The organism is Pseudomonas sp. DWP3-1-2, from assembly GCF_049896285.1.
In the GTDB taxonomy this organism is placed as follows: Bacteria; Pseudomonadota; Gammaproteobacteria; order Pseudomonadales; family Pseudomonadaceae; genus Aquipseudomonas.
Genome location: NZ_JAFCTZ010000001.1, coordinates 910051 through 1234427 on the forward strand (window position 1 = coordinate 910051; position 324377 = coordinate 1234427).

A 324377-nucleotide genomic window follows, 5' to 3' on the forward strand; every position below is an offset into this window, starting at 1 on the left:
CTCGATCTGCAATTCGCCCGCCTTGCTGCGCGTCAGGCCGGAGAGCATGCGAAACAGCTCGGTACGACCTGCCCCCACCAGACCAAAGAAGCCCAGCACTTCGCCCTTCTCGACCGAAAAACTGACCGGCTCCTGCAATCCAGGCCCCATCAAGCCCTTCACCTGCAAACTGGGCCCTTGATGCGGGCGCGGGCGATAGTTGTAGATGTCCTGAATATCGCGACCGACCATGCACGTCACCAGCCGGTCGTGATCCAGATCGGCCATGTCCTCGAACGTGCGCACAAAACGCCCATCCTTGAACACCGTCACGGCATCACAGACCCGGAAGATTTCTTCCATGCGGTGCGACACGTAGAGAATCACCCGGCCCTCTTCCCGGAGCCTGACGATGATTGCCATCAGCCGGTCGATTTCCCGCGCCGACAAACTGCTGGTGGGCTCATCGAAGGCAATCACGTGAGCGTTTCGCGACATGGCCTTGGCGATTTCCACCAACTGACGCTGGCCCAGGGACAAATCGCCCAGGCGTGTGTTCGGGTCAATCTCGTCAGCCAGGCCGGTGAGCAGCTCACGGGCGCGGCGCACCATGGCACGCCGGTTGACCATGCCCCAGCGGTTGGGCATGTGCCCCAGCAGGAGGTTTTCGGCCACGGACATTTCCGGGACCAGTTGCAGCTCCTGGTGAATCACGGCAATGCCTGCCGCGATGCTGTCTGCCGTTGATTTAAAGGCGTGCGTTTGTCCGCCAACAGACAAGTTGCCGCTATTGGGCTGGTAGGAACCGCCGAGAATTTTCAGCAGCGTGGACTTGCCCGCGCCGTTTTCGCCCATCAAGGCGTGGACGCTGCCGGGCCGCGCTTCGAAATTGATGTCTGACAGCGCACGTACACCGGGGAACGTTTTGCCAATCCCGTTGAAGCGCAGACTACCGCTCGATGGATACTGTTCAGTGGCCAGTTGTTGCATGGAACCCTCCTCCCCGCTCCGTCCGATGACGAAGCGAGGACTTGCGGATGTCAGCCCGATATTTCAGGGCGGCGACGTGGCTTGGGTGTTATTTCCACAAACCGATCTTGGTCAACACTTCCTGAAAGTTGGCCCTGGTGATCAACGTCACGTCTTCCATCGCGGTGTATTTAGGAGGTTCCTTGCCGTCCTTGACCCACTCGTACATCTGCAAGGCGGTTGTGTAACCTTCCTTGTCCGGGCTGGGCAGCATCGAACCGAAGAAGCCGCTTTCTTTCTTTTTCAGCTCATCAATGGCATCCGTACCGTTGATACCGATCCCGATGACATTCTTGGCGCTGAAGCCATTGGTGCTGGTGGCACGCACGCCGCCCAATACCGTGTTGTCGTTCATCCCGCCGATGATGAGGTTCTTGGCCCCGGAAGGCAGCTTGGGCAATGCCGAGTTGGTGGAGTCCATGCTGCCGGGTACGTCCAGGGTTTTCTGCGGCGCGAAAATAATGTGATCTTGCGGCAGGCCCGCTTTGAGCAAGGCGTCCACGGAGCCGTCGGTGCGCTTCTTGCCGGTGTCCAGTTCGTTATAGGTGTTGATGATCGCGTAGGTTTCTTTCCAGTCCCAGTTGCGATTCTTGGCCTCGGCGGCCATGGCGGCGCCCTGCTTCTGGCCGACTTCGAACGCGGCCATTCCCAGGTACGGCACGTCCTCCATGAACTTGCCATCGGCATCGACGAACCGATCATCCACCGCCATGACTTTCAGGCCATTGGCTTTGGCCTTGGCGACAATGGCAGGGCCTAGGGAAACATCCGGCGGGCAGATAACGAAGCCCTTGGCCCCGTTGGCGGCCAGGCTGTCGATAGCAGAAAGGGTTTTTTCACCGTCGGGAACGGCAATCTTGAGCACCGTGAAACCATGTTCCCTGCCCGCTTTCTCGGCAAAGGCCCATTCAGTCTGGAACCAGGGTTCTTCGGGTTGCTTGACCAGAAAGCCGATCTTGATTTCTTCGGCAGCGGATGAAAGACCACTCATGCCCAGAACGGCAGTGGCAACAGCGGCACAGCAAAGGGAACGAATCCCGTGACGGCTCAACATAGCTAACTCCTTATTTTTATTGAATAGCTACAGCGTCCAGCGGTGGGTTGCAGGGACACCCGCAAGGACGTCAAACAACTGAAAAACAGTCATATCATATTATGAATGCCGGTTATGTAACCTAGTGTCACGGCATTCTCCGGACAGCGGATTTCATCCTCCATACCGATGGCAAACCCGACCTTGCACGCCCACATCGGCCCGTATCAGCGCACCGTCAAATTGACCACAGGCCCCGGCGGGCGATGCACTGGTGACGTAGAGCGTGGTGAGTTCAGGCCCTCCGAATACACAACTGGTGGGATGGCTGACCGGCAAATCGACGATCCGGTCAACGCTGCCGTCCGGTGCGAAGCGGATCAGGCAGTGGCCGTCCCAGCGGGCATTCCAGACAAACCCCTCGGCATCCATGGCCGAACCGTCCGGCGCGCCACGGGAATGCTCGGCGGCCCAGACATCACGAGGGCCCAGGCTGCCATCAGCACGCAGGGGGTAACGGTAAATCACGCCATCCAGCGTGTCGGCGCTGTAAAGCGCATCGCCTGCGTCATTCCACAGCAGGGTGTTGACGATGCCCTGCCCTGCGAGCAGTGGCGTGACTGTGGCGTCGTGATCAATGCGGAACAACCCACCCGAGCGGCGCCGCAACGGCAGGTCGCCGCCGTCTTCGTCCAGATTATTCTGCATGCTGCCCAACCATAGACGGCCCAAGGCATCGCAGCGGGCTTCATTGGCGCGATTGCCGACAACCGGATCAGCCACACACAGCAGGGTCAGGCGCGGCTCGTCACTCGGGGAGTCAAGGTCAAGGCGATACAAGCCGCTGGCGAGGGTGACCAGAGCGTCGCCTGTGTTTGTGGGAATGAAGGCCGAGACCGCTGCCGGCATCCGCCATTGGCGAAAGTGCCCGTCAGCCAGGCGGCAGGCCAGCCGTGCGGCGATATCGACCCAGTACAGGGCCTGGGTTTCAGCGTCCCAGAACGGCCCTTCGGCCAGCATGAAACGGTGCTCGGTTACAGGCTGCCAGTGCATATACGTACCCTTGTTATTATTTTTTTCGTCTTGCCTGTGTTGCATTTACGCGTCAGTCAGGGTGTGTGGCTGACCGCCTGGCAAAGAAGCCGTCTATGACAACCGCCGCCTGCTCGATCAAAGCCATGCAGGCCCACACACCACGCGCGGCATCCCGTGTCGCAATCGCGTCGGCCAGATCCTTGTGCAGTGGCAGGGTCTTGCCCAACTCCCCCGGCACTGCCGAAGACACTTCAAACGATACGGCCAGCAGTGCGCCTAACGCTGGCAACATCTGCTCGATAAACTGATTGTGGCTCGCCGCCAGCACCGCTTCATGGAAGCGGCGATCCGCCAGGTTGTAGTCGCCCATGTCAGCCACCGATTTCGCCAGCGCCTCATACGCCACCTGTATCTCGACGATCTGCTGCGGGCTGGCCCGTTCGCAGGCCCACCGCACGGCCATCGGCTCTATGGTGCGGCGCAGATCCAGCAAATCCTTCACAAAGTCCCGGGACAGCCCTTTACGCGCCAGCCAACTCACCACTTGCGGGTCGAACAGATTCCAGCTGCGCAAAGGCATGACGCGGGTCCCGACCTTGGGACCGACTTCCAGCAAGCCTTTGGCGACCAGCGTCTTGATGGCCTCGCGAATCACCGTGCGACTGACGCCCAGCTCTTCGGCCAGCACCGCCTCTACCTTCAACACCTGACCCGGCAATACGTTGCCTGCCGCGATCCAGGCACCCAACCGATCCACTGTTGACGCGTGAAAATTACTGCTCATGACGCGTACGCCTCACTGCGCGGATATTCCGCGAACCGAGGCTAATCATCACATGATTGACCGTCAACCTGGCAACGGGTCGGAAATCAGCCATGTCTATCTGTCTGAGCGAACCTTTCGTTCCGTTCAGCTACTAAATAGTATTACGATTAAATTTTCAAGTGACGTTTTATCGTCTATAAATCCATTTATCGATAAAAACGAGGATTAATAGTCTTACCAATCAATCGAGATTTGTGTGATTCCCCCACCGCATCGCCAAGAAATCGGCGCTGCATAAAACAAAAAAGGTAGACCCACCATGAAACCCTCTTCACTCCTCAGCAGTTTTGGACTGTCCCTGATGATCGCCACCCTGACGGCCAACGCGGCCGGACTTACCAGCCAACACAGTTCCTTCGGCGCGACCCGCGATGGCACCGCCGTCGAGAAGTACACCTTGCGCAATAGCCAGGGTGTGGAAGCCAATGTCATCACCTACGGCGCGACCTTGCAGTCATTGCTGGTACCCGACAAAAACGGCAAGGTTGACGATGTGGTGCTGGGCTTTGACGACGTGAAGGGTTATCAAGACAACGGCACGGTCTACTTCGGCGCCACCATCGGGCGGTTTGGCAATCGCCTTGCGGGGGGTACGTTCAGCCTGGACGGCAAGACCTATCAGGTTCCGCAAAACGACAAGACCAACGCCTTGCACGGCGGCACTCAAGGTTTTGACAAGCGGGTCTGGAAGGCCGAACCCGTCGAGGGGAAGGATTGGGTGGGTGTGAAAATGACCTATGTGTCACCGGATGGCGAAATGGGCTTTCCCGGCACGCTGAAGACCGAGGTGACTTACAGCCTGAACGAGAAAAACGAGCTGGAAATCCAGTACCACGCCACCACCGACAAGCCCACCGTGCTGAACCTGACCAACCACAGTTACTTCAACCTGGCGGGCGCAGGCAACGGCGATGTGCTCAAACAAGTGGCGACCCTGCACGCGTCCCATTACACGCCCGTCAATGAGAAGTTGATCCCGACCGGCGAATTGCCAGCCGTCAGCGGTACGCCCATGGATTTTCTCAAGCCCACGCCGATCGGCAAGCACATCAAGGCTGATCACCCACAACTGAAATACGCCGAACCCAAGCAAGGCGGTTTTGATTTCAACTGGGTGCTGGACACCAAAGGGGATGTGAGCAAACTTGCGGCAGAGGTCAGCGATCCGCAATCAGGGCGGCGCTTGCAGTTGTTCACCAGCGAGCCCGGCGTGCAGCTGTACACCGGCAACTTCCTGGACGGCACCATCCATGGCAAAGCAGGCAAGGTCTATCCGCACTGGAGCGCCTTCACCCTGGAAACCCAGCACTACCCGGATGCGCCAAACCAGCCGACGTTCCCCAGCACACGGCTTGATCCGGGCCAGACCTACACCCAGACCACTGTGTTCAAGTTCCTGAAGCCGTAATCAGGATCGCCAGGTGACTCGGTAAAAGGCATTCATTCCCGAAGGTGCTTTTCCAGGCGATTGTTGAGTCGTCCGAATGGCACCTTTTCGGGAGTGAATGCCCTCCCCCCAAGGGTTCAGAAACCCGACAGTCCTATTCCCCCTTCATCGCCGCCGTCAGCTTGTCGACGTTGTAGCGGAACATCTGCGCGTAGCTAGCGGCCGGGCCATCGGCGGGCGACAGGGCTTCAACATACAGCTCGCCGCCTGGCCGCGCGCCGCTGGCGTCGGCGATCTGCTTGACCAGACGCGGGTCGCCGGAGTTTTCAAAGAAGTACGCGCTCACGTGCTCGGCCTTGATCTGACGAATCAACTTGCCGACGTCCGCCGCCGAGGGTTCCGACTCGGTGGAGAAACCCAGCGGCGACAGGAAAGTCACGCCATAGGCATCGCCGAAGTAGCCAAAGGCGTCATGGGAGGTCAGCACCTTGCGCTGTTGTACCGGGATCGACTGGATCTGCGCCCGCGCATAGGCGTCCAGCGCCTGCAACTGAGCCATGTAACGCTCGCCGTTGGCCTCATAGACGCTGGCACCTGCCGGATCGGCCTTCTTCAAGGCCGCAATAATGTTGCGCACATAGATCACCCCATTGGCCGCACTGTTCCAGGCATGGGGATCGGTGATGCGCTTGCCGTCTTCTTCCATGCTGCGGGTCTTTATGCCGTCGGACAACACCACCGGCTGACCTTTATAACCCGAGGCCTTGATCAAACGGTCCAGCCAGCCTTCCAGATGCAAGCCGCTGACGAACGCCACATCGGCCTTTTTCAAAGCCTGGGCATCCGCCGGAGTCGGCTCGTAAACATGCGGGTCGCCATTGGGCCCGATCAGCGAGGTGACATGCACCCGATCACCGCCCACGTTATGCACCATGTCGGCAATGACCGTGAACGAAGCCACCGCCTCCAGGGGTTTGGCCTGGGCCAGCACACTAAACGCAGACAGCGCCAAGGCTGCCATTGAGTTGAACAGCATCGATCTTTTCATCAGGTTCTTCCGTTTTGCCAGGGAGTTTCAGTGAGCCAAATGCGGTTTTGGAAACAATTGCCTCAGGATTCCCGTGCGACCGAACAACAGGGAAACCCCATAAAAAGCGCTGGCCGTCAGCACAATCGCCGGGCCTGACGCGACGCCCAAATGGTAAGAAACAATCAAGCCGATTAACCCCGAAAGCGTCGCCACCCCGGTGGAAATCACCACCAGCGCGCTCAGCGAAGTGGCCCAGAAACGCGCCGCCGTGGCCGGCAACATCATCATGCCCACCGCCATCAGCGTTCCCAGCGCCTGGAAACCCGCCACCAGATTGAGCACCACCAACAACAGAAACAGGACGTGATACAGCGAGCCGCGCCCGCCCACCGCCCGCAGAAAGCCGGGGTCGAAACACTCCAGCACCAAGGGCCGATAGATCAACGCCAGCAGGAGCACGGTGAAAGAAGCGATGCCGCCGACCATGTAGATTGCATCGGCATCAATGGCCAGGATGGTCCCGAAAAGCACATGCAGCAGATCAACGTTGGAGCCGTGCAGGGAGACGATCATCACCCCGGCGGCCAACGACGTGAGGTAAAAACTGGCAAAGCTCGCGTCCTCGCGCAGGGTTGTCAGGCGGCTCACCAGCCCGGAAAGCAGCGCCACCGCCAGCCCGGCGATCAACCCACCAACGCCCATGGCAGGCAACGACAGACCGAAAAATAAAAAGCCCAGCGCGGCACCCGGCAGCACCGCATGGCTCATGGCGTCGCCCACCAGACTCATGCGCCGCAGCATCAGCAGCACGCCCACGGGACCTGAACCGATACCCAACGCCAGACACGCCACCAATGCCCGACGCATGAACCCGAACTCGACAAAAGGCTCGACCAGAACGGAATACAGCATCATGCCCGGCGCTCCTGCCCGGCTTCGTCATCCAGCGCACACAACTCGGCGTCAGCGCTCCAGAACTCCGCCATATTGCGCGCCTTGCGCAGGTTCACAGCACTCAGCACCTGAGCGGTTTCGCCCCAGGCAATCGCTTCCCGCGCCATCAACAAGGTTTGGGGGAAATGCTGGCGGACCTGATCGATATCGTGCAAAACCGCGATGACCGTCCGCCCCTGGCCGTGCCAGACACGCACCAGCTCCAGCAAGTCCCGGGTCGTGCGGGCGTCAATGGCGTTGAACGGCTCATCCAGCAAAATCACCGAGGCGTCCTGCAGCAGCAACCGGGCAAACAGCACACGCTGAAATTGCCCGGCCGACAGCGAGCCGATGCTGCGCGTTTCAAAACCGTCCAGCCCCACCGCTTGCAACGACGCCTGGGTGCGCTGGGCCAGGTCACGACTCAACCCCCTGAACGGACCGATGCTGTGCCAGGCCCCCATGGCCACGGTGTCGGCCACGCTGAGGGGAAAACTGCGATCAATCTCCGCGGCCTGAGGGAGATAACCCAGGGTTTTCGCCGCCAGACGGCCGCGATCCACATGCCCGGCAGCGGGTTTCATGGTCCCGGCGATGGCCTTGATCAGCGTCGATTTGCCAGCACCGTTGGGGCCGACAATGGCCGTCAGGCTGCCCGCCTCGAAACGCCCGCTGATATGGTGCACCGCCGGACGCCGCTCGTAGGCTACGGTCAGGTCGTTCAACGCAATCGCTGCACTCATGGAATCGCCACCGCCCATACGATGGCCAGCCAGAGCAGCACCAACATGGCCAGCGCCAGCAATAGCCGTTTCCAGGCGGACTGGGACAACATTGAACCGGAGATGGACGGGACGCGGGGAGCTTTCATGGGGCAGGAACCTGCAACTATTTGTTACAGTATTACATAGCAAAAGCAGCGAGCGTTATAAAATAACATTTAACCTCCGTGCGTTGCCCCTCCCGCCTGCATCCTCGCCCGTCTCTCCGGATTGTTTCCAGCCTTTGCGACCAATGCCCTGCTGCGGCACTTGATCGAGCAGGCGCGAGCGAATACTGTACATTCAAACAGTATCGGGGTTTTCCATGCAGTTGATCGAAAAGCTCAGCATCCTCGCTGATGCCGCCAAGTACGACGCCTCCTGCGCCAGCAGCGGTGCGCCCAAGCGCAGCTCAGAGGGCAAGGCCGGGCTCGGCTCCAGCAATGGCATGGGCATTTGTCACAGCTATACACCGGACGGCCGTTGCGTCTCGTTGCTGAAAATCCTGCTGACCAACTTTTGTCTGTACGACTGCCAATACTGCGTCAATCGCCGCTCAAGCGATGTGCCCCGGGCGCGCTTCAGCCCGGCGGAGGTGGTCACCCTGACGCTGGATTTCTATCGACGCAACTGCGTGAGCGGGCTGTTTCTGAGTTCGGGCATCATTCGCTCGGCGGACTACACCATGGAACAACTGATCGAAGTCGCACGGCTGCTGCGCGAAGAGCATCATTTCCGAGGCTATATCCACCTCAAGACCATTCCGGAAGCCGACCCGCTGCTGATTGAGCAGGCGGGCCGCTATGCCGACCGCCTCAGCGTCAACATCGAGTTGCCAACGGACCTGGGCCTCAAGACCCTTGCTCCGGAAAAGGACATAGCGTCCATCAAGCAGGCCATGAAGACCATCTACACCGGGCAACAAACGATTCTCAACGAACCGCGGGCACCGCGCTTCGTGCCTGCCGGGCAAAGCACGCAAATGATAGTGGGTGCCGATGAAACCGACGACAGCACCATTCTGCAAAGTGCCGAAACCCTGTACGGCGACTTCGGCTTGCGTCGGGTGTATTACTCGGCCTTCAGCCCCATACCCAACAGCCCGAAAAGCGTCCCCCTGGCCGCCCCGCCGCTGATGCGCGAACATCGGCTGTATCAGGCTGACTTTCTGCTACGCGGCTACGGTTTTAAAGTGAACGAACTGTTCAAGGGGCCGGGGCATCTGGCGCTGGATATCGACCCGAAGCTGGCCTGGGCCTTGAACAACCGGCAGATTTTCCCGCTGGATTTGAACCGCGCCGAAGCCTCGCTGATCGCCCGCATTCCAGGGATCGGCATACGCACGACCAAGCGCCTGGTCGAGTTGCGCCTGCAGCGACGGATTCGCTATGAAGACCTGACGCGTCTGCGCTGCGTACTGGCCAAGGCCAGGCCATTCATCATCACCAGCGACTACCACCCACCGCAGGCCGAGAGCAGCAGCGAAATGCTGCACCTGCAACTGCGGGACAAACCGCAGCCTCAACAATTGGGGTTGTGGGGATGATCAGCCTGGACTGCGACAACCTGTTCGACACCTGGCGGCAGCAGGCACGCTGGCTGCTCAGCCATCAGATCGATCCCAGTCAGGTGAGCTGGTCGTCAGATACAGCGAAGGACCTGTTTGCGACCGATGAAGACTTCCCGCAACAGGCCGGTCCCTTTCAGGCACGTATCCCGTCGGCGTTGCTGGAGCTTCTGGCGAACGCCGCCTGTTATCGGGGCGAGCAACGCTGGAGTCTGTTGTATGAGGTTCTGTGGCGGGTCAGTCATGGCGATCGCACGGCCATGCTGGCCGGCGACAAATTGGGCAGCGAGCTACACCGACGCATCAAACAAGTCAGTCGCGAAGCCCATCACCTGCATGCTTTTTTACGCTTCGTGGCACTGCCGCCTCTGGAGCTGCCTGAAGAACTGTCGGCGCAAGAGCGAACACGGCTTGAGCGGCTGCGCCCCCACTATGTGGCCTGGCACGAACCCGCCCACGACATTCTGCACAGCGCCAGCCAACACTTCATCGGCCGTATGGGGCTGCATCGCTGGATGATCGCGACACCTCAAGACGGGGTTTATTTCGACGGTAAACAGTTAAGCCACGAACGTGTCTGCCCCGTAGCCTGGCAAGAACTGGCGCGCAAGCCAGACGACCCTCATGGCGAACTCTGGCTGACTTACTACCGCAATATCTTCAATCCTGCGCGACTCAACCCGAAAGTCATGCAAGGACACCTTCCGGCGCGCTTCTGGAAAAACCTCCCGGAAGGCCCTTTGATTCCTGCCTTGATCAGCGAAGCCAGAACCGGTAAACAGCGCGATGGCCAGGCCAGCCAGATCGCGGCAAAACCCGGCAAGCGTATTACACGAACCCCTGGTACTGCCAAGACAGCAGCACAGGATCAGGCCAGGCAGGTTACGGAAGAGTTGGGTTAAAGGCGCATCAACGCGATAACTTCGCAGCGCTCTACGGCGAGCCTGTATCGAATGCGGTAATGTAATGAGTTAGATACATTAGTTCACCGCCCTATCATGAGCCCCGGCTTTTATAGTCCATTGACCTTCCATGAGCCCTCCCTGTATTGCACTCAATGAATTCCACCTGCGCAAGGGTGCGCCGCCGAACCGATCACGCCATTACCCGATCGTGAAAGTTGATAGGGCACTCCGGAATCCAGCCACCCAATAAACGCATGTAATGTTCACAGAACTGACGCAACTTCAGACCTGCGACCGTGCATAGTTGAGCAAGCAGCCTTCAAGGCCGACCTCGGGCCGCGTCAACACGTTTTGCGCTTCAGCGCGATTATTATTCCCGCAGCTTCTAAATCTGGAGTAGACCAGACAACATCGGCAGTTGAAGAATATTCAGCTTTTCAACAAGATGAAGGGTGAAACCGACTAAGGAGAAAACTAAAGCGTCACCCCATCTGCTAAGCTGCCTTGCACAAACCGCGCCTAGAACCCTCAGTCAAAACGCTTCAGGATCAAGAGAATCTCAAATGGAAGGCATCGGCACCCGGCTAAAATCGGAAAGAAAAAGGCTGGATCTTTCCCAGCAGGAGCTTGGAGCTATTGGCGGTATCGAAGCCAATGCCCAAGGGCTGTATGAAAGAGGCAAGCGCTTCCCCAATGCGGGCTATCTGGGCGCAATCGCCGAGGCGGGCGTAGATGTGCTGTTTGTGATTACCGGCACACGCAAAGTCCTGGCGGTTGAAGCCGTGACAGCGGGTGACATGAAGCTGCTCACGGAGCTCGATGGTTTGCCGGACGACGTGCAGGATGACATCAAACGGCTGGTCAGCACTTTGTTCATCGCCGATGCCCAGGTTTGAAGACCTGTGCCGAGTAGCCCACCCGCTTTAAAGCGCCAGGGTTCCATCAATACAGGTTACTGCCTCGCCACCGATCCAGATGTCGTCGCCGACCCGCTCAACGTGGACCCTGCCCTGGCGACCCATGACCGTCCCCTGGCTGACAATGTAACTGTCCGGTGCCAGCCCGGCCCCAAGAAGCCATTGGGCGATTCCTGCATTCAGACTGCCGGTGACCGGGTCTTCGGGCATGCCATCCCCGGCGATAAAAGCCCGGACCTCGAACTGCGCCTCATCGCCATCCTGCACAACATCCCAGGGTGCGAAGACCCCGATCGCCAAACCGGCAAGCTGCGCATAATCAGGCGCCAGCCCCAGCACCGTGGCGCGGTCGGTAAGGCGCAGTGCCAGCCACCCGGCGCCATTGTCGACCCAGCGCGCCTCGATGATCGCCCCCTCGCCCAGCCCCATAACCACGCGTAGGCGCTCAAGCAAGACCGCTTCGACGGGGCCCGAACGCAGCAGCGGTGGGGCCTTAAAGGCAAGCTGGTTGCCTCGTCGACGAATGCGAACCAGACCGATGCCGCACTCCTGAATGATTTCTTCACCCTTGGGCTGGCCACCGCTTTCCAGCCACGCATGGCAGGTGCCCAAGGTTGGGTGCCCGGCGAATGGCAGCTCCTGCACGGTCGTGAAGATACGCACGCGGTAGTCTGCACGCGGATCGACCGGCTCAAGTAAAAAGGTGGTCTCGCTCAAATTGGTCCATCGAGCGAACGCCGCCATTCGGGCATCACTCAGCTCATCGGCGTGCAGCACCACCGCCAGGGGGTTGCCCATCAAGGTTTGTTTGCTAAAGACATCCACTTGTTTGAACTGCAAACGACTCATGTACGCCTCATTTCCAAACCCAAAGAGCGCGAGATTGGCACGAGGACCAGCAAAGGCCAAGTCTGCCTGACGCTGTCGGCGCACCCGTTTTAATTCGCCACCGACAATGTGCCTCGTCTAGTATTCCTTCGAGTTGGACGCCCCGCCGGCCCCGCGCCCGGGATTGCACACGCCATTGGAGGTTGCACATGCTCGACACCCTGTCGCCGTCCCCCGTCGAAGCCCTGCGTTCGCTACTGGCTGATAAGCGCTTTATGGTCTTGACCGGGGCCGGGATCAGCACCCCGTCGGGCATTCCTGATTATCGGGACAGCGACGGTGTGCGCCGGGGCAAGGCGCCGATGATGTTCCAGGAGTTCCTCGCTGCGCAGGACTCCCGTCGCCGTTACTGGGCGCGCGCCATGCTCGGCTGGCCACGGATTCGCTCGGCGCAACCCAACCCGGCACATCGGTCCCTGGCTGCCCTGCAGCACGCCGGGCACATCGCCGGACTGATTACCCAGAATGTCGATACCCTGCACGATCAGGCGGGCAGCAGCGACGTCATCGAGTTGCATGGCAGTCTGCATCGGGTGCTGTGCCTGGACTGCGCCCAGCGGTTTGATCGGGCGCACATCCAACAGATCATGGAAGCGGACAACCCTTATCTGGCCGGGGTCGACGCGGTTCAGGCCCCTGACGGCGATACCTTGCTGGACCCGGCTTTCGAGGCGCGCTTTCGAGTGCCCTGCTGCCCTCACTGCAACGGTGAGCGACTCAAGCCGGACGTGGTGTTCTTCGGTGAAAACGTCGCGGCACCCACTGCCGCCAAGGCGCTGGCCAGCGTTGAAGAGGCGGATGGCCTGCTGGTTGTGGGTTCATCCCTGATGGCTTACTCAGCGTTTCGTCTCTGCAAAACCGTCAGCGCCCAAGGCAAGCCGCTGGTGGCCATCAATTTTGGAAAAACCCGGGCCGACGACCTGCTGGACATGAAAATCGAGATGTCCTGTGACGTGTTGTTGCCTGAGTTGATGCAAAGAATGGGTTCGACCTAAGTCCACTGGACATTGAACAATTATCAGGGACTGTATTTAAATTCACCCACGTGATGCCAGGATTATTACGTTTTTTGTAGAAAGTGTTTTCCAGAATAACGACTACCCCCTCGCGATCATTACTTCTACCATGCGCGCCATCGCCCACTGGCCATTAACTTCAACTTCCACTTCCGGCAAGTTGAGGCGTTAAACAGGGGCGTGCAATAACGTGACTACTTGCTCGCCAACTTCCCACCAGGACAATCAAATGAATATCTCAAGGGTGCTCATCGCGATGGCATTCACAGGCGCAAGCGCTCATGCGCTGGCTTTGGAAGGCAGCACCGTGGACAACCCGGAAGGCACGCCGGTCGAAGACTACGCCTACGGAGACCACCCTGATATCGCGAAAGTACTGTCCACTTCGGACGTTCCAAATGTATGCGGCCCGGTTCTCGTCGAAATGGCGTATGAAGATTCCCACGGACAACGCCACATCATGCGTTATCAAGTTATGGGTAATGGCTGTTCCAACGGCTGATTCTCACGGGGCAACTTCAACACGATATTTATGTATTCCCGCTGCGCCAGATGTCGCTCGCCATCGCTAAAACAACCCCAGTTGCCCGCCGATCAACGTACTGAACTCATCGTCCACGAATGGCAGGATGGCGTCGGCAATCGGTTGCAGTTGCCGGGTGACATAGTGATCGTAATCAATCGGGGAGTGCTGGTTTTCCAGGGGTTCCGGTCCTGCCACCGTGATGACGTAGCTGATCCAGCCGCCATTCTGGTACTGCCGCGGACGGTTATGCAGGTCATTGAATTGGTCCGCCAGACGCGCCGCCCGTACATGGGGCGGTACGTTGCGCTCGTAGTCATCCAGCCGCCGCCGCAACCGCTTGCGGTAGACCAGCAGGTCATCAACGTCCCCCGCCAGCGTGCGGCTCACATATTGGCGCACGTAGTCCTGATACGGCTGACGATTGAAAATACGCAGGTACAGCGCCTGCTGAAACTCCCGCGCCAGAGGCGACCAATCGGTGCGCACGGTTTCCAGGCCTTTGTAGACCATCTCGTCGGTGCCGTCGGCGCGCCTGACCAACCCGGCGTAACGCTTCTTGCTGCCCTCCTCCGCACCGCGAATGGTCGGCATGAGAAACCGTTTGAAGTGGGTCTCGAACTGCAGTTCCAGCGCGCTATTCAGGCCCAGTGTGTCTTTAAGGTGCTCGCGCCACCACTCATTGACCTGACGCACCAGCGTCTGTCCGATCTGCGCCGCAGCCTGTTCGTCATGGGGGCTCTTGAGCCAGACGAAGGTGGAATCCGTGTCGCCGTAGATCACGGTGTAGCCCTGGGCTTCGATCAGTTGCCGGGTTCTTTGCATGATCTCATGGCCCCGCAGGGTAATGGACGACGCCAGCCGGGTGTCGAAGAACCGGCAACCGCTGGAGCCCAGCACCCCGTAGAACGCATTCATGATGATCTTCAGCGCTTGAGACAGCGGCTGGTTGTGTTCACGCTTGGCGGTTTCCCGGCCCTGCCAGACCCGCTCGACAATGGCCGGCAAACAATGCCGCGTGCGGGAAAAGCGTGCCCCACGAAAGCCCGGCACCGACGCCTCATCGTCGGGGTGTCGCAAGCCTTCCACCAGACCCACGGGGTCAATCAGGAACGTACGAATAATCGACGGATACAGGCTTTTGTAGTCCAGAACCAGCACCGACTCATAGAGGCCCGGCTGTGAGTCCATCACAAACCCGCCGGGACTTGCCTCGGGCATGCGCTCGCCCAGGTTCGGTGCCACGAAACCCTGGCGGTGCATCAACGGAATGTACAAATGGCAGAATGCAGCCACCGATCCGCCACTGCGGTCCGCCGGCAGCCCGGTCACGGATGCCCGCTCCAGCAGAAACGTCAGCAACTGGGTCTTGGCAAAAATGCGCGTAACCAGTTCGCAGTCCTTGAGGTTATAGCGGGCCAGCGCTGGCTTGTCCTCAGCGAACATGCGGTTGATTTCGTCCATGCGCTGGTACGGCGTGCTGATGGCTTTACCCTCACCCAGCAGTGTCTGGGCGACATTTTCCAGGCTGAATGACGGGAAGCTCCAGGTGGCCGAGCGCAGCGCTTCGATGCCGTCGATGATCAGGCGGCCGCTGGCATCGGCAAAAAAATGATTATTGCGTGAACCGTGCTCGCGCCAGCCCATGGCCTCCCCGCCACGCCCCAGGCGCAAGGGCACCTGAAGACGCTGGGCGTGTTCATGGAGCACCCGCAGATCGAATTGCACGACATTCCAGCCGATGATCGCGTCGGGATCGTGGCGCTCCAGCCATTGATTGAGCCTTTCCAGCAACAGCTTGCGGGTGTCGCAATACTCAAGTTCAAAATCCACACCGCTGTCATCACCATTGGCGGGCCCCAGCATATACACCTGCCGCTCACCACAGCCCTGGAGCGCAATGGAGTACAGCTCGCCCTTCTCGGTGGTTTCGATGTCCAGGGACACGAGGCGTAAATCAGGCCGGTATTGTGTGGCGGGTTTGATCTGCGCTTCGCACAGCGTGCCGTTGCCATCCGCCACGCCGCTGAATTGCACGCCGGCCGTGATGAATCGCTCCATCAGGTAACGCTCGGGCGGTCGGATATCGGCTTCATAGACATCGACGCCCCCCTTGCGCAGCAGCTTTTCGAGGCTCATCAACTGGCGGTGCTGCTGGCAGTAAAGGCCCAGCACCGGTCGATGGCGAAAATCGCAAAGGCTCAATGGCCGCAGTTCGACATCCCGCTCGCTGCGCAGTACCGCTTCGGCCCGCTCACGGTGTTCGGCGGGTATGAACGCCACGCTGGGCTGGCAAGGCAAACGGATATGCCGAGGACCGTTGTCGGTCGCCAGCCAGAACTCGACTTCGGTGCCGTCAGGCGTGTCGCGCCAGTGTCGGCTCAGGATAAAGCCCTGTTGTACGTCCACCACCGCAAACCTCTCAACCGCAATCAGGGCGTGATTCTACTTGGCTGACCAGAAAAAAGATCACCGGTCAGCGACACCTGCGAAAACGCTGCTATTCCTTCCTTTGGAGCAGTCGTTTCAGCGCACGGCGACGTCGCTGGGACAGACGCGCGTCGGTCATCACGGCGCCAGCCGGATGCGTAGACAACCCAGGTGCCGACCTTCTCAGGAGGTGCCCCATGCTGTTTATCGTCAAATGGTCCGTCAATTCCGAAAACCGTAACCGCGCCATCGAGCGCTTCCTCAAGACCGGTGCCGTGCCGCCTGCAGGCGTTACCTTGCTCGGTCGTTGGCATGCCGTGGGCGGCATGACCGGCTTTGGTATCGCAGAATCCGCAGACATCACCCTGATCCAGACATGGGTACTGCAATGGAGCGATCTGCTGACTATGGACGTGCATCCCGCCCTGACGGATGACCAGGCCGCCCCGCTGCTCGCTGCCACGCTCGGACAATAACCATCCACACGGCCGCCGCCGGGTGCGGGCGTACTGCACTGCATGCCAGGCGGCCCCTTGAGAGGAGGACACGCCATGGATGAGGCAAAACTTAACGACTTCATGGGCAAACTGGTCTACGACATGGGCGCAGCGGCCATCGTTGCCAATGTGATACTGGGTGAAGAACTCGGCCTTTATCAGGCCTTGGCCGACGGCCAGTTCGTCACGCCGCAAACCCTGGCCGACAAGACTGGCTGCAATGCGCGCCTGATACGTGAATGGCTCAGCGCCCAAGCGGCATCAGGCTACGTTGAGCATTATGACGGACAGTTTCGGTTGCCTGAAGAACAGGCTCTGGTGCTTGGAAACGAAGATTCCCCGGTTTATATGACCGGTGGTGCCGCCGTGGTCGCGGCGCTGTTCCATGACAAGGACAAAATGGTCGCCGCCATGCGTGGCGATGGTGCGTTGCCCTGGGGTGACCACCATCCTTGCATGTTCAGCGGCACCGAGCGCTTTTTCAGGCCGGGTTACCGCGCGCACCTGGTGGCCGACTGGCTGCCCGCGCTGGACGGCGTTGTGGAAAAACTCAAGGCCGGAGCAAGCGTCGCGGATATCGGCTGCGGCCACGGTGCCTCGACCGTGGTCATGGCCCAGGCGTTTCCCGGCTCTCGATTCATCGGCTTCGACTATCACGCCCCCTCCATCGACACCGCGACCCAGCGTGCCGAACAAGCCGGCGTCGGTGATCGAACCCGCTTCCAGAAAGCTTCCGCGAAGGATTTTCCCAGCAACGATTACGATCTGATCTGCTACTTCGATTGCCTGCACGACATGGGTGATCCGGTCGGCGCGGCCCGGCATGCTTATGAAACGCTGGCACAGGACGGCACCGTGCTGCTGGTGGAACCGTTTGCCCAGGACACGCTGGATGAAAACCTGACGCCGGTGGGACGTTTGTACTACGCCGCGTCGACCTTCATCTGTACGCCGAACTCCCTTTCTCAGGAAGTTGGCTTGGGTCTCGGCGCCCAGGCGGGCGAAGCGCGACTGCGGGATGTGCTGACACAGGCAGGGTTCAGTCACGTACACCGGGCCGCTGAAACACCGTTCAACCTGATTATCGAAGCCCGTAAGTAGTTGAGGCTACCCACGCTGCGGGACGCCTGTTGCTACGGCGTCCCGCAGCAACAGTCAAATGGCCGTGATTACGCGATATAGTCGAGCCCTTCGTTGTTCACCCGTACGCAGGATTCCTCATGTCAGCAGACGCTCGATTCAGACAAACCGCCGAGGCGCTGGGTTACAGCTTCGAGGGCGAAATCAAGATTGGCGGCAACTACGTTTCCGTGGTTCGTCATCAGAATGAACTGTATATCAGCGGCCAGATACCCAGGGTGGGTGACACGGTTGTGGTGACGGGCCGGGCCGGTACCGACGCGACGCTCGCCCAGGCACAACTGGCGGCAAAAATCTGCGCCATGCGCGCCTTGGCGCTGTTGCAGCGCAGCCTGGGGTCGCTGGATGAGGTCAAACGCCTGTTGCGCATGACGCTGTATGTACAATGCAGCGAAGACTTTACCCAGCAAAGCGAAGTAGCCGACGGCGCGTCCGATGTGCTCTTTTTCGTGCTGGGCGAGGCCGGTGCCCACACCCGCAGTTCAATCGGCGTTTACCAGCTGCCGAAGAATGCCACGGTAGAACTCGACCTGATCGCGGCGGTTTAGCGCATGTTCACGGTTTTACGCCTGCAACCGCACCATGCAATCGCTTACCGCCAACTGATGTTGAACGCTTACGCCCTGCATCCTGAAGCCTTTACATCCTCGGCCAGCGAACGTGCCGACTTGCCGCTCGACTGGTGGCAGGCACGGTTATCGCCGGATGAGCAGGCCTCTGAGGTCGTGTTCGGTGCGCTGGAACAGGACCAGATCGTGGGCGTTGTCGGTATCGGGTTCAACACTCGAAGCAAAGCCCGCCACAAGACAAGCCTGTTCGGCATGTATGTCGCCGGTCCGCATCAAGCCCATGGCGTGGGCCGCGCGCTGTTGGAGACGGCGCTGGCGTATGCCGCCACTCGGCCTCGTACACGACTGGTTCAATTGACGGTGAGCGAGAACAACGCGGCGGCTATGAGGCTATACACACGGCTGGGGTTCGAGCGCTTTGGTCTGGAGCCCTTTGCCATGTCGCTGGATGGCCAGTTCATTGCCAAAGTCCACCTGTGGCGCATGCTTCCTGGCCATGAGTTACCCGATCAGTCAACGCACGAGGCGAGCGCATGAAATCGCCAGACTGCCGGGTTGGTGCCTGCGGTTCTGGTGAACATGTGGGAGAAATGTGCCTGATCGAAGAAGCCGCATTCAGCGCTGATTTGCGTGAGCGTCAACCGGGAGCCCGATATGAGCTTCTTGGCCTGGGCAATGCGCTGGTGACGAATCCAGTCCTGGGGGGACATCCCGGTGCTGCGCTTGAACGCCCGGGAAAAATGACTTCGTGACAGAGAACACGACTGGGCAAGCTGCGGAACGGATATTTTCCTGCTCAGGTCAGCCAGAATCTGCTGCTTTACCCGTTCCAGTCGCCAGGGTGCCAGGCCGCCCGTAACCTCAGGCTGCCCCTCGCCCGCCGCGGTGTGAGCGGCGCTGCTGGTGTTATCGACGTGTGTTTGCATGAGTGTGGTCCGCTGCCAGGATATCCCTGGATATCTTGGCAGTCGTCCCTGTTCAGACAAGACGCCTGAAAGGAGCGTAACGGACAATACGATGCTCTACAGAGACATCCGCCCCTAGCCGAACTGCTGCCGATACTGGGTTGGCGTCAGCCCCAGCCGCTCGCTGAACAGGTGACTCATGTGCCGCACACTGCCGAAGCCGCTACGGTGCGCAACGGTCTTGAGGGGTAATGTGGTGGTTTCCAGCAGGCTGCGGGCGTTGTCGATCCGGGCACTCTGAATGAACTCCATGGGCGTCATCTTCACCTCACGGACAAACACACGGGAAAAGTGTCGCGCACTCATCGAGGCCATCGCTGCCATTCGCTCGATGGTGAATTCCTCTTCCAGGTGATCAAGCAGGTAGTTCTGTACCCGAGTCACCGGGGTTTCCTGAGTCGCGACAGCGGCCACCAACGGGCTGAACTGTGCCTGTCCGCCTTGGCGCGTCATCACCACCAGCAGCACTTTGGCGACGTCGAGTGCGACTTTTCTGCCATGGTCTTGAGCAACAATGGCCAGCGCCAGATCGATACCTGCGGTGACGCCGCCCGACGTGAGCAACCGGCGATCCTTGATGTAGATCTCGTCGGTGGTGACCTTCGCGGCCGGAAAGCCACTGATCAGCCGTTCGGTGTAATGCCAGTGGGTAGTCACGCGATGCCCGTCCAGCAAGCCAGCATGGCCCAGAATGAACGCGCCGGTGCAAATCGAACCATACAGGCCTGATTGCTGAGCCGCCTCGGTCAACCACGTAAACAGCGCCGGAATTCTATCGTTGTAGGCCCCCGGGCCGCCGGGCACGAGTAACAGATCGTAGCTTTTCGGTGCCTCAGTGAGGCACAGGTCCGGTTGCACCGAAACGCCATTGGAAGCACGAATGGCCGATGCCTGTGTGCCGATCGTCAACAGACGGTAATGGTGTTCCGCGTGCAGGTAACGGTTGGCAATGGAAAACACCTCGACAGGGCCAGCCATATCCAGGAGCAGGAAATCGGGAAACACTACGATTGCAACGGTTTTCATGGTTTCTTGATCGCTTGAAACTGACCGGAAGCGGGATCGGCACATCCGATCGCCGCTCAGGATGATGGATTTAGCTCGACCACCCAACCCCCGCGCCGCATTTTAGCTCAGCGACTTGCAGCACACGCCTGACTTTTCGTCGCGCATTGAACCCGGCCCTGCAAGCCCGGACCTCGCCGCTTCAGTCCTCCAGTGCCTTGGGCACGCTGCCTTTGGTTGGCTTGCCGGGCTTCGCGGTCTTGGCGGGCGCTGCGTCGGGTTCAGTTGCCGACGTGGCCGGAGCCGCAAAGTTTTTCTCCTCGGCGGGAAGCTGGTCAATGGCGCTGAAAATCTCCTTGGGCCCCACAGGCCCAAGCCTGTCCATCTTCTTCTCGCCGTCCTTGCCCACGAGAATCACCTTGGTGCCGGTGCTTGCCCCCAGCTTGAGCCCGCGAATCAGTGCCATGGTGGCTTGCGCATCCAGGTTCTGGCCGTCGCGCTGGCCAATGGTATTGACCACGGTGTAAAGCACCATATTGCGCTCGGCAAATGCCTTCTGGTTTTCGGGCTCGGCCAGGGCTTTTTTCAGGTTCACCAGCGTCGGGTCCACGGTGCTTGGCGCAATGATGATCAATGGCCGGTTCCGACCAAGCTCCTGAGCCAAGGGTGTGTCGCCGTCTGCGGCGAGCAAGGGGCCCGCGCAAGCCAGCAACGAGGCGATGGTCAGTGATCGGATAAACATAAGCAGCTCCTTTCAAATCCGTGCGTTGAGAATAAACGCGGAGGTTTTGACGCACTTTCTGATGTTTTGTTCTAAACCGGTATAGCTCAATCACCTCCTCGGCCATCGCCTTTTTGCCCTGTCTACGATAAACAGCCGCACATTACACGGGACGTTTATTGCCGCGCATTGCGGATTAAAACAGCATCTCATGCTAACTGATGCCCGACAGAGGGTTCTGAAAGGGCAACGTCCCACAGCCTTTATCTGTATATCCATACAGATAAAGGTTGCTCAAAATCGCTTCACTGCCCATGCTATGAACCTTCGAAAATCGCGAACGCGACGGTGGTTATGCGGCTGTTTCTGTGTGAAAAACCTTCCCAGGCAAAAGACATCGCGGCTGTGCTCGGCGCTGGCCGGCGTGGCGATGGCTGCTGGGTGGGGCCGAATGCAACGGTGACCTGGTGCATTGGCCACCTGCTGGAAACCGCACCGCCGGACGCCTACGACGCGCGCTACAAACGTTGGGTGCTCGACGACCTGCCCATCATTCCGGACAAATGGAAAATGCTGGTCAAGCCTCGCACCGCCAGCCAGTACAAGGCCGTCAAGCGATTGCTGGGGGAAGCCTCGGAACTGGTCATTGCGACGGACGCTGATCGTGAAGGCGAAATGATTGCCCGTGAACTGGTGGATCACTGCCGCTATCGCGGGCCGATCCAGCGCCTCTGGCTGTCGGCACTGGACGACGCCTCCATTCGTAAAGCCCTGGCTGCGCTCAAGCCCGGCGCGGAAACATTCAGCCTGTACCACTCGGCACTGGGGCGCTCCCGGGCAGACTGGCTGATCGGGATGAACATGAGCCGTTTGTTCACGTTACTCGGCCGCCAGTCAGGCTATCAGGGTGTCTTGCCCGTGGGCCGGGTACAAACGCCCACCTTGCGCCTTGTGGTGGATCGGGACCGCAGCATTGCCGATTTCGTACCGGTTGCCTTCTGGGCCATCGATGTCCAGTTGGAGCATCAAGGCCAGACCTTCACGGCGCAATGGCGTGCCAACCCGGACGTTTGCGACGACCAGGACCGCTGCCTCAACCAGGCAGTGGCGATACAGGCCGCCGCCAGCATGAGTCAGGCGACCAGCGCCCGCCTGATCAAACTGCGCACCGAACGGGTCCGTGAAGCGGCGCCCCTGCCCTTCGACCTGGGGACATTGCAGGAAATCTGCTCGAAAAAGCTCGGCCTCGGCGCTCAGGAAACCCTGGATATAGCCCAGGCGCTGTATGAAACCCATAAAGTGATCACCTATCCGCGCAGCGACTGCGGCTACCTGCCCATGAGCCAGCACGGCGAAGCTACGGCTATTCTCGCGGCACTGGGCCGCGCCGATCCTGCCTTGAGCCCGTTGCTGCCGCATCTGGACCCGTCTCGACGCTCGCGGGCCTGGAACGACGCCAAGGTCAGCGCACACCACGGCATCATTCCTACTGCCGCCATCAAGGACCTCAGTCGGCTGGTGGGAAAACAACGAGCGGTCTACACCCTGATTCGTGCGCGTTACCTGGCCCAGTTTCTCCCCAACCACGAGTACGACCGTACCCAGGCTGACTTCGATTGCGCCGGGGAGGCCCTGCGTGCGGTGGGCAAACAGATCGTCGAACCCGGCTGGAAGCGCGCCTTGCCCGAAGCGTTGACACCTGCAAAAGGCCGGGAGGCGCCCGCTCCGCAACCCTTGCCAGCGTTGACTCAGGGCTGCGATTACGCCGTAGCCGGTGTCCATCTCAAGGACCTCTGGACACAGCCGCCCAAGCCCTTTACCGAGGGCGACCTGATCAAGGCAATGAAAAACGTCGCCCGGCTGGTTGAAGATCCGCTGCTCAAGCAGAAGCTCAAGGACACCACGGGCATTGGCACCGAGGCGACCCGCGCCGGCATTATCCAGGGGTTGCTCGACCGGGGTTATCTGACCAAACACGGCAAGGCACTGGCCGCCACTGCGGCGGCTTTCGGGCTGATCGATGCAGTGCCTCGGGCTATCGCGGACCCCGGCACCACGGCCATATGGGAACAAGCACTGGACATGGTGCAAAGCGGTGAAATGAGCCTCGAAGAGTTCGTTGCCAAACAGAGCGCATGGATGAGCAAGCAAGTGGCACGTTGCGTGGGCCTGCGCCTGACCATCAAAGGTCCTGCAAGCCCGCCAGCCGGCGCAGCACCGTGGAAAAACAAACGCAAGACCGGTAAACGCAAGCCGCCAGCCACATCGCCGGTTAAAAAACGACGTGTCGCCGGGGCTGCCAGCAAGACCTGAATCAGGAGTAGGATGCGAGTGTGTTCAATCACTTGCATGGAGTTGACGTTCACTCGAATCGCCAGTTCAATGGCTGGCCATGATGCTTACAACCCTTCAAGACAGCCTCTCCAAAGGACGAGGAGAACGATTTTCCTGGTGTCGTCTGCCAGCCTTTATCGCGGTGATGGCCCTGGCCCCCCGATGAGCTGACAGCAACGCCTGTAGCCCGCCCGGCCAGCGGCGAAAAAAAACACACGCGCCGGGCAATCACTATCAGATGCCATTGGGCCTGAACGGCCCGGCGGTGTCCTTCCAAGGAATACAGAATGCCCCCAAGACACGTCATCAACGCATCGGTGAGCCCAAAAGGCAGCCTGGAAACGCTTTCACAGCGTGAAGTCCAGCAACTCAGCGCCGCCGGTTCAGGCAGCATCTACACACTGTTCCGCCAGTGCGCCCTGGCTATCCTCAACACCGGCGCTCATGTCGATAACGCCAAGACCATCCTTGAGGCCTACGAGAATTTCGAGGTTCGTATCCACCAGCAGGACCGCGGCGTGCGCCTGGAACTGCTCAACGCCCCCGCAGACGCTTTCGTCGATGGCGAGATGATCGCCAGCACCCGTGAAATGCTGTTCAGCGCCCTGCGCGATATCGTTTATACCGAGAGCGAACTGGACAGCCAGCGCATCGACCTGGAGAGCTCGCAAGGCATTACCGACTACGTGTTCCATCTCTTGCGCAACGCCCGCACCCTGCGCCCCGGCCTGGAGCCGAAGATGGTGGTGTGTTGGGGTGGTCATTCGATCAACACCGAAGAATACAAGTACACCAAGAAAGTCGGTCACGAACTGGGCCTGCGCAGCCTGGATATCTGCACCGGTTGCGGACCCGGCGTGATGAAGGGCCCGATGAAAGGCGCAACCATCGCCCACGCCAAGCAACGCATCACCAGCGGCCGTTATCTGGGCCTGACCGAACCGGGCATCATCGCCGCCGAGGCACCAAACCCCATCGTCAACGAACTGGTCATCCTGCCGGATATCGAAAAGCGCCTGGAAGCCTTCGTGCGTATCGGCCACGGCATCATCATTTTCCCCGGCGGTGCGGGCACAGCAGAAGAGTTCCTGTACCTGCTGGGCATTCTGATGCACCCGGACAACGCCGATGTGCCCTTCCCGGTGATTCTGACCGGGCCGAAAAGCGCTGCACCTTATCTGCAACAGTTGCACGCATTCGTCGGCGCCACGCTGGGCGAAGCTGCGCAAAGCCATTACCAGATCATCATCGACGATCCTGCCGAAGTCGCGCGGGAAATGACCTCGGGGCTCAAGGCTGTCAAGCAGTTCCGTCGCGAGCGCAACGATGCGTTTCATTTCAACTGGCTACTGAAAATCGACGAGGGCTTCCAGCACCCTTTCGATCCCACCCATGAAAACATGGCCAGCCTGCAATTGAGTCGCGATTTGGCACCCCACACACTGGCGTCCAATCTGCGTAGGGCGTTCTCCGGGATCGTTGCCGGCAACGTGAAGGACAAGGGCATCCGGCTGATCGAGCAACATGGGCCGTACAAAATCCACGGCGATGCCGCCATCATGCATCCTCTGGACCGCCTGCTGCATGCCTTCGTCGAGCAACACCGCATGAAGCTGCCAGGCGGCGCGGCTTATGTACCTTGCTACCGCGTCGTGACCTGACGCCGACGATTCGCTGCTCAGCCATGGCCGGGCAGCGAATCAGCCGTTGGTGTCGCGCCGGACATCAGTTCGGCGCGAGGGTCTGGCAGACCCCTTGCACAATGGCGTCCACCTCCTGAGCGCTGACCGTCAGAGGGGGCAGCAGGCGGATCGTCTTGCCCCGCGTCACATTGAGCAGCAACCCATGGTCCCGGGCGGCGATCAGCGCCAGATTCGGCAGCGGCCGAACCAGCTCGATGCCCACCATCAGGCCCCGGCCACGAATAACCAGCACATCAGGGTGATCACTCAGCGCGGCGCGCAATCCCGCCAGCAGGCGTTCGCCCTGGACCCGGGCGTTGTCCACCAACCCCTGCTCCTCAAGAATGTCCACTACCGTGCAACCGACCCGACAAGCCAGTGGGTTGCCGCCAAAGGTGCTGCCATGACTGCCGGGGGTAAACAACTGCGCCGCCTTGCCCCGGGCCAGACACGCGCCGATGGGTATGCCGTTGCCCAGCCCCTTGGCCAGTGTCATGACGTCCGGAACGATGGCTTCGTGCTGAAAGGCAAACCATTGCCCGGTGCGGCCCATACCCGTCTGGATTTCGTCGAGCATCAGCAGCCAGTTGCGCCGTGTGCAGAGGTCCCGCAATGCCTTGAGGTAACCCCTTGGAGCCATTTGCACGCCGCTTTCGCCTTGTATCGGCTCCACCAGTACGGCGGTGATCCGATGGCCGTAGGTCGCGCACGCCTTGTCCAGTGCGGCGAGGTCGCCAAACGGTACCTTGAGAAAATCCCCCGGCAGGGAATTGAAACCCAGGCGCACCGCGGGTCCGTCACTGGCAGACAACGTCCCCAGCGTGCGTCCATGGAACGCATTTTCCATCACCACCACCAAAGGCTTTTCAATACCCTTGTGCCACGCATGGAGCCGGGCCAGCTTCAACGCAGTCTCGTTGGCCTCCGCACCCGAGTTATTGAAAAACGCTCGCTCCATGCCTGAAAGACGGGTCAGCTTCAATGCCAGACGCTGCTGCCATTCGATGCTGTAAAGGTTGGAGGTGTGCAACAGCAACCCGGCCTGTTCGCGGATGGCCTCCACTATACGGGGGTGTGAATGACCCACGTTGGTCACTGCCACACCCGCGATCGCGTCCAGGTATTCGCGTCCCGCTTCGTCCCATAGACGCGTGCCCAGGCCCCTGACAAAGCTCAAGGACAGGGGTTGATAGGTGGTCATCAGGCAAGCGGCGGTCATGGTATGAAGCTCCTTGGGGCGATTTGTTTTTTCAGTATCGTTAGCCACCCCTGCTGGATAAACTGGCAATTTCTCCATTCATTTTAAAGTCAGGCTTGATAATGGATTTATTCCAGGCAATGTCGGTTTACGTAAAAGTGGTCGAGACCGGCAGCATGACCGCGGCGGCACTGGAGTGTGACCTGTCGACGACCATGGTAGGCAATCACTTGCGTGCCCTTGAGCAACGCCTGGGGGTGAAGCTGCTGAATCGAACCACCCGGCGTCAGCGGTTGACCGAGTTCGGCGAGGCCTATTACCAGCGTTGCCTGGAAGTCCTGGGTCTGGTTGCGGACTCCGAGCAGTTGGCCGAACAAGCTCAGGAGGTGCCCAAAGGCACGTTGCGCATTACCGCGCCGTTTACCTTCGGCACCGAGCGGCTGGCCCCCGCCCTCGTGGAATTCGCCCGGCGCTTCCCGCAGATCAGGCTGGACGTGGTGCTGAGCAACGAACGCATGGACCTGATCGGCCATGGTTTCGATGCCGCCATCCGTCTGGGTACACCCGAGGCCTCAAGCCTGATCGCCAGGCCGTTGGAGGACTACACCCTGACCATTTGCGCTTCGCCAGAGTATCTGCACCGTCGGGGCATGCCCACCAAACCCATGGATCTGCAAGATCATGACTGCCTCGCCTTCGCCTACCCGGCGGGTGACGAATGGAGTTCCGTGGAGAAACACTGGCGCCTGAGCGGGCCGGAAGGTGAAATGCTGGTCCCGGTGAGCGGCCCGATCACCATGAACACCTCGGCGGGCCTGCACCGATCCGCACGGGCCGGTGCCGGAATCGTGATGATGCCCGACGCGTTGGTCGAGGAGGATTTGCAGAGTGGCCGACTGGTCGCGTTGCTACCTGAGTACCAGCTCCCTTGTCGGCCTATGCACCTGATATACGCGAAAGATCGCTACAGATCACCGAAGTTACGCAGTTTTGTGGATTTCACCATGGAGCTGTGGGGCCGGCCCGCCAGTGCGAATAGCCCAACCCCGATCCCACGCACGGCCACGTTTAACGTGCGGCATCGCCCCAGCGATACTCATGGGTGATGTCGTCCAGTTGTGCCTTGAGTTCTGCATCCAGCACCTCATCGGTCGCCGCGAGGGTAGCGTCCAGTTGATCCGGTCGGCTGGCCCCGATGATGACGGAGGTCACCAGAGGATTGGCCAGCACCCAGGCCACCGACGTCGTCGTCATTGGCTTGCCGGCTTGAGTGATGACGTTCTTGAGACGGGCAATGCTCTGGAACTCTCGCTCGTGCCAATAGCGCTTCTGGTACATCTCCCCAGCCTCACCCACCGACGCCGTGAACCGTCCCTGAGACGGTGCCTGATCGTAGGCGTGTTTGCCGGTGAGCAAGCCACCCGCCAGCGGGTTATAGGGCATGACTGCAAGACCTTCCTCACCCGCCAGCGGCAACAGTTCCCGTTCGATCTGCCGGAACAGCAGGTTGTAGCGTGGCTGGACCGACACAAAGCGGGTCAACTTCAGGAAGTCGGCGCGGCCCAGCATGCGGGCCAGTCGATAGGCCAGGAAGTTGGAAACGCCGATGTAACGGGCCTTGCCATGGCGCACGATGATATCCAGTGCCTCAAGGGTTTCATCAAGGGGCGTCAGCGGATCGTCCAGATGCAACTGATAAAGATCCACGTAATCGGTGTTCAGCCGTTTAAGCGACGCCTCGATGGCGTGCAGCAAATGCTTGCGTGACGTCCCGCCATTCCAGGCGTGTGGCCCCATGACTGCGCACGCCTTGGTGGCCAGGATGTAATCATCGCGCTTGCCGTTGAGCCAACTGCCGACGATTTCCTCGGTGCGTCCGACCGCATCGAATGTGGCGCCCAACGGATAGACGTCGGCGGTATCGATGAAATTGACGCCTGCTTCGGCGGCGCGGTCCATGATCTGGTGCGATACCTGCGCATCGGTTTGCAGCCCGAAGGTCATGGTGCCCAGACATAGCCGGGAAACGGTGAGCCCGGCACTGCCAAATTGACGGTATTGCATGATGTGTCTCCTCGGATTGAAACAAGATGACCGCTGACAAAATCAGACCGGTGCGGATCAGTGCCGCCTTCTGACCCTTGCGTCGGTTGCGTCGGTGCCCACTGCTGACCGAAGCCAGACGCTGGCTTTGCGGCTTCCCAGGAATGGACCTCCGACCAAGGCAATTGATTGCATCGCATTAAAGTGGCTATATGGCATCACAGCTCACTAAATATCTTCTACGCTTAGGCGATAGCTCAAAAGAAGCCTGCCTGCCAGTCACTGGCGACGGTCGATATCTCAGGTCATCAGACGACCGGTCTGCCCCGGAGCTAAAGTCCGCAGGGGAAAGGCAGATAACCCAATGTCCGCATTATTTCGAATGTATGACTGTTCAAGGATCGAACCATGACACTGCGCCCAGGCTCTTCTTCATCCCTGAAACCCCACGCACCCCTGCTCTGGTTTCCCTTGCTCCCGGCGGTCTGCGCAGCCACGGTGATCGTCGCCATCAATGGGCCGTCCAGTCAAAATCTGGGCATCGCCGCTGCGATACTGGCCGTCGGTTTCGGTGCTGGCTGGTGGAGCGCACGCTCACAACGAGATCGCGTCAATGAGACAGTCGCCAGCGCCATTGCGCTGCATGAGCGGCAGGCCAGCGAAGACAACACACTGAAATCCGCTGCGCAGCTCAATGAAGTGTTTCTCGGCGCAATGCCTATATGGGCCAAGCAGGTGGAAAGCTCGCGTCAGCAAACCGAAACCGCCATCGTCTCGCTGGCCGCTCGATTCACCAGCATTTCTTCGCGCCTGCAGGACACCGTGCACGCCTCACAGCAGGCTGCGGGTGAGCTGTCCGGACAGAGCGCCGACGGCGCACAGCACGCGTTGGCGCAAAGTGACGGCCAATTGGTGCAGGTCATTGATTCTCTCAAAGCGACCCAAAGCAGCCGGGATGAGACGCTCGCTCAGGTACGCAATCTGACCGCTTACACCGGTGAACTCAGAACAATGGCCGCCGATGTCGCGGCCATCGCGGCACAAACCAACCTGCTGGCGCTCAATGCTGCCATCGAGGCTGCCCGTGCTGGAGAAGCCGGACGCGGTTTTGCCGTCGTCGCGGACGCCGTGCGCAGCCTGTCGAGCAAGTCCAGTGAAACCGGGCAACAGATGTCCGCTAAAGTCGACATTATCAACAACGCCATCACCCAACTGGTGCAAGCCGCCTCAAGCGGCGCCGACCAGGACAGCAACTCCGTCACGACGTCGGAAAGCAATATCCAGCAGGTGCTGGAGCGCTTCAAGACCGTCACCCTGCGCCTTGCCGAGTCCGCCGAAATGTTGCAGCAGGAAAGCTTCGGCATTCGGGACGAACTCACCGATGTGCTGGTCAGCCTCCAATTCCAGGATCGGGTCAGCCAGATCCTTTCTCACGTGCGCGACAACATCGATTCGCTGCACGCGCATTTGCAGCAGGCCAGTCAATCGCCTGAAGCAACCACGCCTCTCAACGCTCGCGACTGGCTGGCTCGAATGGAAGCGACCTACGCCACTGAAGAACAGCGTCACACGCATCGCGGCGGCACGGGTGCACAGCAGCATTCACAGGAAATCACGTTCTTTTAAGGAGAGCACCATGGCTAAAAGTGTATTGGTTGTCGATGACTCCAGCAGTGTTCGGCAGGTGGTGGGCATTGCGTTGAAAAGTGCAGGTTATGACGTGATCGAAGCTTGTGACGGCAAGGATGCACTGGGCAAGCTCAATGGCCAGAAGGTGCACCTGATCATCAGCGACGTGAACATGCCCAACATGGATGGCATCACCTTCGTCAAGGAGGTCAAGAAGCTGCCCAGCTACAAGTTCACACCGATCATCATGCTGACCACCGAGTCTCAGGAATCGAAAAAAATGGAAGGCCAGGCTGCCGGTGCCAAAGCCTGGGTGGTCAAGCCGTTCCAGCCTGCCCAGATGCTGGCGGCGGTTTCCAAGCTGATCCTGCCCTGACACTGGAGGTTGCCATGCCATTTCTGTGCGAGACATTGAATGACACCGCCCGCGTGCACATCGACGGCGAGTTGACGATTTACACCGCCGCAGAGCTCGCCGCGCAATGGCTGCCTCGACTGGGGGAAACCCCGCGCATGGAAGTTGATGTGTCCGAGGTCACCGAAATCGATGGCGCCGGCCTGCAGCTACTGCTTCTGGCCAGACGCGAGGCATCCCGAGCCGGGACACGTTTGACGCTGACGGGACAAAGCAAAGTGGTGATGGAAACGCTTGAACTGTGCAATCTGGTGGACGCTGTCTAGCGATCTGTCGGTGCGCTCCTGCAACACACGTCAAAGGAAATGAACGTGAGCATTAACCTCGATCAGGCACAACAAACGTTCATCATCGAGGCCCGCGAGTTGCTGCTGGCGATGGAAGCGTCGCTGCTGCAACTGGAAAGCGAGCCCAACGACGATGAAGCCATCGGCGCGGTGTTTCGTGCAGCGCACACCATCAAGGGTTCTGCCGGCCTGTTCGGGCTGGACGCCATTGTCAGTTTCACCCATGTAGTCGAGGACGTTCTGGACCGCCTGCGTGAAGGCAGCGTCAGCGTGGATGCGGCTTTGATCGCGGTGCTGCTGAAATCCGGCGACCACATGCTCGAGCTGATTGATGTCGTGGCCAATCAGGGTAATGAATTACAGGCCCCGGCGCTGGCCCGGGAATCAGCGCTGCGCGAGTCGCTGCGAGGTTACCAGGCGCCCACCGCTGCTGCGCAGAACCCGGTTATCCGGGAAACTACCGGACAACAGGTCACCCACAATCCAGAAACCCTGACGCTTTGGCACATTACCTTGCGGTTTGGCGTGGACGTTTTTCGCAACGGCATGGACCCCCTGTCATTTCTGCGTTACCTCAACACCCTCGGGGAGACCGTGCAGATCGTCACGTTGTCCGACAGCATGCCGGACGTGCACGCCTGGGATGCAGAGTCGTGTTACCTGGGCTTCGACATTCAGTTTCTCTCCGCCGCGACCGATGCAGCGATCAACGAAGTGTTTGATTTCGTGCGGGCTGACTGTCAGATCGACATTGTTCCGGCCTCCGAACCCATCCAGGACGCGGCCCCTGATCAACAACAATTGATGCACACCCAGGTCGAGCCGGCGCAAGGCACTGCCATGGTCGCGGTGGGTGAACTCTTCCCGGACCAGCGAGCGGTACCGCGCCTGCCTGCACAGATCGTTCCCGAGAAAACCGTCGCAGAAAAAACCGTCGTGGCCAGTGATCACAAAGCCAAGGATGCGCGTTATGTGCGTGTCAACGCGGACAAGCTCGACGAGTTGATCAACCTGGTGGGCGAACTGGTGATTGCCAGTGCCGGGGTCAGCCTGCTGGCACGAACCTGCAACAACGATCCGTTGCAGGAATCGACGTCAACGGTATCGGGTCTGGTGGAGGAAATTCTCGATGGCGCCCTGCGTCTGCGCATGATCCCCATCGGCGATACCTTCAACCGTTTTCGCCGGGTGGTGCGCGACGTCAGTCAGGAGCTTGGCAAGGACATCGACCTGATCATCAGCGGCGCGGAAACCGAACTGGACAAGACGGTCGTGGAGAAAATCGGCGATCCCCTGATGCACCTGCTGCGCAACGCCATGGACCATGGTATCGAAACCGCCCAGGCACGTTTGGCGGCGGGCAAGCCGGTCAAGGGCCACTTGCACCTCAACGCCTATCACGACTCGGGCAGCATTGTGCTGGAGATCGCTGATGACGGCGCCGGCTTGAACCGCGATCGCATCCTCGAAAAAGCCCAGGAACGCGGCCTGATCGCCAGTGGGAGCAGCCTGACCGATCAGGAAATCTACAACCTGATCTTCGAGCCCGGCTTTTCCACTGCCGAGGCAGTGACCAGCCTGTCCGGGCGTGGCGTCGGCATGGACGTGGTCAAGCGCAACATCACGCTGTTGCGCGGCACCGTTGATCTGGACAGCACCCCGGGCCAAGGCACCGTGGTGCGCATTCGCCTGCCGCTGACACTGGCGATCATCAACGGTTTTCTGGTGAGCATCGGCCAGTCCACCTATGTGATCCCGCTGGACATGGTTCAGGAATGCATCGAACTCCACGAGACTGATCGGCAGATCGCCAGTGAACAGGGTTATCTGGATCTGCGCGGCGAAGTGCTGCCGCTGGTGTACCTGCGCGACCACTTCAATCACGAAGGCCCCGCTGCCCGTCGGCAAAACGTGGTGGTGGTGCGCTATGCCGATCACAAGGCTGGCCTGGTGGTTGACGATCTGCTCGGCGAATTCCAGACCGTCATCAAACCGCTGGGCAAACTGTTCGGTGCCCTGCGTGGCATCAGCGGCTCAACCATTCTTGGCAGCGGTGCCGTTGCGCTGATTCTCGACGTACCGGCACTGCTCACCCAAATCGTACAGCTGGAACCCCGTTACACCGCCACTCACGCCGCACAGCCAGCCAATGGCCGCTGACGCTTACGCAATTACATGGAGTACCACCCAATGAAATGGTTTTACGATCTCAAAATCGCTACAAAATTGATCGCTTCATTTCTCACGGTGCTTGCGCTGACCGCAGTCATGGGCGCGTTTTCGATTTTAAAGCTGAGCCATGTGAATGAAGCCTCGACCGAGATGCGCGAAAACTGGATGCCATCCATGCGCGCCGCCTCAGCCATGCGCTTTTATGCAGCGAACTACCGCCTTAAGGAAAACCGTCACCTCAGCGTTGATACAACCCCGGAAAAAAGCGCCGTAGAGCAAGAAGCGGTCGAGGCCAGGAAACAGTTTGAAATCCGTCAGGCAACCTACGAGAAGCTGCTCTCCAACCCGGAGGATCGCCAGCTTTACCAGGCGACCGTCGACGAATGGACGGCCTACCTCGCCGTGAGCAAAGACCTGCTCGCCTTCTCCCTGCAGGGCCAGGAAAATCAGGCCCGAGACTTGCTCCGAGGCGAATCAAAACGTCATTTCGACCTGCTCACCTCCAGCCTGCAGAAAATGGTCCAGCTCAACGATGAAGGGGCTGCAAAGGCCAGCGAGCGAGGCACTGAGCTGTACCTGAACGCACGAATGTCAATCATCGGTGGCCTCATCGTCGCACTGCTGGTGGGGTTGGGGCTTGCGTTGTTCATATCGCGCATTATTTCCCGGCCACTGAAACAAGCGGCCGCCGTCGCGGAACAATTGGCTGAAGGCAATCTCAACGCACGCATCGAAGTCAGCTCCAAAGACGAAACGGGCATGCTGCTACTGGCCATGCAGAACATGGTCGGCAAGCTCTCGCACATCATCGGTGAAGTCCGTAACGCCGCCGACAACCTGGCCAGCGCTTCGGAAGAAGTCAGCGCCACCGCGCAATCCATGAGCCAGGCCACCAGTGAACAGGCGGCCAGTGTCGAGGAAACCAGCGCCTCTATCGAACAGATGAGCGCCAGCATCAATCAGAACACCGAGAACGCCAAAGTCACCGACGGCATGGCCAGCAAAGCGGCCAAGGAAGCTACCGACGGCGGTGAATCGGTGCAGCAGACCGTTGTGGCCATGAAGAAGATCGCCCAACGCATCAGCATCATCGACGACATCGCGTACCAGACCAATCTCCTGGCGCTCAATGCCGCGATTGAAGCCGCCCGCGCCGGCGAGCACGGCAAAGGCTTTGCAGTGGTAGCCGCTGAAGTGCGCAAACTGGCAGAACGTAGCCAGGTAGCGGCTCAGGAAATTGGCGAGCTGTCTTCCAGCAGCGTCGACATGGCCGAGAAAGCGGGCAAGTTGCTCGGCGAAATGGTGCCATCAATCAACAAGACTTCGGACCTTGTGCAGGAAATCAGTGCAGCTTCCGAAGAACAGGCATCGGGTGTTGCGCAGATCAATACCGCCATGACCCAACTGAATCAGGTCACTCAGCAGAACGCGTCGAGCAGCGAAGAGCTGGCCGCCACCGCCGAGGAAATGAGCAGTCAGGCCGAGCAATTGCAGCAGGCCATGAGCTTCTTCTCCCTGGACACGCCGCCCAAGGCAACCAGCCAGACAGCCAGACACGACAACCCACCCGCCAGCTCCAGCCGCAAACCGCCGCGCAACGCCGTACAGGCGCAGCCCAAGGCATTCGCCTACAACATGGCAAGCGCGCCGGACGAGTCCGAATTTACCCGATTCTGATCGTTGGCTATCACAAGGTTCGCTGAAAGGAGAAAGGCATGGGCGCCATTGCAACCACACGTCAAATCGCAACTCCCGTCGAGGAGGAGGCGCAATACCTGACCTTCATGCTCGCGCAGGAGATGTTCGCCATTGGCATTCTGGGCATCAAGGAAATCATCGAATACGGCAATCTGACCATAGTGCCGATGATGCCGGCCTTCGTGCGCGGGGTGATCAACCTGCGCGGTGCGGTCGTCCCGGTCGTGGACCTGTCGGCGCGGTTTGGTCGGCCAGATTCGGACATCACGCGCCGCAGTTGCGTGGTCATCATCGAAGCCAGCGCCGAGGATGGTCAGCCTCAGGACATCGGCCTGCTGGTCGATACGGTGTCTGCCGTACTGGAAATCCCCGCCTCACAAATAGAACCGCCGCCGAGCTTCGGCGCGCGGATTCGCGCTGATTTCATCAGTGGCATGGCCAAGGTAGACGGCCGGTTCGTCATTGTCCTGGAAGTCAGTCGGGTGTTGTCCATCGATGAAATGTCGCGGCTTGCCGAACCGGAACAGGTGTCACCCACCGAAGCCGACGTGCGTTAAATCCATCACTAACGAGCAAGGAATGCCCCGTGAGTGCATCAGCGCTGAGCGATACCGAATTTGGCCAATTCCAGTCCTGGCTTTATCAGGCGGCTGGCATCAACTTGTCATCGGCGAAAAAGGCACTGGTGGCCGGTCGCCTGTTCAAGCGCCTCAAGCACTATGAGCTGCACAGCTATGGTGACTATTTCACGCTGATCATGAGCGGCCAGCGAGCCGATGAGCTGCAGGTTGCGCTGGACCTGCTGACCACTAATGAAACCTATTTCTTCCGCGAGCCCAAGCACTTCGACTTTCTGCGCCAGCACGTGCTGCCCAGTGCTGCACCGGGCAAGACGTTCCGCGTGTGGAGCGCCGCCAGCTCGTCAGGGGAAGAACCCTACAGTCTGGCCATGACCCTGGCGGAAGGCCTGGGCACGACGCCCTGGGACGTGACGGCCTCGGATATCAGCACACAAGTGCTGGCCAAGGCGCGAACCGGTCACTACCCCCTTGAACGCGCCAGCAACCTGCCCCAGCCATTGCTGGTCAAATACTGCCTCAAAGGCACGGGCCGCCAGGAAGGCACGTTCCTGATTGATCGAACACTGCGTAGCCGGGTCAACTTCCTGCAGGTCAACCTCAACGAGACGTTGCCTGAACTGGGGGAATTTGACGTTATCTTCCTGCGCAACGTGATGATTTACTTCGATCAGCCAACCAAAGTCCGTGTCGTGGCACGCTTGCTCCCCAAGCTCAAACCCGGCGGCTATTTCATCGTCAGCCATTCAGAAAGCCTCAACGGTGTTTCGGATGCCCTCAAACTGGTAGCGCCCTCTATTTACCGCAAACCATGAACACAATCGCTGAAGATCTATATCTGTCCCCCGGGGATTTTCGTTTCGAAACCCGCCCGGTCCGGCTGCGCACGGTGCTCGGTTCCTGCGTCGGGGTAACGCTTTGGCATCCAGGGCGAAAAATTGGCGCCATGTGTCACTTCATGCTGCCCAGCCGACCACGCAAATCGACTGCCTTGAACGGCAAGTACGGCGACGAAGCCATTGAATTGTTCCTCCGCCAGGCATTGGCGCACCACACGGCGGCCGAGGACTACCAATTGAAACTGTTCGGTGGCGGCGAGATGTTTCCGGGCATACGCCAGGACACGCATTCCAACGATGTGGCGCAGATGAATGTCAGCGCGGCGCTGGAAATGGCCGACCACTACCATCTCGACCTGATCGCTCAAGACATGGGGAGTACAGGGCACAGAAACGTTATCTTCGACACCAGCAACGGCCATGTGTGGGTCAGTCACAAACCAATAAGGACACGTACCGGAAATGCCCAGGAAAAAAATTAACGTACTGCTGGTCGACGACTCGGCGGTGGTTCGTCAAGTACTGCTGGCAATTCTCAGCGATACCCCGGACATCCATGTCATGGGCGCGGCCTCCGATCCTATTTTTGCCATGGACAAGCTGGCCCGGGAATGGCCGGATGTCATCGTTCTGGACGTGGAAATGCCCCGCATGGATGGCATTACGTTCCTCAAGAAAATCATGAGCGAGCGCCCGACGCCGGTTGTGATCTGCTCGTCTCTGACTCAGAAAGGCGCGGAGACCACCTTGCAGGCGCTGGCGGCGGGTGCGGTGGAAATCATCACCAAACCCACCAGCGGCCTGAAAAACTTCCTGCTTGAGTCGGCGGCCGAACTGGTTTCGGCAATCCGCGCCGCCGCCCAGGTCAATGTCAAAAACCTGGGCAAGCGGCCCGCGGCCGTGCAACTGACCCCATCCACGCGGCTGTCGGCGGATGCCATGCTGCCCGCAGCCAGCGGACAGGCCATGGCCCAGACGACCGAACGCATCGTCGCCATTGGCACCTCCACCGGTGGCACCCAGGCGCTGGAAGCGGTGTTGACCGCGCTGCCACGGGTGTGCCCGGGCATGGTCATCGTTCAGCACATGCCGGAAAAATTCACCGCGTCATTTGCCGAACGGCTCAACGGGTTAAGCCACATTGAAGTGCGCGAGGCGCGAAACAATGACCGCATCCTGCCCGGTCTGGCGCTGATCGCCCCCGGCGGCAAACACATGATGGTCACCCGCAGCGGCGCGTTCTATCACGTGCAGGTAGTGGACGGCCCGTTGGTCAATCGGCATCGCCCCTCGGTGGATGTCTTGTTTCGCTCCGTGGCGAAGTTCGCGGGCCGCAACGCCACCGGCATCATCATGACCGGCATGGGTGATGACGGCGCGCGGGGTCTCAAGGAAATGCTCGACGCCGGGGCCTCGACGGTGGCTCAGGACGAGGCCACCTGCGTGGTTTTCGGCATGCCCAAGGAAGCAATCAAGCTCAACGCCGCACAGCGAATCCTGCCCTTGCAGGACATTCACCACGCGATTCTGCACAAATAAGCAGGTGGCGAGCGTTTTTATGGCCGCTAACCGCACTTTTAGTCGCTCGAAAGCGGTTTTGATGCTTGCTCAACCGCTGGCCGTCTACGATTCTGTAGAGAACAACGTCAGGGCAGCCCGTCGCTGACCCGGCCACCACCGGAGCATTTGCATGAAAACAGTCGCACAACTGCTGAAACTCAAGGTTTCGCACAATCAACAGGTGCACACCATTGCGCAGGATCAGATGGTGCTGGAGGCGCTCAAGGTGATGGCTGAAAAGAACATCGGCGCCTTGCCGGTGGTCCACAACGGCGCACTGGTGGGCATGGTCAGCGAGCGTGATTATGCGCGCAAGATGGTCCTCAAGGGCCGATCCTCTATCGGCACCCCGGTCAGCGCAATCATGAGTGCCACAGTGATCACGGTGGATTCGCAACAGACCGTCGAAACCTGCATGAACATCATGACCGACAACCACTTGCGCCACCTGCCCGTGGTGGAACACGGCGAGTTGCTGGGGCTGCTGTCCATCGGTGACCTGGTCAAAGAGGCCATTGCCGAACAGGCCGACCTGATCCAGCAACTGGAACAGTACATTCGCGGGGTGTGAAGAGGTTTGGGGGGCTGGAGACGACGTGTTGGTGGTGGCGCGTCTCAAATCGGGTGGCACCAACAGCATTGGCGGCGCTGCGCCTTGAGGTTCCGTCCTGACGGCCGGGTCCATTTTGTCGTGGCAAAATAGACGAAAACCGTTTGCGCTGACGTCCGGCCCCTGCTGCGCAGGGGTTCCTTCGCTCCGGTGCCGTGGTGTGGGTACGCGCCGACGGGCCATCCATGGCCCACGGCATCCATGCCGGTCGCCCCACCCCACGACACCTGCGCTCAGCCTCCCGACGCGCGTTTGGCGGTGTCTGTCAGACCTCGGCACGGAAAAGCCAAAATCAAAAGCATGAGGCGCTAACCCGTGGGGCCACTCTGGACCGTGACCGCCAGCGCAGCTAACCTGTCCGGCACTTCTACCTCCCGAGACTGCCATGACGATTAACCTGGACACCGTATTCGAGCGCCACGACACCGACAGCAAGAAGTGGAGCCAGTACCCTGCCGATGTCTTGCCCATGTGGGTCGCCGATATGGACTTCCCGGTGGCCGAGGCGATCCTGGAGGCACTGCATAAACGTCTTGAGCACCCACTGCTCGGTTACGGCGTCGCGCAGGATGCACTGCGCCAGACGGTCGTTGCCCACCTTTGGCAAGCCTATGCCTGGCAGGTGCAACCCGAAGAACTGGTATTCCTGCCGGGTGTCGAGCCGGGTTTCAACATGGCGCTGCATGCGCTGGTCGCTGAAGGTGCCGGCGTGGTGCTGCAAACGCCGAATTATGCGCCGCTGTCCAAAGCCCCGAATAACTGGCAGCAACCTCGTATCGAACTGCCCTTCAAAGCCAATGCCCAAGGTGAATACGAAACCGACATGGGGGCATTGGACAACGCGCTGCAAGGTGCGGGCGCCCTGCTCTTGAGCAATCCGCATAACCCGCTGGGCAAGGTGTTCGGCGCCGAGGAGTTGCGCCTGATTGCGGACGCATGCGTGCGCAACGACGCACTGATCATCAGCGATGAAATCCATGCCGACATTCTGTTTGACGGGCGTCGGCACATCCCCATTGCCTCGCTGGGCCCGCACATCGCCAAACGCACGGTCACCCTGATGTCAGCCAGCAAGGCTTACAACATTGCCGGGCTCAAGACCGCGTTTGCCGTCATCCAGGACAAGCCATTGCGCGAGCGCTTCAACCATGGCCGTCTGGGCCTGGTGGACAGCGTCAACGTCTTGGGCATGGAAGCGACTCGCGCCGCGTACAGCGAAGGTGGCGACTGGTTAAAGGCTGTATTGGCGTATCTGCAGGGCAATCGCGATTATCTGGCTGATGCCGTCAAGACCCGACTGCCCGGCGTGGTCATGCACCTGCCGCAAAGCACGTACCTGGCATGGCTGGATTGCTCGGCGCTGGGCCTGGATAACCCTCAACAATTCTTTCTGGAGCACGGCAAGGTCGCCCTGAGTGCAGGCGCGGAGTTCGGCAACGATTGCCAGCAGTTCGTGCGCCTGAATTTCGGCTGCCCCCGCTCGCTGCTGGAAGAAGGCCTGGCGCGGATGGAGCGCAGTCTGCGCAATCGCTGAAACGCACGGCTTGCAGCGGACAAACAAAAGCCCGGCTAGCCGGGCTTTTTGATTTGGGTCCTGTTCAAGAATACTCAATCAATAACGCTGGTATTGCGAACCGAATTCTTTGCGGTTCTCGGCGACTAAAACCTTGCTGTCCCGTTGGACCTGAGCGCGATCAAAGGTTTTGTTGCCCGCAGTGGCGACGCCCATGTCACTGTTTTCACGGTTTACGTGATCAGCGATTTGCGTAACCGGGGCCGCCGCAGGTTGGGCAATTAAAGTGGCGGATTGCGAGTTGGCAAAGGCCGCCGTCGCAGTCAGCATCGAAAAGGCAAAGCTCAGGGCGATGGTACGTTTCATAATCTATGGCTCCAGTAGATGAGTCGTTCTGTTGGAGCCCAATTTACGGGCCGCGGCTTTTGAAGAAAAACCACCGCTGTACATACTGAATATCAATCTGACTGATCCCCCGCCGACGCCGCGTAATCGCGACGTCGGCAAAAGAGATTACTCAGTCTTGCGCAACACCACTCTCGTCACCCGGCGCTCTTCAACACCCACGACGGTCATGTTCCAGCCTTCCCAATCCAGCTGATCGCCTTTGCGCGGCAAGCGGTCCAGCAAGCTCATCACCAGTCCGGCAACGGTTTGATAGTCCTCGGTGGCTTTGGCCTGGAAGCCAATACGCTCGCGCACATGGCTCAGATTCAGAGCGCCAGACACCACAAAGCCTCCGTCCTCGGCGACGATATCCGGACCGTCGATCTCGCTGGCGTCGGGCAACTGACCGGCGATGGATTCCAGAATGTCAGTCATGGTCAGGATGCCGATGAAGTCACCGAACTCGTTGACCACAAAGGCGATGTGGGTCGACTCCTTGCGCATCTGCTCCAGGGCATTGAGGATCGTGAAGTTTTCCAGCAGGTTGATCGCCTTGCGCGCCAGCACTTCAAGGTTCGGCTGATTGCCCGCCAGCAGTTCCTTGAGCAACTCCTTCTTGTGCACGAAGCCCAACGGCTCATCAATGCGGCCTTCGCGGATCAACGGCAAGCGCGAATAGGACGAGTGCATCAATTTCAGGGTGATTTTGTCCGCATCGTCGGCCAGATCAATGTGATCGACCTCGGCGCGGGGTGTCATGACCGAGCGAATAGGCCGCTCAGCCAGTTGCAGCACGCCGCTGATCATCACCCGCTCACGGCGGTCGAACACGGCTACAGTCTGCTCCCCTTCCAGCATGTCAGCGATTTCTTCGCCCACTTCATCGGCATCCAGCCGGCGACCGCCCAGCAGACGCATGACAGCGTGGGCCGTGCGCTCGCGCATCGGCCGCATGCCATGCAACGAACGCTTACGACGCATGCGGGCAACCTGGTTGAACACCTCGATAAGAATCGAGAAGCCGATCGCCGCGTACAGATAGCCTTTGGGGATATGAAAGCCCAGTCCCTCGGCAGTAAGGCTGAAGCCGATCATCATCAAAAAGCCCAGACACAGCATGATCACTGTCGGGTGGGCATTGACGAAGCGGGTCAGCGGCTTGCTGGCCACGATCATCAGACCGATGGAGATCATCACGGCGATCATCATGACGGCCAGATGCTCGACCATGCCGACGGCGGTAATGACGGCGTCCAGGGAGAACACCGCGTCTAACACGACAATCTGCGCCACGATGGGCCAGAACCTGGCGTAGGTCAGGTTGCTGGTGCGTTCGGCGACATGCCCTTCCAGACGTTCATGCAGCTCCATGGTGGCCTTGAACAACAGGAACACGCCGCCGAACAGCATGATCAAGTCCCGCCCGGAAAAGCTGTGATCGAACACTTCGAACAGCGGCTGGGTCAGCGTGACCATCCAGGAAATACTGGCCAACAGGCCCAGACGCATGATCAACGCCAGGGACAGGCCGATAACACGGGCCTTGTCTCGTTGCTCAGGCGGCAACTTGTCGGCCAGGATCGCGATAAACACCAGGTTATCGATGCCCAACACCAGTTCCAGCACGATGAGCGTCAGCAGACCAAGCCATGCCGTAGGGTCAACTATCCATTCCATGAGTTATTGGCGCTCGCGCAGGCAAAGGTCAGACGATCGCCCACAGCTATAACCGTCACTCGCTCGGGGCGGTGTGAGGGTAGCCAGGTGGGACGGTATAAAAGAGGGGGTGACGTTCTGATTTGATTCACGCGCGAGGGCGGGATTGAAAATCATAAGGGCGATGCGGAGAACAGAGCGACTGGGAGGCTCCTGAACGGTATTCATACAATCCTGAAATTAAATGCGGGACGTGATCCTACAACGGCTCGCGCCTTCTCCGACGGGGCAAAGTATTACAAGACGTTGAACAAACCGGCGTACGCATCCCCTCGGCAGGTCTGGTCGAATGCACTGGCTGGCACGAAAAGCCCCGGCGATGGACTCGCCGGGGCGACGACTACAGCGCTTTCAGAAAGCTGCCGATCAAGCGGTTGATCTGATCGGCGGACTCCATTTGCACCATATGCCCCTGACCCGGCAGCACTTCGACCTGGGCCGGTAATCCCTCGCCATGATGGGCTGGAATGATCCCGTCTTCTGCGCCCCAGATGATCAGGCTCGGTTGCTGCCCAACCTGAGGGCGCAAATCGACGGCTTGTCGTGCGTCAGGAAACAACTGGCTGACCAATTGCCTCAAGGCGCCGTCAACCCCTTCAAGGCGTTTGAACTTGAGCATGTCCTCCAGCATTTGCCGGTTGACCAACCCTGGGTCGCTGAACAGTTTGATGAGCTGCGGTTTGAGGACGTTGCGGTTGTTGGCGTCGACAAAGCCCTGCAAGTACTCGCCATTGATCTCGGTGCCCAGCCCGGCACTGGCGATCAGGACGAGGCTGGCCACCCGCCGGGGTGCCAGTCGGGCCATGTTCAGCGCCACCGCGCCCCCCATGGAATGGCCGGCCAGGTGCGCGGTGTTGATATCCAGATGATCCAGCAGCCCCAACACACTGTGGCTCAACTCATCCAGGTCACCGGTGCGCAGGGTCTTGCCGGACTCGCCATGACCGGGCAGGTCCATGGCGATGACCCGCCGATCAGCCGCCAACGCCTGATGATTGAACAGCCAGTTGTTCAGATCGCCGCCGAAGCCATGGATCAGCACCAGCGGCGTGCCGCCCTCGCCCAGATCAAAGTAGCGCAGGGTTCGGCCCTCGAGCTCGATTTTCTGCGCCGTCGGGCCTGAGGCTTCAGCGGCATCGTTGGCGGGCACGAAATCGGCCTGGAACCGCGCAATGACTTCGTCGATCTCGGCATCGGTGGCGTCCCCGTCAACAATGATCGCCAGTAGCGCACCCACCGAAAGGGTTTCATCCGGACGCGCCAACACCCGTTTGAGCACACCGCTGAACGGCGTTTCCACACTGCTGGATATCTTGTCGGTCTCGACGTCGAGCAACTCCTCGCCCTTTTCGACGCGGTCACCTTCCTGTTTGAGCCAGGTATCGACCCGGCCCTCGGTCATCGACAAGCCCCACTTGGGCATGGTCAGGGTATGAATCTGGCTCATGCAGCGCTCCTTTTGTCGCTGATCTTGCGTACCGCGGCCTCGATTTTTGCGGCGCTCGGGATGTACATGTCTTCAAGGGCATCGGAAAAAGGCACCGGGGTATGCGGTGCGGTGACCATCTCAATGGGCGCTTTGAGGGAATCAAACGCTTTTTGTGCAACCAGAGCGCTGATGTCCGTGGCCATCGAGCAACGCGGGTTGGCTTCGTCGATGACCACCAGCCGACCGGTTTTCTCCACGCTTTCGAGAATGCTGTCCTCATCCATGGGGCTGGTGGTGCGCAAGTCCAGCACTTCGCAGTCGATGCCCTGACGCGCCAGGTTCGCGGCAGCTTCCATGGCCAAATGCACCATGCGCCCGTAGGTAACCAGGGTGACGTCATTGCCTTCGCGCAGGAAATTGGCCTCGCCGAACGGGATGGTGTAAAGCTCCTCAGGCACCTCGCCCTGCATGCTGTAGAGCATCTTGTGCTCGCAGAAAATGACCGGATCGTTGTCGCGGATCGCCTGGATCAGCAACCCTTTGGCGTCATAGGGCGACGAAGGGCAGACCACTTTCAGGCCCGGAATATGTGTCCACAGCGATGTGAGCATCTGGGAATGCTGGGCCGCCGCACGCAAGCCCGCGCCCACCATGGTACGGATCACCAGCGGCGTGACCGCCTTGCCCCCAAACATGTAGCGAAACTTGGCGGCCTGATTGAGGATCTGGTCCAGGCAGCAACCGGCGAAATCCACAAACATCAGCTCGCAGACCGGACGCATGCCCTGGGTGGCGGCACCCACGGCCGCGCCGACATAGCCGATTTCCGACAGCGGCGCGTCCAGTACCCGGCCGGGAAACTGCCCATACAAGCCTTTGGTGACACCCAGTACGCCGCCCCAGGCATCCTGTTCGCCCGGCGCACCCGCGCCGCCGGCCACGTCTTCGCCGATGATGAATACGCTGGCATCGCGGCGCATTTCCTGGGCAAGGGCTTCGTTGATTGCCTGCTGATACGTGATTTTTCTAGCCATGATGATTGTCCTTTTATTCTTGTCGTAAAGTGCGCAAGTCAGCGTCGTTAACGGGTCATGGGTAGCTGACGTAGACATCGCTGAGCAGATCAGCCAACTGAGGTTTTGGATCTGACTTGGCCAGCCGCACGGCGTCTTCGATCAATTGCTCGACTTCCTGATCAATGACAGTCAATTGGGCCCGCTCCAGCCAGCCGTTTTCGATGCAGCGCTGGCTGAACTGCTCCAGACAATCGTTGGCTTCGCGCAGGTTCTTCACTTCGTCCGGGGCACGGTAGGTTTGGGCATCGCCTTCGAAGTGGCCGTAATAGCGGGTCAGTTTCACTTCCACCAGGGAAGGCCCTTGCCCTGCCCTGGCGCGCTCGATGGCAGCACCCGCTGCGGCGTGTACGGCGAAAAAATCGAACCCGTCGACGGTGACGCCTGGCATCCCGAAGCCGATGGCCCGATCGGCAATGTCCTTGCAGGCTACCGACCAGTTGGAGGCCGTGGCTTCGGCGTAGCCGTTGTTTTCCGCAACGAAAATGCACGGCAGGTTCATGATCGAGGCCAGGTTCATGGCTTCGAATACCGCGCCTTCGTTGGAGCCGCCATCACCGAAAAACACCACGGCAACACCTTGCGTCCCTTTGAGCTTGGCGGCCAGCGCGGCACCCGCTGCCAGGGGCGCGCCTGCTCCCACAATGCCGTTGGCGCCCAGCATGCCCTTCTCCAGATCGGCAATGTGCATCGAGCCACCCTTGCCGCCGCACACGCCGGTTTTCTTGCCGTAGATTTCCGCCATCATCCCGTACACATCGACGCCTTTGGCGATGCAGTGGCCGTGGCCCCGGTGATTGGAGGCAATGCAGTCATCGTCGTTGAGGTGGGCCATCACGCCAGCGGCACTGGCTTCTTCGCCGGCATATAAATGTACGAAACCGGGAATCTCGCCGGTGGCGAACTCCACGTGCAGACGCTCTTCGAAATCACGGATGGTGCGCATCACTTTGTAAGCATGCAGCAACTGATCGGTGGACAGGTGAGTGGACATATTGTTGTTCTCCAGGTTGTCTCGACACTCGGGCCGGATAATTCCAGCCCGATGGACAGAGCAAACACGGGGCCAACCTGTGCCATTTTCCGCCTGAAGCCCGTGCCAGAGCCCTTGAACGGCTTTGCAAAACAGTGTTGGGCGGATCAGGATGAGACGCTGCATCTCGGCATATCGCCCTGATCGGTGGAACACTGAGACGCTGCGTCTCAGCGATGGGTGGCCGTGGCTGCGACTTGTCGTCGTCATGGGTTGGGCGCTTAATAGCCGCCATAACAACAATGATCGAGAACCGGAGGCCCTATGCTCGCCGCGAACTCCAGAGCCCACGTGGATTGCGTCAGTCGGGTGGTCAAAAACGCTGGCCGCCTGCCCCAGGCGCCCGTGCCGCCGCTGATTTACGACTCCTGGCGACGCTCCATGGAACAACACCATCTCGACCCCGGCTCGCTTCAGGGGCCGCGCATTCTCTCCACCACGCTGCTCAAGGAATGCCGTGACCGGGCCGAGTTGTTCCTGCGGGTTGCCAGCGAAGAAGTCGCGCAACTGCATGCCAGGGTGCGGCACGCCGACTATTGCGTGCTGCTCACCGATGCTCAGGGCCAGACCATTGATCATCGGGTGGATTCAGCGATTCGCAGCGATTGCCGCAAGGCCGGTCTGTACCTGGGCACCTGTTGGTCCGAAGCCGAAGAAGGCACCTGCGGCGTCGCCACGGTATTGACCAGCAAGGCGGCGGTCACGGTGCATAAGCGCGACCACTTTCGCGCTGCCTTTATCGGGCTGACCTGCTCGGCCGCACCGGTCTTCGACCCGCAAGGCGAACTGCTCGGTGTTGTGGATGCCTCCGCGGTCCAGTCCCCTGATGACCGCCGCAGCCAGCATTTGATTCGGCAGATGGTGGCGCTGAGCGCCCGCTCTATCGAAAACGCATTCTTCATGCACAGCGCCCAAGGCCATTGGGTGCTGCAGGCCCATAGCACGCAGGGCTATGTCGACAGCCAGCCTGATCTGCTGCTGGCCTGGGACCGTGATGGTCGCCTGCAAGGCATCAACAGCAAAGCGCGTCAGGCGCTGCGTCTGCGTTTTGGGCGTTTACCCGAGCACATCAGCGAAGTCTTCGATATCGACGCCTTACGTCATGCGGTCGACGAGGCGCCACAGGTGCTGAACTGGCAAGCCGGTGCTGACACGCTACAAGTACGCGTCAGCGCCCCGCGCCTCAAACCCGGAAACCGGGTGCCCATGTGCGTGGCCGATGACGGCACCCGGCTGGACCCGCGCATGGCGGATAACCTGCGTCTGGCGGTGCGGGTCAAGGATCGTAATCTGCCGATCCTCATTCAGGGCGAGACGGGCACCGGCAAAGATGTTTTCGCCCGTCAGGTTCACGATCACAGCGCACGCAAGCGTGAACCGTTCGTGGCGCTGAACTGCGCGGCAATCCCGGAAAGCCTGATTGAAAGCGAACTGTTCGGTTATACGGCAGGCGCGTTTACCGGTGCATCCAGCAAGGGGATGAAGGGTTTACTGCTGCAAGCCGATGGCGGCACGCTGTTTCTCGATGAGATCGGAGACATGCCCCTGACCCTGCAAACCCGCTTGCTGCGCGTCCTGGCCGAAGGTGAAGTCGCCCCGCTTGGGGCATCGCGTCGCGAGCGTGTGGACATACAGGTGATTTGCGCCACCCACCGGGACCTCAGCACCATGGTGCGCAACGGGGAGTTTCGCGAAGACCTGTATTTCCGCCTCGGCGGTGCGCGCTTCCAACTGCCGCCGCTGCGCGAACGCAGCGACCGCCTGACGTTGATCAACCAGTTGCTGGCGCAGGAAAACCAGAATGCCACCCTGCCCGTCGGCATGAGCGCGGCGACCCTGGAACGCCTGCTGAGCCATGGCTGGCCGGGTAATATCCGGCAGTTGCGTCATGTACTGCGTTACGCCTGTGCCGTATGCGACGGTGGAACCATTCAGATCGACGACCTGCCGCCGGAATTCCAAGGCCCGTCGCCTGTTGCCGGGCCGCTGATGCAGGACGCTGTCAGCCCGCAACGTCAGGTATTGCTGGACGCGCTGATTCGCCATCGCTGGCAACCCCGGGAAACCGCCCACGCCCTGGGCATATCACGGGCCACGTTGTATCGCCGGGTGAATCAACACGGGATCGAGATGCCGCGCACGCAGCATCGCAATCACGTAATCGAGATCGGTGGCCGTTAGCGGTACACCATCCCGCCATCGATCAACGGCGCCTGCCCGGTCATGTAGTCCGCATCCGGACCGGCAAGGTAGGACACGAAACCTGCCACGTCGTCCGGAGTTTCAGCGCGTCCCAGGGCAATACCGCCGACGTACTTTTTGTACGTTGCCCCGACGGCCGCGCCGGTAATGTCGGCCATGCGCTGATCGATCTCCACCCACATGTCCGTACCCACCACGCCCGGGCAGTAGGCATTGACGGTGATGCCATCGCTGGCCAGCTCTTTCGCGGCCGCCTGGGTCAACGCACGGACGGCGAATTTGGTCGCCGAGTAAACGCCCAGCAGCGCGAAGCCTTCATGGCCCGCGATGGAACAGGCGTTGATGATCTTGCCGGGCTGTCCGAGGGCTTTGAATTTCTTGCCCGCGGCCTGAATGCCCCAAAGCACGCCTTGCACGTTGATCTTCAGAATCCGGTCGACCTGTTCAGGCGTGACTGAAAGCAGCGACTCCACCTGGGCCACGCCCGCGTTGTTGACGATGATGTCAAAGCCACCCAGCGTGATGTACGTGTGTTCAACGGCGGCGACGACCTGATCCAGCTGCGAAACATCGGCCACGAACACGGTGGCCTTGCGCCCCAACCCAGCGATTTCTTCGGCCACCTGGTTGATCTTCGTCGCATTGATGTCAACCAGCGCGACATCGGCACCGTCGCGAGCCAGACGCAAGGCGATGGCCCTGCCAATGCCCTGACCGGCCCCCGTTACCAACGCGACTTTTCCGGCAATGCTCATAACGTTCTCCTTTTAATGGATAGGAGACGCTTGTATGGAAGGTTCCGCAGGTGCCGTCGAGGGCTTTTGCAATTGGCGCAATCCCTGAGACGCAACGTCTCATTATCTGCCTGACGACTTGCCCGGTCTCTGGACCAGACAGCCGTCGCAGAGCAATTGATTTGAACTTCCCGCTCATGCGCGTGCCGACTCTATAAGCGTCGGGCATCCCGCCTGACGATTCTGGAGACCTCACCCATGCCAGATGCACAGGGAAAAATCCGTTACGCAGTCGTCGCCGGAGGCTGGATTTCTCAAGGGGCGTTCATGCCTGGCGTCGATCAGACCGATAACTCGGTCATGACCGCGCTCGTGACGGGCGACCCGATCAAGGCGGACGGGCTGGCCGAACTCTACGACCTAAAAAGTTATCACTACGACGAATTTGACACCCTGCTCAAGTCCGGCGAAATAGACGCAATCTACTTGGCAACGCCCAATTTTCGTCACCGGGAATTCGCCGTACCGGCGCTGGAAGCCGGCATTCACGTGCTGCTGGAAAAACCCATGGCCACCAGCGAGCAAGACTGTCTGGCGATCACTGAAGCGGCCAAGCGCTCCGGCGCCAAGCTGATGATTGCCTACCGCCTGCATTTCGAGCCAGGCATGGTGGAAATGGTCAGCCGGGTCCGGGCCGGAGAAATCGGCGACCTCCGGTTGTTCACCTCGACCTTCGCGCAGATCACCAAGCCTGCCAACCATCGCATGCAAAGTGGTTATTGGGCGGGCCCTGCCGCTGACATGGGGCCTTATCCCATCAACGCGGTTCGCAACCTGTTTGACGCCGAGCCCGTGGAAGTCCATGCGGTCGCAATCCATACCCCGGGTCGGGAAATCAATACCCCGGACACCGTCTGCGTGACCTTGCGTTTCCCGGAGGAGCGTCTGGCGCAGTTCACCGTCAGCTACAGCCTGCCGGGCACCCAGCGTTTCCAGTTGATCGGTACCGAAGGCGAATTCGAAGCCTCGCCGTGCTACGGATTTGGAGAAGGCGTAGCGATCAGCTACCGCGCCATCATCGACGGCAAGACTCAGGAACACACCCACCCGGTGGTGGATCAGTTCGGCGGGGAAACCCAGTATTTCTCGGATTGCATCCTGCAGAACCGTGAACCCGAGCCCGATGGTGACGAAGGCTGGCGCGACGTGCGGGTACTGGCGGCCATCGAGCGCTGCCTTGAAACAGGCCAGGCACAAACCCTCGAACCGTTGCCCGACAGGCCCGGCATCGGCGTGGAACAGGCCCGGCGTCTACCGCTGGCAAAGGTGCCGAAATACATCAACACGGATGAGCCGAATGAGTAATCCGTTGCTGCCTGGGGCCTGATACGTCGAGCTCAAGGCAGGCGATTGGAACAATGGGAGGCCGCGATCAGGTGCGCGCTGATCGTGCCTCGTAGCGCGCCAGGCCCAATTCCGATAAGGCATGACGCGACAAAATGCCACGGCCGTTCAGGCCACCAGTTGTCTGATGACCCTGTATCGGCCCTAGTTCGAAAAAAACATTTGTTCTAAAATGTTTCCATACCGGCAAGCGGATGCGGAAACGAACATCAATGACCCTCAAGGTCAGCGAATTCGAATCCCGGCGACTTGACCCGAATCATAAAAAGAAAGCCCGTCATCGACGGGCTTTCTGCGTTTTCGGCATCCGATATTTTTCGCTGCCCTGCCCGACTGACCGCATTTTCGAAATCGCCGCCGCAGGGCGTCGCTGCTCATTTTTTCAACGTTGAGGTAATTCCATGTTGCGCCTTGTTGTAGCTCACCTGTTCCAGTGGTTCAAACGTCTCGCTTCCAGTGCAGTTTCGCGCAACGGCCGTGACGACAATCACTCGCAAGACTTTTCCCGGGAAGACGAGGGTGGCCGCTGGACGTTTATCTCCATCGTGATGGTATTGACCTTGAGTCTCTACACCGTGGCCGGCCTGGGTTACTACGCCAAGGTTCACGTCTGGGACGGCTTCACCGAGCAGCAGAAGGAAAACATTACCCAGGCCATGATCGTCAGCAGTCAGAGTCTCTGACGTCCACGCACACTCGCCTGCGGGAGCGTCGTTCCCACAATCAACCCGATTCCCCAACGGGACGAAATCGATTGCAGGTGAGCAGGATTCCTGAGAAAAAGCCGCCCTCTCTCCAGGTTTCCAGAGCACCGCCATGAACGAAGAGTTATTGATTACAGATGTCCGCACCGGTGACGGTAAAGAAGTGGTCAAAGGCGCCTTGATCACGACCCAGTACACCGGCTTTCTTGAGGACGGCACGGTGTTCGACTCTTCTTACGAACGAGGCAAGCCGTTCCAGTGCGTCATCGGGACTGGTCGCGTGATAAAAGGCTGGGACCTTGGCTTGATGGGCATGAAAGTCGGCGGCGTACGCACCTTGTATGTGCCGGCTCATCTGGCTTACGGTGATCGAACAGTGGGCGCTCACATCAAACCGGGTTCGAACTTGCGGTTCGAAATCCAGTTGCTGGAAGTCCTGACACGGGACGATTGAATCAGCGTCGCTGCGTGCCCTGCGTCCTCGCTACCCTTGCCAGCCATGCCTGACCAAGGGTAGGTGTGCTCCCCCGGGAACCGCGTGTTTCTCGCAAACTTCAATTGCTTGTTCGGACAGAAAAAGCGATGCTTTCGCGGCTTCGATTGCAGGTATTCACGAAAGGAACAGGAAAAGGGTATGGCCCTGAACAAACCCACCCAGGAGCTCAAGCGCCATCTGAAAGGAACGGCCGCCAACCTGGAGAGCACTGCCAATGAAATACTCAGGCTTGCCGAGCAAATGTCTGAAGTCGACGTCACCGCGATTCTGCAATTGGTCAACCGCCTGTATGGCGATGCCGACCAGCTCAAAGCGTACGCTGACGAAGTAAAGGCCAAGCGCATCGTACGCAACAAGGCACTTTAGTCCGTCTTCGTGCGCTTGAATTTCGAACGTCTCGCTCCTGATCCACCGGTCAACGCAGAGAACCGCCGATGCTGCCCTCCCCCGTCAGAAGGACTGTAAGCCCCGCTCACTTGCACATGCAGAAATGGCGCGGGCGCATAGGCATGTCGCTGGCGGCCGCCCTTTCAGTGCTGGCGGGCATGACCGATGCTATCGGATTCATGGCCACCGGTGACTTTGTCTCGTTCATGAGCGGGAACACCACACGGCTGGCGGTCGCCATCAGCGATGCCGATATCGGCACGACGGCCCGATTGTCGCTGGCCATAGCCACCTTCGTTCTGGGTAATGCGTTGGGTATCGTCGTCGCCCGCCTCGGCGGCCGGCGCGCCCTGCCCTTGTTGCTGAGCATCGGCATGTTGTTATGCGTGGCAGCCGCGTGGCCCCTGGATTCGCGGATCGGGACGGTCGTCGCCGCCATTCTGGCAATGGGAATGCTCAATGCGGCGGTGGAACAAGTGAACGGCCTGCCCGTGGGGCTGACCTATGTGACCGGTGCCCTGTCGCGCTTTGGACGCGGCTTCGGCCGCTGGATGCTCGGCGAACACCGCGACGGCTGGCGCGTGCAGTTGGTGCCCTGGACCGGGATGTTCATCGGCGCCGTGATCGGCGCCATCCTGGAACAACGCATGGGCCTCAACGCCATGTTGATCTGCGGCATGCTGGCGGCGTTACTGGGGCTGCTGTCTCTGAAAATCCCCCACCGCTGGCAACGCCGCTACATGCCTCGTTAAGAGGACTCAGGCCGGCAATACATGGGGCGCGTCGAGTCTTTCCTTGAGTCGATGGGCGAAAGCCAGGGCGTCCTCCATGCTGCGGAACGTCACTTCATAGTCGTTGATCACCACCAGCCAATCACTGCCGTAGGCGGCTTTTTCGATTTGCATTGTCATGCTGTAGTCCTCTTGATGTGTCCGGCTTGATCGGCGATTCGTAACTTGCGCAACAGATCGCGTTTTTTGCTGCGGTGGGCCTGCATGCGCAACAGCAGGTCGTTCAGCGTGCTCATGGCGTCGAGGATGTGCGGGCCTTTGTTAAGCATGACGCACTCGGCGCGAACACCCATGGCGGCGTCGGTGATTTCCGCCCGGGTCGCGGCGCCCGTCTTGGCCAGGGTTTCGAGGACCTGGGTTGCCCAGATCACCGGCACATGCGCGGCCTCGCAGATGCACAGGATTTCTTCCTGCAGTTCTGCGGTCCTTTCGAATCCATTTTCAACCGCCAGATCACCCCGCGCGATCATGACGCCCAGACGCGGGCTGTGCATTCCGGCCATCAACAGCGCGGCGAGGTTTTCGAAGCCCTGGCGGGTTTCAATCTTGAGCACCACGCCCAGATGTTCGGCATTGAGACGCTGCAAGTGGGCGAACAATGATTTGACGTCCTCCGGGCTGTTCACGAATGACATCTCGACCACGTCCGCATGTTGGCAGGCGAACTCCAAGGCGTCGATGTCGTCCTGGGACAATGCATCGAGCTTGAGGTCGCTTTCCGGAAGGTTGATGCCCTTGTCGCTCTTGAGCTTCACACCGCCCGGGGCATGGGTAATTCGTATGTAAAGCGCGTCATCGTGGATGGACTGGATCTTGCCGCCGATCTTGCCGTCGTCGAACCAGATGGGCTCGCCGGGGCGCACGTCCTGGAATACCCCCGGCAAGGTGCAGCCTATGCTGGCCGGGGTCAGTACTTTGCCCTCCGCATCGAAAACGGCGGGATGGCCGCTGTCCAGATCAGAGGTCAGCATCAAGATGTCGCCTTCCTGCAGGGGAATGCTTTGCTCTTGCACCGGCACGCTGATCACCCGTGCGGATTTTTTGCGACCTTTGGATTTTTTAAGGCTGAGCGTTATGCCGGGTATCACATAGGCTGTCTTGTGTAGCTCAACCCAGCAGCCCTCCTCCTCCACGTCGATGACCTGCAGGGTACGCCTGGAATCACGGGCATCATCGAACACCAACTCATCACCGGCCACCAACTGTGCCAGCCATTTGCCCGGTAGTCGCAAGACGAATGCTGATTCGGGGTGGGCATCGCCTGCTGAACTCAGCCAGACCCTGGCGGGTGTGGTCGTGCGCCCGAACAGGTCCTTGGTCGGGCGGATTCTGAGCACAGCCGGGCCCGGCTGGATCTGGCCGGTGCGCAATTTGGGGCCGGCCAGATCCATCATGACCTGACAGGTTTTACCGAGTTTATCGGCCGCGCTGCGGGCGTTCTCGATCATCGCCAGCCAGGTTGCCTGATCGTCGTGGGCGCAGTTGATTCGCTGACAATCCATCCCGGCTTCCAGCAAGTCACGCATCAGTTGGGGATCGGTTGCGGCCTCGCTGGGCATGGTCACCATGATGCGTACACCGCGTTCCGGCCCCTGCCCGCCGAACAAGGCATCGGCATGGGCAACGAGCAATCGCTCACCCACCTCCCCGAGCACGGCTCCGCTTTCGCCGGACGGAACCGAATCCGGCGCGAGACGTTGCAGCACTTCAATGACTCGGTCCACTGACGCCAGCGCGTTGGCCTCACAGCGCCCCAGAGACGAAAGCCCCAGCTCGACCAATTGGTGCTGCAAGGGACGAATGTCGTGGCGGCGCAGCGCCAGGTAGCTCAGCAGATTGCGGGCGCTTTCAATGTAGCTGGGGTGCAGGTGCATGGTTTCGATGGGGGCCCGGGCGGCCGCTTCCATCTTGACCCGCAAAAAACAGAGGCGTCGCAGGGCTGCCTGGATCTTGCGATCATCCAGTACATTGAATTCGGGTTCTATGACTGTCATGGCAAGCACTCGGGGCGAATGAGAAAGCCAGGAAAACGCAGACCGGCGCATCACCACGCGTCAGCTAACCGCGGACCGACTCGTCGACGTGACGCAGAACATGACGTTAGTGCCTGAATGTGACCGTATTCTTACCCCGCACGTTTGAAGTGCAGAATCCATCGCCCGGTCGGACCGACGGCTGCTCCGCTACGGCCCGTTACGTGCGAAGTGACTGCCTGTAATCAAACCGCCACCAATCTATGGTTTAAGTAGGCCCAAATTACTGCCCTCAATTGTGAGTTCGGAGTCTGCGCATGTATGTGTTTTCGAAAACAATAACCACCGTTTTCGTGGGACTGGCACTCAGTCTCGGGGTAGGCCTTGGGGGCAGCGCCCAGGCGGCCGATGAGGTCGTCGGCGCAGGGTCTACGTTTGTCTTTCCGGTGCTTTCCAAATGGGCGGACGAGTACAACCGCAAGAGCGGCACACGCGTCAACTATCAGTCCGTGGGCTCAGGTGCCGGGATCGCCAAGGTCAAAGCCGCTGAAGTCGACTTCGGGGCCAGTGACAAGCCACTCAAGTCCGAAGACCTCGCGCAATCGGGCATGATCCAGTTTCCGCTGGTATCGGGCGGCATTGTTCCAGTGATGAACCTGACATCCGTTGCACCCGGCTCACTGAAGTTCACCGGTGCACTGCTTGCCGATATTTTCATGGGCAAGATCACTCAGTGGAACGACCCGGCCATCGTCGCGCTGAATCCGACCGCTGTGCTGCCGAAAAAAGCCATCACCGTGATTTACCGCTCGGACAGCTCCGGCACCACTTACAACTGGGTGAACTACCTGTCCAGAGTCAGCCCGCAATGGAAAGAGAAACTCGGTGACGGCGCATCGACGAAGTGGCCGGTGGGGCTCGGGGCTCAAGGCAGCGAGGGCATCGCCAACTACGTGAAAAAAGTGCCCAACTCCATCAGCTACATCGAATATTCCTACAGCAAGCAGTACAAGCTCAATTACGGTCTGGTGCAAAACAAGGCGGGCAATTACGTGACACCCAATCTGGCCAGTTTCCAGGCCGCGGCAGTTGCGGCTGACTGGGCCCAGGCAAAGGATTTCAACCTGCTGATGGTCGATGCCGAGGGCGAGAACGCTTACCCGATCACCGCCACCACGTTTATCGTCATGCCTAAGCAGGCTGCCAATGCTGCTCGTGGCCTCGCCGCGCGGGATTTCTTTAAATGGGTTCTGGAAGAAGGCCAGCCGCAAGCCACCCAACTGGATTACGCACCGCTGCCTGATTCGTTGGTCAAGCAGATCGAAGCCTATTGGACAGCCAATCTGGTCACGCCGTAACCCACTGCACCGCTGGCTCGGCCCGTTGATGCGGTCGAGCCGGTTCTCATCGCGGAGCTGAGTTATGATGCGCCATCATTCTCAAAGCCCGGAACCCGCTCGATGCCCAGTCTGTCCACGACCCCTCAAACCCGCGGTTGGTCGTTCTGGTGGAAACCCCTTCTGTTTCTGGCCGTTGCGGTCATCGGGCTTTACTACGTCAAGTGGTCGCCCTATTACCTGAAATCCTTTATCGCAGCTGACAGCCACAGTATTGGCGCATCGATCATCAACGATCAGCTGACATCGCCGATTGCGGCTGCGCTGGCCTATGCGAAGGTGTATTTCCTGGCGATCTGGAAAGCAGCAGTACTGGCCGTGATCCTGGGCTCCCTGCTGCAGGTGCTGATTCCTCGGGACTGGTTGCTGCGCCTGTTTGGCCGCGCCGGGCTGGGTTCAACCTTGCGCGGCGGGCTGTTCGGCCTGCCCGGCATGATGTGCAGCTGTTGCGCAGCGCCCGTGGCAGCCAGTATGCGCCGACAGCAAGTATCGGTCGGCGCCGCCCTGGCCTTCTGGATCGCCAATCCCGTGCTCAACCCCGCAACGCTGGTGTTCATGGGGTTTGTGCTGGGCTGGGAGTTCTCGGCGTTGCGGCTGGTGGCCGGGTTGATCCTGGTGGTGGGTGTTTCATTGATCGCCCAACGGATCTCGCGCCCCGAAGCGGTTCCCGCGCAAGCGTTGCAAGCGGCAGAAGACGCCAATGAAGTCGAGCACCAAGCCTTTTTCAGCCGCTGGGGACGCACACTCTGGCAGCTGTTCTGGAGCACCATCCCGATCTACGTGCTGGCCGTACTGATACTGGGCGCGGCGCGGGTGTGGCTGTTTCCGCACATCGACGTCTCCATCGGCAACAGTTGGGTCTGGCTGGTGATACTGGCCTTCGTCGGCACGCTGTTCGTGATTCCCACTGCCGCGGAGATTCCGATTGTGCAGACCATGATGACCCTGGGCCTGGGCACCGGTCCGGCGGTCGCCCTGCTGATGACCCTGCCCAGCGTGAGCCTGCCGTCGTTGCTGATGCTGCGTAAATCCTTCGACACCCGGGTGCTGGTGACGGTCGCTCTGCTGACCATGCTGGTCGGCGTGATCAGCGGGTTGCTGGCGATAGTGTTGCTGTAACCGCTGCTACCCGGGTTTTCAGGCAGCCCGATCCCGGCGCCCTTGCAAGTACTGCAACACCGCGCCGTGATCGCCCGCGAACTCGATACGCGCACCTTTGCTGTCGCGCTGGAAAGCGTACATCGGGTCGTAGTATTCCCCCAATAGCCCGGCAATCCAGCCGCGATGCTCATCCACTGTCCCGGATTTTTCCTGCTCGATCAGGGCGCGGTCCATGATGGCCGCCAGACGCTGGTAGCGTTCGCCGCCCAGGCGCTTGACGATACTGGCCAGGCTTTCCCGCAAACGCGCGGCAAACACGCTGAAGCCCTGCTCCACGCCATGCACCTGAATGAACTCGGCACACAGATCAACCACATAATCGGTAAGAATCCGCTCGACCCGCAGCTCAAAACGCTCTTCAAGCCACACCAGCGGGTATTGCTGCATGCCCCGGAACAGACCCAGGGGAATGGCTCGACTGCCCACCACGCGGCCTTCGTCTTCCAGCACGAACTGAGTCGCGCCAGCCGCACGCTTTTTAAGGATGTCGACCGCCAGAGCATTCTCGAAGCTGATCTGCGCCGGTTGGGGAGTGGCGTGTTTGCCGAAGCTCGACCCGCGATGATTGGCATGCCCTTCCAGGTCCAGCGCATTGCCGAGGCGGGTCAGCACCTGGGTCTTGCCCGATCCGGTCAGACCGCCAATCAGGACAAAATCGCATTCGGCCACGGCGACATCGGTCACGTTGATCAGATAGGTGCGCAACGCCTTGTAGCCACCGATGACCCGCGGATACTCGATGCCGGCTTCGTCCTTGAGCCATCGCTGCGTGAGCTGTGAACGCAGGCCGCCCCGAAAGCAATACAGGAAGCCCGTCGGATGCGAACGCGCAAATGCGCTCCAAGCATCGATGCGCGCTTGCTTGGTCTGCCCGCAGACCAGACGATGGCCCAGCTCGATGGCAGCCTGCTGGCCTTTTTGTTTGTAACAGGTGCCGACCTGTTCGCGCTCCAGATCGTTCATCAACGGCAGATTGAGGCTCTGTGGAAAGGCACCTTTTTCAAACTCAACCGGGGCGCGAACATCCATAAGGGGAACATCGTCAAGGAACAGGTCACGCAGGTCGGTGCAGTTGTCGCGCATCAAACCACCTCGACCGCGTGACGCTGTCGCGAGATGAACTCGCCGATCACGGCCAGTTCAAGGCCCAGCTCCTCGGCCAGCGCCAGAAACGATGCCTGGGCTTGAGGTTGCACCGCCACCAGCAGGCCGCCACTGGTTTGCGGGTCGCACAAGAGCAGCTTCTGGGCATCGCTCAAGGTGGTGATGCGCTCGCCATAACTGTCGAAGTTACGCAGCGTGCCGCCGGGTACGCAGCCTTGCTCAAGGTAGAAGTCAACACTGGGCAGGCGCGGTACGGCGGCGTAATGCAGGCGTGCGGTCAACTGGCTGCCGTCCGCCATTTCCACCAGATGGCCGAGCAGCCCAAAGCCGGTGACATCGGTCATGGCCGTGACGCCTTCAAGCTTGCCGAATCGGCTGCCGGGCTTGTTGAGGGTGCACATCATGTCCCGCGCCACACCCTGGTCTTCGATGCGCAACAGGCCTTTTTTCTCGGCGGTGGTCAGAATGCCAATCCCCAAGGGTTTGGTCAGGAACAGCTTGCAGCCTTCAGTCGCGGTGTCGTTGCGCTTCATGTAGCGTTTTTCCACCAGGCCCGTTACCGCCAGGCCGAAGATGGGCTCCGGGGCATCAATCGAATGCCCGCCAGCGAGTGGAATGCCGGCAGCATCACACATGGCACGCCCGCCACGAATCACTTCCCGGGCAATTTCCGGGGCCAGCAGATTGACGGGCCAGCCAAGAATAGCAATGGCCATCAACGGGTCGCCGCCCATGGCATAGATGTCGCTGATAGCGTTGGTGGCGGCGATGCGGCCGAAATCGTAAGGGTCGTCGACGATGGGCATGAAGAAGTCCGTGGTGGAGACCACGCCGCGCTCGTCATCAATGGCGTAGACCGCTGCATCGTCCCGAGACGTATTGCCCACCCACAGTTTGGGGTCCAGGTTTTGCGCGCCACTGCCCGCCAGGATCACCTCCAGAACCTGAGGGGAGATCTTGCAGCCGCAACCTGCGCCGTGGCTGTACTGGGTCAGACGGATGGGCTCGCTCATACATGCACCTCTCAAGATCAAGCCGGCAATCTTAACAGAGGCCACGGACCAACCGGACGTCCCCGACAAACGATGCCCAAACCCGCGCACCACCGGCGCGGAACGTTTAACATGTCGCGTTTTTGCACACTGATCCCACGCCCATGACCCCCGAAGCACTCGTCACCCTGAGGCAACACCTGCTCGCCGCGCTGGACACAGCGCCTGATGAAACGCGGCGTCTGTTCCATGGCCGTGGGCGCATGTGGCCGGGGCTGGAACACCTGACTGCCGACTGGCTGCAAGGCGTGTTGCTGGTATCGCTGTTCCGTGAACCTGCGCCAGCGGAGCTGGAGTCGCTGACGCAGTTGCTCAACGAATTGCCCCACAGCCCTCAATGGCAGCGCAGCCGGGCCCACACCCTGCTGCTGCAATATCGCTATCTGCCGCAAAGCCCGACTCAATGGCTAACCGGGGACAAGGTCGATGAATGGCTGATCAGCGAAAACGGCCTGCGCTTCAAGGTCGACCTGGGCAAGAAACAGAACTGCGGATTATTCCTGGACATGCGCTATGGCCGGGACTGGGTGCGTGCCCAGGCCCAAGGCAAGCGTGTGTTGAACCTGTTCGCCTATACCTGTGGCTTCTCGGTGGCCGCCATTGCGGGTGGCGCCGAACACGTGGTCAATCTGGACATGGCCAAGGCCGCCCTGAGTCGCGGACGCGACAATCATCGACTCAATGGCCACGACTTGAGTCGCGTGAGCTTTCTCGGGCACGAGTTGTTCAAATCCTGGGGCAAGGTCAAACGATCCGGCCCTTACGACTTGATCATCATTGATCCGCCCTCTTTTCAGCGCGGCAGCTTTCTGCTGGACAGGGACTACCAGAAAGTTCTGCGCCGCATGCCGGAGCTTCTGGTGCCCAACGGGCAATTGCTGGCCTGCATGAACGACCCAAGCCTGGGGTCTGACTTCCTCATCCACCACACCGCCATCGAGGCGCCCGGCCTGCACTTTGAACAACGCCTGGAAAATCCGCCTGAGTTTCCCGATTCGCAGATTGAAGGAGGACTTAAAGCGCTGGTATTCAAACATTCAACGCTGGATGACATTGATTAACATTCAATGAGCGGCCCATAACTTTAGGGTGCGCATATTTTATAAAACAGGATCCAATTCAAGTTGGACACTTAGCAAGCTTAACAACATTATTAATTAGCAAGCTCAGCAACTTGATCACCCCTTCCCATTAAAGTTTTCTTGCTGTCAGTCGATGGCAAGGAAAGGGTCACTGCGTTCGCGTCCATCGCCCCGCACATAAAAATAACTTGGAATAATTCGACAAAAGTAATGCCTGACAGTTGTATTTTTTTTAAAGCGGAGCGCTTAAGATAATAGCCAATCGCCATTAATCATAACGAGACAGCAACGCTCAGCTCGCGATCGCCACTCAAGGAATATCTCATGATAATAAGAAATCTAAGACTCACCTCCAGAGCGCTCTTTAGCTTCGGTGCCATTTGTCTGTTGCTGATCACACTGGCAGGTACGGTGCTTTACGAACTGAGTCGCGTCCATAACTCGGCTGACCAACTGCAGACCAACTGGCTGCCCAGCGTGCGTGCCGCCAGCACCATTGAGGCCAAGGCCCTGTTCTACCGGCTGGACGCCAGGCGTTTTGTCATGGATGACCAAAGGCAGGGCGAAGCTTCGATGAAGAAAATTGGCCTGCTCAGAACCGCGCTCACTCAAGCGGTCGAGGCCTATCGCCCCCTCGTTTCCAGCGCCGAGGAACAAGCATTATTCAACACCCTGGCCACAAACGTATCCGCGTACCAAGTGAAGATTGACGAACTCATGGAGTTGAGCAAAACCCGCTCCTATCAGGAAATGGCAGTATTCATCCAGGACACCACCAAACCACAGGCTGTTGCGTTGCAAAGTTCTGTCGAAGCCTTGATCGCCATTAACGAACAAGGCGCGAAGCTGTCAGGCAAGAACGCTGACACCAGTTTCAACGATGGGGTCATGTTCATCATCGGCCTCAGCGCTATTGCCGTCATCGTAACGATTGTTGTGGCTATCGCCTTTACTCGCAGTATCAGCCGACCCATTGTGGCATTACTGAGCAGCACGCAAAAAATAGCAGAGGGCGATTTACGCAGCACTGTTGTAATCGACGGTGCGGACGAGTTGACCGACTTGCAACGTGCAACCGCGTCGATGCTCTCCAGCCTCAAAGGCACCATCGAGCATATTTCGGATTCGTCGGGACAATTGGCTTCTGCTGCCGAGGAAATGAGTTCGATCACCCGGCAATCCAATGACGGCATTCAGCGTCAGACCATGGAAACCGAGCAAGCGGCAACCGCGGTCAATGAAATGACCGCCGCTGTCGAGGAAGTCGCCCGCAATGCGGTGTCGGCCTCGCAATCGACCCAGGCTTCGGAGCGTTCCGCCCAAACCGGCCAGGAGCGCGTTGGACAGACCATTGAGTCCCTTGAGAAACTCAGCGCAACGGTCACACAGACCGGCATCGAAGTCGAAGGTTTGGCCAATCAGGCTCAGAGTATTGCCAAGGTGCTGGACGTGATCCGGTCAATTGCCGAACAAACCAACCTGCTGGCACTCAACGCGGCCATCGAAGCTGCACGGGCGGGCGAGCAAGGCCGAGGCTTCGCGGTGGTGGCAGATGAGGTCAGGGCACTGGCCCATCGCACACAGTCGTCGACTCAGGAAATCGAGCAGATGATCCAGAGCATTCAGAAAGACTCCTCCAGGGCCGTGCAATCCATGCATCAAAGCAGCGCCGAAGCAGGCTCTACGCTGATGCTTGCCCATGAGGCCGGAGCCGCCATCAAGCAGATCACCGCTGCGATTTCCGACATTAACGAGCGGAACATGATGATCGCCACCGCTTCTGAAGAACAGGCTCAGGTAGCACGCTCGGTGGATCAAAATCTGGTCAGTATTCGAGACCTGTCCGTGCAGAGCTCCTCCGCCGCCAGTCAGACGTCCAGTGCCAGTCACGAACTGTCGCAACTGGCGGTTGATTTGAATCGGCTGGTGGCCCGGTTTTCGGTTTGATTATTGGCCACGCACATTCATTCCCCGGCAGACAAATCGATGGGGCGGTAACGAACCCATTACAATAATAAGGGGTGGTTATTATGCTAAAACATATCGCCGTGTCCGAATTGCGCATGGGGATGTTCATACATGAGTTCTGTGGCCCTGGTATTGATCAGCCACTTTGGAAAAATGGTTTCCTGCTTCAACATGAACAGGATCTGCAGCGTATTTTCGATGCCAAGGTGGCGGAACTCTGGATCAACGTCTGCCGAGGCATTGATATTGATACCCCCTGTCCTGAATCCGCTGAATCTGATCTTCCCGACAATCTGCGTTCACTGACCAACAGGCAAGTGGCCTCACGTGCTGCACTCAATCAGGAAGTGACGCGGGCGGTCCAACTGTGCACCCGCTCCAAGGCGGTCATGGAAAACATGTTCAACGATCTGCGGATGGGCCGCATCGCTGAAATGGAGCAGGTGACCGAACTGGTCACCGAAATCTCCGCGTCCCTGATGCGCCACCCGGATGCGTTGATCAGTCTGGTGCGATTGAAAACCTCCGACGAATACACGTACATGCATTCGGTCGCCGTTTGCGCGCTGATGATCGCCCTGGCTCGTCAGTTGAAGCTGCCCGCCAGCCTGGTCCATGAAGCGGGAGTCGCCGGACTGATGCACGATGTCGGCAAAGCCGCCGTGCCGGTGGCGATACTCAACAAGCCTGGTACGCTCAGTGAGACCGAGTTCGAAACCATGCGTGGTCACCCTGAAGCGGGGTCAAAGATGCTGGTCTCCAGTCGCCATTTCACCCCGCGGGTATTGGACGTTTGCCTGCATCATCACGAGAAAGTGGACGGCACGGGTTATCCGCACAAACTGATGGGTTCGCAAATCAGCCTGTTCGCAAGAATGGGCGCAGTCTGCGATGTGTATGACGCCGTAACGTCGGATCGACCTTATAAATCGGCGTGGGGCCCGGCAGACGCCATCCATCGTATGGCGGAATGGAGGGGACACTTTGACGAAAAGATTTTCCAGGCTTTCGTGAAATGCATAGGGATTTACCCGGTGGGCGCTTTGGTTCGACTCCGGAGCGGCCGTATCGGGGTCGTCACGGAACAACATGAACACTCGTTGTTGACACCCAAAGTCATGGTTTTTTATTCCGTGACGGCTCATAACTCAATTGAGCCCACTGTTGTTAACCTCGCAACGCAGGTGGATGAAGACCGGATCGTCAGCCGCGAATGCGCGGAGAACCTGGGATTCAAGAATGTCGATGAGCTGTGGTCGGGCCTGGCCGCAGGTCATAAATCGCTCTTTGCCTAGCCGTTAACCGGCGCGCTGTCCGGCGTCGCTCAATCATTCAATAACACAGAGGTTGCTATGGCTGGAGTCATGGATGCAGTCAACAGTCGCACTCAGTTGGTCGGCCAAAACCGTCTGGAGTTGCTGCTGTTTCGCTTTAACAATCACCAGTTGTACGGGATCAATGTGTTCAAGGTTCGCGAGGTATTGAAATGCCCTCACCTGTCCCTGATACCGGGTTCCAATCCCAATGTATGTGGCGTGGCGAACATCCGTGGCGTGTCCATTCCGATTCTTGACCTGGCCATGGCCACCGGATTGCCGGGCATTGCCGACATGAGTACGGCCTTCGTGATCATTACCGAATACAACACCAAGACTCAGGGTTTTCTGGTCTATTCGGTTGAGCACATCGTTAACCTGAACTGGGAAGATATTCACTCGCCGCCAAAAGGCAGCGGCGATAACAACTATCTGACCGCCGTTACTCGGGTCAACGACAAGCTGGTGGAAATCATTGATGTTGAAAAAGTGCTGGCACAGGTGTCGCCGGTCTCGGAAGCCATCTCCAGCGGGGTCATCGAAGACCACGTGCACCATAAGGCCAAGGCGCTGCGCGTTCTGACCGTGGATGACTCGTCGGTCGCCCGCAAACAGGTCACTCGCTGCCTGGAGACTGTGGGCGTCGAAGTGGTGGCACTCAACGATGGCCGGCAGGCGCTCACCTACCTGCAAGCGATGCTCGATGAAGGCAAAAACCCGGAAGAAGAATTCCTGATGATGATTTCCGACATCGAAATGCCGGAAATGGACGGCTACACCCTGACGGCCGAGATACGCAATGATCCACGCATGCGAAACCTGCATATCGTGCTTCACACCTCACTGTCAGGTGTGTTCAACCAGGCAATGATCAAGAAGGTCGGTGCCGACGACTTTCTGGCCAAGTTTCGCCCCGATGAACTGGCCAACAGGGTGATTGATCGCATCAAAGCCGCCTGATTCTGACCATGTAGCCCAGAGGCGGTGTTCCGGTATCAATCAGAACCAAGCAAAAAATTGCCTTTGCTCACCGGAGCATCGGCCTCAAGGGTCTGCACCTGTGCATCGTCCTTGAGGTTGACCCCGGATAACTGCCGCCGCCACGCTTCGCGCATCAGGTACAGCAACTTGTGCGCCGCCATCGGGTAGCTCATGCCTTCGAGCCGCACATTGGATATGCAGTTTCGCGCAGCATCGTTGAGGCCCACCCGAGGCGCATAGGTGAAATAAAGGCCCAGGCTGTCCGGCGAACTCAGCCCCGGTCGTTCGCCAATCAGAATGACCACCATCCGGGCATTGAGCAATTCACCGACTTCGTCGGCCACCGCCACCCTGCCCTGCGCCACCAGCACCACCGGTGACAGGCTCCAGCCTTGGGCGGTGGCCAGTTCGTCGATGCGTTCGAGCATGGCTGCGCTGTGTCGATGAACCGCCAACGCCGACAAACCGTCGGCCACCACCAATGCCAGATCGTAGCCTTGCGGCCGGTGTTGGGCGTGAGCGCGCAGTTGCTCTACCGACTCCGCAGACAAGCGCCGCCCCAGATCAGGCCGTTGCAGGTACACGTTGCGATCGGCTGCGGAGCTGTGCAATGTCAGCACTTCGCGCCCACGGGACTGCTGCTGCGCGGTCAGCGCGGCATGATCGAACGGCAGATGAACCGCGTCTCGCGCCTGAGCGTGGGCGAACTGGAAATCCAGCTGGGCCGCAGTGGGCAGGCTGGTGCCCGCATGACCCAAGGCAATGCGGGCCGACGTCAGGGAACGCAACCGGTTCCAGGCGTCAGCCTGAGCTGGTTTTTTTGGATCATCGCTCATGGTTGTCCCTCAGTTGAGCCCGTGCCTGGAGGCGTTATGTCAGCTTTGCCAATGCCTGCCTGAAGAGCGGCGGCACACCTTGCCCCAATCGCACCCCGCCATCGTCCTGGCGCAGGATGTCCATGCGAGTCAACCACTCCTCGAACTCCGGCGCAGGTCGCAGGCCAAGGGTTTTACGCGCATATAACGCATCGTGAAACGAGGTGGTCTGGTAGTTGAGCATGATGTCGTCGGAACCGGGAATCCCCATGATGAAGTTGATCCCCGCAACGCCCAGCAACGTCAGCAATACGTCCATGTCGTCCTGGTCGGCTTCGGCATGGTTGGTGTAACAGATGTCGCAGCCCATGGGCACACCCAAAAGCTTGCCGCAGAAGTGATCCTCAAGGCCAGCGCGAATAATCTGTTTACCGTTGTACAGGTACTCGGGGCCGATAAAGCCCACCACGGTGTTGACCAGAAACGGGTTGAAATGCCGGGCCACGGCGTAGGCGCGGGTTTCACAGGTCTGCTGGTCCACACCGTGATGGGCATTGGCGGACAGCGCACTGCCCTGCCCGGTCTCGAAATACATCAGGTTATTGCCACGGGTGCCTCGGTTCAGGCTCAAGCCCGCTTCATGACCTTCACGCAAAATCTGCAGATTGATGCCAAAACTGCTGTTGGCGGCTTCGGTGCCGGCAATGGACTGGAACACCAAATCCAGAGGCACGCCTTTTTCGATGGCCGCGATGGATGAGGTGACGTGGGTCAGGACGCAGGACTGGGTCGGGATTTCATAGTGACGAATCACCCCATCCAGCATTTTCAGCAGCTCACTGATGGCGCTCACGCTATCGGTGGCCGGGTTGATGCCAATCATGGCGTCGCCGTTGCCGTACAGCAGTCCGTCCAGAACACTGGCGGCGATACCGGCAGGATCGTCGGTAGGGTGATTGGGTTGCAGCCGGGTCGACATCCGCCCCCGCAACCCGACGGTATTGCGAAAGCGCGTGACGACGCGGATTTTCTGCGCCACCAGCACCAGATCCTGAACCCGCATGATCTTCGACACGGCGGCCACCATCTCCGGCGTCAGCCCCGGGGCCAGGGCCTTGAGGCTGTCCTCGGTGGCGTCGTCTCCCAACAGCCAGTCGCGAAAACCGCCCACGGTCAAATGACTGACCGGGAAAAAGGCCGACGCATCATGGCTGTCCATGATCAGCCGCGTGACCTCATCCTGTTCGTACGGAATCACCGCCTCGCTCAGAAAACGCTTGAGGGGCACGTCCGCCAGCGTCATCTGCGCGGCTGCACGCTCTGCGTCACTGGTGGCGGCGATTTCGGCGAGGAAGTCCCCGGAGCGCGCAGGACTGGCTTTGGCCAGCAACTCCCGCAGGCTGTCAAAGCGCCAGACCATCGCACCGATGCTGTGGGAGAAGCTCATTGTGTCGTCCTCTGTTTTATTGACTGGCCAGCGCCTGTGCTGCGCCACGACCCCGCACGACTTTGCAGAACAGCGCGCCCACCAGCATCAGGCCCAGAAAGATGCAGCCGATGATCAGGTTAAACCAAACCATCGCCACCAGGCACACCACCGCCAGAATCAGGGCTATGGCCGGCACCACCGGATAGCCCGGCGCACGGAAGCTACGCTCCAGGTTCGGCTCGCTGCGACGCAGTTTGAACAGGCTGAGCATACTCACGATGTACATCACGATGGCACCGAATACCGACATGGTGATCATCGCTGCAGTCAGGCTCATGCCTTGCAGGTTGACCAGGCCGTCACTGAGTATCGCGGCAATGCCCACCACGCCACCGGCAAGAATGGCCCGGTGCGGGGTATGGAAGCGCGACAGTTTGGCCAGACCCGAGGGCAGGAAACCCGCACGGGCCAAGGCGAAGAACTGACGCGAGTAACCCAGAATGATGCCGTGGAAACTGGCCACCAGACCGAACAGCCCGATCCACACCAGCATATGCATCCAGTTCGAGTTATCGCCCACCACCGCTTTCATGGCCTGAGGAAGCGGATCATTGATGTTGGCCAGCGTGCGCCAGTCACCAACACCCCCGGCAAAGATCATCACGCCGACAGCCAGCACAACCAGCGTCAGGATGCCTGCGACGTACGCTCGCGGAATCGTCTTCTTCGGGTCTTTCGCCTCTTCGGCAGCCATCGCCGCGCCTTCAATGGCGAGGAAAAACCAGATGGCAAACGGGATGGCGGCAAACATGCCGCTGATCGCCGGCAGGCTGAAGGTATCGGAACCGGCCCAGCCCCCCAAGGCAAAGTTACTGAAACTGAACGCCGGTGCCACCACGCCCATGAACACCAGCAACTCAGCGACCGCCAGCACCGTAACGACCAATTCGAACGTCGCGGCAATGCTGACACCCAGAATGTTCAGCGTCATGAACACGAAATAGGCTCCGATGGCCGCCCACTTCGGGTCCAGCGAGGGGTACTGCACGTTCAGGTACGCGCCGATGGCCATGGCGATGGCCGGTGGTGCGAACACAAACTCGATCAGGGTAGCCAGCCCGGCGATGGTCCCGCCGGTAACACCAAAGGCACGCAGGCTGTAGGCGAACGGGCCGCCCGCATGGGGTATGGCCGTGGTCAGTTCGGTGAAGCTGAAAATGAAGCAGGTGTACATCACCGCCACCATCAGCGTGGTCACCAGAAAGCCCAATGTGCCTGCCGTGCCCCAGCCGTAACTCCAGCCGAAGTATTCGCCGGAAATCACCAGCCCTACGGCCAGCCCCCACAAATGCAGGGTGCCCAATGTTGGTTTGAGTTGCGAAACGGTCATGGTCGTAAACCCCGGAAGTCAGCGACGGTATTTGTCTGCGATCGAGAATAGCCAGTCGCACCGGGCCAAGGCTTGACCCGGGAAAACCGGTTTTGTCCTCTGAGGTCAAGTTTTTGCAAGCCATGGGGCGAGTGCCACGACCCGGCGCACGAAAGGCACGCCATGCCTCAAATCAGTTCACACCTGCGCGCTATCGAACCTGCCACCGGGCTACCCAGCACGGGTTCACGTCTGAGCCGCAACTGAGTGGTTGGGTAGCAAATCCCGTTCAGCCTGGCCTTACAACCCGGAGTGGATTCGGCGGGGAGACGACAGCAGCCGCTCGATCAACCTCGCAGGCAAGCGCCGAACTTCACTTCAGGAGACTTCCAATAACCCTCAAACCCGTAACAAGGTATGACAATTGCTTGAATAACATTCATACACATCCTGACGGCCCTTCATCCCTATGCTCCAGCCACTGCTTTCACCCGCACCGTTAAATGCGCAAAGTGCCAGCAATTGTGGTGTCCTCTCGGCAGCCGCCAACGGCCTGGACGGGTTCATTGTTCAGCATGGCGGTGATCTGGATCAGGTCTTCGGCCGCGCGGGCATCGACCCTGAGCAATTGCTGCACCCGACCTTGAGCCTGCCGTTGCCCAACTATTGCAAGGTGCTGGAAGAAGCCGCTCGACAAACCGCCTGTGACAACTTTGGCCTGCACTACGGTCAACAATTTCAACCCCAGGCACTTGGCCTGCTCGGCTACATTGGCCTGTGTTCGGCGACGCTGGAAGAGGCGTTGATCAACTTCGCCAAGGCGTTTCCGTTTCATCAGCACAGCACGCTGATCCAGTTGGTGGATCAAGGTGAGTGCTATCGCTTTGACTATCAGGTGCGCCACGGCGCTATCAACGAACGCCGTCAGGACGCCGAACTCACCATGGGCATGGCCACCAATCTGGTGCGCCATGTGCTGGGCCGAGACTGGGCACCGCGGGAAGTCACCTTCGAGCATGCACAGCCCGAAAACTGGCAAGAACACCGGGAAGCATTCCAGACCGACATTCGTTTCGGACAGGCTTGCAACACGTTGCTGATCCCCAAGCACGACCTCGCCGCCAGGACCATGCCCGGCAGCGACCCGATGCTGTTGATGCTGATCAAGGATGCCATCCGCCAGTTGGGCGAAAGCGCCCATGAAGTGAGCCTGCTGGATCAGGCACGACAAGCCATCGCGGCCACCCTGCATCTGGGAGAACCTGTGCTGGAAGACATCGCCCAGACCCTGGGTTTGTCAGGCTGGACGCTGCAACGCAGGTTGCGTGAACACCGTATGAGCTTCACGCAACTGGTGGACCAGATCCGCCAGCAATCGGCCATGACCCACCTGAAACAACAGCGCCTCAGTGTTACCCAACTCGCCACCGCGCTGGGCTACTCGGAAACCAGTGCATTCTCCAGAGCGTTCAAACGCTGGTTCGGCATCAGCCCGAAACAATGGCGCAGTGCGGCAGATAGCTGAGACGGGCAGCCCCCTGCGCCAACGTTGTCATCGCCCTGCTCGCCTTAGGCACCCAGTCGCGAAATCACATCGTTCAAGCCGACAGAAAGCCCGTGCAAATCCTGGCTGGCCGCTTGCGTGCGCTTGACGTTGTTCTGGTTGGTGCTGGCGATGGTCGTGATCTCCGTCAGGTTGCGGGAAATGTCCTCAGCCACTGACGTCTGCTCTTCAGCGGCAGTAGCAATCTGGCGATTCATGTCCCGAATAGCCTCGACCGCCGAGGTGATGCGCTCCAGAGTTGCACCGGCACTGGTCACTTGCTCGACGCTTTCTTCACTGCGCGCCTGCCCGCCCTGAATGGCCTGCACCGCATCGATGGCACCGGTCTGCACGGAATTGATGATCTGGTTGATCTCGGCGGTGGACGCCGCAGTGCGCTGCGCCAGGGTTCTGACCTCATCGGCGACCACGGCAAACCCGCGTCCGGCTTCCCCGGCACGGGCAGCCTCAATGGCCGCGTTGAGCGCCAGCAGGTTGGTCTGTTCGGCAATGCCGCGAATCACCTCCAGGACTTTGCCGATTCGGCCGCTGTCGGTTTCCAGACGATGAATCACGCTGGCGGTATTACCAATCTCGTTGCGCATGGAAACGATAGTCGCCATGGTCGCCTGCATGGCCTTGCCCCCTGCCTGAGCATGATGGTCAGCCTCATCGGCGGCCTGTGCAGCCTGCGCCGCATGGCGGGCGACTTCCTGGGCAGTGGCGGACATTTCAGTCATGGCCGTCGCTACCTGATCCGTGCGTTCGAATTGGTCATGAGTGCCCTGGGCCATCAGCGCGGCAATGGAATTGAGCTCGCTGCCCGCAGTGTCGAGATCCGAGGTGCTGCGCTTGAGCCGGGTAAACGTGTCGGCCAGAAAATCACGCAGGATATTGGCGGCAATCGCCAGGCGGCCCAGCTCATCCTGACGAGTGATGTCGACCCGCTGAGCAAATTTGCCTTCACTGAGTTGCGACACGTAGTCAATGAGCATGCGGATCGGCGTGATCAGGTTGCGATTGACCATCCACAAGGCCAGCAGGCCCACCGCAATGGCAGAAAACAGCATGATCAACGCGCCTGCCAAAATGGTGCGATCCGCCTCCTCGCTGATCATCAGCGACTGCTCGGTGCTCAGTGTGCGCAATTGCGTCACCAACTGACTCATCTGCTCGCTGGCTTCGCGATCCATGCCTTTGACGGCAAGGTCCCCGACCTGTGCATCGCCACCTGCCGCTACAAACGCATCGCGGCCTTTACGATAGGCGGCACCGAGCTGTTGATGCTCGTTGCGCAATTTCTGAACTTGAGTGTTCAAGGATTGATCCGTGCCGTGCAAAGCCGCCAGTTGATTCAGTGACTCCTGAACCTGACGCTCCTGCGCCTCGAACTGGGACCAGTACTTATCAAGATCTGCCGGCGTTTTGCCTCGCAACAAAACGTTCTTCCATTCCTGGACCTGAATCTTGAATTGCAGGTTGGCCTGATCGACCAATTGGGAAGCGCGCAGCGGCCCTTCGAGCAAACCGCGATAGGCCTGCACATTGCTGGAAAGAAAGTGAAAACAGGCCAGGGCGATCAAAAGCACCAGAATCAGGCTGCCGCCAAGCAGGCCGAGAATCTGCAGCCTCAGGGATTTGGACATAACGAGTACCTCGGGAAGGAAACGGATCCATGGCAGGCGTGAATCAAACAGGGTCTACTTCCTTGTACTGCCGTTACGAACACAAGCCTCACAACATGACCTACCCCCCGAGCATCGGCCGGGCGTGGTTGTTCTTGAGCGCCGCAGGTCGGTCAAAACCGGCTCGTAGCCCGAATGGCTGCAACGGGCTGACATTCAGCATGCCGCACGGCTGGCCAAGGTGTCCCGGATCGGTCATCTGAAGCCTGGCTGATCAATGGCCAGCCCCGGACTCTGCCCATGACTGGCCCTAGCGAAAAAGATAACGATTTCAACAATCTGTTTCAATTGCTATACAGCCCATCCCGACTAACGTCATCCATGGCACAGAGGAAGGTCGCGTCTATGAAGAGCGTCAAACGTTTCGCCATCTCCGGCTTGTCGTGCCTGCCCATCGCCGCCCTGCTCTCGTCAGCCCCGGCCCATGCCGAGCCGACGCTGTATCTGGCCATGAACGGCGGCACCATGGAGCGCCTGTACGCTGATCATGTGTTGCCTGCTTTCGAGAAGGCCAATCACGTCAAAGTGATGATCGTGCCGGGCACCTCATCGGACATTCTGGCCAAGGTCCAGGCCAGCAAGGACAACCCGCAGATGCACGTGATCTTCCTCGATGACGGGATCATGTACCGCGCCATCTCCATGGGGCTGTGCGACAAGCTGCAACCCAGTGCGGCGCTGGCCGACCTGCCCGACAAGGCGAAAATCAAGGACGAAGCGGCGGCGGTGAGCCTCGGCGTTACGGGTCTGGCCTATAACACCAGGATGTTCGCGGAAAACGGCTGGAGCGCGCCGACCTCGTGGATGGACCTGGCGGACAAGCGCTTCAAGGATAAGGTCGTCTTCCAGTCCGTGGCTTCGTCCACATTCGGTCTGCATGCCTTCCTGATGTTCAACCGTATTCAGGGCGGCAGTGAAACCGACGTCGAGCCTGGCTTCCAAGCGTGGCCAAAAACCATCGACCCCAACGTCCTGGAATACATCGCCAGTTCGGCGAAGATTGCCGAGAGGGTGCAAACTGGCAAAGCGGCACTGTTCCCGCTGACGCCGACCCAGGTCACGGCGCTGAAACTCAAAGGCGTGCCGGTGGAGTACGCGTCGCCCAAAGAAGGCGGCGTGGTCCTCAACGTGGCGCAATGCGCCATCGCCAACAATGACCAACCGGAGTTGGCGCAAAAACTCGTCGCCTACCTGCTGTCACCGGAAGCTCAGGCTCCGGCGCTGGAATTCGGTGATCAGATCCCGTCGAACCCGAAAACCCCCACCACCGACAAGACTCGCAGTCAGGTGGAGGCGATGAACACGTACCTTGAAACGGCCGTGACCATTGACTGGGACCAGGTCAACAAGCTGCGCCCAGAGTGGAATGCCCGGTGGAACCGCAGTGTAGAGCGCTAGTCTTTGCCGGATGAGCGTGCCGTTTCCCTGAGGCGGCGCGGTCGCGGCGCATCAACAATCTTGCTCAATCAGACCTCAGACGTCTCCCTCCAGCGTCTAAACGCTTTCCATTGCCTCCCCTCCACAAACCTGACACCATCCGCCCCCTATAGGTAAGGGGGGTATGCTATGTCGCATCTGAGTGTCGACAATGACGATCTGCTCAAGCGCGTAAGACGCATCGCAGGCCAGGTCCAGGCGATTGAGCGGGCCCTGGAAGCCCATGACGACTGTGCGAAGACGCTGCATCTGGTGGCCGCGACACGGGGCGCAATGAATGGCTTGATGGAACAGATCATTGAAGCCCATGCCCATGAACATGTGGCCAATCCCGGATTGAGCGACGCTGAGCGCGCCCAGGGCGTAGAAGAATTGCTCACGGCCATCCGCCGCTATTCGAAATAGGAGCGCCTGCCATGACCGCGTCTTTGAACCCTGATCGTTTTACCCACGACCACGTTTTTCTCGGCGAATCACACGACCAGAATGCCCGGCGCACGCTGTGGGTCGTGGCGCTGACGGTCGTGATGATGATCGGAGAAATTGCCGCCGGCTATTTCACCGGCTCCATGGCCCTGCTCGCCGATGGTTTCCACATGGCCACTCACGCCGGTGCGTTGGGTATTGCGGCGACCGCCTATGCCTTTGCCAAGCGCCATGCGAACAACTCGCGGTACAGCTTCGGCACCGGCAAGGTCGGCGACCTGGGGGGATTTGCTTCGGCGCTGATTCTCGGGCTGGTGTCACTGGGCATCGGTGTTGAATCACTTATGCGACTGTTTGAACCCACAGCCGTGGCGTTTGGTACTGCCACATGGATCGCTGTGGTTGGCCTGATCGTCAACGTCATCAGCGCATTGCTGCTCTCCGGTGGACACAGCCACGCTCATCACGGGCATAACCACGAGCATGACCATGGGCACAGTCACGGCCAGGATCACGGCGATAATAATTTGCGCTCAGCGTATGTTCATGTGCTCGCGGATGCCTTGACCTCCATCCTCGCCATCGCCGCCCTGCTGGCCGGGCGCTATCTGGGCTGGGTGTGGCTCGATCCGGTGATGGGCATTGTGGGTGCCTTGGTCATCGCCCGCTGGGCGTGGCAATTGATGCGCCAGACATCCGGCATCCTGCTGGACAAGACCGATGAACTCGTCGCCGAAGAAATTCGCGATATCTTCGGGCAGTTTCAGGATGCCCGAATCACCGATTTGCATGTCTGGCGCATCGGCCCGCAAGCGCGGGCCGCCATCGTCAGCGTGCTTGGCCTCCCGTCGGTCAACGCCCAGGTGATTCGCGAACGTCTTAAGCCGGTGCATGAACTCGCGCATCTGACGGTGGAATACCGGGTCGCCTGAAGGCGGTGACGCCGCTGAGGAAACTGTTTCAACTATCCAGTCCCATGACAGTCACAACGGTATCGCTCCCCGCTCGGGAGCCCTGTTGCGAGAGTCGGAGACGGATGAGTTTTATTGTTTGCATGGCAGTATTGGGCACCCTGTTGATGCTGTTGGCGCTGACTTCCTCATACCTGCGCTGGATGCCTGTCACGACGTCTGCGGTGTGCCTGGCGTTTGGCTTGGCTATCGGGCCAATAGGCCTGGAATTGCTGGATCTGGATTTTCGGCAGGCGTCTGGCTGGATGGAGCGCTTGACCGAGGTGGCCGTGCTGTTCTCCCTGTTCAGCACCGGCATCAAGTTGCGCCTGCCGTTGAACGGTAAAGCCTGGCATTCGGCCTACTGGCTGGCGGGCCCCGTGATGCTGGCGTCGATAGCCGGAACCTGTCTGGTCGCCCATTATCTTTTCGGCTTGTCCTGGGGCATTTCGCTGTTGCTGGGGGCCATTCTGTCCCCTACCGATCCGGTGCTGGCCGGGATGGTTCAGGTCAACGACGCCCAGGATCTGGACCGGGTGCGCTTCGGTCTGTCCGGGGAAGCCGGCCTGAACGACGGCACCGCGTTTCCCTTCGTGATCTTTGCCCTGATGTTCATCAGCAATGAAGGTCTTGATGGAGACTGGCTGCAAACCTGGGCGATCTGGGATCTGATCTGGGCGGTGCCGGCAGCGCTGGGGCTGGGTTACTGGCTGGGCCGCGCCGTCGGCCACTTAATGATCTACCTGCGCATCAGGAACGCGGACAGCACCACCTCGCCCAATGACTATCTCGCCCTGGCGCTGATTGCGCTGACGTACGTGCTCGCCGAAGGGCTGCAAACCTATGGTTTTCTCGCGGTGTTTGCCGCAGGCCTGGGATTACGCCAGGCCGAAGCTCGAACCACGCAGTCAGAAGTGCCTTCAGAGCATCTGGCGCAACCAGTGATCGGCCACATGACCGGCCCAATGGACAAGGCCACCGTGGCCGAAGCCCATGAACTCAGCGATTCACAAATGGCTGCCGGCGTCATGATGGGCGACATGCTGGCATTTTCCAGTCTGGTGGAGCGATCCATGGAAGTGCTGTTGATCACGTTGCTGGGCGCTTCGTTGGCCCTTTACTGGGACTGGCGCGCCGTGGGCCTGGGACTGGCGCTGTTTTGTATTATCCGGCCTGCGGCGGTCTGGCTGCTGGTCAGCAAGCGCTTGCTCAATCCTGGGCAAAAGGCACTGGTGGGCTGGTTTGGCATCCGGGGGATCGGCAGCCTGTATTACCTGTGTTACGCCCTCACTCATGGCCTGCCCGAAGACATCGCGCGGTTGAGCATCAGCCTGACGCTGTCGGTGGTCGCGCTGAGCATTCTGTTACACGGCATCAGCATTCAGCCGCTGCTTGAACGCTATGAACGCCGTTCGGCGGCCAAGAGGCTTTAGTCATTTCGAGCGCCAAAAGCGCTGACCACGCCTGTAAACACTGCCCCATAGATCCAGTCGATGACCCCATCGGAACAAGCGATTGGACTGCGGCAATTCGACTCAGTTAGCTTGCTTACTAATTCAGTCGACGAACTGATCCTGCGCCCTATGCCTTGCCCCCCGGCGCTGAACGTTTCTTTGATGCAGCCTGCCACACCTTCAGGGACATGCCGTCTTGGTCAACCACAAGGCGAGCCTCAAGACCGGACTCTACACCCAAAATCAATCGGTGCCTGACAGAGGCCTCGTCGCACGCTGACGCGCCTGCTGCTGGTCCCTTGCCTGAGCCCATCGCCATGTCCGTAAATACGCCACAACAGATTGCCGAACTGACCGTTGAAGCCGGTGTGAAAAAAGCTCACTTGCCGATGCTTTCGGTGTTGATCCTCGGTTTCCTGGCCGGGGCCTTCATTTCCCTGGGCTTTCTGCTGGATATTCACGTCAGCACGATGATCCCCGCGCAATGGGCATCGTTCGGCAATTTGCTGGGGGCTGCGGTATTCCCCATTGGCCTGATTCTGGTGATCCTGGCCGGCGGCGAATTACTGACCGGCAATATGATGAGCCTGCCCATGGCCATGTTCGCCGGGCGCATCAGACTTTCCGCAGTCACCCGCAACTGGCTGCTGGTGACCCTTGCCAATCTGCTGGGCGCGCTGTTTGTAGCGTATTTTTTCGGACACCTGCTGGGCTTGACTGAAGGCCCCTACCTGGCCAAGACCATCGCGGTAGCCACGGCCAAAACCCAGGCTGACTTTGGTCAGGCATTTATTTCCGGTATCGGTTGCAACTGGCTGGTGTGCCTGGCGGTATGGTTGTCTTATGCCAGCAAAGACGTGGCCGGCAAGATCCTCGGCATGTGGTTTCCGGTGATGGCCTTCGTTGCTATCGGCTTTCAGCACGTGGTTGCCAATATGTTCCTGATCCCGGCGGCGATCTTTGCCGACGCGCTAAGCTGGACACAGTTCCTGGAAAACTTTGTGGCTGTGTTTCTGGGTAATGCTGTGGGTGGCGCGGTCTTCGTCGGTCTGGCTTACTATGTGTCGTACTCGCCTTCGGCCGCTAGGGTGGTCGAGCCGGGGGCAGACTCGTCAGTGACCGCGCAGAAGATATGAACTTGCCGCCAAGCAGCCCGGTTCCAAAAGCTGCCCCGTCGGCAGCCCGAGTGATAAGAAGGTGAAATGTCAGATCCAGTCCTCGTAGACAGCTTTGCACGCAAAGTCGATTACCTGCGGATGTCCGTGACAGACCGCTGCGACTTCCGTTGCGTGTACTGCATGGCCGAAGAAATGACGTTTCTGCCCCGACAACAGATTCTGTCCCTGGAGGAAATCCTCCAGGTGGCAGAACGGTTTGTTGCCTTGGGCACGAAGAAGATTCGTCTGACCGGTGGCGAGCCACTGGTGCGCTCCGGGATCGTCGGCCTGTGCGAACGCATCGCCGCCCTGCCCGGCCTGCGCGAGCTGTGCATGACCACCAACGGCTCGCAACTGGATAAACTCGCCCAACCGCTGTTCGATGCCGGTTTGTCACGCTTGAACATCAGCCTGGACAGCCTGGACCCGGCACGGTTTCGTGAACTGACCCGCACCGGTGACCTGAGCAAGGTGATCGCGGGCATTGACGCTGCCAATGCCGCCGGGTTCGTCCACACCAAACTCAACTGCGTGGTCATGCAGGGCCGCAACGATCACGAAATCAATGATCTGGTGGCGTTTGCCATCGAGCGTAATCTGGACATCACGTTCATCGAAGAGATGCCTCTGGGCGTGATCAGCGAACACAGGCGCTCCGAATCGTTTTTCTCCAGTGATCAGGTGCGGGAGAAGATTGCCGAACGCTTTACCTTGATTCATTCCACCGAATCCACCCAAGGCCCCTCGCGTTACTGGCGTCTGAGCGAGGCACCGGGTATTCGAATCGGCTTTATTTCCCCCCATAGCCACAACTTCTGCGCCACCTGCAACCGGGTGCGCTTGACCGTCGAGGGTCGGCTGCTGCTGTGTCTGGGCAATGAGCACTCGGCGGACTTGAAGTCGGTGCTACGCGCGCACCCCGGCAAGCCGGAAAAGCTGGAAAAAGCCATCATCGACGCGATGCAGCTCAAGCCGTGGAGCCACACCTTCACCGTTGATGACGATGTTCAGGTGGTGCGCTTCATGAACATGACCGGCGGTTGAACCCACCGTTCGATCAACCCAGCAACTGGCTCAATACCGCCCGCAACTTGCCTGGCTTGACCGGTTTATTGAGCAGCGGCGCGCCCAGTTCCTGCAACGAACGCCGACACTGATCGCTGCGATCGGCAGTAATCATCACGGCGGGAATGTCCTGCTCGAAGTACTCGCGCAAGCGTTTGACCACCTCACAACCAATCACCCCGTGATCCAGGTGAAAGTCGGCCAGAATCAGCTCCGGCGCACGCCCTTGCAACACGCGATAAGCGCTGGCCTCGTCGCTGGCGGTGAGCACCTCGCAGCCCCACTGGCCGAGCAAGGCCGCCATGCTTTCCAGAATGTTCAGTTCATTGTCCAGCACCAGTAAACGCCGCCCCGGCAGCGGGTTTCCTGTCCCGGACTGTTGCTGCACGACAACGCTGACCGGCTCGGGCACTTCGAGGGACAGCGGCACGTCAATGCTGAAACGCGAGCCGAAGCCGGGCCGTGAAATGACCTGCACCCGGTAGCCGAGAATCTTGGCGATCCGCTCGACAATCGCCAGCCCAAGGCCCACGCCTTTGCGATCGGCGGCGCGGCCAACATCCAGCTGGTTGAATTCGAGAAAAATCGATTCCAGCCGATCCTCCGCAATGCCGCGCCCGGTGTCCCAGACTTCCAGCCGGAGAAAATCCCCCCGCCGCCTGGCACCCAGCAGGATGCCGCCTGAATCGGTGTAACGGCAGGCGTTGCTGAGGAAATTGCGCAGGATCCGGGTCAGCAGCCGCAGATCGGTGCGCACGGCAAAGTCGCCGATGTAAGCGCGAAAGTTCAGGCCTGCAGCTTGTGCCACCGATTGAAACTCCGAAGCCAGGGGCGCCAACAGTTCATCCAGCCGATACAGGTCCACATCCGGCTTGACCGCCGCCTGATCCAGTTTCGAGATATCCAGCAGATCGGTGAGCAGGTCTTCGGCCCCTTCCAGAGCCTGGTGCGTGCGCTCCACCAAGGTGTGCTCCGCAGCCGGCAAGGCACGCTCGCGTAACGTGGAGATCAACAGGCGCGCCGCATTCAAGGGTTGCAGCAGGTCGTGGCTGGCGGCGGCCAGGTATTTATCCTTGCTGCGGTTGGCCGCCTGCGCCGCGTCCCGTGCATCACGCAAGGCCTGTTCGATTTGCTCACGCTGGACGATTTGCTGTTGCAGGTTGCGGTTGGCCTCCAGCAACTCATCGGTGCGCGCCGCGACACGTTGCTCCAGCTCGTCATTGAGTTGTTGCAGCCGCTGCTGGCCCAGCTTGCGCTCGGTAATGTCCGCCACAAAGCCTTCGAACAAGCCCTCTTCATCGGGTTTGAGCAGCAGGTTCATCAACACATCGATCCAGCTGCCGTCCTTGCGGCGCAACCGGGTTTCATAACCCAGCAAGCTGCCTTCGCGCTGCAAGACATAGCCGATGGCGTCTGTTTCAGCTTGCCCGCCGACAAACAGACTGCCCGACAGGTCATGCAGGGAAAACAGCACGTGTTGGGGATCGTCGTACCCCAGCATGCGCGCCAAAGCCGGGTTGGCCGCCAGCAACCCGTGTTGCAGGCTGGCCTGAAAAATCCCGTGCACGGCGTGTTCGAACAGCCATTTGTAGCGGTTGCGCTCTTTTTCCAGTTCCTCAAGCCGAACGGTCAGTTCCGGGTAATGGCTTTTGCGGGTCGAATGATTGCCCAGCCCCAACAAGGCCGTGAGTGCGCTCTGTCGCTCGTCAGAGGGCTTCGCCATACACCACCTCAACGTCGCGCTGGCTGGAAGCGCGCGGGTTGGTGAGGATGCAGGGATCATGCATGGCATGCTGCGACAGAAACGGGATGTCGGACAGGCTCACCCCGTGACGCCCGAGGGTTTCGTGAAAACCGACCGCATGCTTCAGGGCGATCAGGTGCTCAACCAGCCGCTGGGAAATCATTTTGTGGGTCAGGCCACGGCAATCGATGCCCAGGGTTTCGGCAATCAGCTTGAAGCGATCCGGCGCGGAGCTGTAATTGAAAGCCACCACATGTTCGACCAGCACGGCGTTGCACAAGCCGTGGGGCAAGTCGAGGAAACCGCCCAGGCTGTGAGACATGGCGTGGACCGCCCCCAGAATCGCATTGGAGAATGCCAGGCCCGCCTGCATGCTGCCCAGCATGATTTTTTCCCGCAGAACGATGTCGGCAGGATTGGCGATCATCTGCACCAGATTGCCATTAATCAGCCGCATGGCCTCCAGCGCATGAGGGTCAGTGAGCGGACCATGCCCGGTAGAGACGAAGGCTTCGATGGCATGCACCAGTGCGTCAATGCCAGTACAAGCAGCCAGAAACGGGTCCATGCTCAGGGTGGTTTCCGGGTCGATCAGGGACACGTCAGGGACCACCGCTTTGCTGACGATGGAAAACTTCATGCGCTCCTGCTGATTGGAGATGATCACGAACTGCGAAACATCGGCGGACGTCCCGGCCGTGGTGGGAATCAGGATCAGCGGCGGGCTCGGCACACGAATGGTGTCCACGCCCTCGAATTCCAGGATGCTGCGCCCGTGAGCCACGGCGATACCGATGCCCTTGCCGCAATCCATGGGGCTGCCACCGCCCACGGCGACGATCACGTCGCAGTGGTGCTCGCGATACAACTCGGCGCCGCGCATGACCTCCTCAACCCGAGGATTGGGCGATACATCACTGTACAGATAGTGATCGATGTTCAGCGCTTGCAGGCTGGCCTGCACATCGGCCACCCACCCTGCGGCAATCACGCCGGGATCGCTGACCAGCAGCACCTTGCGCGCACCGAAGGTTTTCGCATAGTTGCCGACGCTGTGGCGACTGCCCGCGCCAAAGATGATTTCAGGGGAAACAAACTTGCGTAGCTGACTGAGGTTCTGGCTCATATAAAAGCCTGTTTTTGTTGTTATAAGAAGATTCAGGCCAGCCTAGTGCATCTGCTACTGAATGCAATAAGACCTTTTACTGACACGATTCAGGCAGCAAAAGGCCCCGGCCATCGCGTGATGCGCCGGGGCCCGGACAGACTGGCTTAGCGGCTGGCGAAATACATGGTGACTTCAAAACCGATACGCAGATCGGTGAACGCGGGTTTCTTCCACATGGGTCAATCCTCTTGTTGTGCCGGGAAAGTCCGGTTGTTCAATTAGTGCACGGTTGATGCGTGGAGCAAATAGTACTTTGGGCCAGAAAGCTGGCCTGGATGCTAGAGCGAGTGTCTCCTGCAGTCGCGTCCGATTTCGTTGGAGCGAGGCTTGCCCGCGATGACAATGTTTCAGGTTCGAAAAAGCCGGTGACTGTACCGGCCTCTTCGCGGGCAAGCCTCGCTCCAACTGAGAATAACGGTATGCGCCAGATACCGTTGCAACGAGGCTTGCCCCGCCCCAACCAACCGAGGCTGGAGCATCGCCGATTGCACGTCGCGAGCAAGTAACACGTACCTCCCCCCGAGCGCAGTGTGACTCAGTGTTTGGCCACCAGATCCTTGGGTAATTTGAAAGTCCAGAGCATCCCGCCCTGATTGAAGTCCTTGATCCGCTTGGCGACTTCGCCACCCCACAGCGGAACCGCGCCGCCCCAGCCGGACAGGACCGAGACATATTGCTCGCCGTCCATTTCCCAGGTCACAGGGGAGCCGAGTACGCCGGAACCGGTCTGGAATTCCCAGACTTTCTCGCCGGTCTTGGCATTGAACGCTTGCAGGAAGCCTTCAGGCGTACCGGTAAAGACCAAGTTGCCCTTGGTGGTCATCACCCCGCCCCAGAGCGGCGCATAGTTCTTGTGACGCCACACTTCCTTGCCCGTCTTGGGGTCGATGGCGCGCAGGACGCCGATGTAGTCTTCGTTGAGGGGTTTGATCGTGAAACCGGCACCCAAAAACGCTGCGCCTTTCTTGTAGGCGATGCCTTCGTTCCAGATGTCCATGCCCCATTCGTTGCCCGGCACATAGAACAAACCGGTGTCCGGGCTGTAAGCCATGGGCATCCAGTTCTTGGCACCGAGGAACGCGGGGGCGACGAACGCCGAACTGCCTTTTGCCTCGCCATCAGGTGCGCCGGGGCGGCTGGCGTCGACGTAGATCGGGCGGCCGTCCTTGTCCAGGCCACTGGCCCAGGTGATCTTGTCGGCAAACGGGAAACCACGAATGAACTTGCCATCCTTGCGGTTCAGTACATAAAAGAAGCCGTTACGGTCTGCCGTGGCGGCCGCTTGTACCGTTTTGCCGTCCTGCTCGTAGTCGAAGGAAATCAGTTCGTTGACGCCGTCATAGTCCCAGCCGTCGTGGGGTGTGCTCTGGAAGTGCCATTTGATGGTGCCATCATCCGGGTTCAGCGACAGGCGTGAAGACGAGTACAGGTTGTCACCGGGCCGCATGTGGGAGTTCCAGGGCGACGGGTTGCCGGTGCCGATCAGGATCTGGTTATTGCTGGGGTCGAAATAGCCGCCCAGCCAGGGCGCAGCGCCACCGGTTTTCCACAAATCACCCGGCCAGGTCTTGTTGGCCTCGCCACCGGAAATGCCATTCTCGATGGCTTTGCCGTCCTTGTAGGTGTACCCCATGTTGCCTTCGACCGTAGGCCGCGACCACAGCAAGGTGCCGTCCTTCGGGTCATAGGCCTCGACCTTGCCCACCACGCCGAATTCGCCACCGGCAACGCCGGTGATCAGCTTGCCATTGACGATCATCGGCGCAGCACTGATGGAGTAACCGGCTTTATGGTCGGCGACTTTTTTGCTCCATACGACTTTGCCGGTGTCTTTGTTCAACGCCACGAGCTTGGCGTCGAGGGTGCCGAAATAGACCAGGTCGCCGTACAGCGCCACGCCCCGGTTGATCACGTCGCAGCAAGGGCGAATGTCATCGGGCAGACGGGCGTCGTATTGCCAGAGTTTCTTACCGGTGCGGGCATCGACCGCGAACACCCGGGAATAGGAGCCGGTCAGGTACATCACGCCGTCTTTGATCAGGGGCTGGGCCTGCTGGCCACGCTGCTTCTCGCCGCCGAATGAAAATGCCCAGACCGGCCGCAGGTCCTTGATGTTTTCGGTATTGAGCATGTCCAGCGGGCTATAGCGCTGGCCCAGCACGCCCAGGCCATTGGTGACGATCTGCTCGGGATTCTTGGGGTCCTGAAGAATTTCTTCATCGGTCACCGCTGCCAGGGCTGAGCCTGACAGCAACAGGGCGCTGGTGAGCAGGCTCAGGGCGAAGGATGGGCGACGTACGGGTTGGGTCATGACGGCTGCCTCTGCGTTCTTGTTGTTCTGGGGGTCTTCGGGAAAATTTCCCGACCTGTCGCAGATTCTTCTAGGCCCGGCGGGTCCGGACAATTAGCCGCAATGCCGAGATTCCTAGTCCATTGGTAGTGCCCTGCTCGCCTCAACGGCTATCCACTCGGGTCATCTGTGACGTTTCATAGCGCGGATACAGGTGACTGACGCTGCGAATCAGCTCATAACGGGTCAGGCTGATGCCCGCAAAGCGCTCGGGAATCGGGCTGCGGATCACCTCGGCCATGTCGCTGCCATTGGCGGCAGCCTCGCGCAGCAGGTTGTCCAGCCAGCCGAGGTAGTCGCGCATTTGAATGAAAGGCCCGGCGTCGCTGGCCACTGGCCCATGCCCCGGCACCAGTTGTTTCCAGGGCAGCGCCTGCAATTGGTCCAGGTCCGCCAGCCAGACGTCCAGCCCGGGGGTGTCCGGCGTGGTCAGGGCACGCTCGTAAAAGACGATGTCGCCCGCAAAGAGCACGCCGGTTTGTTCATCGAAGATCGCCAGGTCAGCGCCGGTGTGGCCCTTGAGGGCGATCAACCGCAAGTTGTGCCCGCCCCGCTCCAGGGTGCCGTCGTTCACCACTTCAGTGGGCAGGTGCACTTCGGTGCCGCGCATCCAGTCCCCGACCAGGCGGTACATATTCTCTGCAAGGCCATCCCCATGGGCGCGCAACAACTCGGTGGTTCGGGCCAGCGCACCGATGGGTACGTCCGCGAACGCCTGATTGCCCAGCACATGATCAGGATGATGATGGGTCAGCAATACCTGAATCACCGGTTTGTCGGTGATTGCCGCGATGGCCTTGCGCATGGCCTCGCCGTAGCGACGGGACGGACCGGTATCGATCACCACCACGCCGCTGCGGGTCACGATGAAGGCGGTATTGACGATATTGCCCCCGTTGGCTTTGGCGAAGTTATCGGTGCTGCCTTCAAGCACGTAGGTCTCGGCGGCGATCTGTCGGGGTTCAAGGCTGTATTCAAGGTCAGCCTGAACAAGGGGGCTGAGCAGCAACAAGGCCAGCATCAGGGCGCGCATCGGCCATCTCCGGGAAGGGTTCATGTCAGGGCACGGCAGCGCTGAATTCATTGCCGCTGGTGTCGCGCAGTAACAAACGGGTGGTGCCGGAGCCGACCACATCGAAGCCCAGCATCGGGTTTTCACTGACCGCCGGGAACAGCTCCAGACGTGCAATGACCTGATCGCCGGCGTCGCGCAATTCGGCGTGGTTCAAGTAAAACTCCGGGATGCCGCTGACCATGCCGTTGTCCATGGGATGGGATATCTGCACGCGCAAGCGGTTGAAGTCCTGACGGGGGTAGCGCCCGCCCAGCACTTCCCCGATATGTTCTTCCCAGCCCGCCTGTGTGCGCACCACGCTGGGGGCTGTGCAGCCGCCGCCGGCGGCCTGAATGGTGGTGGACCCGATATGCCAGACACCGTCGCGGGTCAGCACTGCGGCGCGCAGCGGCGTGGCCTGCTCGACGCGGATGCGAATCGACAGCCAGGGCAGCACCTGCTCGCCGGGCTGGAAGTCGACGATCTGCGGCAACGGATTGAGCTCGGCCCACGCCAGGATTCGCACCACCTGGCCCTGGTAGGCCCGTGCGTCGATCTCGATGGGCACCTGTCGCGCATCTTCGGCAAACGGTGGCGCACGCAGGATGATTTTTTCGTCAAAAACGTAAGGCGCGTCCTTGAGCAGCTTTTGCTGATAGAACGCCCACATGACGGAAACGACCGGGTCCTTGCCAGGGTCAGGCGCCGCCAGAGTCAGTATGGGCACCAGCGACAGCAACACAGCGGTGATGCGCGTGAACATCTCGTTCCCCTTCCTGGCCCTGGTTGTGGGTGGTCTACTGATACATCTCCGGCACGTCATAACGCATCCCGTAGGCGGCGTAGATCTGCTGCACTTTGCCTTCGCGGATCAGGCTTTCCAACTGCTCTTCCAAAGCGTAGGCCAACTGGCGATTACTCTCGTGAACCGCCATACCGATTTCCCAGAGCTGACGCCCCATGTTCGGGTAGGCGTTTTCTGCAAGGGTCAGTTGCGGGTCGTGAGCTTGATGCAGTTGCCAGTCGATTTCGCCACGCATGGCCATCACGGCGTCCACCTCCGCAGCTTTCATGGCGACGAACGCCTGCTGCACGCTGGGGTAGTGATGGGTCTTGGCCCCGAACTGGCCGTTGAAGATCGAAGTGAGGTAGAACGACGGCACGCTGTCGATTTCCACGCCGATGGGATGCGCGTCAAAGACCGCGACGCTGGGCACCGCGTCCAGACGCCGTCGGTCATAGGCGACTTGCCAACGCTCGGTCTGGTAAGGCCCGAACATCACCACATGACCGTTTTCCAGCTCGCCCAACTCATTGCGCCGCTGGGCGTAATCGCGGTCATAGGGGACCCGCATCATCACGTCGGCCAGTTGCTGATCCCGCAACGGGCTGCCGCGCCAGATCAAGTCCCGCAAGTCGTCGTCGAGTTTTTCGCCGGGGGGCGCCCACATCAATTCCAGACTGACCCCCAGCGCATTGGCCAATGCGGCGGCCAGGTCGATGTCCACCCCCCGTGGCTGACCTTCAACCTTGAAGCTGTAGGGGGCGAAATCTTCATAGACCGCAACTTTAAGGACGCCGGACTCAATGATTGCGTCGTAGTTGCGCACCCCGGCATGGGCTGCCGGACCCGACAGAATCTGCCAGCACAACAACAGTGCGCCGGACAGCACGGTGAACAGGCGCATGCGGTCACTCCTCGACGTGAACGCTGTCCAGATAGGTGCGAACCGCCCAGAGCGCTTCCTGACTCAGGTAATCCGCCATTTTCGGCATGTAGACCCGGCCGTCGCGCACCGCGCCGTTGCGCACGCGCTCAACGAACCATTCATCTCCCGCCGCGCCGACGTCCAGCAACCGAAGGTCAGGGGCGATGCCGCCGGATTTGGCTTCCAGGCCATGACAAGCCGCGCAGTTCTGGTTGTACGCCGAGGAGCCGATTTCCAGGGCACGGTCGTGGTCCTTGGAATCGCGGTAGGGATTTTCGGTACGCCATTCAGGCCCCAGTTGCTCAAGACCATCCGTGGCAACCGCTTGCGGCACCACGTTGCCATGGGCCGCTGCTAAACCGCTGGCAGTCAACAGACCGAACAAAGTGGCGGTCAGGATGGTGGTTTGGATTCTTATCATTGTTATGTCCTCAAGATTGCACGCAAAAAGCCACACAGCCATCTTAAGGACCCTGTCACAAGCGCCGAATGCTGCTTTGGTGGTCGCGCCCTCCTTCCTTGGTAGTAGAGCTTGGGACCCGTCCCAAATCAGGGGCGGTTCGGGAAATCTTCCCGGCAACAGCGGGAGTTTTTCCGTATCGCCACCCGCCTTGCGCCGCCACTCTGTACGGGCCAAAACCTTCAATGGAACTCGCCCCCATGACAATAACAAGATCGATACCCGCCGCTTTGTCACCACTGGCCCTGGCCCTGTTGCTGGGCAGCCTGTCGCTCTCCAGCCTTGCCACCGCCGACGACGAGGGCAAGGTCAGTTGGGAAGATATCGCCAACGACCACCTGAGCACGCAGAACGTCTTGCAGTACGGCATGGGCACCAACGCCCAACGCTGGAGCCCTCTGGCCCAGGTCAACGACAAGAACGTGTTCAAACTGACCCCCGCCTGGTCGTACTCCTTCGGTGATGAGAAGCAGCGGGGTCAGGAGTCCCAGGCCATCATCAGCAACGGTGTGATTTACGTCACCGGCTCCTATTCCCGGGTGTTCGCCCTGGAAGCCAAGACCGGCAAACGCCTATGGACCTACAGCCACCGCCTGCCGGACGACATCCGCCCCTGCTGCGACGTGGTCAACCGTGGCGCTGCAATCTACGGCGACAAAATCTTCTTTGGCACGCTGGATGCGCGGGTCATCGCCCTGAACAAGAACACCGGCAAAGTGGTCTGGAACAAGAAGTTCGGCGATCACAGCAGCGGCTACACCATGACCGGTGCCCCCACGCTGATAAAAGACAAAGTCAGCGGCAAGGTCCTGTTGATTCACGGCAGTTCGGGTGACGAGTTCGGCGTCGTGGGCCGTCTGTTTGCCCGGGACCCGGACACCGGCGAAGAAGTCTGGATGCGACCCTTTGTGGAAGGCCACATGGGCCGCCTGAACGGCAAGGACAGCACCCCGACCGGCGACGTGAAGGCCCCCTCCTGGCCGGACGACAAGACCACCGAAACCGGCAAGGTTGAAGCCTGGAGTCACGGCGGCGGCGCACCATGGCAAAGCGCAAGCTTTGATGCCGAGAGCAACACGATCATCGTTGGCGCAGGTAATCCTGGCCCCTGGAACACGTGGGCGCGCACGTCCAAGGACGGCAACCCCCACGATTACGACAGCCTCTACACCTCGGGTCAGGTCGGGGTTGACCCCGGCACTGGCGAAGTGAAGTGGTTCTATCAGCACACACCAAACGATGCCTGGGACTTCTCCGGCAACAACGAACTGGTGCTGTTCGACTACAAGAGCCAGGACGGGAAAACGGTCAAAGCCACCGGTCACGCCGACCGCAACGGTTTTTTCTATGTGGTCGACCGCAACAACGGCAAATTGCAGAACGCGTTCCCATTCGTCGACAACATCAGTTGGGCCAGCCATATCGACCTGAAAACCGGGCGCCCGGTTGAAAACGAAGGCAAGCGTCCCGCCAAGCCATTGCCAGGGGAAACCAAGGGCAAGCCGGTGGAGGTTTCGCCGCCGTTCCTGGGCGGAAAAAACTGGAACCCCATGGCCTACAGTCAGGACACCGGCCTGTTCTACGTCCCCGCCAACCAATGGAAAGAGGACTACTGGACCGAGGAAGTGAACTATAAAAAAGGCTCGGCTTATCTGGGCATGGGGTTTCGCATCAAACGCATGTATGACGACCACGTCGGCACCTTGCGCGCCATGGACCCCACCAGCGGCAAGGTGGTCTGGGAGCACAAGGAACGCCTGCCACTCTGGGCTGGCGTGCTGGCCACCAAGGGCAATCTGGTCTTCACCGGCACGGGGGATGGCTTCTTCAAGGCGTTCAACGCCAAAACCGGTGAAGAGCTGTGGAGCTTCCAGACCGGCAGCGGCATCGTCTCCCCGCCCGTCACCTGGGATCAGGATGGCGAGCAGTACATCGGCGTGACGGTGGGCTACGGCGGCGCCGTGCCGTTGTGGGGCGGAGACATGGCCGAGTTGACCAAGCCGGTGGCCCAAGGGGGCTCGTTCTGGGTGTTCAAGATTCCAAGTTGGGACACCAAGACGGCGGCCAGGTAGACCGGATCTCGCAGGCAACAACGGGTTGGAGGCGGTGTGGCAGTTAACCGCTTCTCCAACACGTTCGCGCCGACGCATTGCTCTGCGCCCCTTGTACCCACCACGTTTTGGGAAGACCGCCATGAATTACCTGCCGCTTGCCCTATTGCTCGCCCTGCCCTGCGCCGTCGCTGCCGATGACGGTGCGCCCTTGGTGATCAACGGTTGCACCATCGCTGAAAGCAGTCAGTGCCCCAACGCCGACCTGCGCGGTGCAGACCTGAGCAATCAGGATATGCGCAAGATGAACCTGTCGGGTGCTGACCTGCGTGACGCTAACCTGCGCCACGCCCGACTGGACCTGGCCAACCTGGAAAAAGCCCGCTTGCAAAACGCCACCCTGACCCGCGCCAGCTTGCAACAGACCAACCTGCGCCAGGCCGACCTCAGCGGCGCACAATTGCAGGCGGTACAAGGCTGGGGATTGTTCGCTCAAGGTGCGCAATTCGAAGGGGCCAACCTCATCGCTGCCTATCTGCAATTCGCCCGTTTGTCCGGGGCGCAACTGCACAACGTCAACTTGCAGGCCGCCGATCTGGAGATGACCTTTCTTAACAAAGCTGACCTGCAAGGCGCGAATCTACGTGACGCGAATCTTCAGGAGACCAAATTCGGCGGCAGCAACCTGGCCAACGCCAACCTGACCGGTGCCCGGCATCCCTACGCCAATTTTCAGGACAGCAATATGGAGGCGTGCGTGGCCTGCCCCGGAGGGTGGGATAACTAGGGGGCTGAAGGCTAATCGTTGGGGCGAGCGGGCGGCGTTCCGACTTGCCCGCGAATGGGTTTATCAGCGGGCATCTTTATCGTCTGACCGGACGCCTTCGCAGGCAAGCCTCGCTCCTTGTATGTCGCCAGCGCGCATTGGCGAGGTGACGATCCATATTGGTGGCGCCTGTTGAATCGTGTAGCACTCACACCATTTTCAGCGTTGCGGACTGAGGTTCCGTCCTGACGGCCGGGTCCATTTTGTCGTGGCAAAATAGACGAAAACCGTTTGCGCTGACGTCCGGCCCCTGCTGCGCAGGGGGTCCTTCGCTCCGGTGTCGGGGTGGGGCGACGCGCCGACGGGCCATCCATGGCCCAACGGCGCTCGCTCGGCATCCATGCCGAGCGCACCCCACCCCCACACCTCCACTCAGCCTCCCGACGCGCGTTTGGCGGTGTCTGCCAGATCGCAACACGGAAAAGCAAAGCAAAAGCAAATCCGCATTGCGGATTTTTCAGGCGATATTTTTTGCCTGGCTCACCTCAAACCTTGGGCGGGTGAATGTGCGCAGGACTCAAGGGTGACGACAATTGCGATTCCAATACTCTGCAACAGAGTATCTACAGGCGTAGGCAGGCGGGCGTGGCGTGTCCTGAAGATTGGGAGTATTGCCTGCTAAGGCGGCCCCACGATGAAAACCCGAATCCTGCCCTCTTACATCACCACCCGCATCACCCCCATGTCGATGGCCAGGTGCACCAACTCCGCATGGGAGCTCACCTGCAATTTGTTCTTGAGCAGAGTCAGGTAGTTGGACACTGTCTTGGCGCTGATGCACAGCTGGTCGGCGATCAACCGCAGTGGCGTGCCTTTGGCGAGCATCACGAATATCTCCAGCTCGCGCTGGGTCATGCTTTGCAGGCGCGGGTCGGCGCAGTTCTGTTGTTGGGGGTTGCAGGCCAGTTGCGTGGCCAGCGGTTGCTCGATGTAGGCGTGACCGGCCAGTATCCGGCGGACCGCCTCGATCAGCACGTCGGGGGCCGAACTCTTGGTCAAATACCCCCAGGCACCTGCGTCCAGCGCCTGACGCACCAACGGCAGTTCGTCGTGCATGCTGAAAAACAACACGCGTAGTTGCGGCAACCGCTGGCGCAAGCGCCGGGTGGTTTCCAGGCCACTGATGCCCGGCAGGCCGAAATCCATGATCACCAGATGCGGGATCTCTTCCTGCACACACATCAAGGCGTCTTCGCCGGTCGCGGCTTCGCGCACCTGCACCAGGGGCAACATGGCACGCAACAGACTGGCATAGCCCTGACGCACCACGGCGTGGTCGTCGACAATCAGAATATGCATTCAAGCCTCCAGAGGAATGTTCAGCGCCAGGGCCCAACCGGCACCCGGTTGCGTCTTGACCTGCAATTCGCCGCGCAGACAGCGGGCGCGTTCGTGCATGGAGTACAGGCCTACGCCAGGGCTTTGCAGTGGCAGCGCGCCGCAGCCGTTGTCGCGAATTTCCATGACCAGCCGGGCCCCGAGCCTTTGCAAACTCACCTGCACCTGACTGGCGTTGGCATGGCGGATGACATTGGTCAGCGCCTCCTGCAGCAATCGGTACAGGTGCGCCCTGGCATCAGGCGTCAACTCGGGGAGTTGGGGATCGACAGACAGCACGCAATCAATGCCATGGGTGGCGTGCCATTGTTGCGCCAACAGCGTCAGCGCCTCAGGCAACGGCAGGTGCTGCAAGACCACCGGGTACAGATCGCGGATCAACGCTCGAAAACCCAGTTGCAGTTGCTCGCAGTTGGCTTCCAGCCCCAGCGCGGTACTGCGCACCACATCGGATTGATCGGCCACCATGCGCAGCAGGCACGCCTGGGCACGAATGCCCGCCAGGTATTGGCCGAGGTCATCGTGCAGCGTCTGCGCCAGCCGCGTGCGTTCCTGATCCTGCACGGCAAGCAGCGCCCGGGTCAGACGCCGGTTGTCCGCTTCGGTGCGTTCGAGTGTCGCCGTCATTCGGTTGAAATGCCCGGCCAGTTGTTGCGCTTCGGCAACGCCCTGTGATGACAGGCGCACGTCCAGCTCCCCGCGAGAAACCTGCTGCAACGCTTTGAGCAGGTTATCGAGCACCTGCACGCCGCGGCGCACCGCCCAGTGAATCGTCAACAGGCTCACCAGCAGCGCCAGCCCGCACAGCAAGAGCAATTGCTGCAATGAATCCCAGACTTCATTGATTTCATCGCTGGGATCGACGCTCAGTTGCACCCGTCGCCCATCCTTCAGATCGAGAACACGCGGCGCATGGTTCGAAGCGGGGAGCAGCCAGTCAGCGATCATGGCATCTGCACCGCTTTGCTCGCTCAGGTGCGGCGGCTCATCAGCGGCCAGCCAGATGACGCGCACGTGGCGCAGGTGTTCGGTCAGACTTGGTTGCAATGCGGCGGGCTGCTGCTCGGCGGTCTCGCTCAGGTAGTGCACAACGGCCTGGGCTGCGCCCAATTCCCGTTCAACGTCAGCCACCGCCTGATGCAACAGCAGCCACAGGCAGGCCACCGTGACCAGCGAAAAGAAGCCGCTCACCCAAAGGTTGATGCGCCAGAGTGCGGACATGGCTCTGCCTTCTTCTTATTGTTGTTTGTCTGCACATGCTAAATCCCGGCAACAGCGACCCGCGTACTACCTTGGTACAGGCAGACTGGTACTTTCTGCATATTTCACCCCGTGCGTTGCGTTCCTATGCTGGCGCTACCCGTACCGGAGTGCATCATGCGCCAGCTTTCCAGACCCGCCCTGCAGTGCCTGCTTGCCCTTTGGGCGGCGGTTGTGTGGACCAGCCAGAGCCACGCCGCCGATGACACCCTGCACGTGCGCATCGGTTATCTGGCGTTCGTCCCCGACCCCGGCCCGCTGTTATCCAATGTCATTCCCGAGCCTCTGGACGCCGGGTTGCGCGGCGCGGAACTGGCGATCACCGACAGCAACAGCACCGGGCGTTTCCTCAAGCACAGCTACAGTCTGGAAAACGCCAGCGCCGACAGCCCCCAGGCATTGCTCGACAAGGCCCGGACGCTGCACGGGCAAGGTGTGCGGCTGTTTGTGGTCAACACCAACGCCGAGACCCTGCGCCAGCTCAGCGCTGCCCTGCCGGACAGTTTGCTGTTCAACGCCGGCAGCGCCGATGACAGCCTGCGCAGCAACGCATGCCTGAGCAACGTGCTGCACACCTTGCCCAGCCGGGCGATGCTGGCCGATGCGCTGGCGCAGTTTCTCACCGTGCGGCGCTGGAATCGCTGGTTGCTGATTGTCGGTCAGACGCCGGACGATCAGGCTTATGCCGCCGCCTTGCGCCGCGCCGCCAAGCGCTTCGGGCACACCATCGTGGCCGAGAAAGCCTGGAGTTTCGACAATGACCAGCGCCGCAGCGCCCAGGCTGACATGCCGCTGTTCACCCAAACCGCCGAATACGATGTGGTGCTGGTGGCGGATGAACGGGGTGATTTTGGTGAATACGTGCCCTATCAGACCTGGTACCCGCGCCCGGTTGCCGGAACTCAAGGCCTGACCCCGACGGGTTGGCACAAGACCGTGGAAACCTACGGCGCGGCGCAATTGCAGAAACGCTTTGAAGCCCTGGCCGGTCGCTGGATGAACGACCGGGACTTCGCCGCCTGGATGGCCGTGCGCAGCATCGCCACGGCAGTGGGCAAACTGCGCAGCACCGATCCCGTTGAAATCCGCACACTGGAACTCAGCGATCAGTTGCCGCTGGACGGTTTCAAGGGCCGCAAACTCAGCTATCGCCCATGGAATGGCCAACTGCGCCAGCCGATCCCGATCGTTCAGCCCCGTGCGCTGGTCAGCACGTCGCCTCAGGACGGCTTTCTGCACCCGGTGACTGAACTCGACAGCCTGGGCTACGACAAGCCCGAAGTGAGCTGCACCTTCAACTGACGTTTCGCCCACTATTCCAACAATAAGAAGGAACACGCCATGCGCCCCACGTTGATCGCCTCTGCCTTGATGACCGCCGCCCTGTCAGCTCTTGCGGGGCAAAGCCTGGCCGCCACCGCCTGGGTGTCCAACGAGAAGGACAACAGCCTGAGCCTGATCGATATGGACAGCATGAAAGTCACGCAAACCATTGCCGTGGGCATGCGCCCCCGGGGTTTACTGCTGTCCCATGACAACAAGCTGCTGTACATCTGCGCCAGCGACTCGGACCGTGTGCAGGTGATGGACGTCGCGACGCTGAAGATCATCAAGGAACTGCCCTCCGGCAAAGACCCGGAACAATTTGCCCTGCACCCCAACAACCGCTGGCTGTATGTCTCCAACGAAGACGATTCACTGGTGACGGTGATCGACACGGAAAACTCAAAAGTTCTGGCGCAGATCGATGTCGGGGTCGAACCCGAAGGCATGGCGGTCAGCCCCGACGGCAAGTGGGCGGTCAACACCAGCGAGACCACCAACATGCTGCACTGGATCGACACCAGTACCCAGACCCTGGTGGACAACACCCTGGTGGATCAACGGCCGCGCTTTGTGGAATTCAATCAGGATGGCTCGCAACTCTGGGCCTCTGCCGAAATCGGCGGCACGGTCAGCGTGATTGACGTCGCCACCCGCAAGATCACCAAGACCCTGAAATTTCAGATCAAGGGCGTGCATCCGGACAAGGTGCAGCCGGTGGGCATCAAGATCGCAGCCAACGGCAAGTACGCTTTCGTCGCCCTCGGCCCGGCCAATCACGTGGCGGTGATCGACGCCAAAACCCTGGAAATCGTCGATTACCTGCTGGTCGGGCGTCGGGTCTGGCAGATGGCGTTTACCCCGGATCAAAAACAGCTGTTGGCCACCAACGGCGTGAGCGGCGACGTGTCGGTGATCGACGTGGACAGCCTCAAGGTGACCAAGTCGATCAAGGTCGGCCGTTATCCCTGGGGCGTGGTCGTGACCCCGTGAACGCGCTGGAGGTCGACGACCTGAGCTTCGCTTACGGGCCTCGGGAGGCCCTGCGCCACGTCAGTTTCAGCCTCGCGCCGGGACATTTCGGCGCGTTGCTCGGCCCCAATGGTGCTGGCAAATCCACCCTGATTGCGTTGCTGACCCGGCTGTATGACCTGCAACAGGGCGAAATCCGCGTGGGCGGGTGTTCCCTGCGCCAGACGCCGCGTCCGGCGTTGCGTCAATTGGGTGTGGTGTTTCAGCAAAGCACCCTGGATCTGGATTTGAGCGTCGAACAAAACCTGCGTTATCACGCTGCCCTGCACGGTATGCCCCGCCGTCTGGCTATCGCCAAAGTGACTGAAGAGCTGGCACGCCAGGGACTGATCGACCGCAAGGCCGAACGGGTTCGCGAGCTTAACGGCGGCCATCGGCGCCGGGTGGAAATCGCCCGCGCGCTGCTGCATGAACCGCGCCTGTTGTTGCTGGACGAAGCCAGCGTCGGCCTTGATCCAGCCAGCCGCCTGGCCCTTAACCAGCATGTGCGGGGCCTGTGTCGCGAACACGGCATCAGTGTGCTCTGGACCACGCACTTGCTGGACGAAGTGCAACCTGACGATGACTTGTTGATCCTGCATCAAGGTCGTCTGGTGGCCTCGGGCAACGCCGGTGCCGTCAGCGCCGAACATGGCGGCAAGCTCGGCACGGCGTTTGCGCAACTGACCCTCACTTCCGCTGCGGGAGCAACCGGCCTATGAACGCCTACTGGCAATGTTTCAGCGGCATCGTGCTGCGCGAATGGCTGCGCTTCATCCTGCAACGGACTCGCTTTCTCAGCGCCTTGGTGCGCCCATTGCTGTGGCTGCTGGTCTTTGCCGCAGGTTTTCGTGCTGCGCTGGGCATCGCGATTATCGAACCCTACGACACCTACATTCCTTACGAGGTGTACATCATTCCAGGCCTGGCCTGCATGATCCTGCTGTTCAACGGCATGCAAGGCTCGCTGTCGATGGTCTATGACCGGGAAATGGGCAGCATGCGCGTGTTACTCACCAGCCCGCTGCCGCGCACCTTTTTGCTGGTCAGCAAATTACTCGCCACGTCATTGATTTCGCTGTTGCAGGTGTATGCCTTTCTGGCGATTGCCTGGGTGTACGGGGTGCAGCCACCGGCGTGGGGTTTGCTGGCGGCATTGCCCGCCTTGTTGCTGGTGGCCTTGATGCTCAGCGCCTTGGGCCTGCTGCTGTCCAACGCGATTCGCCAACTGGAGAATTTCGCGGGGGTGATGAACTTCGTTATCTTCCCCATGTTTTTCCTGTCGTCGGCGCTGTACCCGCTCTGGAAGATGCGCGAGGCCAGCGAATGGCTGTACTGGCTGTGCGCAATCAACCCTTTCACCCATGCCGTGGAACTGGTGCGCTTCGCCCTTTACGAACGCTTCAACCCACTGGCAATGGCTGTGTGCCTGTGCTTGACGCTGGTTTTCGCTGTGCTGGCGGTCATCACTTTCAACCCCCAGCACGCCGCCGTCCGCAAGGCTGGCTAACGGCTGCGTGTCTCTGGACGCCGACCGCCCCTGGCCGGCTTTCTACTACTTTGGTAGCGGTTTTGCTTTCTATCGTCGCATTCCCAAAGCCTCGACAGTGCCTTGTAATGAGCGCATAACAAGAAAGGAACTGTTGCCATGGCGCAAGCACTACGAGCAACGCTGCTACTGGCGGCGTTTACCGCAATCCTGCCCGGCCTTGCTCTGGCTGAAGCCCCCCTGTTTTCCACCGACGGTTACCGTATTACGTTGTATCGCAGCCCGACGCCCGCTCAGGTCGACGGCGCCAGGACTGTTGATACCGCGCAACTCCAGACGCTGCTGACCCGGCCCGGCAAACCGTTGTTGATCGATGTGTATCGACGCCAATGGCTGCAAGGCCGCTTCATCGAAGACGAACCCCACGCCAACTTACCCGGCAGCCTGTGGCTGCCCAATACCGGTGACGGGGCACTGACGGATCAATGGCAGGCTTATTTTGCCAGTCATCTGCAACACGCCAGCGCCGGTCGTCACGATACCCCGATGGTGTTTTACTGCCGTTCCGATTGCTGGCTGAGCTGGAACGCGGCCAGGCGCGCAGCGGCGCTGGGCTACAGTGAGGTGTATTGGTACCGCGACGGCCTCGATGCCTGGCAGGCTGCCGGTTTGCCCGTGACACCTGCGCAACCGGCACCACTGCCCTGATCCGGCCTGCGCAGCCGTAAACACACAGCAAACAGAACACCCCGATGCCCCATAAAAACAAGGTGAATGGCATGTACAAAATTCTAATAGCCGACGATCACCCCCTGTTTCGCGAAGCCATTCACAACGTCATCACTGACGGTTTCCCCGGCAGCGAAGTCATGGAAACCGAAGACCTGGACAGCGCCCGAGCCTTGACTCAGTTGCATGACGACCTGGACCTGATTCTGCTGGACCTGAACATGCCTGGCATGCACGGCCTCAATGGTTTGATCAACCTGCGCAACGAAGCGCCGACCATTCCGGTGGTGATCGTTTCTGCCGAACAGGACAAACAGATCGTGCTACAGGCCATCACTTACGGCGCCGTGGGCTTCATCACCAAATCCTCGCCACGGTTGCAGATGACCCAGGCCATCCAGCAGATCCTCAACGGCAGCGTCTACCTGCCTTCGGACATCATCCGCAGCCAGAAACCCGCCACTCGCCGCCATAACAGCGACACCCCGGGCTTTGCCCCGGAACTGTTGCAGGCGTTGACGCGCAAGCAACTGCTGGTGCTGGAACGCATGACCAAGGGCGAATCGAATAAACAGATCGCCTACACCCTGGAAATCGCCGAAACCACGGTCAAGGCCCACGTCTCAGCGATCCTGCGCAAGCTCAATGTTCACAACCGGGTGCAAGCCATCCTCAGCGCGGGCGATATTGATTTCGCGGCTTACCTGCGGCGGTAAATTTCAGCGGTTGTTGAGCATATGAATGAGCACGGCCCTGAGCTTCACCGGGGCCAATGGCTTGTGCAGGCACCTGTGGCCTTGCTCATGCAACTGCTGCATGAGTTCAGCGCTGTGACAGGCGGTAATCATCAGTACGGGCAAGGGCAACGGCCGCGATGCGTTGATGGTCGACACGGCGTCGAGTCCAGTTCGTCCGTCCTGGAGGTGGTAATCGACCATCAGGAGGTCGGCGTCGGCGCTGAAGTCACCGAGTTGACGCCGTAAATCGTCTTCGCTGGAGGCGGTAACCACCTGACAACCCCAACCCTCAAGCAGCAACCGCATGCCCATGCAGATGGCTGCATCGTTATCCAGAACCCAGATTCGGGCCCCCGCCAGCGGTTGATTCATCGTCAGTTTGTCCGGCATGAACGCCGACTCCTCCGGTCTGGAAACCTTCGCCAGCCCATCGAGCAGCTTTTCCGCATCGGCCAACGAGGCGCTGACCTGGCGCACCAAAGCCGCCGTGGCGGTCTGTGGCTCGCGTTCCAGCAAAGCACTGGTAAACAAACGGGCTGCCGTCAAGGGTTGCAGCAGGTCGTGACGCAGTTGCAGGTTCGCCTGCTGCAGTTGTTCGATTTTCGCCTGCAACATTGCGCAGCTGGCTTTCTTCAAATGCGATCGGCTGGATGTGCGGGCCATTGCGCGGCTTCCCATGCTGGAACGCCGATTCTACAAAACCGTTGACGGGCTTCGTATGCTCCTTGGGTAGCGTTCAACGGCTTCCTTGGGATGAGGCCTGGCAAACGGGCTTTTTCACACATTCAGATCAGAGAGAACGGGCGGAAGATCCTTCTCCCACCTGATCCCGTGTTGCTCAGCAAGCGCGCAGTCCTAGCCTTTGATGAAGGCCAGCAACACCTGGTTGATCTCATCGGCCTGGATGGTGCACATGCCATGGGCGCCGCCTGGGATGATTTTCAACGTCGAGCCTCTGACCAGCTCTGCGCTGCGCAGCGCCGATGCCTTGATGGGCACGATCTGGTCGTCGTCACCGTGCAGGATCAAGGTCGGCACGTCGATTTTCTGCAAGTCTTCGGTGAAGTCAGTTTCCGAGAACGCCTTGATGCAGTCCAGTTCGCCTTTGATCGAACCGAGCATGCCCATGAACCAGAATGCGTCGATGGTGCCCTGCTCCACCTTGGCACCGTCGCGGTTGAAGCCGAAAAACGGCACGGCCAGGTCCTTGAAGAACTGCGAGCGATTGCCCAGGGTGCCCGCACGGATACCGTCGAACACCTCCATGGGCAAACCTTCCGGGTTGGCCTCGGTCTTGAGCATGATCGGCGGCACGGCGCCAATCAGCACAGCCTTGGCGACGCGAGAAGTACCGTGGCGCCCCAGGTAGCGCGCCACCTCACCACCGCCAGTGGAGTGACCGATCATGATGGCGTCTTTCAGGTCCAGGGCTTCGAACAGTTCGGCCAGGTCGTCGGCGTAGGTGTTCATTTCGTTGCCTTCCCAAGACTGGCCGGACCGGCCATGGCCGCGACGGTCGTGAGCGATCACGCGATAGCCCTGGTTACCCAGGAAAACCATCTGGGCGTCCCACGCGTCGGCATCCAGCGGCCAGCCATGGGAAAACACGATCGGTTGGCCGGTGCCCCAATCCTTGTAAAAAATCTCGGTGCCATCTTTGACTTTCAACAGGCTCATTGATTATTCCTCGGGTCATGAAGCGGTAGGGGGACAAGACTTGAGGAACGAGACTAGACGCGGATAAGGCGCATACATTGAACATATGTGCGGTTTTTGAGGGAGAGTTGCTGTTGTTGGCGTCGCGTTTCGGATCGGGTGGCAGCCACAGCATTTGAACTGCCCCCCCAAAAGTTGGACCGTCTTGTCAGGCAGCTCGCGGCTGGGTTCTGTAGGTGCTCGCACACTATTCCTGACACCGTGGGACCGGCTTTAGCCGGGAAAGGGTATTTCAGGCGATGCAGATGCAGCGAACGCCCTGGCCTCTTCCCGGCTGAAGCCGGTCCGACAGGTTCATTTGCGCAAATCGTAAACCGGCATCTGGCGGGCGTCACCGGTGCCCGGCAACGTCAGGCGCATGCGTGCTCGCGGGCGATACGCTGGATCAGTTGCTCGACGCTGTGCGACAGCTCGCCGGAGTTATCAAGGACGAAAACGCCAGGGGCCGAGGTCTGTACATCACCGGCAAAAACGGCATTTCGCTGCAAGCGCGCTTCGATGTCTGCAACGGACTCCCTGCCCCGCGCGAGCAAACGCTGGCGCAAGACCTTGTCGCTGACCGTCAGCAGCACCACCAGCAAGTCCGGATAACGCTGCCGCGCCTGGGGCAGATAACCTCGGGAGCCATTGATCAGTACGTCAGCCCCCTGGGCGAGCCATTCATCGATCTCTTTGGGAATACCGTAATGCAAACCGTTGGCCTGCCAGCTCAAGGCGAACTCGCCCCGCGCCTGCATCGCCGCAAACTGCTCGACACTCACCGCTTGCGCCGCCTCGCCCACCGCTTCGGCGGAACGGGTGATAACCCGCCGGACAATGCGGCACCCGCGCCGCGCCAGTTCATCGCGCGCAGCATCCAGCAGGCTGTCCTTGCCCGAACCGGACGGCCCGATGAGATAGATCAACCTGCCTGCCATCAATACACCCTCTTGCCTTGCCGCCCGACTTGTTGAATCACCGGTAATACGCCCTGAGTCCTGGCACGAACCCCGCCCGTAAAAGGCTGGCCGGATAATAGTCGCTGGAGAGAATATCCAGTAGCCCTTCTTTTGCCAGATTGAACTGCTGGAAGATATACCCGATATCCAAACGCTTGCGGCGCACCTTGCCATTGCGACGGTCGGACGCCTGCACCTCAAGACCCTGTCAGCGGGATGAACCGGGCGTAACGGTTGGGTAACCCCTTGGTGAAAAGTTGAGCGTGTAAAAGCTGGCACACTGACGTAATGGTAGGCGCCGAGCTTGCTCGCGATTGGATCTATCATTCGAACTATCAATCGTCTGACTTGATGCTATCGCGAGCAAGCTCGGCGCCTACAGGGCGCGGTTCAAAAAGAGGTAACGGTTCGTATCAAATCCTGAACGTTCCCACCAGGTGCTGCAGACGTGCGGCCTGTTCTTCCAGATGGCCGCAAGCATCCAGCGTGAGCTTGAGGTTGTCGACGCCTTCCTGGTTGAGGGTATTGATCTGGGTGATGTCCACGTTGATGGATTCAACCACGGCCGTCTGCTCTTCGGTCGCTGCCGCAACGGACTGGTTCATGTCGTTGATTTCGTCAATGCGCCGGGTGACGCTGCTCAACCGTTCGCCCGCCTGATTGGCGACCGTGACGCTGTTTTCGCTCTGACGCTGGCTTTCGGTCATGGTGACCACCGCTTCCCGGGCGCCTACCTGGAGTTCTTCGATCATGGTTCGCACCTGCTGCGCAGAATCCTGGGTGCGATGCGCAAGGCTGCGCACTTCATCGGCGACCACCGCAAAACCACGCCCGGCTTCCCCTGCCCTGGCGGCCTCGATAGCCGCGTTCAGGGCCAACAGGTTGGTCTGCTGGGAAATGCTGGTGATCACCTCCAGAATCTGTCCGATGTTCACCGTCTTGCCGTTGAGGCTTTCGATGTTGGCGCAGGATTCGCTGATCTTCGACGACAACTCATTCATGGCCACGATGGTCTGCTGCACCACTTTTTGCCCGTCGCCAGCCAGTTCGCTGGCATCGGCCGACTGCTGGGAAGTGCGCGCCGCGTTCTGGGCTATTTCATGGGCCGCCGCACCCAGCTGATTGATCGCCGCCGCCACGCTTTCGGTGCGGTTGGCCTGCTGGTCGGAGTTGGTCATGGACGAGTTGGAGGCTTTGACCACGCGCATCGCCACTTCGCCCAGTTGACCGGCGGTGGACGCCACTTCCCGGATCGAGCCGTGGATACGCTCCACGAAATGGTTGAACGACTGCGCCAGGGCACCAAATTCATCCTGGGACGTGATGGCCAGACGCTTGGTCAGATCGCCGTCGCCATCGGCGATATCGCGCATGGCACGGCCCATCTGGTGCAGCGGCTGCATCAATACGCGGATCAGCAAACCCAACAGCAGGATGATGATGACAACGGAAATGACCATCGCGGTGATGGCCGAGGTGCGGAACTCACCCAGCATCGAATAGGCTTCGTCCTGGTCCAGAACCAGCGCCACATACCAGTTGGCCGAGGAAACGCCTTCGACTTTGGTCAGCGACATGATCTCGGCCTTGCCCGATGCGTGGATCTCCCGCACGCCAGCGGTGATGGCCGGTGTGTCGTTGGGGTAAGCCTCACTGATGTTTTTCAGGACCAGCTTGCTGTCCGGGTGAATCAGGATCTTGCCTTCGCTGCTGACAATAAACGCGTAACCATGGCCGCCAAAATTCAACGAGTTGATGGTTTTGCTGATGCTGTCCAGTGATATATCCGCGCCGGCCACGCCAATAAACTGATTCTGGTGTTTAACCGGTGTTGCCAGCGTCACCACCAGTTTGCCTGAAGAGGCTGCGATATAAGGTTCGGTCACGATAGTGCCGGGGGCGTTTTGCGCCGCTTTATACCAACCCCGCGCACGGGGGTCATAGTCTGCGGCACGGTTGCCCGCAGGGACCGAAAACATCACGCCCTCGGTGCTGCCAAAGTAACTGAGCTGGAAGTTATCGGTATACGCCGGCACACCGATGATGTGCTGCAAATCCGGCAGTGCGTTGCCATCGACGGCAATACGCTGCGACATCGACTGCAGCAATTGGGTGCGACTGTCGAGCCAGGTCTGGATATTCTGCGTCGTCAGACTGCCGAGCTGTTGCAACTCGGCAAATACATTGGTTTTCAAAGTTTGCCGTTGTCGATAATCGTTCACGACAATAAAACAAGTAAATGCGACAACTACCACCAGGGCGGCAGCGAGCAGTATTTTTTTGCTGAAACCCAAACGTTTCATCATCACTATCACTTCCATTACAAAAAGGTTACAACGGCGCGCACGCTAAGAAATCAGAATGCCGTGCGGCGTTGTACTGGGCTTTTTAATAAAAGGAAAGTGGCGCGCTGGATATAAGTGACCCATTACGCTTATCGGAGGCGCGACATTATAAATAAATGCCGCAGGCCGGCGGCTTCTGGCTGAAACGAGCGTTGCACGCGCACAGTATCCGCAAGATCGGCTTTAGCCGGGAGAACGCCCTCTCGGCTAAAAACGGTCCCACAGAGTGTCGCACAGGAGTTACCGCAAATTGGTCTTCGCCAATTCGAACACCTCGTCGCCTCGCCCGCTGAGCACAGCGCGCATCATGTACAGACTGAAGCCCTTGGCCTGGGCCAGTTTTATTTTTGGCGGGATGCCCAATTCCTGCTTGGCGGTGACGACGTCGACCAATACCGGCCCCGGATGATCGAAGGCTTTACGCAAGGCCGCGGGCAATTCTTCAGCGTTTTCCACGCGAATGCCAAGAATACCCGCGCCCAATGCGATACCGGCGAAGTTGGTTTCGTACAGGTCAGTGCCGTGGGGCACGTAGCCGCCGGCTTTCATTTCCATATCGACAAAACCCAGGGAGCTGTTGTTGAACACCACCATTTTGATCGGCAGGTTCAACTGACGAATGCTGAGCAGGTCGCCCATCAACATCGACAGCCCGCCGTCGCCACACAGGGAAACCACCTGACGGTCAGGAAACGCAGCCTTGGCGCCCAACGCCTGGGGCATCGCGTTGGCCATGGAGCCGTGGTTGAAGGAGCCCAGCAGCGTGCGTTTGCCATTCATGTGCAGGTAGCGGGCGGCCCACAGTGTCGGCGTGCCCACATCAACGGTGAAAAGTGCGTCGTCGTCGGCCTGTTCATCGATGAGTCGGGTCAGGTATTGCGGATGAATCGGGTTGCCGGGGGATGACGGCGTGGCCAGTTCATCCAGTCCTTCTCGTGCCTTGGCGTAATGCTTGAGGGCCTTGTCCAGGAAACGGCGGTCTTCGTGGCGGTCGAGCCTGGGCAGCAACGCCGCCAGGGTTTCCTTGACGCCGCTCACCAACCCCAGCGCGATGGGCGTGCGCCGCCCTAACGCGCTTGGGTCCAGGTCGATCTGTACGATCTTGGCGTCAGCCGGGTAGAAATTGCGATAAGGAAAACTGCTGCCCAGAATCACCAGCGTCTCGCAGGACATCATGGCGTGATAGCCCGAGCTGAAACCGATCAGGCCGGTCATGCCTACGTCGAACGGGTTGTCGTATTCCACGTACTGCTTGCCCCGCAAGGCATGCACCACCGGCGCGCCAAGCCGGTCCGCCAGCGCTACCAGTTCTTCATGGGCACCGGCACAGCCTGCTCCGCACAGCAACGTGACGGCCTTGGATTCGTTAAGCAGGTCGGCCAAATGCTGCACGCTGGTCTCGTCAGGCGTCACGCTGGGCGGCGCGACGTTGACCCACGTTGCCGGTACGTCCGGTGCATCGCTCAACGCTACGTCGCCGGGGAGTACGATAACGGCGACTCCTTGCTGACTGATGGCGGCGCGCATGGCCCGTTCCAGCACGCGAGGAAACTGTTCGGGATGCGTAACCAGTTCAACGAAATGGCTGCACTCCCTGAACAGTTCCTGGGGGTGAGTTTCCTGGAAATAACCCAGGCCGATTTCCGATGACGGGATATGGGCGGCAATGGCCAGAACCGGCACGCGATTGCGGTGGCAGTCATACAGGCCGTTGATCAAATGCAGATTCCCAGGCCCGCAACTGCCCGCACACACCGCCAGCTTGCCCGTGGCAGCCGCTTCTGCACCCGCCGCGAACGCCGCGACTTCTTCATGGCGTGTGTGCATCCAGCGGATGGTGCCCAGTTTTTCCAGGCTGTCGGTCAGGCCATTGAGGCTGTCGCCGGTCACGCCCCAGATTCGGGTAACGTCCGCGGCGGCGAGGGTGTGTGCCAGATAATCGGCGATGGTCTTGGACATGCGAGTTTCCTTGTCGAGACAAATGGAAAGCGCGGCCAATGCATGGCCCGCATCAGTGATCGACCCGCCTGCCTCGGGACAGTTCAGCCTGTGGCACCGGTTTCAGCCGAGGCCGTTCAAACCAGTGGGACCGGCAACAGCCGGGAAGGAGTATTTCAGGTGATGCAGATGCGGCAAACGATCTGGCCTCTTCCCGGCTAAAGCCGACCCCATGCATCCATCAAACGTGCCGATCACCAGCCTTGGTCGGTGCGGCGTATTGCGCCTTGAGTTTGCCGTCCTTGTCCAGCAACCACGCATCGAGAATCTGTCGCACGACAGGCCCGGCCACCCGGCCGCCCGCCTCGCCGTTTTCGATCATCACGGACACCACGATCTGCGGATGCTCCGCCGGTGCAAAGCCGACGAACAAGGCGTTGTCACGGTTACGCTCCAGGGTTTTCAGGCGGTTGTAGCGCTCGCCCTGCTTGATCGCGACCACTTGCGCGGTGCCGCTTTTGCCAGCAATGCGGTATTGCGCACCCGCGGCGGCGTCACGGGCGATGCCACGAGGGGCATGCATGACCATCTGCATGCCTTCGTTGACCTGACTCCAGTCATTCGGATCATGCAGCACGATGTTCGGCATGGGATGCTCGTCCACCGGTGCTACGTTGCCCACGGTCACGGCCAGGTGCGGACGAACCCAGACGCCTTTGTTGGCGATCAACGAAGTCGCTTGTGCAAGCTGCAACGGCGTGACCTGCATATAGCCTTGTCCGATGCCAAGAATCACCGTTTCGCCGGGGTACCACACCTGACGTCGCGTAGCGCGCTTCCACTCCCGGGAAGGCATCAAACCGGGGGACTCTTCGAACATGTCGAGGGAGACCTTCTGACCAAGGCCGAACATGGTCATGTAGTCGTGCAGACGGTCGATGCCCAGTTTGTGAGCCAGCGTGTAAAAGTAGGTGTCGTTGGAACGCATGATGGCGGTGTCCATGTCCACCCAGCCATCGCCGCTGTGGTTCCAGTTGCGGTATTTGTGATCGAAATCGGGCAACTGGAAATAGCCGGGATCGAAAACCCGCGTCGAGGCGGTGACCACCCCGCTGTCGAGACCGGCAATCGCCACTTCCGGCTTGATGGTCGAGCCCGGCGCATAGAGACCGCGCAGCGCGCGATTGAACAAGGGCCGGTCGATGGAATCGCGCAGCGCGGCATATTCCTTGAAGCTGATGCCGGTCACGAACGGGTTGGGGTCAAAGCTCGGTTTGCTGACCATGGCCAGCACCTCACCGGTCGCCGGGTCCAGCGCCACCACTGAACCGCGACGGTCGCCAAGGGCTTCTTCAGCGGCTTCCTGCAGGTGAATGTCCAGGCTCAAGGTGATGTTCTTGCCGGCAATCGGGTCGGTGTGCTTGAGCACGCGCAATACCCGGCCCTGTGCGTTGGTCTCCACTTCCTCATAACCCACATGGCCGTGCAGTTGCGATTCGTAAAAGCGTTCGATGCCCGTCTTGCCAATGGACTGCGTGCCACGGTATTCCACCGAATCCAGCTGTTTGGACTCTTTCTCGTTGATGCGTCCGACGTAACCCACGGAGTGAGCAAAATGCGCGCCCAACGGGTAATGACGCACAAACTGCGCTTCGACGTCGACGCCCGGGAGCAGGTATTGATTCACTGCCAACAGGGCGATCTGTTCCTCGGTCAGCTCATACAACAGCGTCACCGGGTCGAACGGATGGCGTGCCTGCTTGAGGTCTTTCTCGAACAGAATCCGGTCTTCGTCGGGAAGCTTGAGCAACGTCATCAGTTCGTCGATGACGTGATGCCAGTCGTCGGCGCGCTCCCGGGTCAGGGTCAGGTTGAAGCTGGGGCGATTGTCAGCCAGGACCACGCCATTGCGGTCATAGATCAACCCCCGCTCCGGGGGGATGGGCAACACATGCACACGGTTGTTTTCGGAAACGGTGGAGTGGTAGGCAAATTCGGTGACCTGCAGGAAGTACATCCTCGCCACCAGACAGCAACTCAATAGAGCCACGAACAGGGCGCAGGCGATCAAACGTTTATTGACCAGGCGCGTCTCTTTCTCGTGATCCTTCAACGGTATCGGATCGGGCATTGCTACAGCTTCTCGGCGAAATGACTAACGGTGGAACGTTACGTCACAAATATATGAACAGATGTTTCCACGACTATGCATGCGCACGATACCAAGAAGCAGAAATTTAGGCAGGTTTGTCTTGCGAAGCGTCATCAGAGGTAACAACCGAGGGTATTGTTACAAAAACTGCAACAGTTAATTGCGAAATGGAATCAGTGAAACCTTTAGTAACACATCTATGATGGCAGAACCCGTGGAAAAGATGGCTGAAAAAATCTGGGTATCTCCCGCTTAGCGTGCGCTTTTTGTATGCAGCATGACCAGAGACCAAATGCCACAGCCTCGCGTGAGCTCTCGTTCGTCCCGGTCGTCGCCCGATCTGGATGTAAAACCGTGCACTGATCTCGAAGTACCCACCCTGGACGCAGCTGATATTGCATGCCCGCCAGCGGTACTTCGCAGGAGTCCCAATGTCTGAAAAACCCTCCAAAGGCCTGACCCGGCGCCAGCTTCTGGTCTCCTCGGCCACCTCGATCGCCGTGGGAGCCGCCGCCAGCGCCAAGGCGGCGACCCTGAGCGGTCTGCCCCAATGGGTGCCTTTCGACCACAACGGCCCGATGCATTACGACACGCCAGGCTGGCAGTTCTTCACGGCTGACGAGGCCCGTGAAGTGGAAGCCATCGTTGAACGGCTGATCCCGGCGGATGACCTGAGCGTCAGCGGCAAGGACGCCGGTTGCGCGGTGTTCATCGACCGCCAACTGGCGGGCGAATATGGCACTTTCGACCGTCTGTACATGCAAGGCCCGTTCGCGAAAGGCACGCCCATGCAGGGCGATCAATCCCCTCTGGTGCCTCAACAGCGCTACCGCCTCGGGCTGGCCGGACTGTCCGCTTACTGTCAGAAGCAGTTTCAGCAAGCCTTCAGCGCTCTGGGCGCCGAGGACAAGGACAAGGTCCTGACCGATCTGGAAAAAGGGGCGATCACCCTTGATGGCATCGACGCCAGACTGTTCTTCCAGCAGGTGCTGGGCAATACGATGGAAGGCTTTTTCGCCGACCCGATCTATGGCGGCAACCGCGACATGGTGTCGTGGAAAATGATCGGTTTCCCCGGCGCGCGTTATGACTACCGCGACTACATCGCGCTGCATAACCAGAAGCTTGACCTCGTCCCGATCTCCATCATCGGCAGCTCCGCCTGGAACTAAAAGGGTTAATTCGACATGGCCAAAAAACTACCTTCCACCGACGTCGTGGTTGTCGGACTCGGCTGGGCCGGTTCCATCATCGCCAACGAACTGGCCGATGAAGGGCTGAGCGTTATCGGCTTCGAACGCGGCCCCTGGCGCGACACCGCCAGTGACTTCAATATCGCTTCGGCCACTGACGAGCTGCGCTATTCGCGCCGTCAGGAGTTGATGCTGCGCACTAAGCAAAACACCACCACGATTCGCAATAGCGTGACCGAAACAGCCCTGCCCATGCGCGCCTGGGGCTCTTTCCACCCCGGCAACGGCACCGGCGGCGCGGGCAATCACTGGGCGGGCATCACGTTTCGCTTTCAGCCCCACGAATTTCGCCTGCACAGCCACCTGACCGAACGTTACGGCAAAGAACTGTCCCCGGAACTGACCCTGCAAGACTGGGGCACCGACTGGGAAGAGATGGAGCCGTTCTACACCAAGTTTGACCGGCTGGCGGGCGTGTCCGGCAAGGCCGGCAACATCAAGGGCGTGATCCAGGAAGGCGGCAACACCTTCGAAGGCCCACGCTCGGAGGAATACCCGAACCCGCCCACCGCGCAGACCTACGCGCCGATGCTGTTCGCGGACGCCGCGCGTAACCTGGGCTACAAGCCGTTCCCGGTGCCATCGGCGCTGGTTTCCCGGGCTTACACCAACTCCCTTGGCGTGACCATGGGCGCCTGTACTTTCTGTGGTTTCTGCACCAACTACGGCTGCGCCAACTATTCCAAGGCGAGCGCGATCACCACGGTACTGCCGGTACTGATCCGCAAGCCGAACTTCACCGCCAAGACCAACTGCGAAGTACTGCGCGTCACGATGGACAGCACCGGCAAACGGGCTACCGGAATCATCTTCATGGATGCCAACGGCGATGAGTTCGAGCAACCGGCTGATCTGGTGGTGATCAGCGCGTTCATCTTCGAAAACGTGCGCCTGATGCTGTTGTCCGGCGTGGGCCAGCCTTACGATCCGGTCACCAACACGGGCACCACGGGTCGCAACTATGCGTACCAGACGGCCAACAACGTGCGCATGTTCTTCGACGACAAAAACTTCAACCCTTTCATTGGTGGCGGGGCCATCGGCATGGGTATCGACGAGTTCAACAACGACAACTTCGACCATTCCGGTCTGGGGTTTGTCGGCGGCGGCAGCACCCGGGTCACTCCCATTGGCGCAGCGCCCATCGACTCGCGCCCCTTGCCGCCAGGCACTCCGGCCTGGGGTTCGAAGTGGAAGCAGGCGACCGTCAAGAACTACGCCAACACCATGTCCATCGGTTGCGAAGCCAGCAGCTATTCCACACGCACCAACTACTTGTCGCTGGACCCGACCTACAAGGATCCACTGGGACGTCCGCTGTTGCGCATCACCTTCGATTTCCCGGAGAACGACCGCAAGATGGCCGCGTACGTGACCGGCAAGGTCGAGGAAATCGCCAAGAGCATGAACCCCGTGCAAACGGTATCCAGCGCCCAGACCGGTCACTGGAACAGTGCGCCGTATCAGTCTTCGCACATCGTCGGCGGCTTCATCATGGGCGCCGATCCGAAGACCAGTTCGGTGAACAAATACCTGCAAGTGTGGGACGTGCCGAATCTGTTTGTGGTGGGCTCTTCCGCCTTTCCGCAGAACCCCGGCTACAACCCTACGGGCACCGTCGCGGCACTGGCGTTCAAGGCGGCCGATGCGATTCGCACCCGTTATCTGAAGCGCCCTGGGGAGATGATTACCGTATGAAGACTCTTCTTTCGGTATGCGCCGGCGTGCTGGGCCTGGCCCTGAACGTCGCACAGGGTGCCACCGGTGCCGACTCCTACAATCTGGTGGAAAAAGGTCGCTACCTGACCACCTTGGGCGACTGCACGGCGTGCCACACACTGCCCGGCAAACCGGCGTTTTCCGGGGGCGTCGTGCTCGACACGCCTTTCGGCAAACTGCTGGGTGCCAACATCACCCCTGACCCTGTCACCGGGATCGGCCGCTGGCGCTTCGAAGACTTCCAGAACGCCATGTCCAAAGGCCACGGCCTCGATGGCAAGCGCTTGTACGGGGCCATGCCGTACACCGCCTACACGAAGGTGCTGCGTGAGGACAATCAGGCGATCTGGGCTTATCTGCAAACCCTCGATCCGGTGGAGAACAAGGTCGAAACCAACCAGCTCCCCTTCCCGTTCAACGTGCGCACCAGCCTGTTGGGCTGGAACCTGTTGAACTTCCAGGAGGGCGAATTCAAGCATGATCCGAAGAAGTCCGAACAATGGAACCGGGGGGCTTATCTGGTTCAGGGCCTGGGTCACTGCGGCACCTGTCATACGCCGAAAAGCCTGACCGGCGGCGACAAGAACGACCAGTTCCTGGGCGGTGCCAACCTGCAGAACTGGGTAGCGCCGAACATTACCGCCGACGCCCACAGTGGCATTGGCAGTTGGTCCGAGGACGACATCGTCAAGTACCTGAAAACCGGTGCCAACCGTTTCGACATCGCGTCCGGCCCCATGGCCGAGGAAGTCGAACATTCGTCCCAGCACTGGAAAGACGAGGACTTGATGGCCGTGGCGGTTTTCCTCAAGGACGGCAGCCCACCCACGGACACGCCCAAAGCCTTGGCAGCCACTGACAGCGCTATGGTCGCGGGCAAGGCGATCTACGCCGATCGTTGTTCGGCGTGTCACGTCGGCAATGGTGAAGGTGTCGAGCATCTGTTCCCGAAACTCGCCATGGCGCCGCTGGTCAACGGCGCCGATGCGTCGTCAATGATTCGCGTGGTGCTGGCCGGCAGCCGGGCCGGTGCAACCGATGCAGCGCCCACCGCACCGGCCATGCCTTCCCTGGGCTGGGCGCTGTCTGACGACAATGTCGCCAACGTCCTGACCTACGTGCGCAACAGTTGGGGCAACGCAGCACCTGCCGTCTCCAGCGCGGACGTAAAGACGGTGCGCGAGCAATTGCAGCCTAAGTAAATGCGATGCAATAAAAAATGCCCGGCCTTGTGATGAGGTCGGGCATTTTTTATGAGGTCATTTTCAGATCGGGACAGCGGCCGCACCGTATTCATCGTGGGACCGGATGTATCCGGGAAGGCGTCGGTCCGGACAGGTTACGCCTGATCCTCCGGTGCCGGTCGCCGCGCCTCCATGATCCTGGGCATATTGCCTTCAATCCAGCTCGCCAAGATGTCGACCTGCAACGCCACCTCCTCCCCCAAGGGGCTCAATCGGTACTGCACATGAGGCGGTACCACGGGCAGCGCCTTGCGCTCGACAAACCCATCGTGCTCCAGATTCTGCAACGTCTGGGACAGCATCTTCTCGCTGACACCGCCTATCTTGCGGCGCAGTTCGCTGAAACGGTGCATGCCGCCACGCAGCACAACCAGCACCAGTACACCCCACCGACTGCACACGTGACTGAGGATGATTCTGGAGGGGCAATCGACGGCCATCAATTCCCCTGGACGAGCCTGTATCAAGGTCGAAATAAGCGGGGAACGGGTTTCTGCAGGTTGCGTCATGACACTTACCTTTTCGTACGTACTTACGGAAGGTTAGCATGATGCTTATGCTTGGGTTCCTTTAAATGCCACGCAAGGAAATCCGCCATGTACGTCGTCACAGGTGCAACCGGCCAACTCGGCCGCCTCGTCATTGAACGGTTACTCAAGATCGTACCCGCCTCGCAGATCGTCGCGGCGGTGCGCAGCCCGGAAAAAGCCGCGGACCTGATCGCGCTGGGCGTGCACGTCCGTCACGCTGATTACTCCAGACCCGAGACCCTGGACAGCGCCTTCAAGGGCGCTGAAAAACTATTACTGATTTCCTCCAGTGAGGTGGGCCAGCGGGCCAGGCAACATCAGGCCGTCATTGATGCCGCCAAGCGTGGTGCAGTCCAACTGCTGGCCTATACCAGTGTGCTGCATGCCGACACATCGCCCCTAAGCCTGGCCGAAGAACATCGTCAGACCGAAGCGGCACTGAAAGACTCCGGCCTGCCCTTTGTGCTGTTGCGCAACGGCTGGTACACGGAGAACTACACCGCCAGCATCCCCGCCGCGCTGGCCCATGGCGCTGTGCTGGGCTGTGCAGGTGATGGTCGTATCAGTTCAGCGCCACGCGCCGATTATGCGGACGCTGCCGTGGCGGTATTGACCACGCAGGAGCCTCAGGCGGGTCGGACCTACGAACTGGCTGGCGACGACGCCTACACATTGACCGAATTTGCCGCCGAACTGTCCAGGCAAACCGGTCAGGCCGTTGGCTACGTTGACTTGCCCCAGGCCGATTTCGAAGCGGCGCTGGTTGAAGCGGGCCTGCCGGGCTTCGTCGCCACTCTGTTGGCCGATTCAGATGCGGGCGCGTCCAAGGGCGCGCTGTTCGACGACGGGCATCAACTCAGCGGGCTGCTGGGTCGCACCAGCGTCACGCTGGCGCAAACCATCGCCGCCGCGCTCAAGAACTGACTTCTACCCCGCTCACTTCACACCTCGCGGTAGACGACATCATCAAACCGAATGATTTGTGGCAACAGTGGTCCTAGCTACACGAACAGAGCATTACGCACTGAGCCGTTAGCAAAAATCGGGAACTACTTTATGAACTGCAAATCATTCGTCGCGTGTCTGGCTATCCTTGGCTGCGTTTCTGTCAACAGCCTTTCGGTTCAGGCCCAGGAAAAGCCTGAACCGAAAGTTGAAGAGTCCAGGGACAACATGCGGGATCTGGAACTGGGTTCCCGTGCGCCCGCTAAATTTCAGCGGCCTGAAGCCGGCTTGAAAGACTGGAGCAAGCGCGGCCTGAAAGCCCCTTCCAAAGAAGCCCAATGGGTGAAGATCAATAACAAGTACGTAATGGTGCAGACCACCAACGGCCAGATCACCGAGATCGTGCCGGCCAGAAAATAATCTGAGTTCGCGCGAGGCACGCCCTTGAATCGTCGTCTGGTCGTATGTTTCATCGCCGGAATTGACGCCTTCGCGGGCAAGCCTCACGCCAATGGGTGTTAAAGAAAAATCCCCCCCGACGCCTCGATACGCTGCCCGTTAATCCACTTGCCTCCCTCGCCCAGCAACATACTGATGGCTGCGCCGATGTCGTCCGCCTCGCCCACACGTCCCAATGCGGTGCTAGAGGCCACCTGCTGGTTGACTTCAGCGTTGTCACGCACGGTCCCGCCGCCAAAATCCGTGACGATAGCACCCGGTGCGAGCACGTTGACGTTGATGCCCCGTGGACCGAGTTCCTTGGCCAGGTAACGCGTCCAGACTTCAATGGCACCTTTCATCGAGGCATAGGCTGCGTAACCGGGCAGGCTGAAGCGCGCAAGACCGCTGGAAACGTTGACGATACGCCCGCCGTCAGCCAGCAGCGGCAGCAGCTTCTGGGTCAGAAAAAACGGGCCTTTGAAGTGAATATCCACCAATTGATCGAACTGCGCTTCGGTGGTGTCGGCAATGCTGCTGTAAATGCCGACGCCTGCATTGTTGACCAGAAAATCGAACTGCCCGACCTGGAATTCATTCTCAAGCACCTGAGCCACCTGCGCGCTGAAAGCCTCGAAGCGGCTGCTGTCGCTGACATCCAGTTGCAGCATGTGAGCCCGACCACCAAGGGCCTCGATCTCGGCGACTACCGCCTGAGCGTCGGCCTGCTTGCTGTGGTAGGTGCCGATGACGTCAACACCTTGGGCCGCCAGATGCAACGCCGTGCTTTTGCCAAGGCCGCGGCTGGCCCCTGTGATCAACGCGATTTTTTTGCTCATGGTGATGTCCTCGATGGGAGTGGTCAGGGAGTGAAGACGAGTCTATTGTTCGCTCCATCTGCGATAAACAACCAGTAATCGAAATAACCAGTCGCTTCAACCGAACAATCCTTTGAGGCTGAGCCATGAACAAGCTGGAGCTGTTACGAACCTTTGTGCGGGTGGCTGAACTGTCGAGCTTCACACAGGCCAGCGAGGCCCTTGGCCTGCCCCGCTCGACAGTGTCCGAGCAGGTGCAGTCCCTGGAAAACCTGCTCGGCACTCGCCTGTTATCCCGCACCACGCGCCGGGTTCACGCCACCCCCGATGGCCAAGTGTTATATGAGCGTAGCAAAGACATGCTGGCCCAGATGGACGAACTGGAGGGGCTGTTTCGCAGCCAGGCAATGCTCAGCGGCCGCTTGCGCGTCGATATGCCCACCGCCATGGCGCACAACATTCTCCTGCCGCGCCTGAATGAATTCCTTGGCGAACATACGGGCATCGATCTGGAAATCAGCAGCACGGATCGCCGGGTGGATCTGGTTCGTGAAGGCTTCGACTGTGTGCTGCGCATCGGCGAACTGGCGGACTCCCATCTGGTGGCCCGCAACCTCGGTGATCTGGCCATGGTCAATTGCGTCGGTGCCGGGTACGCCCGGCAGCATGGCGTGCCTTCCAGGCTGGCGGATTTGCAACAGCATCGGCTGATCAACTACGTGACGGCATTTGGCTCACACACGGCATTCTTCGAATATCAGGAGCAGGATAAAACCCGCACCCTGGCCATGCCCCACAGCGTAACGGTCAACAACGTGCAAGCCTATGAAGCCGCCTGTCTGGGTGATCTGGGCATCGTCCAGTCGCCGCGCATGGGTATGCGCAAGCATCTGCTGAGCGGCGCCCTGATTGAAATCCTGCCGGATTTTCGCCCTGCGCCCATGAAAATTTCCCTGATCTACGCCCATCGACGCCACTTGCCGGAACGCTGTCGAGTGTTCATGGACTGGTTCCAGGGGTTGATCGAAGAGCACAATGCGCCTTGAGAGCCATTTGATTGCCTACGCGTTGATTGGCAGGCCAGGCCGCAGATAGGCTAACCTCAGGTCCTGACACGCAAGGCATGGGAGAACCGGCATGCACCCGCACAACGCCAAACACCTGAGCGAACCGTTTTTCTGGCGCGATGCACGCTTGCCTTTTATTGAGGCGCGTTCCGTGGGCGATGGACGCAAGTTGTGCTACGCCAAGCATTCCCATGAGTGTTTTTCCATCGGTGCGATCACCGCCGGGCAGAGTACGTACCTGCATGAAAAGAGCAGCCAGACCGTACAGCGTGGCACGGTAGTGCTGATGAATCCCGGCGACGTGCATGCCTGTAATCCCATTGCCGACCAGCACTGGTCCTACGTGATGCTGTACGTGGATGTGCAGTGGCTGCGCGGCATTCAACATGACATGGGGCTGGACACCCGTCTTGACTTCCAGCCTGTGGCCCAGACCCACAGTACCTGCGCCGACCTGTTCAACGGCCTGACTGAGTTGTATGCCACCTTGATCGGCACCCAGACCGAAGTCCTGGACAAGCAGTGTGCAGCGGTTTCATTTTTCACCCGCATGCAGCAGACGCTTGGCAGCGCCACCCAGCGTGTCGAGCAGCCGCTGGATCGCGCGGAGCGGGCCGAGCAATACATCAACGACAACTTCACGGCGGCCATCAGCCTCGAGGACATTTGCAGCGCTGCGAATATTTCGGCGTCGTACCTGATCCGCTCCTTCGAGCGGCGTTACCACATGACGCCCCATGCCTATCTGGTCAATCGACGCATCCAGCATGCCCGCACGCAGCTCAAGAGCGGTCGGGTCATCGCAGACGTGGCCCAGGAGACCGGCTTTGCCGACCAGGCGCATTTTCATCGAGCGTTCAAAAAGCACCTGGCAGCGACGCCGGGCCAGTACAAGCTTTAATACACCATCAGGTACACCGCACAGCCCACCAACAGCAATGCCATGCAGCGATTGAACCAGCGAATCCCCAACGCACTGCTCAAAAAATGACGCAGGAATGTCCCGGCAAACGCCCAACTTGCCAGCGACAGGTAACAAATCACAAAGTAGATAGCTGCAAACTGCCAGATCAGCCGCGCCTCACCGCTGGCGGCGAACGCGCCCATGCCCGCGATGCAGGCCAGCCAGGCTTTGGGATTGAGCCACTGCATGACCGCGCCGTAAAGCATCGAAGGCCGAGCACTGGCCTCATCCACATCAAGGTGCCCGTTGTCTCGGGCCAGTTTCCAGGCCATGTACAGCAGAAACGCCACGCCCGCCCACTTGATACCCAACGTCAGGAACGGCCACTGGGTCAGCACTTCATGCAGGCCAAATCCGGTCAGCACCAGTAACAGCGTGAAGCCCAGCGTCGCACCGGTCACATGCTGTAACGCGGGGGCCAGGCCAAATCGGGCGCCTGAACTCAAGGCCACGATATTGACCGGTCCTGGCGTGATTGACGACGCCAGCGCAAAGGCTGCCATGGAAATAAATACACTCATCTGAACACCCTGACTGAGATCGGAAATGAGTCAGTCAAGGTAAGGACACGCAACAACGCCGTATTGAAGAAAATTACCCAACAGCTGCGCCGTGATTTTTAAACGCACAAGCGCAATGGAAACTGACCGCGGTTGCGTCGATAGGGCAGAATTGCGGGCATTGTTTTTCCGGAGCCGAGTCGTTCAATGATCACACGCCCTCAGAAGCCGTCCCTTTGGGCGCTGTTATTCGCCATTCGCGGCACCATCGTGCCGGCGATATGGCCCAAAGTGCTGTTCACCGTGCTTATCAGTTCGGCCGTGGTCGCCACCCATGGCAGGCTGTTCGACTACAAAGTGGTGTTGACCGCCACGCCGTTCACCCTGTGGGGCCTGACGCTGGCGATCTTCCTCGGTTTTCGCAACACCGTGGCTTATCAGCGCTTCTGGGAGGCGCGCACGCTGTGGTCCGAGCTGACCACCGTGACTCGCAACCTGACCCGGCAAAGCCTGAGCCTGATGCCCAACCTGCCCCCCGCAGAGCGACGCGCCCTGCTCGATACTTTGGTCGCGTTCAGTTATCTGCTCAAGGACCGGTTACGCGGGCAACGACCCAGTGAAGATACGCGGCGACTGCTTGCGCCGGGACTGCAACGAGCCGTGTTCGACAAGGAGAACCCGCCCAGCGTGCTATTGGGCCTGATCGGGCAACAGCTCATGGAGCAAGCACGACAAAACAACGTCGGCGACCCGTTGAAGGCCGACATGGATCAGCAACTGAGTCGTTTGTCGTACGTGCTGGGCGGGTGTGAACGGATCAGCAACACCCCGATCCCCTACCCTTACATTCTGATGCTGCACCGGATCGTGCATGTCTATTGTTTTCTGCTGCCGTTCTGCCTGGTGGACAGCATCGGTTGGTTCACGCCTTTCGCGGTGCTGGTATTGGCTTATACTTTTTTCGGTCTGGACGCGTTGGGCGACCAGATCGCCGACCCGTTCGACACGCAACCCAATGATTTGCCCTTGAACGCACTGTGCCGCAATATCGAGATCTCAGTGCTGGATATGCTCGACGAGCCCGCACCGCCGCGACTGGAACCTGTCAATGATGTACAGCTGTAGCTCATCCCTGGGGTATGCCCCGGAAACCTTTCCTTGCCGAGCACACCCATGAACAGCTTTGAGCAATCGATTATCGAGGCCGCGCAGGACGCCACGCCCAACAACACTGAAGCAGAAAGGACCGAAGCCAAAGCCGCCGCCATTGAGGCCGTGGCGCATGTCATGGCGACAACTTCAGGTCTGCAACGTACCTTGGCACTGGCAGCGCTGCTGGACTCTTATTCCGAGCAGGAAGACGAGTAATTCAGCCGTATTTGTGGGTTGTCGGCAGACATACAAAGCTGTATCGCGCACTATGTCGGCCAACTGTCTCGCCCTCGCAATCACTCTTTATCTGGACGCAACATGACTCCCAACGCTGAACAGTACAACCCGGCCACCGAATACGCTGACAAACTGATTACCCGCATTGGCCAGACGCCATCGTGGATTGCCAAACGTATCGGCGTGACCGAAAAGCGCATGCGCTACATCCTTGAAGGCGAACGCACCGTCAAGGGCGAGACCACGCCTATCCAGATGACCTATACCGAGCAGTTCGCGCTGGAATGTCTGGCGGCCGAAGCCAAGGCACGCAACAAATAAGCAGTGCACCTTTTTTTAGCCCCTTCGCCGGCAGGTCCCAGCGCTGGGCGGCTATTCAGTGAAAAGCTGAACCTTTTGTCCCGGTACACAACATAAAACTGAACGATTGACGCTAAAAGGCTTCCGACCTCCATAGCGTTCCTATTTGTTCGCTGTTTATTCGGGGCAACACCATGTCAATCGAGAGCAATTCACTCTTGCTTCAATCACTGATCGCTCAGCTTTCCCGCGTGGATCACAGCTCATCCGTCGCGCTGCAAGGGGATGCAGACGAAAACCTGTTGGGCCTCAGGGACTTGTTCGAACTGGATATGATTTCTGGCAATTTCGTTTACGGCCTCCACAGCGATCCGTTGGGTTTGCTGTTTCTCTCCGCTGATCAAATCCTGCTGACCAAACGAGGCGCCCTGTTCGAATAGCGCTGGCTATGCGCCCCGTTTAATCCCGCGCTTGTGACAGAGGTCTGGCCACATGTTCAAGGGGCTTGCGTTCGGCAGCCACGCCCCAGATCCCTTGAACGATGCCTGCAATCATCATCAGCCCCGCGCCAATCAGATAGCCGATCAGCACGTTGCTGCGATCATGGGTCTGGATCAGGTACCCGAAAAGGGTTGGCCCGATGATCCCGCCCAGCCCCGTCCCGAAGGCATAGAACACGGCAATCGCCAACGCGCGAATCTCCAGCGGAAAGGTCTCGGCGACCGTCAGGTACGCCGAACTGGCCGCCGCTGAAGCGAAGAAGAAAATCACCATCCAGGCGACGGCCTGCTGAGTCACATCCAGAATACCTTGCGCAAATAACCAGCCGCAGATGGCCAGCAGCACACCTGAAATCCCGTACGTCAGACTGATCATCACACGTCGCCCGATGACATCAAACAAGCGCCCCAGCAGCAGCGGTCCGCAAAAATTGCCCAACGCCAATGGCAGCACGTACCAGCCGACCTGCTCGGCCGGAACCCCGTAGAAATCCGTCAGCACCAGCGCGTAGGTGAAGAAAATCGCGTTATAGAAGAACGCCTGAGCGGTTAACAGGGTCATGCCCACCAGCGCCCGCTGGCGAAAGGCGATGAACAAGGTCTGGAATATCTCCGTCAACGGCGTGTGACTCCTGGCATGCAGGCGCAGTGGCTTGCCTTGCACGGCAGGCAGCCGATGGCCTTGTTCGATCATTTGGCGCTCGATCTGCTCGACAATGCGTCGCGCTTCCCCCGCCTGATCGTGAATCAACAACCAGCGCGGGCTTTCCGGTAGCCACAGGCGCATGAACAGAATAATCAGGCCCAGTGCCGCACCGATGCCAAAGCACAACCGCCAGCCCAGATCGCCGCCCACCCACTGCGGGTCCAGCAAGACGATAGAACCTGCCGCCCCCAATGCCGCGCCCAGCCAGAACGTACCGTTGATGGTCAGGTCCACCCAACCACGGTATCGGGCGGGTGTGAACTCCTGGATCGTCGAATTGATCGCGGTGTACTCGCCACCAATGCCCATGCCGGTGAGGAAGCGAAACAGCAGAAAGCTCTCCACGCTCCAGGAGAACGCTGTAGCCGCCGTGGCGCCGACATACAGCAGCAAGGTGGCGAAGAACAACTTGCGGCGGCCAAGGCGATCGGTCAGCCAGCCAAAGAACAAGGCACCCAGCACCGCCCCCGCAATGTAAACGCCGCCGGCAAGGCCAATGTCGCTGTTGGACATTTGCAACACCTGACTGGCCTTGAGCGCGCCCGACACCGACCCGGCCAACGTGACCTCCAGGCCGTCAAGCAGCCAGGTAATGCCCAGCGCCAACACCAGCAAGGTGTGGAAACGCCCCCATGGCAGACGATCCAGACGCGCCGGAAGATCCGTTTCGAAAACCACGCCCCTTTGCTGTTCACTGCCTGCGCCAGTTGATGTCTCGACGGTCAAAGGACTCCCCCTGCTCACGGATGCCGCATGTGCTTTCAGGGTTGTGAGTCACAGTCGGCGGCGGAGTTCAGCGGCCACGGCCTCAGCCTTCGACGGTCAATACCACCTTGCCCTCCACATGGGACCTTTCCAGATAATCCTGAGCCTGCGCCGCGTTCTTCAACGGGAAGGTCACACTGAGTTTCACGTCAACCAGCTCGCCCTGCATCAAATGCGCGATTTCTTCAAGCTGCCGGCCACTGGGTTCGACCAGAAAGAAACGGCTGTTTTTGCCATAGGCATCCGGTCGGTCTCGAGCGGGCGGGCTCAGGGTCGAAACCAGGGTGCCGCCGGGTCGCAGCACTGCCCAGGCGCGCTGCTGCATGTCCCCGGACACAAGGTTGATCACCAGATCCATGTCGTGGCAGACATCTTCAAAACGTTCGTGGGCGTAATCAATGACGCGGTCGGCGCCCAGGGAGGTGATGAACTGCCGGGTTTTTTCCGACCCCGTGGCAAACACCATCGCGCCCTTGGCTGCCGCAAACTGCACGGCAAAGTGGCCAACGCCACCGCTGGCGCCCTGGATCAATACGCGCTGCCCCGCCTCCAGATGGCCGTGATCAAACAATGCCTGCCATGCCGTCTGGGCCGCCAGCGGTACAGCGGCTGCACGGATGAGGTCGAGGTTTTCCGGGACTTTCGCCAAGTGGTCGGCCTTGATGACCGCATAATCCGCATAACAGGCGTCACCGCCGACCATCCCGAAAACCCGGTCGCCTTTGACAAAACTTCCGACGCCGCTGCCCACCTGCTCGACGACGCCGGAAAAATCCCGTCCCAGAGTAATGGGCAGCATGTCGCGGGTGACCGGGGGGAATTCCCCTTGTCGAATCTTGTAGTCAACGGGATTAACACTGGCGGCGGCAATTCTCACCAGCACTTCGCCCACCTGCGGGTGGGGTATTTCAATAGACTCGAGTTGCAGCACACCCGAATCACCAAACCGGTGAATCCTGATCGCTTTCATGGTTGCCATGGCGCTGCCTCCTGACAGAGTTTTTAGGTAATGGGGCTCACTGACGTAAGGCAGGGGTCAGCTTAGTTGGCCGCGCATCAGGCCAAAGTACGTGAGAAGCGCCGCTGGCAGACTTATTCAACATCACCCTGCTAACCAGCATGACCCACCCCAAAAGACCTTAAAATTGGCAATACTCCACCAACAACATGCGAAAATAACCGTTTTTAACAATCATTTCTAAATGTAACAGACCTTTAGATGGCCTTTGGCTATTTCGCTTTTGCAACGCGCGTTGCGGTAGGTCGAGGCTTTGAGGTGTCTGTGAAGGCCACTTCGGTGATCCTGATGCTGGTCAGTTGGAATGAACCGGTTTGGCACCCGACCCTCCAACCTTCTGTATCACCTGTCAGCCAACCCACAGATGAGGTGCACCATGGCCGGGTCACGCCCAGAAAATCCAGATGTCGATGTCGACGAGGTGAAGTTTCCGGAAACCCTTCCGGACCCGGTTGCCGAGGAAGAAGACCCCGAAGCCGGTTTCGAGCCAGGGACCGAATTGCTTCCGGAAAAAGGCGATTTTCACGGCATTGGCAAACTGCAATAAATGATCGGACTTGCACGATGAACCCGTTGCTGATCGCAGGCTTGCCTCCCTTGGGGGCAAGCCTGCGCCAGGCATTAACTTTGGGTCCATTCCACATCGGTAACACCGAAATGTTCGGCATAAGGCTTGGACACACGTGCAACTTTTTCCAGCCGATATTTAGGGATGCGAGCAATGCCAGCATCAACACTTGCGTGATGCCAGGCCTCGGCGTTGTCCATCCGCTCAGCACTGATATAGAAAGATTTGAAGGTGCCGTTCAACAGGTAATCAATTCGGTAGTGTTTGTATTGGGACATCCAGGCAGGGCCTCGTACTGATTGCTTAGAGCAATAGATGACCTTTGGCCCGGGAGAAAAATTCAGTCTGATTTTGACCAAATGATCAATTCGCTCCGCTGAGGCCACCGGTTCAGTACGGCGCACAGCCAATGGCTTATGCCCCCTCAGCGAATCCCCAATCGCCGGGCCAGGCGACTGAGATTGGCGCGGTCGAGTCCCATCTCCCGCGCAACGTCAACCCATTTACCCTGATGCCGGATCAATGCTTCGTCGATCAACCGGCGCTGGAAGGCATCCACCGAATCCTTGAGAGTGCTCCCCGTCATGACTTCCGACTGCACGGCATTGGTTGAAGAATGGCTGACGACGATTTCGTCCACCAGACCCAAGGCTGCGGCGTCAACGGTAAGGATGCGTGGACGCTCTTTATGGGCGGAAAGGGATTTGAGCACTGCGCGGCTGATCAGGTGTTCAAGCTCACGAACGTTTCCCGGCCAGCTGTAGCTGACCAGCAGCTTTTGAGCCTCGACATTCAGCCGCAGGCTGCGCAGCCCCATGCGCGCCCGATTTTCCTCGAGAAAAAATCCGGCAAGAAGCAATACATCGCGGCCGCGCTCGCGGAGCGGCGGCACCCGTAACGGGTAGACGCTGAGGCGGTGGTACAGGTCCGCCCGAAAGCGACCGGTACGAACTTCTTCGGCCAGGTCACGGTTGGTCGCCGCGATCACTCGCACGTCCACATGATGCTCCTGGTCCGATCCGACCCGCTGCAGTTGGCCGCTTTGCAGCACCCGCAGCAACTTGGACTGGACGGGCAGCGGCAACTCCCCGACTTCATCGAGAAATATGGTGCCGCCATCGGCCAGTTCGAATTTACCGCTGCGCCCGTTAACAGCCCCGGAGAAAGCGCCTCTGACGTGGCCGAACAGCTCACTTTCCACCAGCATTTCCGGCAGCGCGGCGCAGTTGAGGCTGATCAGCGGTTTCTGGGCGCGAGGTGAATTCAGGTGAATCGCCTCGGCCACCAGTTCCTTGCCCACCCCGGTTTCCCCAGTGATCAACACGGACAAGGCGCTGTTACCCACCAGTTGTATCTCGTTTTGCATTTGTTTATGAACGGCGCTCTGCCCGATCAACTCCCGTGGGCTGCGGCCGCCAGCGGCGCGTTTATAAACTTCGGCCAACTGCCGCTGGTCTTCAAAGCCACGGGCCAACTGCTGGATTCGCTCACTGGCCATGACGGTCGCGGCGGCCAGACTGGCAAACGCTTGCAGGTTCTCCAGATCCACACTGCCAAACCGCGAGGGGTCCAGGGAATCCAGGGTAATCAGCCCCCAGGGTTTGTCCTGGAAATACAGCGGACAACCCAGGCAGTCGTGGACTTGCAGATGACCCGGATGCCCTTCAACCAGACCGTCGTAGGGGTCCGGCAGCTCGCAGTCAGTGGAAAAACGCGTGGGGCCGGGGGTTTCCAGCAGCACTTTGAGGCGTGGGTGCTCTGCCACTTTGAAGCGTCGACCCAGGGTGTCCGCACTCAAACCCTGCACCGCCAGGGGAATCAGGACATCGTCTTCAAGCTTGAGCAACGCCACCGCGTCACACGGCAACATCTGCCGCAGCGCTTGCAGTAATCGGCGATAGCGCTCTTCGTCAGGCAGCTCCCGGCTCAAGTCAGCAACCAAAGGGACCAATGCCGTTAAAAGAGGATTTGTCATCACGATTCCATTGACTGCTGAGCGACTTACATTGCGGTCATTATGACCGCGTACAAAGTTAAAAAGACAGCATCGCGCCGCCACCGACCAAGATAACGCTCGGCCGCCACGTGAAGAATGGGTCCCACCCCTGGCCTCTGACCAGACCCCGATAGTGAATGCATCAAACAAACAGGCGAATCAATTGCCCCATTAACTCATTGAGTACAGTTGATCGTCGACTTAACAGTAAGAAACATGAGACACCCCTTATCCAAACAATACTTTAACGATGCTGATAATTTCTGACGCCAGCACGCTGACGATATAAGGAGCACTGTTTAATTTTATTGAAGTGGCGAAAAGGAATTTACGTTTCATAGTGTTTCAAACAAGCAAAAGAGTGAATTGACATGGCCAGAATTCAGGGAAGAGTTCTCGAAACTTACCCACCCCTAGTTGTGGACCTCGACGGCACCCTGCTGCGCTCAGACTTGCTGATGGAAACAGCAATGGCGATGGTTCGCAGCCAGCCGTTGAAGCTGTACAAAGTGCTGCAATGGCTACTCAAGGGCAAAGCAGCCCTCAAAGAGGGACTGGCACTGGCCACGCAAATCGATGTCAGCGTGCTGCCCTACGACCCTGAAGTCATTGAACTGATCAAAGCCGAACGCGCCACCGGGCGCATGATCGTCCTCGCCACTGCCAGCCATCACAGCCTTGCCGAGCGCATCGCTGAGCACTTGCAGCTGTTTGATCGAGTGGTTGCATCCAACGCAGACCGCAACCTGTCAGCGCACACGAAACGCGACCTATTGGTCGGCCATTATGGCGAAGGCGGTTTCGATTACCTGGGCAACTCACTCGACGACCTTCCCATCTGGGGCGCTGCCCGCAGTGCATTTGTCGTCAACCCTGAAAAGGGTGTCGAAAACCGGGCCAAAGCCCAGGGTAATGTCCAGAAAGTCATTCACTCCAACGTCTCGACCCTGCGCGACTGGCGCAAAGCGCTGCGCATGCATCAGTGGATGAAGAACGCGCTGATTTTCATCCCGCTGCTCGCCGCCCATCAGATCCACCAGCCATTGCAGCTGCTCAATGGCGTGCTGGCTTTCCTGTTTTTCGGTCTCTGCGCGTCCAGCGTCTACGTACTCAACGACCTGTTGGACCTGGCCGATGATCGCCATCACCCGAGCAAACGCAAGCGGCCGTTTGCCTGCGGCAAGCTGTCCATCAAGGCCGGGTTGATCGTCGTCCCGCTGCTGTTGATCGGCGCATTCGGCGGTGCGGCCTTGCTGCTGCCCTGGCAATTCAGCGCCGTGCTCGCCGCCTATTACCTGCTGACCCTGGCCTATTCTCTGTATCTGAAACGGAAAATGGTGGTGGATGTCATCGTTCTGGCCATGCTTTACACGGCCCGTATTCTCGCTGGTGCGGCGGCCTTCAGCCTGCCGCTGACCTTCTGGATCCTGGCGTTCTCCATGTTCATCTTCCTCAGCCTGGCGCTGGTCAAACGCTACGCCGAACTGCGTGAAGCCCGGACCAGGGACCTCAAGGAAATGACCCGGGGTCGCGGCTATTACCCCGGCGATCTGGACATGATCGCCGCACTTGGGGCCTCTTCCGGCCACCTGTCCGTCATGGTACTGGCATTGTATATCCACGAGGGCACGACGGTGATTCAGTACGCACGCCCCCATGTGATCTGGCTGGCGTGTCCTCTGTTGCTGTTCTGGATCACCCGCGTGTGGATGCTGACCCATCGCGGCCAGATGAATGATGACCCGGTCGTGTTCGCCATTCGAGACCGTATCAGCCAAGGCATCGGTGTCCTGTGCGGTCTGGTGTTCTGGATTGCCGCATGAGCCAACCTTTGTATTCCTGGGGCAGATACCCCTTGACGCCGCAACAGGGCCACCCCTGCCACTGGATCGATGACCTGCCCCACCACGCGAACCGGGTCATTGCTGACCATCAGACCAGCCTGCCCTACGGTAACGGCCGCAGTTACGGCGACAGCTGTCTGGCCGCCAGCGATCAGGTGCTGAACATGCGCGGTTTGAATCGGTTCATCCGCGCAGACTGGAGCAAAGGCAGCGTGCGGGTCGAATCCGGCGTGACACTGGCGGAAATCCTCAAGGCGGCGATTCCCAACGGCTGGTTTCTCCCGGTCACACCAGGGACCCAGTTCGCCACCGTGGGCGGCGCCATCGCCAATGATGTGCATGGCAAGAACCACCATTTGCGCGGCACATTCGGCAACCATGTGGTGCGTTTTGGCCTGTTGCGCCAGGCCGACGGGGCCCTGATCTGCTCGCCGGCAGAAAACGCCCGACTCTACGCCGCGACCATTGGCGGCCTTGGCCTGACCGGAATCATCAGTTGGGCAGATCTGCAGTTGATGCCTATCCGTGCCAGCCAGATCGACAGCACGGTGGTGCGCTTCGCTAATCTGGCGGAATTTTTCAGCCTGTCCACCGAACTTGACCCTCAACATGAGTACAGCGTGGCCTGGATCGATTGCCTCGCCAAAGGCGTCAATACTGGACGCGGCGTATTCATCGTGGGCGATCATGCGCGCTACGGCTCGCTTGAGGTGGGCCACAGGTCCCGTCTGAAAGTCCCGCTCACGCCCCCGGTCTCCATGATCAACAACCTGTCATTGCGGGCTTTCAACAGCCTTTACTGGCGGGCACATCCGGGCAAGCGAACCCCAAAGCGCACGGCGTACGAACCGTTTTTCTACCCGCTTGACCGTGTCTTGCACTGGAACCGGATCTATGGCCGCAGCGGCTTCCAGCAGTATCAATGCGTGGTCCCCGACGCTCAGGCGCAAGACGCCCTGCGTGAACTGCTGGAAGCCATCGCCGATTCCGGCCAGGGTTCATTCCTAGCCGTGCTTAAACGTTGCGGCGACATCACATCACCCGGCCTGCTGTCATTTCCGATGCCAGGCACCTCACTGGCGCTGGACTTTCCACAGAGCAGCGAGCTGATCAATGTGCTGTTCCCCCGCCTGGATGCGATTGTCCGGGCGGCGGGTGGCCGACTTTATCCAGCAAAAGACGCGCACATGAGCGGCAGCGATTTCCGCCAGGCTTACCCGGCCTGGGAGCGCCTTGAAGCCCTGCGTGATCCTTCTCTGATGTCCCGCTTCTGGAAACGAGTAATCCTATGAAACGAGTGTTGATCATCGGTGCCACATCGGCCATCGCCACTGCCTGCGCCCGTTTGTGGGCCAGTGAAGGCAGCGATTTCTTTCTGGTGGCCCGCAACGCGGACAAGCTGGAACAAACCTCGGCAGACCTCAAAGGGCGCGGTGCCAAAGCCATTACCTTGCACGAGATGGACGCCACCGACTTCGCTGCACACCCCGCCATGCTCGAGCGCTGCATGCTGGCGCTGGGGCAGATCGACGTGGCATTGATCGCCCACGGCACCCTGCCCGACCAGAAAGTCTGCGAACGGGACGTCAACGTCGCCTTGCAGGAGTTTGCCAATAACGGCACGTCCGTCATTGCGCTGCTGACATTGCTCGCCAACCAGTTCGAGCTCCAGCGCTGCGGCAGTCTGGCGGTGATCTCATCGGTGGCCGGTGATCGCGGTCGGCCTTCCAACTATTTATATGGGGCGGCCAAGGCTGCTGTCTCCACGTTCAGCGAAGGCCTGCAAGCGAGGCTGTTCAAGGTGGGTGTGCACGTGCTCACCATTAAACCGGGCTTTGTCGACACCCCGATGACGCAAGGCCTTTCCCTGCCAGCCGCCTTGTTGGCGCAACCCGAGCAGGTCGCCGAGCGTATCGTCGCCGGCATCGCCCGCAAATCGCCGACGCTGTACACGCCGGGGTTCTGGGCGTTGATCATGTTGATCATCCGCGCCATCCCGCAGCCGGTGTTCAAGAGGCTGAATCTATGAGCGAGTCCCTGTATCTGTCCGGTTGGCGGTACCGGGCGGTGGTCCTGTCGGTGGTCGGCTCGGCACTGGCCTATCTGGGTTTTTCCCTGTGGGGCGGCTGGCACGCGGTGAGCAATGCGGTGGGCGAAGTCGGGGTGATCGGCATCGCGCTGGCGTTGCTGTTGTCGTCGGTCAACTACGGGCTGCGATTCTTACGCTGGCAGACATACCTGCGGGTGCTGGGCCATCCCGTCCCCTGGAAACCCAGCCTGACTGTCTATCTGGCCGGTTTTGCCCTGACCACGACGCCCGGCAAGGCGGGCGAAGCCTTGCGCGGCGTGCTGCTCAAGCGTTGGGGCGTACCCTACCCGCAAAGCTTTGCGGCGTTTGTCAGCGAGCGGCTTTCAGACCTGTTCGCGGTCGTGCTGCTGACCCTGTTCGGGCTGTCGCTGTACCCACAAGCGCAACCGATGATCGTGGTCGGCATCAGCCTGGTCGTCATCGGGTTGCTGGTCCTTTCCCAGCGTAGGCTGCTGGACCGACTGGCCGCTGCAATTCCGTCGCACGGCGGCAAATTGATCGGCCTCCTGCGCCACCTCATCCAGGTGCTGATCGCCGCCCAGCGCTGTCATCGCTTGAGCCTGCTGGTGGGCGTGACAGCACTGAGTGTGGTGGCCTGGAGCGCCGAGGCGCTGGCCTTCCACTGGATCCTGAACTGGATGGGTGCCGACATCGAGCTGACCTTCGCTGTCTTCGTCTATGCCTTGGCGATGCTGGCCGGGGCAATCAGTTTCATGCCCGGTGGCCTCGGCGGTGCAGAGGCGGTGATGGTGGGATTGCTGGTCTGGAAAGGCATGTCCAGCGCCGACGCCATCGCCGCCACCGTGCTGATTCGTCTGGCCACACTGTGGTTCGCCGTGGGTATTGGCGCAGTGATGCTGTTCAAGCTCAAGTCGGACCACGCACCGGACCCGGACACCGCCGGGCATACGTCCAAATAAGTCGAATTTGATCATTGATCACAGGAATAGCGCCATGGCCACAGGAAACGGCAGTCAATCGTCCATCAGAATTCCCTTTTTGCTGCTCTGCGCAGCCATCTTCGCCAGCTTCCTGGCGTCCAGCGGGCCGATCCAGTGGATGGACAATGGCGTGTTCATGGCCGATGCCTCGCTTGGCCACTATTTCAGCGAGTCACTGGGCCCGCTGGATCATCCGCTGTACCACTTTGTCAGCACCGGGACGTTTGACCTGTTCGGCCCGTTGATCCTGAGCCTGCTCAACTCGATCCTGTTGATTCCGCTAGCCTGGGTCATTTACAGATTAGGCCTTAGCGTCGGCGCCAGTGCGCGTCAGGCACTGCTGGCCGCCACCGCGACGATTCTGTCGCATTCGGTGTTCTGGGTGTCGACCAAAGTCGAGGTGTACATCCTGCACTCGCTGCTGGTGCTGATGGCCTACTGGGTACAGCTCGACCGAAGGTCTTCATTGGGCGACTTCAGCAAACTGTTCATCATTGGCACCCTGACCGGGCTCGGCGCGGCCATCCATCAGTTGACGTTCGTCGTGCTGCTGCCGCTGTACATCCAACTGCTGTACCAGCACAAAACCCGGATTTTGATCACTGTTCCCGGCTTCGCGGCGGGGTTCGCGGTGGCGTGGCCAGCGGTGGCCCACGACCTTCAAGGCGGAATGAACATCATCGAAGTGTTCCATCGTTACCTGACCGGCAGCGCGGTCAAGAGCGACCAGCCCAACTGGGAAGGCAGCCTGCTGCGCTTTGACGACATGTGGCATGAAAAGAACTCGGTCATCATCGTGCTGCTCTCCCTGATCGGCCCGCAATTGCTGGGGCTGCTGCTGTTCCCCAAAGACAACCGGTTGCGCCTGCTGTGGTGCGCGGCCACCCTTAACTTCGTGTTCGCTGTCTCCTACAACGTCACGGATCGGTTCACGTTTTTCCTGCCGGGCGTGGCGATGCTGAGCATCATCGGCGTCATCAAGCTGCAGGCCTTGCTGCCTGAAAATCTGACAGGCAAAGCCTTGACCAACCTGTCCGTGGTGGCCTCACCGATGCTGATATTGCTGGCGTACTCCCTGTATGCCACCGGGGTGCTGAGCTTGCCCACCCATAAAGAACCGTTGCCGTTTCGCAACGACATTCACTACTTCATGGCCCCTTACCTGCCAGACCATTCGGCGGAGCAATTCGCTCGCACCTATGAGCAGACAGTGCCCGAAGGCGCGCTGATCATCGCCGACTGGACGCCCATGGGCGCGCTGCGCTCGGCCCAGGCGATCGGCGCGTTGCAGGGTCGGACCCTGGAAATGTGCGATGAGGTTGCGGATATCAGTGTCTATCTCGAAGGGAGCGGCGCCTTCCTGGCCCGGACCAGCTACTGCGGCATGATCGGGGACAAATACGCTCTGGAGAGTTCAGCGGTGGGCTACGCGCTGCATGGCAAGTAACGCAATACGACGGGCATGGACGCCGGTCGGGCACTGTCGGATCAAACGGAAAGAAACGCATAAGGCAGCGATTACACATGGGGCTGTCCCGACCGGCGCACACCTCTTTAACGTCCAGAACCCGGCCCGATGTTCAGGGTCATCGCTAACCGCTCGGGTCAGGCTATGGCTGCCAGAGCGTCTTCTCGCCATTGAGCTTGCGGTCCAGAAAACTCGCCGCACTGATCAACGCCAGATGACTCAAGGCCTGGGGCGTGTTGCCCAGATGATGGCCGTGAACATCGAGCTCCTCGGCGTAAAGCCCTAGCGGATTGGCATAGCGCAGCAGCTGTTCGAACTCCAGATGTGCCTGTTCGACCCGGCCGGCCCGAGCCAGGCATTCCACGTACCAGAATGAACACGCCGTGAACGCGCCCTCCTCCCCGGCCAGTCCATCGTCATGGTCGTCATCATTGCGGTAGCGATAGACCATGCCGTCGCGCACCAGTGTGGCTTCGATGGCGTCCAGCGTTGCCAGCCAACGAGGATCGCTGGCCCCCACAAAACGCACCAAGGGCATCAACAGCATCGAGGCGTCCAGATTACGACTGCCTTTGTGCTGCACAAAATGGCCAAGGTCAGCGTTCCAGAAACTTTCCCATATGTCGTCATGAATCGCCTGTCGGGCCTTGTCCCAGCGTTCAAAGGGGGCAGGCAACGAGCGCTTGAACGCCAGGCGCAGAGCGCGATCCAGCGCCACCCAGCACATCAGTCGCGAGTGCAGAAAATGCTGATCCTCGCCGCGCATTTCCCAGATGCCCACGTCTTTACTGCGCCAGTGTTCACAAACGTAATCCACCAGCCGGGTCGCGTGTTGCCAGCCTTCATAGGAAATCGCATTGCCATATTTGTTGGCCAGGTAAACGGCGTCCATCAGCTCGCCATAAATATCCAGCTGGGTCTGTTTGTACGCCTCATTGCCGATGCGCACGGGGGTCGCGCCGCCGTAGCCGCCAAGATGCGTCAGGGTTTCTTCAGGCAAATGCTCGCGACCATCGAGGCCATACAGAATGCCCAGCGTGGTGGAATCATCACAGCAATCGCCCATCCGATCGCGAACCCAACCCATGAACGCGTTGGCTTCATCCGAATAACCCAGGCGCATGAAGGCGTAGACCGTGAACGAGGCGTCACGAATCCAGGTGTAGCGATAATCCCAGTTACGCTCGCCACCCAGGGTTTCCGGCAGGCCGAACGTTGCCGCTGCGACGATGCCGCCATGCTTGCGTGACGTGAGCAACTTGAGGGCCAGCGCCGAACGGTTGACCATCTCCTGCCAGCGGCCACGGTATTCGGACTGTTTGCTCCAGCGTCGCCAGAAGGACAGCGTTTCATCCAGATAACGGGGGCATTGCCCTGCGCTCACTTGCGGGTCATCGAGACCGCCCAGCACAAACTCGAAGATATCCCCTTGCTTCATGGCGAACTCAGCGACCGCGGTCTGCTTATCCAGACGCAGCGGCGCAGTCGATGAAAGACGCATGCCCGGTTGGCCTTCGGCCTCAAAACACACATCTTCGCCGTCCTTGCGCACGCGCATGTCGGCGCGGCTGTAATCCAGACGCACGCGGCAACGCATGCGCAGTGTCGCCGCGCCGTAGCGCACCTCGATGCGCCGCACCACGCGAGGCAAGTCGTCCTCGGAACGCCCGATGGGCATCAGATCGGTCACTTCGACAACCGCATCCCTGGCGATCCAGCGGGTCTGCAGGACATTGGTGTCCGGCAGGTAAATCTGCTGGCGGCGCGCATCGGGCAAGTCCGGCGCCAACTGGAAGATGCCCGCCTCGTTGCTATCGAGCAGCGCTGTAAACACCGAAGGGCTGTCGAAATCCGGCCAGCAGAAAAAATCGATACTGCCCGTGTCGGCCACCAATGCAGCGCTGCGCATATCACCGATGATGCCGTGGTTTTCAATGGGGTTTTGTGCCTCTTCCAGATACTCAGCCATTGTCGCGGAATCCCGGATAAAGACTCATGCCGCCATCGATGAACAACGTGGTGCCATGCACGTAATCGGCAAGGTCCGAGGCCAGCCATACCACCGCATTGGCAACGTCGTCCGCTTCTCCCACACGACCGTAGGGGATCAACTGCAACAGTTTGTCTTCGGCGTCTCCGGAGGTTGTATCCGCATTGATTGCGGTACGAATCGCACCGGGGGCGATGCTGTTGACGCGGATTTTCTGCTCGCCGACTTCCTGGGCGATGCTGCGCATCAACAGATCGACGCCACCTTTGGAGGCTGCGTAGTTGGCGTGACCGGCCCAGGGAATCAGCTGATGCACTGAGCTCATGTGAATGATCTTGCCCATGGCCCGGGAAATATCGGGGTGCATGCCTTGGGCGACGAACTGACGCAGAGCACTGCGGGCGCAGAGAAACTGGCCGGTCAGGTTGACGTCAACCACCTTGTTCCAGTCGGCCAGGCTCATGTCGACCGTGGCTGCGTCTTTTTGCAGCCCTGAATTGGCTATCAGAATGTCCAGCCGACCAAAGTGCTCTAGCGTCTGGGCGAACAGTCGTTCAACCTGATCTTCCCGGGAAACATCGGCACCCAGGGCGACCGCCTGGCCGCCCTGGGCAATGATCTGCGCCGCTAACGCTTGCGCCGGTTCAGGCTGGGAGTGGTAGTTGATCACCACGGCAGCACCCGCCGCCGCGAGTGCCTGGGCGGCCGCTGCCCCGAGACCTGAACTGCCGCCAGTCACCAGAGCAACCTGCTTGTGCAATGAAATATGCATGGATATCGAACCTCGTGATCAGCCTGTAAAAGCTGACCGGCCAGCCGAGCGGGAAGTTCACTGCCGCTTCACGAGTCACGCCGCAAGAACGGCTCACTTTTGGCCTGGTGCTTGAAGCTCGCAGCTCCCACCTGTTAGCTTGCCCGCACCGAGCTCATACGCTACCCGGATCGCTACCTGAATGAACCGAAACCAACTGCGCAAGGCCGACATTAACCTGATGGTGGTGTTCGAGACGTTGATGCAAGAGCGCAATGTGACGCGTGCCGCCGAAAAGCTGTTCCTCGGCCAGCCGACCATCAGCGCAGCCCTTAATCGACTACGCGCCCTGTTCAACGACCCACTGTTCATTCGCGTCGGCCACCGCATGGAGCCTACTGCCCGGGCTCAGGAAATCATCCTGCACTTGTCACCGGCCCTGGACGCCATGTCCACGGCCCTGAGCCTGAGTCATGATTTTGACCCGGCCAGCAGCAAGATGACGTTTCGCATCGGCCTGTCTGACGACGTGGAGTTCGGTTTGCTGCCCGCCATGCTGCGGGCCATCCGCCAGGAAGCGCCCGGCGTGGTCATCGTCGTCAAGCACGTGGACTACTGGAACATTTCCGACCTGCTGATCTCCGGCGACATTACCGCTGGCGTCTGCCTGACCCGGGAACTGCCGGCCAATGCCAAGCGCAAACTGCTGCGCAGCATCCAGCCCAGGGTGATACGAGCGGACAAGTCCAGCGCACCGTTGACCCTGGATGAATATTGCTCGCGTCCCCATGTGGTGGTATCCCACGTCGCCAACATCAGCAGTTTCGCCGATGAATGGCTCAGCGCCCTGGGACGCAAGCGGCATGTGGTGCTGTCGGTTCCGCAATACAGCACATTGCCGGCCTTGATGGCAGGCACGGACCTGCTGTCGAATATGCCGACTTACACCGCCAGTGCGATGAGTGTGTTGGGATTGGTACAGGATGAACCGCTGCCGTTCATTACCCCGACCCTGGACCTTTCCATGGTCTGGCTCAGCGTAATGGACACGGATCCGGCCGAACGCTGGCTGCGTCGGCGGCTGGAGGACTTCATGGGCGAGGCCGCCGTGGCACCCGCCCAATCAGTGAGTCAGGCCTGAATCAGCCGAAGCGACCGGTGATATAGTCTTCGGTCTGGCTCTTGGTGGGCTTGGTGAAGATCGTGTCGGTGTCGCCGTGCTCGATCAGTTCACCCATGAACATGAACGCGGTGTAGTCCGAGCATCGTGCAGCCTGTTGCATGTTGTGGGTCACGATGATCACGGTGAACTGCTCCTTGAGCTCCGTAATCAGCTGCTCGATACGACCGGTGGAGATCGGATCGAGGGCTGACGTCGGCTCATCGAGCAACAACACTTGTGGGCGCAGCGCGATGGTGCGCGCGATGCACAGACGCTGTTGCTGACCGCCGGACAGGCCGGTAGCGCTTTGTTTGAGCTTGTCTTTGACTTCGTCCCACAACGCCGCGCCGCGCAAAGCCTGCTCGACGCGCTCTTCCATTTCACGTCGCGACAGCTTCTCGTGGTGCTTGATGGCGTACGAAATATTGTCGTAGATCGACATCGGGAACGGCACCGGCTTCTGGAACACCATGCCGACGTGACTGCGCAGGCGGTTCATGGAGTAGCCAGGCGCCAGAATGTTTTCGCCATTGAGCAGCACTTCACCCTTGGCTTCCTGCTTTGGGTACATCGCGTAAATACGGTTGAAAACCCGCAGCAATGTCGATTTACCGCAACCCGAAGGACCGATGATCGCCGTGATGCGTTTTTCCGGGATCACCATGTCGATGGATTTCAGGGATTTCTGGCCGCCGTAGAAAAACTCCAGACCACGGACTTGAATCTTGGTTTTTTCATTGGCAAGGGAAAGGTTATTCATCATGACGCCCTATTGCGCAAAAGAATTAAGCGGGAAGCAAGACTGAGGAACAGCACGAACAAGGTCATGACGAGAGCACCTGCCCAGGCCAGAGAGTGCCAGTCGTCGAACGGGCTCATGGCGTACTGGAAGACCACCACTGGAACACTGGCGATCGGCTTGAGCAGATCGCTGCTCCAGAACTGGTTGCCGAAGGCGGTGAACAGCAACGGTGCGGTTTCGCCGGTGATACGCGCCAGCGCCAGCAGGATGCCGGTGACCACGCCCGCTTTGGCGGCACGCAGCACGATCTGCAAGGTCAGCTTCCATTGCGGAACACCCAATGCAAGGGCGGCTTCACGCATGGTCGACGGCTGCAGTTGCATCATTTCATCGGTCGTTCGCACTACCACCGGAATCACCAGCAACGCCAGGGCCAGGGCACCGGCAAGTGCCGAGAAGCCAACCTGATGATTGGTAATAGCGTTAAGCGGCAGCACGACCACGGTGTAGACGAACAGGCCCAGCACGATGGACGGCGCCGACAATAGAATGTCGTTGATGAAACGCACCGCATTGCCGAGCTTGGTATAGCGTGCAAATTCGGCGAGCCAGATACCGGCCATCAAGCCGATGGGTGTCCCGATCAGCAGGCCGATACCAGACATCAAGACACTGCCGTAGAACGCGTTCGCCAGGCCGCCTTCGGTACCAGGCGGCGGCGTCATGCCAGTGAACAGCTGAAGGTTCAGCGCATCGATGCCCTTGATGATGGTGGTCAGCAGAATCCAGACCAGCCACAACAGACCAAATGCCGTGGCGCCGCAGCTGAGCACCATGGCGATTTTGTTCTTGAAGCTACGGGAACGGTAAATGCGCTCGCTGGCTGCCATGTCCTTACTCATAACCCCTCCTTGCGTGACAGACGAGACAACATCAGACGTGCCAAAGCGAGCACGATGAAGGTGACGACAAACAACAGGAAGCCAAGGGCGATCAGGGCCGAACGGTGCAAGTCGGTGTAAGCCTCGTTGAACTCGTTGGCGATCACCGAAGCGATAGAGCTGCTCGGCATCATCAGCGAAGCAGAGAACTGGTGGGCGTTACCCAATACGAAGGTCACCGCCATGGTTTCACCCAACGCGCGACCCAGACCGAGGAACACACCGCCAACTACCGCTGAACGTGTGTACGGCAGAACGATGTCCCACACCACTTCCCAGGTCGTACCGCCCAAGGCATAAGCCGACTCTTTCAAGGCGACGGGCACGGTGCGAAACACTTCTTGCATCACGGAGGTAATGAACGGCGTAATCATGATCGCCAGCACGATACCTGCGGTCAACATGCCGATCCCCAGAGGCGGCCCCTGGAACATAGGGCCAATCAACGGCAGCGCGCCGAGATTTTCGGTGATCCAGGGCGAAAGGTGTTCAGCCATGAACGGACCGAATACGAACAGGCCCCACATGCCATAAATGATCGAAGGAATCCCTGCTAACAGTTCGATGGCCGAGGCAATAGGCATCCGCAACCACGGCGGTGCAACTTCGGTCAGGAAGATGGCAATGCCGAAACTCACCGGAACGGCGATCAGCAAAGCCAGAAATGATGTCACCAGTGTGCCGTAGATCGGAACCAGCGCGCCGAACTTGCCGGCGTTCACGTCCCATTCGGTACTGGTCAAAAATTCAAACCCGAAGGTTTGAAATGCCAGACTGCCCCCCCAGAGGGTCGACAGGGCAATACAACCCAGCATTGCAAGCACCAGCATGGCAGCTGCTTGTAACGACCGCTTGAACCACAAGTCATGGCGGTGATCCCGCTTGGCGCGCTTCTCGCCCTCGGATTCAACTTCGGTGACGTTAGCGGACAGGTATTGGGTGTTTTCAGTCATGTTGGGTCCACTCGCAAGGAAATGCCCCCGTCATCGGGCCGATATCGCGGCTAAATGACGGGGGTGGTACGGGCTTGAATCACTTACTTGGTGAATTCCGTTTTCCAGTAGCCTTCTACGCGATCAACCAGCGACTTTGGCAGAGCCACATAGTCCAGCGACTCGGCTTGTTTCTGACCGTTTTCCAGCGACCATTTGAAGAAGTCGAAAGCAGCAGCGCTTTTCTCTTCGTTCTTGGCTTTTTTGTACATGATGATCCAAGTGGTGGCAGTGATTGGCCATGCAGCCTCACCTGGAGCGTTGGTCATGATCAGGTTGAAGTCTTTGGCGCTTGCCCAATCGGCTGTGTCCGCAGCTGCAGCGAACGCCTTGGCGTCAGGCTTGATGAACTTGCCGGCAGCGTTTTTCAGCTGGGTGTAGGACAGTTTGTTGGTAACAGCGTAGGAATACTCGACGTAACCGATCGAACCCTTGATCTGTTTCACGTAGGCAGAAACACCTTCGTTACCCTTGCCACCCACACCGGCTGGCCAAACCACTGTCGAACCAAACTTCAACTTCTCGTTCCACTCCGGGCTGACTTTGCTCAGGTAGTTGGTGAAGTTGTAAGTGGTACCCGAACCATCCGAACGGTGAACAACGGTGATCAGAGAATCTGGCAGCTTCACGCCGGAGTTCAATTCAGCAATAGCTGGATCGTTCCACTTCTTGATGTCGCCCATGAATATCTTGGCGATGGTTGGGCCGTCCAGCTTCAGCTCGCCGCTTTCCACGCCTTCAACGTTGACGATTGGCACGATACCGCCGATCACGCTTGGGAATTGACCCAGGCCGCCTGCAGCCAGGTCTTCTGCAGACATCGGGGCATCGGATGCGCCGAAGTCAACAGTCGCTGCCTTGATCTGAGCGATACCGCCACCCGAACCGATGGACTGGTAGTTGATACGGTTGTCAGCGGATTTGCTGTAGTCCTGGGACCACTTGGAGATAACCGGAAAAACGAAACTCGAACCAGCGCCCGTTACGTCAGTCGCATGGGCCACACCGCTCAGGCACAGCGAAGCGATCAGAAGCGACAAGCGTTTTTTAGTCAGCAGTATCACGGCAATACCTCAACAAGAGAATTTTGGTGGTCCTTCCATGGGGAGGCCCGAAGCGGATTTAATCCTTACAATGTTGCGGTTTCATGACAATCAGTCGAGTTGTGTCTTTTTCAGCGATTTTTGTAGGTGATTTCCTACACGTAAAACTCCTCGACCCCTGGGTTTAGCCCAATGAATTCAGGGGTTTTTCTGCGTTCCTGACGATCGGCACCCGTCGAAACGCAATAGCGGCCTAACGACATCATCGAGCAGGTTTCTCCCTTGGACACCTGCTGTAATAAGGCACCACGAACCGGGTCAGCCCCCCTCTGTCTGATTACGCTTTACGCTTGACGCGGTTTTGGGGGTCCTATCGCAATCTGACTATTGAGGGGTGGTATTAACAAAAGGTAACAGGCAATCAACACATAGGCCCTTCTTGCCTCCCCGAGAGATGTTGAGCGCATGCGATCGAGAGCCTGCCGCCGGTCGGACGTAGCGGCACCTCCATGACGGGTTGAGCACCTAAACCAATGCACAGCCCCAATAACAATGGAGACTCGCATCATGCTCAAGAAAAGACTGACAGCCCTCGCCTTGTCCGGATTGCTGACGACTATTGCCGGCACTGCAATGGCGGGTTCCACAGGGCCGACCGATCCCGAGGACAACGCTCCGAAAGTCCCCCTCAATAAAAACACCGACGGCACCAGCCCCGGAGCCAAAGGCACCAGCCCAGGCGTGAAGGGTATGGATCATGAGCCCGGCCAGAAAAGCATGGACGGCGACACGGGGAACGGCGGCGGCATGAGTAACGAACAAGGCATGGGCGGCAGTGGCGGCGGTGGTGAGGGCGGCGGTTCTGGCGACGGAAAATAACGTAACTGCCGCACTCCACCTGGCGCCGAGGGAACGCCCGTCAGGCCGAGGCTGACCTGAATGACTTCCGGGCGATTGTGGACGGCTCGATTCCGCGGCCTTGACGCCGAGGTAAATCCGGCGATTGCGCAGTGTCATTGATACTGCGCGGTCGCAACCTCAAGGTCACTTCTGCCGCAGTCCTCGACCTGGGCCAGCTCCCACTGCACGTAACACACCACGACTGGCATGCCATGCTCAGCGCAGAAATCCAGCCAGCGTAACTGGTTGTCCTGTAAGCGGTCGCCAGGGCCTTTGACTTCGATCATTCGGTAACGCTGCTGCGCCGGGAAAAACTGGATCAGGTCGGGCATGCCGGTGCGGTTGGCCTTGATGTCCAGCAACAGCCGCCGAAACCAATGGCGCAGGTGCTCCACCGGCAGGCACAGCAATGCCTGATCCAACAGTTGCGGGGTCAGCGCACCCCAGAACACGAACGGCGATTGCAGACCGAACTTGCTCAGGTAATGTTCGCGAATAGTGGCCTGCCACGCGTCACTGTCCAGTTGCGATAGACAGGCATCGAACAGGGCAGCGCGGCGTTGATAAAAATCAGGGCTGTGAAGATCGGCAGGTCCACTGTGGAACGGATGGAAGAATGCCCCCGGCAATGGCGCAAAAATCGCAGGCCAGCACAGCAGGCCGAACAGCGAATTGATCAGGGTGTTTTCCACGTAATACACGGGCCCCCCCTCCTCTTCCAGATGCCGCTGGATCAGTTGCTCGACCCGCATGATCGGAGACGGTGCAAGGCACAGGTCCAGCCGCGGCACCTTACGCACCATCCGTCGTCCCTTCACGGCCACACTGAGCTTGCGTTGCAGGCGCGGGAGGATGCGCAGCAGATGCTGTTTCTCGGCGTCGTTTTCCGGGCTCGCCTGGGCCTGTTCGAGCAAGGTCATGGCCCGGGAGTAGTCGCCGCTGCGCTCCAGCACACGAATCCGCCGGGATCGTGCGCCCGGATACCGGCTCTGCTCATACACCCTCAACGCCAGCGGCCAATCCTGCATCCGCTCTGCCTGCTGCCCGATCTGAAACAACAACTTGCCGCGACGCATGTTCAACCATGGGTTGGCGGTAGTGATGGCGATGGCCGATAACGCCAGCTCCGTGAGCGCTGCAAGCGCCGACGCTTCATCCAGAGCCTGACGACAATCGTGCAGCGCCACACAGGTGTCGATGTCCACGCGCTCGGTGATGCCTCGAGAGTGCGTGGAAAACTCGACTTTCTCGTAGCGGTAGATGCCCAGGTCGGCCAGGACGAACTCCGACCACTCCTGGTACAAGTTGCCGAAATACAACAGACGCAGGCGATCACACACCGGCATGACCGTCAGCTGGAACGCTTTGTCGTCCAGACCCGCGAACCATTCATCCAATGTCAGGGTCGACTCATGCAATGGCTGTAGACGCGCGAGCAGCTCGGCTTTACGTTCGGTGCCCTTCATGCCATGGGCCTTGAAACACAGGTTCAATTCCGGTTTGCGCAAAAGGGTGAAGAGCTGTTCGAGACTCAGCGTCGGCCGAGGATCGACCCAGCCTGCCGCGAACAACGGCGTGGCCGCCAAGTGGGTATCGCCGATTTCTTCGTAGTCGAGCTTGCTGGCCCGGAACAACGTGCCCTTGCGCATGACCATACGCACCAGCAAGCCTTGGGCTGGCTGTGGCAACGCGTGGAAGGTCGTAATGAACTGCCGCTCCTGCTCATCGAGCAAATCGTCATAGCGCTGGCTGATCCAGGCCAGAACCTGACGGAAGTTATCGAGGTAGTAGAACGGGTTTTCCAGATCAGACGTACGCACGGCCAGGTTCACGCAGGGGAAAGAGAGTCTAAGGATACTGGTTATCCGTACAGATTCCAGTATCAGAACCGGCGGTCGGATCAGTGGCAGGGGTACAGCGCCCTTGCCACGGTCAGGCTTCACCCGCGCAGGGTATAGAATCCCTCGAAGCGCCTGTTTTTTGGAGAACGACATGCACATCCACACTGCCCCGCTGATCTATCTCGCTGGCTTTGACGTGTTCCGCCAGGACGCCATCGAACGCGGTAATTACCTCAAAGCACTCTGCAGCGCCCATGGTCTGGAAGGTCTGTACCCGTTCGACAACGAAGTCGCCCCGCAACTGTCCCCTCAGGACACCGCAAGTGTGATCTGCACGATGAATATCGCCATGATCCAGCGCTGCTCGGCCGTGCTGGCCAACCTGAATGTGTTTCGTGGCCTGGAACCCGATTCAGGTACCGCCTTCGAAGTGGGCATGGCGGTAGCGTTGAACAAGCCGGTCTGGGCGTATTTCGAGCCGGTGGCATCCTTGCGGGATCTGGTTCCCCATGATGGCAACGGCTGCGATGCCCAGGGTTATGTGGTGGAGGATTTCGGCCTGCCGCGCAATCTGATGATGGCGTGTACCTGGGCCGGAGCCAGTTCAACGGTGGAACTGGGCGTCGAGGCGCTGTCCCTGTATCTGGCATCAGTTCAACGATGAAGAACCCACGTCGTTGCCAAAGATCGGGTCCAGCTTGTCCGAGTCGCTGAACTCATCCAGCCCCAGCACATCCAGATCCAGATAGCCTTCCGGGTCGGTATCTTCGTCGGCGTCGGCGTCATTGAGGGGCGACTGATCGCCGCCGAAATGATGGTCCGTGTGGGCGAAAAGCGGCAGCAATGCTCCAGGGTTCAGCGGATTAAAGTCAGTTTGCATCGTGGTTTGCTCCTGATCGCGGTCCTCAATCGGGCGTGTCAGTTACGCCTGTATGAGCCACAGGCTAACCCAGCGGGAGAAAAAAGGGAGCCACCGGATTCACACCCCGTTCAAAAATTCATGAGGCGCCTGCCGCTGGACAAAAACCTGCATTGCCTCTAAATGGCACCCAACGCATTGAATCTCTTGTCACTGAACCTCTCAAATAACGTACCCACTGCTGCACGAGAGAGGAACGCCCCGTGGACCCGCTCAAGATCGCGACCTTCAACATCAATGGCATCCGTGCGCGCTTGCCGATCCTGCTGGAATGGCTGGAACGCGAAGCCCCGGACGTGGTGTGCCTGCAGGAGCTCAAGGCCGCTGACCTGGCTTTTCCCATCGGGGATATTCGCGATGCCGGCTACGGAGCTATCTGGCAAGGGCAATCTTCCTGGAACGGTGTGGCCATCCTCGCCAAGGGCATGGAGCCTCTGGAGATCCGGCGCGGCCTGCCGGGGAACGAAAAAGACAGCCACAGTCGCTATCTGGAAGCCGCCGCCCACGGGGTGATTGTCGGTTGCCTGTACCTGCCCAATGGCAACCCACAGCCGGGGCCAAAGTTCGAGTACAAGCTGGCGTGGTTCGAAAAACTGATCGAACATGCCGCCGCCCTGTACGAAAGCGGTCATCCGGTGGTGCTGGCCGGCGACTACAACGTCGTGCCGACGGATGATGACATTTACAACACGCGTTCCTGGCTCAAGGATGCGCTGCTGCAACCCCAGAGCCGCGAATGCTTTCAGCGGCTGTTGGCCCAGGGCTGGACAGATGCCCTGCGCGCCCGCTACCCGGATGAGCGCATCTACACGTTCTGGGACTATTTCCGTAACCACTGGAAGACCAACTCCGGGCTAAGAATCGATCACCTGCTGCTCAACGCCGAAACCACAGCGCGCATGACGGATGCGGGCGTCGACCGTTGGCCCAGAGACCTGCCCCACGCCAGCGACCACGCGCCCACCTGGGTGGAGCTGGACATGGGCGATTGAACATCCCCCCGCTTTGAAACCAACGCCGCCAGAACCGGCGTGGGTCAGCCCATTGCCGCCAAACCTGTAGCCAGGCTTGGAGCCAACGGCAGCAGGGGGAGAACCGTGGCCTGATAAGCGTGGTACAGGTCCGGCTTGCCGGCCCAGATATCGGCACTGGGCTGGTTTTGCGGGTTGAGTTCGTGATGCCAGCTACCGTGTTGAAGATCCATGAACCGGGTCTCGTTGAATTCCCAGAAGCGGCGATACCAGACTTCGTACTGCGCTTCGTCGGTGCGCTGCAACAAGGCCGCCGCCGCAGCGGCCGCTTCGCAATGCACCCAATGCAGACGATGGCGCACCACCGGGCGGTTCTGCCAGTCCAGGGTGTAGACAATCCCTGGCAAGCCATCCACGTCCCAGGCATTTCGGCAGGCATTGGCAAACAACTGCTTCGCATCCGCCAATAACCAGGTCGGCGTCGGCAAGTGAGCCCGTTGCCGCGCGGCTTCCAGATGCAGCACCAGTCGTGCCCATTCGAAGGCGTGGCCGGGCGTGGTGCCAAACGGACGAAAACCGTCGGCGGGATTGTCCTGGTTGTAATCGGGCCAGGGCACCCAGCCCGGACTGAAATGCTCGACCACTTGAAAATCATTGGCTGCGGCGTGGCCGTGAATCACTCGCTCGACGATCCGCAGCGCGCGATCCAGCCATTGCGCATCGCCGGTCACATCGGCCAGCGCCAGGAATGCTTCGGTGCTGTGCATATTGCTGTTGGCGCCACGGTAGTGCTCTTCGCCGCTCCAGTCCCGGGCGAACGATTCGCGCATGGCGCCCTCTTCTTCGCTCCAGAAACGCTGCTGGATGACCTGGATCGCATCCGATAACAGCTCATGGGCACCTGCTCGCCCGGCCACCACCGCAGAGCTGGCCGCCAAGGCCACAAACGCGTGCAGGTAGGCTTGTTTGTCTGTCCTGGCGTTTTCACCCAGAGGCCCACTGAACCAGCCACCGTGTTCGGCGTCCCGCAGTGGACCGGCAAGGGACGCGATGCCGTGATCCACCAATGCGGCGCAACCTGGGATGCCGCGCACATGGGCCATGGCGAAACTGTGGGTCATGCGGGCGGTGTTCATGGTTTCAGCACCTGCGTCCCGAGGCAGGACGCCGCGCTCATCCAGATTGCCGAACCCCTGGGCCAGACGCGAGGCTTTGGCGAAGCCCAGCAGGCGTTCGCCTTCCCGAGCCAGCCATTGGTGGTGAGCCGGCGCGCGCAGCCAACTGCTGAAGGTGTGATTTTTATTGTCCATGGAAGCTGTTTCGCCTCTGTCGATAGTCCCAAGGCCGGGATGACCGACCGTGGCGAATCATGCCCGGCCCGGACTGCCAGCGGCAAGCGGCCCATAAAAAGAACGTTGGGTGAGATCACCGGCGATGACGTTCTCGGTGGCCATCAACGCCGCCTGTAAAGCACGGACGATGCTGCGCGTGAGCCACATGACTCGGCCAATGGTTTGAGACTTCGCGTATTGCATTTCGGCGTTACGCTTCTTGAGCTTGGGGACTTAACCATTCACCCGGCTGAATCAGGCGTTCTCCGACGAACGATCACGCTCAAACCCACAATCTGCTTGTCTAGACGTCAAGTGCCTGACGTTTCCACGACTGTTCAGGCAGGTTTCGAGGAGGTTTCGTCATGTATCTGGAAGGATCTTGCCATTGCGGTGAAGTCGAGTTCAGTCTGAACAGCGCTCACCCCTACCCTTACCAACGCTGCTACTGCTCCATCTGCCGCAAGACACAGGGCGGTGGCGGCTACTCCATTAACCTGAGCGGCGATGCAAGGAGCTTGAAGGTCAAGGGCCGAGCCAACATCGGGGTTTATCACGCCAGAATCCGCGAAGGTCATCACGTGCGTATCAGCGGCGACGAGCGCAACTTCTGCAAACTGTGTGGCAGCGGCCTGTGGCTGTTCAGCCCCGAATGGCCGGAGCTGATCCATCCATTCGCGTCCGCCATCGATACCCCGCTGCCGACGCCACCGGAACACACCCATCTGCTGCTTGATTCCAAGGCGTCATGGGTTGAAGTGCAGGCACACGAAGGCGACAAACTGTTCGACGGTTACCCTCAGGAGTCCATCGCCGCCTGGCACGAGCGGCTGGGCCTGGTCCGTTGAGGGCGCCCGCCCTGTGATAAGGCGTCGACCACGCCATGAGCCGTGGGAAATATGCGGGCGTTGCACGGCTCCAACCGGGTGATGGTTCCCGAGCCTGCTTATAACTGTTCTGAAATCTCGATCAGGTTCAAGTCCGGGTCGCGCACGTACACCGAGCGAATAGGGCCGGTGGCGCCGGTGCGAATGATCGGTCCTTCGATGATCGGCCACGGCGCTGCATTCAGACGCTCGATAACCTGCTCCAGGGGGATCGCCGCGATAAAGCACAAATCCAGCGCACCCGGCACCGGCAGGTGCGCTTTGGGCTCGAACTCATGACCGCGTAGGTGCAGGTTGATCTTCTGGTGGCCGAACCGGAACGCCGTGCGCCCCGATCCGAAGCTTTCCAGCTGCATGCCCAGCACACGTGTGTAGAAATCCGTCGTGGCATCGCCATCGACAGCCGTCAATACCAGGTGGTCCAGATGATCAATCATCGACGAGCTCCTTTGCGTGCATGGCTTTTCAGTAGCGTTGCGGCAAACGCGGTTTTTCCGGTTTTACGGGCGAGGGAATAAACCTCGGCGGGCTTCGTCGTACAGGCTCAAGAAATTGAACTCACCTGAACGAGATGCTCATCATGAAAACCATCGCAATTGCCTTCACCTTACTCACCCTGGGCAGCGCTGCCACTGTCGCTAACGCCGGGCTCAAGCCCCAGCCCGATGTCGAGGATTACACCTATGCAACGAAACTGGACATCGCCAGGGTCGTCAGCACCCCGCAACTGAATTTCTGTGGAGTACAGCCTGTGGAGATGATCTACATCGATCACATGGGCCAGCCCCATACGCTGCGTTATGAAGTCAATGGCACAGGCTGCCTGGGGGACAATTGACCCTTGGCCCATCAGCCCGCCGCCAACTGCCAAAGACGCGCCAGGTCCCGAGCCCGGTCATGTAACAAGTCAGGTGCGTCACGACAGGCCTGCTCCAGGGTCATTGGCCCGCTGGCCAACGCAAACGCTGCGCTGATTCCGTGTTCGTACAAATCGGCGTAGCCCTCGCCCAGGGTTCCGGCCAGCACTATCACCGGCACGCCTGCCCGCCGGGCGATGCGCGCTACGCCAAAGGGTGTCTTGCCGCGCAAGGTCTGGGCGTCGAACCGGCCTTCACCGGTAATCACCAGATCCGCGCCTTGAAGCACACGGTCCAACCCGGTGAGGTCCGCCACCACCTCAACACCAGGGCGAAAGGAGGCTTTCAGGCAGGCCTTGGCGGCGAAGCCCATGCCGCCCGCCGCCCCGCAACCTGGCTCGTCACGCCAATCGCGCCCCAGAACCTGGGCGCAATGATCGGCAAAATGCCCCAATGCAGCATCCAGTTGCACAACCTGTTCCGGGGAAGCGCCTTTCTGCGGCCCGAAAACATGGCTGGCGCCGTGAGGTCCGCACAACGGGTTATCGACGTCGGCCGCAACTTCAAACTGCACGTCGGCCAAGCGTGCATCCAGATTCAGCAGATCAACATGGGCAACGTGCGCAAGCGCCAGTCCGCCCGGCGCCACGGGCAAACCATCTACGTTCAGAAACCGCGCCCCCAGTGCCGACAGCATGCCACTGCCCGCATCATTGGTCGCGCTGCCGCCAATGGCCAGAATGACCCGCGTCGCGCCAGCATCCAGCGCGGCGAGGATTAATTCGCCAGTGCCTCGGGTGCTGGTGATGCGGGCGTCCCGCTGGTCCAGAGTCAACAACTGCAAACCGCTGGCCATGGCCATTTCGATGATGGCGGTACGGCTTGATGCCAGCCAGCCCCAATGTGCCTGGACCGGCTCGCCCAACGGCCCGCTCACAGGGGCGGTCATCAGTTCCCCGTCACACGCCGCGAGGACCGCTTCGATGGTGCCTTCACCACCGTCTGCCATCGGGCACTTGATCAGCTCGGCATCGGGCCACACCTCGGCCAGCCCGGAGGCAATGGCATCGGCGACGCCTTGTGCGCTCAGGCTGTCCTTGAAGGAATCGGGGGCGATGACGATTTTCATGCTGTTCTCCGTAAGCGCAATGTCGCGATGCTCTCGTTGTTAGCTGATAGGCCCATGCTCAGGCGCGCTCACTCCAGCGGCGCAAGCCTTTCACGGCTGTTACTCAGGTGTGTCCACATGGCTGCGCGGGCAGCATCGGGGTCTTGACGGCGAATGGCGCTCAGAAGCGCTTCATGCTCCAGGTTCGCCAGATAGCCATGATGAGCAAGATTAGCCCCCGCCCGCTCGCTGGAGGCGATGCGGCTGCGGGGAATGATCGCACTGCCAAGGTGCTGCATGATCTCGGTGAAGTACGGGTTACCCGTCGCTTCGGCGATCAGCATATGAAAGCGTTTATCCGCCGCCACGCAGCTGTCTTCCTTGGCCAGCAGGTCCTGATAATCATCAAGCGCCTGACGCATGGCCAGCAGTTGCACGTCGGTACGGCGCAGCGCTGCAAGGGCCACCGCCTGGGTTTCCAGGCCGATGCGCAACTCGATAATGTCGCGCACGCTCGCTGCGGTTTCGACTTTCAGGCGCAACCCGGTGTGATCACTGCGTTCCAGGACGAACGTCCCGACGCCGTGATGGGTTTCCACCAGCCCCGAAGCCTGCAGTTTGGAGATGGCTTCGCGCACCACCGTGCGACTGACACCATGCTCGCGGACGATTTCGCTTTCCGAAGGCAGTTTGTGGCCGGGGGGAATCTTGCCCAGCAAAATGCGCTGGCTCAGATCCGACACCAGATCGGTGGCCAGATTGTGTTGGCGGCGCCTGGGAACCGGCCGGGTCGGCACTTGCATGGGCGGACATATCCTGAACAGCGAATGTGTGAATGGGTCTGGAGCAGTGACTCTCAACCTGAAGCTACCGGGCTTTTAGTGAGGCACCCGGTGGCATCCTGAAGCATTGTGCAGCCAAACCCTGTGCCCGGCATCCAGTTTCTGCGGGGAGTGCCACGCGGAGTCACTCGTTCAAATCCGGTGCTGAGCATGGGCATTCGCGTGATGGCCTAATCAGCAGACATCTCCATCTCCGGGCTGAGGGTGCCGAGCCAGGTCACCAGCCCCATGATCATCACAGCCATCGACAACTCTACAATCACGCTGCGCCGCAAGGCGTTAATGGCGACAGGCCGTATCGGGTGAGTCCTGACGCAGTCGTCAATTGCCAGGATATTCAGCGACGACTTGATCGGTGCCCGTTCGGGTCTGACCTATCACCTGATACGGCTGCCTGGTCTGGCCGTACTCCATCCCGGGCGAACCTGCGGGCATACCCGGCACCGCGACACCGACGAGGTCGGGGTGATTCTTCAGGTCGAGAATCTGTGCTACGGGTACATGCCCTTCGACAAATTTTCCGTCAATCATCGCGGTATGACAGGAGGCCAGCCGGGGGGCGACGCCGAGGCGCTGTTTGACTTCGCTCATGTTGGGCTCGACATGGTCGCGCACGCTGAAGCCATTGACTTCAAGATACTTTATCCAGTCCTTGCAGCAGCCGCAGCCAGGATCGCGGTAAACGTCGATGACGTCACCGGCTTGTGCCGCTCCGGTCATGAAGAGTGTTGTGAACAGAGCGGTACGCAAGCGGGTATTCATAGGGGTTCTCCAGTCTAAAGATAACGTTTACCGACAGCAGCAACCGCCGCCGTTTTCGCCACAGCCCGAGGATTTCTTACTCGCTACGCTTTCCACTGTCGCCAATTGTGCGGGATAGCCGGCGTCCTGCAGGGCTGCAAGCAGCGCATGGCTGTCCGACTCGCCGCTGACCGTCACACGCCCGGATTGTAGATCCACGGTTACGTCACTGACGCCTTCAAGGGGGCGCAGCGCTTGGGTGACATGTTTGACACATGAACCACAGGTCATGCCCTGGACTGTCAGTTCAACCGTTTTCATGGGTGAATCCTCGCAACAACGTTGATCGTGGAAAGACGGGCGCATGAAACTTTATGCGCCATTGACCTATCCTCAACCTTGCCGCCATGGCAAGGTCAAGCAGGATACCCATGACGTTCTGAATGGCCGTGTTGCTTTGATTGCCCCTGAGCCCACAGCGAGTGAGACTCGAAAACACACCGGCGCACTGTCAGGCGCCCGGCGGGATCAGCATCAGTAACTTGTATGACAAGTGAAGTCTATTAGCTGCCGTGAAATAACCACAACGCGGTTCTGACTCATTTTCAGGTGAGCCGGATCAATCCTTGAACGGCACTCTGCGAACCCAAAAGGCACCATTTGCCGCCTTAATTCAGCAGAACCACCCCGTAACAGCCCTTCTCCACCCTCCACCTTTTTTTCCGCGCGAAAAAAACTGACAAAACGTCTCTGCTCACCCTTGCGTCAGCAAGCGTTACTTGTATGATGTCTGGCAACACGAGCAGCACAGCCTGTACAAGACCCGCATAAAAATAACGAGTGGGAGATGGCCTCAAACATGAACACCCTCAATAACGAAACGGCGCACAAAGCCCCTGTCATCACCAGCATGCAAGTGGTGCCAGTCGCCGGGCACGATGACATGTTGCTCAACCTGAGCGGCGCTCACGGTCCGTTTTTCACCCGCAACATCGTCATCCTCAAGGACAACGCCGGGCACACCGGAGTCGGTGAAGTGCCGGGGGGCGAACGCATTCGCCAAACCCTGGAAGACGCCCGGCAACTGGTCGTCGGCAGCCCCATCGGTACCTATCAGAAAATCCTCAACAACGTGCGCCAGGCCTTCGCTGAGCGCGATGTCGGCGGGCGCGGGCAACAGACGTTCGACCTGCGAGTGACCATTCATGCCGTAACCGGTCTTGAAGCCGCGTTGCTCGACCTGCTCGGCCAACATCTGGACGTGCCGGTCGCCGCTTTGCTGGGGGAAGGCCAGCAGCGCGACGAAGTCAAAATGCTGGGTTACCTGTTCTACGTCGGTGATCAAGGCAAGACTGATCTGGCCTACCGCAGCGAGCCGGACGCCGATAACGACTGGTTCCGGCTGCGTCACGAGAAAGCCCTGACCGCCGAGGCCGTGGTGCGCCTGGCCGAAGCAGCCCATCAGCGCTATGGCTTTCAGGACTTCAAACTCAAGGGCGGCGTGCTCAGCGGCGACGATGAAATCCAGGCGGTGACGGCCCTGGCCGAACGCTTCCCCGAGGCGCGCATCACGCTGGACCCCAACGGGGCCTGGTCCCTCAAAGAAGCCATTCGCCTGTGCCGTGATCAGCACCACGTATTGGCCTACGCCGAAGACCCTTGCGGCGCGGAAAACGGTTATTCGGGTCGTGAAGTCATGGCGGAATTCCGTCGGGCCACGGGCCTGAAGACCGCCACCAACATGATCGCCACCGACTGGCGGGAAATGGGCCATGCGATTCAGTTGCAATCGGTGGATATTCCCCTGGCCGACCCGCACTTCTGGACCATGCAGGGCTCGGTGCGCGTCGCGCAGATGTGCAACGAATGGGGCCTGACCTGGGGCTCGCACTCCAACAACCACTTCGACATCTCCCTGGCGATGTTCACCCATGTGGCGGCCGCCGCACCGGGCACCATCACGGCCATCGACACTCACTGGATCTGGCAGGACGGCCAGCGCCTGACCAAAGCCCCGCTGCAGATCGTCGGCGGATGCGTGCACGTACCGAAGAAACCTGGCCTGGGCGTCGAGCTGGACATGGATCAGGTGCACAAGGCCCACGAACTCTATAAAGGCATGGGCCTGGGTGCCCGGGATGACAGCGTGGCGATGCAATTCCTGATTCCCGACTGGAAGTTCAACAACAAGCAGCCTTGTCTGGTGCGTTGAAAATCTGATCAGGCGATCTTTTTTGCAGGTTTGAACCGGCAGGCCGCAGGTGCATACCTGCTCGCGATGCGGTCTGTGACTAAGCCTGTTTTTCGACTGATCGGGTGCTATCGCGAGCAAGCTCACTCTTACAGTTTACGTGGCTGCCGCTGGATAGCAGCGAGTCAGCCACGTTCAACTTTTGCCAACCTGGCACGCGGCGCACAACCCCCTTGTGCGCCGTTTTTTCTTCCTGCACAACGGCCGTGATAAGGTTCTTCAACCTTTTGTCTCGATGCCCTGCCATGTCTCATATCGCGCGCACCCACCCCCGTTTGAGCATTGCCGCTGGCGTGGGCCTGATCGCGGGTGTCGCCTCCGCCATTCTTGCCCCGAATAGTTCATTGACCACTCAGTGCCTGATCGCCTGGAACGTCGGCGTCTGGCTCTACCTGGCGTTGATCATGCTGCGCACCTTTCGCACCAACGCCGAGGATGTGAAGCGGATTTCCCAGATCGAGGACGAAAACGCCAGTCAGGTACTGTTCACGGTCTGCATCGCGGCCCTGGCGAGCCTGGCGGCAATCATTCTGGAACTGGCGGGCAGCAAGGCAATGACCACGGATGCCCGAGCCCTGCATTACGCGTTCACCGGGCTGACCGTCGTGGGTTCATGGCTGGTGACCGGGGTGATCTTCAGCCTGCATTACGCGCGACTGTTTTATACCTGGAAAGGCCAGGAACCTGCCCTGCGCTTCCCGGACGGAGAATTGCATCCCGATTACTGGGATTTTCTGTATTTCTCGTTCACCCTCAGCGTCGCGGTGCAAACCTCCGATGTGGGCGTTGCCACCCATGGGTTGCGCAAGACCGTGCTGGCCCAATCCCTGATCGGCTTTGTGTTCAATACCGCGATACTGGGGTTTTCCATCAATATCGCCGCCGGGCTGTTCGGCTGAGGTCAGCACTGACCCAACAGGCAGTTTCACTGCCCGGTGATCTGGCGGTAAGGTGAGCGTACCCCCTGAAAACTTTCCTTGTTCAAACGAGGCGAATCCCGAATGACGCAACGTGCTCTGATGAGAATTGCGGTGCTCGATGACTGGCAGTCCGTAGCCCGCGACGTAGTGGACTGGTCAGTGCTGGACAGCATTGGCGAAGTCACTTTCCTTCATGAATTCCCCGCCGACACCGACACCATGGCCACGCGGCTGGAGCCCTTCGATGTCATTTGCGTGATGCGCGAACGTACCCCGTTCGATGAGCCGCTGCTCAGCCAGCTACCGCATCTGAAACTGCTGCTCACCGGCGGCATGCGCAACGCGGCGATTGATATAAAGGCCGCCGGAAAACTGGGCATTCAGGTGTGCGGCACCGACAGCTACAAGCATGCCGCGCCGGAACTGACCTGGGCGCTGATCATGGGCATTACCCGCAATCTGGTGGGGCAAGCCAATTCCCTGCGCAGCGGACAATGGCAGGTGGGTCTGGGCAGCGACCTGCACGGCAAGACGCTGGGCATTCTCGGGCTGGGCAGTATCGGTAAATGGATCGCCCGCTACGGACAGGCCTTCGGCATGAACGTTATCGCCTGGAGTCAAAACCTCACCGCCCAGGCGGCTGCCGAATCCGGCGTGACCTACGTCAGCAAACAGCAATTATTCGAACAGGCCGACGTGCTCTCGGTGCATCTGGTCCTCAGCGACCGCAGCCGCGGCCTGGTGGATGCCCAGGCCTTGAGCTGGATGAAACCCGGCGCTTTTCTGATCAACACGGCACGCGGCCCGATTGTCGATGAAGCGGCCTTGATTGAGGCCCTTCAGGAACGGCGCATCGCCGGCGCCGCACTGGATGTGTTCGGCATTGAACCGCTGCCGGCCGATCATCCGTTTCGCACTCTGGACAACGTGCTCGCCACCCCGCACATCGGTTACGTCACGGCCAACAACTACCGCACGTTCTTCAGCCAGATGATCGAAGATATCCAGGCCTGGGATGCAGGTGAGCCCATTCGGGTACTGTCCTGACGGCGTGTTGTTGCCCAGTCGACACAAAATCAGCAAGCGTCTGCAATAAAACACCGTTTCGCCGACAAGGATGTCTGGCTTTATCACTTCGTAAAGGAGCTTCACCATGACCCAGCCTCGATTCGACCTCGACAGCGTTCTGCTGGTCATCGACATGCAATACGACTTCATGCCCGGCGGCGCACTGGCCGTTAACGAGGGCGATACCCTGGTGCCGTTGATCAATCGCCTGGGCGAACAGTTTCGCGGCGTGGTCATCACCCAGGACTGGCACCCGGCCGGGCACATCTCATTTGCCTCCAGCCACGCGGGCTGCGCAGCGTTCGAGACCACCACCCTGCCCTACGGCCCGCAAACACTGTGGCCGGACCACTGCGTACAAGCGAGTCACGGCGCGCAATTGCATGTCGACCTCCACCTGCCCCATGCGCAACTGATTTTGCGCAAGGGCTGCAATCCTCACATTGACAGCTACTCCGCTTTCCTTGAAGCCGACCGCAGCACCCCCACAGGTCTGACAAGCTACCTGAAGGAGCGCGGCGTCAAACAGGTCTACGTGGTCGGTCTGGCGCTGGATTACTGCGTCGCCTGGTCGGCGCTGGATGCCAGGGCCGCTGGCTTCACCACGGTGGTCATTGAAGACGCCTGCAAGGCTATCGACATGCACGGCTCACTGGACAAAGCATGGCGGGACATGCGCTCAGCAGGCGTGACCCGGATGGCCAGCAGCCAGTTGCTGAGCTGATCCGGCACCGCGTTGCGGGGAGCCCACGGGCTCCCACTGTTCTCACCCCAGCGCAAACGCTTTCAGCGTCTCGCCCTCAAGACGGTAGCGAACCCACTCGTCCTGCGGTTGCGCACCGATGGATTTATAGAAGTCGATGGCGGGCTGGTTCCAGTCCAGCACGCTCCATTCGAACCGTCCGCAGCCGCTGTCCCAGGCGATCCTGGCCAGATACCGCAACAGTGCCTTGCCTGCGCCGACGCCCCGCTGTTGCGCCGAAACGAACAGGTCTTCCAGGTACAAACCCTTGCGACCGAGCCAGGTGGAATAGCTCAAGAAGTACACCGCAAAGCCTATCGGCTCATCGTCCAGCAGGCAGATCAGGGCCTTGGCCGGGGATGGTTCGTCGAACAGGCTGCGCTCGATATCCGCCACGCTGGTCATGACTTCGTGTTCGGCCTTTTCGTAAATGGCCAGCTCAGTGATAAAACCCAGAATTACCGCTGCATCGGCTCGGGTCGCTTCGCGAATCTGAAGGGGCAAAACAGTTCTCCTTTTTATGAATTGGGCATGGCTCGATGGCGAACGATGCCGGGTGGATTGTGTCTCAACCATCAGCCCGGCGCAGCACTCATCTGTCTTCGCCCCTCACCGTTCCAAGGAAGTCGTATGCAAGAAGAGCCAGAAGGTAAAACTCCGGGGTTATCCGCTGAAGAAGAGCGCGAAGTCGATAAAAACCAGCCGCCCCGGGCTGCGGTGCTTCACGAGACCATTCGTATTCAGGGCGATCATGAGCTGGAGCGCAGCGTTGCCGCGCTCTGGTGGTCGGCGCTGGCCGCAGGACTGACCATGGGCCTGTCACTGATGGCCATGGGGTTGTTCAAGTCCCGCCTACCGGACGTTGAAACCAGCCACGTCATCGCCAGCCTTGGCTATTCGGCGGGATTTCTCGCCGTGATCCTGGCCCGTCAGCAACTGTTCACGGAAAACACCATCACCGCCGTATTACCGGTCATGAGCAAACCGACGCTCGCCAACTTCGGCCGGCTATTCAGATTGTGGGGCGTGGTGCTGGTGGGCAACCTGTGCGGCACGCTGCTGGTGGCCTACGTGATGTTGCACCTGCCGATTTTCGACAGTAAGACCGACGCCGCTTTCCTGGAAATCGGCCGCAAAGTCATGGAAAACGACGTCACGCACATGTTTTCCAAGGGCATCGTGTCCGGCTGGATGATCGCCACCATGGTGTGGATGATCGCGTCCATGGAGTCGGCAAAAATCTGGATCATCATCCTCATCACCTACCTGATGGCCCTGGGCGACTTTACCCACATCGTGGTGGGCTCGGCGGAAGCCTCCTATCTGGTGTTTGCCGGGGAGCTTTCCTGGCATGACTTCTGGCTGGTGTTTGCCGGGCCGACCCTGGCCGGGAACATCATCGGCGGCAGCTTCATTTTCGCCTTGATCAGCCACGCCCAGATTCGCGGCGAAAACGACACCACCGCCAAAATGGAACGTGATCGCAAAGCCAGGGTCCTGGCCCGCAAGCAGCAGGATGAAAGAGATCAGGCCGCTGGTTAAGAGGCAGAGAACGACGACCCTGAACAGGTCGTCGTTCTCACCACCGGCAGAAAGCAGGACGGGGCAGGCGTGGCTGGAAACACATGAAAATCTTTTCAGGAACCGGCAGCCGCTTTGCAGGCAGAATACGGCTTTGGCCGTAACCCCCTTCAGGCAGGCAACATGACCCGAATTCTGACCATTGAAGACGATGCCGTCACGGCACAGGAAATCGTCGCCGAGTTGAGCAGCCATGGACTTGACGTGGACTGGGTCGACAATGGCCGCGAAGGTCTGGAGCGGGCCGTCAGCGGCGACTATGACTTGATCACCCTGGACCGCATGTTGCCGGAAGTCGACGGCCTGGCCATTGTCACCACCCTGCGCGCCCAGGGCATCTATACCCCGATCCTGATGATCAGCGCCCTTTCTGATGTGGACGAGCGTGTACGCGGCCTGCGCGCCGGCGGCGACGACTACCTGGCCAAACCGTTCGCGTCCGACGAAATGGCGGCTCGCGTCGAAGTCCTGCTGCGGCGGCGTAACCCGGTCGCCGCGACCGAAACGCTGTTGCGGGTAGCCGATCTTGAACTCAACCTGATCACGCGTGAGGCCACCCGAGGCAAACAACCCCTGACGTTGCTGCCCACCGAATACAAGCTGTTGGAATTCATGATGCGCAACAGTGGGCAGATCATTACCCGCATGATGATCTTCGAAGAGGTCTGGGGTTATCACTTTGATCCGGGCACCAACCTGATTGATGTACACATCGGTCGCTTGCGCAAAAAGCTTGATCCCCCTGGCACGATCCCGCTGATTCGAACCGTGCGAGGCTCGGGCTATGTCATTGCTGAACCCGTCTAACGGCTGGCGTTCATCCAGCAGCCGCCTGCTGGGGCTGTACAGCTTTCTCTTCGTGGCCTGGAGCTGCACGCTGATCGGTGTCGTGTACTGGGAAGTCACCACTTACCTGGACAACCTCGCCCGCCACTCCCTCATGCAGCGTCAACAATTGTTCGCACGTTTTCAGGGCGAACAATTGGTGGAAGCCTTGTCCACCAGCATGACCTTCGACATGCGGGCCGTGGACGCTTACGGCCTGTTCGACGCGCAATTGCAGCCGTTGGCGGGCCCAATTCGCAGCATACCTGCCAATCTGCCGCTGGATGGTGCGATTCATGAACTGCGCAACTGTGTCGATTCTGACGACCCGCAAATGCCTCGCGACAGCTGCGATGCCGTGGCCAGCCAAACCCTCGACGGCCACTGGCTGGTACTGGTGCGGGACAACGGTTCGCTGTTTGCGGTCACGACGCTGATCCTGCACGCATTGCTGTGGGGCTTGTCCCTGACCATCATTCCGGGCATCGCTGGCTGGCACTTACTGCGTCGCCGCCCCTTACGGCGCATACGCGGCATTCAAGCCAGCGCCGAGGCCATCGTCGCCGGGGACCTGACCCGGCGCCTGCCCGTATCCACGCGCCGCGACGAGCTGGATATGCTTGCGGTAATCGTCAACGCGATGCTCGACCGTATCGAAGAGCTGATGAACGAGGTCAAGGGCGTCTGCGACAACATCGCCCATGACCTGCGCACGCCATTGACCCGTTTGCGGGCGCAGCTGTACCGCATTCAGCAGCAATCGCCGGAAGACTCCCTGGTCGCCGCCCAGATGGGTCAGGTCATCGCCGAAGCCGACACCTTGATGGCTCGCTTTCGGGGCCTGCTGCGTATTTCCGAACTGGAAGACCATCAACGGCGTTCGGCCTTCGTCCAGCTCGAACCCAGGGCGTTGCTGCAGGAAGTGCATGATTTCTACCTACCGCTGGCGGAAGAAGGCGGTGTCAGCCTTCATTTGCAGGTGGACGAGGCCCTGCCCCCCGTGCAGGGAGACCACGCCTTGTTGTTCGAAGCGCTGTCCAACCTGTTGAGCAACTCAATCAAATTCACCCCCCCGGGCGGTGAAGTCATCCTAGGCGCACGGGCAGAGGACGATAGCACCTGCATCACCGTAGAAGACTCAGGCCCCGGCATTCCCGAAGCCGAACGCAAAGCCGTGTTCCAGCGTTTCTATCGCAGCGAAAGCGGCAATCAACAAAGCGGGTTCGGCCTGGGCTTGTCCATCGTCGCCGCCATCGTCAACCTCCACGGCTTCAGCCTGCGCATCGGTACCAGCTCGCTGGGTGGCGCGAGTTTGAGTCTGGAGTGTCGGCAGGTGAAGGGATTGGTTGAGTTGTAGAGGCTCTGGTGCGGAGACTGGAATCGTCTGTATAGCCGACATTGGCGGTGATGCGCAGTCACCTTTGCGCTATTACATCGTGTCGTCTGGACGATTTGCGCAAATGCACAACGAATGGGTGGGACCGGTTTTAGCCGGGAGGGGGTCGGCATGATCGCCGGAAATCAACCTTGGTTGGGTGCTCCGGTGGACGTACCGGCCTCTTCGCGGGCAAGCCTCGCTTCAACAAGTCGCGGTCAATCTGGACGCCGGGGGGCTGGGTGGAGGTGTTGGGGTGGGATTTGCGTCACGTACGCTACCGACTGCGCATGCAACCCACGGACTCAGAAAAATTCAAACAACCCCTGCGGCGCGTCAATCATCAGCGCCCGGCGCACGTCATCCCCACAGTCCAACTCCCGCAACTGCTCCACGACCGTTTCAAAACAGACCCCCTGCTCATGCTGGGTATGCGGCCAATCGCTGCCCCAGACCAAATGATTCAGACCGAAATGCCTGACCAGCAACGGTAAGGCCGCTCGGGCAAATGCCATGTTCTGCGACGGGTTGCCACCCAGTCGGTAGATGGCCGAGATCTTGACCCACACTTGTCCGGTCGAGCCCGTCTCAAGCAGTGCCTGGAACGCCGGATGGTCAACGCCCGACGGCGCATCGGGACGGCCAAAGTGGTCAACCACGATCCTGCAGCCATACGGCAGCAAACTGCGAATCAGCCCTGGCAAATCCTCGACGCCCCGATGCAATTCCACATGCCAGCCCAATTGCGCAACATGGCCGAACAATCGCTGCCACTGAGGCTCGGCAAATTCCGGCAGGGCCTTGCCCATCAGGTTCAGACGAATGCCGACAATGCCCTGCCCGGCCATTTCCTCAAGCTCTTTGAACTGAGTGTCAGGATCGACTACCGCAACGCCCCGCAGTTGGTCAGGGGCTCGTTGCAGCGCTGCCAGCAGGTAGCGATTGTCAGTGCCCAAAAAACTTGGCTGCACCAGTACGCCATGGCTCAGGCCGTGAACACGCAACTGCATCAGATAAGCGTCCAGCGTGGCATCGTAATCGGGGGTGTAGCGTCGGCTTGAAGTCAACGTCAGTTCACGGCTGAACACATGGGCGTGACCATCAATACCGAGGATCGGCGGGATAGGGGAATCAGGCATGGAACTCGTCTTGAAGATAAAGGCGCGATGCTTGACACACCGCGCCAGGAACAGTCGATCAGGCTTGCTGAGGTGCGTCGGCACCGGTGCTGGTTGCTTGAGCCGAAGTCGCTTCCAGGCTGCGGCCACGGGTTTCCGGGAGGCAAAGCGCCGCGAGCACGGCAACGCCGTAGGCGATTCCCGCATCGATACCAATGGCCGAGCCCAATGACATGGACTCACTCATGTGTCCGACCATGAACGGGAATACCGCTGACAGCACGCGCCCGAAGTTGTAGCAAAAGCCAACCCCGGCACCGCGCACGTCGGCGGGGTACAGCTCGTTGAAAAAAGCGCCAAGGCTGGCCGGAATGCCCGCCGCAAAGAAGCCCAGCGGAAAACCCAGGAACAGCATTTGCGTGTTGGTCAGCGGCAGGAACACATAGCACTGTACGGTGATGACACAGCACAGGGCGAACAACAGAATGTTCATGCGTCGGCCGATCCGGTCAATCAGCAAGCCACTGGCCACGCAACCGCACCAGAACGCAAAGATGATCACCGCCAGATAGCCGCCGGAATTGAGCACCGACAGGTTGCGCTCGGTCTTGAGGAACGTCGGCAGCCAGGTCATGACCGCGTGATAACCGCCATGAGCCCCGAGCCCCAGCAGACCGCCCAGCAAGGTGACGCGGATCAGTTCAGGGCGAAAGATGCCGGCCATGGATTTGAAGAAGCTCGCCGGTTTGGTCTTGGCTTTTTGCAGGCGCTGGAAACTGTCGGGTTCTTCAACGTTGCGGCGCACCCAGATAATCATCAGCGCCGGCAACAGCCCGACCAGGAACATCACGCGCCAGGCCATGTCGTGGGGCACGAATGAATAAATCAGGGTAAACACGCCCACGGCCAGACCCCAGCCCACGGCCCATGCGCTCTGCACAGTGCCCATGACCTTGCCACGGTATTTGGACTGGATGGTTTCGGCCATCAGCACAGCGCCCGCCGCCCACTCGCCGCCGATGCCGAAGCCTTGCAGGGCCTTGACGATCAGCAGTTGATGAAAGCCGGTGACAAAGGCAGAAAGAAAGGTGAACACCGAAAACCACAGAATCATCCATTGCAGGGTACGCACCCGACCGTAACGGTCCGAGAGCGTCCCGCCCACCCAGCCTCCCAAGGCGGACGTCACCAGAGTCACCCCGCTGACCAGGCCTGCATCGCCTTTGGTCAGGGCAAAGGCGGCAATCAGCGCGGGGATCGCCAGGCCGAACATTTGCACTTCCAGGGCATCCAGGGACCAGCCGCCGAAGCAGGCCCAAAAGGTTTTGCGCTCACGCGGTGTGACTTGGCGATACCAACTGAACATGTTTTTATCCTTGTGGTTTTTCGTATAACGGCAAGTACAGGCGCGATCAGCGGATTTCGACGCTGTAGCGGAAATGGCTGGCATGGCCGCGGGAGCGACGCCATTCCAGCGGTTGTCCGGCGTAGTTGCGAGCCAGACGCTCGATCACCACCACGGGGCTATTCACCGGAATGTGCAGCAACCGTGCATGCACGTCGCTGACGGCCTCGGCGGTCAGGGTTTCTTCGGCGTAGGCCACGACCTGGCCGCACAAGTGTTCATAGATGGGATAAAGCAACGGGCCGTGAAGCTGCAGGTCGGTGTCCAGCAGCGTTTGAAACAACACCCGCGGCAGCCAGATTTCTTCAGCCAGTACCGGTTGTGCATCCAGCAACCGCAGACGCACCAGACGGATGACCGGCGCATCAGGGACCAGGCTCAAGGCCTGACTGACGGCGGACGGCGCCGTCATGGGTTCGATGGACAGAATCCGGCTCTCGGGCACCTGACGCTCGCCCGCAGCGGTCTGGAAACGGAAAAAGCGAAACAGCGATGACTGAAATTGCGGACGACGGATAAACGTTCCCCGCCCCTGCTGACGTTCGAGAATGTTGTCGGCCACCAGCATATCAATGGCCTTGCGCACCGTGCCGGTGGACAGGCAGTACTCGCTGGACAGGGCCGCTTCGGTAGGAATCGCTTCGCCCGGACGCCAACGATTATTGGCGATCTGCTCAGCCAGTTGGTCACGCAAACGTTGATAAAGCGGGAGGCGTTCATCGCTGGAAAGTCTGTTCATGTTTTTATTGATCTAGTCATCTATATGAATTTGAGACGAAGTATTATCGCGTTACAAACGCTCGTCAAGGCAAAGACAAGCGAATCCTATAGATCGTTTTTCTATAAGATGGCGGAGTTTAGCCATCGACACACAGCTTGGTGGCGGTCTGGAACCTGTGGCGAAGCGAGAACATGCAATCAACCGATATTGATGCCGAACTGGCGAACTGGAACGACCTGCGCACCACCAGCGATGATCGCTGGGGTTTGTTGATGGGTAACGGCGCAAGTCTCGCGGTGTGGAAGAACTTCGCCTACGACTCGCTGTTCGACCTGTCCCAGACCACCCGCAGCAACCCCATGAGCCGCACCGAACTGGCCGTGTTCAGCGCTCTGGAGACGAGCAATTTCGAGCCGGTGCTCAACGCCCTGAAAACCACGATGCGGGTCAATGCCGCCCTGACCATCAGTTCGTCTTCCCCGCGCAATCGCTACTTTGCGATCAAGGAAGCGCTGATCCACGCGATCCGTTCGGTGCACATCCCGTGGCGTTTGATGGAAGAAAACACCCTGGCACAGATCAGCGCCGAGCTTCGCCAGTATCACAGCATCTACTCCACCAACTACGACCTGCTCGCCTACTGGGCTGTTATGCACGCGCCCGAACACTTCGATGACCGGTTTGACGAACAGGCGACTTTCGATGCCCATGCGGACAACGCCAAACAAGCCCGCATGTTTTACCTGCACGGCGGCATGCACCTGGTGAAAAACCTGGATGGCACGGTGCGCAAGCTGCTGTCTTCAGGCAGCACCTTGCTGGGCAGCTTTGCCATCAACGCGCTGGATGATGTGCCGCTGTTCATCTGCGAAGGCACCAGCGAGGAAAAACTGCGGATCATCCGCAGCTCCGACTACCTGTCGTTCTGCCATGCACAACTGGCACAACATGCCGATGCGCTGTGCATATTCGGTCATGCCCTGGGCAAACAGGACACGCACATCGTCGATGCCATCCGCCAGGCCCGTCCCAAGCGCATTGCCATTTCCATTTACCCGCGCAGCGAAGCGTTCATTGCGCATCAGAAACGCCATTATCTGACGCTGTTCGCAGAGCAACCGATTGACCTGACCTTCTTCAATGCCCAGACCCACCCGCTGGGCAATCCGGATTTGCTGGTGTCTGCCAGCCGTCTGAAAACCCTGGGTGGCGCTGCGCACTAAGGCTGAGACGGACTTCAGGCGAGCGACTCGAAGGAAGGCAGACTGATCACTACGTGCTCGACAAGCTGCGACTTTGCCTCCACCACTGCGCCAGCCTGCAAATACTAATTAACCTTCACCTCGCTGAACTTGAGAACGGTATCTTTGTTTTCCCGGTCGCGGAACGTCAATTTCAAGGCGGGTGAAGCCTTTACGCGTCCCCGGGCGGCTTCAAAAATAAGTGTCAAGCGAGTGGGGACGTTTCGGATCAGTTGGAATGAATCCCATCGGTCGTACTTCGCATCGCCAACCCGCAACTGGGTCAGATTGAGTGCCCCACCGGTTTCTTCAAACAGGCTGGTAGGTGCGTTCAGACGAAAATCCCGATCGGAATTATTGTTGGTCAGCACAATGGTACAGGTTGGCGCTTGGCCGTTCTGTTCACAATCCAGCAACTCGATACGCACGTTATCAACAGTTTCCACACGTTTTCCGAAAACATTGGCATTGCTGTTTTCCAGAATGACCCTTTGGCTTCGAGCAAAATCAAAAGAGGGCCTGGCATATTCGCTGCCCAGCTTGAAAAATACGCCGCACAAGATTACGGACAGCATTAGCCAGACGCTGCGCTTAAGCAGATACGGTAACTTGCGAGCGAGGATCGCAATACACAGAGCACCCACCAGGGTCAGCGCAGCGACCACAGCAATCATTGTCCTCCAGTTTAGAAACTCGACGCTGAAACCGAAGACGCTCGGGTCGGGAAACACGTAGGTGAAAATCCCCCACAGAATGCCCAGCAGACTGCCTATGCCCGCAGTGATTTTGGTGAAAATCATAGAGAGTTTGTTGCTTTGTGGTGCTGCATCCATTGCAATTTTTGCCTTGTTCGATTGTCTGGGATAACGAGTAGCGGGCGCGCGCAGAATGTCAGGCGCACGCCAGAGAAAGCCAGCCCTGCAAGGGCCCGCTGTAATGTCGCCGCGCCATTATCCGGAAAAGCCGCCGAAATGCGAGGACTTATCTGCGTTGATGATGCGTGAATACGTGCCTTCTATCAGCCCGCAACCTTCTTCAACCAAGCGTCCAGATCATCGATTTCCGCTTCGCTGATGGTATGACCGACACCGGAATAGCTGTGGAACTCAGGAGTGATCCCCAGGGTTTCTATAAACGTCCGGGCATCCTTCGCTCCGCTGAATGGCAGACGGGCGTCGGCCGTGCCGTGAGCGATAAAGACGTTGAGTCCGGCCAGCGTCGGGCTGGCTTTGAGTTCGGAGCGCAGGACCGGTAACAGGCGACCGCTCAGGGCCGCGATGCCGCCCACTGATTCGGGATGACGCAGGGCAACTTCATAACTCATGATCGCGCCCTGGCTGAACCCCACCAGAAAGACCTGGCTCGATTGCGTATGGTATTTCTCGGCGGCAGCCTTGATGAAACGGCTTAACAGCTCACCGCTGCGCTTGAGGTCGATGGTCACGCCGTCGTACTGGGCCGTGTTCGGTTTCTGGGTGAACCACTGGTAAGCGCCCGGCCGCAACTGCACAGGTGCGCGCACCGACAGGTAGTTGTAATCCCCTGGCAGCGCATTCTTGATGCCGAACAGATCCTGCTCGTTGCTGCCGTAGCCATGCATGAAGATGACCAGCGGTTTGTCTCTGGCTTGAGTGTTGACCTCGGCCAGGTAACTCAAGGGCAGATCGGTTTGCAGCGCGTCCTGTGCCTGAACCCACCCCGAGCAAACCAACAGCAGCGCAGCAAAAAACTTCAGCATGTGTCATGACCTCATAAGAGCGCCGCCTGATCAGGCGGCGCGACGCGGGTGTCGAGCGACATGATACGCGCTTAATCGTCGACGCTTGCCTGGTGGGGTTTTTCCGGGCGCAGCAACTGCATTTGCTGGCGATAGTCGTCAGTGACCTGCCGCGACTGGCTGCTGCTGGTAATGACACGCGGCGTGATCAATACGATCAGCTCGGTGCGGTCCTTGGTTTTCGTGGTGCTGCCGAACAACCATTTCAGGCCAGGGATTTTCCCCAGGTAGGGCACGGCGGTGCCACTGTCGCTGTTGTCCTGTTTGATCAGACCGCCGAGCAGCACGGTCTGTCCGCTTTGCACCGCCACTTGCGTGGAGACCGAACGGGTGGAGATGCGGGGGTTGGTCTCGGTGTCGGTGGTGGAACCGGCATCGCTGACTTGCTGCTGGATGTCCATGTACACCAGGCCACCCGGATTGATCCGGGGAACCACGTCAAGGATGACGCCGGTCTGGACGTATTCAACGCTGCTCAGGGTCGTGTCGGAGTTGGTGGTGTTGACGGTGGTCTGGCTGATGGGGATGTTGTCGCCCACCTGGATCTGCGCCGACTGGTTATTCATCACCACCAGCGACGGTGCCGACAACACCTGGGTGCGGCCGTTGGTTTCCAGCGCATGCAGGGCAATCTGCAAGTTGGTGCTGACAAACGAGTAGAACAGCGAATCCGTGCCCAGCCCGGCCCCACCGGAGCCCAGCGCGCCTTGGCTGCCAGCGGTATTGGCCACGGTGGTGCTGGTGGAATTGCCCGCCAGACGGCCCAGGTACCATTGCACGCCGAGTTCCAGGGAGCCGCTGAGTTTGACTTCCAGAATGCGCGTCTCGATCTGCACTTGCAGGGGCGGATTGTCCAGGCGCTTGATGGCCGACTCGATTTCCTTCCATTGCGCGGGACGGGTGCGTACCAGCAATTGGTTGCTGCTTTTCTGCGCGGTAATGCGGGTGCTGGAATCGATGCTTTTCGTCGCTGTGCCGGACTCGCCGCCCTGCTCTGCGCTGGCGTCGCCGTCACCACCGAGGCTGTCCCCATCGGTTTCGGCGTCGGAACCCTGCTCTTCGTCAGCATTGGCATTCTGCAGCGCGCCCGTGCCATTGCTGTTGCCCAGGCCACCGCTGCTCATCGAACCCGAAGTGCTGCTGGAATTGAGCGACGACAGGGTTTTAGTGCGCAGGCCCGGCGCGACTTTGGCGGCCACATCGTCCTTGATAGCGCCATTGCCGTAGATCTGGCGCAGGTATTTGGCGAGGTCCGAGGCTTTCATGTTGCGCACGTCATAGACGTACATCTGCGGCTCGTTGCCACCGCCTTCGTCGATGGCGTGAATCCACTCGCCCACTTCACGCAAGTACTCAGGCTGCGAAGAGATCGCGACGATGGAATTGGTTCGCTCCACGGGCAAAAAACGCACCATGCCCGCCAGCGGCATGCCGCTCTCCGGGCCGAACATCTTTTGCAGCTCGGGCATCAGTTCGCCCACGGACGCACGTTGCAGGCCGTAGACCCCCACCGACATACCCTTGAGCCAGTCCACATCGAAGGTGTCGATGGTGTCCTGATAGTTCGCCAGCTCATCCGGCGTGCCGGCCAGGCTCAATACGTTGCGTGCCGGGTCCACCAGCAGGAAGGCGTTTTCCCGGGCAAAGGGCTTGAGCAGTTTTTGCATTTCCGTGGCGGAGATATAACGCAACGGAAACAACCGCGCCGACATGCCACTGGACGGCTGGGCCACGGCCATTTCCGGCACCAGTTTGCCTGCCACCGCTTGATTGGCGGGCAGGATCACGTAACGGTCGCCCTGCTTGATCATCGCGTTGTCCGTCCAGGACAACAGGGTTTCAAGAATCGACAGGGCCTGCTGCTTGTTCACCGGTCGGGAGGTCGAGAAGCTCACATCGCCCTTCACGCCCTGAGCAATGCTGTAGTTCTCGTGCAGCAGATCGCCCATGACGCTGTTGATCACCGCTTCGATGGGCTGATTGGTGAAGTTGAAGACGATGTCGCCGGTTGCCGAAGCCCGTGCCGCAGGAGCTTGCGCCGGTTTACGCACAAATTGCTGGTTCCCGCGGATCAACTGGCGCGAAGGCGCTGTCGCGGCCTGCGTCTGCTGAGTATCGGCTGGCGGCAGTTCGCTGCGCGGGTCCACCGGGGCGCGTTGGGAGCCGGTGCCTTGCATGGCCTCGCGCAGCAGGTCGTCATCCTGATCGACAGAACTGGAAGTAGACGCGCAGCCGCCAAGGGCGACGGCGGTTGCCAGGCACAGCATGGGGGTGCGCAAGGTGGCTATATTACGAACTCCTGGAAAAGTAGCGATCACGGGGTGGACTCACGGGGAAGAGAAATGGGGGGTGTGGTGGACGGCGGCGGCAGACGCGGAGCGCGCAGGCTCAGGGTTTGCGTACGTCCCTCGGAAGAGAAGTCGGCCTCGGTCGGCTTCAGCTGTTCCAGCTTCCAGCCGTTGGGCAGAGACTGGCCCTGATGTATTTTCAGCGGCGGTCCGTCGCCACGTTTGATCAACGCCACGCGCAGGTCGCCGTCAATCACGACGCCGGTCAGGACCAGACCCGCAAGACTCGATGCCTGGGCCTTGCCGACCGACTGATCCGGGCTGCGGTCGGTGCTGAACAGCGGCGCCTGCCAGGTGGCGGACAAACTTTGCAGGTTCGGATCAGGCGCGACAGGGGTGTTGCCCGCGTCAGTGGTCAAGCGGCGCGGCGCTTGCTCCGGCAACCAGCGGGGCGAGTCAGCCACGCCGCCGAGAATGCCGACAATCAGCAACCCCAGCAGCGCGGCAATGCCGAGCAAGGTCCACTCCAGAGGTCGTAGTGAACCGATCATGGGGCCGTCTCCACAATGGCGGCCGGTTGCAGATACCCGCGCACCAGCAGATGCACCACCAGCTTGCCGGCACCGCCTTTGGCGGGCGCGTTGGCATCGCGGCGCACGCTCATTTCATCCACGAACAGGAATGGCCGCTGGTACTCCAGTTCGTGAAGGATGGCGGTCAAGGGTTCGATGCCGCATTCCAGGGTCAGGCTGACTTTCACCTGCCGATAGGGCTCGGCCCCGTCCTGCTCGGGAGTGATGGGCATGCGCTGGGTCAGGCTACAGCCCGGACCGGTGCTGGCATGGCGAGCAATCAGATCGGCGATTCGCTGCATCAGGTCGGCGGCGACGGCGCTGGGGTCTTCACCGGGTAGCAGGCTGGTGCTGCTGGCCGGGTCATTGCGAGCATGCTCCAATTGCTTTTTGAGTGAATCGCCCTGGCTCAACAGTCCGGCGTAACGTTGCTGTTGTTCACGCAACTGCCCGGCCTGTTGGTTCATCTCCCGCAGCGGGCCGGCGAACCAACTGTCGATCAGCAGCCAATAAGCCACGCACAGCACCAGCGCCAGCACCATCAGGGCCGCGCCGCGACGTTCACGGGGTGTCAGTGGTCGGCGCATCGGCGGCCTCCTGATGCAGGTGGGCGCGCAGGGAAAAATGATCCTTGCCGGTCTGGGCGTCAGGCTGAATCACGCCCTGGAACTGGGCGCTCTCCAGGCTGTGACACGCTTTGATTCGTGCGATCAAGGCGCTGGCCTTGGCGCTTTGCCCGGAGAAGGACACTTCAGCACTGTCATTGATTTCCAGTTGGTCGATCCAGGTGTCCCGGGGCAGGCACGCGGTCAGCTCGTTGAGCAGCGCAGCCAGCGTCGGTTGTGCGGATTTTCGACGGATCAGGTAGTTGGCCGCGCCACGGGTGTTGGTCAACTGCTGACGGATTTTCTGGATCTGGGCGACCTGTGCTTTTTGCGCCTGCACGGTGGCCTGCATTTCACTTAAAACGCGCTGGCGGTCGTTGAGCCACAACAGCATGCCGACAACCAACAAAATGCCGCACAACCAGAACAGCTTGCGTTGCAGGCCCCGGCCGCTGCGCGGCTGGCGCGCACGCAGCGGGATCGGCAGCAAGTCGATGCCCATGGGTTGGCCGTTGCTGCCGCGCACATCCACTGCATGGGGTTGCAAAACAAGGGCTGAGCATTCGGCCAGAATCTGATCCAGTCGCTCACGCAGAATGGCGACCAGCGTGACGTGGATGACGGCCCCGCTGCGCTTGTCCTGACGCACCACGAAGTTCAGTTGTGCGGCATCGAATGGCGTAAACCGGTCCAGTTCGTAACCGACCACGGTGGTCAGGTTGCGCGCTGCGGCCAGGGGCAGTTGCAGGGTTTGCACCAGTACTGCCGAGGGCGGCAGAACAAGAATCTGCTGCACGTCGGCAGGCAACACCGGTACCGGTGCCGTCAAGGGCCAGGCGTGCAGGTGCTCCGGCGTGTCGTGGATCAACAGCCGTTGAAGCGTGTCCGGCAGGCAGGCCCGCAGCTCGACCAGCCACAACCGCCATCCCCGTTGCAGCAGGCTGCCCCGCCATTCCTGGGCGATGCGCTCTGCCAAGGCCTGTACTGGCGCAAAAACAGGCGCCAGCCGGCTGGAAAATAGTCGATTCATTCTTGCCAACGCAGCACCCGATAAGGCTGTGCGCTTCCCTCCGATGGGCTCAATAAAACAGTGGTTTGCAAACGGGCCGTAAAACCGCCCGCTCGTTGTGCCCGACTTTCGATCATCAACACCTGACCCGGATCGGCGCCAACAGGGCTTTGATTCGGCAGGTTCAACGCCCGGCGCAACAACGCCGAAGCAAAGGCCGGATCGGGCCGGTCAAGCCCGCTCCATAACGTGATTTCCGGCAGCAGACGCTGGTACAGCGCCTGGGTCATGCCAGGCAGCGGCCGCACTTCTTCGATCACTCGCAGCGGTGGCGAACCATTGCCGCGCAAGCCCTCCAGCGCCTGAGCCAGGGTGGTGGCTTGCGCCTTGGTGCCGCCGCACGCCTGAACCAGCCGGGCAATATCGCCCACCACGGCGCTGTTCAAATCCAGCTTGCCGCGCTCGCTGCGCACACTGACCCGCAGCTGCGCATCATCGAAACCCAAGGCGATTTCCCGGCCATCGGCGATCCAGCGCTTGCGCTCAACCGGATCGGCCAGCCCCTGCACCGCCAGTGCCAGCCCCGCCTCCGCCGCCAGCAGTGCTTGAGTGTGCTGACGCGCGTACAGGGCCTGACGGGTTTCCAGTTGCACCCAGCCCGCCAGACCACCCAGCAACAGACTGAGCAAGGCCAATGCCCAAAGCACCAACAGCAGCGCGACGCCCCGTTCATGCTTCATTGGCCGCCCGCTCCGCCGGACAGATCCAGGCGCAGGGCCACCACTTCGGTCAGCCACGGCACCGGGCCATTGACCTGAGCGTCGATACGCACCGCACGCGGCAAGCGCGTCGGCCATGGCCAATCGCTCATCCAGCCGGTCGCTTCACCCTTGGGCGTCACACCTCGATAACTCAAATTCAACGACTGAACATTGCGCACCAACACCTGGGGGTCGCCCCAAGGCTTGGCCACCGTGCCGTCGGCAGTGGACTGAACCTGCGCGAAGGCCACTTGCAGATCCGTGCCCTTGAGCGCCAACGTGTGCAGTTGAATGCCACCGCCCAGCTCGCCCGGCAGCGTCGCGACAAACGCCAGCCGCCCGGCGGAGCCCACAAAGAAACCGCTGCTTTCACTGTCGTCCTCGGAACTGTCCAGTGGCAGCGCCTGGCCAATCGAGCTGCGCAAAAAGCGCTGGGCGGCGCGCATTTCGTCCAGGCTGGTGGTGTAGCGCTGCGCTTTGAGCACCGCGCGGTTGGCCCCCAGCAATGCGCCGCCCACCAAGGTCAGCAGCACGCCCAACAAACTGAGCACCAGCATGATTTCCAGCAGGGTGAAGCCCCGCTGACGCGGCTTCAAGCGCCCGCCTTGTCAGTCGCGCCACGCAGTTTCAAGGTGCTGAACGTGGCCTTGCGGCGGTCTTCACTGACGGTCAGGTCCAGCCGGTACAAGCGCGCCTGCCCCGCTTGAGTGGGCTGTTGCTGGATCAGCAGTTGCCAGGCGATGTCACCGCCAAGAACCCCCGTGCGCGTGCCGCTTTGCAACGGTCCCGCCGCTTCCTGATCAAACACCGTGCGCGCTGCCTGGCTAAGCCGGTCGCTGCGCGACACTTGCTGTAGCGAACGGGCACTCTGGCCGAAGGCGACCAATAACACGCTGCTGCACACTGCCATTACGGTCAGCGCAGCGAGCATTTCCAGCAGGGTAAAACCCGACTGAGCGGTACGTCTCATTGCAGCGCCCTGAACTGAACGCTGCCCGTCAACCAACCGATATCGATACGCCAACGATGATCGCCGTTGGACACCAACAGATTGCCGCCGGTAGAGCCGCCGTCGGGGTAAAACTCCACGGTCGAACCCATCTCCGCAGCGGTTTGCAACGTGACGTGTAATTCCGACGGCCAGTGATGGACGCGCTGACCGGGTGCCTGAAATGCCTGTTTGCGCAAGTCAAACACGGTTCTGGCCGGCTGCCCGGTGACGATCGCCCTGACCCGGGTTGCTCGCAGCGCGTCCACCATCTGGCCCACCGCCTGCCGCTCCTTGGCGGCGCGCATCCCTTGTTGCAAGCCGAAACCCACCAGGCCGACGGCGATGCTCATCAAGACGAGGACCACCAGCATCTCCATCAGGGTGAACCCTCGGCTCGCAACAGGCGTTTGCATGAGACCTGTTATTCCCAGTTGCCAAGGTCGGCGCTGTAACCTTCGCCGCCTGGCTGGCCGTCCTGACCATAGAAAATCAGGTCAAAGGTGCCGTGCTGACCAGGGAAGCGATAACCGAAGGCGTGACCGAACGGGTCTTTCAGATCCGACGGTTTGGCGTAGGGACCGGCCCAGCCGGTGGCATTGCCGGATTTCTCCATCAGTTGCTGAAGGCTCTTGGGCGGCGAACCAACGTCCAGCCCGTAGCTTTCGATCTTCATGCTCAGGCTCGCCAATTGCGCCTTGCCTGCGCCGTATTTGCCCTTGTCGACGTTACCGCCCACCTGACGCACGACGATGGTGGCGACGATGCCCAGCAGCACGATCACCGCGAGCATTTCCAGCAGGGTAAAGCCGCGTTGTTTACGGCCGGGTGCAACGTTGAATCGGGTACGGCTCATTGCAATCATTCCTCAAGTGTTTAGATATTGCTGGTCAGGCTCATCAGCGGCAGCATGATGGCGAGCATGATCACCGCCACCAACGCCGCCATGACCACCGTCAGGGTCGGCACCAGCGCCGCGAGCATACGGTCGATGCCGCGCTTGGCCTCCACGTCGAACACATCGGCAACCTTGAGCAGCATGCTGTCCAGCTCACCAGCCTGTTCACCGACCTCAATCATTTGCAGGGCCAGATCCGGCAGCAGCGGTTGGGACCCGAAGGCACTGGCCAGGGTTCCCCCACCCTTGACCGATTCGGCGGCTTGCGCCACTTGCGCCTGCAAGGCGCGGTTGGTGCAGACCTGTCGGGCAATCACCAGCGCTTGCAGCAAGGCCACGCCGTTATGCAGCAAGGTGCCAAGGGTGCGCGCCAGACGGGCCGCCTCAACCCGCTGCAATAACGGACCGATAATGCGGATACCCAGCAGGCGCCGATCCCGACGCTCGCGCCGCTGTGGATCGCGCAAGCGCACCGCCATGCCCCAAATCAACGCGATAAGCCCGATCAACACCATGAGTCCGTAGGCACTGAGAAACTGCCCCATGGCCAGGATCACTTCAGTAATCAGCGGGATCGGCACGCCCAGATCCTTGAAGATCGGCACGAACTGCGGCACCACATAGGCGAGCAGCAGCGCCAGCGAACCCAGCACGCCCACGACGAGAAAGGCCGGATAGATCAGCGCGTTGATGACTTCGCCGCGCAGCAACTGGCTACGTTCCAGATAGTCACTGAGCTGGCGCAGGGTGCTTTCCAGTGCACCCCCGGCTTCGCCTGCCCGGACCATGCTGATATATAAAGAAGAGAACTGAGTGCCCTCTTCTTCCAGCGCGGCGGACAACGGTTTACCGGCTTTGACCTGTTCACGAATGCGCTCGATCAGGGCGCGGGTCTGCGGCTGACCGGGTTGCCTCAGCAAAATGGTCAGGGAGCGTTCAAGGGGTTGACCCGCGCCCAGCAACGTCGCCAACTGCTGGGTGAAACTCACCAGCGCCGCGCCGTTCAATTGCCCTTGCCCGAACGCATTGCGCAGGCCGCCGATGCCTGCGGCTTCTATATGCAGCACCATCAGGCCGCGCTTTTGCAGTGCCGCCACGGCAGCGGCCTGATCCCTGGCATCAAGGTTGCCGTTTTGCGCAGCGCCCTGGCTGTCCAGGGCGCGGTATTTGAACAGGCTCAATGGCCTTCACCGCGCGTCACGCGCAGCACTTCTTCAAGTGACGTCACCCCGGCGACCGCCTGACGCAGGCCTTCTTCGTGCAGGGTGCGCAATCCGCCGCGACGGGCTGCCTGCTCAAGCGTGGAGGCATCGGCGTGGCGCATCAGCAGGCTGCGCAGTTCTTCATTCATGACCAGCAGTTCGGTAATCGCGCTCCGGCCACGATAACCACCACCGGGCGCGTCGGCACGGGGCCTGTAGAGCAGGATCGGGCGTTCATCGGTGAAGCGATCCAGCCCATGTTCGGCAATCAGTTCAGGCGGCGCTTCGAAGGCTTCACGCGTGGCCGGGTCCAGACGCCGGACCAGACGCTGGGCAAGAATACCGTTGACGGTGGAGGCAATCAGATAGCTTTCGACCCCCATGTCCAGCAATCGAGTGATACTCGCCGCTGCGCTGTTGGTGTGCAAAGTCGAGAGCACCAGGTGGCCGGTCAGGGACGATTGAATGGCGATGCGGCAGGTTTCCAGGTCGCGCATCTCACCGATCATGATCACGTCCGGGTCCTGACGCACGATGGAGCGCAGCGCACCCGCGAAGTCCAGGCCGATGGCCGGTTTGACCTGAATCTGGTTGATGCCTTCGAGCTGGTATTCCACCGGGTCTTCAACGGTGATGATCTTGCGCTCGGCGGTATTGAGCCGTGACAACGCGGTGTACAGCGTGGTGGTCTTGCCCGAACCGGTCGGCCCGGTGACCAATAGAATGCCGTGGGGACGTTCGAGCACTTCAAGGAATTCGTCCAGACGCTCGCCATCGAAACCCAGGCTCGGGAAATCAAAGTTGATGGTCTGCCGGTCCAGCAGACGCATCACGACCGACTCGCCAAAACTGGTGGGCACCGTGGACACCCGCAGGTCCAGTTCCTTGCCCTGAATGCGCAACATGATGCGACCGTCCTGGGGCAAGCGGCGTTCAGCGATGTCCAGCCGCGCCATGATCTTGACCCGGGAAATCACCGCGGCGGATGAACTCGACGGCGGCGCTTCAGCTTCATGCAGCACGCCGTCGATGCGATAGCGCACCTTGAGCTGGCTCTCGAAGGGTTCGATGTGGATGTCCGACGCCCGGTTCTCTACAGCGCGCTGCAGGATCAGGTTGACGAGGCGAATGACCGGTGCTTCGGAGGCCATGTCTTTAAGGTGCTCGATGTCTTCGAGTGCACCGCCCTCTTCGTCGAGGTTCTCGATCAGCGTGCCCATGGCTGAGCGGCCCTGGCCGTAATAACGCTCGATCAGGGTTTCCACTTCATTGCGCGGCCCGATGGACAACCACACCGGCACGCCGCAGGCATACGCCACGGCTTCGAACGGGTACAGCACGCTGGGATTGGCCGCCAACACCCGCAATCCGCCGTGGCTCCAGCCCACCGGCACCAGTTGATACTGGCGCATGAAGCGCTCGGTCAGGGTCGGCAACGGGTCGAGTATCGGCGGCGCAGAATCGGCCAGCAGTAGCGGCGCATCGAGCAACGCCGACCACGCCCGGGCCAATTCGAATTCGGACACCAATCCCAGACGCGTCAACAGCCCCAGCAACTCAGTGCCTTCGGACTCCTGGGCCAGACGGCGGGCGCGTTCCAGATCCACGGTCTTGAGACCGGCATTTTCCATCAACCAGGCGCAGACCTGCTCGGCATCGGGAATCAGCAATCGGGAGGCATCAACGGGGGTTAACGGCATGGGCAAGGACATCTGTGTCAATCGAAGCAGCAATGCTCACAGCGCTCCCCGGACGGGGAGCCCGTGATCAGAAATCTCTAACCGTTATCAGTTGGGAGCTTTCTGGGTGGATGCCTTGGCGCCCTGAGTGATGGTCGGACGACCACCCTTGGTGGTTTCGGTCTTCTGCTTCTTCACGGCCTTGGCATCGTGAGTCTGCGTCATGACCGTGGAGTCGGCAGCGCCGGATTTAGCGTCGGCGTCAGTTGCATCAGCGGCAATGGCGGACCCACACAGAGCAAAACCCAATACAACACTCGCCGTAATCAAGGGCAACTTCATAGACAATCTCCACATACAAATATAGGGAATACGCACGAACTCACCCCGAGAATAACCTGGGCAACTCCATACCACTAGCTGGAACTTCGACACGCGGTCATCGGCCTACATGACTGACAGGCCGGAAATTCTTAAACCAATTGACCGGTAGGTTTAGCAAGAGTTCACAATTGTAAGAAAAAAAGTCAAAACGCACACAAAACGAGCTTTTGTTTGACTTCCTGTGACAAGAATTGTCTTAATTGCACCGCCAGAGCCCTCTTCGCCACCATTATGTGATGGCATTTAGATGGCATACAAAAGAGCACATCAGACAATTATTACAATATTAAATCGTCGAAATTAATTGATTCTCGCAACGAACACCCAAGTTCGAAAGTTGCGAAACGGGTCAACTATTGCCTGTAAAAAAGTAAAACCATTCGCCAGGAATATCATTTCCCGGTCGTGAATTTGAATGAGCAGTTGTCGGAGATACACATGAACAAACGGAAAATGATCGGCGCCCAGTCGGCGTTGGCCCTGTTGGCGTTGGCGGTGTCGCAAGTGAATGCGGCAACCAGCCCTGCGCTGAACGAAGGCATGGTGACGCGGGCTGAAAAAGCCGCTGACAAGACCCTGGCCAAGATGACCATGGAAGAGAAACTCGCCTATATCGGCGGAACCGGCGGCTGGGACGTCAAGCCGTTGACCCAGTACGGCATTCCACAGATTCACGGTGCCGACGGTGGCGTCGGTGTGCGTTACACCAGCGAAGGCAACGATCAGGGCGTGGTTTACCCGTCCGGCCCGAACCTGGCGGCTACCTGGAACCCGCGTCGCGCCATCGACCTGGGCCGCGCCCTGGGCTACGACACCGCTTCGGGTGGCTACCAGTTCATCACCGGTCCTGGGGTCAACCTGTACCGCATGCCTTACAGCGGCCGAGCCTTCGAATACCTCTCCGGTGAAGACCCGTTCCTGGGGGCAAGCCTGGGTCCCGCAGTCATCAACGGCATTCAGTCCCGTGGTGTCTGGGCCAACGCCAAGCACTACGCGGCCAACGATCAGGAAAGCAATCGCTTCCACCTTGACGAGATCATCAGCGAGCGTGTGTTGCGTGAGATGACCCTGCCGGCCTTCGAGTCCGCTTCGAAGAACAGCAAAGTGGCGATGATGATGTGCGCGTTCCAGAAAGTGAACGGTGAATACGCCTGCGAAAACCAGCATTTGATGCGTGACATCCTCAAGACCGAGTGGGGCTACCCAGGCTTCGTCCAGAGCGATTACAACGCTGTCGTCAACGGGTTGAATGCCGCTCAGGCGGGCACTGACCTGGACATGATGGGCTATCAGATGAATAGCACCATCCTCAAGCCGTTCCTGGACAGCGGCGAGCTGAGCAGCGCCACCATCGATGACAAGGTCCGCCGCATTCTCAAGCAGATCTACCTGTACAAGTTCAACAGCAAGGCGCCGTTGACCACCCATAACATGAACAGCTCCACCAGCAATCGCGTCGCCCTGAACGCCGCGCGTGAAGGCATCGTGCTGCTGAAAAACCAGGACAGCCTGCTGCCGCTGGACGCCAAGAAAGTCAAAACCATTGCGGTGGTCGGCACGTTGGCCAAATACGCTCCGCCTACCGGTTTTGGTAGCGCCAACGTCATGGCCGCCAACTACGTCAGCGAGCTCAGCGGCGTGCAACAGATCGCCAAGGGCGCCAAGGTCGAGTTCATCGATGGCCTTTCTCTGGACCAGACCACGTCGAACTGGACCAGCACCGACACCGCAGGCAAGACCGTCAAGGGTCTGAAAGCCGAGTTCTTCAGCAACGCCAACTGGTCTGGCGATCCGTCGGTCAGCCGTACCGACGCCCATGTCAATCTCGACTGGTCCGACGGCACTCTGCCAAGCGCGAACGATGCCTACAGCACGGGCAACACGTCCACTGACTACACCGGCAATACCAGCGGCGCGATTACCGGCGACGACTCCAACACGTCCATCCGTTACAGCGGCCAGTTCACCCCGACCGTCAGTGGCGATCAGGTGTTCAAGGTACGTGCCGACGGTGCGATTCGCCTGTGGGTCAATGGCAAGAAAATCATCGATAACGGCGATGGCAAACCGCTGATCAATAACAGCATCCCGCCGACCATTCCAGAGTTTGCCAAGGTCAATCTGGAAGCCGGCAAAGCCTACGACATCAAGCTGGAATACTCCCGTCGCAAAGGTTACATCTCGACGATGGGCGGCCTGGTGGGCGTGCAAATGAGCTGGGCATCCCTGGTTGCACCGCAGGACCTGTCCAAGTACGACGCGGTATTGGTCGCCGTGGGCAACAGCAACGAATACGAAGGTGAAGGTTTCGACCATAGCTTTGATCTGCCGGAGTTCCAGAGCGAGCTCATCCAGAACATCGCCAAGGTCAACCCGAACACCGTCGTGACCATGCACGGCGGCACCGGGCTGAAAATGAGTGACTGGGTCGATCAGGTTCCGGCCGCGCTGCACGCGTTCTACCCTGGGCAGAACGGTGGTCAGGCCCTGGCCGAGATTCTGTTCGGCAAGGTCAACCCGTCCGGCAAACTGCCGATCAGCATTGAACGCAACATTGAAGACAACCCGATCTACGCGACTTTCCCGAAATTCGACAATGAGGAAACCCTCGCCGAGATGAGCTACAAGGACGATCTGTTCCTGGGCTATCGCGGTTACGAGAAGAAAGGCATCAAGCCGCTCTACCCGTTCGGCTACGGTCTGTCGTACACCACGTTCGGCTATAGCAATATCAGCGTCACCCCAGGTGTCGCCGTGGGCAATACGCCGATCAAGGTATCGTTCGACCTGACCAACACCGGCAAGGTGGGGGGTGCTGAAGTGGCCGAACTGTATGTCGGTCAGCAGAACCCGAAAGTCGAACGCGCGATCAAGGAACTCAAGGGCTACAAAAAAGTGTTCCTGAATCCGGGCGAAAGCAAGCGCGTCACCATCGAGCTCAACGACCGTTCGCTGGCTTACTACGACGTGAACAGCAAGCAGTGGGTCGTGGACGCGGACAGCTTCAACCTGTCGGTGGGCGCTTCGTCTCAGGACATTCGCCTGAATGCCAAGCTGGTCAACCCGTTCCGCCAGGAACTGTCGACCACCACCAGCAACCCGCTGCCCCGTTCGGCGTTGAACTCGACGTTGCGTGAACTGCCAGCGGTCAAGACCGGCGGCGTTCTGAACCAGAACAGCGACGAGATGGACACAACCGAAGACAATTGATCGGTTGAACCAGGGATAGATCAAGGCTCAGGGACGAGCTCTTATCGCTACTTCGACCCGTGCGATGTAGCTATCGAAACGCTCTACCAGATCGAGCTGGTCGGGAAAACGCAGCCACTGGATCTGCAAGCCGTCCATCATCGCCAGAATCTCCTGGATCAACCCCGCCAGATCCACATCGGCGCGCACCTCCCCCGCCTCTACAAGATCAGCAAACTGGCCGTGCATACGGCTGTAGATGCCCTGATACCGTTCCTGATACCAATGCCAGGCTGGCTGATTTTCCACCAGGCTTTCAGCATTCAGAATGGTAAAGGCGCGCACCACGCCGGGTGCCGTTGCGTTGGAACGATTGATCGCCCGCAGGCTGTTCAACAAACCGGACAAGGTTTTTTCGGCCCGGACTTCGTTGGCGATCTTCAGGTTGACCTCGTCGCGCCGCTGCAAAACGCCCATGAGCAGGGAGATCTTGCTGGGAAAATGGTGCAGCAAACCCGCCACCGATATGCCCACGATGGCGGCCACCTGGGCCATGGAAGCACCGGTGTAACCTTCCAGAGAAAACACCTGCAATGCGGCATCAAGCAGCTCTTCGCGGCGTTTTTCGCCTTTGGGCGCTCGGCGATGCCTGGGGGTAGCCGGTGGTTCCGCGACGGCTCCGGGCGGATTGGGCTGTGTCATTTCAAGCTCCTTCTCAAACAGCCGCGTACCCTAACCAGAAAGGCACATTCTCGCAATCAGAGACCCAAGGTATCGGCCCCAACACTCACTCAGCCAGGCTGGATGAGCCCTCGCCCAATGCACGTTGCATCAGCACGGAGTCAACCCAGCGGCCGTGCTTGAAACCCACCGCCTCAAACACCCCGACGTGCCGAAAACCCAGCCGCTCATGAAGACGGATCGACGCGACGTTTTCGCTGTTGCCGATCACGGCGATCATCTGCCGCCAGCCACCGCGCGCACAATGCTCGATGACTTCAGCCAGCAGCGCCTGACCAATGCCCTGCCCGCCCATGCCGTCGCTGATATAAATCGAGTCCTCCACCGTAAAGCGATACCCCGGACGCGGCCGATACGGCGTGGCATAGCCGTAACCCACGATGTTGCCGGCCAGTTCAGCCACCCGATACGGCAAATTCCCGGCCAACACGTCGGCGCGACGGCGGAGCATTTCTTCCAGGGACGGGGGTTGTAGCTCGAAGCTGGCGAGGCCGGTCAGCACGTGCTTCGCGTATATAGCCTGGACGGCCGGCATGTCGTCTTCGCGGGCTGGACGCAGGATCAGGTCTGGGTTCATGTTCAGGTCTCGTGGGCAATACCGGAAAATCCGGCAATGATGACGCTCGCCCATCGCTTAATAAAGCCTGGGCTCGACACGTCTGTCAGAGTTGATTGCCGCGCTGGCCGCGTGGAAGTAATCTGCGTTGATGATTTTTATAGGGAAACCCCATGCAGTTCCTGCCCTTGCTGGAAGCCTCGCCCTCGATAAAGGCCCAGGTGCGAGTCCTACGCAATCAGCCTGCAGTGCGCAGTTTCATGTACAGCGATCACGAAATCAGCGAATCCGAGCACGCCGCCTGGCTGCAAGCACTGGTCGACAACCCGCGCCAAACGGTATTCGTGGTCATGATGGGTGAACGCGCCTGCGGGGTCGTTGCGCTGAATGCGATCAACGTCGCCCATCGCAGCGCCGACTGGGCGTTTTATCTGGACAGCGCGCTGCAAGGCAAAGGCGTCGGCAGTCAAGTGGAGTTCTGGTTGCTGGACCATGCTTTCTCGGCAGCACAGCTTGAAAAACTTAACTGCGAAGTATTGGCGAGCAATAAAGCCGTGATCCGCCTGCACCAGAAATTCGGATTCAGTGTGGAAGGCGTGCGTCGCCAGAACGTCATCAAAAACGGCGAACGTATCGATGTGGTGCTGCTGGGTATTACACGAAGTGAATGGGCTGCACATCGACCAGCGATAGCGGCGGTAATAGACAGGTTGAATCGGTAAGCCTGATTCATCGCAGGAAAGCATTCATTCCCGAATGCGTGGGAACGACTAACGTGTGACCGTCGTCTGAACCATCGCCCTCCCGGATAGATCCGGCGCTTCAAGGGTAAAACATCCGGTCCGCCGCCGATTGAGGTCATGGCATCGCCGGTTGCGCAGTCCGACCACTAGTTGTACGATGACTGTCGACTTTTTCGCTTTATCTGCCGTTCCGGCTCCGTAAAACAGAGGCGAAGAACGGCTGGCAGATCTCTAGGGCAGGCAACACACCTGCCTAAACCCGCAAATAAGAACAGGAGACACAGATGCCTAATGTCCTCGGCCATAACTTCATCGCTGGCGCACGCAGCGCGCTCGGCGAGCCGCAACACAAAAGTCTCGACGCCACCACGGGCGAAGCGCTGCCATTCAGTTTCTATCAAGCCACCGACGCGGAAATCGACGCTGCCGCCCTGGCGGCGCAAAGCGCCTTTCCTGAATACCGTCAGTTGAGCCCTGCCCGTCGCGCAGAATTTCTCGAGGCTATCGCGGATGAGCTGGATCAGCTCGGCGATGACTTCGTTGCCATCGTTTGCCAGGAAACAGCCTTGCCTGCCGGGCGTATCCAGGGCGAACGCGGTCGCACCAGCGGCCAGATGCGTCTGTTCGCTAAAGTCCTGCGTCGTGGCGATTACCTCGGTGCGCGCATCGACCTCGCCCTGCCGGACCGCAAACCTCTGCCGCGTACCGACCTGCGTCAATACCGCATCGGCGTTGGCCCGGTTGCCGTGTTCGGTGCCAGCAATTTCCCACTGGCCTTCTCCACGGCTGGCGGCGATACCGCTGCCGCACTGGCCGCCGGTTGCCCGGTGGTGTTCAAAGCCCACAGCGGCCACATGGCGACTGCTGACCTGGTGGGTTGCGCAATCATTCGCGCTGCCGAGAAAACCCACATGCCTAAAGGCGTGTTCAACATGATTTTCGGCAGCGGCGTTGGCGAAGGGCTGGTCAAGCACCCGGCCATTCAGGCCGTGGGTTTCACCGGTTCCCTGAGCGGCGGCAATGCACTGTGCAAAATGGCTGCCGAGCGTCCTCAACCGATCCCGGTTTTCGCTGAGATGTCCAGCATCAATCCGGTGGTCCTGTTGCCGCAAGCGCTGTCGGCGCGCAGCGAAACCGTGGCCAAGGATCTGGCCGCTTCGGTGGTCATGGGCGCGGGTCAGTTCTGCACCAATCCGGGCGTGGTGATCGGCATTGGCTCCCCTGAGTTCAATGCGTTCCTTGAGCAGCTCAAAGAGCAAATGGGCGGCCAGCCTGCACAAACCATGCTCAATTCCGGCGGCCTGCGCAGCTACAGCAAAGGCGTCGAGCACTTGTTGTCGCACCCTGGCATTACTCACCTGGCCGGCAAGCCGCAGGAAGGCAAGCAGGCACAGGCGCAACTGTTCAAGGCGGACGTCAGCCTGCTGCTCAACGGCGACGAACTGTTGCAGGAAGAGGTGTTCGGCCCTACAACGCTGGTGATTGAAGTCGCTGACGATGCCGAGCTGAAAAGCGCGCTGCAAGCCCTGCGCGGCCAGCTCACCGCCACCCTGATCGGCGAACCGGCGGACCTTGAGAAGTACCAATGGCTGGTGCCGGTGCTGGAAGAGAAAGTCGGTCGTATCCTGGTCAATGGTTATCCGACTGGCGTTGAAGTCTGCGAAGCCATGGTCCACGGCGGTCCATACCCGGCGACGTCCGATGCCCGTGGCACGTCGGTTGGTACGCTGGCAATCGATCGCTTCCTTCGCCCGGTCTGCTATCAGAACTACCCGGATGCGCTGCTTCCGGCTGCGTTGCAAAATGCTAACCCGCTGGGCCTCAAGCGCCTGGTCAACAGCGAGTGGAGCGACCAGCCCATCGCTTGACAGCTGACGTCTGTCAGATAAACGGCGCGGCCTATAAGCCGCGCCGTTTTTTTATGCATGTCCATCCAGCCACTCACCACTAAACAAACGCCGCGTCCAAAAAGACTGAACTCGTGCAGTAAGACCGTCTCGAACCCTAGAGGCTGTATTCCACCGTCTACTACCGAGGGCAACGTCATGGACCTGAAAAAACTGACCCGTCACGTGAAAGCCGATGAGATTCAGGAAATACAACTGGTGACCGTGGAAGGCGGCTCTTACGTCATTCATGCCTTGATGCAGGGCGCTTCCCATCCTGTGCAGGACAGCCACGGCGACACCTTGCATGTCGCGTCGGTAGAAGAAGCGCGTAAGTATCTGGAGGGGGTACCGCAAGTGCCGCTGTTCCTGGTGCAACCGGCTGTTTACGACGAAATGGTCGGATTGGCTGACAACGATGCCGCCCCCAACCGTGAGCCGATTCCGTTTCGCTCAAGCCTGTGAGCGCTGCTTAATGTCCAATCCCACGCTGACACTGGCGATTTCATCGCGCAGCTCATCAATGAGCGTATGCACGTCATCGTGAGTCTTGAGGGTATCGACCGCGATCCCGGTCACGACCAGATCGACCCGGCCGCTAAGGCGGTCGAATACGCGAACGGTCAGAGAACTGTCCGAGCAAATGACGCATTCACATGCCATAGGCTCGAAACTGCTCTCGATCAGTTGGCGCACCTGCAACAGGTAAGTCATGAGCGTCCGCCTGTTCTGGTCAGGCATCTTGATATGTGCAATTTTTTTCCCTGCAAGGGTCCATTTAGGACAGTCAGGTTAGAAATAATCCGTCAAAAAAAATAGACGAATTTGCACCATCATGACTAGTGCATTCGCACCATGGACCCCCGCCTCTATTTGCGCTTGTCGGTCGTAAACAGAGCACGCTGACGCGCCCAGATAATGGCTTCCGACCGGCTGTGCAGGCCCAGTTTCGAGTACATGGTCGCCACGTGATTGCGCACCGTATTGGGCGCCAGGCTTAGTCGCGCGGCAATTTCCTTGTCCGCCAGGCCTTCGCATATCAGGCCCAGCACATCCTTTTCCCTGGCCGTCAGGTCGACAAGAGAGGTGCTGGGCAGCTCCGGCCGTTTGACACTCCTGGCGTTGGCAAGTTTGTCGATGAGCGTACGGGTGAACCAAGAGGCATCCTGCATGACCTCTTCAAGCGCGCCCACCAACTCGGCCTCCGAGCGTTTACGCTCGGTGATGTCCATCAACACCAGCAGATAACAGGTGGCACCCTGAATGCTGACGGTGTCTGCCGAGGCGACGCAGTCGATGATATCGCCGTCTTTCCTGGAGACTTTCAGGTCCATCCCCTCGATGCGGCCGGATTTTTCCAGCGCCTCGAAAAGCTGGTCGCAGGTTTTCCTGCCTTCGAGAAAATCGATCTCTTTGAGGGAACGGCCCGTGACCTCCTCCGCACTGAAACCGGTGGTATTGAGGAACGCCTCATTGACTTCCACCACGTGTCTAAGGTCAGCGCTGCACACCAGTGTCGGCACCGGGGTCAGGCGAAACGCCTTGGCGAAGCGTTCCTCACTCTGTCGCAAGGCAGCTTCAATCTTGCGCCGCGGCTCCAGGTCCATGAAGGAAAACAACATGCAGTCTTCCTCGTTGATATCCAGCGGCTGACCGGCAACGATAACCAGTTTGTTACTGCCATCCGGCAGCCCGAGGTCTGCTTGCATCTGGGGAATAGTCAGGCCGTCATTGAGCCGCTGGACCGCCAGATCCTTGCGCTCGGCGTTCTCCAGCACGTCGACTTCGTAGACTGACCGGCCGATCACCTGCTCGCGGCTGTAGCCTGTCATCTCCAGAAAACCCGTGTTGACCTTGATGTAACGCAGATCACTGAGGCGGCAAATGACCGCAGGCGCCGGGTTGGCATTGAAGGTCCGTTCGAAGCGCTGTTCCGCACTGGCCCATTCAGTGGCATCGGTCATGATCAAGACCAGCAACTCAGGCTCGCCGGTGCCGCCCTTGAGCGTCATGCTGCGTACGCGGTGTACCCAGTGTTTGTCTTCATCATCCATGGGCCTTACCTCGACCACCATGTCACTGAACGTCTCCCCCGCCGCGACCCGGTTGATGGGGTATTGCTTTTTCGTCAGCGCATGGCCATTGCGATAGCGCAAGGCAAAACGCGACGCGTACTCGCCGGAGTCAGCCCCCAGTTCCTCGACCTTGTCCACGCCATGCATGGCCAGGGCAGCGTCATTGGCCCAGATGATCGTCTTGTCCATCTCGACCAACAGCACCCCATCGGACAGCCCGGAAATGATTGCCTGCAATTGGCGCCGATCGGTTTCGCTTTCAAGAACAGCCTGACTCATTGCTTCTCCTTAAGGGGTCATTTCGCGGGGCTTACAGGGCGGCCAAGTCATTCAACGGTGTTGTTCAGCCTGGCGTTTGGACCTTGATGACGCGCCACGAATTCCACTGCACTGCAGCGACCGGCGCAAAAAAATGCAGGCCCGTTGCCGGGCCGATGCCCACTGCACCTTTGACTCAACGCTGGCGCGAAGAAAATCCGTCCGCGGGCGGAACACTTCCAGAACCGTGGAGGTCAAACCTCGCGGGCGGAACAACGCAGCCATGCATCGGTTTGCCGGGACATCGGAATGACTCGTCCGGCGCGACAGTTGTCGGCGCAGGGCGCTTTTATCGGAGGCGTTACGTGGACGCTGCGGGATTACGTCGCAATAACCTGTCGCTGGACGGGCTGAACTTCTTCCTGGCTGATGTGCGTGACGGACTCGGGCCTTATCTGGCCATCTATCTGCTGGCCGTGCATCACTGGGACCCGGCCAGCATTGGCGTGGTCATGACCGTGGCCGCCATCGCCGGGCTTATCACCCAGGCACCCGCCGGGGCATGGATTGACCGCACGCGGAGCAAACGTGCGGTGGTGGCTGTTGCCGCCTTATTGGTGACCCTCAGTTGCATCGTACTGCCCTGGACGTCGTCATTTACGTTCGTGGCCTTGACCCAGGCCATCAGCGGTGTTGCCGCCTCGGTATTTGCACCGGCCATTGCCGCTATTTCCCTGGGCATCACCGGGCCCAGGGCCTTCACTCGCCGTACCGGACGTAACGAAACCTTCAACCATGCAGGCAACGCCTGCGCGGCGCTTCTGGCCGGTGGTTTCTCCTGGCTGTTCGGCCCGGTGGCGGTGTTTTACCTGATGGGCGCCATGGCGCTGGGGAGTGTGATTGCGGTCAGTTGCGTGTCCGCCAAGGCCATTGATCATGACGTGGCCCGGGGTCTGGAGGCCGACCACGATCACCACGTCGCTCAACCTTCCGGGCTCAGCGTGGTACTGCACAACAAGACACTGCTGCTGTTCGCCATCTGCTGTGCGCTTTTTCACCTGGCGAACGCAGCGATGCTGCCTCTGGTCAGCCAGAAGCTCGCACAGGTCAACCTGCACATGGCAACGCCGCTGACATCCGCGTGCATCGTGGCGGCGCAACTGGTGATGGTGCCCATGGCGCTGCTGGTCGGTGCCAAGGCAGATGCATGGGGGCGCAAGCCTTTGTTGCTGGCCGGATTTCTGATTCTGCCGATCCGTGGCGTGTTGTACGTGTTGTCCAACGATCCCTACTGGCTGGTGGCGGTGCAGTTGCTCGACGGCATAGGCGCCGGTCTGTTCGGTGCCTTGTTCCCGTTGGTGGTCAAGGACCTGACTCAAGGCACCGGACGCTTCAATGTGAGCCTCGGCGCACTTTCCATGATCTTCGGCCTGGGCGCGGCACTGAGCAACAGCCTGGCCGGATTCGTGGTGCAGGCGGCGGGCTACAGCACCGCCTTCCTGACGCTTGCGGGAATTGCAGCGGTGGCGTTCATCCTGCTGCTGACGATGCCGGAAACGCTGAAAACCCATGACAACGAAACCCGTAAACCTTTAAATGCTGCACTGGCTGAAACCTGAAATCACCCTGAACGTCTTGTCTGCCGTCTTTATCTTCGAGTAGTTCAATGCCTGCATTCGACCCGTCAACGGCCATCTGGATCGTGGCCGCCCTGGCCACCTGTGGCGTCATCTTTCGTCCATGGCACGTCCCGGAATTTGTCTGGGCCCTGAGCGGTGCTGTTCTGCTGACAGTGACCGGGCTTATTCCGCTGCACACCGCCTGGCACGCCGTCGGCGAAGGGCTGGATGTCTACCTGTTCCTGATCGGCATGATGGTCCTGGCCGAACTTGCCCGCCAACAAGGCCTTTTCGACTGGCTCGCCATGTACGCGGCACAACATGCCCGTGGTTCGGGACAGCGGCTGTTCGATCTGGTGTTTCTGGTGGGCACTTTGGTCACGGTGTTTCTGTCCAACGACGCCACGGCGGTGGTCTTGACGCCCGCGGTATACGCAGCGGCCAAGGCAGCCAGGGCCGAGCCACTGCCCTACCTGTTCGTGTGCGCGTTCATCGCCAACGCAGCCAGTTTCGTGCTGCCCATCTCCAACCCGGCCAATCTGGTGATCTTCGGCAGCCACATGCCGCCCTTGCTGACCTGGCTCTGGCATTTCACCTTGCCATCGATTGCCGCCATCGGCCTGACGTATCTGGTGCTGCGCTTCACTCAGCGCGCCCATCTGCGCAAGCCGCTGGAAACCGCCGTGACCCTGCAACCGTTTTCCACCGGCGCCCGCCTCACCGCGTTCGGCCTCGTGTTGACGGGCATCGTGCTGCTGAGTGCGTCGGCGCTCGGGGTGCCGCTCGGGTTGCCGACGTTCTGTGCGGGGCTGGCCACGGCCGGTCTGATTCACCTGCGCCAACGATTAAGCCCACTGCCGGTGCTCAAAGGTGTGTCGTGGGGGGTGTTGCCACTGGTGGCGGGGTTATTCGTGCTCGTGGAGGGCCTTGCGCAAACCGGTGTCATCAATCATCTGGCCCATGCGCTGCAAGCCCTGGCGGAACGTTCAAGCACCCAGGCCACGTGGGGCGCGGGCGTTACAGTGGCCATCGCCAGCAATCTGATCAACAACCTGCCAGCCGGTTTGATTGCAGGCTCGGTCGGGCCTATCGCGCACCTGCCCACGGAAATCACCAGCGCCCTGGTGATCGGGGTCGACCTGGGCCCCAACCTGTCGATCACCGGTTCGCTGGCCACGTTGCTGTGGCTGATTGCGGTGCGCCGCGAAGGTGAAAACGTCACCGCCCTCGGTTTTCTCCGGCTGGGCATTCTGGTCATGCCCCCGGCGTTGATGGGCGCGCTGGCGGCGCTGTCCCTGACAACCGGGGGGTAAATAGCAACGGCTTGCAGACGACAACAACCGCGCCGGGGCCGGGGCGCTACAACGGATCGAGCGACTCTACGCCGAGCTCGTCCCAGACCTCTTCGGCCAGATGGAACGTGGCGTTGGCAGCGGGAATGCCGCAATAGATCGCACTCTGCATCAACACTTCCTTGATCTCGTCCCGGGTCACGCCGTTGTTTTTCGCAGCCTTCAGGTGCAGACGCAACTCGCCCTCGCGATTCATGCCAATCAACATGGCGATGGTCACCAGACTACGGGTATGACGCGGCAGGCCTGGACGGGTCCAGATGTCGCCCCAGGCATGCCGGGTGATCATTTCCTGAAACTCTTCATTGAAGGGCGTGAGTTTTTTCAGGCTGTTATCGACATGGCTATCGCCCAACACAGCGCGGCGCACCTGCATGCCCGCTTCGTAACGTTGTTTCTCGTCCATCATCGACTCCACTCTCAGGCTTGCAGAAAGGCCAGCACACGATCGCTGAACGCGGCACCCGCCTCGACACTGGACAGGTGAGCCGCCTGGAATTCGGCGTATTGAGCACCGGCAATGTGCTCCACCAGATAGCGCCCGTCTGCAGGTGTCGTGACGGCATCCTGAACCCCGCATACCACCAGAGTCGGCAGCGAAACAGCGCCCAGCAACGACCTGAAGTCCGCGTCCCGCACGGCGGCGCAATTGGCCGCGTAGCCTTGGGGCGAGGTCTGCGCAAGCATGCTCACCACGGCCTCGACCTGTTGGGGCCGGGCCTGAACAAAGGCGGGGGTGAACCAGCGCGCAATGGAGGCTTCCCGAAGCGCCTGCATCGCCGCAGGTCCGTCACGCAATACCGTTTCAATGCGCGGGTTCCAGACATCCGGGGTGCCTATTTTTGCAGCGGTGTTGCACAGCACCACTCGGGTGAATCGTTCAGGTGCATTAATGGCCAGCCATTGCCCGATCAAGCCGCCCATGGATAAGCCGCAAAAGCAGACCTGTTTCAGGCCCAGCTCATCCAGCATCGCCACGACGTCGCGACCGTTCTGCTCAATGGAGTAAGGGCCTTGCGTCACCAGTGACTGACCATGGCCACGGGTGTCGTAACGCAAGACCTGAAAATACCCGATGAACGCCGGAATTTGCGCGTCCCACATGTGCAGATCGGTGCCCAGTGAGTTGGACAGCACCAATACCGGCGCACCTTGCGGACCGTCCAGCTGGTAATGCAGATCGCCGTCGGCGAGGTGAATGAAAGGCATAACTGACTCCTGACTGGTTTAGCTGAAAGGTGGCGGCGGCCGTACTTGCCCGACGCAACTCACCGGCCAATAAACTGCTCATGCTCGGCCACCGCCCGGGCGACCCAAAGACGGGCCTGGCCCAGATAGTTGGCAGGGTCGAGCAACTGGTCCAGCTCATTAGCTGACAATTGGGCGCTGACTTGGGGATGCTGCCCCAGGACCTCACGCAAATGAGCGCCCTGCTGCACCGCGCTGCGGCAGCATTGTTCGATCAGGTGATGGGCGGCGTCGCGCCCCAGGCGTTTGGCAAGGGCGATACTGACGGCTTCGGCAAGCACCAGCCCCTTGGTGGAATCGAGGTTTTCCAGCATCCGTGCCGCATCCACCTCCAGCTCTGGGATGACCTGCAACGCCTGCTGCAATGAGCCTGAAACCAGGCAGCACAGTTGCGGCAGCGTTTCCCATTCGGCATGCCACAGCCCGAGGCTGCGTTCATGCTCCTGGGCCATGGCGGCAAACATCGTTGCAACCAGCCCCGGCGCACGCACCGAGGCGCTGATCATGACCGCTGCGCCTACTGGATTGCGTTTGTGAGGCATGGTCGAGGACCCGCCCTTGCCCGCCGCTGCCGGCTCGAACAGTTCGCCCACTTCGGTTTGCATCAGCAGGCTGATGTCGCGGCCCACCTTGCCCAGGCTGCCAGCGATCAACCCCAGGAGACTGGCAAACTCCACCAGCCGGTCCCGCTGCGTATGCCAGGGTTGCTCGGGAAGGGTCAGGTTCAGCTCTCGCGCCAGGGCCTCGGCCACGGCGAAACCCTGCTCGCCCAACGCCGCGAGTGTGCCGGACGCGCCGCCAAACTGCAGGCTCAACAGACGCGGTTTGAGTTCCATCAGCCGCTGACGATGGCGAGTCAAGGCACCCAGCCAACCGGCGATCTTCATGCCCAGCGTCACGGGTGTTGCCTGTTGAAGCCAGGTACGCCCGGCCAGTGGCGTTTCTGCATGGCGCTGTGCCTGTTGCGCCAGGGCGTCCGCGAGGCATTCGAGATCCACTTCCAGCAAACCGACCGCTTGCCGCACTTGCAGGATCAGGCCGGTGTCCATGACGTCCTGACTGGTGGCCCCCATGTGCACGTAGCGTTCAGCATCAGGATTGCGCGCCGCAATTTTTTTACCCAGCGCCTTGACCAACGGAATAGCCGAATTGCCCGCATTGCCCACGGCAATCGCCAGCTCGTTGAAGTCGAACAGCCCGGCGTGGCACGCAGCCTCGATGTCCGGGACCACCTCAGCGGGGATCAGCCCGACGCTGGCCTCAGCCCGGGCCAGTGCGCCCTCGAAGTCGAGCATGCCCTGAACCCGGGCAGGGTCGCAGAAGACCTCGCCCATGGCCGGCTTCGTGAAGTACAGGTCGAAAAGCTGGTTCACAATCTGTGTTCCTTATATCAAGTGGCGTCCGAGTGACTGACCCAGCCTTTGATCAAAACCGCAATCGCTGCAAGGGCCGCAGGCACCACCAGCGCGGTCAGCACCTGCTCGAAATTCCAGCCCAGACCCAGCAACGTGGCCCCGGCCCAGGCACCGAGAATTGCACCAAACCGGCCGATGCCCAGCATCCAGGACACGCCGGTGGCACGCCCTTGCGTGGGATAAAAGCGCGCGGCCAGTGAAGGCATCGCGGATTGCGCGCCGTTGATGCACATGCCCGCCAACAACACCAGCGTCGCCAGGACCGCGACATTCCCCAGACTCTGACCCACCAACCACGCGAATATCCCGGCGAGGAAATAAGCGACGCCAATCACCTTGTGCGGGTTGAACCTGTCCATCGCCCAGCCCACGCCAACAGCGCTCAACACACCGCCGAACTGAAACAGCGCGCCGATGAAAGCGGACTGTTCCATGCTCGCGCCGCTGTCGCGCATCAAGGTCGGTAGCCAACTGGTCAGCAGGTAGACAATCACCAACCCCATGAAATAGGTCAACCACAGCAGCAAGGTGCCCGCGCTGTAAGTACCGGAAAACACCACTTTCAACACATTGCGGCTACCCACGGTTTTCTGTTCGGGAACACTGAAGTTCCGGGCACCGGCGACTTCAAGCGGGGAGATCGGCGCCAGCACTTTGCGGATGCGTTCCACGCCACGATTGCGCACCACCAGAAAACGCGCCGACTCCGGCAACCAGAACACCAGCACCACGGCCAGCAGCAACGGCAGAATCCCGCCCAGCATCAACAGGCTGTGCCAACCCATCGCCGGGATCAGCTTGGCCGACACAAAGCCACCGCACGCCATGCCCAGATTAAAGCCGCAGAACATGCTGGTCACCAGCAGCGATTTGAGACGTTCCGGGGTGTATTCCGAGAGCAGGGTCGTGGCGTTGGGCATGGCTGCGCCCAGCCCGACACCGGTCAAAAGACGCAGGATCAGCAGTTGATCAATGTTGCTGCTGAAGGCCGACAACAGGCTGAAGACACCGAAGACAAACACTGCCACTACCAGCACGACCTTGCGGCCGAAGCGATCAGCCAACGGACCCGAACCCAGTGCGCCAAAGACCATGCCGATCAGCGCGGCACTCATTACCGGCCCCAGACTGGCACGGTCGATTCCCCAGTCCACACTCAAGGCCGGGGCAATGAAGCCCATGGCGGCGGTGTCCAGGCCATCCAGAAAAACAATCAGAAAACACAGCGCCACCACTCGCCACTGGTAGCGGGACAAGGGGTTGGCATTGATGAAGGCCTGCACGTCGAGCGTGCCGGCCTCGGGGAAGCGAGCCGAAAGCGTCATGGGTATTCCTTTTCTTATTATTGGGGTCGTCCGCTGCAGCAGACGCCCTGTATCGCACGCAGGTTCTATAACGTTAAAGCCGGATCAAAAATCAAAGAAAACAGTTTCTCCCTCGCCCTGGACACGGATATCAAAACGGTAGGCCAGCTTGCCCTCGAAACTGCACCGCCGGGCAATCAAGGTTTCCCGACGCGGCGGTTGTTCGATCAGGTTCAATACCGGGTCCACGGCGTTGGCCTGGGCTTCATCATCGAAGTACAGCCGCGTATGCAGGTGGATGTTAATCCCTCGGGCAAACAACGACACGTTGATGTGCGCAGCCATGGGCGTGCCTGCGGCATTGAGCACGGTGCCAGGCTTGACGGTGTTCACCCGCCACTGACCGTCTTCACCGGTGGCGGTGCGACCGAAACCATTGAACGGTTTTTGCGGGTCATAGACGCCGTCATAAACGCCTTCGTGATCGGCCTGCCAGAACTCCAGAAATGCATCGCGAATCAAATGACCATTGCCGTCATAGACGTTGCCCAGCAAGACAATGTGTTCGCCCGGCGCACCGGCCATCGCCATTTCATGGGCGATTTCCAGGTCCCGGGGCGGGTTACCGGCCGCTTCCAGCGCCAGGCCGATATGCACGTAAGGGCCTGCGGTTTGCGAAGGGGTTTCAGGCAAAAGTTGAACGGGCATGCTCGTGCCTCCTTAGCGGTTTTCGAAGTGCGTGCTGCGCTGGCCGCGCAGGACGATGTCAAAGCGGTAAGCCAGACAATCCATGGGATTGGCCATGCCCATATCCAGTCGGGCGATCAGGCTTTGCACGGCGTCAGGGTTGGCGATGGATTTGACGATGGGGCACAGCGGGATCAGCGGATCGCCCTCGAAATACAGCTGGGTGATCAACCGGGTCGCAATCGACGGGCCACTGACGGACACGTGAATATGCGCCGGCCGCCAATCATTGGGGCCATTGCGCCATGGATAGGGACCGGGTTTGACGGTCCGAAAACTGTAGTTGCCATCCCGATCGGTCAGGGCTCGACCCACACCGCCGAAGTTGGGATCCAGAGGCGCCAGGTAGGTGTCGCGTTTGTGGCGATAACGTCCGCCCGCGTTGGCCTGCCAGATTTCCACCAGCGTGTGGGGCACAGGTTTGCCGTATTGATCACAGACCCGACCGGCAACGATGATGCGTTCGCCAATCGGCAGGCCACCACGGTTGAAGTTCAGCAGCAGATCATTGTCATGCTCGCCAAAGTTCAAATGGGAGAAGTCAGGGCCCGTGGCCTCGGAAACGGACTGCGGAATGCTCACCAACGCTTGCTTCGGGGAGCGCAGGATCGACGTCTTGTAATCAGGGGTCAGGGCTTTGGGGTGCCAGTTTCGGTCACGAATGACGAAGCGGCTGTCCGTATCAGACATGCGGATCTCCTTGGTTTTTATGAGGAGTATTCAATGGCGACCGCTCGGGACGATGCACCAGGCTGTGCCGCAGTCTGCCCCGCCATGATCCAAACCTGAAATGAATAAAATAACGCGATCCATAACCAAATGGTTATGGATGCTGTCCGTAGGCGCCGCCCACGTCGCGCAGGACATCCACGCACCACTGGGCCGCCCGCGACAGCGGCAACGCGGGATTGCTGCAAATGCCGACAGAGCCGCCGGGCTCGCGAATGCCCAGTTCCAGCAGGCTCAACTCGCCGCTGTCCAGGTCTTGCTGAACGGCGTCAAAGGGCGCGATCCAGATCGCATCGCTGCATTGCACATAGCGCCGACTCAGGGTCAGCGACAAGGTTTCCAGCCGCTGACGCGGAGGGTTGATGCCGTATTGCACGAACAGGCTGTCAGCAAACTTGCGAATGGTGGTTCCCGCCAACGGCAGGACCATGGGGAAATCTTCCAGCCTCTCGCGCTTGAGCACGCCTTGCAGCAACGGATGATCCCGACGGACCACCAGGGTCATGGATTCGCTGTACAAGTGCTCGAAGGTCAGGCCATGAATCAACGGGCTGTCGGTCATGCGTCCGACCACCAGGTCCAGTTCCCCCACTCGCAACTGGGACAGCAGATAGGCGCTGGGACCGGTCATGACACTGACGATCAACGCCGGATGCCGTTCGTGCAACCGACGCACCACCTCCGGCACCAGCAGGCTTTCCACCGTCGACAGCACACCCAGGCGCGCGGTGACCGGTTCGTGCTCGCCGGAACGCAGGCTGTTCACCCCCTCGCGCAAGGACTGCACGCTGGGCCCGGCAAAACGCAGAAACGCCACCCCTGCCTCGGTCAACACCGTGCCGCTCTTGCTGCGCAGGAACAACTGCGTGGCCAGCAGGGTTTCCAGCTCCTTGAGGCTCTTTGACAACGCGGGCTGACTGATCGCCAGTTGATCCGCCGCGCGGGCCAGGCTGCCTTGCCGGGCCACTTCGAGAAAGCACACCAGATGGCGAAACTTGATTCGGGTATCGATATTCAACGCAGTGTTCGCCTTCGAGAGAAAAACATCCGCTCAACGCTGGATGCGAAATTGCCGGGGTGACTGACCGGTGCAACGTTTGAAAAATCGCGAGAAATACGCAGGCTCCGAAAACCCAAGACGGTCGGACACCTGATTGATGGTCAGGGTGGTGTAGACCAGGTCGCGCTTGGCTTCCAGCAACAGCCGTTGATTGATGAGCTGCAGCGCGGATTGCTCGGTCAGCCGCCGGCACAAGGCATTCAGATACGCCGCACTGATGTTCAGCTGCTCAGCATACCGCTCAATAGGCCAGTGTTCGCGAAAGTGCAAGCCAACGGCGCGGGTGAACGCCTGAACATGCTCACGTCCACGCTCACAGGAGCGCACGTCGAGTGGCACGGGCGCCTGGCTTCGGCGGCCCAGCCAGATCGACAGCAGCGTGATCAACGCTTGCAGCATCGCATCCCGACCGGGCTTGTGCTGGGTGTATTCATCCATGATCGCGGCAAACAACGTGTCCAGTTGCGGCCGCTGCTCGTCCTCCACGGCGTGACAGTTCGCCATGACCAATGCCGGAGCATCCAGCGCGGCATTCAACCTGTCGGCCAACGGTTGAGCCAGGCTGAGCACGTAACCCTGAATGTCCGCGGAAAAACTGAAACGATGCACGCTCAGCGCGGGAATGACTTGCAGCACCGCCGATTCGACCTCTCGGACCACGTCCTCCACATGCAGCGTGGCCTGCCCGGATTGCACGTAAAGCAGCTGCACCAGATCGCTGTGGGCGTGGGAGCGGATTTCCCAGCCATGCAGCTTGCTGCGCTGGGGGATGGACTCGCAATGGATCAGGTCCGGCGTGGGCCAGGCGCTGGTTTCGCCGTACAACTTGAAGACCGGAACTGCCTTTGCTGAGGACTTGCTCATCTACCCTTCCCCGCCGCAACCCATGAAAAATCCATGAAATGTGACGAATAATGTCTTCAAACAACGACTTTTGCCACCAAAAATACAAGGACACAAAAACAACAGCGTCTCGCAAGGACTCTCACCATGAAAACCCAGGTCGCCATTATTGGCGGCGGGCCGTCTGGCCTGCTGCTCGGACAATTGCTGCAACGTGCCGGTATCGACAACGTCATCGTCGAACGCAAGAACCCCGACTACATCCTTTCCCGTATCCGCGCCGGTGTGCTCGAGCAAGGCATGGTTGATCTGCTGCGCGAAGCCGGCGTCGGCGAACGCATGGATCAGAACGGACTGATTCACGAAGGTTTCCAGCTGGCCTTCGGCAATCGCTGCGAGCGCATCGACCTGAAAAACCTCAGCGGCGGAAAAACCGTGATGGTCTATGGCCAGACCGAAGTCACCCGTGACTTGATGGAGGCTCGGGCCAAAACCGGTGCCACGACGTTTTACGATGCGGACAACGTCCAGCCCCACGACATGAAAACCGACGCGCCTTACCTGACCTTCGAACAGGACGGCCAGAGCGTGCGTCTGGACTGCGATTACATTGCCGGTTGCGACGGTTTCCACGGGATTTCCCGGAAGTCGATACCCGCCGAAACGCTGCAAGTCTTCGAGCGGGTTTATCCCTTTGGATGGTTGGGCGTGTTGGCAGACACCCCTCCGGTGGATCATGAACTGATCTACGCCCGCCACGAACGGGGCTTCGCCCTGTGCAGCATGCGCTCGGCCACGCGTACCCGTTATTACGTGCAGGTGGATGCCGGGGAAAAGGTAGAAGACTGGTCTGACGATCGGTTTTGGGAAGAACTCAAACGCCGCTTGCCTGTGTCCGTCGCAGAACGTCTGATCACCGGGCCATCCATTGAGAAAAGCATCGCGCCACTGCGCAGTTTTGTGGTCGAGCCCATGCAATACGGGCGGCTGTTCCTGCTGGGCGATGCCGCGCATATCGTCCCGCCCACGGGAGCCAAGGGCCTGAACCTGGCAGCCAGCGACGTCAGTACGCTGTACCGGATTCTGCTGAAGGTCTACCGGGAAAACCGCACCGACCTGCTGGAGCGTTATTCGCAGATCTGCTTGCGACGCATCTGGAAAGCGGAACGTTTCTCCTGGTGGATGACGTCGATGCTGCACGATTTCCCGGACAATGATGGGTTCAGTCAGCGCATTCAGGAAACCGAGCTAGACTACTTCGTGAGTTCCGAAGCCGGTCGCAGGACGATTGCGGAAAACTATGTCGGCCTGCCCTACGAGGAGATCGAATAGAACGAGGCGACTGCTACAAAAAGCGACCTGAAATCAAGCAAAAATATCGTTTTTTGTAGCTGCTCATTTCCTGACCATTGCCTGAAACGCCCGGCCTGCCGGGCTTTCACATGCTTATCCACAGACATACCCCCACTTTCCGTGGACAACTTTGGTCATGTGATCAACAACCCGTCATCAGGTGGAAATCCAAGGCATTACTGCGAATGGGTGATGCCTCCCCCTGTACGAGGCCACGCTCTGTACGAAAAGTCGGCGAGTGAAGGTCAGGCCTCACGGCGGTACTTCAACCACACACCACCACCGTCCTGAGCCTGCGCTGAAGCCAGCTGCAAATAGACAGGCTGCGTCCAGGATTCGGCGCTGACTTCGAACGAAGCGGGGTGCTCCCCACGCCCATCGATCAGCGGCAGAATCAGCACACTGAGTTCATCCACCAGACCGGCATTGACGAACGAGCCACTGACGTGAGGCCCGCCTTCGACGATCAGCCGCTTGCAGCCCAACTCCCGGGACAGTGTCTGGACGACATGAGCCAGGTCGATATCAATCTTGCCGCCAAAGATGTAGGAAACCTGAATGCTTTGCAGGTAAGCCAGGTAATCGTCGGCAACCGTTTCAATCACCACCTCCACCACATGGGAACCCAGCGCCTGATTGCTTTGCCAGGCAACCTTGCCTTGAGGATCGATGGAAACGGCATAGCTGCCAGCGTTACGGTCAGCGAAGTAATCGGTACGGGGGATAGGTGATCGTGTCAGGCCGCGTGGGTAATCGTCGCCGTGGGCGATTTCCTGCATGGTCACGCGACCGCAGATCCAGGTATCGAAATCGAAGGTCTTGGCCAGCTTTTCGTAAAGGGTGTCGGCGGCTTTCTTGAACGGGCGGTCCCAGCCGTCGGTCAGGGCATGTCCGTCAATGGACGACATCATATGGCAGATGACGTAGGGCTTCATGGCATTACTCCGGGCAATAGTCTATGAACTACCGACCCGGCCGCCATACAGATAGTTCGGCTTGAATGAACCCTTAAGAAGCCAGCCGGTTGTGCATGTCCAGTGTGGTGGCAATCAGCTTGGCGAAGATGACCAGGGTGTGCAGCAAATCCGGGTCGTCCAGCTTGGCGGGAAGTGGATCGATGCCGCACAGCGTGCCGAAAAAAGTGCCGTCGGCGAGGATGATCGGGACCGAAAAGTAGCTTTCGAAGCGATAGCGTTTAGGCAAAGGGTGTGAGGAATAAACCGGATCCTTGCTCGCACAGGAAATCACCACGGGTGTGCGATGGGCACGCAACTCATTGCAGATGGTGGTTTCCAGATCCAGCTCACTGCCCGGTTCTACGCCGAAATTGATCTCGTCCATGACCGCGCAGGCAATCCAGCGCTGATCCGTTACCTTGGCAATGGCGGCAAAACGCAGGGAGGTGAGCCTGGTAACCAGCTTCAATATATTGGAGGTCGCTTCGACCTCGGCAATCGCGGCCACTTCTGCATCCGTCAAATGGATTGATATCACTGGATTCATTACTCATAGGATTGAGGACAGCAACCGCGATAACGCCGGGTCAACAAAAAGCAACTGCAGGGCATCCTAAAGCGCCCGTATTTGCAGTTCAACTACCGACCCCTCCTGTTCCGCCCGGAGGTATACGCAGGACATGCTGCCGATGATCATCGATTGGGCGCCGTGTCACCGGTGCCGCGCTCTTGATCAGCGGCAGCGACAGTATTGGCAGTGCTGAGTCCTGACGGCCGGGTCCATTTTGCCTTGGCAAACATAGACGAAAACCGTATGCGCTGGCGTCCGGCTTCGTGGTTTGAGTGCGCGCCAACAGCGGCATGTTTTGGATCGAGTGGCACCAACGGCATTGGCGGTGCTGCTTCTTGAGGTTCCGTCCTGACGGCCAGACGCCGGGCTGTCGCGCTGTGAATAGCTGGCATGTGGAACCGGATTTATCCGGGAAGACGGCATTGCTTGCGATGAAAATGCAACAGATGTACCGGCCTCTTCCCGGCTAAAGCCGGTCCCACGGTGTCTCTACCGCCCCGAATAGACGGCCCAACGCAGGACATGCTGTACGCCGGCCTCATTACGCAATAAAGCGCTTTGCCGCGGGGTATTTAGGGCCGCTTCATTTGGCAGCAGGTCGGTACATTACGGGTTAAGGGTCCAGCAAAGTGACCTTCAGATACCACGCCACCTTTCCGAGTCTGCCCCTTCTCAGGGAGTCCTCCTCATGACACCACCCAAGCACTGTGCACTGCAGGATGGAGGCCGACATGTCCGATGCCTATACCGCTAAATCGCTGGCTGGCTCCGATGACACTCAGCCGCCCTCCACGACCACGGCCCGGGCACTGGCGCGGGAAGAGCGCAAGGAAAACACCTCGATGTTGTTGCTGCTGGCGCCCGCGCTGTTCATGGTGGCGGTGTTGCTGATTCTCCCGCTGTGCTGGCTGGCGTTTCAGTCGGTGCAGACCGAGGAAGGCTTCTCGCTGGCCAACTATGCACGGATCATTCAGGAACGGATTTACTGGGACACCTTCAGCCTGACGTTCAAGATCAGCTTCATGGTGACCGTTCTTTCGATCGTGCTGGGCTTCCCCATCGCCTACGCCGCTTCCCGGCTGCACGGTTTCTGGGCCAACCTGATTCTGGTCTGCGTGATCATCCCGTTCTGGACCAGTGTGCTGGTGCGTTCCTATGCCTGGCTGGTGCTCCTGCAACGACGTGGCCTGGTCAACCAGACGCTGATGGACATGGGCATCATCGACCAGCCGCTGAACCTGATGCACAACACCACCGGCACGGTGATCGGCACCTTGCACGTGATGCTGCCGTTCATGGTCCTGCCGTTGTATTCAGTGATGAAGAAAATCCCGCAGGACTTGCTGCAAGCCTCGGAAAGTCTGGGCGCCAAGCCGTTCTACACCTTCCGCCGGGTATTTTTACCCATGGCCGCACCCGGCATCATGGCCGGTTCCATCCTGGTGTTCGTGATCTGCCTGGGCTTCTTCATCACCCCTGAACTGCTGGGCGGCGGTCGCACGATCCTGGTGTCGATGCTGGTGCAGCGCAACGTGGAGCTCTACCACGCCTGGGGTGCCGCCAGTGCAGTGGGCCTGGTGTTGCTGTTGGTGGTGTTCCTGATTTTCTGGACCGTCAACCGCTTCATTCCAATCGAACGCATTCTGGGAGCACGCTGAATGAAACGCCTTGCCAACCTGCGTCATGTGCGACTGTCCCACGTGCTGTTCACGCTGTTGGTGGCGGCGATCCTGCTGTACCTGATCATCCCGGTACTGATCGTGGTGCCGATGTCCTTCTCCGAAGCGCGCTTTCTGCAATTCCCGCCCAAAGAGTGGTCGTTTCGCTGGTATGAAGCCTTCTTCAACAGCGTCGAATGGATGTCTGCCGCCAAGGTCAGTCTGATCACTGCCACGGCCACCATGGTCGTCAGCCTGCCCGTGGGCATGGCGGCGGCTTATGCCATCAACAGTTCCAGCCTGCGGGTGATTCGTACCCTGCAAATCATCCTGCTGTTGCCGATGATGGTGCCGATCATCCTGATCGCCGCCGGGGTGTTTTTTGTGTATGCGCGGATCGGGCTGATCAACACGCTGACCGGGCTGGTGCTGGCGCACATCATGCTTGCCCTGCCCTACGTGATCATCGCCTTGCTGGCCGGGCTGCGTAACTTCGACATGTCTCAGGAGATGGTCGCCCGCAGCCTGGGCATGAACCGCTTCCGTGCATTCATGGCCGTGACCCTGCCGCAAATCAAACCCAGTCTGGTGTCCGCGACGCTCTTCGCCTTCATCACCTCACTGGACGAAACCGTGGTGGCGCTGTTCATTTCCGGGGGTGACAATCAGACCCTGACCAAACGCATGTTCACGGCTTTGCGCGATGAAATCGACCCGACGATTGCGGCCATCAGCTCGCTGCTGATTCTGGCGTCGCTGCTGTTGGTGGTGATTGCGGGCAGAAGCAAATCGTAAACCCCGCCCGCTGGCGCAAGCGAAATCGCCGACAGGCACGCGCCCGCAAGCGTAAAGCCCCTCCGGCCAATTCTGCCGTCAGGAAAGTGAATTCAGCATTTGCACTTCGTTCCGACGTCCATCTCGGCATCGGGCGCTGGCGGGACGTTTTTACAATGGGTTCATCGTTCGGACCTACAAGGCATTCTGACCATGTTGAAAAGCACCCTGCGTGACCCTTCCCTGCTCGTCGAGCGTGCCTATGTAAACGGCCTCTGGATCGACGCCGACGATGGCGCCACCCTCGCCGTGACCAATCCCGCCAATGGCACTGAAATCGCCCGTGTCCCGGCCTTGCAGGCGGCGGAAACCCGACGGGCCATCAAGGCCGCCGAGAGCCGGTTTGCCAGCTGGCGTGAAGTCCCGGCGGCCGAGCGGGCCCGCTATCTGGAAGCCTGGTATGGACTGATCCTGGAGAACCAGGAAGACCTGGCCCTGATCATGACGGCCGAACAAGGCAAGCCGTTGAGCGAATCCCGTGGCGAGATCGGCTACGGCGCCAGCTTCGTCAAATGGTTCGCCGAAGAAGCCCGACGCGTTTACGGCGACACGATTCCAGCCCCCACCGTCGACCGTCGCATCATCGTGCTCAAGCAGCCCGTGGGTGTGGTGGCGGCGATTACGCCGTGGAACTTCCCCAACGCCATGATCACCCGCAAATGCGCCCCGGCGCTGGCGGCAGGATGCACGGTGCTGGTCAAGCCGTCTGAAATGACACCTTTATCCGCCCTGGCCCTGGCGGTGCTGGCTGAACGTGCCGGCATTCCAGCCGGTGTATTCAACGTGCTGACCGGCATGCCAGCAGGCGTCGGCAGCGAAATGACCCGCAATCCGGCGGTGCGCAAGCTGTCGTTCACCGGCTCCACCCGGGTTGGCCAATTGCTGATGAGCCAGTGCGCCAGCACCATCAAGCGCTTGAGCCTGGAACTGGGCGGCAATGCCCCGTTTATCGTGTTTGACGATGCTGATCTGGACCTGGCCATTGCCGGCGTCATGATCAGCAAGTTTCGCAATGCCGGGCAGACCTGCGTCTGCGCCAACCGCATTCTGGTCCAGACGGGTATCTACGACCGCTTCGCCGAGCGCCTGAGTCAGGCCGTCGCACAGTTGAAAGTCGGTGATGGTTTGTCCGAAGGCGTGACTATCGGCCCGTTGATCAATGCCGCCGCCGTGGACAAGGTCGGCCTCCACATCGGCGACGCCCTGGAAAAAGGCGCACGCATCGCCATCGGCGGCATGCCTGAAGGAAACGGGTTGTACGTGCAGCCGACCGTGCTGCTGGACGCGACCCCGGACATGTTGCTGGCCAGTGAAGAAACCTTCGGCCCGGTGGCGCCGCTGTTCCGTTTCACCGACGAAGCCGACGCCCTGGCCCTGGCCAACGCCACGCCCTATGGCCTGGGCGCTTATTACTTCACTCAGGACATCCGCCGTGCATTCCGGGTGGGCGAGCGTCTGGAGTTCGGCATGGTGGGCCTTAACACCGGCATCATTTCCATGGAAATCGCGCCATTTGGCGGCATGAAGCAATCCGGCACGGGCCGCGAAGGTTCCAAGTACGGCCTGGATGAATTTCTGGAGGTGAAGGCCTGGCACATCGGCGGCCTTGGCTGACGCGCGGATTGAAACCTTGCCGGGCAGCAGATCGTACCTGCCCGACACCTCAGAACGGCATGAACACACCCTGCGGCTGTGTTCACATGGCAAACAGATACGCCGACAACTTCGGTGCCCAGCCAAGGAGAATGCTTCATGAAGTTCACTGAAGGTTTTGAATCGGTCAGCGTCAATCAGGTCTGCAAGGACTACGGCAGCCTCAAGGCCTTGAACAATGTCAGCCTCAAAGTCGAGGCCGGGGAGTTCATGTCGCTGCTGGGTCCGTCGGGTTCGGGCAAGACCACACTGCTGAGCATTCTGGGCGGCTTCATCCGGGTCAGTTCCGGAAGCATCCTCTTCGGTGACCGTGACGTTACCCTGATGCCACCGCACAAGCGGGAAATTGGCGTGGTGTTCCAGAATTACGCGCTGTTCCCGCACATGACCGTCGGCGAAAACGTGGCCTTCCCATTGCGGGCGCGGGGGGAAAATGCGGCCACAAGCCGCGACCGGGTCAAGCAGGCACTGGCCACGGTGGAACTCTCGGGCTATGAACAGCGCTCCATTGCGGCGCTGTCGGGTGGGCAACGCCAGCGCGTGGCCCTGGCACGAGCCATCGTCTTTGAACCGAAATTGATCCTGATGGATGAGCCTCTTTCAGCGCTGGACAAACAGCTGCGCGAAACCATGCAGATCGAACTGCGCGCCCTGCACAAGCGCCTGGGCGCAACCATGATCTACGTGACCCACGATCAGCGCGAAGCCCTGACCATGAGTGACCGCGTGGCGATCATGCGCGGCGGGCAGTTGGTGCAGGTCGATACCCCGCGACGCTTGCACGATCATCCCGGCGATGACTTCGTCGCCAGCTTCATCGGCGAAAGCACCCTTGTGCCCTTGCAACGCACTGCCGACAGCGGCCTGACCCTGGGCGGCACGGCGCTGCGCACGACACGCCCGATACCGGCGTCCGGCGACCTGTTTCTGGCCCTGCAATCGGAAAAGCTGCTACTGGACAGCGACAGCGCCGGGCCAGAGTGGAACCGCCTGCGCGGAACGGTTTCGGACATCGTGTTTCAAGGTGAAAGCCTCAAGGTTTTCGTCGACCTGGAAGGCGGCCCCACCGTCAGCCTGCGCCAGCCCAGCCACCACGAAGGCAACCTCAATCTGCCGCCGATTGGCGCGCTGATGTCCATGCGTCTGCACCCGGAAGATACGATTGTGGTGCCCAGGGCAACCGTTTAGTGCCGCCTGGCCGGTTGCCTCGGCACTTCGCCCGACCTGTCGTCAGGCAGCCTCGGGCGCTCTGGATATCAAGGACCGAATCACTCAGGAGCTCACCATGAAAGTCATCCATTACAAAGCCCTGGGCTTTTCCATCGGCACCCTGATTGATCGGGAACGGGGCATCCTCGAAGGCCTGCGACCCCTGGCAGTGCAAAGCGCGACACCCACCACTGACGCCCAGTTGCTGATGGCTTATCGACACATGGCCCACGAGCTGGCCGCCAGCGGTTCGGACATCAGCCCCACCGCTTTTCACGGTCATGTGTACCAGCGTCTGGCGCATCAATTGCATGTCATCCCGGACTGGGATGAAAGTGTTGCATTTAGTAGCTCATCAGCCCAGTGGCCGATTTTCGAAGACGCGCCCGGGGCATTGCAGTACTTGAGCAAGTTTTACCGGTTGATACTCATCGCCCCACCCCACGGCATTGATGTGGGCTCACTGCTGCGTCGTTTGCCCGTGGACTTCGATGCGGTGATCGAGCCACAGACCCATGACTGGCACACCAGCCTGGAAACAGCGCTGCACAGGCTGGGGCTTGAACGCACCGAGATGTTACCGGTGCGCAGTACCGAAACAGATGACCCATGGAATGACCGCGTGGATTTTCCGGTGTGCACCCTACGCCGGGATCATGGCCAGCCCTGGAACAACTCTCCCAAGGCGCTGGACGGCAAACGCTGTGAATACGCGAGCCTCGCAGATCTGGTCCATGCGCATCAGAAAGCACTGCACGCCTGACGACACCCCTGGATTGAAAAATTGCGAGGATTGAACGATGGATGCTGCAACCAAGCTTGATCGTATCGACATCAATATCCTGGTCCAACTGCAAAAAGACGGGCGCATGACCAACGTCAGCCTCGCCGAAGCCGTGGGTCTTTCCCCCAGCCCTTGCCTGCAACGCGTCAAACGTCTCGAGTCCGCCGGCTACATCAGCGGCTATGAAGCCCACGTCAACCTGGCCAAATTCGCCAACTCGGTGACGGTTTTTACCGAAGTCACCCTCAGCGATCACAAGCGCTCTGACTTCGTGAAGTTCGAGTCGAGCATCCGCAACATCGACGAAGTGCTGGAATGCCACTTGATCAGCGGCGGCTATGACTATCTGGTGCGTTTTCTGTGCAGCAGCATTCAGCATTATCAGGAACTGATGGAGTCGATCCTGGACAGGAACATCGGCATCGAAAAGTATTTCAGCTACATCGTCATCAAGTCGCCGGTGGTGAAAAGCACCGTTCCGTTGAGGAGCCTGGTCAGGGCCGTATGACCCCCGCCATACCGGGCACTCCTACAGCATGAGGAAGTGCCTCAGCGGCCGATGATGTCCAGAAATTGCTGCCAGCCTGCGGCCAGACGAACGCCTGGCGCACGCATGGCGTGCAGTGGGATGGGATTGAAGTGATCACCGGCCAGCAAACCCAGCTCGACTTTTTCGCCAGCGGTCATGGCCGCCAGTTGCTTGCCCATCCAGGTCGACATTGCCACGCCTCCGCCGTTGTACCCGATGGCGTAGAAACTGCGCGCGTCGAGCTGACCCGCATGGGGCAGATAATCCAGAGTCATGGCCACCAGACCCGACCAGCGATAGGCAATTTTTTGCTCGCGCAAGGCCGGGAACACCATGCCCATGCTGCGCTGTAAATCATTGAAGGCACTTTCGGAGTCGCCTTTGCCGAAAGCACCGCGCCCGCCGAAGATCAGGCGGTCACCCACGACCCGAAACCAGCGCAGCATGCGCCTGGTATCGCCGCACACCTGCCCGCCGGGCATGATGCCCGCGAGGATGGGCACGGGCAGCGGTTCAGTGGCGATAATGGCGCTGCGAAAGGGAATCAACCTGCGATGCAGGGTCTCGGTGACCCTGGTCTGATCCGAATAACCATTGGTGGCGTAAATGACCTGCCGGGCGATAACCCGGCCTTGGGGGGTGTGCACGACGACGTGTTCACCGTCCTTGCGTACCTGTTGGGCCGGGCTGTTGATGTAGAGCTTGACCCCACGACCATGCAGGCTGCGGGCGATCCCCCGCGCGTAATTCAACGGATGGATGCCACCTGCCTTCGGCGTGAGCAGACCACCGCAAAAGACAGCCGAGCCGGTCATTTCCCGGACGAGTTCAGCGCTGATCATCACCGAGGAAGCACCGCCGGTTTCGCGCTTGATCCAGTGTGCGGTGGACTCAAGACCCGCCAGTGCGTGGGTATTGTGCGCGGCAGCAATATGCCCGCCCATGTGCAGCTGCGCGTGACTCAGCCTGAGGCTTTCGACCATTTCCACCAGGCTGTCCACGGCGTCATACCCGGTGTGATACAGGTGCAATGCCGTGTCGCGACCAAAGCGCTGCATCAGGGCCGGGAAACCCACCCGGAACTTCGGCGACACCACGCCACCGTTGCGCCCGCTGGCGCCCCAGGCCAGGGAGTTGGCCTCGACGATCACCGGTTCACGCCCGCTGAGTGCAATATGGTGAGCGGCGCTCAAGCCGGTATATCCGGCACCGATGATCACCACATCACAACGCCGATCACCTTCCAAAGGCTGCAAAGCGGGTGCGTTTTGGGCGGTAGCGGCCCACAAGCTGTCAGGGGTCATAGCGGGCCTCGCATCAACCATCACATCAATCATCACAAGAGCAGGCGCGTGCCTTCAGGGCACGAGAAGCATCACCCCAATTCTTGCTCCACCGCATCGGCCAATTGCGCCAGGGACGTGAAGTGGTAATGCGGCCTGGTGTGCTCGGACTCCAGCGTCCCGCCAGAGCCTTTCTGGGCGAAGCGACGTTCGATCCAGCAGGTTTGATAGCCCAGACGCATGGCTACGCCGATATCGTGGTACTGGCTCTGGGCAACGTGAAGGATGTTTTCGAACAGGATGCCCTGGGTGGCCAGCACACCGCGGGTATAGGCGAAGAATTGCGGGTCGGGTTTTTCGAAACGGACATCGTCAACCGTGATGCGCACATCGAAGGGTTCATCCAGGGTCATGGCCATGTAGTCCAGCGCCCAGATCCGCGAGTTGGTAGTCGCTACCAGCTTGAAGTGCTTGTGCAGGCGCTTGAGGGCCTGCACCGAGTCCGGGAACGCCGGGAAATGCTTCACCGCAAGGCTCAACCCCTTGGCGTACTCGTCGTTATCCGGCAGGCCGAGCCTGGCAGCCATCAGGTGGTAGCAACGTTCCAGATCGTCCGGCCACCAGCCCGAATCAGGGTTGGCCCGGGCTTCGCGATAGGCCTTGAGGATGTCGTCATCGCTGCACGCCTTGCCCGCATCGCCTGCCACTTCACGCACATGGGCCAGGATTCCGGCTTCGAAATCGATAAGAGTACCGACGACGTCGAACGTCAGGGCTTTGAACTGCTTGAAAGACATAAGGCACTCCGCGGGATAGGTCATGAGAATGAAGCTGTCGCAGACCGATTATCGACCCGCCCTCTCATGGAATATTCTGTTTTGGCCTGACCTCAGGGCATAACCTACTGTTTTTTTACATTGCGCGGCACACCCGCGTTCAATCGGCGGAATTGACCTTTTCCGCCAGCCCGAGATGCGGATAAAGGGCGTCGACCCGGACGAGGTCATCGCGCATTTCCTCGGCGATCCAGTCGCGGATATTTTCCACCACCGGACGCACCGGACGGTTGGCGGGCGAGACCAGACAACAACGTCGCGGGGCCACTCGCAGTTGATCGGCAGCCGGTAACAGCTCGCCCTTGGCCAGGCAGTGAGAGACCACATTCAGCCAGCCCAGCGCAACGCCCTGCCCCAGCAACGCCGCTTGCACCACCACGGCGTAATCGGAAAAAACCAGGGCGTTGTCGTGACGGCCGCCGGGTGCAAACGCCCGGGCCCAACTGCGGTCCTGGTTGTCCATGCTGATCAGGGTTGGCGAGTGTTTTTTATGGCCCGCAAGAACCACATTCTTGAGGTACGAAGCGTTGCATACCGGTAGGGTGATTTCCGGGACAAGCAGCCTGTCCGTGGCTTTGACGCTACCCGCGTCCAGATAGCGCATGCCCAGATCGACATCCACCAGCGGCCCGCCAATGCGCCCGGACATCAATTGATAGCGCATGTCTACGGTGGGAAATCGCTCGTTGAAACGGCTCATGCGGGGCATCAGCCAGTGGGTGGTAAAGGCGGTGGAAACCGACAGCGTGACGGTTTCAAGACCCGTGGCCCGGGACTCGATTTCGCTGATCGCCGACTCGATGGTGCTGAAGCCTTCCTGCACCCGGCGATACAGGATGCTGCCGCTTTCGGTTAACCGCGCACCGCCGCGCACCCGCTCGAACAGCTGGACACCAAGGTGCTCTTCCAGGCGCGACAGCATTCGACTGACCGCTGGCTGACTGACGCACAGTTCATCCGCCGCCCGGGTAAAGCTGCCACACCGAGCGGCCGCTTCGAAGACGAACAGTGAGCTGGAACTGGGAAGCTTTCGGCGCAGATTAGACATGACCTGAGTTTATGCCTGACACAACTATTAGTAAATTGCCGAAAGGGAAAACCCGGGCTTATTCTTGCGAGGAAACGACCCTGAATATCCATCGAGAATCCCGGTCGCCTACCCGCCTGCACCACGCCCCCAAGAGCTTCTTCAGTATGCCCGACACGCTCAAGTTCTATATCAACGGTTGCTGGGTCGAACCGTCTTCCAGCGCTCGCAGGCCGGTGATCAATCCGGCCACCGAAATGCCGGTCAGCGAGATTGCCATGGGCACTCAGGCTGACGTGGACGCGGCCGTGCTCGCTGCCAGACGGGCATTTCCCGCGTTCTCGCGCACCCGCGTCGCAGAACGCAAGGAGCTGCTGGAACAGATTCTTGCCACGTTCATGACGCGCTACGATGACATCGCTGAGGCGATCATGCTGGAAGTCGGCGCTCCCAGGCGTCTCGCCTATGACTGGCAAGCCGGTATCGGCAAGCGCCACCTGCAGCAGTTGCTGCGCACGCTAGACGATTTTGCCTTTCAGACACTGAACGGCTCGACCCTGATCAATCTCGAACCTGTGGGTGTGGTGGCGCTGATCACACCCTGGAACTGGCCGATCAACCAGATCGTCTGCAAGGTGGCGCCGGCCCTGGCAGCTGGCTGCACCATGGTGCTCAAGCCCAGTGAAATCGCGCCACTCAATGGGCTGTTGTTGGCTCAAGTGCTGCACGACGCAGGGGTACCCGCCGGGGTCTTCAATCTGGTCAATGGCGACGGCCCGACCGTAGGGGCGGCGCTGGCCTGTCACCCGGATGTGGACATGGTGTCGTTCACAGGGTCAACCCGCGCCGGTATCGAAGTCGCCCGGCTGGCGGCACCGACGGTCAAACGCGTGCATCAGGAACTGGGCGGCAAATCAGCCAACATCCTGCTGGACGATGTGGACCTGGAAACCGCCGTGGCTGCGGGAGTCGACGCTTGTTTTGGCAACAGCGGCCAATCGTGCAATGCGCCGACCCGCATGTTGGTGCCGACAGCCTTGCACGACCGGGCTGTCGAGATAGCCCGCCGGGCCGCCAGCGCTCATCGCCTTGGCCCACCTGATGATCCGCAGACCACGCTGGGCCCGGTTATCAGCGAACGGCAGTACCTGGCGATCCAGCGCATGATTGCCATCGGCATTGATGAGGGGGCCCAACTGGTTTGCGGTGGACTGGATCGCCCGGAGCATCTGGACAAGGGTTACTACGTGAAACCGACGATCTTTGCCGGGGTTTCCACGCAGATGACCGTCTCACGCGAAGAAATCTTCGGCCCGGTGCTGTGCATCCAGCCCTACGAAGACGAAGATCAGGCCGTCGCCATGGCCAATGACAGCGTGTTCGGCCTCGCCGCCTACGTGCAATCGGCCAGTCTGGAGCGGGCACGGGCCATTGCGCTGCAATTGCGGGTCGGCAGTGTGTACCTCAACTATCCGGCCTGGGATGCAGGCGCACCCTTTGGCGGCTACAAGCAATCCGGCAACGGTCGCGAATACGCGCACTGGGGTCTGGAAGCCTTTCTGGAAGTCAAAGGCATCATCGGCTACCAGCCTTGAGATGAAGGGCGTGGAGCCGAAACCGCCTGCTCAGGCGGTTTCGGCCTTGATCAGGTCGGCGATGCGTTCAGCCATCATGATGGTCGGCACGTTGGTGTTGGCACAAGGGATGGAGGGCATCAGCGAAGCATCGCAAACACGCAGATTGCCAACGCCGATCACGCGGCCGTCACTCAAGGTCACTGCCGCCGGATCATCGATGCGGCCCATGCGACAGGTCCCGGAGGGATGCCAGGTGCCGCCCACGTTTTTGTGCACGAAAGCCGTCAACGCACGGTCATCCGCCAGCAGCTTTTCCAGGGTCACGCCTTGCGTGACCCACCGGTGAATCAAGGCACTGCGCCACGGACCGGCGATATCCAGAAGCAGGCTGAACAGCCCGCGCCGCAGGGCATTGAACAGGCCCGGCTTCGCTATTTTCGCCACTCGGGGCGAGTAACTTGAGGGGAACGCCACACTGCACACCGACCTCAGCGACGGCCGTTGCAGCGTGCTGGCCCCCAGGCGCAACGCCTGCTTGAGACGCTCCAGATCCCGAGGGTCGGAGAGCATGTTGAAATTCACTTCTGGCTCGTCCAGCGGGTTATGAGTCGTCAGTCGCAGCCGCCCTCGGGAATAGGATTTGTTGACCCAAAAAAACAGCGTACCCAGTCGATAGCCCACCGAGTGCCAGCCTGAACGTGACAGGATCGCGCCATGCATGTCGCATTCGCCAGTGCCCCTGAGCCCGGAAGTAAAACGCACGATGGCCTGCTCGTGGTGCTCATCCTTGAAGGGGGTACGGCCGGCTTTTTCAAGCAGCGCTGACACCGCAATCGAGGGATGTTCCATGAGGTTGCCACCGACGCCTGGACGATCGGCCACCAACCGGATGCCCAGGCTGATCAGATCATTCGCCGGGCCGATCCCGCTGCGCATCAACACTGCGGGACTGTGGATCGCGCCGGCGCAGACGATCACTTCACGGGCCATGAGCTGCTCGACAATGCCCCCTGACTTGAGTAACCGCGCCCCCGTGGCAACACCGCCCTTGATCAGCACGCGGTCAACGACGGTGTCGGTCAGTACGGTCAGGTTGCTGCGTTGACGCACTTCATTGGTCAGGTAGCAGACGGAGGTAGGGATGCGCTCGCCCTGTTCGCTGACACCCAGGGCACCGGCGTAGACGCCCTCTTCCCAGGCGCCATTTTGATCCGCCTTGCGCACCAGTCCGCGCTCGGCCAGTGCCGCGATAACGGCGCTGACGAAAGGTGAAAGGGCGGCGTCGGGCGTGCGCCGAATCCTGACCGGCCCTTGTGAGCCATGCAGCGGGCCGTCGAAATCGCAGTCCGCTTCGAGCTTGCGAAAATACGGCAGCACGCTGTGCCAGTTCCAGCCATCAGCGCCCAACTGCTCCCATTCGTCATAGTCAGCAGGGGCGCCACGGTTGGCCATCAATGCATTGATCGCCGAACCACCGCCCAGAATCCGCGCCTGCTCGTAGCGCCGTCCCGGTTGCCGGGTGACACCCATTCTCGCGGTCAGGCGCGCCCAGATATTGCTGATGTCCAGATAGGCACGTCCAGGGTAACGACTGCGAATGGCCGGCGGCATGTCCCTGGCCGAGATGTTGCGTCCGGCTTCCACCAGGCACACTTTTTTGGCCGGATTTTCCGAAAGCCGAGCGGCCAGCACACACCCGGCGCTGCCGCCGCCCAGAACCAGATAGTCGATCATAGACCACACGTTTCCTTCTAGCAGTCGCTCAAACCGAGGGCTCCCGCGTGGGCAAGCCCCCTCCCACCCAACCTCTTGCTTCAGCCAGCCGGCGCGGTGCCGGTCACGCAGGGCAACCTACTGCTGAACAAACTGCAACCAGCGATCCTTGGCGGCAATCCCGGCGGGCGACGACCACCAATCTTCGGACATCAACGCTTGCCTGGCGGCGTTCTCTGGTGAACTTGGCAACTCTCTGGCGCGCTCCGCAGTGATCTTGCCGGTGGCGAAGGCCGCTGGGTTGCCGGGGCCGTAGTCGATGTAGAGCGGCAGGTTGGCCTGCAGGTCCGGCGAAACCGCTTCGTTGAGAAACTTCACCGCCGTCGCGTAGTTCGGCGCATTTTTGAGGATGCATAACTGAGTGTTCTGCAACAGGCCGTCGTTGTAGGTGAAATCCACGTCCGCATTGTCTTTGCGAACCGCACTGGCCCGACCGTTCCAGATCATCAGCATGTCGACCTCGCCGTCATTGAGCAACTGCGCCGACTGCCCGCCGGAACTCCACCACACGGCAATGTCGGGTTTGATCTGTTGCAGGCGCTTGTAGGCCCGATCGACATCCAGCGGATACAGTTTGTCCCGAGGTACGCCGTCAGACAACAACGCGGCTTCAAGGGTGCCCATCGGATCGTTGCGCAAGGCGCGGACGCCGGGGAAGTCCTTGACGTTCCAGAAATCGGCCCAGCTCTGCGGGATTTTTTTCAGGGTTTTCCTGTTGTAGCCCAGCACCGATGAATAGAATTCGTAGGCAACCGACCAAGGCGTACGGTACGCCGGCGGCATGTTTTGGGCATTGGGCAGCTTGCTCAAATCCAGGGGCTCGATCAGGCCTTCCTTACCCCCGCGAATGCAGTTTGAGGTCGGCGTATCGATCACGTCCCACAAGGGTTTTTTCGCCTCCCCCTGTGCTTTGACCATGGGCCAGGCATCCGGAACGCTGTCCTGCTTGATGGTGATGCCCAGACGTGTTGCGGCCGGATCAAGGATCGCCTTGGTCTGCGCCTCCTGATAGGACCCGCCCTGAGAAACAAAGGTAATTTCGGCTGCCATGGCAGGGACCGAACACGCTACCGACAAACACAACAGGGATAAGACTGAACCACGCGATAGGGTTTTCATGGCAAATCATCCTGAACGTAGATTAATTCGGCAGCTTCAAAAACCTCGACACGGTGGCAGGCATGCTCAGGTCTTTGGTTTTGTTTTACCGAGCGGGACGGCTGGACGTTACAAGACCATGACATGAGCCGACAATGAACGAATAGTCACACGCGACATAACTTCAGGTTATGGAAAAAATCCCGGGCACGGCCTGTTCTCGTAGATACTCTGTTGCAGAGTGTTGTAATCGCAAGCATATCCAGCAGCGGCGGCGACGCACAGTCGCCATTGCACCCTTACGGCTGCCTATAAAACAAAAAGCCGCTTTGTCTTGGCAAAGTAAAAACCGTTCGCTCCTTTGTCCGGTTGCGCTTCGTGCAATTTTAGTCACCCTTGAGTCCTGCGCACATTCACCTGCGCAAGGTTTGAGGTGAGCCAGGCAAAAATACCGCCTGAAAAATCCGCAATGCGGATTTGCTTTTGCTTTGATTTTCCGTGCTGCGATCTGGCAGACACCGCCAAACGCGCGTCGGGAGGCTGGGTGGAGGTGTTGGGGTGGGGTGCGCTCGGCATGGATGCCGAGCGAGCGCCGTTGGGCCATGGATGGCCCGTCGGCGCGTCGCCCCACCCCGACACCGGAGCGAAGGAACTCCTGCGAAGCAGGGGCCGGACGTCAGCGCAAACGGTTTTCGTCTATTTTGCCACGACAAAATGGACCCGGCCGTCAGCACGGAACCTCAGTCCGCAACGCTGAAAATGTTGTGAGCTACCCGATTCAACATGCGCCACCCACATGGATCGTCACCTCGCCAATGCGCGCTGGCGACATACAGGGAGCTCGAGCAACGCGAAGCAGCGATAGCGATGTGCCTGATTCACCGCCTTCGCGGCCGTCGTAACCTCCGAACGCTCCTACAAGAGATCGCGTCGGGTCAGCACGCCTGTAGGCGCTAAATTGTTGGCGAGATAATATTCAGAGTTCGCAGCCGCAACGCATCACCCACAAGCTGGCCCCTCCAGTCCAAACGCTGTTATTTAACTCGCCAGACAGCAGGCTCTACCGTAACGGCGCGGCGAACGGCAATCGCTTGACCAGGGCCTGGGCCAGGTAATGGGTGAACGCCGAGATCCGTTCCGGCAGATGCCGCCGTTGTTGATAAACCGCGTAGATATCGCCCTTGGGCGCCTGATAATCTTCCAGCACCGCTTGCAAGCGACCGCTTTCCAAGTGTTCCTGCACGTCCCAGCGTGAACGCAGAATCAGACCATGCCCCTCAAGCGCCAGACTCACTGCGACTTCGCCGTCGTTGCTGGACAAGGTGCCGCTGACCTTGTGAGTGTAGTCGACACCGTCCTTGTGGAAACGCCAGATCGCGTAGTCACTGCCGAACTGACGCAGAACGATGCAATTGTGTCGGGCCAGATCCGCCACCTGTTGCGGTGCCGGCATGCTTTGCAGATAACCCGGCGCCGCGCAGAGGATGCGTGGGTTTTCCAGCAGGCGAATGCCGATCAACCGCGAGTCGGGCGGTTCGCCCATGTTCACACCGATGTCGAACTGGTCGTCCAGCAGGCTCACCGGATGGCTGGTCAACTCCAGGGAAATCTCCAGTTGCGGATGCAGACGGGCGAAGCTGGACACCACGGGGGCCAGATGCCGCCGTCCGAACCCCAACGTGCCATTGATGCGCAGACGGCCCTGCAAGGTCGGCTGGCGACTGCTCAACGCGCTTTCCAGCTCTTCGAGCTGGCGCAGGATCGGCCGGCCACCGTTCAGGTACAACGTACCTTCGGGCGTCAGGGACAAGCGGCGGGTCGTGCGTTGCACCAGTTGCACGCCCAGGCGCTGTTCAAGCTGGCTCAAGCGTTTGCTCACCGCCGGTAACGACAACCCCAAATGATTGGCCACCTCTGTGAGGCTGCTGCGGTTAGCCACCTGCTGAAAGAACGCCAGATCGTCGATCATGGTCAAGGGATTGTTTCCTTAAATCTAAGAATGGCTTTCGTTCAGGGCCCATTATTCATTCCGCAACACTGCATACACTGAGTGGCCTGCCCCATCAATCCCTGGAGTCGAACCATGAGCAAGCCCCACTACAAAATTGCAGTGATCCCCGGCGACGGCATCGGCAAGGAAGTGATGCCCGAAGGCGTCCGCGTGCTGGACGTGATTGCAGAACGATACAACCTGGCACTGCAGTGGGACTGGTTCGATTTCGCCAGCGCCGATTACTACCTGGCCCACGGCAAGATGATGCCCGACGACTGGTTCGAGACTCTCAAGGGCTACGACGCCATCTATTTCGGCGCGGTGGGCTGGCCGGACGTGGTGCCGGACCATATCTCCCTGTGGGACTCGCTCTTGCAGTTCCGTCGCGAGTTCGATCAGTACGTCAACTTGCGCCCTTGCCGGTTGATGCCGGGCGTAAAAGCCCCCCTGGCCAACCGCAAGCCGGGCGACATCGATTTCTGGGTGGTACGTGAAAACACCGAAGGCGAATACTCCAGCGTCGGCGGCAAGATGTTTCCCGGTACCGACAGGGAAATCGTCCTTCAGGAAACCGTGATGACCCGCATTGGCGTGGACCGCATCCTGAAGTTCGCCTACGAGTTGGCCCAGAGCCGCCCGAAGAAGCACCTGACCTCCGCCACCAAGTCCAACGGCATCGCCATCACCATGCCCTACTGGGATGAGCGCGTGGTGGAAATGGGCAAGCACTACCCGGACGTCAACGTGGACAAGTACCACATCGATATCCTCACCGCGAACTTCGTCCTGCACCCGGACTGGTTCGATGTGGTGGTGGCCAGCAACCTGTTCGGTGACATCCTGTCCGACCTCGGCCCCGCCTGCACCGGCACCATCGGCATTGCGCCCTCGGCCAATATCAACCCGGAGCGCCGCTTTCCGAGCCTGTTCGAACCCGTGCACGGTTCAGCGCCAGACATCGCTGGCAAAGGCATCGCCAACCCGATCGGGCAGATCTGGTGCGGCGCCATGATGCTGGAACATCTGGGGCATCCTGAAGCCGGCGCGGCAGTGCTGGCGGCCATCGAAACCGTCCTGGCCCAAGGGCCGGAACACGCACCGCTAACCGCTGACATCGGCGGCAGCGGCAACACCGAGTCCTTGGGCAAGGCCATCGCGGCGGCCTGCGCACGCTAAAAATCGAAGCGTAATCTCCCGTTTGCCGGGCCGGAAACGGGGGATTGTTGCGCCTCGATCAGGCATCGTTGTCATTCACTTCAGTGCTGCGAGAACCACCATGACCCTGCTGTTCAAAATCGATGAAGCACGTGGCCAAGCCTGGAAAACGCTGTTCCGGCAACACGCGCCAGACATCGACGTGCGCCTGGAATCCGACGACGTAGACCCCGCGCAGGTACGTTATTTCGCCTCATGGGTCGCCCCGCAAGCGCTGCACCACACCTACCCCGGCCTGCAGGTGGTGTTCGCAACCTCGGCGGGCGTCGATCAATTCGATCTGAGTGAACTGCCGCCCCACATCGACGTTGTGCGCATGCTGGACCCCGGTATCGCTCAGGGCATCATCGAGTACGCCTGTTTTGCAGTGCTCAGCCTGCACCGGGATATCCCCCTGTACTTGCGTCAGCAGGATCAGCACCAATGGCAGCCTCGTCCGTTGGTTCCCGCCCGTCAACGTCGCGTCGGGGTCATGGGCCTGGGGAATCTCGGCGTCGCGGTGCTGAACAGCCTGCAACCCTTTGGCTTCCCGCTGAGCGGCTGGGCGCGTTCGGCCAAACAGATCGATGGCGTGCAGTGCTTCGCCGGACAGGATCAGCTCAAGGCGTTTCTGAACCAGTGCGACGTGCTGATCTGTCTGCTGCCACTGACTGATGATACTCGGGGCATTATCAATGCCGAGCTTTTGAACGCCTTGCCCCACGGCGCAAAGCTCATCAACCTCGGGCGCGGCGGGCATCTGGTGGAAGCCGATCTGCTTGACGCCCTGGCCTCAGGGCAGGTCGACGAGGCGATTCTGGACGTGCTCAATGACGAACCGCCGGGTCGGGACCATCCTTACTGGCAACATCCGAAAATCTGGCTGACCCCACATATCGGCGCCATGACCTCACCGCAGACCGCCTTCGAGGTGTTACTGGCCAATATCCGCCGCCATCAGCGCGGCGAGTTCATGCCAGGGACCATCGACCGTCGCGAAGGCTATTGACCGTCAGCGCCGCTCCTCACGAATGAACGGCTCACCCAGTGCGCCGGGCTGGCTGCCGGAGCTGGCGGCTGAGCCGCGTTGCGCCATGCCCACCCAGATCATCACCAATAGGGTCACCGCGTAAGGCGTCATGAGCACGAAGTATTGCGGCAGGCGAATGCCGGTGGTGGCCAATTGCGGGATCAAGGCTTCGATGCAACCGAACAGCACGGCGCCGGCCAGCGCCCGCCACGGATACCAGCGCGCGAAAATCACCAGGGACACGGCAATCCAGCCCCTGCCACCGGTCATGTCGGCAATCCACATCTTGGTGCTAAGCACGGAGATGTAACCGCCCGCCAGACCGATCAATGCTGCGCCCGCCATGATCGCCGCCAGTCGATAACCCAGAACCGAAATTCCGGCGGCATCGGCGGCCTGGGGGTTCTCCCCCACGGCCCGCAGGCGCAGCCCGTGCGTGCTGCGCGTAAGGAACCAGACCACGCCCGCAAAGATAATCGGCGTGAGATAGACCACAGGATTTTGCACGAAGACCTTGCCGATCAACGGCAGCTCGGAGAGCGGCCATAACGGCACCGCCGCCAGTCCGGTCACCGGGTGATTGGTCCACTCCAGCAAGGTGCCGAGCAACCCCGTCAACCCCTGGCAGAAGAACACCAGCGCAAGCCCCGCGATAACCTGATTGATGCGCATCACCAGCACCATCAGCGCGAACAGCAGCGACACCACGCTGCCAGCCAGCATCGCTGCCAGCAATGAAATCAGCGGCGTGCCAACGCTCAATTGCGCACCGATCGCCGCCAGTGCGCCCACCAGCATCAGGCCTTCGGCACCCAGCGCCAGCACCCCGGCGCGCTCGGTAAGGATCAAACCCAGCGCCGCCAGCGCGAAAGGCACGGCAAAGTCCGGTGAATTGCCCAACCAGTTGGCGATCATGTCCATCAGGATTCTCCGCCCTGTTCCGAGTCTTGAGAAAGCCGCCGCATGCGATGGCGAATGAAAAAATCCGAGGAAGCGACGCAGATCACCAGAATCGCCTGAATCAGCTGCACCATGGAAAAAGGTATCTGGTAGAACACCTGCAGGCTGCGCCCCGCCACGAACAACAATGCCACCAGCAAAGCAACGATAGTGGCCGCCAGCGGGTTGTTACGCGCCAGAAAGGCGATGAGGATTCCCGAGAAGCCGTAGCCTTGATAGAACGTCTGCGTCAGCCGCCCTTCCTGCCCCGCCGTGACGATGAACCCGGCGATGCCCGCCAGGGCCCCGGACAGCAGCACCGTGCCGATGATCATCTTGCGCACCGGTACGCCCACGGCACTGGCCACGCGAGGATTGGCATCGACGAAGCGCAGGTACAGCCCCGCGCGGGAGATGCCGATGAACCACAGGGCCAACAGCGTCACCAGCCCGGCCAGCAGGATCGCGGCGTTATAGCCGTCGAACAGGTCCGGCAGACGTTCGAAGCTGCGAAACGCCGGTGAGTACGGAAAGTTGTCCCGGGGGTCTTTCCAGCTGCCATACAGCAAGTGCAGAAGAAAATTGGCGGCGATGTAGTTGAGCATCAAGGTCGAAATGATCTCGTTGACCTTGAGGCGTAACTTGAGCAGGACCGGCGTCAGCGCCCACAGCACGCCGCCCGTCATCGCGGCAGCCAGCATCAGCGGCAGGCGCAAACCCGGCGGACCGACCTCGAACAAGGAGATGGCTGTTGCGCCAATGCCACCCCAGATCATCTGGCCTTCCAGCCCCAGGTTCCAGAACCGCGCCCGAAACGCCATGCACCCGGCAAGCCCGACCAGAATCATCGGTGCGGCCTGGAACAACACGGCCTTGAAGTTCTGCGGGTCCAGAACGGTCAGCACCACAAACTCGTTCAGCAATTGGTCGGCAGGCACTCCCGCACCCACCAGAATCGCTGCGGATATCGCCAGACCGAACGCCAGCGCCAACGCGATGATCAACGCCTGCCAGTACCAGCCCAGTTGCTGGCGGATTTCCAGGGCATAACGCCGCGCCAACAGGGGTTGACGACGTGGCGCAGGACTTGGGGTGGAATGCAGCGACACGTCAGTCATGACTCACCATGGCCTTGCCAATCGCCTGCCGATCGGCAGGGCGCTCAAATTCCGCGACAATACGGCCGCTGTTCATGACGCCGATGCGGTCAGCCAGCGCCAACACTTCGTCGAGGTCTTCGCTGATGACCAACACCGCCGCGCCAGCATCCCGGGCCGCGCGCAATCGACCGTGGACCGCCGCCGTGGCACGGGCGTCCAGACCGCGACTGGGGCTGTGGACCAGCACCAATTGCGGGTCGCGGCTGAACTCCCGGGCAATCACCAACTTCTGGGCATTGCCGCCGGACAGCAACGCGGCTTTCTGTTGCAGCGAACGCACACCCTGAACATCGAAAGCACTGACGGCCTGGGCGGCGTCCTGCTCCAACTGCTTGCGGCGCAGGCGCAGGAACGAGCCGTAACGGCCGCTGTGAATCTGGCCGATACCGAAGTTCTCCGCCACCGACAGCGAACCGGCCAGCGCCGCGCCGTAACGGTCGGCAGGAATCGACGCGATGCGCAGGTCCCGGCGCCGCTCGGGCGAAGCCAGACGCAAATCCCCGAACCCCTGCAGGAGCATTTCCCCTTGAGTCGGTTGCGGCAGGCCCATCAGCGCATTGGCCAGTTCGCTCTGGCCGTTGCCGCCGACGCCCGCAATGCCGTAGATCTGCCCCGCATGCAGGGTCATGTTCACCCCGGCCAACGGGCCTTGCCCGGCCACCGAACTCAGGTTGCGCACCACCAGACGCGCTTCACCCGCCGTTGCCATTGGGTATTGCCGGACCGGTGCCGACTCCCCCACCGTCAGGCGCACCAACTGCTCGACACTGACGCCTTGCGGATCAAGGGTTTCCACGGTCCGCCCGCCGCGCATGACCGTTACCTGGTCGGCGTAACGTTTGACGTCAGACATCTTGTGCGTCACCAGAATCACCGCCGCACCTTGTCGGGCGAACGACTGCACCGTGCTCAGCAGCCCTTCAGCCTCCTGATCGGTCAAGACTGCCGTTGGCTCGTCCAGAATCAGGATTCGTGCGCCCGCCAGCAGCACCTTGAGAATTTCCACCCGCTGTTGCTCGGCAATCGACAGCGTCTCAATGGTATGGCGCGGGTCAATGGCGAAGCCCAGTTCCCCTGCCTTGGCGCTGATCAGCTGCTCCAGAGCATGCAAACGCTTGCGGTAGCTGCCCTGCCCCGGCGAAGACGGCAGGCCCAGCAGAATGTTCTGGGCGACCGTGAACGGCCGCACCAGTTTGAAATGTTGATGGACCATGCCGATACGATGACGGCTGGCATCCTTGGGGCCGTTAAGCCGCACCAAATTGTCATCAATAAACAGCGATCCACTCTCCGGTGCGTACAAGCCCGCCGCAATGTTCATCAACGATGATTTGCCAGCGCCGTTCTCCCCCAGCAGCGCATGCACTTGCCCCCATCTGGCGGTGAAGTGGGCATCACTGAGGGCCTTGAAGCCATCGAAGGTCTTGTTGATACCGATGAGTTGGATCGCGCTTGCCTGGCTCATTGCTGGGAAGCCACCCCTTTGACGAACCAGTCCATTTTCCACAGGTCGGCGTCGGACATGAACGTACCCGCCGGGATACGCTCTTTGCCATCGCGGTCGCTCATGGGGCCGCTGTAAATGATCTTTTCCCCGCTCATCAACGCTTCACGGGCCAGTTCGATCTTTTTCCTGTTCTCCGCCGAAATGCGGTCGCCAGCGGTCAGGGTGATGTCCGTCCCGCCCTGCTCCATGGACAACAGCGCGCCGTTGGGATTGGGGACCCAATTACCGGCCATGACTTTCTTCAATTCAGGCGCCAGGAACCGATCCCAGACCCAGACCGATGAACACACTGTGGCTTTGGGCGCAAACTCGCTCAGGTCACGATGGTGGCCAGTGCCAAGCACGCCACGCTCCTGAGCGACGATCTGCGGCGTCGGGCTGTCCACGTGCTGGCCGATGACGTCGGCGCCGTTGTCGATCAGCGCCATGGCAGCCGCGCGCTCCTTGACCGGGTCGTTCCAGGCGCCGGTGTAGATCACGTTGACCGTGGCGTTGGGGTTGATCTGTTGCGCGCCCAACTCAAACGCATTGACGGTCCAGTTCACCTGACCAAACGGGTTAGCCGCGACGAACCCGAGTTTGCCGGTCTTGGATGCAGCGCCTGCCGCCATGCCGCACAAGTACTGGCTTTCATAGGTGCGCCCGTAGAACGACTCCAGGTTGGGTGCATTAGTAGTGCCGGAACCGTTCAGGAACGCCACTTTCGGGTATTTTTTCGCCAGTTCCAGAAAGGTGTCGGAGTACCCGAACGCAGTGCCGATAATCACGTTCGCGCCACGGGAAATCAGGCGATCCACCACCGGCGTAATGGCCGCGGCGTTTTCCGGCACGCTTTCGACGTACTGGATTTTGGTGCCCAGCTCTTTCTCCAGTTTGACCCGCGACTCATCGAATGCCTGAGTCCAGCCGCCATCATTGCGGGGGCTGATATAGACCATGGCGATTGTTGCCGGCTTTTCCAGCGTCAAACCTTCAGCCATGGCCCCTGTGGCCAAGCCGAGCAGAACCGCTGCACCCAGGGTGTGCTTGAGAAATCTGTTGAGCATTTTGATCTTCCTGATGATTGGCGAACGAAAGGCAACACGAAGGCGAAGGCCCGCAGCATGAAAAGCTTCAGAGCATGAAATTGATGCGAAAGACGTTTTGTTCCGGGTCCAGCAGCACCGCCTGATACCAGTTGTAGTACGTCAGGTACGGCGCCTTGACCAGCGTCGCGCCACTGGCCAGCGCCAACGGCACAAGACGGTCCACTTCGGCCTGCCCGGGCACATCAATGTTGAGCAAAAACCTTACGCCGCTGCTCCCGGCGTACTCGCCAAGCCCCAGCAACTCGTAGGCTTGCAGCGCGTTGAAACCGATGCAGGACTTGCCGGTATCCAGGCCGCGAAAAATCGGCGAGCGAATCCCTTCGATTTCCGTAAAGCCGAACAGACGGGAATAGAAATCGCTGAGGGCCACGATGTCCCGGGCAAACACGTTGACGTAGGAAAGGGTATTCATCAGGCCACCTTGCTGCCGCCAAAAGTGGTCTGCTTGACGAACTTCGACAGCAGATGATCCCCTGACGTAACGGGCGCATGACGTGGTGTTTCACCTTCGGCCAGACAGCCGGGCAGGCATTGGATCAAGGCGTCGTAGTTGGGTTGATGGAAGAAGACCAGGGACTGGCGGCGATTGTCGGACTCGCTGTCAGCGGGCGGGTTGACCACGCGGTGCAGGGTGGAGATCCAGCGGTCGTTGGTCCACAGCATCATCAAATCACCGATATTGACGACAAAACCGTCCTCCACATAAGGCACGTCGACCCACTCGCCCAACTGGTTGCGCACCTGCAAACCGCCCAGCGCGCTGTCGGGACGAACAATGGTCATGCTGCCGTAATCAGTGTGGGCGCTGGCACGCATCTGCCCGGCTTCGACTTCGGTCTTGATGTCGGGATAACTCAAGGTGCGAAACATGCTGATATGCCGGTCGATGCGGTCGTCGAAAAAGTGCTCGTCCAGCTCCAGTGCCAGGGCAAACAGCCGCATCATCGAGCGCGCCAGCTCGCTCATGGCCGCAAAGTATTCGCGATAGGCCGCCTGAAAACCCGGCAACAGGCTCTCCGGCGGCCACACGTTGGGGGCGAAGTGCGGGCCGGCGACGGCGTTGTGATAGTAGTCCTCGTCCGGTACATCGCTGGGGCCAATGGAGAACGACTCTTTCAGATCCCCCGGCGCGCTTTCTTCCAGCGAATAGGACAAGCTTTCCTCGGCCACTGCGCTGTAACCGCGCACCATCTCCGGGCTGGGCCGATCAACCTTGCGCTTCTCGGCCAACGGCAAATCGAAGAACTGACGGGTCAGGCCAGACACTCGCTGGACCAGCTCGGCGGAGATCTGATGGTGAGTGATCACCAAAAACCCAATGTCTCTGCACGCCTGATTGACCGCTTTGGCAACCGCGGCCTTACCTTCCGGGCTGCCGGAAAAATACGGTGCGAGATCGATAATGGGGACCGATTGCAAGGTCATGCGACTACCACCTCTCTCGACTCGACATTGAACATGCACCGGTTGCCCGGCCTGCTTGTGCGAGGGAGAAAAGCAGTAACTGTGCCAGTCTTTAAATAGGCTGGTTTTTCAGAGGGTTAGTCATTTCACGTAAATAAATCGGATCAAATGGTCCGAAGCAGAGCACTTGGTTTGTGCGCAATGGCACGAAAAGCGGGCATGCATGTTGCCCTGGATCAATGATCAGAGGGCCTGCCCGCCTCGTATCAATCACGCCACACGCGGCCGAATGCCGTTGAGGATCAACCCTTGCAGGTTTTCCAGGGTTTGCGTGAAGAAGACCGGGTCTTCAAGGGTATGACCGGTGACGGCACTCACCTGTCGGGCGAAGTCGGCATAGTGCTGAGTGGTTGCCCACAGGGAGAAAATCAGATGGTGCGGCTCAACGGGCGCCAGCTTGCCGGCATCTATCCAGCCTTGAATCACCGCCACTTTGGCCTCCACGATCTCCCGCAGCGGCTGCTCCAGTTCGGCCAGCATCAGCGGCGCACCCTGAATGATTTCCAGGCAGAACAACCGCGATTCAGCCGGATGATCACGGGACAGTTCCAGCTTGACCCGGATGTAATCGCTGATCGCTTGTATCGGGTCCTGCTCGACGCTGAAACCACGCAAGGGTTTGAGCCAGACGTCCAGCAACTGACGCAGCACGCTGGTGTACAGCTCTTCCTTGCTGCTGAAGTAATAAAGCAGGTTGGTCTTGGAAACGTCCGCCATGCTCGCGACCTGATCCAGGCTGGTGCCATGCAGACCAAACCGGGAAAAAATCTCCAGGGCCGCTTCCAGAATCGCCGTTCGCTTGCCTTCGGTCAGGCGGGTACGGCGGTTGAGCGTGGAGGCGCTGGCGGACCGGGTGGTTTTGTCCTTCTTGGCCGTTTTGCCTTTGGCCGCAGCGACCTTGGGCTTGACCACGCGACTGCGCTTGAGGGGTTTGGGTGGCGCGGCTGGGGTTTCGTTATTCACATGGACGACCGTTTCGATATTGCGTACCGGGGCACTTTACCTTGCGAAGGCGATTCTGGGTAATTGCGCGTCGGCATTGAGGCGGGGTCATGGGTGGCGGATGCCGGTGTCGCTGATCCGTTTTTCGTATCTTCATCTGCTCCATCCTCGTGCGCCACGCACAAACCAAGTGCTCTAATCCAGACCAAATGGTCTGAACTAATCGAAAAATCCGCCTAACCTTATGTTTTAACAGGACTTGTAAAATTTGGCCTGCTTCATGCAAAAGCCATTGCGTATCGTGCTCCGACCTTCGGGCACTGCACTCATCGCTATGCATGCAAGAGGCCTTCTCATGGATATTGGAATCTTCATTCCCATTGGCAACAACGGCTGGCTCATTTCAAGCAATGCGCCGCAGTACATGCCGACCTTTGAATTGAACAAGGAAATCGTGCAGAAGGCCGAGTACTACGGCTTCGAGTTTGCGCTGTCGATGATCAAGCTGCGCGGGTTCGGCGGCAAGACCGAATTCTGGGAACATAACCTGGAGTCGTTCACGCTCATGGCCGGGCTCGCCGCTGTCACCCACCGCATCCATTTGTTCGCCACTGTGGCCACGCTGACGATTCCCCCGGCCATCGTGGCGCGGATGGCGTCGACCATTGATTCGATTTCCGGCGGGCGCTTCGGCGTCAATCTGGTCACCGGCTGGCAGAAACCGGAATACGAGCAAATGGGCATGTGGCCGGGGGATGAGTTCTTCTCTACCCGCTATGAGTATCTGGCCGAATACGCTCAGGTGCTTCGGGACCTGTGGAGCACCGGCCACTGCGACCTCCAGGGCAAGTACTTCACCATGAACGACTGCCGGGTCAGCCCAAGACCCCAGGTGCCCATGAAGCTCATCTGTGCCGGGCAGAGTGAAGCCGGCATGGCGTTTTCCTCTCAGTACGCCGACTACAACTTCTGCTTTGGCAAGGGCGTCAACACGCCAACGGCCTACGCCCCGACGGCTGCGAAGCTGATTGAAGCCAACGAAAAAACCGGACGCAACGTCACGTCCTGCCCGCTGTTCATGATCATTGCCGACGACACCGACGAAGCCGCCCGCGCCCGCTGGGAGCACATCAAGGCAGGCGCCGATGAGGAGGCCATTGCCTGGCTCAGCGAAAAAGGCGCGGCAGACAAGAGCCCCGGTTCGAACATGCGGCAGATGGCCGACCCGACCTCGGCGGTGAATATCAACATGGGCACATTGGTGGGGTCATGGGCCAGCGTGGCACGGATGCTCGATGAAGTCGCGACGGTGCCCGGGACTCAGGGCGTGATGCTGACCTTCGATGATTTCGTGAAGGGCATTGACGACTTCGGCCAAAAGATCCAGCCGCTGATGACCAGCCGCGAGCACATCAACCCACTGCAGGAATCTGCCTGATGAGTGCACCCGAACACACCTGCGGTTATCAACCACCACACCCCAGGTCGCCCGCGCGGCAACTGCCCGCCCGTCCTGAAGCGCTGAGCATGAAGCCCGGTGAGACGGCGTTGATTGTGGTGGACATGCAGAACGCTTATTCCACACCGGGTGGCTATCTGGACCTCGCCGGGTTCGATATCAGCGGTACAGGGCCGGTCATCGCCAACATTCAAAAAGCGCTGGTGACGGCAAGGTCGGCCGGGATGCCGGTGATTTTCTTCCAGAACGGTTGGGACCCGGATTACGTCGAAGCCGGTGGCCCCGGTTCGCCCAACTGGCATAAATCCAATGCCCTGAAAACCATGCGCAAGCGCCCGGAACTGCAAGGCAAGCTGCTGGCCAAGGGTGGCTGGGATTATCAGTTGGTGGACGAATTGCAGCCACAACCCGGCGACATCGTGGTGCCCAAAACACGCTACAGCGGTTTCTTCAATACCCACTTCGACAGCCTGTTGCGCAGTCGTGGAATCCGCAATCTGGTGTTCACCGGCATCGCCACCAATGTGTGCGTCGAATCGACCCTGCGCGATGGTTTCTTCCTGGAATACTTCGGCGTGGTGCTGGCCGATGCGACCCATCAGGCCGGGCCTGATTTTGCGCAGCAGGCCGCGCTGTTCAACATCGAAACGTTTTTTGGCTGGGTCTCCAGCGTCGAAGATTTTTGCACCACTTTCAGCCCTCAGACCGCCGACCTCTGAAGGCGGCCCATCAAGGAGTTTCATCATGCCCAAGAAGTCCATCATCCCGGCTGGCACCAGCAAACCCATTGCACCGTTTGTCCCTGGTTCCATGGCCAACGGTGTGCTCTACGTCTCCGGCACCCTGCCCTTCGACAAGGACAACAACGTGGTGCATGTGGGAGATGCCACAGCCCAGACCCGCCATGTGCTGGAAACCATCAAAACCGTCGTCGAAACCGCTGGCGGCACCCTGGACGACGTGACCTTCAACATGATCATGATTCGTGACTGGGCGGACTACGCCAAGGTCAACGCGGTGTACGCCGAATACTTCGCGGGGGAGAAACCGGCACGTTATTGCATCCAGTGCGGCCTGGTGAAACCCGAGGCCTTGATTGAAATCGCCAGCATCGCGCACATCGGCTGAACCCATAACGAAGCGGTCGCACGAACGTCCGCGCTGGAGTCTTGCATGCACTACGAAATTCTTGGCTGTCAGGCACCGGACACGCCCACTCTGGTGTTGAGCTCTGGCCTGGGCGGTTCGGCCCGCTTCTGGGCGCCACAGCTACCGGCACTCGCCGAACATTATCGGGTTGTGGTTTACGACCAGGCCGGAACCGGTCGCAGCCCGGCCAGGCTCGCCGAGGGGTACACCATCGCAAACATGGCGGGCGAACTCCTGGAAATGCTTGATGAACTGGGCATCCAACAGTGCCATTTCATGGGGCATGCGCTGGGTGGTCTGGTGGGCCTGGAACTGGCCCTGCAACGCCCAAATCTGTTGCAAAGCATGGTGTTGATCAACGCCTGGAGCAGCCCGAATCCGCACAGCGATCGGTGCTTCGCCGTGCGCAAAAACCTGCTGCGCGACAGTGGGCCGGCCGCCTACGTTCAAGCGCAGGCGCTGTTTCTGTATCCCGCCGACTGGATCGCCGCTCACAGTGCGCAGTTGGCGGAGGATGAGGCCCACGCCCTGGCCCATTTCCCGGAAACCGACAACCTGTTGCGACGCATCGCCGCCCTGCAAGCCTTCAATGTCGAAGACCGGCTGGAGCAGATCAAGACGCCCACCCTGCTGATCGCCAATCGCGACGACATGCTCGTGCCCTGGCAGCGTTCGCAGCATCTGGCAGACAAGCTGTACAGCGCGCAACTGGCATTGCTCGACTACGGCGGTCACGCCTCCAGTGTCAGCGACGTAGAGCCGTTCAATCGCGTAGTTCTTGATTACCTGGCCCGCCAGGCCTGAGGGGAGAAACTCACATGCATGTATCTGAACGACCTATTGCCGATCAAGGGCTGATGCCCATTGCACAGCAGGATTTTCGCGACGCCATGGCGGGCGTCGCCGCCGCTGTCAACGTCATTACCACCGATGGCCCCCACGGCCGTTTCGGCTTTACCGCCACGGCAGTCTGCAGCGTGACGGATTCGCCGCCCACGTTGCTGGTTTGCCTGAACCGTTCGGCATCGGTGCATCCGGCGCTTACCGCCCACGCCACCTTGTGCATCAATACCCTGACCAGCGAACAACGTGAGCTGTCCAATCTGTTCGGTGGCAAGACGCCCATGGCGGAACGTTTCGCGGCCGCTCAATGGTCTCAATGGGTGACCGGCGCACCCGTGCTGGAAGGCGCAGCCGCCTCCTTTGATTGCCGGGTCAGCCAGACCGTAAGCGTCGGCACCCACGACATTTTGTTTTGCGAAGTAGTGGCGCTGCGTCGGCAGAACGAAGCGGCGGCACTGGTCTATTTCAATCGCAGCTATCACGGCCTGCCTTTCGCCATGCCCGGAAGCCGCTAACGAATCAATTCATTCGAATGCCATTTATAAACTAACGAAACCTAACGAATGCCTTGTAAAATTACGAGTCAATGTCGTATTGCCATCTATTAGCACGCTATTTCAGGTTCAATGCCGATCATCGGAAGAGCCGAATTTTCCAAATCATGAGGACTCCATCTATCGACGACATCAACAATAGAGGGATGCAGGCATGCATCATTCCAGGCACTATCGAATCGACTACTTACTGCATGGGAACTACAAAAGCTTTTACGTTTGTGCTCCTTTAATGGATAACGCCGCGGCCTGGAATTGGGCCGCTGTCGATGCGGGGTTCGGACAAATCCCTAAGTATCGTATGGATAAAATCCCCATTATCAGTAAACCCAAAGCTGAGCAATTTGGCCTGAGCGACGTTCAGTGGACTGAATCATGAGGCGGACTTGAAATGCGCCATGGCTTATTGAGCAAGTGCTTTCAAACGAGCCTCCAGCGCTGTTTCGAAGAATAGATGCAGGCTGTCTATTCCACTGTGATCCAATGCCGCTGCGGCCTCCAGCCCCAACACGAAACCGTCGGCACGCGCGCCGGACTTGACCGCCTGGATCATGGAGTTTGCCTGTTCGATCTGGTTAAGCAGGCGCACGACCTGACGCTTGACGGGCTCAGTGAGAGTCAGTGTTTCGATGAGCATGTGTTCGGCTTCTCAATAATCATTTGAATAATGCTACCGACGGGCGTTGCCCGTCGGGGTCCGTGATTACGAAATAACAACAAGTAGAAAGTTTTCCGTGCCGGCATTCAGGAAGACGAACGGCAGTCAAGCGCAGTGAGTGCATTGTCGGCGCCTGTGTTTCTCACAACTTGGGCGACGGCCTTTGCGCCCTGTTGCTTACATTCCGCAAGCCTCGGCGTTTGCCCAGGCTTGCGCACTGTCCGATCTATTGCTTGCGTCCGGAAGCCTGAACCCTGGATGGATTAGCTGGCAGAGACACCGCATAGGCTAACGCCTCTTGTCGGGAGCCGAAAGACCCTAACCGATCTTCTTTAGTGCAGACAGTCCATGGACCGTTATTGACGTTGATGACTTGATAGCCGTTTATTTGCATCTTCGAGAACATGGGCGTGCTCATACAGACACCTCCATTTCGTTGAGACTTAGGGGTTTGCCTGCCTACCTTACACCCCGGCGCCATGGACTCACGTGCCTTACGTCGCATCACGGTATTCCCTTGAGCGCCGTGCCCGGACCTGCCTGCGCCCCTACCACGCGAGCCCGTCAAGAACGCCAGAACACCGCCGATTGCCGAAATCTGATATGCGCTCTCCGCGAGCCCACGATTGCCGAGTCCGACAAGCACAAGGAAATGTCCGGGTTCTTGCCGGTATCGCCAAGAGCCACCCCTCCTACGTCTTTGCGGCTTACGGCGTGGCGAATGGCAGCTATGCCTTAAGCTGCCTTCGTTGAATCGTCTCAAGTTCGCCTTCATCCTGAACTGCCCTATCCAGACTTTTGGGTGTTTTCATGGGCAAATATTCAGCACAGTTCAAACGCAAACCTATCCTCCATCGGGCTGGCTTCAGCCGGAAATGGGTGTTCACCTCGTGGGACCGGCTTCAGCCGGGAAGAGGCCAAGGTGTTCGCTGCATCTGCATCGCCTGAAATACCCCTTCCCGGCTAAGGCCGGTCCCACGGGGTCAGGAATGTTGTGCGAACGCCTACAGAACACGGCCGCGAGCCGCCTGACAAGACCGTCCAACTTTTGGGGGTCAGTTCATCCCGCAGGTCGACCCCCATGAGCGTCGAGCAACGCCCACCACGAGTAAAAACAAAAAGCTGGCATCCCTGGGAAAGCGGATGCCAGCTTCTCACTGCCTCAAACAGACCTTAGAAATACTTCAACCAGGCAATGTCCTTGCGCCGTGCCTTGAAGCTGGCAAATACCCGTACTGCCGGGAACAGCCCAACCGCCAGCAACACCGAACACAACCACACCGCCCCTACCGAGTCGAACCCGAAATACTCGCCATGATTCGCGCCCCAGATCGACAACGCGATCAGGTAGAGGATTTTCAACACGTACAGATGCAGCAGGTAAAAGAACATCGGAGCCGCGCCGAACACCAGCAGTGGTTTCATCCAGCCACGCCCTGCGGCCCGCTCGAACCAGACCAGCAGCAACAGACCGAGGCCCAGCGTCAGGCTCAGGAACAGCAGCGACGGCGGGTATTTGGTGATGTTGAAAAAACTCATGACCGTCTGCACCCTGGTTTCGCCGAACAGCCAAGGCTTCTCGCCGTAACCATTGATCAGACGCAGGACGAAAAACAACACCAGGGCCCCGGCGCCACATGCAATCAGTTTGTTCTGGCGCTGGCTGGCATCGGCTCCGGCTGCAAACCACGGCCCTGCCGCATAGCCCAGGGCGATCACGCCGATCCACGGCAGCACGGGATAAGAGGTGCGCAGACGCATGCCCTCGAACGGTTGCAGCCAGCCGCGATCATGAAGAATCGCCCAGGGCACATGCATGGCGGACTCTTTCGCGAAATGCAAAGAATCCAGCAGGTTATGCCCGGCGATGATCACCAACCCCAACGTCACCAGCGCCCAGCGTGGCAGGACGATCAACACCGCCAGCGCGACCATGCTCAGGCCAATCGCCCAGATGACCTGAAGATAGACAGTGTTGGGCGGAAACTGGAAGGTCCAGGCGAAATTCACCAGGGTGAACTCCAGCACGATCAGGAACAGACCCCGCTTGAACAAAAAGCCGGAAACCCCGGCCTTACCGTAGCGTTCGCCATACAAAAACGCCGACAGGCCGGTAAGAAAGATAAACAGCGGCGCGCACAGATGCGCCAGGGTACGGCTCAGGAACAACGCAGGTGGCGTGTTGGCCACGTCCATTGGATCAGAAACCTGAAGGTGCAGAAGAAAGGTCTCTCGCACATGATCCAGGAGCATGAACAGGATGATCAGGCCACGCAATGCGTCGATGGACTGCAGGCGCGTGGACGCCAACGGCTTCGGGATAGGGGTCGTCATGGAGCACTCATCGTCAAGGGATTTCAGTCGCCAGACCTGTTTACCTTTGGGTTTGGCGTGGTACGGCGGGATGCAGGCACGGCGGCTATCAATAAGACGAAGCGCTGCACCCGATCTTAAAAAGACCGGATAATGTTATGTTATATCAACTACATAAACAACTGATCTGCCTTTGGCCCACCCTTGACTTGCGCCAGCAAACCCGCTGAATTCAGGACATTTCGGCCCCCAAACGAATTCTTCCGAGTCAACGCCTACGGGAGCCGCCTCCCCCTGCACGCTCCCATTCCCCTGTGGGTTAAAGCCATACGCCGTGTATCCAGCTCGTTACCGTCCAGGTGATGGCAGATATGTCTTGGCTAAAGGGTCGCAACGAAGCAATAATAAACATTCTCATTTACACTTTTACGGAATGAATTCAGTGCTCACCCGACCGCGTTCTAATCACTGCGCCATGCTTGCCTTAGGTTGTGTTCTGCTGCCCACGCTTTCCAGTGCCGACGATTCAGTGACCGAATTGGGCGCTACTGACATTCGGGCCACGGGCGATTCTCAAGGCTCGGGCTATACACGGGCGACCACCAGCACGGCGAGCAAGTCCGAAGTGCCGGTCAAGGATGAAGCGCAGACCGTGAATACGGTGACCCAAGAGACGCTGGATGATTACCAGGTGAAGTCACTGGACGATGCGATGAAGTTTGTCAGCGGCATGTCGCAATCCAACACCCTGGGCAACTCCAAGGACGCCGTGACCAAGCGCGGCTTTGGCTCCAACGACGACGGCTCCATCCTGCGCGATGGCATCCGGTCGGTGGTGGGTCATAACGTCAGCGCCACCACTGATCACATCGAAGTGCTCAAAGGCCCGGCCGCACTGCTTTACGGCGCTGGGGAACCGGGCGGCGTGATCAATGTGATCAGCAAGCAGCCGCAGTTCACCCAGCAAACCACCCTCTCGGGCTCTGCCTTCAGCGAAGGCGGCGGCACGTTCGGTCTGGATACGACAGGCCCGTTGGGTGATACCGGGCTGGCGTACCGGTTGGTGGCCGAGCGCGGCAATGAAGATTACTGGCGCAACTACGGCAGCAGCGAGAACACGCTGGTGGCGCCGTCGCTGAGCTGGGTGGGAGATCGCGCCAGCATGACCCTGGCCTATGAGTACAACGATTATTCCAGCCCGTTCGACCGCGGCACGGTGTTCAGCAATGGCAAACCGGCAGCGGGCAGCTACAGCAAACGTCTGGACGAAAGCTGGGCCAAGACCGTAGGCATCAGTGAAACCGCCACGGCGCGATTCGAATACCAACTCAGCGACGGCTGGAAAGCCCGGGCGACCTATGGCTGGAACAATGACCGGTACAGCCTTTCCATCGCCCAGCCCACCAGGCTCACCAACAACACGCTGACCCGTCAGGCCAACGGCGGGCATTACGACTATGAAAGCCGTTACAGCGCTCTGGACTTCATAGGAGAACAACAGTTGTTCGGCCAGCGCCATGACCTGCTCGTGGGCATCGATAACGAAGCCTCGGACAAGTATCGCGGCAAGACTTACCGCAACACGGTTACCCAGACCATCAATATCAATGATCCACAATACGGCAGACTGGCCGAACCCAGCGTGATCAGCGCGGCCCAGAGCAATGCGCGAAACGAACTGACGTCCACTTCCGTGTACATCAAGGATAACTGGCACCTGAATGAACAGTGGATTGTGGTCCTCGGCGGTCGCCAGCAGCATTACGACCAGTACGGCGATCAGGGCCTGGGCACGTCTTACAAGCTGAACCGGGACGACAACGGCGATGCCTTCATTCCCTTCGCCGGGCTGGTCTATCAGCCCACAGAAGCGCTGTCGCTCTATGGCAACTACAGCCGCTCATTCGTCCCCAACGACACCGTGGACGATGCCGGCAACACCTTCGACCCGGAGGAAGGTCGCAGCTATGAGATCGGTGCCAAGTACAATCCTTCACGAGCACTGAACATCAATCTGGCGCTGTTCGATATCGTCAAGAAAAACGTGGTCACCACCTCCACGATCAACGGCGTCAGTGTCGCTGAAGCCGCTGGCAAGGTAGGGTCTCGCGGGCTGGAACTGGACGTGACCGGGCAGATCGCACCACGCTGGGACGTCATCGGCACCTATGCCTATACCCACACCGAGATCCTTGACGACCCGGATGACGAAGGTAACCGTCTGAATAACGCGCCGATGCACACGGCCAGCCTGTACTTGACTCACCACCTTGCGTTCCCCGAATCCACCGGCCAATGGCACGCCGGCAGCGGCGCCCGCTATGTTGGCAAGCGTCCGGGAGACAACGACAACAGCTTCTGGATGGACAGCTACACGGTTGCCGACGCCTTCCTGCGCTGGGACCTGCCCACCCAAGGCTATAAAACGCGACTGCAGTTCAACGTCGACAACCTCTTCGACAAGCACTACTACCCGTCCAATACCGGAAGCGGTGAATTGCAGGTCAACGTAGGCGAACCGCGGACAGCGCGCCTGTCCGCCAGCGTCACGTTCTGACTTCCTCGAAGCCGCGGTTTTTCCAGTGGCCCGTGAACCATTTTGCAGTTTTTTGGTCCCGGGCCTTTAATTCTGGCCAAACCCGCCGATACTGTCTGTAGGGCGCGGGATTACCCGGCGCAGCTTTGATGACAGACAGGCATTCAATGGACACTATTTTTTTACTGGTTGAGCACGGTCGCGACCAAGGTGAAGTCTACATTCTGGGCTGGTTCGACGATGAACGAGCGGCGAAGGAAACCGCCGAGGCAATGGAATGGAAAGCTTACCGGGAAGAATCCAAGCGCCATCATCAGTGGTCTTCCCAGCCGCTCCTTGCACCGGACCAGACGACTCACCGCCGCTATTGGGTCAAGGGCATCGCCCGATTTGAACAGGCTTATGCACCGGCATCAACGAGCAAAACCGTCACAGCGCCCACGGCTGTTCACTGATTCCCGCTTTAAGGTCGCGCCTTCAGGTGCGGTCCGGGCCCGACTCATCAGGGCGATCCGTCTCAGGCAACAAGGCCTCGACACTGGCCCTGTCGACGCTGCGCGAAGGTGTCATTGCGACGGATTCGGCCAACTTGGTCGCCATCTGCCAATGACGCTCATGATGCCCTTCTGGCCTCCCTTCGGTTTCCCAGATCATTGTTGCCAACTGACGTACGGTTTCTTCGTCCACGTTCATAGGCTGTCCTCTCCAATAGGATCGTGAGACATCTCCGGGTCTGGCGTATGAACCACGGCTAAAGGTACGCCAATTCGCAAGCGAAACAACGCGCGTCACGGGTTCAATCTCCTTAACGTAAATCGGTACCTGCCGGTCGATGGTTCAAACATCGGGTTATCCCAGACGATGCATGGGCAAGGTAGACCACGGATTTTTCCGACGAGTTCAGTTTGGTTGAAGGCGTGGCTCAGCCGAAGGCACCGGCCGGGCAAGAAATGACGCTGGCAAACGACGTGCTCGGGCACCGTTTTGTGGCCTGGATTGCACGCGGGGCGGCAACAAAAATGGATCAAGCCGCTTCGCCTTAACGAAACAGCTTGATCCATCACTTACAGGCTGTAGGTCATGCCAGATCGAATCGATCCAGATTCATGACCTTATTCCAGGCGGCCACGAAGTCCTTGACGAACTTCTCCTGCGCATCCGCGCTGGCGTAGACCTCCGCCAGCGCCCGTAACTGCGCGTGCGAGCCGAAGACCAGGTCCACACGGGTGCCGGTCCACTTCACCTGACCGGTGCTGCGATCACGCCCTTCGAACTCATCCGCGGCCTCCGAAACGGGCTTCCACTCGGTGCTCATGTCCAGCAGGTTGCTGAAGAAGTCGTTGGTCAGAGCCCCCGGCCGAGTGGTGAACACGCCGTTGGGACTTTGGTTGTAGTTAATGTTCAAGACCCGCAGCCCTCCGAGCAGCACGGTCATTTCCGGAGCGGTGAGCGTCAGCAACTGCGCCTTGTCGATCAGCAGAGCCTCAGCCGAAATGCTGTAGCGGCTTTTGACGTAATTGCGGAAGCCATCAGCAATGGGTTCAAGAAACCCGAACGACTCCACGTCAGTCTGCTCCTGGGAAGCGTCCATGCGCCCCGGTGCGAACGGCACCGTTACGGTGTGCCCCGCATTTTTCGCAGCCTGTTCGATGCCAGCACAGCCGCCCAGGACGATCAGGTCGGCCAGGGAGATTTTTTTGCCACCCATTTGCGCCTGATTGAACTCAGCCTGAATCCTCTCAAGGGCTTCCAGCACGCCCGCCAATTGTTCAGGCTGGTTGGCCTGCCAGAACTTCTGCGGGGCCAGACGCAAGCGCCCACCGTTAGCACCGCCGCGCTTGTCCGAGCCGCGAAAGGTGGAGGCTGACGCCCAGGCCGTGGACACCAATTGCGATACCGACAGCCCGCTGGCCAGCAACTTGCTCTTGAGCGATGCCGTATCCGATTCGTTGACCAACGCGTGATCGACGGCGGGGATCGGGTCTTGCCACAGCAGCTCTTCGGCCGGCATTTCAGGACCGACGTAGCGCGAGAGCGGCCCCATGTCCCGATGTGTCAGTTTGTACCAGGCCCGGGAGAACGCATCGGTCAACTGATCCGGGTTTTCCAGGAAACGCCTGGCGATCGGCTCATAGACCGGATCGAAACGCAGGGCCAGGTCCGAGGTCAGCATCGAGGGGGCGCGGCGTTTGGAAGGATCATGGGCATCCGGCACAGTACCGGCGCCCGCGCCATCCTTGGGCTGCCATTGATGTGCCCCCGCCGGACTCTTGGTCAGCTCCCATTCAAAGCCAAACAGGTTCTCAAGGTATTGATTGCTCCATTGGGTCGGGGTGGAGGTCCAGGTCACCTCAAGGCCGCTGGTGATGGTGTCAGGGCCCTTGCCCGTGCCAAAACTGTTCTTCCAGCCAAAGCCCTGTTCTTCGAGCCCGGCAGCTTCCGGTTCGGCCCCCACATTGTCTGCGGGGCCGGCACCGTGGGTCTTGCCGAAGGCGTGCCCACCGGCAATCAAAGCGACGGTTTCTTCGTCGTTCATCGCCATGCGACCGAAGGTTTCGCGGATGTCCTTGGCGGACGCCACCGGGTCAGGATTACCTTCAGGCCCTTCCGGGTTGACGTAAATCAGCCCCATTTGCACGGCAGCCAAGGGATTTTCCAGGTTGCGCCCCTGATTGTCGGTGCGACTCTCTTCAGTGCCATGCTTCTGCGCTTCGGCCACCAGCACGCCTTCACCCGGCGGCTGGGCATCCTTGCCGTAGCGTGTATCGCCACCCAGCCAGGTTTTTTCTTTGCCCCAGTAAACGTCCTCATCAGGTTCCCAGACGTCCTGACGGCCACCCGAAAAACCGAAAGTCTTGAAGCCCATGGACTCCAGTGCGACGTTACCGGTGAGCACAATAAGGTCCGCCCAGGAAATCTTCCGGCCGTACTTTTGCTTGACCGGCCAGATCAGGCGGCGCGCCTTGTCGAGGCTGACGTTGTCCGGCCAACTGTTGAGGGGTGCGAAACGTTGCTGGCCAGCACCGGCACCACCGCGACCGTCAGCGGTACGGTAGGTGCCGGCACTGTGCCAGGCCATGCGAATGAACAACGGTCCGTAGTGACCGAAATCCGCCGGCCACCAATCCTGGGACTCGGTCATCAGCGCCCGCAGGTCTTGCTTGACCGCCTCGAAGTCCAGGCTCTTGAACTCGTCCGCGTAGTTGAAGGCCTCGCCCATGGGGTCGGACAAGGACGAATGCTGATGCAGTATTTTCAGGTTCAGTTGATTCGGCCACCAATCGCGGTTCGTGGTGCCACCGCCAGCGGCTTGAGTGAACGGACATTTCGATTCAGTTGCCATGTGCGAGCTACCTTTGGTCGTGTTCATCCGCTCACCCGGATGGATCCGAGTCCAGGGTGGAGATGAATGGAATCAATGGCATGAGCCCCGCTCTTTGTTCAACTGCCGTTGTGTCCACGCGATCACTCTTGATGTTGGCAATCAACTTGCCGGCACGGCGGTCCACGGCGGGCAGAGCAGGCGCATGGCTCATGCCTCTCTCCTTTATCAGGTCAACCGCTGGCATGCGCCGACGGTAGACCAAGCCTAGTCGCCTCGCTCAAAGGTTTCTAATAGACGGAACATTAATTATTGATAGCCTGACTCTGTTAACGGGTCATCGACTGCCTGCCGGGCAGTTTTCACTGTGAAAGCCTGGGCACACAGGCGGACACCCCGTAATCAAACGGCGTCCCCTGCTCTTTCCCGGTCCGCTTTCTCGATCAAGGTATTAAAGGTGTCGGTGTCCAGCGGCACGCTCAGAAAATAGCCCTGGGCTTCATCACAGCAAACAGTTTTGAGTAGTTCAAGGTGCTCGGCTGTTTCGATACCTTCTGCGGTGACCGTAAGAGACAGCGCCCGCCCCAGGCCGACGATAGCGCGGATAATCGACTGGTCGTCTTCGCTTTCACCCAGACGATTGACGAAACTGCGATCGATTTTCAGGCCGTCAAAGGGAAACGAGCGCAAGTAACTCAGCGACGAATAGCCGGTGCCGAAATCGTCCATGGCCAGGCGCACCCCGAGGCGCTTGAGGGCGACCATCACCTCAAGGGCACCTTCGGCGTCTTCAAGCATGACGCTTTCAGTGACCTCCAGCTCCACACGGGCAGGATCAATCCCGGTAAGGGCAAGGGTGTTCTGAACACGCCCGACCAGACCGCCCCGCTGAAACTCGCTCGGCGACAGATTAATCGACACAAACAGGTCATCAGGCCAACCGGAAGCGCACTGGCAAGCGGTGCTCAATACCCAGTTGCTCAACGGCAGGATCAGCCCGGTGTCTTCCGCGATGGGGATGAACGTGTCCGGTGGTATCAGCCCCCGCTCGGGATGCTGCCAGCGAACCAGCGCTTCGGCGCCCACCATCTGGCCATCGATGACGCGAAAACGCGGCTGAAAATGCAGACGAAGCTCGCCATTGCCAATGGCGTAGCGCAGATCATTTTCCAGCCGACGGCGCTCGATGATCCGGGTGTTCATTTCGCCGGCATAAAAACGCCAGGTGCTGCGCCCGCCCGCCTTGGCTTCATATAAGGCCATGTCCGCGTATCGCAACAGTTCAGCAGTCAGGGAGGCGTCGTTGGGCGTCATGGCAATGCCAATGCTGGCGCTGATGAAAACCTCCTGCTCCTCCATCTTGATCGGCTGCTCAATGGCGTCGATCAACCGACGGCACAACACTTCGACCTCATCCTGGGAACTGATATCGATGAGGATCAATACAAACTCATCCCCGCCAACCCGGGCGACCAGATCACCGTTGCGCACGCAGTCAGCCAGGCGTCGGGACACTTCGTTAAGCACCCGATCACCCGCGGCATGGCCAAGCAGGTCATTCACGGGCTTGAATCGGTCCAGGTCCAGGCTGAGCATGACCACCGGCTGTTCGCGGGTCGGTACGGCCTTGAGCTTGCCGTCCAGAAACGCCTGCAGGCGCGTCCTGTTGGGCAATCCGGTCAGTGCATCATGTTGTGAAAGAAATTCGATTTTCCGACGCGCTTCGACCTCCTCCGTAACATCCGTCGCAGTGCCGCGAAAACCATCGCCCGCCATCGCCCGTGCAGACACGCGGGTGATCCGCGCATGCCCTTTGATGTCGACGTAGTTGCACTGGACGGTGATGTTGAGCCGCCGATAGGGGCTACCAAGATAATGGGACAAAGCACCATGCTCGGTCTGCAACAGACCATCAATCGCCGCGCCGATCCAGCGCTCCCGGGAAAGCCCCGTCACGGTCTCAAAGCGCTCAGACAGATAAGTAAAGCGCCCGTTGGCGTCGATTTCCCATATCCAGTCAGAACTGGCTTCAACCACATCGCGAAAACGCGCCTCACTGGTGGCCAGCGCACGTTGACTCGAATGCAGCGAAGCGTAACTGGAATCAAGCGCCCTTGCCGCTACCGTTGTGCGACGCAAGATGGCCCAGGTCATGAGCCACACCAACAACGCCGCAAAACCGATCAACGGCATGACAAGGCCCAGTAATTGTCGCCCCGGTGTGGGCGGTTCCCAGTGCAACGCACCCGCTGAACCGTTCTCCCCCAACGGAAACACAAGGGCCTGATGCATTTCGTCGGGCGTCGAAACATGCAGCCCTCGAACCCCGTAATCCTTGCCTATCACCTCGAGCTTGGCGCTGTCGAGGATATCCACGAAAATCAACACGGACGACGGGCCGTCGTCCGGCCCCACGGCCGGATCAGTACCCGGCGTGATCGCTGCGGCCGCGATCAGGGCAGGCACGCCGCCAATGTTGATGAAGGTCGTCATCGGCGTTTCGGTCAGCGCCCCTGCCCGGGCTTGATCAAGAATCCCGTCAATGGGGTGCCCGATCCATTGTGAAGCTTCAATCGTCCGCAGTTCGCCTTTGATGACCGAGTACACGGTACGCCCGCTGCCATTCACGACGAACAGCCCCCGAAAACCAAAATCCGCGTACAACGTCGAGCCTATGTTCTGACGCACGAATGCCCAGTCAGTGTCCATTTCGACGTGCAAGTGTTGGTAAGCATCTCCCCAGAATGCGTAATCCTTGACGATTGAGCGCAAGGATTTCTCCAGCGATTGCACGGCCTTCTTTGTATAAAAGGCGCTTTGCGCCTCTTCGGTGCGATCCAGGTCGTGCGCAACGTACGTGAGTAAAACGCTGACGAGCAAGAACACCCCGGCCAACAACCCCGCAAACTTGAACAGCGAAGCACGGGCCAGTGCCACGCTGGAGCGGTCAGGCACCGGATGGGCAGCCATTGGAGCGTCGTATTTCGGCATGATTTCCCAGGCGGTATGACGTGAGATAACGAGTTGGATAGCTAGTTATCGGCCGACCGGGTCTATCTATGAGCCTGCGTTGGATGATGCGGTCGGAAAAACAGAGGCCGACCTCCCCCGCCAATCCAGAAAGCTTGAACGCTCAGTCACGTCGTCAGTCCTCAATGCAGTAACTTTGCCCAAGCGGCAATCGCCAGCGCCGCGCAACAGGTCCAGCCTGAAAACAACCCGCGCCAGACAAGCCGGCGGGGAACAAAACCCACCCCTTTCACAAAGGCCACACTCATTGCAGCGAACAAGGCTGTCGCCAGGGCATGGTCAGCTTTCCCACCCGGTGTTGCCATCATTGGGGGGTAAAGCGTGCAGGCCAGCATGATCACCACCGCGATCGCCAGACTCGGTAGGTGAAGGCGCGAGGATTCGGGAACGTCGGCGGTACGCGGCATCATGGCTGATCCTCTTCACTGTCACTCACCGCTCGACCCGCTTCGTTCTCGCCCCACATCGCATTCAATATTGCCAGCAGCAAGGCAAACCCGACTCCCAGCATCCAGGCGAAATACCACATGTTTTCTTACTCCTTTGCCGACGTTAGTAGGCTGAATGCTCGTTGGCTTTGATATGCGCGACGGTGACCTTGCCTCGCATGACCCGATAGGCCCACGAGGTATAAATCACAATCAAGGGCATGAAGACCACGGTCGCCCAGAACATGATCGCCAGGCTTAAATGACTGGAGACACTGTCCCAGACGGTCAGGCTTGCCGCAGGCATCGTCGATGACGGCATGATGAAAGGGAACATGGAGACACCCGCGGTGCTGATGACACCGATGACCGCCAGCGAGGAAGCCACAAACGCCGACAGTGTATGGCGCGCCATCAGCAATATTGCGGCACCCGCGGCGCCCGACAACCCAAGGGCAGGCAACAGCCAAAGCACAGGGTAATGACCGTAGTTCGCCATCCATGCACCGGGTTCGCGCACCACGGTCTTGCTGAGGATGTCAGGCAGCCCGGCGGTGTCCACGAACGAGGCGATGCGATAACCCTCGATCCATTGCAACCAGATACCCGCCGCGATAAATGAACACACCAGCACGATGGCAGCCACCACCGCGCCTTTGATCGCCCTGCCCTGGATAGCGCCTTCCGTGCGATGTGCCAGATAGGTGCCACCCTGCAAGGTAATCATTGCGCTGCTGACAACGCCGGCCAATAACGCGAATGGGTTCAGCAGTTGCCAGAAGCTGCCGGTATAGGTGGAGACCAGATAAGCGTCGAAGTGAAACGGCACACCTTGCAGCAGGTTGCCAAACGCGATCCCGAAGACCAGGGGAGGCACAGCACCGCCCACAAACAGCCCCCAGTCCCACGTGCTGCGCCAGGTGGCATTGTGGATCTTGCTGCGATAGTCAAAGCCTACCGGGCGGAAGAACAGCGCCCAGAGGACCAGGATCATCGCCCAGTAGAATCCGCTGAAGGCCGTGGCATAGACCACAGGCCAGGCCGCGAACAACGCGCCACCGGCCGTAATGAACCAGACCTGATTGCCGTCCCAGTGAGGGCCTACCGTGTTTATGACGACACGTCGCTCCACGTCACTGCGCCCGACAAAGGGCAGCAGCGTGCCAACGCCCATGTCGTGGCCGTCCATGATGGCAAAGCCGATCAGCAGTACGCCGACGAGCGCCCACCAGATAATTTTCAGCGTGAAGTAATCAAACATGTTGCAATTCCTTATGTTGCAGTGCCTTTAAGTGGGCGTCGTGAACATAACGGCCTGTACCGAGACTGCCGGGCCCCTGACGGGCGAACTTGACCATCAGGAACATTTCAACCACCAGCAGCACGGTGTAGAAAATGACGAATCCCGCCAGCGAGCCATACAGGTTGTTGACGCTCAGCGTGGACACGCTCATGTGGGTCGGCAGCACGCCGTAGATGGTCCAGGGCTGACGGCCGTATTCAGCGACAAACCAGCCCAGTTCACAGGCAATCCAGGGCGCTGGCAGCATGAACAGTGCCCAGCGCAGCAACCAGCGATTGCGTGTGCAGGTCGACTTCAACGTCGACCAGAAGGCCAGGCCGAAGAGCATGAGCATGGCAAAACCAAGACCTACCATGATGCGGAAGCCCCAGAACATCGGTGTCACACGCGGTACGGTGTCGTTGACGGCCCTGTCGATAATCTCGGGCGTCGCCTGGTTAACATCCACAACATACTTTTTAAGCAGCAGACCGAAGCCAAGATCAGACTTGTATTCTTCAAATGTTTGCAGTGCTGCCTGATCCGTGCGATTGGCTCTTATGGTTTCAAGCGCATTGACGGCCGTTATCCCACGGATAATTCGAGCCCGGTTTTTTTCCTTGATATCAAGAATGCCTGGAATTTCCTTGCTGACTGATCGCGTACCAATCAAGCCCATCAGCCAAGGCACATCAACTTCCCAGTTATTCTTTGATTCGGCTTCGTTAATACTGGCGAACAATGTCAGCCCGGCTGGAGCAGGCTTTGTTTCCCACATGGCTTCCATGGCTGCCAGCTTGGTTTGCTGCGCCTCACCCACTGTGTAACCGGATTCATCACCCAGCACGATCACGCTCAGTACGGATGCAAGACCAAAGGCCGCCGCCACCCGGAAGCTGCGTTTGGCAAACTCCACATCGCGGTTCTTAAGCAAATACCAACTGGAAATCGACAGCACAAACATGGAGCCGGTGACATAACCCGCCGAAACGGTGTGCACAAACTTGGCTTGCGCCACCGGGTTGAACACCACCGTCCAGAAATCGACCATTTCCATACGCATGGTGATGTAACTGAACTCCGATCCCACCGGGTTCTGCATCCACCCGTTGGCGATCAGGATCCACAGCGCGGACAAGTTGGTGCCGATCGCCATCAACAGCGTGACCAGCAAGTGATGTTGTCGCTTCAGACGATCCCAACCAAAGAAGAACAAACCGATCATGGTTGATTCAAGGAAGAACGCCATCAGCCCCTCAATCGCCAGCGGGGCTCCGAAAATATCGCCGACGTAATGTGAGTAATAGGCCCAGTTGGTACCGAATTGAAATTCCAGCGTGATTCCCGTAGTCACCCCTAACGCGAAGTTGATGCCGAACAACTTGCCCCAGAAGCGCGTCATGTCTTTCCAGATGACATTCCCCGTCATCACATAGACGCTTTCCATGATGACCAACAGCCACACCATGCCAACCGTGAGCGGTACAAAAAGAAAGTGGTAAAGCGCAGTGGCTGCAAACTGCAGCCGTGACAAATCCACCAGTTGTTCTGAAATCACTTGCTTGCCCCTTGAGTCGAGGTGGGAACGCCAAACTTGTCGCCGAGGGTGTTCGAGTCAACGCTGACATACGAATCCCGGATGAACAGCCACCACAGCACTGTCAATACCACTAACTTGATCAGTACTGCTGTGAGCAAATGGCGTCGCAGTCGTTTATCGGAAGTAGTCATGCCTATGCACTTAGCATGGGGCATGCCAAGGGGGAATATTATTTTTTATTGTTATATAACAGCTACTTACAAGCTACCCACGGGAAATACGGAATACGCTGACAACTGACAGGACTGCCACTCTGCCAGGGGTGGCAGTCAATGGCAGCCACGGATTTACCGAGACAGGATCAGGCCAGACCTTGTTCTTTCAGTCGCCTGTACAACGTACGCTCGCTGATGCCCAGATGCCTGGCCAGCTCACTGCGGGTGCCTTTAAAAGTCGCCAGCATCTGCGCCAGCGTGCCGTTATTGGAATGAGTTGAAGGCAAGGATTGAGGGGTTGTAGCGGTCGGTACCTGGGGCAGGTGCACGGAATGAATCACACCGTCGTCGGCAAACAGACTGGCTCTTTCCAGAACATTACGTAATTCACGGATATTGCCCGGCCAGGAAAACCGCTGCAGCTGCAACAGTGCATCGGCGTCTATCGTCAGTCGCCGCTTGCCTATTCGGGTGCGTTGCAGAAATGAATTAACAAGCAACGCGATATCTTCCACCCGATCGCGCAGGGGCGGTAACCGAATAGGAAAGGCGCTGATGCGGTAGTAAAGGTCCTGCCTGAACTCACCCTTCTCCATCATTCTTTCCAGCGGTTTATGCGTCGCGGCAATTAACCTGAAATTGGCGTGAAGGGTCTCGACACTGCCGACACGGCGATAGGTGCCCGATTCAATCAGGCGCAACAGTTTTACCTGCATGGCCAGTGGCACATCACCGATTTCATCGAGAAACAAGGTGCCACCTTGAGCTGTTTCAACCAGACCTGGTTTGCGCGTGGTGGCACCGGTGAACGCGCCCTTTTCATGGCCAAACAGTTCGCTCTCGAACAGTGTTTCGGTCAGACCTGAACAATCCACAACGACGAAAGGCCCCGTGGCCCGCTCGCTCGTTTCATGAACAGCGCGGGCGAACAGCTCCTTGCCCGTGCCGGACTCCCCCAGCAGCAGGACCGGCAACATGGACGGTGCCACCCTTTGCAGCTCCGACAGAGCGACGTTAAAGGCTGGAGAGCAGCCGACCAGCCCCTCGTTACTGGGGCGTGCGGATGCGCTGCGCACCAGTGTCAGACGCTCAACATAGGCGGTAATCATGCCGTGTTCGTCCAGGATCGGCCGCAGTTCGACCTCGACATGCTCAGGACCGCGGGGCGTGTGATGAATGTGCAACACCCGATCCGGCCCTCGTACTTCCTGGGCCTTTTTCATCGGGCAATTCTCACCCGCCTGATCACAAGGGACGTCGTAATGGTGGGATATCTGATAGCACTTGTGGCCGATAAAGGGTTTGTCCGCACTGCCAAACTGCCGCTGATAGGCCGTGTTGGCAGCCAGGATGTTGTAATCCGGGTCAAGCACAATCATCGGCTGGGCTTCGTGCTCGAGAAACGAAACAAGCGACTGAACTTGATCCCGTTGCGGGAGTGGATTTTCCGGGGTGGGCAGGATGTTCGTCATCATGGCTCCTAAGGTTGCGTCCATCCTCTTGCGGCACTGCCATCTCTGTCAATAGGCACTGCCAATGGCAGTGAATGGGGGTAGCTGAGGAAACACTGAAAAGCCGAATAAAAAATTAAAACCAATTAAATCAATAAGATAAACGCATTTACTCCAGAGGCCATTCCTTGGCAGGCTTATTGCTGTGTCAGTTCCTAATGTGAGCGGCTCGGTAAAGCCCCCTAAGGAGACACATCATGGCCGTACAACTTCACGTCGAAGGCTTCTTCGATCCTGCTACCAATACCGTCAGCTATCTTGTGTTGGACGAAAACACCCGCCACTGCGCCTTGATCGACAGCGTGCTGGATTACGACCCTAAATCGGGCCACACCGCCACGACGTCTGCCGACAAGCTGATTGCCCGGGTGATCGAACTGAACGCGAAGGTCGACTGGATTCTGGAAACCCACGTTCACGCAGACCATTTGACGGCCGCGCCCTACCTGAAAGAAAAACTCGGCGGGAAAATCGGTATCGGCAGCCAGATTGCGACCGTGCAAGAAGTGTTCGGCACGTTGTTTAACACCGGCCCCGAGATGGCCCGCGACGGCAGTCAGTTCGATCACCTGTTCGTCAACGACGAGCCGTTCGTGATCGGTACCCTGCAATGCCACGCGCTGCATACGCCCGGTCACACGCCCGCCTGCATGACCTATGTGATCAGCAATGGCAAGGAAACGGCGGCATTCGTCGGCGACACCCTGTTTATGCCCGACTACGGCACGGCACGTTGCGATTTCCCCGGTGGGAATGCGCGCACGCTGTTTCAGTCCATCAATAAGGTGCTGAGCCTGCCAGCGGATACGTTGCTGTACATGTGCCACGACTACCAACCGGATGGCCGCGAGGTGCAATTCGTCAGCACCGTTGCCGAACAACGCGCGCATAACGTTCACGTGCGCAATGGCATCAGTGAGGAGGAGTTTGTGGCGATGCGCACCAAGCGTGATGCATCGATGGAAATGCCAACGCTGATCCTGCCTTCGGTACAGGTCAACATGCGCGCCGGGCATTTGCCTGAGCCCGAGGCAAACGGGACGCGCTATCTGAAAATCCCCCTCAACGTCGCTTGACGTTGCCCTCCCCCAAAAAATCATAAAAAAATAACCCTAACGGAGACACTCATGGACATCCGCCACCTTGCGTCCGGCCTGTCGGTATCAGAGCAGATTTTTCCCCATCAACTGGCTGAACTGAAAGACACCGGTTTTCGCGCCATCATTTGCAATCGTCCAGACGGCGAAGGCAGTGACCAACCCTTGTTTGCCGAAATCAAACATGCCGCCCAGGCGATGGGCATTGAGGCGCACTACCTTCCCGCGCAATCAGGAAAAGTCACCGACGAGCAAGCCATTGCCTTTGGTGAATTACTTGAGTCGCTTCCGAAACCGGTGCTGGCGTACTGCCGTTCCGGCATGCGCTCAACAACGATGTGGGCACTGTCACAAGCGGGCGTGCAACCCCTGCCTCAGATCGTCGATACCGCGAAAAAAGCCGGCTTCGATATGAAAGGCGTCATCCGCCGAATCGCCAATCAGGGGCGTACGCCTGTTGAAGTGGCCGAGGCTGAGCATACGGTGGTCATCATCGGCGGCGGTGCAGCCGGTATCGCCACAGCCTCAAGCCTGCTGGCACGCGACCCTGGACTCGACATCGCGATTATTGACCCGGCGGATGTGCACTATTACCAGCCCGGCTGGACGCTGGTGGGCTGCGGTGTCTTCGATGCACCGCAAACCGCCCACACCATGGGCACGACCATCCCCCGTGGCGTTCACTGGATCAAGTCGGCAGTCGCCGCTTTCGAACCGGAAAGAAACGCGGTCATTCTCGACGGGTGCAGAGTGGTCAAATACCAACAGCTCGTGGTGTGTCCTGGCCTCAAGCTCAACTGGCATGCCATCGAGGGTTTGTCGGACACCCTGGGACGCAATGGCGTGACTTCAAACTACCTGTATCACCTGGCGCCCTACACGTGGCAGATGGTGCAACAACTGCAAGGCGGCCGAGCCATCTTCACGCAGCCGCCCATGCCGATCAAATGTGCCGGGGCGCCCCAGAAAGCGATGTACTTATCGGCCGATCACTGGAAACGCGCCGGGGTACTGGACAACATGGAAATCGAGTTTTGCAGTGCCGGAGCGGTGCTGTTTGGCGTTCCCGATTACGTGCCCGCCTTGATGGAATACGTCACGGCTTATGGTATCGACCTGGATTTCGGCCACACACTCACCCACGTGGATGGTCCGGGACAAATGGCAACATTCAGCTGTGCCCATCCGGATGGCAGTTCCAGGAGCGTGACTCGCGAATTCGATCTCCTTCACGTGGTACCCCCTCAGGTTGCGCCGGACTTCATCCGGGTCAGCCCTCTCGCGGATGCAGCCGGCTGGGTTGATGTCGACCCGGCCACCTTGCGTCACAAAGCCTGGGCCAATATTTACGCGCTGGGAGACGTGGCCAACTCCAGTAACGCCAAAACAGCGGCGGCCGCACGCAAGCAGGCCCCCGTTGTCGCCCATAACGTGCTGGCGGCCATGGGCAAGGCCAAGGGCAGCGCCCATTACGACGGCTACGGCTCCTGCCCGCTGACGGTCGAACGCGGCAAAATCGTCCTAGCGGAGTTCACGTACGGCGGCAAGGTCGCCCCCAGCTTCCCGTCCTGGCTGATTGACGGTACCCGGCCATCAAGGCTGGCATGGCTGCTCAAAGAACGGATTCTTCCCCCCTTGTACTGGAAAGGCATGCTCAAGGGCCGCGAGTGGATGGCGAAACCCGAGTTGGCGGACCTATGAAACCGGACGTGGCCGCAAGGAGACTCCAATGCTCATAGTCCTACTGCTCGGGTTTACCGTGGGCATCATCCTGGCCCTGACCGGCGCGGGCGGAGGGATACTCGCTGTTCCGCTGCTGGTGTTCGGGGCGGGACTGAGCATGGCCGAAGCCGGACCCATCGGCTTGTTGGCTGTCGGTTTAGCGGCGACCCTGGGTGCCGTCATAGGGCTCAAAAACGGCACCGTCCGCTATAAGGCAGCGCTGCTCATTGCAGGCGCGGGGATCATCTGCTCACCACTGGGCCTGTGGTTGGCGCAGCGGACGCCGAACCGCCCGCTGACCATCATTTTTGCTGTTGTGCTGATGTACGTGGCGTGGCGCGTTTATAAAAAATCATTGGCTTCCCATGCCGACTCAACGCCATCGGTGGCAACCAAGCCCCCGCCGTGTCTATTGGACGCAAACCGGGGCAAGCTGAACTGGACGGGGCCTTGCGCGTGGGCGCTGACACTTTCCGGCATTGTCGCGGGCGGGCTTTCCGGCCTGCTCGGCGTTGGCGGTGGCTTTGTCATGGTGCCAGCGCTCCAGCGATACACCAACCTGACAGCGCAATCCGTACTGGCAACGTCTCTGGCCGTGATTGCACTGGTTTCAATCTCCGGTGTTGTGGCGAGTTCGGCCGCCGGGCACTTGCAGTGGGCCATTGCCCTACCGTTTTCCATCGGAGCATTGGTCGGCATGGTCTGCGGACGCCTCGTCGCTGCCAGATTGTCGGGCCCACACTTGCAAAAAGGGTTCGCCCTTGTGTCTGCGATGGTCGCCGTGGCACTGCTGATAAAGGCTGTTTAGATGATCAAGCAGCGGAAAATTATGGACCGGTCTACAAGCCGTCATGATGGCCATCAACAGCGTGCTGATGCACTGTCGGTCATTCAGACGCTGTACCCACACTTTTGCGCAGGAGAGACGTGATGAATATCGACTGGCTCAACTTCACCCCATGGTCATCCCTTGCAGGTGGAGCCTTGATTGGTCTGGCGGCCAGTCTGTTCGTGGTCTTTAACGGACGCATCGCTGGCATCAGCGGCCTGATTGGCAGTCTTCTACAACGCGGCAGCGAAGGCACGAGTGAGAAGGCACTGTTTCTACTGGGCCTGCTGGTCGCACCGCTTGTCTGGGGCTTGTTTGCCGTCCTGCCGCAGATCGAGTTCCAGAATGGCTGGTTCGGACTCATCGTCGCCGGCGTCGTGGTGGGCATTGGCACCCGCTACGGCTCGGGCTGTACAAGCGGCCATGGGGTTTGCGGCATCTCGCGGCTTTCACCGCGTTCAATGGTCGCCACGGTGTGTTTCATGCTCAGCGGCTTCGCTACGGTGTTGGCCCTGCGCCATCTGCTAGGGAGTTGGTCATGATCAAAATAACGGCATTCATTGCAGGGCTATTGTTCGGCCTGGGCCTGCTCCTGGCGGGCATGGCCAATCCACGAAAAGTGCTGGCTTTCCTGGACCTGACTGGCGCGTGGGACCCTTCCCTGGCCTTGGTCATGGTTGCAGCCATTGCCACCGCCATCGGCCCGATCACCTGGGCACGCCGGCGACCCACCTCCCTATTGGGAAGTGCGATGCAATTACCGACCAAACGTGAACTGGACCCGCGCCTGATCGGCGGCAGCCTGTTGTTTGGCATCGGCTGGGGAATTGCGGGCATCTGCCCCGGGCCTGCCGTTGCCATCCTGCTGACAGGACACTGGCAAGCCATCGTATTCATGCTGGCCATGGTGGGCGGCATGGTGTTGTTTACTGCGTTGGAGGCCCGGCGCAGCCACTGATCGGGAGATCGCCATGAAAGCGAATATTGGAACAATCGACCGTAGCCTGCGCATTGTCGTCGGCCTGTTGCTCATTGCCCTCAGCCTGTCTGGCGTGATCGGTTTATGGGGCTGGATCGGTCTGGTACCGCTGGCCACCGGCGTTTTCCGCTTTTGCCCTGTTTATACGGTGCTCGGCATCAGAACGTGTAAACGCTGCTGAACAAAAGTGCTCGGGTGCATCAGACCGTGACGTGCATGCCCACGTACAGGATGGAGTATGGGAAGCAGAGGTCGTTACGGCGTTAACGGCTCACCGTTTTTTTGTGCACAGCATTGAGCGTTGGCGCCCATGCCGACGACCTTGAAACAATGACGGCGCAAGGGGCCGCTCTTATTCCCCCCTTCCAGCAGCAGCTCATGAGCACGGTGAAATCAGCGATGCAAACAGGCGGCCCCGTCAAAGCCGTTGAGGCGTGCCAGTTGCTCGCACCGAGCATTGTCGAGCAACACAGCCAGACTCCGTGGGTTGTGGGACGGACAGCCTTAAAGGTGCGAAATCCGGATAACGCGCCAGACGCCTGGGAAAAGCAAGTGCTTGAGCAATTTGCCCAGCGCACAGGCGCAGGTGAAGCCGTCTCGGCGTTGACCCACTCGGAAATCGTCGCGGGCGAGTTTCGAATGATGAAAGCGATCCCCACCGGCGAAGCATGCCTGGGATGCCACGGGAAAAAGATCAAACCAGAGCTGTTGACGGTCATCGATCAACGCTATCCACAGGACAAGGCCCGCGGTTTTGACTTGGGTGAATTGCGCGGAGCGTTTACCCTGCGTCGAACCCTGGAATCAGAAAATGACTGACTTCTAAACGCGCTAACACGCTCAGCCAGGCAAAGGTTTGGGCCATTTAGCGTCATGGACGACTTGATACCCACCCTCTTCGGCTTAATGTCGGGCAGCGACATGAGGGGGATCGCCGGGCCCATTAACCCTGAGACCGAGATGCCGGCTCAATCAACCATTGCTTGAGTGAATCAACACATGCCGCAGCCGAGCGACAGGACAGAACTCTACAGGATGATCGTTTGTTCGAACTGACGAGTTATTTGGGGCTTTTTTTCGTGGCGTTTGGCGCCGCGACTTTGTTGCCGCTGCAATCCGAAGCGGTGCTGGTCGGGATGCTGCTATCGGAGCGCTACGCGACAGGTTTGCTCTTGCTGACAGCCACGGCGGGGAATGTTCTCGGATCCCTGGTGAACTGGTACCTGGGTCGCTACATCGAGCACTTTCGCCACCGGCGCTGGTTCCCCATCAGCGACCGCCATCTGAACAAAGCCCAGCAAACCTATGGACGCTATGGGCGCTGGGCGCTCTTTTTCAGTTGGGTACCCATCATTGGCGATCCGATCACGATGATCGCCGGGGTCATGCGAGAGCCGTTCTGGAGCTTTCTGGCCATCGTCACCCTGGCCAAAGGCTCGCGCTATCTTGTACTGGCTGCGATCACCCTTGGTTAAACACCAGTGACAGCCGAAAACAGACTAGTTTCCGGCTATCTCAACGCGATTTCGACCCGAGCGCTTGGCGCGATACAGCGCTGCGTCCGCTGAACCATAGGCACACTCAAAGGTTGTCCCCGACGGGCTCGCACTGACCCCGAAGCTCGCGGTGATCTGACGATTGACTGGGTCCGCGAATTGATGAGTGGCAATAGCGTCACGCATGGCTTCTGCCAGCTCTAACCCGCGCGCCAATTTTTCACCTGTGATGAGAACGGTGAACTCCTCGCCCCCGACCCGCCCTATCATCCCGATATCCTCGACTACCTGGCGCAGGCAACCGACGATGCCCTGGATGACGGCATCACCGGCCGGATGACCAAACTCGTCATTGACGTGCTTGAAGTGATCGATGTCCAGCACAACCATTACCGCCCCGCTTTCCTGCAGGGCCTTAACAGTCAGATCGATGATCGCGCCCCGGTTCAGTACACCCGTCAAGGCATCATGGGTGGCACGGTATTCAAGTTGATGAGCCAGTGTTTGCAACTGTGCGTTCAGCAAGTTCATTTCTCGCTCGGCACGGTCGCTTCGCCCGATCAAGCGACGCGTTTCGCGCATCAGTCGTTCGTAATGAGAAGCCAGATCAGACAGTGATCGTCTATAGATCGACGCCTCAGCATCAGTCACCGCCAGGATTGAGCGGGCATGGTCGAGCGCGTCAGCCTCGCTTTTAAACAAATCCGGAACCGCGTCACTCGAAGCGCAAAGGGATGTGACTGAAGCTGACATGGCCGTCATCCTCATCAGATGGTGATTGGATGGTCGTTGAATCTGATAAACGTGAAATCCGCTTTCAACTCCTCGCCAAACTCGAAAATAGTTTCGTCCTCCTCGTCGTGATACCAGTTCACGTCGATGCGGTTTCCAGCCTGGGCAGATTGATCCAGCGCATCAAAAATACTGAACAGCATCTTGGTGCTGGAACTGTTGAAATACGCCAACGCAATGTTAACGGTAATGGCCGCGCCGTCTCGCTCAGCCAGAAACGTGCGCAGTTGGTGCACGATAGGGGCATAAAAAGCAGCCGCATTTTCAGGATACGATTCGCCCTTCATCGACAGAATGTCTTGATCGTAACGGAAATCAATTTCCGGCGAAGTGGCGGTTGCTTCTATATAAAAATTATCCATGGTCGACGTGTCACTCGTTTCAAATAATGGCTTTGAGGCAGAACAGTGTGGTTTCGGGATCATCTGTCCTTGGGTGGAAGCTAAACTCCAAAGGTGCGCTCGCGTCTCGCGCCATTGTCAGAAAGCCCAGCCCAGCCCCCTTGCTATCTGCAGGAGTTTCCGAGCGTAACGTTACCTTGTAAGCCGTTTTTATTTCTTCGAGAGACATGGTCCGCAAAGGCTCAAGCTTTTCTCGCAGGCGCTCAACCCCCATTGTCGCAATAGGGTTAGCGCACAGCATCAGGTGGTGCTCACCCTCGGTACTGATGCAGACAGCACCCTGGCGCAGAATCGAATTTTCAGAAAGCGCCGCCCCGATAGAGTCGGAGGAATAATGGATGATGTTCTGCGAAAGCTCGACGAACGACGAAAATAACTTACGCCTTGTCGGACCACTGACCCCGGATATTTCCAGCTGCAGTTTGACGACCTCTGCCATTGCCGAAATCACATGGTGAGAGAAATAACCCTTGTGATAGAAAATCACGTTGCGCTGGCTGGCCAATTCGAAAAATGTGCCGTCCTGTTGAAAGGTCTGAGAGTTAGGCATGATCGGTCCTGAGGCGAGCACAAAATAGAGTCAAGTCGTCTCGACGGGTTTGCTCTCCCTGCCAGTTGAGTAGCGTATTTTTCAACGCGTCACAAATGGCTGCTGATGGGCTGGCACGATGTTCCAGTACGGTGTCGAATGCCTTGCGCTTGCCAAACGCAATGCCTTTAGGGCCACCGATTTGATCAGTCAGCCCATCGGTGGCGATGAAGATAAGGCTGCCGGGCAACATAGTGACGGTGCTCGGTGCCCACTCGAAGTCATAATCGCTGTCCACATAGCCGACGCCCATTCGCTGGCCGACGAGGGTCTGGAGCTGCTCCGAATCAGGGTGCAGCACGTGCAGCGACAGGCGTGCACCCGCGAAACTGAGCACGCGGGTTGCGTTATCGAACCAAAAAAAAGCCGCATCCAATCCATCATCTGATTCCGGCGTACCGTCAAGCCCGTCGACCTGTCCTAAAAGCTCCTTCACTGCACGGTTTACAGCAGACAACAGATCGGCCGGATTACGAGGCCCGATTTGACTCAATGCCTGCGTAAGGGACGAGGACGCAATCAACGTCATGAAGGCTCCCGGCACCCCATGGCCCGTGCAATCGGCAATGGCCCCAAACCAGCCGTCTGGATACGCGCAGAAATGATAAAAATCGCCACCCACCACATCCCGTGGTTCCCACAGAAGCGCAGCATCATCCAGCGTTAAGGACAAGGCATCGCGAGAAGCCCTGAGCATCGCGCGCTGAATCACGCTTGCGTACTCTATGCTTTGCATCATCTGACGATTTTTTTCCGCTTGCATGGCAGCCACAACGGCCATCAACTGCAAGCCATTACCTAAACCTGCGAACCGGCCGTCACGCGTGACGACAAACCCATCGGCCAGCGCTTTTTCGCCGAACTCGACGGTTTTGAAGGTCAGTTCCTCGATGCTCATCCCGGCATCAACCACCAAGGGCTCTTTGTCCATGAACGCGATGCAACTCTTCCTGTCGTAAAGCTCACGATGAAATGGCTTGCTCATCTGCGACATAAAGATATTTCGGTTGATAAGCCCAATGGGGCGGTCGCCCTCGACCACAGCCAGGCACACAATTTCACGCCGGGCCGTGAAGATATCCATGACATCCATGTTGGTGCTGTCCGGGTCGATGCCGGGCACCTCATGGCACAAATCATCCGCACAGCGATGGTCCCTGGGCAGCCTGGGGCGCATATATGTAAAGTGATCTGCCTGCATGCTCATATCATCGCGCCAGACTAAAGACAGCACTCTACCAGGGTGATGTTAAACTGATATTACAACGCATTTTTTATTTATCACCCATTACGAGCACACTCAGCGAAGTGGGCAGTGAGCACTAATCCCCTCCCCTGAGCGCTAAAGTTGTGCCACCTTGAGCAAAAGCCATGGGCCTTCCGGCAGCCCGTTGAAAGTCGTCACGCGACAGTCATGACTCCAGACGCATGATCACTTCCCATGGAATATTTTCACTCGCTTTCGAGTGGTTTTTTAATGTTGAGTGGTGGCCCTATGTCCGCAAACACCTTGCAAGCCGATCTTGCCTTCCGACCACGTCTTGCTGATCTTCAACCTTTGATCATTTCCCCGACATTTCGCCCGACCGCCCTGGAGCGCTCGGTGAAAAAAAGGGTCACTCCGGCGGCGCAACTAAAAGACCGGCCAGGCTATGACAGTCAATTTCTCGGTGACTTCGTCGTGCCCTGGCCGACGGCGGAGTCGGCACTCGCGGTAGATGTTTATCCCATTGACGATAACGGGAACCGACTGGACTACATGCATTTTTCCGTCACGATGTCTCGTAGCCGGCGCATGGCGCTTTACGTGGGCGTTAACATTGACGGCACGAGCGGCGTCGAACTGGAACGACGCAATGATACCTGGGCTTATGACGGGCGCCTTCCTGTGGAAGCTCAACTGGGAGAGGATCTCTATCGGGATAACGAGCTTGATCGCGGTCACTTGGTACGACGCCAGGATCCCAACTGGGGTGCAGAGGCGCAGACCGCTAATGACGATACATTCCACTTCACCAATTGCTCACCGCAGATGGCCGCGTTCAATCAAAAGACATGGCTTGAATTGGAAGATTACATTCTCGACAACACACGTCGCTGGAAAGAGAGGGTAACGATTTTTACCGGGCCACTGCTGCGTGACGACGACAAGAAATACCGAGGCGTGCAAATCCCCACCGCCTACTGGAAAGTCGTCGCGTTTCTGGGCGATGACGGAAAACCTTCAGCCAGTGCCTACATGATCGATCAACGTCATGAACTTGAAAGGCTGGAGTTCATGTTCGGTGCGGTGGGTACTTATCAACGCAGCGTGGCCCGGATAGAGAGTCTCACGGGAATACAATTCGGGGATTTGGCCAACTATGATGGCTTTTCAAATGAAGAGCGACTGACGGGCACCCGAATTGAAGCCTACATCAGAGGTCCTCAGGACATCAGGCTTTAACCCCATCCTTATTCATGATCAAGCGAGGCAGCGAACCCCGAAGTTCACAGCCCGAGTTCCCTGTGCCTCGTAAAGGACTCGGCAAAATAATCCATAACGGTACGTACAATTACTGACCGCTTGATGTCGGGGTGAGTGACTAACCAGATGTCACGTGAAAAAGGCACCCCGCCGTGTTCCAGCTTGATGAGCCCGGGGTCTGCATCGCCTAAAAAGCAAGGGAGACCCGCCACCGCTACGCCGGACCGGGCGGCAACCAGATGGCCGCTGATGTCGCTGAGTTCGCAAGCAACGGCGCGCTTATCTGCGATCTCAAGCAGCCACCGTTGCTGGGGCATATCGGCAAACTCTCTTTCATAGGCAATGAACGCCCAATGTTCCGGCGTGGCAAGATCCGGGTAGGTACGGCTTGCGTATAGACCGAACATCATCCTTCCAACCCGGCGCGCAACGTTGCTCGATTCACTTGGCCGCACGTGCCGAACAGCAATATCCGCCTCACCGCGACTCAAGGAGATTTGATGGGCCTGCGCGCTGATTGATAACTGAATCCCGGGATACTTCTGACGAAACTCAAACAAGCGTGGCGCGATGAAATGCGTTGCCAATACAGGGGACGCACTCAACGTAACGCGTCCACTCAAGGATGTCCGCTGCGATTTAACCTGCCGAGTGACATCGAACGCGGCACTCTCCATGCGCCCTGCCTGTTCCACAACCAGTAGGCCCGCGGCCGTCAGACGGCAGGATCGTGGCAGACGCTCGACTAAAGGCGTTTGCAATTCAGCTTCGAGCGCCGCGATCCGTCGACCGACTGTGGCATGGTCTACTCCCAGCTCGCGTGCCGCACCGGAAAGCGTTCCAACCTTGGCCACCGCTAAAAGGTAACGCATGTTTTCCCAATCAAACATCGGTGCAAATTCTCACAGTAGCGTTGTGCATATGTGGAATTTACACGATAAGCGAGCCGAGGATAGTCTCCTGCCTGATGCAAACAACATCTGAATAAGCCTACACAGAGGCGGAGAATCCTATGAGTCTTGCCATGGCAATGATGCGGACCGGTAACGCGGACGTATTGCAACCGATCGACCTCAACGTCGGGCATCCCGGACCGAGTGAGGTGCTAATCAACCAGGCGGTGATTGGCGTCAATTTCGTCGACACCTACTTTCGAAGCGGCCTTTATCCGGTCACTACGCTTCCATCCGTTCTCGGCTTCGAAGGGGCCGGCGTCGTTGTCGAGGTTGGCAAGGAAGTCAGCCATCTGAGGCCCGGCGACCGGGTTGCCTACACCGGTGGACCGCTCGGGGCATACGCCGAGTCGCGTTTGCTCCCGCAGAGCCGACTCGTCAAGATCCCTGAGGCACTGTCGCTGGAGGCGGTCGGCAGTTCAATGCTGCGCGGGCTCACCGCACACATGCTCTTGCGCAAAGTCCATGCAACGAAACGCGGCGACTGGATTCTTGTGCATGCGGCAGCCGGCGGACTGGGGCAGATTGTCGTTCGCTGGGCAAAACGGCTTGGCGCCAACGTCATTGCCACGGTGGGCTCGGCTGAAAAAGTTGCGTTGGCGCACACGGCAGGCGCCGATGTTGTCTTATTGCATACCGATGAGCGCTGGGCAGAAGAGGCAGTACGCTTGTCAGATGGAAAAGGCGTGCACCTTGCTATCGATGGCATCGGGGGAAATATGGTGAGCCAATCGCTGAGCGTTGTTCGCCCTTTTGGGGTCGTCGCAAGCATGGGTCAACCCGCAGGGCCGATTCCACCGATAGCGGTCGAAGACCTGGGCTTCACCCGTTCGATCTCGCTTATGCGACCAAGCTCCCTTCTCTATGCCAATGATCCACAACTCTATACATCCGGGACCGACGAGCTATTGGACATGCTGGTGGATGGCATGACTACGCTAATCGGCGCGCGCTATCCGCTCATAGAAGCTGCAAAGGCTCACGCTGACCTGGAATCTGGCAAGACGACGGGAAGCGTGATCCTGACTGTATGAGCGCATCGCCGGCTGCCCAAAACCTGGCGGTACAGCGACCGAATGGCTCGTCAGGCAGCGGCAGTCATGGCAATGCCCTAAGCTAATAACCAAAAAGTATTTATTAGCTGTTTTTTATATCAATTATATTCAACCCACGCGCACTACTGGTCGTTGGCTAACACACTGAAGGCCGTGCGGCCGGGCGGCGATGTTGCGCAATAAACAACAGCCCCGGTTGTTGCCAGAGCAACAGTCGTTTAACGGTTGAGGGAGCGAGCAACACCGACTACCAAGTCAGAAGCGAGTCACTGAAGACGCGCATCCGCCTGGCCGTCGAACGAGCCGCCCCGCTCTTCACCGCCAACACCGCCGAACTGCGGAAGATTGCCTGAGGCATTGCAGCGCCAGGCTTTGCCGGCGCAGCGGCATCCCTAATTAGCGTGAGGACAGCGTGTGACAGCCATTCATCAACCCAAACCTGAGACTGCGCTGCAAATCGCCCGAGCGCTCGCCAGCGAGTTCGCCCAAACGGCGGCGGAACGCGACCAGCGTGGCGGCACCCCGAAAGCCGAGCGCGACGCCTTGCGCGCCAGCGGTCTGCTGGCCCTGAGTATTCCGCGGCAATACGGCGGCCTTGGTGCCAACTGGAGCGACACCCTGGAGGTGGTACGCGAGTTCGCCAAGGTCGACAGCTCGATTGCCCATGTCTATGGTTTCCAGCACCTGATGCTGGCCACCGTGCGGCTGTTCTCCCGACCGGAACAATGGCAACCATGGTTCGAGCTGACTGCACGCAACAACTGGTTCTGGGGCAACGCCCTGAACCCGCTGGACACCCGCACCGTATCGAAAAAACTCACCGGCTGGCGCGAATTTTCCGGGCGCAAGAGCTTTTGCTCCGGCTCCGCCGATTCGGAGATGCTGATTGCCTCGGCGCTGGATGAGAACACCAGCGGCAAGCTGTTGATCGCGGCCATCCCCACCCACCGCACCGGCATCACCCTGAATGGCGACTGGGACAATATCGGCCAACGACAGACCGACAGCGGCAGCGCCACCTTCGAACGGGTGCGCGTGGAAGAAAATGAACTGCTGCTTGATCCGGGGCCGCTGAGCACGCCCTTTGCCTGCCTGCGTCCGCTGATTGCCCAACTGACCTTCGTCAATCTGTTCCTCGGCATTGCCGAGGGAGCGTTCGAGGAGGCGCGCTCCTACACCTTGAAAGAAGCACACCCCTGGTTCAAGGCCAAGGTCAGCCATGCCCATGAAGACCCCTATGTCCTGCGCCATTACGGCGAATTCTGGGTCGCGCTGGAAAGCGTGCGCCTGCTCGCCGAACGCGCCAACCGTCTGCTCGACGAAGCCTGGAGCAAGGAACATCAGCTCGGCAGTGAGGAGCGTGGCCAGTTGGCCGTCGCCATTGCCACCGCCAAAGTGGCCGCCACACGCGCCGGGCTGGACCTGACCAGCCGTCTGTTTGAAGTGACCGGCGCCCGCGCCACCCATGCGGCCCTGCGTCTGGATCGCCACTGGCGCAACCTGCGTACCCAGACCCTGCACGACCCGGTGGATTACAAGCTCCATGAACTGGGTGACTGGGCGCTCAACACCGCGCTACCCACTCCGTCATTTTATTCATAGGCCTGACCATGCACCTACTCACGCTGCCGCCCTCCCCAGCCCTGGCCACCTCGATCCGCGCCACCGCGCAGGTGTTCGAAGACCCGAAATCGCAGGCGCTGCTGACGCACCTGCAACAGGTCGCCCCCAGTGATGCCAGCGTGTTGATCATCGGCGAAACCGGCACCGGCAAGGAGCTGGTGGCGCGCCATCTGCACAACCTCAGCGCCCGCCGCAACAAGCCGTTTGTTGCGGTCAATTGCGGGGCATTCTCTGAAAACCTGGTTGAAGCTGAACTCTTCGGCCACGAGAAAGGTGCCTTCACGGGCGCCCTGAGTGCCAAGGCCGGCTGGTTCGAAGAAGCCAACGGCGGCACGCTGTTTCTCGATGAAATCGGCGACTTGCCGATGCCTGTCCAGGTCAAGCTGCTGCGGGTGCTGCAAGAGCGTGAGGTGGTGCGTCTGGGCTCACGCAAAAGCATTGCGATTGATGTGCGCGTGCTGGCCGCCACCAACGTTCAGCTGGAAAAAGCCATCAACGCCGGACATTTTCGGGAGGACCTCTACTACCGGCTGAACGTGGTCAGCCTGGAGCTCAGCCCACTGCGGGAGCGGCCGGGCGACATCCTGCCGCTGATCCGTCATTTTATCGCTGAATACAGCCGCCGCCTGGGTTATGGCGAGGTGGTGCTGGATGCCGAGGCTCAGCAAAAACTGGTCAGCTACTCCTGGCCGGGCAATATTCGCGAGCTGGAAAACGTCATTCACCACACCCTGCTCATCTGCCGCGACAAGCTGATTCGCCTGCAGGATCTGCACTTGTCCAACCTGCGTATCGAGCGCCAGGAGAGCCCGCACCACGAACAGGACGAAAGCGCCGATGCACTGCTGCAGCGGGCCTTCCAGAAACTGTTCGAGGAGGAAAGCGGAGCCTTGCACGAAAAGGTCGAAGAAGCGCTCCTGCGGGCCGCCTACCGCTTCTCCCATTACAACCAGGTGCACACCGCCAGCCTGCTGGGGCTCAGTCGCAACATCACCCGCGCCATGCTGATCAAGGTCGGTGAACTGGCTGTTAACAAACGCCGGCCGGCACAAAGCACCCAAGGCGGCAAAGTGGTCAACATCTCGATCTGATGCACAATGCCCCTGTGCTTCGGCTCAAGTCATTGGCCAAGGCACAGGCCCCTTAACCAGCGCCCTCAAGCAGCGGCACCCTGCCCGCGCGCACCGCCGCCCAGGTAGAAGTCCTGAATATCGCTGCGTGCCGCCAACTGCCCGGCCGTGCCTTCACTGACTACCCGGCCACTTTCCAGCACATAGCCGTATTGCGCATAACGCAGGGCGAGGTTGATGTTCTGCTCGGCAATCAGGAAGCTGACGCCCTCGCACTGGTTGAGCTGATGGATGATCTCGAAGATCTCCTCGACGATCTGCGGTGCCAGCCCCATGGAGGGTTCATCCAGCAGCACTAACTGCGGCTTGGCCATCAGGGCACGACCGATCGCCACCATCTGCTGTTCACCGCCGGAGATGTAACCCGCCAGGCTTTTGCGGCGCAGCTTCAAACGCGGGAACTGCTCATAGACCTGTTCCAGATCGGCCTTCAGTTGCCCACGGGACACCTTACGGGCAAAGGCACCGGTCCGCAGGTTTTCCTCCACCGTGAGCTGGGCAAAGCAATGGCGACCTTCCAGCACCTGCACCAGACCGTTGGCCACCAGATTGTGCGGCGCGCTCTGGGTGACATCCTGGCCTCGGTAGAGAATCCGGCCCTGCACCACCTCGCCTCGCTCGGCCCGTACCAGGTTGGAAGCGGCTTTCAAGGTCGTGCTTTTGCCCGCGCCATTGGCCCCCAGCAACACAACGATCTGTCCTTGTGGCACCGCCAGCGATACGCCGCGCACAGCCAGGATGGCCTGTTCATACAGGACTTCTATGGCGTCGATCTGCAAGATGGGTACGTTGCTCATGCTGCCCTCCACACAATGAAAAAGCCGGGACGCCTGAAGCCCCCGGCTCAGGCATGCCTCAGGATTCCTTGCTGCAATCGCGCGGAATAATGCCTTTCTCCTTGGCGTACTGGTGCGACGAGGCTTCGATGATCGGCCGCAGCAAGGCGCGGTCGGCCTGTACCCAGTCACTGATCAACTTCCACTGGCTGCCGTCCCACTGCTGGAAACGCACCGCGCCGCCACCTTCGTGGTCCGAGCAGGAAAGTTGCAACGGCTGCACCAGGCCCAGCGCGCCCAGCTCTTTCAGGCGGGCATCATCGAGCTTGAGGTTCTCGAAGCCCCAGCGCACTTGCTCGCCGGTCAGTGGGTGCTGGCCGAATCTGGCTTGGGCGATACGTAGAGCCTCGACGTTGAGGATGCCGTTGACCACCCCCAGGTTGTAGTACACGGTGCCGAAACGCTTCGGATCGGCCAGATCGCCATTCCCCTTGGCCACCACCTGCTGCTCAATGCCTTGCAGCACCGGGAAGCGGGTACCCGACGGGTGTGTGGTGATGGAGATAAACCCCTTGGCCGCAGCACCGGCCGGTGCTGCGTCATCCTCGGAGTTGCTCCAGATATTGCCGATGATGTGATCCGCCGGGTAACCGACCTTTTGCGCGGTTTTCAAGGCCACCGGGTTCATCACGCCCCAGCCGCGCAGAATCACCCAGTCCGGTTTTTCCCGGCGGATATTCAGCCACTGCGACTGCTGCTCGTTACCCGGATGGGGAACTTCCAGCAGGGTCAGCTTGAACTGATATTTGTCGGCCAGGGTCTGCAGTACCTCGTTGGTTTCCTTGCCATAGGGCGAACCGTGATACAGGGTGACGATTTTCTGGCCCTTGAGTTGGTCCATGCCTCCGGCCTGCTGCCCGATGTAGTTGATGATCGCCGACACCTCGGAGTACGGGTTCAGCTGTAACGGGAAGGCATAGGGAAACACACTGCCGTCGGTGGAATCGGTGCGGCCGTGGTTGATGGTGATCAGCGGCAGCTTGTCAGCCGTCGAGCGTTCCAGGGTGGCGTAGGCGATACCCACCGACAGCGGGTTGGTGGCGGCTGCGGGAGCACCGTTGAGGCCCTTCTTCAAGCGCTCGTAGCACTCCACCCCCTTCTCGACCACGTATTCGGTTTCGCACTCGCTCCAGGTCAGCTTGACCCCGTTGACCCCGCCGTTGGCGTTGACGTATTTGAGGTAGTCGATAAAACCACCGAAGAAACCGGTGCCGCCAGCCGCGTAGGGACCCACCCGGTAACTCTGCAACGGGAAGTACTGTTCGTTGTCTGCGTGCGCGGTAAAGGCAGTGGCACTCAGGCTGACGGCCAGCGCCAGGCGGCTGAGAAGAGTTCGCTTCAACATCGGAGTTTTCCTTGTTCAATTATCAAGTCAAAGGTGCAGCGAGGGGGACGGGACCGCAGTCCGGTTTTGCATGCTTCTCTCAGTAACGCAGCGGCCATAGCCGTGCGCGCTGGCGAAATTTCTGCCACAGGCGCGCCAAGCCCTCTGGCTCCTTAATCAGAAACACAATGATCAGCGCTCCGAACGCCATCTTCTGCAGGTTCTCAATTTGCCCGGCATCAATCAGCCCGGCCGGCAACAAAGCTGCCAGGTTCGACAGCAGCACCGGAAACAGCACGATAAAGGCCGCGCCGAGGAAGTTGCCGAGGATGCTACCCAGGCCGCCGATAATGATGATGAAGAGGATCTGGAAGGAACGATTGAGGTCGAAGCCGTGGGGCTCCACCGTGCCCAGGTAGGTGAAAGCCCAAAGCGCACCGGCAATGCCGAGAAAAAAACCGCTGATGGCAAACGCGAGCAGCTTGGTTTTTAGCAAGGGAATGCCAATCACCGCCGCTGCGGTATCCATGTCGCGCACCGCCATCCAGTTGCGCCCCAGTTCGCTGCGCACCAGGTTTTTGCCCAACCAGAACAACGCCACCACCACGCCCAGGGTCAGCAGATAACGGCCGACCGGCGAATTGAAGTCCACACCGAAAATCTCCAGACGCGGGGCACTGATTACACCCGAGGCGCTGTTGTTGGAGAACCAGCTGAACTTGGTCAGCACCCAGGTCACAAAGAACTGCGCCGCCAGGGTCGACACCAGTAGATAGAAGCCCTTGATCCGTAGGCTGGGCAAACCAAACAGCACCGCCACGAGCGCAGCCATCCCCCCGCCACAAACCATGCTCAGGAGCAACGGCAGGCCGAGGCGCAACTCGACGTTGTAAGTGGCAAAAGCTCCCACCGCCATAAACGCCGCCGAGCCCAGCGACAATTGCCCGGCATAGCCGGTGAGCAGGTTCAGCCCCAGCCCGGCCAACGACAGCACCAGAAACGGAATCAGAATGGCGCTGAACCAGTAGTCGTTACCCAGATAGGGCACGCCGACAAAGGCCAACAGCAGCAGTGCGATCAGGCCGTAACGGTCTTGGCGCAGGCGAAACACACGGCGATCCTGGGCATAGCGGGTGCTGAACTGCCCGGCTTCCTGATAGAACATGATGAGACTCCTTAAACGCGCTCGATCGCGTGTTCGCCAAACAGCCCTGACGGCCGCACCAGCAGGAACAACAAGGCCAGTACATAGGGAAACCAGTTCTCAATGCCGCCACCGATAAAAGGGCCGAGATACACTTCGGCGAGCTTCTCCGAGGCACCGATGATCAGGCCGCCGACAATCGCCCCGGCAATAGAGGTAAATCCGCCGATGATCAGCACCGGCAAAGCCTTGAGAACCACCAGCGACAGCGAAAACTGCACCCCCAGTCGCGCGCCCCAAAGCAGGCCGGCGACCAGGCCGACAAAGCCGGCCACCGCCCACACCAGCACCCACACCCGCTGCAGCCGAATGCCTACCGCCAGGGCCGCCAATGGATCATCGGCTACCGCACGCAGCGACAAACCGATACGGGTCTTGTTGAACAGCAGCGACAACACCAGCACCAGCAGCATGGCGGTCACGGCAGCAAAGATGTCGAACTGCGACAACAGCATGCCACCCAGTTCCAGCGGCTCGTCGCTGATGCCCAGTTCCAGGCCATGCACCTGGGCACCCCACAGCGCCTGGGAAAAGCCTTCAATAACGTAGGACAAGCCAAGGGTGGCCATAAACAGGGTGATTGGCGAACGATTGACCAGAGGGCGCAACACCACGCGCTCCACCGCCACCGCCAGCAGCACCATGGCCGCCAGACTGATGACAAACGCCAGCCAGAACGGCACGCCGCGTTCCAGCAGACTGACAAACGTCAGCGCGGAGAACAGCACCATCGCGCCCTGGGCGAAGTTGAAGACGCCGGAGGCCTTGTAGATCAGCACAAAACCGATGGCCACCAGCGCATACATCACACCGGCCAGCAGCCCCCCAATTAAGACCTCGAAGAAAAATTCCATGTCTGTTCCTGTTTTACGGGCGAAGCAACTCTGGCCACCTGAGTTCAGGCAGCGATAAAACGCAGGGGTTAGTGGCGAGTGCCGAGGTAGGCGGCGATCACCTCGGGGTTCTGCCGCACCTGTTCCGGCGGGCCGTCACCGATCTTGCGGCCGTAATCGAGCACCACCACATGATCGCAAATACCCATGACCACGCCGATGTCGTGCTCGATCAGTACGACGGTGGTGCCGAACTCGCGGTTGATGTCGACGATAAAGCCGCTCATCTCCTGCTTCTCTTCGGCGTTCATCCCGGCCATCGGCTCATCCAGCAACAGCAGGCATGGTTCGGCGGCAAGAGCCCGGGCCAGCTCGACGCGTTTTTGCAGGCCATAAGGCAGCTTGCCGACGACCGCGTCGCGCCAAGGCTGGATATGCAAAAAATCAATGACCCGCTCAGCGGCCTCACGCTGGCGGTCATCCTCGCCCGCCGCACGCCCCATACGCAGCGCCTGTTCGACCCAACTGCTGCGGCGCTTGAGATTGCGGCCAGTGAGTACGTTGTCGAGCACGCTCATTCCCTTGAACAAGGCAATGTTCTGAAAGGTCCGGGCAATCCCGCGCGCTGCCGCATCATGCGGGCGCATGCGCCGACGTTCCTCACCGGCAAAACGGATACGTCCTTCCTGGGCCTGGTACACGCCATTGATCACGTTCAGCAACGAGCTTTTGCCCGCACCGTTGGGGCCGATCAAGGCGCAAATCTCGCCAGCGGCCACCGCGAAACTGATGTCGGTAACGGCTTTTACGCCCTTGAACGACAGGGAAATATTTTCCAGCTCCAGCAGACATTCCGCCTTTGCCCTGTGTGTCTGTGTCATGAGTAATGTCCTGTCAGGCCAGTTGCGAGCCGCCGTCGATCCAGCCATTGGCCTGCGGCGCGGACCAGGGCGGCGGGCTGTACCACTGCGCCGGGTCCGGCCAGGTGCGAACCTCAATGGCCAATGCCTGAAAAAATGCCTGGGTTTGCGGCGCCAGTGCCTCGCCGACCAACAACGGCGTGCGGGTGCGGGAAAAACCGAGGACGTCGCGTAGCGGCCGGCGAATCAGCCAGTAGCCGAGGTGGCGTTGCAATACTCCGGGCTGTGCCTCCAGCGCCCAATCCACCAGACGTCGACGCCAACTGCCCGACTCCGGTAAACGCGCCAGCACCTGGGCATGCAATCGCCCATAGGTCTCCCGGGTGCCGACCACCAAGGTCGGGCCCAGCTCACGCCGGTCCTGATCGCGGGTCGCCAGGTTCTCGGGAAAATTCAGGCGAAAACCGGCAATCAGCCACGGTGCCAGCAGGTAACGGGCCTGACCACCGGCGGCAAACGCACGCGTGGCCAGGGCTTCTTCCTGCTGTCCAAGCTGCTCGCTGTGCACTAACTGCTGGCCTTCCTGGAGCAACTCGGCATGGCTGATCCGCTGCTGCTCGCTGCACTGGCCAGTGCCCAAACGGTAGAAGGCAAATGCCGTACGCTCCGGCCGCGCCTGCGGCCTGGCCATTCGATCACCGCCGTGCTGCACCAGCCGCGCAAACTCGAAGGCGTTGTCAAGCGGGGTCAAACCCGCCAGCCCACGACCATCGGCATACATCAGCAATTTGCTGGCCACGCCGCTGGCACGCAGGCGCTGAATCTCCTCATGCCCCTCGGCGAAGACAAATTCGCTGCGTAGTTCGCGCAGCAATTGCACCTGCTCAGCGGCCGTATCCAGCGGATCAAACAACGCGGCCACGCCGCCCAGCCACTGCGCCGCCAGAGCGGCCATCAAGGCCTCCGGACGGGGGCGACTGACAATCACCAGCGTCGTGTCCGCAGCAAAGCCATGCGCCTGCAACGCCGCTGCCAGGCTTTGGACCTCATCGGCCAACTGGCTCCAGGTGCGTACTTGCCAGACACCAAGACGCTTGTGGCGCAGGGCGATGCTGGACGCTTGCATGCGTGCCTGCCGTTGCAACCACAGCGGCAGCGTAACGGGCGCATCGTGCGGGTTATCGGTGAGTGTCAGCATGTCCGTGCCTGCCCTTTACGCCAGCGCCGGAGCCTTGGCCGCGACGTTCTGCTGTTCCAGTTCACGCACCAGTGGCAGTACCTTGCGGCCGAAGAACTCCACTTCTTCCTGGAAGTGCAGGAAGCCACCCAGTACCAGGTCTACACCTACTGCCTTGAGCGCGACGATGCGTTCGGCAATCTGCTGCGGCGTACCGATCAGGTTGGTCTTGAAGCCATCGTTGTACTGCACCAGGTCTTCGAACGAGGACTTGGCCCAGTTGCCTTCGCCCTCAGGGCTGGAAGCACCGGCGTTCTTCACTTCGCTGCCGAAACCGTTAACGGCCTCAGGGTCGGCCTTGGCGATAATCTCGTCCAGCACCGCACGGGCTTCGGCCTCGGTGTCACGGGCGATGACGAACGCATTGACGCCGATTTTTACCGAGTGGCCATTGAGGGCCGCCTTGGCACGGATGTCGTCGACCTGGGCCTTGATGCCTTCCACCGTGTTGCCATTGGTGAAGTACCAATCGGAAACCCGAGACGCCATGTCCCGTGCCGCGCGCGAGCTGCCACCCTGGAAGATCTCCGGGTGCGGCTGCTGCAGTGGCTTGGGCTTGAGGGTGTAGTCATGGAAGCGGTAGAAATCGCCGTGAAAGCTGAAGTTGTCCTGGGTCCAGATACCTTTCAACGCCTGGATAAATTCTTCCGAGCGACGATAACGCTCATCGTGATCCAGCCATGGCTCGCCAATGGCGCGGAACTCGCCCTTGAACCAGCCCGAGACGATGTTCACGGCAATACGGCCATTGGTGAACTGGTCAATGGTCGCCAGTTGCTTGGCCGCCAGCACCGGGCTCCATGGCCCTGGCAGGATGGCTGCGATGACCTTGAGCTTCTCCGTGGCGGCCAGCAGCGCATGGCTGATGGTGACCGACTCATGCTGGTTTTCGGCACCGTAACCGGCGGTAAAGCGGATCTGCGACAAGGCATATTCGAAGCCGGCTTTTTCAGCGATCTGTGCCAGCTTGCGGTTGTAGTCGATGTCCCAGCTGGTGCGCTGTTCGATCTTGCTGACCACCAGGCCGCCGCTGACGTTAGGCACCCAGTAGGCAAATTTGATGTTGTCTTGACTCATTGCATGCACTCCACTCAGTCATTGAAATTGGGGTTGATCCGGGATGTCAGGCAGCGCTGGCTGTGGGCTGAACATGCGGGTTGACGCTCAGCACCGCCGCCTCCACCGCCCGCTCGATGCGTTCGAGCAACTGCGGGTTGGCAATCTGGTAGTGGGCGAAGTCAGCTTCGGCGGCGTATACGCCAATCGGCAGGCTAAGGGCCTGGAAGAAACCGAACAGCGGACGCAACTGGTGATCGATGACCAGAGCATGACGGTCCGAGCCACCAGTGGCGGCCAGCAATACCGGCACGTTTTTCAGGGCATCGTGATGGACGAAGTCGAACAGGTGCTTGAACAGGCCAGTGTACGAGGCGCGATACACGGGACTGGCGGCAATCAACAGGTCAGCCGTCTCAATCGCCTGTAGATCAGCCTGCACAGCGGCGGGCAAGTCTTCACGGCGCAGCACACCCGCAAACTGCGGGCCGACTGCGGACAACTCAATCAAATGCAACTCAATGGGCAACTGCTGGGCCAGGCCAGCAACCAGTGCCTTGAGCAGCACCAAGGTGCGTGATGGTTGCTGCACGCTCCCGGACACTGCGACCACTTTCAGTTTCTTGCTCATTGCCAGTCCTCATCGCCGCAGAGGCCACTGTGGCATCTGTACAAGAACTAGAGCAGCAACCGTGCCATACCTATATTTATATATAAATCAAAGAGTTATTAATATTAAACGTGATAACACAGTGTCCATCGGCAGACAGGCTGTTGATCAAGTGTTGCGTCATCAACACCTGCTCCTTGATGGCGAGCGCTGGAACGCAGCAAAGCGCTGTTGCTGAGCAGTCAGCGCTTCAACAAGCTGCCCGCCCGGCGACAATCCCAAAGATCGTTAAAAACGCTGCAGCCCTGATTTAGCGAGGCGTGTACTGCCAGGCATGACCTGTGCACTGACAGCCGTAACCAGCAGGCCACACGGTCTGCTCGTTCTATTGCTAACAGAAGGAGCACCACCATGACCGCCCAGCAACAGCACCTGCCGCACACACTCGCCACCGGCACTGACTACCCAGCCTTGGCCGAGCGCTTTCGACCGATCTTTGCGCGCATCGCCGCCGGTGCGTTGGAACGCGAACAAACCCGTCGCCTGCCATTTGAACCGGTTAAATGGTTGAAGGAAGCCGGTTTTGGCGCAGTACGCGTACCCGTGCAATACGGTGGCTCCGGCGCGTCCCTGCCCCAACTGCTGCAATTGCTGATCGAGCTGGCCGAAGCCGACTCCAACGTGCCCCAGGCCTTGCGCGGCCACTTTGCGTTTGTCGAAGACCGTCTAAACGCCCACGTCAGTGCTGCGCAGGACATCTGGTTCAAACGTTTTGTCGACGGTGAGCTGGTAGGCAATGCCTGGACCGAAGTCGGCAGCATCAAGATTGGTCAGGTCGGCACCCGCGTCTCGCGCCAGGGTGACCAGTGGGTGGTCAATGGCACCAAGTACTACAGCACCGGCAGCATCTTCGCCGACTGGATTGACCTCTATGCCCAGCGCGATGACAATGGCAGCGACGTGATTGCTGCGGTGCGCGTGGATCAGCCGGGCATTCAGCAAAGCGACGATTGGGATGGTTTTGGTCAGCGCACCACTGGCAGCGGCACTTCGGTGTTCGTCAACGCCGTGGTCGAGGACGAGAACCTGCTCGACTTCTCCACCCGTTTCAAATACCAGACCGCTTTCTATCAATTGGTGCTTTTGGCCGTACTGGTCGGCGCTGGACGTGCCGCAGTGCGCGACATTGCCGAGGAAGTACGCAAACGCACGCGCATCTTCAGCACGGGCAACGCCAGCCAGGCCAGTCAGGATGCTCAGGTGCAGCAGGTGGTCGGCAGGGCCTCGGCCCAGGTCTACGCCGCCGAAGCCACGGCCCTGAGCGCTGCCGCTGCTTCGCAGCTGGCTTACGAAAGCCACTTCGGTCACAGCGCCGAAGATGAACGCGGTGCCAACATCGCTGCCGAACTGCAATCCGCCCAGGCCCAGGTGGTGATCTCCGACCTGGTACTGCGTGCCACCAGCGACCTGTTCAACGCCCTCAGCGCCTCGGCCACCAGCACCAGCAAAGCCCTCGACCGCCACTGGCGCAATGCTCGCACCGCCGCCTCCCACAACCCGCTGATCTATAAAGAACGCATCATCGGCGACTGGGAAATCAACGGCACCGAACCGCCCTATGTCTGGCAGATTGGCGGCGGATCAAAGCAAGCGTAAACGACGGGAAAGTTGGTGAGCGGCAGGGACAAATCGGCCCTGCTGCGCCGACTTCAGGACTCAGCGCTAGCGACAGCTCGGCGTCGTCGCCAACGCGCAGACATTGGATTGCGGGAACCACCGGGGATGCAGGATGGTAAAGGCTGCATTGCCCTGAGGTCGCGGGGCTCGCGGAAGGCAGCATTGGAGGATCACTGTGCGTCTCACGGATCGGGCGTAGGGCACGTTGACCCGGCCTTCTACGGCGATCGACCGCAACTGACGCGAGTCCGCGCAAGGAGGAAGTGCGGTACGTAAAGTACGCGAATGCTTGCGGAGTTCTCTTTTACGGGCTGGAGGTCAACACCGCATTCTCGGCTGACAGCTGCAACACCGCTGCGCACTCACTGTTTTTGCTCGATTCATGCTCACACCCTCCGGTGGCCCGGTCGGGATATTGAAGCTTGGTAACGGCATAACGGATCAGGCGTTCTTGCCTGACGGGGCCTGCAAGCGGAATTTTTCCTTGCGCTCGATCTGTACGACCTGACCGTTGTGCACGGTGATTTCCACCGAGCCGAACTTCAGCCCGCGCAGCGCGGCCTGGATCTCGCGCAGTATGCTGGCGTCGTCCTGACCTTCAAAATGACGGAGGGTAGCGGTCATGGTAGTGCTCCTTGAAATAACTCCCTGCGACTGGCGGAAATTGTGCGCAGTCAGTGGGCATGGCGTCGATAATAGAGAGCATCAAATATTCTTAAAAAGAATATTTAAGAACATTTATATTCTTTTTAGAAATATGCACACTGTTTGCACGACAACCTGCGAGGGGGCAACCATTGGGCAACGGATCTCTCCGATTCCGATCAGCTTGCGCGGGCACCAGTAGGGTTTCGTGGGCCGGGTCCACTCCTATGGCCAACAGCCTCGGTTGCGGGGACCAAGCGTTCCTATTGCCCCTAATATTCTTTTTAGTGCTAAGCAAATCATTATTTATTCCTTTTAAATCAGTCCGGACCTGAGCATAGTGAGCGTCACGCAGGGACTTAACCCTTAAGGAGCCCACATGCTAGTTGTATCCCTGGGCGGCAGCCCGAGTCTGAAATCACGTAGCACTATTCTGCTCGACAGCGCGAAGCACTGGTTGCAATCGCGTGGCGTTGAAGTGATCAGCTATCAAGTGCGTGATTTCAAGGCCGAAGAGCTACTGTTTGCCGATTTCAGCAGTCCCGCTATACAGCAACTGATTGAACAAGTGGGGCGGGCTGACGGCGTGATCATCGCCACCCCGGTGTACAAGGCATCGTTTTCCGGTGCGCTGAAGACCCTGCTCGACGTACTGCCCGAACGCGCCCTGGAGCACAAGGTGGTTTTGCCCTTGGCTACCGGTGGCAGCAGCGCCCATATGCTTGCGATCGACTACGCACTCAAGCCGGTACTGGCGGCACTGAAAGCACAGGAAATGCTGCACGCAATCTTTGCGGACGACAGCCAGATTGCCTACGGCGAAAACGGCGCTCCGGCGCAACTGGCACCGGCACTGAAGCAGCGCCTGGATGATGCATTGCAACAGTTCCAGCAGGCCCTGGCCCGCCGGCCAGCCCCGATTGAACCGGGGGTGTTGAATGATCGCCTGATCAACGCCCGGTGGAGTATCTGACACACCGCTACACACTGCACCCCACCTTACTCGCCCGCTAACGGGCAAGCAGGTCGCAACCCAATAACCCCATTGCAAAGGAGAGCGCCATGCGCCCTGTTACTTTGCGTCGGAGTCTGGTCGCACTGCTTGTCGCGGCCAGCGCTTTTGGCGCCATCACCCAGGCTCAGGCCGAAGAGCTGCGAATCGGCTATCAGAAATACGGAACCCTGGTGCTGCTCAAAGCCAAGGGCACGCTGGAAAAACGCCTGGCCGACAAGGGCATCGACGTCAAATGGACAGAGTTCCCCGGCGGCCCGCAGTTGCTGGAAGGACTGAACGTCGGCTCCGTGGACTTCGGCACGACCGGCGAAACCCCGCCCGTATTTGCCCAGGCCGCCGGCGCGGATTTGCTGTATGTCGCCCATGAGCCACCCGCGCCGACCAGCGAAGCCATTCTGGTGCCCAAAGACTCGCCACTGAAATCAGTCGCCGATCTCAAGGGCAAGAAAATCGCCCTGAACAAAGGCTCCAATGTGCACTACCTGCTCGTGCGCGCCCTGGAAGATGCCGGCCTGAAATACAGCGACATTCAACCGGTGTACCTGCCACCCGCCGATGCTCGTGCCGCTTTCGAGCGTGGCAGCGTTGACGCCTGGGTGATCTGGGACCCCTTCCAGGCCGCTGCCGAAAATCAGCTGCAAGCTCGCACCCTCCGTGATGGCCAAGGTCTGGTGAGCAACCACCAGTTTTACCTGGCGACCAAACCCTACGCCGAGAAACACCCGGAAGTGGTTGAAATCCTGATTGAGGAAATACGCGCCACGGGTCAATGGACCAAACACAACCGTGCCGAAACCACCGCCCAGGTCGCCCCGCTGCTCGGCCTGTCGGCAGAGATCACCCGTGTTGCAGTAGAGCGCCAGAGCTACGGCGCGCAGCTGATGACCCCGGAAGTGGTGCAGGCGCAGCAGAAGATCGCGGACACCTTTACCGACCTGAAGCTGATCCCCAGGCGGCTGGTGGTCAAGGACGTGATCTGGACGCCACCAACCCAGTCGCCCTCGACCAAAGTCGCCAAAGCTCAATAACGCTCGCCACTTGGCCACACCGCAGCCCGAATGTCCTCTTGGCTGCGCCCTATTTCGTAAGAGGAGACCACTCCATGAGCTTGAATATTTTCTGGTTCCTGCCCACCCATGGCGACGGCAAGTACCTGGGCACCGCCGAAGGCGCGCGTGCTGTCGATTACGGTTACCTGCAACAAATTGCTCAGGCAGCCGATCGGCTTGGTTATGGCGGCGTGCTGATTCCCACCGGTCGGTCCTGCGAGGACTCCTGGCTGGTGGCAGCATCCTTGATTCCCGTCACCCAGCGACTGAAATTCCTGGTTGCCTTACGGCCCGGCATCATCTCGCCGACCGTAGCCGCCCGTCAGGCAGCGACCCTGGATCGGCTGTCCAACGGCCGGGCGCTGTTCAACCTGGTCACCGGCGGTGACCCGGACGAGTTGGCTGGCGATGGCCTTAACCTGTCCCACGCCGAACGCTACGAGGCCTCGGTGGAATTCACCCGCATCTGGCGACGTGTGCTGGAAGGCGAAGTGGTCGACTACGACGGCAAACACATTCAAGTCAAAGGCGCCAAACTGCTCTACCCCCCCATACAGCAACCCCGTCCACCGCTATATTTTGGCGGTTCCTCCGAGGCTGCGCAGGACCTCGCCGCCGAGCAGGTCGAGCTGTACCTGACCTGGGGCGAACCGCCGGCAGCAGTGGCCGAGAAAATCGCTCAGGTGCGGGAAAAAGCCGCCGCCCAAGGCCGTGAAGTGCGCTTCGGTATCCGCCTGCACGTTATCGTGCGCGACACCAACGCCGAAGCCTGGGCCGCCGCTGACAAGCTGATTAGCCATGTCGACGACGACACCATCGCCCGTGCACAGGCTTCCCTGGCGCGCTTCGACTCGGTGGGCCAACAGCGTATGGCCGCCCTGCATGGCGGCAGCAGGGACAACCTGGAGGTCAGCCCCAATCTCTGGGCCGGCGTCGGCCTGGTGCGTGGCGGTGCCGGTACCGCGTTGGTCGGTGACGGTCCGACCGTGGCCGCACGGGTCAAGGAATACGCGGACTTGGGCATCGACACCTTCGTCTTCTCAGGCTACCCGCACCTGGAAGAATCCTACCGCGTCGCCGAGTTGCTGTTCCCGCACCTGGACGTTGCTCAGCCGGAGCGCCCGGAGAGCCGCAGCTACGTCAGCCCGTTCGGGGAGATGATCTCCAGCGACATTCTGCCCAAGGCCGCTTCGGCCAGTTGAGCGCTGGCGTAGCCGCGGGCCGTGCCCACGAAACACAGATAACTCGCGGGCGCCGCCCGTTCCGGCACAGAGACTGACGAGGTTTTGGAATGCGCAACACACACCTGAATAACCTGGCGCTGCGTCTGGCCCCCTGGGCTTTGCCGGTCGCGCTGCTGACGGCCTGGCAACTGGCAGTGGTCAGCGGCCTGCTGTCCACGCGGATTTTGCCGGCACCCAGCGCGGTGATCGAAGCGGGCTGGGCACTGCTGGAAAGCGGCGAGCTCTGGACTCACCTGGCCATCAGTGGCTGGCGCGCCGGTATAGGCTTTGCCATCGGTGGCGGCCTGGGCCTGCTGCTGGGCTTTATCACTGGCCTGTCGAAATGGGGCGAGCGTTTCCTCGACAGCTCCTTACAGATGATCCGCAACGTGCCGCATCTGGCGCTTATCCCGCTGGTGATCCTGTGGTTCGGTATCGACGAGAGCGCGAAGATTTTCCTGGTCGCCCTCGGCACGCTGTTCCCGATCTACCTCAACACCTACCACGGCATCCGTAACGTCGACCCTGCACTGGTAGAGATGGCGCGCAGCTATGGCCTGTCGGGATTCGGCCTGTTCTGGCAGGTGATCCTGCCTGGCGCACTGCCGTCGATCCTGGTCGGCGTACGCTTTGCCCTTGGTTTCATGTGGTTGACCTTGATCGTCGCGGAAACCATTTCAGCCAGCGCCGGCATCGGCTACCTGGCAATGAACGCCCGAGAGTTTCTGCAAACCGACGTGGTGGTACTGGCGATCCTGCTATACGCCGTGCTCGGCAAGCTGGCTGATCTGGCCGCCCTTGGTCTGGAGCGTGTGTGGCTACGTTGGCATCCGGCCTATCAGGCCAAGGCAGGCGCGCAATGACCGCTCTTCAGACTATTCGCCAGGGCATACCGCTGGCTGTCAAAAGCATTCGCAAATCCTTCGGGGAGCGCGAGGTTCTTCGCGATATCAACCTGCATATCCCGGCCGGGCAATTTGTCGCCGTGGTCGGGCGCAGTGGCTGCGGCAAAAGCACGTTGCTGCGCCTGCTGGCGGGCCTGGATAAACCAGGCTCCGGCGAACTGCAGGCCGGAAATGGCCCACTCAGCGCGGCCCGTGACGATATCCGTCTGATGTTCCAGGACGCCCGCTTGCTACCTTGGAAGCGGGTAATCGACAACGTGGGTTTAGGACTTTCCGGCGACTGGAGGCCCCGGGCGCAGCAGTCACTGGAAGCCGTCGGACTGGCCGATCGCGCCAACGAATGGCCCGCTGCCTTGTCTGGCGGACAGAAACAGCGTGTGGCCCTGGCCCGCGCGCTGATCCACCAACCGCGCCTGCTCCTGCTCGACGAACCGCTCGGCGCACTGGATGCACTGACCCGTATCGAAATGCAGCAACTGATCGAACGCCTGTGGCAACAGCATGGTTTCACCGTGCTGTTGGTTACCCACGATGTCAGTGAAGCGGTAGCCATTGCTGACCGGGTCATCCTCATTGAGGACGGCCAGGTCGGCCTGGATATCACCATCGACCTGCCCCGCCCACGTCAGCGCGCGTCCGTCCGACTGGCAGCCTACGAGGAACACGTGCTCAACCGCGTCCTGTCCCTGCCGGGGTCGCCGCCAGAACCAGAACCCGTTTCACCCTTGCCCACGCAACTGCGCTGGGCACTTTAAACCGACTCAACATCTCAAAAGCAGGGGGTTACACCATGACCATTAAAGCCATCAACGTACGCAACCAGTTCAAGGGCACCATCAAGGAGATCGTCCTGGGCGAAGTACTCTCGGAAATCGACGTTCAGACCGCCTCAGGCATCGTGACCTCGGTGATCACCACCCGCTCGGTAAAAGAGCTGGAACTCGGTGTTGGCAGTGAAGTGATCGCGTTCGTCAAATCCACAGAGGTGTCGATCGCCAAATTGTGAGCGGTCACCCTGTCAGGTCGGAATGGCTCCGACCTGACAGCCTTTCAGACAACTCAGCTTTCCGTTCTTGGTGTGACTGCAAGCTGCTGAACAAGCAAGGGCGGATCGAGATAATGAGCTGGCCAAAGGCACGGCAAACGGAATCGACGAGGTTGGGGACCCTAGACGGCTGCTGGAAGTACGGCGACTAGCCGCTTAGGGAGACGGTTTACTGTCGTGTGGGGGAGATCGTGAGTCCCACCTGATGAAACCTTTTTTACCCAGAGTGACGGAAACACATCCAGGAGATGCGGAAAAAGTCCTGATTTCCGCCGGGAAAACCACCAAACCCCACAAACGAAAAAGCCCTGAAATCTCAGGGCTTTAGCGTATCTAATATGGCGGAGGCATAGAGATTCGAACTCTAGGACCTGTTACAGTCGGCAGTTTTCAAGACTGCTGCCTTAAACCACTCGGCCATACCTCCACTTGCATTGCGGGCGCCATAATACCCGAATGAAACACGCTGTCAAACTCTCCGGGTGGCCGTTCGCAGACTCTCTGTTATGATCTTTGCAACTCAACATTTCTACCACTAGGAGTTTCGCCATGCGCGAACAGGATTACGCAGTTAATAACGGCGTGCAGGCCGAGCAGCTAGAGGTTAGCCGTGTCCTGCGCAATACATACGGCCTTCTGGCGCTTACCCTTGCATTCAGTGGCGTGATGGCGTTCGTCGCCCAGCAGATGCGTGTGGGCTATCCCAACATTTTTGTGGTGCTGATCGGCTTTTACGGCTTGTTCTTCCTCACCGCCAAGCTTCGCGATTCGGCATGGGGCCTGGTTTCGACCTTCGCTCTGACCGGCTTCATGGGGTTCCTGCTCGGCCCAATCCTCAATCGTTACCTGGGCATGGCCGGCGGCGCTGAAGTTGTCAGCTCAGCCTTCGCGATGACGGCGCTGGTGTTTGGTGGCTTGTCGGCCTACGTGCTGATTACCCGCAAGGACATGAGCTTCCTGGGTGGCTTCATCACCGCTGGCTTCTTTGTTCTGCTGGGCGCCACGCTGGCGAGCTTCTTCTTCCAGGTCAGCGGGCTGCAACTGGCAATCAGCGCAGGCTTCGTGCTGTTCTCCTCGGTCTGCATTCTGTTCCAGACCAGCGCGATCATCCACGGTGGCGAGCGTAACTACATCATGGCGACCATCAGCCTGTATGTATCGATCTACAACCTGTTCATCAGCCTCCTGCAAATCTTCGGCATCATGAGCAGCGACGACTGATAGCACACCAAGCGTCAACAAAAAGCCCGCATTGCGGGCTTTTTGCTGTCTAGTGCGGGTGAATTCTTTATCATTGCCGGAGTTTCTCTGATCGAGCATCCCATGAAGTTCGCCATTGCCCTCTTTTCCCCCGCGCACGCGCCCTCTTCTCGCCGGGCACTGCTGTTTGCCCAGGCGGTACTCGCGGGCGGGCATGAAATCGTGCGGCTGTTTTTTTACCAGGATGGGGTTAATAGCGCATCAGCCAATGTCGTCGCACCTCAGGACGAACAGGACATCGCCGCGCAATGGCGGGATTTTGTCGATACGCACCAGTTGGATGGAGTGGTGTGCATTGCAGCCGCGTTGCGCCGGGGCGTGTTGAATGCAGAGGAAGCGCAGCGCTATCAACGTCCGGCCGCCAACCTCTCGGCCCCTTGGGAGCTTTCCGGGCTGGGTCAGTTGCATGACGCCGCACAGTCAGCAGACCGACTTATCTGCTTCGGAGGGCCTTGAAATGAGCAAGTCACTGTTAGTGATCAGTCGACAGGCCCCTTGGTCCGGGCTAAGTGCACGTGAAGCGCTGGACATCGTACTGGCAGGCGGCGCCTACGACCTGCCCATTGGACTGCTGTTCCTGGATGACGGGGTTCTCCAACTGCGCCAGGACCAACGCGCGGCATCTCTTCAACAGAAGGATCTCACGGCGAACCTCAAGGCGTTGGAGATGTTCGGCATTGAAGAGGTTTTTGCCTGCGGTAAAAGCCTTGCCGAGCGAGGCATGTTTCCGGGAAACCTGAACATTGCGATTCAGCAGCTCCCCCAAGAGCAGGATATCTCGGACCTCATCGACCGCTACGACCATGTGATCACTATCTGATGGCGACTCTACACGTGTTATCTCACTCCCCCTTTGCCGACACCCGTCTGACGAGCTGTCTACGCCTGTTGGGTAGCCAGGATGCGCTACTGTTGTGCGGCGACGCCACTTACGCGCTAACCCAGGCAACCCCGCCGCGCTCGGCCCTGGAAGCCCACATCAACACTTTCGAGCTGTACGCCCTTGAAGAAGATGTGAGCGCGCGTGCTATCACCCTTCCGGACTGGGTCAGGCGCGTGGACTATGCCGGGTTCGTCGAGCTTTCGATCCGGTTCGACAGGGTCAATACGTGGCTATGAAGCAGTTAACGGTTGAAGGACGTGCCATTACCTTGGACAAGGACGGATTTCTCGCCGACCTGAATGACTGGTCGTTAGCAGTCGCCCATGCCTTATCCATGGAAGAAGGCATCGAACTGACGCCTGAGCATGTCGAAATCCTGCAAACCCTGCGAGCGTTCTATGGCGAATTCCAGTTATCCCCCGCCACACGCCCGCTCATTAAGTACACCGCGTTGAAGCTGGGACCCGATAAAGGCAACAGCATGCACCTCAATCGACTGTTCAACGGCACTCCTGCCAAACTCGCCGCCAAGCTGGCGGGCCTGCCAAAGCCGACCAATTGCATATGACTGAGTACGCCCCGCTTACGCTCCAGACCCCGGCCGAGCATCCGTTCGCGCCCTTCGTCCGCATTCTTGGCAAGGGCAAACGCGGCGCACGGAACATGACTCGCGAAGAAGCGCGCGAGGCCATGGGCATGGTGCTCGACGAGAAAGTCGAAGACACCCAACTCGGTGCTTTTCTGATGTTGCTGCGCCACAAGGAAGAAAGCGCAGAAGAGCTCGCGGGTTTCACCGAGGCCGTGCGCGAACGCTTGAATGCACCGCCGATTCAAGTAGACATCGACTGGCCAACATACGCCGGCAAAAAGCGTCATCTGCCGTGGTACCTGCTGGCGGCGAAATGCCTGTCTCAAAACGGTATCAAGGTGCTGATGCATGGCGGTGGCGCGCATACGTCGGGGCGCCTATACAGCGAACAGCTGCTGGACCTGCTTGGCATCCCCTTGGCTCGTAACTGGCAGGCGGTGGAACGCGCGCTGGAACAGCAGAATCTGGCATTTATCCCGCTGGGTGATTGGGCGCCCCAGTTGCAGCGCATGATCGACTTGCGCAACACCCTCGGTTTGCGCTCGCCGATTCACTCCCTCGCACGAATCCTCAATCCCTTAGGGGCACGTTGCGGCTTGCAGAGTATTTTTCACCCGGGCTACCAAAGTGTCCATCGCGACGCCAGTGGCTTGCTGGGCGATCACGCCATCGTCGTCAAAGGGGACGGCGGCGAGGTTGAAATCAATCCCGACACCATCAGCCATCTTTACGGAACCACGAATGGACAGCCCTGGGACGAGGAATGGCCTGCGCTCTCGGACCGCCGCCATGTGAAACCCGCATCCCTTGATCCTCAGCAACTCGTTGCCTTGTGGAAAGGTGAACTGCAGGACAGCTACCCGCAACTGGCACTGATTTCCACCATCGCGCTGGCCTTGCGCGGACTCGGTCTACCACGGGGAAAAGCGTTCGAGCGTGCGGAATATTTTTGGGAAAATCGCAATACATCGATTTAACTGATCGTTACACCCCACCCTTTGCGCTTTTTGTTCGAACGATTCTGCTTAGACTGGCCTCCAAAGCATGTCATTGCCAACTTTGGAGTCAGATATGGGCCTTCTCGTAGAGGGACGCTGGCACGACCAGTGGTACGAAAGCAGTAAAGACGGGGCGTTTCAGCGTGAGCAGGCACAACGCCGTAACTGGATCACCGCGGACGGCAGCCCCGGCCCCACTGGCGAAGGCGGCTTCAAGGCTGAGGCCGGCCGGTATCACCTCTATGTTTCGCTGGCGTGCCCTTGGGCCCATCGCACGCTGATCTACCGCAAGCTCAAAGGGCTGGAAAGCCTGATCGACGTTTCGGTGGTCAGTTGGCTGATGCGCGAAAACGGCTGGACCTTCGACGCCGAAACAGGCTCCAGCGGTGATCCCCTCGACCACCACCGATTTCTGTACCAGCGTTATCTGGCCGACAACGCGGACTACACCGGGCGCGTTACGGTACCCCTGCTGTGGGACAAAAAACTGCAACGTATCGTCAGCAATGAGTCGGCCGAAATCATCCGCATGTTCAACTCAGCGTTTGACGAACTGACGGGCAATCGTCTGGATCTGTACCCGGACGCTTTGCAGTTGCCGATCGATGAGCTGAACGAGCGGATCTATCCGGCTGTAAACAATGGTGTTTACCGTGCGGGCTTTGCAACGTCCCAAGGCGCTTATGAAGAAGCGTTCGACGACGTGTTCGCTGAGCTGGACGCCATTGAAACGCTGCTGGGCGAAAGGCGTTATCTGACAGGCGAATACCTGACCGAGGCCGATATCCGTTTGTTCACCACCATCGTGCGGTTCGACCCGGTGTATCACGGTCATTTCAAATGCAACCTGCGCCGCATCGCGGATTACCCGAATCTGAGCGGTTGGTTGCTTGAGTTGTATCAGTGGCCAGGTGTGGCCGAAACGGTCAATTTCGAACACATCAAACACCACTATTACGCCAGTCACAACACGATCAATCCGACCGCCATTGTACCCAAGGGCCCTCAGCAGGATCTGAGCGCACCCCATGAAAGGGAACATCGGGTCGGGCGTGGTATCTGGCATAAAACCGGGCAATAAAAAACGCCGGACCGCTTGAGAGCGCGTATCAGCGGCTTCAAGCGGTCCAGCGTTTCAGAACCGAACGATCAGACGGTAGCCTGAGCGCCCTCGAACCAGGCCAGTTTTTCCCGCAGCTTGACCACCTCGCCCACAATCACCAGTGTCGGGGCATGAACGTCATGCTCGGCCACCAGTTGTGGCAGATTGGCCAACGTACCGGTAAATACCCGCTGGTTAACCGTGGTGCCTTGCTGGATCAGGGCAGCCGGGGTGTCGGCGGAGCGGCCATGCTTGATCAATTCCTCACAGATCACCGGCAGGCCAATCAACCCCATATACAGCACCAACGTCTGGCCGGGAGACACAAGGTCAGTCCAGGGCAGATCCGTGGTGCCGTCTTTGAGGTGACCGGTCACGAAACGCACCGATTGCGCATGATCCCGATGCGTCAACGGAATACCCGCGTAAGCGGCACAGCCGCTGGCGGCGGTGATACCCGGCACAACCTGAAACGGAATGCCATGCGCGGCCAACTCTTCAATCTCCTCGCCGCCACGGCCGAAGATGAACGGATCGCCGCCCTTCAACCGCAATACCCGTTTGCCTTGTTTCGCCAGATCCACCAACTTCCTGTTGATCTGATCCTGAGGCAGCGCGTGATCGGCGCGCTGTTTGCCGACGTAGACCCGTTCGGCATCGCGACGGCAAAGATCGAGAATCGCAGGCGCCACCAGTCGGTCATAAAGCACCACATCGGCCTGCTGCATGAGGCGCAGGGCACGAAACGTCAGCAAATCCGGATCACCCGGCCCAGCGCCCACCAGATAGACCTCGCCCGGTGCGTGGGGGGGCTCACCGGCAACTTTGGCCACCAGCAGTTTTTCAGCCTCGGCGCCCTGCCCGGCCAGTTGCCGGTCGGCAATGGGTCCTTGGAAGACCTCTTCCCAGAAAGCACGACGCTGCGTGACATCCGGGTAAAGATTCTTCACCTGACTGCGAAAACGCGCCGCCAGACCGGCCAACTGGCCGTAAGTCGACGGAATCCAGGTTTCCAGCTTGGCGCGAATCAGCCGCGCCAGTACGGGTGCATCACCGCCACTGGAGACTGCGATGACCAACGGCGACCGGTCAACGATGGCCGGAAAAATCACGCTGCACAGCGCAGGCGCATCGACGACGTTGACCGGCACGCACCGACGCTTGGCATCCTGGGAAACCTGAGCGTTAAGCGGCTCGTCATCGGTGGCCGCAATGATCAGCACACAACCGTCGAGATCGCTCTCGCAATAGCCTCGCAGAATCGACTGACCGCCACTGCGCTCAACCAATTCCAACAGCTGCGGCTCGATTTCGGGCGCGACCACTCGCAACAACGCACCCGCATCGGCAATCAGGCGGGATTTGCGCAATGCAATCTCGCCACCGCCCACGACCAGCACATGGCTGCCACGCAGGTTATGGAACAGCGGCAAAAACTCCATTTAACCGATGACCTCGATACCGCCCATGTAAGGCTTGAGGACCTCTGGCACGCGAATCGAACCATCGGCCTGCTGGTAGTTCTCCAACACAGCGACCAGCGTGCGACCCACAGCCAGACCCGAACCGTTCAGGGTATGAACCAGTTCCGGCTTGCCGGTTTCCGGGTTGCGCCAGCGTGCCTGCATGCGGCGCGCCTGGAAGTCACCGCAGTTGGAGCACGAAGAGATTTCGCGGAACTTGTCCTGGCTCGGAATCCAGACTTCCAGATCGTAGGTCTTCACTGCACTGAAGCCCATGTCACCGGTGCACAAGGCCAGTACGCGATAAGGCAGCTCGAGCAGTTGCAGTACGCGCTCGGCATTGCCCGTCAACGACTCAAGAGCCGCCTGGGACTGATCCGGCGCAACGATCTGGACCATCTCGACCTTGTCGAACTGGTGCTGACGAATCATGCCCCGCGTGTCACGTCCCGAAGCGCCCGCCTCACTGCGAAAGCATGGCGTATGCGCAACGAACTTCATCGGCAGCTGTTTGGCGTCGAGGATCTCGCCGGCGACGATATTGGTAAGCGACACTTCCGCCGTGGGGATAAGATAAAGATCCGCCTCGCCTTCGCGAGTGATCTTGAACAAATCTTCTTCGAACTTCGGCAACTGACCCGTGCCCTGCAGCGCGGGTGCCTGAACCAGATACGGCGTATAGGCTTCTTCGTAACCATGCTCATGAACGTGCAGATTGATCATGAACTGCGCCAGCGCCCGATGCAGACGCGCAATAGGGCCGCGCAGCAGTGCAAAACGAGCGCCGGACAGCTTGGCGGCGGTTTCAAAATCGAGCCAGCCGAATTTCTCGCCCAACGCCACATGATCCTGAACGGCGAAATCAAACGCCGTCGGGGTGCCCCAGGTACGGACTTCGACGTTGTCGTCTTCATCCTTGCCCACCGGCACGGATTCGTGGGGCAGGTTCGGCATGCTCAGCAGCATGGCGTCCAGCTCAGCCTGAATCGCGTCCAGTTCCACTTTGCCGCTGCTCAGTTCCTGGGCCATGCGCTCGACATCAGCCATCAAGGGCGCGATGTCTTCGCCGCGCTGCTTGGCCTGACCGATGGATTTGGAACGGGCGTTACGCTCGGCCTGCAATTGCTCAGTGCGGGTCTGTACCGTCTTGCGCTGGGTTTCCAGCGATTCAATGCGGGCTACATCCAGTGTAAAGCCACGGGAAGCCAGGCGATCCGCTACGTCCTGAAGTTGAGTACGTAACAGTTTGGAATCGAGCATATCGTTCTCTCGTCTATCAAAGTCTGGTCAGGGACAGGCCAACCCACGTCGCGATTAGCCCGCCGAACACGCTGATGCCTGCATAGCCAAGGGCCAGGGGCATTTGCCCGCTTTCCAGCAGGCGCACCGTATCCAGTGAAAAGGATGAAAAGGTCGTAAGACCCCCTACAAAGCCGACAATCAGGCCGGCGCGAATCTCGATCGGTACTTCCGGGCGCAAGAGAAACAGCCCGTAAAGCACACCAATGATCAGGCAACCGACGATGTTCACCGCCAGCGTCGCCGTATAAAAATGACGCGGCCAGTTCGCGCTGACCCAAGTGCCAGCAGCGAAGCGCAATAATGTACCAGCGATACCGGCAACCGACACCGCAAGAATCGTTCTAATCACAACTACTTTCTCCGCTGCAGAGGGCTTGCGGCGTCCAGCGCAGCCAGGTGCCGCAGTTTTTCCCCGATCTTGAGCTCCAGACCGCGCGGCACTGGCTGGTAATACTGGCGTGGCTCCAGCTCTTGCGGAAAGTAATCTTCGCCAGCCGCGTAGGCGTCAGGCTCATCATGGGCATAACGGTATTCTTCGCCGTAACCCAGCTGCTTCATGAGTTTGGTGGGTGCGTTGCGCAAGTGCAGCGGAACTTCAAGAGAGCCATGCTCGGTCGCTTCGCGCATCGCCGCCTTGAATGCCATGTACACCGCGTTGCTTTTCGGGGCGCAGGCCAGATAGACAATGGCCTGCGCGACCGCCAGTTCACCTTCCGGGCTTCCCAGACGCTCCTGCACGTCCCAGGCGGACATGCACAGGGGCAGCGCCCGCGGGTCGGCATTGCCAATGTCTTCGCTGGCCATACGCACAACCCGACGCGCCAGATACAGCGGATCGCAGCCGCCATCGATCATGCGGGCGAACCAGTACAGCGCCGCATCGGGATTGGAACCGCGAATGGACTTGTGCAGCGCTGAAATCTGGTCATAGAACGCTTCCCCGCCTTTGTCGAAGCGGCGACGGCTGTCACCCAGCAAGCTTTGCAGCAAATCAAGGCCGATTTCCGACCCGTCCTCAGCCAGATCGGACGCGTTCTCCAACAGATTGAGCATGCGCCGACCGTCACCATCGGCCGCCGCCATCAGCATCGCAAAGCCTTCGTCGCTCAGGCTCAACCCATGCTGACCCAGCCCTCGCTCCTCGGTGAGCGCACGCTGTACCAGCTTGCGCAGCGCAGCCTCGTCGAGGCTTTTGAGCACATAGACCCGGGCGCGGGACAACAGGGCGTTATTGAGTTCGAAGGACGGGTTTTCAGTGGTGGCGCCAATGAAGATCAGCGTGCCATCTTCCACATAAGGTAGAAATGCATCCTGCTGGGACTTGTTGAAACGATGCACTTCATCGACAAACAGGATGGTGCGCCGACCGTACTGCCCGGCCTGCTGTTTGGCGACCTCAACGGCCTGGCGAATCTCTTTTACGCCCGCCAGCACCGCCGAGACGGTTTCGAAATGCGCATCGGAAACCTTGGCCAATAGCCTCGCCAACGTGGTTTTGCCAACGCCCGGCGGCCCCCAGAAGATCATTGAGTGCAGCGCGCCTTGCTCCAATGCTTCACGCAGCGGCTTGCCGTGGGCAAGCAAATGCTCCTGACCGACATATTCGTCCAGGTTGGTCGCACGCAGCCGTGCGGCCAGCGGTTGAGCTATCGGATCGCTTCGAAACAGGTCCATGGGCGCCGTTTAAAACCTCTTATTCCTGAATGACATCCGCGCCTTTAGGAATCTGGAACTGGAACTTGCTCGCGGCAATCGGCTCGTTAGCCTTCACGCCGGTGAACAGGATATTGGTGCGCTGGCCCACGCTGTCGATCAACTGCATGTCGTTGATGATGCCATTGCGAAACGACAGGCGCAGGCTATCGAACAGCGTGTCCTTGGTCTTGGGCTTCAACACGAAGTCGATGACGCCGCCCGCTTCCTTGGCAGAGATATCAAAGCTTTCGCTGATTTTCGACACATCACCGGACAACAGCAGTGCAGGCGTTTGAGTCAGACGCTGATCCAGCGTCTTGATGGTGACTTGCTCAAGATCCGGGTCCCACAGGGAAACCTTCTTGCCGTCAGAAACCATCAGCTGTTCCTGAGGCGCATCGGTGTGCCAATTGAACAGGCCGGGACGCTGCAAGGCCATTTCGCCCGTTGTTTCCTGCAATTGAGTACCGCTACCGTCCAGGGTCAACTGGGAAAAGCGCGCCGTGAGGGTTTGCGATTTTTCCAGCAACTGGGTCAGACGCGCGACGTCCTTGCTGTCGGCATGGGCCGGGATAGCGGAAAAGGTCAGTGCAGTTACCAACAACATGCGGATAAGACGCATGGGAATCCTCATTGAGTTCGGTGAAATTCCGCCGACGCATCCAATGCGTCAGCGGACAGGTGTTCGACAGTCTCGCTGTCAGTCGCGCATCGGGGCTGGCGCGATGACTTCACGGGAGCCATTGGTGTTCATGGACGTCACGACGCCAGCCATTTCCATGGCTTCGATCATACGCGCCGCCCGGTTGTAACCGATCTTCAGCTTGCGCTGGACCGCAGAGATCGAGGCGCGACGGCTTTCCAGCACGAACTTGACCGCTTCGTCGTAAAGGGCATCGCTTTCGCTGTCATCGGAACCTTCGCCGCTGCCGCCATCAAACCCGCTGCCGGGTTCTTCGACGCCAGCCAGAATATCTTCGTTGTAGTCCGGCGTACCGCGCAGTTTCCATGCTTCGACGACGCGATGGACCTCATCGTCGGAAACAAAGGCACCATGGACCCGGATCGGCAGACTGGTGCCCGGCGGCATGTAGAGCATGTCGCCGTGACCCAACAGTTGCTCGGCGCCGCCTTGGTCGATGATGGTTCTGGAGTCAATCTTGCTCGACACCTGAAACGCCATCCGCGTCGGAATGTTGGCCTTGATCAAGCCGGTGATCACGTCCACCGAAGGCCGCTGGGTCGCGAGGATCAGGTGAATACCGGCGGCACGAGCCTTTTGGGCAATACGTGCGATCAGCTCTTCAACCTTCTTGCCGACAATCATCATCATGTCGGCAAACTCGTCCACAACCACCACGATGGTCGGTAACTTGGTCAACAGCGGCGCTTCGTCGTGAATGCTTTCGCGCTTGTACAGTGGATCGACCAAGGGAGTGCCGGCTTCCTGCGCTTCCCTGACTTTCTGGTTGAACCCCGACAGGTTACGCACGCCCATCTTCGCCATCAGCTTGTAGCGACGCTCCATCTCGGCGACGCTCCAGCGCAAGGCGTTGGCAGCGTCCTTCATGTCGGTGACGACCGGGCAGAGCAGATGCGGAATGCCTTCGTAGATCGACAGCTCAAGCATTTTGGGGTCGATCATGATCAATTTGGCGTCTTCCGGGCCGGACTTGAACAGGATCGAGAGAATCATCGCGTTAACGCCCACGGACTTACCGGAGCCGGTTGTACCCGCGACCAGCAAGTGCGGCATTTTCGCCAGATCGGTAATAACCGGCTTGCCGCCAATGTCATGTCCCAGGGCCAAGGTAACGGGTGATTTGGCATCGTCGTATTCAGGGGTCGACAACACCTCCGAGAACCGCACAATCTGCCGATCATCGTTGGGAATCTCGATGCCGACCGTGGTTTTACCCGGAATGACTTCCACAACCCGTACGCTGAGAACGGCAAGCGAACGCGCCAGGTCCTTGGCCAGGTTGGAAATACGGCTGACCTTCACGCCCGGCGCCGGTTGAATTTCGTAACGAGTGATGACCGGGCCGGGATGGATCGAATCCACCGTAACCTCGACACCAAACTCCTTGAGCTTGATTTCCAGCAGGTTGCCGACAGCGGCCAGAGACTCTGGCGAGTAGTTGAGCTGCTTTTTTTCCGCCGGATCGAGAATCGAAATAGGCGGCAAGGTGCCTTCCACGGCGCTGTCAACGAACAAGGGCGCCTGCTTTTCTTTCTCCACACGCTTGCTTGGTTCGGGGGCCCTGGCAGGTGCCGGAGGGATGACCGGTGCCGCATGCTTTTCGCGCTCGACCGCAGGCTTGGTAAAGACTTGTTCACGCGCAATCGGCTCTTGCATGACGGGATCACGCCTGACCGGATCGCGGGCGATCGGCTCGCGGTCAACCGGGCGCTCCTTGGCCTTGGCCGGATCACGACGATCGGCAGCGATGGGCGCGGTGTCGTAGTCCCGGGTATCGGCTTCACGCAGTTTCGCGACCATCTGTTTGCGCTCGTTGCGTGCCGCCCACCAGCGGCTGGCGGCCCCCTGGAACAGCTCCAGCAGATCCAGGGTGATCTTGCCCGTCACGTCCATCACCTTGAACCAGGACAGGTCGGTAAACACCGTCAGGCCGCAAAGAAACAGAGCAATGAACAACAACGTACTGCCCTGGATATTCAGGGCTTTCTTGGCCATGTCCCCCAGAATTTCGCCCAGCACACCACCGGCAGAACCGGGGAAACCTGCTGCGAAATGGAAGTGGATGTGCGCCAGCGCTGCACCGGCAAGCACCAGGAAAACCAGACCGATCAAGCGCCAGGAAAACAGCCAGCCGCTCCACTGCCAGGGCTCATGGCGATGACGGAAGATCTGGTAAGTCTTGATCGCCAGCAGCAACGGGAAGATGTAGGCAAAGTAGCCCAGGACCATGAACAGGATGTCAGCGCTGAAAGCGCCTGCACGCCCCGCGGCATTCTGGACTTGCGCAGAACTGCTGGTATGGCTCCAGCCAGGATCATTCTGGTCGTAGGTCAGCAGTGCCATCATCAAATACAGGCACAGGGCGCCGAAAGCGATCAGCGCACCTTCCTTGAGTCGGTAGTGCAAATGCTGCCGCCAAAGCGGAACGGGGCTGGGTGCTGCGGTGGATTTCTTCAAAACGCTTTTTTTCCTGCGCTGGAGCGCGAACATCTGATGGTTAACGTAGAACGAACTGTATTCACGAAATAAGGGTCGTCAATCCTGAAAATGGGTGTAGACGACGCATTGGCAATGCGCTGAACGGGCAATGTCTTGAAGCACAACGCACGTCGTGGGCATTGTACGGGTTTGCGCCGCTGATGCCACGCTAGTCTGGCTTGGGTGTAGCATATCTTCAAGACCGGCCAGAAACGCTCAATTTGAGCACGCATTGCCTTTGCTGACAAAGACTTATGCGATATTCCTTGTACAGCTTCGCAAAACGTTCTGGCTGAAAGATTCCGGGCCAGGTTAGCGCCCAAAAGGCCATCACACGGACAGAAGATCCGCCGCCAAAAAGGACGACCGCTTATGACTACGCATTCCGACAAGAGTTGCAGCACGATGCTGACCGCCCTCCCCTCTCACGCTGTGTCGACCCCATGCTGACCTGGCTGCAGCGCAATAGCCTGGCATTTCCGCCGTTGAAAAAAGCCCTGCAGGAGCCCAATGGCCTGCTCGCGGCGGGTGGCGATCTGTCTGCAGACCGACTGATTCAGGCCTATCGTCACGGCTGCTTCCCTTGGTTCCAGGAAGGCCAGCCCATTCTGTGGTGGTCACCGGATCCACGCACGGTGCTATTCCCTCAAGAGCTGCACGTGTCCCGCAGCCTGGGCAAGGTCATTCGACAGGGCCGCTACCAGGTGACGTTCGATCAAGACTTTGCCGCCGTGATACGCGCCTGCGCAGGACCGCGCAGCTACGCCGACGGCACCTGGATCACCGGCACGATGCAAGCCGCTTATCTGGAACTCCATAAGCGGGGTCATGCGCACAGCGTCGAAGTCTGGAGCGACGGGGAGCTGGTCGGAGGTTTGTACGGTTTGGCGCTGGGGCAGCTTTTCTTCGGGGAGTCGATGTTCAGCCATGCTGATAACGCCTCTAAAGTGGGTTTCGCCACCCTGGTAGAGCGTTTGGCCCACTGGGGCTTTGTGCTGATCGACTGCCAGATGCCCACTGATCACCTGCACAGTTTTGGCGCCCGCCCGATCCCCCGCCTGGAGTTCGCCGATTATCTTCGCCAACATCTGGACCAGCCGAATAACGCTGACTGGTTGCCTAGGCGAGTTCAACAGGCTGACATACACTCTAACTAAAGGTTTTTCTCAGGGGGGCGATCATGACAGAGCTGGCCCGGCTTAAGTTCTATGCCACGCAACCCCATTCCTGCAGCTACTTGCCTGAGGAACAAGCGACCACGCTATTCCTGGACCCCAGCCAGCCAATGGACGTCAAAGTCTATGCCGACCTCTCGGACATGGGCTTCCGTCGCAGTGGCGACCACCTGTACCGCCCTCACTGCCAGAATTGCAGTGCGTGCGTTCCCGCCAGAATCCCGGTTGACCTGTTCGTGCCGAATCGCCAGCAGAAGCGCATTTTCAAGCGCAATGCAGATATTCAGGTGACCGCCACAAAACCTCACTTCACCGAAGAGTATTTCGATCTTTATCAGCGCTATATCGAACAAAGGCATGCCGACGGCGATATGTTTCCACCCAGCCGCGACCAGTTTTCAACTTTTTTAGTTCGCGACCTGCCCTTTTGCAGGTTCTATGAATTTCGCCTTGAAAAACGCTTGCTCGCAGTCGCCGTTACCGACCTGCTACCCAACGGCCTCTCAGCGGTTTACACCTTCTACGAACCCACCGAAGAGCGCCGCAGTCTGGGGCGCTACGCCATTTTGTGGCAGATCGCTGAAGCATCGCGGCTCAAGCTTCATGCGGTCTATCTGGGGTACTGGATAAAGAACTGCCAAAAGATGAATTACAAGACCCAATATCGGCCTATCGAGCTGCTGACAAACCAGAGATGGGTCACTCTTTACTGAAGCCCTTGGCTTAACCATCCTTTTTCGGGCACAATGCACGCCGCTTTTGCCTGGCGCCACTTGCACCGGGCCACTCATTGGATACCGAGGGCTTTACTGCATGTCGAAAGAAGACAGCTTCGAAATGGAAGGCACTGTCGTCGACACCCTGCCCAACACCATGTTTCGTGTGGAGTTGGAAAACGGGCACGTCGTAACCGCGCATATCTCCGGCAAGATGCGCAAGAACTACATCCGTATTCTTACCGGTGACAAGGTGCGTGTTGAGCTGACGCCCTACGACCTGAGCAAAGGGCGCATTACTTACCGCGCCCGATAAGCAGGTCTTAACAAAAACGCCCGGCACCTGCCGGGCGTTTTTGTTCGCCTGGATTTTGTGTTGACACGCGCCACCGTGGGGTGCAGCTCAAAATGGCCTCGCAAAAATGTAACGCCTTACCCAACAAAAAACCCCGCAGCTCTTGCGAGATGCGGGGCTTTTGCTTGCCTCAGACTAAGCCAACGGACTACGCCATTTCTGCCGTGGTCTCGAAGTCGAAGGTCATCTCGCCATCCTTGACGTCGATGTGCACAACACCTCCGTGCTCAGCCAACTCGCCAAACAGGATCTCCTCAGCCAGGGGACGCTTGATCTTGTCCTGAATCAATCGAGCCATAGGTCGAGCGCCCATCTGCGCGTCGTAACCACCCGCCGCCAGCCAGCTTCTTGCCGCATCGGAGACTTCGAGCAAGACCCGTTTGTCCTCCAACTGCGCCTGAAGCTCGGTAAGGAACTTGTCCACCACGCTTTTGATGACCTCATGACTGAGGCGACCAAATTGAATGATGGTGTCCAGACGGTTGCGGAACTCCGGCGTGAAGCTTTTCTTGATCACCTCCATCGCATCGGACGAATGGTCCTGATGAGTGAAACCGATGGACGCACGCGCTGCGGTTTCGGCGCCGGCGTTGGTGGTCATGATCACGATCACGTTGCGGAAATCGGCCTTGCGCCCGTTGTTGTCGGTCAAGGTCCCGTGATCCATGACCTGCAGCAGCAGGTTAAAGACTTCCGGGTGCGCTTTTTCGATTTCATCGAGGAGCAATACGCAATGAGGCTGCTTGGTAATGGCTTCAGTCAGAAGGCCGCCCTGATCGAAGCCCACATAGCCTGGAGGTGCACCGATCAACCGCGATACGGTGTGGCGCTCCATGTATTCAGACATGTCGAAACGCACCAGCTCGATCCCCAGCGCCTTGGCCAACTGCCGGGCGGCTTCGGTCTTGCCAACACCGGTAGGACCGGCGAACAGGAAAGAACCGACCGGTTTGTCCGGCGATTTCAAACCAGCACGGGACAGCTTGATGGCCGTGGACAACGAATCGATAGCTGCATCCTGACCAAACACCGTCAGCTTGAGATCACGCTCAAGATTACGCAGCAGCTCTTTGTCGGAACTGTTGACGTGTTTTGGGGGGATACGCGCGATTTTCGCGACGATATCTTCAACTTGCGCCACATCAATACGTTTCACGCGCTTCTCGACCGGCTGCAGACGCTGATAGGCGCCCGCCTCGTCGATCACATCGATGGCCTTGTCCGGCATATGCCGGTCATTGATGTAGCGCGACGCCAGTTCGGCAGCGGCGCGCAGGGCTTCGTCGCTGTACTCGATATTGTGATGCAGCTCGAAACGGCCCTTGAGCCCCCTGAGGATACCGATGGTGTCCTCCACCGACGGCTCCGAGACGTCGACCTTCTGGAAACGTCGTGCCAAGGCACGATCCTTTTCGAAGATGCCGCGGAATTCCTGGAAAGTCGTCGAGCCGATACACCGGATATCACCCGAAGACAGCAGCGGCTTGAGCAGGTTCGAAGCATCCATCACGCCGCCCGACGCAGCGCCCGCACCGATGATGGTGTGAATTTCATCGATGAAGAGAATCGCGTGAGGACGTTTTTTCAGCTCATTGAGCAGGGCCTTGAAGCGCTTCTCGAAATCGCCCCGGTACTTGGTCCCGGCCAGCAATGCGCCGAGATCGAGGGAATACACGACACTGTTGGCAAGCAGATCAGGGACCTGGTTGTCGACGATGCGCTTGGCCAGACCTTCCGCGATAGCCGTCTTGCCAACACCCGCCTCGCCTACCAGCAGCGGGTTGTTCTTCCGACGCCTGGCCAGGATCTGCGCCACGCGCTCGACTTCCATCTCACGGCCGACCAGCGGATCGATGCGACCCTGGCGAGCCAGTTCGTTAAGGTTACTGGCATAGGCATCCAGAGGATTGCCTGAAGAAGAAGACTCACCGCCCTCGTCGTCCTGCATATCTTGCTCACCTTCAGAGTGATCGCCATGCCCGGGCACTTTGGAAATGCCGTGAGCGATGTAGTTGACGACATCGATGCGCGCAACGCTTTGCTGCTTGAGCAGAAATACAGCCTGGCTTTCCTGCTCACTGAAAATCGCAACCAGCACGTTTGCGCCAGTCACTTCACGCTTGCCGGAGCTCTGTACGTGGAACACCGCACGCTGCAGAACGCGCTGAAAGCCCAGGGTTGGCTGGGTTTCACGGTCTTCATCGTGGACAGGAATAAGTGGCGTAGTGGAGTCGATAAACTCCTGCAGATCATGCTTGAGTTTATCGAGGTTTGCGCCGCAGGCACGCAGAACAGTGGCGGCAGCCTCGTTATCCAATAGAGCCAGCAGCAGGTGCTCCACGGTCATGAATTCATGACGCTTGGAGCGTGCCTCCTTGAAGGCCAGATTGAGGGTGACTTCGAGCTCACGGTTTAACATAGCTTCACCTCATACCCAAGTGGTCGGCGTTTAACCGTCCTTCTCGATCTCACAGAGTAGCGGATGCTGGCTTTCCCTGGCGTATTGGTTCACCTGCGTTGCCTTGGTCTCGGCGATGTCGCGGGTAAACAATCCACATACTGCCCGTCCCTCTGTATGGACAGCCAGCATGACCTTGGTCGCCAGCTCACGATTCAGGTTAAAAAACACCTCAAGCACTTCAACAACAAAGTCCATTGGGGTGTAGTCGTCGTTAAATAAAACCACCTTGTACATCGGCGGCGCCTGTAGCGTCGGCTTTGCGTCCTGAACTGCAATGCCTGCCGCGTCATCCTCACGGGAACCCGGACTGTCCTGATTGAATGTTAGTCGAATCTTGCTGATTGCATGCATGGAAAGAAGAGTTCGTAGATGGCGGATAGAAAATAATTAGCCCTGGTCTGACCGGTTTTCAAACAGACCGCCGCATGACCTTGACTATCGGCTAAACGGTGTTACAAACAATAGAACCCACATTGGGTAAAAAGGGTCCGCGCAGTCAACCAAAATTTTTTTAGGTCCGGCGGATGAGGTGGATGATACTCCCAACGGAGTCCTTTGCAGAGGGATGTGACTATGCTCAGCGGTAAGGTCAAGTGGTTCAATAATGCAAAAGGTTATGGTTTCATCCTTGCCGATGGTAGAGATGAAGATTTGTTCGCCCATTACTCGGCCATCAAGATGGACGGGTATAAAACCCTCAAAGCTGGCCAGCCGGTCAATTTTGAGATCATCCAGGGGCCCAAGGGCTTGCATGCAGTGGATATCCAGGCAGCGGCGATAAGCGATAATGCTGCGTCACCCGCCGAATCTCCAAGTCACACCAGCAAGTCCGATACAGTGACTGCCTGACCCGGCAAGCGCGACCCACTCCTGCACCACATGCAAATCGGCCGGTTCAGACACCTGAACCGGCCGATTCTGCTTGCAATGCCGCTTCAATCTCACATATGAGAAATCAGCGCATCACCAAAGGCTGATGAAGACAGCAGCGTCGCACCATCCATTAACCGCTCGAAATCATAAGTAACAGTTTTCGCGGAAATCGCACCGTTTGTTCCCTTGATGATCAGGTCTGCCGCTTCGATCCACCCCATGTGGCGCAACATCATTTCGGCGGACAGAATCAACGACCCCGGATTGACCTGGTCTTTGCCTGCGTATTTAGGTGCCGTGCCGTGTGTCGCCTCGAACATGGCCACCGTGTCCGACAGGTTGGCCCCCGGCGCAATACCGATCCCGCCCACTTCCGCCGCCAATGCATCAGACAGATAGTCGCCGTTGAGGTTGAGCGTCGCGATAACGTCGTATTCAGCGGGCCGGAGCAGAATTTGCTGGAGCATCGCATCGGCGATGGCATCTTTGACGATGACATTCTTGCCGGTTCTGGGGTTCTTGAACTGCATCCACGGCCCACCGTCGAGCAGCGTCGCCCCGAATTCCTGAGCCGCAATCTCGTACGCCCATTCCTTGAAGGCACCTTCGGTGAACTTCATGATGTTGCCTTTGTGCACGATGGTCAGTGAGTCCCGATCATTGTCCACCACATACTGCAACGCCTTGCGCGCGAGGCGCTGAGTGCCTTCCTTGGAAACCGGCTTGATGCCGATGCCGCAATCCTGGTCGAAGCGGATTTTGGTAACGCCCATTTCCTCCTTGAGGAACTTGATGACCTTGATCGCCTCAGGCGAACCTGCTTTCCATTCAATCCCGGCGTAGATGTCTTCGGAGTTTTCCCGAAAAATCGTCATATCCACATCGCCGGGTTTTTTGACCGGGCTTGGCACGCCTTCGAACCAGCGCACCGGACGCAAACAGACATACAAGTCCAGTTGCTGACGCAGCGCGACGTTTAAGGAGCGGATCCCGCCACCTACCGGGGTGGTCAGCGGCCCCTTGATCGAAACCACGTAATCCTTCACGGCATCCAGCGTTTCCTGGGGCAGCCACGTGTCCTGGTCGTAAACCTGAGTCGCTTTCTCGCCGGCGTAGACTTCCATCCAGGAAATCTTGCGCTGGCCGCCGTAGGCCTTGTCGACGGCGGCATCCACCACCTTGATCATGACCGGACTGATATCCACTCCAATCCCGTCACCCTCAATGAACGGAATGATCGGGTTATCAGGCACGTTCAGAGAATGATCGGCGTTGACCGTGATCTTTTCGCCAACGGCTGGAACCTGAATCTTCTGGTATCCCATTATTGTTCTACTCCGGTGTGGTCTGTTGAGAAATCCTGAATGCGATTGAGCGTAGTCAGCCGCAGCGCTACTGGCAACTCATGGCAGAGCCGACGCGACACGATAAAGCCTCATGCGGCCGCGACGCGCAAGGATACAGAGCCGGTTTTGACCAAGACCCTCGACCAACGGCCTATATCGCTCATTCGTTAGCACGCATAGCATTAATGCTTAAGACCAATGGTTTGATATACTCCCGGCGTGACTACCGGGTCATAGGGGTTGACCAGTCTGATACGTGACTTTCAGCCTTTATAGGCGTTGGGCTGCCCTGGCAGTTCATCGCGCGACGCTCGACTGATGCACCCACCATCATCAATCGCGAATAAACCTCGACTTAGGCTCATGAAGGGACTGTGAGCAAGAGTGCATACCCTGCGCGCATCGAGATTTTGTGCATGCTCAGCAAAAGAGAGTTCATACGAAATGTCCAACCGCTCGAAGATCATCTACACCTTCACCGACGAAGCCCCTGCCCTCGCCACCTACTCGCTGCTCCCTATCATCGAAGCTTTTACCGCCTCTTCCGATATCGACGTTGAAACGCGAGACATTTCCCTGGCAGCCCGCATTCTTTCCAGCTTCCCGGAGTCGCTCCGCGCTGATCAGCAAGTAGCGGATCATCTTGCCGAACTGGGCAAACTGGCGACCACGCCAGAAGCCAACATCATCAAACTCCCCAACATCAGTGCCTCGGTCCCGCAACTCAAGGCGACTATCAAAGAACTGCAAGACCAGGGCTTTGCTATCCCCGACTACCCGGAAGCACCGAGCACTGACGCTGAAAAAGACGTTCGCGCCCGCTACGACAAAACCAAAGGCAGCGCCGTGAACCCGGTCCTGCGTGAAGGCAACTCTGATCGTCGCGCCCCGCTGTCAGTCAAGAATTACGCCCGCAAGCACCCGCACAAAATGGGCGCCTGGAGCCCCGACTCCAAGTCCCACGTTGCCTACATGAGCGAAGGCGACTTCTACGGCAGCGAAAAAGCCGCCCTGATTGAAACCCCTGGCAGCGTCAAGATCGAACTGATCGCTCAAGACGGCACAACCACCGTCCTGAAAGAAAAAACGGCAGTCAAGGCAGGCGAGATCATCGATTGCTCCACCCTGAGCAAAAAAGCCCTGCGCACCTTCATCGCCAAAGAAATCGAGGACGCCAAAGCCAAGGGCGTGCTGTTCTCTGTGCACTTGAAAGCGACCATGATGAAGGTCTCGGACCCGATCATGTTCGGCCAGATCGTCGCCGAGTACTACAAGGACGCGCTGACCAAGCACGCCGACATCCTCAAGCAAGTCGGCTTCAGCCTGAACAACGGCATCGGCGACCTGTACGACCGCATCACCGTGCTGCCTGCCGAGAAACAAGCCGAAATCAAGGCGGACATTGAAGCCGTCTACGCTGTGCGCGCACCGCTGGCGATGGTCAACTCCGACAAGGGCATCACCAACCTGCACGTGCCTAGCGACGTAATCGTCGACGCATCGATGCCCGCCATGATCCGTGACTCCGGCAAAATGTGGGGCGCCGACGGCGAACTGCACGACACCAAAGCGGTGATCCCGGACCGTTGCTACGCGACCATCTACCAGGCCACCATTGAAGACTGCAAGAAACACGGCGCCTTCGACCCGACCACCATGGGCAGCGTGCCAAACGTTGGCCTGATGGCGCAGAAAGCCGAAGAGTACGGTTCCCACGACAAGACCTTCCACATTCAAGCCGACGGCGTGGTTCGCGTGACCGACAGCGACGGCAAGTTGCTGATGGAGCAGAAGGTTGAAGCCGGTGATATCTGGCGCATGTGCCAGGCCAAAGACGCACCTATCCAGGACTGGGTCAAACTGGCCGTGAACCGCGCTCGCGCCAGCAACACCCCTGCGGTGTTCTGGCTTGATCCGGCCCGCGCTCACGATGGCGTGATGATCGAGAAGGTCCAGACCTACCTGCGTGACCACGACACTTCGGGTCTGGATATCCGCATCATGTCGCCTGTCGACGCGATGAACTTTACCCTGGAGCGCACTCGCGCCGGCAAGGACACCATTTCGGTGACCGGTAACGTGCTGCGCGACTACCTGACCGACCTGTTCCCGATCATGGAGCTGGGCACCAGCGCCAAGATGCTGTCGATCGTGCCACTGATGAGCGGTGGCGGCCTGTTCGAGACCGGTGCCGGTGGTTCGGCCCCGAAACACGTTCAGCAACTGGTCGAGGAAAACTTCCTGCGCTGGGATTCCCTGGGTGAGTTCCTGGCGCTGGCGGCGTCCCTTGAGCACTTGGGCAGCACCTACAACAACCCGAAAGCACTGGTCCTGTCGAAGACGCTGGATCAGGCGACCGGTGAGTTCCTGGACCGCAACAAGTCGCCTTCGCGTAAAGTCGGCAACATCGACAACCGCGGCAGCCACTTCTACCTGGCGCTTTTCTGGGCTCAGGCGCTGGCAGCACAGAACGACGACGCAGCGCTGAAAGCGCAGTTCACGCCGCTGGCGAAAACCCTGGCCGACAACGAAGAAAAAATCGTTGCCGAGCTCAATGCCGTTCAAGGCAAACCTGCGGACATCGGCGGTTACTACTACCCGAACGCCGAGCTGACCAGCAAGGTCATGCGCCCAAGCGCAACCTTCAACGCGGCGATCGCTTCGCTGGTGTAAGGCTGCAGCGGTCAGGCGCCTGAAAAACGCCATGTCCAACGGAACCCCGGCCTCGCGCCGGGGTTTCTGTTTCTGCGACAGTCAACGCTCGGCGCTGTCGCGCCCAACTTTCATGCACAAGGGTCACTCACCATGCAATGGCAAGCCCATGTCACCGTCGCCACAATTGTTGAAGATCACGGCCGCTTTCTGATCGTCGAAGAACTCAAGGGCGGGAAAGCCGTGCTCAACCAACCAGCCGGCCATCTGGACCCTGACGAGACCCTGCAAAACGCCGCGGTACGCGAAACCCTGGAAGAAACCGGCTGGGACGTCGAACTCACCAGTGTCATCGGGATTTACCTCTACACCGCCCCCAGCAACGGCGTGACCTATCAGCGCATCTGTTTCGCCGCCAAACCACTTCGCCACCACCCCGACTATCCGTTGGATGACGGCATCATCGGCCCTCTATGGCTGACCCGGGAACAACTTCAGGCTGAACAGGACCGCTGGCGCAGCGAGCTGGTGATGCGCTGTATAGACGATTATCTGAGTGGCGAGCATTTCAGTCTGAACCTGCTGCGCGACGGCGTGTGAGACTCCGCGACCTCAGCCTGTTAGAATCGCGTCCTTTTCGAAGCTACCCATTGAATCCCTATGCGTGATCCAGCCCTTTCCGATACAGCAACGAAGCGCGTCATCGTCGGCATGTCCGGCGGCGTAGATTCTTCCGTTTCCGCCGTTCTGCTCATGGAGCAGGGCTATCAGGTGGAAGGCTTGTTCATGAAGAACTGGGAAGAAGACGATGGAACGGACTACTGCACCGCTCGCGAAGACCTGGCCGACGCCCAGGCCGTGTGCGACAAGATCGGCATCAAGCTGCACACCGCCAACTTCGCCGCAGAATACTGGGACAACGTGTTCGAGCACTTCCTGGCCGAATACAAAGCCGGGCGCACGCCCAACCCGGACATCCTTTGCAACCGCGAAATCAAATTCAAGGCGTTCCTCGACTACGCCCTGACGCTAGGCGCCGACCTTATTGCCACCGGCCACTATGTGCGCCGACGCGACGTCGATGGCCGCACCGAACTGCTCAAGGGCCTGGACCCGAACAAGGACCAGAGCTACTTCCTGCATGCCGTGGGCGGTGAACAGATTGCCAAGACCCTGTTCCCGGTCGGCGAACTGGAGAAGCCTGCCGTGCGCGCCATTGCCGAGAAACACGGCCTGGCCACCGCCAAGAAAAAGGACTCCACCGGCATCTGTTTCATCGGTGAACGTCGCTTCACGGACTTTTTGCGTCAATACCTACCCGCCCAACCCGGCGAAATCAAGACCACCGAAGGCGAAGTCATCGGACGCCACAGTGGCTTGATGTATCACACCATCGGCCAGCGCCAGGGACTGGGCATCGGCGGCCTCAAGGACGCCAGCGACGACCCATGGTACGTGCTGGTCAAGGACCTGGAGCACAACGAGCTGATCGTCGGCCAAGGCAACGATCACCCATGGCTGTTCTCCCGGGCGCTGATCGCCTCACAGATTTACTGGGTGAATCCGATCGACATGAGCACACCACGCCGGCTGACGGCCAAGGTGCGCTACCGCCAGAATGACCAGCCATGCACGCTTGAACAGACCGCTGATGGCTACCGGGCGACGTTTGACGAGCCTCAACGCGCCGTCACACCCGGCCAGTCCGTGGTGTTCTATGACGGCGAAATCTGCCTGGGGGGCGGCGTGATCGAAATCGCCGAACCGTGGCACAGCAAGGACAAGCGTTGATGACCCCGATTCAGGAACAACTCATCGCCCTGAGTGGCGTCTTTCAAGCCGCCGTGCTGGTTGACCGCATCGCCAAGACCGGGCAATCCAGCGAAGCTGCAATGGGCTGCATGCTCGGCAGCCTGCTGGTACTGGACCCCAAGGACACGCTGGACGTCTACGGCGGTGACGACCTGAACCTGCGCGAAGGCTACCGGGCACTGGCCAGCGCGCTGGAGCGCGATCCGGCGACGTTGCAGCGCGAGCCGCTGCGCTACGCCCTGTCAATGCTGGGCCTGGAACGCCAGTTGGCCAAGCGTGACGACATGCTCGAAACCATCGGCAAACGCATGCCGCAGATTCAATCCCAGGTCGAGCACTTTGGCGTTGTCCATGAAAACGTGATCTCCGCCTGCGGCGCGCTGTACCAGGACACGTTAAGTACGTTGCGCCAGCGCATTCAGGTTCACGGCGACATGCGTAACCTGCAACAACCGAACAACGCGTCGAAAATCCGCGCTCTTCTGCTGGCCGGTATCCGTTCGGCCCGCTTGTGGCGACAAGTTGGCGGCCATCGCTGGCAACTGGTCGTCAGCCGACGCAAGTTATTGAAAGAACTGTATCCATTGATGCACGGCTGATTCGCCGGCTTGCGTGATTGATACGTACAAACACCGGGCGCCATACGCCGGTCAGACCGCAAGGATCTGCCCCGTTTTTCATGTATGATATGCGCCCTCATTTCGTTGCCCGACTCTCCGAGAACACCCTATGCAGCTTTCTTCGCTCACTGCGGTTTCCCCTGTAGACGGCCGCTACGCCGGCAAAACTCAGGCCCTGCGCCCAATTTTCAGCGAATACGGCCTGATCCGTTTTCGCGTCATGGTTGAAGTGCGCTGGCTCCAGCGCCTGGCCGCTCACCCGGAAATCACCGAAGTCCCGGCTTTTTCGGCCGAAGCCAACGCAATTCTCAACACGCTGGCTGAAGACTTCTCGATCACCCACGCCGAGCGCGTGAAAGAAATCGAGCGCACCACCAACCACGACGTCAAGGCCGTGGAGTATCTGCTCAAGGAGCAGGCCGCCCAGCTGCCTGAGCTGGACAAGGTCAGCGAGTTCATCCACTTCGCCTGCACCAGCGAAGACATCAACAACCTGTCCCACGCCCTGATGCTGCGCGAAGGCCGTGACAACGTCATGCTGCCACTGATGCGCCAGATCGCCGAATCCATTCGGGAACTGGCTATCCGTTTCGCTGACGTTCCCATGCTGTCCCGCACCCACGGCCAACCGGCTTCGCCAACGACCCTGGGTAAAGAGCTGGCGAACGTTGTCTACCGCCTGGAGCGTCAAATCGCCCAGGTCGCAGCGGTGCCACTGCTGGGCAAAATCAATGGCGCGGTCGGCAATTACAATGCTCACCTCTCGGCCTACCCGGCCGTCGACTGGGAAGCCAATGCACGCGCATTCATCGAGGACGAACTGGGTCTGGGCTTCAACCCCTACACCACCCAGATCGAGCCCCATGACTACATTGCCGAACTGTTCGACGCGATTGCCCGCTTCAATACGATCCTGATCGACTTCGATCGTGATATCTGGGGCTACATTTCCCTGGGTTATTTCAAGCAGCGCACCATCGCTGGCGAAATCGGCTCCTCGACCATGCCGCACAAGGTCAACCCGATCGACTTCGAGAACTCCGAAGGCAACCTGGGCATCGCCAACGCGCTGTTTCAGCACCTGGCCAGCAAACTGCCAATCTCCCGCTGGCAGCGCGACCTGACGGACTCCACAGTTCTGCGCAATCTGGGCGTGGGCTTTGCTCACAGCGTCATTGCCTACGAAGCGAGCCTCAAGGGCATCAGCAAGCTGGAGCTCAACGAACAGAAGATCGCCGCCGACCTGGACGCTTGCTGGGAAGTCCTGGCCGAACCGATCCAGACGGTCATGCGCCGCTACGACATCGAAAACCCGTACGAAAAGCTGAAAGAGCTGACACGCGGCAAGGGTATCAGCCCGGAAGTACTTCAGACTTTCATCGACGGCCTGGACATGCCAGCCGAGGCCAAGGCCGAGCTGAAAAAGCTCACCCCGGCCAGCTACATCGGCAATGCCGTGGCTCAAGCCAAGCGCATCTGACCTGCGGTAAACATTGCACACGCCCGGCAGTGCCGGGCGTTTTTATTCCTGTAAAAAACGTTTTCTCAATAGGTTACACATGAATCCTGATATTCCTCTTCAATTGTTGGGCGGCATCAGCGCTCGCGTTTTCCTGCGTGACTACTGGCAGAAAAAGCCCCTCTTGATCCGCCAGGCGATACCGGGCTTCGAAAGCCCGATCGACCCTGACGAGCTGGCCGGCCTCGCATTGGAAGAAGAAGTCGAGTCGCGACTGGTCATCGAAAACGGCGAGCGTCCGTGGGAACTGCGTCGCGGCCCTTTCGCCGAAGACGAATTCAGCAAGCTCCCCGAGCGTGACTGGACCCTGCTGGTACAGGCAGTGGATCAATTCGTGCCGGAAGTCAGTGAACTGCTTGAGCACTTCCGGTTTCTGCCGAGCTGGCGCATTGACGACGTGATGATCAGCTATGCCGCACCGGGTGGCAGCGTCGGCCCGCATTACGACAATTACGATGTGTTCCTGCTGCAGGGCCATGGCAAACGGCACTGGCAGATCGGTCAAATGTGCGACGCCGACAGCGCCCTGCTGCAACATGCGGACCTGCGCATCCTGGCCGATTTCCAGAGCACCGAAGAATGGACGCTGGAACCCGGCGACATGCTCTACCTGCCGCCGCGTCTGGCCCATTGCGGCGTTGCCGTCGATGACTGCCTGACCTATTCGGTAGGCTTTCGCGCGCCAGGCGCCGCCGAAGTGCTCACCCACTTTACTGACTTCCTCAGCCAGTTCATCTCGGATGAAGAGCGCTACACCGACGCCGACGCACAACCGGTCAGCGACCCGCACCAGATTCAGCATGACGCGCTGGACCGTTTGAAAGCCTTGCTGGCCGAACATATGGGCGACGAGCGTCTGTTGCTGACCTGGTTCGGGCAGTTCATGACCGAGCCGCGCTACCCGGAGCTGGTGGTTGGCCCGGAACTGGAAGAAGAAGACTTGCTGGCCAGTCTGGAACAGGGCGCAGTTCTCATCCGCAACCCAAGCGCACGCCTGGCGTGGTCCGAAGTTGATGAAGACCTGTTACTGTTCGCCAGCGGCCAAAGCCGCCTGCTTCCCGGTCACCTGCGCGAACTGCTGAAGCTGATCTGCGCCGCTGATGCACTGCACAGCGAAAATCTCGCGCTGTGGCTGAATGATGAACAAGGACGAAACCTGCTCTGCGAGCTGGTCAAACAAGGAAGCCTGGGGTTTGCCGATGAATAAAATCCACGTCCGCGTTGCCGACTGGCAAAAGGACAATACCGATATACGCAGGATTCGCGAAGCGGTGTTCATCGCTGAACAGTCCGTACCTGCGGAGCTGGAATGGGATGCCGAAGATGCCGAGGCTATCCATTTCCTGGCTTTCGAAGGCGACTACCCCGTGGGTACCGCACGCCTGCTGCCTGACGGTGAAATCGGCAGGCTGTCTGTGCTCAGGGACTGGCGGGGCCTGAACGTCGGCGATGCGTTGCTCAATGCCGTCATCGACGAAGCCGAACGTCGCAACCTCAAGCCGCAGAAGCTCAGCGCCCAGGTGCACGCCTCTGCGTTTTACGAGCGTCATGGCTTCACCATTGTCAGCGAAGAGTTTCTGGAGGCCGGTTTGCCTCACGTAGACATGGTTCGCAATACGGACTGACGTTCAGGTCCAGCTAAAAACGCCCCGCTTCCCCAGTCCAGCCCTTCAGGTTGGAACAGGGTCGCGGGGCGTTTTGCCGTCCAGGATTCAACTTGCCCCCTCTCAAGCCGACAAAGTGGCAAACTCGGTTTTCTACATTCGTATCAGTGGAGATATGGACATGTTCCTGCGCACCTTGGTTACTTCATTCCTGATCACATGTAGCGTGTATGCCATGGCCGCTACTGAAGTCGTCCCACTCAATTTCCGCACCAGCGATGAGCTGCTGCCGGTGGCGCAATCCTTTCTGGGCAAGGATGGCAAGGTGAGCGCTTATAACAACCAACTGATCGTCAACGCCGAACCGGGAAAGATCGAGGAACTTCGCGCATTGATCACGCAACTGGATACCGCACCCAAACGGCTGTTGATCAGCGTCGACACCAGCGACAACGCGGCGCGCAATACGCAGGGGAACAATCCGACGCGGATCATCAGTTACGGCACGGCCAGCCGTGACGGTGGTGTGCAGCAAGTCCAGACCACCGAAGGCACGCCTGCGCTGATCCAGATCGGGCAGAGCGTTCCACTGACCACGACCCAGTCCGATTCCTACGGCTACGCCCAGAGCAACACCGAGTATCGCAACGTCACCCAAGGCTTCTACGTAACCGCCAGCGTTACGGGCGACACGGTTCACCTGAGTATCAGCACCAATCGTGATCGCGTGAGCCAGGAACGACCGGATGTCATCAACGTGCAAAGCACCGACAGCCAGGTCACCGGGCGCCTGGGAGAATGGCTCACCCTCGCCGGGTCCAGCAGCCAGTCGGTTGCCGATCAGCAGGGTCTGGCGAACCGCTATTCGACTCAAGGTCGGGATGACATGACCCTGCGCGTCAAGGTTGAAACGCTCGACTGACCGCAACGCCCGATCGCAGCCCCGGAAGAATCAACACCCAAGAGCCCGAAACTGACTGATTAGTCGTATTAGACCAAAGATGTAGTGGCATCAAAAAACCACTACAAAACGTTTGACGGACTAAAAACGGCGAGGCATGATTGCCCCGCTCCCGCTAATCAGAGGCCCTGCACAGAGCCTTCGGATCGCTGCTCTAACCTACCCGCCTGAGCCGATTCGTGTCTGTACCGCCCACAAGGCAGTTTGACGAGGTTGCGACTGGAACGAAGTTGTCCCGAGGGACGGAAGCGTAATACGGTCGATTGCTCAACCCGCTAACTGACTGCATCAAGGCATCCACGAGCCGAACTGCAGACAGGGGCCAGGCCGACGACCCGCTCTTCCACCTTGAGCTCATCGTTCTACGTTGCCACCTCGCAAACCAGGCTCAGTCAGCCACACCTATGATCAGCGAGCAGCCATCCACGTGCCTTCGATACCCGGGGCGTTTTGGCGGAGCAAGGAATCTTCCAACCAAAACCGATGCGATACTTTTGCGACGAGGTTTATCTCCATGGCACTGACACGCGAACAACAAATAGCCGCTCTCGAAAAAGACTGGGCTGAAAATCCACGCTGGAAAAACGTGACCCGTACTTATTCAGCCGCTGATGTCGTCCGCCTGCGTGGCTCGGTTCAACCTGAACACACCTTCGCCAAACTGGGCGCAGAAAAACTCTGGAACCTGGTTACCCAAGGTGCCAAGCCTTCCTTCCGCCCTGACAAAGACTTCGTCAACTGCATGGGCGCCCTGACCGGCGGCCAGGCCGTACAACAGGTCAAGGCCGGTATCCAGGCGATTTACCTGTCGGGCTGGCAAGTTGCCGCCGACAACAACTCGGCCGAATCGATGTACCCCGATCAGTCGCTGTACCCGGTGGATTCGGTTCCTACCGTGGTCAAGCGCATCAACAACTCATTCCGTCGCGCCGACCAGATCCAGTGGAAAGCCGGTAAAAACCCGGGCGACGAAGGCTACATCGACTACTTCGCACCCATCGTTGCCGACGCCGAAGCCGGTTTTGGCGGCGTGCTGAACGCTTATGAATTGATGAAAAGCATGATCGAAGCCGGCGCCGCAGGCGTTCACTTCGAAGACCAACTGGCGTCCGTCAAGAAATGCGGCCACATGGGTGGCAAGGTACTGGTACCGACCCAGGAAGCCGTGCAAAAGCTGACCGCTGCCCGTCTGGCCGCAGACGTCGCCGGTGTGCCGACCATCATTCTGGCCCGCACCGACGCCAACGCCGCCGATCTGCTGACTTCGGACTGCGATCCATACGATCAACAGTTTGTTACCGGCACTCGCACGCAAGAGGGTTTCTATAAAGTCCGCGCAGGCCTAGACCAGGCGATTTCCCGCGGCCTGGCCTACGCGCCGTACGCCGATCTGATCTGGTGTGAAACCGCCAAGCCGGATCTGGACGAAGCTCGTCGCTTCGCCGAAGCCATCAAGAAGGAATACCCGGACCAACTGCTGTCGTACAACTGCTCGCCTTCCTTCAACTGGAAGAAAAACCTGGACGACGCGACCATCGCGAAATTCCAGCGTGAGCTGTCGGCAATGGGTTACAAGCACCAGTTCATTACCCTGGCTGGCATCCACAACATGTGGCACAGCATGTTTAACCTCGCGCACGACTACGCCCGCAACGACATGACCGCTTACGTCAAACTGCAGGAGCAAGAGTTCGCGGATGCGGCCAAAGGCTATACCTTTGTTGCGCACCAGCAGGAAGTGGGCACCGGCTACTTTGATGACATGACCACCGTGATTCAGGGTGGCACTTCATCGGTAACAGCGCTGACCGGCTCGACTGAAGAAGAACAGTTTCACTGATTAGCCGCACCGCACTGAAGAAACCGCCCTCCGGGGCGGTTTTTCTTTGCCTGCAGACGCTGCGTTGACCCTCACCACCCACCAACCCGCCCAACAGTTGCAACTTAGGCCCGTGATAAACGCGCTTATCCCCTTACAAATGTAACGAAACTATCACCACTTACATCAAATGATACTTATTATCATTTGGCAATCAATCCTTGTCCCTTACAATTTACAAGAAACATAATTAACCAAAACCCTGCCAATGCCCGTATCGTCTGCCCCTGCGCCCTGTCGGGAGTGTGCAGGTGATTAATCCGGCAAATTAATTTGATGTAGAAAATTTACTTGCTAACTGTTTACCCATAAAATCACCGCGATTGATGTCGCTGCGACATATAGTCACTGCCTATACTCTATTCAAGCCCAGAGACCTCTGATCTCTGTCAAGGAAAGCCAGCATGCACGAACCGACAGGATTGATTGCCCACAACTGGGGCTTCGCCATTTTCCTTTTGGGTGTGGTCGGCCTTTGCGCCTTCATGCTCGGTCTCTCCAGCCTTCTGGGTAGCAAAGCCTGGGGGCGCAGCAAAAATGAACCCTTTGAGTCCGGCATGCTTCCCACCGGCAGTGCCCGCCTTCGCTTTTCGGCAAAATTCTACCTGGTCGCGATGCTTTTCGTGATTTTCGACATTGAAGCCCTCTTTCTCTTTGCCTGGTCTGTGTCCGTCCGCGAAAGCGGCTGGACCGGATTCGTCGAAGCACTCGTTTTCATAGCAATTCTGTTGGCAGGTCTTGTCTACCTATGGCGGGTAGGGGCGCTCGATTGGGCTCCCGAAGGTCGCCGTATTCGGCAAGCGAAGCTAAAACAATGAGGCTTTGGCGATGCAATACAATCTCACCAGGATCGACCCGGATGCTCCCAATGAAGAGTATCCAATCGGCAAACGGGAAACTGTTTCCGACCCGCTAGAAGACCAGGTCCACAAAAACATCTACATGGGCAAGCTGGAAGACGTGCTGAACGGTGCGGTCAACTGGGGGCGTAAAAACTCCCTGTGGCCTTACAACTTCGGCCTGTCGTGCTGCTATGTAGAAATGACGACCGCCTTCACGGCGCCCCACGACATCGCCCGCTTCGGCGCCGAGGTTATCCGGGCATCGCCGCGTCAGGCGGATTTCATGGTTATTGCCGGGACCTGCTTTATCAAGATGGCGCCGATCATTCAGCGTCTCTACGAGCAAATGCTCGAACCCAAGTGGGTCATCTCCATGGGTTCGTGCGCCAACTCCGGTGGTATGTACGACATCTATTCCGTGGTTCAAGGCGTGGACAAGTTCCTGCCCGTGGATGTCTATGTGCCTGGCTGCCCGCCCCGCCCCGAAGCATTTCTGCAAGGCTTGATGCTGCTGCAGGAATCCATCGGCCAGGAGCGTCGCCCTCTGTCCTGGGTCGTCGGTGAACAAGGCGTCTATCGCGCCGAGATGCCGTCGCAAAAGGAACAGCGCCGCGAACAGCGAATCGCAGTGACCAATCTGCGCAGCCCCGACGAAGTCTGATCCAGTTCTGCTGCTGTTAAAGAGACGAGAACCTGGCTTCATTCTTTACGTTGACCGAAAGCGATAAAAAAATCATGACTACAGGCAGTGCTCTGTACATCCCGCCTTACAAGGCTGACGACCAAGATGTCGTCGTTGAACTGAACAACCGTTTTGGCGCCGAAGCGTTCAGCGCCCAGCCGACCCGCACTGGCATGCCCGTGCTATGGGTCGAGCGCGCACGGTTGATCGAAATGCTGACGTTCCTGCGTCAGCTGCCCAAACCCTACGTCATGCTGTACGACCTGCATGGCATGGACGAGCGTCTGCGCACTAAACGCCAGGGTTTGCCTGGCGCCGACTTCAGCGTCTTCTACCACTTGCTGTCCATCGAGCGGAACAGCGACGTGATGATCAAGGTGGCCTTGTCCGAAGGCGACCTCAGCGTCCCTACCGTGACCGGCATCTGGCCAAACGCCAACTGGTACGAACGCGAAGTCTGGGACATGTTCGGTATCGACTTCCCCGGTCACCCGCACCTGACCCGAATCATGATGCCGCCCACCTGGGAAGGTCACCCGCTGCGCAAGGACTTCCCGGCACGGGCCACCGAATTCGATCCGTTCAGCCTGACCCTTGCCAAACAGCAACTGGAAGAGGAAGCCGCGCGTTTCCGTCCGGAAGACTGGGGCATGAAGCGTTCCGGCGCGAACGAAGACTACATGTTCCTCAACCTGGGCCCGAACCACCCTTCGGCCCACGGTGCGTTCCGCATCATCCTGCAACTGGACGGTGAAGAAATCGTCGATTGCGTCCCTGATATCGGTTACCACCACCGTGGTGCCGAGAAGATGGGCGAGCGTCAGTCCTGGCACAGCTACATTCCGTACACCGACCGGATCGACTACCTCGGCGGCGTGATGAACAACCTGCCGTATGTGCTTTCGGTAGAGAAACTGGCCGGTATCAAGGTGCCAGAGAAAGTCGACGTCATCCGCATCATGATGGCCGAGTTCTTCCGCATCACCAGCCACCTGCTGTTCCTGGGTACTTACATTCAGGACGTGGGCGCAATGACACCGGTGTTCTTCACCTTCACCGACCGGCAAAAAGCCTACACCGTGATCGAAGCCATTACCGGCTTCCGCCTGCATCCGGCCTGGTACCGCATCGGTGGTGTCGCCCACGATCTGCCACGCGGCTGGGAAAAACTGGTCAAGGATTTCGTCGAGTGGATGCCCAAGCGTCTGGACGAATATCAGAAAGCAGCGCTGGACAACAGCATCCTGCGTGGCCGGACCATCGGCGTCGCGGCGTACAACACCAAGGAAGCACTGGAGTGGGGCGTCACGGGTGCCGGCCTGCGTTCAACCGGTTGCGATTTCGACATTCGCAAGGCTCGCCCTTATTCGGGTTACGAGAACTTCGAGTTCGAAGTACCGCTGGCCGTTAACGGCGATGCCTATGACCGCTGCATCGTGCGTGTCGAAGAGATGCGTCAGAGCATCAAGATCATCGATCAATGCATGCGCAACATGCCGGAAGGCCCGTACAAGGCGGATCACCCGCTGACCACGCCGCCGCCCAAAGAACGCACGCTGCAACACATCGAGACCCTGATCACGCACTTTCTGCAGGTTTCGTGGGGCCCGGTCATGCCGGCCAACGAATCCTTCCAGATGATTGAAGCGACCAAGGGCATCAACAGTTATTACCTGACGAGCGACGGCGGCACCATGAGCTACCGTACCCGGATTCGCACACCAAGCTTCCCGCACCTGCAACAGATCCCTTCGGTGATCAAGGGCAGCATGGTCGCGGACTTGATTGCGTACCTGGGTAGTATCGACTTCGTTATGGCCGACGTGGACCGTTAAGCATGAATAGCCCGCTGATCCAGACAGACCGTTTCGTTCTCAGTGAAACCGAGCGCTCGGCTATCGAGCACGAATTGCATCACTATGAAGACCCCCGCGCGGCGTCTATCGAAGCCCTGAAAATCGTCCAGAAGGAACGTGGCTGGGTGCCTGATGGCGCTATCTATGCCATTGGCGAAATCATTGGCATCCCCGCCAGCGACGTCGAAGGTGTGGCCACGTTCTACAGCCAGATCTTCCGCCAGCCCGTTGGCCGCCACATCATTCGCGTCTGCAACAGCATGGTCTGCTTCATTGCCGGCCATGAGTCGGTCGTCGAAGAAATCCAGAACTCGCTGGGCATTGCACCCGGCCAGACCACCGCGGACGGGCGTTTCACCCTGTTGCCGGTTTGCTGCCTGGGTAACTGCGACAAGGCACCGGCCGTGATGGTCGACGATGATACGTTCGGCGACATCCAGCCTTCGGGCGTTGCCAAGATGCTGGAGGGTTACCCATGACCATTACTTCCTTCGGCCCTGCCAACCGCATTGCGCGTACGGCAGAAACCCATCCACTGACCTGGCGTCTGCGCGATGACGGCGAGCCTGTATGGCTCGAGGAATATCAGGCCAAAGACGGCTATGCAGCCGCCCGCAAGGTGTTTGCCGAGCAATCACCTGACGAGATCGTGCAGTCCGTGAAGGACTCCGGCCTCAAGGGTCGCGGCGGCGCGGGCTTCCCCACAGGTGTGAAGTGGGGGCTGATGCCTAAAGATGAATCCATGAACATCCGCTACCTGCTGTGCAATGCGGATGAAATGGAGCCCAACACCTGGAAAGACCGGATGTTGATGGAGCAGCTGCCGCACCTGTTGGTGGAAGGCATGCTGATCAGTGCGCGGGCCTTGAAAGCCTATCGCGGCTATATATTCCTCCGTGGTGAGTACGTTACTGCGGCCAAGCATCTGAACCGCGCCGTGGCGGAAGCCAAGGCCGCGGGGTTGCTCGGCAAGAACATTCTCGGCACAGGTTTCGACTTCGAGCTGTTCGTGCACACCGGCGCCGGGCGCTACATCTGCGGTGAAGAAACCGCATTGATCAACTCCCTGGAAGGCCGTCGCGCCAATCCGCGCTCCAAGCCGCCCTTCCCCGCCGCCGTCGGCGTGTGGGGCAAGCCGACGTGCGTGAACAACGTCGAAACCCTGTGCAACGTGCCCGCCATCGTGGGCAACGGTAACGACTGGTACAAATCCCTGGCCCGGGAAGGTAGCGAAGACCACGGCACCAAGCTGATGGGTTTCTCCGGCAAGGTGAAAAACCCTGGCCTGTGGGAGCTGCCTTTCGGCGTGCAGGCACGCGAGTTGTTCGAAGACTACGCGGGCGGCATGCGCGACGGCTTCAAGCTCAAGTGCTGGCAGCCGGGCGGCGCAGGTACCGGCTTTCTATTGCCGGAACATCTGGACGCACAAATGTATGCAGGTGGCATCGCCAAGGTCGGTACGCGGATGGGTACCGGTCTGGCCATGGCTGTCGATGACAAGGTCAACATGGTTTCGCTGTTGCGCAACATGGAAGAGTTCTTCGCCCAGGAGTCGTGCGGGTTCTGCACGCCATGCCGCGATGGCTTGCCCTGGAGCGTGAAGATTCTGCGCGCCATCGAGAAAGGCCAGGGCCAGCCGGGGGATATCGAGACCCTGCTGGGTCTGGTGAACTTCCTCGGCCCTGGCAAGACCTTCTGCGCCCACGCACCGGGCGCGATAGAACCGCTGGGCAGCGCGATCAAGTACTTCAGGCCTGAGTTCGAGGCGGGCATAGCGCCGGCAACATCCGGCAGCCTGACCCAGGTCATCAGCCCGACTATGGTCGGCGCATAACAAGACAGACCGGTCGGCGGCCCACAAGGCTGCCGTCCTTATCCGACTGCGCCATGACAGGCTGTTTGAGTCGGGTAGCACCGAGATTCCATTAGCCACGCCCGCTGACACCGGGCCAACGAAGAACTTTGAACCATGGCCACTATCCACGTAGACGGCAAAGCGCTCGAAGTCGACGGTGCAGACAACCTGTTACAGGCTTGTCTGTCCCTGGGCCTCGACATCCCGTATTTCTGCTGGCACCCCGCCCTTGGCAGCGTTGGCGCCTGTCGCCAGTGTGCGGTCAAGCAGTACACCGACGAGAACGACACCCGCGGTCGTATCGTCATGTCCTGCATGACACCCGCCACCGACAACACCTGGATCTCCATTGAAGATGAAGAGTCCAAGGCGTTTCGCGCCAGTGTCGTTGAATGGCTGATGACCAACCACCCGCACGACTGCCCGGTCTGCGAAGAAGGCGGTCACTGCCACCTGCAAGACATGACCGTGATGACCGGTCACAACGAGCGTCGTTATCGCTTCAGCAAACGTACCCACCAGAATCAGGAACTCGGCCCGTTCATCGCTCACGAGATGAACCGCTGTATCGCCTGCTACCGTTGCGTGCGCTTCTATAAAGACTACGCGGGCGGCACCGACCTGGGCGTATACGGCGCTCACGACAACGTGTACTTCGGTCGTGTTGAAGACGGCACTCTGGAAAGCGAGTTCTCCGGCAACCTCACCGAGGTCTGCCCGACCGGCGTGTTCACGGACAAAACCCACTCCGAGCGCTACAACCGCAAGTGGGACATGCAGTTTTCCCCGAGCATCTGCCATGGCTGCTCGAGTGGCTGCAACATCAGCCCCGGCGAGCGTTACGGCGAGATCCGTCGCATCGAAAACCGCTTCAATGGCTCGGTTAACCAGTACTTCCTGTGTGACCGTGGTCGTTTCGGCTATGGCTATGTGAACCGCGAAGACCGCCCGCGTCAGCCGCTGCTGGCTGACGGCCAGGTCAAGCTGAGCCTGGATGGCGCGCTGGACAAGGCTGCCGAGCTGCTGCGCGGTCGCAATATCGTCGGTATTGGTTCACCTCGCGCCAGCCTGGAAAGCAACTTCGCCCTGCTGGAGCTGGTAGGTGCCGAGCATTTCTATTCGGGTATCGAAGCCGGTGAACTGGAGCGTCTGCGCCTGATCCTCAAGGTACTGAACGACAGCCCGTTGCCGATTCCGACCCTGCGGGATATCGAAGACCACGATGCGATTTTTGTTCTTGGCGAAGACCTGACCCAGACGGCTGCGCGCATGGCCCTGGGCTTGCGTCAGGCAGTAAAAGGCAAGGCTGAAGACATGGCCGCGGCGATGAAAGTCCAGCCCTGGCTCGACGCCGCAGTAAAAAACATCGGTCAGCACGAACTGAACCCGCTGTTCATCGCCAGCCTGGCGGAAACCAGGCTGGATGACGTCGCCGAGGAATGCGTCCACGCCGCGCCGGATGACCTGGCTCGCATTGGTTTCGCCGTCGCTCACGCGCTGGATGCCAGCGCCCCGGCGGTGGAAGGTCTGGACAGCGAAGCGCTCGCGCTGGCACAACGCATCGCCGACGCGCTGTTGGCTGCCAAGCGTCCACTGATCATTTCCGGCAGTTCCCTGGGCTCGACCGCTTTGATCGAAGCGGCCGCCAACATCGCCAAGGCACTGAAGCTGCGCGACAAGCAAGGCTCCATCAGCCTGATCGTGCCGGAAGCCAACAGCATGGGTCTGGCCATGTTCGGCGGTGATTCCGTTGATGCGGCGCTGCAAGCCGTGATCTCCGGCAAAGCCGACGCCATCGTGGTTCTGGAAAACGATCTGTACCGCCGCGTTGACGCGGCTACAGTGGATGCCGCCTTGAACGCCGCCAAAGTGGTGATCGTTGCGGACCACCAGAAAACCCCGACCAGCGACCGTGCTCATCTGGTTCTGCCCGCAGCGAGCTTCGCTGAAGGCGACGGCACCCTGATCAGCCAGGAAGGCCGCGCACAGCGCTTCTTCCAGGTATTCGATCCGACTTATCTGGATGCCAGCATTCTGGTTCACGAAGGCTGGCGCTGGCTGCATGCCCTGCGCTCGACCCTGCTGAACAAGCCCGTGGACTGGACCCAACTCGATCACGTCACCGCCGCGTGTGCCGCAAGCACGCCGCAACTGGCCGGGATCGTCAACGCCGCCCCGTCAGCGTCGTTCCGCATCAAAGGCTTGAAACTGGCCCGCGAACCGTTGCGTTACAGCGGCCGGACCGCCATGCGCGCCGACATCAGCGTGCATGAGCCACGGACGCCACAGGACCAGGACACCGCGTTCTCTTTCTCAATGGAAGGCTACTCGGGTTCGGTCGAGCCTCGTCAGCAGGTTCCTTTCGCCTGGTCTCCGGGCTGGAACTCGCCGCAAGCGTGGAACAAGTTCCAGGACGAAGTCGGCGGTCACTTGCGTGCAGGCGATCCAGGCACCCGCCTGATCGAAAGCACTGGCGATTCGCTGTCATGGTTCACTCATGTACCCGGCGCGTTTTCGCCGGCCCGTGGCACCTGGCAAGTGGTGCCGTTCTATCACCTGTTCGGCAGCGACGAAACGTCGTCCCTTGCCGCACCGGTTCAGGAACGCATTCCACACGCCTACGTTGCACTGGCCAAAGCCGAAGCGGATCGCCTGGGCGTCAATGAAGGTGCCCTGCTGAGCCTGAGCGTTGCGGGTCAGACCTTGCGTCTGCCGCTGCGCATCAACGAAGAGCTGGGTGCCGGACTTGTAGCATTGCCAGTCGGTCTGGCCGGCATTCCGCCCGCCGTGTTCGGCAAAACCGTTGATGGTCTGCAGGAGGCAGCGCTATGACCTGGTTCACACCTGAAGTGGTCGACGCGATCATCTCGGTAGTCAAGGCGATCGTCATCCTGCTGGCCGTGGTGATCTGCGGCGCGCTGCTCAGCTGGGTGGAGCGCCGTTTGCTCGCCCTCTGGCAGGATCGTTACGGTCCTAACCGGGTCGGCCCTTTCGGCGCCTTCCAGATTGCCGCCGACATGATCAAGATGTTCTTCAAGGAAGACTGGACGCCGCCCTTCGCCGACAAGGTGATTTTCACCCTGGCGCCGGTCGTGGCCATGAGCGCCTTGCTGATCGCCTTTGCGATTATCCCGATTACCCCGACCTGGGGCGTGGCAGACCTGAACATCGGCCTGCTGTTCTTCTTCGCCATGGCCGGTTTGTCCGTGTACGCGGTGCTGTTCGCCGGCTGGTCGAGCAACAACAAGTTTGCCCTGCTCGGCAGCCTGCGGGCTTCGGCCCAGACCGTGTCCTATGAAGTGTTCATGGGTTTGTCCCTGATGGGGATCGTGGTTCAGGTTGGCTCGTTCAACATGCGCGACATCGTTGAATATCAGGCTCAGAACCTGTGGTTTATCATTCCGCAGTTCTTCGGCTTCTGTACGTTCTTCATCGCTGGCGTCGCAGTGACTCACCGTCACCCGTTCGACCAGCCGGAAGCGGAACAGGAACTGGCAGACGGTTACCACATTGAATACGCCGGGATGAAGTGGGGGATGTTCTTCGTTGGCGAATACATCGGGATCGTGTTGATCTCGGCGTTGCTGGTGACCCTGTTCTTCGGTGGCTGGCATGGCCCGTTCAACATCCTGCCTTCACTGTCTTTTGTCTGGTTCGCCCTGAAGACCGCGTTTTTCATCATGCTGTTCATCCTGTTGCGCGCCTCGATTCCGCGCCCACGTTATGACCAGGTGATGGATTTCAGCTGGAAATTCTGCCTGCCGCTGACCCTGATCAATCTGCTGGTGACCGCCGCTGTCGTGTTGCTGAACACGCCCGCCGGCGTGGCTCAGTGAGGATATAAACCATGCTCAAGTATTTGTTCAATATCGTGCATGGCACCTACACCCAGCTTCGCAGCCTGGTGATGGTGTTCTCACATGCATTCCGCAAGCGCGACACGTTGCAGTATCCGGAGGAACCGGTTTACCTGCCGCCGCGCTATCGTGGTCGCATCGTTCTGACCCGTGATCCTGACGGCGAAGAACGTTGCGTGGCGTGCAACCTGTGCGCGGTAGCCTGCCCGGTCGGCTGTATCTCGCTGCAAAAGGCCGAGACCGATGACGGTCGCTGGTATCCGGAATTCTTTCGCATCAACTTCTCGCGTTGCATTTTCTGCGGCCTTTGCGAAGAAGCCTGTCCGACCACGGCGATCCAGCTGACACCGGATTTCGAAATGGCCGAGTTCAAGCGTCAGGATCTGGTCTACGAGAAGGAAGATCTGCTGATCTCCGGCCCAGGCAAGAACCCCGACTACAACTTCTATCGCGTTGCCGGCATGGCCATCGCTGGCAAGCCTAAAGGCTCTGCGCAGAATGAAGCCGAACCCATCAACGTCAAGAGCTTGCTGCCTTAAGGAAGAAAGATGGAATTCGCTTTCTATTTCGCATCGGGTATTGCTGTGGTGTCCACTCTTCGAGTGATCACCAACACTAATCCGGTGCACGCCCTGCTCTACCTCATCATTTCGCTGATCGCCGTGGCGATGACGTTTTTCAGCCTCGGCGCACCCTTCGCCGGCGTGCTGGAAGTCATCGCTTATGCAGGCGCGATCATGGTGCTGTTCGTCTTCGTGGTGATGATGCTCAACCTGGGTCCGGCTTCGGTCCAGCAGGAACGCACCTGGCTTAAACCCGGCATCTGGATCGGCCCGGTCATTCTTGGCGCGCTGCTGCTGGCGGAATTGCTTTACGTGCTGTTCAGCAACCCCACCGGTGCCAGCATCGGCCACACCACTGTCGACGCCAAAGCGGTCGGTATCAGTCTGTTTGGACCGTATCTGCTGGTGGTGGAACTTGCCTCGATGCTGCTGCTTGCTGCAGCCGTCACGGCATTCCATCTGGGCCGTAACGAGGCGAAGGAGCCAAGCCAATGAATGCAATCCCTCTCGAACATGGCCTGGCTGTCGCCGGTGTTCTGTTCTGTCTCGGTCTGGTCGGCCTGATGGTGCGCCGCAACATACTCTTCGTGCTGATGAGCCTGGAGATCATGATGAACGCATCGGCTCTGGCGTTCGTCGTTGCCGGTAGCCGCTGGGCGCAGCCGGATGGACAGGTCATGTTCATCCTGGTGATCAGCCTGGCCGCGGCCGAGGCCAGTATTGGCCTGGCGATTCTGATGCAGCTGTATCGCCGCTTCCACACTCTCGATATCGACGTTGCCAGCGAGATGCGCGGATGAACCTTCTCTTTCTGACTTTCGTATTCCCCCTGATCGGTTTTCTGCTGCTGTCGTTCTCTCGCGGCCGCATTTCGGAAAACCTTGCGGCGCTGATCGGCGTCGGGTCCATCGGGTTGTCGGCCATCGTCACCGCCTGGGTCATCTTCCAGTTCAACGTTGCGCCTCCTGAAGGTGGTCACTACACCCAGGTGCTGTGGCGCTGGATGACTGTGGACGGCTTCGAACCCAACTTCGCGCTGTATCTGGACGGACTTTCCGTCACGATGCTCGGCGTCGTGGTCGGCGTCGGCTTCCTGATCCACCTGTTCGCGTCCTGGTACATGCGTGGTGAAGCGGGTTATTCGCGCTTCTTCGCGTACACCAACCTGTTCATCGCCAGCATGCTGTTCCTGATCCTGGGCGATAATCTGTTGTTCCTGTACTTCGGCTGGGAAGGTGTGGGCCTGTGCAGCTACCTGTTGATCGGTTTCTACTACAGCAACCGCAACAACGGTAACGCGGCACTCAAAGCCTTCATCGTGACCCGTATCGGCGACGTGTTCATGGCCATCGGCCTGTTCATTCTGTTCCAGCAGTTGGGTACGTTGAACGTGCAAGAGCTGCTGGTCCGTGCGCCGGAGCACTTCAAGGTCGGCGACTTCTGGATTGTTCTGGCCACACTGATGTTGCTCGGTGGTGCCGTTGGCAAGTCCGCGCAACTGCCGCTACAAACCTGGCTGGCCGATGCGATGGCGGGCCCTACCCCGGTTTCGGCACTGATTCACGCCGCAACCATGGTGACTGCAGGCGTTTACTTGATCGCCCGTACCCACGGCCTGTTCGCGCTGGCTCCGGATATCCTCCATCTGGTGGGCATCGTGGGCGGCGTGACACTGGTGCTGGCGGGTTTCGCGGCCCTGGTGCAAACCGACATCAAACGCATCCTCGCCTACTCGACCATGAGCCAGATCGGCTACATGTTCCTGGCGCTGGGCGTCGGTGCGTGGGAAGGCGCGATCTTCCACCTGATGACTCACGCGTTCTTCAAGGCGCTGTTGTTCCTGGCGTCCGGTGCGGTGATCGTTGCCTGCCACCACGAGCAGAACATCTTCAAGATGGGCGGCCTGTGGAAGAAACTGCCTCTGGCCTACACCAGCTTCATCGTCGGCGGTGCGGCATTGTCTGCCCTGCCACTGCTGACCGCAGGCTTCTACTCCAAGGATGAAATTCTTTGGGAAGCCTTCGCCAGCGGTAATCATGCGCTGTTGTATGCAGGTCTGGTCGGCGCGTTCATGACGTCGCTGTACACCTTCCGCCTGATCTTCATCGCCTTCCATGGTGAAGCCAAGACCGAAGCCCACGCGGGTCACGGCATCGCTCATTGGCTGCCACTGTCAGTGTTGATCATTTTGTCGACGTTCATTGGCGCAATGATCACTCCACCATTGGCAGATGTGCTACCGCAAAGCGTTGGTCATGCAGGCGGCGACGCCAAGCACAGCCTGGAAATCGCCTCAGGTGCCATTGCTCTGGCAGGCATCCTGTTGGCAGCGTTGCTGTTCCTGGGCAAACGCCGTCTGGTCACGGCCATCGCCAACAGCGGACCCGGCCGTTTCCTCTCGGCCTGGTGGTTTGCGGCATGGGGCTTTGATTGGGTCTACGACAAACTGTTCGTCAAACCTTATCTGGCAATTTGCCATTTACTGCGTGGCGATCCGCTGGACCGCACCATTGGTTTGATCCCACGTCTGGTCAAGGGGGGTCATGACGTCATGAGCCGCACCGAAACCGGCCAACTGCGTTGGTACGCTGCTTCGATCGCCGTAGGTGCCGTACTGGTACTGGGCGCCGTCGTTGTGGTTGCGGTCTGACATGAACCTTGCGAATTTGCGAAAGGAATTGAGCCCGTCATGATTCTGCCTTGGCTAATCCTGATCCCCTTTATCGGCGGCCTGCTGTGCTGGCTGGGTGAGCAATACAGCTCCACCCTCCCGCGCTGGATTGCGCTGCTGACCATGTCCCTCGAACTGGCCCTGGGCCTCTGGTTGTGGAGTACTGGCAACTTCAGTTACGCACCGGCTCCCGGCGCCGACCCTACCTGGGCACTTGAATTCAAGCACCTGTGGATCGCGCGCTTCGGTATCAGCGTGCACCTGGCGCTGGACGGATTGTCGTTGCTGATGATTCTGCTGACCGGCCTGCTCGGCATCCTGTCGGTCTTGTGCTCGTGGAACGAAATCCAGCGCAAGGTCGGGTTCTTCCACCTGAACCTGATGTGGATTCTGGGCGGTGTCATTGGCGTATTCCTCGCCATCGACCTGTTCATGTTCTTCTTCTTCTGGGAAATGATGCTGGTGCCGATGTATTTCCTCATCGCGCTCTGGGGTCACAGTTCCTCGGACGGCAAGAAGACTCGAATCTACGCCGCCACCAAGTTCTTCATCTTCACTCAGGCCAGCGGCCTGATCATGTTGGTGGCGATCCTGGGTCTGGTGCTGGTCAACTTCAATCAGACCGGTGTGATCACCTTCGATTACGCCACCCTGCTGAAGACCCAACTGGCACCGGGTACCGAGTACATTCTGATGCTGGGTTTCTTCATCGCTTTCGCGGTGAAGCTGCCGGTCGTGCCCTTCCACTCCTGGCTGCCGGATGCTCACGCTCAGGCGCCTACAGCGGGCTCGGTGGATCTGGCCGGTATCCTGTTGAAAACCGCCGCTTACGGTCTATTGCGCTTCGCCCTGCCCCTGTTCCCCAACGCATCGGCCGAGTTTGCCCCGATTGCGATGGTGCTGGGCCTGATCGGCATTTTCTACGGTGCTTTCCTGGCGTTTGCCCAGACGGACATCAAGCGTCTGATTGCCTATTCCAGCGTTTCGCACATGGGCTTCGTCCTGATCGGCATCTACTCCGGCAGCCAACAGGCTCTGCAAGGCGTTGTGGTGCAGATGATTGCCCACGGCCTGTCGGCAGCTGCACTGTTTATTCTCAGCGGTCAGTTGTACGAACGCATGCACACACGGGACATGCGTGAAATGGGAGGCTTGTGGTCGCGCATTGCCTATCTGCCGGCAATCAGCCTGTTTTTCGCCGCCGCATCACTGGGGCTACCGGGCACGGGCAACTTCGTCGGTGAATTCCTGATCCTGCTGGGCAACTTTGTCAGTTCGCCATGGATCACCGCCATCGCGACTTCCGGTCTGGTGTTTGGCTCCGTCTACTCGCTGATCATGATCCACCGTGCCTACTTCGGACCGTCCACTTCGGACGCGGTCCTCAAGGGCATGGACGCACGGGAACTGATCATGGTGCTGGGACTTGCTGTATTGCTGGTCGTGCTCGGGGTTTACCCGCAGCCATTCCTCGATACCTCGGCAGCTACCATGCATGGCGTGCAGCAATGGCTCGACACCGCCTTCACTCAACTCGCTTCGGCCCGGTAAGAGCGCTATGGACCTGACGATTCAACACTTTATTGCGCTTGCGCCGCTGTTGATTACCAGTGCCACGATTATCGTGGTGATGCTGGCAATCGCGTGGCGCCGCAATCACTCGCAAACATTCCTGCTGTCCGTTGCAGGCCTCAACCTGGCATTACTGTCGATTTATCCGGCACTGAAAGTCGCCCCGCTGGTCGTCACGCCGCTGCTGCACATCGACAGCTTCGCGTGCCTGTACATGGCGCTGATCCTGGCCTCGACGCTGGCCTGTGTCACCATGGCCCACGCCTACCTGGGTGACGGCAAGGTCGGCTACCCTGGCAACCGAGAAGAGCTTTACCTGCTGATCCTGATGGCGGCGGCTGGCGGCATGGTTCTGGTCAGCGCTCAGCATCTGGCAGGCTTGTTCATCGGCCTGGAGCTGTTGTCGGTGCCGGTCTATGGGCTGGTGGCTTATGCCTTCTTCAACAAGCGCTCGCTGGAAGGTGGCATCAAGTACATGGTGCTGTCGGCGGCAGGCTCTGCTTTCCTGTTGTTCGGTATGGCATTGCTGTACGCCGATGCAGGCTCCCTGAGTTTTGACGGCATTGGCAAGGCTCTGGCTGCAACCGGCCTGCCAAGCCTGATGGCGAGTCTGGGTCTGGGCATGATGCTGGTTGGCCTGGCCTTCAAGCTGTCGCTGGTGCCTTTTCACCTGTGGACGCCGGACGTTTACGAAGGTGCCCCTGCCCCGGTCGCGGCCTTCCTGGCGACCGCCAGTAAAGTCGCCGTGTTTGCCGTGCTGGTGCGTTTGTTCCAGATTTCCCCGGCAGCCAGCAGTGGTGTACTGCATGACGTGCTGGCCGTTATCGCTGTTGCGTCGATCATCATCGGCAACCTGCTGGCGCTGACCCAGACCAACCTCAAGCGTCTGCTGGGTTACTCGTCCATCGCGCACTTCGGTTACCTGATGATCGCGCTGGTCGCCAGCAAAGGCATGGCGGTTGAAGCGATCGGTGTTTACCTCGTCACTTACGTGATCACTACCCTGGGCAGCTTCGGCGTCATCACCATGATGTCTTCGCCTTACAGTGGTCGTGATGCCGACGCGATGTTCGAGTACCGCGGCCTGTTCTGGCGTCGCCCGTACCTGACCGCCGTGATGACCTTGATGATGCTGTCGCTGGCGGGCATTCCGCTGACTGCAGGTTTTATCGGCAAGTTCTACATCATTGCCACGGGCGTAGAAGCGCACCTGTGGTGGCTGACCGGCTCGCTGATCATCGGCAGTGCTATCGGCGTGTTCTATTACCTGCGCGTGATGGTGACGTTGTATCTGGTTGACTCCAAGCTGCCGCGTCACGACGCGCAGTTCAACTGGGCACAGCGCACTGGCGGCGTAATGTTGCTGGCCATCGCCATCCTCGCGTTCTTCCTCGGGGTTTATCCGCAGCCGCTGCTGGACCTGGTTCTTCATGCAGGTCTGCAAGTCGCGAGTTGATCCATAAGGCATAAAAAAACCTGCTCACATGAGCAGGTTTTTTTTGGTCAACGGCTTTCTGTACGCTTACAGTCAGCCAGGCAAACTTACCGTTTTTTTGGCCCCGACGAATAACCCCCAGCTCGAGATAAAGAGCGCCGCGATCAATGGTCCTATGACGAATCCGTTCAAACCGAACACCGCCATACCGCCCAGGGTTGAGATCAGGATCAGGTAGTCCGGCATTTTAGTGTCTTTGCCGACCAGAATGGGGCGAAGAACGTTGTCCACCAGGCCAATTACGAAGATTCCAAACAGCGACAGCACGACGCCCTGCCAGATCATCCCGCTTAGCAGGAAGTACGCCGCCACCGGCGCCCAGACGATCCCCGCGCCTACCGCTGGCAACAGTGACAAAAACGCCATGATCACAGCCCACAGCAGTGCGCTCGGTATGTCGAGACACCAGAAGATGAACCCGCCCAGAGCGCCCTGAGTGACAGCGACGACCACATTGCCCTTGACCGTCGCGCGAACCACGCGGGTGAACTTGAGTTGCAGACGACGCTTCTGCGGTTCAGCCAGAGGCACGGCGATCCGAATCTTGCGCACCAGCTCCTGGCCGTCTCGGAGGAAGAAAAACAGCAGGTAGAGCATGATGAAAAAGCTCACCACGAAATCGAACGTTCCCTGCCCAAAGCTGAAGGCTTGAGTCGCAAGGTACTGACTGCCTTGCATCGCTCCCTTGGCAATCTTGTCGCGCAGACCATTGAAGTCGCCCATTCCCAGGCGATCAAGCCAATGCTGCAAGGAAGACGGCAGCAATCTCTTGAACTGCGCCAGATAGCTGGCGATATCCAGTTGTCCGCTTTCAACGTTTTTGTACAGCGTGGCGCCTTCCTGAACCAGTAAAGCACTGATGACGATCACCGGCAGGATCGCGATCACCAGACAGATCAACAGCGTGCACAAGGACGTCAGGTTGCGCTGCCAGCCAAAACGTATCAACAGGCGACGTTGCAGTGGCGCAAAGATAATCCCCAGAATCACCGCCCAGAATACAGCGCCGTAAAAAGGCAGCAGGATCCACCCGAATGCGATGGTGACCAGCACCAGCAACATCAGCAAAGTTTTGTATTGCAGCGTGTTTTCGTTCATGTCCTTTCCATGTCAGAGGTCTGCGACTCGCTTGACCTAGTGCTTAGTCCATCAATCAACGGGCAAGTGCAATCTTCATGCAATCAGTGGATTGATTGCATGAAGATGGCTGAATAAGCGTAGAGAGGGATGAAGCAAGACAGGCACCTTTGCCAAGGCGCCTGATTGAAGGAGTCAGACGCGGAACTGGCTGACCAGCGCGCTCAGACGGCGGCCCAGATCATCCAGATTGCGCGAGGTTTCGGCACTATGGCGGGTCTCGTCTGCAACGCTGTCCACTGCCGACGCGATCTGATGCACACTGCGATTGATCTCTTCAGCCACCGCGGTTTGCTCCTCGGCAGCGCTGGCGATCTGCGCGTTCATCGAGTTGATGGTGCCTATCAGGTGGCCGATTGCATCCAGTGACGTGCCGGCCTGGTTAGCTTGCTCGGAAGTGCCGTCACCCGCTTCACTGGAGCGACGCATTGCATCCACGGCCGTCTGGGTGCCCTTTTGCAGCCGATCAATCATGCCCTGGATTTCCTGGGTGCTTTGCTGAGTGCGGCTGGCCAAGGCCCTCACTTCATCAGCCACCACTGCGAAGCCCCGGCCAGCTTCCCCTGCTCGTGCTGCCTCAATGGCGGCATTGAGGGCAAGCAAGTTGGTCTGCTCGGCGATGGAGCGGATCACGCCGAGTACGCTGACAATCGAAGAGACGTCTTGCTGCAGACTGTCCAGGGACGTGCCGCTATTGCGGATGTCCTCTACCAACGCATGGATTTGTCTGATGCTGCCATCCACGACCCGTTTGGCGGACTGGCCTTGCTCATCGGTCTGCTGAGCGGCTACCGAGGCGCCCTGTGCGCTTTTGGCCACTTCCTGAGCCGCTGCCGACATTTCATTGATCGCCGTGGCCACTTGATCCGTCTCATGGCGCTGCCGCTCCATGGCCTGCTCGGAACGCTGCGCCTGGCTCGACACTTCCCCGACAAGACTCGTTAATTGAGTGGTCATACCGGCGATCTGCTGCACCAGGCCATGGATCTTGTCAACGAATCGATTGAAGGAGCCTGCCAAGTCGCCCAGTTCATCCTGACTGGTGATCGCTAGACGACGGGTCAGATCACCCTCCCCCGCAGCGATATCATCGAGGTTCGCTTTCATCAACCGAAGCGGACGAAGCAATGTGCCAGCCAGAACAACCCCGATCACACTGATGATGACCAGGACCAGCGCCGCGATACCCACGATACTGAGCAGCATGTCCCGCAGGCGTGCGTTGACACTCTGCTCAACCGCCGCAACCTGTGCATCGATGCCATCCAGGTTTACCGACGAGCCAAAAGCCATGTCCCATTTAGGTAAATATTCGGTATATCCCAACTTGGGAAGCAGCTCGGTCTTCCCCGGCAGTGGTGAGGAATAGAGGAGGTAATGGGTTCCGGCCTTGGCAACTGCAACCAGTTCGTTATTGACGAACACGCCATTGGGATCGCGAGCATCCTTGAAGCTTTTGCCTACACCATCCGGACTGTTGGCTTTGAACAGACGAACCGACTGCGAGTCGTACCCGAAAAAGTACCCCTCCTTGCCGTAAGTAATATTGGAAAGCAACTTGATCACTTCGGCGCGCGCGGCAACATCACCCGGCGCGGAAGCGTCATAGATCGGCTTGATGGCGGTCATCGCGACAGACACATAGCTCTTCAATGTCGCCTTGGCCTCGGCCAGCAAGCGCTCACGCGTCTCGCTGACCTCTCGATCCGCCTGTTCGTGGAGCATGACGACGGTGGCTACGCTGATCACCAGCGCGAATATCAGCACTGGCAGCACTGCCAGCGAAAGTACTTTGGCTTTCAAGCTAATACGCATAGGGCGCTCCAGGAAATCAGTTTGTTATTGTTAGAGAAGACGCAGCTAGCCTGTTTAACGGCCGTTTGGCCGAAAAGTTGAGAATTTTCTCGATTTTGCGTGAGGCAACACCTCAAAAAATGTAGGAACTGTCGGAATGACGTCAGTGCAGACCTGAGGCTTTGGGTAGATCGATACGCACTTGCAGGCCACCGAGATGGCTTGCCTGCAGTTGCAGGTTGCCGCCCCACGCCTCGACAATATCCCGCACGATGCCTAAACCCAAGCCGTGACCGGTGATTTGCTCATCCAGGCGTGCACCTCGGCTGAATACCTGTTCACGCCGGGACTCAGGGATACCCGGCCCGTCATCCTCAACCAGTAAATAAAAGCCCTGCTCCAGCTCGTCGACCGTCAACCGCACTTCGCTGTCCGCCCACTTGCAGGCGTTGTCCAACAGGTTGCCCAGCAGCTCAAGAATATCCTCACGGTCCCACGGCAGACTCAAGCCGCTGGGGACATGGCTGGTCAATAGCAGATGATCGCCGTGAATCATGCGCAACGTGGCCAGCAGGCCACCGAGTTCAGTATCACAGTCAAAACGAGCGCCGGGTAATGCATCACCGGACAAGCGTGCCCGGTTAAGCTCCCGAACCAGCCGCTGTTCAATGTGCGCCAGTTGCTCGCGCAAGGTGTTACGCAAAGCCGGGTAAGCGTCAAGTTGGGGGTTCGACGTCAGGCTGACAAGAACGGCCAATGGCGTCTTCATGGCATGGCCCAGGTTGCCCAAGGCGTTACGGGATCGTTTGAGGCTGTCCTCGGTGTGTGCAAGCAGATGATTGACCTGTGCAACCAACGGTTCCAGTTCCAGCGGAACCTCGCTATCAAGTTGCGAGCGTTGTCCCTGTTGCAACTGGTATATCTGCTTGCGGACGTTCTCCAACGGTCTCAACGCTCGCCGAACGGTCACGCGTTGCAGAACAAGAATCACCAGCAACGCCGCAAGGCCCAAACCAAGGCCAAACTGCTGGACCCGTTGAAAGCTCGCCTTGACCGGCGTGTAGTCCTGAGCGACGGTAATCTCTATGGCCTGACCGAACTTGCGGTAGTCCGTCTTCAGAAGCAACAGCGATTGGCCAGTCGTGCCTAGCTCAAGATTTGCATGCAGCCCGACGTGTTCAAGCGCTGGCAATTCAAGGTCCCATAGCGATCTGGATCGCCAGTGTCCTTGTTCGAAGTCCACACGGAAGTAATGCCCCGAATAAGGTCGCTGATACGCCGCAGACAGGCGATGCTCATCCAGTTGTAAACCACTTGGGCCGCGCACGAGTGCGACCAGCAGGTTTTCGCTCTCGTTACGCAGACCCGCTTCCAGATATCGCTGCAGGCCGACTTCAAACAGCCAAAGGCTGGTTTGCGCCAAAACCACGCATACAACCACCATGACGCTGATCAGGCCTAGACTCAGACGCCCCTGAATGGACTTCAAGCAGGCGCCCCACCAAACCGATAGCCCTGACCGCGGCGGGTCTCGATGACTGCCTTGCCGAGCTTTCGGCGCAAATGATTGACATGCACTTCAATCACATTGGAATCCCGTTCGTTTTCGCCATCGTACAAGTGCTCCGCCAGATGAGTCTTGGACAGGATCTGTTCGGGATGAAGCATGAAATAGCGCAGTAGTCGAAATTCAGCAGAAGTCAGTTGAATGTCTACGCCGTCACTGCTGACACTTTGCCGCCCCTCGTCGAGGTGCAAACCCGCAGACTCCAGACGCGGTTGATTGGCAAGCCCATGGGAGCGGCGTAACAAGGCCTGAATACGCAACTGCAACTCTTCAGGATGAAACGGCTTGGTCAGATAATCATCCGCGCCCGCCTTGAGCCCTTCGATACGTTCAGACCAAGCGCCTCTGGCGGTCAGAACCAACACCGGGGTTGCCAATCCCTTGGCACGCCACTGTTCCAGGACTTGCAAGCCCGGGAGCCCAGGAAGACCCAAATCCAGAACAATCAGATCATAGGGCTCGCTCAACCCTTGATGCACGGCATCTCGTCCATCGGCGAGCCAATCCACGGCATACCCCTGCTTACCCAAACCAGCGAGCAGTTCATCGGCCAACTGAACATGATCTTCCACCAATAACAACCGCATCAGTCATCTTCCTCGTCTTTCAACAGTCGGCTGTCACGCGCATCAAACTTCAATTCGCGAACAACGCCTTCCGTGGTCAGCACCTCAAACTCATAGACATACACACCCTGTTTCTCTTCAAGCTCGGCCTCAAGCAACCTGCCACCGGGATAACGTCCCAGAACCAGATCGACCAATTGCTCAAGCGGCAGGATGATACCCGTCTGCCGCAAGACCAGTGCCTCATCCTGATCAAGGTCTCGGGCATACACCGCTGCGCACACCAGCATCAGGCCACAAGCAATTGCGAGACGCTTTTCAAGTTTCATTTACTTGTCCTGATGATCCTTGAGTATGGCGCCGCTGTTGGCATCTATCTCCACGTCCCACTCAATACCTTGTGCATCACGCAAGTCGACCTGATAAACATGTTTGCCGTACGCCTCATCCAACTCGCTATCGGTGATGACAGCGCCAGGATGGGCCGCCATCGCTGCAGCCTCCAACCTTTCCATTGATTGAACAATGCCGGCGGCGCGCAGCCTGGCGGCCTCCTCATGGCCAATATCCCTGGCGGATGCCAAGCCCGCAACGCAGGCTAGCATTGCGGCCATAACGAGAGTTATCGCGAACTTCATTAGCATTCCTCACTGAGGCATCCGTTTACAGGCTCAGAGAATACCGTCGTCAACTTAATTGAAGCTGAATCTATCTGGCCAGAAGCCATCAGCGCAGCGTTCAAAATCCGTTGATCGCTATTCGCAAGCTATCGGAACGTCGTCAGCGGGCAGGAACTCGGAGCGGTTTTAACCGCATCAGCTAAACCATTGCTGATAAACTCACCGCCTGCACGAATCGCCAAGGCGATCGCCCATTTAAGAGTTGAATGATTTTGGAAATATTTAAAGAGTTTACCTTCGAGTCAGCCCATCGTCTCCCCCACGTGCCTGAGGGCCATAAGTGCGGCCGTCTGCATGGGCACTCGTTCCGGGTAGCGATCTATCTGGCTGGCGATGTCGACCCGTACACTGGATGGATACGGGATTTTTCCGAGATAAAAGCGATCTTCAAGCCTCTGTACGAGCGTCTGGATCACAATTATTTGAATGACATTCCAGGTCTCGATAACCCCACCAGCGAGAACCTGGCGAAGTGGATCTGGAAAGAATTGAAACCATTGCTGCCCGAGCTGTCGGCTATTCGTATCCATGAGACCTGCACCAGCGGGTGCGAGTATCGCGGCGACTGATACCTGGATTACCACAAGCCACCTGAGTTTGAAGAGGTGGCTTTTTTTATGGCTGCAGTTTGAGAGTCCATAAAACGAGCGGACAAACAAAACCCCTGAACGCGTAAGCGATCAGGGGTTCTGGAATTGAATCTTGACGATGACCTACTCTCACATGGGGAAACCCCACACTACCATCGGCGATGCATCGTTTCACTGCTGAGTTCGGGATGGGATCAGGTGGTTCCAATGCTCTATGGTCGTCAAGA

General features: G+C 59.4%; 310 protein-coding genes, 1 tRNA gene, 1 rRNA gene and 7 pseudogenes (1 of these 319 running past the window's edge). 160 read left to right on the forward strand and 159 right to left on the reverse strand.

Going from position 1 to position 324377, the window contains the following annotated elements; all coding sequences use genetic code 11:
• From araG to ACP7B0_RS04255, 4 genes are all read right to left on the reverse strand, one after another.
• On the reverse strand, positions 1–969 hold the 5' portion of the coding sequence (gene araG / locus ACP7B0_RS04240) for an L-arabinose ABC transporter ATP-binding protein AraG (protein ID WP_426139654.1). It extends 558 nt beyond the left edge of the window; 969 of the gene's 1527 nt are visible here — the first part of the coding sequence; it begins with the start codon at positions 967–969; its stop codon lies off the left edge, out of view.
• An 88-nt stretch (positions 970–1057) separates the two neighbouring features.
• Positions 1058–2062 carry a substrate-binding domain-containing protein gene (locus tag ACP7B0_RS04245; protein WP_426139655.1) on the reverse strand — a complete coding sequence of 335 codons (1005 nt, stop codon included), beginning with the start codon at positions 2060–2062 and terminating at the stop codon, positions 1058–1060.
• 153 nt (positions 2063–2215) lie between these two features.
• On the reverse strand, positions 2216–3094 hold the full coding sequence (locus ACP7B0_RS04250; RefSeq protein WP_426139656.1) for an SMP-30/gluconolactonase/LRE family protein: 879 nt from the start codon (positions 3092–3094) through the stop codon (positions 2216–2218).
• A gap of 52 nt (positions 3095–3146) precedes the next feature.
• A complete protein-coding gene (locus ACP7B0_RS04255) occupies positions 3147–3860 on the reverse strand; it encodes a FadR/GntR family transcriptional regulator (protein ID WP_426139657.1) in 714 nt (237 codons plus the stop codon).
• Positions 3861–4161: 301 nt separating this feature from the next.
• Here ACP7B0_RS04255 and ACP7B0_RS04260 point away from each other — a divergent pair, with 301 nt between their 5' ends.
• Positions 4162–5310, forward strand: coding sequence for an aldose epimerase family protein (locus ACP7B0_RS04260; RefSeq protein WP_426139658.1), 1149 nt, complete (start codon positions 4162–4164; stop codon positions 5308–5310).
• A 133-nt stretch (positions 5311–5443) separates the two neighbouring features.
• Here ACP7B0_RS04260 and ACP7B0_RS04265 read toward each other — a convergent pair whose 3' ends face one another.
• From ACP7B0_RS04265 to ACP7B0_RS04280, 4 genes are read right to left on the reverse strand one after another with little or no spacing between them, the layout of a single operon-like run.
• Positions 5444–6325 (reverse strand): metal ABC transporter substrate-binding protein, encoded by an 882-nt coding sequence (locus ACP7B0_RS04265; protein ID WP_426140067.1) that lies wholly within the window; start codon positions 6323–6325, stop codon positions 5444–5446.
• Between the two features lie 39 nt (positions 6326–6364).
• Entirely contained in the window at positions 6365–7234 is an 870-nt protein-coding gene (locus ACP7B0_RS04270; RefSeq protein ID WP_426139659.1) for a metal ABC transporter permease, read from the reverse strand.
• A complete protein-coding gene (gene aztA / locus ACP7B0_RS04275) occupies positions 7231–7995 on the reverse strand; it encodes a zinc ABC transporter ATP-binding protein AztA (RefSeq protein WP_426139660.1) in 765 nt (254 codons plus the stop codon). Before aztA ends, ACP7B0_RS04270 begins: the two co-directional genes overlap by 4 nt.
• Positions 7992–8123, reverse strand: coding sequence for a hypothetical protein (locus tag ACP7B0_RS04280; RefSeq protein WP_426139661.1), 132 nt, complete (start codon positions 8121–8123; stop codon positions 7992–7994). The genes aztA and ACP7B0_RS04280 overlap by 4 nt, the downstream gene beginning before the upstream one ends.
• A gap of 215 nt (positions 8124–8338) precedes the next feature.
• Here ACP7B0_RS04280 and ACP7B0_RS04285 point away from each other — a divergent pair, with 215 nt between their 5' ends.
• From ACP7B0_RS04285 to ACP7B0_RS04295, 3 genes are all read left to right on the forward strand, one after another.
• The gene (locus tag ACP7B0_RS04285) at positions 8339–9559 is read left to right on the forward strand and encodes a putative DNA modification/repair radical SAM protein (protein ID WP_426139662.1); all 1221 of its coding nucleotides are present in this window, start codon (positions 8339–8341) and stop codon (positions 9557–9559) included.
• On the forward strand, positions 9556–10482 hold the full coding sequence (locus ACP7B0_RS04290) for a TIGR03915 family putative DNA repair protein (protein WP_426139663.1): 927 nt from the start codon (positions 9556–9558) through the stop codon (positions 10480–10482). The genes ACP7B0_RS04285 and ACP7B0_RS04290 overlap by 4 nt, the downstream gene beginning before the upstream one ends.
• Positions 10483–11048: 566 nt before the next feature.
• Positions 11049–11381, forward strand: coding sequence for a helix-turn-helix domain-containing protein (locus tag ACP7B0_RS04295; protein WP_426139664.1), 333 nt, complete (start codon positions 11049–11051; stop codon positions 11379–11381).
• 27 nt (positions 11382–11408) lie between these two features.
• Here ACP7B0_RS04295 and ACP7B0_RS04300 read toward each other — a convergent pair whose 3' ends face one another.
• Positions 11409–12251 (reverse strand): PhzF family phenazine biosynthesis protein, encoded by an 843-nt coding sequence (locus ACP7B0_RS04300; protein ID WP_426139665.1) that lies wholly within the window; start codon positions 12249–12251, stop codon positions 11409–11411.
• Between the two features lie 188 nt (positions 12252–12439).
• On the opposite strand from ACP7B0_RS04300, the gene ACP7B0_RS04305 reads away from it, so the two are divergent.
• A complete protein-coding gene (locus tag ACP7B0_RS04305; RefSeq protein ID WP_426139666.1) occupies positions 12440–13285 on the forward strand; it encodes an NAD-dependent protein deacetylase in 846 nt (281 codons plus the stop codon).
• 256 nt (positions 13286–13541) lie between these two features.
• Entirely contained in the window at positions 13542–13808 is a 267-nt protein-coding gene (locus tag ACP7B0_RS04310) for a DUF2790 domain-containing protein (RefSeq protein WP_426140068.1), read from the forward strand.
• 66 nt (positions 13809–13874) lie between these two features.
• On the opposite strand, the gene ACP7B0_RS04315 is transcribed toward ACP7B0_RS04310, so the two are convergent.
• On the reverse strand, positions 13875–16238 hold the full coding sequence (locus ACP7B0_RS04315; protein WP_426139667.1) for a DNA polymerase II: 2364 nt from the start codon (positions 16236–16238) through the stop codon (positions 13875–13877).
• A 218-nt stretch (positions 16239–16456) separates the two neighbouring features.
• On the opposite strand from ACP7B0_RS04315, the gene ACP7B0_RS04320 reads away from it, so the two are divergent.
• The 4 genes from ACP7B0_RS04320 to ACP7B0_RS04335 all read left to right on the forward strand — a co-directional run bounded on the left by ACP7B0_RS04320 (position 16457) and on the right by ACP7B0_RS04335 (position 19002).
• Positions 16457–16735, forward strand: a complete 279-nt coding sequence (locus tag ACP7B0_RS04320) for a DUF3303 domain-containing protein (RefSeq protein WP_426139668.1) — start codon at positions 16457–16459, stop codon at positions 16733–16735.
• 75 nt (positions 16736–16810) lie between these two features.
• Positions 16811–17857 (forward strand): class I SAM-dependent methyltransferase, encoded by a 1047-nt coding sequence (locus ACP7B0_RS04325; RefSeq protein ID WP_426139669.1) that lies wholly within the window; start codon positions 16811–16813, stop codon positions 17855–17857.
• Positions 17858–17976: 119 nt separating this feature from the next.
• Complete coding sequence (locus tag ACP7B0_RS04330; RefSeq protein WP_426139670.1) at positions 17977–18444, forward strand: RidA family protein; 468 nt, start codon at positions 17977–17979, stop codon at positions 18442–18444.
• 3 nt (positions 18445–18447) lie between these two features.
• Complete coding sequence (locus ACP7B0_RS04335; RefSeq protein ID WP_426139671.1) at positions 18448–19002, forward strand: GNAT family N-acetyltransferase; 555 nt, start codon at positions 18448–18450, stop codon at positions 19000–19002.
• On the opposite strand, the gene ACP7B0_RS04340 is transcribed toward ACP7B0_RS04335, so the two are convergent.
• From ACP7B0_RS04340 to ACP7B0_RS04350, 3 genes are all read right to left on the reverse strand, one after another.
• On the reverse strand, positions 18975–19391 hold the full coding sequence (locus ACP7B0_RS04340) for a helix-turn-helix domain-containing protein (RefSeq protein WP_426139672.1): 417 nt from the start codon (positions 19389–19391) through the stop codon (positions 18975–18977). The two genes, ACP7B0_RS04335 and ACP7B0_RS04340, sit on opposite strands and share 28 nt — an antisense overlap.
• Positions 19392–19505: 114 nt before the next feature.
• Positions 19506–20456 (reverse strand): GlxA family transcriptional regulator, encoded by a 951-nt coding sequence (locus ACP7B0_RS04345; RefSeq protein ID WP_426139673.1) that lies wholly within the window; start codon positions 20454–20456, stop codon positions 19506–19508.
• 181 nt (positions 20457–20637) lie between these two features.
• Complete coding sequence (locus ACP7B0_RS04350) at positions 20638–21177, reverse strand: DUF4174 domain-containing protein (RefSeq protein ID WP_426139674.1); 540 nt, start codon at positions 21175–21177, stop codon at positions 20638–20640.
• Positions 21178–21510: 333 nt separating this feature from the next.
• On the opposite strand from ACP7B0_RS04350, the gene ACP7B0_RS04355 reads away from it, so the two are divergent.
• Positions 21511–23469, forward strand: a complete 1959-nt coding sequence (locus ACP7B0_RS04355; protein ID WP_426139675.1) for a DNA topoisomerase III — start codon at positions 21511–21513, stop codon at positions 23467–23469.
• A 308-nt stretch (positions 23470–23777) separates the two neighbouring features.
• On the forward strand, positions 23778–25151 hold the full coding sequence (gene ppnN / locus ACP7B0_RS04360) for a nucleotide 5'-monophosphate nucleosidase PpnN (protein WP_426139676.1): 1374 nt from the start codon (positions 23778–23780) through the stop codon (positions 25149–25151).
• A 64-nt stretch (positions 25152–25215) separates the two neighbouring features.
• On the opposite strand, the gene ACP7B0_RS04365 is transcribed toward ppnN, so the two are convergent.
• Positions 25216–26391 carry an aspartate aminotransferase family protein gene (locus ACP7B0_RS04365; protein WP_426139677.1) on the reverse strand — a complete coding sequence of 392 codons (1176 nt, stop codon included), beginning with the start codon at positions 26389–26391 and terminating at the stop codon, positions 25216–25218.
• A 101-nt stretch (positions 26392–26492) separates the two neighbouring features.
• Between ACP7B0_RS04365 and ACP7B0_RS04370 the strand changes: the two genes are divergently transcribed.
• On the forward strand, positions 26493–27476 hold the full coding sequence (locus ACP7B0_RS04370; RefSeq protein ID WP_426139678.1) for a LysR family transcriptional regulator: 984 nt from the start codon (positions 26493–26495) through the stop codon (positions 27474–27476).
• On the opposite strand, the gene ACP7B0_RS04375 is transcribed toward ACP7B0_RS04370, so the two are convergent.
• The gene (locus tag ACP7B0_RS04375) at positions 27439–28434 is read right to left on the reverse strand and encodes an aldo/keto reductase (protein ID WP_426139679.1); all 996 of its coding nucleotides are present in this window, start codon (positions 28432–28434) and stop codon (positions 27439–27441) included. The genes ACP7B0_RS04370 and ACP7B0_RS04375 overlap by 38 nt on opposite strands.
• Positions 28435–29127: 693 nt before the next feature.
• Between ACP7B0_RS04375 and ACP7B0_RS04380 the strand changes: the two genes are divergently transcribed.
• From ACP7B0_RS04380 to ACP7B0_RS04430, 11 genes are all read left to right on the forward strand, one after another.
• Complete coding sequence (locus ACP7B0_RS04380) at positions 29128–30039, forward strand: methyl-accepting chemotaxis protein (RefSeq protein ID WP_426140070.1); 912 nt, start codon at positions 29128–29130, stop codon at positions 30037–30039.
• A 10-nt stretch (positions 30040–30049) separates the two neighbouring features.
• The gene (locus ACP7B0_RS04385; protein WP_426139680.1) at positions 30050–30418 is read left to right on the forward strand and encodes a response regulator; all 369 of its coding nucleotides are present in this window, start codon (positions 30050–30052) and stop codon (positions 30416–30418) included.
• Positions 30419–30432: 14 nt separating this feature from the next.
• Positions 30433–30723: an STAS domain-containing protein gene (locus ACP7B0_RS04390; protein WP_426139681.1), complete on the forward strand. Its 291-nt coding sequence runs from the start codon at positions 30433–30435 to the stop codon at positions 30721–30723.
• A gap of 45 nt (positions 30724–30768) precedes the next feature.
• Positions 30769–32904: a chemotaxis protein CheA gene (locus tag ACP7B0_RS04395; RefSeq protein ID WP_426139682.1), complete on the forward strand. Its 2136-nt coding sequence runs from the start codon at positions 30769–30771 to the stop codon at positions 32902–32904.
• Positions 32905–32934: 30 nt separating this feature from the next.
• Entirely contained in the window at positions 32935–34593 is a 1659-nt protein-coding gene (locus tag ACP7B0_RS04400; protein ID WP_426139683.1) for a methyl-accepting chemotaxis protein, read from the forward strand.
• A 38-nt stretch (positions 34594–34631) separates the two neighbouring features.
• Entirely contained in the window at positions 34632–35171 is a 540-nt protein-coding gene (locus tag ACP7B0_RS04405) for a chemotaxis protein CheW (RefSeq protein ID WP_426139684.1), read from the forward strand.
• A gap of 29 nt (positions 35172–35200) precedes the next feature.
• Positions 35201–36007, forward strand: coding sequence for a CheR family methyltransferase (locus ACP7B0_RS04410; RefSeq protein WP_426139685.1), 807 nt, complete (start codon positions 35201–35203; stop codon positions 36005–36007).
• The gene (locus ACP7B0_RS04415; RefSeq protein ID WP_426139686.1) at positions 36004–36513 is read left to right on the forward strand and encodes a chemotaxis protein CheD; all 510 of its coding nucleotides are present in this window, start codon (positions 36004–36006) and stop codon (positions 36511–36513) included. Before ACP7B0_RS04410 ends, ACP7B0_RS04415 begins: the two co-directional genes overlap by 4 nt.
• Complete coding sequence (locus ACP7B0_RS04420) at positions 36494–37570, forward strand: protein-glutamate methylesterase/protein-glutamine glutaminase (RefSeq protein WP_426139687.1); 1077 nt, start codon at positions 36494–36496, stop codon at positions 37568–37570. The genes ACP7B0_RS04415 and ACP7B0_RS04420 overlap by 20 nt, the downstream gene beginning before the upstream one ends.
• A gap of 151 nt (positions 37571–37721) precedes the next feature.
• Positions 37722–38162, forward strand: a complete 441-nt coding sequence (locus ACP7B0_RS04425; protein ID WP_426139688.1) for a CBS domain-containing protein — start codon at positions 37722–37724, stop codon at positions 38160–38162.
• A 424-nt stretch (positions 38163–38586) separates the two neighbouring features.
• Positions 38587–39735, forward strand: a complete 1149-nt coding sequence (locus tag ACP7B0_RS04430; RefSeq protein WP_426139689.1) for a MalY/PatB family protein — start codon at positions 38587–38589, stop codon at positions 39733–39735.
• 78 nt (positions 39736–39813) lie between these two features.
• Here ACP7B0_RS04430 and ACP7B0_RS04435 read toward each other — a convergent pair whose 3' ends face one another.
• The 5 genes from ACP7B0_RS04435 to ACP7B0_RS04455 all read right to left on the reverse strand — a co-directional run bounded on the left by ACP7B0_RS04435 (position 39814) and on the right by ACP7B0_RS04455 (position 45313).
• Entirely contained in the window at positions 39814–40080 is a 267-nt protein-coding gene (locus ACP7B0_RS04435) for a hypothetical protein (RefSeq protein WP_426139690.1), read from the reverse strand.
• A gap of 147 nt (positions 40081–40227) precedes the next feature.
• The gene (locus ACP7B0_RS04440) at positions 40228–41778 is read right to left on the reverse strand and encodes a TerC family protein (protein ID WP_426139691.1); all 1551 of its coding nucleotides are present in this window, start codon (positions 41776–41778) and stop codon (positions 40228–40230) included.
• Positions 41779–42157: 379 nt separating this feature from the next.
• Positions 42158–43264 carry an acetoin dehydrogenase dihydrolipoyllysine-residue acetyltransferase subunit gene (locus ACP7B0_RS04445; RefSeq protein ID WP_426139692.1) on the reverse strand — a complete coding sequence of 369 codons (1107 nt, stop codon included), beginning with the start codon at positions 43262–43264 and terminating at the stop codon, positions 42158–42160.
• Positions 43261–44280: an alpha-ketoacid dehydrogenase subunit beta gene (locus tag ACP7B0_RS04450; protein ID WP_426139693.1), complete on the reverse strand. Its 1020-nt coding sequence runs from the start codon at positions 44278–44280 to the stop codon at positions 43261–43263. Before ACP7B0_RS04450 ends, ACP7B0_RS04445 begins: the two co-directional genes overlap by 4 nt.
• A 55-nt stretch (positions 44281–44335) precedes the next feature.
• Entirely contained in the window at positions 44336–45313 is a 978-nt protein-coding gene (locus ACP7B0_RS04455) for a thiamine pyrophosphate-dependent dehydrogenase E1 component subunit alpha (RefSeq protein WP_426139694.1), read from the reverse strand.
• Between the two features lie 303 nt (positions 45314–45616).
• Between ACP7B0_RS04455 and ACP7B0_RS04460 the strand changes: the two genes are divergently transcribed.
• Complete coding sequence (locus ACP7B0_RS04460; protein ID WP_426139695.1) at positions 45617–47533, forward strand: sigma-54-dependent Fis family transcriptional regulator; 1917 nt, start codon at positions 45617–45619, stop codon at positions 47531–47533.
• Here ACP7B0_RS04460 and ACP7B0_RS04465 read toward each other — a convergent pair.
• On the reverse strand, positions 47530–48309 hold the full coding sequence (locus ACP7B0_RS04465; RefSeq protein ID WP_426139696.1) for an acetoin reductase: 780 nt from the start codon (positions 48307–48309) through the stop codon (positions 47530–47532). The two genes, ACP7B0_RS04460 and ACP7B0_RS04465, sit on opposite strands and share 4 nt — an antisense overlap.
• A gap of 237 nt (positions 48310–48546) precedes the next feature.
• Here ACP7B0_RS04465 and ACP7B0_RS04470 point away from each other — a divergent pair, with 237 nt between their 5' ends.
• The 5 genes from ACP7B0_RS04470 to ACP7B0_RS04490 all read left to right on the forward strand — a co-directional run bounded on the left by ACP7B0_RS04470 (position 48547) and on the right by ACP7B0_RS04490 (position 52031).
• Positions 48547–49653: a Gfo/Idh/MocA family protein gene (locus ACP7B0_RS04470; RefSeq protein ID WP_426139697.1), complete on the forward strand. Its 1107-nt coding sequence runs from the start codon at positions 48547–48549 to the stop codon at positions 49651–49653.
• 440 nt (positions 49654–50093) lie between these two features.
• Positions 50094–50375, forward strand: coding sequence for a hypothetical protein (locus ACP7B0_RS04475; protein WP_426139698.1), 282 nt, complete (start codon positions 50094–50096; stop codon positions 50373–50375).
• 133 nt (positions 50376–50508) lie between these two features.
• Positions 50509–50850 carry an FKBP-type peptidyl-prolyl cis-trans isomerase gene (locus tag ACP7B0_RS04480; RefSeq protein ID WP_426139699.1) on the forward strand — a complete coding sequence of 114 codons (342 nt, stop codon included), beginning with the start codon at positions 50509–50511 and terminating at the stop codon, positions 50848–50850.
• Positions 50851–51030: 180 nt separating this feature from the next.
• Complete coding sequence (locus ACP7B0_RS04485; RefSeq protein WP_426139700.1) at positions 51031–51258, forward strand: hypothetical protein; 228 nt, start codon at positions 51031–51033, stop codon at positions 51256–51258.
• 68 nt (positions 51259–51326) lie between these two features.
• Positions 51327–52031, forward strand: coding sequence for a YoaK family protein (locus ACP7B0_RS04490; protein ID WP_426139701.1), 705 nt, complete (start codon positions 51327–51329; stop codon positions 52029–52031).
• Positions 52032–52037: 6 nt separating this feature from the next.
• Here ACP7B0_RS04490 and ACP7B0_RS04495 read toward each other — a convergent pair whose 3' ends face one another.
• Together ACP7B0_RS04495 and ACP7B0_RS04500 are read right to left on the reverse strand one after the other, a co-directional pair.
• Entirely contained in the window at positions 52038–52190 is a 153-nt protein-coding gene (locus ACP7B0_RS04495; protein ID WP_426139702.1) for a hypothetical protein, read from the reverse strand.
• Positions 52187–54064, reverse strand: coding sequence for a pyruvate kinase (locus ACP7B0_RS04500; protein ID WP_426139703.1), 1878 nt, complete (start codon positions 54062–54064; stop codon positions 52187–52189). Before ACP7B0_RS04500 ends, ACP7B0_RS04495 begins: the two co-directional genes overlap by 4 nt.
• 296 nt (positions 54065–54360) lie before the next feature.
• On the opposite strand from ACP7B0_RS04500, the gene pstS (ACP7B0_RS04505) reads away from it, so the two are divergent.
• Positions 54361–55401, forward strand: a complete 1041-nt coding sequence (gene pstS, locus ACP7B0_RS04505; protein WP_426139704.1) for a phosphate ABC transporter substrate-binding protein PstS — start codon at positions 54361–54363, stop codon at positions 55399–55401.
• Between the two features lie 102 nt (positions 55402–55503).
• On the forward strand, positions 55504–56559 hold the full coding sequence (locus ACP7B0_RS04510; protein WP_426139705.1) for a permease: 1056 nt from the start codon (positions 55504–55506) through the stop codon (positions 56557–56559).
• An 18-nt stretch (positions 56560–56577) separates the two neighbouring features.
• On the opposite strand, the gene mnmH is transcribed toward ACP7B0_RS04510, so the two are convergent.
• Both mnmH and selD read right to left on the reverse strand, forming a co-directional pair.
• Positions 56578–57684, reverse strand: a complete 1107-nt coding sequence (mnmH, locus tag ACP7B0_RS04515) for a tRNA 2-selenouridine(34) synthase MnmH (RefSeq protein WP_426139706.1) — start codon at positions 57682–57684, stop codon at positions 56578–56580.
• The gene (selD, locus tag ACP7B0_RS04520; protein ID WP_426139707.1) at positions 57684–58718 is read right to left on the reverse strand and encodes a selenide, water dikinase SelD; all 1035 of its coding nucleotides are present in this window, start codon (positions 58716–58718) and stop codon (positions 57684–57686) included. Before selD ends, mnmH begins: the two co-directional genes overlap by 1 nt.
• A 143-nt stretch (positions 58719–58861) precedes the next feature.
• Here selD and ACP7B0_RS04525 point away from each other — a divergent pair, with 143 nt between their 5' ends.
• The 4 genes from ACP7B0_RS04525 to ACP7B0_RS04540 all read left to right on the forward strand — a co-directional run bounded on the left by ACP7B0_RS04525 (position 58862) and on the right by ACP7B0_RS04540 (position 64083).
• Positions 58862–59818 carry a class I SAM-dependent methyltransferase gene (locus tag ACP7B0_RS04525; RefSeq protein WP_426139708.1) on the forward strand — a complete coding sequence of 319 codons (957 nt, stop codon included), beginning with the start codon at positions 58862–58864 and terminating at the stop codon, positions 59816–59818.
• 345 nt (positions 59819–60163) lie between these two features.
• Complete coding sequence (locus tag ACP7B0_RS04530; RefSeq protein WP_426139709.1) at positions 60164–61786, forward strand: methyl-accepting chemotaxis protein; 1623 nt, start codon at positions 60164–60166, stop codon at positions 61784–61786.
• Positions 61787–61869: 83 nt separating this feature from the next.
• Positions 61870–63102, forward strand: a complete 1233-nt coding sequence (locus ACP7B0_RS04535) for an HD-GYP domain-containing protein (protein ID WP_426139710.1) — start codon at positions 61870–61872, stop codon at positions 63100–63102.
• Positions 63103–63159: 57 nt separating this feature from the next.
• Complete coding sequence (locus ACP7B0_RS04540; protein ID WP_426139712.1) at positions 63160–64083, forward strand: chemotaxis protein CheV; 924 nt, start codon at positions 63160–63162, stop codon at positions 64081–64083.
• A gap of 35 nt (positions 64084–64118) precedes the next feature.
• Here the strand turns inward: ACP7B0_RS04540 and eutC are convergent, their stop codons facing one another.
• From eutC to eat, 3 genes are read right to left on the reverse strand one after another with little or no spacing between them, the layout of a single operon-like run.
• Positions 64119–64940, reverse strand: coding sequence for an ethanolamine ammonia-lyase subunit EutC (gene eutC, locus ACP7B0_RS04545; protein ID WP_426139714.1), 822 nt, complete (start codon positions 64938–64940; stop codon positions 64119–64121).
• Between the two features lie 34 nt (positions 64941–64974).
• Positions 64975–66366 (reverse strand): ethanolamine ammonia-lyase subunit EutB, encoded by a 1392-nt coding sequence (locus tag ACP7B0_RS04550; protein ID WP_426139716.1) that lies wholly within the window; start codon positions 66364–66366, stop codon positions 64975–64977.
• A gap of 16 nt (positions 66367–66382) precedes the next feature.
• A complete protein-coding gene (eat, locus tag ACP7B0_RS04555) occupies positions 66383–67738 on the reverse strand; it encodes an ethanolamine permease (RefSeq protein WP_426139718.1) in 1356 nt (451 codons plus the stop codon).
• 448 nt (positions 67739–68186) lie between these two features.
• Between eat and qhpR the strand changes: the two genes are divergently transcribed.
• The gene (gene qhpR / locus ACP7B0_RS04560) at positions 68187–69242 is read left to right on the forward strand and encodes an AraC-like transcriptional regulator QhpR (RefSeq protein WP_426139720.1); all 1056 of its coding nucleotides are present in this window, start codon (positions 68187–68189) and stop codon (positions 69240–69242) included.
• A gap of 44 nt (positions 69243–69286) precedes the next feature.
• Here the strand turns inward: qhpR and ACP7B0_RS04565 are convergent.
• Positions 69287–70558, reverse strand: a pseudogene (locus ACP7B0_RS04565) (methyl-accepting chemotaxis protein); the annotation flags it as partial.
• Positions 70559–71290: 732 nt separating this feature from the next.
• Between ACP7B0_RS04565 and ACP7B0_RS04570 the strand changes: the two are divergent.
• From ACP7B0_RS04570 to moaA, 6 genes are all read left to right on the forward strand, one after another.
• Entirely contained in the window at positions 71291–72343 is a 1053-nt protein-coding gene (locus tag ACP7B0_RS04570) for an ABC transporter substrate-binding protein (RefSeq protein WP_426139722.1), read from the forward strand.
• Positions 72344–72511: 168 nt separating this feature from the next.
• The gene (locus ACP7B0_RS04575; protein WP_426139724.1) at positions 72512–72787 is read left to right on the forward strand and encodes a metal/formaldehyde-sensitive transcriptional repressor; all 276 of its coding nucleotides are present in this window, start codon (positions 72512–72514) and stop codon (positions 72785–72787) included.
• A gap of 11 nt (positions 72788–72798) precedes the next feature.
• Positions 72799–73740, forward strand: a complete 942-nt coding sequence (gene dmeF / locus ACP7B0_RS04580) for a CDF family Co(II)/Ni(II) efflux transporter DmeF (RefSeq protein ID WP_426139726.1) — start codon at positions 72799–72801, stop codon at positions 73738–73740.
• A 104-nt stretch (positions 73741–73844) separates the two neighbouring features.
• On the forward strand, positions 73845–75191 hold the full coding sequence (locus ACP7B0_RS04585) for a cation:proton antiporter (protein ID WP_426139728.1): 1347 nt from the start codon (positions 73845–73847) through the stop codon (positions 75189–75191).
• Between the two features lie 338 nt (positions 75192–75529).
• Positions 75530–76348 carry a formate/nitrite transporter family protein gene (locus ACP7B0_RS04590; protein WP_426139730.1) on the forward strand — a complete coding sequence of 273 codons (819 nt, stop codon included), beginning with the start codon at positions 75530–75532 and terminating at the stop codon, positions 76346–76348.
• A gap of 66 nt (positions 76349–76414) precedes the next feature.
• Positions 76415–77413: a GTP 3',8-cyclase MoaA gene (gene moaA, locus ACP7B0_RS04595; RefSeq protein ID WP_426139732.1), complete on the forward strand. Its 999-nt coding sequence runs from the start codon at positions 76415–76417 to the stop codon at positions 77411–77413.
• 13 nt (positions 77414–77426) lie between these two features.
• Here moaA and ACP7B0_RS04600 read toward each other — a convergent pair whose 3' ends face one another.
• The 8 genes from ACP7B0_RS04600 to pedF form a co-directional block, all read right to left on the reverse strand.
• Positions 77427–79157, reverse strand: a complete 1731-nt coding sequence (locus tag ACP7B0_RS04600) for a NahK/ErcS family hybrid sensor histidine kinase/response regulator (RefSeq protein ID WP_426139733.1) — start codon at positions 79155–79157, stop codon at positions 77427–77429.
• Positions 79141–80304 carry an alcohol dehydrogenase-like regulatory protein ErcA gene (gene ercA, locus ACP7B0_RS04605; RefSeq protein ID WP_426139735.1) on the reverse strand — a complete coding sequence of 388 codons (1164 nt, stop codon included), beginning with the start codon at positions 80302–80304 and terminating at the stop codon, positions 79141–79143. Before ercA ends, ACP7B0_RS04600 begins: the two co-directional genes overlap by 17 nt.
• 146 nt (positions 80305–80450) lie before the next feature.
• Complete coding sequence (gene pqqA, locus ACP7B0_RS04610; protein WP_020289857.1) at positions 80451–80522, reverse strand: pyrroloquinoline quinone precursor peptide PqqA; 72 nt, start codon at positions 80520–80522, stop codon at positions 80451–80453.
• A 359-nt stretch (positions 80523–80881) separates the two neighbouring features.
• Positions 80882–82657: a PQQ-dependent methanol/ethanol family dehydrogenase gene (locus ACP7B0_RS04615; protein ID WP_426139737.1), complete on the reverse strand. Its 1776-nt coding sequence runs from the start codon at positions 82655–82657 to the stop codon at positions 80882–80884.
• 142 nt (positions 82658–82799) lie between these two features.
• Positions 82800–83729, reverse strand: coding sequence for a quinoprotein relay system zinc metallohydrolase 1 (locus ACP7B0_RS04620; RefSeq protein WP_426139739.1), 930 nt, complete (start codon positions 83727–83729; stop codon positions 82800–82802).
• Positions 83730–83754: 25 nt separating this feature from the next.
• Positions 83755–84513, reverse strand: coding sequence for a quinoprotein dehydrogenase-associated SoxYZ-like carrier (locus ACP7B0_RS04625; protein WP_426139741.1), 759 nt, complete (start codon positions 84511–84513; stop codon positions 83755–83757).
• Positions 84514–84547: 34 nt separating this feature from the next.
• On the reverse strand, positions 84548–85438 hold the full coding sequence (locus ACP7B0_RS04630; RefSeq protein WP_426139742.1) for a substrate-binding periplasmic protein: 891 nt from the start codon (positions 85436–85438) through the stop codon (positions 84548–84550).
• A gap of 4 nt (positions 85439–85442) precedes the next feature.
• The gene (gene pedF, locus ACP7B0_RS04635; RefSeq protein ID WP_426139743.1) at positions 85443–85880 is read right to left on the reverse strand and encodes a cytochrome c-550 PedF; all 438 of its coding nucleotides are present in this window, start codon (positions 85878–85880) and stop codon (positions 85443–85445) included.
• A 239-nt stretch (positions 85881–86119) separates the two neighbouring features.
• Here pedF and exaA point away from each other — a divergent pair, with 239 nt between their 5' ends.
• Together exaA and ACP7B0_RS04645 are read left to right on the forward strand one after the other, a co-directional pair.
• Positions 86120–87991: a quinoprotein ethanol dehydrogenase gene (gene exaA, locus ACP7B0_RS04640; protein ID WP_426139744.1), complete on the forward strand. Its 1872-nt coding sequence runs from the start codon at positions 86120–86122 to the stop codon at positions 87989–87991.
• A 121-nt stretch (positions 87992–88112) separates the two neighbouring features.
• A complete protein-coding gene (locus ACP7B0_RS04645; protein WP_426139745.1) occupies positions 88113–88757 on the forward strand; it encodes a pentapeptide repeat-containing protein in 645 nt (214 codons plus the stop codon).
• Positions 88758–89453: 696 nt separating this feature from the next.
• Here the strand turns inward: ACP7B0_RS04645 and ACP7B0_RS04650 are convergent.
• Both ACP7B0_RS04650 and ACP7B0_RS04655 read right to left on the reverse strand, forming a co-directional pair.
• On the reverse strand, positions 89454–90095 hold the full coding sequence (locus tag ACP7B0_RS04650; RefSeq protein ID WP_426139747.1) for a response regulator transcription factor: 642 nt from the start codon (positions 90093–90095) through the stop codon (positions 89454–89456).
• Positions 90096–91355, reverse strand: coding sequence for a histidine kinase (locus tag ACP7B0_RS04655; RefSeq protein WP_426139749.1), 1260 nt, complete (start codon positions 91353–91355; stop codon positions 90096–90098).
• A gap of 156 nt (positions 91356–91511) precedes the next feature.
• Between ACP7B0_RS04655 and ACP7B0_RS04660 the strand changes: the two genes are divergently transcribed.
• From ACP7B0_RS04660 to ACP7B0_RS04685, 6 genes are all read left to right on the forward strand, one after another.
• The gene (locus ACP7B0_RS04660; protein ID WP_426139751.1) at positions 91512–92696 is read left to right on the forward strand and encodes an ABC transporter substrate-binding protein; all 1185 of its coding nucleotides are present in this window, start codon (positions 91512–91514) and stop codon (positions 92694–92696) included.
• 39 nt (positions 92697–92735) lie between these two features.
• Entirely contained in the window at positions 92736–93710 is a 975-nt protein-coding gene (locus ACP7B0_RS04665; protein WP_426139753.1) for a YVTN family beta-propeller repeat protein, read from the forward strand.
• Entirely contained in the window at positions 93707–94450 is a 744-nt protein-coding gene (locus tag ACP7B0_RS04670; RefSeq protein ID WP_426139755.1) for an ABC transporter ATP-binding protein, read from the forward strand. Before ACP7B0_RS04665 ends, ACP7B0_RS04670 begins: the two co-directional genes overlap by 4 nt.
• A complete protein-coding gene (locus tag ACP7B0_RS04675) occupies positions 94447–95238 on the forward strand; it encodes an ABC transporter permease (protein ID WP_426139756.1) in 792 nt (263 codons plus the stop codon). Before ACP7B0_RS04670 ends, ACP7B0_RS04675 begins: the two co-directional genes overlap by 4 nt.
• A 138-nt stretch (positions 95239–95376) precedes the next feature.
• Entirely contained in the window at positions 95377–95925 is a 549-nt protein-coding gene (locus ACP7B0_RS04680) for a PQQ-dependent catabolism-associated CXXCW motif protein (RefSeq protein WP_426139757.1), read from the forward strand.
• 71 nt (positions 95926–95996) lie between these two features.
• Positions 95997–96662, forward strand: coding sequence for a response regulator (locus ACP7B0_RS04685; protein ID WP_426139759.1), 666 nt, complete (start codon positions 95997–95999; stop codon positions 96660–96662).
• A gap of 3 nt (positions 96663–96665) precedes the next feature.
• Here ACP7B0_RS04685 and ACP7B0_RS04690 read toward each other — a convergent pair.
• The 8 genes and pseudogenes from ACP7B0_RS04690 to mrdA all read right to left on the reverse strand — a co-directional run.
• Positions 96666–97070 (reverse strand): annotated as a pseudogene (locus ACP7B0_RS04690) (response regulator); the annotation flags it as partial.
• 468 nt (positions 97071–97538) lie between these two features.
• Positions 97539–98360, reverse strand: coding sequence for an alpha/beta fold hydrolase (locus ACP7B0_RS04695; RefSeq protein ID WP_426139760.1), 822 nt, complete (start codon positions 98358–98360; stop codon positions 97539–97541).
• Positions 98361–98749: 389 nt separating this feature from the next.
• A complete protein-coding gene (phnN, locus tag ACP7B0_RS04700) occupies positions 98750–99316 on the reverse strand; it encodes a phosphonate metabolism protein/1,5-bisphosphokinase (PRPP-forming) PhnN (RefSeq protein WP_426139762.1) in 567 nt (188 codons plus the stop codon).
• Between the two features lie 136 nt (positions 99317–99452).
• Positions 99453–99542, reverse strand: a pseudogene (locus ACP7B0_RS04705) (phosphonate ABC transporter ATP-binding protein); the annotation flags it as partial.
• A 208-nt stretch (positions 99543–99750) separates the two neighbouring features.
• Positions 99751–100545, reverse strand: coding sequence for a methyl-accepting chemotaxis protein (locus ACP7B0_RS04710; protein WP_426140073.1), 795 nt, complete (start codon positions 100543–100545; stop codon positions 99751–99753).
• A 63-nt stretch (positions 100546–100608) separates the two neighbouring features.
• Positions 100609–101658, reverse strand: a pseudogene (locus ACP7B0_RS04715) (HAMP domain-containing protein); the annotation flags it as partial.
• 264 nt (positions 101659–101922) lie between these two features.
• A complete protein-coding gene (gene poxB, locus ACP7B0_RS04720; RefSeq protein ID WP_426139764.1) occupies positions 101923–103641 on the reverse strand; it encodes a ubiquinone-dependent pyruvate dehydrogenase in 1719 nt (572 codons plus the stop codon).
• A gap of 220 nt (positions 103642–103861) precedes the next feature.
• Positions 103862–105751 (reverse strand): penicillin-binding protein 2, encoded by a 1890-nt coding sequence (gene mrdA, locus ACP7B0_RS04725; protein WP_426139766.1) that lies wholly within the window; start codon positions 105749–105751, stop codon positions 103862–103864.
• A 452-nt stretch (positions 105752–106203) separates the two neighbouring features.
• Between mrdA and ACP7B0_RS04730 the strand changes: the two genes are divergently transcribed.
• From ACP7B0_RS04730 to ACP7B0_RS04740, 3 genes are read left to right on the forward strand one after another with little or no spacing between them, the layout of a single operon-like run.
• The gene (locus ACP7B0_RS04730; RefSeq protein ID WP_426139768.1) at positions 106204–106944 is read left to right on the forward strand and encodes a gluconate 2-dehydrogenase subunit 3 family protein; all 741 of its coding nucleotides are present in this window, start codon (positions 106204–106206) and stop codon (positions 106942–106944) included.
• Positions 106945–106959: 15 nt separating this feature from the next.
• The gene (locus ACP7B0_RS04735; protein WP_426139769.1) at positions 106960–108723 is read left to right on the forward strand and encodes a GMC family oxidoreductase; all 1764 of its coding nucleotides are present in this window, start codon (positions 106960–106962) and stop codon (positions 108721–108723) included.
• Positions 108720–109946 carry a c-type cytochrome gene (locus ACP7B0_RS04740; protein WP_426139771.1) on the forward strand — a complete coding sequence of 409 codons (1227 nt, stop codon included), beginning with the start codon at positions 108720–108722 and terminating at the stop codon, positions 109944–109946. The genes ACP7B0_RS04735 and ACP7B0_RS04740 overlap by 4 nt, the downstream gene beginning before the upstream one ends.
• A gap of 137 nt (positions 109947–110083) precedes the next feature.
• Here ACP7B0_RS04740 and ACP7B0_RS04745 read toward each other — a convergent pair whose 3' ends face one another.
• A complete protein-coding gene (locus ACP7B0_RS04745; RefSeq protein WP_426139772.1) occupies positions 110084–110497 on the reverse strand; it encodes a winged helix-turn-helix transcriptional regulator in 414 nt (137 codons plus the stop codon).
• An 87-nt stretch (positions 110498–110584) separates the two neighbouring features.
• Between ACP7B0_RS04745 and ACP7B0_RS04750 the strand changes: the two genes are divergently transcribed.
• Together ACP7B0_RS04750 and ACP7B0_RS04755 are read left to right on the forward strand one after the other, a co-directional pair.
• Positions 110585–111442, forward strand: a complete 858-nt coding sequence (locus tag ACP7B0_RS04750; protein WP_426139773.1) for an SDR family oxidoreductase — start codon at positions 110585–110587, stop codon at positions 111440–111442.
• Positions 111443–111574: 132 nt separating this feature from the next.
• Positions 111575–111883, forward strand: a complete 309-nt coding sequence (locus tag ACP7B0_RS04755; protein ID WP_426139775.1) for an RcnB family protein — start codon at positions 111575–111577, stop codon at positions 111881–111883.
• 98 nt (positions 111884–111981) lie between these two features.
• Here ACP7B0_RS04755 and ACP7B0_RS04760 read toward each other — a convergent pair whose 3' ends face one another.
• On the reverse strand, positions 111982–112740 hold the full coding sequence (locus ACP7B0_RS04760; RefSeq protein ID WP_426139776.1) for an SDR family NAD(P)-dependent oxidoreductase: 759 nt from the start codon (positions 112738–112740) through the stop codon (positions 111982–111984).
• A 125-nt stretch (positions 112741–112865) separates the two neighbouring features.
• Here ACP7B0_RS04760 and ACP7B0_RS04765 point away from each other — a divergent pair, with 125 nt between their 5' ends.
• The gene (locus ACP7B0_RS04765; RefSeq protein WP_426139777.1) at positions 112866–113765 is read left to right on the forward strand and encodes a LysR substrate-binding domain-containing protein; all 900 of its coding nucleotides are present in this window, start codon (positions 112866–112868) and stop codon (positions 113763–113765) included.
• 91 nt (positions 113766–113856) lie between these two features.
• Complete coding sequence (locus ACP7B0_RS04770; protein ID WP_426139779.1) at positions 113857–114687, forward strand: AraC family transcriptional regulator; 831 nt, start codon at positions 113857–113859, stop codon at positions 114685–114687.
• Here ACP7B0_RS04770 and ACP7B0_RS04775 read toward each other — a convergent pair.
• Entirely contained in the window at positions 114684–115271 is a 588-nt protein-coding gene (locus ACP7B0_RS04775; RefSeq protein ID WP_426139780.1) for a LysE family translocator, read from the reverse strand. The two genes, ACP7B0_RS04770 and ACP7B0_RS04775, sit on opposite strands and share 4 nt — an antisense overlap.
• A gap of 186 nt (positions 115272–115457) precedes the next feature.
• Here ACP7B0_RS04775 and ACP7B0_RS04780 point away from each other — a divergent pair, with 186 nt between their 5' ends.
• The 4 genes from ACP7B0_RS04780 (at position 115458) to ACP7B0_RS04795 (ending at position 117379) form a co-directional block, all read left to right on the forward strand.
• Positions 115458–116375, forward strand: a complete 918-nt coding sequence (locus tag ACP7B0_RS04780; protein ID WP_426139782.1) for a bestrophin family protein — start codon at positions 115458–115460, stop codon at positions 116373–116375.
• A gap of 48 nt (positions 116376–116423) precedes the next feature.
• Positions 116424–116618 carry a hypothetical protein gene (locus ACP7B0_RS04785; RefSeq protein WP_426139784.1) on the forward strand — a complete coding sequence of 65 codons (195 nt, stop codon included), beginning with the start codon at positions 116424–116426 and terminating at the stop codon, positions 116616–116618.
• 102 nt (positions 116619–116720) lie between these two features.
• Positions 116721–116960, forward strand: coding sequence for a hypothetical protein (locus ACP7B0_RS04790; protein WP_426139785.1), 240 nt, complete (start codon positions 116721–116723; stop codon positions 116958–116960).
• Between the two features lie 197 nt (positions 116961–117157).
• Entirely contained in the window at positions 117158–117379 is a 222-nt protein-coding gene (locus tag ACP7B0_RS04795; RefSeq protein WP_426139786.1) for a hypothetical protein, read from the forward strand.
• Positions 117380–117398: 19 nt separating this feature from the next.
• On the opposite strand, the gene ACP7B0_RS04800 is transcribed toward ACP7B0_RS04795, so the two are convergent.
• Together ACP7B0_RS04800 and ACP7B0_RS04805 are read right to left on the reverse strand one after the other, a co-directional pair.
• Positions 117399–118871, reverse strand: a complete 1473-nt coding sequence (locus ACP7B0_RS04800; protein WP_426139787.1) for an MFS transporter — start codon at positions 118869–118871, stop codon at positions 117399–117401.
• Positions 118872–118953: 82 nt separating this feature from the next.
• Positions 118954–119889, reverse strand: coding sequence for an NADP-dependent oxidoreductase (locus ACP7B0_RS04805; RefSeq protein WP_426139789.1), 936 nt, complete (start codon positions 119887–119889; stop codon positions 118954–118956).
• Positions 119890–120304: 415 nt separating this feature from the next.
• On the opposite strand from ACP7B0_RS04805, the gene ACP7B0_RS04810 reads away from it, so the two are divergent.
• Positions 120305–120475: a hypothetical protein gene (locus ACP7B0_RS04810; protein WP_426139790.1), complete on the forward strand. Its 171-nt coding sequence runs from the start codon at positions 120305–120307 to the stop codon at positions 120473–120475.
• A 74-nt stretch (positions 120476–120549) separates the two neighbouring features.
• Here the strand turns inward: ACP7B0_RS04810 and ACP7B0_RS04815 are convergent, their stop codons facing one another.
• Both ACP7B0_RS04815 and norR read right to left on the reverse strand, forming a co-directional pair.
• Positions 120550–120774: a DUF6555 family protein gene (locus ACP7B0_RS04815; protein ID WP_426139791.1), complete on the reverse strand. Its 225-nt coding sequence runs from the start codon at positions 120772–120774 to the stop codon at positions 120550–120552.
• Positions 120775–120920: 146 nt separating this feature from the next.
• Complete coding sequence (gene norR, locus ACP7B0_RS04820; protein WP_426139793.1) at positions 120921–122474, reverse strand: nitric oxide reductase transcriptional regulator NorR; 1554 nt, start codon at positions 122472–122474, stop codon at positions 120921–120923.
• Between the two features lie 389 nt (positions 122475–122863).
• Here norR and ACP7B0_RS04825 point away from each other — a divergent pair, with 389 nt between their 5' ends.
• The 5 genes from ACP7B0_RS04825 to ACP7B0_RS04845 are packed head-to-tail and all read left to right on the forward strand — an operon-like array spanning position 122864 to position 128813.
• Entirely contained in the window at positions 122864–124315 is a 1452-nt protein-coding gene (locus tag ACP7B0_RS04825) for a UbiA family prenyltransferase (RefSeq protein ID WP_426139794.1), read from the forward strand.
• On the forward strand, positions 124312–125628 hold the full coding sequence (locus tag ACP7B0_RS04830) for an FAD-binding oxidoreductase (protein WP_426139795.1): 1317 nt from the start codon (positions 124312–124314) through the stop codon (positions 125626–125628). Before ACP7B0_RS04825 ends, ACP7B0_RS04830 begins: the two co-directional genes overlap by 4 nt.
• A complete protein-coding gene (locus ACP7B0_RS04835) occupies positions 125625–126365 on the forward strand; it encodes an SDR family oxidoreductase (protein WP_426139796.1) in 741 nt (246 codons plus the stop codon). The genes ACP7B0_RS04830 and ACP7B0_RS04835 overlap by 4 nt, the downstream gene beginning before the upstream one ends.
• Positions 126362–127345: a lysylphosphatidylglycerol synthase transmembrane domain-containing protein gene (locus ACP7B0_RS04840; protein WP_426139798.1), complete on the forward strand. Its 984-nt coding sequence runs from the start codon at positions 126362–126364 to the stop codon at positions 127343–127345. Before ACP7B0_RS04835 ends, ACP7B0_RS04840 begins: the two co-directional genes overlap by 4 nt.
• 34 nt (positions 127346–127379) lie before the next feature.
• The gene (locus ACP7B0_RS04845) at positions 127380–128813 is read left to right on the forward strand and encodes a protein O-mannosyl-transferase family (RefSeq protein WP_426139799.1); all 1434 of its coding nucleotides are present in this window, start codon (positions 127380–127382) and stop codon (positions 128811–128813) included.
• Between the two features lie 163 nt (positions 128814–128976).
• Here the strand turns inward: ACP7B0_RS04845 and ACP7B0_RS04850 are convergent, their stop codons facing one another.
• A complete protein-coding gene (locus ACP7B0_RS04850) occupies positions 128977–130803 on the reverse strand; it encodes a glycoside hydrolase family 15 protein (protein WP_426139800.1) in 1827 nt (608 codons plus the stop codon).
• On the reverse strand, positions 130796–131596 hold the full coding sequence (locus ACP7B0_RS04855) for a glucose 1-dehydrogenase (RefSeq protein WP_426139801.1): 801 nt from the start codon (positions 131594–131596) through the stop codon (positions 130796–130798). Before ACP7B0_RS04855 ends, ACP7B0_RS04850 begins: the two co-directional genes overlap by 8 nt.
• A gap of 181 nt (positions 131597–131777) precedes the next feature.
• Here ACP7B0_RS04855 and ACP7B0_RS04860 point away from each other — a divergent pair, with 181 nt between their 5' ends.
• Positions 131778–132716: a LysR family transcriptional regulator gene (locus ACP7B0_RS04860; protein ID WP_426139802.1), complete on the forward strand. Its 939-nt coding sequence runs from the start codon at positions 131778–131780 to the stop codon at positions 132714–132716.
• A gap of 1 nt (position 132717) precedes the next feature.
• On the opposite strand, the gene pstB is transcribed toward ACP7B0_RS04860, so the two are convergent.
• The 4 genes from pstB to pstS (ACP7B0_RS04880) all read right to left on the reverse strand — a co-directional run bounded on the left by pstB (position 132718) and on the right by pstS (ACP7B0_RS04880) (position 136476).
• Entirely contained in the window at positions 132718–133497 is a 780-nt protein-coding gene (gene pstB / locus ACP7B0_RS04865; RefSeq protein WP_426139803.1) for a phosphate ABC transporter ATP-binding protein PstB, read from the reverse strand.
• Complete coding sequence (gene pstA, locus ACP7B0_RS04870; RefSeq protein WP_426139804.1) at positions 133497–134381, reverse strand: phosphate ABC transporter permease PstA; 885 nt, start codon at positions 134379–134381, stop codon at positions 133497–133499. The genes pstB and pstA overlap by 1 nt, the downstream gene beginning before the upstream one ends.
• Positions 134378–135373: a phosphate ABC transporter permease subunit PstC gene (pstC, locus tag ACP7B0_RS04875; protein WP_426139805.1), complete on the reverse strand. Its 996-nt coding sequence runs from the start codon at positions 135371–135373 to the stop codon at positions 134378–134380. The genes pstA and pstC overlap by 4 nt, the downstream gene beginning before the upstream one ends.
• 83 nt (positions 135374–135456) lie before the next feature.
• Positions 135457–136476 carry a phosphate ABC transporter substrate-binding protein PstS gene (pstS, locus tag ACP7B0_RS04880; protein ID WP_426139806.1) on the reverse strand — a complete coding sequence of 340 codons (1020 nt, stop codon included), beginning with the start codon at positions 136474–136476 and terminating at the stop codon, positions 135457–135459.
• 546 nt (positions 136477–137022) lie between these two features.
• Between pstS (ACP7B0_RS04880) and ACP7B0_RS04885 the strand changes: the two genes are divergently transcribed.
• The gene (locus ACP7B0_RS04885; RefSeq protein ID WP_426139807.1) at positions 137023–137334 is read left to right on the forward strand and encodes a hypothetical protein; all 312 of its coding nucleotides are present in this window, start codon (positions 137023–137025) and stop codon (positions 137332–137334) included.
• Between the two features lie 134 nt (positions 137335–137468).
• Here the strand turns inward: ACP7B0_RS04885 and ACP7B0_RS04890 are convergent, their stop codons facing one another.
• Complete coding sequence (locus ACP7B0_RS04890; protein WP_426140074.1) at positions 137469–139211, reverse strand: VRR-NUC domain-containing protein; 1743 nt, start codon at positions 139209–139211, stop codon at positions 137469–137471.
• Positions 139212–139347: 136 nt separating this feature from the next.
• Here ACP7B0_RS04890 and ACP7B0_RS04895 point away from each other — a divergent pair, with 136 nt between their 5' ends.
• Positions 139348–139860, forward strand: a complete 513-nt coding sequence (locus ACP7B0_RS04895) for a nucleoside 2-deoxyribosyltransferase (protein ID WP_426139808.1) — start codon at positions 139348–139350, stop codon at positions 139858–139860.
• On the opposite strand, the gene ACP7B0_RS04900 is transcribed toward ACP7B0_RS04895, so the two are convergent.
• Positions 139846–140076: a hypothetical protein gene (locus tag ACP7B0_RS04900; protein WP_426139809.1), complete on the reverse strand. Its 231-nt coding sequence runs from the start codon at positions 140074–140076 to the stop codon at positions 139846–139848. The two genes, ACP7B0_RS04895 and ACP7B0_RS04900, sit on opposite strands and share 15 nt — an antisense overlap.
• A 242-nt stretch (positions 140077–140318) precedes the next feature.
• On the opposite strand from ACP7B0_RS04900, the gene ACP7B0_RS04905 reads away from it, so the two are divergent.
• Positions 140319–141107: an exodeoxyribonuclease III gene (locus ACP7B0_RS04905; RefSeq protein ID WP_426139810.1), complete on the forward strand. Its 789-nt coding sequence runs from the start codon at positions 140319–140321 to the stop codon at positions 141105–141107.
• 44 nt (positions 141108–141151) lie between these two features.
• Here the strand turns inward: ACP7B0_RS04905 and ACP7B0_RS04910 are convergent, their stop codons facing one another.
• Positions 141152–142396: an AGE family epimerase/isomerase gene (locus ACP7B0_RS04910; RefSeq protein WP_426139811.1), complete on the reverse strand. Its 1245-nt coding sequence runs from the start codon at positions 142394–142396 to the stop codon at positions 141152–141154.
• 386 nt (positions 142397–142782) lie between these two features.
• Between ACP7B0_RS04910 and ACP7B0_RS04915 the strand changes: the two genes are divergently transcribed.
• A complete protein-coding gene (locus tag ACP7B0_RS04915; protein ID WP_426139812.1) occupies positions 142783–143265 on the forward strand; it encodes a GFA family protein in 483 nt (160 codons plus the stop codon).
• Positions 143266–143363: 98 nt separating this feature from the next.
• Here ACP7B0_RS04915 and ACP7B0_RS04920 read toward each other — a convergent pair whose 3' ends face one another.
• Complete coding sequence (locus tag ACP7B0_RS04920; protein WP_426139813.1) at positions 143364–143741, reverse strand: VOC family protein; 378 nt, start codon at positions 143739–143741, stop codon at positions 143364–143366.
• Between the two features lie 143 nt (positions 143742–143884).
• Between ACP7B0_RS04920 and ACP7B0_RS04925 the strand changes: the two genes are divergently transcribed.
• Positions 143885–144142, forward strand: a complete 258-nt coding sequence (locus ACP7B0_RS04925; protein WP_426139814.1) for a DUF2790 domain-containing protein — start codon at positions 143885–143887, stop codon at positions 144140–144142.
• 11 nt (positions 144143–144153) lie between these two features.
• Here the strand turns inward: ACP7B0_RS04925 and ACP7B0_RS04930 are convergent, their stop codons facing one another.
• The 5 genes and pseudogenes from ACP7B0_RS04930 to ACP7B0_RS04950 all read right to left on the reverse strand — a co-directional run bounded on the left by ACP7B0_RS04930 (position 144154) and on the right by ACP7B0_RS04950 (position 147173).
• Positions 144154–145290 carry a glycerate kinase gene (locus tag ACP7B0_RS04930; RefSeq protein ID WP_426139816.1) on the reverse strand — a complete coding sequence of 379 codons (1137 nt, stop codon included), beginning with the start codon at positions 145288–145290 and terminating at the stop codon, positions 144154–144156.
• A 68-nt stretch (positions 145291–145358) separates the two neighbouring features.
• Entirely contained in the window at positions 145359–146072 is a 714-nt protein-coding gene (locus ACP7B0_RS04935; RefSeq protein ID WP_426139817.1) for a FadR/GntR family transcriptional regulator, read from the reverse strand.
• A gap of 209 nt (positions 146073–146281) precedes the next feature.
• Positions 146282–146401 (reverse strand): annotated as a pseudogene (locus ACP7B0_RS04940) (copper homeostasis membrane protein CopD); the annotation flags it as partial.
• A gap of 31 nt (positions 146402–146432) precedes the next feature.
• Positions 146433–146873 carry a DUF411 domain-containing protein gene (locus tag ACP7B0_RS04945; RefSeq protein ID WP_426139818.1) on the reverse strand — a complete coding sequence of 147 codons (441 nt, stop codon included), beginning with the start codon at positions 146871–146873 and terminating at the stop codon, positions 146433–146435.
• Positions 146874–146900: 27 nt separating this feature from the next.
• Positions 146901–147173: a heavy-metal-associated domain-containing protein gene (locus tag ACP7B0_RS04950; RefSeq protein WP_426139819.1), complete on the reverse strand. Its 273-nt coding sequence runs from the start codon at positions 147171–147173 to the stop codon at positions 146901–146903.
• Positions 147174–147711: 538 nt separating this feature from the next.
• Between ACP7B0_RS04950 and gudD the strand changes: the two genes are divergently transcribed.
• The 4 genes from gudD (at position 147712) to pncA (ending at position 151815) form a co-directional block, all read left to right on the forward strand.
• Complete coding sequence (gene gudD, locus ACP7B0_RS04955; protein WP_426139820.1) at positions 147712–149064, forward strand: glucarate dehydratase; 1353 nt, start codon at positions 147712–147714, stop codon at positions 149062–149064.
• Positions 149065–149348: 284 nt separating this feature from the next.
• Positions 149349–150002 carry a DUF1345 domain-containing protein gene (locus tag ACP7B0_RS04960; protein WP_426139821.1) on the forward strand — a complete coding sequence of 218 codons (654 nt, stop codon included), beginning with the start codon at positions 149349–149351 and terminating at the stop codon, positions 150000–150002.
• 102 nt (positions 150003–150104) lie between these two features.
• Positions 150105–151070, forward strand: a complete 966-nt coding sequence (locus ACP7B0_RS04965) for a D-2-hydroxyacid dehydrogenase family protein (RefSeq protein ID WP_426139822.1) — start codon at positions 150105–150107, stop codon at positions 151068–151070.
• A 106-nt stretch (positions 151071–151176) separates the two neighbouring features.
• The gene (gene pncA, locus ACP7B0_RS04970) at positions 151177–151815 is read left to right on the forward strand and encodes a bifunctional nicotinamidase/pyrazinamidase (protein WP_426139823.1); all 639 of its coding nucleotides are present in this window, start codon (positions 151177–151179) and stop codon (positions 151813–151815) included.
• Between the two features lie 42 nt (positions 151816–151857).
• Here pncA and ACP7B0_RS04975 read toward each other — a convergent pair whose 3' ends face one another.
• The gene (locus ACP7B0_RS04975) at positions 151858–152337 is read right to left on the reverse strand and encodes a GNAT family N-acetyltransferase (RefSeq protein ID WP_426139825.1); all 480 of its coding nucleotides are present in this window, start codon (positions 152335–152337) and stop codon (positions 151858–151860) included.
• Positions 152338–152463: 126 nt separating this feature from the next.
• On the opposite strand from ACP7B0_RS04975, the gene ACP7B0_RS04980 reads away from it, so the two are divergent.
• The 3 genes from ACP7B0_RS04980 to ACP7B0_RS04990 all read left to right on the forward strand — a co-directional run bounded on the left by ACP7B0_RS04980 (position 152464) and on the right by ACP7B0_RS04990 (position 155596).
• Positions 152464–153375, forward strand: coding sequence for a formate/nitrite transporter family protein (locus tag ACP7B0_RS04980; RefSeq protein WP_426139827.1), 912 nt, complete (start codon positions 152464–152466; stop codon positions 153373–153375).
• 162 nt (positions 153376–153537) lie between these two features.
• Positions 153538–154221, forward strand: a complete 684-nt coding sequence (locus tag ACP7B0_RS04985) for a response regulator transcription factor (protein ID WP_426139829.1) — start codon at positions 153538–153540, stop codon at positions 154219–154221.
• Entirely contained in the window at positions 154199–155596 is a 1398-nt protein-coding gene (locus ACP7B0_RS04990) for a sensor histidine kinase (RefSeq protein WP_426139831.1), read from the forward strand. The genes ACP7B0_RS04985 and ACP7B0_RS04990 overlap by 23 nt, the downstream gene beginning before the upstream one ends.
• Before the next feature lie 323 nt (positions 155597–155919).
• On the opposite strand, the gene ACP7B0_RS04995 is transcribed toward ACP7B0_RS04990, so the two are convergent.
• The 3 genes from ACP7B0_RS04995 to ACP7B0_RS05005 are packed head-to-tail and all read right to left on the reverse strand — an operon-like array spanning position 155920 to position 158876.
• Entirely contained in the window at positions 155920–156753 is an 834-nt protein-coding gene (locus ACP7B0_RS04995) for an amidohydrolase family protein (RefSeq protein ID WP_426139832.1), read from the reverse strand.
• Between the two features lie 58 nt (positions 156754–156811).
• Complete coding sequence (locus tag ACP7B0_RS05000; RefSeq protein WP_426139833.1) at positions 156812–158098, reverse strand: MFS transporter; 1287 nt, start codon at positions 158096–158098, stop codon at positions 156812–156814.
• Positions 158099–158144: 46 nt separating this feature from the next.
• Entirely contained in the window at positions 158145–158876 is a 732-nt protein-coding gene (locus ACP7B0_RS05005; protein WP_426139835.1) for a GntR family transcriptional regulator, read from the reverse strand.
• 173 nt (positions 158877–159049) lie between these two features.
• On the opposite strand from ACP7B0_RS05005, the gene ACP7B0_RS05010 reads away from it, so the two are divergent.
• The gene (locus tag ACP7B0_RS05010) at positions 159050–160081 is read left to right on the forward strand and encodes a DUF4917 family protein (protein WP_426139837.1); all 1032 of its coding nucleotides are present in this window, start codon (positions 159050–159052) and stop codon (positions 160079–160081) included.
• A gap of 104 nt (positions 160082–160185) precedes the next feature.
• Here ACP7B0_RS05010 and ACP7B0_RS05015 read toward each other — a convergent pair whose 3' ends face one another.
• The 14 genes from ACP7B0_RS05015 to ACP7B0_RS05080 form a co-directional block, all read right to left on the reverse strand.
• Positions 160186–160932 (reverse strand): hypothetical protein, encoded by a 747-nt coding sequence (locus ACP7B0_RS05015; protein ID WP_426139838.1) that lies wholly within the window; start codon positions 160930–160932, stop codon positions 160186–160188.
• A 185-nt stretch (positions 160933–161117) separates the two neighbouring features.
• Positions 161118–161837 carry an alpha/beta hydrolase gene (locus tag ACP7B0_RS05020; protein ID WP_426139840.1) on the reverse strand — a complete coding sequence of 240 codons (720 nt, stop codon included), beginning with the start codon at positions 161835–161837 and terminating at the stop codon, positions 161118–161120.
• A 71-nt stretch (positions 161838–161908) separates the two neighbouring features.
• Positions 161909–164191 (reverse strand): type II secretion system secretin GspD, encoded by a 2283-nt coding sequence (gene gspD, locus ACP7B0_RS05025; protein ID WP_426140076.1) that lies wholly within the window; start codon positions 164189–164191, stop codon positions 161909–161911.
• Complete coding sequence (locus ACP7B0_RS05030; RefSeq protein WP_426139842.1) at positions 164191–164715, reverse strand: hypothetical protein; 525 nt, start codon at positions 164713–164715, stop codon at positions 164191–164193. Before ACP7B0_RS05030 ends, gspD begins: the two co-directional genes overlap by 1 nt.
• Positions 164712–165323, reverse strand: coding sequence for a type II secretion system protein GspM (gene gspM, locus ACP7B0_RS05035; RefSeq protein WP_426139844.1), 612 nt, complete (start codon positions 165321–165323; stop codon positions 164712–164714). The genes ACP7B0_RS05030 and gspM overlap by 4 nt, the downstream gene beginning before the upstream one ends.
• The gene (locus tag ACP7B0_RS05040; protein WP_426139845.1) at positions 165298–166371 is read right to left on the reverse strand and encodes a PilN domain-containing protein; all 1074 of its coding nucleotides are present in this window, start codon (positions 166369–166371) and stop codon (positions 165298–165300) included. The genes gspM and ACP7B0_RS05040 overlap by 26 nt, the downstream gene beginning before the upstream one ends.
• Positions 166368–167090, reverse strand: a complete 723-nt coding sequence (locus ACP7B0_RS05045) for a type II secretion system minor pseudopilin GspK (protein WP_426139847.1) — start codon at positions 167088–167090, stop codon at positions 166368–166370. The genes ACP7B0_RS05040 and ACP7B0_RS05045 overlap by 4 nt, the downstream gene beginning before the upstream one ends.
• Complete coding sequence (locus ACP7B0_RS05050; RefSeq protein ID WP_426139849.1) at positions 167087–167707, reverse strand: prepilin-type N-terminal cleavage/methylation domain-containing protein; 621 nt, start codon at positions 167705–167707, stop codon at positions 167087–167089. The genes ACP7B0_RS05045 and ACP7B0_RS05050 overlap by 4 nt, the downstream gene beginning before the upstream one ends.
• Complete coding sequence (locus ACP7B0_RS05055) at positions 167704–168081, reverse strand: type II secretion system protein (protein WP_426139850.1); 378 nt, start codon at positions 168079–168081, stop codon at positions 167704–167706. Before ACP7B0_RS05055 ends, ACP7B0_RS05050 begins: the two co-directional genes overlap by 4 nt.
• Entirely contained in the window at positions 168078–168515 is a 438-nt protein-coding gene (locus ACP7B0_RS05060; protein ID WP_426139852.1) for a pilus assembly FimT family protein, read from the reverse strand. Before ACP7B0_RS05060 ends, ACP7B0_RS05055 begins: the two co-directional genes overlap by 4 nt.
• Before the next feature lie 8 nt (positions 168516–168523).
• The gene (gene gspG, locus ACP7B0_RS05065) at positions 168524–168955 is read right to left on the reverse strand and encodes a type II secretion system major pseudopilin GspG (RefSeq protein WP_426139854.1); all 432 of its coding nucleotides are present in this window, start codon (positions 168953–168955) and stop codon (positions 168524–168526) included.
• Positions 168956–168975: 20 nt separating this feature from the next.
• Positions 168976–170178, reverse strand: coding sequence for a type II secretion system inner membrane protein GspF (gene gspF, locus ACP7B0_RS05070; RefSeq protein ID WP_426139856.1), 1203 nt, complete (start codon positions 170176–170178; stop codon positions 168976–168978).
• Positions 170175–171899 carry a type II secretion system ATPase GspE gene (gene gspE, locus ACP7B0_RS05075; protein WP_426139858.1) on the reverse strand — a complete coding sequence of 575 codons (1725 nt, stop codon included), beginning with the start codon at positions 171897–171899 and terminating at the stop codon, positions 170175–170177. Before gspE ends, gspF begins: the two co-directional genes overlap by 4 nt.
• 87 nt (positions 171900–171986) lie before the next feature.
• Positions 171987–172220, reverse strand: coding sequence for a hypothetical protein (locus tag ACP7B0_RS05080; protein ID WP_426139860.1), 234 nt, complete (start codon positions 172218–172220; stop codon positions 171987–171989).
• Positions 172221–172700: 480 nt separating this feature from the next.
• On the opposite strand from ACP7B0_RS05080, the gene ACP7B0_RS05085 reads away from it, so the two are divergent.
• Complete coding sequence (locus ACP7B0_RS05085; protein WP_426139862.1) at positions 172701–175472, forward strand: glycoside hydrolase family 3 protein; 2772 nt, start codon at positions 172701–172703, stop codon at positions 175470–175472.
• Between the two features lie 27 nt (positions 175473–175499).
• Here the strand turns inward: ACP7B0_RS05085 and ACP7B0_RS05090 are convergent, their stop codons facing one another.
• Positions 175500–176153, reverse strand: a complete 654-nt coding sequence (locus ACP7B0_RS05090; protein WP_426139864.1) for a TetR/AcrR family transcriptional regulator — start codon at positions 176151–176153, stop codon at positions 175500–175502.
• Positions 176154–176238: 85 nt separating this feature from the next.
• Entirely contained in the window at positions 176239–176769 is a 531-nt protein-coding gene (locus ACP7B0_RS05095) for a GNAT family N-acetyltransferase (protein WP_426139865.1), read from the reverse strand.
• A 152-nt stretch (positions 176770–176921) separates the two neighbouring features.
• Between ACP7B0_RS05095 and pseH the strand changes: the two genes are divergently transcribed.
• From pseH to ACP7B0_RS05110, 3 genes are all read left to right on the forward strand, one after another.
• A complete protein-coding gene (gene pseH / locus ACP7B0_RS05100) occupies positions 176922–177470 on the forward strand; it encodes a UDP-4-amino-4,6-dideoxy-N-acetyl-beta-L-altrosamine N-acetyltransferase (RefSeq protein WP_426139866.1) in 549 nt (182 codons plus the stop codon).
• Between the two features lie 305 nt (positions 177471–177775).
• Positions 177776–179359 (forward strand): aldehyde dehydrogenase (NADP(+)), encoded by a 1584-nt coding sequence (locus tag ACP7B0_RS05105; protein ID WP_426139867.1) that lies wholly within the window; start codon positions 177776–177778, stop codon positions 179357–179359.
• Positions 179360–179536: 177 nt separating this feature from the next.
• A complete protein-coding gene (locus ACP7B0_RS05110) occupies positions 179537–179842 on the forward strand; it encodes a DUF6482 family protein (protein ID WP_426139868.1) in 306 nt (101 codons plus the stop codon).
• Here the strand turns inward: ACP7B0_RS05110 and ACP7B0_RS05115 are convergent.
• Together ACP7B0_RS05115 and ACP7B0_RS05120 are read right to left on the reverse strand one after the other, a co-directional pair.
• Positions 179831–180091: a DUF1652 domain-containing protein gene (locus ACP7B0_RS05115; protein ID WP_426139871.1), complete on the reverse strand. Its 261-nt coding sequence runs from the start codon at positions 180089–180091 to the stop codon at positions 179831–179833. The two genes, ACP7B0_RS05110 and ACP7B0_RS05115, sit on opposite strands and share 12 nt — an antisense overlap.
• Before the next feature lie 155 nt (positions 180092–180246).
• Positions 180247–181731: a PAS domain S-box protein gene (locus ACP7B0_RS05120; RefSeq protein WP_426139872.1), complete on the reverse strand. Its 1485-nt coding sequence runs from the start codon at positions 181729–181731 to the stop codon at positions 180247–180249.
• Between the two features lie 344 nt (positions 181732–182075).
• On the opposite strand from ACP7B0_RS05120, the gene ACP7B0_RS05125 reads away from it, so the two are divergent.
• The gene (locus ACP7B0_RS05125) at positions 182076–183329 is read left to right on the forward strand and encodes an MFS transporter (RefSeq protein WP_426139874.1); all 1254 of its coding nucleotides are present in this window, start codon (positions 182076–182078) and stop codon (positions 183327–183329) included.
• Between the two features lie 47 nt (positions 183330–183376).
• Positions 183377–184642, forward strand: a complete 1266-nt coding sequence (locus tag ACP7B0_RS05130; RefSeq protein WP_426139876.1) for an arsenic transporter — start codon at positions 183377–183379, stop codon at positions 184640–184642.
• Between the two features lie 46 nt (positions 184643–184688).
• On the opposite strand, the gene pcaC is transcribed toward ACP7B0_RS05130, so the two are convergent.
• The 8 genes from pcaC to ACP7B0_RS05170 form a co-directional block, all read right to left on the reverse strand.
• Entirely contained in the window at positions 184689–185087 is a 399-nt protein-coding gene (pcaC, locus tag ACP7B0_RS05135; RefSeq protein ID WP_426139877.1) for a 4-carboxymuconolactone decarboxylase, read from the reverse strand.
• A 14-nt stretch (positions 185088–185101) separates the two neighbouring features.
• Complete coding sequence (gene pcaD, locus ACP7B0_RS05140; RefSeq protein WP_426139878.1) at positions 185102–185890, reverse strand: 3-oxoadipate enol-lactonase; 789 nt, start codon at positions 185888–185890, stop codon at positions 185102–185104.
• Positions 185891–185949: 59 nt separating this feature from the next.
• Entirely contained in the window at positions 185950–187302 is a 1353-nt protein-coding gene (locus tag ACP7B0_RS05145; protein WP_426139880.1) for a 3-carboxy-cis,cis-muconate cycloisomerase, read from the reverse strand.
• Between the two features lie 17 nt (positions 187303–187319).
• Positions 187320–188669 (reverse strand): MFS transporter, encoded by a 1350-nt coding sequence (locus ACP7B0_RS05150; protein ID WP_426139882.1) that lies wholly within the window; start codon positions 188667–188669, stop codon positions 187320–187322.
• A gap of 84 nt (positions 188670–188753) precedes the next feature.
• Complete coding sequence (pcaG, locus tag ACP7B0_RS05155; RefSeq protein WP_426139883.1) at positions 188754–189356, reverse strand: protocatechuate 3,4-dioxygenase subunit alpha; 603 nt, start codon at positions 189354–189356, stop codon at positions 188754–188756.
• Between the two features lie 12 nt (positions 189357–189368).
• Positions 189369–190085 carry a protocatechuate 3,4-dioxygenase subunit beta gene (pcaH, locus tag ACP7B0_RS05160; RefSeq protein WP_426139884.1) on the reverse strand — a complete coding sequence of 239 codons (717 nt, stop codon included), beginning with the start codon at positions 190083–190085 and terminating at the stop codon, positions 189369–189371.
• Positions 190086–190218: 133 nt separating this feature from the next.
• Positions 190219–191142 (reverse strand): pca operon transcription factor PcaQ, encoded by a 924-nt coding sequence (gene pcaQ / locus ACP7B0_RS05165; RefSeq protein ID WP_426139885.1) that lies wholly within the window; start codon positions 191140–191142, stop codon positions 190219–190221.
• Between the two features lie 33 nt (positions 191143–191175).
• Complete coding sequence (locus ACP7B0_RS05170; protein ID WP_426139886.1) at positions 191176–192048, reverse strand: helix-turn-helix domain-containing protein; 873 nt, start codon at positions 192046–192048, stop codon at positions 191176–191178.
• A gap of 126 nt (positions 192049–192174) precedes the next feature.
• On the opposite strand from ACP7B0_RS05170, the gene pobA reads away from it, so the two are divergent.
• The gene (gene pobA, locus ACP7B0_RS05175) at positions 192175–193359 is read left to right on the forward strand and encodes a 4-hydroxybenzoate 3-monooxygenase (protein ID WP_426139887.1); all 1185 of its coding nucleotides are present in this window, start codon (positions 192175–192177) and stop codon (positions 193357–193359) included.
• 266 nt (positions 193360–193625) lie between these two features.
• On the opposite strand, the gene ACP7B0_RS05180 is transcribed toward pobA, so the two are convergent.
• Positions 193626–194315: a dihydrofolate reductase family protein gene (locus tag ACP7B0_RS05180; protein WP_426139888.1), complete on the reverse strand. Its 690-nt coding sequence runs from the start codon at positions 194313–194315 to the stop codon at positions 193626–193628.
• Positions 194316–194388: 73 nt separating this feature from the next.
• Positions 194389–194883 carry a GAF domain-containing protein gene (locus ACP7B0_RS05185; protein ID WP_426139889.1) on the reverse strand — a complete coding sequence of 165 codons (495 nt, stop codon included), beginning with the start codon at positions 194881–194883 and terminating at the stop codon, positions 194389–194391.
• Positions 194884–195638: 755 nt separating this feature from the next.
• On the opposite strand from ACP7B0_RS05185, the gene ACP7B0_RS05190 reads away from it, so the two are divergent.
• The 6 genes from ACP7B0_RS05190 to ACP7B0_RS05215 all read left to right on the forward strand — a co-directional run bounded on the left by ACP7B0_RS05190 (position 195639) and on the right by ACP7B0_RS05215 (position 201553).
• Positions 195639–196565 carry an ABC transporter permease gene (locus tag ACP7B0_RS05190; protein WP_426139890.1) on the forward strand — a complete coding sequence of 309 codons (927 nt, stop codon included), beginning with the start codon at positions 195639–195641 and terminating at the stop codon, positions 196563–196565.
• Positions 196566–197360, forward strand: a complete 795-nt coding sequence (locus ACP7B0_RS05195) for an ABC transporter permease (RefSeq protein WP_426139891.1) — start codon at positions 196566–196568, stop codon at positions 197358–197360. It begins immediately after the preceding gene.
• Positions 197361–197552: 192 nt separating this feature from the next.
• A complete protein-coding gene (locus tag ACP7B0_RS05200) occupies positions 197553–199013 on the forward strand; it encodes an NAD-dependent succinate-semialdehyde dehydrogenase (protein ID WP_426139892.1) in 1461 nt (486 codons plus the stop codon).
• Positions 199014–199151: 138 nt separating this feature from the next.
• Positions 199152–200240, forward strand: a complete 1089-nt coding sequence (locus ACP7B0_RS05205) for an ABC transporter ATP-binding protein (protein WP_426139893.1) — start codon at positions 199152–199154, stop codon at positions 200238–200240.
• A 97-nt stretch (positions 200241–200337) separates the two neighbouring features.
• Entirely contained in the window at positions 200338–201024 is a 687-nt protein-coding gene (locus tag ACP7B0_RS05210; RefSeq protein WP_426139894.1) for a hypothetical protein, read from the forward strand.
• 37 nt (positions 201025–201061) lie between these two features.
• Entirely contained in the window at positions 201062–201553 is a 492-nt protein-coding gene (locus tag ACP7B0_RS05215) for an Lrp/AsnC family transcriptional regulator (RefSeq protein WP_426139895.1), read from the forward strand.
• A 41-nt stretch (positions 201554–201594) separates the two neighbouring features.
• Here the strand turns inward: ACP7B0_RS05215 and ACP7B0_RS05220 are convergent, their stop codons facing one another.
• The 3 genes from ACP7B0_RS05220 to ACP7B0_RS05230 all read right to left on the reverse strand — a co-directional run bounded on the left by ACP7B0_RS05220 (position 201595) and on the right by ACP7B0_RS05230 (position 204741).
• A complete protein-coding gene (locus ACP7B0_RS05220; RefSeq protein WP_426139896.1) occupies positions 201595–202878 on the reverse strand; it encodes an NAD(P)/FAD-dependent oxidoreductase in 1284 nt (427 codons plus the stop codon).
• Positions 202879–202949: 71 nt separating this feature from the next.
• Positions 202950–203654, reverse strand: a complete 705-nt coding sequence (locus ACP7B0_RS05225) for an HAD-IA family hydrolase (RefSeq protein WP_426139897.1) — start codon at positions 203652–203654, stop codon at positions 202950–202952.
• 139 nt (positions 203655–203793) lie between these two features.
• Positions 203794–204741 carry a LysR family transcriptional regulator gene (locus tag ACP7B0_RS05230; protein ID WP_426139899.1) on the reverse strand — a complete coding sequence of 316 codons (948 nt, stop codon included), beginning with the start codon at positions 204739–204741 and terminating at the stop codon, positions 203794–203796.
• A 146-nt stretch (positions 204742–204887) separates the two neighbouring features.
• On the opposite strand from ACP7B0_RS05230, the gene ACP7B0_RS05235 reads away from it, so the two are divergent.
• Complete coding sequence (locus ACP7B0_RS05235; RefSeq protein ID WP_426139900.1) at positions 204888–206315, forward strand: aldehyde dehydrogenase family protein; 1428 nt, start codon at positions 204888–204890, stop codon at positions 206313–206315.
• A 30-nt stretch (positions 206316–206345) separates the two neighbouring features.
• Here the strand turns inward: ACP7B0_RS05235 and ACP7B0_RS05240 are convergent, their stop codons facing one another.
• From ACP7B0_RS05240 to ACP7B0_RS05250, 3 genes are all read right to left on the reverse strand, one after another.
• A complete protein-coding gene (locus ACP7B0_RS05240) occupies positions 206346–208031 on the reverse strand; it encodes a GMC family oxidoreductase (protein WP_426139901.1) in 1686 nt (561 codons plus the stop codon).
• 117 nt (positions 208032–208148) lie between these two features.
• Positions 208149–209189, reverse strand: a complete 1041-nt coding sequence (locus ACP7B0_RS05245) for an ABC transporter substrate-binding protein (protein WP_426139903.1) — start codon at positions 209187–209189, stop codon at positions 208149–208151.
• A gap of 1039 nt (positions 209190–210228) precedes the next feature.
• Complete coding sequence (locus ACP7B0_RS05250) at positions 210229–211143, reverse strand: LysR substrate-binding domain-containing protein (protein ID WP_426139904.1); 915 nt, start codon at positions 211141–211143, stop codon at positions 210229–210231.
• Between the two features lie 108 nt (positions 211144–211251).
• Here ACP7B0_RS05250 and ACP7B0_RS05255 point away from each other — a divergent pair, with 108 nt between their 5' ends.
• Both ACP7B0_RS05255 and ACP7B0_RS05260 read left to right on the forward strand, forming a co-directional pair.
• Positions 211252–212337 (forward strand): tartrate dehydrogenase, encoded by a 1086-nt coding sequence (locus tag ACP7B0_RS05255; RefSeq protein WP_426139905.1) that lies wholly within the window; start codon positions 211252–211254, stop codon positions 212335–212337.
• Between the two features lie 100 nt (positions 212338–212437).
• Positions 212438–213364 (forward strand): 2-hydroxyacid dehydrogenase, encoded by a 927-nt coding sequence (locus ACP7B0_RS05260; RefSeq protein ID WP_426139906.1) that lies wholly within the window; start codon positions 212438–212440, stop codon positions 213362–213364.
• Between the two features lie 3 nt (positions 213365–213367).
• Here ACP7B0_RS05260 and ACP7B0_RS05265 read toward each other — a convergent pair whose 3' ends face one another.
• From ACP7B0_RS05265 to rutR, 7 genes are all read right to left on the reverse strand, one after another.
• Positions 213368–214306, reverse strand: coding sequence for an ABC transporter permease (locus ACP7B0_RS05265; RefSeq protein ID WP_426139908.1), 939 nt, complete (start codon positions 214304–214306; stop codon positions 213368–213370).
• On the reverse strand, positions 214306–215442 hold the full coding sequence (locus ACP7B0_RS05270) for an ABC transporter permease (protein WP_426139909.1): 1137 nt from the start codon (positions 215440–215442) through the stop codon (positions 214306–214308). The genes ACP7B0_RS05265 and ACP7B0_RS05270 overlap by 1 nt, the downstream gene beginning before the upstream one ends.
• Positions 215435–216949 carry an ABC transporter ATP-binding protein gene (locus tag ACP7B0_RS05275; protein WP_426139911.1) on the reverse strand — a complete coding sequence of 505 codons (1515 nt, stop codon included), beginning with the start codon at positions 216947–216949 and terminating at the stop codon, positions 215435–215437. Before ACP7B0_RS05275 ends, ACP7B0_RS05270 begins: the two co-directional genes overlap by 8 nt.
• Positions 216946–218037 (reverse strand): BMP family ABC transporter substrate-binding protein, encoded by a 1092-nt coding sequence (locus tag ACP7B0_RS05280; protein ID WP_426139912.1) that lies wholly within the window; start codon positions 218035–218037, stop codon positions 216946–216948. The genes ACP7B0_RS05275 and ACP7B0_RS05280 overlap by 4 nt, the downstream gene beginning before the upstream one ends.
• A gap of 67 nt (positions 218038–218104) precedes the next feature.
• Positions 218105–218491 carry a glyoxalase gene (locus ACP7B0_RS05285; protein ID WP_426139913.1) on the reverse strand — a complete coding sequence of 129 codons (387 nt, stop codon included), beginning with the start codon at positions 218489–218491 and terminating at the stop codon, positions 218105–218107.
• A complete protein-coding gene (locus tag ACP7B0_RS05290) occupies positions 218491–219504 on the reverse strand; it encodes an isopenicillin N synthase family dioxygenase (protein ID WP_426139914.1) in 1014 nt (337 codons plus the stop codon). The genes ACP7B0_RS05285 and ACP7B0_RS05290 overlap by 1 nt, the downstream gene beginning before the upstream one ends.
• 249 nt (positions 219505–219753) lie before the next feature.
• Positions 219754–220506, reverse strand: coding sequence for an HTH-type transcriptional regulator RutR (gene rutR, locus ACP7B0_RS05295; protein ID WP_426139915.1), 753 nt, complete (start codon positions 220504–220506; stop codon positions 219754–219756).
• 334 nt (positions 220507–220840) lie between these two features.
• Here rutR and rutA point away from each other — a divergent pair, with 334 nt between their 5' ends.
• The 6 genes from rutA to ACP7B0_RS05325 all read left to right on the forward strand — a co-directional run bounded on the left by rutA (position 220841) and on the right by ACP7B0_RS05325 (position 224869).
• Complete coding sequence (gene rutA / locus ACP7B0_RS05300) at positions 220841–221923, forward strand: pyrimidine utilization protein A (RefSeq protein WP_426139916.1); 1083 nt, start codon at positions 220841–220843, stop codon at positions 221921–221923.
• A complete protein-coding gene (gene rutB, locus ACP7B0_RS05305; protein ID WP_426139917.1) occupies positions 221923–222663 on the forward strand; it encodes a pyrimidine utilization protein B in 741 nt (246 codons plus the stop codon). The genes rutA and rutB overlap by 1 nt, the downstream gene beginning before the upstream one ends.
• 25 nt (positions 222664–222688) lie before the next feature.
• Positions 222689–223072: a pyrimidine utilization protein C gene (gene rutC / locus ACP7B0_RS05310; RefSeq protein ID WP_426139918.1), complete on the forward strand. Its 384-nt coding sequence runs from the start codon at positions 222689–222691 to the stop codon at positions 223070–223072.
• Positions 223073–223117: 45 nt separating this feature from the next.
• The gene (rutD, locus tag ACP7B0_RS05315) at positions 223118–223897 is read left to right on the forward strand and encodes a pyrimidine utilization protein D (RefSeq protein WP_426139920.1); all 780 of its coding nucleotides are present in this window, start codon (positions 223118–223120) and stop codon (positions 223895–223897) included.
• 14 nt (positions 223898–223911) lie between these two features.
• A complete protein-coding gene (rutF, locus tag ACP7B0_RS05320) occupies positions 223912–224451 on the forward strand; it encodes an NADH-dependent FMN reductase RutF (RefSeq protein ID WP_426139921.1) in 540 nt (179 codons plus the stop codon).
• Positions 224452–224644: 193 nt separating this feature from the next.
• Positions 224645–224869, forward strand: a complete 225-nt coding sequence (locus ACP7B0_RS05325) for a DUF6555 family protein (protein ID WP_426139922.1) — start codon at positions 224645–224647, stop codon at positions 224867–224869.
• Positions 224870–224893: 24 nt separating this feature from the next.
• Here the strand turns inward: ACP7B0_RS05325 and ACP7B0_RS05330 are convergent, their stop codons facing one another.
• From ACP7B0_RS05330 to ACP7B0_RS05340, 3 genes are all read right to left on the reverse strand, one after another.
• The gene (locus ACP7B0_RS05330) at positions 224894–225127 is read right to left on the reverse strand and encodes a hypothetical protein (protein ID WP_426139923.1); all 234 of its coding nucleotides are present in this window, start codon (positions 225125–225127) and stop codon (positions 224894–224896) included.
• Between the two features lie 247 nt (positions 225128–225374).
• Complete coding sequence (locus tag ACP7B0_RS05335; RefSeq protein WP_426139925.1) at positions 225375–225566, reverse strand: DUF2188 domain-containing protein; 192 nt, start codon at positions 225564–225566, stop codon at positions 225375–225377.
• A gap of 755 nt (positions 225567–226321) precedes the next feature.
• Positions 226322–227482, reverse strand: coding sequence for a DUF1624 domain-containing protein (locus ACP7B0_RS05340; protein WP_426139926.1), 1161 nt, complete (start codon positions 227480–227482; stop codon positions 226322–226324).
• A 454-nt stretch (positions 227483–227936) separates the two neighbouring features.
• On the opposite strand from ACP7B0_RS05340, the gene ACP7B0_RS05345 reads away from it, so the two are divergent.
• Positions 227937–230018: a TonB-dependent siderophore receptor gene (locus tag ACP7B0_RS05345; protein WP_426139927.1), complete on the forward strand. Its 2082-nt coding sequence runs from the start codon at positions 227937–227939 to the stop codon at positions 230016–230018.
• Positions 230019–230164: 146 nt separating this feature from the next.
• Positions 230165–230452 carry a hypothetical protein gene (locus tag ACP7B0_RS05350; protein ID WP_426139928.1) on the forward strand — a complete coding sequence of 96 codons (288 nt, stop codon included), beginning with the start codon at positions 230165–230167 and terminating at the stop codon, positions 230450–230452.
• 22 nt (positions 230453–230474) lie between these two features.
• Here ACP7B0_RS05350 and ACP7B0_RS05355 read toward each other — a convergent pair whose 3' ends face one another.
• From ACP7B0_RS05355 to ACP7B0_RS05400, 10 genes are all read right to left on the reverse strand, one after another.
• Positions 230475–230690: a DUF2934 domain-containing protein gene (locus ACP7B0_RS05355; protein ID WP_426139930.1), complete on the reverse strand. Its 216-nt coding sequence runs from the start codon at positions 230688–230690 to the stop codon at positions 230475–230477.
• 385 nt (positions 230691–231075) lie between these two features.
• The gene (gene katG / locus ACP7B0_RS05360; RefSeq protein ID WP_426139931.1) at positions 231076–233340 is read right to left on the reverse strand and encodes a catalase/peroxidase HPI; all 2265 of its coding nucleotides are present in this window, start codon (positions 233338–233340) and stop codon (positions 231076–231078) included.
• A gap of 31 nt (positions 233341–233371) precedes the next feature.
• A complete protein-coding gene (locus tag ACP7B0_RS05365) occupies positions 233372–233533 on the reverse strand; it encodes a hypothetical protein (RefSeq protein WP_426139933.1) in 162 nt (53 codons plus the stop codon).
• Positions 233534–233721: 188 nt separating this feature from the next.
• On the reverse strand, positions 233722–236310 hold the full coding sequence (locus ACP7B0_RS05370; protein ID WP_426139934.1) for a bifunctional diguanylate cyclase/phosphodiesterase: 2589 nt from the start codon (positions 236308–236310) through the stop codon (positions 233722–233724).
• Between the two features lie 161 nt (positions 236311–236471).
• A complete protein-coding gene (locus tag ACP7B0_RS05375; protein ID WP_426139935.1) occupies positions 236472–236759 on the reverse strand; it encodes a cyd operon YbgE family protein in 288 nt (95 codons plus the stop codon).
• Positions 236756–236878 (reverse strand): cytochrome bd-I oxidase subunit CydX, encoded by a 123-nt coding sequence (cydX, locus tag ACP7B0_RS05380; protein WP_426139936.1) that lies wholly within the window; start codon positions 236876–236878, stop codon positions 236756–236758. Before cydX ends, ACP7B0_RS05375 begins: the two co-directional genes overlap by 4 nt.
• Before the next feature lie 23 nt (positions 236879–236901).
• Entirely contained in the window at positions 236902–238038 is a 1137-nt protein-coding gene (gene cydB / locus ACP7B0_RS05385) for a cytochrome d ubiquinol oxidase subunit II (protein WP_426139937.1), read from the reverse strand.
• Entirely contained in the window at positions 238031–239617 is a 1587-nt protein-coding gene (locus ACP7B0_RS05390; protein ID WP_426139938.1) for a cytochrome ubiquinol oxidase subunit I, read from the reverse strand. The genes cydB and ACP7B0_RS05390 overlap by 8 nt, the downstream gene beginning before the upstream one ends.
• Positions 239614–239790 (reverse strand): cytochrome oxidase putative small subunit CydP, encoded by a 177-nt coding sequence (gene cydP / locus ACP7B0_RS05395; protein WP_426139939.1) that lies wholly within the window; start codon positions 239788–239790, stop codon positions 239614–239616. The genes ACP7B0_RS05390 and cydP overlap by 4 nt, the downstream gene beginning before the upstream one ends.
• A gap of 170 nt (positions 239791–239960) precedes the next feature.
• Complete coding sequence (locus tag ACP7B0_RS05400; RefSeq protein WP_426139941.1) at positions 239961–241286, reverse strand: sigma-54 interaction domain-containing protein; 1326 nt, start codon at positions 241284–241286, stop codon at positions 239961–239963.
• A gap of 236 nt (positions 241287–241522) precedes the next feature.
• On the opposite strand from ACP7B0_RS05400, the gene ACP7B0_RS05405 reads away from it, so the two are divergent.
• From ACP7B0_RS05405 to ACP7B0_RS05440, 8 genes are all read left to right on the forward strand, one after another.
• On the forward strand, positions 241523–242401 hold the full coding sequence (locus tag ACP7B0_RS05405) for an MBL fold metallo-hydrolase (protein WP_426139942.1): 879 nt from the start codon (positions 241523–241525) through the stop codon (positions 242399–242401).
• Positions 242402–242452: 51 nt separating this feature from the next.
• Positions 242453–244123, forward strand: a complete 1671-nt coding sequence (locus ACP7B0_RS05410; protein WP_426139944.1) for a TIGR01244 family sulfur transferase — start codon at positions 242453–242455, stop codon at positions 244121–244123.
• A gap of 28 nt (positions 244124–244151) precedes the next feature.
• Positions 244152–244952, forward strand: coding sequence for a sulfite exporter TauE/SafE family protein (locus tag ACP7B0_RS05415; RefSeq protein ID WP_426139947.1), 801 nt, complete (start codon positions 244152–244154; stop codon positions 244950–244952).
• Positions 244953–245074: 122 nt separating this feature from the next.
• A complete protein-coding gene (locus ACP7B0_RS05420; protein ID WP_426139948.1) occupies positions 245075–245515 on the forward strand; it encodes a YeeE/YedE family protein in 441 nt (146 codons plus the stop codon).
• Complete coding sequence (locus ACP7B0_RS05425) at positions 245512–245931, forward strand: DUF6691 family protein (RefSeq protein ID WP_426139949.1); 420 nt, start codon at positions 245512–245514, stop codon at positions 245929–245931. Before ACP7B0_RS05420 ends, ACP7B0_RS05425 begins: the two co-directional genes overlap by 4 nt.
• A gap of 13 nt (positions 245932–245944) precedes the next feature.
• Positions 245945–246133, forward strand: a complete 189-nt coding sequence (locus ACP7B0_RS05430; protein WP_426139950.1) for a YgaP family membrane protein — start codon at positions 245945–245947, stop codon at positions 246131–246133.
• Between the two features lie 149 nt (positions 246134–246282).
• On the forward strand, positions 246283–246771 hold the full coding sequence (locus tag ACP7B0_RS05435; RefSeq protein ID WP_426140077.1) for a Tll0287-like domain-containing protein: 489 nt from the start codon (positions 246283–246285) through the stop codon (positions 246769–246771).
• Positions 246772–246995: 224 nt separating this feature from the next.
• Positions 246996–247427: a YqaA family protein gene (locus ACP7B0_RS05440; protein WP_426139951.1), complete on the forward strand. Its 432-nt coding sequence runs from the start codon at positions 246996–246998 to the stop codon at positions 247425–247427.
• 24 nt (positions 247428–247451) lie between these two features.
• On the opposite strand, the gene ACP7B0_RS05445 is transcribed toward ACP7B0_RS05440, so the two are convergent.
• From ACP7B0_RS05445 to ACP7B0_RS05460, 4 genes are read right to left on the reverse strand one after another with little or no spacing between them, the layout of a single operon-like run.
• Positions 247452–248201, reverse strand: coding sequence for a GGDEF domain-containing protein (locus ACP7B0_RS05445; RefSeq protein ID WP_426139952.1), 750 nt, complete (start codon positions 248199–248201; stop codon positions 247452–247454).
• Positions 248202–248215: 14 nt separating this feature from the next.
• Positions 248216–248602 carry a DUF1987 domain-containing protein gene (locus ACP7B0_RS05450; RefSeq protein ID WP_426139953.1) on the reverse strand — a complete coding sequence of 129 codons (387 nt, stop codon included), beginning with the start codon at positions 248600–248602 and terminating at the stop codon, positions 248216–248218.
• Positions 248603–248621: 19 nt separating this feature from the next.
• Positions 248622–249191, reverse strand: coding sequence for a SiaB family protein kinase (locus tag ACP7B0_RS05455; RefSeq protein ID WP_426139954.1), 570 nt, complete (start codon positions 249189–249191; stop codon positions 248622–248624).
• Positions 249184–250407 carry a SpoIIE family protein phosphatase gene (locus ACP7B0_RS05460; protein WP_426140078.1) on the reverse strand — a complete coding sequence of 408 codons (1224 nt, stop codon included), beginning with the start codon at positions 250405–250407 and terminating at the stop codon, positions 249184–249186. The genes ACP7B0_RS05455 and ACP7B0_RS05460 overlap by 8 nt, the downstream gene beginning before the upstream one ends.
• Before the next feature lie 318 nt (positions 250408–250725).
• Between ACP7B0_RS05460 and ACP7B0_RS05465 the strand changes: the two genes are divergently transcribed.
• On the forward strand, positions 250726–251676 hold the full coding sequence (locus tag ACP7B0_RS05465; protein WP_426140079.1) for a DNA/RNA non-specific endonuclease: 951 nt from the start codon (positions 250726–250728) through the stop codon (positions 251674–251676).
• Positions 251677–251720: 44 nt separating this feature from the next.
• Here ACP7B0_RS05465 and ACP7B0_RS05470 read toward each other — a convergent pair whose 3' ends face one another.
• A complete protein-coding gene (locus ACP7B0_RS05470; protein WP_426139955.1) occupies positions 251721–252587 on the reverse strand; it encodes a LysR family transcriptional regulator in 867 nt (288 codons plus the stop codon).
• Between the two features lie 212 nt (positions 252588–252799).
• Between ACP7B0_RS05470 and ACP7B0_RS05475 the strand changes: the two genes are divergently transcribed.
• The 4 genes and pseudogenes from ACP7B0_RS05475 to ACP7B0_RS05490 all read left to right on the forward strand — a co-directional run bounded on the left by ACP7B0_RS05475 (position 252800) and on the right by ACP7B0_RS05490 (position 256419).
• Entirely contained in the window at positions 252800–253684 is an 885-nt protein-coding gene (locus tag ACP7B0_RS05475) for a quinone oxidoreductase family protein (protein ID WP_426140080.1), read from the forward strand.
• Between the two features lie 254 nt (positions 253685–253938).
• Positions 253939–254058: pseudogene (locus tag ACP7B0_RS05480) on the forward strand (FMN reductase); the annotation flags it as partial.
• Between the two features lie 61 nt (positions 254059–254119).
• Entirely contained in the window at positions 254120–255307 is a 1188-nt protein-coding gene (locus tag ACP7B0_RS05485) for an acyl-CoA dehydrogenase family protein (RefSeq protein ID WP_426139956.1), read from the forward strand.
• A gap of 8 nt (positions 255308–255315) precedes the next feature.
• Positions 255316–256419 carry a sigma-54 interaction domain-containing protein gene (locus ACP7B0_RS05490; RefSeq protein WP_426139957.1) on the forward strand — a complete coding sequence of 368 codons (1104 nt, stop codon included), beginning with the start codon at positions 255316–255318 and terminating at the stop codon, positions 256417–256419.
• A 65-nt stretch (positions 256420–256484) separates the two neighbouring features.
• Here ACP7B0_RS05490 and ACP7B0_RS05495 read toward each other — a convergent pair whose 3' ends face one another.
• The 8 genes from ACP7B0_RS05495 to msuE all read right to left on the reverse strand — a co-directional run bounded on the left by ACP7B0_RS05495 (position 256485) and on the right by msuE (position 264439).
• Positions 256485–257255: an ABC transporter ATP-binding protein gene (locus ACP7B0_RS05495; protein ID WP_426139958.1), complete on the reverse strand. Its 771-nt coding sequence runs from the start codon at positions 257253–257255 to the stop codon at positions 256485–256487.
• Positions 257256–257313: 58 nt separating this feature from the next.
• The gene (locus ACP7B0_RS05500) at positions 257314–258639 is read right to left on the reverse strand and encodes an ABC transporter substrate-binding protein (protein WP_426139959.1); all 1326 of its coding nucleotides are present in this window, start codon (positions 258637–258639) and stop codon (positions 257314–257316) included.
• A gap of 79 nt (positions 258640–258718) precedes the next feature.
• Complete coding sequence (locus tag ACP7B0_RS05505) at positions 258719–259783, reverse strand: branched-chain amino acid ABC transporter permease (protein ID WP_426139960.1); 1065 nt, start codon at positions 259781–259783, stop codon at positions 258719–258721.
• 11 nt (positions 259784–259794) lie between these two features.
• On the reverse strand, positions 259795–260676 hold the full coding sequence (locus ACP7B0_RS05510) for a branched-chain amino acid ABC transporter permease (RefSeq protein WP_426139961.1): 882 nt from the start codon (positions 260674–260676) through the stop codon (positions 259795–259797).
• 68 nt (positions 260677–260744) lie between these two features.
• On the reverse strand, positions 260745–261536 hold the full coding sequence (locus ACP7B0_RS05515; RefSeq protein ID WP_426139962.1) for an ABC transporter ATP-binding protein: 792 nt from the start codon (positions 261534–261536) through the stop codon (positions 260745–260747).
• Between the two features lie 13 nt (positions 261537–261549).
• Positions 261550–262713, reverse strand: a complete 1164-nt coding sequence (locus ACP7B0_RS05520; RefSeq protein ID WP_426139963.1) for an AMP-binding protein — start codon at positions 262711–262713, stop codon at positions 261550–261552.
• A gap of 15 nt (positions 262714–262728) precedes the next feature.
• Positions 262729–263829, reverse strand: coding sequence for a dimethylsulfone monooxygenase SfnG (gene sfnG / locus ACP7B0_RS05525; protein ID WP_426139964.1), 1101 nt, complete (start codon positions 263827–263829; stop codon positions 262729–262731).
• A 46-nt stretch (positions 263830–263875) separates the two neighbouring features.
• Complete coding sequence (gene msuE / locus ACP7B0_RS05530; RefSeq protein ID WP_426139966.1) at positions 263876–264439, reverse strand: FMN reductase; 564 nt, start codon at positions 264437–264439, stop codon at positions 263876–263878.
• Positions 264440–264829: 390 nt separating this feature from the next.
• On the opposite strand from msuE, the gene ACP7B0_RS05535 reads away from it, so the two are divergent.
• Positions 264830–266074: an acyl-CoA dehydrogenase family protein gene (locus tag ACP7B0_RS05535; RefSeq protein WP_426139967.1), complete on the forward strand. Its 1245-nt coding sequence runs from the start codon at positions 264830–264832 to the stop codon at positions 266072–266074.
• Between the two features lie 462 nt (positions 266075–266536).
• Here the strand turns inward: ACP7B0_RS05535 and oscA are convergent, their stop codons facing one another.
• Positions 266537–266719: a sulfur starvation response protein OscA gene (gene oscA, locus ACP7B0_RS05540; protein WP_426139968.1), complete on the reverse strand. Its 183-nt coding sequence runs from the start codon at positions 266717–266719 to the stop codon at positions 266537–266539.
• A 400-nt stretch (positions 266720–267119) separates the two neighbouring features.
• Between oscA and ssuE the strand changes: the two genes are divergently transcribed.
• The 6 genes from ssuE (at position 267120) to ACP7B0_RS05570 (ending at position 271938) form a co-directional block, all read left to right on the forward strand.
• Positions 267120–267713: an NADPH-dependent FMN reductase gene (ssuE, locus tag ACP7B0_RS05545; RefSeq protein ID WP_426139969.1), complete on the forward strand. Its 594-nt coding sequence runs from the start codon at positions 267120–267122 to the stop codon at positions 267711–267713.
• An 89-nt stretch (positions 267714–267802) separates the two neighbouring features.
• Positions 267803–268783 carry a sulfonate ABC transporter substrate-binding protein gene (locus ACP7B0_RS05550; protein ID WP_426139971.1) on the forward strand — a complete coding sequence of 327 codons (981 nt, stop codon included), beginning with the start codon at positions 267803–267805 and terminating at the stop codon, positions 268781–268783.
• A 74-nt stretch (positions 268784–268857) separates the two neighbouring features.
• The gene (gene ssuD, locus ACP7B0_RS05555; protein ID WP_426139972.1) at positions 268858–270006 is read left to right on the forward strand and encodes an FMNH2-dependent alkanesulfonate monooxygenase; all 1149 of its coding nucleotides are present in this window, start codon (positions 268858–268860) and stop codon (positions 270004–270006) included.
• A gap of 89 nt (positions 270007–270095) precedes the next feature.
• Entirely contained in the window at positions 270096–270890 is a 795-nt protein-coding gene (gene ssuC, locus ACP7B0_RS05560; RefSeq protein ID WP_426139973.1) for an aliphatic sulfonate ABC transporter permease SsuC, read from the forward strand.
• A complete protein-coding gene (ssuB, locus tag ACP7B0_RS05565) occupies positions 270887–271687 on the forward strand; it encodes an aliphatic sulfonates ABC transporter ATP-binding protein (protein ID WP_426139974.1) in 801 nt (266 codons plus the stop codon). Before ssuC ends, ssuB begins: the two co-directional genes overlap by 4 nt.
• 35 nt (positions 271688–271722) lie before the next feature.
• Positions 271723–271938, forward strand: a complete 216-nt coding sequence (locus ACP7B0_RS05570; protein WP_426139975.1) for a TOBE domain-containing protein — start codon at positions 271723–271725, stop codon at positions 271936–271938.
• A gap of 378 nt (positions 271939–272316) precedes the next feature.
• Here ACP7B0_RS05570 and ACP7B0_RS05575 read toward each other — a convergent pair.
• Positions 272317–272404 (reverse strand) — tRNA-Ser (locus ACP7B0_RS05575).
• Between the two features lie 122 nt (positions 272405–272526).
• Between ACP7B0_RS05575 and ACP7B0_RS05580 the strand changes: the two genes are divergently transcribed.
• From ACP7B0_RS05580 to ACP7B0_RS05610, 7 genes are all read left to right on the forward strand, one after another.
• Positions 272527–273198, forward strand: coding sequence for a Bax inhibitor-1/YccA family protein (locus ACP7B0_RS05580; protein WP_426139976.1), 672 nt, complete (start codon positions 272527–272529; stop codon positions 273196–273198).
• Positions 273199–273300: 102 nt separating this feature from the next.
• A complete protein-coding gene (gene tusD / locus ACP7B0_RS05585; RefSeq protein WP_426139977.1) occupies positions 273301–273693 on the forward strand; it encodes a sulfurtransferase complex subunit TusD in 393 nt (130 codons plus the stop codon).
• A gap of 1 nt (position 273694) precedes the next feature.
• A complete protein-coding gene (gene tusC / locus ACP7B0_RS05590; protein ID WP_426139978.1) occupies positions 273695–274057 on the forward strand; it encodes a sulfurtransferase complex subunit TusC in 363 nt (120 codons plus the stop codon).
• A complete protein-coding gene (gene tusB / locus ACP7B0_RS05595; protein ID WP_426139979.1) occupies positions 274057–274356 on the forward strand; it encodes a sulfurtransferase complex subunit TusB in 300 nt (99 codons plus the stop codon). Before tusC ends, tusB begins: the two co-directional genes overlap by 1 nt.
• Positions 274353–274688 (forward strand): TusE/DsrC/DsvC family sulfur relay protein, encoded by a 336-nt coding sequence (locus ACP7B0_RS05600; RefSeq protein WP_426139980.1) that lies wholly within the window; start codon positions 274353–274355, stop codon positions 274686–274688. The genes tusB and ACP7B0_RS05600 overlap by 4 nt, the downstream gene beginning before the upstream one ends.
• Positions 274685–275686, forward strand: a complete 1002-nt coding sequence (locus ACP7B0_RS05605; RefSeq protein ID WP_426139981.1) for a glycosyl transferase family protein — start codon at positions 274685–274687, stop codon at positions 275684–275686. Before ACP7B0_RS05600 ends, ACP7B0_RS05605 begins: the two co-directional genes overlap by 4 nt.
• A gap of 94 nt (positions 275687–275780) precedes the next feature.
• Positions 275781–276788, forward strand: coding sequence for a glutathione S-transferase family protein (locus ACP7B0_RS05610; protein ID WP_426139983.1), 1008 nt, complete (start codon positions 275781–275783; stop codon positions 276786–276788).
• Between the two features lie 68 nt (positions 276789–276856).
• Here ACP7B0_RS05610 and cysG read toward each other — a convergent pair whose 3' ends face one another.
• The 6 genes from cysG to ACP7B0_RS05640 form a co-directional block, all read right to left on the reverse strand.
• The gene (gene cysG, locus ACP7B0_RS05615; RefSeq protein WP_426139984.1) at positions 276857–278251 is read right to left on the reverse strand and encodes a siroheme synthase CysG; all 1395 of its coding nucleotides are present in this window, start codon (positions 278249–278251) and stop codon (positions 276857–276859) included.
• A complete protein-coding gene (serS, locus tag ACP7B0_RS05620; protein ID WP_426139985.1) occupies positions 278252–279532 on the reverse strand; it encodes a serine--tRNA ligase in 1281 nt (426 codons plus the stop codon).
• Between the two features lie 16 nt (positions 279533–279548).
• The gene (gene crcB / locus ACP7B0_RS05625) at positions 279549–279923 is read right to left on the reverse strand and encodes a fluoride efflux transporter CrcB (RefSeq protein ID WP_426139986.1); all 375 of its coding nucleotides are present in this window, start codon (positions 279921–279923) and stop codon (positions 279549–279551) included.
• 2 nt (positions 279924–279925) lie between these two features.
• The gene (locus ACP7B0_RS05630) at positions 279926–281248 is read right to left on the reverse strand and encodes a replication-associated recombination protein A (protein WP_426139987.1); all 1323 of its coding nucleotides are present in this window, start codon (positions 281246–281248) and stop codon (positions 279926–279928) included.
• A 19-nt stretch (positions 281249–281267) separates the two neighbouring features.
• A complete protein-coding gene (lolA, locus tag ACP7B0_RS05635; protein WP_426139988.1) occupies positions 281268–281891 on the reverse strand; it encodes an outer membrane lipoprotein chaperone LolA in 624 nt (207 codons plus the stop codon).
• Between the two features lie 78 nt (positions 281892–281969).
• Positions 281970–284462 carry a DNA translocase FtsK gene (locus ACP7B0_RS05640; RefSeq protein ID WP_426139989.1) on the reverse strand — a complete coding sequence of 831 codons (2493 nt, stop codon included), beginning with the start codon at positions 284460–284462 and terminating at the stop codon, positions 281970–281972.
• A gap of 431 nt (positions 284463–284893) precedes the next feature.
• Here ACP7B0_RS05640 and aat point away from each other — a divergent pair, with 431 nt between their 5' ends.
• The 3 genes from aat (at position 284894) to infA (ending at position 286657) form a co-directional block, all read left to right on the forward strand.
• On the forward strand, positions 284894–285607 hold the full coding sequence (aat, locus tag ACP7B0_RS05645; protein ID WP_426139990.1) for a leucyl/phenylalanyl-tRNA--protein transferase: 714 nt from the start codon (positions 284894–284896) through the stop codon (positions 285605–285607).
• Between the two features lie 23 nt (positions 285608–285630).
• Positions 285631–286338, forward strand: a complete 708-nt coding sequence (locus ACP7B0_RS05650) for an arginyltransferase (RefSeq protein ID WP_426139991.1) — start codon at positions 285631–285633, stop codon at positions 286336–286338.
• 100 nt (positions 286339–286438) lie between these two features.
• The gene (infA, locus tag ACP7B0_RS05655) at positions 286439–286657 is read left to right on the forward strand and encodes a translation initiation factor IF-1 (RefSeq protein WP_002553999.1); all 219 of its coding nucleotides are present in this window, start codon (positions 286439–286441) and stop codon (positions 286655–286657) included.
• A 187-nt stretch (positions 286658–286844) separates the two neighbouring features.
• On the opposite strand, the gene clpA is transcribed toward infA, so the two are convergent.
• On the reverse strand, positions 286845–289115 hold the full coding sequence (gene clpA, locus ACP7B0_RS05660) for an ATP-dependent Clp protease ATP-binding subunit ClpA (RefSeq protein ID WP_426139992.1): 2271 nt from the start codon (positions 289113–289115) through the stop codon (positions 286845–286847).
• 30 nt (positions 289116–289145) lie between these two features.
• Positions 289146–289508, reverse strand: coding sequence for an ATP-dependent Clp protease adapter ClpS (clpS, locus tag ACP7B0_RS05665; protein WP_020290217.1), 363 nt, complete (start codon positions 289506–289508; stop codon positions 289146–289148).
• 222 nt (positions 289509–289730) lie between these two features.
• On the opposite strand from clpS, the gene cspD reads away from it, so the two are divergent.
• Positions 289731–290006 carry a cold shock domain-containing protein CspD gene (gene cspD / locus ACP7B0_RS05670; protein ID WP_426139993.1) on the forward strand — a complete coding sequence of 92 codons (276 nt, stop codon included), beginning with the start codon at positions 289731–289733 and terminating at the stop codon, positions 290004–290006.
• 92 nt (positions 290007–290098) lie between these two features.
• On the opposite strand, the gene icd is transcribed toward cspD, so the two are convergent.
• Positions 290099–291355, reverse strand: coding sequence for an NADP-dependent isocitrate dehydrogenase (gene icd / locus ACP7B0_RS05675; RefSeq protein WP_426139994.1), 1257 nt, complete (start codon positions 291353–291355; stop codon positions 290099–290101).
• 465 nt (positions 291356–291820) lie between these two features.
• Here icd and ACP7B0_RS05680 point away from each other — a divergent pair, with 465 nt between their 5' ends.
• From ACP7B0_RS05680 to nuoN, 22 genes are all read left to right on the forward strand, one after another.
• Entirely contained in the window at positions 291821–294049 is a 2229-nt protein-coding gene (locus tag ACP7B0_RS05680) for an NADP-dependent isocitrate dehydrogenase (RefSeq protein WP_426139995.1), read from the forward strand.
• A 132-nt stretch (positions 294050–294181) separates the two neighbouring features.
• A complete protein-coding gene (locus tag ACP7B0_RS05685) occupies positions 294182–294628 on the forward strand; it encodes an NUDIX hydrolase (protein WP_426139996.1) in 447 nt (148 codons plus the stop codon).
• Between the two features lie 60 nt (positions 294629–294688).
• The gene (mnmA, locus tag ACP7B0_RS05690; protein WP_426139997.1) at positions 294689–295819 is read left to right on the forward strand and encodes a tRNA 2-thiouridine(34) synthase MnmA; all 1131 of its coding nucleotides are present in this window, start codon (positions 294689–294691) and stop codon (positions 295817–295819) included.
• The gene (hflD, locus tag ACP7B0_RS05695; protein WP_426139998.1) at positions 295819–296439 is read left to right on the forward strand and encodes a high frequency lysogenization protein HflD; all 621 of its coding nucleotides are present in this window, start codon (positions 295819–295821) and stop codon (positions 296437–296439) included. Before mnmA ends, hflD begins: the two co-directional genes overlap by 1 nt.
• Before the next feature lie 130 nt (positions 296440–296569).
• Entirely contained in the window at positions 296570–297940 is a 1371-nt protein-coding gene (gene purB, locus ACP7B0_RS05700) for an adenylosuccinate lyase (RefSeq protein ID WP_426139999.1), read from the forward strand.
• A gap of 79 nt (positions 297941–298019) precedes the next feature.
• On the forward strand, positions 298020–299186 hold the full coding sequence (locus tag ACP7B0_RS05705; protein ID WP_426140000.1) for a JmjC domain-containing protein: 1167 nt from the start codon (positions 298020–298022) through the stop codon (positions 299184–299186).
• On the forward strand, positions 299179–299604 hold the full coding sequence (locus tag ACP7B0_RS05710; RefSeq protein WP_426140002.1) for a GNAT family N-acetyltransferase: 426 nt from the start codon (positions 299179–299181) through the stop codon (positions 299602–299604). The genes ACP7B0_RS05705 and ACP7B0_RS05710 overlap by 8 nt, the downstream gene beginning before the upstream one ends.
• Before the next feature lie 154 nt (positions 299605–299758).
• Positions 299759–300505: a secretin N-terminal domain-containing protein gene (locus tag ACP7B0_RS05715; protein WP_426140082.1), complete on the forward strand. Its 747-nt coding sequence runs from the start codon at positions 299759–299761 to the stop codon at positions 300503–300505.
• 553 nt (positions 300506–301058) lie between these two features.
• Complete coding sequence (gene aceA / locus ACP7B0_RS05720; RefSeq protein ID WP_426140003.1) at positions 301059–302384, forward strand: isocitrate lyase; 1326 nt, start codon at positions 301059–301061, stop codon at positions 302382–302384.
• 443 nt (positions 302385–302827) lie between these two features.
• Positions 302828–303241, forward strand: coding sequence for an NADH-quinone oxidoreductase subunit A (locus ACP7B0_RS05725; protein ID WP_426140005.1), 414 nt, complete (start codon positions 302828–302830; stop codon positions 303239–303241).
• 10 nt (positions 303242–303251) lie between these two features.
• A complete protein-coding gene (locus ACP7B0_RS05730) occupies positions 303252–303926 on the forward strand; it encodes a NuoB/complex I 20 kDa subunit family protein (RefSeq protein ID WP_020290204.1) in 675 nt (224 codons plus the stop codon).
• A gap of 74 nt (positions 303927–304000) precedes the next feature.
• Entirely contained in the window at positions 304001–305782 is a 1782-nt protein-coding gene (gene nuoC, locus ACP7B0_RS05735) for an NADH-quinone oxidoreductase subunit C/D (protein ID WP_426140007.1), read from the forward strand.
• Between the two features lie 2 nt (positions 305783–305784).
• Positions 305785–306282: an NADH-quinone oxidoreductase subunit NuoE gene (nuoE, locus tag ACP7B0_RS05740; RefSeq protein WP_426140009.1), complete on the forward strand. Its 498-nt coding sequence runs from the start codon at positions 305785–305787 to the stop codon at positions 306280–306282.
• A complete protein-coding gene (gene nuoF / locus ACP7B0_RS05745) occupies positions 306279–307637 on the forward strand; it encodes an NADH-quinone oxidoreductase subunit NuoF (RefSeq protein WP_426140011.1) in 1359 nt (452 codons plus the stop codon). The genes nuoE and nuoF overlap by 4 nt, the downstream gene beginning before the upstream one ends.
• Before the next feature lie 135 nt (positions 307638–307772).
• Complete coding sequence (gene nuoG / locus ACP7B0_RS05750; protein ID WP_426140012.1) at positions 307773–310490, forward strand: NADH-quinone oxidoreductase subunit NuoG; 2718 nt, start codon at positions 307773–307775, stop codon at positions 310488–310490.
• Positions 310487–311494, forward strand: coding sequence for an NADH-quinone oxidoreductase subunit NuoH (gene nuoH / locus ACP7B0_RS05755; RefSeq protein WP_426140013.1), 1008 nt, complete (start codon positions 310487–310489; stop codon positions 311492–311494). The genes nuoG and nuoH overlap by 4 nt, the downstream gene beginning before the upstream one ends.
• An 11-nt stretch (positions 311495–311505) precedes the next feature.
• The gene (nuoI, locus tag ACP7B0_RS05760; protein WP_426140014.1) at positions 311506–312054 is read left to right on the forward strand and encodes an NADH-quinone oxidoreductase subunit NuoI; all 549 of its coding nucleotides are present in this window, start codon (positions 311506–311508) and stop codon (positions 312052–312054) included.
• Between the two features lie 9 nt (positions 312055–312063).
• Positions 312064–312573, forward strand: coding sequence for an NADH-quinone oxidoreductase subunit J (nuoJ, locus tag ACP7B0_RS05765; RefSeq protein WP_426140015.1), 510 nt, complete (start codon positions 312064–312066; stop codon positions 312571–312573).
• Complete coding sequence (nuoK, locus tag ACP7B0_RS05770; protein WP_426140016.1) at positions 312570–312878, forward strand: NADH-quinone oxidoreductase subunit NuoK; 309 nt, start codon at positions 312570–312572, stop codon at positions 312876–312878. Before nuoJ ends, nuoK begins: the two co-directional genes overlap by 4 nt.
• Entirely contained in the window at positions 312875–314728 is a 1854-nt protein-coding gene (nuoL, locus tag ACP7B0_RS05775) for an NADH-quinone oxidoreductase subunit L (RefSeq protein ID WP_426140017.1), read from the forward strand. Before nuoK ends, nuoL begins: the two co-directional genes overlap by 4 nt.
• 39 nt (positions 314729–314767) lie before the next feature.
• On the forward strand, positions 314768–316300 hold the full coding sequence (nuoM, locus tag ACP7B0_RS05780) for an NADH-quinone oxidoreductase subunit M (protein WP_426140020.1): 1533 nt from the start codon (positions 314768–314770) through the stop codon (positions 316298–316300).
• Positions 316301–316307: 7 nt separating this feature from the next.
• A complete protein-coding gene (gene nuoN / locus ACP7B0_RS05785; RefSeq protein ID WP_426140021.1) occupies positions 316308–317777 on the forward strand; it encodes an NADH-quinone oxidoreductase subunit NuoN in 1470 nt (489 codons plus the stop codon).
• A 72-nt stretch (positions 317778–317849) separates the two neighbouring features.
• On the opposite strand, the gene ACP7B0_RS05790 is transcribed toward nuoN, so the two are convergent.
• From ACP7B0_RS05790 to ACP7B0_RS05820, 7 genes and pseudogenes are all read right to left on the reverse strand, one after another.
• Positions 317850–318914, reverse strand: a complete 1065-nt coding sequence (locus ACP7B0_RS05790; RefSeq protein WP_426140023.1) for an AI-2E family transporter — start codon at positions 318912–318914, stop codon at positions 317850–317852.
• A 174-nt stretch (positions 318915–319088) separates the two neighbouring features.
• Positions 319089–319910 (reverse strand): methyl-accepting chemotaxis protein, encoded by an 822-nt coding sequence (locus ACP7B0_RS05795; RefSeq protein ID WP_426140083.1) that lies wholly within the window; start codon positions 319908–319910, stop codon positions 319089–319091.
• Positions 319911–319946: 36 nt separating this feature from the next.
• Positions 319947–320768: pseudogene (locus tag ACP7B0_RS05800) on the reverse strand (cache domain-containing protein); the annotation flags it as partial.
• 142 nt (positions 320769–320910) lie between these two features.
• The gene (locus tag ACP7B0_RS05805; protein ID WP_426140024.1) at positions 320911–322236 is read right to left on the reverse strand and encodes a sensor histidine kinase; all 1326 of its coding nucleotides are present in this window, start codon (positions 322234–322236) and stop codon (positions 320911–320913) included.
• On the reverse strand, positions 322233–322901 hold the full coding sequence (locus ACP7B0_RS05810; RefSeq protein WP_426140026.1) for a response regulator transcription factor: 669 nt from the start codon (positions 322899–322901) through the stop codon (positions 322233–322235). Before ACP7B0_RS05810 ends, ACP7B0_RS05805 begins: the two co-directional genes overlap by 4 nt.
• Positions 322901–323209: a PepSY domain-containing protein gene (locus tag ACP7B0_RS05815; RefSeq protein ID WP_426140027.1), complete on the reverse strand. Its 309-nt coding sequence runs from the start codon at positions 323207–323209 to the stop codon at positions 322901–322903. The genes ACP7B0_RS05810 and ACP7B0_RS05815 overlap by 1 nt, the downstream gene beginning before the upstream one ends.
• Complete coding sequence (locus tag ACP7B0_RS05820) at positions 323210–323518, reverse strand: PepSY domain-containing protein (protein WP_426140029.1); 309 nt, start codon at positions 323516–323518, stop codon at positions 323210–323212.
• Between the two features lie 254 nt (positions 323519–323772).
• On the opposite strand from ACP7B0_RS05820, the gene queD reads away from it, so the two are divergent.
• The gene (gene queD / locus ACP7B0_RS05825; RefSeq protein WP_426140084.1) at positions 323773–324129 is read left to right on the forward strand and encodes a 6-carboxytetrahydropterin synthase QueD; all 357 of its coding nucleotides are present in this window, start codon (positions 323773–323775) and stop codon (positions 324127–324129) included.
• Between the two features lie 131 nt (positions 324130–324260).
• Here the strand turns inward: queD and rrf are convergent.
• Positions 324261–324376 (reverse strand): 5S ribosomal RNA (gene rrf, locus ACP7B0_RS05830).
• Between the last annotated feature and the right edge of the window lies 1 nt (position 324377).

Coding starts and splice junctions, on each gene's coding strand:
- ACP7B0_RS04245 (WP_426139655.1), bottom strand. CDS start 2,062: ATGTTGAGCCGTCACGGGATTCGTTCCCTTTGCTGTGCCGCTGTTGCC.
- ACP7B0_RS04250 (WP_426139656.1), bottom strand. CDS start 3,094: ATGCACTGGCAGCCTGTAACCGAGCACCGTTTCATGCTGGCCGAAGGG.
- ACP7B0_RS04255 (WP_426139657.1), bottom strand. CDS start 3,860: ATGAGCAGTAATTTTCACGCGTCAACAGTGGATCGGTTGGGTGCCTGG.
- ACP7B0_RS04260 (WP_426139658.1), top strand. CDS start 4,162: ATGAAACCCTCTTCACTCCTCAGCAGTTTTGGACTGTCCCTGATGATC.
- ACP7B0_RS04265 (WP_426140067.1), bottom strand. CDS start 6,325: ATGCTGTTCAACTCAATGGCAGCCTTGGCGCTGTCTGCGTTTAGTGTG.
- ACP7B0_RS04270 (WP_426139659.1), bottom strand. CDS start 7,234: ATGATGCTGTATTCCGTTCTGGTCGAGCCTTTTGTCGAGTTCGGGTTC.
- aztA (WP_426139660.1), bottom strand. CDS start 7,995: ATGAGTGCAGCGATTGCGTTGAACGACCTGACCGTAGCCTACGAGCGG.
- ACP7B0_RS04280 (WP_426139661.1), bottom strand. CDS start 8,123: ATGAAAGCTCCCCGCGTCCCGTCCATCTCCGGTTCAATGTTGTCCCAG.
- ACP7B0_RS04285 (WP_426139662.1), top strand. CDS start 8,339: ATGCAGTTGATCGAAAAGCTCAGCATCCTCGCTGATGCCGCCAAGTAC.
- ACP7B0_RS04290 (WP_426139663.1), top strand. CDS start 9,556: ATGATCAGCCTGGACTGCGACAACCTGTTCGACACCTGGCGGCAGCAG.
- ACP7B0_RS04295 (WP_426139664.1), top strand. CDS start 11,049: ATGGAAGGCATCGGCACCCGGCTAAAATCGGAAAGAAAAAGGCTGGAT.
- ACP7B0_RS04300 (WP_426139665.1), bottom strand. CDS start 12,251: ATGAGTCGTTTGCAGTTCAAACAAGTGGATGTCTTTAGCAAACAAACC.
- ACP7B0_RS04305 (WP_426139666.1), top strand. CDS start 12,440: ATGCTCGACACCCTGTCGCCGTCCCCCGTCGAAGCCCTGCGTTCGCTA.
- ACP7B0_RS04320 (WP_426139668.1), top strand. CDS start 16,457: ATGCTGTTTATCGTCAAATGGTCCGTCAATTCCGAAAACCGTAACCGC.
- ACP7B0_RS04325 (WP_426139669.1), top strand. CDS start 16,811: ATGGATGAGGCAAAACTTAACGACTTCATGGGCAAACTGGTCTACGAC.
- ACP7B0_RS04330 (WP_426139670.1), top strand. CDS start 17,977: ATGTCAGCAGACGCTCGATTCAGACAAACCGCCGAGGCGCTGGGTTAC.
- ACP7B0_RS04335 (WP_426139671.1), top strand. CDS start 18,448: ATGTTCACGGTTTTACGCCTGCAACCGCACCATGCAATCGCTTACCGC.
- ACP7B0_RS04340 (WP_426139672.1), bottom strand. CDS start 19,391: ATGCAAACACACGTCGATAACACCAGCAGCGCCGCTCACACCGCGGCG.
- ACP7B0_RS04345 (WP_426139673.1), bottom strand. CDS start 20,456: ATGAAAACCGTTGCAATCGTAGTGTTTCCCGATTTCCTGCTCCTGGAT.
- ACP7B0_RS04350 (WP_426139674.1), bottom strand. CDS start 21,177: ATGTTTATCCGATCACTGACCATCGCCTCGTTGCTGGCTTGCGCGGGC.
- ACP7B0_RS04355 (WP_426139675.1), top strand. CDS start 21,511: ATGCGGCTGTTTCTGTGTGAAAAACCTTCCCAGGCAAAAGACATCGCG.
- ppnN (WP_426139676.1), top strand. CDS start 23,778: ATGCCCCCAAGACACGTCATCAACGCATCGGTGAGCCCAAAAGGCAGC.
- ACP7B0_RS04365 (WP_426139677.1), bottom strand. CDS start 26,391: ATGACCGCCGCTTGCCTGATGACCACCTATCAACCCCTGTCCTTGAGC.
- ACP7B0_RS04370 (WP_426139678.1), top strand. CDS start 26,493: ATGGATTTATTCCAGGCAATGTCGGTTTACGTAAAAGTGGTCGAGACC.
- ACP7B0_RS04375 (WP_426139679.1), bottom strand. CDS start 28,434: ATGCAATACCGTCAATTTGGCAGTGCCGGGCTCACCGTTTCCCGGCTA.
- ACP7B0_RS04380 (WP_426140070.1), top strand. CDS start 29,128: ATGCCTATATGGGCCAAGCAGGTGGAAAGCTCGCGTCAGCAAACCGAA.
- ACP7B0_RS04385 (WP_426139680.1), top strand. CDS start 30,050: ATGGCTAAAAGTGTATTGGTTGTCGATGACTCCAGCAGTGTTCGGCAG.
- ACP7B0_RS04390 (WP_426139681.1), top strand. CDS start 30,433: ATGCCATTTCTGTGCGAGACATTGAATGACACCGCCCGCGTGCACATC.
- ACP7B0_RS04400 (WP_426139683.1), top strand. CDS start 32,935: ATGAAATGGTTTTACGATCTCAAAATCGCTACAAAATTGATCGCTTCA.
- ACP7B0_RS04405 (WP_426139684.1), top strand. CDS start 34,632: ATGGGCGCCATTGCAACCACACGTCAAATCGCAACTCCCGTCGAGGAG.
- ACP7B0_RS04415 (WP_426139686.1), top strand. CDS start 36,004: ATGAACACAATCGCTGAAGATCTATATCTGTCCCCCGGGGATTTTCGT.
- ACP7B0_RS04420 (WP_426139687.1), top strand. CDS start 36,494: ATGCCCAGGAAAAAAATTAACGTACTGCTGGTCGACGACTCGGCGGTG.
- ACP7B0_RS04425 (WP_426139688.1), top strand. CDS start 37,722: ATGAAAACAGTCGCACAACTGCTGAAACTCAAGGTTTCGCACAATCAA.
- ACP7B0_RS04430 (WP_426139689.1), top strand. CDS start 38,587: ATGACGATTAACCTGGACACCGTATTCGAGCGCCACGACACCGACAGC.
- ACP7B0_RS04435 (WP_426139690.1), bottom strand. CDS start 40,080: ATGAAACGTACCATCGCCCTGAGCTTTGCCTTTTCGATGCTGACTGCG.
- ACP7B0_RS04440 (WP_426139691.1), bottom strand. CDS start 41,778: ATGGAATGGATAGTTGACCCTACGGCATGGCTTGGTCTGCTGACGCTC.
- ACP7B0_RS04445 (WP_426139692.1), bottom strand. CDS start 43,264: ATGAGCCAGATTCATACCCTGACCATGCCCAAGTGGGGCTTGTCGATG.
- ACP7B0_RS04450 (WP_426139693.1), bottom strand. CDS start 44,280: ATGGCTAGAAAAATCACGTATCAGCAGGCAATCAACGAAGCCCTTGCC.
- ACP7B0_RS04455 (WP_426139694.1), bottom strand. CDS start 45,313: ATGTCCACTCACCTGTCCACCGATCAGTTGCTGCATGCTTACAAAGTG.
- ACP7B0_RS04460 (WP_426139695.1), top strand. CDS start 45,617: ATGCTCGCCGCGAACTCCAGAGCCCACGTGGATTGCGTCAGTCGGGTG.
- ACP7B0_RS04465 (WP_426139696.1), bottom strand. CDS start 48,309: ATGAGCATTGCCGGAAAAGTCGCGTTGGTAACGGGGGCCGGTCAGGGC.
- ACP7B0_RS04470 (WP_426139697.1), top strand. CDS start 48,547: ATGCCAGATGCACAGGGAAAAATCCGTTACGCAGTCGTCGCCGGAGGC.
- ACP7B0_RS04475 (WP_426139698.1), top strand. CDS start 50,094: ATGTTGCGCCTTGTTGTAGCTCACCTGTTCCAGTGGTTCAAACGTCTC.
- ACP7B0_RS04480 (WP_426139699.1), top strand. CDS start 50,509: ATGAACGAAGAGTTATTGATTACAGATGTCCGCACCGGTGACGGTAAA.
- ACP7B0_RS04485 (WP_426139700.1), top strand. CDS start 51,031: ATGGCCCTGAACAAACCCACCCAGGAGCTCAAGCGCCATCTGAAAGGA.
- ACP7B0_RS04490 (WP_426139701.1), top strand. CDS start 51,327: ATGCTGCCCTCCCCCGTCAGAAGGACTGTAAGCCCCGCTCACTTGCAC.
- ACP7B0_RS04495 (WP_426139702.1), bottom strand. CDS start 52,190: ATGACAATGCAAATCGAAAAAGCCGCCTACGGCAGTGATTGGCTGGTG.
- ACP7B0_RS04500 (WP_426139703.1), bottom strand. CDS start 54,064: ATGACAGTCATAGAACCCGAATTCAATGTACTGGATGATCGCAAGATC.
- pstS (WP_426139704.1), top strand. CDS start 54,361: ATGTATGTGTTTTCGAAAACAATAACCACCGTTTTCGTGGGACTGGCA.
- ACP7B0_RS04510 (WP_426139705.1), top strand. CDS start 55,504: ATGCCCAGTCTGTCCACGACCCCTCAAACCCGCGGTTGGTCGTTCTGG.
- mnmH (WP_426139706.1), bottom strand. CDS start 57,684: ATGCGCGACAACTGCACCGACCTGCGTGACCTGTTCCTTGACGATGTT.
- selD (WP_426139707.1), bottom strand. CDS start 58,718: ATGAGCGAGCCCATCCGTCTGACCCAGTACAGCCACGGCGCAGGTTGC.
- ACP7B0_RS04525 (WP_426139708.1), top strand. CDS start 58,862: ATGACCCCCGAAGCACTCGTCACCCTGAGGCAACACCTGCTCGCCGCG.
- ACP7B0_RS04530 (WP_426139709.1), top strand. CDS start 60,164: ATGATAATAAGAAATCTAAGACTCACCTCCAGAGCGCTCTTTAGCTTC.
- ACP7B0_RS04535 (WP_426139710.1), top strand. CDS start 61,870: ATGCTAAAACATATCGCCGTGTCCGAATTGCGCATGGGGATGTTCATA.
- ACP7B0_RS04540 (WP_426139712.1), top strand. CDS start 63,160: ATGGCTGGAGTCATGGATGCAGTCAACAGTCGCACTCAGTTGGTCGGC.
- eutC (WP_426139714.1), bottom strand. CDS start 64,940: ATGAGCGATGATCCAAAAAAACCAGCTCAGGCTGACGCCTGGAACCGG.
- ACP7B0_RS04550 (WP_426139716.1), bottom strand. CDS start 66,366: ATGAGCTTCTCCCACAGCATCGGTGCGATGGTCTGGCGCTTTGACAGC.
- eat (WP_426139718.1), bottom strand. CDS start 67,738: ATGACCGTTTCGCAACTCAAACCAACATTGGGCACCCTGCATTTGTGG.
- qhpR (WP_426139720.1), top strand. CDS start 68,187: ATGCTCCAGCCACTGCTTTCACCCGCACCGTTAAATGCGCAAAGTGCC.
- ACP7B0_RS04570 (WP_426139722.1), top strand. CDS start 71,291: ATGAAGAGCGTCAAACGTTTCGCCATCTCCGGCTTGTCGTGCCTGCCC.
- ACP7B0_RS04575 (WP_426139724.1), top strand. CDS start 72,512: ATGTCGCATCTGAGTGTCGACAATGACGATCTGCTCAAGCGCGTAAGA.
- dmeF (WP_426139726.1), top strand. CDS start 72,799: ATGACCGCGTCTTTGAACCCTGATCGTTTTACCCACGACCACGTTTTT.
- ACP7B0_RS04585 (WP_426139728.1), top strand. CDS start 73,845: ATGAGTTTTATTGTTTGCATGGCAGTATTGGGCACCCTGTTGATGCTG.
- ACP7B0_RS04590 (WP_426139730.1), top strand. CDS start 75,530: ATGTCCGTAAATACGCCACAACAGATTGCCGAACTGACCGTTGAAGCC.
- moaA (WP_426139732.1), top strand. CDS start 76,415: ATGTCAGATCCAGTCCTCGTAGACAGCTTTGCACGCAAAGTCGATTAC.
- ACP7B0_RS04600 (WP_426139733.1), bottom strand. CDS start 79,157: ATGGCGAAGCCCTCTGACGAGCGACAGAGCGCACTCACGGCCTTGTTG.
- ercA (WP_426139735.1), bottom strand. CDS start 80,304: ATGAGCCAGAACCTCAGTCAGCTACGCAAGTTTGTTTCCCCTGAAATC.
- ACP7B0_RS04615 (WP_426139737.1), bottom strand. CDS start 82,657: ATGACCCAACCCGTACGTCGCCCATCCTTCGCCCTGAGCCTGCTCACC.
- ACP7B0_RS04620 (WP_426139739.1), bottom strand. CDS start 83,729: ATGCGCGCCCTGATGCTGGCCTTGTTGCTGCTCAGCCCCCTTGTTCAG.
- ACP7B0_RS04625 (WP_426139741.1), bottom strand. CDS start 84,513: ATGTTCACGCGCATCACCGCTGTGTTGCTGTCGCTGGTGCCCATACTG.
- ACP7B0_RS04630 (WP_426139742.1), bottom strand. CDS start 85,438: ATGCGCCTGTTCACCGTGCTGTCCGGCGCACTGTTGTTGTGCTGGCAG.
- pedF (WP_426139743.1), bottom strand. CDS start 85,880: ATGATAAGAATCCAAACCACCATCCTGACCGCCACTTTGTTCGGTCTG.
- exaA (WP_426139744.1), top strand. CDS start 86,120: ATGACAATAACAAGATCGATACCCGCCGCTTTGTCACCACTGGCCCTG.
- ACP7B0_RS04645 (WP_426139745.1), top strand. CDS start 88,113: ATGAATTACCTGCCGCTTGCCCTATTGCTCGCCCTGCCCTGCGCCGTC.
- ACP7B0_RS04650 (WP_426139747.1), bottom strand. CDS start 90,095: ATGCATATTCTGATTGTCGACGACCACGCCGTGGTGCGTCAGGGCTAT.
- ACP7B0_RS04655 (WP_426139749.1), bottom strand. CDS start 91,355: ATGTCCGCACTCTGGCGCATCAACCTTTGGGTGAGCGGCTTCTTTTCG.
- ACP7B0_RS04660 (WP_426139751.1), top strand. CDS start 91,512: ATGCGCCAGCTTTCCAGACCCGCCCTGCAGTGCCTGCTTGCCCTTTGG.
- ACP7B0_RS04665 (WP_426139753.1), top strand. CDS start 92,736: ATGCGCCCCACGTTGATCGCCTCTGCCTTGATGACCGCCGCCCTGTCA.
- ACP7B0_RS04675 (WP_426139756.1), top strand. CDS start 94,447: ATGAACGCCTACTGGCAATGTTTCAGCGGCATCGTGCTGCGCGAATGG.
- ACP7B0_RS04680 (WP_426139757.1), top strand. CDS start 95,377: ATGGCGCAAGCACTACGAGCAACGCTGCTACTGGCGGCGTTTACCGCA.
- ACP7B0_RS04685 (WP_426139759.1), top strand. CDS start 95,997: ATGTACAAAATTCTAATAGCCGACGATCACCCCCTGTTTCGCGAAGCC.
- ACP7B0_RS04695 (WP_426139760.1), bottom strand. CDS start 98,360: ATGAGCCTGTTGAAAGTCAAAGATGGCACCGAGATTTTTTACAAGGAT.
- phnN (WP_426139762.1), bottom strand. CDS start 99,316: ATGGCAGGCAGGTTGATCTATCTCATCGGGCCGTCCGGTTCGGGCAAG.
- ACP7B0_RS04710 (WP_426140073.1), bottom strand. CDS start 100,545: ATGCGCGTGGTCAAAGCCTCCAACTCGTCCATGACCAACTCCGACCAG.
- poxB (WP_426139764.1), bottom strand. CDS start 103,641: ATGTCCAAGACCATCGCCGATTATCTGGCACACACCCTCGCCGCCGCG.
- mrdA (WP_426139766.1), bottom strand. CDS start 105,751: ATGCCCGATCCGATACCGTTGAAGGATCACGAGAAAGAGACGCGCCTG.
- ACP7B0_RS04730 (WP_426139768.1), top strand. CDS start 106,204: ATGTCTGAAAAACCCTCCAAAGGCCTGACCCGGCGCCAGCTTCTGGTC.
- ACP7B0_RS04735 (WP_426139769.1), top strand. CDS start 106,960: ATGGCCAAAAAACTACCTTCCACCGACGTCGTGGTTGTCGGACTCGGC.
- ACP7B0_RS04740 (WP_426139771.1), top strand. CDS start 108,720: ATGAAGACTCTTCTTTCGGTATGCGCCGGCGTGCTGGGCCTGGCCCTG.
- ACP7B0_RS04745 (WP_426139772.1), bottom strand. CDS start 110,497: ATGACGCAACCTGCAGAAACCCGTTCCCCGCTTATTTCGACCTTGATA.
- ACP7B0_RS04750 (WP_426139773.1), top strand. CDS start 110,585: ATGTACGTCGTCACAGGTGCAACCGGCCAACTCGGCCGCCTCGTCATT.
- ACP7B0_RS04755 (WP_426139775.1), top strand. CDS start 111,575: ATGAACTGCAAATCATTCGTCGCGTGTCTGGCTATCCTTGGCTGCGTT.
- ACP7B0_RS04760 (WP_426139776.1), bottom strand. CDS start 112,740: ATGAGCAAAAAAATCGCGTTGATCACAGGGGCCAGCCGCGGCCTTGGC.
- ACP7B0_RS04765 (WP_426139777.1), top strand. CDS start 112,866: ATGAACAAGCTGGAGCTGTTACGAACCTTTGTGCGGGTGGCTGAACTG.
- ACP7B0_RS04770 (WP_426139779.1), top strand. CDS start 113,857: ATGCACCCGCACAACGCCAAACACCTGAGCGAACCGTTTTTCTGGCGC.
- ACP7B0_RS04775 (WP_426139780.1), bottom strand. CDS start 115,271: ATGAGTGTATTTATTTCCATGGCAGCCTTTGCGCTGGCGTCGTCAATC.
- ACP7B0_RS04780 (WP_426139782.1), top strand. CDS start 115,458: ATGATCACACGCCCTCAGAAGCCGTCCCTTTGGGCGCTGTTATTCGCC.
- ACP7B0_RS04785 (WP_426139784.1), top strand. CDS start 116,424: ATGAACAGCTTTGAGCAATCGATTATCGAGGCCGCGCAGGACGCCACG.
- ACP7B0_RS04790 (WP_426139785.1), top strand. CDS start 116,721: ATGACTCCCAACGCTGAACAGTACAACCCGGCCACCGAATACGCTGAC.
- ACP7B0_RS04805 (WP_426139789.1), bottom strand. CDS start 119,889: ATGGCAACCATGAAAGCGATCAGGATTCACCGGTTTGGTGATTCGGGT.
- ACP7B0_RS04810 (WP_426139790.1), top strand. CDS start 120,305: ATGGCCGGGTCACGCCCAGAAAATCCAGATGTCGATGTCGACGAGGTG.
- ACP7B0_RS04815 (WP_426139791.1), bottom strand. CDS start 120,774: ATGTCCCAATACAAACACTACCGAATTGATTACCTGTTGAACGGCACC.
- ACP7B0_RS04825 (WP_426139794.1), top strand. CDS start 122,864: ATGGCCAGAATTCAGGGAAGAGTTCTCGAAACTTACCCACCCCTAGTT.
- ACP7B0_RS04830 (WP_426139795.1), top strand. CDS start 124,312: ATGAGCCAACCTTTGTATTCCTGGGGCAGATACCCCTTGACGCCGCAA.
- ACP7B0_RS04835 (WP_426139796.1), top strand. CDS start 125,625: ATGAAACGAGTGTTGATCATCGGTGCCACATCGGCCATCGCCACTGCC.
- ACP7B0_RS04840 (WP_426139798.1), top strand. CDS start 126,362: ATGAGCGAGTCCCTGTATCTGTCCGGTTGGCGGTACCGGGCGGTGGTC.
- ACP7B0_RS04845 (WP_426139799.1), top strand. CDS start 127,380: ATGGCCACAGGAAACGGCAGTCAATCGTCCATCAGAATTCCCTTTTTG.
- ACP7B0_RS04850 (WP_426139800.1), bottom strand. CDS start 130,803: ATGGCTGAGTATCTGGAAGAGGCACAAAACCCCATTGAAAACCACGGC.
- ACP7B0_RS04855 (WP_426139801.1), bottom strand. CDS start 131,596: ATGCATATTTCATTGCACAAGCAGGTTGCTCTGGTGACTGGCGGCAGT.
- ACP7B0_RS04860 (WP_426139802.1), top strand. CDS start 131,778: ATGAACCGAAACCAACTGCGCAAGGCCGACATTAACCTGATGGTGGTG.
- pstB (WP_426139803.1), bottom strand. CDS start 133,497: ATGAATAACCTTTCCCTTGCCAATGAAAAAACCAAGATTCAAGTCCGT.
- pstA (WP_426139804.1), bottom strand. CDS start 134,381: ATGAGTAAGGACATGGCAGCCAGCGAGCGCATTTACCGTTCCCGTAGC.
- pstC (WP_426139805.1), bottom strand. CDS start 135,373: ATGACTGAAAACACCCAATACCTGTCCGCTAACGTCACCGAAGTTGAA.
- ACP7B0_RS04885 (WP_426139807.1), top strand. CDS start 137,023: ATGCTCAAGAAAAGACTGACAGCCCTCGCCTTGTCCGGATTGCTGACG.
- ACP7B0_RS04895 (WP_426139808.1), top strand. CDS start 139,348: ATGCACATCCACACTGCCCCGCTGATCTATCTCGCTGGCTTTGACGTG.
- ACP7B0_RS04900 (WP_426139809.1), bottom strand. CDS start 140,076: ATGCAAACTGACTTTAATCCGCTGAACCCTGGAGCATTGCTGCCGCTT.
- ACP7B0_RS04910 (WP_426139811.1), bottom strand. CDS start 142,396: ATGGACAATAAAAATCACACCTTCAGCAGTTGGCTGCGCGCGCCGGCT.
- ACP7B0_RS04915 (WP_426139812.1), top strand. CDS start 142,783: ATGTATCTGGAAGGATCTTGCCATTGCGGTGAAGTCGAGTTCAGTCTG.
- ACP7B0_RS04920 (WP_426139813.1), bottom strand. CDS start 143,741: ATGATTGATCATCTGGACCACCTGGTATTGACGGCTGTCGATGGCGAT.
- ACP7B0_RS04925 (WP_426139814.1), top strand. CDS start 143,885: ATGAAAACCATCGCAATTGCCTTCACCTTACTCACCCTGGGCAGCGCT.
- ACP7B0_RS04930 (WP_426139816.1), bottom strand. CDS start 145,290: ATGAAAATCGTCATCGCCCCCGATTCCTTCAAGGACAGCCTGAGCGCA.
- ACP7B0_RS04935 (WP_426139817.1), bottom strand. CDS start 146,072: ATGCAAGTGCCGACCCGGCCGGTTCCCAGGCGCCGCCAACACAATCTG.
- ACP7B0_RS04945 (WP_426139818.1), bottom strand. CDS start 146,873: ATGAATACCCGCTTGCGTACCGCTCTGTTCACAACACTCTTCATGACC.
- ACP7B0_RS04950 (WP_426139819.1), bottom strand. CDS start 147,173: ATGAAAACGGTTGAACTGACAGTCCAGGGCATGACCTGTGGTTCATGT.
- gudD (WP_426139820.1), top strand. CDS start 147,712: ATGAACACCCTCAATAACGAAACGGCGCACAAAGCCCCTGTCATCACC.
- ACP7B0_RS04960 (WP_426139821.1), top strand. CDS start 149,349: ATGTCTCATATCGCGCGCACCCACCCCCGTTTGAGCATTGCCGCTGGC.
- ACP7B0_RS04965 (WP_426139822.1), top strand. CDS start 150,105: ATGACGCAACGTGCTCTGATGAGAATTGCGGTGCTCGATGACTGGCAG.
- pncA (WP_426139823.1), top strand. CDS start 151,177: ATGACCCAGCCTCGATTCGACCTCGACAGCGTTCTGCTGGTCATCGAC.
- ACP7B0_RS04980 (WP_426139827.1), top strand. CDS start 152,464: ATGCAAGAAGAGCCAGAAGGTAAAACTCCGGGGTTATCCGCTGAAGAA.
- ACP7B0_RS04985 (WP_426139829.1), top strand. CDS start 153,538: ATGACCCGAATTCTGACCATTGAAGACGATGCCGTCACGGCACAGGAA.
- ACP7B0_RS04990 (WP_426139831.1), top strand. CDS start 154,199: ATGTCATTGCTGAACCCGTCTAACGGCTGGCGTTCATCCAGCAGCCGC.
- ACP7B0_RS04995 (WP_426139832.1), bottom strand. CDS start 156,753: ATGCCTGATTCCCCTATCCCGCCGATCCTCGGTATTGATGGTCACGCC.
- ACP7B0_RS05000 (WP_426139833.1), bottom strand. CDS start 158,098: ATGTTCAGTTGGTATCGCCAAGTCACACCGCGTGAGCGCAAAACCTTT.
- ACP7B0_RS05005 (WP_426139835.1), bottom strand. CDS start 158,876: ATGAACAGACTTTCCAGCGATGAACGCCTCCCGCTTTATCAACGTTTG.
- ACP7B0_RS05010 (WP_426139837.1), top strand. CDS start 159,050: ATGCAATCAACCGATATTGATGCCGAACTGGCGAACTGGAACGACCTG.
- ACP7B0_RS05015 (WP_426139838.1), bottom strand. CDS start 160,932: ATGGATGCAGCACCACAAAGCAACAAACTCTCTATGATTTTCACCAAA.
- ACP7B0_RS05020 (WP_426139840.1), bottom strand. CDS start 161,837: ATGCTGAAGTTTTTTGCTGCGCTGCTGTTGGTTTGCTCGGGGTGGGTT.
- ACP7B0_RS05030 (WP_426139842.1), bottom strand. CDS start 164,715: ATGATCGGTTCACTACGACCTCTGGAGTGGACCTTGCTCGGCATTGCC.
- gspM (WP_426139844.1), bottom strand. CDS start 165,323: ATGCGCCGACCACTGACACCCCGTGAACGTCGCGGCGCGGCCCTGATG.
- ACP7B0_RS05040 (WP_426139845.1), bottom strand. CDS start 166,371: ATGAATCGACTATTTTCCAGCCGGCTGGCGCCTGTTTTTGCGCCAGTA.
- ACP7B0_RS05045 (WP_426139847.1), bottom strand. CDS start 167,090: ATGAAGCATGAACGGGGCGTCGCGCTGCTGTTGGTGCTTTGGGCATTG.
- ACP7B0_RS05055 (WP_426139850.1), bottom strand. CDS start 168,081: ATGAGACGTACCGCTCAGTCGGGTTTTACCCTGCTGGAAATGCTCGCT.
- ACP7B0_RS05060 (WP_426139852.1), bottom strand. CDS start 168,515: ATGCAAACGCCTGTTGCGAGCCGAGGGTTCACCCTGATGGAGATGCTG.
- gspG (WP_426139854.1), bottom strand. CDS start 168,955: ATGAGCCGTACCCGATTCAACGTTGCACCCGGCCGTAAACAACGCGGC.
- gspE (WP_426139858.1), bottom strand. CDS start 171,899: ATGCCGTTAACCCCCGTTGATGCCTCCCGATTGCTGATTCCCGATGCC.
- ACP7B0_RS05080 (WP_426139860.1), bottom strand. CDS start 172,220: ATGAAGTTGCCCTTGATTACGGCGAGTGTTGTATTGGGTTTTGCTCTG.
- ACP7B0_RS05085 (WP_426139862.1), top strand. CDS start 172,701: ATGAACAAACGGAAAATGATCGGCGCCCAGTCGGCGTTGGCCCTGTTG.
- ACP7B0_RS05090 (WP_426139864.1), bottom strand. CDS start 176,153: ATGACACAGCCCAATCCGCCCGGAGCCGTCGCGGAACCACCGGCTACC.
- ACP7B0_RS05095 (WP_426139865.1), bottom strand. CDS start 176,769: ATGAACCCAGACCTGATCCTGCGTCCAGCCCGCGAAGACGACATGCCG.
- pseH (WP_426139866.1), top strand. CDS start 176,922: ATGCAGTTCCTGCCCTTGCTGGAAGCCTCGCCCTCGATAAAGGCCCAG.
- ACP7B0_RS05105 (WP_426139867.1), top strand. CDS start 177,776: ATGCCTAATGTCCTCGGCCATAACTTCATCGCTGGCGCACGCAGCGCG.
- ACP7B0_RS05110 (WP_426139868.1), top strand. CDS start 179,537: ATGGACCTGAAAAAACTGACCCGTCACGTGAAAGCCGATGAGATTCAG.
- ACP7B0_RS05115 (WP_426139871.1), bottom strand. CDS start 180,091: ATGACTTACCTGTTGCAGGTGCGCCAACTGATCGAGAGCAGTTTCGAG.
- ACP7B0_RS05120 (WP_426139872.1), bottom strand. CDS start 181,731: ATGAGTCAGGCTGTTCTTGAAAGCGAAACCGATCGGCGCCAATTGCAG.
- ACP7B0_RS05130 (WP_426139876.1), top strand. CDS start 183,377: ATGCCTGCATTCGACCCGTCAACGGCCATCTGGATCGTGGCCGCCCTG.
- pcaC (WP_426139877.1), bottom strand. CDS start 185,087: ATGGACGAGAAACAACGTTACGAAGCGGGCATGCAGGTGCGCCGCGCT.
- pcaD (WP_426139878.1), bottom strand. CDS start 185,890: ATGCCTTTCATTCACCTCGCCGACGGCGATCTGCATTACCAGCTGGAC.
- ACP7B0_RS05150 (WP_426139882.1), bottom strand. CDS start 188,669: ATGACGCTTTCGGCTCGCTTCCCCGAGGCCGGCACGCTCGACGTGCAG.
- pcaG (WP_426139883.1), bottom strand. CDS start 189,356: ATGCCCGTTCAACTTTTGCCTGAAACCCCTTCGCAAACCGCAGGCCCT.
- pcaH (WP_426139884.1), bottom strand. CDS start 190,085: ATGTCTGATACGGACAGCCGCTTCGTCATTCGTGACCGAAACTGGCAC.
- ACP7B0_RS05170 (WP_426139886.1), bottom strand. CDS start 192,048: ATGAGCAAGTCCTCAGCAAAGGCAGTTCCGGTCTTCAAGTTGTACGGC.
- pobA (WP_426139887.1), top strand. CDS start 192,175: ATGAAAACCCAGGTCGCCATTATTGGCGGCGGGCCGTCTGGCCTGCTG.
- ACP7B0_RS05180 (WP_426139888.1), bottom strand. CDS start 194,315: ATGAAGCCCTACGTCATCTGCCATATGATGTCGTCCATTGACGGACAT.
- ACP7B0_RS05185 (WP_426139889.1), bottom strand. CDS start 194,883: ATGAATCCAGTGATATCAATCCATTTGACGGATGCAGAAGTGGCCGCG.
- ACP7B0_RS05190 (WP_426139890.1), top strand. CDS start 195,639: ATGTCCGATGCCTATACCGCTAAATCGCTGGCTGGCTCCGATGACACT.
- ACP7B0_RS05195 (WP_426139891.1), top strand. CDS start 196,566: ATGAAACGCCTTGCCAACCTGCGTCATGTGCGACTGTCCCACGTGCTG.
- ACP7B0_RS05200 (WP_426139892.1), top strand. CDS start 197,553: ATGTTGAAAAGCACCCTGCGTGACCCTTCCCTGCTCGTCGAGCGTGCC.
- ACP7B0_RS05205 (WP_426139893.1), top strand. CDS start 199,152: ATGAAGTTCACTGAAGGTTTTGAATCGGTCAGCGTCAATCAGGTCTGC.
- ACP7B0_RS05210 (WP_426139894.1), top strand. CDS start 200,338: ATGAAAGTCATCCATTACAAAGCCCTGGGCTTTTCCATCGGCACCCTG.
- ACP7B0_RS05215 (WP_426139895.1), top strand. CDS start 201,062: ATGGATGCTGCAACCAAGCTTGATCGTATCGACATCAATATCCTGGTC.
- ACP7B0_RS05220 (WP_426139896.1), bottom strand. CDS start 202,878: ATGACCCCTGACAGCTTGTGGGCCGCTACCGCCCAAAACGCACCCGCT.
- ACP7B0_RS05225 (WP_426139897.1), bottom strand. CDS start 203,654: ATGTCTTTCAAGCAGTTCAAAGCCCTGACGTTCGACGTCGTCGGTACT.
- ACP7B0_RS05230 (WP_426139899.1), bottom strand. CDS start 204,741: ATGTCTAATCTGCGCCGAAAGCTTCCCAGTTCCAGCTCACTGTTCGTC.
- ACP7B0_RS05235 (WP_426139900.1), top strand. CDS start 204,888: ATGCCCGACACGCTCAAGTTCTATATCAACGGTTGCTGGGTCGAACCG.
- ACP7B0_RS05240 (WP_426139901.1), bottom strand. CDS start 208,031: ATGATCGACTATCTGGTTCTGGGCGGCGGCAGCGCCGGGTGTGTGCTG.
- ACP7B0_RS05245 (WP_426139903.1), bottom strand. CDS start 209,189: ATGAAAACCCTATCGCGTGGTTCAGTCTTATCCCTGTTGTGTTTGTCG.
- ACP7B0_RS05255 (WP_426139905.1), top strand. CDS start 211,252: ATGAGCAAGCCCCACTACAAAATTGCAGTGATCCCCGGCGACGGCATC.
- ACP7B0_RS05260 (WP_426139906.1), top strand. CDS start 212,438: ATGACCCTGCTGTTCAAAATCGATGAAGCACGTGGCCAAGCCTGGAAA.
- ACP7B0_RS05265 (WP_426139908.1), bottom strand. CDS start 214,306: ATGGACATGATCGCCAACTGGTTGGGCAATTCACCGGACTTTGCCGTG.
- ACP7B0_RS05270 (WP_426139909.1), bottom strand. CDS start 215,442: ATGACTGACGTGTCGCTGCATTCCACCCCAAGTCCTGCGCCACGTCGT.
- ACP7B0_RS05275 (WP_426139911.1), bottom strand. CDS start 216,949: ATGAGCCAGGCAAGCGCGATCCAACTCATCGGTATCAACAAGACCTTC.
- ACP7B0_RS05280 (WP_426139912.1), bottom strand. CDS start 218,037: ATGCTCAACAGATTTCTCAAGCACACCCTGGGTGCAGCGGTTCTGCTC.
- ACP7B0_RS05285 (WP_426139913.1), bottom strand. CDS start 218,491: ATGAATACCCTTTCCTACGTCAACGTGTTTGCCCGGGACATCGTGGCC.
- ACP7B0_RS05290 (WP_426139914.1), bottom strand. CDS start 219,504: ATGACCTTGCAATCGGTCCCCATTATCGATCTCGCACCGTATTTTTCC.
- rutA (WP_426139916.1), top strand. CDS start 220,841: ATGGATATTGGAATCTTCATTCCCATTGGCAACAACGGCTGGCTCATT.
- rutB (WP_426139917.1), top strand. CDS start 221,923: ATGAGTGCACCCGAACACACCTGCGGTTATCAACCACCACACCCCAGG.
- rutC (WP_426139918.1), top strand. CDS start 222,689: ATGCCCAAGAAGTCCATCATCCCGGCTGGCACCAGCAAACCCATTGCA.
- rutD (WP_426139920.1), top strand. CDS start 223,118: ATGCACTACGAAATTCTTGGCTGTCAGGCACCGGACACGCCCACTCTG.
- rutF (WP_426139921.1), top strand. CDS start 223,912: ATGCATGTATCTGAACGACCTATTGCCGATCAAGGGCTGATGCCCATT.
- ACP7B0_RS05325 (WP_426139922.1), top strand. CDS start 224,645: ATGCATCATTCCAGGCACTATCGAATCGACTACTTACTGCATGGGAAC.
- ACP7B0_RS05330 (WP_426139923.1), bottom strand. CDS start 225,127: ATGCTCATCGAAACACTGACTCTCACTGAGCCCGTCAAGCGTCAGGTC.
- ACP7B0_RS05335 (WP_426139925.1), bottom strand. CDS start 225,566: ATGAGCACGCCCATGTTCTCGAAGATGCAAATAAACGGCTATCAAGTC.
- ACP7B0_RS05340 (WP_426139926.1), bottom strand. CDS start 227,482: ATGACGACCCCTATCCCGAAGCCGTTGGCGTCCACGCGCCTGCAGTCC.
- ACP7B0_RS05345 (WP_426139927.1), top strand. CDS start 227,937: ATGCTTGCCTTAGGTTGTGTTCTGCTGCCCACGCTTTCCAGTGCCGAC.
- ACP7B0_RS05350 (WP_426139928.1), top strand. CDS start 230,165: ATGGACACTATTTTTTTACTGGTTGAGCACGGTCGCGACCAAGGTGAA.
- ACP7B0_RS05355 (WP_426139930.1), bottom strand. CDS start 230,690: ATGAACGTGGACGAAGAAACCGTACGTCAGTTGGCAACAATGATCTGG.
- katG (WP_426139931.1), bottom strand. CDS start 233,340: ATGGCAACTGAATCGAAATGTCCGTTCACTCAAGCCGCTGGCGGTGGC.
- ACP7B0_RS05365 (WP_426139933.1), bottom strand. CDS start 233,533: ATGAGCCATGCGCCTGCTCTGCCCGCCGTGGACCGCCGTGCCGGCAAG.
- ACP7B0_RS05370 (WP_426139934.1), bottom strand. CDS start 236,310: ATGCCGAAATACGACGCTCCAATGGCTGCCCATCCGGTGCCTGACCGC.
- ACP7B0_RS05375 (WP_426139935.1), bottom strand. CDS start 236,759: ATGATGCCGCGTACCGCCGACGTTCCCGAATCCTCGCGCCTTCACCTA.
- cydX (WP_426139936.1), bottom strand. CDS start 236,878: ATGTGGTATTTCGCCTGGATGCTGGGAGTCGGGTTTGCCTTGCTGCTG.
- cydB (WP_426139937.1), bottom strand. CDS start 238,038: ATGTTTGATTACTTCACGCTGAAAATTATCTGGTGGGCGCTCGTCGGC.
- cydP (WP_426139939.1), bottom strand. CDS start 239,790: ATGACTACTTCCGATAAACGACTGCGACGCCATTTGCTCACAGCAGTA.
- ACP7B0_RS05400 (WP_426139941.1), bottom strand. CDS start 241,286: ATGACGAACATCCTGCCCACCCCGGAAAATCCACTCCCGCAACGGGAT.
- ACP7B0_RS05405 (WP_426139942.1), top strand. CDS start 241,523: ATGGCCGTACAACTTCACGTCGAAGGCTTCTTCGATCCTGCTACCAAT.
- ACP7B0_RS05410 (WP_426139944.1), top strand. CDS start 242,453: ATGGACATCCGCCACCTTGCGTCCGGCCTGTCGGTATCAGAGCAGATT.
- ACP7B0_RS05415 (WP_426139947.1), top strand. CDS start 244,152: ATGCTCATAGTCCTACTGCTCGGGTTTACCGTGGGCATCATCCTGGCC.
- ACP7B0_RS05420 (WP_426139948.1), top strand. CDS start 245,075: ATGAATATCGACTGGCTCAACTTCACCCCATGGTCATCCCTTGCAGGT.
- ACP7B0_RS05425 (WP_426139949.1), top strand. CDS start 245,512: ATGATCAAAATAACGGCATTCATTGCAGGGCTATTGTTCGGCCTGGGC.
- ACP7B0_RS05430 (WP_426139950.1), top strand. CDS start 245,945: ATGAAAGCGAATATTGGAACAATCGACCGTAGCCTGCGCATTGTCGTC.
- ACP7B0_RS05435 (WP_426140077.1), top strand. CDS start 246,283: ATGACGGCGCAAGGGGCCGCTCTTATTCCCCCCTTCCAGCAGCAGCTC.
- ACP7B0_RS05445 (WP_426139952.1), bottom strand. CDS start 248,201: ATGTCAGCTTCAGTCACATCCCTTTGCGCTTCGAGTGACGCGGTTCCG.
- ACP7B0_RS05450 (WP_426139953.1), bottom strand. CDS start 248,602: ATGGATAATTTTTATATAGAAGCAACCGCCACTTCGCCGGAAATTGAT.
- ACP7B0_RS05455 (WP_426139954.1), bottom strand. CDS start 249,191: ATGCCTAACTCTCAGACCTTTCAACAGGACGGCACATTTTTCGAATTG.
- ACP7B0_RS05460 (WP_426140078.1), bottom strand. CDS start 250,407: ATGCGCCCCAGGCTGCCCAGGGACCATCGCTGTGCGGATGATTTGTGC.
- ACP7B0_RS05465 (WP_426140079.1), top strand. CDS start 250,726: ATGTCCGCAAACACCTTGCAAGCCGATCTTGCCTTCCGACCACGTCTT.
- ACP7B0_RS05470 (WP_426139955.1), bottom strand. CDS start 252,587: ATGTTTGATTGGGAAAACATGCGTTACCTTTTAGCGGTGGCCAAGGTT.
- ACP7B0_RS05490 (WP_426139957.1), top strand. CDS start 255,316: ATGCACCTACTCACGCTGCCGCCCTCCCCAGCCCTGGCCACCTCGATC.
- ACP7B0_RS05495 (WP_426139958.1), bottom strand. CDS start 257,255: ATGAGCAACGTACCCATCTTGCAGATCGACGCCATAGAAGTCCTGTAT.
- ACP7B0_RS05500 (WP_426139959.1), bottom strand. CDS start 258,639: ATGTTGAAGCGAACTCTTCTCAGCCGCCTGGCGCTGGCCGTCAGCCTG.
- ACP7B0_RS05505 (WP_426139960.1), bottom strand. CDS start 259,783: ATGTTCTATCAGGAAGCCGGGCAGTTCAGCACCCGCTATGCCCAGGAT.
- ACP7B0_RS05510 (WP_426139961.1), bottom strand. CDS start 260,676: ATGGAATTTTTCTTCGAGGTCTTAATTGGGGGGCTGCTGGCCGGTGTG.
- ACP7B0_RS05515 (WP_426139962.1), bottom strand. CDS start 261,536: ATGACACAGACACACAGGGCAAAGGCGGAATGTCTGCTGGAGCTGGAA.
- ACP7B0_RS05520 (WP_426139963.1), bottom strand. CDS start 262,713: ATGCTGACACTCACCGATAACCCGCACGATGCGCCCGTTACGCTGCCG.
- sfnG (WP_426139964.1), bottom strand. CDS start 263,829: ATGAGTCAAGACAACATCAAATTTGCCTACTGGGTGCCTAACGTCAGC.
- msuE (WP_426139966.1), bottom strand. CDS start 264,439: ATGAGCAAGAAACTGAAAGTGGTCGCAGTGTCCGGGAGCGTGCAGCAA.
- ACP7B0_RS05535 (WP_426139967.1), top strand. CDS start 264,830: ATGACCGCCCAGCAACAGCACCTGCCGCACACACTCGCCACCGGCACT.
- oscA (WP_426139968.1), bottom strand. CDS start 266,719: ATGACCGCTACCCTCCGTCATTTTGAAGGTCAGGACGACGCCAGCATA.
- ssuE (WP_426139969.1), top strand. CDS start 267,120: ATGCTAGTTGTATCCCTGGGCGGCAGCCCGAGTCTGAAATCACGTAGC.
- ACP7B0_RS05550 (WP_426139971.1), top strand. CDS start 267,803: ATGCGCCCTGTTACTTTGCGTCGGAGTCTGGTCGCACTGCTTGTCGCG.
- ssuD (WP_426139972.1), top strand. CDS start 268,858: ATGAGCTTGAATATTTTCTGGTTCCTGCCCACCCATGGCGACGGCAAG.
- ssuC (WP_426139973.1), top strand. CDS start 270,096: ATGCGCAACACACACCTGAATAACCTGGCGCTGCGTCTGGCCCCCTGG.
- ssuB (WP_426139974.1), top strand. CDS start 270,887: ATGACCGCTCTTCAGACTATTCGCCAGGGCATACCGCTGGCTGTCAAA.
- ACP7B0_RS05570 (WP_426139975.1), top strand. CDS start 271,723: ATGACCATTAAAGCCATCAACGTACGCAACCAGTTCAAGGGCACCATC.
- ACP7B0_RS05580 (WP_426139976.1), top strand. CDS start 272,527: ATGCGCGAACAGGATTACGCAGTTAATAACGGCGTGCAGGCCGAGCAG.
- tusD (WP_426139977.1), top strand. CDS start 273,301: ATGAAGTTCGCCATTGCCCTCTTTTCCCCCGCGCACGCGCCCTCTTCT.
- tusC (WP_426139978.1), top strand. CDS start 273,695: ATGAGCAAGTCACTGTTAGTGATCAGTCGACAGGCCCCTTGGTCCGGG.
- tusB (WP_426139979.1), top strand. CDS start 274,057: ATGGCGACTCTACACGTGTTATCTCACTCCCCCTTTGCCGACACCCGT.
- ACP7B0_RS05600 (WP_426139980.1), top strand. CDS start 274,353: ATGAAGCAGTTAACGGTTGAAGGACGTGCCATTACCTTGGACAAGGAC.
- ACP7B0_RS05605 (WP_426139981.1), top strand. CDS start 274,685: ATGACTGAGTACGCCCCGCTTACGCTCCAGACCCCGGCCGAGCATCCG.
- ACP7B0_RS05610 (WP_426139983.1), top strand. CDS start 275,781: ATGGGCCTTCTCGTAGAGGGACGCTGGCACGACCAGTGGTACGAAAGC.
- cysG (WP_426139984.1), bottom strand. CDS start 278,251: ATGGAGTTTTTGCCGCTGTTCCATAACCTGCGTGGCAGCCATGTGCTG.
- serS (WP_426139985.1), bottom strand. CDS start 279,532: ATGCTCGATTCCAAACTGTTACGTACTCAACTTCAGGACGTAGCGGAT.
- ACP7B0_RS05630 (WP_426139987.1), bottom strand. CDS start 281,248: ATGGACCTGTTTCGAAGCGATCCGATAGCTCAACCGCTGGCCGCACGG.
- lolA (WP_426139988.1), bottom strand. CDS start 281,891: ATGCGTCTTATCCGCATGTTGTTGGTAACTGCACTGACCTTTTCCGCT.
- ACP7B0_RS05640 (WP_426139989.1), bottom strand. CDS start 284,462: ATGTTCGCGCTCCAGCGCAGGAAAAAAAGCGTTTTGAAGAAATCCACC.
- aat (WP_426139990.1), top strand. CDS start 284,894: ATGCTGACCTGGCTGCAGCGCAATAGCCTGGCATTTCCGCCGTTGAAA.
- ACP7B0_RS05650 (WP_426139991.1), top strand. CDS start 285,631: ATGACAGAGCTGGCCCGGCTTAAGTTCTATGCCACGCAACCCCATTCC.
- infA (WP_002553999.1), top strand. CDS start 286,439: ATGTCGAAAGAAGACAGCTTCGAAATGGAAGGCACTGTCGTCGACACC.
- clpA (WP_426139992.1), bottom strand. CDS start 289,115: ATGTTAAACCGTGAGCTCGAAGTCACCCTCAATCTGGCCTTCAAGGAG.
- clpS (WP_020290217.1), bottom strand. CDS start 289,508: ATGCATGCAATCAGCAAGATTCGACTAACATTCAATCAGGACAGTCCG.
- cspD (WP_426139993.1), top strand. CDS start 289,731: ATGCTCAGCGGTAAGGTCAAGTGGTTCAATAATGCAAAAGGTTATGGT.
- icd (WP_426139994.1), bottom strand. CDS start 291,355: ATGGGATACCAGAAGATTCAGGTTCCAGCCGTTGGCGAAAAGATCACG.
- ACP7B0_RS05680 (WP_426139995.1), top strand. CDS start 291,821: ATGTCCAACCGCTCGAAGATCATCTACACCTTCACCGACGAAGCCCCT.
- ACP7B0_RS05685 (WP_426139996.1), top strand. CDS start 294,182: ATGCAATGGCAAGCCCATGTCACCGTCGCCACAATTGTTGAAGATCAC.
- mnmA (WP_426139997.1), top strand. CDS start 294,689: ATGCGTGATCCAGCCCTTTCCGATACAGCAACGAAGCGCGTCATCGTC.
- hflD (WP_426139998.1), top strand. CDS start 295,819: ATGACCCCGATTCAGGAACAACTCATCGCCCTGAGTGGCGTCTTTCAA.
- purB (WP_426139999.1), top strand. CDS start 296,570: ATGCAGCTTTCTTCGCTCACTGCGGTTTCCCCTGTAGACGGCCGCTAC.
- ACP7B0_RS05705 (WP_426140000.1), top strand. CDS start 298,020: ATGAATCCTGATATTCCTCTTCAATTGTTGGGCGGCATCAGCGCTCGC.
- ACP7B0_RS05710 (WP_426140002.1), top strand. CDS start 299,179: ATGAATAAAATCCACGTCCGCGTTGCCGACTGGCAAAAGGACAATACC.
- ACP7B0_RS05715 (WP_426140082.1), top strand. CDS start 299,759: ATGGACATGTTCCTGCGCACCTTGGTTACTTCATTCCTGATCACATGT.
- aceA (WP_426140003.1), top strand. CDS start 301,059: ATGGCACTGACACGCGAACAACAAATAGCCGCTCTCGAAAAAGACTGG.
- ACP7B0_RS05725 (WP_426140005.1), top strand. CDS start 302,828: ATGCACGAACCGACAGGATTGATTGCCCACAACTGGGGCTTCGCCATT.
- ACP7B0_RS05730 (WP_020290204.1), top strand. CDS start 303,252: ATGCAATACAATCTCACCAGGATCGACCCGGATGCTCCCAATGAAGAG.
- nuoC (WP_426140007.1), top strand. CDS start 304,001: ATGACTACAGGCAGTGCTCTGTACATCCCGCCTTACAAGGCTGACGAC.
- nuoE (WP_426140009.1), top strand. CDS start 305,785: ATGAATAGCCCGCTGATCCAGACAGACCGTTTCGTTCTCAGTGAAACC.
- nuoF (WP_426140011.1), top strand. CDS start 306,279: ATGACCATTACTTCCTTCGGCCCTGCCAACCGCATTGCGCGTACGGCA.
- nuoG (WP_426140012.1), top strand. CDS start 307,773: ATGGCCACTATCCACGTAGACGGCAAAGCGCTCGAAGTCGACGGTGCA.
- nuoH (WP_426140013.1), top strand. CDS start 310,487: ATGACCTGGTTCACACCTGAAGTGGTCGACGCGATCATCTCGGTAGTC.
- nuoI (WP_426140014.1), top strand. CDS start 311,506: ATGCTCAAGTATTTGTTCAATATCGTGCATGGCACCTACACCCAGCTT.
- nuoJ (WP_426140015.1), top strand. CDS start 312,064: ATGGAATTCGCTTTCTATTTCGCATCGGGTATTGCTGTGGTGTCCACT.
- nuoK (WP_426140016.1), top strand. CDS start 312,570: ATGAATGCAATCCCTCTCGAACATGGCCTGGCTGTCGCCGGTGTTCTG.
- nuoL (WP_426140017.1), top strand. CDS start 312,875: ATGAACCTTCTCTTTCTGACTTTCGTATTCCCCCTGATCGGTTTTCTG.
- nuoM (WP_426140020.1), top strand. CDS start 314,768: ATGATTCTGCCTTGGCTAATCCTGATCCCCTTTATCGGCGGCCTGCTG.
- nuoN (WP_426140021.1), top strand. CDS start 316,308: ATGGACCTGACGATTCAACACTTTATTGCGCTTGCGCCGCTGTTGATT.
- ACP7B0_RS05790 (WP_426140023.1), bottom strand. CDS start 318,914: ATGAACGAAAACACGCTGCAATACAAAACTTTGCTGATGTTGCTGGTG.
- ACP7B0_RS05795 (WP_426140083.1), bottom strand. CDS start 319,910: ATGACCACTCAATTAACGAGTCTTGTCGGGGAAGTGTCGAGCCAGGCG.
- ACP7B0_RS05810 (WP_426140026.1), bottom strand. CDS start 322,901: ATGCGGTTGTTATTGGTGGAAGATCATGTTCAGTTGGCCGATGAACTG.
- ACP7B0_RS05815 (WP_426140027.1), bottom strand. CDS start 323,209: ATGAAACTTGAAAAGCGTCTCGCAATTGCTTGTGGCCTGATGCTGGTG.
- ACP7B0_RS05820 (WP_426140029.1), bottom strand. CDS start 323,518: ATGAAGTTCGCGATAACTCTCGTTATGGCCGCAATGCTAGCCTGCGTT.